Raw genomic sequence first — 461,373 nt, 5'->3', positions numbered from 1 at the left:
CTGTAAAACGCCGACAGCGGGATAGTCGCAACTTTGGCCTCACGGATCAGACGTACCGCAAAGTCATTGTCGCTTTCGCTGCTGAAACCGCTAAAGCGGGCCAACATAAAGAAGCTGCCACGGCTGGGCAGTAATTCAAAGCGTGAATCCTGCAGCGCGCTCGCCAGTAAATCACGTTTCTGCTGATAGAAGTCCGCCAGTCCCAGATAACTTTGCGGGTTGCCCAGCGCTTCGGCGAAGGCGTACTGCATCGGCGTATCGGCGGAAAACACCATAAACTGGTGCACCTTGCGGATCTCGTCCATCAGCGCCGCCGGTGCCATGCAGTAACCGACGCGCCAGCCGGTCACGTGGTAGGTTTTGCCAAACGACGACACGATCACGCTGCGTTCAGCCAACTGAGGGTGGCGTGCCATGCTGTGGTGAATATCACCGTCGAACACCACGTGTTCGTAGACCTCGTCGGACAGGATGACGATATCGGTATTGCGCGTCAGGGCGGTCAGGCGTTCAATATCATGTTCGCCGAATACGCTGCCGGTCGGGTTGTGCGGGCTGTTAACGATGATCATCCGCGTTTTGCTGTTGATGGCGGCGGCGACTTCATCCCAGTCAATATGCAGGTCCTGTAGCGACAGTTTGATCGCTACCGGTGTTGCGCCCTGTAAGCGTACGATCGGCGCATAGCTGTCGAACGCCGGTTCGAAATAAATCACCTCATCGCCCGGATGCACCAGCGCGCTGATGGCGGAATACAATCCTTCGCTGGCACTGGCAATGACCGTGATTTCTTCGTCGGTGTCATAGCGTGCGCCATACAATCGTTCAAATTTGTCTGCCAGCGCGGTACGTAATGCCGCCACGCCGCTCATCGGTGCGTATTGGTTATGACCTGCGCGCATGGCTTGCGCCACCGCTTCAACCAATTGAGGTTCACAGGCGAAGTTCGGTGCCCCCTGCGACAGATTCAGGGCCTGATGTTCGGCGCTGAGCTGGCCGATAACGGTGAAAATCGTGGTGCCGACGTCCGGCAACTTCGAGCGGTGTGAGCAGGCGCTCTGCATGAGTGGCTCCAGGGGAAACAGGGGAAGTATGGTTTGATTAAGCATCACTGAGGGTAGGCCAACAAGGGAAAGTTTGTCATACTCGCCATGCATCCAGATCATGGCTTGAGAGGCCGCTATGTCAATGTCCTTACCTTCCCTAGACGTACTGAAAACCTTTGTGGTGGTGGCGCAGCGGCTGAATTTTACCCATGCCGCCCAGAGTCTGCACTTGACACAGGGCGCGGTTAGCCGGCAGATCCTCGGGCTGGAGCAGCATCTGGGCTACCCGCTGTTTAGCCGCCGGGCGCGCGGCCTGACGCTGACCCCACAGGGCGCGATGCTGCTGGCACCGGTGCAGCAGGCGCTCGGACAGTTGGATGAGGCACTGGCGCGGGTCGGGGCGCAGCCGGGTACCTTGCGCATCAAATGCCCGACCTGTGCCATGAGCTGGGTGCTGCCGCGCATTATCCGGCTGCAAAATGAACGGCCGGAAATGCATATTGAGCTAACCGCTTCGGTGTCGCACGGGCTGGATTTTGGCGCAGAACATTTTGATGCCGCGGTGGTGTTCGGCCAGCCACAGGCCAAAAAATTGCGGGTTCATCATCTGTTCGATGAAATCCTGACGCCGGTCTGCACGCCGTCGTATCTGCCCGATTTGTCACGCCCACCCACACCAGCCGATTTGGCGGAGAAAACCCTGCTGCATCCCACGCGCGATCGCCGCGATTGGCTGCTGTGGCTGAAGGCCGCGGGGTTCGAGGCATTGCCATCCGGCAAGGCGCAGCATTTCGATACGCTCGATCTGGCGATGAGCGCCGCACTGCAAGGCTTTGGCATTGCCATCGGCGATCTGTGCCTGCTGGAGGAGGATATTCAGGCGCGGCGTGTGGTCACGCCGTTCCCGCTCAGCGTGGTCAGCGGTGCTGCGTACTATTTGGTCTATCCTGAACGGGCGGTGGTGCCGCAGGCATTAACCGAACTGGTCAATTTCCTCAGTGATGAAGCGGAGCAAAGCCGCGCCAGGCTGCAAAACTATCGACCGGCCTTCGCTAACAGCTTGTAACTTTTAACATTACAAATTATTTCTGCGCTGAAAAGGAGTATGGCACACTGTTTTTTCACGTTGATAAATCATCTCCGTCGCCGCCTGCGGCGGGAACATGCCTGAGATCAAATAATATGAAATGGCTTTGTGTGGTGAGTATGTTGTCCGGTCTGGCCATCAGCCCGGTTTTTGCGCAGGAAAGCGCCGTGATCCAGGGTGTTAATGCCCAGCAGCGCGATGCCTTCGTAACCAAGCTGATGAAACAAATGACGCTGGCCGAAAAAATTGGCCAGTTGCGTTTAATCAGCGTCGGGCCGGATAACCCGAAAGAGGCGATCCGCGACGGTATCAGCAAGGGGCAGATTGGCGCTATCTTCAATACCGTTACCCGGCCGGATATCCGCGCCATGCAGGATCAGGCCATGCAGCTCAGCCGCCTGAAAATCCCGTTATTCTTCGCCTACGACGTGGTGCACGGTCAACGTACGGTGTTCCCAATCAGCCTGGGGCTGGCGGCCAGTTTTGACCTCGAAGCCATCGCGCTCAGCGGCCGGGTATCGGCGCAGGAAGCCAGCGACGACGGCCTGAACATGACGTTCTCGCCGATGGTCGATATCACCCGCGATCCGCGCTGGGGCCGGGTCTCGGAAGGTTTTGGGGAAGATACCTGGCTGGTGTCCAAAATTGCCAAAGTGATGGTGGATGCCTACCAAAACGGTGACCCGTCCAAACCCGGTTCCATCATGGCCAGCGTGAAGCACTTCGCGTTGTACGGGGCTACCGAAGGCGGCCGCGATTACAACACCGTCGATATGAGCCCGCTAAGAATGTACCAGGACTACCTGCCGCCGTATAAGGCGGCGGTGGACGCCGGCAGCGGCGGGGTGATGGTGTCACTCAACTCGATAAACGGCATTCCGGCCACCGCCAACCCGTGGCTGTTAAAAGACCTGCTGCGCGATCAGTGGGGCTTCAAAGGCATCACCATCAGTGACCACGGTGCGATTAAAGAGCTGATCAAACACGGCGTGGCTGAAGACGCGCGCGATGCGGTGCGGCTGGCAATCACTTCCGGCGTCGACATGAGCATGAGCGACGAATATTACGACCAATACCTGCCGGGGCTGGTCAAAGACGGGCTGGTATCGGAAAGCGACATCGATCGTGCCTGCCGCGACGTGCTGAACACCAAATATGATATGGGCCTGTTCAAAGACCCTTATACCCACCTTGGTCCGGTCGGCTCCGATCCGCAGGACACCAATGCCGAAAGCCGTTTGCACCGTGCCGAAGCGCGCGTGATTGCGCGTAAAACCATGGTGTTGCTGAAAAACGACAAGCAGACGCTGCCGTTGAGTAAGCAGAGCACCATAGCGCTGGTTGGGCCGATGGCCGACAGTCAGCGTGACGTGATGGGCAGTTGGTCGGCGGCCGGGGTGATCAAACAGTCAGTGACTCTCCGTCAGGGGCTGGAGCAGGCGGTGGGCGACAAGGCGAAGATCCTCTATGCCAAGGGGGCCAACGTCACTCAGGACAAGAGCATTATCGACTATCTGAACGAGTATGAGCCGGCGGTGGTGTTTGATACCCGCCCGCCACAGCAGATGATTGATGAAGCGGTGCAGGCGGCGAAGAAAGCCGATGTGGTGGTGGCGGTGGTGGGTGAATCGCAGGGGATGGCACACGAAGCTTCAAGCCGGGCCGACATTACCATTCCGCAAAGCCAGCGTGATCTGATCGCGGCGTTGAAGGCCACCGGTAAACCGCTGGTGCTGGTGTTGATGAACGGGCGACCGCTGGCGCTGAGCTGGGAAAGTCAGCAGGCGGATGCGATGCTGGAAACCTGGTACAGCGGCACCGAGGGCGGTCATGCGGTGGCCGACGTGTTATTCGGGGACTACAACCCGTCGGGCAAATTACCGATGACCTTCCCACGCTCAGTCGGGCAGATCCCGATGTACTACAATCACCTGAATACCGGCCGTCCGTTCGGCAAGGAAAACCCGGGCAAGTACACCTCCCGTTACTTTGACTCACCGAACGGCCCGCTGTATCCCTTTGGTTATGGCCTGAGCTACACCAGCTTTAGCCTGTCGGATCTGAAACTCTCCAGCCCGACGATGGCGCGCAACGGCAAAATCACCGCCAGTGTCACGCTGAAGAATACCGGTAAGTATGATGGCGCTACCGTGGTGCAGTTATATCTGCAGGACGTGACGGCTTCGGTCAGCCGCCCGGTGAAAGAGCTGCGTAACTTTAAAAAGGTGATGCTGAAAGCCGGTCAGACGCAGAAGGTGGAGTTGCCGATCACCGAAGAGGATCTCAAGTTCTATAACGCCAGCCTGAAATGGGGTGCGGAACCGGGCAAGTTTAATGTATTTGTCGGCCTGGATTCCGACGAGGTACAGGCACAGAGCTTTACCCTGAAGTAATCACTCATGGCCCTCTCTCACTGTGGTGGGAGAGGGTCTTGTTGATGTTTAACGCCCACCTGTTTTGTTTAATTCCCCGGCTATTTTCTCAATCGTTGATCCCGCTGATTGTTTCGCCATGGCTATCGCTATATCATTTTATATATAACGATAATCAACCGGAATCCCCCTCATGTTCAAACGCTTCCCGCGCCTACTGTTGCTTTTTATTCTGTTCTCTTGCGCTGCGCAGGCAGACCGTCAGGTTACTGACCAACTCAATAGACAGGTTACGCTACCCGATACCATCACCCGCGCCGTGGTGTTGCAACACCAGACGCTGAACCTGCTGGTGCAGCTCGACGCTCTGCCGCAGGTGGTTGGGGTGCTCAGCAGTTGGAAGAAGCAGCTGGGGCCGAATTATCTGCGCTTGGCGCCCGGCCTGGCAAACATGCCGATGCCGGGCGATCTCACCTCGGTGAACATCGAAAGCCTGCTCCGATTGCATCCGCAGGTGGTGTTCGTTGCCAACTATGCACCACCGGAAATGATTGCCCAGATTGAAAGGGCCGGCATTCCGGTGGTGGCGATTTCACTGCGTCGTGAGGCGGCGGATCAGGCAGGAAAAATGAACCCGCAGCTGAAAGATGAAGATCAGGCTTATAACCTGGGCCTGCAGGATGGCATTCGCTTAATCGGCACGGTCATGGGCCACCAGCCGCAGGCCGAGGCGCTGATCCAGGACGTATTTCAACAACGGACGCTGGTGGCAGACCGGCTGCGCGACCTGCCGGAGGATCAGCGAGTACGGGTCTACATGGCCAATCCGGACTTAACCACTTACGGTTCGGGCAAATACACCGGACTGATGATGCAGCACGCCGGGGCCCTCAACGTGGCGGCGAAGGACATTAACGGGTTTAAACAGGTGTCGATTGAGGATGTGCTGAAGTGGAACCCGGCGGTGATCTTCGTGCAGGAACGCTATCCCGAAGTGGTGAAGCAAATCCTCAGCTCACCGCAGTGGCAGGGGATTGATGCGGTGAAAAACAAACGTGTCTATCTGATGCCGGAATACGCCAAGGCCTGGGGTTACCCGATGCCGGAAGCGCTGGCGTTGGGCGAACTGTGGATGGCGAAAAAGCTTTATCCGCAGCGTTTCAGCGACGTTAATCTGCAACAGCGGGTGGACGCCTACTACCGGCAGTATTACCGCAGTAGCTGCTGCCAGAGTGGGCAATGAGGCTGGGCTGGCTGATCCTGCTGACGTTGCTTTGTGCGCTGTTATCGTTGGGCATCGGTCGCTATCCGGTATCCGCGGCCCACAGCCTGCTAATCTTGCTGGAGCCTTTGACTGGCCCGCACGGCGGTATTGATGAAATCCAACGGCAGGTGATCCTCGGGGTGCGTGTGCCCCGGGTGTTGCTGGCGATGGGGGCCGGGGCGGCTCTGGCATTATGTGGTGCGGCGCTACAAGGGGTATTTCGCAACCCGCTGGTGGATCCGCACATTATCGGTGTCTCTTCCGGTGCGGCTTTTGGCGGTACCCTGGCAATTTTGCTCAGCCTGCCAATGGCGCTGCTGTTGCTGTCTGCTTTTGTGTTCGGCATGGCGGCTTTGCTGCTGATTTTTGCTATTACCAGCGCCATTGCCCGGCGCAATATTCTGTCACTGGTGCTGGCCGGGGTGATCCTCAGCGGCTTTTTCTCCGCCTGCGTCAGCCTGCTGCAATATCTGGCCGATACCGAAGAAAAGCTGCCGAGCATCGTATTCTGGTTGCTGGGCAGTTTTGCTACCGCCGACGATAACAAACTGTTGATGCTGTTCCTGCCACTGCTGTTGGGCGGCGGGCTGCTGCTGGCATTGCGCTGGCGCATTAATCTGTTGTCGCTGGGGGATGAGGATGCCGCCGCGCTGGGCATCAATGTCGAAGGGACCCGCTGGCTGATCCTGACGCTGTGTGCCGCCATCGTCGCTGCACAGGTGGCGGTGAGCGGCAGCATCGGTTGGGTAGGGCTGGTGATCCCACACGTTGCCCGCCTGCTGGTCGGCCCGGATCATCGTCGTTTGTTGCCAGCCTCAATGTGTCTGGGCGCGCTGTATATGGTGTTGATCGACGATTTGGCGCGCACCTTAAGCAGCAGCGAAATTCCATTGGGCATCCTGACGGCGCTGATTGGTGCGCCGCTGTTTGCGTTGCTGTTGCGCCGGGCGCAACTGAGAGGCTGGCATGGCTGAGACATTGCTGCGGGTAGAGGGGCTGGGTTTTAGCTGGCCCGGCCAGAAACCACTGTTTCATCAATTGAATTTACAGTTACGGCGCGGTGAGGTGCTGGCGGTGCTCGGCCCCAACGGACGCGGTAAAAGCACCCTGATGCAACTGCTGCTCGGTACCTTACCGCTGCAGCAGGGCGCGGTGGAACGGGGGAACGGCATCGGTTTTGTCCCACAACAGTTCGCTGCCCCCTTTGCTTATCGGGTGTTGGATATCGTGCTGATGGGGCGCGCGCGTTACGTGGGTTTGTTCCGCTCCCCCTCAGCGGAGGATCACCGACTGGCGAAAGAGGCGCTACAGTCGCTGGATATGCTGGGCTTTGCCGATCGCGAATTTGGCAGCCTGTCCGGCGGGCAGCGGCAACTGGTATTGATAGCCCGTGCCTTGGCGATGAGCTGTGAGGTGTTGATGCTGGACGAACCGACTTCGGCGCTGGACTTGCACCATCAGGACCGGGTGCTGAGCTTGATCTCACATCTGGCACGGGAACGACAGATGGCGGTGATGTTTTCTACCCATCAGCCCAATCATGCACATGCGGTGGCCGATCGCGCCCTGTTGCTGGGGGCGGCAGGACAGCATCAACTGGGCTCCTGTGCTGAGGTGCTGACGGCCGAGAGCCTGTCGCCGCTGTTTGATTTGGCGATTGAACGGGTGGCCTTGCAGATCGACGGTCGTCAGTTTGAAACGCTGGTGCCCTTGTACCGTAGCCAACGGGAGCGTGAAAGTGAGTAATATCTTGTTGTTCGCCGCCGGTAGCCTGCGTGGGGCATTCGGTCCCTTGTTGGCTGCCTTTCAGGCACAAACCGATGAGGCGGTGGAGGCGGTATTTGGCCCGGCGGGCCTGCTGCGCCAGCGAATCGAAGCCGGGGAATGCCCGCATATTTTCGCCTCGGCCAATCTGGCGCACCCGCAGCGATTGGTGAGTTTGCAACTGTCGTCACGGGGTGAGCCTTTTGCTCGCAACCGGCTTTGCGCCACGGTGCGTAATATTGCTGGCTTAACCGAACGGCCGTTGCTGGAGGTACTGCTGGACTCGCGTTGGCGGGTGGCAACGTCAACGCCGGGCGCTGATCCATCCGGCGACTATGCGCAGCAGCTGTTCGAGCGTATTGAGCGCTTAGCGCCGGGGCAGGGCGTCGCCTTGCAGCAGCGGGCTTTGGCGTTGGTAGGCGGGCCCGATTCCGCACCGTTGCCGCCGGATCGACTGGCGGCGGAGTATCTGCTTAACAGCAGGCAGGCGGATATTTTCCTCGGGTATGCCAGCTATGGCGCAGCCTTGGCGGGTTTCCCTGAACTGGCGGTGCGGCAGTTACCCCCACCGTTGGCGATTGATGCCGATTACGGCCTGTGCCTGCTGGATACGCGAGCGCAGCCTTTGGCCGGGTTTATTCTGGCGGAACAGGGGCAGGAGATACTGCGGCGGCAGGGTTTTTTACCTGCCAACGTGATGAGCTAATGGCTTATTAAGCTGGCAGGTTGTGAAGCTAATTACATCTTCTTCAGCAGTTGCAGCAGGTGCTCTTCACTCTTTTCTGCCAGCCCGTCGATCGCCAGCTTGATGATATCGGAACGGGTGATGCGCACCACGCCGTTGCGTGCCGCCTGCACAATGATTTCATCGATCGCGTCGACGTGGTTATCGGTCAGGCTGACCGAAATGGCCTTGTAAGTACGTTTGCGGCCCTGCGGTTTGGCTTCCGGGGGGGGAACATGCAGGGTGTGTGAAGTGGCGCTGTTGATAAATTCGTCTTCTGACATGCGTTGGGTAGGGGTACGCTTTTTCACAGGATCACCTCTTTCACCAGGCTTTCAATCTCCGCCTGCGCTTTTAGGTTATTCGCCTCATGCACGGTGATGGCCTCGCCCCAGGCATCGCGGTAAATCTTGCGGTCGCACAAACGGTTGCTGACCAGCGTCAACTCGGGGTACTCGCTCAACACCTGCGCCGCTTCGTTAGCTTCATTAATAAAGATATTGGTCGGGCACATGTTCAGCACGATGTAGCCTTTCACCTTCTCGTTATATTCCTGCGCGGTGGCGAACATTTCCGACAGATAGCCGACGGTATCGAGATCCATCTGGGAAGGGCGCAGCGGGGAAAGGAACAGATCGGCGGCCAGCAGGCCGGAACGCAGCTCGGCGCTGTCGCGGCCGGCGGTATCGACAATCACATAGTCGTAATGACGATCCAGCTCCAGCAGGGTCTCTTTGATTTTGCCCGAGGCGGCGACTACCGGGATATGCGGCAAGCCTTCTACATTCTGGCGGTCGTTATACCAGGTCATGATTGATTTCTGATCGTCAGCATCAACGATGATGGCGGTTTTTCCCAGCTTGAGGATCAAATATCCGGCGATATTGACTGCCTTGGTCGATTTCCCTACGCCACCTTTTTGCGAGCCAATCAAAACAATCATGCTGCCATCTCTCAAGTTATTAAGCTGATAACTTATTAAGTTAATATGCTTATTGGATTGATAATTAAACAGGTTAACAACAACAACGCTTGAACAATATGCACCAACGGCGACGGCTTGCCAAGCCAGTATGCAGTTAACTTTGCTGCTTATTTTGCTGGTAACTTAGTAGGCGGGTAAGTAGGAATGGTCTGGGAAGTGATTATGCGAAGGCGATTTTTTCAATTTGGCAACTTAATAAGTTATTAAGTTGCCAGTGATGACTGTTCGGTAATGGCTACTTTTTCAACATCGATTTCAGGTTGGCGAACGGGTTATGGGTCGCGAGCCCGACGTCTTTTTGCGCGTCCTCACCGGCCACTACCGTTGAGCCATACTGATCGGCTTCGGTATATTTGGAGTGTTCGTGGTCGTGGCAATACAGGCACAGCATTTCCCAGTTGCTGCCGTCTTCCGGGTTGTTGCTGTGGTCGTGATCGATATGGTGGACCGTCAGTTCGCGCAGATTGGAATAAACAAACTCGCGCGAGCAACGCCCGCAGACCCAGGGGAAGATTTTCAGTGCTTTTTCGCGGTAGCCGGTCTCCAGCCTCGCGTAGTTTTTTGGAATATATGCCATGGTGTGTGCCCGTCGGGTGATAACAATAATGCGTTAAATAATACCACAACGCGCCGGATTACAGCGTGCGGCACATCACCGCCTGCTGCAGTTTCGATTATTTGAAGGCTTCCACCGCCCAATCGATAAACACCCGCAGCTTGGCGCTCAGATGGCGGTTGGAGGGATAGACCACGTACATCTGTTCCGAGGGCGGTTGCCAGTCGTGCAGCAGGCTGACCAGTTCGCCGTTGTCCAGATGCGGCTGGGCCATAAAGCGGAAGGTTTGAATGATACCCAGCCCGGCCAGTGCCGCCGCCAGCAGTGCATTGCCCTCGTTGACGCTGACATGATAGCGGTGCTGAATATCGATCTCCTTGCCCCGATCGACAAAGTGCAGCGGCTGGATGCGATCGTTCAGCGCATGGCGGTAATGTGCCAGCGGAAAACCCAGCTCCAGATCGCAAGGGTGTTGCGGCGTACCGTGGCGCGCCAGATAGGCCGGGGTGGCGCAGGTCACCCATTCAAGCTCGAACAGCCGACGGGCAATCAGGCTGGAATCGGCCAGTGGCCCGCTGCGGATCACGCAGTCGGCGCTGTCGTTAATCAGATCGATCAGACGGTCGCCGACCCCCAGGTCGATCTGAATTTGCGGGTAACGCGCGATAAAATCCGGCAGCGCCGGCACCAGCAATTGCCGTGCAGTCGAGCCACCGGCGTCAATGCGCAGCACGCCTTGTGGCGCACTCTGCGACTCGGTCATGCTGCCTTCCATCTGCTCCAGCTCCGCCAGCCACTTTACCGTGCGCTGGTAATAGCATTCGCCCTCGGCGGTGACCGACACGCTGCGGGTGGTGCGCTGGAACAGCTTGGTTTGCAGATGATCTTCCAGGTTCTGGATCAGCTTGGTGACAGTGGCCTTGGGCATCCGCAGTGAATCTGCGGCGCGGGTGAAGCCGCCGGTTTCTACCACGCGGTTAAACACCCGAATAGCGAGTAAATGATGATCCATAGCGCTCTCAGTGCAAAACCCCGGCAGAGGCCGGGGGGTGTTTCTGCGGATGAATAATGATTATGACTGTTTAGCGTCAATCATGCCGGAACGCAAGGTCAGGCCGAAAACCAGCGCGGCGGACAGGGTGAGCGCGCCGCCAAACAGCATGGCGCTGCTGACGCCCTGCCAGTCGACCACTTCGCCACCCAACAACGCGCCGGAAGCCAGCGCAATCTGGATCACGCAGACCAGCAGTGCCTGACCGGCTTCCGGTGCCTGCGGGACGGCGGCGAACATCCAGTTGGTGGCGCAGACCGGCACGGCGCCAAATGCCAGTCCCCATACCATCACCATCAGCGTGGCACCGGCGATGCCACTAAGGAACGGCGAAACAATCAGGATGGCGGCCAACATGGCGGTGATCAGGATAAAGGTGGCGCGCAGGCTACGTTCGGCCAGCCGTTCACCGAGGAAGGTACCGAGCAGGCCAATGGCGCCGTAGGCCAGCAGTTGCAACGAAATCGCCGAGGGGCTGAGGACAAACACCTGTTGTAGCAGTGGTTTCAGATAGGTATAGGCGGCAAAGTGACCGATAAACAGCAACACGATGGCAATCAGCCCGGTGCGCGCCATCGGCAGACGCAGGGGTAACAGCAGGTCACGTGCGGTGACCGGGCGAGTGGGAGGGACTGACGTTAACAACCGCAGTTGGGCCAGCAGCACCCCGATCGCCAGCACCGCGCTGCCAAAGAAGGCGGCGCGCCAGCCGAACAGGTCACCAATCAACGCTCCGGCGGGGACGCCGCACACGGCACCGACCGAAATACCGCTGAGGATCAGCGCGGTGGCGCGACCCTGGCTGGCTTCCGGCACCAGATGGCGGCCATAGTTGGCGGCAAAGGCCCAAAAACCGCCGACGCAGATGCCCAGCAGGACGCGGCCAAGCAGCATCATGGGGAAGTTAACCGCCAATGCGGACACCAGATTGGAGATGGCCAGCAGCACGCTCAGCGCCAGCATCAGCAGGCGACGGTCGAGTCGACCGGCTGCCAGGCTCAGTGCCGGTGCGGCGATCGCCGCGATGATGCCAGGCACGGTCACCATCAGACCGGCTCTGCCGGTACTGACATCCAGTGACGGGGCGATATTGGTCAGCAGGCCGATCGGCAGAAACTCGGTAGTGACCATTACGAAGCAGGCAACCGTCAGCGAGAAAATCGCCAGCCAGGCTGATGGTGCAGGTTTATCATTATTATTCAGCATAATACCGCTCATCCCAGGTGAATGTGTAAACCGCGCGCCGGGCGCGGAGTGACAGAGATCACAATTTACGCAGGCATTGGTGGCGGATAAATCCGTTTGCGGTAGTTACACTGTTTCTGTGGGGGAATAATCAGGCAGGGCAAGTCAACTGGGGCTGGCGGCCAACCGGCAGGCCAAAGGCTTAATCGGCATAAGCTTATGTGATGGGCGCAACAGGTGTGCGCCCGGAGGAGGCTCACAGGCCCGGCGCTTTCCACATCGAGGTGGTCAGGCCATGGTCTACCAGGGTGAGTTGATCGGCATAGACCTGCTGCCAGGTCTCTTTTTGCCGCTGGTACAGTTCATGATTGGCCATGTCCGGTTGGTACTCACGCTCCCAGCGCACCAGACTTTCACCGGTTTGTGCCAGCGACTCATACAACCCGGCACCCACTCCGGCGGCAATGGCGCAGCCCAGCGCAGTGGCTTCTTTCACCACTGGCACGCGCACCGTCAAGCCGGTCACGTCGCTAAGGATTTGGCTCCACAGCTTGCCCTTTGAGCCCCCGCCGGCAAATACCAGCGAGCGCGCCTGTACGCCGGAGAAACTGGCAATCTGTTCCAGGTTGCAGGCCGAAACAATGGCGGCGTTCTCTTCCAGTGCGCGGAACAGGGTTTGCTTATTGCAGCGCTCTGGGTCGAGTGACAGGTTGATAAACGAAGGCGCGGCGTGATACCAGGTCTTGAAATGCATGGCGTCGGAAAATATCGGCATCACTCCGTAAGCCCCTGGCGGCACTCGCGCGGCCATCTCTTCCAGCAGGCTGTAGGCATCCACGCCCAGCCGTTCGGCCATCAGTTTTTCTTCGGCGCAGAAGGCATCGCGGAACCAGCGCATGGTTAATCCGGTGAAAAAGCTGATCGACTCTGCCTGTGCCATGCCGGGGATCACGTGCGGATTGATGCGGATGTTCATCTCCGGGTCGGTGGCCGGTTCCGGCAAATTGACGATTTGCTGCCAGAAGGTGCCGCCCAGCACCGCCGTTTGTCCGGCGTGCACTACCCCCAACCCAAGGCTGCCCAGTTGCACATCGCCGCCGCCCATTACCACCGGCGTGCCGCGCAACAGGCCACTTTGTTGTGCCGCCTGCTCGGTGATGTGTCCCAGCAGGCTGCCGGTTTCTTTCACCGGTGACAGCATATCGGCGCGCAACCCGGCCATGTCGAGCAATGCCGGGCGCCAGTCACGGCTGACCAAATCCAGCATGCCGGTGGTCCCGGCATTGGAAGGATCGACCGCCAGCTCGCCGCTCAGCATATTGGCCAGCCAGTCGCTGATCATGGTCAGCGTCGCCGCCTGACGGTAGATGTCCGGGCGGTGATGTGCCAGCCACAGCAGGCGCGGCATGGCGCTTAATGCCAGCGTTTGTCCGGAATACTGATAAACCTCACGTTCGAAATTGTGGTTATGCAGTTCTTTCAGTTCGCTGACTTCCTCGCTGGCGCGAGCATCAACGTTGGCGCAGGCCCAGATCGGCACGCCGTCGCGATCGTAAAGCACAATACCCTCACGCATCGAGCAACAGGCTACGGAGCGGATCGCCTGGCCAGAGAGAGCGGCATTCTGCAGTGCCTGACGGATACACTGGCAGGTCAGTTGCCAGTTGTGGGCCAGATCAAACTCCATCGAGCCGGGCACCCCCGGAACCGCCAGATGCCGCCATTCCGCCTGGCCCTGAGCGATTTGATTACCTGCCAGATCGAAGATGACCGCGCGAATGCTACCGGTGCCTGCGTCCAGTGCCATCAAATAGTTATCCATAGCTCACACTCTCTGGGATTGGGATCTTAACTATAGATGCCGTGCTCTGCGCACTGCTGGTGGAAGCGGCGGGGTCGGCAGGATTTGTGAACTGCACTGCAAAATTGCCGTTGCGGGGGGTAAATCAGCGGGAATAAACCTATGGTTGGAAAGCACATTGACCTTCAGGGTTAAACAAGGAGCCGCCATGCACGTCACACTGGTAGAAATTAACGTTAAGCAGGACAAAGTCGACGAGTTTATTGAGGTCTTCCGCGCCAATCATCTGGGGGCGATCGAAGAGCCGGGCAATCTGCGTTTTGACGTGTTGCAGGATGAAACTATCCCGACGCGTTTTTATATCTATGAAGCCTACCGGGATGAGCAGGCCGTCGCTGCCCACAAAAAGACGCCGCACTATCTGCAATGCGTGGAAAAACTGGAAGCGCTGATGACCGGGCCGCGCAAGAAAACCAGCTTTATCGGCCTGATGCCGGGTTAGCAGGCAGTAGGGTAATTTTGTTCAATACAGGGGGCTCCCAAGCCGTCAGTCTGGCATCTGTGAACTCTTTCTCAGGTGCCTGTAATGAATATTTATCTTTCGATGGCCGCTTTTGCGCTGGCCTCTTCCATCACTCCCGGCCCGGTCAATATCGTGGCGCTGAGCGCCGGGGCACAATTCGGTTTTAACGCCACCCAGCGGCATGTTTTTGGTGCCACGCTGGGTTTTACCCTGCTATTGATTCTGATTGGGCTGGGCCTGCACAAGTTGCTGATACTGTGGCCGGTGCTGACGCAGCTGATCCAGTGGGCGGGCATCGCTTTTTTGTTGTTTATGGCTTATCAACTGGCCTTTGACGACGGACGGCTGGGCAACGGCAATCAGTCGCAAGCGCCGTCGTTCTGGTATGGCGCCGGGTTGCAGTGGCTGAATCCCAAGGCCTGGCTGGCGTCAGTGGCCAGTTTGGGGGTGTTTGTTGCCGACGGAGACCGGTTGCTGTTATGGCAGTTCGCGGTGATTTATTTTGTCGTCTGCTATGCCTCGGTGGCCTGCTGGGCCTACACCGGTGCGATGCTGACCGGTCTATTGCAACAGGCTCGCCATGTGCGGCGTTTTAATCGCTTGATGGCGTTGCTGTTGGTGGCTAGCGCCTGCTATCTGCTGGCCGACGGCGTTTAGCGTGGATTTTGGTATTGGCCAGGGGTGGCAGCCAGCAGCAGTTTGAAGGTGCGCTGAAAGTGCGCCTGATCGGCAAAGCCGCTTTCGCTGGCGGCCGCGGCGATCGGATAGCCCCGTTTCAGCAGTCGGTGACCGAACTGAATACGCTGATTGACCAGGTAGGCGTGCGGCGTCATGCCGTAACGCTGTTTAAAGGCGCGGATTAAGTAAGAAGGCGAGAGCGCTGCCGCCTGGCAGATGGCTTCCAACGTCAGCGGCTGGGTGCAATGTTGGCTGATAAAGGTTGCCGCTGCCTCCAGCCTTGGGTGCTTGGCTGCGGCCAGGCGGACATTACCCAGGCGGATTTGCAGCTCGGTGAAGTATTCCACCAGGGCAATCTGTTTTTCCAACTGGCAATGCTGCGGGGCGATCAGCAGCGCATACAGCTGGTTCAGGCCATTGAACAGGGCAGGGGCACGGCTGAGCACCTGCTCAAACGGAATAAAACCCCCGTCGCCACCGGCGATCTCTTGCTGCAGTTTACCCAGCCAGGTGGCATCAATATAAAACATGATATATGACCAGCGTTGCTCACCGATGGGATTGCAAGCATGGGCCTGCTGCGGGTTAATCACCACCACGTCGCCGGTACTGACCTGCCGTTGTTGGTTGCCATTAATATAAATGCTGGTGCCGTCGGTGATAGCCCCGATGGAGAAAATTTCATGGCTATGCAGGGCGTAACAAACTTTGCGGCCATCTTCAATGGCGCGAGCTTCCACAAAAGGGAGCTGCGGGTCACGCCAGAATTGCGGCGCGGTAGCGGTCATGAGCTTTCCTTTCTGCGACGACGGGGCTAGCTTGTTATAGCGTAAAATGGGTGCGGGAGGGAATCAGGAGGATGATTTTTAATGCGTGTGGCTGTGTTCAGGATTGAATAAACCCCGGCCACACTGGATATGGCCGGGTGGGGGTTAATCTTCTTCGTTGCGCGCCATCAACTGACGTTGGTGCTCTTCGCTGGCCGCCTGGATTTCTTCCAGCACTGAACCGACATCGGCGCGTTTGTTGCTCTCGACAAACTTACCGGTCAACACACTGGCCGGTGTCAGGTTACCTTCCTGATACAGCGCCCAAATTTCTTTGGCATACTTGCTGTCGAGCAGTTCCGGTGCGTATTGGCCGTAAAACTGCGACATATTGTTGATGTCACGCTCGAACATGCTTTTGGCGTGGTTGTTGGCTGCCGCGTCCACCACCTGCGGCAAATCGATAATCACCGGCCCGTTTTTGTCCATCAGCACGTTGAATTCCGACAGGTCGCCATGCACCAGCCCGGCGCACAGCATGCGCACCGCGTAGTTCATCATCAGTGCGTGATCGGCACGCGCCTGTTCCGGTGTCAGGGTGACATCGCTCAGACGTGGGGCCACCAGGCCTTCTTCGTCGGTGATCAGTTCCATCAGCAGCACGCCATCCAGACAGATATCCGGCTGCGGTACGCGTACGCCCGCTTTGGCAAGCAGATACAGCGCATCGACCTCGGTATTCTGCCAGGCTTCTTCCTGCTGCTGGCGACCGAATTTCGACCCTTTGCTCATGGCACGGGCATCACGGCTGTTACGCACCTTGCGGCCTTCCTGGTAATTCACGGCCTGCTTGAAGTTACGCTTGTCTGCTTCTTTGTAAACTTTGGCGCAGCGGATCTCTTCGCCGCAGCGCACGATAAAGACGTCGGCTTCTTTGCCACTTTTCAAACGGCGGATGACGTCGTCGATTAAACCATCATCTACCAATGGCTGGAGTCGTTTTGGAATTTTCATGCAGCCTTGTACCCTATTTAGGCTCCGGTGTGAATGGTTTGCTAAGGTGTTAGCCAAATTTAGACCCGAAAGGCAAAATTTAGTTTGCCGTCGCTGCGACACATGGCCGCAACGGCGCACCCGCTACAGGGTTTCTGCCAGTACCCAAACGCTGACGCTGCCGCCGTTAACCGGGAAAGTCGCCTTCCCCTGTTCATCGGTGGTGACCTCATCCTGACGGTTACCGAGCAGATCGCGCCAGTTTTTATGCGCCAGTTCGGTGCCCAGCGAAACCGCTTTGCCGCTTTCAGCCCCATTGGTCAGTACCACTACGCAACCAGGCGCTTCGGCGGTACCGCTGCGGCTGAAGGCCACGCAGTTTTTATCATCAAAATAATCGGTTTGCACGCCGTTGGCAAAGCGTTGTCGCGCCTGAATCAACTTTTCCAGCTCAGGGATGATCGGCATATCAATTTGGTACTCCTGGCCGTCGCTGCCTTTATCTTTATAGCTGGCACCGTACAGGTCAGGATAGAACACGCAGGGCACCCCTTGTTCGCGTAACAGGATCAGGGCGTAGGCCAGCGGCTTGAACCAGGGTTCGACCGGCGCTTCCAGCGATTGTAGCGGTTGCGTGTCGTGGTTGGCGACCAGCGTGACCGAATGGGCCGGATCGGCAGCGGTCAGGGTATCGGTGAACATCTGCGCCATGTCGAACCCGTCGCCCTGTTTCGATGCCTGATGAAACTTCAGGTGCAAGGCTACGTCGAACAGCATTACTTTGCCCTCGACCAGGTCAATATACTGTTGTAACGCGGCCAAATCGTGCGACCAGTATTCGGCGACGATAAACAGATCGCGCTGTGCGCTGTCACGCACGTGGTCAGCCCACTCTTTAAAGAACCAGGCGGGGATATGTTTGGCCGCATCCAGGCGGAAACCGTCGCACGGCAGGGTTTCCAGCAGCCAGCGCGCCCAGTATTTCAGCTCTTCTACCACCGCCGGGTTGCGAAATTCAACGTCGGCACCCATCAGATAGTCGTAGTTGCCTTTCTCATCGCCGACCTGATCGTTCCAGCCGTCGTCACCGTAGTCATTGGCGATTTTGAACACGCCTTTCTCATCGGGCTGTTCAACGTAATCAACCCCACCAAAGCATTTGTAATCCCAAATAAATTTGGAGTAGGTGCCCTGTCGGCCGGGGAAGGTGAAACGGGTGTAGGCCAGTGCGTCGAAGCCCTGGTCGTTAATATCGTTGCGGTTGTTAGCGTCCGCCTTATACACGTGCACCTGCTCTTTTTCGTCGGCACCGAGCTTGTGGTTGAAGACCACGTCATAAATCACCCGCACGCCGTTATCACGCAGCGCAGTGGCGGCATGCGCCAAGGCCTCTTTGTCGCCGTATTTGGTGGCGCGGCTGCCTTTTTGGTCGAACTCGCCCAGGTCGAACAAATCGTAGCTGTCATAACCCACCGAATAGCCGCCGGAAGCGCCCTTATAGGCCGGGGGGATCCACAGGTCGGTGATACCCAACTGCGCGATTTGCGCGGCACGTTCTGCGGCCTCTGGCCATAACTTACCGCCATCGGGGTAATACCAATGGAAAAACTGCAGCAAGGTGGTTTTTTTCGTCATGAGCCAGCATCCCTATTTGCCAGAAAGAGGTGCGGGATGAGCCGTCGCCCACCCCATCCTGTTACAGCATGGGCTACTTTTGGTAAAAGGGAAACTCGGTTCGGGCGGCCACATGTGCCACCCTGAGAAGTTATCGCAGATTAGAGAGTGTTCATGCAAAATTGCACAGATTTGTGCCTCTGCAATATCACCGCAACGCACCCTCACCGCCGATAAAGCAGTCTTCATCCAGCGTCAAACTGGCAATCTTATGCACCGGCCCGAGCATGCTGACTTGAAAGTCGTCACTGAAGCTAATCTGCAATTGGCCGCCCGGCATGTGGACGGTAACCTTATCACCCACCTGATTCAGCTTGCGCATCACACTGGCGGCAGCGCAACTACTGCTGCCGGAAGCCATAGTAAAACCGGCACCCCGTTCCCAGATGCCAATGCGTAACGTATTGCGATCTATCACTTCAACCAACTGTACATTGGTCCGCTTGGGGAACAGTGGATGATGCTCGATCTGTGGCCCCAGCCGGTGAACCTGTGCCAAATCAAGCTGGGCGACCGGTACCACGCAGTGTGGGTTACCCATCGACACCAGAGACACGCTGAGGGTTTCCTCTGCCAATGAAAGCGGGTAGTTGAGTGCTTCGGGCAAATCGACCAGCGCCGGCAGTGCTGCCGGATTGAAATTGGCGCGGCCCATATCCACCTGAACTTGGTGTTTATCTTCGTTAACCTGGCAGCGCACATCACCACCTGCGGTATGTACCCAAAACGGCAGGTGATTGACTCGGCCTATATCGAAAAGATAACGGGCATAAATGCGCAGACCGTTGCCACTTTTCTCCGCTTCTGAGCCATCTGGATTAATGATGCGTAGCGTAGGGTTTACGCTGTCTCCGCTGTCGATCAGCAAACCGTCCGACCCAATACCGTAATGGCGGTGACACAAGATGCGTATTTGTTCGTTAGTCAGTTGTGTAGCGACAGAGCGGTGACACACCAGGTAATCATTACCCAGTCCGTGATATTTGTGGAACAGCAATGGCGTCATGGTATCTGTCAGATTTTGTTGTGGCAGGGCACCACAGATTACAACAGATTTTCGGCGGGGCAATAAAACAAAAGGCGGCCAGGGCCGCCTCTTTGCGTAATTGCTGAATCAGCAATTAATTATAGATGATCGCCGTACCGTGCAGTTTGTTGTCGCCGGTAGTTGAGATGATCTGGAATGATTTGGCGCCTGCTTCATCTGCTTTGGCAGCCAGTTTGTTTTCCAGGCTGGTCAGGTCGGAAGCCCCACTGACGGTAACCACACCGGCTTTTTGCAGATCTGCCGGTTGAGCATTTACCAGGTCGGCGGCAAAGCTACCGAAAGAAACAGAAGCCAGTGCGATGGCAGCGATGGTCATTTTCAGGTTTTTCATGGTCTTATTTCCTATCTCGATATTCTTTACGATGTTTTTATTGGGTCGTTAAATTAATTAACGATCGATAATTTAATGTTAGTCGCCTGTTCGATGCTTTGCAACTATTTTTTTAATGTTCGTTAATTAATTTGTTTCTTATCGTCGTTAACCGGGAAGGTAATAGCCGTTACTGGCCCCGAGGATGACGATTAACTGATTGTTATTGATAAATTATTGCTGTTCCGTGCAGTTGGTTGCTACCCCCGGCGCCAATGATGCGGAATGATTTTGCACCGACGGCGTCAGCTTTGGCCGCTAAACCGGCTTCCAGAGTGGTGATATCTGAAGCGCCACTGACGGTGATCACGCCGACTTTTTGCTGATCAGCCGGCTGACTGTTGACCAGATCGGCGGCGAAGCTGCCGAAAGAAGCAGAGGCAAGAACGATGGCGGTAAGAGCAATTTTTAAGTTTTTCATGATGTTAATTCCTATTCTAACAGCGTAAACTGGGATTTGAATGTCTGTCGTTGTTATTACTTAACGATCGATAACTAAATGTTAATCGCTTCTCGACGGCAGCGCAATATTTTTTTATAATGATCGTTAATTTAATTGGCGAGCCCTGCTGCGGGGCGGGATAAGAGAGGGTCTATGAGTATCAATGAAGAGGTCTGCGCCAAGAAAACGCGTGGCAGACCGAAGCAGTTTGATCGCGACCGTGCGCTGGATAGCGCGCTCGATCTGTTCTGGCGGCACGGTTATGACTCAACGTCGCTGGCCGATCTGGTTGAAGTTACCGGTGCCAAAGCGCCAACGCTGTATGCCGAGTTCGGTAATAAAGAAGGGCTGTTCCGCGCGGCAGTGGAGCGTTATCTGCAAAAGTACACCACCTGCACCAATCAACTGTTGGAGCAGGATCTGCCGATAGCGGAAATCGTTGAAGCCTATGTGCGTTCTTCAGCTGAAGTGTTTACCGATCCTGATACGCCGTCCGGCTGCTTTATGGTATGCGCGTCCGCAGCGCTGTCTTCGTCGTCGGATGACATCGCCGAGATGCTGCGTAACAAGCATCATTCTAATGAAGCCAGCCTGCGAGACTGTTTTGACCGCAAGGTGCAGCAAGGAGAGTTACTGGCGAAAACCGATACCGCGCTGTTGGCGAAATACATCGTCTGCACCATTGAAGGCATGTCGGTTCAGGCACGTGAAGGGGCCAGCCGTGAGGATTTATACCGCTTGCTCGATGCATTGATGCTGGTTTGGCCGCGTCTGAGCCAGGTGGGCAATAAGGTCTAGGGAGGGGCGTGTTGTTCGATAAAGGGCAAGGCCGCATCGCGGCGGCCTTGCTTTTAATTACTGGTTAACCGGGATCACTGCGCCTTGGTATTTTTGGCGGATGAAGTCCTGAATCGCCTTGGAATGCAGCACTTTCACCAGTGCTACAATTTCCGGCTTGTTCACATCGGCCTTATGCACGGTAATAATGTTGGCATAGGGGTTGTTTTCACCGCTTTCGACCGCGATCGGGTCTTTGGTCGGGTTAAGCCCGGCATCGATGGCGTAGTTGGCGTTAATCACCACCGCGTCACCCTCATCGTTGTTGTACATCTGTGGCAACAGTGCTCCTTCCACGTTCGCCAGGAACTTCAGATGTTTCGGGTTTTCTACCACGTCGGTAATGCGTGCATCCACTTTGCTCACGCCCGGTTTCAGCTTAATCACGCCTGCCTTTTCAAAGATAGACAGAATACGACCTTCCTCTGCCACCGCATCACGCATGATGATTTTGCCGTTGTCCGGCAGATCCTTCAGGCTCTTGTACTTCTTGGAGTAAATGCCGATCGGCTCGATATGGATAGCCCCGGCGCTGACAAAGTCGTAACTCTTATCGCCCGCATGGTCCTTCAGTACCGAATTCAGGTAGGGCACATGCTGGAAGTAGTTGGCGTCAATATCGTGACTGGCCAGCGCTGTATTCGGCAGGATGTAATCCTGGAAGGGTTTGATCACCAGATCAATGCCTTCCTTCGCCAAAATCGGTTTGGCCTGCTCGAGGATCTCCGCGTGCGGTACGTTGGACGCGCCAACCACCAGCTTGGTCTCCGCCACGGCACCAAAGGAGGCTAACGCGGTCAGTGAGGCGAAAGCCAGCATCATCATTTGCTTTTTCATCATCATTATTCCCTGGTTATTTATCGTTTATCGAGCGTTGTTGTAATGGTGTCGCCGATGAACTGGATAACGAAAACGATCAACAGTATCGTCAGCGTCGCCACCAGCGTCACGTCACCGTGATTGCGTTGAAAACCTTCCAGATAGGCCAGATTACCCAGCCCGCCTGCGCCGATCACCCCGGCCATCGCGGTGTAGCTCACCAGGGCGATCAGGGTGACGGTAATACCGGAAACCAGCGCCGGGGAAGACTCCGGCAGCAGCACGCGAAAGATGATGGTGCTGGTTTTGGCACCCATGGAGCGCGCCGCTTCGATGACTCCCTTGTCCACCTCGCGCAAGCCAATTTCAACCAGTCGTGCATAGAAGGGGGCTGCACCGACAATCAGCGCCGGCAGCGCGGCGTCGGCCCCCAAAATGGTGCCGATCAGCGTCTTGGTGAACGGGATCAGCAACACGATCAAAATGATGAAGGGGATGGAGCGGAATACGTTGACCAGCACTGAAATCAGCGAATAGATGAGGCGATTTTGCAACAGTTGACCGCGAGAGGTCAGGAACAGCAGCACCCCCAGCACGATGCCCAGCACCAGCGTCGCCAGCCCGGCGATACCGGTCATGTACAGGGTTTCCAGGGTAGCGTTCAGCAACGGGTCAATGCGCAGGTGAGGGAACAGTGACTCAATCATGTTTAATCACCTCAGCAGCGATCTGTTGTTCTTTCAATGATTTCAGCATGCTGTCGATTTGCAGATCGTTGCCATTGGCGTGGATATACAATTCGCCAAAGGATCCGTTCAGGGTCTGGGTTATCTTGCCGTGCAGAATATTAATGCTCACCTTGTAGCGCAGGATCACGTCGGAAATCACCGCCTGATGGGTTTGCACGCCGACAAAGGTCAGCTTGAAGATCGCCCCCGGCAGGTGCTGGGCCAGCAAGGGGTTAAAGCTTTCCTCGGTTTCCTGATATTGCGAAACCTGTTTAACGAACTGCTGGGTAATCGGCTGCTGCGGCCGGGTGAAAACGTCGATCACCGGGCCTTCTTCGACAATGCGGCCGTTTTCCATCACTGCCACGCGATGGCAAATTTTGCGCACTACGTGCATTTCATGGGTGATCAGCACAATGGTCAGGTTCAGCTTGCGGTTGATGTCCAGCAACAGGTCCAGAATCGAATCGGTGGTCTGGGGATCGAGCGCCGAGGTAGCCTCATCGCACAGCAATACTCCTGGATTATTGGCCAGCGCGCGGGCGATGCCGACGCGTTGTTTCTGCCCGCCACTGAGCTGCGAAGGATAAGCCTCTTCGCGGCCCTGCAGGCCAACCAATGCCACCAGTTCCGCCACACGCGGTTTAATCTGTGCCTTGGGCACACCAGCGATTTGCATTGAGAAGGCAATGTTCTGGCTGACGGTGCGTGACCACAGCAGGTTGAAGTGTTGAAACACCATGCTGATTTTCAGCCGCGCCTGGCGCAACTGGTCGCTTTTGGCGGCGGCGATATCGAAACCGTCGACCTGAATGCTGCCGCTGGTGGGGGTTTCCAGTCCGTTAAGCAAACGGATCAGGGTGCTTTTACCGGCCCCGCTATAGCCAATGATGCCGTAAATTTGCCCGGCTTCGACCGCCAGGTTGACATCATCTACCGCGATAACGCGGCCCTGTGTGCTGTCAAAAGTTTTGCAAACGTTCGAAAGAACGATCATAGAGAAGCGGATCCTTATTAATACATCACAGTATTCCACCCGGAGCGCGCAGCGCCAGAGGGCTCGGCTTCTCGGAGCAAAGGGCAGGCGGAACCTCTGTTGCTGGTGAATACAGGCCAATCCTACCGGGGCTTTATAGTGACAGGAAGAATATAAATTCTATTAGTTATTCTGATTTGATATATAAAATGATGAGCAGAAGTGATGGTGAAACCGCGGCCGAGGGCGATTTTGGCCGCGGTGTTTTGTTCAGGCGCGTCCCCAAAGTCTGGCGACGGTCAGGGCGATAAAAGCTTCCAGCTTGGGTGACTGCCGTCGTTCGGGCAGATAGACCAGGTGCATCGGCCGCGGTAGCGGGGAATAGTCCGGCAAGACCCGCACCAGCCGGCCAGCAGCAATATCTTCGTCCAGCAGCATACCGGCATGCAGCGCGATACCAAACCCGGCCAGCGCCGCCCGGCGCACTCCTTCGCCAGAGTCCATCCGCAGCCGTGGCCTGACCGGCACGCTAATTTCCCCCTCTGGCCCCTGCAACCGCCAGAAGTGGTTGCCGTCCCACTGGCTGAAGCCAAAGCAACTGTGCGTACTGAGCTGGGTCGGCTGCGTTGGAGCACCCTGCTGCGCCAAATAGTCCGGCGAGGCGGCCAGCGTCATGCGGTAATCGGGCAGGGCGCGCGCCACCAGGCCGTCGTCCGCCACCGGGCCGATGCGAAATGCGGCTTCGTAGCTTTCCTCAATCAAATCCACTTTGCGATCCGACAGCACCACCTCCGCCTCGACCTCTGGGTGCCGCTGCAGGAATTCGGTGAGGATCGGCGTCAAAACGCGGTTACCAAAAGTGACCGGTGCGCTGATACGCAGCAGCCCGCTGGGGGAGCTCAGTAGCGCCCGGGCACTGGCTTCGGCGGCATCGGCGTCGGCCAGCAGACGGCGGCAGCGTTCGTAGAACACCCGACCGGCCTCGGTCAGCCCCTGCCGGCGGGTGGTGCGGTTCAGCAGCGGCGCATTAAGGCGTTGCTCCAGGTAACGGATGTGCTTGCCGACCATGGTCGGGGAGATTGCCATCTCCTCAGCGGCGGCGACAAAGCTGCCTTTTTCCACCACCCGCACAAACACCGCCATGCTGGTTAATCGATCCATTATAAACCCCTGGTGTTTTCTGAATGTTCTGCGGGCCACTTTGCCTGATTATAGCGCTTTGCGATAATCCTTCTATCGACCGCCAGTGTGTTATTGGTGGAATTTCCCGGAGCAGCAACATGCATGCATTAGCGTTTGAACACTTTGGCGGGCCGGACGTGCTCGAATACCTTGAGTTACCGACGCCAGCGGTACCGGCGGGCGCGGTGCAGGTGCGCATGGGCGCTGCCGGGCTGAATTTTGCCGATATCTACCGCCGCAAAGGCAATTACGTGCTGCACGGTAACCCGCCGCATATCGGCGGTTACGAAGGCGTGGGCACCATTATCGCCGTGGGCGAGGGCGTCAATGGCTGGCAGCTGGGGGAGCGGATTGGTTTCGCCGATGTGCCTTTTTGTCATGCCACGCGTATCAATGTGCCGGTGGAACATGCACTGCGGCTACCACAGGCGTTGAGCGACGTCGAGGCCGCCTCAATTCTGCTGCAGGGGCTGACGGCGCAGTACCTGATTAATGACAGCGTGCAGGTGAAGGCGGGCGATCGCGCGTTAGTACATGCAGCGGCGGGCGGTGTCGGGCAGATCCTGACCCGCATGTTGGTGGCGCGTGGCGCACAGGTTTACGCTGTGGTGTCTTCGGCGCACAAACAACAGATCGCACTGAACAACGGTGCCGCAGCAGCCTTCACCTATCAGCAGGATTGGGTGGCGCAAATTGCCGCGCTGACCGGCGGTGGCGTTGAATACGGTTTCGACTCGGTCGGTATCACGCTGCAGCAGAGCATCGATGCGCTGCGCCCTGGTGGCCGGGTCGTCACCTTTGGGATGGCGGGCGGCGAGGCACCGGCGATTTCTGCCTACGGCCTGATGATGGATTCCAAAGGCGTGGTCGGCGGCGATCTCTGGACTTATCTTAATAGCGCCGAGGCACGGCGTGACAGGGCTGAACGCCTGTTCAGCAGTTGGCAGAACGGCGAATTTGCCGTGCCCCATATCGAAACCTTCCCGCTGAGCGAAGGGGCGGCCGCCCACCGTCGGCTGGAGGATCGCAGCTTTGCCGGCAAGATTGTGCTGCTCAACGATCGCGACCCGCAGAGTTAAAAACGGCCTTCCCCTGCATGCTACACTGGCCGCCAGGCGATAATCGGGGTCAGTCAGAATGGAAGTGATACGCGCGGCAATAGAGAAACAGGTGATCGGCCTGACCGGGCTGGCACTCGGCGGGGTCGATTTCGAGAACCCGCCGGGTGATCCGGGCCTGTTTGGGCCGCAGTCGGTTATCTGGCAGGTACACAGTGATTTCACCTCGATGCTGTGCGGCGGTGTCAGCGCCTTGCTGCTGCAAATGCTGCACCCGTTGGCGCTGGCCGGCGTCTGGGACCATTCCAACTTTCGTGACGATATGCTCGGCCGCCTGCGCCGTACCAGCCAGTTTGTCTCCGTCACCACCTTTGGCCCCACTGCCGAGGCCGAAAGGTTGATCGCCAAAGTCAAAGCCATTCATTTGCGGGTCAACGGCGTCAGCAGCGACGGCAGGGCTTATGCTGCCAGCGATCCGGACCTGCTCACCTGGGTGCACGTGGTGGAAAGCCGCTGTTTTTTGGCCAGCCATCTGCGTTACCGCAACCCTCATCTTGCCCGCGAACAGCAGGACAGCTATTACCGTGAGGCGGCACGCGTCGCCGCTGCCCTGGGGGCGCGCGATATCCCTGTATCCTGTTGTGAAATCGAAGATTATCTGCAGCGGATGCGGCCGCAGTTGGTGTGTGATGAGCGCACGCAGGAAGTGGCGCGCATTCTGCTGGCGGCTCCGGCACCGAGCAGGCTGGCACAACCTTTTGGCGCTCTGGTAATGCAGGCGGGTATTGATCTGCTGCCGGATTGGGCACAGCAGCAGTTTGATTTTTCTTCCGGCAGGTTGCGACAAAAACTGGTGCGGGTCGGTGCCGGTGGGGTGGGTAAAGTGCTGCGGGCTTCGATGCGTAACGGTTCCTATCAGCGAGCGCTACGACGAATTAACAAAACCGCCGTAGCACATTGATGGTCACCGCAGGTTGGCGGGGAAATCTGCCGGCAGCTCGCTGGCCGGACAGTTAATCACCTGCTCATTGTTTTCACCGCAGTCGCGTACAAAGGTGATGCTGGCGAATTCGTCGATCACTTCAGTCGGGTACGCCGGACCGGCTTCACGATAGGCCGCCATCTGTGCCAGGTGTTCATTTTGGAAACACACGGTGTGCTGCGGATTATTCATAACCCAGCGCGGGAAGAAAATGGTGCCGTGGAAAATCAGATCGCCCAGATTGACGATGAGGCTAACGTCAGTCCCGGTCGGCTCCGTCCATGAGATCTTATACACTTCTGCGGCCACCCGAACCACGTAGACCGCCTGGTCTTTCACCCAGCGATTGCCCACTAACCCACTGTGGATCCGATAATCGATGGTGCCGGCATTCTTCAGGTAGATTTCATAATTCCAGCCATTGTCATAGGTATACACCAGATGTTTGCCGATAAAACCGCTCAGGTCGTGTTTGTCGAAGCTGCTCATTATGTGTTCCTTATGGGGAGAGTTTTAAGTCGATAGGAGTAGCCTACGCTGATAAAAATCGATATAAAAACGCTAATATTGGCGGTTAATAATCGAATTTTTAGATGTTTTAGGAGGCGAGGATGCGGGCACCCAAAACCACCCTGGATCAGTGGCACACGCTGCAGACCGTGATTGAGCAAGGGGGCTATATTCAGGCGGCTGAATACCTGCACCGCAGCCAATCCTCGGTGAGTTACAGTTTGCATACCTTGCAGGAGCGGCTGGGGGTTAAATTGCTGATGATTGTCGGCCGTAAGGCGGAGTTGACGGTCGAAGGCCGGGCATTATTGGAACATGCCAAACCGCTGATTACCGCTTTCAGCCAGCTTGAAGCGAGGGCGGCGGCGTTTACCCAAGGTGAGAAGGTGGCGTTAACGCTGGTAGCAGACAGCGTTTTTCCGAAGCCGTTACTGTTCCGCGCGCTGCGGCAATTTCAACAGCGCTATCCGCAAACTCAGGTGCGGTTGCGTGAGATCCTGCGAGGGGAAAGTCGGGAACTGCTGGCGCAAGCTGATGCCGACTTATACATCACCACGTTGCCGCCGGATGCTTCAGTGGACGGTAGTTTTTTGATGGATGTGAATTTTATCGCCGTCGCCCATCGCCACCATCCGTTGCATCAATTGAAGGGCCCACTGACCCAGGCCGAACTGGTTCGTTTTCATCGCGTGGTGATTACCGATCCTCTGCAGCAAGCGGATGCAGACGCCGCGTGGAGTTTTACCACCTTTGATGCGGCGATACAGGCGATATGTCATGGGGTGGGATATGGCTGGTTGCCGCAGGACCGGATCACCGGGCTGCTGGCCAGTGGTGAATTGCAGCCCTTACCGCTCGCCGGTCAGCGGATCCGTGCCACGCCGCTATATTTAATTTATGGGGATCCTCAGGGGTATTTTGATCTGACGACCAGGGCGATGGCGGAAATGATTACCGATGCGGTGCAATCCGACCATCAATTAGCCAACAGCCCGAAATTTTGAGACTTTTACGGGTGATCCGGCCGCTAATGCGCTTTACACTGGGCAAAAGCCAATTTCCATTTTATTTAGCGTGCAGCATTATTCTGCGCCTTGAGCCTATTTGAGGTTATATGAACGAGTCACACGTACTTGCTGAAGTCAGTAATGAGAACCAGACGCTGGTGGCGGTGGTTCAGCAAGATCATCGGGCTGCCTATTTTTATATTTATCCTTCAGAAGAAAATAGCGAACGTTTTCAGGTCCGAGCCTGCTGGCTGCGTAACCTGGCGGCCGCGCCGCAACAGGAAGACAGTGCGGCATTGGCGTTGGGCCAGCCACCGATGCTGGCAGCCGAGTTTTGCCGCAATCTGGAAGGGGAAGCACCGCTGAACCCGGAAGGGCTGATGGTGGTCTGGACGGAGAGCGACGACGGTGCGGCGCTGTGGTATTACGGCCAACTGCTGGCAGTGATCCCCGGCTGGAGCCTGTATATCGACCACTCGGTGTGCTATTCCGCCAGTTGCATCAAAGAGAGCCCGCTGGCTTATCCGCTCGGCTCTGCTTCCACCAATACCCAGTATGCACTGGCGGAAAGTACCCGTCAGTTTTGGCGTAGCTGGCAGCGGGAAGAGGGTAATCCGTGGCCAAAAATGCAGAACGACTATCAGGCGATTTACGATCAGCACTTTGGTCCTTCGGTGAAATACTACGCAATCGACCAGGGTAAATGGCCGCCGATGGCCATTACTCAGCATGAGCGCGATGGCATCTACTATTTTCTCACCATGGGCGTCAGTATCCGCCCGATGCCGTGGGTGGAAATCCTGTTTAACGACGAAGCTCCCCGCTACCGCCGTATGGAAATGGGCATCGCCATCGACGGCCAGTACATGACCGAGGAGAACGCGGTGCAGATGGCCAGCGCGCTGGCCGGGCTTGCCCACGCTCCCTGGGCTAAAATTACCTGGTTTGGCGAAGGCCATACCCTGGAGTCTGAAGTCGCGCCGCAGGGCTATGAGGGTTATGTGCTTTCCTCGTCGTTTTACCCGTACAGCGAGCACCTGACCTTGCCGAAACAGTATGGCGATCCGGTGAATATTTTCTGGGCCAGCCCGGTTTTTGAAGCCGAGCGTCTGCTGGCGCACGCGACACCGAATGGCGGCCACGATCTGGTGAGTCAATTGCGTGAACAGGGCGTTGACCATATCTTCCGCCCGCGCCAACCGTTATGCTGATCTTCGATTAAATTCACGGGAGTTATCATGAAGTCAGCGCTGTTGATTATTGATGTGCAGAAAGGGTTGTTTACGCCGCCGCCGGCCGATGCCGAAGCGACGATTGAGCGAATTAACACTTTGAGTGCTAACGCTCGTCAGGCTGGCGTGCCGGTGATTTTTATCCAGCATCAGACACCGGACGATGAGCTGGCACAGGGCAGCGATGCCTGGCAGATTGACTCCCGTTTGCAGGTGAACGACGGCGACCATCGGGTGGGTAAAACCACCCCGGACTCCTTTCTGCGCACCGGACTGGGGCCATTGCTGATCGCCAAGGGGGTTTCACATTTGGTGGTCTGCGGCTACTCCACCGAGTTTTGCGTAGACACTACCACCCGTCGCGCAGCCGGGCTGGGCTATCCGGTAACGCTGGCGGCCGATGCACACACCAGTCACGACAAAGCGCACGCCACTGGCCTGCAGATCCGTACCCATCACAATGCCACGTTGTCGAATATTGAAAGCTTCGGCGTGCTGATCAACGCGCTGCCGGCGGCGGACATCCGTTTCTGATCGCCAGATAAAAACGAGCCCGGTGTCTCTACCGGGCTCGATAGCCTTATTTCAATCCCGCTCTGCGTGCGGCCACTTTGGCCAACGCTGACCAGTCCAAATCCGCATCGCCCTGCGCCACCGCATCGAGGAAGTTATCCTTCAGTACGCTGGCGAATGGCATTGGTGTGTGGCTATTGGCAGCGGCCTCCAATGCCAGGCTCACGTCTTTCATGCCCAGGCTTAATTTGAAACCGGCCGGTTCGAACTTCTCTTCGGCAATCAGTGCGCCATAGCCCTTATAAGCCGGAGAGGCGAACAGGGTACTGCTGAGCATTTGCAGGTAATCCGCGCCGGAAACGCCGTAATTACGCACCAGCGCACTGCCTTCGGCCATTGCCTCAATCGCACTGGCCAGCGTAAAGTTGGCGGCGATTTTGACGATATTGGCCTGTTCGGGTTGATCGCCAAAATGCCAGGTCTGTTGGCCGAGCACCTCAAACAGCGGTTGTACTTTGGCGATCAGCTGCGCATCGCCCGCAGCCAGAATATTCAGCTTACCGGCCACGGCTACGTCTACCCGCCCCAGCACCGGCGCGGCGATATAGCCGACGTTGTGCTCCATATGCAACGCCGCCAGTCGCTTGGCCAGTGCCACCGACACCGTCGCCATATTGATGTGGATTGCGCCCGGTTGCAGCCGTTGCAGCAACCCGCTTGCCAGCACCACCTGCTCGGTTGCGGCGTCGTTGGCCAGCATAGTGATCAGCACATCCACATCGGCCAACTCATCAGCCTGCTGCGCCTGTTGGGCCCCGGTGGCGACCAGCGGTAGTGCTGCCTCAGGGGAGCGATTCCAGACTTTCAGCGCATAGCCTGCCTGCAACAGGTTGGCAGCCATTGCGCTACCCATACCGCCCAGCCCGGCAAATCCGATCTTCATCAGAGTGCCTCCGGGAAACCTCGGCCTTCAGGCCGGGGAGGAAAGGAGGCGGTTTTCGAGCTAACTTCTTTTTGTCTTTTCACGATGGCTCCTGTAATTTTGTACATATGAAACGCGCATACAAATACCGATTCTATCCAACAGCCGATCAGGTTGAGCTTTTGGCTCAAACGTTCGGCTGTGTGCGTTTTGTCTATAATTCAATCCTTCGCTGGCGTACTGATGCTTACTATGAGCGCCAGGAGAAGATCGGCTATCTGCAAGCTAATGCGCGGTTAACCGCGCTTAAAAAAGAGCCTGAATGCGCATGGCTCAATGACGTTTCCTGTGTCCCCTTGCAACAATCGCTACGCCACCAACAGATGGCCTTTTCTCACTTTTTTGCAGGTCGGGCTAAATATCCAGCATTCAAAAGCAAACGCCACAAACAGGTCGCTGAATTGACCGCCAGCGCGTTTAAATATCGTGATGGCAAGCTGCATATGGCTAAGAGCAAAGCCCCATTGGACGTGCGCTGGAGCCGTGAACTCCCATCCGTGCCGTCAACCGTCACTATTTCCAAAGATGCAGCCGGACGATATTTCGTTTCCTGTCTGTGCGAGTTTGAACCTGTATCACTGCCCATTTCCGCTAAAACCGTGGGCATTGATGTGGGCTTAAAGGATTTGTTCGTTACTGACACTGGATTTAAACAAGGCAATCCCCGCCATACCGCTAAATACGCGGCTCGCCTGGCGCGACTTCAGCGCCGTTTAAGCAAAAAAGCGAAAGGTTCGAAAAACCGCGCTAAAGCCCGCTTGAAGGTGACCCGACTCCACGCGAAAATTGCCGATTGCCGCAGGGATAACTTGCACAAGTTGTCCCGCAAACTGATTAACGATAACCAAGTTGTTTGCGTTGAATCCCTGAAAGTGAAGAACATGATCCGCAACCCTAAGCTGTCGAAAGCGATAGCCGATGCAAGCTGGGGCGAGTTTGTGCGCCAGCTCGCATTCAAGGCTGAATGGGGCGGGCGTTCACTGGTCGCAATTGCCCCGTTTTTCCCGTCCTCAAAGCGTTGCAGTTGTTGCGGCTTCACCATGAAAAAATTACCTCTTGATGTTCGTAAATGGAATTGTCCGGAATGCCAGACAAGCCATGACCGTGACATTAATGCGGCACGGAATATAAAAGCTGCCGGGCTGGCAGCGTTAGCCCACGGAGAGTCTGTAAATCCTGAATCGCATCAAGCGGCTTAGGTTCGACTCAGTGAAGTGGGAATCTTCGTCCTTTAGGGCGGGGAGCAGTCAAATTGCGTTCCTTTTTCAGGTTGGATCCTTTCACCCTAACGCGATGGGCAGAGAACGCAAATGGCGCAGTGTAACGCTTTCTTAACCGCGAGGGTCTTCCGGTACCCTATACATTGGCGCTGGCGTGGCGCACACCATCACCGCTGAGCGAGGCATTTTGCCGTATAGCCCGCGAACAGGCGGCAATCTGGCAACCTGCGGTTATTGACAACACGGCTGCCGGGGGCGTAGCCTAAAAGCCATGAATATGCCGATGCACTCCACTCACAGCCAGTCTTGGTGGCGCCTCCTCTAAAGGCGGCCCGGGTATTCACACCTTTTTTTAATGCCGCCGGTTCTGGCGGCATTTTTATTGCGTTGTTCCGGTGGTGACTTTACTTTCAGGAGCAAGGCAATGAGCTACACCATTCTGACCGGCGATCGCGCCACCGGATCTCTCCATTTAGGTCACTACGTCGGTTCACTGCGTCAGCGCGTTGAGCTGCAACAGCAGCATCAGCAAACGGTGTTGGTGGCAGACCTGCAGGGGCTGACCGATAACGGCAATAACCCGCAAAAAATCAGCACCAACGTGCTTAATCTGGTGGCCGACTATCTGGCGGTCGGCATCGATCCGCAGAAAACCACCATTTGCCTGCAATCCGCGCTGCCGGCGCTGGCCGAGCTGACGATGTATTACCTCAACCTGGTCAGCGTGGCGCGGCTGGAACGCAACCCAACGGTGAAAAGTGAAATTATCGAGAAGGACTTTTCCCGCAGTCTGCCGGCCGGTTTTCTGGTTTATCCGGTCAGCCAGGCGGCGGATATCACTGCCTTTGGTGCCACCCATGTGCCGGTCGGTGAGGATCAATTGCCGATGCTGGAGCAAACCAATGAAATTGTCCGGCGTTTCAATCGCATCGTCGGGCAACAGGTTTTGACGGAATGCCAACCCTTACTGAGCAATGTCAGCCGACTGCCGGGGCTGGACGGGCAGGGCAAAATGTCGAAATCACGCGGCAACACCATCACCCTGGGGGCCGACGCCGATCAGGTGCACAAGGCGGTGATGAGCATGTTTACCGATCCGGGCCATCTGAACGTCAGTGATCCCGGCCGGGTGGAAGGCAATATGGTGTTCACCTATCTGGATGCCTTCTGTGATGACGCCGTGCTGGTGGCAGATTTGAAGGAACACTATCGCCGTGGCGGGTTGGGGGACATGAAAATCAAACGCCTGCTGGAAGATTGCCTGCAAAGTCTGCTGGAGCCGATCCGCACTCGCCGGGCCGATTACCTGGCCGACAAGGGCGAACTGCTGCGCATTTTACAGCAGGGTACCCGCTGCGCCGACCAGGTCAGCCGGCAGACGCTGGGGCGGGTGAAGGCCGCGCTGGGGTTGGATTTCTTCTCCCTGAGCTGAAGGTTTGCCCCCGGTGGAAAGGGGGCGTGAGCAGAACATCAGGCTGCGCTGTCAACGATCGGCTGTTTGACCACGAAGATATACGACAGCGCACCGATCACGGTGAAGCAGGAGCAGAGGGTGAGCGCCAGGCTGAACGAGTGGGTGGTATCCAGGATCCAACCGGTGACCACCGGCGCGAACGAGGCAAAGATAAAGCTGGCGAAGTTTTGAATACTGCCGACCGAGGCGGTCATGCGGGAGGTCACCGCCACGTGGATCAGCCCCCAGCAGGAGGTGCCGGCAAAGTGGATGCAGAACAGCGCCATGCCGATCAACAACACCGCGCTGTAAGTGGTGGTGGCCTGAGCGACCACGGCGGTAAAGGAAGCGGACAGCAGCATGCCGGCGACGATGCAAATTTTACGGCTTTTCAACGGCGCCATGCCGCGACGCACCAGAAAGTCGGTGACGAAGCCGTTCGACAGCATGCCAGCGGCACCAAACAGGAATGGGATGGCGCTCATCAGCCCGGTACTTTTCAAATCCAGATGGTAAGTGGTCTGCAGATAACCCGGCAACCAAGCCAGATACAGCCAGGCGGTGTAGTTGATACCGCTAAAGCCAATCATCATGCCCCACATGGTGCGATTCCGGAACAGCGCTCGCCATTCGCGAAAGTTCATCGGTTCTGGCCTTGCGCTGATGCTCCCGGCATTCAAATAAGCCTGTTCCTGGGCACTCAGGCTGACGTCCTGTCGGTTGCGATACAGCATGTACCAGCCGATCGACAGTGCGATGCCCAACACGCCGATGGTGATGAACATGCCACGCCAGCCAAAGACCAGCATCATGGCGGTGAGGATCGGCGGGCTGATCGCCAACCCAATGGTCGAGGCGGAATTAAAAATGCCCATCGGCATACCGCGATCCTTGATATTGAACCAGTCGTTGATCACCTTCACGCCGCACGGATTCATCGGTGCTTCACCGATCCCCAACCCGATACGCACCCAGATAAACTGGGTGAAGTTGTGGATCATGCCGGAAAGCGTCTGGAACACCGACCAGACAAACATGCCGATCCCCAGCATGATGCGCGGGCCTTTCCTGTCCAGCAATGGGCCGCAAGGCAACTGGGCGATACCGTAGGCCAGGGAGAATGCCGAAAGCAGCAAGCCAATTTCGGTGCCGCTCAGGCCCATTTCTTGCCGAATGGTGGAGTTCGCCACCGAGAGGGAACTGCGATCAAGAAAGTTAATTATGGCCGCCAGAAATAACAAACACATCGCCGTAGTTTGAATTTTTTTAATTCTGGCCGAGCGAACCAGCATGCCCTCGGGTGGCATAGGAATTATGTGATCGGAATAGGGTTCGGCCTGTTCCTTTCCGGTGTTAATTGCATGACTTCTTTCCATTTCGTCCTCCAGAATTTCGCATTAATAATATTTATTATTCCGGGTATTCCCCTGGATGGTGTTTTAGTGAAGGTATTGGCAGATGCTCGGCAGTAAGCCTAGAGGGCGAAATATTTTGGGGGCGGTGTTTTGTCACGGTTCCGTGCGGCAGCCAGTATTTTGCTGCTTTTTATCTGTTTTAAATGACATTAGGGTGTTTTTTATCGATAAAAAACACCCTGGTAGCTCAAGCGATGGTCTGATTGAGGGAGCGGATCATCGACTGTTTGGCGGTATCCAAATGGCGGTGCAGCGCGTTGATGGCTTCCTGATCATTACGGCAAATAAGTGCGCTGAGAATGGTCATGTGCTCTTCAATGGCAATGATATTGCGCTGTTTCAGATCGGTTTCATCCCACTGATAGTGAAAGTGGAAAATCACCGAGATGATCTCCAGCGACTGGTTGAAAAACGGGTTATTGGCGGCGGAGAGGATCAGCCCGTGGAAGTCGCGATCCAACTGGGAAAACAGGCGATAGTTGGCGCTGATGCCTTCCCGCAGTTGGCGGTGGCGGCTCAGCAGTTCTTTGGCCTGCAGCCAGCGTTCATCGTGTGCCGGCAGATTGATAAAGTGGGAAAGGGCGTGCGTTTCCAGCATTTGTCGCAGTTCAAACAGCTGTTCGGCATAGCGCTGGTCAAACCGTTTCATGCTCCACTGCCCGCGCTTGACGCTGTCGATCAGATTGTAACGGCTAAAATGCAGCAGAAATTCCCGTACCACCACCGGACTGACATTAACCGCCCGCGCCAGTTGCAGTTCGCTGAAGCTGTCTCCGGCGCGCAGTTGCTTCTGGTTGATCATCTGATAGAACGCTTTCTCGAACCTTTTCCCCTGTTCGTCCAGGGAAGGGCTTTGGCAGTCGAAGCCGTCGTCCGGCTGCGGCTGGCGTAAAATAACATAGTCGTCACCGACCTTTTCCAGCACGCCACGCTGGAACAAATGCGTCAGCGTATGGCGCACCGTGGTGCGGCTGATGTTGTACATTTCGGCCAATGCAGCCTGAGATGGCAGCGGCGAGCGCAGGTGGCCACTGTTGATGCCGTCAATCATCTGGTTAACGACATTGTGCCGCAGATTTTGGGTTCTGCTCATATGAGCCTCGGCTGTTTTTTATCTATTTAAAACCAATTTAAAGCGGTTTATTTTGTACTGCCTCACAGAATTACCCACCAATTTATTGCCGTTCGGCATTTTTATTTAATAACTCTCCCAATAACCGAGGGGACGTTATGAAAACAATGAAAGTATTAGTGCTCGATCAACCGACGAAATTAATTTATCAGCAACGTCCGACCCCTTTTCCCGCATCGGCCGAGGCGGTGATCAAAATAATTACCGTGGGCATTTGTGGTACGGATATTCACGCCTGGTCCGGTCAGCAACCTTTCTTTAGTTATCCGCGGGTGCTGGGGCACGAGATATGCGGTGAGATTGTCAACCTGGGCAGCCAAACGGCGGGCTGGCGGGTTGGGCAGCGCGTGACGGTGATGCCTTATCTTTCCTGTCATCATTGTGGTGCCTGCCTGAGCGGCAAAACCAACTGCTGCGAGAATATTTCGGTGATTGGTGTACATCAGGACGGCGGCTTCAGCGAGTTTCTCAGCGTGCCGGTCAGTAACCTGCTGGCGGTGGACGACGTGGCGCCAGAGGCGGCAGCCCTGATAGAGCCATTTGCCATCAGCGCCCATGCAGTCCGCCGTGCGGCCATCGCGCCGGACGATCCGTTATTGGTGGTGGGGGCCGGGCCAATCGGCTTGGGAGTGGCGGCGATAGCCAAAGCCGATGGGGCACAGGTGGTGGTGGCTGATACCAGCGCCGAACGGCGACGGCATGTCGAACAAGTGCTGCAATTGCCGGCGCTCAACCCGCTGGACGATCAGTTTGAGGCCAGGCTGCGTGACCAGTTTGGCGGCATGCTGGCGGCGAAAGTGATCGACGCCACCGGCAGTGCGCAGGCGATGAACCATGCCGTCAACCTGATCCGTCACGGCGGCAGCATCGTTTTTGTTGGGCTGTTCAAGGGGGATTTACAATTCTCGGACCCTGAGTTCCACAAAAAGGAAACCACTCTGATGGGCAGTCGCAATGCGACCGAAGAGGATTTCGTCAAGGTCGGCAAATTGATGGCGACAGGGGCTATCACCGGCCAGATGATGTTGACTCACCACTTCGATTTCGACAGCCTGGCGGAGGATTACGAAGCGCAGGTCATCAACAACAAACAGCTAATTAAAGGCCTCATTCATTTCTAATCCCAGTGGGAAATGGCGGCACGCGTCATTTCCCAGCCATAAAACCATCATCCCGTTGTCACAAAGTTATTCGTTAATAGGTGCCCATAATGATTAGCCACTGAAACCAGAGAAATCATATGGCTCAGGCACAGTTAAAACTTGCAACGACCGACTTTCCAGGGCAACAACCGATGTCATCCCGCAAGGTGTTATCGGTAAAAGGCTTGGGCAAAGCGTATAAATCTCAGCAACGGGTGCTGGACGATATCAACTTCGACCTGCACGTGGGTGAGTTCGTGGCGGTGATCGGTCGTTCCGGCGCCGGCAAATCCACTCTGCTGCATACCCTGAACGGCACTATCCCTTCGAGCTGCGGCGAAATGCTGCATTTTGAAGACGACGGCGTGGCGCAGGATATCGCCCAGTTGACCGCCCGCCAAATGCGCCAGTGGCGTTCACGCTGCGGCATGATCTTCCAGGACTTCTGCCTGGTGCCGCGGCTGGACGTGATGACCAACGTGTTGCTGGGTCGGCTGAGCCACACCTCCACCCTGAAATCCTTTTTCAAACTGTTTGACGACGCCGACCGCGCCCGCGCTATCGAACTGCTGCAGTGGCTCAATATGCTGCCGCATGCGTTGCAGCGCGCCGAGAACCTGTCGGGCGGTCAGATGCAGCGAGTGGCGATCTGCCGCGCGCTGATGCAAAACCCCAAAATTCTGCTGGCCGATGAGCCGGTAGCATCACTCGACCCGAAAAATACCCGCCGCATTATGGATGCGCTGCAAAAAGTCAGCGAAAACGACATCGCGGTAATGGTGAACCTGCACTCGGTCGAACTGGTGAAAGAATACTGCACCCGGGTGATCGGCATTGCCCAGGGCAAAATCGTGTTTGACGGTCATCCGTCGCAACTGAACGAACGGATACTGCACCAGCTGTATGGCGAGGAAGCCAATCAGATCCATTGAAACCCTTATTTTCACTTTTACCTTTACACACACAAGGCATCGTAATGAAAAAAGTATTGAGTCTGACCACCCTGATGGCCGGCGCGATGATGGTATTTAATGCTACCGCAGCGGACGCACCTAAAGTATTGAACCTGGGTATTCTCGGTGGGCAAAATGCCACCCAGCAAATCGGTGATAACCAGTGCGTTAAACAGTTCCTGGACAAAGAGCTGAGCGTCGACACCAAGCTGCGCAATTCCTCCGACTATTCCGGTGTGATCCAGGGGTTGCTGGGCGGAAAAATTGACCTGGTGCTGAGCATGTCGCCGTCGTCATTTGCTTCGGTGTACATCAAGGATCCGAAAGCGGTGGATATCGTCGGCATCGCGGTGGATGACGTTGACCAATCCCGTGGTTACCACTCGGTGGTGATCGTTAAAGCCGGCAGTCCGTATAAAAAGCTGGAAGACCTGAAAGGCAAGGCGGTGGGCTTCGCCGATCCAGATTCCACTTCCGGCTTCCTGATCCCGAACCAGGAGTTCAAGAAGCTGTTCGGTGGCACGGTAGACGACAAATATAATAACGCGTTCTCCAGTGTGACTTTCTCAGGTGGCCATGAGCAGGACGTCCTCGGGGTACTGAACGGTCAGTTCGAAGGCGCAGTGACCTGGGCGTCGATGATCGGCGACTACAACACCGGCTACACCAGCGGTGCATTCACCCGCATGATCCGCATGGATCACCCGGACCTGATGAAACAGATCCGCATTATCTGGCAGTCACCGCTGATCCCGAACGGTCCAATCCTGGTGAGCAATGCGTTGCCGGCAGAATTCAAAGCCAAGGTCGTGACCGCCATCAAGAAGCTGGATAAGGAAGACCACCAGTGCTTTATCAAGGCGATGGGCGGTAAACAGCATATCGGCGACACCACACTGGCGGAATACCAGAACATCATCGACATGAAGCGTGAGCTGACCAAAGGCGGCCGTTAATTCTCGCCTTTACGTTGTGATTGATCCAAAGGGGTTCAGCATGCTGAACCCCTTGTTCCATAAAGATGGAAACCTATTTTGAATAAAGATTTTGCGCACTATTACCAGCAAGTCCGCAGCAAGCAAAAGCGTGAGACGCTGATCTGGTCGCTCGGTCTGGTGGTGCTCTACCTGGGCGCCGGTAACATCGCCGAGTTCAACCTGCACACCGTGTGGCTGTCGATCCCCCACTTCTTTGACTATCTGGCGGAAACCATTCCGACCCTGCACTGGCGCTTATTGTTCGCCGATGGCCACACCGAAGGGTCATTCGCCTACTGGGGTTACCGGCTGAACATTCAATTGCCGTTGATCTGGGAAACCTTGCAGCTGGCGCTGGCGGCGACCATTCTTTCGGTGCTGGTGGCCGGTGTGCTGGCGTTTTTGGCGGCCAATAACACCCACAGCCCGGCGACGCTACGTCTGACAATCCGCACGCTGGTGGCATTTTTACGCACCATGCCGGAACTGGCGTGGGCGGTGATGTTCGTGATGGCGTTCGGCATCGGCGCTATTCCCGGCTTTCTGGCGCTGGCGCTGCACACCATTGGCAGCCTGACCAAATTGTTTTATGAGTCGATTGAAACCGCCTCCAACAAGCCGGTGCGCGGGCTGACGGCCTGCGGCGCGACGCCGTTGCAGCGCATGCGTTTTGGCATGTGGCCACAGGTGAAACCTGTATTTCTGTCGTACAGCTTTATGCGGCTGGAAATCAACTTCCGCCAGTCAACCATTTTGGGATTGGTGGGGGCAGGCGGCATCGGCCAGGAGCTGATGACCAACATCAAACTCGATCGCTACGATCAGGTCAGCATGACGCTGCTGCTGATTATCCTGGTGGTTTCGCTGCTGGATTACACCTCAGGTGAACTGCGCAAACGGGTCGTGGAGGGGAAAAAATGATAACGGCACCTACTATTTCGGCGGAAAAGCTGCAAACGCTCAAACAGCAGCATCCGGAGATATTTTCACAGCAGCGCCGCTACCTGCGCACCATCGGTATTGTGGCGGTGGCGATTGCATTGTATTACCTGTTTTTCTTCCAGTTTTTTGGTATCTCGTGGCCGCAGTTTATTAACGGCTGCCACCAGCTTGGCCGCTACTTTATGCGCATGTTCGTCTGGCATGATTTCGTCAACTGGCCGTTTATGTACTACTTCCAACAGATTTTCATCACCATCGGCATCGTGTTCGCCGGTACCATTACCGCCTCGTTGATCGCCTTGCCGCTGTCGTTCTTTGCGGCGCGCAACGTGATGTCGACGCCGTTGCTGCGACCGATCTCGGTGCTGGTGCGCCGCCTGCTGGATGTCTTGCGCGGTATCGACATGGCGATTTGGGGGCTGATTTTTGTACGCGCCGTTGGCATGGGGCCGCTGGCCGGGGTGCTGGCGATTGTGATGCAGGACGTCGGGCTGCTCGGCAAACTGTACGCCGAAGGGCATGAAGCGGTAGATAAATCCCCCAGCCGGGGTCTGACGGCGGTAGGTGCAAACGGGCTGCAAAAGCACCGCTACGGTATCTTTACTCAGTCGTTCCCCACATTTTTGGCGCTCAGTCTGTACCAGATTGAATCCAACACCCGTTCTGCCGCGGTGCTGGGCTTCGTCGGCGCAGGTGGTATCGGCCTGGTGTATGCGGAGAACATGCGGTTGTGGAACTGGGACGTGGTGATGTTTATCACCCTGATCCTGGTGGTGGTGGTGATGATAATGGATAAGGTCTCGTCCATCCTGCGCAATAAATACATCATTGGCGAAGACATCCCGCTGTATCAGCAAAAAAGCCAAATCGATTGAGAAACCCCGCTCTGATCCCTATACTGCCGCACATATTCAACTGTGCGGCCGTTTTTTGTCAGCCCCTCGCGTTAATTACCCAAAGTAATTGGAATTGCGGCAAGGCGGCAACTGAACGAATGCCAATGAGCTGACTAAAGTCAGTGATTTGGGTGAGTGAAGGCAGCCAACACCGCCACAGTTTCAAGTACAAAGGGTAAAGGCAATTCTATGATCAACAATGATGTGCTGCGCAGCGTGCGCTACATGCTGAATATTAACGACGCGAAAATGGTTGAGATTATCAAGCTGGATAATTTCGACGTTGCGGTCTCGGCAATGAGCACTTACGTCATCAAGGAAGGCGAGCCAGGTTTCGAAAACTGTCCGGACGAAGTGATGGCACACTTTCTGAACGGTCTGGTGTTCTTCAAGCGTGGTAAGGACGACAAGTTCCCGGCACCGGAAGTGGAACTGCCTGTCACCAACAATCTGGTGTTGAAAAAGCTGCGCGTAGCCTTCGAGTTGAAAGATACCGACATGCACCAGATCTTCACCGCCGTGGAGTTCCGCATTTCCAAGCCGGAACTGAGCGCGCTGTTCCGCAAAGAAGGCACCAAAAACTTCCGTCCTTGTGGCGACCAGATGCTGCGTTACTTCCTCAAAGGGTTGGCGCAACGTCTTCGTGGTGCATAAATAACAAGTTAGGAAATTTCAAGCGCTGTCGTAAGACGGCGTTTTTTTTGTTGACTATTTACTGATTGGGAAATATAAGTAAGGTGTCTTATCGGTTTTTTTTAAAATTTGATTATTATGTTTTCACTGCTGTGGGATTTAAACTAACGGAAGCTTTTTGAGGGATTAAATATTGAATTTTAACTTCGTTATTCCGATTGAAAATTCACAAATGAATTTTACGCTTGAGAGCGGTGGCTCTATTATATTTGTTGGGGCTAACGGGGGTGGGAAAACCCGTCTGGCCGTTAAAATAGAAAATGAGTTAGGGTTAAATGCGCATAGGATTTCCGCACATCGTGCATTAATTTTAAACCCCTCAGTAGCAAAAATAAGTGAAAGGCAAGCTCTCTCTGGGTTACGGACGGGGTATGTAGCAGAGGGTTCCGGTGTTCATCACAGGGATAGCAGTCGTTGGGGAGGGAAACAGGCAGTAAATATGTTGAATGACTTTGATTATCTTATTCAGGCACTCTTTGCGGATCAATCAAACACATCCCTAGTTGCATATAATAGATATAAACCTGGGGGTCAAGAGTCTGTATCTGAATTTAAGTTAACTAAGTTTGATAGACTTAATGAAATATGGTCACGATTACTTCCACATCGAGTTCTGCATATTTCCGGTGATGATATTTTAGTGTCGTTGCCAGGCCTGGAAACCATGTATAAAGCCTCTGAGATGAGCGATGGTGAACGGGCCATTTTCTATATGATTGGTCAGGTGCTTGTTGCAGATGAGAATCAGGTGTTGATCATCGACGAGCCAGAGTTGCATGTCCATCGTTCAATTATGTCAAAGCTGTGGGACGAGCTTGAAGCGGCACGATCTGATTGTGCATTCGTATTTATTACTCATGAATTAGAGTTTGCTGCCGCTCGTACTGCCCAAAAGTATGTCATCCGTGATTACAACCCAGCACCGTTTTGGTCTATAGAGTCGGTTCCGGAAGACTCGGGTTTTGGCGAGGAAATGACGACCCTGATCCTTGGAAGCAGAAAGCCGATTCTTTTTGTCGAGGGGACCAATAACAGTCTTGATTTAGCCATATACCGTAGTTGTTATTCTGAATAGACTGTAATACCTCGTTCATCATGTAGTGAAGTTATCCATTCAGTTGTAACATTGCGTAATAACTCTATGTTTACCCGCATACAATGTTCTGGGATTGTTGATGCTGATGACTATGATGAGAGTGATAAAGCGTATCTAGAAACTCTAGGTATTGCCACGCTGCCGGTTTCAGAAATTGAAAATTTAATTCTGTTGCCTGATGTGAGTCGTGCTATCGCTGTCAGTGAAGGCTATGTTGACGAGGAGCTATCTACCCGACTTTCTAACTTGTCAGAGGCGATATTTAATTCAGTTGTAGCTCCAGGGGCTATAGAACTAGTTGTTGCTCAATTTTGCAGGCGGCGTATTGACCGAATACTGAAGAAAATCGATTTGAGTACGGCGAAAACTATTTCTGAAATCGAAGCTGAATATATTGAAAAGACGAGTAGTTTAAATATTCTTGAAATGGCTAGTGATTTTACGAGTAAGATTCAACTTGCAATAAAGACTAGAGACTTACCGATGTTACTGGCCAATTATGATAATAAAGGTTTTGTGTCCATGGCTGCTACATACCTTAAGTCTTGTCAGCAGAAAAATTTCGAGGCTTGGCTAGTGAGGGTTTTGAGAAACGGTACAAGTCCAGGTGTTAAGGCAGCGATATCTGGTTACTTACCTGTGATTTAAATGGTTTATTTATTGTAAGTTATGGCGATATAGCTTTTGGTTAGTTAATCCGAGGCAAGCTGGTTAACGGTAACACTCACGCTGCCGGGTTTATCACCCCGCACAGTTTTAGTTTAAGAAATATCGTGTGCCAGAATATTGGCCAGTAGATGCCTGGATGATGTGGGATCCTCTGCTGAGCGATGCCGAACAAAGCGGGCAGCTCAGGGTGATTGCCAATGGCGTCGGACGGGTGAACAACCATCAGTTTTATCTCACCCATCGCGACTTTGCCGGGCATTCCCCCGATTTACTGCACGGGCTGATGAGTGCGCTGGAACAAACCGGCCATTATATTGACGCCCACCGTGACCAGGCCGCGGTGCTGTTATCCGCTGAGCTGGGGTTGGCTATTTCTTCGCTCACCCATGCTTTGGCTCGTCGCAGTCATCAACCCCGTCGAATGGATTTGACTATTATTCGCCAGCAACAGGCGATAGCCGACCGTTTTTATGCTTTGGGACTATTGCCGCGTGCGATTAAAGTCCGTGAGGCGATATGGCAGTAAAATATTTGCGTTTCTACTCTTTGTTGTGTGGTGGCCCAGCCATTTCCCATCGTTAGTGTTTAACAAGATTGCTGGTTAATTTCTTATTGTCTGTTAAATGATGATGACAACTTTAAGGAATATATAATGCCAACTATTAGCAAATCAAAAAATCTTTATACTTTGCCAAGACCGGTATGGCTGGATGCTGCGGGAATGAGCAAAGGCATTGGCCACGATCGTCAGCATCTGGGGATCATTCTCGCCGCCGGGCAGGTGGTGCGAGTACGTCAGACCAATGCAGTCTTTACCACCAAACTTAAGCTGCGCCTGCTCAATGACGATAACAAAACCGAGGCCGAGTTCAGCATCGGCAATGCCTGGGTTGAGGCCAGCGTAAATGCGGTCTCGGTGCCGTTTATTGATACGCCTTACGTAGAGGGCACGCCGGTTCTGGAGTTTGAGTATCCCGACGCCAGCAAACCCTTGCCGGTTTACCGCAAAGGTGAAAATGAAACCACTTTCTTTGCACGTTGGGACGAGCAGGATGCTGAATTCGCATTGGTCGACTCTGAATATGCCAATATCCTGGTGCCAAAAATCAGCAAAAAAGATCTGAAGTCTTTGGGTGAAGCCAAAAATATTGATGGCTTGATCGCCTATTACGATCGGATCTTTACTTTTTATAATGCGCTGGCGGGTGTTTCATTTGAGGCTGAAAGCGACTCTGATCGTAATATCAAAAATCGTTATTTTATCAAGGCCGATAAAAATGGTGCCGGGGCCGCTTATTATGGCGGTAATTGGACGGCGGAAAGTACCAGCTCTGTCAGCAGTTTCTGGCTGACGGCACTGGATAATAATTGGGGCAGCCTGCATGAAATTGCCCATGGTTATCAGGGCAACTTTATGGGCGATAAATATTTTTCTACCGGTGAGGTATGGAACAATATTTATGCCGCCTGTTATCAGGATGTGATGTTGGGGGAGCGAAAATATAAAGAAGGCTGGCTGTATGATTACGGCAATATGGCTAAAGTTGAGAAAAAAATCCTGGATCTGATCGCTCAGTCCACGCCGCTCAATCAGTGGGACCTGCGTTCCAAGCTGTATTTTATCGTCTTGATGGTGGGTAAAGCGGGCAAAAATGCCTTCACCCACTTTAATCAGCAGTATCGCCAAAGTTGTAATACCCCTGGCTTCGTGCCAAGTGAACATGCCTTGCTGGATATGCTGTCGGAAAGCTTTGCCGTTGCGGGCAACAAAGTGGATGTGACGCCATTTATCCAATGGGTTGGGGGTTATGTCACTCAGGAACAACGTAATCGCAACGTTTTCAGCCATGCCAAAGCCGTCTATCCGTTGTGTCAATTGGTCGGTGCTCAGGATCTTGAATCGGTAAAAACGCAGTTGAAACTCGACTCCACTCTGCAGTTGGTCGACTCAACGCAGTTGAAGGCCAGCGGCCTGAAAGGCAACGTGACCCTGAGTTTTGATATTGACGATTTCGCACAAATTTATGGCGAAGATCTGATCCTGATGGAAGGGGCGCGTTACGCATATAAAACGCGTATCAACAGCCCGACCATGGTGCTGAGTGATTTGCCGATTGGCATTTACACCCTGCGGCTACCGACCGGTAAAAACCATAAGTATCAACCGACTCAGGACTACCTGGTGCTGAAGCAGGGGGATAACGCGGCGAAGGTTGGCTTTGTCAAAAAAGTATCTTCGTCAATCGTTTCACAGGACATCAATCTGCTTGGCCTGGGCGATGCCGTGTTCGCCACGCTGGCGGTTGATCATGCCAAAGGTATGGTGGTGATTGACGTTACCAGCACCACGCCGCATTCCTATTTCCCTGATATGACCTACGCCAAAATCACCGTACGTAATCAGCAAAATGCAGTGATTTTCAGCAAGGATATTCATGGAACTCAGGCCACCTTAAGCCATGATGAGCTGCCTTTCACCGCCGGTGATAAAGTTGAAATCTATCATGAGGAACCGGGCCGGGTAAGACTGAGCCCGGCGTATCCGAATATCATTGATAACAAGAACAAAAATAACGTCTTGCTGATCACTCGCAGCGGACTGAAAAATGAAGCGCTGCCGGGTGACCCTGAACAGGCGCTACTAGCGCGGATTGAAACTGCGGCCCAGCGTTTGCGCAGCTACCCTCAGGCCTATTACGCGCCGTTCTCGGTATTTAAAGACGATATTTACCTGGCTATCAATACGTTCGCCAGCCCCCAGCGCGAGCAGTTGCTAGAAACCTATAAGGACTGTATTTCTGCCAGCAACATTCGCCCTGATGAGCAGGTAGGGAATACTTTCAGCATCGCCTACAGGGGGATCGGCGATTGGCAATTCTTGACTGGCACTGTCGACCTGGTGAAAAAAACCTTAACGATTGAGCTCATCAAAGGTGGGGTTGTGCACAATTATTTCCCAGACACTTATGCCACATTCAGTTATGACGATGCGGATGGTAACAACCTGTTCAGCTATGAAGTGATTGGCGACCAGGCGCAGCAGGCCCGTACAGTGGTATTGCCGATTTCGGGTTACGGTGGTGAAGTGATCCATCTGCGGCATGAAGAGCCGAATAACCGTTTGGTGATCACCAATGAAATGCAGCATCTGCGGTTGGCTGAAACGGGCAAGCAACAGACTTACTGCATTACCCCGGTGGGTCTGGAACGGGTCGCGGACTAAACCGCTGCCAGGTTTCTGACTACCATACTCACGGCGCCGGGTTTATCACCCGGCGCCGTTTTCGTTTAAGAGATATCGCGTGCCAGAATGTTGGCCGGTGGATGCAGACTGATGTTGATCTGTTTTTCCGCCGCCGTTTGGCGGTATTCATTGAGCATCGTGCGGATATCGTCGTCCAGGTAATTAATCCCTTCACAATCGATAATCACCGTGCTGTTGGGCTCTATCTGCGCCAATAAATGCTTCAGGCGCATCTTGTTGAGGAAGGTCAGGTTTTGCTGGCACTGAAGCAGATAATGGTCGTCGTAGCGGGTCAGATGCAGGGCGTGACGGTTGCTTTGGTACAGACTCCACAGCAGTTGCGCCGCCAGGCCGATCGCAATGCCCGCCAGCATGCCAAACGCCAGAATACCGCCAAGGGTAGCGGCAAAAGGAACGAACTGCTGCAGGCCCTGACGCCACAGGCTGATAAAAATACGTGGGTGCGCCAGCTTATAACCGGTGTAGATCAGAACCGCGGCCAGGCTGGCCAACGGAATATTGTTGAGCAGTTCGGCAAACAGTAATGCGCTGAGCAACAACAGCACGCCATGCAGCAGAATAGATACCCGGCTGCGTGCTCCGGCCTGCACGTTGGCAGAGCTACGCACAATCACGGCGGTAATCGGCAATCCGCCCAGCAGCCCGCTGAGAAGGTTGCCCACGCCCTGTGCGCGTAGCTCTTTATCGGCCGAGGGTTCCGGCATCATCGGCGCCATCTTTTTCAAGGCTTCCTGACTGAGCAGGGTTTCCAGGCTGGCGACAATCGCCAGGGTCATCGCCACCAGATAAACCGCCGGGTTGCGCCACGCTTGCCAGTTCGGTAGGGAAAATTGCGCCTGCAGTGCTTCAACGCTGTTCAGTGCCGGTAATTCTATTCGTGGCAAGGTGCTGACGGCGGGCCAAATCTTCTGGCCAAGCCAGACAAACAGACAACCCCAGAGTACGGCAATCAGCGGGCCTGGCAGAGCGCTTAAGCGCAGGCGTTGTTTGAGCGAGGAGCTTCCCCAAAAGCCGATCAGCAGCAGTGCTCCCAATGTCAGCATCACGGCCGCCAGTGAAATATCGCTTTGCAGTTGTGCGACGGAGGGTTTTTCATTCAGGCCATGACCGAGCGGATAGCCCATCGCCAGCGGCAACTGTTGCAGGATCAGTAAAATGCCGATGGCGGCCAGCATGCCGTGGATCACCGCCCCGGGGATCAGCGCCGCCAGTTTGCCGCCGCGCAGCAGGCCGAATGCCAGTTGCAGCACGCCGGCCAGCAACAGGGCGAATAAAAACGACGGAAAGTCACCCAGCGTCACCATGGCACCGGTGACGATGGTCACCAGACCGGCGGCGGGGCCGCTGACCGAAAACGGGGAAGGGCTGAGCAGGGTGACGATAATGCCGCCGATCACCCCGGTCAGCAGACCGACGAACGGCGGGACACCGCTGGCTTGCGCAATGCCCAGACTCAGCGGCAGGGCGACCAGAAACACCACCAGCCCGGCGGGCAGGTCAAAACGTAGATCGGCTCGGTTCATGTCACCCTCCCGGCGGCGTTGCGTTGTTCCAGCACATTGAGGAAACCGGTGTGCAGATCGTAAATGCAACCGAACAACGTCAGTGAGGCATTGCTTCGCCAGGCCCGTTGAATGAGTTGAGTTTCACCCAAGGTATTGAGTTGGAGCTGTACGTTGGCGCTCACCGCTTTTTTCAGGTGCGCGGCTTCGTCGGCGCGGGCAGCGGCGTCAAACGGCAAATGCCGCTCCAGGGTGGTGCGCAGCGAGTTGAGGCGGCGTGTGAGTGAGTCCTCACTGGGGGTATCGCGGTTACTCAGCGCCGATTGGATCCCACCGCAGCCATAATGCCCGCAAACCACAATCGCCCCGATACCCAGATGCTCGACCGCGTATTGCACCACGCTCATCAAATTATCATCTTGCTCTTCGACCACATTGGCGATATTTCGGTGTACAAACAGTTCGCCGGGCTGAGCGCGGACGATAGTTTCTGCCGGGACCCGACTGTCGGAGCAGCCAATCCACAAAATGTTTGGCTTCTGCGCTTGCGCCAACTGCGGGAAAAAATTCGGATCGCGCCATTGTTGCTGGGTTGCCCAACTACGATTTTTGACCAGTAAATGATTAATCGATGTCATGGGGTGCTCCTTGCGTGAGAGGAAGGGTTTAGCAGCGGTATAGATCGGCGCTGACATGCAGGCCACCGCCGTTGCCGCCGCCGGGAACCAACGAATTAATACGGTAATGGCTGGCACCGCGTTTTTCGGCAATGGCATCCAGTTGGCTTTTTGCATCGTCAGGGGAAACCACATTGCGTGATAAAGAAACCGAGCCGATTTTCTGGCAATTTTCACTCGATTTATTCAGCTCGACGGCGCTGTAACTAAAGGTAGAGAACAGTACCAGCAGGGGAATGGCGAGAAAGACTTTACGTATAATCATTAGTAACTCCTGTAAAAGGCTAGCCTAATTGCTGTGCCGATAATAAGCCGGGGTTGTGTAAAGCTTTCAGCGACGGGGGTAAATCTGCTTGAAAATGATGTAATTAAGCTTGTCTGGTAATAAAGTAACACTTGTTTGTTTTATGGTTTTTTATGCTTTAATATACCCATTTATCTGTTGTTAATATCTAAAATTCTTCTGTTAAGCGATTATTTATACTGTTGATAATAATCTCTTAATGATTAACTAACGATGTTGCCATGTAACCAATTAATTCATTAGCCTGCCTTTTTACTTATTTATGATTAATAGAAAGTAGGGGGCTTCCTCGAATGCACAAACTTTGTGGTTAATACCTATAGGGCATTTTCGGTATATCAAGAATATAAGGATTTATTGCACCTTTTTTGTTCGTGTATTGCGCAGCACTGGTGCAGGTTTTTTAATTAAGCGTCATAAGTTTTAATTATAATTTATTGAAATCAGCCAATTAAAAACTGGCACGCCGGTTGCTCTATTGAATCCCATCTTGTGTACCAGATGGAATTCAGCCAATGACTCAGCCTGTAAATCTACGCGGTTTCACCCTCGGTGAATGGCAACACCATTATCACACCCACCCGGCGGGCGAGCGCATGGCCTGCGTGCGCGCCACTTTGGCCACATGGGCTACCGATCTCCCTGTGGATGACAATGCCTGGCTGTATTTTGCCAGTGCCGCGCAACTGGAGGCGCAGTGCCAACGACTGGCACAACGGCTTGAAGCCGTCGCCGGTGACATCAGCCGTCTGCCGCTGTTTGGCGTGCCCTTTGCGGTTAAAGACAATATCGATGTCGGCGGCTGGCCGACCACCGCCGCCTGTCCGGAGTTTGCCTATCAGGCGACGGCAGACGCCGGCGTTGTCGCCAATCTGTGCGCCGCCGGTGCTTTGGTGATCGGTAAAACCAACCTCGATCAGTTTGCCACCGGCCTGGTGGGCACCCGTTCGCCGCACGGCGCAGTAGTTAACAGTTTCGACAGCCGTTACGTCAGCGGCGGCTCCAGTTCCGGGTCGGCCTCGGTGGTGGCGCGCGGCCTGACGCCGTTCTCACTGGGTACCGATACCGCTGGTTCAGGGCGTGTTCCGGCCGGCTTCAACAACATTGTCGGCCTGAAACCGACCAAGGGCTGGTTGTCGAATCTGGGCGTGGTGCCTGCGTGCAGACTGAATGACACGGTGTCGGTATTTGCCCTGACGGTGGCGGACGCCGCGCTGGTGGCCGAACTGGCGGGTGGCTACGACGCTGCTGATGCCTACTCCCGTATCAATCCCCATACCGCCCCGGCGGATCTTCCCGCAGCCCCACGTTTTGCGGTACCGGCACAACTTGAGTTTTTCGGCGATTTGCAGGCCGAGCGGGCTTTTCAACAGGCGCTAGTGCAGTTGCAGCGCTGTGGCGTAACGCTGGAAACCCTCGATTTTACCCCGTTCCGTGTACTGGCGGAGCAGCTCTATTACGGCCCCTGGGTGGCGGAACGCACCGTGGCGGTCGAAAAGATGCTGAGTGCCAACCCGCAGGCCATCAACCCGGTGGTGCGCGGCATCGTCAATAACGGCCTGAAGTACAGCGCCTGCGATGCCTACAAAGCGGAATATTTGCGTGCCGAACTGGCGCGGCAGATTGAACAACGGTTGGCTCCCTTCGGCGCACTGGTGGTGCCGACCTCACCGACCATCCGCACGCTGGCGGAAATGGAGCTGGAACCGGTGTTGTTCAACTCGCAGTTTGGCACCTACACCAATTTCACCAACCTGGCCGATTTGAGTGCGCTGGCATTGCCTGCGCCGATGCGTGACGACGGCTTGCCCGCCGGTATCACGCTGGTCGCTCCCGCCTGGCACGATCGGGCGCTGGCCGCGTTCGGGGTGCGCTGGCAACAGGCGCAGGATCTGCCGTTGGGCGCTACCGGCCGCCCGCTGCCACCTTCGCAATCCCTTACACCCTCGACCCAGCACGTGCGGGTGGCGGTGGTGGGTGCCCACCTCAGTGGAATGCCATTGAATTTCCAGCTCACGCAGCGTGCGGCGGCTTTGGTGGAACAAACCACCACCGCGCCGTGCTACCGGCTGTACGCGTTAGCCAATACTCAGCCGCCAAAGCCGGGGTTGGCCAAAAACGAACAGGGGGCCGCTATCGATGTCGAGCTGTGGGATATCCCGTTGGCGCGTTTCGGCGAGTTCGTGGCGGAAATCCCGGCGCCGCTGGGCATCGGCACGCTGCTGCTGGCGGACGGTCGCCGGGTGAAGGGCTTTATCTGCGAACCCTGGGCGCTACAGGGCGCCGCGGACATCACTGAATTTGGCGGTTGGCGCAACTATGTCGCCAGCCTGAAGGGGGCTTGATCATGTTTTCTACCGTACTGATTGCCAACCGTGGCGAAATCGCCTGTCGCGCCATCCGCACTCTGAAACGACTGGGGGTGACCAGCGTGGCGGTTTATTCCGATGCCGATCGCAATGCACCGCACGTTACCGAAGCCGATTTGGCGGTGGCGCTCGGCGGTGAAAAACCCGGCGACAGCTACCTGTGTATCGACAAGATCCTGGCGGCGGCGGCAGAAACCGGCGCGCAGGCTATTTACCCCGGTTACGGCTTCCTCTCCGAGAGCGCTGAGTTTGCCGACGCCTGTGAAGCGGCGGGCATTGCCTTTATCGGCCCGACGGCGGCGCAAATTCGCGAGTTCGGCCTGAAACACCGGGCGCGTGAGCTGGCGGCGGTGGCGCAGGTGCCGATGACGCCGGGCACCGGCCTGCTGGACAGCGTTGAAGAGGCGGTCAACGCCGCCAGCCAGATTGGCTACCCGGTGATGTTGAAAAGCACCGCTGGCGGTGGTGGTATCGGTTTGACGCGCTGCGATGACGAAGCCGCACTGCGTGAAGCTTACGACAGCGTGAAGCGGTTGGGTGAGCAGTTTTTCCGCGACTCTGGGGCCTTTATCGAGCGGTTTGTCGATCAGGCGCGCCATGTCGAAGTGCAGATCTTTGGCGACGGTCAGGGCTGGGTGGTCGCGCTCGGCGAGCGTGACTGCTCATTGCAACGTCGCAACCAAAAAGTGGTGGAAGAGACCCCGGCACCCAACCTGCCTGCGGCTACCCGTCAGGCGCTGCATCAGGCGGCGGTGGCGCTGGGAGCGTCGGTGAATTATCGCAGCGCCGGTACCGTGGAGTTTATCTACGACGGCGCACGCGACGAATTTTATTTCCTCGAGGTGAACACTCGCCTGCAGGTGGAGCATCCGGTCACCGAGATGGTCACCGGGCTGGATCTGATCGAATGCATGTTGCAGGTGGCGGCGGGGGATGCACTGGACTGGGCGGCACTGCAACGTCCGCCGCAGGGCGCGTCGATTGAAGTACGCATTTATGCGGAAGATCCGCTGAAGAACTTCCAGCCCAGCCCGGGCGTATTGACCGAGGTGCATTTCCCTGAGTCCGTGCGGGTTGACGGTTGGGTCGCCACCGGCAGTGAAGTATCGGCATTTTACGACCCGATGATCGCCAAACTGATTGTCCACGGTGAGGATCGCCAGCAGGCGCTGGAGAAAATGCGCGTGGCGCTGGACGCTACCCGGCTGCACGGCATCGCCACCAATCTGGATTACCTGCGCCAGGTGATTGCCACCGCCGAATTCCAGACCGGCAGCGTGTGGACCCGCATGCTGGACAGTTTCCACTTCCAGCCCAGCAGCATCGAAGTGTTGCAGCCGGGGACCTACAGCAGCGTGCAGGATTACCCGGGCCGTCTCGGTTATTGGGATATCGGCGTACCGCCGTCCGGGCCGATGGACGACTTTGCTTTCCGGCTGGCCAACCGCATTGTCGGTAACCACCCCAGTGCCGCCGGGCTGGAGTTTACCCTGCAGGGGCCGACCTTGCGTTTCCACTGCGATGCCACCATTGCCCTGACCGGGGCGGACTGCCCGGCGGATCTGGACGGCGAAGCGCTGGATTACTGGCAGCCGGTTGCAGTTCGGGCCGGGCAGGTGCTGACGATGGGCCGCGCCCGGCACGGATGCCGCACCTATCTGGCGGTGCGTAACGGTTTCGACGTGCCGGTGTATCTGGGCAGCCGTTCGACCTTCGCACTGGGGCAGTTTGGCGGTCACGCCGGACGCACCCTGCGGGTTGCGGACATGCTGGCGGTGTCCCAACCGGCGTTGGCCGCCACCACGACCCCAGCACCGATCGCCGCGCCGCAGGCAATGGATGACAGCCTGATCCCCGAGTACGGCAACCTGTGGAACATCGGCGTGCTGTACGGGCCGCATGGCGCACCGGACTTCTTTACCCCGGAGTCGATCGAGACTTTCTTCACTGCCGAGTGGCAGGTGCATTACAACTCCAATCGGCTGGGCGTACGCCTGTCCGGGCCAAAACCCGAGTGGGCACGGCAGGACGGCGGTGAGGCGGGGTTGCATCCGTCCAACGTGCATGACTGCGAATATGCCATCGGTGCGATTAACTTCACCGGCGATTTCCCGGTGATCCTCACCCGCGACGGGCCGAGCCTGGGTGGCTTTGTCTGCCCGGTGACCATCGCCAGGGCCGAGTTGTGGAAGGTCGGCCAGGTGAAGCCGGGGGATCGCATCCGTTTTCATCCGATCGGCTTCAAACAGGCGCAGTCACTGGAGCAAGCGCAGCTTGGCAGTATCGAAGCCCTGGCGGCGGTAAAGGCGATTACCCTGGCCGCACCGGATCTGACACCGGGGGCCACCGGGTCGGCCAGCATTCTGGCGGCGTTACCGGCCAGCGACAACCGCCCGACAGTGGTCTATCGCCAGGCCGGGGACGGCTACATTTTGCTGGAGTACGGCGACAACGTGCTCGATCTGGCACTGAGGTTACGCATTCATCTGTTGATGCAGTCGCTCAGGCAGGACGTCATTCCCGGCGTTGAGGAGTTAGCGCCCGGCGTGCGATCGCTGCAAATCCGCTACGACAGCCGCGTGCTCGGTCAGGCCGATTTACTGACGCGTTTGCTGGCGCGCGAGCAGGCGCTGGGGGATGTCAGCCAACTGAAGGTACCGACGCGTACGGTGTATCTGCCGATGGCGTTTGAAGATTCTGCCACCCTGGGAGCGGTGGAACGTTATCAGCAGACGGTCCGATCGTCCGCCCCCTGGCTGCCGAACAACGTCGATTTTATCCAGCGTATTAACGGGCTCAGCACGCGTGAGCAGGTGCGCGACATCATCTTTGATGCCAGTTACCTGATCCTCGGGCTGGGTGATGTTTATCTCGGCGCACCCTGCGCGGTGCCGATTGACCCGCGTCACCGCTTGCTCAGTTCCAAATACAATCCGGCACGTACCCACACCGCCGAAGGCACGGTCGGTATCGGCGGCATGTACATGTGCATTTATGGCATGGATTCGCCGGGTGGCTATCAACTGGTCGGGCGCACGCTGCCAATCTGGAACAAATTCCTCAAAAACCCGCAGTTCACCGCCGGTGAGCCCTGGCTGCTGCACTTCTTTGATCAGGTGCGTTTCTACCCGGTCAACGAGCAGGAACTGGATGAACAGCGCGAGGCGTTCCGCGAAGGGCGCGCGCAGATCCGCATCGAGGACAGCGAGTTTGATTTTGCCGAATACAGTCGCTTCCTGGTGGACAACGCCGAAGGTATCAGCGCCTTCCAGCAGCGTCAGCAGCAGGCGTTCAACCACGAGGTAACGCGCTGGCAGGAAGAAGAGGGCGAAGCCGAGGCCCAACTGTTGCCGCCGCAGATTGATGAGGAAGAAGTGGATGGCTATCTGGTCAGCGCCGACCTGAACGGCAGCGTGTGGAAGATCCTGGTGGAGCCGGGACAGCAGGTAGAAGCCGGTCAGCCGTTGATCGTGGTCGAGGCGATGAAAATGGAGCTGGCAGTCACCGCACCACGCGCCGGGGTCATTAAGCGTATCAGCTGCCAGCAGGGGCGGCCTGTCGGGCCGGGCGACGCCCTGCTGTGGCTGGAGCACGCCAGTTAACCATCTTTAATCGTCGGGGCGCGGCAGGCTGCGCCCGCAGAGAGGAATGCGATGCAAATCACCAATAACCGCAGCAAGGCGCGGCCGGAGGGGCTGGCGGAACGTATCTATCTGCAGCTCAAGGACGACATTTTTGATTTTCAGCTGCTGCCGGGCGATCGCTTTAGCGAAAACGAAGTGGCGCTGCGCATGGACGTCAGCCGTACGCCGGTGCGTCAGGCTTTGTTCTGGCTGGAGCGCGAAGGCTATGTCGAAGTGCATTTTCGCAGTGGTTGGCAGGTGCGGCCGTTCGATTTTGCCTACTTCGAGGAGCTGTATGACCTGCGCATCGTGCTGGAGTGTGAGGCGGTAAAACGCCTGTGTGCACGGCCAGCGGGCGAAATGCCGTTGCAACTGGAGACGCTCAGCAGTTTCTGGATCGATGAGCCGCGGCTTGAGGACGGCAAGACGGTTTCGCTGCATGACGAGCAGTTTCACATGGCGCTGGTGGAGGCGGCGGGCAACGGCGAAATGGCGCGTATCCATCGTGATCTGACCGAGAAGATCCGCATCATTCGTCGGCTGGACTTCACTCAGGGCAGCCGGGTGGCGGCGACCTATAACGAACACGCCGCGATTTTGCGGGCGATCTTGCAACAGCAAACCGAGGAGGCGCAAACGCTGCTCAGCAACCATATTGCCGTCAGTAAGGCTGAGGTCAGAAAAATAACTTTACACATGTTGCATCAAGCACGGCTTCAGCCACCAGACAGTCCTACGTGAGTTTTTCTTAAAAAGAAGGTTGGTTTCCTATCACACATCAGGAGTTTGAATTATGCAACGTCGTCACTTTATAAAAGCTTTTGCGCTGTCCGCCACCATGATTGGCATGGGAATGGCCTGGGGGGCGCAGGCGGCCGACACCATCAAGGTCGGCATCCTGAGTTCGCTGTCCGGCACCATGGCCATTTCTGAAACGCCGCTCAAGGACGTAGCGCTGATGACCATCGATGACATCAACGCCAAGGGCGGCGTATTGGGTAAAAAACTCGAGGCGGTGGTGGTGGACCCCGCCTCCAACTGGCCACTGTTCGCCGAAAAGGCGCGTCAGTTGCTGAGTCAGGATAAAGTGGCGGCGGTGTTTGGCTGCTGGACTTCGGTGTCGCGTAAATCCGTGCTGCCGGTGTTTGAAGAGCTGAACGGCCTGCTGTTCTACCCGGTGCAGTACGAAGGGGAAGAAATGTCGCCTAACGTGTTCTACACCGGCGCCGCCCCTAACCAGCAGGCGATCCCGGCGGTGGAATACCTGCTGAGCGAAGACGGCGGCTCGGCGAAACGCTTCTTCCTGCTGGGCACCGACTATGTGTATCCGCGCACCACCAACAAGATCCTTCGCGCCTTCCTGCATTCGAAAGGTATTCAGGATAAAGATATCGAAGAGGTCTATACGCCGTTTGGCTACAGCGACTACCAGACCATCGTCGCCAACATCAAGAAATTCTCCGCCGGCGGCAAAACGGCGGTGATCTCCACCATCAACGGTGACTCCAATGTGCCGTTCTACAAAGAGCTGGCCAATCAGGGTATCAAAGCCACCGATGTACCGGTGATCGCCTTCTCGGTGGGGGAAGAAGAGCTGCGCGGCATCGACACCAAACCGCTGGTGGGCAACCTGGCAGCCTGGAACTACTTCGAATCGGTAGACAACCCGACCAACAAGCAGTTTGTCAGCGAATGGCGAGCCTATGCCAAGGCGCATAACCTGCCGAACTATGCCACTGCCGTGACCAACGATCCGATGGAAGCCACCTATGTCGGCATCCATATGTGGGCGCAGGCGGTTGAGAAGGCCGGTACCACAGACGTGGATAAGGTGCGTGCCGCGATGGCCGGACAGACCTTCGCCGCACCCTCGGGCTTTACCCTGACCATGGACGCCACCAACCACCACCTGCACAAACCGGTGATGATCGGTGAAATTGAAGGCAACGGCCAGTTCAACGTGGTGTGGCAGACCGATGCCCCGGTACGCGCTCAGCCGTGGAGCCCGTACATTGCCGGCAACGACAAAAAGTCGGAAAGCCCGGTTAAAGGCGGTAAGTAATGCCCGGCCCCCCGTTACGGCGGGGGGCTGACTGAGCCATGCCCTATTGCGACGAGACATTCGGATGAAACTTTTATCTTTAAGCCATCTCAGGCATCTGTGGTTATTGCTGTGCTGCCTGCCCATGTTCGCGCAGGCGGGGCCGGCTGATGACTTTGCTGCGGCCAACCGTACGCAGCAGGCCAAATTATTGCAGGTGTGGGCGACCGCGCCGGACGCTGCGCGTTTGCCGTTACTGCAGGCGTTAAAGCAGGAAAACGTGGTGATCGACGAGGCCAAACATGCCTTTATCCAGCAGGGCGATCGTTACCAGCCGCTGGAGGGTAGCGCTGCCCCGGTCGGTACGCCGAAGAAGCTGTGGCTGAATAACCGGCTGCGGATCCTGATCGCCAACGCGCTGTCGGCACACCGGCTGGTCAGTGAAGATCCGGCGCTGCGTTTACAGGCGGCGCAGGCTCTACAGCAAGAGGCGCAAAACAGTCAGCTACCGCTGTTGACCCAACGGCTGGCGCAGGAAAAAGACAGCCGGGTGCATGACGCGCTGAGCATTGCGCTGGCCAATCTGCAACTGACCGACGCCGATGCCAAAGTGCGCCTCAATGCGGTGCAACTGCTTGGCAGTTCGGGCGCGCCGGAAACCCAGACCCGGCTGCAGGCATTGACCGATGCCAACCATGAACCGGATGCCGCCGTGCGTGCCGAAGCGCTGAAAAGCCTGACCAGCGTGAAACACCGGTTGATGATCGGCGACCTGATTGGCCAGGCGTTTACCGGCCTGTCGCTTGGCTCGATCCTGCTGTTGGCGGCGCTTGGGTTGGCGATCACCTATGGCCTGCTGGGGGTGATCAACATGGCGCACGGCGAAATGCTGATGCTCGGTGCTTACTCGGCTTATCTGGTACAGGGGCTGTTTCAGCAGTTTGCGCCGCAGTGGCTGGCGCTGTATCCGCTGGTGGCGTTGCCGGTGGCATTCACCATCACCGCCTGCATTGGTATGGCACTGGAACGTACGGTGATCCGTCATCTGTATGGTCGGCCGCTGGAAACCCTGCTGGCGACCTGGGGGATCAGTCTGGTGCTGATCCAGGGCGTTCGGGTGTTGTTCGGTGCGCAAAACGTCGAGGTCGCCAACCCGGCCTGGTTGTCGGGCGGCATTCAGTTACTGCCGAATCTGGTGCTGCCGTGGAACCGTATCGCGGTGATCCTGTTTGTGGTGTTGGTGCTGGCACTCACCTGGCTGTTGCTGAATAAAACCCGCCTCGGCATGAACGTGCGTGCCGTGACGCAGAACCGTGCGATGGCCGCCTGCTGTGGTGTGCCCACCGGCCGCGTCGATATGCTGGCGTTCGGCCTGGGCTCCGGCATTGCCGGGCTGGGTGGGGTGGCGCTGTCGCAACTGGGTAACGTCGGGCCGGAATTGGGCCAGGGCTATATCATCGACTCATTCCTGGTGGTGGTACTCGGCGGCGTCGGCCAACTGGCCGGTACCGTGGTGGCGGCTTTTGGCCTCGGTATCCTCAACAAAATTCTTGAACCGCAGATGGGTGCTGTGCTGGGTAAAATCCTGATCCTGGCGCTGATCGTGCTGTTTATCCAAAAACGTCCTCAGGGACTGTTCGCCTTCAAGGGCAGGGTGATCGACTGATGAGCCAACCATTGACTGTCACCGGCGTGCAAAAGGCACCCCGACTGGCGCTGGGCATCGGCGGGCTGGCGTTGCTGGCGCTGTTGATTATGCCGTTTCTGGCGCTGTTGCCGGCAGACCATCCGCTGGCGATCTCCACTTATACCCTGACGCTGGTGGGTAAAATTTTGTGTTATGCGGTGGTGGCGGTGGCGCTCGACCTGGTGTGGGGCTATGCCGGGCTGCTGTCGTTGGGGCACGGGCTGTTTTTTGCCCTCGGTGGCTATGCCATGGGCATGTACCTGATGCGCCAGGCGGCGGGTGATGGCCTGCCGGGATTTATGGCCTTCCTGTCGTGGAACGAGTTGCCGTGGTTCTGGAGCGGTACCCAGTATTTCGCCTGGGCGCTGTGCCTGATCGTGCTGGTGCCTGGGGTGCTGGCCTTTATCTTCGGTTACTTCGCTTTTCGCTCAAAAATCAAAGGGGTGTATTTCTCCATCATGACCCAGGCGTTGACCTACGCCGGTATGCTGTTGTTCTTCCGTAACGAAACCGGCTTTGGTGGCAACAATGGCTTTACCGGTTTCACGACGCTACTGGGCTTCCCGATCACCGCGACCGGCACGCGGGTGGCGCTGTTCCTGACCACGGTGCTGCTGCTGGCTGCCAGTCTGGCAATCGGCTTCGCTCTGGCACGCAGTAAGTTCGGTCGGGTGTTGACGGCGGTACGCGATGCGGAAAACCGCCTGACGTTCTGCGGTTACGATCCGAAAGGCTTCAAACTGTTTGTCTGGACGCTGTCGGCGGTGCTGTGTGGGCTGGCCGGGGCGCTGTATGTGCCGCAGGTGGGCATTATCAACCCGGGCGAAATGTCGCCGACCAACTCGATCGAAGCCGCTATCTGGGTGGCACTTGGTGGGCGCGGCACGCTGGTGGGGCCGCTGCTGGGGGCCGGTATCGTCAACGGTGCCAAGAGCTGGTTCACCATGGCCATTCCGGAATACTGGCAGTTCTTCCTCGGCCTGATGTTTATCATCGTCACGCTGTTCCTGCCGAAAGGGGTCATTGGCCTGCTGCGCAGAGGGAAATCACAATGAATTCGCTGCAAATGACCGAAGAGCTGTTCACCCAGCCGCTGCCGGCCGATAAATACCGCCAGCAAACCGATCCGGTGCTGCTGCTCGACAAGATCAACGTCAGCTTCGACGGTTTCCGTGCGCTGAGCGATCTGTCGTTGCAGATTGGCGTGGGGGAATTGCGCTGTGTGATCGGGCCCAACGGCGCGGGGAAAACCACGCTGATGGATGTGATCACCGGCAAGACCCGGCCGGACAGCGGCAGGGTGTTTTACGATCAAACCGTTGATCTGACCGCGCTGGATCCGATGCAGATCGCCCAGGCAGGCATTGGCCGCAAGTTCCAAAAGCCCACGGTGTTTGAGGCGCTGACGGTGTTCGAAAACCTGGAGATCGCCCAGAAAACCCAGAAGTCGGTATGGGCCTGCCTACGCGCCAAACTGAGCAGCGAACAACGCGATCGCATCGATGACATGCTGAAAACCCTGCGGCTCGGCCATGAACGGCATCGTCCCGCCGGGTTGCTGTCTCACGGGCAAAAACAGTTTCTCGAGATAGGTATGCTGCTGGTACAGGAACCGCATCTGCTGTTGCTCGATGAACCGGCGGCCGGCATGACCGATGCCGAAACCGAGTACACCGCCGAACTGTTCCGCTCGCTGGCGGGCAAGCATTCACTGATGGTGGTGGAGCATGACATGGGGTTTGTCGAAACCATTGCCGACCACGTCACGGTGCTGCATCAGGGTCAGGTGCTGGCGGAGGGCTCATTGGCGCAGGTGCAGGCTGACGAGCAGGTGATCGAAGTGTATTTGGGGCGCTAGGAGCAGCTATGTTGCAAGTGAACGAACTGAATCAATATTACGGCGGCAGCCACATTTTGCGCGGCCTGTCGTTTGAAGCCCATATCGGCGAAGTGACCTGCCTGCTGGGGCGTAACGGCGTGGGGAAAACCACGCTGTTGAAGTGCCTGATGGGGCTGATCCCGGCCAAGAGCGGCAGCATCAGCTGGCAGGGCGAAAGCCTCAACGGCAGAAAACCGCACCAGCGGGTACAGGCAGGCGTCGCCTATGTACCGCAGGGGCGTGAGATCTTTGGTCGCCTGACGGTGGAGGAAAACTTGCTGATGGGGTTGGCGCGCTTTTCTGGCAGTCAGGCCCGCAAGGTACCGGATCATATCTATGAACTGTTCCCGGTGCTGTTGCAGATGAAAGATCGGCGCGGCGGCGATCTCTCCGGTGGCCAGCAACAGCAGTTGGCGATAGGGCGTGCGCTGGCCTGCCGACCGCAGTTGTTGATCCTCGATGAGCCGACGGAAGGGATCCAGCCTTCGGTGATCAAAGAGATCGGCGCGGTGATCAAACAGTTGGCGGAAAGAGGGGATATGGCGATCCTGCTGGTGGAGCAGTTTTATGATTTCGCCGCCGAGCTGGCGGACCGTTATCTGGTGATGTCGCGTGGCAGCATTGTCCAGCGCGGTGCCGGCAGCGCGATGGAGCAAGACGGCGTGCGTGGGCTGGTGGCGATATAAGGCTCAATAAGGCGGAGATGCACTCACGTAGAGTGTGCACCGATTCACGAATCACTTCGCTGGGGGTTCGGTAGTCGCCACTGGCTACCCAGCGTTAAACTGCAACAATACAAGGAACTCTGGGTTTTACATCATCATAAATTAGGGATAATTATGAACGAAATCACCATGTCGCGTCTGGGTTGCATCGTCCTGTCACTGTTCCCGGCTCTTTGGGGGATCTTCAGTCTGCTGAACAATACCGCCGATTTTGCTGGTACTGCCCAACATGCCGTGGCGCCGCTGCTTGCCATGCAGGATACCTATCAGGTTCCCGGCTTAATGTGGCGCGCCGTCAGCGTGGAATGGGCCGGGCGGGTCGGGTTGGCGATGATCACTGTGCTGGAGTCTGTGGCCGGCATCACCGCTGCACTGGGTGTGGTGTTGATGCTGAAACATCTGCGCCAACCTTACGCGGCCTTTGCCAAAGGGAAAGCCTGGGCCATGCTGGGCGCACTCTGTGCCATTGCGGTGTGGGGGCTCGGTTTTATGGTGGTCGCAGGTGACTGGTTTATGGCCTGGCAGGCAAAGGAAAACCCGCTAGCGGTGCAACTGGGGGCGATGCTGTACATGGTGCCCAATACGCTGGCCTTGCTGTTTCTGATGCTGCAGCGCGACGCTCGCTAAGCCGTGAAGTCGCAGGATTTTGATAAAACTTCGGCGATGTTCGCGAAAGTGTTGCCAAATGCTAACCTGCCGGGTCTTGTCACATTTCGTTCATAGTTGTGCCATAGCATAATGACTCTTAAATAAATTTATAACAAATCAACAGGTTAAAAATTTTACGAGGGATAAACATGAGCGATAAATCCGATAAGGATCTGCCAGCGTCGGCGCAACAGCAGCAGCCGAGCAACCCGGCGCGTCGGCGTTTTCTGGCAGGTGCGACGGCGCTGGGAGTCGGCGCCTCGATTGCGCCGTTGGCCAGGGCCGCAGCTGACGGCAACAAGAAAGTGGTACTGAACTCTTTACCGACCAGCGCACAAAACCCACTGCTGCGGCGTCATGTGAAAAATGTAGTGGTGATCTACGCCGAAAACCGCAGTTTTAACAACCTGTTCGCCAATTTCCCCGGAGTAGAAAAACCGCTGTCGGCACTTAAGCCGGAGGAGTACCAGCAGCGCGATCGTGACGATAAGCTACTGGATTCTTTGCCACCGATCTGGAAAGGCCTGGTGCCAAAAGAGCAGGAAGTCGCGCATGTTAATTACAAAATCGACGAAGATGCAGTATTCACTAATCAATTACCGAATCAGCCGTTTGTGTTGACCGGGCCGCAGGGCGAGAATTTGCCGCACGGCGTGGTCACGCGCGATCTGTGGCATGTGTTTTATCAAAACCAGATGCAGATTAACGGCGGCAAAAACGACAAGTTTGTTGCCTGGGCCGATTCCGGTGCCCTGACCATGGGCTATTACGGTGATGGAGCCTACAACCTGCGGTTGTGGACCTTGGCGCAGGAATTTACCCTGTGCGATAACTTCTTCCAGGGGGCCTTTGGCGGTTCCTTCCTGAATCACCAGTATCTGATTTGCGCCCGTCCGCCGTTTTACCCCGAGGTACAAAACTCAGTCGCCAAAGAGGGCATTGCCCTGCTTGAAAGCGATGACGTGACGGACTCGCGCCTGAAGCCGTTGGGCGACTCGCCGGTCAGCGCTTCGTTTGGCATCCCGCTGTTTGGCAAGAGCCTGCTGACGCCGGACGGCTATGCGGTCAACACCATGGCACCACCGTACTGGCCGTCGTGGACTCAGGATGAGAAAGATCCGACGCTGGCGGACGCTACCATGCCCAACGTGATGCAGCCGCAGAAACACCCGCACATCGGCGATTTACTCAGTCAGAAGGGGATCGACTGGGCATGGTACGCCGGGGGTTGGCAATACGCGCTGGACAACCGCAAGGACCAGGGCGATTTCCCCGGTGCGCCAGACTTTCAGTATCACCATCAGCCGTTCAACTATTTCGAAAATCTGGGGCCGGGCAACCCGCAGGCGCGCGAGGCGCATTTACGTGACGGCGGTATTGGCGATTCAACCGGCAGCAATAAATTTTTGGCCGCGGTGGAGGCGGGCACTTTACCACCGGTGGCGTTCTACAAGCCGCAGGGCAACCTTAATATGCACGCCGGGTATTCCGATGTGGAAGCCGGCGACCGCCATATCGCCCATATTATTAACAGCCTGCGCAACGGCCCGCAGTGGGAAAATAGCGTGGTAGTGATTACCTTCGATGAGAACGGCGGCTGGTGGGATCATGTGGCCCCTCCGCAGGGCGATCGTTGGGGCCCAGGCTCACGTATCCCGGCGTTGGTGGTTTCGCCATTCGCCCGTAAAGGCTACGTCGATCATGAGGTGTACGATACCGGGTCAATTTTGCGATTAATCAGCCGGGTGTTTGATCTGCCCTCGCTGGACGGGCTAACGGAACGGGATAAGGCAATGGCGGCGCGCAGCCAGAAACCGCTGGGCGATCTGACAGGCGCGCTGGAGTTTCCGGGGTAGGGGTTACAGCGGTTTTGACATATACCAGATGCCGATGGAGCCCTGAGCGCTGGTGTAGCAGGTTTCACCGCAAATACTCAGCCCCTGGCGTTGGTAAAAGCGCTGGGCGCTGGTATTACGCTGTAACACTTCCAGCCACAGCGTTTGCTGCTTACGTTCGATCGCCCGAAGCTGCACCTGTTCAAAAAAGTGCTGGCCGTAACCCCGGCCGGCATATTCCGGCAGGAAATAGATTTTCTGCAGCTCAGCGCCGGTTGTTTGGGTTGGTGCTAGCAGGCTGTTGAAATTCAGCCGCGCATAACCCACCAGATTGTCGTCTTCATATCCCAATAGCCAGCAAACTTCTGTATCCTGCAGCGTTTTTTCCAGTGCCTCAACGGCAAAGTCTTGCGCCAGAAAAGTATCGAGTTCCGCTTTATGGTGCCAAAGTTCGCCAAAATGGGCCTGATAGGTGCGAATACCTACGTCACGAACCTGCGCTAAATCACCGCTCAAAGCCTGGCGGATACTGAACATATGAACCTCTTGGTGAGAAACGAGAAACGGCGGGCAACCTGAAAGGGAATCGCCGCGCTGGTGAAGATTTAGACAACCCAGGGTATACGAGATATACTCAATATACTCAATATCTGTCTGCCGGAGGGAGTATGACAGCCAAACAGCAAACCCATCGTCGTCAGGGACATCGTACTGTTATGCAAATGCTCACTGCCGATCAGCTGCAACATCTTAAGCCAAGTAAGCATTCGGCGCGATTCTTGGTGATGGAAATTGATCCCGATGCTCATACAACCAAATCGGATAGCAACAATGACGCCGGTAATAGCGCCCTGAGAAAAAAACTAACCGAAATGATCAATGACCCGGCAGTGGATCCCAATGCGGCGATGCAAATGCTGGAGATTGTATGGGATATGGTAACCAAGTCTACCGCCGGGAAGCTACCGGCAGTACGAGGGGATGTCGATAGCGACAACGGTATGCCTGTCGTCAGCATTTTTGCGGGTTTTCCCGAGTTTCAGGGCAGGAATGAAGCAAGGAAGCAGGACCTTCGCCAGTACCTCCTGGAAGATGCGCACTGGCTGACATCAGCCGAACTCTCCGACAGGGCCGGTTTTAAAAATCGCAACCGCAGCGCAGGCCCAAACGGTTGGAAGCAACGTGGGAAGATTTTTGCGATCAACGTTGAAGGCCACGACCGTTATCCGGCTTACGCGCTGGATGAGGCTTACCAGCCACTAAAAATCCTCAAAGACATATTGACCGTCTTTGGTGACGGCACCAGCGCCTGGTCAATTGCGAGCTGGATGGGGACGGCCAATAGCTGGCTGGGCGGTAAAAAGCCTAAAGACGTGATGAAGAAAGAACCCGCTGCCGTGTTACATGCTGCTCTTATAGAGAAGGCGGGGGCACAACATGGCTGATGACTTATTTCCCCCGGTAGGAAAGGTCAATATTAACAAGTACCTTGTTAAGGCAGGGACGCCGCTTTATCGAATTCATCGAGAAAAGTACGCTGGTGATGCTTTCAATGATAGCCCAGGAGGCGACGCACGATTTAGTCCAATTTTCGACCAACACAATAACGTGATCGCCACAATTTATGCTGGCGATACTACCAAGGTGGCGTTGTGCGAAGTCCCTTTGCATGATGTCGATTTCTCACAACAACATGTTGAGTTCAACGTCAGACGATTGGTGGGTTTGGTTCATACAGAACTGTTGGTGAATACCGAATTGCAATTTGCTGCATTAGATCAACCTGGCCTGGCCAAAATGAGAGCCTCTAAAAAGGTAGCGCATTGCGATGCCACGGACTATCAGGTAACGCGCAAGTGGGCTGAAGCTATTCATGAGCAACATCAAGATATTCATGGGCTGATTTGGCCGTCAAAACAACATCCTGGCAATGCCTATATTCTGTTTGGCGACCGTTTGAATGGAGACGAGTTATCTATTACTGGTAATAGGGTATCAGTAATAGATAAAAGCGTTTTATTACATCTGTTTGAGCTGGCCGATGAAATGGGCATTACTCTGCTGGAAGATGATTAATTTATCGATCGTACCCATTGCGTATTTCTGACCGCAACAAACCCTCAATCAGCAAGATGCTTCGGCGATTCCCGCCGGAATCCCAGTCCGATAATCCGGCCAAATAAACGTGGCAACCAACGGCTGTTGCCGACCCGGGTCATCAGACTGGGTCCACCGCTGCCGCGACGTTTTTTCGGCCTGCGTTGGCTCATTTTAATTTGCAGAAACTGAGTGGCTTTGGTGGGGAAATTGCGGCGTTGTTGCACGCGCAACAGGTGTTTGAGCTGTAGACCATGGCTGCGTAGCGGAGGGATAATCAGGTTGGCGGCAGCAACCGCATCCTGAATCGCCAGATTCACCCCGACGCCGCCAATCGGCGACATGGCGTGTGCGGCGTCGCCAATGCACAGCACGCCCGGCTTGGCCCACTGATCCAGTCGATCGATGCGAATACTCAATAACTTCACCTGATCCCAACTGAGGATCTCCTGTAGGCGGTGGTCCTGGAAGGGGGCGACCTCAGCGATATGTAGCAAAAATTTTTCCAGCCCCTCCTGTTGGATCGCCTCGAAACTGCCCTTGTCGACTGAATAGCCGCACTGCCAGTATTCACCCCGGTCGATCATGATGAAGTTTTGCTTTGGCCCGGTGTGATCCATCGACCAGGCCGGATCGCCGGGCCGTTTATCGATCTTCATCCATAACACGTCGCGCGGCGAACCAAAACTGCGGCTGCTGAGTGCCGCCTGTTCGCGTACCACCGAGTTACGTCCGTCAGTGCCGATCACCAATTGGCAGCGGACGCGGATCGGGCCTTCCGGCGTATCCGCCAACACCCCGCAGACCTGACCGCGATCGTACAACAACTGGTGTACCTGCGCCGATTTGAGCAAGCTGAACGCAGGAAAGGCGGCGGCTTTTTCTGCCAGAAAGTTGAGAAACTCCCACTGCGGCATAAAGGCGATAAATTTGCAGCGTGTCGGCAGGCGGGTGAAGTCGGCAAGCGTAATATCACGCCCGGCGATCTCGGCATGCAGCGTTTCTGCGCGCTGGTGTGGCAGTGCCAGCAGTTCCTCAAGCAGGCCAAGCTGATGCATGATTTCCAGGGTGGAAGGGTGAATGGTATCGCCGCGAAAGTCGCGCAGGAAATCGGCGTGCTTTTCCAGCACCATCACGTCTATCCCCGCCCGAGCCAACAGATAGCCGAGCATCAATCCGGCGGGGCCGCCGCCCACGATGCAGCAAGTGGTGGCGTAAGGTGTGATCGGTGACTGTGACATAGCGGGTGACTCCTGGGATCCGCACTCTGCCGATCCTGATTGAAAACTCAATATTGATAATGATTATCAATATCAGGTCAGGCTGTCAACCCGCGGTGCTGTGTGGTCAATCGTCGCCGATCGGATCAATAGCTAGTCCTGCGCGATCGGTTGGTTACCGCTCAGTGCACCCCATTCGCTCCAGGCGCCGTCGTACAGTTTCACCTGCGGCGCAGCCAGTGACAGCAGGCCGAATGCCAGCACTGCCGCCGTCACGCCGGAGCCACAACTGGTGATAATCGGCCCGTCGATATTCACGCCCTTGTCGCTGAAGGTTTTCTTCAGTGCCTCCAGCGATTTGAAACGGCCGTTTTCCAGCAGTTCGCCGTAAGGAATATTGATGCTGCCGGGAATATGACCGCGGTGCAGACCCGGACGTGGCTCTGGGGCTTCGGCGTAAAAACGCGGTGCGGCGCGCGCGTCCAGGATTTGCACCTCCGTGTTCAGCGCCTGCTCTACCTGCTGCATATTGACGACCGCGTCGGCATTGGAACGGGCGTTGAAGGTTTGCGGCGTGCGTTGCGCTGCACCGGTCGCCAACTGTTGGCCCAGTGCCGTCCAGCCATTCAGGCCTTCGTCCAGCACATAAACCTGCTGTGCACCAAAATTACGGAAGGTCCACCAGCCGCGCGGGGCAGAGAACTGATTGCCCTCGTCATAAAACACGATGGTCTGTTGCTCGCTGATGCCCAATTTACCCACCGCTGCGCTGAATTCCTCTGCGGTTGGCAGCATATGCGGCAGCGTGGTGTTTTTGTCCGCGACGTCATCGATATCGAAATACACTGCGCCCGGGATATGGCCGCGTTCAAATTCAGCGAGCATGTCTTTCTTCGGCACCAGGCCGACCGGGGACATCCTGACATCAACCACGACCAGGTTTTCATCGTTGATATGTTGTGCAAGCCATTGCGGAGTAACCAGAAACGGAGAGTTCATCGTTATTTTTCGCCTGTGGTGAAAACGGTTTTTCACTATACACCAGCGGCTTTGGCGATGTGATCCATCCGTAGAAATTATCAGGCCGACTCGGACGTTAGCGAGGCGACGATGGTACCCAAAGCCGCTTGTGAAGCTGCCCCAAAGGCAGGGTTAGCCTCTGCGGCTTTATTCTCCGCCAGCAGCGTCTGCAGACCGACCAACCAGTCGTAGATATAAAACGCGGTATTTCTTGCCGGTGTCGGTGCCAGTTTGGTTAACCGCTGTTGACTGCCCCAGTCCACGGCGGGCTGCGGTGGTGGGGTAAAGATCGGCTGGCCGTGATTAATCCGGCTGGCGGGGCGTAACTTCGCTTCACGCTGCTGGAAGCCCAACCAGGTGACAAAATCCCCCAATATCGCCAATGCCTGGCTGACCTGTCGGTCTTCAGCTTGCTCCAGTAGCGCCCCGGCAGATAATGCGCGCTCCAGCGATTCGGCAATCTCCAGCCGGCAGGCGGCGGTGATTAACGCATCGACCAGCATCTCCAGATGCTGTTTCTCGACGCCCAACAATGCCAGCAGTTGGGCATTATCCGGCAGACCGCGCAGATGGTTTATCCAATCCGTAAATACCCGTTGGGCAAACGACTCACCGCCATGCCCGGTGGGTGCCACGGAGGCCATATCTTCCTCACCAAACAGGTCAATCTCAACATCAAACGGCGGGGTGATGGACACCGGCGCGGGCAAGCTATGCTGTTGTTGGCTATAGAGTTGGCGCAGGGTTTCGCACTGCGGCAGCAGCCATTCGAGCAGTTCACCGTGTACGCCAGCCTGTGCCTGCAATCTGCGTAGCAGGTGCTGAGTTCGCTGTTGCGTTAACGCGTTGTCCGCCGCATGGAACCAGTTGCCGAGCAGGCTTTCAGACAGTTCGCGTCGCAGTTCCTGCTGTTGTTCAAGGATGCGATGCTGTTTCAATGTTGGGCACGCCTGTGCGGCCAGCCAGGCCACCATGCGCTGGCAGTCGCTTTCATCCATCGCCAGCAGAGTTGCCCAGCTTTCGCCCGGTTCACCGACATAGCGTTGAACGGCGTCGTCGGGGCGGGATTTCCCGGCCTGACGCGAGTCAAATTCCGTGACTGCCCAGATCAAGCCAGGCTTGCGATGGCTGCGTAGATCAGGGTTTTCCCCCTGGGTTTGTCTGACCCAGTAGGCCAGTGCGTTGCCCGCCCGACTGGCATCTTGCGGCGTACGGGCCGCATCAGTCACCAGCAGCAGGTTGGCGTGCAGGCCATCGGCCGCGAGAATCAACAGGTTGGCGCGTTTTGCCTGCTGCATGCGCTGAATCAGCCCAGCGCCCTGGCAGGGGTTGCCGGTCGGCAGGTCCAGCAGTTCAATATGCTTTGGCAACCCGCCGTTTTCCCGCGGTGGCAAGGCAGTGGTCACCGAGGTTGCCAACCAGGCCAGATCGGCCAGCGCGATGTCCACTGCGGTGCCTTGCTCCGTCAACACGGCAAGCTTTACCCCGGCCGGCGTTGGGATAGCCTGGGCCTGCAGGATGCCGCCATCCTGACTCAATGCCTGGCGAGGGGCATACACCCGTTCGCCGTTCCCCAGGCGGTGTAAAGTATGCGCCAACTGGCGATAACAACTCGTCAGTTGCGGATCCTCCCCCCAGAGCGGCGCGAACAGCCTGGCTCGATCGTCAACGCTCAGACAGGGAGCCAGCGAAATGGCATGTGGCCAGAAGTGTCTCTCCAGCGGCGTTGGCCATTTGCTGCCCTGATGGCGAAGGTTGTCCCACAGCGCCACCATGGCGTTGCTGTCCAGACCGCCGATCGCCATGGGTTGGCGGTGACGTTCCAGTGCCTGCAGATGTGTGGCCATGGCCCGGGCATCCCAATCCGGGCGAAAGCCGCCGATCAAGGCGCTGCCGATCATCATGGCAACCAACTGTGCTTCATCAAGCAGGGAAACGGCAACGGGATAAGAAGGCGGATTTTGGGCGTCACCAGAGCAATAGCGTACGGCCAGCGTGGCATCTTCGCTCAGTAACCTGGCACCCGGTGCCAGTGCGGCTAACAGGTGGGTCTTGGCCGCGACGTTATGGCCATAAAGGCCGATGGCCAGGGGCTGATGCTGGGCTTTGTCCAACTGCCTCGCCCGGTTGTAGCTGCGGCGCAGGCGGATCGTCAGGTTATCGGCTTCCCGGTTCAGCCGGGTGGATTGCTGTCGGGTGGCGGCCACCCAGTCAATCGCCTGCGTGATGCTGTTGCCGAGGCAGTTTAGCGGCTCAGGCCGGCTGGAAGTGATAGGTTTCATGGTTGATAAAGGCTCCCGCTGTCGATCCAATAATGGGTTGCGCCAGAGGCGCTGGCCGCCAGGGTATTGAGTTTGAGTTGCAGATGATGCGCGGGAACCGGCGTGCCGTCGGCCAACCGGGCTTCGGCGATACTGACGCCTTCGGCTCCCTGTCCATCGTTACCGGTAAGGATCAGTCGCAGGCTGATAACCGCATCGCCTGCCAGTTTGCGCGCCAATGGGGCATCGGTGATGGTCAACGTGTAGAGCGGGGATGCCGGCCAGCGTTCATTGTCCAATTGACGAAACCCGAGGCGCAAAGGGCCGCGTAGCTGGAAGCAGTTGTCGGGATCCAACGCGAAGTCTGCGCGATCCAGATCGATATCGCGATAGTAGACATTATCGTCTGCCAGCAGATTATTGCTGTCCAGCATGCCCAGATGACGAACGGTGGAATAGGGTTGGAAGTCGCCGACGTTAAAATAAAAACTCTCCAGCCGCAGGTCGATCGCCAACAGACACAGCATGGCCCCCACGGCAGCGGTTGATTTGGGGTTATCGATGCGCCCGCGTTTGTTAAACGGGTACCAACTGCGGGTGTGATAACCCTCAAGCGGTAAAATTCGGCTGGCGGGCAGCGGTTGCAGGTGACGCAACAGCGCCTGAACGCCCGGAAAACGCGCCGGGCGGCCGGTCAATAGCAGCACATCGCAGGTATACAGCGCCACTACCTCGCAAAGCAGGCGCAGGCAGTGGCTGATGCCGATCCGGTCAGACAGGAAAGCGCTGTGCAGGGCGCCCAGACGGACAACCAACGGGGTCTGCAGAATGTCGAAGGTGCTAACGCCAGATTCACGCTGAACCTCGTCGTTAATGAACGCCAATACCTGTGCTGTAGGTGTTTGCGGCAGCAGTTCGCCCAGGCTGGCGGCGAGCTCCGCGTGGGCGTCCAGCGGATCGTACTCCTCATAAGCACTGAGCAGCGCACGCCCGGCGGGCATGAAAATCTGCAGCGTGGCCTGCTGGCGCAGGGTTGAAAACCCATCCATACGGCCCTGATTGCCAAAAAGCTTGTCCATTATTGCCGGCGTTGCGCCGACCCCGGCCTGTTCGAACGCCTGCTGTACGGCGGGCAAGATAAATTGCTGAATGACATCCAGCAAAATGTCGTCACCGGCGACCTTAAATCCTTCACGGAACAACAGACGCGGATTGATTTTGATGTTGTTGCCCACGCCATCGTCCAGTGTGTATTGGGTGATGGCCAGATCGGTGGTGCCGCCGCCCACGTCGATAGAGGCGATGCGCAGCGTTTTTCCCGGTTGTTCTCCCGCCACCGGCGGTCGGTCCGGTCGGGCCATGGCGGCAAAAAAGGCGTCGGTGCGGCCGGCAAAATTCACCTGAGTTTCGTTATACAGATAAACCATCTGGCCGCAGGTGGCTTCGTCCCATTCCATATGCACCTGTGGCACCGGCATGCGGGCTTGCTCACCGTTGAACGGGGCATCCAGCGGGTGCCAACCCAGGGCTTTCCATATCAGGCCAATCGCTTCCTGCATGCGGCGGCGGAAAATTTCGCGCTCTGGCTTGGGCATCGCCGAAGGCAATGTCAGGATGATAGTACGCAGGCGGCGCGGGGCGGCGGCATTCGGCATTTTAATCCGCTGGGCGACGCTGTTGATTTGCATCAGTGCCTGCGCCAACAGTTCGGTCAGCATCAGGGTCATGACCGAACTGCGGCTATAGTGGGCGGCAAATACCGGCAGCCGCTGATCCACAGGTAACGCCGACAGAGGTAAACCCTCGTCGTTGATCAGTGAGGTCAATGGCGCAGCGGCGGCCATCGGCTCTTGTTTGCTGTTAAAGCGCCAACCGGGCGCATAACGTTCTTCATCCCACAGGTAGCGACGCGGGCTGGAAATCCCGGTGGTGCCTTCGGTGCCTTCCCGCCGCAGTGCCAGTTGCATGGCTTCCCGGCCCACGCGGGTGATGGAAGGCCAGCTAAAGGCGTCATCGCGTCCGCTTTGGAATGAAAGGTGAGGTTTGCCAAATGAGGCCTGGGCAAACTCTACCCGGCTTTCAAATAATTCGTTGTAAACGCAGTGCGGCGCGGACAGCGAACGCAACTGCAGTTCATTGGTCTGTTTCAGGCCATTACTTTCATGTGGATGATCTTCGACCAGCACCCCACAGGTGTGAGAATTGCCGACGTCCAAAATCAGATCTACGGCGATCGCGGGTTGTTGTGGTGTTTCCCCGATGATTTTTATCTGCGGGACGGTTAATTGGCTGCCGAGCAGGTTCAACAGATTGAGGTAGTGCGCCTGATATTCGAAGGTTTTCAGTCCGGCGTTTATTGCCGTTTCGCTGCGGTGTTCCAACTGGGTTGCGGATTGGCAAAAGACTTCGCGCAGCCAGCTGTCTACCCAGGTCAGGTCAAGAAACTCACCTAACTGATGGTTTTGATGGCCCAGCGAGAAGCTGAGCCCGGTATTGAGATCGCTTTCACCTGGGGCAAGCGCCTCCTGGCCCGCAGAGGCGAGTCGGGTATCAAAGGCCAATACTACCCGCAGCAGGTTGCCGTCCTGATCGGGGTTATCCAGTAACAGAATCTGCATCCGGGCCCAGTTATCCGGCCCGGATAAAAACACCCCTGATGAAGTGCGACGAAAGAAGGGCAGCGGCAGCCAGGTTTGATCCAACAACTGCAGCGATTGCTGCAAGGGGAAGCTGAACTCCGGGCGAACCACTTCGGGGGTCTGTCCCGGTTGGGCGGGCAACAGGTATTTGCCGCTGTCGGCATCCCATTGCAGGCGCAGTAGCGGGCCGCTGGCCGTTTGGCGGACAAACTTGCCCGGAAACGCATAATCCAAAACCGGCGTCAGAGCAAAGTCCAAAAATTGGATACCGCTGTCCTGGATCAGGGTAATGCTGTGTGGGTAATCGGTAAGGGGGGCCAGCATTATTTACTCTCGCGTTTTAACATCATGGGGTAGAGCGTATCCGCATCGTAGCGCCCGACGCATTCTGCCGGGCCGGTTTCATTTTGCTTGCAGATGAGTTCCGGCATTTGGTAGCGGCTGCCGTCACTGCAGCGTGCTTTGGTACGGCTGTTAATCACCAGATTGCCGGACTGCATCAGCCCGGCCTCGATCGGTACCCGGCAGTTGATGCCATCACCGTAGGTAATGCTGGCGCTGCCTTTTCCTTCTTTGATGCGGTATTGCAGGCTGGGACGCTTACCGGTGGGAAGATCTTTTAGCGCCACGGTGGCCCGCCATTTCCCGTTCAGAAAACGAATCGAGCCGGCTTTGACCGAATCGGCGGGCAGCACCAGCGCATGCTTATCCGCTGGCGGCAAGGCTACCGGCACCGGTGCCGGTGGCATCAGCGTGGCCGGTGCTAGCGGAAGTTGCAGCTTGAACGCCGGGGTGGTAGTGCGCGGCGGCGACGCCAGTGGTTGTGTCACCGGGGGCGCTGCAGGTGGCGCACTCGGTTGGCTCAGCCAGCCTGCCAGCAGGGCAATCAGCATGAGTGCTGACAACATCCACACATAGCGATGCCACTGGCGGCGCGGTTGCGTCGGTGTGGCGGCAACCGACGGTTTAACCTCTGGCTCTGGGGCGGGTTTCGCTGTGGGAACTGCCATCGGCCGTGGTGCTGCGGCGATCGGTGTTGGTTTTTCTTTCGCAGTTTCGGCCGGTCGCAGACACGCCAGCGGGTCGTCCTGGTACTGAGCCTGGGGCTTGATAAACCCCCAAAAGGTCAGTACCGGTTTGCCATCAACCAGATAGACATGGTTGGCATCAGGGATCTGCATCGCTTTGGCCAACAATGCGCCAAACAGGCGGTGGCTGGGGTGTTCGGTTGTTTGTGTCTGAGCGATCAGCAGACGCAAGGTTGCCAGACTTTGTTCCAGCAGATGCACGGCCTGCGCGCGCTGGGCATCACTCGCCGCCAGCCAGGACGTGACTTTGCCTGGAAAGGGGGAATACCAGTCAATGCGGGTGCCCGTCTCGTTCGGCTGCGGGATCGCCAGGCAGTCGGCGGCTTGCTGCTGTTGGCGAATGCGTAATGTTTCCCGCAACTGCAGCGCGCAGGCGTAAACCGGTTGTCCATTCTCGCCCAATGCAAGTACGTCATCTAAACTGCCACTGCGTAAAAAGGGTTTCACCACGGCCAAAAACCTTGTCCTGTTCTGCTAAAACGTGCAAACAGCCATAGTAACCCGGGGTCTGAGCGGTCAAACGGGTGAGGACAGGCGTAAAATGCAGTTCTTTAAGAGGATCAACATGTCGCAGATGGATAACCCGGACTTTGGCGGTGCAAAAATCGCGCTGTTGTGCGGCGATAACGTGCTGACCTACCAGCGCGATGACAAGGCGGATATTCCCTGGCCCGGCTGTTGGGACTTGCCCGGAGGCGGGCGCGAGGGTGATGAGACACCACTACAATGCGTGCAGCGGGAAACGCGGGAGGAGTTTGGCCTGCAGATTGACGCGCAGCAGGTGAGTCACGGGCAGCGTTATGAGGGCGTTTTCCCCGGCTACCCGCCGACCTGGTTTATGTTGGGTAATATCACGCCGGAGCAGATTGCCAGCATACGTTTTGGTGATGAAGGGCAGCGCTGGCAAATGATGACCATCGACAGCTTTATTCATCATCCGCAGGGCATTTCGCACCTGCAACAGCGGCTGGCGCAACATTTGCAGCGTTAGGCCCCATCCACTGCCTCAATCCGGGCGATCAACGCGTCGAGCTGACGATCGGAAAACACTTCAATGCCATTTTGGCGCAGCAGTTCGGCGGTGACGCCGCTGCCGGGCTTGGTCTGGCCGCTGAAAGAACCGTCGTAGATAAACTGGCTGCCGCAGGAGGGGCTGCCATCGGTAAGCAGCGCAAAGCGGCAGTGGTGCCGCCGTGCGGTTTCCAGTGCCAGATGTGCGCCAAGCAGATAGCTGTCGGTGACGTCACCGCCGCTGACTTCGATCACCCGCGCTTGTTGGGCCAGTACCGTGGCTCCCTCTGCAGCAGGCGTGATTTCTGCCGACGGGCGTGGGGTGGAAAAACCGGCGGCCAGTTCGGGGCAACAAACCACCAAACGGCCTTCGTGCTGCCAGCGCAGCAGCGTGGCGTTGAGCAAGGGTTTGTCGGAAGCGTTATAGCGAACTTTAAAACCGGCTAGGCAGGCGCTGAATAAAATCTTTGACGGCATGAGGTCTGTCTCTGTCACAGGGGCGAAAGCGTGGGACTGGCGACCCACGCGCGCGGCTTTAACATAGCAGAATCATTCCGCCGATGGCAGCGCCAGACGATTAATCTCCCCAGGCTCGACGATCCGCAGCGTTGTTTCGTGTCGCGCCACGGCCAGCATCGCCAGCCCGACGCGTTCGGTGGTGGTGACCTGATTGGGGAACAGCCGCAGTGCGCCGAACCACAGCGGTTTCAATAGCCGATACAGCAGATCATAAACACGGGTTCTGGAACGGATACCGTGCAGTGGCACAATAGCGCCGGGACGGAACATCACCGCGTGAAACGGCAAGGCCAGAAGGGCGTTCTCGGTGGCCCCTTTGACCCTGGCCCACATGCTGCGTCCGCGTTCGCTGCTGTCGGTACCGACGCCGGAGACATAAATAAAGGTCATCGCCGGGTTTAACCGTGCCAGCGGGCGGCCGGCGGCCAGCGTCAGGTCGTAAGTCAGCGTGCGGTAGCGTGCTTCGTTCATGCCGGCCGAGGAGACGCCCAGGCAAAAAAAGCAGGCGTCGTAACCGGCAAGCTGGGCCTCTACGACGGATAAATCACTCAGGTCAGGCAGCGTCAGCTGGTTCAATTTGGCATGGCTCTGCGCCAGCGCGCTGCGGCCGATGCTGAGCACTTCACTCACCTGTGGGTCACGCAGGCATTCGCGCAGCGCACCCTGGCCGACCATACCGCTGGCACCAAAGATAATCACTCTCATGGTCTGTTCTCCCTGGGACTGGCAAGGCGTTGGCTGCGCCAGCGGTTCGGCGTTTGCGCTTCCCACTGTATAAAGGCGCGGCTGAACGAATTCAATTCTTCAAATCCGAGCACAAAGGCGATTTCCCCCGGCTCCAGATCGGTTTCCGCCAACAGTTGGCAGGCGGTACGGTGACGGGTTTTATCCAGCAATTGCTGATAGCTGTAGCCATGCTGTTGCAAACGGCGTTGCAGGGTGCGCGGGCTGACATACAGCTCGGCGGCCACGCTGTTAACGCTCGGGCGCTGGCCGCGCATGCTGCGCCCCAGGATCGCCATCACCTGACTGGGCAGATCGTCGCTCTGCAATGACCTGGCCAGTTCGGCTTCCAGCCCCGGCAGCAGCACCGCCAGCATGTCCTGATTGTAGGTGATGAAGGGCTGGCGCATCAGCGCACGGTCAAACACCAGCACATCCAGTGGGGCATTGAAATGCACCGGACAACCGAAGTGGCGCGACAGGGGCGAGGCCGGATCCGGTCGCCGGGTCAGTTCGATCGCTCGTGGGCGTATCGTCTGCCCGGTGCCACGGCGGCACAGGGTGATGATGGAGGCGAACATGGCATCAATCAGCATCTCCGGCGCATGGCTTTCGGTCATGGTCCAGCGGGTGTGCAGGCGGATACTGTCGCCATCCTCGACCAGCATCAGCTCTTCCGGGCACAGCAGCCGTTTGTAACGGGCAACCTTTTGCAGCGCTTCCCCGAGAGTGGCGGAGTGCAACGCAGCGACCGAAGCAATATCATAATGCTCTGGCGATATGTCGCCGCCCAGGCGCAGGCCGAAGGCGTTGTCGTCGGCCAACTGGGCGAGGGCGCGCCAGGTATCGAAGAACTGTCGGGTGGACAGCTTGACCTTCTCATGCCGCTGGCTGAATAGCCCCGCAGGCAGGCCGGCCAGTTGGCCGACCCGTTCGATATCCACGCCCATCGCCGCCAGACGAGCCGACAGGGCGCTGGACAGGGAAATCTGATCGCTGCTCATTGTTGTTCCTTATGATTTACCCGTCACCACTGCCGTCATGGTGGCATAATCAGGCTGGCTGTCTTCCCGATCGGTGCTCAGACTGAGCGTGCGGAAGGCGGCATCTTCCGCTTCACGCGCTGCTAACACCTGTTGGGCCATATACACCGCATCACTGCCCAGCAACAGGCGTAACGGCGGCTCGTTCATCAATGCCAACTGCAGGATCACCTGCGCGGCCTTGGCCGGATCGCCAGGCTGATTGCCGTTATGCTGCTGCAGATACTCCAGCATTGGGGCAAAGAGTGGCTGGTAAGCTGAGCCGATTGGCGCGATGGTCATTGACGAACCGGCCCAGTCGGTGCGAAAACCGCCCGGTTCTACCATTGTGACCTTCACGCCGAATGGGGCTATCTCTTTCGACAGTGATTCTGAGAAGCCTTCGACCGCCCACTTGGCGGTATGGTAGGCACTGAGCCCCTGCATACCCAGACGAGCACCGATGGTCGAAATCTGAATGATATGGCCGCTGCCTTGTTGGCGCAGTATCGGTAAAGCGGCGCGGGTGACGTTGAATACGCCGTAAAAATTGGTGTCAACCTGAGCACGGAAATCGGCCTCATCGGCTTCTTCCACCGGCGCGATATTTCCGTAGCCGGCGTTGTTGACCAGCACGTCGAGTCGACCGAAGTGTTCAACCGCCGTTTGCACCGCGCGTTTCGCGGCGGCGGCATCGGTAACGTCCAGTGCGACGGTGATAACCCGATCGCCGTAGCGATCAACCAGTGGCTGCAACTGCTGTGGTTGGCGCGCGGTAGCAACCAGACGATGCCCGGCTTCCAGCACCGCCTGCGCCAGCTGCTGGCCCAGGCCGCGTGAACTGCCAGTGATTAACCACACTTGAGACTGAGACATAAAACCTTCCTTACCTGTTCATTGGGTGAGGTTTCACTCTAGAAGGTTAGACGCTGTGCGGATAATCCGATCCCGCCAACTGTTAATCCGATTGCGCCAATGTGCTTTCGAACGTCAGCATTAACTGTTGGATGGTTGCGCCGACCCGCAGTACCGCTTGTTCAATCTCGGGCATCAGTTTAGGTGCATAGGCATAATTGATGCGCAGACAGTTACGGTATTTGCCGGAGGCGGAAAAAATACTGCCGACCGCGATCTGTACGCCCTGCTGCTCCAGATGGCGGTTTAGCCGCAGGGTATCGAACTCTTCGTCCAACTCAATCCACAACATAAAGCCGCCTCGCGGTTGGCTGACTCGGGTACCGGGTGGGAAGTATTTCATAATCCAACCGGTCATCACGTCGCGGTTTTGTTGGTAGCGGGCACGCATACGCCGCAGGTGCTGCAGGTAGTGGCCGTGACGAATAAATTCGGCAATCGCCAGCTGTGGCTGGGTAGCCGTGGAGCCGGTACCGATATATTTCATGTGCAGCACGCGCTCCAGATAGCGCCCGGGGGCGATCCAGCCGATGCGCAGACCGGGTGCCAGCGTTTTTGAAAAGGAGCTGCACAGCAGTACCCGACCGTCTTCGTCGAAGGATTTGATGGTGCGTGGGCGGGGGTATTGATAGGCGATATCGCCGTACACGTCATCTTCAATGATCGTCACGTCAAAGCGCTGTGCCAGCGTCAGCAAACGCTTTTTGCGCGCCTCCGGCATGATGTAACCCAGCGGGTTATTGCAGTTGGGGGTCAACAGGATGGTTTTGACCGGCCACTGCTCCAGCGCCAATTCCAACGCTTCCAGGCTGATGCCGGTCAGCGGATCGGTGGGGATCTCCAGCGCCCGCATGCCCAAGCCTTTCAAGGTCTGCATGGTGCCGTGAAAACAGGGGGAGTCAACCGCCACAATATCCCCCGGTTGGCATACGGCGCGCAGCCCGGCGGACAGCGCCTCGTGACAACCGGTGGTGATCACCAACTGGTCGGCATCCATCTGGCAACCTGAATCCAGCAGCAGGCGGGCAATTTGCTCACGCAACCCCACCACGCCCTGAATGCTGTCGTAATGCAGGCTACGCAGGTCGCCGTGGCGGCCCGTGTGCCCCAGTGCTTTCATCAAGGGTTTCAGCGTAGGTTCGCTGATATCCGGCATGCCCCGGCCCAGCTGAATCAGGTCTTCGCGCGGCTTGTTGCGGATCAGCTCCAGTACCTGCTCCCACTGCGAAATATCGACCGGTCGCTGCACCGGACGGGTCACGGCGGGCAGTTCGGCCAGGGTACGCCGTGCCCGCACAAAATAGCCCGACTTCGGTCGCGCCTCCACCAGTTGGCTCTCCTCCAGCAGGCGGTAGGCCTGTTGCACTGTACTGATGCTGACGCCGTGCTCCTGGCTTAGCATGCGCACCGAAGGCAGACGATCGCCTGCGGGGTAAAGCCCCTGTTCTATGCGTTGGCTGAGGATGGCGGCCAGCGTGGCGTAGCGTGTCATACAGATGCCTAAAATGAGAGTGAATGAGGAAAAGACCGGTACAGATGAGGTTAAATTAGACCATTCAGACAGGCAGAGACAGCTTTTGTATGGAAAAAATACTGCTGGCTTGAATCTGTATTGTTTTTTGTCCGCACAGCATCATGGTTCCAGTGCAAAACTGAAGGAGAACCTTATGATGACTGTATCTGCAGAGTACCTACCGGCCCGGCGTCGGGCGACTTTTTCTCGCTGGCGTTTGTACCTGCAACGCTACCACACGCGTCAATCGCTGTTGTTATTGGATGATGTGCAGTTGGCGGATATTGGCCTGACGCGCTCTGACGCACGACGGGAAGGGCGCAAACCTTTTTGGCGACGTTAGAGGCTGAAGCGAGCCTGAGCTCTTATGACAAGGTTTCGATGAACCACCCTGATTTGGAATAAAAAGTTCATTTAAAATCATCGGGTCGGTTTATGCTGGCCCGGAGTTTTATTGTTTCATCCAAGCCTGCAAGCTTTTATGAACGGCATCACGAATATCATCTTTATTTTCTCCCTCGCTTGTTATTGAAATTTATATTTCATATAAACACCTATCAGATGGTGTGTTTCATTGTGCGCGCCAACATGCTAAGGCTATCGGTAACGGGAGAAGGGAATGAAACAGGTTCGCGTTGGTTTAATTGGCACCGGCTACATTGGGCGCTGCCACGCCATTGCTTATGCGCAGGCTGCCACGGTATTTCCGCTGAAAGGGGAGCTGGTACTGGAAATGCTAGCGGAAGTGACGCCGGAGCTGGCGCAACAGCGCGCGGCTGAATTTGGTTTCTCGCGCTCGACCGGTGACTGGCGCCAACTGGTAGCCGATCCGGCGATAGATGTGGTGGATATCTGTGCGCCAAACTTCCTGCATAAAGAGATGGCGCTGGAGGCGATCCGCCACGGCAAGCACGTTTATTCTGAAAAACCGCTGGCGCTGGATGCCGCTGACGCCGCTGAAATGGTGCAGGCTGCGCGGGCCAAAGGCGTCAAAACGCTGGTGGGTTTCAACTACATGAAGAACCCGACCAGCCAGTTGGCGCGTGAAATTATCGCCAACGGCGAAATTGGTGAAGTGGTGCATTTCTATGGCACCCACAACGAAGATTACCTCGCCGACCCCCGCACGCCGATCGACTGGCACTGCCGCAAAGCGACGGCCGGGTTGGGGGCATTAGGCGACCTGGCGGCGCATATCGTCAATATGGCGCATTATCTGGTGGGGGACATTGTGGCGGTGTCTGGCGATATGCAGACCATCATCAAACAGCGTCCGGATGCGAAAGACCCTACGCTGATGCACCAGGTGGAAAACGAGGATCAGGCCAGTGCGCTGGTGCGCTTTGCCGGCGGGGCTATGGGCACTATCGAAACCTCACGTATTGCCTGCGGGCGCAAGATGGGGCTGACCTATGTGGTCACTGGCACCAAAGGCACGCTGAGTTACACCCAGGAGCGAATGGCGGAACTGAAGCTGTATCGTCACGATGAGCCGGCGGAACGCCAGGGGTTTAAAACCTTGCTGGTGGGGCCAAAGCATCCGGATTACGCGGCTTTTTGTATCAGTGCCGGGCACGGCATTGGCTTTAACGATCAGAAAACGGTGGAGATCCGCGATTTGGTTAACGGTATTGCTGCCGGTGACCCTATGTGGCCAGACTTTGAAGAGGGCTGGAAAGTGTCCTGCGTACTGGATGCGATTGCCGCTTCTGCCGAGCAGCGCCGCTGGCTGGACATCAACCGCGACTGAGTGAGGGACTCTGACGCTCACAAGTTGAGAGCGTCAGAGTTTAGTTGGTTAATAAGTTACTAGCTTAGTAACTTAATGGGTTATCAGGTTGCCAGTCTGCTAACTTAAAACGCAAAGCACGAACAGCCGAACGCACCCCAGAAGGCATTTTCGTCTGAGATGGGAATGCTGGAGCGACGAGCGACATCATGCTGATGAGCATGCACACCGCAGGGCCCGCAGCACTGGTGTGCCTGGCTTAATACCCCGGTACGGGTAGCGGCGGCAGGCGGCGCAGAGCGATAATGCCCCGGCACCTGAGTGACCGGTGACCAGTCTGGCAGCACCGGGATTGCCGGTGGCGCCAGCGGTGAGAAGCTACCGGCGGCATAAACTACTTTGCCATCCACCACCGTCATCACCGATTCAATCCCCTTGATCTGCTCTTCCGGCACGCTGAAATAGTCCTGCGACAGCACCGCCAGATCCGCCAACTGCCCAACTTTAATTTGGCCTTTTTTGCCCTGTTCGGTAGAGAACCAGGCACTGCCCTGAGTCCACAGCATCAGCGCCGTTTCGCGATCCAGCCGTGCGTTATCGTCGTACATGGCCATACCGCCTACGGTTCGGCCGGAAACCAGCCAGTAGAGTGCGGTCCACGGGTTATAGCTGGCTACGCGGGTGGCGTCGGTACCCAGCCCAACCGGCAGTTCGGCTGCCAGCATTTTTGCCACCGGTGGTGTCTGTTTGGTGGCTTCTTTACCGTAGCGCTCTGCGAAATACTCCCCCTGGAATGCCATACGGTGCTGTACCGCAATACCGCCACCCAGTGCTTTCACCCGTTCGATATTGCGATCGGAGATGGTCTCGGCGTGGTCGAAAATCCAGTGCAGACCGTTGAATGGAATTTCGCGGTTCACTTTTTCGAACACGTTCAGCATACGGCTGATGGATTCGTCATAGGTGGCATGCAGGCGGAATGGCCAGCGGTGTTCGACCAGGTGGCGCACCACGCGCTCCAGCTCGTCTTCGGTACCTTCCGGCAGGTCCGGGCGCGGCTGCAGGAAGTCCTCGAAGTCGGCGGCGGAGAACACCAGCATTTCACCAGCGCCGTTATGACGGTAAAAATCAGTGCCCTGACCCGGTTTCAGCATGTCGGTCCACAGCTTGAAGTCCTCCAGTTCCTGTTTCGGCCGCTGGGTGAACAGGTTGTAGGCAATTCGCAGGGTCAACTGCTTCTTCTCGTGCAGTTCGGCGATCACCTGATAGTCATCGGGGTAGTTCTGGAAACCGCCTCCGGCATCGATAGCGCTGGTCAGACCAAGGCGATTCAACTCGCGCATAAACTGGCGGGTCGAATTGACCTGCTGTTCCAGCGGCAGTTTTGGCCCTTTGGCCAGGGTGGCGTACAGGATCATCGCGTTGGGTTTGGCAATCAGCATGCCGGTTGGGTTGCCGTTGCTGTCACGCTGAATTTCGCCGCCGGGTGGGTTGGGCGTGTCTTTGGTGTAGCCCACTACTTTCAGCGCCGCACGGTTGAGCAGGGCGCGGTCATACAGATGCAGGATAAACACCGGGGTGTCAGGCGCCGCCTGATTGATTTCATCCAGCGTTGGCATGCGGCGTTCGGCAAACTGAAACTCGGTCCAGCCACCCACCACCCGCACCCACTGTGGGCTGGGAGTGCGCAACGCTTGTTCTTTCAACATACGCAACGCGTCGGCCAGCGAGGGCACCCCCTCCCAGCGCAGCTCCAGGTTGTAGTTCAGGCCGCCGCGGATCAGGTGCAGGTGTGAGTCATTGAGGCCGGGTACCGCGGTGTGGCCGTGCAGGTCGATCACTTGCGTTTCTGGCCCTGCGTGCTGCATGACCTCGTTTTCACTGCCGACGGCGAGGAATTTGCCGTCACGGATGGCGACTGCCTGGGCGGTAGGTGCCTGGCGATCGACTGTGTGAAATTTACCGTTGGTGATAATCAGGGAAGCATGGTTACTCATAACGTTCTCCCGGCAGGCCGCCTAACGGCGGGTGAGCCATTGATGAAATACGCGGGTCACGATTGGCATCCAGAGGAACACCACCAGGGCAACCACGGTGGCGTCATTAAGAAAATGGCCGGTCAGCGTGCCGTTCAATTGCGGCAACAGCTTGCCCCAAAACCAGGGCACCAGATTGGTGGAAGGGAAGATCACCAACAGGGTGATTAAAAACTGTTTCCACTTGGCGGGCTGACGGGTAGTGGCACTCGGCGGCGTAAACCAGAATTCTGCACCGGGCCGAATTTCAATGCGGTCGCTCTCCAACAGCAGCGGCGAAACTTCCGCGATATAGCTTTTGCGCAGCGGCGAGTTAATCCACAGATAGAGATTGTCGAGGTTGTCAAAACGCACCAAAACGGTGTAGGCCTGTTCGTTACCGGTGGGGCGGATCACGTTCACGCCGAGGTGACCGGGAAAGTTGGCGGCCTCGGGCATAATGCGTTTAAGCCAGGCCTCGTAGGCCGGCTCCTGTCCCGGAGCCAAACGGTGTGTGATGACTAACGTGACATGCTGCGGGTGAGCCATAGCGATCCACTCCAGAAAAACCCCGGCGCATGGCCGGGGTGAAGGTTATTTTGCCACGCGTGCTGGAGCGTGATGCACCATGGTGTAAGCGTAGTCAACGCCCATGCCGTAAGCGCCGCTGTGTTCGCGCACCAGCGCCATGACTGCGTCGTAAGTTTCTTTGCGCGCCCAGTCACGTTGGTATTCCAACAACACCTGCTGCCAGGTCACTGGGATGGCACCGGCCTGCACCATGCGATCGATAGAACGCTCATGGGCATCGACCGAGGTGCCGCCGGAGGTATCGGTGACCACGTAAACTTCATAGCCGGCCTCGAGCGCCATCAGCGCCGGGAAGGTCAGACAGACTTCGGTCCACAGGGCGGAAATCACCAGTTTTTTACGGCCGGTGGCTTCTACCGCTTTCACGAAGGCGGCGTCTTCCCAGGAGTTCATCGAGGTACGTTCAATCGGGGTGATTTCAGGGTGGACCGCCAGCAGCTCCGGCCAGATGTAGCCGCTGAAACTCTCAGTTTCCACCGAGGTAAAAAGGGTAGGAACATTAAAAATCTTGCCAGCCTTGGCCAAACCGACCACGTTGTTTTTCAGTTGCTGGCGATCAATATTAGCCACGCCAAAAGCCATTTGCGGTTGGTGATCAATGAAAATCAGTGCGGAATTATCTTTATCAAGTAATTGAAATTTAGACATGATTTACCTTCCCAGTGATACTTCGGTTTAACAGATGATGAATGTCATCTCGATAAAACGCATGGTAGGCAGGGGCAGATTTCAAAGATAGCGCAGAATTTTTGCCGTCTTGTTGAGTTTTTTTATACACGGAGGGGGAGCGGTGAGATTAAACCTGGAAGCGTTACTGATTTTGGATGCGCTCGACCGGCATGGTTCCTTTGCTGCCGCGGCGGCGGTGCTGTTCAAAACGCCGTCGGCGTTGAGCTATATGGTGCAGAAACTGGAGAACGATCTCGACATTACGCTGCTTGATCGCTCCGGCCATCGGGCGAAATTCACCGATACCGGCAAGCTGATGTTGGAAAAAGGTCGGTCGATATTACGTGCGGCACAGGATCTGGAACAGCAGGCGCGCTATGTGGAAAACGGTTGGGAAAGCGAAATCACGCTCGGCATCGATGCCTCATTTCCGTTTGAGCGGTTGCTGCCGCTGATTGAAGAGTTCTATCAACAGCATCACCATACCCGCCTGCGTTTTGGCCATGAGGTGCTGGCCGGATCCTGGGAGTCACTGGTCTATGGCTGTGCGGATATTATTGTCGGTGCAATCTGTGAACCTCCGTCGCGGGTAGGCTATGCTTTTAGTCAGTTGGGTCGGCTGGACTACGTGTTTGCCGTGGCTCCACAGCACCCGCTGGCCACGCTGGCGGAACCCTTGCCAAAAGACGAAATTCGCCGGCACCGGGCGGTAGTGGTACGTGATACCTCGCGGGTGAATGCGCCGCAGAATCTGAATATTCTCGAGGAACAAGACACCTTGACGGTATTTGGTTTCGACGCCAAGTTACAGGCGCAACTCAGCGGTTTGGGCTGTGGCTATCTGCCGCGATATTTGGCCGAACCTTACCTGAAAAGCGGCCAGTTGGTAGCGAAAAGCGTTGAATCAGAACGTTGTAGTGACGTCGCTTATTTTGGCTGGCGAGAAAACGCCACCGGTCTGGCGGCAAAATGGTGGCGTGAGCGATTACAGCAGTTAGCCGATGCCGGGGACGTTTACCCGGAGCACTGATTTGGCACCTTCGGGTGATAATACAAGGATGCAGAGAGATGAAAACAGGGATGTGGTTATTGGCGATGTTACTGGCCGGCTGTAGCGCCGGCAGCGGGAACCCTACTGCAGACGGCAGGTTGGAGAATCGGGTGGCTTCAGCCCAGCCGACGAAACCGCAGCGCAGCAATTACCCGGAAAGAATGCGCCAGGCCATCACGCAGGAAATGCAGTTGCCCGGTAAATATAAATCCAAAAGCTGTGCGATCAGCATCCATCTGTTACCCGACGGCTCGCTGAAAGATTTTAAAGTGCTGGAGGGCGATGCCGAACTTTGTGCGGCGGCAAGCCAGGCAGTACAACGCGCCAAACTGCCGAAAATGGCCAATGAGACCGAGTTCGCGTTATTCCATAGCGTGGTGCTGGACTTTGTCCCCTGACGTTGATGGCTTACCGTATCGGATGCAGTAAGCCATGCGCGAGTTACAAAATACCTTTCTGTGCAAAGGTGATGCGAGTGGCCTCATTGAGATCGAGTTTAGGTATCCGCTCGGGCCTGAGCCAGGCGATTTCCTGAAACTCTTCATTGAAGGTGATCTGACGATTGGCACTGATACAATCGAAGATCAGATACAGCATGTAGATCTGTTCTGTTGTCCCATCAGGATAAGTCTTGGTACGAACATCATCCCTGAAAGTCCAGGGGGTGATCTGGGTAATCTGTAATGCTTCTCCCAGTTCTTCCCTGATCTCACGACGGAGGGCTTCCTCAATCGTCTCACCGGGTTCCATACCTCCGCCGGACAGGGCCCACTGGCCGGGGAAAACGCCGCGGTCATCGGCCATTTTGCACAATAAATATTCGCCATTATTTTCAATAATCGGGCAGACGATGATCCTTTGACGCATGTAACCTCCTGATGTCATAAATTCTTATTAACTAATTAGATAACCGCTGTTATCAAGCCATGATGCTAACAATAATGCTCAGGGTAGTATCCGGTTGAACTGGCTGAGTTATCCGTGATCGGGCTCTCATCAACAGCAATGGCATAACTAGCTGATTTTTAACTTTGCTTTGCCGCTTTCGTTATTTTGAGCGTCCCTGCCGCTCGTTGATACTGAGCAAAATCTCTTACAGCGAGCCTGCGCATGTCCTCAGCCAAAAGCCACAGCCACTATTTGCATCCTGCCCAACGTCAATGGATCCGGCAGCTTAACCAGCGTTGGTTCTGGCGGCTGGAACTGCCGACCTGGGGCATTATGGCGGTGGTTTATGGCGGCTGGTTTGGCGTGGTGCAGTACTGGCAGGTACTGGGGCCGTGGCTCGGCACTCCGTTGTTGATCCTGCTGACCACCTGGTATATGTCGCTGCAGCACGAGCTGATCCACGGCCATCCGACTCGCTGGCCACGGCTCAATCAGTTATTCGGCCTGCTGCCGTTGGCGGTGTGGTATCCCTACGGCCTGTATCGCGATTCGCATCTTCAGCACCACCGCAATGAACATCTGACCGATCCGCATGAAGATCCAGAAAGTTATTACTTCAGTCAGGCGCAATGGCAGCGTTTTCCACGGCTGTACCCGTTGTTGGCAAAGGTGCGTAATACGTTGAGCGGGCGAATGTTGTTGGGCCCGGCGCTGGATATTATCGCTACCGGGGTGAATGCGCTGAAAGCGATCGCCGCCGGTGACTTGCGCACCCTGGCAATGTGGCTGGTGCATTTACTGTTGCTGGTGGGAGTCTTGAAATGGTTGCAACTGCACGGCATTGGCACGGCATTTTACCTGCTGGCGATCGGTTATCCGGCGTTGGCATTGACCAAGATAAGATCGTTTTTTGAGCACCGTGCCGTTGAAGCTCCGCAGGCACGTTCTATTATTAATGAAGCGGCCTGGCCGTGGCGGCTGCTGTTTCTTAATCTGAACTATCATTTAGTTCACCATGATCTCCCCGGCTTACCGTGGTACGGTTTACGGCAGGTGTATCTGGCCGAGCGTGATGAATATCAACAGCGCAGCCAGGGATTTGTGGTGCAAGGCTATGGCCAGTGGGTGAGTGAATACGCATTTACCCCGGTCGCCGTTGAGGTTCATCCGTTTAATGCCGGCGAGTCGCCAAGGGACATACAGGGCGAAAATGAAGTCTGGCCGGCGGAGACATTTATTGTGCGATGGAAGCGCGCTTCTCAGGATTTTCCAATCGATCTGGCCAAATAGCCGGAAAATACACAACAAGAGGAAAAAGTATGGCAATCACTCCATCACGTGGTCGCGCTCTGGCTTTGGCGCTGAGTTTGCTTGCCGCGAGCGTCGGCGTGGCACAGGCGGCCGACACGGTGCGCGTTGGTTCTAAAATCGATACCGAAGGCTCGTTGCTTGGCAACATTATCGTGCAGGTGCTGGAGTCCAACGGCATCAAAACCACCAATAAATTACAGCTCGGGACCACCAAGGTACTGCGCGGGGCGATCACCTCCGGCGAAATTGACGTCTACCCGGAATACACCGGCAATGGCGCATTTTTCTTCTCTGATGAAAAAGACCCGGCGTGGAAAAACGCCCAGGCCGGTTTTGAGAAGGTGAAGAAGCTGGATTATGACAAGAACAAAATTGTCTGGCTGGATGCGGCTCCGGCCAACAACACCTGGACCATTGCAATTCGTCAGGATGTGGCAGACGCCAATCACCTGAAAACGCTGGCCGATCTGGGCAAGTGGATCAACGGCGGCGGCAAGTTCAAGCTGGCGGCCTCGGCGGAATTTATCGAACGTCCGGATGCCCTGCCTGCGTTCCAGAACGCTTACGGCTTTAAGCTGAATCAGGACCAGTTGCTGTCGTTAGCCGGCGGTGATACGGCGGTGACCATCAAGGCGGCGGCGGAGCAAACTTCCGGCGTTAACGGGGCGATGGCCTACGGTACCGACGGCCCGGTAGCGGCGCTGGGGCTGATAACGCTGGAAGATCCAAAAGGGGTGCAACCGATTTACGCCCCGGCACCGATTATCCGCGAGGCAACGCTGAAACAACATGCCAACATCGCCGAACTGTTGAAGCCGGTATTTGCAACACTTGACGGCCCAACGCTGCAAAAACTCAATGCGCAGATTGCGGTAGAAGGCCAGGACGCCAAACAGGTGGCGGCTACCTATCTGAAAGAGAAAGGGTTGGTTAAGGGGTAACACCATCGGCCCCCGCTTGGGGGCCAACATGGAGCTGGAGAGTTTCTTTGATTATTGCCGTAAAAAACCGCGTACTACTGACGCTACTCATTCTGTTGCTGCTGGCCGCTTTTGGCCTGCCGTTTCTCAGCTATGCCCCCAATCGCCTGCTGTCTGGCAAGAGCATTTCCCTGATTTCCCTGCTGCACGGCCCGGCGCTGTGGTTGCTGGTACCCATGGTGATTTTGGCGGGGCTCAGCCTGCTGGCACCCGGCAGGCGCAATGCGGTGTTTACTGCACTGGCGGCTTCGGCGCTACTGGCTTTGACCTTCTGGTTGAGTGGGCACGCGGCTCAACAGTTGGCGCTGGAAGGTTCTAAGCTGGCGCGCACTTCCTGGGGCAGTGGTTGCTGGTTGATATTGGCGCTGAGCCTGCTGATGGCCGCCGACGCCATGGCCCGCATTACCGCCTCACATTTGTGGCGCATGCTCGGCAACCTTCTGGTGATACTGCCCGCGTTGGCGCTGCTATTTAGCCACCAGTTGGATCAGCTTTCGCTGCTGAAAGAGTATTACAACCGGCAGGACGTCTTCGACGCCGCGCTGTTGCAGCACCTGACCATCCTGCTGGCAACGCTGGTGCCGGCGCTGCTGATTGGCATTCCGCTCGGGGTGCTGTGCTTTCGCTCTACGCGCTGGCAAACGCCGATCTTTTCTACCCTGAACATTATCCAGACCGTGCCGTCGATTGCGCTGTTCGGCTTGCTGATCGCGCCATTGGCCGGTCTGGCGGCGGCGCTGCCCTGGCTGGCGGAACATGGCATCAGCGGTATTGGCATGGCACCGGCGATTGTGGCGCTGGTGCTGTATGCGCTGTTGCCACTGGTGCGCAGCGTGGTGGCCGGGTTGCAGAGCGTGCCGGCCAGCGTGATCGAATCTGCCAGCGGCATGGGGCTGACGCGCGGGCAGATCTTCTTCCGCGTCCAGCTGCCGTTAGCACTGCCGTTGTTTCTGACCGGCGTGCGTATCTTGGCGGTACAAACCGTTGGCATGGCGGTGGTGGCGGCGCTGATTGGTGCCGGAGGTTTTGGCGCCATCGTCTTCCAGGGTCTGCTCAGCAGCGCGCTGGATCTGGTGCTGCTGGGGGTGATCCCGGTGATCGTGATGGCGGTAATCGTCGATTCGCTGTTTAAATTTATGGTTTCAATTTTGGATGTATCACGCCGATGATTCAGTTTAATCAGGTCAGCAAGATTTTTCAGGGTAAGCCGGCGGTGGACGATCTGACGCTGCGGATTGCCAAGGGCGAATTTGCCGTACTGATCGGCACCTCGGGTTCCGGGAAGTCCACGACGTTAAAAATGATCAACCGACTGATCGAGCACGATCATGGCAAGATTTACTTTGCCGACGAAGAGATCCAGAAATTCAAACCGCAGGATCTGCGGCGTCGCATGGGCTACGCCATTCAGTCGATCGGCCTGTTCCCGCACTGGACAGTGGAAGAAAACATCGCCACCGTGCCGCAACTGCTGAAGTGGCCGCGTGCGCGCATTCGCGATCGGGTAACCGAATTGCTGGAGCTGTTGCATCTGGAGCCGGATTTGTTCCGTCGCCGCTATCCGCATCAGCTTTCTGGCGGGCAGCAGCAGCGGGTTGGAGTGGCGCGTGCGCTGGCCGCTGACCCTGAAGTGCTGCTGATGGACGAGCCTTTTGGCGCACTGGATCCAGTAACCCGCGCGGCGCTGCAAACGGAGATTGCGCGCATCCATCATCTCTCCGGACGCACCATTGTGCTGGTGACGCACGATATCGATGAGGCTCTGGCGCTGGCAGACCGTATCGTGTTGCTCGATCAGGGCCGCATCGTGCAGCAAGGCACGCCGCTGGAGCTCTTGACCGCACCGGCCAACGATTTTGTGCGTGATTTCTTTGGCCGCAGCGATCGCGGTATCAAGCTGCTGTCGCTGGAAACGGTAGCGCAACGGGTGCGTCCTGGCCATGCGGCAGGGGAACCTATTGCTGCTGCCATGAGCCTGCGCGAAGCGCTGTCGGTGTTTGTGGCACGCGGTAGCGAATGTTTGCCGGTGATAGGCGAGCAGGGGGAAGCGCTTGGCGTGCTGCATTTCAGCGATCTGATTGTCCAAAAGGCACTGTCATGAGTGGGGCCCAGGGCCTGCGCTGGCTGCGCGATCCGTTGCCCTGGACCTTTGCCCTGTTGCTGGCACTGGTGTTTGGCATGAATCATTTACACGGCCTGTTTGCCGCCTGGTTCCCCGATCTGGACCGGCCGGTGTATCAGCAGGACAGTTTTATCTCATTGGTCTGGGCACATCTGCTGCTGGTGGCCGTCTCCAGCCTGATTGCCGTGGTGATTGGCGTGGCCGCCGGGGTTAGCGTGACGCGCCGGGCCGGTAAAGAGTTTCGCTCGCTGGTGGAAACCCTGGTGGCGGTCGGCCAGACTTTTCCGCCGGTGGCGGTACTGGCAGTGGCGGTGCCGGTGATGGGCTTTAGCGAGCAGCCGGCGATCATCGCGCTGGTGCTGTACGGTTTACTGCCGATCCTGCAGGGCACCTTAGCGGGCATTGAGTCGGTACCTGTGGCGACTCGCGAAGTTGCGCAGGGGGTAGGGATGAGCCCCCGGCAGATCCTGTGGCGTGTTGAATTGCCGCTGGCTGCCCCGGTGATCGTCGCCGGAATCCGTACCTCGGTGATCATTAATATCGGTACGGCGGCGATTGCCTCTACCGTCGGCACCAAAACGCTGGGATCGCCAATCATCATTGGCCTGAGCGGCTTTAATACCGCCTATGTGATCCAGGGTGCGGTGGTGGTGGCCCTGTTGGCGATCATCACCGATATGCTGTTTGAGCGCTGGGTGCACCGTCTCACTGCCTGGCGTCAGCAGACGCTGGTGGCTTCCTCTTCTGTAGGGTAAGGGAACAAAATGCAGGTATCTTTGCCGATGTACGGCGTGACTCATCAACCGGCCGCAGCCTTCTGGCAGGTGCTGCGTGGCAAATTGCTGCAACTGGGTTTGCCGCAAGCGCCCGAGCAGCTCAGTTGGCCGCAGGATCTGGCGCAGCATTGGCAGCGGGATGACTTATTGCTCAGTCAAACCTGCGGCTATCCGCTGGCCGTCAGCCTGCCGCAGGTTCAGTTGATTGGCACCTATCACTACCGTGTTGAGGGTTGTGAAGGGCCGGAGTACAGCAGTTGGCTGGTGGTACGCGATGACGAACCCGGCGAACGGCTGGAGGATTTTCGCGGCCGGGTTGCGGCCTATAACAGCACCGACTCGCAGTCAGGCCACAACAGCCTGCGGGCGTTGATAGCCCCCCTGGCTCATGACGGAAAGTTCTTCAGTTCCGCCATTGCCTCTGGGGCTCATTATCAGTCGATAAAACTGATCCAAAACCGGCAGACGGATATTGCCGCCGTTGATTGCGTCAGCCTTGAACTGTTGAAGCGGGCGCAGCCGCAGGCATTGGCGGGGCTAAAAATTATTGGGCGAACCGCCACCGTTCCGGGGCTGCCACTGATCACTTCGGCACAAACCCCGCCGGAACAGCTGGAGATCTTGCGCGCCGGAGCCAGGGCGATGCTGGGTGAAGCGGTAAGTGACAGCCTGCTGATCGGTGATTTCAGTCTGGTGCCACGTTCGGCATACCAAAAAATCGTCGGGCTGGAACAACAGGCCGCCGCGTTTGGCGTGACGGCGCTGTAATTTTACAGCAGCCCGCCGCCGTCAATATCGATCACGCTGCCGGTGACAAAGCCGTTTTCCATCGCCAGCAGATAGCCCGCTGCCACCTCCGCCGCCAGACCGACACGCCCAACCGGCAACCCTGCGCCGGTTTTGGCAAACATCGCCTGACGCTGCTCGGCGTTCAGGGCGTCGTAGGCTTCGGTGGCCGTGACGCCGGGGCTCACCACGTTGACCCGTCGCGGTGCCAACTCTTTCGCCAACTGCTTGCCAACCGCCTCCAGGGCCGCATTGATACCGGTTTTAATCAACTGGCCGCTGAGGTATTTACGCGACAGCTGGCCGGAGGTCAGGGTGATGGAGCCCCGTGGCGACAAGGTGGGCAATGCAGCCTTAATGGCACGCAGTGCGCCCCACAGTTTGACGTCGAAGTTGGCCTGCGCCTCGTCAAAATCGGTCTCTGCCAACAGCCTGGCCTGTACTGCCGGGCCGGCGGTGAACACCAGATGATCGAATTCGCCGATTTCGGCAAACAGCGCGCGCAGTGAGTTTTCATCGGTCACGTCTGCCTGCATCACCCGCAGATTACCGCCGCCGTCGGCAGGCTGGTATTGCTGCATGCTGCCAACGCGGCGTGAAGCCAACACCACATTGGCCCCGCGTTCTATCGCGGCATAAGCCACTGCCGCACCAATGCCGCTGTTACCGCCAAGGATCACCAGCTTTTGCCGGTTCAGGGAAGAAGAAGGAGTAGTCATGATAACGCCTCAATTACTGTGAGTTTCGGTGTTATCTATCATTCCTTATTGAAAATCCGCGAACAATTGGCCTAAATGGCAAACACTTGTTAAATATTTTTAATAATAGGCGTGACGCAGGAAGACCCATGACATCCTTTATCGACCTTGAAGTGTTTGTCCGTACGGTGGAAGGCGGCAGTTTTTCAGCGGCGGCGCGCGCGTTGGATATCACGCCGGCGGCGGCCAGTATTGCGATCAAAAGGCTGGAACAGCGGTTGGGGGTTCGGTTGCTGGTGCGTTCCACTCGTAGCCTTCGCCTGACGGAAGAAGGGCAGCGCTATCTCGACAGTGCCCGGCTGGCATTGGGGGCGCTGGCGGAGGGTGAGCAGGCGATACGTGAGAAACATCAGGGGCTGTCCGGCGTATTGCAGATCTCCGCCCCCTCGGATTTTGGCCGCAACCTGTTGCTGGGTTGGCTCGATGAATTCAAACGGCAACACCCGCATATCCAACTGCAATTATTGATTAACGACCGTCATGCCGACTTGTTTCGCGAACCGGTGGACATTGCGCTGCGCTTCGGGCAACTGGCGGACTCTTCGTTGGTGGCGTTGCCGATCCTGTCGCAGCACCGACGTTTGATCTGCGCCAGTCCGACTTATCTGCAACAGCATGGCGTGCCGCAAACACCGGCCGATCTGGCTCAGCACAGCATTCTGATTTATCAACCCAGTGGGCACAGGCAGGCCGAATGGCGTTTTTGGCGAGGCGATGAATTGACGGAGGTAGCGCTGACCGGCCGTTATTTTACCGATGACGGCGAAGTGGCACGACGCTGGGCGTTGGCCGGGCACGGGATTGTCCGTAAATCAGCCATTGATGTGGTGGCGGATATCCAGGCGGGGCGGTTGCAGGCATTGTTGCCGGAGTGGCAAAGCGACGCGGTGCCCATCAGCCTGGTTTGTCCGCACCGTTCGCAGGTATCGGAGCGCGTCAGGCTGTTGCAGCGCTTTTTACAGCAGCGCTGTCAGGACTGGATGGCGCATCACTTGCTCTGAAGGCCTTCCGCCGGTGTAGCGCTGGCAGCGGCTTCGCTGGAGGTGGTGGTTTCTTCGCTTGGCGTGGTGGAACGGGTGTACATATTCAGCCCGGCCAGGAATACGCCGCCGAGTGAACCAAAGGCACACAGAAAGATAACGATAATGAACGATTTTTTCAGCATTGGGATGATTTCGCAGGTTGCCCGGAACAGCGGGAATTATAGTCTCTTCAACGGACGAAACAAGAATCGTTTTGAATGGCGGCCCACAGACCGCCATTTTGGTCACTCTTTAATGCTGCCGCTCGGCTGAACTTTGGTAGGGCGCGCAAACAGGAACTTACCCAGCGTGACCAGCACCACAGCCGCGACGATAATCACCAGCGCTGCCCATTCGCGCGGTGCCAATGACTCGCCGGCAAAGCTGATACCGAGCAACACGGCCACCACCGGATTGACGTAGGCATAGCTGGTTGCCACCGCCGGGCGCACGTTTTTCAGCAAAAACATGTAGGCGCTGATCGCCAGCATCGAACCGAAGACAATCAGATAACCGAGCGCGAAGAAGCCTTTGGCGGTGGGTATCTGCGTCAGACGCTCGCCACTGAGCTGGCTGACGACCAGCAGCACCACACCGGCGACCAGCATTTCCGCTGCCCCAGCCATCGGTCCGGCTGGCAGCGAAATACGCGACCCCAGCACTGAACCAAAGGCCCAACTGGCAGAAGCCAGCAGGATCAGCAGTGCGCCGGTTGGGTTGCCGACCAGATTATTGCCGGTATTCAGCAGCACGATCCCCACCAGACCCAGCCCGATACCCGCCCATTCCAGCTTGGTATTGCGCATGCCCCACAGCAGGCTGAAGCACAGGGTGAACAACGGTACCGTCGCCACCATTACGGCGGCAATGCCGGAAGGCACGTTCTGATGCTCTGCCACCGTCACCAGGCCGTTACCCACCGCCAGCAGCAGAATACCGATGGTACCGGCAGCCAGCCACTGCTTTGCCGTGGGCAATGCATGGCCGCGCAGTGCCAAAAAGCTGAACAGCACAATCCCGGCGACCAGGAAGCGGATACCGGCCATCATCAGCGGTGGCCAGCTCTCGACGCCCAGACGAATAACGAAGTAGGTCGAACCCCAGACAATATATAACGTGAACAGCGCCCCGATTAACGGCAGGACGTTACGGCTACTTTGGCTCAGCATGGATTTTAATTCTGCAGGGAAGGTTATTATTAGAAGACTCAGTAAACCCGATCGGGCAGAGGATAAGCAACGCTTTTCAATACTTTTTTAAGGCCACCCCAGGCTGGCGAGCCGGCGAGGATCCACCGGGTGACGCCAGCCTGCAGGATGCCTTGCGCCGGGTGTCGGTTACAGCAATGAAATACGGTAGGCGCAGCGGCGTGCGCCTGCCAGAATATGTTCGGAGCGTTCAACCTGCGCCTGTAACACTTCGGTGAAAATGCTCAGCTCCGCCCGGCAGAACCCCTGACAAACGGTGGCGGCGGCGCAAATAGGACAATGGTTCTCTACCAGCAGAAAAGAGCCGTCTTCCTGTACGCGCGATTCTGCCATGTAGCCTTCGCGACAGCGGATCGCCGTCAGGCGCTCGACGCGCTCCTGTAAATCGGTGGCGCCGACCATCGCCTGTTTGTAGTTAATGCGCGTTTCCTGCTCGCGGGTGTCGATCAACAATTCGATCGCCTGTTCACCCAGCTTGTCGCGCACGGTGCGCAGCAGCTGTACCGTCAGTTCGGAATGGGTATCCGGAAAACGGGCATTGCCTGCTGCGGTCAGGTGCCACAGCTGTACCGGGCGACCGACGCCACGGGTCTCTGCTACGGCTTCAACCAACCCATCTTTTGCCAGCTTGACGAACTGCTGGCGCGCGGCCTCGCCGGTGGTGCCAAGGACTTTGCCTGCATCAGACGCTTGCTGTGGGCCGCGGGTTTTTAAGAGTGTCAGCAAACGGTCACTGACCGATTGTGCGGGACCACCGCTATTTTCCAAGTTTATTCTTGACATATTTCTCCGCCTCACCCTACTCTTATTCCAAGATAATTCTTGTTAAATTTAACGCAGTATCACTATTAACTCAATGCCATTCCTCTGAAAACAGGACGATAACCGTGATAACCAACGATGATAGCCGCTGGGCCGATCTTTTTTCCGGCAAAAATGGCGCCAGTGCGATCGCGCTCTCACTCGGCGTAGCGCTGCATGCAATCAATATTCTGGTCGCTACCACCATTTTGCCCTCGGTGGTGCAGGATATCGGTGGCCTGGATCTGTATGCCTGGAATACCACGCTGTTTGTGGTGGCGTCGATTCTGGGATCGGCATTATCGGCACGTTTGCTCAGTGGTTATGGGGCTCGCAGTGCCTACGTGGTGGCGTCGCTGTTCTTTATCGCCGGGGCGATGTTGTGCGCGCTGGCACCGTCGATGCCAGTGATGTTAATCGGCCGAACCGTGCAGGGCTTCGGCGGCGGGCTGATTTTCGCGCTTTCATACGCCATGATCAATCTGGTCTTTGAGCAAAAGCTATGGCCGCGGGCGATGGCGCTGATTTCGGCGATGTGGGGCATCGCGACCCTGGTGGGGCCGGCGGTGGGCGGCATCTTTGCCGAACTGAACGCCTGGCGCTGGGCCTTTGGCATCCTGCTGCCGGTGATGGTGCTGTACGCCGGGTTTACCTTCCTGATCCTGCCGAAAGGCAAACCGCAGCAACAGGCGGCACCGCTGCCGGTGGCTCAGCTGTTGTTGCTGGCAACGGCGGTTCTGGTGGTTTCCGCCGGCAGCCTGGCGGACAGCGCTTGGATTAATTTAGGGGGGATTGCGTTGGCGGTGCTGATGATGGCCTGGCTGATACAGCGTGAAGCGCACTCGCGTGCCCGCCTGTTGCCAAAAGGAGCTTTACGCCGTGGTTCACCTCTGGCCTCGTTGTATATCACCGTCTCTTTGCTGGTGGTGGGTATGACCAGCGAAATCTTCGTGCCTTATTTCCTGCAAACGTTGCACGGCCAATCACCGCTGATTTCCGGCTATATCGCGGCCACCATGGCGGCGGGGTGGACGTTATCGGAGATCCTCAGCTCCGGCTGGCGCAGCGCGGGCATCCGTCGGGCAATCATCAGCGGACCACTGTTTGTGTTGGTGGGGCTGTTAGCGCTGGGCGTGCTGATGCCAATACCTTCTGGCGGGCACTGGGCGGGGCTGACGCCAATTGTGATTGCCCTGACGCTGGTGGGGTTCGGTATTGGCTTCGGTTGGCCGCACCTGTTGACGCGTATTCTGCAAGTCTCGCCTGAGGCGGATAAGGATATTGCCGGGGCGTCGATCACCACGGTACAACTGTTTGCGACCGCCTTTGGTGCTGCTCTGGCAGGGATGATTGCTAATCTGGCGGGGCTGAACATACCGGGTGGATCGGCGGGGGCGGCCTCCGCGGCGCGCTGGTTGTTCCTGCTGTTCGCACTGGCACCGCTGCTGGCAGTATTCAGTGCCTGGCGCTGTGCGGCGATCGCACCGCCGGTTGTCGAAGGCGACCAGCGGGTACCAGAACCGTCGGCGCTGTCGTCGTAGGAACAAAAGACTTTTCATCGAATTTTACCGCCGGTTAAAAATCTGATTGACGAATCCCGTATTTGAGATTATTTCTCTTATATGGGATTTTTTTGCATCAGAGACTAAAACATGGATAACGAATGGGATAGCGCCGATCTCCGGCTGGCGCAGCGGCTGTCTGATTTACGTCAGCAGCAGGGTTGGTCGCTGGAAGAGTTGGCACAGCAAACCGGCATCAGCCGGGCGACGTTGTCGCGGGTTGAACGCACAGAAACCAGCCCGACGGCTTCACTGTTAAACAAGCTGTGCTCGGCTTATGGGCTGACCATGTCGCGGCTGCTGAGTGAGGTCGAGGACGAGCCGCCAGAACTGCTGCATCGTGAACAGCAAACGGTGTGGGTTGATCGCGCCAGCGGTTTTCATCGTCGTTCGGTCTCACCGCCTGCCGCCCTGTATAAGGCCGAGTTTATTGAATGCACCCTCGAGGCCGGGGCGGAGATTGCCTATGACGCACCTTCGGTGCACGCGCTTGAGCACCATCTGTGGCTGCTGGCAGGTCGGCTCGAACTGACGCTGGAGGCGCGAACCTTCCAACTTGAACCGGGTGACTGCCTGCGTTATCGGCTGTTTGGCGCTTCAAAATTTCATGCCTCCGGCCCTGAGCCGGCCCACTACACCCTCGTTATCAGCAGGCCTTAATCATGATTGAGATACAGCAACTGAATGCCGAAGCGGCACAAAACGCGATCCCTGAACTGGCCGAAATGCTGCAAGCCAGCGTCGCCCAGGGTGCGAGCATTGGTTTTGTTATGCCGTTCAGTCTGGAGCAGGCGCAGGCGTTCTGGCGTGGCCTGTTACCGGCGTTTGAGCGTGGGGAACGGTTGCTGTTGGTGGCATACGATGCAGGGCGGGTGGTTGGCACGGTACAGTTGTTGCTGGCGATGCCGGACAACGGCCGCCACCGGGCCGAGGTGGTAAAGCTGATGGTGCACCCGGATGCTCGCCGTCGGGGCATCGCTCGCAGCCTGATGTTGCAGGTGCAACAAAAGGCGGCTGAGCTTCAGCGGCATTTACTGGTGTTGGACACCCTGACTGGCGATACGGCGGAAGGCATGTATCGCCAAATGGGTTTTCAACTGGCCGGCAGCATTCCGCAATACGCCCTCGCCAGCAACGGCAGCGCGCTGGATGCCACCAGTTATATGTATAAGTTGCTGTAATTTTCCCCGTCGTCTTTCAAGCTGCAACGTTGTTGGCTGCACTCGTCCACCCCAGTCACTTACTTGAGTAAGCTCCTGGGGATGAACGAGTTTGCCGCCTAGCTGCAACTCGAAATCCATAGGGTAATAGACTCAGTGAGGGCACTGACTGCAGCATCTATCTAATCCAACTACTGCCCGTTCCAGGCCTTGATGGTTTGCTGGCGTATCTGCAGTTTTTGCTCTGGCGTCAGCTTGTTATAGTCCTTCGCCATGCCACTTTCCCAGTCGCCGTACAGCGGGTTCGGCAGCACGATGTATTCGGTGCCGAATTTGCTTTGGTTGTCGGCGACAAACGCCCGGCGCTGTGCGTTATCTTTGTGGTAGGTGGCAGCACCAAAGTCGTTCAGGTTGTCACCGGCGTAGACCACAATGTCGTAACCCGCGTTCTTGATGGCGTCGAAGCGTGGCTGCTTGTTGGAGGTATCACCACTGAGCAGCACGGTTTTTTCCGACATGCCGGTAAAGCCCAGTTTCTGCATATTGGCTACCGTGGCGGCGAATTCAGACTGCTTGCGGTTGGAAACGTAGAACATGGTGCCCTGATGACTGTTGACGTAACGGGCAAACTGTACGGCACCCGGCACTGCACCGGCTTGCTCTGCCTGTGTCCATTTGGCCCAGGTGGTGTCGGCAAAAGGCTGGCCGTGCTGCGCCTGCCAGCCGGAGTACGGGCTGTTGTCGAGCAGGGTTTCGTCCAGATCAACCACTACCGCTTTCTTCTTGCCCGGCGTGGCCTTGGCCTGATCAAAGGCCAGTTTGGCGCTGTTGAACGCCTGGTGTGACAGTGCCTGATATTCCCCGGACTGCTGGAACCAGTTCAGTGCCAGCACTGACTGATCCGCCAGACGTTGCTGGGCTTGCAGATCGGTTTTTGGCGGCTGGGCACAGCCGGTCAGAGTCAGTAGCGCAATACCAAACGCCGCGCCAAGGGTCATGGTCTGCCTGTTTTTTCCTGTCATAAAGGGATCGCTCTCTGGTTGTTATTGTGGTGTTTCTAAGTCCATCGTCATCTCAAACTGGCGTAATGGATCCTGCTGCCAGCCGAGCCGGTCGAAGAAGGGGGCGGCCACTTCGGGAACGTAGACGTTGGCCACCAGCGGTAACGGTGAAAACTTTGCCTGCAGCGCGCTCAACATCGCCCGGGCATGGCCCTGGCTGCGGTACTGCGGCGGCACGTAAATCATGCGTAAAAAACACTTATCTGCACCGACCTGCACCACCGCATAGGCCTGGTGCTGGCCAAGGGTAAAGGCGTAGGGTTTGCCGGGCAGTTTGAACAGTGACTCCGGGGCGATCAGCCAGGGCAGGCTGGTGGCACCTTCAGCCGTCAGGCGGTGGGAAACAAACAGCGGATCAATCTCTTGCAGCGGCACAATATTGGCTGTGGCCTGCTCGCCGGCCTGATGACCGGTCAGGGTTCCCACGATGCGTAGCCCGGCCTGATGGTACAACGCAATAGCCGGGTCGTTGCCTTCAATCACTTCCAGCGACAGTTGGCGGTCACCGCGTTCACGCGCGTCAGCAACAATCCGTTGCATCAGCGCTTTTCCCAACCCTTTACCGCGCATTTCCGGCCGGATAGACAACGCCGATACCCGGCTGTGTGAGCCACGGCGGCTTATCAGCGCCAGTGCTACCGGTTGCTGTTGATGGGTGACGATAATGCTGTCATTCAGGCTGAGATCCTCGGCACCGAAGCGGCGGGCGAAGGTGTCACCGTCAATGACGAAACGCACGATATAGTTTTCAAAACAATGACAAAGGATCTGTGCCAACTCGTCACTGCTGTAGCGCAGGGCGGAGTGGTATTCGAATGGGGAAGTGTTTGGCATAGGTCATCCAGGTTGATTTGCGCAACATATAGATGTAGACCCGTTTGTTTTGTAAGGCAAGTTTCCTGGTGCGGTGATGAGGGGCAAGGGGAGAGGAAAATAAAAAAACCGGGCGTAGCCGCCCGGCGAAGTAACTCTGGGATCAAGTAGCCGAAGCTAAAGTTTGCAGTGGTGGTTATTCATCACATCAGAACTGGTAGGTCAGGGCGACAGCAATAACGTTGTCGTCTTTCAGACCCAGCTTGTTATCGCTGTCGAGTTGGTTGATTTTATAATCGACATAGGTCGACATGTTCTTATTGAAATAGTAGTAAGCGCCGACATCGATATATTTAACCAGGTCGGCATCGCCGATACCTTCAATATCTTTGCCTTTCTGCTGAACATAACCCAGCGATGGACGCAGACCGAAGTCGAATTGATATTGAGCAACCAATTCCAGACCTTCCGCTTTATTGGCGAAGCCGCTAACGGAGGTAGAGGTATTGTTGATGGTCGCGGTGCCGGAAATAGGCGCGATATTACGGCTTTGCGAGTAGGTCGCCGCCAGATAAACGGCGTTGTTGTCGTATTTCAGGCCGCCAGCCCAGATATCCGCTTTATCGCCCTTACCGAAGGTGCCTGCTTTTTGGCCGGCAGTACGGTTGGAAGAAGCGTAGGCAGCGCCGACGCTCAGGCCGTCGATGATTTCATAGCTGGAAGACAAGCCCCAACCGTCGCCGTTCGCCTTGCTGCCGGCACGGCCGTCATTTTCGTTTTTGCCCTGGTACTGCACAGCGAACTTCAGGCCATCAACCAGACCGAAGAAGTCGTTGTTACGGTAGGTTGCTACACCGTTGGTACGGCCGTTCATAAAGTTGTCGGTCTTGACGTAAGCATCATCACCGAACTCTGGCAGCATATCCGTCCAGGCGCCGACGTCATAAATAATGCCGTAGTTGCGGCCGTAGTCGAAGGAACCGATATTTTTATATTTCAGACCGGCGAAGCCCAGACGAGTCTTGGTATCTTTCGCGCTGTCGGATTCAGAATGGTTAGCTGAAATCTGATATTCCCACTGGCCATAACCAGTCAGCATATCGTTAATTTGAGTAGCGCCTTTAAAACCGATACGCACATAGGTTTTGTCGCCATCATTGCCGGCATCGTCAGAGAAATAGTGCAGTGCTTTTACGCGGCCGTAAAAATCAAGTTTGTTGCCGTCTTTATTGTAGATTTCTGCTGCCTGTGCTGTCTGCGCAATTAAAAGTGCCGGAATAATAACGGCCAGAAGATTACGTTTCATGATTTACCCTGCTTTATTCGATTGAAAGACGCTTATCATCAGTTGTACTGCTGTTTCACTGTGCCGCCTGTTTGTTTGCAGCGCAGGTTTTTTACCGCAGTTATGTGATCTATTTATGACAAGATATTCATTTTCATGTCGAACGATTAAAAAAGTTGCGGAAAGAGTGAATTTCTTCTCTGGATGACTGTCGGCTGTCATCGGCACGGCTCCAGGTTGTTGGATAAATCATGTGTGAGGTTTATGTATACGGCCGTTTCGAACGTGGCTACTTCATTTGAACTGTCCTGATTTTATGGATGATTAATCTATGAAGAAGGATCGTTCAGTGCGGGTCGCGCCTCAATGATCGAAGGCCAGGCTGACGCGGCCGACGGTCTGTGGGACAATAGCGCCATCATTTCGTAGAGATATAGAGTTGAATGGCGCTCTCCCCCGCAGTTAAAGATCAGATTGGCCAGTGGTACAAAGCCCTGCAGCAGCAAATACCGGATTTTATTTCCCGTGCACCGCAACGGCAGATGATCGCCGAAGTGGCGAAAACGCTGGCCGGTGATTATCCGCGCCATCTGGCGATTGAGGCACCGACCGGCGTAGGCAAAACCTTGTCATACCTGATCCCGGGGATCGCCGTTGGCCGCGCCGAGAGCAAACCTTTGGTGGTCAGCACCGCTAACGTGGCGCTACAGGATCAGATCTACAGCAAAGATTTGCCGCTGCTGAAGAAGATCATTCCCGATCTGAAATTTACCGGTGCCTTCGGTCGCGGGCGTTATGTTTGCCCGCGTAACCTGGCGGCGCTGAGCACGGACGTCAGCGAGCAGGGTGACCTGATGCTGTTTCTGGGTGACGAACTGGCCCCTTCCAATGGTGAAGAGCAGGCGCTGTGCCAAAAGCTGAGCAAAGCGCTCAGCCGCCATGAGTGGGACGGGCTGCGCGACCATTATCAGTTGTCGATTGACGATCCGCTGTGGATCAAACTGAGCACCGATAAAGCCAACTGCCTGGGCCGCAACTGCCATTACATCCGTGAATGCCCGTTTTATATTGCCCGCAAAGAAATTGAGACCGCAGATGTGGTGGTGGCTAACCATGCGCTGGTGATGGCGGCGCTGGAAACCGAATCGGTGCTGCCCAACCCGAAAGAGCTGCTGCTGGTGCTGGACGAAGGCCACCATCTGCCGGAAGTGGCGCGTGACGCACTGGAGATTGAGGGCGAAATCACCGCATTGTCGACCAACCTGCAGTTGGACATGATCGTGCGTCACGTTGAGCAGTGCATGACGCAATACCGGCCGAAAAGCCCGCCGGGGTTGGCGAACGACGAACGTTTGAAAAACCATTGTGAAGAACTGCGCGAACTGATCCAGACTTTCGAGCATCAGGTCAGCGCTTATCTGCCGACGGACACCGTTATCGCCGAACACCGTTTTGAAATGGGCGAACTGCCGGCGGAAATGGTGGAAACCTGCGCACGCTTGTTCAAGCTGACTGACGCTTTGCGCGGGGTGGCGGAGTTTATCGTCAACGATCTCAGCGAACAGACCGGCAAGCACGACATTGTGCGTCTGCACCGCTCCATCATTCAGATGAGTCGCACCCTGGGTTATCTGGAGGCGATGAGCAAACTGTGGCGGCTGGCTGCGTTGGACAAGTCTTCCAATGCGCCGATCTCCAAATGGGTCACGCGCGACTTGCGCGATAACGTGACCCATCTGTATCTGCACTGCGTGGGGATCCGCGTCAGCGATCAATTGGAAAAGCTGCTGTGGCGCAAGGTGCCGCACGTAGTGATCACTTCGGCGACGCTGCGCTCGCTGAACAGCTTTGCGCGTCTGCAAGAAATGAGTGGGCTGAGTGAAAAGGCCGGCGATCGTTTCGAATCCCTGTCTTCGCCGTTCAATCACGTAGAGCAGGGCAAGATTGTCATTCCGAACATGCGCTTTGAGCCGGCGATGGCCAATGAGGCCGAACATCTGGAAGAGATGGCGCGCTTTTTCCGAGCCGAGCAGGCCAGCGGCAAGCACAAGGGCATGCTGATTTTGTTCAGCAGCCACCGGGCGATGCAGACCTTTCTCAGCTACGTCACCGATCTGCGCCTGATGTTGCTGGTACAGGGCGATCAACCGCGCTACCGGTTAGTGGAAGAGCACCGCAAACGGGTCGAGAAGGGCACCGCCAGCGTGTTGATCGGCCTGCAGTCGTTCGCCGAAGGGCTGGATCTGAAAGGTGAGCTGCTGACCCAGGTGCATATCCACAAAATCGCCTTCCCGCCGATCGACAGCCCGGTGATCCTGACCGAGGGCGAATGGCTGAAGTCGCTGAAGCGCTATCCGTTTGAGGTACAGAGCCTGCCAAGTGCTTCGTTCAACCTGATCCAGCAAGTGGGCCGACTGATCCGCAGTAATGAATGCCACGGCGAGATCGTGATTTACGATCGTCGCCTGCTGACCAAAAGCTACGGCTCGCGTTTGCTGGCGGCGCTGCCGGTGTTTCCTATCGAACAGCGCGAAGTGCCGGAAGCCGACAAGGCACACCTGGCCGCCGTCAAATCTGCCGCTGCGGCGGAGAAAAAAGACAAAAAGCGCAAGGATCCGTTCGCCCGTCGACGTACACGTTAATCAAAGCAGCGGCGGCAGGCGGCGCTTCACCGGCGTGGTTTTGACGATAGACGTGTTGCTTTGCGCGCACTCGGCCAGACGATCCAGGGTCTGGTCGAGTTGCTCCATCGAATGCGCCACCAGACGCACGATAAAGCAGTCCTCGCCGGTCACCTTGTCACACTCAATCACCTCCGGGGTCGCCTGGATCATCTGTTCAACCTTCTTCAGCATGCCCGGTAGCGGTTTGATGCGTACCAGTGACTGAAAAGCGTAGCCCAACGCCTGTAAATCTACGTTCAGGGTGTAGCCCTGGATCACACCACTTTCTTCCAGCCGCCGCAGCCGTTCCGAAGTGCTGGGTGACGACAGCCCGGCGCGGGCACTGAGGGTTTTCAGCGATACCCGTGCATCCTCGGCCAGCAGGGTCAGGATCTGGCGATCGATATCATCCATAAAGCCTCCATTAGGTTATTTATGTTTTATGCCTTCGATAAAAAGGCAGTTAAGCATAATGGCCTTTTTTATGCCATGGAAACCGGCGCGGGAAAGCCGCAAGATAAGCGTATTGGACTACCCTGAGGAAACAACCATGAATGCAGAGATAAAACGCGGCTCGCTGGAGATGATCGCCGCGATGCTGATTTCCGGCACCATTGGCTGGTTTGTGCTGATGTCCGGCCAACCGGTGATTAACGTGGTGTTCTGGCGCTGTGCGGTGGGCGCGCTGGTGCTGCTGGCCATCTGCGCGGCGCTGGGCCAACTGCGACGTGACATTTTGACGCGCACTACGCTGCTGGTGGCGATTGCCGGTGGCATCGCGCTGGTGATCAACTGGTTGCTGCTGTTTGCCGCTTATTCTTATGCGTCGATCTCTATCGCTACCGCGGTGTACAACACCCAGCCGTTTATGCTGGTGGCGCTGGGCGCAGTGTTCCTCGGCGAGAAGCTGACCGCTCGCAAGCTGCTGTGGTTGGTGCTGGCATTTGTCGGCATGATGCTGGTGGTGTTGGCGCAGCCGAAACAGGCGAGCGGACAGAACAACTATCTGATGGGCATTCTGCTGGCGTTAGGGGCGGCATTTTTCTATGCCCTGATGGCGCTGGCCGCCAAACGACTGAAAGGGACGCCGCCGCACCTGATTGCGCTGATCCAGGTCACGGTCGGCGTAGTGATGCTGTTACCGCTGGTGGATTTCCATGCCTCGGCCAGTGCCGGACAGTGGGGCATGTTGGTGACGGTCGGGGTATTACACACTGGGATCATGTACGTATTGTTGTATGGCGCGATCCAAAAGTTGCCGACCAACCTGATCGGCTCACTGTCGTTTATTTATCCGATTGCCGCCATGCTGGTGGATCGGCTGGCATTTGGTCATCGGCTGGTGGCGCTGCAGTTTGCCGGTGCGGCCATCATCCTGCTGGCGGCCGCGGGCATGAACCTGCTGGGTGAACGCCGGGGTCAGCTAATGGCGGCGCCAGGCGGCAAGCAGGCACCCGAACAGTGACAGCGCCAGTAACAACAGCATCACCGCCTGATAGCCATAGGTCGGGTAAATCAGCGCCGCCACGGCCAGGCCCACTGCGCCGCCAAGGTTGTGCAGCGTCCAGGTGATGCCCAGCGCGCCGCCGCTTTGTGCCTCGCTGACGGTGCTGAGCGTCGCCAACACCAGCGGGCCAAGAATGCAGCCCCAGCCCAGCCCCATCAGGGCGAAGGCCCCGAGCAGCAACGGCAGCGGGCTGCCGAGGTTAAATCGGCTTTGCAATGCAGCAGAGGCGGCCAGGGCGGCAAAACCGAGGATCAACGCCGGTCGCGGGCCGGATTTATCCACCCACCTGCCGACCCAGGGGGAGATCAACGCCATTACGGCGGTGGTGGGCAACAGCAATAACCCCAGCATCACGCCGTCGTAGTGGCGGGTGCTTTCCAGGTAAACAGGCATCAGGAAGAAGGCGGCGCAGTAGAAGAAGGCCAACAGTGCGCTTAACAGACAGACGCGCAATAAAGCCGGGTGACGCAGCAGTGCCAGCGGCACCAGCGGGGAAGGTGCCCGACGTTCAACCGGCAGCAGCAAGGCCAGAGCGGTGATAGCTACTGCCATCGTCAGCCCGGTTTTCGCAGTTAGCCAGCCCCATTGACCGCCCTGGCTGATGGCCAGCAACAGGCTGGCGACGCCAATCACCAACAGCAGCAGGCCGGGAATATCCAGCCGGGCCCCTTGCTGGGCGCGTGACTCCTGCACCGTGCCCAGGCAGAAGGCAAAACTCAGTGCGATCAGCGGTACGTTCAACAGAAACACCCAACGCCAACCCAGCGAACCGACCAGCAAGCCACCGGCGACCGGGCCGATAGCCAAGCCCAGTCCGTTGACCGCCAGTAAAATACCAATCGCCCGGCCGCGCTGCCGTGGTGGCCAGGCATCGGCGACAATGGCGGTGGTCGCGGTGTACAGCACCGCACAGGCCGCCCCCTGCACAAAGCGCCAGACGTTGAGCTGCTCAATACTGCCTGCCAGCCCGGCCCCCAGCGAAGCGCCGGCAAATACCAGCATCCCGCAGTAGAGCACCCGACGACGGCCGTATAAATCGGCCAGCCGCCCCGCGCTGACCATAAAGGCGCACAGCGCCATCACGAACAGGGTCATCACCCATTGCACGCTGCTCAGGCTGGTTGTCAGTTCACGCTGGATCGCCGGAATGGTGGTATTGACGATGGTGAAATCGATACAGCCCAAAAAGCTGGCGATACTTATGCCGATCAGCAATCGCCACAAACGGGGAGTTCCGGTAGCGGTCAGGGTTTCGCTGTGTTCGCTCATGAGGTATTTCCCGGTTGAAAAGAGTGCATTCAGTTTACTCAGGGCTTGCTGTAGCCAGTGGCGGCGTTTCATCGTTTAATAGGCGAATTAATATCGCCAATAAAGGAATCACCATGATCTCCAGCGAACGGTTACATGCGATCCGCGCTTTTGTGCAGGCGGTTCAGGCCGGGGGTTTTAGTCGCGCGGCCGAACAGCTTGGGCTTTCGCGCTCAACCGTGGGTAAAGCGGTGGCGCGGCTGGAGCAACGCCTGCAGGTGCGGTTATTTCAGCGCACTACGCGCAGCCTGTCATTGACCGACGAAGGGCAGTTATTTTATGACGATTGCCTGAAAGCGTTGGCGGCACTGGAGGCGGCGGAAAGCCAACTGGCAGCCCGTGCCCGCACGCCGGAGGGGCGCCTGCGGGTGTCACTGCCGGTGTTGTTTGGCCAAAAATGGGTGATGCCGCCGCTGCTGGCGTTGGCGGATCGCTACCCGCAGTTGCAGATCGAGGCGTTGTTTTCCAACCGTGCGGCAGATCTGGCGGAAGAGGGAATCGATCTGGCGGTGCGTATTGGCTCGCCCGGTGATGCCGCCGCGATCACCGCACGCCAATTGGGTGAGCAGCAGCAAATACTTTGCGCCGCTCCGGCTTATCTAAAACGGCAGGGGCAGCCCGGCAGGTTGGCTGAGCTGGTGCAGCATCAGGCGATTGGCATGCTGCGTGACGGGCGCAGCCAGCTCTGGCACTTGCTGGATGAGCAGGGTAAACCCCAGCGACTGTTGCCGCCGACCCGCTTGCGGTTGGGGAATATGGAGGCGGTACTTAGCGCCGCCTGCGCCGGGCAGGGTATTGCCATGCTGCCACGTTGGTTGGCACACGATGCACTGATGATGGGAGCATTGCGTGAGATCTTGCCAGGCAGCTGCGGCGCAGGGCTGGCGATCCACGTGGTCTGGCTAAAAGGCACCACCATGCCGCTGCGGATACGGGTGGCGATTGACGCCCTGCTGGCGGCTTTTACCCCCAAAGCGCCGTGGCAGTGATTTGCCACTGGTAAACGGCGGAGGCAGGGCTATGATAAAACCTGTTTTCCGCTACGGTGCAGCAGGTGATTTATGGTTGATGCTTCCACACTTTTGTTGTTTTCCGGCGCCTGCCTGGCGCTGACGGTGACTCCCGGCCCGGATATGTTGCTGATCGCTTCACGCAGCGTCAGTCAGGGGCGTCGCGCGGGGTTCGCGTCATTGGCGGGGATCCAGCTTGGTACCTATTGCCACGCACTGGCGGCGGCGTTAGGCCTGTCGCAACTGTTTGTTGCGGTGCCGCTGGCCTATGACGCGGTGCGCATGTTGGGGGCGGCCTATTTACTGTATCTGGCCTGGAAAACGCTGCGAACCGGCAGCAGTTTGCAGGCTTCTGCCGGGTTAGTGGCAGTACCTGCCATGCGGATTTTTCGACAAGGGCTGTTCACCAATATCCTCAATCCCAAAATGGCGCTGTTCGTTCTGGCATTGTTCCCGCAGTTTATCGATCCGCAGGCCGGTTCGCTGGTGGTGCAGATGCTGTTACTGGCGACGGTGCTGAATCTGGTGGGACTGCTGATTAACGGCGGGTTGATCATGGCGGTCAGCAGTATGAAAAGTCGCTTTGTCGGCCGCCGCTTCAGCGTGCGCTGGCCGAACTACCTGCTGAGTGGCGTATTCGCCGGGCTGGCCTGCAAGCTGATTTTTGACAGCCGCAAATAGCCTTAAGCCTGCAATAACGCTTCAAACGCCGCGCTGGCCGGGCATTGCGCCAGCGCGCTGTACATCACCAGTCGCAAATGATTTTCCTCATCGACAATGAACGATGCATGTTCGAACGTCACCTGGCCGGCATCCGGCACTGTGAAAGTACGCTGCCCCTGACAGAGGCCGTGAATGTCATGCTGCTGCCACAGTTGGCGGAACTGCGGTGATACCTGCTCCAGCGTCTGAACCCGCTGCTGCATGGTGGCGTCTTCCGGTGAGCGGGCATAGTCGCGGCGAAAGCTGGCCAGGATTTGCGGCGCTTGCGCCTGCCACTCCATCAGCCGCTGGTTGAGCTGTGGATCGGCGAACAGCATCCACAGCATGTTGCGTTGTTGCGCCGGGCGATCGCCGATGGCAAACAGCCGATCCGCCGCCGGGTTCCAGGCGATGATGTCCCAGCTCAGGTTCATGACGTAAGCCGGGCGCAGTTTCAGGTCGTCCAGCAGGCGGCGTACCAGCGGCGATACCTGACACCATTGATGGCCGACCGGCACCGGCGGCCGCTGATGCGCCAGCAAAAACAGATGGTAGCGCCCGGTGGCATCCAGCTTCAGCACCCGCGCCAGGTTTTCCAAAAAATCCACCGAGGCGTTGATCTCCCGCCCCTGTTCCAGCCAGGTGTACCAGGTAAGGCCCACCCCCGCCAGTGCGGCCACCTCTTCGCGCCGCAGCCCCGGCGTCCGGCGTCGGGTACCACTCGGCAAGCCGACGGCCTGCGGCGATAATTTCTCCCGCTTTTGACGCAGAAAATCGGCCAGATCCTGACGGGTTCGATTGAGGGTGCGCGGTGGCATAGTGGCTGTCCTGTTGCTGTTAGTAATAGTATAACTGGCTATATAGTAACAGTTTAGGACATGTTCCATACTGCCGCCATCTCAATCTTTGGAGGCATTTATGGAACAGTCATTAGCGGAGGACGATCGTCGTCTGCCTGGATTACCGGTGCTGTTGCTGGGCGGTTTTGTGACGGTGTTTGACCTGTTTGTGGTGAACGTGGCAGCCCCGGTGATCCAGCAGCAGTTCGCCGCCGACTTTGCCGGCATCGGGCTGATTATTGCCGGTTATGAGTTGGCATTCGGCGTGTTACTGATTGCCGGTGGGCGGTTGGGCGATCGCTTTGGTCGCCGTCGCATGTTCAGCTTGGGCATGTTGGGCTTTACGCTGACGTCGGCGCTGTGCGGTATGGCGACCTCCCTCAGCATGCTGATCGTGGCGCGTTTTCTGCAAGGGGCAACGGCGGCGTTGTTGTTCCCGCAGATCTATGCGCTGTTGCGCGTGCTTTACAGTGAGCACCAGCGGCGGCGCGCTTTTGCCTGGCTGGGCATGACGCTGGGACTGGCGGCCATTGTCGGTCAGATCTTCGGTGGCTTTATTATTGAAGCCGATATTTTCGGTAGCGGCTGGCGGATGATTTTCCTGATCAACCTGCCGGTGGGGGCGCTGGCGATGCTGGCGGCGCGGCGCATTCCCGAGTCACGCCTTGAACAGGCACAGCGGCTGGACGGCGTTGGCCTGCTGTTGGCGGCCAGCGGGTTGCTGCTGTTGCTGGTTCCGCTGCTGGAAGGGCCGTCACGCGGCTGGCCCTGGTGGGTATTGCCTGCGCTGGCGCTGAGCGTGGCGGTGCTGTGGGGCTTTATTCGCTGGGAACGCCGGTTGGCGCTGGGCGCCGGGGACGCAGTGCTCGATCCGGCGTTGCTGCGGCAGGGGAGTTTCGCCCCAGGCGTGGCGGTGGTGTTGGCGATTTACTCGACCGCTTCTTCGTTCTTCCTGTGTTTTGCCCTGCTGCTACAGGCAGGCATTGGCCTGACGCCGTTTCAGGCCGGCAGCCTGTTTGCCCCCGCCAGCGTGGCTTTTATGCTGGCTTCATTTTTGGCACCGATGCTGGCGCAGCGTTGGGGCAATGGCGTGTTGGCACTTGGCGTGGTGATTTATGCCGCGGGGATGGCGCTGCTGGTGGTGCAGGTATTGTGGGGGGCGGCGCTGGTGCAGCCACTGTGGTTGTTGCCGGGGTTGGTGATCCTGGGCTTTGGCCAGGCACTGAGCATGACGCCGTTGCTTAATCTGGTGCTCGGACTGGCAAAACAACAGCAGGCCGGGATGGCCGCCGGGGTGATTTCCACCGTGCAGCAGGTCGGCGGAGCACTGGGGATTGCCGCCAGTGGCGCGTTCTTTGTCCCTTTGCTGGCCGGTGGCGCCGGTGCAGAAAGCTATGGGCAGGCGTTTGCCGGGGCAATGGTTTACAACCTGCTGGCGATGGTTGTCGCCTTTGTGCTGCTGAGGTGGATCATCCAACAACAGCGCAAAGTGGCTCTTCAGTAAACTGCTGGCGAGTGTTATTGCTATTTCATCGCCCCGATAACGCTAAAGGATGCCCAACGCCATGTATCAACCCGCTTCATTTCGTGATGACTGCCTGGAAAGTCAAATTGCGCTGGTTCGTACCCACCCGTTGGGCATGTTAATCAGCCAGGGCGAGCAGGGCCTGGTAACCGACCCGTTGCCGTTTTTGATTGACGCCGATGAGCAGGGAAACGTGGTGCTGCGGGCGCACCTGTCCCGCGCCAATCCCCACTGGACGTTGTTACAAAAGGTGCAGGAATGCCTGGTGATATTTCAGGGGCCAGAGGGATATATCTCGCCCGGCTGGTATGAAACCAAGCGTCAGACCGGCAAGGTGGTGCCGACCTGGAATTACAGTGTGGTGCAACTGCACGGAGTGCCCCGGGTAACGAAGGACGCGGGCTGGTTACGGCAACAACTGGAAGGATTGACGGCGTTGCAGGAAGGACGCCAGCCTGAACCCTGGCGTATCGACGACGCCCCGGCCCATTACATTGCGGCGCAAATCAAGGGCATTGTCGGCATCGAGATCGCTGTGACTCGCCGTGAAGGCAAAGGGAAGATGAGCCAGAACCGCAGCACCGAAGACGTTGACGGGGTGATTGCCGCGCTGCGTGTCGGTGATACAGACCAGCAGCGACTGGCGGATGAGGTTGAGCGGCGGCGTGGATAAGGTATGCTGATCCCAGACTGAATCAGGGGAACGCAGACGATGGATTACACCAAAATTATCAAAGAAATAGGCCGTGGCAAGAACCATGCGCGCGATCTGGACCGGGAAACCGCCTTTCAGCTCTATCAAAAGATGCTGGCCGGTGAAGTGGGCGAGCTGGAACTGGGTGGCATCCTGATTGCCATGCGCATCAAAGGGGAAGCCGAAGAGGAAATGCTCGGTTTTTACCAGGCGATGCAGCAGCAGGTGATGTGTCTGCAGGCACCGCAAGGGAGGCCGATGCCGGTGGTGTTGCCGAGCTATAACGGTGCGCGCAAACAGGCGAACCTGACGCCGCTGTTGGCACTGTTGCTCAAGCGTGTCGGTCTGCCGGTCGTGGTGCATGGCGTGTTGGATGACAGTACCCGTGTCACCAGTGCCGAAACTTTCCAGGCGTTGGGTCTGCCCTGGTCGCAAGATGCCGCCGATGCCCAGCAGCGTCTGGATCAGGGTGAAGCGGTATTTATCCCGGTTTCGGCCTTGTCTGCACCTCTGGATCGTCAACTCGGGATGCGCTGGCGCATGGGAGTGCGTAACAGCGCCCATACGCTGGCCAAACTGGCCACGCCTTTTGGCGGGCAGGATGTGCTGCGTATCGCCAGCGTGTCGCACCCGGAATACGTTGGTCGGGTGGCATCATTTTTCCGCCAGATCGGCGCCCGTGGGTTGTTGATGCACGGTACCGAAGGCGAGGCCTATGCCAATCCGCAGCGTTGCCCGCAGATCCATTACATCGTTAACGGCGAGCAGCAGGTGCTGCTGGAGCGGCCGGGGCAGGATGAAGTGCCTGATCTGCCGGCAGCAAAAGATGCCGAAACCACCGCACGCTGGACCGAACGTTGTCTGGCGGGGGAAGTGGCAATCCCACTGGCGATCCAGCGCCAGATTGCCTGTTGTTTGCTGGCTACCGGTGAAGTCGGCAGCCTGGAGCAGGGACTGGAGCGTTTACGCAGCGCGTAAATCCCATCGTCTATACTGGAATACTTCGCGAATCGGCTGAAAGGATGGTTATGCAACAGGCTCTCGATTACTTTAATCAATTGAATCAGGATTACCTTGAGGTTCACCGCACCAAAGAAGATCTGTTCTGGCAGAACTATATGGGCACTGGCGGTGACGATGTTTCTGCACGCTTCTCGGCGGCGGAAAGCGCCTATAAACGCTTTATTGCTGAGCCGAGTCGATTGGCGGAGATCCGTCAGTTGCTCGCTGGGCTGGAAGTGCTGCCGCAGGATGCACAGCGCGACGCGCTGCAACACGGGTTGAACGGCTGGCTGCGTTTCTTTGACTGTAACGCCATTGAAGATGCTGAAGCCCAGACGCTGCTGGATCATATTATCAGTGCCGAGGCGGACCTTTATACCCGGCGTAAGGCCAACCCGGTCAGCCATCTGAATGCCGCCGGACAGCGGGTGAACGCCTCGCTCGGCGAACTGTTGACCAATCAGGCCACCAATGAAAATGAAGACTATCGCCGCAGCTCGCAGGAGGCGTTGCGTGAACTGGAGCAGTGGCTGCTGCATAACGGCCTGCCGGAGCTGATTAGCCTGCGCAACCGCTTTGCGCGCCAGATGGGCTTTCGTAACTATTTTGACTACAAGGTCAATAAAACCGAGCGCATGACGCCGGAGCAACTGTTCGCCATTCTGGATCGCTTCGAACAGCAAACCCGTGAAGCCAATTCACGCAGCCTGCAGCAGTTGGCGGCGCAGAAGGGCGAGCAGGCGCTGGAGCCCTGGAACGTGCGCTTTGCCAGCGCCGGTGATGTGACCCGCCAACTGGATCCTTACTTCCCGTTCGCCCAGTCGCTTGAGCGTTGGATCAACAGCTTTAAACGGTTGCACATCGGTTTTCGCGGTGCGCAGATGGATCTCGATCTGTTGGTGCGTGAAGGCAAGTATGAAAATGGCTTTATGCATGGGCCGGTGCCGCCGTTTATCCAGCAGGGGAAATGGCTGCCGGCACGGATTAACTTCACCAGTCTGGCGCAGCCGGATCAGGTGGGCAGCGGGGCTCATGGCCTGAATACGCTGTTCCATGAGGGCGGCCATGCCGCTCACTTCGCCAACATCTGCCAGAACGCGCCCTGTTTCTCGCAGGAGTTTCCGCCGACCTCCATGGCCTATGCGGAAACCCAGTCGATGTTCTGCGACAGCCTGCTGGACGACGCCGATTGGCTGAAACGCTATGCGAAAAACGCCACCGGCGAGCCGGTACCGGATACGCTGATTGAGGCCAGCATCGCTGCGCGTCAGCCGATGCGTGCGTTCAACGAGCGCCATATTCTGCTGGTGCCGTACTTTGAGTGGGCGTTGTATCAGTGGGATGAACAGCAGTGCACGCCGGAGGCGATTACCGCGCTGGCGCGTGAAGTTGAGCACAAAATACTGGGCATCAGCGGCAGCCCGCGCCCGACGCTGGCGATCCCGCATTTGTTGTCGCTGGAGTCGGCCTGTTCCTATCAGGGCTATCTGTTGGCGCTGATGGCGGTCGAACAGACACGTCACTTCTTCCTGCAGCGTGACGGTTACCTCACCGATAACCCGGCGATTGGCCCGGATCTGGCGCGCCACTACTGGCTGCCGGGTAACGGTGTCAGTCACGATGAGACGCTACGCAGTCTGACCGGTGAAGGTTTTAATCCGGACTATCTGGCGCAGGCCTGTAACCAGACGGTGGCGCAGGCGTGGCAGGATGCGCAGCAGACCATCGCGGCAGCGGCTGCCCGGCCTCAACCTGCGGCAGACTTCGATCTGGCGGCGCATATCCGCGTGGTGGATGGCGAGCAGGTGCTGGCGGATAACGCCGAGGGCGATGAAAAAATGTGTCGTGATTTCGCGGCAGCGATTAACGCGCGTCTGGTCTGAATCCAATGAAAAAGCCCGCCGATCACGCGTATCGGCGGGCTCTTTATCAAAAATATGAGGTCACTCAGCGCTTTTGCGCATCCGGCCGGGTCAGATCGAAACGGTGCAGTTCCGAGATGCCGTAGTAAGCGGTTGGGCCCCCTGCACGCAGAATCGGCTCGGCGGCGGCGGTCTGATAGACGCCATGTTCGTCCAGCAGTGCGGGATCGATATGCACCGCCACCACTTCCCCCAGTATCAGCCAGGTTTCCACTTTTTCGCCGCCGGCACTTTGCAACTGAATGCATTGCGACAGGCGACATTCAAAGTTCACCGGGCTTTCTGCTACGCGTTCGGCCTTCACCAGACGGCTGGGTAATGGTGTCACGCCGGCAAAAGCAAATTCATCTTCCCCACGTGCCAGGCTGGCGGAGCTGTTATTCATGGCATTGGCCAAAGGGCGAGTCGCCAGGTTCCAGACAAATTCCCCTGTCTCGACAATGTTCGCCACGCTGTCTTTCCAGCCGGTGCTGGCGAAGCCGATGATCGGCGGGCGGTAATTGAAGCAGTTGAAAAAGCTGTAGGGTGCCAGGTTGCGCTGGCCGGTGACGCTGACCGATGAGATCCAACCGATGGGGCGCGGGCCGACGATGGCGTTTAGCGGGTCATGCGGCAAACCATGGCCTGCGGCGGGTTCATAGTAATAACGGGACTCACTGCTCATAGATGACCTGAGATAGGGAAACAGAGCTTTTATTCTGACGCGTTTCCCGTCGTCTGCAAGTTTGCCGCTGCTTTATGGTATCTTACGCGCCAGAAATACCTTTAAGAGAGCCCGTCACGGTGGAAAAAAAGAAAAGCTTCCCGCAGCAGAAAAGCGGATTGCACCCGCGTAACCGTCATCGCTCACGCTATGATTTCCCGGCGCTGATCGCCAGTTGCCCGGGGCTGGAGCCGTTCGTCAAGCCGAACGCCTGGGGCGATATCTCGGTAGATTTTGCCGATCCGGCGGCGGTGAAAATGCTCAACCGTGCGTTGCTGCAACATTTTTATGGTATCGAGCATTGGGACATTCCTGCCGATTACCTGTGCCCGCCGATCCCTGGGCGCTCCGATTACCTGCACCATCTGGCCGACCTGCTGGCGACCAGCAACGACGGTGAGATCCCGCGCGGTAAAGGCGTGGCGATCCTAGACGTGGGCATTGGTGCCAACTGCATTTATCCGATTATTGGCCTGCGCGAGTACGGCTGGCGTTTTACCGGTTCGGAGATTGACCCGGTATCGCTCAATTCGGCCAAAATGATCGTCGAAATGAACCCGACGCTGAGAAACAGCGTGCGTCTGCGCCTGCAAAAGCAGCCGGAGTTTATCTTTAACGGCATCATTGGGGTGGCTGAGAAGTTTGACGCCACGCTGTGTAACCCGCCATTCCACGGTTCCGAACAGGAATCGCAGGCCAGCACCCGCCGCAAACTGCACAAGCTGGGCAAAGGCGAAGTGGCCGACAAGCCGGTACAGAACTTCGGTGGCAAAAATAACGAGCTGTGGTGTGAAGGCGGCGAAGAAGCCTTCGTGCGTAAAATGGTAGAGGAAAGCGTCAGCAAGGCGCAGAACTGCCTGTGGTTCACCTCGCTGATTTCCAAACACACCACCTTGCCATCGATTTATCACGCGTTGAAGCTGGCGGGGGCGGCAGAAGTCCGCACCATCGAGATGGCGCAGGGGCAAAAAATCAGCCGCTTCGTCGCCTGGACCTTCCATGACGCAGAACAGCAGGCCGCCTGGGCGGCAGAACGCTGGCGTTAATTGTGCCCGTATGGGAGGCTTCTCCCATACTTAATATGTTTACTGATAGGTTAGGGTAAAGGTCGCCCTGCTATTTGCCTGGCCACCCGTCACCGTAGCTGCCGTTTGGTAATAGCGCGCTTTTAGCGGGATAGTCAGAGTGTTTTTGGCCGTGGTGGTGGTGATAGTAAACATGTTGCCGAATGTCACTGGGGCATTTTTATACAACACCTGTACACCAACACCGGTAGCTGTTGATCCGCTGGTTGCCGGGGTCAGTGCCAATACCCCGGGCAGCGGGCTTTTTCCTGTTGGATCTTCGAGGGTTAAGTTGACCCGGGTAGCCGCATCACAGTCCAGATTAATATTAAAGTCTTTTTCTGCCGTGGTAGAACCCTGGCCGGTAAAGGCGGTTTTCAGGACATCCCCCATCGGCACCTTAATGGCAGTATTGGTTACTGAACAGGCGGTAGTCGTCACCGTAAAACTGTTCATGATGAGCGCTGAGTCTGGCCGCCAGGTGCCATTATCCAAGAGAATAGCCGCCCCCACGTTAGCGCTATTAACCACTCCTGAACCTGTGATCGGGGCTGTTTTATAAAAAGTGAGCCTGGCTTTTCCCTTCATGGTAAATGTTGTAAACATCCCTGCTTTATCTGTATAACAAAGCATGTTTTGGTTATTAGTCTCAGTAACGTAACGAATTATGGTAAGGCAATTATTGGTGTCCTCCATTCCAATAGCATAACCAATACCGGGTATACTGGTGCTGTAAATACGTCGATCACCAATAGTTGTCACATAGCTACCGTGGCTTTTGACGTACCAGCTCCAGGAAGGAGTAGTCAATATTGTGTCACAGGAAAAAAATTGAACGTTACCGGCTACTACTTCTGTGCCTATCTGTGAGCCTACCGGCGCATCACGTTGAACGACCATATTCGGCACGCTGATTGAAGAAGAAGCCGTGTGCGAACAAGCGGCCTGTGCTTTTGAAATATAAAGTAATGATGTGCCAAATAATATTAATAAAGTCGATGCGGCGCGAATATTACTCATAAGAGTTCCTTTAATTAGTATAAAATAAAATATCAACGACAGACTGCATCAAAAATACGTAATGCTGTGGCTTCATTATCTTTAACAGCAGGTAAGGTAAAATCTACGGTGCATTGTTTATTGCCCGTTTTGCCCCATTGCACCCGTAATGTTCCTTTTTCTGGGACACCGCTGATATAGACCTGGCCGCCATCGCCGACCCATGCGCTGTTTGGCTGACCCTGATCCTCTTCCACCAGGGTTGCATTTGCCCCCAACGGCACGGGTTTACCTTGATAACTCAACGTCATAATCACACGGCTGCCCAAGCGAGTTTTAAAGTTAGCCAAGGTCACGGCACCGCGGGTTGGCACCACGTTTTGTACCGTAGTTTCGATATCCACATTGTCACCCATCGAACGGGTATCCAGCCCAATCCGGTTGTTCCGGTAGGTACTGACATAAGGCACTACCGCATAGCCACGTGAGTCGGTATAGACGCCGGTATTGTTTTCCAGCTTAAGGTTTGCTGCGCCGGGGGCACGTACCAATGCCACAGTGTCACCCAGGGGTTGCGAGAAGGTGACGCCATACGGATGGACAACGATACCGCCTTGCATTCCGTAGTTAAACTGCTGTGAGTCGCTGGAGTAGTTGTAACCCCCGTTGATTTCGCCATGGCTCCCCTGGTAACGCGCACTGGCACTACCGCTGTTTCCCTGGCCTTGATTAGCCAGGCTTTGTTGCACCGTATAGCTCAGGTTATTGTCTGCCAACGCCGTACCGCTAAGTCCTGCTTGCTGGGTGACACTGCCATTGCTGCCTGAGTTGATGCTGTAGGTCGCCCAGCTATTGGCCAGGAAGCGGCTTAATGGAACCTGCACGCTGAAAGAGAGTTGCTTATCGCCGGTTTGCGCACCTGGCGTTTGGCTATAACTGTAATTCAGGCTGTAACTGATACCGTAAATACTCTGGCTGTAACCGGTATTGATGGTGCGTTGGTAACCCTTCATGCGCCAATAATCTTGTTGATAAGCAGAAATATAAATACTGCCGTACTCTTTAAATGACTGGTTCAGGTTCAGCTGGGATTTACTGCGTTTATTGTAGTTATAACCTACGTTGCTGTTGCCCGGCGTCCCAGAGGGAAACGTACCGATTTCATTCACTTCCTGAAAAGTATAAAAGCCTTCGGTCGAATAACGGTAACTGGCCAGGGTAAATGTGGTCCCGGTGAGGGCGATATCTTTAGAATACTGAATACGGTATGACTGCCCGGTACTGTCGGTGTTATTGGGTAATTTACTTTTTGCCTGGGTGATATCGGCTGATAGTGAACCAATATCACCGAAGCCATGGCCTAAACCGAGACTTGCCGCCCAATAGTTTTCCGCCCCTAGCAAGCCGCCATAAAGGGTCGTGCTATGTGCCAGTCCGTAAATTAACGAGGTCTGGCTAAAATTAGGTGTCTGACTATTCGCATTGGCTGAACGATAGCGTCCGCCAGCCAGCGAATATTTTAATTGCCCCTGGCGTAGCATAATCGGCACCGCAGAGAAGGGCTGAACAAATGTGTGTTCGCTACCGTTGGCTTCAGTGATAGTGACATGCAAGTCGCCACTGGCCGAAGTAGGGTACAGATCGCTAATCTCGAACGCGCCGGGTGCGACATAAGTCTGATAAATGACGTAGCCATTTTGACGAATAGTGACCTGAGCGTTAGATTGCGCAATGCCACGCACCGACGGAGCAAAGCCTTTCAGGCTATCAGGTAGCATGCTGTCGTCAGAGGCCAATTGCACACCGGTAAATTGGTTGCTGTCAAAAACCATCCCCGGGGTGGTGCTTTGCCCAGCGATAAATTGACTTTTTAGCGCGTGAATATCGCGTTGCAGATAAGTGTTAACCGAGCTCCATTTCTGTTGGCCCTGATCGTCCCGGGTATAGGTCGAATAGTTGCGCAGGCGCCAGGCACCCAGATTTGCCCCAGATTGCAGGTTAAAGTAGTAATTATTCTCACTGGCCGCTTGGCTGTTCCGCTGAGTATTGGCACCACTAAAGGTGTAATTGAATAACAGGGCCGGCAAACCCTGATCCCATAAAACAGGATCGACATAGCCCCGCGCTTTTGAGTCCAGTGCGGCTTGCGGAATGCTGATGTCCAGGCGTTGTTGCTCAAAATTAAAATGAGTACTGGCATCAGGAATATAGCTTGCAATATCAGTAATCGGCTGCTCGACCGGCAATTTCTCTAATGCCGGAAACGCTTTGTTTTTTAGCCCCATAACGGACAGTTGCTGAGCTGTTAACTCTGGCGCTAATTTATTTTCAGCCGATTTTATAAACTTAACCGAACGGGTTTCGATAAAGTTATCGTTCAGGTAAATATCTACGCGGTAATCCCCCGGTATTTCTCCACCGGAGCTGTATAAGTTTTCGAGGTCTACCGGTTGCTGTGCCGGATCCTGCATTTCTAATGCGGCAGGATCGAAATAATAACCACTGGCCGCAGCGGGTAATCCAATGAGTCCGATGCCTGTGGCCGCGATTTTTATTAACCAGTGAGGGTGATTATAGTTTTTCATACTGACTCCTCGCATACCAGCTATGAGGTCTCATCCTTTATTATTTATTGACATTGCCCGTTCGGGCATCCATTCGCAGTATGAAAGCAGGAGGGGCTATAGTTGGCTTTTTGCTACTGCGGAAATGTCACCGAAATCGGTAATGGCTTGCCAGCTCACGCTATTTACCGAGGCGCTGGTCAGTGGCCAGGATGCATTAGACATTGGTGCCACCATGCCCGTATCTTTAATCTCATTGCTACCAATCTTCACGCTATAAAAGGAAACATAATAAGGCGTTGGATTGTTAACGTTAAGTTGGTTACCTTGCCGACTGAATTTTAAATGCTTATAAGCCTCGGCTGAATTACCCTGAATACCCGCTGGGCGGAAGAACAGCTTGATGCGAGATTTGATCGACACCTGCAATTGGTTTTCTTCCGACTTTAGTGTTCCTGGTGTTGATTTGACATCCAGCCAAAAAACAGACTCTCTGTCTTTAGGAAGGTCGGTGCCCATATAGACAATGCGCAAGTTGGTCTCTTGGCCAGGATCCAATTTAAAAATCGGTGGCGTGATGACAAAGGTTTTTGCTTGTTGACCATGGTTGGCATTTTCAACCCAGGATTGAAGCATATAGGGTGTGTCTTTCTCTGGATTTTTTACCGATAATGTTTCCTCTTTACTGGCGTCATGATAAATAACTCTTGTTGCGCCGACGATAACACCTGCATGCGCAGCCGTGAATGTTGCCAATAAACTCACGGCAATCAGTGATGCTCCAAATAGTTTCATGGTGATCTCTTCCGAATTAATTACAGTAGATGGTCATAAAGTGGCGATTGATAATCGCCACTATTAATTTAATATGATCAGTTGTAGTTAACAGTAAAGCTGGTGCTTACGTTTGCATCACCACCGGTTACTGTTGCCGCTGTTGCCATATATTTTGCCGTAAAGTTATATACGGTTGCAGTGTTTTCACTTAAGGCCTTTTCAGCTGATATTGTATTTGGCGTTATTAGGGTGTTGCCATCAGCTTCATAAAGCGCAAGGCCAATACCTGTTGCTGCCGTACCTGTCGCTGCAGAGACTTTAAATAGCTGATTATTATCGGCGTCCGGTGTACCTGCGAATGTAATGGTGGCGGTTTTTGCCGCAGCAGGGCAGGCGCTTAATGTTACACTCACCGGTTTTGCCAGGCTGGTAGCCCCGACAGTACCCAATGCGGCTTTACTGATAGCACCCATTTGAACCGTAGAGGCCGCAGCCGTTGCAGTACAGGCCGTTTCCAGCACTGAGCCTTCAAAGTTAATGGTACCATCGTAGGCATTAGCTGCAGAAATGACGCTTGAGAACAGAGCTAAAGCAAGTAAAGTTTTTTTCATGAAATTTTCCTATCCCGATTAATTACGAATTGTTTAATTGCCTACGAATATAAGCAAAAGTTAATTCACAACCCATTCCCCCGGTTGTTGATATAAATAGTATAATTATTAGTCATTGCTTTATAGCTCTCTGATTCTGATTAGCACATAGGACAAATCCTATGCGTGATTTATACTGTTAACTTTTTAATAAGTTCTTCAGGAGAAGAAAACCAACCCAAAAGCCGGTTTGCAACGCTGTCACCGTGCCAATGCTTGTCGGTTGAATGAGGCCGGTAGTCGGCTGCTATCCCATGTGGCTCATCAAACCAGGTTAAGTCATCTGGCGTCGGTTATTTGACCAACACCAATAATATTTCGCATTTTTCTTTCAATTTCTTTAACTTGCGTTATTCTCAGTGTGGTTATTCAATAATAAAAATCCTGATTAAATTATTTATTCAAAAAACAATAGTTACCTTACTAAATTGATAGATTTAACCCGGTTATTACTGTAATCCGGAGAATAAGGCCTGCCTGCTTCTCCGGGGGATGCACGCCTGCGTGTGGGCGCAGCGTGCATAAAAATAAAATGAGAAGCCTTTGTTCGCTAAATCATCTGCCAGAAGGATCCTTACTCTATGCTGTTACGATTCAGTCAGTTAAATACCCACAGCCGCGTGGAATTGAACGCGATAGAAAATGCCGTTGCCATGATTGTATTTAAACCCGATGGCACCGTGCTGCGCGCCAATGATTTATTTCTACAAACTATGGGATTCCTGCGCCAGGAAGTGATCGGTCAACACCACCGTATTTTCTGCGACTCGCAATATGCCGAGAGTGCGACCTACCGCAAGCACTGGGATATGTTAAATCAGGGTAAGCCGATTACCGACAATATCAAACGCCTTCGCAAAGACGGTGAAGTCGTATGGCTGCAGGGCACCTATACCCCGGTTTTGAACAAGCAGGGGCGGGTGGTGGAGATCGTCAAGATCGCCAGCGTGGTGACGGAACGTATTATCCAGGCGCAGGAACATCAGAGTTTATTGGCCGCGTTAAATCGATCCATGGCGATGATCACTTTCAACGCACAGGGAAAGATCCTCGATGCTAATGACAATATGTTGAACTTAATGGGTTATCGGCTGGAGGAAGCGCGCGGGCAGTCGCATGCAGTGCTTTGCCCGCCTGAGTTTGCCGCCTCTGACGATTACCGTCAGCACTGGCAACGTTTGGCGCGCGGCGAGTTTATCACCGGGCGCTTTGAACGTGTAAACCGTCGCGGGGAACGGGTCTGGCTGGAGGCCAGCTATAACCCGATCCTCGATGAGGAAGGGCGACTGGTGAAAGTGGTTAAAATCGCCCAGGACATTACCCGGCTGATGATCCAGCAACAGCACGAGGAAGAGATGGTACGTAACGCACACCATCTTTCTCTGGATACCGACCGGACCGCTGCGCAAGGGGCGGTGATCGTACAGCAGGCAGTGGCGGGCATGCAGCAGGTGGAAGCGGCGGCGCGCGATACTTCGGCGGTGGTCAGCGAACTGGGCAACGGTTCACAACAGATAGGCACCATGGTGGAGGCGATCCGTAAAATTGCCGCCCAGACCAATCTGCTGGCAATCAACGCCTCTATTGAGGCGGCACATGCGGGGGAGCACGGGCGTGGGTTTGCCGTAGTCGCTAACGAAGTACGTACTCTGGCAGAGCAGTCGCGCCAGGCAGCGACTGAAATTGAGCGCATCACCAAAGACATTCAACAGGGTGTGGCGGCGGCGATCGCCGGGATGGCGGTGTGCGTGGAGCATGCGGGCGGCGGCGTTACCCTGACGCACGATGCCGGGGAAGTGATCAATCAGGTGAATGTTGGCATGCAGGATGTGGTGAAGCTGATGCAGACGTTTACCTCGGTAAAACAAGGTGGGGCATTACACTAGGGTCGATGACGCTAACCCCTGCCGGGGCTAGCGTCTGTTTCTACTTACGTCGGCTGCTCTGAGCCCGGAGCATAAGAAAGCTGCATGGCCTGCTGCGGCATGGTGATACCGGCCTGGTCAAAATGCATTTTCACCAGACGGTCGAGCGCATACTGCACCACCCATTGTTTCAACGCCTGAGTACGCACGGTCACCCGGGTAGTGAAGGAACGGTCACCCAGTGCCACCACGCCATTGAATACCGGTTCACCCACCAGGAAGTGCTTCACCTGCTCGTCCTGTTTCAACGCGTCTACCGCCTGATGCAGTACCTCATGAACATGATCAATGTCTTCATCACGACTCACGCTGTAGTTGGCGCGGTATACGCCAAATTCGCGGGCATAGTTGGCCAGCGTGGTGATCGAAGAGAAGGGGACGATGTGATACACGCCGTAGTCGTCCCGCAGGCCGATCGAACGGATGGTCATGCGTTCCACCGTGCCGGTAATGCCGCTGACGGTGACATACTCGCCGGTATTCATGCCGTTCTCGAACTGGATAAAGACGCCGGTGATCACGTCTTTCACCAGCGTTTGCGCACCAAAGCTGATGGCCAGGCCCAGTGCCCCGGCCCCGGCCAGCAGGGGCGCAATATTAATCCCCACCTGTGACAGCACAATCATGATGGTAATGGTACTGATCACGATGGCCAGCACGTTGCGAAACAGCGTCAATAATGTGCGTTCACGCGCACTCGGGCGGATGCCGTTGCTCAGTTCCAACGCCAGGCGGTGTTCGATAATGCTGGCCATTAGCGTCCAGCTGAAGACGGCGACCACCATAATCAGCAGGATATGTACCAGCCCGCCAATGATTTTTTCGCCGTTCTCGCTGCCGGCCCACTGATACAGATTGATCAGGTGCCAGGCGTCAAACAACAGCAGTGTTACCGCCAGCACCACCATCACCCGCAGTATCTTTAAGCCATTGGGGATATAGGAGTTAATGCGCCGTTCCAGCATCGGGTAGCGCCGGTTGACGTCATCCGGCAGTGAAATGCGGCGAAAAATCCAGCGGGTCAGCATGCCGGAGAGCAATGCGCCGACACCGATGGCTACCAGACTTTTCACCGTTGCGGTCATCATAAAGCGCAGGCTGTTACCGATATCAAACTGTGACAGCGCAAATAACACCAGGAAATAAGCGATTGCCAGCAGGTGCCAGACATGGCCCAGCCCACGCAGAATGATGCTGAAGAACGCCATGGATCGTTCGGCCAGCAGGTTAATCTGTTGTTGTATTGGTTTACGGTTGCGCAGGATCAGCGCCACTGCGTACAGCGTCAGCGCCAACATGATCACCAGATTAGCGGCCGCGGCGGCCGGGTAGCTGATTTGTGTCGCGACCACCGGCACCACCACCATCAGGCCGTAGCCAATCAGGCCGCTTAGCCAGGCGAGGCGTTTATTCCAGTAGTGGGCGCTGGCATCGCTAAATGCAAAGGGACGCAGATAATCAAAGTCAGGCGAAAAAATCAGTCTCAGCACGGCTTTGAAAAATTCGATAACCGCAAAGGCGCTGAGAAACAGAGTTTGCAAGCGCAGGATGGTCGTGCTGTCGGCATTAACATGGCGGGCAAACAGGTTACCCGCAGCCAGTGCGAGTAACAGTACCAGCAGATCGACGGCGAAGGCCGCGAGGATTGCCGTGGGCAGCTTGTACCACGGCCCCTGCTGCAGTTTGGCGTTGTGGCCCCAACTGCCCATCCGCTTGTACAGCGGGCGGATCAGCCGCCGGATCAGATGGAACAGGGCAAAGGTGACCGCGACCGTCAGCAGAAAATAACCCAAGGCTCGGAAAAAACTGTCGGGATTAAAGGTGCGTTTTGGCCCGGAGTCGATCAGCTTTTGCAGCGAGTTTAACCGCTGGTTTACCGTGCTGATGCCTCCCTGCGCCAAACTGCTCAGGTTGTCGCTCAGCGACTCGGGCGTTTCTGACGCGGTGGGTTTCGTCTGGGTTTTGGGCGATTCATCTGCCGCCTGTCTGAGGTGGTCGATCAGCGCTGCGCGGGCCTTGTCGTCCTGCAGAATATCAGCCAGTGCGGTGTAGGAAGCCTTTTGCTGCTCGGTCTGGTCGCTGGGCGCGGTATTTTGCGTGGGTTGCGCCAGCGCCAATGGGGAAGCGACGCAGATGAACAGCAGCAGTAGCAGGGGGAACCAACGTTCTCGCAGATGAGAACCGAATCGGGAGCATGCGGTTGCGGGCATTTATCCTCTCTTGGGGCTCTGTAAATCGGCGGATTGAATACAAATGTTAATAAAAACAAGCAATATAGTAAGAAATGATACGAGGCGGGGAGTGGGAACGCGTGCTAAATAAAAACGGCGGGCGCAGAGTACGCCCGCCGTTGAACAGGATAAATCAGGAAACGTGCTGCAGGAACTCTTTCAAGCGTGGGCTTGGCGGGTTGTTGATCAACTCATGTGGATTGCCGTCTTCCGCAATCCGTCCCTTATCAATAAAGATCAGACGTGACGCCACTTTTTCGGCAAAGCCGACTTCGTGGGTGACAATCACCATGGTCATGCCTTCTTCCGCCAGATCCTGCATCACCTTCAACACTTCATGGCGCAGTTCCGGGTCAAGCGCGGAGGTCGGTTCATCGAACAGCATCATTTTCGGCTTCACCGCCAGCGCACGGGCGATGGCCACGCGTTGTTGCTGGCCGCCGGAAAGCTCTGAAGGATAGTGGTGCGCACGCTCAGCCAGGCCCACTTTGGCCAGCAGGTCACGTGCCAGCTTTTCCGCATCCGACTTTTTCAGTCCACGCACGCGAATGGGGCCAAAGGCGACGTTTTCCAGCGCGGTCAGGTGTGGGAACAGGTAGAACTGTTGGAACACCATGCCGGCTTCCTGACGGATCAGCCGATCGTCAACCTTGGGATCGTTAGCTTTCAGCCCGTCGACGATCAGATCGCCGCTGGTGATCTCTTCCAGCTTGTTGATACAGCGCAGCAGCGTGGATTTGCCGGAACCGGAAGGCCCGATAATCACTACCACTTCACCCTGATTAATTTTCAGGTCGATATTGTGCAGCACCTGGGTTTGCCCAAAATGCTTGGAGACGTTTTTAAATTCAATCACAGGATTTTCATCCTTCTTTCCAGACGACGCAGCACGAAGCTCAGCACCAGGGTAATAATCAGATAAATAACCGCCACGGCGCTCCAGATTTCCAGCGCGCGGAAGTTACCGGCAATAATCTCCTGGCCCTGACGGGTCAGTTCCGCCACGCCGATCACGATAAACAGCGAGGTGTCTTTAATGCTGATGATCCACTGGTTACCCAGCGGCGGCAGCATGCGGCGCAGCGCCAGCGGCATAATCACATAGCGGATGGTTTCACGGCGCGACAGGCCCAATGCCAGGCCCGCTTCACGGAAGCCGCTATGAATCGACAGCACGGCGCCACGGGTAATTTCCGCAATATAGGCACCGGAGTTGATCATAATGGTGACCACCGCTGCGCTGAACGGGTCAATGCGTAAATCGTTGAACGCCATCGGCAGGGCGAAGTAGATAAACATCACCTGTACCACGATCGGCGTGCCGCGGATAACTTCAATGAATACCAGAGCCACGTGGTTGGCAATCCAACCGCCGTAGGTACGGGCAAAGCCGGCCACCAGGCCAATGAACAGGCCACCAATCAGACCGAGGACCGAAATCCACAGGGTCATTTTGGCGCCTTCTAACAGGATGGGGATGGCGGGCCAGATGGCGCTCCAGTCGAACTGCATGGTGTTTTCTCCCGGTGATCCCAAACGTGGGAATCAGATACAACAAAGCGCAGGGGCTAAGACACCACCCCTGTGCTCAAGTGAATCAGTGACTGACTTCATCCGTTATTTAGGTTCGGTACCGAACCATTTTTTGTAGATTTCGTTGTAGGTGCCGTTGTCGCGCAGCGTTTTCAGCGCGCCATTGACCTTCACGCGCAGCTCGTCACTGCCTTTAGGGAAGGCGATGCCGTATTGCTGGGCTTCCAGTGATTCACCGACGGTTTTGAACTTGCCGGCGCCGGCAGTTTTGATGAAGTACAAGATATTTGGCGTGTCGTGCAGCACTGCGTCAGCGCGCTTGGTGCCCAGTTCCATATAGGCGTTATCGATGTTCGGGAACTGACGCAGGTCTTTGGTTTTGATGTGTTGTTTGGCGTAATCAACGGAACCGGTGCCGCTCTTCACTGCCACCACTTTACCGTTCAGATCGTCAATGCCTTTGATGCTGTTGTCGTTGGCATTCACCATCACCAGCAGACCGCTTTTGTAGTAGCCGTCGGAGAACTCGATGGCTTTTTTACGTTCTTCGGTAATGGTGATACCGGCCAGCGCCAGATCGATGTTTTTGGTTTGCAGTGCCGGGATGATACCGCTGAAGTCCATAGGTTTCAGGGTGTAATCCAGTTTCAGTTCTTTGGCGATAGCGGCCCACAGGTCGATATCGAAGCCGACATATTTATCGCCTTGCTTGAACTCAAAAGGAACGAATGCGGTGTCGGTGGCAACGACCAGTTTGTCTGCTGCGTGGGAGCTTACGGCGAAGGCCAGCGAAAGTGCGGCCAGGGAGACTTTAAAAATTGACTTCATGAGAGGAATTTCCTGTACAGGTTGCGGATTACCCATTTTTTATATTGCAGTTGGTGCCATGAAAAAATCGTGCCATGTTTTCAACTACTATAAAAACAAAGAGTTATGCTGTGATGTTGTGTTTGAAGATCGAATTATTATTTTTATGCACTTTATTGGGGCCCCAAAATAGTGCCTTGAGTGACCTGTTGGTGCAGTCGTCTATCATTAACCAAATAATGGTGCTGAAACAACCGATAGTTAACCATTTCGCTTCAATACTGATAACTAACTCTAACTTTTGTGCAGCAAGGGTGTTGCACCTGGTGCAGGAATGTTCAGTTTAGGAGGTGCTTGATGAAAAAGTTGTCTTTGAGTCCGAGATACCCGGGCCTAGCGCACCGAGGGGCGCTCCGGCAGCTAAAGCTGCTACGACCCCTTCGGCACGCTCTCCCTAATAACGAGCTTTGTCACCTTCTGGGAGGTGCCTGGGACCTATCAGGTTATCGCAGTTGGCTATCTTTGCTGCCGCGGCGGTTATATAAGCTGCTTGCCGCCTGTTTTTTATCCAGCTCGGTTTGGCAGGCCAGACAATAGCGTACGCCTTGCAGCGCTTGCCGACGCGCCAAAGGAATTTCTTCCCCGCACTCCTGACAATAATGCTCACTTTCGCCGTGGCCCAGCGCCTGTCTGGCACGCTGTACGGCATCATCCACGGTGGAATCGATTTGATCCTGCACGGCACCTTCTGCCGCCCATCCGCTTGCCATGGTCACCTCACTTTTGTGGCACCGTCTGCCGTCTGATTTATCTACTATGGGCGGTTTTTTGAGCAATTCAAGCCGTGCAAAAAGAAAAACAGGCTGGGGCAAAGCCCGCAGCCTGTTCAATCCCGCGATGCGGGCCGTTTGGGTTACTTTTAGTGGGGTTTATTCGATGTTGGATTCGATAAACCACAGGAATTTGTCCAGATCGCGGGATGCCGCGGTGAACATATCCGCCGTATCTTCATCTTCCACTTCAGTGATGGCTTTGCGAATGTCATTGGCCACCGCACCGTAACGATCGGCCAGCGCTTTCAGGTGTTCCTGCACGCTGTGGATATTGGTCGGATAGCTTTTCAGCGGGGTTTTATCGTTCACCACCTGCACGGTGCCCAAGGCGACGCCGCCCAACTGCACGATGCGCTCGGCAAAAGTATCCTGATGATCGATGATCGCGGTACGGAACCCGTCCAGCATCTCATGAACGGCAATAAAGTTGGCGCCACGCATGTTCCAGTGGGCCTGTTTGGTGATCAGTGACAGGTCGATAAACTGGATAACCTGGCGGTTCAGTGCCTTGATGGCGTCCAGCTTGGTTTTTTCGTCCATGTCATTGCGGGTGTAAAGCAGCTCAGAAGATTTCGTTTTCACCAGTTTAGCGGTACTCATATCAGATCTCCTCTTGTTGTGGCGTTGTCCTATTTTTGGTTCGGGAGTCATTATAGCAATGACAGGGATTTCTGCAGGACGAAAATGGCTATTGGATAAATAGGGAGTGACGAATTGAAAATGTGATTTAACAGGTGTAGAGTGGTTTGGTTAAATTTAACTGTTTGAATTTTAATTTAATTTTTTATTTCATTTTTTAATGTTTTATAAACCGATTTTATTATCATCCTTATTATTGTTTCAATCGGATGAAGCTGCACTTTAAATTTAAAGGTCAACTGCAGAAATGGCCGTTAATTCAGATTGATAGGCCAATGTCATCTCCGCTAAGATATTCTGCCCTTATTTCAGAACCCGATGCCAATGAAAATCAACGTCGTTGGAACCAGTGGCAGTGGCAAAAGCACCCTGGCACGCCAGTTGGCGCAAGCACTTGCGCTGCCCCATATTGAGTTGGACCCGTTGTTTTGGCGGTCAGACTGGCAAGGCACACCCGATGATGTGTTCCTGGCGCGAGTCGCAGAGGTCTTGGCCGAGGCAGAAAGCGGCTGGGTGCTTGATGGCAACTATAGCCGAACCAAAGCGGTCAAGTGGAATGGCGTCGATTGGGTGGTGTGGGTGGATTATGGTTTCTGTCGTACGCTGTTTCAGGCAGTGCGTCGAGCTACTACACGTGCATGGTCCGGTACCGAGTTGTGGGCGGGCACCGGCAATCGTGAAAGTTTCCGTCGTTCTTTTTTCAGCCGCAATTCAATTGTGCTGTGGACCCTCAAGACCTACCGTAAAAACCGGGTCGGTTACCTGGCTGACATGAGTGATCCCCGCTATCAGCATATCCGTTTTATCCGGCTGCGCTCGCCTGGGCAGGCCGAGGTGTTTATTCGCGATTTGTCCCGGCATTAAAGCACTGTGAATTTTCACTGATCAAAGCGGGTCACGGGAAAGCCGGCCATCTCGACCGGCTGGCCGTTTACAGCAACAGGGTGTAATGCACTTTCATCACCGCTATTTTAATCAGCATCGGTGCGTTCAACTGACAACCGATTTGATGCGGCTCATGAGGGAAAAATATGGCGTACATGCCGGGAAACATCGCCAGCGTCTGGCGATGGCGGTTGATATTCAACAGTTGCAGATCTTGAACTTCGTCATAGGGCAATTCACTTTGCCAGTCACCCGGCATGCCGTAATCAATACGTTCTTCACCGCTGATTAACAGATGGATATTGGCATATTCCTGATGCAGCTCTGCGCGCTGGGTTTCCGCCAACCCGGTGGTTAGCGTCATCACGTCCATAAAGATCTTTTCACCGTCGATCTCATGCCGCCCCAGTGCCAGCTCAGGCAGATCGTATTGACGAAGGGTGGTGAGAGTTTCGATCAGTATCGGTGACAGCCCACGGCCATAGCGTGGGTTAAACAGAGTGTTATAAATCACTTTAATTCTCCATGTGGTGAACCCTGCCGGGCTCGGTTCCATAAAAACGTGGGGGCTTACTGCGCGGAAAAGTATGCCTGTTTGCCAGTATGAAAACAGTTAACCCGCCTGCATTCCGCTTTTGGCAAATGCAGGCGTCGTCGATCCTCAGGACAGGTTTTCGATTTGCGGTTTTGGCTTGATGGTCAGGGTGGCGCCCATGGAGGCCGCGATGATCGCTGCCAGTGCCAGCCATTGCACCGTGGTCAGGTGTTCATTTAGGAACAACATGCCGGAAAGCGCCGCCAGCGCCGGCTCCAGGCTCATCAGGGTACCGAAGGTACGCGCCGGAATTTTCGGCAGAGCGATAATTTCCAATGAGTAGGGCAGTGCGGTAGACAAAATGGCCACCGCCAGTGCGACGGGCAGGATATCAATATTCAGCAGTGCGCTACCGGCTTGCCAGGCACCAATCGGGCAGAACACCACGGCGGCGATCAGCGAACCGACCGCCACGGTGCCAGGGCCGTGGTCACCACCGGCTTTTTGGCCGCAAATAATATAGACCGCCCAACAGGCACCGGCACCCAGTGCGCAGGCCGCACCAAAGGGATCGATGCTGCCCATGTCATGGCCCAACGGCAGCAGGAACCACAAGCCGGCGATCGCTAGTGCGACCCACAAGAAGTCGATTGGGCGGCGTGACGAGAACATGGCGACCGCCAGTGGCCCGGTGAACTCCAGCGCGACGGCGATGCCCAGCGGCAGGGTACGTAAAGAAAGATAGAACAGGTAATTCATCGCGCCCAGCGCCAGGCCGTAGATAAACAGCGGCAAACGGCTGCCGGCGGCGAAACGCATGCGCCACGGGCGGAATATAACAAACAGGATCAGCGTACCGATACTCAGGCGCAGCGTGGTGATGCCTTCAGCGCCGACCAGCGGGAACAGGCTTTTGGCCAGTGAGGCACCGGTCTGGATCGACACCATGGCAATAATTAATAAACAGATAGGCACCAGCGTGGAGGACGCTTTAGTGGTTGCAGACGAGGACATCCTTTAGAGCCTTTTATGCGTTTCCCATAACCTGGGAAGACTGTCGTTTTTTGGATGACGGCAGTGTAAATGAAATGAGGTAAATGTGTCTGAGAAAAGCTTATGCGGTGGAGAAAAGTGCCAGCTTCCGGACGGCCAGCTGGTTTTTATGCTCAAAAAATGCGCTTTTTTTAAGAATCATCTGGATATTAAATAGGTGATTGTTGTCACAGAAACGCGTAGAATACGGCTCGAAAATAGAGCGAAAAGAAGAAGATACACTGTTCTTGAAATCTAATGTTACACGATATAAAGCATTAGACACTCATTTTAAGGCAGAGTTTCACGCTAATTTTTGCTATATTTTCAAAGCATGAACAAATGGATTTACTTAAAAATATAACGCGTTTGAGGTGGTTATGAAAAAAATTGCATGTCTTTCCGCAGTAGCAGCCTGTGTATTAGCAGTAACCGCAGGTACCGCATTCGCTGGCCAGAGCACCGTTTCTGCTGGTTATGCGCAGGGTGATCTCCAAGGCGTTGCTAACAAAGCCGACGGTTTCAACCTGAAGTACCGTTACGAGTTCGACAACAACCCACTGGGTGTGATCGGTTCCTTTACCCACGTGGAAAAGAACGGTTCTGAGAACGGTTACTACGGTAAAGCTCAGTACAACTCTATCACTGCCGGTCCAGCTTACCGCTTCAATGACTGGGCAAGCATCTACGGTGTGATCGGTGTTGGCTACGGCAAAAACATCGACAATGCTCAGAACGGTTCCGACCGTAACGGCAGCAGCGACTACGGCTTCACCTACGGTGCTGGCCTGCAGTTCAACCCAATCCAGGACGTTGCTCTGGATGTTGGTTACGAGCAGAGCCGTATCCGCAGCGTTGACGTTGGTATCTGGAGCGTTGGCGTAGGCTACCGTTTCTAAGATTTCTCCATGCCTACGGGTGTGAGCATGTGGCGCAGTTAGCCGCATCAGATAAAAATCCGCCCTCGGGCGGATTTTTTTTGCTCGTTATTCGGCATCGATCACTTGCCCAACCTTTGCCCCGGCTCTGATGAAAAGCGTGCGCTGCGGGCATCTCGTTCGTAGCCCTGTAGCTGAGTAAGAATACCGTACAGCGCCGGTCGACGGCCGTGGATCCAGCGGCGTCCGGTGCTGAGTGGGATCAGCGACAGGTCAAGTTCGGCCGTGACCATCTGATTTTCTGCCGCCCAGGTTTCCGCCAGAATACGGCCGTAAGGATCGAGGATCATCGCATTGCCGGTACGCACTTCGTCGTCGTCACGCCCCACGCCGTTGCTGAATAAAACGAACAAACCATTGTCATGCGCGCGTGCCGGTAGCCAGCGCAGCAGCCAGCCGCGGCCATGTTCGCCACGAAACGCCGCCTCAATCGCCGCCGGGTTTTCCTGCCGACGTTGCCAGATTTCCAGTGGGATCGGCTTCATGCCGTGTGGGCTACGTGAATGCGTTCCCCCCGTTTGATGTGGTGCCAGCAGCACCTCAGCCCCCAGCAGTGCGGTTGCCCGTACGTTTTCCACCAGGTTATTGTCCCAACAGATTAATACTCCCATCCGCACACCCCATGGGGTATCAAACACGGTGAAACTGTCACCGCTGGCTATCGCCGGGTGCTCAAAGGCATGCAGTTTACGGTGCACGTGAAGTTTGCCGTCGGGCAGGCAAACGGTGTAGGCATTGTAATATTTTCCGTCTTCACCCTGTTCAATCAGCCCGACACCGATCGCCATGTTATAGCGCTCCGCCAGCGGACGAATACGCGCCAGTGAAGGGCTGGTGGCTATTGGTTCCGCCAGTGCGCAAATTTCGCCGGCGCTGAGGTGTCGCACGTGCCAATAGCCGGTAATGCACATCTCCGGGAAGGTCAGCACTTGGATCTGTTCAGCGGCAGCGCGGGCAATAAAGCCCTCAATCACCGACAGGTTATAGTTTTTATCGTTGGCGCGATGCTGGAACTGCACCGTTGCGGCGCGCAGAGAGCTTGTCATAGGGTCACCTTTGGCTGTTGTCTGGCGTTGATTACAGCAAAGCTATTGATTACTGTATAATCAATTAAATTCCTTATTTGATAACTAAACGGAATGGATATTCGACAACTACGCGCCTTTGTGGTGCTCGCGGAACAGGGCAATTATCGCCTGGCAGCGGAGCAGCTGTGCATTACCCAGCCAGCGCTGAGCAAACAGATCCAGGCGCTGGAAGCGTTGCTTGGTGCCCGGTTGTTTAACCGTGGCCGCCAGGGGGCACAGCTCACTGCCAGCGGGCAGCGACTTTATCCCGAAGCCCAGATGCTGGTTGGCCAGCACCTGCAGTTTCAACAGCGCGCCTTGCAGATCGTGCAAGGGGAAGCAGGGCGGTTGGCGATGGGCTTCGGGCTGTCCAGTTTTCACCTGGCGCCGCAGCTGGTTGCTGCCTTCCGCCAACGTTTTCCTGAGGTTGCCGTGGGGCTGGAGGATTTGCCTTCGGAGCGGCAGTATCAGCTGTTATTGCAAGGCGAGTTACAGGTAGGGTTCGTGCGGCTACCGGTCAGTACGCCGCTGCGGGCTGCCGCACTGCTGAGCGATCGCTTGGTGTTGGCTGCCCCCGCCGCGTTGGCGCTGAAGGCGGAAACGATCATCGGGCAATTCAATACTCTGCCGCTGCTGCAGTTGACGCCGAAACGCGGACGCGGTCTGAGCGAACAGTCGCTGCGCTTTATTGCTGCCCATCAACTGACGCCCAATGTGGTGCAACAGGCCGGGGATATCCAGACGCTGTTGGCGCTGGTCGCCGCCGGCATTGGCGTGGCCCTGTTGCCGCACAGCGTCACGCATATTGCCCCGGCGGGTATCGATATTCTGCCGCTGAGCGGCGAACAGACTGAATGGCAAGTCGGGATTGCCTGGAACCCGCAGCGGGCTGATGCACTGCGAGATAATTTTATCCAGGTTGCGCTGGCCACGACGTCGGTGAACTAACCCCGGCTTACAGCGGACAGTGCATCACCAAAATGGGGCTCTGGTGGTACTCGCTGCGGTGGCTTTCGCTAAAACCGACCCTCTTCGCCAGCGCCACTGAAGGCTGGTTTTCCGGTGAAATAATGCAGACTGTCTTATCGCCCGGTAAATGCTCTTTCCCCCAGGCCAGAGCCGCCCGCAGCGCTTCGGTGGCATAGCCTTTACCCTGCGCCGATGTTACCAGCGTCCAGCCCATCTCTGGAGCGTCGAGCGCCGGGGTGATATGCCGTTGGAAGTCGGAAAAGCCGATGCCGCCGAGGTAAGCGCCGCTGACTTTATCGCGCACCGCCCAATAGCCATACCCTAACAGCGCCCAGTGACCTACGTAACGCATCAGGCGGCCCCATGAGTCTTCCCTGTCTCTCGGCGTGCCACCGATATAGCGCACCACTTCAGGGTCGGCCCACATGGCGGCCAATGAATCAAAATCGTCCAGCGTGTGCGCATCCAGGCGTAAACGTTCGGTGAGCAACTGCGGGGCAGTGGTGATAAGGGTCATTATTTTTTCCTGCACAGAGCCAAAAGGGTCTGTGCAGTATGCCAGAGAAATTACACCGCCAGCCACAGCAACCAGGTGAACAGGAAGCCACTGAGGCCGAGGATAGTGGTCAGCACCGTCCAGGTTTTCAGGCCATCAGCCACTGAAAGACCGAGGTATTTGGTGACGATCCAGAAGCCGGAATCATTTACGTGCGACAGCCCCAGTCCGCCAAAGCAGGTGGCGAGGGTGACCAGCACCAGTTGCAGATGATTCAGTCCACTGACCGCTTCCGACAATAATCCGCCGGTCGTCAGGATCGCCACGGTGGCAGACCCTTGTGAGGCACGCAGGGCCAGTGAGATGATAAACGCCGCCGGGATCAACGGCAGGCCGATGGTGGTCAGCACGTCCGCCAGTGCCTTGCCCACGCCGGATTCCACCAACACTTTGCCGAACACCCCACCGGCACCGGTCACTAGGATCACCACGGCGGCCGTGGGCAGCGCGCCGCCCATCACGTCGCTGGTGTGTTGCAGGCTCCAGCCACGACGAATCGCCAGGAAATAGAACGCCAACAGCAGGGCGATCATCAGTGCTACCGCTGGGGAACCGATCAACGATAGCGTGTCACGCAGCGCTGAGCCTGGCTCAAGCAAGGTGGCGGAAACGGTGCCCAGCATGATAATCGCGATCGGAATGACGATCAGTGCGGCCACCAGCCAGGCACCCGGCGGGTTAATGCGATCGCTTAACGGCGCTTTGCCTTCCGGGGCCGGTTCTGGCGCTGCCAACTGCAACTGCTCCAGCACTTCAATCGATAACGGGTAAGCCTTACGGTTCAGCCATTTAGCTGTGAAGTAGCCGATAACGCCGACCGGAATACAGATCGCCAGGCCGATAATGGTCAGCCAGCCAATGTCGGCGTTCAGTAACCCGGCTGCGGCCACCGGGCCAGGGTGCGGCGGCAGTGCGACGTGTACCGTCAACATCACACCGGCCATCGGCAGGCCAAACTTCAGTGGCGAAACTTTGGCCACTTTGGCAAAGCCATAAATGATCGGCGCCAGGATGATAAAGCCGACGTCGAAGAACACTGGAATGCCGAGAATAAACGCGGCGATGGTCAGCGCGGCCACGGTACGTTTTGGCCCTAACGCCTTGCTGAAGCGCTGGGCCAGCGACTCGGCACCGCCGGAATGCTCGATCATTCTGCCGAGCATGGCGCCCAGACCGATGATAATGGTCACCGAGCCCAGCACGCCGCCCATCCCGGCGGTCATCACTTTCATCACTTCACCGGTCGGAATGCCACTGGCCAGCGCCACCAGCAGGCTGACCACCAGCAAGGCGACAAACGGCTGGATCTTGGCCTTGATCACCATCAGCAGGAGCAGCACTACACCTAATACGGCAATCATCAAAAGCATAGAAGTCGACATGGGATAGCCTTTAATCGGGTAAGAGTCAGGCACCGCGATCGCCGGTTGGCGATACGGGTGCGTTTAATTTTTATGTTGTTGCTGTGCAGGTTGGGTTGGTTAGCCCATTACAGGTAAGGCCTTATCCAACCCAGTCCGGCGCGGGTATCGCCCCGGGGTTTGTACTCGCAGCCAATCCAGCCTGTATAACCGAGGCGGTCCAGTTGGGCGAACAGCCAGGGATAATTCAGTTCGCCGTCGTCCGGTTCATGGCGCTCCGGTACCGAGGCGATCTGAATATGGGCGTAGCGCCCGGCCAGCGCGGTCATCAGGCCGCTGATATTGCCGTCGACCAGCTGTGCATGGAAAAAATCGAACTGGATAAAGACGTTCGGACGATCGATGGCCTCGACCAGTTTTGCTGCCTGATGCTGGCTGGAGAACAGATAGTTGGGTTTTACCTGCGGGCTGAGCGCTTCGATCAGCACCTTGATGCCGTGTTTGGCGAAGCTGTCGGCGGCGTAGCGGATATTGCTGATAAAGGTATCGCGGTAGCGCTGCCCGTCTTCGCCGGGCGGCACCACACCGGCCATGACGTGTACGCTGGGGCAGTTCAGCGCGATAGCGTAAGCCAGCGCGCGGTCGATATCGGCCCGTGCGGCCTGTTCACGGCCAGGCACTGCCGTCAGCCCCCATTCACCGGCATCGGCGTTACCGGGCGCGGTATTGAACAGCACCTGTTGCAGGCCGTTATGGCGCAACTTTTCAGCCAACAGCTCGGCCGGATAGTCATAGGGGAACAGGAACTCCACCGCGCTAAACCCTTCGGCGGCCGCGGCCTCGAACCGTTCCAGGAACGGCAGTTCGGTAAACATCATCGATAAATTGGCAGCAAATTTAGGCATGATTCAGCTCCGTAGCTCGGCAATCTCATTATCGGTCAAATAACGAATGGGGCGCTCGCCGAGGGTGAAAATCAGCTTCGCCGCGTCTTCCATCTCTTCAGTGTTATCCGCCGCCGCTCGCAGATCCTTACCCGTGACCACCGGGCCGTGATTGGCCAGTAAGAAAGCGCGGTGGGTCGGTGCCAGCTTGGCCAGATCCTCCGCCAACCGCAGGTCGCCGGGCCGGTAGTAAGGCACTACCGGTACCTTGCCGACCCGCATCACCACATAAGGGGTGAAGGGCTTGATGGCGTTCTTCACATCCAATCCTTGCAGGCAGGACAGGGCGGTGAGGTAGGTACAGTGCAGGTGCACTACGGCTTTGCACTCCGGATTATTCAGATACAGCGCCCGGTGGAAGCTGATCTCTTTTGATGGCTTATCCCCGGACAACCATTCGCCGCTCAGGCTGACCTTCGACAGCCGATCGGCCTGCAGTTCACCCAGGCAGGAACCGGTTGGCGTTGCCAGCAATGTGCCGTCCGCCAGCAGCAAGGAAAGGTTACCGGCCGAACCGGTGGCGTAGCCGCGCTGGAAGAACGAGGCCCCCAGACGCACCATTTCTTCACGCGCCTGCTGTTCAGTGGGCAGTGTCATAGGGGGAACTCCGTTTGTGCCCGGGCGAAAAAGTTCTCATCGCCAAAATTGCCCGATTTGAGGGCCAGTGAAATCGGTTGATCGATGGCGCGCACCCAGGGCACACCGGGAGAAATGCAGGGACCAATGTGGAAACCGCCAATGCCCAGTGCCTGCGTGACTACGCCAGAGGTTTCGCCACCGGCAACGATAAAACGATTGAACCCCTGCTGCCGAAGCTGTTCAACCACCCCGGCAAACAGCGATTCTACCGCCTGGCTGGCAGCGGCCATGCCGTATTGCTGTTGCACCTGTTGCAGTGTTTTCGGCTCGGCGGTGGCGTACAGCAACGGAGCCAGTGGGCCGTTAGCCTGCTGTTGCACCCAGTCGGTCAGCTCGGTGACGTAGGCCGCGCGGTCATCGTCGTTAAGGCAACGGGCCACGTCGATAGCTCTGGCAGCCGCTTGCTGACGGTAACGTGCCACCTGTTGATTGGTCATGATGGAACAGGAGCCGGACAACACCACCGCCTTTTCCCCCTGTGGGGCCCCGGCTGCCTGTGGGCTGACTTGCCCCGGCTGTGCCCATTGACGAGCCAGGCCGATCGCCAGGCCGGAGCCTCCGGTCACCAGTTTCATATTTTTCAGCGCTTCACCCTGGGTCAGCAAATGCTGTTCATTCAGCGTGTCTAGCACGGCGTAACGTATGCCCTGCTGCGCCAACTGCCGCAGTTTTTCCGTCACCGTTATGGCGCCGCGATCCATTTCTGCTGCCGTCACCAGCCCGCAGCGTCCCTGAGCCTGCGCTTCCATCAGTCGCAGCAGGTTACTGTCAGTCATCGGTGTCACCGGGTGGTGGCGCATTCCAGATTCCGACAGCAACTGATCCAACACGAACAGATAGCCCTGATACACGGTGCGGCCGTTGACCGGCAGTGCCGGAGAGATCACCGTTTGGCTTTCGCCCAATGCATCAAGTAGCGCATCGGTCACCGGGCCGATATTGCCCTGCGCGGTGCTGTCGAAGGTCGAACAATATTTAAAGTAAAATTGCCGACAGCCCTGGCGTTGCAGCCAAGCCAGCGCCTGCAACGACTGCTCAACCGCCTGTGCTGCCGGGCAGGAGCGCGACTTCAGGCTGATGACCACCGCCTGAGCTTCGAGCGGCAGCTCTTCCTGCGGCACGCCGTTCAACTGTACCGTCGACAGACCGTTTTCCACCAAAAAGCTGGCAATGTCGGTGGCCCCGGTAAAATCATCTGCAATAACGCCGAGCAGCATTATGCGTTCTCCTTCTTTTGCGGCAGGTCGATACCGGCGAAGATCTTGATCACCGCGCTGTCGTCCTCTTTACCGAAACCGGCGTTGCTGGCGGCGGTAAACATATTGAAAGCGGTAGCAGCCAGCGGCAGCGGGAAATGCAGTGCTTTGGCAGTATCCGCGACCAGCCCCAGATCCTTCACGAAGATATCAACCGCCGATTTAGGCGCATAGTCCCCGTCGACCACGTGACGCATGCGGTTCTCGAACATCCATGAGTTACCGGCGGCGTGGGTGACCACATCGTACATTACGTCCAGTGGGATACCGGCGCGGGCGGCCAGCGCCATGGCCTCGGCCCCGGCGGCGATATGCACCCCGGCCAGCAATTGGTGGATGATTTTCACCGTGGCCCCCAGGCCAATTTCTTCGCCAATGCGATAGACCTTACCGGCAATGGCATCCAGTACCGGCTGCAACTGGCGGAAAGTGGATTCAGCGCCGGAGGCCATCACCGTCATCTGCCCTTCTGCGGCCTTGGCGGCGCCACCGGAAACCGGGGCGTCCAACATGTTCAACCCCAGCGCCAGTAACTGTTGTTCGATCTGTTTGGCATCGGCGGCGGAAATGGTGGAAGACACCATCACCGGCGTATTCGGTTTCAGCTTTGCTGCCAGGCCGTTGTCACCAAACAGGATCTGTTTCACCTGTGTGGCGTTGACCACCAGCAGTAACAAGGCATCGAGTTCGGCTGCGAAGTCGTCTGCGTGGGTGGCCGCTTGTTTTGCTCCGGCCTGTTGCAAGGTGGCCAGTGCCTGCGGATTAAGATCGACCCCGTAGGTGGTCAGTCCGGCATTAATGCACGACTTCGCTGCTCCCATTCCCATCGAACCTAGTCCTACGATGCAAACTGCAAAATCCCCTGGCTGTGTCATGCGGCACCTCGTGTTAATTTTAGTGATAATTTGTTTTATTGTGTTAAATGTAAGCGCTTGTCTGGTTGAAGTCAGCGATCGGCATCACAATTATTAACAGTTATTGTTTCAGGCTCACATCAGATAAAAGAGCTGATAATGGACTTATCTCACTGTTTTAAAGCTATTTAAAATAATGTATTGATACCATGACCCACCTCACGGCCTGAATGAAGAGGACTGTTATCGAACGAAAATTGACGTAAAATCACAATTATTATCACTGCGGTAAAGAGAGGGAACCGTGATACCTGTAGAACGCCATCAGCAAATATTAGCGCTGGTATCAGAACGTGGGGTGGTCAGCATTGCTGAATTGACCGAACGGCTGGGGGTGTCGCACATGACTATCCGCCGCGATCTGCAAAAGCTCGAAGAGCAGGGGGCGGTACTGGCGGTGTCGGGCGGCGTGCAGTCGGCAGAACGGGTGGCGATTGAACCTTCTCATCAGGATAAGGAAGGGATGTACAGCCAGCAGAAAGCGGCCATCGGCCAGTTGGCGGCCCGGCAGATCCCTCCTGACAGCTGTGTCTATCTGGATGCGGGTACCACTACGCTGGCGCTGGCCAAGCACATTAGCGATCGCGAAGACCTGACTGTGGTCACCAATGATTTCGTGATTGCCGGTTACCTGATTGAACACAGCCAGTGCAAAATCATTCACACCGGCGGTACCGTCTGCCGTGAGAATCGTTCATGCGTGGGTGAAGCCGCAGCGCAGGCGTTGCGTGGGTTGTTTATCGATCTGGCATTTATTTCCGCTTCGTCATGGGGCATGCGCGGGTTGTCTACGCCAAACGAAGACAAGGTGATGGTGAAGAAAGCCATTGTTGACGCCAGCCGCCGCTGCATCTTGCTCAGCGACACCTCTAAATACGGCAAAATCGCCACCTATCTGGCGCTGCCGATAACGGTATTTGACGCGATTATTACCGATGACAATCTGCCCGCCGCCGCGCGCGAGGCGATTTCGCAGGCAGATATCACACTGATGACGACCGGGGAATGAGAGGCTAAAACAGAAAACCCCCAGATGGGGGCGCAAAAAACTAAATGCCGCTGAACCAGTTATAACCCTGGTCTTCCCAATAGCCGCCGGGGTTGGTATCGCTGACAAAAATGGCGGCGATATGTTTGGCATTCTTGAACCCCAGCTTGGTCGGCACCCGTAGCCGCAGTGGGTAGCCGTAATCCGCCGGCAGCGCCTTGCCGCCGAAATCCAGCGCCAGAATCGTCTGTGGATGCAGCGCGGTGGCCATATCGATGCTGGAGTAATAGCGGTCCGCACATTTGAAACCGACATAGCGGGCATTCAGATCTGCCCCGACATGCTGCAGGAAGTTGCGCAGCGGCACGCCACCCCACTGGCCGATGGCGCTCCAGCCTTCGATACAGATCAAGCGGGTTATCTGGCTTTCCTGCGGCAGACGTTGCAGCTGTTCCAGCGTCCAGGACGCCTTTTTTTCAACTTTGCCGGAGACTTCCAACCGATAGCTGGCGAGATCCACTTCCGGCACGTTGTACTCGGGGTAAAACGCATTGAACGGGAACGGATGGGTGATCTGCTCCGGGCGATAGGTCTGTGCCAGCTTTTGACCGTTGAACAGCCAGGCCTGCACCCGATCGTTCCAGCGCGACATGGCCCACAGTACTTTATCCACCTGATCCCCGTCCTGCAGGTTACAGCCGCTCAGCATGGCGATACCGCCCAGCGTCAGGCCGGATCGCAGCATCAGGCGGCGTTGTAAATTGACCAGCTGTTTCTTTTGCGCCGGCTCCAGCGTCGGTGCCACAGGGCGCTGTTTTCTGTCATTCATGTTTGCCACCCGTAATCATTGCCCATAGCGTGCGCGGTACGATAATCACCATCAGCAGGTGGATAACCACAAACAAACCAATGCCTGACATAGCGAAAAAATGAACGTAACGCGCGGTGTCAAAGCCGCCGAACAGGCTCACCAGCCCTTGCAGTTGCACCGGCTTCCAGATCGCCAGCCCGGAGAGCACCAACAGCAGGCCCAGAGCCAGCACGCCGAGGTACATCAGCTTTTGAATGGCGTTATAGCGGCCGTGCTGATGTTTTAGCCGCAGCGTGAGCGCCTGCCAGATATCTCGTCCTAAGCTGCCTGCAGTGAGCGGCAGCAGATCGCGTCGGAAATGGCCGCTGAACAGACTCCACAGCAGATAGCACAGTGCATTGCCTGCCAGTAGCCACATTACTGCCAGATGCCAACCAATCGCGCCGCCCAACCAACCGCCGAGCGTAACCTGCGGCGGAAAGCGAAAGCCGAACAGCGGTGAGGCGTTATAGATTTCCCAGCCGCTCATAAACATACAAACCATGGCGAACAGGTTAATCCAATGGGTGATACGGACCGGCCAGCGATGCACCGGCCGTGGCGCGTTGGTTTTCATCACGAACTCCCGAATTACATTGGCGGAACGGTGCCGTTTTTACCGGCAGAAATGCGGGTGGCTACGCGTTCGCCCTTGTCGTCAGTCGCGGAGAACAACACGATGTGCACGCCAGGTTTCAGCAGGCTGCGGTCGCCGGGATCGAGCGTGACGATCGGCACATCTTCGGGCACGTTAACGGTTTTCTGCTGGTTACCGTAGGTCACGGTCAGGGTACGGCCGTTGGATTTAACCAGTTTGCCGACGGTGCCGTTGGTCATGGTATCCACCTTGCCGTCGGCAGATTCCCAGGCCGAATGGCCTTCACCGGTACCGCGCAGGCTGGCGGCAAACACGTGGACTTCCAGTGCCTTCAGGCTGCCGTCCGCTTGCGGTACCGCGGCGGTGCCGATAAAGCTGTCCGGTTTGATGTCATCCAGCGTGCCTTTTGAAACGCTCAGCACCTTGGTCTGGTCGTTGAGTTTTACGCTGATCTTTTCCCCTTTTCGGTCAGTGACCTGCAGGCTGCTGTCGGTCACCTGATCGATAGTGCCGCGCAGGGGAGCAATCACTTTTCCTGGCGTTTGAGCCGCAGCGGCGGCTCCGCTGCACAGCATCAGGGTGGACAGCAGTAAACCGGCAAAACGATGACGGGTAATCATAATGTTCTCCTTTGTTTAGGTTGCCGGTTAAGCATGGTTGAACAATAGGGACAGCACCATGTCCGTTTAATGACATTAATGTCATCAAGCATGTCCGCCGAAACTGCTAGTATTTCCGCAGGTGTAATGAGGTGGCAACAATGCGGATATTGGTAGTTGAAGACGACATCAGCACGGGTGATTACCTGAAGAAAGGGCTGGGGGAAGCCGGGTACAGCGTCGATTTGGCACGTAACGGCACCGACGGTCTGTTCCTGGCGCTGGAGCATGGCTACGATGCCATCGTGCTCGACGTGATGCTGCCGGGGTTGGACGGTTGGCAGATCATTGAGGTACTGCGCAAGAAAAGTGACGTGCCTATTTTGTTTCTGACCGCCCGTGACGGGGTGCAGGATCGTATTCATGGGCTGGAACTGGGGGCCGATGATTATCTGATTAAACCGTTTTCCTTCACCGAACTGGTGTTGCGACTGCGCACGTTGTTGCGGCGTGGCACGGTGCGTGAGGCCGACCACTATGCGATTGCCGATCTACAGCTCGACGTCCTGCGACGCAAAGCGGTACGGCAGGAACAGGTGATCTCGCTGACCAACAAAGAATTCATGTTGTTACATCTGTTGGTTCGTCGGGAAGGGGAGGTCTTGTCTCGCACCATGATCGCCTCGCAGGTCTGGGACATGAACTTTGACAGCGATACCAACGTGGTGGATGTGGCGATCAAGCGGCTACGCGCCAAGATTGACCGACCCTTTGACGTCAAGCTGATCCACAGCGTGCGCGGTATTGGCTACGTTTGCGAGCCACGTTCATGAAGGCCATGGCCGAACGCTGGCGTGCATTGTCGCTGACGCTGCGCAGCGCCATGCTGTTTGCGTTGGTGGCGGCACTGGTGGTCAGCGGAGCGGGATGGTACCTGTACGGAGCCATGCGTCAGGAGATGACCATCCGCAGCGATTTGCAGGTCACCGGCCGTGTGGAATATTTCCGCCATTTATTGAGCCAGCGTTTTCCGCTCGACCGGCTGACGGCGAACACCGGCCTGTTCGAAAATATGCTGGGCAATGAACAGGATATCCTTATTTTTCAGCAACTGGGTCAAAAGCCGTTAATCAACGTTAACCCGTCCCGGCTGACCCTGCCGCCAATGACCCCGACGCCGGTGGGCACACCGCAGCGGTTGACTGCGGTACAGGGTGGGCTGACGGAGCAAGGCGTGCCCTTGCGTGCCGTATCGGCGTTGGTCAGGCTACAGGACGGCAACCTGCTGCAGATTTCGGCGGCCCACGTGATGGTCAATGAACAGAAGATGCTGGCGCGTTATCTTTGGCGAATTGTGGCCGCGGTGGTGGTGGCGTTTGTCCTGATTGCCTTGCTGGGGTATTGGGTGATGCGTCGTGGGCTGCAGCCGTTATGGCGCATGGCGGCGCAGGCGGCGGTGATCACGCCGAATACGCTGTCGACTCGCCTGAGTGAGCAGGGCGCGCCGAAGGAGCTACAGCAACTGACTCATTCGTTTAATGCCATGCTCGATCGTCTGAACGATGGCTACCAGCGTCTGACGCAGTTTTCCGCCGATCTGGCGCATGAGATCCGCACTCCGGTGGGCGCGCTAATGGGGCAATGCCAGGTGGCACTCTATCAGTCGCGCAGCGTGGAGGAGTATGAAACCCTGCTGTCGAATAATATGGAGGAACTGGAGCGCATTTCGCGCATGGTGGAAAACATTCTGTTCCTGGCGCGTGCGGGAGAAGGGCAAGCCGTGCTGAACGCCAGCCGGCTTGATGTGGCGCAAGAGCTGCAGCGAGTGGCGGACTATTTCGAAGGTCTGGCAGAAGAGCGTGGCATGACACTGGTTTGCCAGGGGGAAGGGCAACTGTTGGCGGATGCGATGCTGTTCCAGCGTGCATTGAGCAATTTGGTTGCTAATGCGGTGCGTTACGCCGATGAAAATAGCCAGATACGGTTGCAGGTGCTTAGCCGGCCGACGGGGGAGACGGTGATACAGGTGGTTAATCAGGGACCTCCGATTGCCCCGGCGCATCTGGACAAGCTGTTCGACCGTTTTTACCGGGTTGACGCCGCCCGTAGTGCCGGCAGTCATGCCAGCGGTCTGGGGTTGGCGATCGTCCGTGCGATCATGACGCTGCATGGTGGTGTGAGTCGTGCCCAGTGTTCCGCAGAGAATAATGCTGCCCGGATCACCTTTAGCCTGATTTTTCCCGCTGGGGATTAATTTAATTTCGCTGTTTGAGACTATTATTTACGTCGATAATATAGTGACATAGGGTATTATTGACGAAAATGTTATTCGTAACATTTTACTTTCATTTCCCCCGCTATTGCCCCTGAAACCCTCGAAAAAAGTGATTAATCCTGCCGATAATTACGTCAATTTTACGCTTTACCCTTTGATTTTTGGTTAAAAATAAAGCTGTTAAAGTTTATGCAATATTATTTTTTCATTAAAAATGCTTGCAATAAATGAACGGAAAGGATTTTTATCTTAAAGGCGGTAATTTACAAAACAAAAAACTAACTTTAAGAACCTTTACATATAAATATATCAATGGTTGTGATGTTTGTATAATCTTTGGTTATGGTTTATGAGAAAAATCTTATATCTAAAATAGTCAGGAAAGAGACATCCATTCTGTGGCGTTAATTGAGTTTCATTGCGATTGCTGGCTGAGATTGACCAATTAACCTGATTAAATATTGCTTAATATCCTATTAACATTTAACGCCGGCGATAAATAATCACTAGAGTGACCTTTAAAATGAAATATAGATTAAACGACCACGTCGTTTTTGATGTGGATACGGGTACCCTGAGCCTGACGGAGTTCTCTGATGACCCCATCTCTATTTCCAATCCTTCAAAGCGATTACTGCTGCTATTGATTACCCATCATGGTGAGGCCGTTAGCCGGGAAGTGATATTCAAGAAGGTGTGGGATGATTATGGCATGGTTTCAGGCAACAATAATCTTAACCAGTGTGTGAGCAAACTACGTCGGGTAATTAAAAATCTGGGGATTGAGGAAGAGGTGATTGCTACCGTTCCCAAAGTCGGTTTTATGCTGCGTTATGAAATAGAGGTGGAATCCTGTGAGGGTTCGCAATACAGCGTCACTGACGAAGTAATACCCGTTGTTCCGCGAGCCTCAGATCAATCTGAAATAGCCTCATCGCCCGCAGATCCGCCAGTCACCGGGATGGTCTATGCCGGCTATTCCCGGCGTTGGTGGGCGATAGCCAGTGTAGTCGCACTGGGGGTGATTATGTTGGTGGTGGCCATTAGCAGCTATCTCACCGGTTCGATTTCCCGGCAGGAAATTTATCTGGGTAAGGTCAACAGCTGCAAGGTTTTCATGTCAATGCCCGGCGCTGCGGCTGCCGCCAGTGCCGGCCTGAGCCGTGACATTCTGGCCTATGCTGCCCCGCAGACCGCCGAATGCAGCGGCGACGAATTCTTGTTGGTAGTACGTAGCAACCAGGTGCGCTCGTACATTTCCGGCATTTCCCGGCTATTCTTCCTGCGTTGTCGCATTTTGCGTGAGCACAGGGTTGAGATTTGTTCTGGTCTTGAAAGCGACAAAGCAGCAATTATCAATTAATCGGTGTCAGGATGAACACCACCCCGGGGGAAAGGAATATGCCGCCAATATTATCACCTTGATATTAACTACTTAACTTTCACTGCCTGGCTATTAATGCAGCATTTTCCTGGTGCAATATTTATACTTTGCCAACCTGCGATGCTCGACATTTTCGCCTCAATCGCTATTTTTATACCTAATTTACGGTAATAGATTATGACGAATACCCCTTTCAGGGAGACTATTCTCTTTTATGAACCTAATCCCTGGGTGAGAAAAGGATTACGGGCGCTTATTGAACCTGAACCCACACACTATCAATTTGCCCACAGTATCAGGGAAATAGACGCTGTGCTAAAGGAGAATGAGAAACAAATCCTCATTATGGAGTTATATAATGAAAGTGAGAATTTGTATGATGTATTACGTTTCATTCTAACCATTAACGATTTCTGGCCGAAGACACCGCTGATCATATTTACTGAAGTCACCAACGCCAGCATACTGGCGATGCTGGCGGCGGAGGTGCATTTATCCCTGGTGGCAAAAGACGAACCGCTGGATTGTTTGTTCGAAGCCATTGCCGCCGCCGATACGGGAGTGGGGTATCGCAGTCCGGGTATTCAGACGGCGTTGACTCAACCCGTAGAACCTCTTTCCCGTAGCGAATGGCGCATACTGGCGATGATGATTGCCGATACTAATCCGCAGCGCATTGCCCGTGTCACCCATCGCAGTTATAAAACGGTGAGTAGCCATAAGCTGAATATCATGCGCAAACTTGGTCTTAATCAGGTGGGGTTTATGCGTTTGATTCTGGCTTTTCGCCTCCAGCACCCGGCCTGAAAATGCGTCCTCGGTCTGCCTGGTCACCAGGCAGGTCGGCGATGTATTTTCCTTATCCTCAGCCCTTTTATTTACGCCCCGATCCCTGGTTCCAGCTGAATTGATTTAAATCAAATTAAACATCCTACAAAAATAATCAAGATGACCGTATTTTGATTCTGCGCATCCGGCTGTTTTATATACAGGCGTGGCTGTTTTATTGGTCTGGGAAATAATAAGTTTATTGTCCTTAGAGGCGATGCCGTTTGGGGTTTTAACCTTAAAGTTGGTTTTTTAAATATTAATATCAGAATTTAAAACTAAATATTTATCAATTGATAGTTAATGATTCTTTTTTGATCTAATGCGGTTACTCTTCATCTCGTCAAGCAGACTGGCTAAAGCAGGTCACGCTAATGGACGCACAATCATATTCAAAGTTGAAGGGAGTTTTACCATGAAGAAAATTACACTGGCTCTGGCAATCATTTCAGCCTTCGCTGCGGTCAGCACTGCACAAGCCGCCGACGTTACCGCTCAGGCGTTGGCCACCTGGTCTGCTACTGCGAAGAAAGACACCACCAGCAAGCTGGTTGTTACCCCTATTGGCAGCCTGTCCTTCAACTATGCGGAAGGCATCAAGGGTTTTAACAGCCAGAAAGGTCTGTTTGACGTGACCGTGGAAGGGGATGCTACCGCGACCGCATTCAAACTGACTTCCAAACTGGTTTCCAACACCCTGACTCAGCTCGACACCTCAGGTTCCACTCTGAACGTGGGTGTGAACTACAACGGTGAAGCCGTAGAGAAAACCGCTGAAACCACCATGATCGATACCTCTGCCGGTATTCTGGGCGGCAACCTGAGCGCGCTGTCCAACGCTTATAACCAGGCTGTTCGCACCAGTGCACAAGATCAGTTCACCTTCACCATCATTGGTGCCACCTCTGACGGCACCACCGCCGTGACGGATTTCAGCACCCTGCCTGAAGGGATCTGGAGCGGCGATGTGAGCGTTGAATTCAACGCCACCTGGACCGCGTAACTTCCCAGGTTCACCGCTATAAAACAGGGGGGCAACTCCCTGTTGTTTATCGCCACAGAAGCTCGTCATTGGAATGCCACCATGAAACACATCTCTCTCGCCGCTCTCCTGCTGTTATCGCTGTCTCACCCTGTTTTCGCGCTGGATGTCGGTGAGATCAGTTCGTTCATGCACAGCGATAGCGCGCGTCTGAGTAAAGAGATCAAGAACACTACCGACAGTGGCCGCCTGGTGAACATCAAAATCGAGCGTATCTCCAGCCCACTGGAATCCGGAGCCGTGGTGCCGATGGGCAGCAAAGATGAAATGTTGCTGTCACCGGCCAGCCTGATATTGCCGGCCAACGCCAGCGATGTGATTCGCTTTTATTACAAAGGTCCCGCTGACAGCCAGGAGCGCTATTACCGCATCGTCTGGTTCGATCAGGCGCTGAGCGACGTGGGGCAAAACTCGGCCAGGCGCAATGCTGTTGCGACCACCTCTGCCCGTATTGGCACCATTTTGGTGGTGGCGCCAAGACAGGACCAATTCAATTACCAGTTTGCCGACGGACAGATAAAAAACACCGGCAACGCCACTTTCAAGGTGGTGGCCTACGGCAACTGCCGCAACAAGAAAGACGGCAATGACTGCAAGGAAAACTATTTCGTTATGCCGGGCAAGGCACGCGGTTTCAGCAAAGTGGACGTCAACGACAAGAAAGGTCGTGTGGCGCTATGGCATGGCGACCAGTTTATCCCGGTGAAATAGAGCAGGTTGTCTGCAATGAAACGGAATGCACCACATTAAAGCAAGGAGTGGCATGTGAAGGCTGTGCTGTTGAAAACGCTGCTGGCCAGCGGGGTGATGGCGATCCCTGCGGTGTTGCTACCGGGCCAGACGGTGATCGCTGCCGGACTGACCCAGATTGACGGTGTGTTAATCCCACAGACCTTCAGCCTGGCGCTGCGCGAAGGCATGAGTATTCCATTACTGCTGCACTTTGAAAAAAATAGCGGCGTAAAAGATGACCGCCGTATTGGTCACGCCTTTTTATACCTGGATAACAATCAGTTGAAAATCCGCCAGATTACGCTGGAAGACGGTGACGATGGCACTCCGCTGACTGCAGAGACCATCAGGCAATTGCAGGCGCTGCAGGAAGCCGGTTTTGACCCGCAGCAGCGTATTGCACTGACGGATGACGCCTGGCTGGCGCTGGACTTCCGCCAGCTTAATTTGCAGCTGGTGGTGAAAGAGGCGGCGATGGGAACCCTGTTGCGTGCTCGCTCCAGCGACATCGGCGTTTCCAGCGTGGACGCCATCAGCAGTACGCTGGATTATAACCTCGGGGTTTACGATAACCGCACCCGGGCCAGCGAGGGCAATACCTCCAGCTATCTGTCGCTCAACAGCGTGACTGCCCTGCGTGAGCATCATGTGGAAGTTAACGGTTCCGTTTATGGTATCGGCAGCGGCGATGAGAACGCCACGCTGTATAAGGCGATGTACGAACGTGACTTTGCCGGCCGTCGCTTCGCCGCCGGCATGCTGGACAGTTGGAATCTGCAGTCGCTGGGGCCGGTCACTACCATCAACTCAAGCAAAATTTATGGCCTGTCTTACGGCAACCGCGCCAACTCCACCGTATTTGATAACAGCCAATCGCTGACGCCGATCGTGGCGTTCTTCCCCTCGGCGGGGGAAGTGCATCTGTCGCGTGAGGGACGACTGCTGAGCGTGCAGAACTTCGCTATGGGTAATCATGAAGTGGATACCGGCAACTTGCCCTACGGCATTTATGACGTTGAGGTTGAGGTGGTGGTCAACGGTCGGGTGGTGGATAAACGTATGCAGCGGGTGAACAAGCTGTTCAGCCCCAACCGTGGTGCCAATGCACCGCTGGCCTGGCAATTTTGGGGTGGGATGATCCGCATGGACGACTGGCGTGGTGATGATCAACGCCAACGGCAGGCCAAGGATTCTTACCTGATCGGCGCTTCGGCCACCGGTAACCTGCGGATGCTGAACTGGGCGCTTTCCGGTTACTCGTTTGACAGCAACGCGGTGGGCGAAAGCCGTATTAGCGTACCACTGACCCAATCCATTCAGTTCAACGTGCAGAACATGGCGGCGTCTGACCATTCCTGGAGCCTGGTCAACAGCGTCAGTGCTGCGCTGCCCGGCGGTTTCAGCAGCCTGTGGGTCAACCAGGAAAAAACGGTGATCGGCGACAAGCTGCTGCAAAACGATGCGCATAACCGCGCCATCGGCGGCACGATGAATTTTGGCGCGCTTTGGTCGCCGTTGGGCAGCCTAAGCCTCAGTTACAACGACGATAAAAAGAACAGCAGTCACTACTACAACGCTGATTATTATCAAAATATTTTCACCGGCCGTTTTGGCACGCTTGGCGTGCGTGCCGGCGTTCAGCGCTACAACAACGGCGGCTACAGTTCGAATACCGGTAAATACATCGCACTCGATTTTTCACTGCCGATGGGCAACTGGCTCAGCGCCGGGGTTTCAAACCAGAACGGCTATACCACCGCTAACCTGGCCGCACGTAAAGACATTCAAGACGGGCCAATCCGTACCCTTGGTGCCAACCTGTCACGGGCGATTTCCGGTGACACCAACGGCGATAACAGTATGAACGGCGGCGCCTACGCGCGCTTTGACACCAAGTATTCCGCCGGTACGGTCAACGTCAGCAGTTCTGCCGATGGTTACGTTAACACCAGCCTGACCGCCAGCGGCAGCGTGGGCTGGCAAGGGCGTGATATTGCGGCCAGCGGCAGAAATGAGGGCAATGCGGGCATCATCTTTAACACCGGCATCGAAAATGACGGCATGCTGACCGCCCGGGTTGATGGCCGGACGGTGAAGCTGACCGGCAATAAAAACTATGTGCCGTTGTCGCCTTACGGCCAGTACGAAGTTGAGTTAATGAACAATAAAAACTCGGCGGAAAGCTTCGACATCGTCACCAGGCGCAAGAGCAAGCTGACGCTGTATCCAGGTAACGTGGCGGTGATCACGCCGGAAATTAAACAGATGGTGACGGTGTTTGGTCGCATCAAGGCGGAAGACGGCACGTTGCTGGCTAATGCTTATATCAAAAACCATATCGGCCGCACCCGCACCGATGAGAAAGGTGAATTCATTATGGACGTCGATAAGAAATTCCCGGTGATCGACTTTACCTACAGCGGTAACCAGAGCTGCGAAGTGGGCCTGGATCTGAGCAAAGCGCAGGGGGCTATATGGGTTGGCGACGTGATTTGTACCGGACTGAAAACCTATGCGGGTAACTTGCAGGCAGGAGAAATGGCAAATGAAGGTTAAGTCTACGCTGCTGCTGATGCTGTTGGCTGCCTTGCCCCTGCAGGCGGCGGTGAGCGTCACCAACTGGCCGAATGCCGCGACGGTGAAGTTCGTGTTTGTCGAGAACAACGCCGATGACAACTTTTTTGTCACCCCATCCGGGGCATTGGATCCGCGCATGACCGGGGCCAATAAATGGACCGGGCTGAAGTACGGCGGCTCCGGCACCATTTACCAGCAGAGCCTGGGCTATGTGGATAACGGCTACAACACCGGCCTGTCGGCTAACAACCGTTTTGACATGTGGCTGGAAAATGCCCCGATCAAGAACCCGTTCCTCGGGCTGCGCTGCATTAACTGGTACGGCGGCTGTAATATGGATACCAGCCTGATTTTGCCGCAGGCCACCGATGAAAAAGGGTTTTATGGTGCGGTGGTGACTTCAGGGGGTGCTAAATGGATGCACGGTATGATGTCGCCGAGTTTTTATCAGTATTTGAAACAGATGGCGCCCGGTGATGCGTTCAGCATGCAGATTAATGGCTGCCAGACTTCGGACGTCTACGATGCCAGTAACGGGGGACGCTGTCAGGATCAGAGCAGAGGCAACTGGTATAAACGCACTGTGACCCACAGTAAGGCAGCGCATCTGCGCTTTATCAACACCAACGCGGTGTCGGAAGTGTTTGTTAACAGTGACGGCGTGCCGATTATCGGTGAGGGCAATGCCGACTGCAAAAACCAGACTATCGGTTCGCGCTCTGGCATCACCTGTAAAATGGTCAGCTACGATCTGCAGACCGACGGTAGCGTCAGTAACACCTCGATTCATGTGTTCCCGGCGATCAACAATGCGGCGCTAACCTCGGCGACCAACGCCGCCGATTTGCAGTTCAGCCTGGACGGCAACAGCTGGAAAAATACCTCGGGTACCGGCAGCTACTACACCTTTAACCAACTGAAGAGCAGCAACGTGATTTATGTGTTCTTCGGCAGCAACTTTTTCAAACAGATGGTGAAGCTGGGCATCTCCGACAGCGGCACACGCGACCTGATTAACTTCCGCTTCCAGAACACCACTTCACCGGAATCCGGCTGGTACGAGTTCTCTACCTCCAACCAGCTGATCATCAAACCGCGTGATTTCAGTATCAGCATCATTTCTGACGACTACGACAACCAGCCGCACCGTGAGGGCTACGTCGGCCCGGCAGAGCCACCGCTGGAATTTGGCTATATCGTCACCACCAGTGGCAAGACTGCTGCCGATCAGGTGAGGGTGATGGCTACCGGCCCGACGCAGGCCATCAACGGGATTAATTACTGTATTTTTTCCTCGGCGGATAGCCACAGCCAGGTACCCTTTCCGGCCACGCTCAGTATCACTACCAGCACCAATGGCCAGCAGAGCTATGACGCCGGCTGCGACGGGCAGTGGCATGACATGACTAACGCGTTATGGAGCAGCACGCCGTGGAACGATATTTCCGGCGAGGTCGGGGTGCTGAACAAAACCCGGGTGAAATTCAACATTCCGATGAATAACCCGATCTCGCTAAAGACGGTGGACGGCAACGGCTGGTATGGCGACGTCAGTGCCGCCGGGGAGATCCACGTTGAAGCCACCTGGCGCAATATTAACTAGAGGAAACGCCGTGAGAAGCTGGCTGTTGTGGCTACTGTGTCTGCCATTGAGCGCGACGGCGATTAACGTCGGCACCTTGACGTTTGCGATGGATCAGGACCAATCGTTCACCGCCAAGCGGGTGCTGAACAATAATCGCAGCGCGCGTATTTATCAGGTGACCCTGCGAGCCATTGACCGGCCGGGGGAGAATGAGGCTCGTAGCCGCCCTGCGGACGGCGAACTGCTGTTTGCCCCACGTCAGCTACAACTGCAGGTTGGGCAGGGCGAATATTACAAGTTCTTCTACCGTGGCCCGCAGGATAACCGCGAGCGTTATTACCGGGTGTCATTTCGCGAAATTCCCACTCGATTTTTCGATCCGGCGCAGCGTCACACTACCGGCGTCAATCTGGAGCCGATAGTGGTGATGGACACCATTTTGGTGGTGCGCCCACGCCAGAGCAATTTCGCCTATCGGCTGGATCCGCAGCGCGGCACCCTCACCAATACCGGCAACACCTACTTTAAATTCCTGCTCAAACCCGGCTGCGACAGCACCGATGAAGAGGGTATCACCGAATACCTGCGCCCCGGTGATACGCTGACCCATGCCGGTATTCGGCTGAAAGGGCAGAAATTTATTATCTATAACGACAAATTTATCAGCGTCGATAAAAGCTGTATTAATTAGCCATAAACCACTAGCGCAGCGGGATCGAAAAGCGGAAACAGGCACCGGTTTGCGGTCGCTCGATCAATTGGATATCGCTGTCGTGCAGCAGCAAAATGCGCCGAACGATCATCAGCCCCAAACCGCTGGCATGGCGGCGTGCGCTGCTCAGAATGGAAGGGCGCATGAACAGATCGGCACGCAGCTCCTGCGGAATACCTGGGCCGCTGTCATTGACCTGCACCAGCACCTTGCCTGCCTGTTGCCACAGGCGCACCTCGATCTCGCCGCCCTGCGGCGTGTGACGAATGGCGTTATCCAGCAGGTTGGTCAGCACCCGTTCAATCATGCTGACGTCGGCAAACACCAGGGGAATACCCGGGGTGATATCTGCCAGCAACCGCTGCTGACGTGCCTCCGCCGCCAATTCAAACTTCTGGAAGACGTCCTGCACCAGTTCGCTGAGTGAGAACGGCTCTTTCTGCGGTTTCACCACGCCATATTCCAGCCGCGCCAATTCGAACAGTTCCTGTGCCAATCGACCTACTTTGCGGCTCTGCGCCAAGGCGATTTCCAGATAGCGTTGACGATCGTTTTCGCTCAGGTTGGCGGACTTGACCGACAGCGTTTCCAGATAGCCGTGCAGTGACGTCAGTGGGGTACGCAGGTCGTGCGAGATGTTGGCGATAAATTCGCGCCGTTGCTGATCCTGCTGCGAAAGTGTCTGCCACTGCTCGGCAATACGTTGCGCCATGCTGCGGAATGCCTGCTGCAGTCGGCTGACTTCATCGCGACCGCCGCTGTCGGCCGGCAGTGCCGCATAGGCTTGTACCGCCGCGATGCCACCGCTGTCCAGCTCAGTGACCTGGCGTGTCAGACGGCGGATAGGTCGGGTCACCCAATAAAACGCAAAACCACCGGCCACCAGGCTGAACAGCACCATCAGGCCGGATGTCCACAGCGCCATGGAGACCGCGGAGCTATGCAAAGCATGGCTGGTTAATGCGTCGTAATCCTCGCCCAGCAGCACCACATACAAATAGCCTTCAACCTGTCCATTGACCTTGAGCGGCGCGGCGCTGAACACTTTTTTGGCGTCCGGATTACGTGGGTCATCGCCGTAAACCGGCATATTTGCACCGTTGAACAGCGCCTGCAGTGGCTGCAGATCCACTTTCTGGCGTTTCAGATGGCCGGCCGGGGCGGCGTTACCAATGATGTCGCCCTGTTTATCGAGCAGGTACACCTCAACGCTGGGATTTACCGCCATCAGTTGATTAAACAGACTATTGACTGACTCTGCGTTCAGCCCATTTTGCCCTAACAGCGGGTTGCTGTCGGCAATGTGCTGCGCCAGATTACCGGACAGCCGTTGGATCACCCCCTGGCTGTACTGGGTGCTGCTGCGGACCTGCATCCAGCCGGAAATGGCGCAGCTGATTACCATCAACAGGGCGAAGATCAGGGTCAGGCGTTGCGTTAGCGTAAGGTTTTTCATGATTCACTCTTGCGGCGCTGCCGCGAATTTATAGCCCATGCCCCATACGGTGAGGATGCGCTCGGGTTCCGCCGGGTTGGTTTCAATCTTGATGCGCAGCCGGTTGATATGAGTATTCACGGTGTGCTCGTAGCCTTCATGCTGATAACCCCACACCTGATTGAGCAGGCTGAGGCGGGAAAATACCTTGCCAGGATGTTTGGCAAAAAAATACAGCAGGTCAAATTCACGCGGCGTCAGATCGACCGTCAGCTGGTTCAAATGCACTTCACGGGCAATAGGATCTATGGTCAACCCGTCAAAACTGAGCGTGCCGGCGTCCATTCGCAGGTTGCGGCTCATCGCCTCTTGACGGCGAAACAGCGCCTTGACCCTGGCCACCAGCTCCAGCATGGAAAAGGGTTTGGCGAGGTAGTCGTCAGCGCCCAGCTCCAATCCCAGCACGCGATGCACTTCGCTGGAACGCGCACTGGTGATGATGATCGGCGTGTAGCGTGTCATATTGCGTGCCCGACGGCAGATCTCCAGCCCGTCGATCCCCGGCAGCATCAGATCGAGGATCAGCGCGTCCCAGCCGCCCTGTTCCAGCATCGCCATACCCAGATTGCCATCGGCGGCATGGCTGATGTCATAGCCTTCATCACGCAGATGTAATTGCAGCAGCTCTGCGATATTGCCGTCATCCTCGACGATTAAAATTTTCTTTGGCTTATCCATTCTTCCCACCGCTGATTGCCAGACCTGATTGAAGTCTACACAACCGACGCAGCCGGAGTTATCACATTTTATTTAACTTTGCGTGAGGTCTTGGGGAACAAATCAGACGGATACTCAACACATCGAAACCACCACCCTCAGGAGAGCCCCATGGCCATGTCCATTACGCCGGAGAAACCGGTGCTGATCCATCCGCTGTGGCTGCGTCTGACGCACTGGCTGAACGCGCTGGCGATGCTGATTATGGTGACCAGTGGCTGGCGTATCTATAACGCCTCGCCGTTGTTTAACTTCAGTTTTATCAACGAGCTGACGCTGGGTGGCTGGTTGGGCGGCGCGCTGCAGTGGCACTTTGCCGGCATGTGGCTGTTTGGCATTAACGGACTGTGTTATCTGCTGATTAACCTGTTCAGTGGCCGCCTGAAACGCAAGTTCTGGCCGCTCAGCCCGAAAGCCTTGTTGAGTGACCTGCTGGCGGCGCTGCGGGGCAAGCTCGGTCACAACGACTTACGCCATTACAACATGGTGCAGCGGGTGGCCTACCTGTTTGTGATGGTGGCTGGCGTGGTGATGGTGCTTTCCGGCCTGGTGCTGTGGAAGTCGGTGCAATTTCCGCTGTTGCGTGAACTGCTCGGCGGCTATGACGCGGCACGCTATATCCACTTTTTTGCCATGTCGGCGCTGGTGGGGTTTGTGGTGGTGCATCTGGTGATGGTGGCGCTGGTGCCACGCACGCTGTTGGCTATGTTGCGTGGACGTTAAGGAGAGCCCGATGAAAACAGATAAACAGCCGATCAACCTGAGCGAAGGGCGGGAGATCGTCAGGGAGGCGCAGCAATTGCTGGCACGCCAACTGGAGTCCTCTTCACGCCGTCGTTTCCTGCGCAACGGGCTGACGCTGGGCGGTATTGCGATGCTCACCGGTTGTGACATCAGTGACAACGCCAATGTGGAACAGGCGCTGAGCCGCATCTCGCGGTTTAACGATCGGGTACAGGGCTGGCTGTTCAATGCCGACCATCTGGCACCGGTGTACGCCGAATCGATGATCACCCGTCCGTTCCCGTTCAATGCGTTTTATGCCGAGGAACAGGCACCGGATATTAATGGCGATGACTATCGGCTGGAAGTCAGCGGACTGGTACTGAATAAACACTCCTGGACGCTGCCGCAATTGCACAAGATGTCGCAGATCAGCCAGGTGACGCGCCATATCTGCGTTGAAGGCTGGAGTGCGATCGGCAAATGGGGCGGAGTGCCGTTTGCGGAGTTTCTCCAGGCGATCGGCGCGGATCTGAGCGCCAAATATGTCAGCTTCAAATGTGCCGACGATTATTACACCAGTATCGATATGGCCACGGCGCTGCATCCGCAAACCATTATGGCGCTGACCTACGACGGCCAGATCCTGCCACGTAAATACGGCTACCCGATGAAGCTGCGCATGCCGACCAAGCTCGGCTACAAGAATCCGAAACATATTCAGGTGATTGAAGTCACCAACCGTTTTCCCGGCGGTTACTGGGAAGATCAAGGTTACAACTGGTTTGGCGGCAGTTAACGACGGCCGCAACTATCCCCCGGCACACAGGTGCTTTTTAAATGAGAGAAGGAAATACCATGAAAAAGTTATTCGCAGTGATGATGTGTAGCGCATTGATGTTGGGTTCTATCGGTGCCAATGCGGCAGACAGCATGAGCAAAGACGCGATGAAAAAGGACAACATGGGCCAGATGTCTCATGACGGCATGGCCAAAGATGGCATGAAAAAAGACGCCATGAAGAAAGACTGCATGAGCAAGGATTGCATGAAGAAGGACAGCATGAGTAAGGATGCGATGAAACACGACGGCATGAAGAAAGACAGCATGGCCAAAGACGGCATGAAAAAAGACGCCATGGGGCAGTAACACCCCTGCCAAATCCGGCGGTTTGGACCGCCGGTCTTTTCAGCAACGTGAGGTATTTATCATGAAAAATCTTATCTTGGCAGTAGTCTTGACCTGCCTCAGCGGAGCCGCATTGGCTGCAGCGCCAGTAACGGCGGAAAACGCTCAACAACTGCAGAAAATCGGCGTGGTCTCCAGTCAGGCGTCAACGTTGAATGACTTTGAGCAAGCGATCGCCGCAGATGCCAAGCAACAGGGGGCCAGCGGTTATCGTATCACCTCGGTCACCGTCAACAATCATGTCTACGGCACGGCGAATCTGTATAAATAGGGAAGAACATGGCGGGATGTAAAGAACAAAGAAGATGAGAAGGGGCGCAGCCAGGCTGAGCCCCTTTAATTTTTATCGGGTTACATACCCGGGAAGGTCAGGGTATTCCCCGGCGCCTCGCGGTGGATGTGCACAAAGTTCAGGTGTTTTTCGTACTGATCGAGGATATCGCCGATTACCTGTTCCTTGCTGTAGTCCATCAGGTCATTGCCCTGAGTGCCTTCCATCAGGAAGGTTTCCAACCGATAGTAGTGTGATTTGCCGGAGCGGGCGCGATAGGTAAAGCCCGGCACGGAGTAACGCTGTGGCCAGATTTGGTAGGTAAAGTTCTGCTCCTCGCCCAAATGCACCAGCAACTCCAGATGGTTTAAACGCTCATCTTCGGTTGGTGGCACCTCACTGAACTCCACTTTGGCACCGCGCAACTCCAGCTCACGCGCCACTTCCTGCATCGCCGGTCGGCAACGGGTATCCATCATTTTCTGCGTGTATTGGGTACCCGGATAATTCATCACCCGTGACAGGCGCTGTTTCCAGTTCAACACGTCATTGCTGGACACCGGCATCGGTGCAGTCGTATTCAGGGCGCTGGCCTTGCGGTAATCCTCTACCCGCAGCGATTTATACAGCCCGGCCATCACAAAGAAGATCACAAAGCTGAACGGCAGGCCCATGATCACCGTGGTTTTTTGCAGCGCGGGCACGCCGTCGGTCATCAACATACCTATGGTCAGCAGGCCAATCGCTACCGACCAGAAAATACGCAGCCAGTTGGGGGCATCATTGTTGATGTCGCTCAGGCGCGAGGTGAAGTTACCCAGCACCAGCGAACCGGAGTCTGCCGAGGTGACGTAAAACAGCAGGCCAGTGATAGTCGCCACCGAGGCGCTGAAGGTAAAGCCCGGGTACTGCGCCAGCAGGCTGTAGAAACCGCGTTCCGGGTACTGCATCACTTCCTGCGCGAAGGCGGCGTTGCCGTGAATAATCTGGTACAGCGCGCTGTTACCGAAGATCGACAGCCACAGCAGGGTAAACACGAAAGGAATAATCAGCGTGCCGACCACAAACTGGCGGATGGTACGCCCGCGTGAAATTCGCGCCAGGAACAGGCCGACAAAGGGTGCCCAGGCTACCCACCAGGCCCAGAAGAACAGGGTCCAGTTGTTCATCCACTCTACCGGACGATCGAAGGCGAAGCTGTTAAGCGTCATACCCATAAAGCGGTTGACGTAATCGCCGACGTTGAGCACCAGTGCATTAAGCAGGAACTCGGTATCGCCGAAGAACAGCACGAACAGGATCAACCCCAGCGCCAGCAGCACGTTGAGCTCGGAAAGAATACGGATGCCCTTGTTGACGCCGGAGGTCACCGAAATGGTGGCCATGATCACCGACAGCAGGATCAGCGCGGCCTGAACCGTCAGGTTTTCCGGTATGTGGAACAGGACTTTCAGCCCGTAGTTCAACTGCACCACGCCAATGCCGAGCGTGGTGGCGATACCGAAGATGGTGCCCAGTACCGCAGCAATATCAACGCTGTGGCCGATCGGTCCGTTAATGCGCTTGCCGAAGATCGGGTACAGCGCCGAACGGATGGTCAGCGGCAGGTTATAGCGGTAGCTGAAGTAGCCAAGAGCGATACCCATCAGCGCATACATCGACCAGCCGGTCAGCCCGTAGTGGAACAGCGTCCAGACCATCGCCTGGCGCGCGGCTTCCAGCGTCTGGCCCTGGCCTTCCGGCGGCATCATATATTGTGTCACCGGTTCGGCGACCGAGAAGAACATCAGATCGATGCCGATACCGGCGGCAAACAGCATCGCTGCCCAGCTCATCAGGCTGAATTCGGGTTTTGACTGCTCAGGCCCGAGCTTGATTGATCCAAAGCGTGAAGCGGCGATAAACACCACAAATACGATGTACAGGGTAGCGGCCAGCAGGTAGTACCAGCCGAAGGTAGTGGAAACCCAATTCAGGGTGCGAGTGATCCATCGCCCGGAGAAATCGGTAAAAAAGATGGTCATCAGCGAGAAGGCCAGGATCAGCCCCGCCGAGGTGAAGAAAACCACCGGATTAAGGCCATCCTTTTGTGGTTTTGAGGAGGTTTCGCGTGTTGTCATCGTCTTCCTCTGTTTTTTAACAACTGAGTAAAATCGTGCCCACACACCAGCCTGAACGACACGCAGGTGTCGCCCGGAAACAGTGCGGATAAAAACGCCGCGGCAATTGCTGTTCTGCTTGCCAAAAGTTGCCGCTTTGTTTGTTAACGAAACGGGAAATCGTTTCGTGGTGGGAACCGCTTACAGACACTGATTTTGGTCAGATTCGTTAAATACCTCACGAAAATCAGCCAGTTCCACAACCGAAAAGTACATATTTGTAACCAAGCGGTAATAAAATATATGCAATTTTTATTGAACGTTCAATCAAAAAAAAGTTTAATAGTTGCCATGAAGACCAAGTTCAGCAGGCGGAAAGACGGTGAAACCCCGCCGCTGAGACGAGGCCGAAGTCGGTTTTGTGAGAGTCGAATTATGCCAAAGGTAGGAATGCAGCCGATCAGAAGGCAGCAGTTGATAGATGCCACGCTGGCCGCAGTCAATGAAGTTGGAATGCATGACGCCACCATTGCGCAGATAGCGCGACGGGCGGGCGTTTCCAACGGCATTATCAGCCACTATTTCAAGGACAAGAACGGCCTGCTGGAAGCCACAATGCGCTATTTGATTAGCCATTTGGGCGAGGCGGTGAAGCTGCGGTTGCAGGCGTTGAGCGACCACAGCCCGGCATCACGGCTGCAGGCGATCGTCGCCGGTAACTTCGACGACAGTCAGATCAACAGCGCGGCGATGAAAACCTGGTTGGCCTTTTGGGCCAGCAGCCTGCACCAACCGCAGCTTAACCGGCTGCAACAGGTGAACGGTCGCCGTCTGTATTCCAATCTGTGCGCTGAATTTAGCCGCAAACTGCCGAAGGCGCAGGCACGGCTGGCGGCTAAAGGGCTGGCGGCATTGATCGACGGTTTGTGGTTACGCAGCGCGTTGCGCGGTGCGGCGTTTAATCAGGCACAGGCGATTGCGCTCACTACCGATTACATTACGTTTCAACTCCGGGGGCACACGCCACCCTGAGGACAACCCAAGGAGAACCTATGTCCCGTTTTGGCTTACAGAAGCTCTATATTAATGGTGCCTATGTAGACAGTACCGATGGAAAAACCTTCAACGCAGTGAACCCGGCGAATGGCGAAGTGCTTGCCGAGATCCAGTCCGCCAGCGCTGAAGACGTCAACCGTGCGGTTGCCAGCGCAGCCAGTGGACAGAAGGTATGGGCGGCGATGACGGCGATGGCACGTTCTCGTATCCTGCGTCGTGCGGTGGATATTCTGCGTGAGCGCAACGACGAACTGGCCGCGCTGGAAACGCTGGATACCGGCAAGGCAATGTCGGAAACCACGGCGGTAGATATTGTCACCGGTGCCGACGTGCTGGAATATTACGCTGGCCTGATCCCGGCTATCGAAGGGCAGCAGATCCCGCTGCGTGACACTTCTTTTGTTTATACCCGCCGCGAGCCGCTGGGCGTGGTGGCCGGTATCGGTGCCTGGAACTACCCGATTCAAATTGCCTTGTGGAAGTCTGCGCCAGCGCTGGCCGCGGGCAACGCCATGATCTTCAAACCGAGTGAAGTGACTTCTTTGACGGCGCTGAAGCTGGCCGAGATCTACACCGAAGCCGGCCTGCCGGACGGCGTGTTCAATGTGGTCACCGGCAGTGGTGCAGAAGTTGGTCAGTACCTGACCGATCATCCGGGCATCGCCAAGGTGTCGTTCACCGGCGGTGTGAAAACCGGCAAAAAAGTGATGGCTAACGCCTCCGGCTCGACGCTGAAAGAAGTCACCATGGAACTGGGCGGTAAATCGCCGCTGATCATCTTTGATGACGCCGACCTGGATCGCGCCGCCGATATTGCCATGATGGCCAATTTCTACAGCTCCGGCCAGGTGTGCACCAACGGTACCCGCGTGTTTGTACCGGCAGCGCTGCAGGCGCAATTCGAAGCCAAAATTCTCGAGCGGGTAAAACGCATTCGTCTGGGTGATCCTACCGATCCGCAAACCAATTTTGGCCCGCTGGTCAGCTTCGCGCACATGGAGTCGGTGCTGCGCTTTATCGAAAGCGGCAAGAACAGCGGCGCGCGTCTGCTGTGCGGTGGTGAGCGTGTGACGACCGGTGAATTTGCCAAAGGGGCTTATGTGGCCCCGACGGTATTTACCGATTGCCGTGACGAGATGGAAATCGTGCGTGAAGAGATCTTCGGGCCGGTCATGAGCATCCTCAGCTATCACAGCGAAGAAGAAGTGATCCGTCGCGCCAACGATACTACCTTTGGCCTGGCTGCCGGGGTCGTCACTAACGATCTGACCCGCGCCCACCGGGTGATCCACCAACTGGAAGCCGGCATCTGCTGGATTAACACCTGGGGCGAGTCGGCGGCGGAAATGCCGGTCGGCGGCTACAAGCAGTCTGGCGTCGGTCGAGAAAACGGCCTGATGACGCTGGAGCACTACACCCAGATCAAATCAGTGCAGGTCGAGCTGGGCGAATATATTTCCATCTTTTAAACACCCCATTATCGATTAAATGCTTGTCCGGGCATCCTAAGCTATTAATCATAAAAATATATACCCAATGGATTTCAAGTCACAGCTAGGCGGCAAGTGCGGGAGTCCCCAGGAGCTTACTTAAGTAAGTGACTGGGGTGAGCGCATGCAGCCAACAACGCTGTGGCTTGAAAGACGAAGGGGATAAGGAGATATCGATGGAATACGATTACATTATCATCGGGGCCGGCTCTGCCGGTAACGTATTAGCCACCCGTTTGACCGAAGACGCTGACGTCAGCGTGCTGCTGCTGGAAGCTGGCGGCCCGGACTATCGGATGGATTTTCGCACTCAGATGCCAGCCGCGTTGGCATTCCCGTTGCAGGGCCGCCGTTACAACTGGGCCTATGAAACCGACCCAGAGCCGCACATGGACAACCGTCGCATGGAATGTGGTCGTGGTAAGGGACTGGGCGGTTCATCGCTAATTAATGGCATGTGTTACATCCGCGGTAACGCGATGGATTTCGACAACTGGGCGAAGGCACCGGGTCTGGAAGACTGGAGCTACCTGGATTGTCTGCCGTATTTCCGCAAGGCGGAAACCCGCGATATCGGTCCGAATGATTTCCACGGCAGCGAGGGTCCGGTCAGCGTGACCACGCCGAAGGCCGGTAATAACGAGTTATTCCACGCGATGGTGGAGGCTGGCGTGCAGGCGGGTTATCCGCGTACCGATGACCTTAATGGTTACCAGCAGGAAGGCTTCGGCCCGATGGATCGTACCGTAACGCCGAAAGGCCGTCGTGCCAGCACCGCCCGCGGTTATCTGGATCAGGCGCGTTCCCGCCCTAATTTGAAGATTGTGACCCATGCGCTGACCGACCGCATCCGTTTCGACGGCAAGCGGGCGGTGGGCGTTGATTACTTGCAGGGTGAGGGCAAGGAGATCACCCACGCGCGTGCGCGTCGGGAAGTGCTGCTGTGTGCCGGGGCGATCGCGTCACCTCAGATTTTGCAACGTTCCGGCGTGGGTCCGGCCTCCCTACTTAACCGTCTGGACATTGAGCTGGTGCACGATCTGCCGGGCGTGGGTGAGAACCTGCAGGACCACCTGGAAATGTACTTGCAGTATGCCTGTAAAAAACCGGTTTCGTTATACCCGGCGCTGCAATGGTTTAACCAGCCAAAAATTGGCGCGGAATGGCTGTTCAACGGCAGCGGCATTGGCGCCAGCAACCAGTTTGAAGCCGGTGGCTTTATCCGCAGCCGTGAAGAGTTCGCCTGGCCGAACATTCAGTATCATTTCCTGCCGGTGGCGATTAACTACAACGGCAGCAATGCGGTGAAAGAGCACGGTTTTCAGGCTCACGTCGGTTCGATGCGCTCGCCGAGTCGCGGCCGGGTACAGGTGAAATCTAAAGATCCGCGCCAGCACCCGAGCATTCTGTTCAACTACATGGCGACAGAGCAGGACTGGCAAGAGTTCCGCGATGCCATCCGCATCACGCGTGAAATCATGGCTCAGCCAGCGCTGGATGAGTATCGGGGGCGTGAAATCAGCCCAGGGCCGGAAGTTCAGACCGACGAACAGTTGGATGCTTTTGTGCGTGAGCATGCCGAAACTGCCTTCCATCCTTCCTGTTCATGCAAAATGGGTGAAGACGAGATGGCGGTGGTAGATGGGCAGGGCCGGGTGCACGGCATGGAAGGGCTGCGGGTGGTGGACGCGTCGATTATGCCACTGATCATTACCGGCAATCTGAATGCCACTACCATCATGATCGCCGAGAAAATTGCCGATCGTATCCGCCAGCGCACGCCGCTGCCGCGCAGCACCGCCGAATATTACGTGGCCGGTGACGCCCCGGCGCGCAAGCCGTAACCGACATGTCCTCTCGCCGCTAAGGGGCAGGGCTGCCGTAGCAAGCAACCCCTCTCCAAAGTCCTTCCCTGAGGCGAGGGGACAATCCATCCCCGTCATTTTTCAAGCTGTAAATGTGTCACCCCACTTCTGTAGGGGACAATATATTTGTCCCGTTTAAGCCGGCAGGGCGATCGCCTGATCGAAACTGTTGGGTGTTGCCATGCGCCACATGCGCGCATAGAAATCGCTTTCGATCTCTTTTTGCAGCAGTGCACCGGGTTCCAAATAATAGTAGATGTCGGCGTAGACTTTGATTTCCGTTGAAGTAATGCGGCGCAGCATATGGTGCGAGGTCAGCTGTTCCGGGCGACTGACCCCGGCTGCTGCCAACATTTCGGCCAGCGCTTTCACCGTATTCTGGTGGAAATGATAAACGCGTTCCGCCTTGTTCGGCACCACCAGCGCTTTCTGTCGTAGCGGATCCTGGGTGGCGACACCGGTTGGGCAGTGATTGGTGTGGCAAGTCTGTGACTGGATGCAGCCGACGGCAAACATAAAGCCACGCGCGGAGTTCACCCAATCGGCACCCAGTACCAATACGCTGGCGATGTCGAAGGCGCTGATGATTTTGCCGCTGGCACCCACTTTGACTTTGTCGCGCAACCCGCAGCCGACCAAGGTGTTATGCACGAACAGTAACCCTTCGCGCAGCGGCATGCCCATATAGTTGGACAGCTCAAGCGGCGCGGCACCGGTCCCACCTTCTTTACCGTCTACCACGATAAAGTCCGGCAATATTTGGGTTTGCAGCATGGCTTTGACGATGGCGACAAACTCCCATGGGTGGCCGATACACAGCTTGAAACCTACGGGTTTGCCGCCGGAGAGCTCGCGCAGTTGCTGAATGAAATGCATCATTTCTACCGGGGTGCTGAAGGCACTGTGTGAGGCCGGAGAAATGCAGTCGACCCCTTCAGGTACGCCGCGCGTCGCGGCAATTTCTGCATCCACTTTTTTAGCCGGCAGAATGCCGCCATGGCCCGGTTTTGCGCCTTGGCTGAGTTTGATTTCAATCATTTTGACCTGTGGGCTTTTGGCCTGCTCGGCAAAGCGCTGCGGATCAAAATGACCGTCGCCGGTACGGCAACCAAAATAACCACTGCCCAGTTCCCACACCAGGTCGCCGCCATTCTCACGGTGATAGCGGCTAATGCTGCCTTCGCCGGTGTCGTGGTAGAAATTGCCCTTGGCTGCCCCCAGGTTAAGAGCACGAATGGCATTGGCTGACAGCGCGCCGAAACTCATGGCGGAGATGTTGAAAATAGAGGCGGAGTAGGGCTGGCTGCAGCCTGGGCCGCCGATCGCCACGCGAAAACTGGTCGGGTCGGACACCTCTACCGGGCGCATGGAATGGCCGATGCATTCATAGCCGGTTTGATAAACATCCAACTGGGTGCCGAACGGTTTGTCACCCATCTCGTTTTTGGCTCGACGATAGACCAACGTGCGTTGGGTACGTGAGAACGGGATCTGCGCGTTATCTTCTTCCAATAAATACTGGCGTATTTCCGGGCGGATAAATTCGAAGAAAAAGCGTAGACGGCCGATAATCGGGTAGTTACGGCAGATAGCGTGGCGCTGTTGGGTCAGATCGTAAATACCCAATGCGCTCAGACCACCAAAAATGAGGGTCGGCAGCCAAAACCAGGGCTGGTGTGGCAATAGTGCCAATGACACCAGTGTCAGCAAGAGACTCAACACAAGACAGGTATAACGGCTGAATAAGGATGACTTCATAACATCTCCTGATGTTTTTATGATCCAGACGACATGGCTCACGGGATAATTCCGTGGCTGGATCCTAACCAACAGGCAGGAGTGTTATGTGGCTGTTACTGCTTTATCGTTTATTGTTACATTAATTTAACGTAACCGACGGGAGCAGGCCGCCGGGCGGCGGCCTGAAGGTTCACTTACTGGCGACGAAGATAGTGCTCATGCTGCGCAAACGCAGTTTTTTCATCGCACTGTATTTCTGAGAGAAAATGGTTTTGGGATGGGTGCCACGTTTTTGGGCAATATGCAGCAGGCTGTCACCACGCAGCAAATTGAAAATAACGTCACTCTCCGCCGGGCTGAGTTCCCGGGTTTTCTGCATTTTTATCCCGCCGGGCTCTTTGCTTTCCAACAGGTTTTGTATTTTTTCCTGCAGCGAATAAAGTGGGATACGCGTAGAGACCAATTCAACGGAAATCCCCAGGATCGATAATAACTTCACTACGCGCTCGTCGTCATAAAACACCAGCAGGCGTGTTTTTGAGTTGTATTGCTGATGCAAAGACACCAGGCTTTCAATGACGTTGACGCTTTGTTCCAGATTTTGCGAGGTGAAGATCAGCGCGATATCGTGCTTAATTATTTTCTCCGCCTTGGCTCCGCCGTGCATAAAATCCGAAAACAGTCTGATATCGTACTTACCGTAATGTTTTTTCAGTAATACCGAAAGGCCGACATAGCTGTACTTACACTCACTAATAACAAGGACATTGTTTTTAGACATAATGGCAAACACCCATAATGAGTTAAAAGTATTCAGCTGTAAGAAGCGAGTTCAAATCCTTGATGTCGGATTCCTTCCACAGCTTTCCCTGCAGTGCGTAATATGGCATTTCGTCCAGCCATCTTTTATGTTCGGGAGTTTCTACCCCTTCGATAATCACCTTGTAATGATTAAGGTGAAAAAAACGCAATAAAGCGCGCATTAAACCGTCACCGCCGGACTTTTTCATAAAGTCCCACAACAAAAAACGGTCGAGTTTAACGAAGCGGAACTGGCTGTTATACAACGCCGAAAAACCCGCGTAGCCAGAACCAAAGTCATCGAGCCAAAATGAATAGCTCTTGAGTGAGGGATCGCCATGGACACGATCTTTTACCAGTCGGGTTGAGTTCTCACTGATTTCGAAATGAATACAGCGAGTAGCACTGATTCTTTCTGCAAAATGGCTATTGGCCAAAGATCTCAGTGAATGGTCATCCACATTTAATGTCGCTATGACCTGATTTTCGCGAAACCAGTGATTATATTTCTCTATCAGACTGACCTGCTCTAACAGGATCTCAATCCGGGTGGCACTATCGGCAGTACGAAAGAACTGTTCAGGAGAAAAATGTGCATATTCACTATTAAAAGTGAATCGTGACAGGCACTCAACGGCCAGCAGTTGTCCGGATTTTGCGAACATTGGCTGAAAAACATAATTAATTCCGTTATTTTTCTCTCTAAAAGAACTGCGCATTCCTCAATCCCTTGATTGATATACAAGTATCTGTTTTATAACGAAAATAAAATAAAATTCAGTCTATTTATGGGTAAATGTCTTATTTGATAAAGCCAGGATGAGCAAAGTCGCTCACAGACCTTTAAACACGCCATTTGTCGCGAAGTCGAAATCACTCAAAAGGTAATAAAATGTTAATAAACGGAATAATGTGCTGTTAATCAGGCCTTAAGGCAAGATGTCCAACTGCATGCCTTTCTAAAACACAGATTATTCCTATTCGATTGAATCGTCAACATCGATCGATAGGTATTTGTTGATAGTTTATTCCTATCAAGAGGGGGGTTATGAATGTTTTAAACGATTTAACAATAAGAATGCGCTTAGTCTATATTTCGTCCGGCAATGGGTTCATCGAGGCAACATTCCTTTTAAGCAAGGAGTGCTATCGCTGAGTGTATGCTCAGTGCCGGGTCGTTATATATTCATCTATCACTGAATCGATTATTTTATTGTTTTTCTATGGAGCTGGAAATGAAAAAAGTATTATTGCCTTTGGCCGCACTGGTATTGTCTGTAACTGCTTCCAATGCAATGGCAGCAAATGGCACCGTTAAATTCACCGGTGAAATCAAACAGTCTACTTGTGAAGTAACTAGCGATACTCAAAATAAAGAAGTTTACCTGGGCACCTACCCAACTTCTGCTTTTGCAAATATCGGTGATAAATCTGCATCTAAAGCTTTCCAGATCTCTCTGGACAAATGTGATGCTGGCGATTACAGCCTGCGTTTCGACGGTAACACCGTTGCCGGCAACCCAGACCTGCTGTCCGTAAGCAACGTTGGCGGTACCGGTACTGCGGCAACTGGCGTGGGCATCGAAATCACCGATAACAACAACAAGCCTTTCGCTATCGGCGATGGCTCTAACATCAAAGATGACGTTGCTAAAGTTACCGTTGATGCATCAGGTAAAGCGACCTTCAATCTGCAAGCTCGCTACCGTTCATTCAGTGCTGTGACTGCTGGTCTGGCTAACGCTACCAGCCCGTTCACCATCGAATACAAATAATCGACCTTTTAGGACATTGACGGCCAAGGATGGCCCGTAGAGGAAACCGATGAAAAAGTTCTTTGCTGCTCTGCTGATGCTGGGCACTTTTAGCAGCTACGCCGGGATCCAGGTTGATGCCACCCGCGTGATCTATAACGGCACTGATAAGTCCGCCTCACTGCCAATTCATAATGACGCTGCTGAAGCCTATATGGTGCAGACCTGGCTGGATACTGGTGACAGAAATCAGGTACCGAAGAATTTGCCGATTGTGGTTGTTCCCCCGATCCTGAAATTGGACGGCGCGAAAACGGCAATCTTGCGTTTTATCTATTCCGGCAATGGCTTCCCGCAGGATAAAGAAACTCTGCTGTGGATTAACGTGCAGGAAATACCACCGGCACCGAAGCTGGAAAATGTACTTCAGGTTGCGGTACGTACCCGAATCAAACTTTTTTACCGCCCGACGACGTTGAAAACCACGTTGGACGAGCAGGTGAAAAAATTGCGTTGGCAGCGTGAAGGTTCACGTTTGCTGGCGATTAACGATGGCCCTCTGCATATTACTTTTGGGGCTCTGCATTTGAAAAATAGCGCGGGAAAAACCGTGGATGTGGACGCCAATATGGTGAACCCAGGCGATCGTCTGTCGATTGATATCCCCGCGGGCGCTAACGTTAATAATAAGATTTCCTTCAGTTATATCAACGATTTTGGCGGTAGAACGGAAGTCAAGGACGTTCCAGTACAATAAGAGAGACAGGGAATGGTATATCAACGGAAAGTAGCATGCGGAATGACGCGGCTGACAAAGTTCATCCGGATTGCAATTATTGCCGCCGGTGCGCCAATGTTATGGAGTGAGGCGGCGCTGGCAGACTTTAATATGTCGTTTGTGCACGGCAATGAAAACCTGAGCAACGCTGAAGCTGTTGCTCAGGGTGATGCTTTGCAGCCGGGCGTCTACCCATTTGATATTTATGTCAACCTGAACCAGGTCGATCATAAAGATATTACTTTTCGTCAGGCCAAGGGACAGGCTGCATCTCAGCCCTGCCTTAAAGTTGAAGATCTGCTGAACTACGGCATTAAACTGCCGCAGACTCTGCCAGCGGGTAGCTGTGTTGATTTACCTGCAGTGATCAAAGACGCCACCGTCAGCTATGATGCGGGGGTGCAGCAGATCAATATCTCCGTGCCGCAGACCATGATGGAACTGAGCGCCAGAGGCGCAATCCCGGCCAGCATGTATGACGAAGGCATTAATGCTCTGTTCGCCAACTATACTTTCAATTATAACAAGAACAGTTATAGCCGTGATGATGCCGATGGCAGCGAATACACCTTCCTGTCGTTGAACAGTGGCGTCAATCTCGGAAGATGGCGCCTTCGTAACAACTCCACCCTGGATAAGCAGAGTGGCAGCAGCTCCAACTGGACCAACATCTCTTCCTGGGCAGAAACGGATATTGCGCCATGGCGTAGCCGTCTGATCATGGGGCAGGCCAGTACCAACAATAACGTGTTCAACAGTTTCCAGTTCCGCGGTGTGCAATTGTCCAGCGTGGACGATATGTTGCCAGACAGCCTGCGCGGTTATGCGCCGGTGGTTCGTGGTATTGCTGCGACCAACGCCCGAGTAGAGATCCGCCAGAATGGCTATGTCATCTACAGCACTAACGTGGCTCCGGGTCCTTTCGAGATCCATGACGTTTATCCGCATACCAACAACGGTGACCTGAACGTCACGGTTAACGAAGCCGACGGTTCACATAAAAGTTTCAGTGTGGCTTATTCCTCTGTGGCTAACATGCTGCGTGAAGGCATTTGGAACTTCCAGCTGACTGCCGGTAAATACCATAACGGTAACGGTGGCTATCAGCCTAATTTGATTCAGGGCACGCTGGCACGCGGCTTAAATTATGGCCTGACGCCTTTTGGCGGGGTCGTTATGGCTGAGCATTATCGCTCCGCCGCACTGGGCATCGGTAAAAGTCTTGGCTCATGGGGGGCAGTGTCGGTAGATGGGTCTATTTCAGATACCGAGCTGGCTAACGGCGATCGCAAGCAAGGTCAGAGCTTCCGCTTCCTGTATTCCAAATCTTTGAACCAGATGGGCACCAACTTCCAACTGGCGGGTTACCGCTATGCGACTTCCGGCTATTACGATCTGGGCGATGCAGTCGAAGAACGTAACCGCTGGCGCAATGGGGTCTACGCCAATGACTATTGGGATCCCAACGATCTGAAACCCGGTCAACCTTCCTGGAGTAACAACCAGAAGCGTACCCGCTATACCGCCCGTTACGGCAATAAACGTGAGCGTGTTGAACTGTCGCTCAGCCAGCAGCTGTGGGCGGGTGCCAGCCTGTATGCCAACGTTAGCCATCAGAACTATTGGGGGGTGTCGGGTAACGATCGCACCGTTCAGTTAGGCTATAACGACGGTTATAAACGCATTTCTTACGGTGTCTATGTCCAGGATACTCGTGGACAGTACGGCTATTCCGATCGCAGCGTAAACTTTACCGTTTCTATGCCACTGGATTGGGGTCAGAACAATAATTCGACCACGGCCAACTTCAGTGCGGCACACAGCAAGCAAAGTGGCGACAGCTATTCCACCGGCATCAGCGGTACCATGCTGGACGACCGTCGTATGAACTACTCGGTCTCTACCGGCCACACGCAATCTTCCGGTCAGAGCAGTAACCTGAACCTCGGTTACAGCAGCAGCGTGGGTAACATTGATGGTAGTTACGCGTATAGCTCTAATTATCGTCAGGCAGGGGTAGGCCTGTCGGGTGGTCTGCTGGTGCATTCCGGTGGGGCAACCTTAACGCAACCGCTGCAGAACACCATTTTGTTGGTTGAAGCCAAAGACGCCAAAGGCGTACGTCTGGAAAACCAACCGGGCGTGACGATTGACCGCTTCGGTTATGCCGTAGTGCCATCGGCAAACCCATACCGCTTCAACTATGTTGCGTTACGCACCGAAGATTTCGGCCCAGGCCTGGACGTGCCTATTGCCAGTAAACAAGTGGTGCCAACCGAGAAGTCGGTGGTTAAGGTGACCTTTGATACCTTCAAAGGGGTCAGTCTGTTGATTCATGCTCAACTTGGGGATAACAACTATCCTGCCATTGGTGCCGGCGTGTTCAATGAAGATGGCCGCAACAGCGGGACCGTGGGGCTGAATGGCGATACCTATGTTTCTGGTGTGAAACCAGGTGAAAAACTGACCATTAAATGGGGCCCGAAAGCCGATCAGCAGTGCGTACTGCCGATCCCGGCCAGCGTGGGTAATCAACAAACTGGTATGGGATATCAGGAACTGACTCTGCAATGCCAAAAACTGTAAGGTGCACCATGAACTTGAGCAAATTCGGACGAAATACACTTCTGTCACTGGTGGCATTGGCAGGGTTGGCGATGGCGCAGCAGGCAGCGGCAATGCAGTGCCGGTTCGGTAACTCGACCGGTTCCAGCAACCCAACCGGTAGTGTCACACAGGATATTGACGTTGGACGAGCGATTGTTTTGGCCGCCAGTGATTTCGTTAAAGGCAATCTAATCTGGCGTTCGCAGAACTTTACCTCAACCTTTACCTGCTGGGACACCGATGGTCATCCGCAGGGGGAACATGCTTATATTTACTGGAACCCGCAGAACTCCTTCGGCGCGCTGGATAAATCGCTGGAAATTGGGGTTTCGATCAACGGGCGTGACTATGATGCTATTAACCTCAAACAGAGTTCAAACCGGCCAACCGGCCCTGACCTGGGGCCGGGAACCGTTCGTACTAACGGTAGAAATAAAGCGGCCCCTCAGGCAGTAACTGCCAGTTATTCGGTGTATATCAAAGCCACTGGCGTTAAACCCCCTGCGGGCAATTTTGCGCCATTGGCACGAGCATCATTGTTCCAGATTGACGGTGAGTTGGGGCTGAATGCGACTAAAGACAGTAACTTTAATGCTTATATTAAAGGGCTGGACAAGATCCGCGTGATCCAGTGCAATCCACAAATCAGCGTGTTGGCGAATAATGGTGCCAGCGTCGATTTTGGTGTGCTGAGTACCTCCAGTGCCAAAACCGGCACCGTTGCTAAACAGGTTCCGTTTGCTATCAAAGCCACGTTGAACGGCGGTGAATGTGCGGGACAATCGTTGCAGGCCAGCTTTAGCAGCACCAATGCCGATCCGTCGGATAACACGCAGATTCTGCCAACCACCAAGCCGGGTGTAGCGATTTTCCTGACCCAGCAACGTGACACCAACAAAAAGCCGATCCCTCTGCAGACCAACGTAGACTTTGGCGGGGTATTGCAGGACAAGCAGAACGAAGTGTCGGAAACCTTCATCGCCAACCTGAAATGGCTGACGAACAATCCAACGCCTGGGGTGTTTAACGCCACGGCTAACGTAGACGTCACGTTCAAATAAGCAGTACTGCAATAAAAATGCCGTCCCTTTTAAAACACCAGTTCGGTGCTTAAAAGGGGCGGCATTTTGTTATCTTGAGAGGGCCGCTATTGCCCCATCCAATTACCACATTTGCCATCCAGACATTTACCCGCATACCACAGATGCACGCCCGGTGACTCGTGACGATGCCCGTTCAGCGGCTCGATAGCCTGTGGGCGCATTTCTGCCACATCCCAGCGCGTGGTGCGGCGATACACCGCCGGTGTTTTACCGAACTGCTTTTTAAACGCGCGTGAAAATGATGGCTGAGAATCAAAGTGGAACTGCAGAGCGATATCGAGAATAGGGCGTGGGCTTGAACGCAGTGCCTGCGCAGCTTGCGACAGGCGACGTTCACGGATATAACTGCCCAGCGCATGACCGGTGGTACTGCGGAACATCCTTTGCAGATGCCATTTGGAGTAGCCCGACTTCGCCGCTACGTTGTCTAACAGCAACGGTTGATCCAGGTGATTTTCAATCCAGTCCAGCAAATCGTGAATGATATTGACGCGATCCATTGTTTAAGTTCTCCCGCAGTACGACGTTCAGCTCACAGAGTAGGTAAGAGTAATTATCCAAGCTAGTTCTTTGATAATAGATGATGCTTATGGTTTTGCAAGCACAATCTTGTTAATTTTGTAAGACATATTTTTATGTGCATCTATGTGGTGTCATAAAGTATCAGAGCATAAGATAAGTTCATCTACACTGGTTACCTGCTGATTAATTAAGATATATAGTAATTAAGTCATATCTTGATTGTTAATAGTTTCACTTTGAATAATGTTGCTATTTTATTTCATCCCCTTTCTTGACATATCTAATTTATTAACCTTTTATTAATTGGTGTTATTACATCAAATTTTTATGGTTTTTTTTAATTTGATGTTTTATATGCAATTTTTAAATGTTACTGGCAGGATGCGGCCGTTGTTTATCAGTAGCAAGAACCTATTCTTTTGAATAACGTTTTCGCTATTTAAGCCAAACTTGTCGATTTGGTCGTGGTAGGTATTGGGGCGTGGTTTGAAAATGGCGCCTGTACAGTACAGAGCTTTCACGGCAATGGTAGCATCTTAACGCAATGTATTATTTTATTTTTGCACGTTCAACAAGGTTGTAATAGCGATTTTTTAAATAATCTGGGGGAATTATGGCTTCACTAGCATATCAAAAGATGGTCGCCACTTTTTATTATGGCATTCTTGGCGTTAAATCAAATATTTACGAAATTGACCGTGTAGCTGCTGAAGTGGAGCGAGGTGAACTCACCGCGACTGGGCTGGCGAGAAAATTACTCGACTCGGAAACTGGGCATGAAATGTACGATGGGTATTCTGATAGCTCAGTGATCACTGCAATTGCTCGATCTATTTTTGGCCGTGCTTCTGGTGATCAGCCATACTACAATGATTTGTATTCACTACCATTGGACGAGGCTCTTGCGAAATTAATGTCTTATATTAATATGTATAAGACAGGTGAGTCTGCAACAGGCAGCCATTATTCAGCAAAAGCAAAGGTTGATAAGGTTGTTAATGAAATACTTTATCCAACGGTGAATCAGGCAGCTGATGCGCATGGCGCTCAGGATGTTTTTTCACTTTATTATGTTATTGGCTCTGTCGCTGTTGCAAGTGGGATCAGCTTTTGGGGGGATGTACTAAATAGTGGAAAGATGACCTTAGAACAGGTCGCTCAAAAATTCATCTACGATAGAGCCTATCTCACCGTTCTGGATAACACTCAGTTTATCGAGCGGCTCTTTATGCAAGGATTTAAAAGAGAGCCAAGTCAAAGTGAGCTGACTAAGTATTTGCATGAGCTGGAACATGGGAGCCGAAGAGGTGATATTCTTGTCGATATTATTAACTCTTTACGGGATCCTGTTACACCTGCAGATCAGGCTGCTAAAGATAAGTTTATAGCGAATACAACAGTATTTCACAAGCAGGGTGAGCTACCAGCATTAAATTATCAAGAGCAGGTATCAGCGTTGTATTTGGCTATACCGCACAGAAACATTGACTCTGGTGGCTTAGATAACTGGAGTAAATACCTTGAAAAAGGTCGGAGCTATAAAGATCTGGCAGAGTTGTTGCTCGGGTCGGCCGAGTTTATGCGCAAAGGTGCACAGCTTAATGGAAATGAATTTATACAACATATTTTTAAAGAGTTACATGGACGCAATGCTACTGCTAGCGAACTAAGTCATTATGCAGGGTTAGGGGCGAAAAATGATATTGCAATTGCGATCATTTTTGACTTGAGAAATAACATAGCGACTGATAATGAGAGCAGCATAGCTCAGCACGCTTTTGAACGAGATATTGGTACCAGCTTGATGTATGAAACCGTTCTTATATTAGGGAGGGACAATACAAGTACGGTTAACTCTGGCGTGAAACATGTTCTAAGCAATGCCGAAATTGCTGTACTTACAAATGTCGCTATAGATCCTAATCAGTTTGATGGTAGCACTAATGATCTTTCGTTTGCCGACCACCTAAAATATTTAACCATTGACAGCGTCGGGGCTTATGATATTAAGGCAGGCACGGTTAAACTGTCGAACAATGGTGTGAGCGAGGGGGTAACTATCAATAGTGGCATGTCTGCGCTTAATTTCTATGGAAGTAATGGTGGTGACTACTTCAACGACTATGCCTTACATTATTTTGGCGTCGCGAACTATAGATTCGGTGCGGGAGATGATGTCCTATACTGGGGTGGAAATTCCCAAAGCATGCGCGCTAGTTTTAATAACATAAAAGGTTTTGTTTATTTCGATGGAGGGGCTGGTAATAATATAATCTCGGCAAACTATATTGAAAAGGTCATTACCATCTATTACAACGGTATCAGCCGACACACCGAAATTTCATCTCACGTTGAGTTTTATAAAAACTTCCAACAGATAGAGCTGGATGGCTATCTCGGCGGGTTTTTTTACCGTGCTCAATATGAACCAGGAGGCCAAATATCTAATGAGAGTCAGCTCACGGACCTCTTTGGCGGGGTGTTAGATATGGGGGTTCTGACGGGAAATGCATCATTAGATTTTATCGATGCTCCAGGTGTCGTCACACAGGCAGCTAAAAATACTGCACTTGGTGAGAAAGGTTTTGTTTTGGGCAGTAGAGATGCCTATTACACATTTAAAACAGGGGTGCTACCGACGGAAATACCTGCGGATGCATACTTGAATGATATAGGCGTTCGTATTATTAATATACAAAGCTCTAAAATGGCTTATCTGGAGGTGCAAGGGAATGGGCAGGGGAGCAGAGATACCATCACATTCTCATTTATGCCTGATGTAACTGAAAAATTTGATATTAAGTTTAATGCATCTTCTTCTGCATTAGTTGACGCGGGTTATATTGGTATAAAGAGTCAACAAAGTGATGGTCCAAGCGGAGTGGGTTTGAAAACGATTAATATCGACTCGTCAGGGTTTGGAGAATTTGCCAACAAATTGGGATTGCATGATACGAGTTCAAAAATAGGCAACACCGATAGATATTTTCCAGGAAAACTACAGGTAGAAACGGTGAATATCACCGGTGACCATAAGATGTTGTTAACTTTGAAAGAAGGCTATAAGACCGTGCATACTATTGATGCTACCAATAATAGCGCTGGGGTCAAAATTGACAGTAGCGCGACGGGAGGCTCAGGTAACGGTGTAGTGGTAAATTTACTTCATTCATTGTCTCTAACCGATGGCAATTTGGCTTTGTGGGATGGTGTATTAGAGAATCAGGGATTGAACGGTGAGCTACTTAACATCAAAGGCAGCCAGGCGGATGATCTGTTCATGTTGACGAATAATACCACGGTGACGGGCGGGGGGGGACGAGACACCTTCAAGATTCAACCTGGCTCCGCCACTACAGGCATTACAATCAACGATTTCCAGGCGCAGCAGGATATTATCCTCGATACCATCAAAGACGATTACTACTTCAGTAAGGTAACGCTGATCTCCAATAACAGCAGTAATACTAAGGTGGCGGATTACGGTGTCGGCAATGATGCCGATGTGGTTAGCCAACTGGCGGGGATCGCGGGGAATGTCGTTGGTGGGGCTCTGGGTTTGTTGAAGGCATTATTGCACCTTGATACTGGGCTAAGCAGTAAAGTAGGGATTGCATCCATTGAACATGGCAATGGTAAATCGGACAGCTTTTTGATTATCGACAGAAATGGCAATCAGCAATTGGACGATCAGGATGGTGTGGTACTGCTTAAGGATCAAATTCATAATGATTTAATAAACAGTTTGTTCTTTAAAACAGATGTCAATTTAACCCCAAGGATACAAGACACACATTATGACGAGTTATTTAGTTAAATTCGGTCAGTAAACCATGTCAATAAAAAGGCCGCTTTGCGGCCTTTTTATTTCGGGAAGATCAGTTGGTTTCCGGCTTCACTTCGATATAGTCCAACTGCAATACGCTGCTGGTATAGCCACGGATCTTGTTGGTCATTTCAATATCGCCGTTCAGCTTGTGGCCGTAGGACGGAATGATCTCTTTCAGTTTGCTCTGCCATTCCGGCGTCGCCACTTTATCTTTGAACACGGTTTCCATCAGGTGCAGCATGATCGGCGCGGCAGTAGATGCGCCCGGAGAGGCACCCAGCAGAGCGGAGATGCTGCCATCCTTGGCGCTGACCACTTCGGTACCGAACTGCAGCAAGCCGCCTTTTTCATCATCTTTCTTGATGATCTGCACGCGTTGGCCAGCGGTCCACAGCTTCCAGTCCGCCTGTTTGGCTTCAGGGAAATATTCTTTCAGCGCGGCGAAACGGTCGTCGTCGTTCATCATCAACTGACCCACCAGGTATTTCACCAGGTCGAAGTTATCCAGCCCGACATGCGTCATTGGCATCAGGTTGGAGGTGCTCAGGGAATGCAGCAGATCGAACAGTGAACCGTTCTTCAGGAACTTGCCGGAGAAGGTGGCGAACGGCCCGAACAGCAAGACCTGCTTGCCATCCAGCATGCGGGTGTCCAGGTGCGGAACCGACATCGGTGGTGAACCTACGCTGGCCAGACCATAAACCTTGGCCAGGTGTTGGTTAGCGATTTCCGGGTTGGTGGTGACCAGGAACTGACCGCCGACCGGGAAGGCGCCATAGCCCTCGGCTTCGGGAATACCGGATTTCTGCAGCAGTGTCAGAGAGGCACCGCCCGCGCCGATAAACACGAACTTGGCATTAACGCTGGTTTCTTTACCGTCACGGTTCAGATCGGCCACGGTTACGCGCCAGGTGTTGTCGGCATTACGTTTGATATCGCGTACTTCATGGCTCAGGTTCAGCTTGAAGTTTGGGTTTTTGGTCAGGGTATCCACCAGTTGGTGGGTGATCACGCCAAAGTTCACGTCGGTGCCCAGCGGCATGCGGGTGGCGGCAATCTTTTGCGTCGGATCGCGGCCGTCCATCACCAGTGGGGCCCACTGTTTAATTTGGTTGGCGTCTTCAGAGTACTCCATACCACGGAACAGGGTGCTGTGCTGCAGTGCCGCGTAGCGTTTGCGCAGGAAGTTGACGTTATCGTCACCCCAGACAAAGCTCATGTGCGGTACGCTGTTAATAAAGGATTTTGGATCTTTCAGGACGTTATTTTTAACCTGATAAGACCAGAATTGACGAGAGATTTCAAAAGACTCGTTCACCACCACGGCTTTACTGATATCGATGCTGCCGTCTTTTTTTTCTGGGGTGTAGTTCATTTCGGCAAAGGCTGAATGACCGGTACCGGCGTTATTCCAGCCGTTGGAGCTTTCTTCCGCTACGCCATTCATGCGCTCATACATGTCGATGGACCAGTTTGGCTCCAGCTCGTGCAGGTATGTCCCCAGTGTGGCGCTCATGATGCCACCCCCGATCAGAACCACATCAACGGTCTTATTCTCTTCTGCTGCGGCCTGTTGCGTGACGCCAAACAGGTTCAGACAGAAAATCAGGACGAGTAATTTTCTCATTAATTCAAATCTCTTGTGTGTAAATTCTACTCATTGCAGGTGAAAGAATTTATTGGGGGCTACCCTGGAAATAAGTGAAACCAACCTGCCCGGCAAAACCGAATTGCAGTGATAATGTCTTTTTGTTAACCATTTTTTTAACGAAAAGTGGATTATTACAGGCTGCCTGGGGACAGATTGTTCAACTCTGGTTACTGAGGGGATATTATTGTTTGCAATATTGTTAAAAACTACTTTTGTAATTAAAAAAAGCGGATTAAAGGCAGGAATAATTCATTTTTATTTATATTCAAATATAACCGCTTTATTAACAGGGTTTAATTGCCGCTGATTTAAACGATATTCTGCTATCACACAATATTTATGGAACAATTGCAAATGACTGCCGGTAACAAAAAACAAATGGCGGCCAGGATGCTGGTGGATGCCTAGAGGCGGTCTTGCTGCGTTGTCGGGTGCCACTCTTCTTTCAGCAGCGCAAAAATCAGTTCATCGCCCCATTCGCCGTTAAAACGATCGTTTTGCCGCAGGTGTGCCTCTTTACGCATCCCCAGACGTTCAACCACGCCGATCGAGCCGCGATTGGCGGCATCAAGGCGGGCAAATATGCGGTGAAAGCCCATTTCGGCGAATCCGCGTTCCAGTACCGACCTCACAGCCTCGGCGGCATAGCCTTTTCCCGCGTAGGCTGGGTTGAAGATATAGCCAATTTCCCCCTGCAGTGCGGCACGGTTAGCCAGCTTTAGCAACACTTCACCGATCAACTCCCCACTGTCTTTCAATGTGACGGCGCAATAAAAAACATCACCCTCCTCAGTGAAACGGGAAGTCACCGCCTGGGAAAGCAGGGTGGCCAGTTGTCCTTCGTCCGGTGTGGGGGCGTACAGGTAGCGATAGACCTCCGGCAGGCGGTGATAGGCCGCGTAGGCGTCGAAATCGGCAGGGGTAAAGCGGCGCAGTTGCAGGCGCTCGGTGGTGAAGGGCAGAGTCATCAAAGGCAAAAGCTGATCCTTATTTTCGGCTGGATTCGCAGTTTTTATTCAACAGGCTGGGGAACAGTTTTTGCGCCGTTGGGTCATCGGTCATGATACTAAGTGCGGTCACCTTCAGCTCACTGTGCAGCGTGGCGCTATTCACTGGGATCCCGTTGATCACAGTCACTAGTGTCTTGCCGATGTTGTTGCTGGACGTGGTTGCTGCCAGTCGTTGTGCCGCCTGCGGTTGCAGTTCGACGTTCAGCTGTACACTGTCGGGATTAAGCGGATCTTTAAGAATGAGGCTTAGTTTGCTGAAATCGCAGGCAGAATCAAAGCGTATCTGCACCGGGGAGGCGGCCAGGGTAGAGGTCGCAACCAACAGCGAACCGGAAAGAATAATCAAACGGAGTAACGCCATGAAGAGTCCTTCTCGAAAGCGAAAGTAGTCCTTGAATATAGCAGTTACACGCTGTTTATAAAGGGTAAAAACACCATTCATTGCCCGGAGTGCCAGCAATGAATGGCGTTACGATAGCTGGCTGTTAGCTTACTTAATCGCCATGGCGTCACGCATGGTATAGAACAGATCCGTCTGATCGGTTAGCCCAACCACGTTGGCAGCATGTGGACCGTAGGCGGCAACCCGCAGTTGAGTGCCGGTGTGCCCCTGCGAATCTTCTTCCGAGTTGCCGTAGCTGATGGTCATCGGTGCGCCATCTTTGGTGGTCAGCGTTTGCGTCAGGCCCGGGGCCTTGGCGTTGGTCGCGATAATCTGGCTGGAGTGGGCGTGGTCTGCGGTAACAATCACCAGGGTATTGCCATCGGCGCGGGCGAATGCCAACGCTTTCTGTACCGCTTCATCCAGGTCAACGGTTTCACCAAACTGGCCGCACGGGTTGGCCGCATGATCCTGTTTGTCGATCGACGCGCCCTCAATCTGCAGGAAGAAACCGTTTTGATTGGTTTTCAACAGGTCGATGGCTTTTTCGGCCATTACCGCCAGCGTTGGGATATCGGCAGTGCGCGCCGGGTTGTTTTCGCAGGTTACCGCCGACTGGTCGATATTGCCGTGATAAGTGGCTTTCGGTCCTTGCCAGCGCACCGGCATATTTCCGGCGGCAAACAGCCCGAGCAGCGGTTTTTGCTGATTAGCCACGCTGACGGCGTTCAGCGTCTCGAGGTTTTCGACCCATTGATAACCCAGCGCTGTTGCCTGGTCTTTCAGCGATTTTCCCTGCCACTCGCCACTTTTCGCTAACTGATTAAAGGATTTTGCCCCGCCGCCCAAAGTGACGTCGGCGCGAGCCTTGAGCAACTGCTCGCTGATGGAGCCACGGCCGCCGTTTTCCAGCGCGTTAGTGGCACATTTTTCACTGGTTTCTTCCGGGCCGTAACATTTGCGTGAGGTGACGTGGGAAATCTGCGCCGCTGGCGTAGCGTCTTGGAGCTCGGCGGTAGAGACGTTGCCGGTGGCTTTACCTGCCGCCTTGGCGATTTCCAGCAGTGTTGGCTGGTCTTTACCGTTGACGTCCACACCCAGCGCGCCGTTATAGGTTTTTACGCCGCTTGACCATGCGGTCGCCGAGGCGGCGGAGTCGGTCACGTAATCCGGCTTATGGGTTTTCTTGTCCAGCGAGTAATGGGTGTATTGGCCGGTCAGCGGCAGGGCATCGATGCCTTTAAAATAGCCGCCCGCGCCTTCGGCGTAATTGCGTGCCGAGGTGATTTCAGAATCGCCCATGCCATCGCCGATCAGCAAAATCACGTTCTTGACGGTTTTATCCGACAGTGAAGCTTTCAACGCGGCGGTCTGATCGCCACTCAGGCGACGTGCGCCACCGGGCTCAACAATGTTGCCACGTGCCGCACGCTCGGAAAGGCCCGCGGTATTGACCGGTGTTTCATCGGCGAAGGCGGCGGAACACAATAACGCGGATAATACAGCACCGGCGATCAGGGAAAGAGACTGCTGCATAGGGGAAAGCTCCTTTTCGAAATACAAAATTATAATTGGCATCAATTTGTTACGAAGGAGGGTAGTGCAGAGGTGTGACAGTTTTATGACGGTAACTGGGGGGGAAAGGATAGCCGGGCGGCTATCCCAGGGGATTCATTATTCGCTGCGGGCGGGAATATTCAGGCCGCGTTGTACCGCCGGACGCGCCAGACCGCGATCCAGCCATTGTCCCACCCGTGGGAAGCTATCGAACTCTACCAGCTCACGCGCTTCGTAGAAGCCGATCAGATTACGTACCCATCCCAGCAGTGAAATATCGGCGATGGTGTAATCCTGCCCCATGATCCAGTCACGGCCTTCAAGCCGGGTTTCCAGCACGCCGAGCAGGCGCCTGGATTCATTTTTATAGCGTTCCAGCGGACGTTTGTCCTCATATTCGCGACCGGCGAATTTGTGGAAGAAGCCGAGCTGGCCAAACATTGGGCCAACCGCCGCCATTTGGAAAAATACCCACTGGATGGTTTCATAACGTAGAGCGGGATCCTGTGGCAGGAACTTACCGCTTTTCTCCGCCAGATACAGCAAGATTGCGCCTGATTCAAACAGCGCCAGTGGCTTACCGCCGGGGCCATTGGGATCGATAATCGACGGGATCTTGCCGTTCGGGTTCAGCGACAGAAACTCTGGCGTCCAGGTTTCGTTTTTGCCGATATCGATCAGGTGCGGTTCATAAGCCAGGCCAATCTCTTCCAGCATAATGGATACTTTTACGCCGTTGGGCGTTGGCAGAGAGTAAAGCTGTAGCCTTTCCGGGTGCTGTGCGGGCCAGCGTTTGACGATCGGGAATTGGGTTTGGCTGAGCATGAAGAGTCCTCGGGTTGACGGTTTGCCTATTGAGTATTGCAGCAAAACTAACGCGGCGCAGGGTTAAAGCGTGAGACCAAAATGTGCTGTCAGCGCTTTTTTACCGGCGGCGGTGAGCTGCAGTTCACGACTTTCAAGCTGACGGCGGATCCAGCCGCGATCGATAAAGACGTTGAGCACCGCGGCACCCAGAGCGCCGCCAAGGTGGGCCTTGCGTTCGCTCCAGTCCAGACAGCCGCAGGCGAAGCGCCGCCGTGAAAGCGCCGCCGAACAGTCGACGCCCAGCCGGGTTAAAGCGGTGCGGCCAGCGTCCGTTAACCGGTAGTCTTCATCCCCCTCCAGCCAGGCTACTTGATGCAACCGGTCATGCAATTTTACCGCGATTTCTCCGGCCATATGGTCATAGCAGGTGCGGGCAAATTGCAATGAGGTTGGGGTACTGCTTTTCACTACCGGCCTTTCAACCCCGGCCAGTGCCATCAGCGTTTCCAGCGCGGCGGCCACTGCAGGCCCGGTCAGGCGGAAATAGCGATAGCGGCCCTGCTTGACGCAGACAATCAGCCGTTGTTCTTGCAGGCGTGCCAGGTGCCCGCTGGCGGTAGAGGCCGCGACGTCCACCGCCGCGCTCAGTTCGGTTGCGGTATAGGCACGGCCATCCATCAGCAGGCACAGCATACGCGCCCGGGTGCGGTCGGCAATGGCGGCGGTCAGGGCCGCCAGACGATCTTCAATATCGATGTTATTCATACTTCGAGATTAGACGAAGTATGGCTGTCAGGCTAGCGCTAGGATGGGTTTTCATACTGGTTCAGTCCAACGGAGAACATCATGTCAGTTTGCCCCATTTCCCGTGCCATTGCTGCCGTCACTTCTGACGATCCGCTTGCTGATTATATGCAGATGACACCGATAGCATTTCAACCCGACTTGCAGAGTTGGGTAGCCGCTTCTCCTGTGGTGGTTCGGGAGGTTTTGCACAATATTGACTTTGGGGTCCGTCCTGCAGCTGAACCTATCCCCACGGCCTTATTGAACACGCCAGCACAGCCCATTTTCGGTGCTCTGGTACGAATGCAGGAAGGTGAACAACAGCTCAGACTCAAAGAAGCCATTCTGCAGACGTTAACCTCCTTTAACCCAAACCGGGTCCGGCAAACCGCATTAAGCGTGGCGCGAGAGTTAATGCCTTCCATCCAGGACGCAAAGCAGATCACCCGTTTTAACTATGCCTTGCCGGTGTGTGTTATAGCTGCACTGCTGGGTATCCCTGCGGATGAGTGGTCGGAGTTAGTCGATGATATTCTGGATTTTTCCCGCTGTATTGCTCCGGGTGGCAGTGACCAGCAGGTGAAACGGGGGATCCTGGCCGTGGAGCGTTTAACGGCGCGTATTGAGGGTTGTAGTGGCCCGTTATGGCTGAGTTTGCAGCATTCATGCGCGATGCAAGGTCTTGATCGTCAGGTGGCAATGGCCAATGCCATTGGCTTGATGTTTCAGGCTTGTGAAGGGACTGCCGGCTTGATCGGGCAAGCGTTGTTATTGATGTGTAACCACCAGGGGAGTGCGCAGGAACTGATTAAAAAAGTCTTGTCCGACACACCCCCGATTCAAAACACCCGCCGCTTTGCTTTACGGGATACGCAAGTTGCCGGTTACCCAGTGCTGGCTGGGCAGAGCGTCCTGGTGTTGTTGTGCGCGGGGGACGAAAGTTTTGCTTTCGGTGAGGGTGCGCATCGCTGTCCGGGCACGGACTGGGCGAAAATGATCGCGCGTTGTGGCATTGAGCATTTATCCGCCTTGGGTATTGATCTGCAACTGCTGAACAATGTCCGCTGGCGGGCTTCGCAAAACGCGCGCGTGCCTGAATTTACCGCTGACAGGAGCTTATTATGATCGCCGTTATTTTTGAACTGCAGGCCGCCGACGGCCAACGTGAAACCTATCTTGATTTGGCGGCTGAGCTGAAGCCGCTGCTGGCGGAGATTGACGGGTTTATTTCCATTGAGCGCTTCCAAAGCCTGGCCGATCCGCAGCGGCTGCTGTCGCTTTCTTTTTGGCGTGATGAAGCGGCGGTGCAGCAATGGCGCAATATCGAAAAGCACCGTGCCGCACAGACGCGTGGCCGTCATGGCGTGCTGGCGCAGTATCGCCTGCGGGTGGCGGAAGTGGTACGCGACTATGGGCTGGATCAGCGGGAACAGGCACCGCAGGACAGCCGCGGCTATCACGTCGATTGACAACTCTTGGGGTTTATCTTATTGATATCTGATGAACAGAAATCGTTTTTCATTCGTGCAGATTATTATCACCATTCATAGAGTGGTGGGATAGCGCGTCTGTTTTAAGCGAAAACCCGCCAGTCAGGCGGGTTTAGCACTCCCTCCTGTTGGCAATATCCCCTGGAGGAACCCATGAAAAATCATTTCCCCACCGTGTTGCATTTGATGTGCGGTAAAGCCGGTTCAGGCAAATCGACGTTAGCGAACAACCTTGCGCAGCAACCTCAAACGCTGTTGCTGGTTGAAGATAGCTGGCTGAAAACGCTGTATGGACAACAGATGGCGACTTTGCAGGATTATGTTCACTACTCAGCCCGGCTACGCGAGGCGTTGAGTGAGCATATTGTGCAACTGCTGGGTCATGGCCTGTCTGTGGTGCTGGATTTTCCGATGAATACGCCGGATCGGCGACTGTGGGCGCGACAATTAGCCGAGTTGGCTGGCGTTGGCCACTGCCTGCATTTTATCGATGTCAGTGATGCGTTATGTAAAAGCCGGATAAAACTCAGAAATGAGCAAGGCGACCATCCCTTTACGTTAAGCGAGGAGGCTTTCGATCTGCTCACCCAGTACTTTGTCGCCCCTTCAGAAGAAGAGCGTTTGACCATTGTCCGGTATGCCTGAGTATCTGGAATGAGGCAGGCCCTGATTCGGGCGCTGCCTCATTATTTGTCGATTAGAAAGGCTTGGTCGGCAGGTATTTACCGTCGAGGGTGATCACCGCGCGTTCGCCACCGTCCGGATCCGGCACTTTTTTGATATCTAGCTTGAAGTTAATCGCGCTGATGATGCCGTCGCCAAACTGCTCATGCACCAGGGCTTTCAGCGTGGAACCGTAGATTTGCACCATTTCGTAGAAGCGATAAATGGTGGGATCGGTCGGCACACCGCCGGGGATGCTGCCGCGCAGCGGAATGGTTTGCAGCAGGCGAATGGCGTCTTCATCCAGATCCAGTTTCTCTGCCACCACGCGGGCGGCTTGCTCCGGCAGCGGATGCTGGCCCAGCAGGGCAGCGGTGACGAACGCCAGGCTTAAGCCGGTGCCCTGGTTAATCGCTTCGAAGGTCAGGTTTTTGCGGATCTTGGCCATCATAATGGTGTCGGTCAGGGTTTCGCGTGGGGATGAGTAGTGCAGTGACTGGGTCATATTGTTTCCTTAAGGAATGAAATTAAAAACGGGGTACGGCAGGGGTTGCCGTGACGTCAGGATGAGTGGCCAGCGGGATAAAACGACGGGTTTCGCCATCCAGCGCTTCAATGCCACCGCTGGCGATGTCATACACCCAACCGTGTAGTTTCAATCGCCCTTGTTCAAGCGCCACCGCTACGGAAGGGTGAGTTTTGATATTGGTTAACTGTGCGATGACGTTCTCGCGCACCATCGAACTGACCCGCTCGCCCTCGGTGGCATGCTGATAAGCCTGATTGACCGCCTTGGCGGAATCGGCATAGCGCAGCCAGTTAGCCACGGTAGGCATATGTTCCAGGCACTGGCAGGTGGCGATGGCGGTCATCGCGCCGCAGTCGGAATGCCCGCAAATCACGATATCTTCAACCCCGAGCGCGGCGACGGCATATTCCACCGACGCGGATACGCCACCGGGTTCCGGGCCGAACGAGGGCACGATATTGCCGGCATTGCGGATCACAAACAGATCGCCCGGTTCACGCTGGGTAATCAGCTCCGGTACCAGGCGGCTGTCGGAACAGGAGATAAACAGGGTTCGCGGGTTCTGCTGAGTAGCCAGCCGCTGGAACAGTGCCGTACGCTCGACAAATGCCTCGCGCTGAAACTTCAGAAAACCTTCGATAACCTCTTTCATACTGCCTCCATCTGGTTGCCGTTAAGCGATGGACGCATCATGCGCCGCTCTGGCTATAGGGTCTAAGACCCATTTATAATGGTAGCCATAGGAATTACCAATAATAGAGGCGTTATGCTGCTGCGACATATCCGTTATTTTCTGGCCGTTGCTGAGCAGGGCAACTTCACCCGCGCCGCCGAAGCGCTGCACGTCTCGCAGCCAACGCTGTCGCAGCAAATCAAACAGCTGGAGGAAACGCTGGGCACACCGCTGTTTGATCGTAGTGGCCGTGCGGTGCGGTTGACCGACGCCGGTGTTGCCTGGATGCGCTATGCCCAACTGGCGTTGCAGGATCTGGATGCCGGTGCGCGGGCAATCCATGACGTGGCAACGCTGGAGCGTGGCAACCTGCGGTTGGCGATGACGCCGACCTTTACCGCCTATCTGGTGGGCCCGGTTATCGATGCCTTTTATCGGCGTTATCCGGGGATAACCTTGAGTATTCACGAAATGACACAGGACAGGATTGAGGCGCTGTTGGCGGAGGATCGGTTGGATCTGGGTATTGCTTTTAGTCAGGCGCAACTGGCGGATATCGAGACCGAGGATCTGTTTAGCGAGTCGCTGAATATGGTGGTGGGCATTAATCACCCATTGGCCAAAAAGTACGAAGCCTTGACGGCGCAGGCATTTGAGCAACAGCCGCTGGCGCTGCTGAGTGAAGATTTTGCTACCCGACAGTTTATCGACGACTATTGCCGTCAACAGGGGATCCGGCCACGGGTTGCGGTAGAGGCCAATGCGATTGGTGCCATCATTGAGATGGTACGCCGTGGCTCGCTTGCCACGGTGCTGCCGGCGGCGATTGCCCAGGCAAATCCGCAGTTGCGAGTGATGCCACTAGTCACCGCCATGCCCGTGCGCCGGGCGGTATTGCTACAGCGTAAAGATACCTATCGCAGCGCGGCGTCACGGGCGTTTGTGGAGGTTTTGCATCAGCAGGATTGGATATCGGCGCAGTCCAGCACGGTATAAAACCGGCTGAATACCGTGCTAGTCTGGCGTAGGCAACCTGTCCGATCGTCACGGTCATTCAATTCTGAATAGGGAGGTTTTTATGCAAAGGATCTTGAGCGTTATTACTTTGGTTTTGGTTTCTCTCTGTTCCCTCTACGGAAATGCCGCTGAGCAAAGCCGTGAAGCGACAGAAAAGAATCTATCCAGGGTTAGCCATTTCTCTTTGGGAATGAATGGCTTTGTTGGTATTGGCAGTGCTGGAGAGACCGATTTAATAGAAATTCTCACCTACCAGGATGCGGGGGCCGTTTTCTTGCGTATTGCCAATAATCCGCAGGCAACGCCAGAAGCTAAACTTTATGCTGCCTGTGGCTTAAAAAAGCTAAATAACAAAAACGGCGAACCCAATCTCACCCCAATGTGGGATAAAGAAGTTTCGGTATTGAAAGGGGATGTTTTAAGGAAAGAGAAATTTAAAGATGTCTATTTCAGTATCTTAAAACATGGGTGCTGGTGATTTCTTTTTTGCAGAAAGCGCATTAGCCGGGAATCCCCCGGCAGATGGATAATGCCTCATTATATTTTGGCGCTTTGCAGGCATAACTCTTGCTGCCAGCGGTGGCTCAGAAATTCGACCAGTGCCCTCGCCGCCGGCCCCACAGGCCCTGGTGGGTAAACGGAATAAACCCCAGTCTCTCTGCCCGTCCATTGCGGCAACACCTGCACCAACTCGCCCGAACTGATGGCGTCGGCCATGGTCACAGCGGAATGAAACGCAATGCCTTGCCCGTCGAGACAAAACTGTTTAACCGCATCGCCATTGTCTGCACGCATTCTGCCCTTAGGGCGAAAGAGGGTTTCACCTTCAACGCCAAACAGGCGCCATTTCTCACCGTCATGACTCGCCGTCGAAACCAGACATTCGTGCCGTTGCAACTCCTCCAGGGTTTCCGGTATGCCATGCTGTTGCAGGTAGTTCGGTGCGGCGACAAGAATGCGGCGATTATTGAGCAGTTTGCGCGCCACCAGGCTGGAATCAGGCAGGCGGCCGATACGGATGGCCACGGCCACGTGCTCCGCAACGATGTCGACATAACGGTCAGTCATCAGCATATCTATCCGTAACTGGGGATATTGGCTCATAAAAGCCGACAGGTGCGGCGCAACGTGAAGACGACCAAAAGACAGAGAAGTGCTGACTCGCAGCGTTCCCCGTGGCTGACTTTGCTCATCGCGCATTCGCTCATAGGCGATGCGCAACTGCTCAAGTGCAGCGCTGCAGTCGGTAAAGTAACGCTGGCCCGCGTCGGTAAGCGACATGGCCCGGGTGGTCCTGTTGATCAACAACATATCAACCTGCAGCTCAAGTTTTTTGACCAGACGACTGATGGCCGAAGGCGTCATATTGAGCATTTGCGCCGCCCTGGCAAAGCTTTGGTGTTCCGCCACGGCAACAAAGACTTTCACCAGATGCAGGGAAGGCTCTTCCATTCGTTCTCCTGAGGAATGAATATCTGAAATTCGCCGCTATTATCATCCAGATTGCCGGTGGTTAGAATACGTTTTTTATCGGGAGAATTTTATGGATCTCAACAATAACGCCACCGTTTTTGCCCGTTTACACTGCCAGCCACACCCACTGCGCCTGCCCAATGCCTGGGACGCCGGTAGCGCATTGTTGATTGAAAGCCTTGGTGCGGCGGCGATCGCGACCACCAGCGCCGGTGTTGCCTGGTCACTTGGCTATCGTGATGGAGATAAGCTACCGCTGGAGCCGCATCTGGCGGCTATCGCGGCGATAGCTCGGGTGATTAAAGTGCCGCTCAGTGTCGACATTGAAGGCGGCTATGGCACGCAAGCAAACAGCTTCGAAAATGTGGTTGCCCGCTTTATTGATGCCGGAGCGGTTGGCATCAATATTCAGGATGGCGCGGACTCGCCGCAAACGTTGTGCGAAAAAATCAGCCGGGCGCGCAGTGTTGCGGAGCGAATGGGCGTCAGACTTTATATCAATGCCCGCACGGATGTTTATGCGCGCAATCTGGCTCCTGCCGCCATGCAAGTTAATGAGACGCTGGTGCGCGCCAAACTTTACCGTGACGCTGGGGCCGACGGTCTGTTTGTTTTGGGCGTGACGGATCCGGAGCAGATCCGTGATATTGCCGACAACACGGATCTGCTACTGAATGTGATCGCCTGGCCCGGCCTTCTGCCGGCTGACCGGCTTGCTGAACTTGGCGTTCGGCGGGTGAGTGTTGGCTCATGGATCCCGCAAACCCTGTGGGCAAATACCGCTAAATTAGCTGCGGGTTTTCTGGCCGACGGCAACTCTGAGCCGTTGTTTACAGATGCGGCAGCTTATGCACAGATCAACGGCTGTTTCCCCGATTAACCCATCTGCTTGCCCGTTGTAGATATACCATTGTTAAGTTCGCACAGAAACAGGTTATGCCAGTGTACTCCAGCGTTGCACCAGCCCCAGCAGGTGAACCAAACCGACGCCAAGGCAAATCAGTGAGCAGACGATAATAAAGTGGTTGCTGCGGCCGGTTCCACGTAAAGCTAAGGGGCCGGCAATAGCGCGCAGCAGGTAGATAAACGTGATGAAACACAGCACTGGCCGCAGTAGTGGCAAAGGTGGTACGGCTCCAGCGCCTGAAAGTGCATAGGCTGCCCAGATCAACAGCACCGTAGCGATGCCCGCCGTTGCCACCGCAGGAAATATTTTCCCAGCCTCAGCGGCACGAATAAAACGTTCACCGGCGCCAAACAGGCGGTAGCCGCGTGGCCCGGCTTTAATAACCCAAAGGTGTAACAGGGCAGCGATAACGCTTAATCCTGCCCCTATCAGCAGCGCAGAATTATAGTGATTCTCCATGACTATGTTCTCTTTTCTGGATACGATTCAGGCCTGAATACTAGCCCATAATGGCTGACTTACCCGGGTTTATCCCTCAGCGTGAGTGTCTTCAATCCAGCTATAACATTAATCCTGAGTCGGGATATGACAGGAAACGGAGAATGAGCGGCAGTTTTCGTTGTCAGGGGGAAAGCGTGTTTACTCTGGTGTTGCCAGCCATGGTGGCTTTATCGATGGCAATCATTGCTCAAATTGTCACCGAAACTTCCCGCGATCTCTTATCCCCGTTATGGCATAATGCGCGCCAAATCACATTCCTAATGATATGAAGAGCGAGCGCTGTGTTAAGCACTAACAACATTACTATGCAGTTTGGCAGTAAGCCGCTGTTTGAAAACATCTCTGTTAAATTTGGTGGCGGTAACCGCTATGGTTTGATCGGGGCTAACGGCTGCGGCAAATCCACCTTTATGAAAATCCTGGGCGGCGACCTGGCATCGAGCGGCGGCAACGTGTTCCTCGATCCGAACGAGCGTCTGGGTAAACTGCGTCAGGATCAGTTCGCTTTTGAGCAATACAGCGTGCTGGACACCGTCATCATGGGCCACCATGAGCTGTGGGCAGTGAAGGAAGAGCGTGACCGTATTTACGCTATGGCCGAAATGAGCGAAGAAGACGGCTATAAAGTGGCCGATCTGGAAGTCGCTTACGGCGAGATGGACGGTTACACCGCCGAAGCCCGTGCTGGCGAGCTGCTGCTCGGCGTAGGCATCCCGGTTGAACAGCATTACGGCCCGATGAGCGAAATCGCACCGGGCTTCAAACTGCGCGTGTTGCTGGCGCAGGCGCTGTTCTCCGATCCAGAAATCCTGTTGCTCGACGAACCAACCAACAACCTGGACATCGATACCATTCGCTGGCTGGAGCAGGTGCTGAACGAGCGTAACAGCACCATGGTTATCATTTCGCACGACCGTCACTTCCTGAACATGGTATGTACACACATGGCGGATTTGGACTACGGCGAACTGCGCGTGTATCCGGGCAACTATGACGAATACATGACGGCGGCAACCCAGTCGCGTGAACGTCTGATGGCGGATAACGCCAAGAAGAAGGCACAGATTAACGAACTGCAGTCGTTCGTTAGCCGCTTCAGCGCCAACGCCTCCAAATCCAAACAGGCGACTTCACGTGCCCGCCAGATCGACAAGATCCAGCTGGAGGAAGTGAAGGCTTCAAGCCGTCAGAACCCGTTCATCCGTTTTGACCAGGACAAAAAACTGTTCCGTAACGCGCTGGAAGTGGAAGCACTGACCAAAGGCTTCGACAACGGTCCGTTGTTCAGCAAGCTCAACCTGATGGTTGAAGTGGGCGAGAAAGTCGCGGTGCTGGGCCCGAACGGCGTCGGTAAGTCGACCCTGCTGAAAGCGCTGGTTGGCGATGCTCAACCGGACAGCGGCAGCGTGAAATGGTCTGAAAACGCCAAGATCGGTTACTACGCTCAGGATCACGAATACGAATTCGATGACACCCTGACGGTATTCGACTGGATGAGCCAGTGGAAGCAGGAAAAAGACGACGAGCAGGCCGTTCGCAGCGTGCTGGGTCGTTTGCTGTTCAGCCAGGACGACATCAAGAAGAAAGTGAAGGTGTTGTCAGGGGGTGAGAAGGGCCGCATGTTATTCGGCAAGCTGATGATGCAGCGTCCTAACATCCTGATTATGGATGAACCAACCAACCACCTGGATATGGAATCCATCGAGTCGCTGAACATGGCGTTGGAAATGTATGAAGGCACCCTGATCTTCGTTTCCCACGACCGTGAGTTCGTTAGCTCGCTGGCGACCCGCGTACTGGAAATGACACCGACTAAGGTGATCGACTTTACCGGCAACTACGAAGACTATCTGCGTAGCCAGGGTATCGTCTAACTCTCTGGTAGGGGCGCGTTATACGCACCCGCAAAGATAACCAGTGATAATCGCAGGCGGGAGCACTCCCGCCTTTTTTGTGTCTGCTATTCCCCGCCACAAACCTCGCACTGCGGATTTTTCGGCAGCTTCATTTCACGAAATTGCATCGTCATGGCATCAAACATCAGCAGTTTGCCGGTGAGCGGCTGGCCGTATTGCGTCAGCAGTTTGATGGCCTCCATGGCCTGCAGGGTGCCGATGGTGCCCACTAGCGGGGCCATTACACCGGCTTCGACGCAGGTCAGGGCGGTATCGCCGAATAACCGGCTCAGGCAACGGTAGCAAGGCTCATCAGGCTGGTAGGTGAAGACGCTCAGTTGCCCCTCCATACGGATCGCCGCGCCGGACACCAGCGGTTTGCGCTGCGCATGGCACAGGCGATTCAGCAGATCGCGCGTTGCCACGTTGTCGGTACAGTCCAGCACCAGATCGCAGGCGGCAATCTGTGCCGCCATCTGAGAGTCGTCCAACTGCCCGTCAACGGCATCAATGTGGATATGCGGGTTGATGGCGCTCAGTTCGATACGCGCCGATTCCACTTTCGCCATGCCAACGCGTGCGTCGCGGTGCAGGATCTGGCGTTGCAGGTTGGAGAGCGAAACGGTGTCGAAATCAACCAACGTCAGGTGGCCGACGCCTGCAGCGGCCAGATAAGGCGCGGCGGCGCAACCCAACCCGCCGAGTCCGACAATCAGTACCCGCGCGGCTTTCAGCTTTTCCTGGCCGTCGAAGTCGAAGCCGCGCAGGATAATCTGGCGGTTATAGCGCAGTTCTTCGGCATCGGTTAATTCCGGCAGCATGTTCAGTTCCTCAGTAAGGCGTTGAAGGGCTCAATTTCCACCTTTTCGCCCACCGCCACAGAGCCGCGATCGCGCTCCAGCACGATAAAGCAGTTGCCCTGGCTGAACGAGCTGAAGACGTGCGAGCCCTGATGACCGGTGCTGCTTACTTCCAATTCACCCTGCGCGTTGCTGGTAAACACGCCGCGCTGGAAATCGAGACGGCCCGGCGCTTTCTTCAAGGGTGTTAATGCGCGTGCTTGCAGACGCGGTGGCAACTGCCAGTCGCTGTGACCGGCCAGCTTTGCCAACAGCGGTTGCACCAGTTGGTAGAAGGTCAGTGCGGCGGAAACCGGGTTACCCGGCAGGCCACAGAACCAGGCATGTTTCAACTTGCCGAAGGCAAAAGGCTTACCGGGTTTGATCGCCAGCTTCCAGAAGCTGACTTCGCCCAGTTCATCCAGCATCTGCTTGGTGTAGTCGGCTTCACCGACCGAGACGCCACCGCTACTGATCACCACATCGGCCTGGCTGTCCGCTTGTTCAAAGGCGGCACGCAGGGCGTTTTGATCATCACGAATAATGCCGAGATCCAGCGTCTCGCAGCCCAGTTGTTCCAGCATCAGGCGCACCGCAAAGCGGTTGGTATCGTAGATTTGCCCGGCCTGCAGCGGCTGACCGACCGGTTGTAACTCGTCGCCGGTAGAGAACACGGCGACTTTCAGTTTGCGCATCACCTGGACTTCGGCGACGCCGAGCGAGGCCAGCAACGGCAACTGTGCCGCGCCCAACCTGATGCCTGCGGGTAACACCCCGGCACCCTGGCGAATATCTTCCCCCGCCAGACGGATATTCTGCCCGGCTTGCACTTCGGCCGTGAAGCGAACGCCGGCATCACTCACCTCGGCCTGCTCTTGCATGATCACCGCTTCGGCGCCGACAGGGATAGGGGCGCCGGTCATGATGCGCACGCAGGTGTTGGCCGGCCAGTCACCGTTGAATGGTGCACCGGCAAAGGCTTTGCCTGCTACCGGCAGCGGGGCATTGGCCTGCAAATCGGCGAGGCGCACGGCGTAACCGTCCATCGCCGAATTGGCGAACGGGGGCACGTCGATAGGGGAAATCACCGGTGCGGCAGTAATACGGCCGGCGGCGGCGGTCAGGGCAATGGATTCGGTCTGCTGCAGGGGGGAGAGCTGGCTGAGCATCTTCTCCAGCGCCTGCTCCAGGGAAATGAGATCGGAAGTATGGCAATGATCCATAGAGGGAACTCCGTAATCAGGGTGCGCGAAATTTTCGGCAAAGTGGGGGTATTATGAAGGATGCTATGCTGAAGTAAACAACAGGAGACCGTGATGCACAGACAGGTATTAGACTTCTGGTTCGACGAGATCGAACCGGCAATGTGGTTCAAAAAGGATGATGAATTTGATCGCCTGCTGCATACCCATTTTGGCCAGATCTGGCAGGCCGCCGCTGCCGGTGAACTGGCGCACTGGCGAGACACCATTGAGGGGCGATTGGCGGAGGTGATCGTGCTCGATCAGTTCAGCCGCAATCTGTTCCGTGGCACGCCCGGTTCATTTGCCAGCGACTGTATGGCGCTGGTGTTGGCGCAGGAGGCGGTGCGCAGTGGGCAGTGTGAACAGCTCAGCCGGGAACAGCGGGGTTTTCTCTATTTACCGTTTATGCACTCGGAGTCGGCGCTGATCCATCAGCAGGCGCTGGCGTTGTATACCGAACTGGATAATGGCGATCAGCTGGAGTTTGAATTGCGACATAAAGCCATTATTGACCGTTTTGGCCGTTACCCGCACCGTAATGCGATATTAGGTCGCGTATCAACCCCGGAAGAAGAAGCATTTCTGTTGCTGCCGGGCTCCGGGTTCTAAATATTATCATCTGCGTTCAGCCTGCTGAAAAACAGCAGGTTGAACCTGTGACAGCTTAATATACAGAGATATCGGTTATTTCTCCGGATAATAGTTGTCTATCCGCCCAGTGCTTTTACCAAAAATCCCAACCGTTATTTACGGCGTTCCCGCTCTATTCTAACTGACTGTTTTTATTCCATTAAGCTATTTCAATGTGCGAAATAATCTAAGCGAACTACGCTAAATGCTGAGTGGTGACTTTATGCTTTACATAGAATGCAGGGCTAAATATAGTCGGGAAAAGAAAAAATAATTAATTATCAGCCCGGGAAGGGTATGGGGTTGGCAGGTTTAACACAGGGTGTCAGACAAATGAGCAAACCAGTGATTGCCATTCACGGTGGTGCGGGTGCAATTACCCGTGCGGCGCTGAGTGCTGAAAAAGAGCAAGAGTATATTCAGGCGTTATCCGGCATTGTCGCCGCAGGTCAGCAGATCCTCGCCCAGGGTGGCAGCGCATTGGATGCGGTGACCGAAGCGGTACGGTTGCTGGAGGAGTGCCCGTTGTTTAACGCCGGTAAAGGCTCGGTGTTCACTCATCAGGGTACCCATGAATTGGACGCCTGCGTGATGGACGGGCGCACCTGTGATGCCGGTGCCGTAGCGGGTGTCAGCCGGATACGCAATCCAATATTGGCTGCGCGTGCGGTGCTGGAAAACAGTCAGCATGTGCTGTTCGCCGGCGAGGGTGCCGAAAAGTTTGCCACTGCCCACGGCCTGGAAATGGTCGCCCAGGACTTCTTCTTTACTCAATCACGTTTTGACCAACTGCACCGCGCTCAGGCGGAGCAGGGACGGGTGTTGCTCGATCACGACGGTGCTGAGCCGATCGACCCCGACAGTAAGTTTGGCACCGTGGGTGCGGTGGCGTTGGACGCCCTGGGTAATCTGGCGGCGGCCACCTCGACCGGTGGCATGACCAACAAACAGGCCGGCCGGGTTGGCGATACGCCGATAATCGGCGCCGGCTGTTACGCCAATAATGCCACGGTGGCGGTGTCCAGCACCGGCACCGGTGAAATATTCATGCGCGGCGTGGCGGCCTATGATGTTTCCGCGTTGATGGAATACGCCGGTCTCAGCCTGCAGCAGGCCAGCGACCGGGTAGTGATGGAAAAACTGCTGGCGATGGGCGGCAGCGGCGGCATGATCGCCATCGACAGCCAGGGTAACGTGGCGCTGCCTTTTAACAGTGAAGGGATGTACCGCGGTTTTGGTTATGTCGGCGATGCGCCGTCCGTAGGGATTTATCGCTAACCGATCACCAGGAGGGTGCATGACCGATACCTTGATGCCGCCCACGGCCGACGCTGGGCTATGGCTGCCGCCTCAGCGCGTACTTTCAGTGCGCGATCTCAGTATTCAGTTTCATCAACAGGGTGACACCCTGGATGCGGTGCGCAACCTGTCGTTCGATATCGATCGCGGTGAAACGCTGGCGATCGTCGGCGAATCCGGCTCGGGCAAATCCGTCACCTCGCTGGCCTTGATGCGGCTGGTGGAACAGGGCGGTGGCAACATCGTCAGCGGTGCCATGGCCCTCCGTCGGCGCAACGGCGAGGTGCTTGATTTGGCCCGTGCACGGCAGGGGACGCTGCGGACGGTACGCGGTGCCGATATGGCGATGATTTTTCAGGAGCCCATGACCTCACTGAATCCGGTATTCCCGGTGGGTGAGCAGATCGCTGAATCCCTGCGTCTGCATCAGGCGATGGATCATCGGGCTGCCAAACAAGCCGCTTTGCAGATGCTCGATCTGGTCCGTATTCCCGAAGCCAAAGACGTGCTTAACCGCTATCCGCATCAGCTTTCTGGCGGCATGCGTCAGCGAGTGATGATCGCCATGGCGCTGTCTTGTAAACCGGCATTATTGATTGCCGACGAACCGACCACCGCGCTGGACGTCACTATTCAGGCGCAGATCCTGCAGCTCATCCGCGTGCTGCAGCAGGAAATGCAGATGGGGGTCATTTTCATCACCCACGACATGGGCGTGGTGGCGGAGGTTGCCGACCGGGTCCTGGTGATGCGTCAGGGGGAACGGGTGGAGCAGGGACCGGTGCGCGAGCTGTTTGCCGCGCCGCAACAGCCCTACACCCAGGCCTTGTTGGCTGCGGTGCCGAAGCTGGGTTCGATGGCACAACAAGATTTTCCGGCCAAATTTCCGTTGCCGAACGGGGCGGACAATGGCGGCCCACAGGATACCGTACCGCCCGGTGCGGCGCCGATCCTGCGGGTGGAGAATTTGGTGACGCGTTTTGATCTGCGCAGCGGCATTCTGAACCGGGTCACCCGCCGGGTACACGCGGTGGAAAACGTCAGTTTCGATCTCTACCCCGGTGAAACCCTGGGGCTGGTGGGGGAGTCCGGCTGCGGCAAGTCCACCACCGGCCGATCCTTGCTGAAGCTGGTGGACAGTCAGCACGGCACCATTACCTTTGACGGTCGCCAGATCAACCTGTTGAAAGGCCCGGCGTTGCAGCATCTGCGGCGGGATATCCAGTTTATCTTCCAGGACCCTTATGCCTCGCTCGATCCGCGTCTGACCGTCGGTTTCTCGATTATGGAACCGCTGCTGGTGCATAACGTGGCACGCGGCAAGGCCGCACAAGAACGGGTCGATTGGCTGCTGGAGCGCGTCGGATTGAAACCTGAACACGCACGTCGCTACCCGCATGAATTCTCTGGCGGGCAACGGCAGCGAGTCTGCATTGCGCGCGCGCTGGCACTCAACCCAAAAGTGGTGATCGCCGATGAATCGGTGTCGGCGCTCGATGTGTCGATTCAGGCGCAGATCGTCAACCTGTTGCTCGATTTACAGCGTGAGTTTGGCATTGCCTTTCTGTTTATCTCACATGATATGGCGGTGGTGGAGCGTATCAGCCATCGCGTTGCGGTGATGTATCTCGGGCAGATTGTCGAGATTGGCCCGCGCCGGGCGGTGTTTGATAACCCGCAGCACGCCTACACCCGCAAGCTGATGGCAGCAGTCCCGGTGGCCGATCCGGCCCATGCTCACCAACGCCAGCCGCTGCTGGTCGATGAAATTCCCAGCCCGATCCGCGCGCTGGGCGATGAACCCGTTACCGCACCGCTGGTGCAGGTTGGCCCCGGGCACTTTGTTGCCCGTCATCCGATCGCCGGTGCCTTTTAATAACCTCAGGAGATGCAAGCACCATGAAGCACACATTCAAACGTAAGGCATTAGCGGCCGTCGTGCTGTTGGCGGCGGTGGGCGCAGGCCCGGCCTGGGCGGCGAAAGATGCGGTGATCGCCGTCGCGTCCAACTTCACCACGCTTGACCCGTATGACGCCAACGATACGCTGTCGCAGGCGGTGGCCAAATCCTTCTATCAGGGCCTGTTCGGCTTTGACAAGGACATGAAGCTGGTGAACGTGCTGGCGGACAGCTACGAGGTGAGCCCGGACGGCCTGACTTACACCGTCAAGCTGCATCCGGGAGTGAAATTCCATGACGGCAGCGAATTTAACGCCGAAGCGGTGAAGGTTAACCTGGATCGTGCCAGCAACCCGGACAATCACCTCAAGCGTTACAACCTGTTCAAGATGATCGACAAAACCGAAGTGGTGGATGCTACGACGGTCAAGATCGTGCTGAAAGCGCCATTCTCGGCGTTTATCAATAACCTGGCGCACCCGGCGGCGGTGATCATTTCCCCGGCTGCGCTGAAGCAGTACGGCAAGGAAATTGGTTTCCATCCGGTTGGTACTGGCCCTTATCAGTTCGTGACCTGGAACCAGACTGATTTCGTCAAGGTGAAGAAGTTTGACGGTTACTGGAAGCCGGGGCTGCCGAAACTCGACAGCATCACCTGGCGGCCGATCGTGGATAACAATACCCGCGCGGCGATGTTGCAGACTGGCGAAGCGACCTTTGCTTTCCCGATCCCTTATGAGCAGGCCAAGGTGCTGGAAGGCAATGCCAAGCTCGATCTGGTGGCGGCCCCTTCGATCCTGCAACGCTACATCAGCCTGAACGTCACCCAGAAGCCGTTTGATAATCTGAAAGTGCGGCAGGCCCTGAACTACGCCATCAACAAAGATGCGCTGATCAAGGTGGCGTTCTCCGGCTACGCGGTGCCGGCAGAAGGCCCGGTGCCGCCGGCGATAGACTTCGCCACCCGTTATAAGCCATGGCCATACGATCCGGCCAAGGCGCGCGAACTGCTGAAGGAGGCAGGCTACCCGAACGGCTTCACCACCACCCTGTGGTCGTCGCATAACCACAGCACCGCGCAGAAAGTTCTGCAGTTTGCCCAGCAGCAGTTGGCGCAGGTCGGGGTAAAAGTGACGGTGACGGCGATGGATGCCGGTCAGCGTGCGGCGCAGGTGGAAAGCGTTGGGGTGAAAGACACTGGCGTGCGGATGTTCTATACCGGCTGGTCCGCGTCAACCGGTGAGGCAGATTGGGCGTTGTCGCCGCTGTTCTCTACCCAGGCGGCGCCACCCAAGCAGTTCAACACCGCGTTCTACAGTAACCCGCAGGTGGACAAGGATCTGACCGGTGCGTTGGCGACCACCGATCGCGGCGAGAAGCAAAAGCTGTACAAGGACGCGCAGGATCGTATCTGGGCTGACGCACCGTGGATCTTCCTGGCGACCGAGCGCTTGCTGTCGGCCAACAACAAACAGTTGAGTGGTTTCTATGTAATGCCGGATACCTCGTTCAACTTTGATAACGCCGACCTTAAATAAGGCGCCAATCCCCGCTCTCATTGAGGGCGGGGTGAGGGGACTCACCCGAGATGCTTAATTATTTTCTGAAACGACTGCTGGGGTTGATCCCGACGCTGCTGATTGTCGCGGTGCTGGTGTTTCTGTTCGTCCATATGTTGCCCGGCGATCCGGCGCGGCTGGCGGCAGGGCCGGAGGCCGACGAGGCGGTGGTGCAACTGGTACGCAAGGATCTGGGGCTCGACAAGCCGCTGCCGCAGCAGTTCGTGCACTTTTTTGTCAATGCGCTGCAGGGGGATTTTGGCACCTCAATGGTCTCCAAACGCCCGGTAAGCGAAGAGATTGGCTCGCGTTTTCTGCCGACCCTGTGGCTGACCCTGACCAGCATGCTGTGGGCGACGATCTTCGGTATGGGCATCGGTATGGCGTCTGCCGTCTGGCGTAACCGCTGGCCGGACCGCCTAGGCATGACGTTGGCGGTTTCCGGCATCTCATTCCCCGCTTTTGCGCTTGGCATGTTGTTGATGCAGGTGTTCTCCGTCAACCTTGGCTGGTTGCCGACGGTGGGGGCCGATAGCTGGCGGCACTACATTCTGCCCTCGATCACGCTGGGAGCGGCGGTGGCAGCGGTAATGGCGCGTTTTACCCGCGCTTCGTTCGTCGAAGTGCTGCAGGAAGACTACATGCGTACCGCGCGCGCCAAGGGCGTACGGGAAACCATGGTGGTGGTGAAACACGGCCTGCGTAACGCGATGATCCCGGTTGTCACCATGATGGGGTTGCAGTTTGGCTTTTTGCTCGGTGGCTCGATCGTGGTGGAGAAGGTGTTCAACTGGCCGGGGCTGGGCAGGCTGCTGGTCGACTCGGTGGAGATGCGTGATTACCCGGTGATCCAGGCCGAAGTCTTGCTGTTCTCACTGGAGTTTATTCTGATTAACCTGTTGGTGGACCTGCTGTATGCGGCAATTAACCCGGCGATACGCTACAAATGAGGGCGCTGGATGATTAAGTATTGGCGACGCAACGCTGCACTGAAAGCGATGCCGACGATCAACCCTAACGCGGTTCGTACGCCTTGGCATGAGTTCTGGCGGCGGTTCCGCCAACAACGTGTGGCCCTGGTCGCCGGGCTGTTGGTGCTGTTGCTGGTGGTCGCCGCGCTGTTGGCACCTTATCTGGTGCCGTTTGATGCGGAAAACTACTTTGATTATGACCGCCTGAACGAGGGGCCTTCGCTAGTGCACTGGCTGGGTGTGGATTCGCTTGGCCGGGATATTTTCAGCCGCATTCTGATGGGCACCCGCATTTCGTTGGCCGCCGGGGTGTTCTCGGTGCTGGTCGGCGGGCTGATTGGCACGCTATTGGGGCTGCTGGCCGGTTATTACGAAGGCTGGTGGGATCGTATCACCATGCGGATCTGTGATGTGCTGTTCGCCTTCCCCGGCATTTTGCTGGCGATTGGCGTGGTGGCAATTATGGGCAGCGGTATGTCCAACGTGATCATCGCGGTCGCGATTTTCAGCATCCCGGCGTTTGCCCGGCTGGTGCGCGGCAATACGCTGGTACTGAAGCACCTGACTTATATCGAGTCGGCGCGCAGCATCGGTGCATCCGACTGGACCATCATCCTGCGGCATATTCTGCCGGGGACGATTTCGTCGATTGTGGTGTATTTTACCCTGCGTATCGGCACCTCGATCATCACCGCCGCCAGCCTGTCATTCCTCGGTCTGGGCGCGCAGCCCCCAACGCCGGAGTGGGGTGCAATGCTCAATGAGGCACGGGCGGATATGGTGATTGCACCGCATGTGGCGATCTTCCCCAGCCTGGCGATATTTATCACTGTACTGGCGTTCAACCTGCTGGGCGACGGGCTGCGTGACGCGCTGGATCCAAAATTGAAGGGATGATTTTTTGTGAGTCGCGGCCAGGAAGATATACCACAGTTTGATTGGCACACCCCTGCCTCACGAGTATAATTGATGATAATTTAATCTATATATATAACAGGGGTGAGATATAATTATGGTCAATAACACTTCGACAAAAAAAACGGTTAACGTGACTGTTGACCGCGACCTTTTCCAACGAGCAAAGTCTCTCGGCGTTAATGTCTCGTCCGTATTGACTGATGCCTTGAACGCGCGAGTTCGCGATATTGAGATTCAAAAATGGCGTGAGGAAAATCGTCCTGCATTGGAAGAACTCAATCGTATTTCTGAAGAGAATGGTTTGTTATCTGATGAATATCGGACGTTCTGAATATGTAATTCACCGTTTATTATAATACTCATCTTAAGGGCGCAATTGATTTTTTGATTGATGGCTTCTGATTCAGTCCGACAGACAGCCTGCTCGAGCATTTTATTATTGGAACAGAAGTTTGGTGTGATGGTGAATTTCCCCAATATGGCGATATTTATCGCTGTGCTGGATCCGAGATTGAAGGGATAACCGTTTTTAGTCCAAAGGAATTGGCTATGAGTAAGAAACAAAGCAAAAGCAGTTTTCTAGTTTTCATTATCACCTATTGCGGGGGATTTTTTCTGGTACACAATTCTTCGCTGTTGATAACACAACCTTGTATCCGTTATGTCGATGCCGGTATTGGTTTGTTGGTGTTTTTTGGCATCTTCAAGGTATGCAATCTGGCGCAAGCCTTCTACCGTTGGTACAACGGCATCGAGAATGTTTCTTGATTTTCGAGTAGGGGATGGGGGGGCACTGTGCCACCCCATCCCCTTGTTTAAACCAGATCAGCGGAACAGGTGTTCGGCGTGGAAGCGCAGGTGGTCTTCGATAAAGCTGGCGATGGTGAAATAGCTGTGGTCATAACCCGGCTGAATGCGCAGGGTCAGTGGCCAGTCGCGCTGGCGGGCCAGCTCGGCCAGCTTCGCCGGTTGCAGTTGATCCGCCAGGAACTGATCGTCATCACCCTGATCCACCAGCACCGGCATTTTTTCCGCACTGTTGGCCAGCAGATGGCAACTGTCATATTGCAGCCATTGGCTTTCGTCGTTACCCAAATAGGCGGCGAAGGCTTTACGCCCCCATGGCACCTGGCAGGGGTTAACGATGGGCGCGAACGCCGACACCGAACGGAAACGCTGTGGATTACGGAATGCCATCACCAGTGCGCCGTGGCCGCCCATTGAGTGACCGAAGATCGACTGACGATCGCTGACGCTGAAATGCTGATGGATCAACGCCGGCAACTCATCGCTGATGTAGTCGTACATGCGAAAGTGCTTGTCCCAGGGGGCCTGGGTGGCATTCAAGTAGAAGCCGGCCCCCTGACCCAGGTCGTAACCTTCATCATTGGGCACATCGTCGCCACGCGGGCTGGTGTCGGCCATCACCAGCACCAGCCCCAGCTCGGCGGCGATACGCTGCGCACCGGCTTTCAGCGTGAAGTTTTCATCATTGCAGGTCAGCCCCGACAGCCAGTACAGCACCGGCGGCGGGTTATCATCGCGCGGTGGCGGCAGATAGATGCTGAAAGTCATGTTGCAATTCAGGCTCTGCGCCGCATGGCGATATCGCTGTTGCCAGCCGCCGAACATACGGTGCTCTTCGAGAAGTTCTAATGACAAGGTCATCTCTGCCTCCTGGCTTATTTTTTGTCGAAGTGGATAACGGAACGGATGGATTTGCCTTCGTGCATCAAATCGAACGCTTCGTTAATCTGCTCCAGCCCCATGGTGTGGGTAATAAAGTCATTCAGCGCAAACTCGCCGTCCATATAACGCTGGACGATGCCTGGCAGTTGCGAACGGCCCTTCACGCCGCCGAAAGCGGAACCACGCCACACACGGCCGGTCACCAGTTGGAACGGACGGGTAGAAATTTCCTGGCCGGCACCGGCTACGCCGATAATCACTGATTCGCCCCAACCTTTATGACAGCACTCCAGCGCCGAACGCATCACGTTGACGTTGCCGATACATTCGAAGGAGAAATCAACGCCGCCGTCGGTCAGTTCGACGATCACGTCCTGAATCGGCTTATCGTAGTCTTTCGGGTTGATCAGGTCGGTTGCGCCCAGTTTGCGTGCCAGGTCGAACTTGCTGGTGTTGATATCGATGCCGATGATGCGGCCTGCGCCTGCCATCTGTGCGCCGATGATCGCCGACAGGCCGATGCCGCCGAGGCCGAAGATGGCCACGGTATCGCCTTTTTGCACTTTAGCGGTGTTGATTACCGCACCCATGCCAGTGGTAACGCCACAACCCAGCAGGCAGACTTCTTCCAGCGGCGCTTCTTTACTGATTTTCGCCAGTGAGATTTCCGGCACTACGGTGTATTCGGAGAAAGTGGAAGTGCCCATGTAGTGGAAGATGGGCTTGCCGTCCTTGTAGAAACGGGTGGTACCGTCCGGCATCAGTCCCTTGCCCTGGGTCGCGCGGATCGCCTGGCACAGGTTGGTTTTACCGGATTTACAGAATTTGCACTCGCCACATTCCGGGGTGTACAGCGGGATCACGTGATCGCCGACCGCCACGCTGGTCACGCCTTCACCAATGGCTTCCACCACGCCACCGCCTTCATGGCCGAGGATCGCCGGGAACACGCCTTCCGGATCGGCACCGGACAGGGTGTAGGCATCGGTATGGCAGACGCCAGTGGCGACGATCCGCACCAGCACTTCGCCTTTTTGCGGTGGCATTAAATCGACTTCTTCAATTTTCAGCGGCTGGTTCGGGCCCCAGGCAACGGCGGCGCGGGTTTTGATCATTTCCATCATAGTCTCCAGTGGTCTATTTTTTAATCAGGCTATGTTGATAGCATCTGGTAAATCACAGGCAGTATTTTCAACCGCGAGGGTTTCCGCCTGTTCAATAATTAATTCTTTCAGGGCACGCACGTTCGGGCCAAAGGCATCGCGTCGCCAAAGCAGCCAGGTGGCGGTTTGGGCGATATCGTCCGGCAGAGTATGCACTTTCACGCGCTCATGGCCCGGCAGCAGGCTAAGTACCGAATGCGGGATCATTGCCAGTCCGGCACCGCTGGCGACGCAGGCCAGCATGGCGTGGTAGGACTGGATTTCCATCACCTGGCCCGGCAGTACGCCTTCGCGTTTGAACCAGGACTCGAGCCGTAGGCGATAAGAACAACTGGCGCGGAAGGCAAACAGTGTTTCGCCCTTGGCGTCTTTGGCGTTATGGATCGGCAGGTGATCGAGGCAGGAGATCACCACCATATGTTCGGGGAAGGCGATGCAGCCGTTGAGTTCGTCATACTGTACCGGCCCGTCGACCAGCGCCGCTGCCAACGTACCGGCGCGCACCCGTTCGGTGATCTCGCCGGAGGTACCGGTGGTCAGCGACAGTGACACCTGTGAGAAGCGCTGGTGATAGGCCGCCAGCAAAGTGGGTAAGCGGGTGGCGGCGGTGCTTTCCATCGAGCCGATAGCGAAGTTGCCTGCCGGCTCACCGGCATGGGTGATACTCATGGCTTCTTCGCTCAGCGCCAGAATACGGTTGGCATAGCAGAGAAAGTTATGGCCCATTGGCGAAAGGCGCAGGCGCTGTTTTTCGCGAATGAACAGATCGGTGCCCAGTTCCTGTTCAAGCTGACGCAGGCGGGTGGTCAGGTTAGAGGGTACGCGGTGCAGTTGCTCGGCAGCACGGGCAACGGAGCCGGTTTCGGCGACGCTACAGAACATGCGGAGCTGGGTCAGATCCATTATCTTCTCTTTTCGTGATGAACTTGGTGAGTATTATTCAGTTTTTGTGAGTGTAATACTGCGGCATGATACTGGCAACTTTCTTTTAACAGTCTGGAAACTCTACATGGCCTTAAGAATTGCCCTGAGCGGCTTTATTGCGTTGATCGTAGCCATGGGGATTGGTCGCTTTGCCTTTACCCCGCAGGTGCCGCTAATGATTGCCGAGCACCAGTTTACCCTGACCGGGGCCGGGCTGGTGGCGGCCATCAACTACCTGGGCTATCTGTGCGGGGCTTATGACGCGATGCGGGCCAGCCGACATGTCGAGCGTCGGCTGTGGCTGGGCGTGTGGGGCGCGGTCATCTTGACGTTGCTTTCTGCCTGGGTGCAGGGCGAATGGTGGCACGGTGCCGTGCGTTTCCTGATTGGTTGGGCCAGCGGCTGGGCGATGGTGCTGGTGGCGGCCTGGACTAACGAACGGCTGGCACACTATGGCCGCCCGGCTCTCAGTGCAGCGGTCTTCGCGGGGCCGGGGGCCGGGATTTTTATCAGCGGCATGCTGGCGGTCGGCATTCACAGCCTGGCGCTGACGGCATCTCAGGCATGGCTGGTGTACGGCGTGCTGGCGCTGGTATTGATTGGCGCAATCAGCATTAATCTGCCGAAGGCCGGTGAATTGCATCGTCCTGATGTGGCACCGGAGCCATTGCTGTTAACCCCGGCGTTGAAGCGGCTGGTGTGGAGTTACAGCCTGGCGGGCTTTGGCTATATTCTGCCGGCCACCTTTCTGTCGCAAATGGCCGCCGCACGTTTTCCAGGTAGTGTGTTCGCGCAATTTGTCTGGCCGATCTTCGGTGGGGCGGCGGTGCTGGGGATTGTTATCGGTATCCTGACCCGCCACAAGTTGACCACCCAGACGCGGCTGGCCATTACCTTGTGGGTGCAGGCGCTGGGGGTCTTGAGTGCGGAAATCGTGCCGGGGGTCGCCGGGCTGGCGCTGGGGGCTTTGTTGACCGGTGGCGGTTTCCTCAGCGTGGTGCAGTTGTCGATCCAGCATGGCAGGGAACTGGCACCCAAGCATGCACGCTATATGGCGGGATTGTTGACTACGGGTTATGCAATAGGTCAGTTGGTTGGCCCTACGCTGTCGGCGCTGTCCACGGCCCTGACCCATAGGTTGGAGCCAGCGTTATATGTCGCTGTGGCCGGCCTGATTGTCGCCGGACTGCTGGTGGTGAATACGCCGGCGCGTGAGCTGGCACGAAAACCGACGCCGTTGTGATTAAATTCCGTACAAAAAACGTGGAATAGCCGCAGCGGGCCTGATTGTGCTAAATGCGAATATTTCACCTGTTGATGAAGCACAATCACTGGATAATCCCCTCACTCTCCTCTAGAGTGGGGTCAAAATCTTGACCGGGTTCACGTTATTAATGACGGAAACTTCTGTCGTCAGGAGAGTATGCAATTCGCCCGTCTGCTCGGTAAAGCAGCCGGAGGGGTGAGTTCCGGTCCGTTGGAGAGATGAAATGACATCATTAAGTAAAGAAGCTGTACTGGTTCACGCAGCGCTCGAAGAGCGTGGCCTGGAAACCCCGTTGCGTGGTGAAGTGCTGGATCGCGAGACGCGCAAGCGCCGTATTAAAGAGCACATGACGGAAATCATGCAGCTGCTTAATCTCGATCTGTCCGACGATAGCCTGGCGGAGACCCCACACCGTATCGCCAAAATGTATGTTGATGAGATTTTCTCTGGCCTGGACTACGCCAACTTCCCAAAAATTACCGTCATCGAAAACAAGATGAAGGTGGATGAAATGGTGACGGTGCGCGACATTACCCTGACCAGTACCTGTGAGCACCACTTCGTCACCATCGATGGCAAAGCTACCGTGGCCTATATCCCGAAAGATGCGGTGATTGGCCTGTCGAAGATCAACCGTATCGTGCAGTTCTTCTCCCAGCGCCCACAGGTGCAGGAGCGTTTGACTCAGCAGATCCTGGTGGCATTGCAAACCCTGCTGGGCACCAATAACGTGGCGGTATCTATCGATGCGGTCCATTATTGTGTTAAGGCGCGCGGTATCCGCGACGCGACCAGCGCGACCACCACCACCTCGCTGGGTGGGCTGTTCAAGTCCAGCCAGAACACTCGCCAGGAATTCCTGCGCGCGGTGCGACATCACCAGGGGTGATGTGTGAGTGATAAAAAAACAGGCGCCTGCGGGCGCCTTTTTAATGACCGGAATACAGCGGTAAAATAATGAACAACACTTCGACCACGCCGCTGCCGCGCATCGCCACTCTGGACTGCGTGCGCGGTATCGCCATTCTTGGCATTCTGCTGCTCAATATCAGCGCCTTCGGCCTGCCGAAGGCGGCCTACCTGAATCCGGCCTATCTGGGGTTACTGTCGTCACGTGATGCCTGGACCTGGGCGCTGCTGGATATTTTCGCCCAGGCCAAGTTCCTGGCGATGTTCGCGCTGTTGTTTGGTGCAGGTTTGCAGATGTTGCTGCGTCGCGGCAAGGGCTGGATACGCGCGCGGCTGTCGTGGTTAGTGCTGTTCGGTCTGGCACATGCCATTTTCCTCTGGGACGGTGACATTCTGCTGGCCTACGGTCTGATCGGGCTGGTGTGCTGGCGGATGATCCGCGATGCCAAAGAAACCTATCAGCTATTGAAAACCGGCGTGGTGCTATACCTGATCGGCGTCGGGGTCTTGTTGTTACTGGGCTTTATGTCGCACGGTGAACCGGGCGGTTTCTGGCAGCCCGGGGTGGCGGAACTGCAGTATGAAAAATTCTGGAAGCTGCAGGGCGGCATGGAGGCCTGGCGTAGCCGTACCGATCTGCTCTCCTCCAGCCTGTTGGCCATTGGCGCGCAATACGGGTGGGAGTTGGCGGGGCTGATGCTGTTTGGTGCCGGACTGATGCGCAGCGGTTGGCTGCGTGGCACCTATTCACCGGGTTATTACCGCCGCCAGGCCGCCTGGCTGATACCGCTTTCATTATTGATCCAACTGCCGGCAGTGGCGTTGCAATGGCATCTTCACTGGGACTACCGCTGGAGTGGCTTTTTATTGCAGGTGCCGCGTGAACTGGGTGCACCGCTGCAGGCCATGGGCTATCTGGCGCTGTGCTACGGTTTCTGGCCGACGCTGTCGCGCCTGCGTATCGGGCATTGGCTGACGCAGGTCGGGCGCATGGCGCTGAGCAATTACCTGCTGCAAACGCTGATCTGCACCACGCTGTTTTATCGCTTTGGCCTGTATCAACAGTTTGATCGCCTGCAGCTGTTGGCGTTTGTTCCGCTGGTCTGGTTGGCTAACCTATTGTTTTCTAATCTGTGGCTGCGTTATTTCACCCAGGGACCGGTGGAGTGGCTGTGGCGCAAATTGACCCACCTGGCCGCCGGGAAGCCGGAGCCAGGGCGTTGAATTGAGATCTGGCGCAGGTAGGTTAAAAAAATGTATGTAAACGTTTTCTTTCCTGTGACGTAATTCACGCAGAGGAGGATGACAAACGGGGTAGGATAGCGCCACTGTCAACTACCCCGACCTCAGGATCTTTCATGACCTCCTCTGTTCACCCAACCACCATTCGCGACGTGGCGAAGCGTGCGGGCGTGTCCGTAGCGACCGTCTCCCGCGTGCTGAATCACAGCGCCCTGACCAGTAAAGAGACGCGTGAACAGGTGCTGAAGGCGGTGGCTGAACTGGGTTATCGGCCCAATGCCAATGCGCAGGCGTTGGCCACGCAGAGCAGCGATACCCTCGGGGTGGTGGTGATGGATGTCTCCGATCCCTTCTTTGGTGCGTTGGTGAAAGCGGTAGACACCGTGGCGCAGCAACACCACAAATATCTGCTGATCGGCAACAGTTATCACCAGGCGGATAAAGAGCGTCACGCCATCGAGGTGCTGATTCGCCAGCGCTGTAATGCCTTGATTGTTCATGCTAAAACGCTGTGTGATGCCGAGCTGATGACCTTTCTCGATCAGGTGCCGGGCATGGTGTTGATCAACCGCATTATCGCCGGCTATGAGCACCGCTGCGTCGGTCTGGACAACGTCAGTGGCGCGGAGATGGCGATGCGCTTGCTGTTGTCGCAAGGTCATCAGCGTATCGGCTATCTGGGCTCCAATCACCCGATCGAAGACGGGCCGCTGCGTCAGCAGGGCTACACGCAGGCCATGGGCGCTGCAGGGCTGATCACGCCGGACAACTGGCGCGCCTATGGTTCGCCGGACCTGCAGGGCGGGGAAGCGGCTATGGTCGAGTTACTCGGCCGTAACCTGCATTTGAGCGCGGTGTTTGCCTACAACGACGCCATGGCCGCCGGTGCCATGGCAGTGCTGAAAGAAAACGGTATCACAGTACCGCAAAATTTCTCGCTGGTGGGGTTCGATGATATCCCCATCGCCCGCTATACCAGCCCCAAACTCACCACGGTGCGCTACCCCATTGTTACCATGGCGATGCTGGCTACCGAGCTGGCCCTGCTGGGCGCGGCAGGCCGGCTGGAGCCACAGACCCACCATTTGTTTATGCCTACCCTGGTACGCCGCCATTCTGTGGCGCCGTGGCAAAGTGAGGCGGCGGTCACTCTCTGAACATTTAATCTTGTGTAACCGTTTTCAATCTGTGAGAAAATTCACAGATTATTAACATCACGCCGTCTATGCTCTAGGCGTTTTCCAGCGCAAAGGCACTTGCCGCTGCTGTTTTTTACCTCGCGCTGGCACCACCTTTTTCAGGAATAACATGATTCACGGATGACAGGGAAACTGCCAGGCCCGGTTGTGCACTCACCACCGGTTACCTTTGGCCTAATACCGAGCAAGACCCTACATAAACCGGAGACACACAATGAATAAGAAGGTTTTCACCCTGGCCGCGACGGCCGCAGCCATGATGTTTGGCGCCGCAGCACATGCAGATACCCGTATTGGCGTCACAATTTATAAATATGACGACAACTTTATGTCGGTGGTGCGCAAGGCAATCGAGAAAGACGCCAAGGCCTCTCCGGACGTCACCCTGCTGATGAATGACTCGCAGAATGACCAATCCAAACAAAACGATCAGATCGACGTGCTGATCGCCAAGGGCGTTAAAGCGCTGGCGATCAACCTGGTTGACCCGGCCGCAGCCCCGGTGATTATCGAAAAGGCGCGCGGAAACGATATTCCGATCGTGTTCTACAACAAAGAGCCTTCCCGCAAAGCGCTGGACAGCTATGACAAAGCCTATTACGTGGGGACCGACTCCAAAGAGTCCGGTGTGATCCAGGGCCAACTGATCGAGAAACACTGGAAGGCTAACCCGAACTGGGATCTGAACAAAGACGGCCAGATCCAGTACGTACTGCTGAAAGGCGAGCCGGGCCACCCGGATGCCGAAGCACGCACCACCTACGTGGTGAAAACGCTGAACGACAACGGTATCAAGACTCAGGCGCTGCAGATGGATACCGCGATGTGGGACACCGCTCAGGCCAAAGACAAGATGGATGCCTGGTTGTCTGGCCCTAACGCCAACAAAATTGAAGTGGTGATCGCCAACAACGATGCGATGGCGATGGGTGCGGTTGAAGCGCTGAAAGCGCATAACAAAACCAACATTCCGGTATTCGGTGTCGATGCACTGCCAGAAGCTCTGGCGATGGTGAAGTCCGGCGCGATGGCGGGGACGGTGCTGAACGATGCCGACAATCAGGCTAAAGCCACCTTCGAACTGGCGAAAAACCTGGCTGCGGGCAAACCGGCTGCCGATGGCACCAAATATAAGATTGAAAATAAAGTGGTCCGTATTCCTTACGTTGGCGTAGATAAAGACAACCTGTCTCAGTTTGTGAAATAAGCGCTGAGATAACCCACAATGACCCCGCCTACGGCTGCCAACACCAGGAAAGCCGTGGGTGGGGGAATTTACGATATTAAAAGACCGATAAGCCAGGTGTATTTATGGCCGACAGCCCACGCGAATTTCTGCTGGAAATGACCAATATCAGTAAGTCATTTCCCGGCGTCAAGGCATTGGATAATGTGAATCTGCGCGTTCGTCCGCACTCCATTCATGCATTAATGGGGGAGAACGGCGCGGGCAAATCAACATTATTAAAATGCCTGTTCGGCATTTATAAAAAAGATGCCGGCAGTATTATTTTTCAGGGCCAGGAAATTGATTTCAAAAGCTCTAAAGAGGCGCTGGAGCACGGCGTTTCAATGGTGCATCAGGAATTGAATCTGGTGTTACAGCGCACCGTGATGGACAACATGTGGTTGGGACGTTACCCGACCAAGGGCATATTTGTCGATCAGGACAAGATGTTGAAGGACACTCAGGCGATATTTGACGAGCTGGATATTGATATCAACCCACGGGATAAGGTGGGCACGCTATCGGTATCGCAAATGCAGATGATCGAAATTGCCAAGGCTTTCTCCTACGACGCCAAGATTGTGATTATGGATGAGCCGACCTCATCGCTGACGGAAAAAGAGGTGAATCATCTGTTCACCATTATCCGTAAGCTGAAAGAGCGCGGTTGCGGCATCGTTTATATCTCGCACAAGATGGAAGAGATCTTCCAACTGTGCGACGAGATCACCATCCTGCGTGACGGCCAGTGGATCGCCACCCAGCCGTTGGAAGGGCTGGATATGGACAAGATTATTTCGATGATGGTGGGGCGTTCGCTCAGCCAGCGTTTCCCCGATCGTCAAAATACGCCGGGCGAGGTGATCCTGGAGGTGAAGGGCCTGACCTCATTGCGCCAACCTTCGATTCGCGATATCTCTTTTGATCTGCATCAGGGGGAGATCCTCGGTATTGCCGGGCTGGTGGGTGCCAAGCGTACCGACATCCTTGAGACGCTGTTCGGCATCCGCGAAAAAGTGGCGGGCACCATCAAGCTGCACGGCAAAGCGATCAATAACCACAGCGCCAATGAAGCGATTAACCACGGCTTTGCCCTGGTGACGGAGGAGCGCCGCTCTACCGGGATTTACGCTTATCTGGACGTCGGTTTTAACTCGCTGATCTCCAACATTCGTAACTATAAAAACAAAATCGGCCTGCTGGATAACGCCCGCATGAAAAGCGATACCCAATGGGTGATCGACGCCATGCGGGTCAAGACGCCGGGTCATCATACCAATATCGGTTCGCTGTCCGGCGGGAACCAGCAGAAGGTGATCATCGGTCGTTGGCTGCTGACCCAGCCGGAAATATTAATGCTGGATGAACCGACGCGTGGCATTGATGTTGGCGCCAAATTCGAAATTTATCAGTTGATGACCGAACTGGCGAAGAAGGGCAAGGGGATCATTATTGTCTCGTCTGAAATGCCGGAGCTTTTGGGAATTACCGACAGAATACTGGTGATGAGTAATGGTCAGGTTGCGGGCATCGTTAACACCAAACAGACCTCGCAAAATGAAATTTTACGTCTCGCATCCCTGCACCTTTAAGGATCAGAATTATGAACGCGCTGAATAAGAAAACTTTGTTCACCTATTTCAAGGAAGGTGGCATTTACGTAGTGTTGCTGGTGCTGCTGGCAATTATTATTATCCAGGATCCGACTTTCCTCAGCTTAATGAACCTGAGTAACATTCTGACTCAGTCTTCGGTGCGCATTATTATTGCACTGGGTGTGGCGGGGCTGATTGTTACCCAGGGGACTGACCTGTCCGCCGGGCGTCAGGTGGGGTTGGCCGCGGTGATCGCCGCGACGCTGTTGCAGTCGATGGACAACGTCAACAAGGTGTTTCCGCACATGGAAACCTGGTCGATCCCGCTGGTGATCCTGCTGGTGTGTGCCGTGGGTGCGGTGATCGGTCTGGTGAACGGGTTGATCATCGCCTACCTGAACGTGACGCCGTTTATTACCACTTTGGGTACCATGATTATCGTGTACGGCATTAACTCGCTGTATTACGACTCTGTTGGCGCATCGCCGGTGGCGGGGTTTGATCCCAAGTTCTCCACCTTTGCTCAGGGGTTCCTGCGCTTTGGCGACTTTAAGCTGTCGTACATTACCTTCTACGCCATCATTGCGATTATTTTTGTCTGGATCCTGTGGAATAAAACCCGCTTCGGTAAAAATATCTTCGCCATCGGTGGCAACCCTGAGGCAGCCAAGGTTTCCGGCGTCAACGTGCCGCTGAACCTGATCATGATTTACGCGCTGTCTGGTGTGTTCTATGCCTTCGGCGGTTTGCTGGAAGCGGGCCGTATCGGCAGCGCCACCAACAACCTCGGCTTTATGTATGAGCTGGATGCTATTGCGGCCTGTGTGGTGGGCGGAGTGTCCTTTGCCGGAGGGGTAGGTACGGTGCTGGGGGTGGTGACCGGGGTGATCATCTTCACCGTCATCAACTACGGCCTGACCTACATTGGCGTTAACCCTTACTGGCAGTACATCATCAAGGGCGGCATCATTATCTTCGCGGTAGCGTTGGATTCACTGAAGTACGCCAAGAAGAAGTAAGTCTTCGCTACAATGAGAACGGTCAGCAAATGCTGGCCGTTTTTGTTTAATGGCAAAGTTGTCTTTAAACCCGAGATACCCGGGCCTAGCGCACCGAGGGGCGCTCCGGCGGGCAAGCCGCTACGACCCCTTCGGCACGCTCTCCCTAATAACGGACTTTATCAGCCGTCTGAAACGGCCAGCAAATACTGGCCGTTTTTGTTTTTAGTGAGGGGGAATTAAGGCTGTTTGGCTTTCTGTTTTTCCGCCGCCAGCTTGTGCTCCAGCTCGACCAATTGCTCCGGTGATACTGCTGGATAACCCTGGGCATCTTCCGGGATGGTGTGCATGGAGGAAATTGGGATCAGCGGGCCGAGGAAGCGCGGTTCACGTTTGAGGATGTACAAGTCGGTCAGTGCGCCAAGGCGGGCGAAGATCTCACGCACACGTACTGTCATCATATCTTTTGGTGACGGTACCGCGTAGCACTGCGCCTGGATCCCCATATGCAGCGCGATAAACAGCGCACGCTCACAGTGGAAGCGTTGGGTGATGATAATAAAGTCATTGGTATCGAACACTTTACGGGTACGCACGATCGAGTCCAGGGTGCGGAATCCGGCGTAGTCCAGCACGATATCGCTGGGCGCCACACCGGCGGCGATCAAATCGCGGCGCATGGTCATAGGTTCGTTGTAGCTTTGCTGGGCATTGTCACCGCTCAGCAGCAGATACTTCACTTTACCGCTGTTATAGGCGTTGATCGCGCCCTGAATACGGTAGCGGTAATATTGGTTGATCACGCCGGTACGGTAATATTTGGCGGTCCCCAGTACCACGCCGACCTGGCGATGGGGCAGCCCTTGCAGTTCGTCATAGACGAAAGGCGCCGTTTTCCAGCTGATCCAGCGATCGAGCGCGAGAGCCGAGAGCATCAGCAGTGCAATGATGACGAACAGGCTGATTATCAGGCGTTTCCACATGTTATTGCCTTACGCGCACAGGGGCCAAAAAAGATGGCTCAAGGCTACTTTACCTGACAGGTTGAAGCAAGCCTGTCCCCGCCTCTGGCACGCATTGCGCCGCATTTTTAGGCGGTTTTGCCAATAAAAAAGGTCCGGCGAGCCGGACCTGATTATCTTATCTGCGCAAATCAGAATGAGGTGCGCTTGTAGCTGCGGTATTGCGGCCGCCAGAAGTTGTGTTCGATGGCTTTTGACAGCGCTTCTTCTGAGGTGACTACCGCCATTCCTTGCAGTTGAGCCGCTTTGCCCACTTCCATCGCGATGCATTTTGACACGCCCTGAATATCGTCGATATCCGGCAACAGTGCGCCATGCCCATCTGTCGCCAGCGGTGAACACTCGGCCAGTGCACGGCTGGCGGCCATCAGCATCGCGTCCGTAACACGGGTCGCGCCGGAGGCCAACACACCCAGACCAATACCCGGGAAGATATAGGAGTTGTTGCACTGGGCGATCGGGATCTGCTGATCTTTATAATGTACCGGTGCGAACGGGCTGCCGGTAGCGACCAGCGCCGCGCCTTCGGTCCAGTTGATGATATCTTCCGGACGGGCTTCCACGCGTGAAGTCGGGTTTGACAGCGGCATCACGATTGGGCGCGGACAATGCTTGTGCATTTCGCGGATCAGTTCTTCGGTGAACAAGCCTGGCTGGCCGGAAACGCCGATCAAAATGCTTGGCTTGGCGTTACGTACCACGTCCAGCAGCGAGATGGCATCGCTGGACGTTTGCCATGCGGTCAGGTTTTCGCTCTTCTGCACCAGCTTGCTCTGGAAATCGAGCAGGTTAGGCAGTTTGTCGGTCAGCAGACCAAAACGGTCGACCATGAACACGCGGGCGCGCGCTTCGTCTTCGCTAAGACCTTCGGATTTCATCTGCGCGATAATTTGCTCGGCAATGCCGCAACCGGCGGAACCGGCTCCCAGGAAGGTGACGGTTTGGTCACGCAGTTGGCTGCCGGCAGCGCGACTGGCGGCAATCAGGCTGCCCAGCGTGACCGCGGCGGTGCCCTGAATATCGTCGTTGAAGCAGCAGATTTCATCACGGTAGCGGTTCAGCAGTGGGGTCGCGTTATTCTGAGCGAAATCTTCAAACTGCAGCAGCACGTTCGGCCAGCGGCGTTTCACCGCCTGGATAAATTCTTCAACGAAAGCGTGGTACTCATCACCTGAAATACGCGGATGACGCCAACCCATATACAGCGGATCGTTCAGGCGCTGCGGGTTATTGGTACCCACGTCCAGCACCACCGGTAAGGTATAGGCCGGGCTGATGCCCCCGCAGGCGGTATACAGCGACAGTTTACCGATAGGAATGCCCATGCCGCCAATGCCCTGGTCGCCCAGGCCGAGAATACGTTCACCGTCGGTGACGACAATCACTTTCACGTTTTGCTTGGTGGCATTTTGCAGCATGTCGTCAATGCGATCGCGGTTCGGGTAAGAGATAAACAGCCCACGCGCCCGGCGATAAATATCAGAGAAGTGCTCACAAGCTTCACCCACCGTTGGCGTGTAGATGATCGGCATCATTTCGCTCAGGTGTGAGTCCAGCAGGCGGTAGAACAGGGTTTCGTTGGTGTCCTGGATGTTGCGCAGGTAGATGTGCTTATCGCTGTCGTTTTTAAAATCCTGATACTGGCGATAGGCGCGCTCTGCCTGTTCCTCGATGGTTTCCACCGCATCGGGCAGTAAGCCCTGCAGGTTGAAATGGCTGCGCTCATCTTCGGTGAAGGCGCTGCCTTTGTTCAGCAGTGGGAATTCCAGCAGGATCGGGCCGGCATAAGGGATGTAGAGAGGGCGTTTGCTTTCGTATTCAAGTTCCATGGCTTTTGCTCTTCAACGTATCGGATAACTTTATAAGGGTGATCCTAAAAGATCGGGGAAATATGTACAGCAATTGTTATCGGATCATGAGGTAAATTGGCGTAATTATCGACGATCACGTCCTAATTTAACTAAAGAAAGTGTTTTAAGACGTGAATGCCATTGTAATCGGCTTGCGGGGCTGTTAACAGCGGTGCCGGGCGGCACCGCCAGGGTCAGGATCAGAAAGTAATGCGACTGACATTTTGGCAGCCCAGGGCAGCCAGTGTGGCACGGGTCGCGTCCCATTGGGTGAGAATGGCGCTTTCGGGTTCGGCCAGTACCGCGCGGCTCACTTTTTGGCAGTCGCCGCCGGAAACGTTCATCAGGATCAGTGCGGCCTGCAATGGTGGCAAACTCGGGTTGAAAGCGGCATTTTCCGCATAGCGGCCGGTGTAAATGGTGCCGTCCTCGGCTTCCAGCGCGACGCCGCTGTGGGCATTGCTGTAGGGCGCGTGACTCTGATTGGCGGCAGCCAGTGCTGCCTGTTCCAGTTCGTCAGTCAGGGCCAGTTGGAAGCCGTGATCGACCCGATCCATCAGCAGCGTGGCGATATCCAGGTCTTTTGGGCCGAAGGCATCCGGCAGGTAATCGCCAAGCGTCGCCGGCTCACGGCCGGGTAGACGGATTTTCAGGTCGCTACCGCTGTTCAATTCATTCATAAACTGACGGCAGTGGCCACAAGGCGTGTAGTTGACGGTGATGGAAGCCAGAGCGGGTTCGCCGCGTAGCCAGGCGTGGGTAACCGCACACTGTTCAGCGTGAATGGTTTGCTGCATCGGTGCACCGCTGAACTCCATATTGGCGCCAAAATACAGATTGCCGCTCTGCCCGCGGGCAATGGCACCGACGTAAAACCGGGAGATCGGCGCTAACGAGCAGGCTGCCGCCAGTGGCAGCAGAGCGAATGCCAGAGCATCATCATCCAGCCCGCAGCGCTGCTTAATCGCCTCCACCTGTTCTGCTTTGAGCATGGCCGGGAAATCAGGCGCATCAATATAAGGCAGCAGGGCGGATTGCAATGTGGCGGGCAGTTCGCTGAAAGCGGTTTGAAAACGCGGGTGCATAGAAACTCTCTCTACAGGTTAACGGGATAACATTCTAGGCAGCCCTGCGTGAATAAAGTGTGATGCAAATCTCTTTATTGATGAAATCAATGCAATGAAAGCCATAATTGCGAGATGTATCGCAAGTTTTAGACCCTTTAGCCGAACAAATGCAGCAATACCGGAAACAAAAAGGGGGCCAGCAATGAGGTAATGATGCCGCAAATCACCAGCGCCAACGAGCCGAATGCACCTTCCTGAAAGTCTATTTCCGCGCAGCGTGCGGTGCCCAGCGCATGCGATGCTGTGCCCATTGCCAGTCCACGCGCCGAGCGGGTGGTGATTTTCAATATTTTGAACAGCGTATGCCCGAACACTGCGCCGAGAATACCGACGAAGATCACGCAGACGGCGCTGATTGCCGGAATACCGCCGAGCGACTCCGCGACTGCCATGGCGATGGGCGTGGTGACCGACTTAGGCATGATGGATGCGGCAATTTCCGGCGTGGCTCCCATCCACAAAGCGATGGCGCCGCCGCTGATCATGGCGGTCATACTGCCGATAAAACAGACGGCGATAATGGACTTCCAGCGCGCACGGATCTGATGCAGTTGTTCATACAGCGGATAGGCCAGCGCCACTACGGCCGGTTGCAATAAATCGTTGAGGATTTTGCTGCCCTGAAAGTAGCGTTCATAAGGAATGCCGGTCAGTAACAGCAGGGGAATGATCACCGCCATTGATACCAGCAGTGGGTTCAGCAGCGGCATGTTCAACCACTGTGCCAGCTTACGCGCTGCAAAGTAGACCGTCAGCGACAGCGGCAATGACCACCAGATTTCATGGATCATTTTTCGCCCTCCGCCGCATCCGGTTTGCCGACGATGCGGCGCTCCCGGTGGAAATAATGTGAGGTATAGCCCACCACCACCAGTACCATCAGGGTGCTGACAATGCACGAGACCACCAGCGGGCCGAGGTGATCGAGGATCTGGTCGTAGTATTTCATCACGCCAACGCCGATGGGCACGAACAACAGCACCATATAACGGATCAGCAGATGGCAACCGGGTTTGACCCATTTGGCCGGCATAATTTGCGTGGAGAGCAGGGCGAACAGCAGCAACATGCCGATAATGCTGCCGGGAATGGCGATCGGCAGCAGTGCCGCGATAGCATTGCCGACAAACAAGCAAAAGTAGATAAGGACGATTGCCCTCAGGTATTTCCAGCACAGAGTGAGCACGTTGGCCATAACTTAATCCCGTTTAACTGACGCATTCATCATACAATTAAACTGTGACCTTCGCCACAAATCACACCATGAATTCTCTCTATGGCTTTCATGCCTGTCAGGCAGGTTGACAGCCGCAGTTAAGCCCGGTGCGTCCCTATTCTATGCTGATGATGCCGGCGCTGTGCTGCTGTTTTTGCGCCAGGCGATGGCCGAGGAAAAAGAATAACAGGCTGAACAACGCGGCGGCAATCAACATCAGGAACATCATGTGTGGGGCGGCGTAGCTAAGAATAAAACCGCAGAGCACCGGGTTGATGGCACCGCCCAGTGCACTGAGATTTTGTACCCCGTAGTAGCTGCCTTTTAGATGCTGTGGCGCGATAAAGTCGATAAACATGTATTCCACTGGGATCACGATAATCTCGCCCAGGGTAAATATGGCCATCGCCGCGATCCACAACCAAAGCGACTGCCCGGCCAGGCTAAACCCGATCAGCCCGAGAATGAAAAACAGCGTGCCCAACACCAGCCAGCGCAGCATGTTTTCCTGACGCATGCCGCGACTCAGCAGGTACTGCAGGGCGATGACGATACAGGCATTGACGATCATCACCGCCCCAATGACCTGATAGGCAAACTCTGCGTTGGAAACGAGGATCAGGTACTGCGACAAATAACCGGTGAACTGGCCGAAAACGACCGCCCCGAGCGTACTGCCGAGGGTAAAGTAAATCAGCCGACGATCGCTACGCAAAATGGTCAGCGTCTGGCGGAAATCGGGCGGTGCGATTGGCGCGACATCGGTCGCTGCAGACGGTGCCGCAGAGGGTGCCGCGCCTTGTCGGCGCAGAGCAAAACTCAGCGCACTTACAGTGAGCAAGGCCAGGCCGCCGGAGAGATAAAACGGTAACAGCGGATTTAAGCCTGCCACCATCACCCCCAGTGACGAGCCCACCGCCCAGCCGACGTTCACCAGCGTGTAATTCATTGAAAAGGCTTTGATGCGTTGGGCGACCGGCAGCCAGTCGGCAAAGCAGGCTTTGATGGTGATGCCCAGCACCGAATAGGCGGTATGCAGGACAGCCAGGACCACGATGATGCCGCCCGGACGCGGGATCCACGGAATAGCGAAAAAACTCAGCGCGAACAGCAGAATTGCCATCAGGATCAGCATGTTTTTATTGAATTTATCGACTAAATAACCGCCGTACAGGCTGGCGAAAATGCCAATTGCCAGGCTGATACCCAGAATGATGCCGACGCTTTTTGGTAGCAGGTGGAAATGCCCGGTGAGATAGATGGTAATAAACGGCAGCGTAACACCACGGCCAATGGTCAGTACCAGCGAACTGGCCAGCAATGCGTTAATCAGCGGTGGGAATCCCTTCATGTCAGACCTGTTTATGCATACAGTAAGTAAACCCATATGGATAAGATAGCTTATTTTGGCCGATTTTGTCGCTGTCGCAAGGAATGAAATTCAATAAAAAGGGCCGAGCAAGCTCGACCCTTGATTCAGTAAAAACCGATGTTATTTCACCTGCATGCCTGGCTCTGCACCGCTGTCTGGGCTGAGCAGGAAGATCTCTTTTCCGCCCGGGCCTGCGGCCATCACCATGCCTTCGGAGATGCCGAAGCGCATTTTGCGTGGTGCCAGGTTGGCAACCATGATGGTCAGGCGACCTTCAAGCGCTTTCGGGTCTGGATAAGCAGAACGAATACCGGAGAAGATCTGACGTGTTTCACCGCCCAACTCCAACTGCAGCTTCAGCAGTTTGTCCGAGCCTTCAACAAAGTCGGCGCTGGTGATCAACGCAATACGCATATCAACCTTGGCGAAATCATCAAAGGTGATGGTGTCCTGAATCGGATCGTCCGCCAGCGGGCCGGTGACCACTTTCGCTGCCGTCATGTCTTCTTTCGAGGCGCTGACCATTTCATTAACCTTGTCCAGATCGATACGGTTGAACAGGGCTTTGAATGGATTGACCTGATGGCCCAGCAACGGCTGCTGGATGCTGTTCCAGCTCAGCTCACAGTTAAGGAAAGCCTCGGTGCGTTCAGTCAGTGATGGCATTACCGGTTTCAGGTAGGTCATCAGTACACGGAACAGGTTGATGCCCATTGAGCAGATGGCTTGCAAATCAGCATCGCGGCCTTCTTGCTTGGCCACTACCCACGGCGCCTGCTCATCCACATAACGGTTTGCCAGATCGGCCAGCGCCATGATTTCACGGATCGCCCGGCCGGACTCACGGCTGGCGTAGGCTTCGGCGATGCTTTGTGCTGCGTCAACGAAGGTCTGGTACAGCGCAGGATCGGCCAGGTTGTCGGCCAGTTGACCACCAAAACGCTTGCTGATAAAGCCGGCATTGCGCGAAGCCAGGTTAACCACCTTGTTCACGATGTCGGCGTTCACCCGCTGCACGAAATCTTCCAGATTCAGGTCGATATCGTCAATACGTGAAGACAGTTTGGCAGCGTAGTAGTAACGCAGGCAGTCGGCATCCAGGTGTTGCAGATAGGTGCCGGCCTTGATAAAGGTGCCACGAGATTTGGACATCTTGGCGCCGTTCACCGTCACGTAGCCGTGTACGAACAGGTTTGTCGGCTTGCGGAAGTTACTGCCTTCCAGCATTGCCGGCCAGAACAGGCTGTGGAAATAAACAATGTCTTTGCCGATAAAGTGATACAGCTCGGTGGTGGAGTCTTTGCGCCAGAACTCGTCAAAGTCCAGATCGCCGCGTTTGTCACACAGGTTTTTAAATGACCCCATGTAGCCAATTGGCGCATCCAGCCAGACGTAGAAGTACTTGCCTGGGGCATCCGGGATTTCAAAGCCGAAGTACGGCGCATCGCGGGAGATATCCCACTGTTGCAGACCAGACTCAAACCACTCCTGCATTTTGTTCGCCACCTGCTCCTGCAGCGCACCAGAGCGCGTCCAGGCCTGCAGCATTTCGCTGAACGACGGCAGATCAAAGAAGAAGTGCTCGGAGTCACGCAGCACCGGCGTCGCACCGGAAACCACAGATTTGGGATCGATCAGCTCGGTCGGGCTGTAGGTTGCACCACAGACTTCGCAGTTGTCGCCGTATTGATCCGGCGATTTGCATTTCGGGCAGGTGCCTTTGACGAAGCGGTCAGGCAGGAACATGCCTTTTTCCGGATCGTACAGCTGAGAAATCGTCCGGTTCTTGATAAAACCGTTTTCTTTCAGGCGGCCGTAAATCAGGTTCGACAGTTCACGGTTCTCATCGCTATGGGTTGAATGATAGTTATCATAGCTGATGCCAAAACCGGCGAAATCCTGTTGGTGCTCCTGGCTCATTTCCGCAATCATTTCTTCCGGCTTGATGCCCAACTGCTGAGCTTTCAGCATGATCGGCGTGCCGTGCGCGTCGTCCGCACAAATGAAATGAACCTCGTGGCCGCGCATTCGTTGGTAACGAACCCAGATGTCTGCCTGGATGTGCTCGAGCATGTGGCCGAGATGGATGGAACCATTTGCGTACGGCAGCGCGCACGTCACCAATAATTTTTTCGCGACTTGAGGCATAGTGAGAACTTGGTTTCTGTAATGAATAAAAGGGTCTTCGATGTTACCCGATCGCGTCCGCCACGGCTAGGGCGGTTTCTTTATACAGACATGCGCCGAGCGGCCCGCAGTTCTGATATGCTTAGCGGGAAGCTATCCATTCAAAATCAAGGAGCCGGGATGAGCACAAAATCCCCCGAGCAGACCAACCCCGAAGTTCTGCGTGCCCTGGTGACCGGTGTACTGGCCGCCTTTGAACACCCGACGTTAAAAAATAATCTGACCGCGCTGAAAGCGATCCACCATTGCGCGCTGTTGGATCATGTGTTGCACATTGAATTGACCATGCCATTCGCCTGGCAGAGTGGTTTTGAAGAGCTGAAAGATACCGTCAGCGCAGAATTGCTGCGCGTGACCGGCGCTGAGGCGATCGACTGGAAATTGAAGCATGACATTACCACCCTGAAACGGGCCAACGATCAGGCCGGTATTAAGGGGGTGCGTAATATTATCGCCATCAGTTCCGGCAAGGGCGGGGTGGGTAAATCCACCACGGCTGTTAACCTGGCGTTAGCGCTGGCTGCAGAGGGTGCCAAGGTTGGCATTTTGGACGCCGACATCTACGGTCCGTCGATCCCGAATATGCTGGGTACCGAGAATGAACGCCCAACCTCGCCGGACGGCCAGCACATGGCGCCGATCATGGCGCACGGTCTGGCGACCAATTCTATTGGCTATCTGGTGACCGACGATAACGCCATGGTGTGGCGTGGCCCCATGGCCAGTAAGGCGCTAATGCAACTGTTGCAGGACACGCTGTGGCCGGATCTGGACTATCTGGTGCTGGATATGCCGCCGGGCACCGGTGATATTCAATTGACGCTGTCGCAGAACATCCCGGTTACCGGGGCGTTGGTGGTCACTACGCCGCAGGATATCGCGTTGCTCGATGCCGCCAAGGGCATCGTGATGTTCGAAAAGGTTCACGTTCCGGTATTGGGCATAGTGGAAAACATGAGTGTGCACATTTGCAGTAACTGCGGTCACCATGAGCCTATTTTCGGCACCGGTGGGGCAGAGAAGCTGGTGAAGAAATACCACAGTCGCTTATTGGGGCAACTGCCGCTGCATATTTCACTGCGCGAGGATTTGGATCGCGGTGAGCCGACGGTGATAAGCCGCCCGGACAGCGAATTTTCTGAGCTGTATCGCCAGCTTGCCGGTCGCGTTGCCGCACAGATGTATTGGCAGGGGGAAGCTATTCCTACGGAAATCTCTTTCCGCGCGTTGTAATAGCCATTGGCTAAAAAACAAAACCCCGGACAAGTTCCGGGGTTTTGTTTATGGAGCAACGGGCAGCTTATGCAAATCCGCCCGGGTGTAGGGGCGTTCTATCTGCGCCAATACGGTGGCAATATGTTCTAACAGATCCTGTGTCGGTGCCGGTTGCCGAAAGCCCATCAAAACCATCGGCAGAGCTAATGCAACAACGATCTGCGGCGTGGAGAGATAAGGACGTGGTTTACCGCGCTGTAACCACAAGAACAGCGTACTGGCCAGGTAACCCAGAATCAATCCGCTAACCACTTCCGAAGGTGAATGCACCTGAATGGCCAGCCGCGATAACCCAATAGTCAGTGGCAAGACTAAACCGACAACCAACGCCATGCTGCGTACCGCATGCGAGAAGCGTCCGGTCAGTGTCCAGAGGAATACCGGCCAGATGCTGGCCGCCAGCGCCGAGTGTCCACTAAAACCGGTGAAGTCATAGCTTTCGATGCCAATACCCCATCCCATAAAGGCCAGTTTTGAGGCACAGACCACACCGCCGGTACAACCGAAGATCAGCGCCCATTGCCAACCGGCGGTTCGGGTGGCTCGCGACACGACTAATAGGACAAAAAGAATCAATGAGCAGGGTAGCAGCAACATGCTGTCGCCAAAAAATGTCAGAAAATACCAGTCCAGCACGTCGGTCTCCGGTGAAATATACATCCCAATTGTCAGGATTATCATCAAGCCACCGAGTTTACCCCGGCATGCCGCATTGCCCTAGACACAATCGTCTTAAAACCACGAAGCGCTGGTTATGGTGAAATAACCTGAGATAGCGGCCCGGCGGCGACAATATAGGCTGGCGCTATGGCCGCTAACTCCCTATAATTGTCGCGTTTTAGTTCCCCCCCTTCACACTACGAAATCAGGTCTTCAATTTTATGACTGACAAGCCGCATCAGTGCGTCATTATTGGTATAGCTGGCGCATCTGCCTCCGGAAAAAGCCTTATCGCCAGTACGTTATATCGTGAACTTCGCGATCAGGTTGGCGATGAACATATCGGCGTGATTCCTGAAGACAGTTACTACAAAGACCAGACTCACTTGACCATGGAAGAACGGGTCAAGACAAACTATGACCACCCGAGCGCCATGGACCACAACCTGCTGTTCCAGCATCTGCAAATGCTGAAATCAGGCAAGGCGATAGAGTTACCCTTGTACAGTTACACCGAGCACACGCGCAAGAAAGAGACCATTCACCTGGAACCGAAAAAGGTGATTATTCTTGAAGGGATCCTGCTATTGACGGATATCCGTCTGCGTCAGGAAATGAACTTCTCGATCTTTGTCGACACGCCACTGGACATTTGCCTGATGCGCCGCATGAAGCGCGATGTGAATGAGCGTGGTCGTTCTATGGACTCGGTGATGGCGCAATACCAAAAAACCGTCCGTCCGATGTTCCTGCAGTTTATCGATCCTTCCAAACAATACGCCGACATTATCGTCCCGCGCGGTGGCAAAAACCGCATTGCGATCGACATTCTGAAAGCCAAAATCAGCCAGTTCTTTGAATAATGCCCTTTAATGGCCGGAAAGTTGGTGTTTCCGGCCGGCGGGCAACTATTTACGCTGCGACGTAGACCTTTCGCCCGTTGTGTGGCAATTTTTGTTTTAGTGACACACCTTGATGGAGATGAATAAATGAGACTGTGCGACCGTGATATAGAAGCCTGGCTGGATTGTGAAAAACTGGTGATTTCACCGCGTCCGCCGATTGAGCGTATTAACGGGGCCACAGTGGATGTCCGTTTAGGCAATCAGTTCCGCGTGTTTCGTGGTCATACCGCTGCGTTTATCGATCTTAGTGGGCCAAAAGATGAAGTCAGCGCCGCGCTGGACCGCGTGATGAGTGATGAAATCGTCTTGCCGGAAGGGGAGGCCTTCTTCCTGCACCCGGGTGAACTGGCGCTGGCGGTCACGCTGGAGTCGGTCACGCTGCCAAACGATTTGGTCGGTTGGTTGGACGGTCGTTCTTCCCTCGCGCGCCTGGGCCTGATGGTTCACGTCACTGCGCACCGTATCGATCCTGGTTGGCAGGGCTGCATTGTTCTGGAGTTCTATAATTCAGGTAAGCTGCCGCTGGCATTGCGTCCGGGCATGCTGATCGGTGCACTGAGCTTTGAACCCCTGTCCGGGCCGGCAGCACGTCCTTACAACAGCCGTCAGGATGCAAAATACCGCGATCAGCAGGGCGCAGTCGCCAGCCGAATCGACAAGGACTAACAGCGCTGGAAGCACGGTCGGTGGGCGCTGACAAGAGGATGGCATGAGAAGATTTCTGACGACTTTGGTGATTTTACTGGTGGTGCTGGTGGCGGGTATGTCTGCGCTGGTACTGTTGGTCAATCCGAATGATTTTCGTGCCTACATGGTTACGAAGGTCGAACAAAAGAGTGGTTATCATCTGACGCTGGATGGCGATTTGCGTTGGCATATCTGGCCACAGCTCAGCATTTTGGCTGGCCGTATGACGCTGACCGCACCCGGGGCGAAAGCGCCAGTGGTGAGTGCGGATAATATGCGCCTTGATGTCAAGCTGCTGCCGTTGTTGTCACATCAGCTGTTTGTGAAACAGGTCATGCTGAAAAATGCCGTCATCCGGCTTACCCCCGACAGTGAAGAACAAAATCAACCCGACGCGCCTATCGCTCCCGCCGGTCACTCTGAAGAGTCGATAGATACGCCGTGGAAATTTGATATCGATAATCTGCGGGTGGTGGACAGCCTGTTGATTTGGCAACGCGCCAATAACGAGCAGATTAACGTTCGCGATATCAACCTCACCCTGCAGCAAAACGCTAAGCGCCAGGCACAAATGGAGCTTTCCAGCCGGGTGAACCGCAATCAGCGTGATCTGACGTTCAACATGGCCGCAGATATCGATCTGCAACAATATCCTCGACGCATTGCCGCTAATGTCACCCAATTCAGTTACCAACTGGAAGGTGCGGACATACTGGCCGGTGGTATTAAAGGCGACGGCAGTGCTCAGGTGGTGTATCAACAAACGCCGCAGCAAGTTGCATTTAGCCAACTGAGCCTGGGGGCTAATGACAGCACATTTTCCGGTGGTGTCAGCATCCAGTTCGGGGAGATACCGACCTATACTCTGAACCTGACTTCCGCTGCAGTGAATTTGGATGCATTTTCTGGCTGGCAGTCCAGCAGTTCACCAGTGCAGCAAGAACAGAACGTGGCCTCAGCGCCGGTCATAGCCAGCCAAATGGACGACCCACAGCAAAATCTGGAAGTGCTGCGAGACTTTAACGCGCAGCTCAATTTGAGCGTGGATCAACTGACTTATCGTGGCATGGATATCACCCATCTTTCGACCCAAGCGGACAACCGCCAGGGTCTGTTAACGCTGCACTCGCTTGCTGGGCAAGTAGCGGGCGGTGACTTCGCTTTGCCAGGCACCCTCGACGCGCGGGGTAAACGCCCGGTGATCGCCGTGCAGCCGGTGGTGAAACAGGTTGAACTTGGCTCCGTTCTGCAGGCGTTCGACATGCCGAAAATCATGACCGGTAAGTTCAGCATGCAAGGGGATTTAACCGGCGATCGCCTTACATCACAGTCTTTTGAGCGCCGCTGGCAGGGTACTGCCCAACTGGCGATGCAGGACGCACAACTTCAGGGGCTGAATATTCAGCAGTTGATTCAGCAGGCGGTGGCGCGCAATGACAGCAGCGTGCGCGGACAGGACGATTATCAGCGTTATACCGAAGTGAAACAGTTGTCGGCCAAAGCCAGTCTGAACCACGGCACGGTAAAAATCACCGAGCTGGGCGCCGATTCACCGCTGTTGAACCTGAGTGGCGGTGGCACGGTGGATATGCCGGGCAAACAATGCGATATGACACTGAACGTCCGGGTCACCGGTGGTTGGAAAGGGCGCGACGACTTGATACAAGAGTTGCAGAAAACGCCGATCCCGCTGCGGGTTTATGGCCCGTGGAACCAACTCAATTATCAATTGCAGGTTGATCAGATTTTACGTAAGACGCTGCAGAACCGGGCGAAGGATGCGCTGAACAAGTGGGCCGATAAAAACCAGGATTCGCGCGAAGGGCAGGATCTTAAAAAGCTGCTCGATAAACTTTAATTACGGATTGTGCGGGCCGTTCAGCGGCCCGTATGCTCTGTAAACCCCCAAGAGTATTTCCCAATAATTTCCTCCCGTAACTTTGACGGATATCATGACGTCTTCGGCAGACATTGTGCAGAGTGTGCGCAGTTAAGCGATTTATACGCTTTGGCACAGTCAAAAAAAATAATGATAAGTTGAGGGAATATGATAGAGCTTCTGATTGGGGCTGCCGTCGCGGCGGGCGTTGGCCGTTACATCATCAAGGGTTACTCCGCTACCGGCGTATTGATGGTAGGGGGGCTGTTGCTGTTGGCCATCAGCGCCCTGATGGGCAAAAGCCTGTTGCCTGCCAGCGCCGCGTCTACCGGATGGCGCGCGACCGACATCATCGAATACGTCAAAATTCTGCTGATGAGCCGTGGTGGCGATCTTGGCATGATGATTATGATGCTGTGCGGGTTTGCGGCTTACATGACGCACATTGGTGCCAATGATGTGGTGGTCAAGCTGGCCTCCCGCCCACTGCAGATGATTAACTCCCCGTACCTTCTGATGGTAGCGGCCTATTTTGTCGCCTGCCTGATGTCACTGGCGGTCTCCTCTGCCACCGGTCTGGGTGTACTGCTGATGGCGACACTATTCCCGTTGATGGTCAACGTTGGCATTAGCCGCGGTGCGGCGGCGGCAATCTGTGCTTCGCCTGCGGCGATTATTCTGGCACCGACATCGGGTGACGTGGTGCTGGCGGCCAAGGCCGCAGAAATGCCGTTGGTTGATTTTGCCTTTAAAACCACCTTGCCAATTTCGATTGCGGCGATTGTGTGCATGGCGGTTGCGCATTTCTTCTGGCAGCGCTACCTCGACAAGAAGGCCAACGAACAACATCACATTATGGATGTAAGTGAAATCACCACTCATGCCCCGGGCTTCTATGCCGTACTGCCTTTCACGCCAATTCTTGGGGTGCTGGTGTTTGATGGCAAATGGGGACCGGAACTGCATATCATCACCGTGTTGGTAGGCTGCATGTTGTTGGCGGCGGTGATTGAATTCCTGCGTAGTTTCAGCGCCAAACAGGTATTTAGCGGTCTGGAAGTTGCTTATCGCGGCATGGCGGACGCCTTTGCCAGCGTGGTGATGCTGTTGGTAGCCGCCGGCGTATTCGCCCAGGGGCTGAGCACCGTTGGTTTTATCAGCGGGCTGATCAGCCTGGCGCAGTCGTTTGGCACCGGCGGCATTATCATGATGTTGGTATTGGTGGTGATTACCATGTTGGCAGCAATGACTACCGGTTCAGGCAATGCGCCGTTCTATGCTTTCGTTGAGCTCATTCCTAAACTGGCGGCACAGATGGGGGTTAACCCCGCTTATTTGGTGATCCCAATGCTGCAGGCTTCAAACCTGGGGCGTACTTTGTCGCCGGTTTCTGGTGTGGTGGTTGCGGTGTCCGGCATGGCGAAAATCTCACCCTTTGAAGTGGTAAAACGCACTTCGGTACCGGTGATTGTTGGGTTGATCGTGGTGATTGTGGCGACGGAACTGCTGGTTCCTCAGCATTTGTAATGGCGGCCGGGCGATGATGCCCGGCCCCGGTTTAAACCTCGTAGTCTGGTTCTGGAACCAACAGCGGGGTGATTTTCACCTTCAAAATACGGTGGCTACTGACTTCTAGCGGTTCAAACAGGTAGTCACCGATCCGCAATTGTTCGCCTTCCTGAGGAATGCGTTGGCTGTGCTCCATCAGCAAGCCGGCCAACGTATGGTATTCACGTTTATCTTCCAGTGGTAACGGCAAGTACAGAACCAAATCTTCCAGCGGCATATAGCCGTTGGCTGTCCAGCTTCCGTCATCATTTTGCACGATGTCATGCCGGGCATCGATTTCCTCACCAGCTTCCGGCAGGTTGCCGGCGATGGTTTCCATCACATCGGTCAGCGTGACGATCCCTTCAACCGAGCCGAATTCGTCTACCACGAAGGCAAAATGCGTCTGCGCCTGACGAAATTGCTCCAGTGCACTTAACAGGGTTAACTGTTCGGGGAAAATCAGCGGCTGCAGCACCAACGCGCGTAAATCGAGAGGAGTCTGGGTCAACTGCTGTTTCAGAACGTCTATGGTATGGATGACACCGAGCGGTTCATCGCTGGCGCTGTTTTCTACCACTACAATGCGCGTATGTTGATTCCTTTCCAGCAATTGGGTCAGCTTTTCCTGCGGATCATTCAACTCGAGATATTCCACATCATGGCGAGAGGTCATGATGCTGCTCACCGTACGCTGCGCCATGCCCAACACGCGCTCTATCATATGGCGTTCCTGCTGGTTGAAAATCTCGCCGCTTTCATTGGTGCTATCGGCTAACAGGTTGGCGGAATGACTGTCTACCTCCGCTTCTTCATGTTTGCCACTCAGCATGCGTAGTACTGCCTCTGCCGTGCGCTCGCGCAGTGGTCGTACTGTTGACAGGAAACGACGGCGATTGAATTGCGACAGCTGGTTCAAAGCTTCAATCATCACTGAGAAACCAATGGCGGCGTACAGATAACCTTTCGGGATGTGGTAGCCAAAGCCTTCGGCAACCAGACTGAAACCGATCATCAACAGGAAACTAAGACACAGGATGACAATCGTAGGGTGGGCATTGACGAAGCGCGTCAGCGGCTTGCTGGCCAGCAACATCAACCCGATAGCAATACAAACCGCAAGCATCATTACTGCCAGGTGATCGACCATGCCGACGGCGGTGATCACCGAGTCGAGTGAAAAGACCGCATCCAGTACCACGATTTGCGCCACGACAGGCCAGAAACGGGCGCCTTTTCGCTGACCCTGCTGTTCTTCGTCTTTACCCTCCAGCCGCTCGTTGAGCTCCATGGTGGCTTTGAACAGCAGGAAGACCCCACCAATCAGCATAATAAGATCGCGGCCGCTGAAGGGGTGTCCACCGGCAGAAAACAGGGGCTGAGTGAGTGTCGCCAGCCATGAGATGGAGGCCAATAACGCCAGACGCATCAGCAACGCCAGCAATAACCCCACAATGCGAGCTTTATCTCTCTGATGTTTTGGAAGTTTCTCCGCCAGGATGGCGATAAAGATAAGGTTGTCTATACCCAGAACGATTTCCAGCACGACCAGAGTGGCCAGGCCGGCCCAAATTGTTGGATCTGCGATCCATTCCATACGCCCAATTTCACCTGTAAGTTCGACGGCTTATCCCGCAAGCGAATGATGGGTGCTGGGCCGGGAAAATTCAACTTTAAAACAGGGGGGATATTTGCGGCATGAAAAAACCAAGCAGAAATAATGCATAAAAAACCATCTCTGTAAGGAGAGCTCAGAATACGGGATTGCTTGGAATGGGGGACTTTCTGAAAAAGGAAGTCTATTGGCAGGACACGGGCATGACTGCCTGTTGGTAAAAAAAACGGAAATATAATTTTTAAAAATCAATCCGTTATAGATTAATACTGCTGCTACACTTTGTTTAGTCTGGTCCAATGGGTAGTCTTATTCTGAAAAGGGTACCCAATAGGTATCTTAGGCTTGTATCGATAACGCAATAGTATAAGAATCTTAGCCACATAAACATTTACAAGTATCATCGTTTGGTTATGAGGGTGTGTTTTTTTTGTTTTTTCTGTGATCTGACTATCGCTTAGCAAAAGAGTTGGGCCCTCAGTTTACATTCCAATGCGATTGGAACCTGCGGTCGCGGCTTCATAAAGAACGATGACAGTGCATTGGTAGCTGAAAGCCAGGGGCGGTAGCGTGCCTCAACCGGTTCACTCCGGTTTCGTAAGCTTCCCGCATAGGCTTAGTTCGGCTACGTCAAAATTATTATTGTGGATGAAAAAATGCAAAAGAGACTGAAGGCTGTAATTCCCGTAGCTGGCTTGGGAACTCGTATGTTGCCGGCTACAAAAGCCATTCCTAAAGAAATGTTGCCGGTGGTCGATAAACCACTGATTCAATACATTGTTAATGAATGTGTGGCAGCAGGGATTAAAGACATCGTTTTGGTGACACACTCCTCCAAAAATGCGATTGAGAACCACTTTGATACCTCTTTTGAGCTCGAGGCGGTGCTGGAATCACGCGTCAAGCGTCAGTTACTGGAAGAAGTGCAGAGCATCTGCCCCGCAGACGTAACGGTGATGCAAGTGCGACAGGGTCAGGCTAAAGGCTTGGGGCATGCCGTTTTGTGCGCCAAACCGATGGTCGGTGATGATCCTTTTGTGGTGCTCTTGCCAGACGTATTGTTGGATGACTCTACAGCCGATCTGCGTAAAGAGAACCTGGCCAAAATGATTCAGCGTTTCACCGATACTGGCTTTAGCCAGATTATGGTGGAACCGGTACCGGAACAAGACGTCTCGAAATATGGTGTTGTCGACTGTGGCGGTGCTGCGTTGTCTGCCGGTGAGAGCACCCCGATGACTGCAGTGGTGGAAAAGCCAACCCTCGAAGAGGCACCTTCAAATCTGGCAGTGGTTGGGCGTTATGTTTTGTCAGCTGATATTTGGCCGCTGTTGGAAAAAACCTTACCGGGTGCTGGTGATGAAATTCAGCTTACCGATGCCATTGCTGCCCTGATGGATCAGGAGACGGTAGAGGCCTTCCATATGAGCGGTAAGTCACATGACTGCGGTGACAAGCTGGGTTATATGAAGGCATTCGTACAGTATGGCCTGCGTCATGCCTCTGAAGGCGAAGACTTTACCCAGTGGCTAAAACAGACGCTAAACAGCAAGTAAGAGTTGCGGCTGAAAAGACGATCACAAGTAATAAGAGGATTATCATGACCAAGTTAAAAGCTGTCATTCCCGTTGCAGGCCTGGGTATGCGTATGCTGCCTGCAACCAAGGCTATTCCCAAGGAAATGTTGCCGATCGTAGATAGGCCGTTGATTCAATATATTGTCAATGAGTGCGTCGCTGCAGGAATCAAAGAGATCATCCTAGTGACGCATTCTTCGAAGAATGCGATCGAAAACCATTTTGATACTTCATTCGAGCTGGAAGCTATGCTTGAGGCACGTGTAAAGCGTCAGTTGCTGGATGAAGTTCAGTCAATCACGCCAAAAGGTGTGACACTGATGCATATACGTCAGGGACAACCAAAAGGTCTGGGGCATGCGGTGCTTTGTGCCAAGCCTTTGGTTGGTGATTCGCCGTTTGTGGTACTGTTGCCGGATGTCTTGCTCGACGACGCAAAAGCAGATCTGAAGAAAGACAACTTGCCACATATGATTGCTCGCTTTGAACAGACGGGTTTAAGTCAGGTGTTGGTTCAGGCTGCTGATGTGCATGTTTTGCACGACTACTCGGTGGTTGAATGCGAAACCAATAAACTGCAACCCGGTGAAAGTTCTCGTATGACTGCGATCATCGAAAAACCGGGTCGTGAGGTTCAGTTAAAATCCAATTATTCCGCGGTAGGGCGCTATGTTCTTTCTGCCGATATTTGGCCGATTTTGGAAAAAACAGAGCCAGGCGCGTGGGGGAGAATTCAGCTGACAGATGCCATTGCCGAGCTGTTGAAACACAAACCGGTTGAAGCGACAGAGTTGGTGGGAGAATCGTTCAACTGCGGCGAAAAAATGGGTTATCTGCGGGCGTTTGTTACTTATGGCTTGCGTCACCCTACGCAGGGAAAAGCGTTTCGCGAGTGGGCGGAAACACTGGTGTTCTAATCTATCTCAACCCTTTTGGGTTGTGGGCATAAAGTAGAGTTATGTTATTACGCTAGCAGCTTCATTTCATACAGAATATTTTTATATTAGTATCGGAATGCTTGTGGAATAATGCGATGTTCAAGTGATAATTTGTAACGATTATGCACCATAAGGCAACAATCTGAGATGCCAGTACGTTTTTGCCTCAACAGAAACCAACAACCATTGGCGCTATCTATAACGAAGCGCCTGTGGTGACAACAAGGCCGTGCTTTGCAATAAGCCATACTAACTCTTTTAATTTCAACAGTGGCTTAACGGTTCGATATTCTAGCTATCTGTGGAATATGTCTGTCTTGGCGTAGACGCCTAAATTCAGGTAAGTAACGGCGTAGTTCGGTAAGTTACAAATACGTAGCCAAGGCAGGCTGGCTTGGTAGCTTTGCGGATACATTTACTTTGAAAGTGATGATAACTCGATGGCAAAACGACAATTGAAAATGATACCGATATTGGTATCAATCAGTATTATTAGTGGTTGTACGGTTCTTCCCGGACAACATTTAAGCACGTCAGGAAAAAGTGTTGTAAAACAAGAAGATAGCGACTTTGACATTGACTCGCTGGTGAATGTCTATCCAGTTACTCCTAAATTAATCCAGAAGCTCCGCCCTGCCAAGGTTGTCGCGCAGCCCAATTCATCATTGGATGCCTCTCTGCGTACTTATGAATATCGCATCGGTGTTGGCGACGTCTTAAACGTAACTGTCTGGGATCACCCAGAGTTAACAACCCCTGCAGGCCAGTATCGTAGCGCAAGTGATACCGGGAACTGGGTACAATCTGACGGCACAATCTTTTATCCTTATATCGGCAAGGTGAAGGTTACCGGTAAAACGGCGAGTCAGGTACGTACCGAGATATCGAGTCGATTGGCCCAATATATTGAAAGTCCGCAGGTTGATGTCAACATTGCCGCTTTCCGCTCGCAGAAAACCTATGTGACTGGTGAAGTGAAAACCTCTGGTCAGCAACCTATCACTAACGTACCTCTTACCGTACTTGACGCAATCAATGTGGCTGGGGGACTCAGTGATAATGCAGATTGGCGAAATATTGTATTAACACATAATGGCAAAGAGCAACGTTTGTCGTTGCAAAAGCTGATGCAGAACGGAGATCTGACTCAGAACCGCCTGCTGTACCCTGGAGATATTCTTTACGTACCACGTAATGACGATTTAAAAGTATTCGTCATGGGAGAGGTTAAAGCACCAGCAACGCTGAAAATGGACAGAAGCGGGATGACCCTGACTGAGGCGTTGGGGAATAGTGAGGGGATTAGCCAAACTGCAGCCGATGCTACAGGCGTATTCGTTATCCGTCCTCTCCATGGCACTCAGGGAAATAAGTTGGCTGATATCTACCAACTTAATATGGCGGATGCCACTGCAATGGTCATGGGGGCCGAATTCCAGCTGCAACCTTATGATGTTGTTTATGTAACGGCGGCACCTATCGTGCGTTGGAATCGTTTGATCAGCCAATTGGCACCGACGATTTCCAGCTTTAATGACCTCACCGAAGGCACACTGCGTATTCGTAACTGGCCATAGGAATGAACGATGTTTGATTCAATATTGGTTGTTTGCGTTGGTAATATTTGCCGCTCCCCTACGGGGGAGCGCTTACTCCAACAATCGGTGCCTAACAAGCGAATTGCATCCGCCGGTATTAGCGCGCTTGTTGGAAAGGCTGCGGATGATACAGCAATCTCTGTAGCGAATGCGCACCACTTGTCTTTAGAAGGGCACGTTGGCACGCAACTAACGAAAGAGATGTGCCGGGATTATTCACTTATCCTGGTCATGGAAAAAGGACATATAGACGCAGTTTGTCGATTAGCTCCTGAGGTGAGAGGAAAAACAATGCTTTTTGGTCACTGGCTTGATCAACGAGAGATTCCCGACCCATACCGTAAAAGTGCTGAGGCATTTGAATTTGTATACCGTTTACTTACTGATTCAGCTCAGAAGTGGGCGCAAGCATTAAATCGCTAAACAGAGATGACAATGACTGAAAAAAATAGAGCTGTCTCTACTGCCAGCAAGGAAAATGAAGAGATTGACTTAGGGCGACTGGTAGGTACGTTAATTGACAATCGTTGGTTGATTATTGGTATTACCGCTTTGTTTGCCGTAATTGGTATTATTTATAGTCTGTTCGCAACGCCAATATATCAGGCGGACGCAACGGTACAAGTTGAGCAAAATGAAGGTAATTCTCTAGTAAATAACATTTCACAAATGCTGCCAAATTCGCAACCGGGCTCATCTACTGAAATTGAGTTAATAACTTCAAGAATGATTGTGGGCAAAACAGTTCAAGACTTAAACCTTGATACTGTAGTGAGTCAAAAATATTTTCCTATGTTCGGGCGAGGTTGGGCACGTTTGACCGGAGAGGCTCCAGGGCAAATTGCGGTGTCACGTGTCACGATCCCCGAAAGTATGATTGAGAAGCCACTAGAACTTACGGTCATTGATCAGAATAACTATTCAGTTGAATTTGATGGAACTGTGATAATTAAAGGAAAAGTGGGAGTATATTCTTCAGGAAATGGAGTATCTCTCTTGGTTAGTGAAGTTGTAGCTAAGCCAGGAACAGTTTTCGAAATTAGTAAATTATCTCAGTTAGCAGCTACGTTACAATTGCTCGATGAATTGACCGTTGCAGATAAAGGTAAAGATACTGGTGTTCTTTCCCTTACCCTTATGGGAGACGACCCAGCAAGAATTAAAAAAATAATTGATAGTATTAGCAATAATTATCTTGTGCAAAACGTAGAGCGTAAATCTGAGGAGGCAGCTAAAAGTTTGGCTTTCCTGAAGGATCAATTGCCTTTAGTTAGAGATTCATTGAATATCGCAGAAGATAAACTTAACAGTTTCCGTCAAAAAAATGACTCTGTAGATTTATCTCTAGAGGCTAAATCGGTATTGGATACCATTGTTGGTGTTGAAGCCCAACTCAACGAATCAACGTTTAAAGAAGCTGAAATTTCCAAGTTGTATACCAAAGAGCATCCTTCCTACCGTGCTCTACTTGAGCAGAGGGGTACACTTCAGAAAGAAAAAGATAAGTTAGATAAACGTATAAGTAAAATGCCGCAAACGCAGCAGGAAATTTTACGGCTGACGCGCGATGTAGATGCTGGTAAAGAGATTTACATGCAATTGCTTAACAAGCAGCAAGAGCTATCGATCACTAAAGCCAGTACCGTAGGTAACGTTCGAATTATCGATCCTGCAGTAACACAACCAAACCCGGTTAAGCCAAAGAAAAGTTTGATTGTTATTATTGTGACGTTATTAGGCGGCGCGATAGCGGTTGTTATCGTACTTGTTAGAAATATGCTCCATCGTGGCATTGAAAGCCCCGATCAGTTAGAAGAACAAGGTATTAATGTTTACGCAAGTATCCCGCTTTCTGAGTGGCAGCAGAAGAAAGATATAGAAACGATCCTTCGTAACAATAAAAAGAGTAATACTCGTTCGAAAACACTTCTTGCTGTAGGTAACCCGGCAGATCTTGCGATTGAAGCCGTAAGAAGTCTCCGTACAAGCTTGCACTTTGCGATGCTGGAATCAAAAAACAATGTCCTGATGATTTGTGGTGCGAGCCCAAATATCGGTAAAACATTCGTAAGTATTAACTTGGCCGCGGTTATTGCCCAAGCGGGTCAGCGTGTTTTGGTGATTGATGCTGATATGAGGAAAGGTTACTCTCATACACTTCTCAATACTAACTGGCAAAATGGTCTATCAGATATATTATCGCAGCAGGTTTCGAAAGAAGCAGCAGTCAGGAAAACAGAGATTGAGAATTTAGACTTTATCCCTCGAGGCACGATTCCACCGAATCCTTCCGAGTTATTAATGGGCGCACGCTTTAATGAACTGATTGAGTGGGCTGGGAAAAATTACGATATTGTAATGATAGATACACCGCCAATTCTTGCTGTTACTGATGCCGCTATTATTGGGCACAATGCAGGTACAAGCCTTATGATTGCCAGGTTTGCAGTTAATACGGTTAAAGAAATGGAAATTAGTATCCGCCGATTTAATCAGAATGGAATAGACATTAAAGGCGTAATACTTAATGCTGTTGAAAAACGTGCAAGCAGCTATTACGGTGATTATGGATATTATCAGTATGAATACCGCTCTAATGAGAAAAGTTAAATAGTAATAGTAAAGCAATATCATAATTGATATTGCTTTACTTTTTGCACGCATAAAAATAATACGGCCATATAAAGTTACACTATCTAAATATATAAGGTGGACTTCTAAGAATGAGAGTCATGATAGTAAATACGCTGTATTATCCTTATAAAATCGGAGGGGCAGAAGTTTCGGTTCAGTTATTGGCGGAAGAGTTAGTTCGCAAAGGACATCAAGTCAGAGTTATTTGCTTACATAGTGAAAATAAAAAGAAAAAAGACCATGTAAATGGTGTTGATGTTATATATGTCCCACTTAAAAATATATACTGGCCATTTGGTGATGATACCAAAGGTAAAATAAAGCGTCTTCTTTGGCATATCATAGATAGCTATAATATTTTTATGGCAAGTTCTTTATCTAAAGAGATCGACGATTTTAATCCTGATGTGGTTCACACAAATAATATCGCTGGTTTTTCGGCTGCTATTTGGCGTGCCATAAAAAAGAAGAATAAAAAGTTAGTTCACACAACTCGGGACTATTATCTTTTTCACCCAAATTCTACAATGTTCTCCCAGGATAAGAATATGGATCCTGAAGAGTACAGCGTGAAATTTTGGTCATTTGGAAAAAAATTAGCCAGCAGATACGTTGATACATACATTGGTATTAGTGATTTTATTCGAAACTTTCATATTGAAAATGGTTTTTTTACTAACGCGACTTCTGATTACATTTACAATGCTGTCGAAAAAACACCTGTTGAAGAGATTAAATCCACGGAGCTTCGATTTGGTTTTATAGGACGACTAACAAGAGATAAGGGTTTTGATATCTATTGTCAATTAGTCGACAGATTTAGAGAGCAACATCCAAATGCAATTTTTTATGCGGCTGGTCGTTTTATTAAATCTGAAGAAGGTGAAGTATTAGAAGCCCTTGCAAATAAAAAAGGAATAAATCTTCTTGGTTTTATCCCGTCAGATAAATTCCTGTCGTTGGTAGATGTGGTTGTTCTTCCTATAAAATGGCGGGAACCGTTTGGAAGAGTTGTATTAGAGTCTGTGTTGGCAAATAAAATTGTTTTAACTAATGCTGTTGGTGGGGTGTCAGAACTTGAAAAATTATTTCCAACGATCGTCTTCATAGAGGATCTGAATGCGGTTCGTTTTCGTGAAAAAGGTAATGTAATAATCAATGGTGACATGTTCACCTGCAGTGAAATTACCAATAAATATATTGAAGCATATAAATAAAAATGATCATTTATTTATTTCAAGTGGTTTTTAAATGAATTTTAAAGGATGACGAATGTTATTTATTAATGCCCGATATTTAACCCAGGAACTTACAGGGGTTCAGCGGTTTGCAGAACAAATATCTTTGTCATTGAATGATATTCGTGATGACATAGTTTTTTTGTCTCCTCCAGGGATATTGAGGAGAGATGTTGCAGATCAACTTCACGTCAAAGAAATTGGAAGAAAAAGCGGCCATCAATGGGAGCAGGTAGAGCTACCTAGGTTTTTAAAAAATAACGGTTCTGGTCTATTGCTCAATCTAGGCAGCACCGCACCTGTTTTTTATAATAACCAAATAGTGACTCATCATGATGTTACCTATAAGCGATACCCAGAAAGTTTCTCAAAGAAATTCAGACTGTTTTATAGTTTACTTATTCCAATGATGTTGAAAAATAGCAAGAAGTTACTTACGGTAAGTGAGTTTTCAAAAAAAGAAATTAATGATATATATGGTTATCCTGTAGATAATATAGCAATAATTTATAATGCCGTAAGCGAGAAATTTCAGAAGTCGGAGCGGATTAATGAAAATGAACGCTATTTCCTGGCGGTTTCATCTCCAAATTTTCATAAAAATTTCCATGGGATGCTGAAAGCGTTTGAATTGTTAGGGAGTAAATACAATGTCTCTCTAAAGATTATTGGTAAAACAGCGGCTAGTTTCTCTAAGCAAGATTTTTCCTCATTAATAAAAAATTCTGAAAAAATAAAATTCATGGGAAGAGTTGATGATGATGAGATGATTTCTCTGTATCAGAATGCATTGGCTTTTGTTTTCCCTTCTTTCTACGAAGGCTTTGGTATCCCACCTTTAGAAGCTCAATCTTGCGGGTGTCCTGTGATATCCTCAAATATGGCTTCTATGCCAGAAGTATTGCGTGATAGTGCTATATACTTTGATCCTAAAAATGAAATGGATATAGCCTCAGCAATGGAGAAAATTATACTGGATAGCAACTTGAGAACAGAGTTAATCAGCAAGGGGGATGCTAATATTCAACGGTTCTCTTGGCACGATTCTGCGGCAAAGGTTAGCCGGATAGTAGATGAATTGTTAGTTGTTAAAAAATGACAGGTACGAAAATGAAAATTCTCCATGCCGCAGAGACAATCAAAGGTGGTGTTGCTTCGGTAATGAGGCAACTAGTTGCAGATCAACTTGAGCCTGATAAAAAAAACAATGTCCTTTGTATTGTTCCCCAGGATCAATGTGAAGAGCTAAAAAAAATTGATAGCCAATATTTGATACCTTACCATCGAAATGGGCGTAGTTTATCCTCATTTATTAGCTTTTTTTTCATCTTCGTAAAAACTGTTTTTAAAGAAAAACCTGATATAGTGCATTTGCATAGCACTTTTGCCGGGGTCATGGGGCGGATAGCTCTTATTTTTCTAAGACCGTTACGGCGTCCAAAGGTCGTTTATTGTCCGCATGCATTTGCATTTCTAATGCAGTCATCGGAAAAGAAACGGAAGATATATTCTCTTATTGAGAAGTTTTTATCAAAATATACTGATGCTATTATCTGTGTTAGTGAGTATGAAAAAACAAAAGCCATAGAGGTTGGGCTACCGCCAAAAAAACTGCGAGTGGTGCATAATGGCGTGTCGAAACAAGAAATGAAAGTGACACCGGAAAATCCCTATAACGCCGATGTTTGCAATGTACTTTTTGTTGGTCGATTTGATTTTCAGAAAGGATTTGACATACTTGCTGAAGTCATGCGTTTGCTTGAGGGTAAACCGTTCCATCTCACAGCAGTAGGTGGGACTGTGCATGATGAGAATTTTAACGTCGGGATTATGCCACAGACCACGTTTACCGGTTGGTTGGATTCTGATGCTATGGCTCCTTATTTTACTTATGCGGATGTTTTGGTCATGCCAAGCCGCTGGGAAGGATTTGGAATGGTGCCATTAGAGGCTATGAGTTATGGGTTACCGGTTATGGCGACGGATTGCACATCTCTACCCGAAGTTGTGAAAGATAATATAAATGGATTTTTGTTCGAGATGCAGAACTCACAAGAGATAGTAGAACGCTTAATCAGTACCCCAAGGGGTAGATGGTCTTCAATGGGGATTGAAGCTAAAAAATCATTTTTTGCGAATTTTACGGCAGATAAAATGATCTATGCTACTTTTTCTATTTATAAAGAATTATTAGATAATAAATCTTAATCTTCATATTTTGTGTTTTGTATGTATCTTTACGGACGGGTTTTATAAGGAATAAAAGTAGTGTTTTTTTATATTGCTAGCGTGCGTAAAACCGACGATATGATGTTTATATTATTGCCGTTTAATAAATGGCATGGAAGAATCGATGAAAAGAAATAGTGGCCTATTCCAAGGCATAACAAGTAAACTGTCACTTGCCCTTTCGGATTTAATATTTTTTAACGTGTCAATATATCTGGCATATTTCATTATATATAAACTGTTTGGTGATTTGGGTGATTTTATTCCTGAGGATCAAATTTTCACGCGTGCTGTTGCACAGTTAATATTATCTGTTATTTGTGTTGTATGGTTCTGGACAAGATTAAGACACTATACCTATAGAAAACCCTTCTGGTTCGAGCTAAAAGAAGTCATCCGCACACTAGTTATTTTTGCCGTGTTGGATCTTGCTCTGGTTGCCTTCTCAAAGTGGAACTTCTCACGTTATGTATGGATGTTCTCATGGGGATTGATTATTTTCCTTATCCCATTGGGCCGCGCTATTACGAAAAGGATTTTGAACCATTTTAATCTATGGAAGAAGCAAACTATAATTATCGGTTCTGGTAAAAATGCTTTTGAAGCCTATGCAGCCCTGCAAAGTGAAGAAGTATTAGGTTTTGCTGTTTCAGCATTTGTTTGTACTGATAAACCCTGTGAGGATAGTTACTTTGGTATTTCTGTGATTAATTCTGAAAAAGAGTTATGGGATTTTGTAGATACAGAAAATACCCAGTTTATTGTTGCTTTAGAGTTTGAGCAGCACGCGTTAAGGGATTGGTGGCTAAAAAATCTCGCGAAGCATAACTGTCGTTCGATATCTGTTATTCCAACGCTGCGCGGTGTTCCACTTTATGGGACAGATATGTCATTTATTTTCAGTCATGAAGTAATGATCCTTCGTGTTAGCAATAATTTGGCTAAACGATCTTCAAGAATTATTAAGAGAACTTTTGATATTTTTGGTTCACTGGCTATTATGATTGCGCTGTCGCCAGTTTTAGCTCTTCTGGCATTTAAAGTTTCACGTGATGGCGGAAAACCCATTTATGGTCATGAGCGAGTGGGGCATGAGGGCAAGAAATTTAAATGTCTAAAATTCAGATCGATGGTTTTGAACTCACAAGAGGTATTAAAGGAAGTTCTTGATCGTGATCCCGTTATACGTGAGGAATGGAATAAAGACTTTAAGCTAAAGAACGACCCTCGTATTACCAAAATCGGCGCATTTATCCGTAAGACCAGCCTTGATGAACTCCCTCAGTTGTGGAATGTTTTTATTGGTGAAATGAGTTTGGTTGGACCACGACCGGTTATTGAGGATGAACTTGAGCGCTATGCTGGTGATGTTGACTACTACCTGATGGCAAAGCCTGGGATGACAGGTCTTTGGCAAGTATCAGGGAGAAATGATATTGACTACGATACCAGGGTATATTTTGATGCTTGGTATGTTAAAAACTGGGCGCTGTGGAATGATATCGCTATTTTGTTTAAAACGATAGGTGTTGTTCTTAAACGTGATGGTGCTTATTAGGTTTGCCTAGTACAGAGGGGCCCCCTCCCTCTGTACTAAAAATTATTGGATTTATTATTCTTTTTTTAGCATTATATGTTCGTGACAGTGATGAGTGAAAATATATGACTTTAACTCTCTTTGGCATCATCTGGTGCTCGTTGGCTCTGCTTTTTATCTTCTTTCCACCCAAGTATCTCTATGTACTGATGTTAACATCTTGTGTATTCCAAGCAGCTTCTGTATTTTCATTTGGTAGCCTATGGATTACACCATTCTTTTTTACTCAGATACTATTTATATTGAAAATGAGTCCGTACGTACTCGCTAATGGATTAAGTATAAATATAAGTAAAGTAACTTTTGTTTTCATAATACTCGTTATATTTTCAATTTTAATTACGATGACTGCCCCTTCTCTTTTTTCGGGAACTCGGGTTGTTTCATCCGCATTTAGCTTTGAAGTAAACTATGCGACAAATGGAAAACCCCTTCGTTTCTCAATGTCGAACATATCTCAGATTTGTCTTTTCATCATCAATGTAACTACGCTGCTCGTAGTTTATCGTTTTGCGCCAAAAATAATTAATTTTAATCAGTTATATTTATCTTACTATCTCAGTATTATTATTTTTGCCTTTTTCTCTTTTTGGTGGTTAGTGAGTAAGGATTCTCTTCCAGTCGATTTTCTCTATTCTAATGGAGGATATTCAATTACTGCTTTGGCAGAAAGTCGACTTGCTAGTACCTACTCGGAGCCTTCATCTGCCGGAGCTTTTATTGCCTCATCCCTGGCCCCTTTACTTTTTGTGCGAAGAAAGTTCGGAGTACTTGTTCTGGGTGTAGGTATGATTTTTTTGTTGACTCTTAATCGTTCGTCAACCGCTATTTTAACTGCAGCGACTTCATTCTTGTTATTCTTCATTTTGCGTGGAACCAATTCTCAGCGTGTTTTAATTTCTTTATGCCTGTTAGTCATTGTATCGTCAGTGATATTTATTATTTTTGGTGATACGTTACTCTCATTATATGACGATAAAATGTCTTCTGACTCAGGAATGATCCGCAGTTGGAGTAATTATTTGTCATTGTCAGCTCTATATGATAGCTATTTTCTGGGGCTAGGTTTAGGCAGTAACAGGGCTTCTTCACTTTTGCTTACGATATTGACAAGTGTAGGTGTTATTGGCTTTGTTTTGTTTGTGGTGGTTATTTATTTTTTGATGAAACCATTATTAAAAAATAGAAATGAACCAAACTCTCTTTTCTTTTTAACACTGTTTTTAGGCTTCATTTTAGGCGCGGTTTTCTCAGTTCCTGATATATCATCCCCTTCTTTATGGATGTTCTTAATTTATGTGGCGTCAGCTTCCTCTTTGATTACTGGGGTTGGTAAAAATGATATCCGAGTTGAAAAAACTTCGAGTGCTGTGTAATAAGTCAGAGTGTTCTTTTTTTTATGTTGTTGCAAAATCTGTGCTTTATAGAATTAAAGGCGTTCGTAATTTATTTTCGGCGAACAGGGTTGATATTAAAGGTGCTAAAAACTTCGTCCTTGATGGAAGAATGCTACTACTTGGACTACGCAATGTTGGACATGTAAGTAATAAAACGCCTAGTTATTTTAATGTACGTGGAAAGTTGATTTTACGTGGCTCGCTTTCTTTCGGGCGTGGTTGCCGTGTTGATATAAATGAAGGGGCAGAGTTTATCTCTCAGGGTGGATATATAGGTCCTGAGAATACTTTTATCGTCTATAATGGTATTGATATAGGGGAAGGTTGTAATATTTCCTGGGGATGTCAGTTTCTGGATGATGATTTCCATGTTCTCAACTATGAAAATAAAAAATCAAGAGATAAAAAAATTCGTATTGGAAATTTTGTTTGGATTGGTTGTAATGTTTCAGTTTTGAAAGGAAGTCATATTGCTTCAGGTTGTGTAATCGCCGCCAACTCTGTTGTCAGTGGTGATTTTTTAGAAGAAAAATGCCTCATTGCTGGTAATCCTGCAAAGGTTATAAAAAGAAATATCTCTTGGGACCTTTAATTTCATTTTATCATTTGCGGGAGGTTATATGGATCGACGTGCTGTTTTGAAAGGGGCTGGTTATTCATTGGCTGCTGCCTTTACGGCAAATGCGTTAGCTGTAGATAACCGTATTAAAGCAAGTTCTGCGTCCAGCGGAGATTCTTCGGTGGTGCCGCGTTTTATTGATGAAAAACGTTCATTCTCCGGTGCCTTAATCTCTGATTCAATTATAGTTTCATCTCGTGATGAATTACTTGAAGCACAAGAATTTATTAAGTTAACGATCAAGAAACGTACTGAAATTCATTTGGCCAAAGATTTTAAACCCTGGGTGGCGGAAAAAACGGATATCGATTTAGCTTTCGTCACATTGGTTGGTCATGCTGATGGGACGGTGATTGATGCGTCGGGTATTCCTGATGTAGAAGGTAACTATTTCTTACGGTTTTATAATTCAGGCGCTCTTGATTTGGGGCAGTTGCCCAACTTGGGCGGAGCGAGAATGATAGGTACCCTGGTTCAGGGGCCTGGCAGAAAAAGCAAAGTGATCGGGCGGTTGTTTCACAGTCCCGAAGGGCTATTAGGTAACGTTGTGATGGGTGCCGTCACACTTACGGAGTTCGGACGCGGCGACGTTTACCAGACCAACTCATATAATATATGTCATTTTGGTGCGCAAATTTTTCGCTCTGGTATTCATATAGATATGCCCGCAGGTTTTCCTAACTGCGGTGAAAATATTGCTTACTTTGGCGGTGTTATTGCAACCTCCGCAGGGATAGGTGTCCGTAATAGTAACGCTAATGGTGAATTCTATCTTGCTGGTGTTTCTATTGATTATGTCGGTCGAATCCTAGAAGCAAATGCAGGTTCCATTGTAATTCATGGTGGTCACCATGAGTTTAATAACCAATCCAGTCCTGTCATAGCGATACCTTACTTTTGCGGCAAAGATCAATCAGCGAGTATTGTTATCCGTGATGTTACTATTATGGGGTCTATTAAAGGGAAACTTCCGGTAGATGCTGTGGTCGAGTCTGTCAAAGGTGGGGGTGGGGTATATTTCTATAGCTGCCGACTGCTAAACCTTCTGACACAGAAGGATGCTTTTAAAATTGGTGATGGAGTTTTCAGTGCGGTTGATTCTCGGTTACTTGATGGCAATGGAAATTTTGCCGTATCCCTGTTGTTGAGCCAGGCTGAGAATCAGCTAGCTGATGGTGATTTTTCTTCCGATCAGGGTGGTGACTGGACCGTTTCATCAGACCAAAGTGGAAAGCCTACGGCTAATACTGTTGCACCGGAAACTAAGTACAGGCTGCAGCCGCAAGTTAAAGATAAAAACCTGGAGGTTACTAAACTCTCACAAAGTGGTGAGCCTTTGAGTTTGGTTGCGATGACTACTGCGCGTAGGCTACAAAATTATACCTACAGTTTTAAAATTAAAGGCGACGGTAAATCGACCGGAAAAATCTTTGTGGCTGCTTACTTTGTTAACGTGTCTCATTTCAGCGAAAGTGGTAACGCGCAGCTAAAACGTAAATTGCAACATGGGCCAGTACGTGAGATTGAAATCGGCTCGCTTGGAAGCAACTGGCAGCAGGTTGTACAGTCCCCTTTGAGATTACAAGCTCCAGAATGGGCAACTCACTATATGCTGGTTGTCAATGCGCAGGGGATGTCTCCTGGTGGCTTCAGTTTGGCCGACGCTTTGGTCACATCAATGTAAATGTTGAAATACTTATAATTATTTTCGATTTAGGCGATACTCATCGCCTTTTCGATTACCCTCCTGTTTCACTCATTCTCACGCTAACTCGACCCAACCATTGGAATGATTCTCTTTCCACTTCTTTTAACACCCACTCTCTAAGTCTACCTATAACCCCATCTCTCATTTTTCCTCTTCGCTAATTGCCGCACACATCTCACAATTTCCTGTTGTCTTCAATATCCTTCCCCTCTAATAACCATGCTCTTTAAATGGCTATTTGGGGTTATATTATTAAAAGATATGATTTAGTTTTAACTATACGGATTTTTGTTACATAGATATAAAATACCGCTCGGTACTGTTGCCATGCTAATTAATTCACTGTCGGCTTTACGTTCCTGTGTCTTGTTATCATTATGTTTTTAATGTGTTTTTATTCCCCTTCTTGATTCTTCCTGAATGCCTTTTTTTTATTTTTTTTGCATTTCTTGACAGCTATCCATTCCTGTCCTTTCTTTAAATGGAAACATTCATATTTTGGGAGTATTCCGAATCCGTAAACTTACTTTTGATATGTTTGTTTTTTAGGATTTTTTTTAATAATTACTCCACTGTTGCTTTTCCGGTTAAGGCATTGTCAAAGTGGAAATTTATTACTTTTTAATGCACCTCGAAGGGGGTTTTATATGGCTTCTCTGGTATATCAAAAAGAGGCGGCTAGCATTTTGTATGCCGTCTTAGGACAAAAAGCTAGCAGTGCACAGTATGACAGCGTAGGGGCACAGCTTGAAACCGGTTCCTTAACAGGTGGCACGTACGTAGCAAACCTGATCGCTTCTGCAGCTGGTCAGGCGTTGTTTAATGGCCAAACTGATCTTAATATCTTACAAACTATCTATACCAAAGTGTATGGCGTTGCTGGCGTTACCTCTGTTTTACAAAACCTGCTGACGTCGGCTGGCTCGCTGTCTGCAGCTATTGATCAATCTATTGAAAATCTTAATAGTTATCACGGTTTTGATACGTCACTTCTCGGTTCGCAAAGTTCATTTGATAGTCAAATTAACCAAATTCTCTACCCTTCTGCCAGCGTCACTGCCACGGGCCTGGGGGCTTCTAACGTTCAGGCTATTTACCATGTTCTTGGTTCGGTACAGTCGGCTGCGGGTATCAATACTTGGGGTACGATTTTAAACGCCGGGACCAAAACTTTAGCGCAGGTAGCTCAACAATTTGTGAATGAAAGATCTTATATTACAACACTGAATAATACAGATTATGTTACTCGCCTGTTCACATATGGTTTTGAGCGTGCACCGTCTGCCAGTGAACTCGCAACCTATGTGAATGAACTTGGTGCAGGTTCTACTCGCGGTCAGGTGTTGGTTGAAATTATTAATTTACTGAAAGGTACGGTTGCTGCGGGCGACGTAACGGCACAACAGCATTTCAATGATGCTGTTGTGACTTATGTGCCAGGGCAACTGCCGGGGCTAAATTTCCAGGAACAAGCCGCGGCTCTGTATTTATCTGTGCCTGATCGTGGAATCGATGCAGGTGCACTAGATAACTGGAGTAAGTATTTAGCTCTCAGCACTACAACCTATAAAGGGTTTATCGCCTTGTTGCTGACCTCTACTGAGTTCCAGCAGAAAGGCGCACAGCTGACTGGCGATGCTTTCATCCAGCATGTTTATACTGCAGTGCATGGCGTAGCGGCTAATGCGGGCCAATTAGCCGCCTACAATGCTTTAGGTTCTGATCAATCGACCATTACTCAAGCGATTATCAACGATCTGCGCACTTCAACGGCTACCGATGCGACTACCGTAACTCAACAGCATGGGTTTGAGTTCGATATCGGTACCAGTCTTCTGTACAAAACTGCAGCGTCACTGAGTGCCACCGCCGCTGGCGGCAATGCTACCGGTACTGTGAACACTGGAACTTCACACCAGATTAGCAATGCCGAAACTGCGGTTCTGACTGATGTTCAGCTTGCCGCTAACGCAGCCAGCATCGTTAACCTGAAGTTTGCCGATCATCTGGCGAATTTGACCATTAACGGCACCAGTGCAGCAACGGTAAATCTTTCAGACAACGGCGTTAACCCAGGCGTTGATATCACCGTTAATAACGGTAACGTTATCCTGAATGCCAGCTCGGGTTCGGATGATGTTGTCGTCACTTCAACGGCGAATATTGCGACAGGTACAGCTAAGTTTAACCTTGGTGCTGGCAACGACAGTTTGCACTGGGCTGGGAATGGGGTTTCAAACGGCGCTAATACCGTATCCACTGCGATTACAGGGGATGGTGGCACGGGCACTGATTCTGTTTCCGCTAACTTTATTACCAAATCTGTAGTAACCAACCAAAATGCTTTGGGCATTCGCACCAGCGTTGTCACCAGCAATGCCAATAACTTCTCTAATTTCGAGCAGATTGATCTGACGGGTTACATCGGTAAGTCCGTTGGTACTCTGATTACAACACCATTGATTGGTTCACCAACCACCACTAGCGTAACGACGCCGACTCACGTCTTCGATTTTGGCTTAACCAACGGGACAGCCACGGTTGAAGGGACCACGGGGGGCTCGGTAACTCAGGGGGCTGCGGCAACCAACCTGGGAGCTCAAGGCTTTGTGATCTCTGGTTTAGCCAATGCGAGTGTCATTAACGCGGCTGGCGGTACTGCTGCACAATTGGAAGTGAAAGGTGATGCAACCTCGGCCAGCACTTTGAGCTTTACTTTTTTACAAAATGCTACCGATCACTTCAACATTAACTTTGATGCGGTTAGCTCTTCAAACGTGAACGCTGGCGCTATTAGCCTGACTAGCAGCAGCAGCGCATTATTGGGCACTGCGTTGGGCACGGTAAATATCGCTTCAGGTGGTACGGGTTCGTTTAACAACATTATGTCATTGGCCGGCACCAACGCACAGGTTCAGACTATCAATGTAACAGGTGATCATGCTCTGAATCTAACGGTCGGGAGCGGTTATAGTAATGTGCATGATATTAATGCCTCAACCAATACCGGTGGCTTGAATCTGGATTCAAGCACTACGGGGACAGGTAACGGTATTATTGTCCAACTGCTGAATGCTTTGCCATTGAGTGCAGTAACCACCGCGCTGTTAACCCCACTGCTGAATACGCTGGGCTTGAACGGCTATCAGATGACGGTTGAAGGTTCCACAACTGCGGATAGTTTCAATGTGCTGGGCAATACTACACTTACTGGTGGTGCTGGCGCGAATATCTATGATCTGAAGTCCAGTAATACCCAGTCAGGCGTTACTATTACCGATTTTAGTACCGCGAAGGATAAGATTGTCGATGCTGCATCTGGCTTGACTTTGTCCAATACCGGTACTGCGGTTGCTGACTATGGCACGCGTTCTGCCGATACGCTGGATGCCTTGTTAGGTACACTGGTTGGTGGCTTGACTACCGGTGTTGTAGGGTTATTGGGCGGTATTCTTGGCCTGAGTAATCCTAACTCACTCACTGCGAAAGTAGGCGTGGCGTCGGTAGTGTTCAGCGGTACGGGCAATAATGCTGACTCCTATGTGATTATTGATAACAACAATAACCACACGCTGGATACTAGTGATACAGTAATTTATTTGACTGGCCAAAACCACCAGCAATTGGTGAGCAGCCTGCACTACGCGTGAGTGTAAGCTCTGCAGAGTAATAGTTTCCATGGAAACTGTTATTTATTAAATAATACGGGGAGGTTATTCTCCCCGTTTTCTTTAATTTGTGATCGCCATCATTATCTATAAATTATTCCTTTTCATAATAACCCCTCCTGTGCCTTGCCATCTTTTCATCTTTTTGTTTTTTCTGGTTTTGGTTGGTGTCGCTTCTCTGCTTTTTTTTCGTGTTGTACCTTGCTGATTTGTGCTTTCTCTACCTATAGTTAAAAAAAGTATCTGCAGTCTCGAGCATGTTTGGGGGAGGCTTCTGTAGGATTTTCTTTATTTCTATTTTTTTAGGATTTTCCTTAGAAGAAATCAATGCGGATTGGACTGACAGTGCACATGATGTAAGGGCAGAAAGTGAATCAATTTATACCGCGTAACGAAATTGCGGATGTTATACGGACACGCAGTAAAATCTTCTGGACCGTTGGCATATTCACCGCATTTATTAATTTATTAATGTTAGTGCCCTCTGTCTATATGTTGCAGGTCTACGACAGGGTGCTTCCTTCACGTAATGAAATAACCTTGCTGATGTTAACGCTGATTATGCTGGGAATGTTCGGCATGATGGCGTTGCTGGAGTATGTGCGCAGCATGGTTGTTATCCGTATCGGCAGTCAGCTGGATATGCGATTGAATACGCGTGTTTACACTGCCGCCTATGAGTCCAATCTAAAAAATGGTTCTTCCGATGCAGGGCAGATGCTGGGTGATTTGACCACCGTACGGCAGTTTCTGACCGGCAGCGCATTGTTTGCGTTCTTCGATGCGCCCTGGTTCCCAATTTACCTGCTGGTTATTTTCCTGTTTAACCCATGGTTAGGATTGTTTGCGTTGATTGGTTCGTTATTGCTGATTGCACTGGCGGTGATCAACGAAATGGTATCGAAAAAGCCGTTGGCCGAAGCAAGTAAGCTTTCGATCATGTCATCCAGTTTGGCTAGTACTAATTTGCGTAATGCCGAAGTGATCGAAGCGTTGGGCATGCTGCCGAATTTAAAAGGGCGATGGTTTAACTTGCACCAGCGGTTTCTGAATAGCCAGCGAGTTGCGAGCGAACGTGCCACTACTGTTACCTCAATCACCAAGTTTGTTCGACTTTCACTACAGTCATTGGTATTGGGGTTGGGCGGTTGGTTGGCGATTGACGGCCATATCACCCCCGGCATGATGATTGCCGGTTCTATTCTTATGGGACGTACGCTGGCTCCTATCGAGCAGGTGATTAACGTCTGGAAGAGCTGGAGCTCTGCCAAACTCTCCTATCAACGTCTGGTGAAATTACTGGATAAGCATCCGCCACGCGGTATGGGCATGTCTTTACCTCGCCCCGAAGGTGTCATTTCTGTCGAAGGTGTGACGGCCACGCCACCAGGATCCAAAGGTGATGCGGTATTGCATAATGTCAGCTTCGCGATCCAGCCGGGTGACGTGTTGGGGATTATCGGGCCAAGCGCCTCCGGTAAGTCCACGTTAGCGCGTTTGTTGGTGGGTATCTGGCCGGTCAGCGAAGGTATTGTGCGGCTCGATAATGCCGACATATATCAATGGAACAAAGATGAACTGGGGCCTTACATTGGCTATCTGCCGCAGGATATCGAACTGTTTGGCGGCACTATCGCCGAGAATATCGCACGTTTTAGTGAGCTTGATGCAGAGAAAGTGATTGAGGCCGCCAAGCTGGCCGGTGTCCATGAGCTGATTCTGCGATTCCCTAATGGTTATGATTCGATCATTGGTAACGGTGGGGCGGGATTGTCAGGCGGGCAGAAACAACGCATTGGCCTGGCGCGTGCGCTGTATGGCGATCCTTCCCTGATCGTATTAGATGAACCCAACTCCAATCTGGATGATGCCGGTGAAAAAGCGCTGAATCAGGCTATTTTGTTCCTTAAACAGCGTAATAAAACGGTGGTGCTGATTACCCATCGAACCAACCTGTTGTCGATGACCAGCAAGCTGCTGTTGTTAGTTAACGGTACCGTCAATGCATTTGGCCCAACGCAGCAGGTGCTGCAAGCGCTGGCCAACGCGCAGAAGGCGCAAACCCCACAGCAGGCGGTGCGCGCAGTCAACTCCGAGCCGGACGAAGGCAATATCCCAAAAACTCAAATTAATTAAGCTGTGAACTTGCCAGGCGACGCCAAAACGTCGCCTGCAGTCAAAGGAGTTGGTATGTCTACGCATATTGGCGAGCCGCAAGACTCGTATTCAGAGCAGATCCCACAGGATGAGCGGCGTTTTACCCGCATGGGGTGGTTAGTGGTTGGGATTGGCCTGTTTGGCTTCTTCGCGTGGGCCGCATTTGCGCCTTTGGATAAAGGGGTTGCAGCACCAGGTTCGGTGACCGTTTCCGGCAACCGTAAAACCGTACAGGCACCGGCCAGTGGCATCATCAAAAGTATCACGGTAAAAGAAGGCGACAAGGTCAAAGCGGGGGAAGTGTTGGTGCAACTGAGCCAGGTGCAAGCCCAGGCGCAGGTTGACTCGCTTCGCGACCAATATTACACCACGCTGGCCAGCGAAGGTCGTTTGCTGGCTGAACGTGATGGACTAAATAAAGTCACTTTCTCTCCTGTTTTTGAACCTATCCAGGCTCAGCCACGGGTCGCGGAAATTATCGCACTGCAAACACAGCTCTTCTCTTCACGTCGCCTGGGATTACAAAGCGAAGTTGACGGTTATAAACAGTCAATGGACGGTATGCGTTTCCAGCTAAAAGGCTTACAGGACTCCAGGGTCAATAAGCAAATCCAGCTTTCCAGCCTGCGTGAACAGATGAATAGCATGAAACAACTGGCGGCGGACGGTTATTTACCGCGTAACCGCTATCTGGAAGTGCAGCGTCAGTTTGCAGAGGTGAACAGCAGCATCGATGAAACCGTCGGCCGAATTGGCCAGGTACAGAAACAGTTACAGGAGTCTCAGCAGCGGATTGACCAACGTTTTGCCGATTATCAGCGTGAAGTCAGAACCCAACTGGCACAGACCCAGATGGATGCCAGCGAGTTTAGAAACAGGCTGGAAATGGCGAATTTTGACCTTGGCAACACGGCGATCACTTCGCCGGTGGATGGCACAGTAGTAGGACTGAATATCTTTACTCAGGGGGGCGTCGTGGGAGCGGGTGACCACCTGATGGACGTTGTACCCAGCCAGGCTACGTTGGTGGTGGATTCACGCCTCAAGGTAGAGCTGATTGATAAAGTGTACAACGGGTTGCCGGTGGATTTGATGTTTACCGCCTTCAACCAAAACAAGACCCCGAAAATACCCGGGACGGTGACGTTGGTATCCGCCGACCGGCTGGTGGATAAAACCAATGGCGAGCCTTACTACCAAATGCAGATCACGGTTTCTCCGGAGGGCATGAAATTGCTCAGTGGTGAAGATATCAAACCGGGTATGCCTGTTGAGGTGTTTGTGAAGACCGGCTCGCGTTCACTGTTGAGTTATCTGTTTAAACCTATTTTGGATCGCGCTCATACTTCATTAACCGAGGAATAATTTTGATTCAATTTAAACGACAGGTTGCTGGCCTTGCTATCAGTACCCTCTTGTTTGCGATATCTGCGCCGGTTCATTCGATAGGGATTATAGACGCATATTCGCTGGCACTTGAAAAAGATCCGACCTTTCGGGCGGCTATAAAAGAGAAAGAGGCGGGAGACGAAAACGAAAATATCGGCAGGGCGGGGCTGCTGCCGAAGGTATCGCTCAATTACCAGAACTCACCGAGAAACTGGCAAACGCAAAAGTACCCGTCGACTGACTTTTTTGGCAACGTCAGCGAGGTGACTCAACGGCAGCAGTATCGCAGCTATTCCAGCTCGGTGACGCTGACACAGCCGTTGTTCGACTATGAGGCTTACGCACGGTACAAGGCTGGTGTGGCGCAGACACTGATGTCTGATGAGCGCTACCGCAGTAAGTATCTCGATCTGGCCGTACGGGTGATCTCCGCCTATGTTGAGGTGGCGTACTCCAAAGATCAGATCGCCCTGGCTTCGGCGCAAAAGGCGGCTTATAAAGAGCAATTATCGCTGAACGACCGTTTAATGAGCGCGGGCGAAGGCACCATTACCGACGTTTCTGAGACTCAGGCGCGTTACAGCCTGGCAGAGGCGCAGGAGATTGAGGCGCGTGATGCGTTGGACGCGGCTCAGCGCGAGCTGGAGGTCATTATTGGTGTACCGCTAGACCAACTGGATGAGGTGCAGGTGTTGCGTCCTGGGAAATTCCAGGTAGCACCATTGATTCCTTCAAAGTTTGAAGAGTGGCAAAAAATCGCCATCGAAAATAACCCGATGCTGGCGGCATCACGCCATGGCGTTGATGCGGCGAAATATGAAGTGGAGAGAAACCGTGCCGGCTTTATGCCTCAGGTGCAGCTCTATGCTTCGCACTCGGAGAATGACTCGAGCAGCGATAACACGGTTAACCAAAAGTATCGTACTGACAGTATCGGTGTGCAGGTGAGCATGCCGATCTATGCTGGCGGTGGCGTTTCGGCATCGACTCGCCAGGCGGCATCACGCTATGGGCAGGCGATGTATGAAATGGATGCGCAAGTTGGCACTACGCTGAACGATCTGCGTAAGCAGTATAATCTTTGTATCAGCAGTCGCGCCAAGCTGGCCGCTTACGAACTGGCGGTGAAGTCAGCGACAACTCAGGTAACGGCCACCCGGCAAAGTGTGCTGGCGGGGCAGCGTGTCAACGTCGATGTGCTGAATGCCGAGCAACAGTTGTACAGTGCCCAGCGTGACCTGGCTTCGGCCAAATATACCTACATAAAGTCCTGGATCACGCTGCTGAGCGACTCAGGTACGCTTGATGAAAGTGATGTCAAACGGGTGGCGCAATATTTTTCCATTAACCGCTGAACCGATAGTGTGAAATAGCCTAAATATTCACCATGAGTATTTATCTGAAAGAGCAGCCACGCGCTGCTCTTTTTTGTCTCAATACGTTATGTTAGCAGCCAAAAGAATATTTTTTCGTTACCTTGTGTTGCATGACCGTAAAAGACATATTCTCAAAAATACCGGGTTAGTCTCTTGGGGAGACACGTGAGTATTTGATCGGGGTTATTTTATTTCCAATTTATGGTTAGGGACGTCATGACACAATTTTCCGCTGGTAAAATGGCGATTGAATAAAGGGTTTAGAATGACAAAATTAATTCCTGTGGTTATGGCTGGTGGCACTGGCAGCCGGCTATGGCCACTGTCGCGTGAATCGTTCCCAAAACAATTTTTATCTATTGATGATAGCGGGGTTAGCTTGTTGCAGCAGACACTGCAACGCCTGTCAGGGCTTGAGGGTGTGGAGGTCGCAGCGCCTTTGGTTATCTGCAATGAAAACCACCGTTTTTTGGTCGCTGAGCAATTGCGAGAAATTAATCAACTGGCGACCAATATCATTTTAGAACCTGTTGGACGTAATACCGCGCCTGCGGTGGCGTTAGCCGCGCATTTGTCAGCAGAAGAAGACGAAGATTGCATCCTGTTGGTGCTGGCTGCCGATCACCTGATTAAAAAGGTGGAAAACTTCCATACGGCAATAAAAACCGCCGTTCGGCATGCATCTGAAGACCAGTTGGTGACTTTCGGCATTATTCCTGGGCAACCAGAAACGGGCTACGGTTATATCAAGCGGGGTTGCGCGCTCTCGGACGAATGTTTCAAAGTCGACGCTTTTGTGGAAAAACCTTGCCTGGACAAGGCCATAGAATACCTGGCGAGTGGTGAGTTTAGCTGGAACAGCGGCATGTTTATGTTTAAAACCGCCAAGTTCCTGCAAGAGTTACAACAGTTTAGTCCAGAGATCTTCATAACAACGCAGCAGTCAGTGGCTGAAAGTCAGCGTGATATGAATTTCATCCGTGTTGATCAAGAAATATTCAAGCACTGCCCAAGCGATTCTATTGACTATGCGGTGATGGAAAAAACGAGTGATGCGGTGGTGATCCCCATTGATGCGGGTTGGAGCGATGTCGGCTCATGGTCATCATTGTGGGAAGTTTCCGAAAAAGATGCTTTGGGGAATGTGAACGTCGGTGAGATTATTTCTATTGATTCAACCAATAATTATATCTCATCTGAAACTGCTCTGGTGGCGACCATCGGCTTGGATGACCTGATAGTGATCAGCACCAATGATGCATTGCTGATTTCGACTAAGGATAGAGTTCAGGACGTTAAGAAAGTGGTTGAAGAGCTAAAAAAACGCAATCTTCATCACTTCCGTCAGCATTCCTCCTCCTATCGCCCTTGGGGCAAGATATGTGACATCGATAAGGGCGAACACTTCCAGGTAAAAAAAATCATTGTTCGCCCTGGCGAAGGTTTGTCAGTTCAGCGCCATCTGCATCGTGCAGAACACTGGGTGGTCGTTACCGGCACGGCCAAAGTGAATCTGGATGATAAAGAGTTCTTATTATCAGAAAATCAATCCACTTTCATACCTGCAGGCAGTGTGCATACGCTGGAAAATCCAGGAAAAATCGATCTTGAAATCATTGAGGTCAGATCGGGTTTGTACCTCGAAGAAGATGACATTGAGCGTTTACACGATCGGTACGGCAGAGTTTAATTAAAGGGTTTGGTGATGGAAAAGTTAACGTGTTTTAAAGCTTATGATGTTCGCGGTAAATTAGGTGAAGAGCTGAATGATGATATTGCCTACCGCATTGGGCGTGCTTATGGCGAGTTTCTGAAGCCAAAAACAGTAGTGTTGGGTAGCGATGTGCGCCTGACCAGCGAGAGCTTGAAGTTGTCCCTGGCAAAAGGCTTGCAGGATGCCGGTACCGACGTGATCGACATTGGTATGACGGGGACCGAAGAAATCTATTTCGCTACTTCACATCTGAAAGCGGATGGCGGCGTAGAGGTGACGGCCAGCCATAACCCGATCGACTACAACGGAATGAAGTTGGTTCGTGAAGGTTCGCGCCCTATCAGTGGAGATACCGGGTTACGGGCGATTCAGGAGCTGGCAGAGAATAACCGGTTCCCAGAACCTGCAGCGATGCGTGGCAGCTATGTTCGCCAAGATGTTTTGGGTGAGTACGTAACGCATATATTGTCGTATGTTGATGCCAAAAACTTTAAGCCACTCAAACTGGTTATTAACTCGGGCAACGGTGCTGCCGGGCATGTGATTGATGTCATTGAGGCACAGCTAAAAGCTCAGGGTGTTCCACTGGAATTTATTAAGGTCCACCATCAGCCTGACGGTACATTCCCCAATGGGATCCCTAATCCATTATTGCCTGAGTGCCGTGCGGATACGGCTAATGCAGTGCGCGAAAATGGTGCGGATATGGGGATTGCATTCGATGGCGACTTTGATCGTTGCTTCCTGTTTGACGAAAAAGGCGACTTTATCGAGGGATATTATATTGTTGGTCTGCTGGCAGAGGCTTTCCTGCAAAAACAGCCGGGCGCAAAAATTATCCATGACCCACGTTTAAGCTGGAACACTATCGATGTGGTGAGTGCGGCGGGCGGTGTTCCTGTCATGTCGAAAACCGGCCATGCATTTATTAAAGAGCGTATGCGTTCAGAAGACGCGATTTACGGTGGTGAGATGAGTGCGCATCACTACTTCCGCGATTTTGCCTATTGCGATAGCGGTATGATCCCGTGGCTGCTAGTGGCTGAATTGGTTAGCGTCAAAGGTCAAACGTTGGGGCAATTGGTAGAGGATCGCATTGCCGCTTACCCGTCCTCCGGAGAGATTAATATCAAACTGGCCCAGCCGGCTGTCTCCATCGAGAGTGTTAAGCAACATTATCTGGAACAGGTTGGTGAAGTGGATTATACCGACGGTATCAGCATGGAGTTTACCGACTGGCGCTTCAATCTGCGTTCTTCTAACACTGAGCCGGTGGTTCGTCTTAACGTCGAGTCACGAGCCGATGTGGCTTTGATGAAAGAGAAAACGGACGAAATTCTGTCAATACTTTCACGATAACACTGTATTGATACCCGATCAGATGCAAAGCTGCTTTGGCAGCTTTGCTTGTTTATGGATGTACACTTTCCTAAGTGCTCGATAATTTTTGTGTCAAGGGTGTGAATAAGGAGACGTTATGGCGATTTTAGTCACTGGCGGTACTGGCTATATCGGTTCTCATACCGTTCTGGCTTTGCTGGAGCGTGGTGAGGATGTGGTGGTATTGGATAACCTGTCGAACTCTTCGGAAGAGTCTTTGCACCGTGTAGAAAAGTTGACGGGCAAAGCGGCCGCGTTTTACCAGGGAGAATATTCAGGATAATGAATGCCTGAAGCGCATTTTTGAGGCTCATTCGATAGATTCGGTTATCCATTTTGCCGGTCTGAAAGCGGTGGGCGAATCAACTCGCAAGCCACTTGAGTACTATCAAAACAATGTTGCCGGGACGCTGGTGCTACTGGATGAAATGCGTCGTGCGGGTGTTCACCAATTTATCTTTAGCTCTTCCGCTACCGTTTATGGCGCTAACTCTTCCGTGCCTTATGTGGAAACGACACCTATTGGTGGCACTACCAGCCCCTATGGGACTTCAAAATTGATGGTGGAGCAGATTCTGCAGGATTTTGCCAAGGCTGAACCTCAGTTCTCCATTATTGCCCTGCGTTACTTCAACCCAGTCGGCGCTCATGAGTCCGGATTGATTGGTGAAGATCCCAACGGTATCCCGAACAATTTGTTGCCTTATATCTCTCAGGTAGCGGTTGGTAAACTGGATAAGCTGGGTATCTTTGGCGGTGATTACCCGACGGCAGATGGTACTGGTGAGCGCGATTACATCCATGTGATGGATCTGGCAGAAGGGCATTTGATGGCGATGGATCATCTGAAGAAAATAGAGGGTTTCAAAGCATACAATTTGGGTGCTGGGGCAGGGCACTCAGTATTGAAGATAGTGCAGGCTTTTGAAAAAGCCTCTGGAGTGAAGATCGCATACCAAATCTTGCCGCGTCGCGATGGGGATCTACCAGCCTTTTGGGCTGATGCGAATCTTGCTCTTGAGGAACTGGGTTGGGAAGTCCGGCGTGGGATTGATGAAATGATGTGCGATACTTGGAATTGGCAAAAAAATAATCCACAAGGATACGCTAAGTAGTTCTTTTTCTAGTCCAATCGATTCTTCCCGTCACATCACCACGGCCTGCTGCAGGCCATGGTCATCGTTCTAAGATGTATCCTCATTTGTGGTCACCGCTCAAATTATAATAATGCTAACCAACTGATAGGTATGGTACTTGTTGACAGGTGTTTTATTCTGCCGGTTTAATGAACGTTCATTTTCAGATAAGACTGAAAGAACGGATAATCTACAGGTGTTTTGATAGGTAAGGTGGTAGCATACGCAACAAAAATATTGCGCTGCTATCATGTCTACCCTGTCAGGATGACAAGAGTATGACATATCGTGCTATGCCGGTGCTTGTTCCACTGACATGATGTCATATGGCGTATAAAACTTATCTTAATATCAGTCTATTGGTAGCTGTTGAGCCAAGGGCGGTAGCGTGTTTTTTTGTTGGCATCAAAGAACTGACCGTTACTGAATGACGGGGTGAACTTTTCTCATTTTCGGGTGTTAAAACTGTAGCATCGGTGATGAGTCGTGCTCTGATGGCACTCTGCCAACGGTATGGAAAACGTAGAAAGTGCAGCAACTTAACCTGATATGTCTGGTTAAGTTATTGCATTTATGGGGCTATTATATAGCTAAGTGTTATAAAGGATAAAAAATGTTACTTCCAGTAATTATGGCAGGCGGTACAGGTAGCCGTCTCTGGCCTATGTCCCGCGAACTTCACCCTAAACAGTTTTTGCGTCTGCATAGCTTGCACTCGATGCTGCAGGAAACGTTAAAACGGCTTGATGGGATAGAGGTTAGTGAACCTGTCGTAATCTGTAACGAAGATCACCGCTTTATGGTGGCTGAACAACTGCGTCAAATTGACATGCTGTCGCATAACATCATTCTGGAGCCGATTGGTCGCAATACGGCTCCGGCAATCGCCCTGGCGGCTTTGAATGCCGTTGCTCAGGGACATGACCCCATTATGCTGGTGCTGGCTGCAGACCATATCATAAAAGATGTTGCAACCTTCCATAACGCGATTGAGGCGGCAATGCCTTATGCTGCTGATCAAAGTCTTGTGACCTTTGGCATTGTGCCAACCGGGCCGGAGACGGGTTATGGTTACATCCAACGTGGTGAGCGTTCTGGTGAAAATTCACCAGCATCCAGTGTAAAACGTTTTGTTGAAAAGCCTGATCTTGCGACAGCACAGAATTATGTGGATTCGGGCGAGTACTTCTGGAATAGCGGCATGTTTATGTTCCGCGCCAAGCGTTACCTGGAGGAGTTGGAGAGGTTTTGTCCAGAAATTCTGGATGCCTGCCGTCGCTCCCTGAATGACACCGAGTGCGACAAGAACTTTATCAACGTTAATCGTGATGCATTTTCCAGCTGCCCAGATGAGTCAGTCGACTATGCGGTGATGGAAAAAACCCTTGATGCCGTTATGATTCCGCTGGATGCAGGCTGGAGCGACGTTGGTTCATGGTCCGCATTATGGGAAGTTAGTCATAAGGATGGGGCGGGCAACGCATTAACAGGGGATACTTTCCTGCATAACACCCATGATTGTTATATCAATACCGATGAAAAATTGGTTGCTGCGGTCGGTGTCGACAATCTGGTGATTGTTAACACCAAAGACGCCGTGTTGGTGGTTGATAAATCTAAAGTTCAGGATGTCAAAAAAGTTGTTGAGCATCTAAAAAAACATAAACGCACAGAATATAGAAGGCACCGTGAAGTTTACCGCCCGTGGGGTATTTGCGACATTCTGGTGGATGAAAAACGCTTTAATGTGAACCGCATTACCGTAAACCCAGGCGAAGCATTTTCTTTGCAGATGCACCATCACCGCACAGAGCATTGGGTGGTGCTTGCTGGTACGGCAAGAGTAACAACCGGAGATAAGACTTTCCTGCTGACTGAAAATCAGTCCACTTTCATTCCTATTGGTGTGGTTCACCGTTTGGAGAACCCGGGGAATATTCCTCTGGAACTGATTGAGGTACAGGCGGGATCTTATTTAGGTGATGATGACATTATTCGGATTAAAGATCATTACGGTCGTTGCTAATTTTTGAGGTTTTAATGAGTAGCTTAACCTGTTTTAAAGCTTATGATATTCGTGGTCAGCTTGGTGAAGAACTGAACGAAGATATTGCTTATCGTATCGGCCGGGCTTATGGCGAATATCTTAAACCACAGCGCGTTATTGTTGGTGGCGACGTGCGCCTGACCAGTGAAGCGCTTAAATTGGCGCTGGCTAATGGATTGCAGGATGCTGGTGCTGATGTCTATGACATTGGAATGAGTGGAACAGAAGAAGTCTATTTTGCTACTTTGCATCTTGATATGGACGGTGGTATAGAAGTGACCGCCAGCCATAATCCAATGAACTACAACGGTATGAAACTGGTACGTGCCAATGCACAGCCGGTGAGTGGGGATACCGGCCTGTTGGCAATTAAACAACTGGCTGAAGAAAATGCCTTTCCTTCTGTTGCCGAAAGCAAACGCGGCAGCTATCAACAAATTTCAGTTCTCACCGAGTATGTTGATCATCTGTTGGGTTACGTTGACACTGCGGCACTGAAACCGATGAAGCTGGTGATTAACTCCGGCAATGGTGCGGCAGGGCATGTTATTGATGAGATAGAACGTCGTTTTAAGCGCGACAATGTCCCTGTATCCTTTATAAAAGTACACCATCAACCGGATGGCAATTTCCCGAACGGCATCCCTAACCCACTATTACCTGAGTGTCGTGCCGATACGGCAAAAGCGGTACTCGAACATCAGGCCGATATGGGCATTGCTTTCGACGGCGATTTCGACCGTTGCTTCCTGTTTGATGAGAAAGCCAATTTTATCGAAGGCTATTATATTGTCGGGCTGCTGGCCGAAGCATTCCTGCAAATCCATCCAGGCTCCAAGATTATCCACGACCCGCGTCTTTCCTGGAATACAATCGATATTGTTACCCAGGCTGGTGGTATCCCGGTAATGTCAAAAACCGGACATGCATTCATTAAAGAACGGATGCGTAAAGAAGATGCCATTTATGGCGGCGAAATGAGTGCCCACCATTATTTCCGTGATTTCGCCTATTGTGACAGTGGTATGATCCCATGGCTGCTTGTGGCTGGTTTGCTTTCAACCGAGGGTAAAACATTGGGTCAACTGGTCGGCGATCGCATGAAAAATTTCCCATGTAGTGGCGAAGTAAACTACAAAGTCGCGAATGTTGAGCAAGTGCTTAATGAGATCGAACTCATATATGGTAGTACAGTTGCGATCGACAGAACAGATGGTATCTCTATGCAGTTTAATGATTGGCGATTTAACATTCGGTGTTCTAACACAGAGGCCCTGTTAAGGCTAAATATCGAAGCCAGGGGTGATGAAAATATTGTCGCTGAAAAACTGAAAGAAATAGAAAACATCATCATGGGACACCATAAATAATGTTTAATATGATTAAGGGATTGTGGGCTTATCGTAGTTTTATAGCTGGCAGTATTAAGCGAGAGTTTCAAACGAAATACAGAAACTCTTTATTGGGCGCAGTATGGAATGTGCTGAATCCATTGGCTATGATTGTTATTTATACAGTCATATTCTCACAAATTATGCGTGCAAAATTACCTGGCGTAGACCATTCGTTTGCCTATAGTATTTATCTGTGTGCGGGGATATTGAGTTGGGGGCTGTTTGCTGAGATAATTTCTCGGTCGCAGGTCATGTTTGTTGATAATGGGAACTTACTAAAAAAAATAAATTTCCCAAGAATTTGCATTCCGGCAATAATTATTGGAAGTGCGATTCTTAATTTTTTAATAGTAGCAGCTATTTTTTGTGTGTTCCTTTTGATTAGCGGGTATTTTCCAGGTGTGGTGATATTATCTATTATCCCGGTAATTGCTGTCCTGATCATCTTTGCCATTGGTTTGGGTATGACCATTGGTGTGCTAAACGTATTCTTTAGCGATGTTGGTCAATTTTTTGGGATATTCTTGCAGTTTTGGTTTTGGTTGACTCCTATTGTTTATTCAGCAACCATTTTGCCAGCTAATTTACAAGGATACGTCGCCTATAATCCTTTGGCAGGTATTGTTATGGCATGCCAAACAGTTTTGGTTAAGGGTGAATGGCCTGATTGGTATGGAATATTGCCAGCGGCAATAGTAGGTTTGTTGCTGTGCCTTCTGGGAATGCGTTTATTCCAAAAACGTGCAGCAGAAATGGTGGACGAACTTTAATGAGTACTATCAGTGTAAGTAATATTGGAAAAGCTTTTAAGCAATACCCTAATCGCTGGGCACGCCTTGTCGAATGGTTTTGTCCTGGGAATGCCGTTAGGCATCAATTGAAATGGGTATTGCAAGATATTAATTTTACCGTTAATCCTGGCGAGGCTGTCGGCATTATAGGCATCAACGGTGCTGGCAAAAGTACGTTGTTGAAGATGATCACCGGTACTAGCCAGCCAACCAAAGGTAATATCCATATTTCGGGGCGTGTCGCCGCGTTGTTGGAGTTGGGGATGGGGTTTCATCCAGACTTTACCGGCCGCCAAAATGTCTATATGGCAGGGCAATTGATGGGCTTGCATGCTGATGATATCAGCAAGTTGATGCCGCAAATCGAAAATTTTGCTGAGATTGGCGATTATCTCGACAGCCCTGTTCGGGTTTATTCCAGCGGCATGCAGATGCGCTTGGCATTTAGCGTGGCGACCGCAATTCGGCCTGATGTACTGATAGTTGATGAGGCTTTGTCCGTCGGTGATGATTATTTTCAGCATAAGAGCTTTGAAAGGATCCGTGAGTTTCGTCGGCAAGGCACCACGTTGTTAATTGTATCTCATGATAAACAGGCGATTCAGAGTATTTGTGATAGGGCGATTTTGCTTAATGCTGGCCGTATCGAAATGGAGGGTGAGCCTGAAGCTGTCATGGATTACTACAATGCTTTGCTTGCTGCTAAGCAGAATCAGAAAGTTGAGCAAAAAATTACTGCTGAAGGTAAAACACAAACCATCTCGGGTACTGGCGAAGCCGAAGTTTCTGAAATCGGTTTATTAGATGATAACAAAAGGCCGATTGAAATTGTTAATGTCGGCCAGGCTGTCACTTTACATATTGAAGTCAAAGTCAATAAGGATATCCCTCGCCTGGTATTGGGGTATGGGATTAAGGACCGCCTGGGGCAAGTGTTATATGGGACGAATACTGACCTCAAGAAACAGGTTGTTGATAACGTTAAGGCTGGAACGACATTGGTTTATGATTTCAGTTTCGATGCGAATCTTGGCCCAGGAAGTTACTCTATACAGACAGCACTTGTAAGCACCGATACCCATTTGGTCAATAATTACGAGTGGCGTGATTTAGCCCTACTTTTTAATGTCATCAATATTGATAAAGCCAATTTTGTCGGTCTGACTTGGTTAGACCCAAAAATAGGAATTTATAAAAAATGAGTTTTATTTCATACGCACAAAATCTAGAGGATGTAGTGCTTTGGAAAGCACTGCGCAATGTCGAAAACGGATTCTATATTGACGTTGGGGCGAATGATCCTATTATAGATTCTGTGACTCGCTCGTTTTACAACCAAGGTTGGCGCGGTATAAATATTGAGCCGGTTCGTGGGCATTTTAATGAGCTAGTTACCGATCGCCCTCAAGATATTAATCTGAACTGTGCGTTGAATGAAAGTGCCGGTGAGTTAGAAATCTGGGAGTGCGATATCCGTGGTTGGGCGACTCTGGACAGAGATGTTGCTAAAGCCCATGAGGCTGACGGCCACAAGGGGGAATGGCATAATGTCGCCATAAGAACTTTGGCTGATGTTTGTGCCGAGTTCCAGCCTGAGAATATTCACTTTTTGAAAGTGGATGTTGAGGGGGTCGAGCTTTCAGTCCTGAAAGGAAATGATTGGAACAAGTACCGCCCTTGGGTAGTCGTCGTTGAGTCCACATTCCCCAACACCCAAATAGAAACGCATTCGGAAATTGAAGGGTTTTTGGTAGATAAAAGCTATTTGTTTGCCTATGCTGATGGGCTTAATCGTTTTTATGTTTCTACCGAGCATAAAGAATTTTTGATCTCGCTTAAATACCCTCCAAACGTATTTGATGATTATCAAACTTACGCTCAGTTTACTGCATTAAATACTGCAGAGAGTGCAACCCAGAAGCTTGATGATTATAAACGGCAGATAGCCGAAAGTGTTTTAAATAATAACAACATGGCAAACACTATAACGGCGGTAAAAGAAAATAGTAATGAATTGAATTCATTACTCAATGTTTTGCAACAAAAAACTAAAAGTTTAGATGAGTTAACGCTCAACGTCGGTGACATACTTGGGCACTTAAATCACACTCGCCAGTATGATGAGTTAGTTCAAAAAGTATCAAAATTGTCGACAGAAAATGAACGCGTGCATATTGCATATGATGTTCTTTCTCAGGCTTACGATGCTTCACAAGGGCGAATTCGCGATCTCGAGCATGAAGTTAGCTTGCTGAAAAACTACACAGAGCAGATATATAGTAGTACATCATGGCGAGTGAGTGCACCGGTTCGCTTCTTCGGGCGGATAAAAAAGGGCAAAGGTGCCGATGACACTATTCAGAAGGCATCCTTGTTTAGCCGCGGAGTGCGTAAACTGATCCGAGTGTTCAATAGCAACCCAAGGCTGAGACATTACACCGTTCGCACCGTCAAAAAACTGGGATTGTACTCTGTTTTAAGAAGCCTTTATCTCAAAGTTCTGATCGGAAGCAACCCGCGAACCACTTTCTCGACAAATGAATTACTGTCAGAGAAAAGTCGCTCTTTTGCATCATTTAAATCATCTAGCTCACTGAGTCTTGATGAATTGCACAGCAGAATCAAGGATGAGCTTAAAGCCGCCGATGACGAAAGGAGTCAGAAGTGAATTACTGTAATCAATACCCTGAACTTGAGCAATTTAAAGGGTTACGTGTTGCCGTATTAACGACAGAGTCTGCGCAGGGAGAGGTCGGGGGAGCTGAGCGTTTCTATCAGGGATTATTGGCGGGCCTAATTGAAATAGGTTGCGACGCAGAAATTGTGCCGGTCATTGCCGACGAATCTTCTTTCGATCAGATTAGTAAAAACTATCAGTACTGTCGTGATCTGGATCTTAGCCGTTTTGATGCTGTCGTTTCGACCAAAACGCCAACTTTTGCTGTTAATCATCCTAACCATGTGATGTACCTGGTACACACGGTACGTGTGTTTGATGATATGTTTTATGAGACTTTCCCAAGTGATGATCCGATTCGTTTGGCTGAGAGGGCGATGTTGCATCAATGGGATTTTGAGGCTATTTCACGAGTAAAAGCCAAGTTCACCATTGGCCATGAAGTTTCCAATCGTCTGTATCGCTGGCGAGGTATTCATTCTGATGTGATACATCCACCGTTAGGTGTTAATGGCTTCAAACAGGGAACAACCGGAGATTACTTTTTCCTTCCAGGGCGTTTACACCCTTGGAAACGTGTTGATCTTGCCATTAAAGCGGTTAAAGCTTCGTCGCTTCCGCTTAGATTGGTTATCGCAGGGACTGGGGAGGCGGAACAGGAGCTTAAGGCTCTTGCCGCGGGAGACAGTCGGATTGAGTTTGTCGGTCGTCTGAGTGATGAAGAGCTGCTGGATTATTATGCCAATGCGTTGGCGATCGCTTTTGTTCCGAAGAAAGAAGACTACGGGTACGTGACTCTGGAGGGATTTGCCAGCGGTAAGCCCGTCGTTACCTGTTCCGACTCTGGTGAGCCAACATTTTTTGTCAAACACAAAGAGACAGGGCTGATTTGCGAACCGACTCCAGAGGCTTTGTGTGAGGGGTTTGAATGGCTTTTCAACAATGCGACTTCTGCGGCAGCTATGGGTCAGCATGGCTATGATGTGATCCAGGGAATGTCTTGGTCGACGGTCGGAAAACAGCTTATTTCCGCGGCTATGGCCCCTCAGGTCACGTTAGAACAAGCACCACTCAATGTTGTTGTTGCGGACATGCAACCTATAGATCCACCCATCGGTGGCGGTCGTTTACGTTTACTGGGCTTGTACCATGGCTTGGGAGAGGACATAAAAGCCACTTATGTAGGTTCTTATGACTGGCCTGGCGAAAAGTATCGCAGACATCAGCTAAGTTCAAGCCTCGAGGAGATTGATATTCCCCTTAGTCAGGAACATCATTTTGCTGCGCAAGAGTGGGCTGCTCAGGCCAATGGAAAAACGGTAATTGACGTTGTATTTAGCCAACAGGGACATTTATCTCCTGATTATCTTGATGGCGTTATTGAAAATATTAAGCAGGCTGAAGTGGTGGTCTTTTCGCACCCTTGGGTATACCCGCTTATCGATCCCAGTCTGTTACAGGGTAAAGTTGTAGTTTATGACTCGCAAAACGTCGAAGGATATTTGCGTGCCCAGCTATTTGATGACAGCAATGTAGCGGAGTTGGCAGCAGTACGTCAGGTTATTGCCGACGAATACTTGCTTGGTCAACGTGCCGATCTCATATTGGCTTGTTCGCAAGAGGATCTGCTGCGCTTTAATCGCATCTATGAGTTCTCACCTGAAAAAATGCGGGTGGTACCTAATGGTGTGATGGCATTTACGCATGAGGTACCGGGAGAAGATGAGCGTATTGCAGCGAAAGTGGCGTTAAAATATTCCGCTGATGACAAACTAGCCATTTTTATTGGTAGTGCTTATGGGCCTAACGTTGAGGCTGCCAAATTTATTGCAGAAACGTTGGCGCCTGCTGTGCCAGAGGTGACATTTGTCATTGCTGGCGGTGTAGGGAGTGTTGTCGAGAAAGTTAAACATAAAAACGTGCATGTTACCGGCATGCTTAGTGAAGCAGATAAAGCACTGTGGTTATCTGCCGCTGATATGGCGGTGAATCCAATGTTCTCTGGATCAGGCACCAATATCAAAATGTTCGATTTTATGTCGATGGCAATGCCAACAGTAACAACTAAAATTGGTGCTCGCGGCATTGATACTGGGGGGCTAACTGCCATGCTGGTGGTTGAGCCGACGAAAGAGGCATTTGCTGCCGCTATTAGCGACTTGTTTGATAATGAGTATCGTGGAAAAGTTGGCAAGGCTGCACGAGCTTGTGTAGAAAGCAGCTATGCTTGGGAGCGAATTTCCGATGTTGTCGGTAGAATGTTATCTTCCCGCGCTCAATTGGCTAATCAGCCACAACCCCATTTTTCCGTTGTGATCCCAAGCTACGAACGCCCAGACCAACTTCTTGACCTGATTAGCTGTTTGCAAAAACAGATAGAACGTGATTTTGAAGTCATCATTGTCGATCAGAGTGAAAAACCTTGGTCCGAGTGTGGGCGCGATTTCGGCTTCCCTCTTTGTTATTATCATTCACCTGTGAAGGGGGCCGTTAGAGCGAGAAATACCGGGGCTATGCTGGCTCAGGGCAAGGTTATCGCTTTCACTGATGACGATTGTCGACCAGGAGCAAGTTGGTTGGCCAATGCCCGAAAATATTTTGGGATAGAAGGCGTTGTCGGTGTTGAGGGCATCATCACTTCGGACCATCATGGTGATGATAACTGGCGTCCAGTGACCAATGTTGGTTTTGAAAGCATTGGGTTTATGACCGCCAATCTCATGGTCAGAAGCTCAGTTTTCCACTATTTGGGCGGATTCGATCTGCAGTTTGATCACCCTCATTTTCGGGAAGACACGGATTTTGGGTGGCGCATGCAGCAGTTGGGTATGGTGCCTTATGCAAAAGATGTTGATGTGTTCCATCCGGCGCAATTGCGTTCTAAAGAGCGTGAGTCTGCGAGTAGTCGCGCGCGGTTTTTCCAGAAGGATGTTCTGCTTTACCGTAAACATCCGGAGAAGTACCATGGGCTTTTTTTACAAGAGAGACATTACGCAATAACCTCCGGTTTTAAGGAAAACCTACTTTTAGGGTTTGAAATTGAAAACGAAACTGTTCCACAGTGGATGGCGGAGTTATTTAGCGCGTAATCATGTTTTTGATCAAAATAGGAAATTTTCCGTGCAAAAAATTGCAGTAATTACTGGCATCACTGGCCAAGACGGCGCTTATCTTGCAGAACTGCTGTTAGAAAAAGGCTATGTGGTTCATGGAACCTATCGTCGTACCAGTTCTGTCAATTTCTGGCGTATTGAAGAGTTGGGCATTGATAAGCACCCAAATCTGAATTTGGTTGAATACGATTTGACCGATCTTTCCGCCAGCATTCGTCTGCTGCAGCAAACCGGCGCCACTGAAGTGTACAATCTGGCAGCGCAGAGTTTTGTTGGCGTTTCTTTTGATCAGCCAATCACCACTGCTGAGATCACTGGTCTTGGGCCGGTAAACCTGCTGGAAGCGATCCGTATTGTTAATCCAAAGATTCGTTTCTATCAGGCTTCAACCTCTGAAATGTTCGGCTTGGTGCAAGCGGTACCGCAAAAAGAAGATACCCCGTTCTATCCGCGGAGCCCTTACGGTGTGGCGAAATTGTATGCGCACTGGATGACGATTAACTATCGTGAAAGCTACGGCATTTTTGCTTCCAGCGGTATTTTGTTCAACCACGAGTCACCTCTGCGTGGCCGTGAATTCGTTACTCGTAAAATCACCGACTCGGTTGCCAAAATCAAATTGGGCCAACTGGATGTGCTTGAGCTGGGTAATATGGACGCGAAACGTGACTGGGGCTTTGCCAAGGAATATGTGGAAGGGATGTGGCGGATGCTTCAGGCCGAGCAACCTGATACCTTCGTACTGGCAACCAACCGTACTGAAACCGTTCGTGACTTCGTCTCCATGGCCTTTAAGGCTGCGGGCTTTACTCTGCGTTTTGAAGGTAAAGATGAGCAGGAAGTGGGTATCGATGTTGCGACAGGCAAAACACTGGTTCGCGTTAACCCGAAATTCTACCGTCCTTCAGAGGTTGAGCTGCTGATTGGCAACCCTGAACGTGCTAAAGAAATTTTAGGTTGGGAACCAAAAACCACGCTGGAACAGTTATGCCAGATGATGGTTGAAGAAGACATTCGTCGTAATCAGAACGGGTTCTCATTCTGATGTTTGGCGCCGGCAAACGTGCCTTAATCACGGGCATTAATGGGTTTACCGGGCGCTATGTGGCAGCGGAGTTATCCGCTGCCGGATATCGGGTGTTTGGATTGGGGTCATTGCCCTCAACTCAAGAGGATTACCTACAGGTTAATCTGTTGGATGCCGATGAGCTGGCGGATGCCATTGCACAGGTTAAACCTGATGTTGTGGTTCATCTGGCTGCTATTGCCTTTGTTGGACACGGTGATGCAAGTGCATTTTATAACGTCAACGTTATAGGAACTCGTAATTTACTGCAGGCGCTTTATGACTGTGGTAGACCGCTGGATGCCGTTTTGATTGCCAGTAGCGCCAATATTTACGGTAACAGCGTTGAAGGCAAACTTGACGAATGCATGCTGGCAAATCCGGCAAATGACTACGCGGTCAGTAAATTGGCTATGGAGTATATGGCCAAGTTATGGGTAGATAAATTGCCGATATTTATTACCAGGCCCTTTAATTATACCGGCGTCGGTCAGGCGGATAATTTCTTGTTACCGAAGATTGTGAAGCACTATAAAGAGCGTGCTGCAATCATCGAACTGGGAAATATCGACGTTTGGCGTGATTTCACCGATGTTCGTGCTTTAAGTAAAGCCTATGTGGCATTGCTCCAGGCCAGCCCTGTTGGGGAAACTATCAACGTTTGCTCTGGCAGAACGTACTCATTGCGTGAAGCTGTTGCGCTGTGTGAAAGGATCTCTGGCCACTCTTTGGAGATTCGTGTGAATCCTGCTTTTGTTCGTCCGAACGAAGTTAAAAGCCTGTGTGGGGATGCATCTAAATTGCGAACCATTATCGGTGAGTGGGATACACCGCCCCTAGAGGAGACATTGCGCTGGATGTTGGAAAACTGAGAATGAAAGTTATACTGGGTACTGACCCGATTAGATATCCTTTAACCGGTATTGGTCGATATACCTATGAGTTAGCCAACTGTTTGAAAGAAAGCTCAGAGATATCTGAGCTTTTATTTCTTCAAGGACGCCATCTAAGCCAGCAGATCCCTACGGCAAGAGAAACAGTTTCCTCAACTCAGGGATTACGTCATTGGGTACAAAAAAGCCGTGTGGCCTCAGAACTGTATCGTTTGACTGCCCCTTGGTTAAAAACTCATGCGCTTAGAAAACATCCTGATGCGATATATCATGGGCCAAATTTTTATTTGCCGCCTAATGTTGAGCGTTGCGTGGTGACTTTTCACGATAATTCGGTCTTCACCTTACCGCAATGCCATCCGCCAGAACGTGTTCGCTTTATGCAAAAAGAATTGTTGCTGACGATTAAGCGAGCAAAGATTTTAATCACGGACTCTGAATTCACTCGCCGTGAGTTAGCCGAATACTTCGGTCTTCCCTTGAACCGGGTTTATGCGGCTCAGTTGGCCAGCAGCGGGGAGTTTTATCCACGTGAATCCGAAGAGATCTCGCGTGTTTTAGCCCCTCTAGGTCTAAAGACGAATCAGTACTGCTTATTCACTGGTTCTATCGAACCGCGCAAAAATATAGCTACACTTCTGGATGCCTACGAACGCTTGCCGCTGGCTTTGCGTCTTGATGTTCCGCTGGTTATCAGCGGGTTTAAGGGGTGGAGCAGCGAAGAATTGCATCAACGTTTTGAACGTGGTGAGAAGGCCGGGTGGTTACGTTATCTTGGCTACACCAAATCAGCCGATTTGCCTTTCCTGTTTGCTGGTGCCCGCAGTTTCCTGTTTCCGTCGCTGTATGAAGGGTTCGGGTTACCAGTGCTGGAAGCGATGGCATCCGGCGTGCCGGTTGTATGCTCAGACAGTGCTTCACTGCCCGAAGTGGTTGGCGATAGTGCCTTGATGTGTGCGGCGAAGGATGTTGAAACGCTCACTGAGCTGTTTCGAAAAAGTATTGAAGATGAGATCTGGCGCGAAGAAGCCAGGATAAAGGGTTTAAATCGAGCAAAACATTTTTCTTGGCAACGTTGTGCGCAAGAAACCATTCTCGCTTACCAGCAGGTTTGATATTTTTCATGTTGAAAGTTCTGCATTTTTATAAGACATACTACCCAGATTCCTTTGGTGGCATAGAGCAGGTTATTTTTCAATTAAGTGAAGCCGGTGCATGTCACCAGATTGAGTCGACAACATTGTCATTGAGCACCCGAGGCGACATTGATAATGAACGTGTAGGTATGCACACAGCGTACTACGCAGCTACCAACTTTGAAGTTGCATCCACACCTTTTTCGGTGAGTGCGATAAGCAAATTTAAGGTACTGGCGGCGCAGGCAGACATCATTCACTATCATTTCCCGTTTCCATTTATGGATTTGGTGCACTTTATTGCCGGCGTTAAAAAGCCCACGGTAGTCAGTTACCACTCAGATATTGTTAAGCAAAAGCTGGCGCTGAAAATGTACACGCCGTTGATGAACCAGTTTTTGAGTTCGGTCGATTGCATTGTCGCGGCCTCACCAAACTATGTGGAAACCAGCCCGGTACTGCAAAAATATCTGCCTAAGGTGAAAGTCATTCCTTATGGGCTGGATAAAAAGTCTTATCCGGTTGCTGATGAAGCTCACCTTGAGCGCTGGCGTCAACAAGTCGGCGAGCGCTTCTTCCTGTTTGTCGGGGCATTTCGTTATTACAAAGGCCTGCATATTTTGCTGGAGGCTATTCAGCACACCGATTTTCCTTTGGTCATTATTGGTGCCGGCCCAATCGAAGCCGAACTTAAACAGCAGGCGCAGGATCTGGGGTTGAAAAACATTCATTTCCTCGGGGCACTGCCAGATGAAGATAAAGCCGCGTTACTGGAGCTATGCTACAGCGTAGTTTTCCCGTCCCATCTGCGTTCTGAAGCCTTTGGTATTACCCTGCTCGAAGGGGCAATGTATGGTAAACCCCTGATCTCGAGTGAAATTGGTACAGGGACGACTTACATCAATATTGATCAGGAAACCGGCCTCGTTGTGCCACCGTCCGATCCGCAAGCGCTGCGAGCGGCGATGACAACACTGTGGCAAGATCCGGAGCTGGCACAGCGATACGGCGCGAATGCGGCCAAACGTTTTCAGGCGCTATTCACCTCGGAACGTATGGCGGAAAGCTATATTGAACTTTATCAGCAATTGATAAATAAGTGATTGTAAAACAATCATATTACGGCTTGCTGATGTCTGAGGACGTGCAAAAGTGTGACCTATCGCACCAATCACTACCCACGCGGTTCAATCCTGAGTTAACATGTGTGCCACATCACAAAACCTGTTGGCCATAGCTGTTAACAGGGTCATCCTCAGACAGGAGTTCCTCAATGTCCAAGCAACAAATCGGCGTTGTCGGCATGGCGGTAATGGGCCGCAATCTGGCACTGAACATCGAAAGCCGTGGTTACACCGTTTCGATCTTTAACCGTTCAGGCGACAAAACCGACGAAGTTATTGCAGAGAATCCGGGTAAAAACCTGGTGCCGCACTACACCGTTGAAGAGTTTGTTGAATCTCTGGAAAAACCACGCCGCATTTTGCTGATGGTGAAAGCGGGCGAAGCGACTGACAAGACCATTGCTTCCCTGACTCCGCATCTGGATAAAGGTGACATTCTGATCGACGGTGGCAACACCTACTATCAGGACACCATCCGTCGTAACCGCGAACTGTCTGACCAAGGCTTCAACTTCATCGGCACCGGTGTTTCCGGTGGTGAAGAGGGCGCACTGAAAGGTCCTTCAATCATGCCGGGTGGCCAGAAAGAAGCTTATGAGCTGGTGGCGCCAATCCTGAAGAAAATCGCTGCAGTAGCGGAAGGCGAGCCTTGCGTGACCTATATTGGCGCTGATGGTGCCGGCCACTACGTGAAGATGGTGCACAACGGCATCGAGTACGGCGACATGCAGCTGATTGCAGAAGCGTACTCCCTGTTGAAGCAAGCGCTGAACCTGAGCAACGAACAGCTGGCTGAAACCTTCGCCGAGTGGAACAAAGGTGAACTGAACAGCTACTTGATCGACATCACCAAAGATATCTTCACCAAGAAAGATGAAGAAGGTACCTACCTGGTTGACGTGATCCTGGACGAAGCGGCCAATAAAGGCACCGGCAAATGGACCAGCCAGAGCTCTCTGGATCTGGGCGAGCCACTGTCGTTGATCACCGAATCGGTGTTCGCACGCTACCTGTCCTCGCTGAAAGACCAGCGTGTTGCCGCATCTAAAGTACTGACCGGTCCTAAAGCGACTCCAGTGAGCGGTGACAAAGCTGAATTCATTGAGAAAGTGCGTCGTGCGCTGTACCTGGGCAAAATCGTTTCCTATGCACAGGGCTTCTCTCAGCTGAAAGCGGCTTCCAAAGAAAACAACTGGGATCTGCACTACGGCGACATTGCCAAGATCTTCCGTGCTGGCTGTATCATCCGCGCTCAGTTCCTGCAGAAAATCACCGACGCTTACGCACACGACGCAGATATTGCCAACCTGTTGCTGGCGCCATACTTCAAGCAGATTGCTGATGAATATCAGCAGGCGCTGCGCGATGTAGTGTCCTACGCGGTGCAAAACGGCATCCCTACGCCGACCTTCTCTGCGGCGATTGCCTACTACGACAGCTACCGTTCAGCGGTTCTGCCTGCCAACCTGATCCAGGCGCAGCGCGACTACTTCGGTGCTCATACTTACAAACGTATCGATAAAGAAGGCGTATTCCATACCGAATGGATGGAATAATCCCGACGTTTGAAGTATAAAAAAACCGCCGAGGTTTACGCTCGGCGGTTTTTTTTTGCCTGTAAAACAGGTTTATTTCTGGTGCCGTTCGCGCAGCCGGCCAATCACTTTGCTCAAGTCCAAATCCTGATCCTGCAGCAGCACCAACAGGTGATAAATCAGATCAGAAGCTTCGTTGGTCAACTCTTCGCGATCGTTCACCGTGGCGGCCAGTGCGGTTTCCACGCCTTCTTCACCGACTTTTTGCGCGATACGCTTGGTGCCACTGGCGTACAGGCTGGCGGTGTAAGAGCTGTCGGGACTGGCCGTCTTGCGTTCCGCCAGCAGTTGTTCCAACTGATACAGAAAACCCCAATCGCTGCTGGCCGGGTGGAAGCAACTGGTGTTACCCAGGTGGCAAGTCGGGCCGATCGGATTGGCCAGAATCAACAGCGTGTCGTTGTCGCAGTCCGGGGTGATGCTGACCACGTTAAGGAAGTGGCCAGAACTTTCGCCCTTGGTCCACAGGCGCTGTTTGGTGCGTGAGAAAAAGGTGACCTTGCCGCTCTGTTCGGTGACGGCCAGCGCTTCCTGGTTCATATAACCGAGCATCAACACTTCGCCGGAGACGGCGTGCTGGACGATCACCGGCAGCAGGTGGTCAGTTTTTTCCCAGTCGAGCTGGTTTCTTTGCTGTTCTGTTAACACAGGCGGATCTCCACACCTTGTTCGGACAAGAACCTTTTCAGGTCGCCGATATTAATGATTTGCTTGTGGAACACCGAAGCGGCCAGCGCGCCATCGACGTCCGCATCGCGGAACGCCTCCAGGAAGTGTTCCATGGTGCCCGCGCCGCCGGAGGCGATCAATGGTACCTTGCACACTTCACGCACTCGCTGCAGTTGCTCCAGATCGTAACCGTTGCGTACGCCGTCCTGATTCATCATGTTCAGCACAATCTCGCCCGCGCCGCGCGTTTGCACTTCTTTCACCCAATCCAGGGTTTCCCACTGGGTGACTCGGGTGCGGCTTTCGTCTCCGGTGTACTGGTTAACATGATATTTGCCGGTTTCACTGTCGAACCAGGTATCAATGCCGACCACAATACACTGCACGCCAAAGCGATCCGCCAGGCGGCTAATCAGCGTAGGGTCGGCCAGCGCCGGGGAGTTGATGGAAATTTTGTCGGCGCCGAAAGAGAGGATCTGGCTGGCGTCTTCCGGGCTTTTAATCCCACCGGCGACGCAGAAGGGGATGTCGATCACCTCTGCCACGCGCGATACCCAGCTTTTATCTACCACCCGACCATCGCTTGATGCGGTGATATCGTAAAACACCAGTTCGTCTGCGCCTTCCTGTGCATAGCGCTGTGCCAGCGGCACGATATCGCCGATAATCTCATGGTTGCGGAACTGCACGCCTTTCACTACCTGCCCGTCTTTAACATCCAGGCACGGGATTATCCGTTTTGCCAGCATGCGATCGCCTCCTCAACGCTAAACTTACCTTCCAGCAGGGCACGCCCCACAATCACACCCTCAACGCCACTGCCGCGCAACTGGGCGATATCATCCAGATTGCCGATGCCGCCAGATGCCTGGAAGGCGATCTGCGGATAGCGTTGGCTGATTTCCTGATACAGCGCCACGTTGGAACCGGCCAGCGTGCCGTCACGGGAAATATCGGTGCACAGCACGTGCTTCAGGCCATAAGGCAGAAATTGCTCCACTACTTGTTCCAGCGTAGCGTCCGAATTTTCTTGCCAACCACTGATGGCCACACGTTTGGTGCCGTCCACATCAATGCGCACGTCCAGCGCCAGCACCATGGCATCCGCGCCGTAGCGTTCGAACCAGCTCTGTACCAACTGCGGCTGTTTTACCGCGGTGGAGCCGATCACCACGCGGGTCGCCCCGGCCTCCAACAGGGCAACAACGTCTTGCTCATTGCGAATGCCGCCGCCGACCTGTACCGGCACGTTAACCCCTGCCAGCAGTTTGCGCAGCAGAGGGATTTGGCGTGCGGTGGGGTCTTTGGCACCGGTCAAATCAACCAGGTGCAATACCTGCGCGCCCTGTTGCTGATAGTCCTGCAGGCGCAGCAGCGGATCGTTGCCGTAGTCGCGTTGTTGGCCGTAATCGCCCTGATGCAAACGCACCACGGTGCCGTCGATCAAATCCAAAGCTGGAATAATCATGCTGCCTACATCTCCAGAAAGTTTTTCAACAGTTGCGCACCGGCCGCGCCAGATCGCTCTGGATGAAATTGCACGCCGAAGAAATTGTCTTTTTGCACGGCGGCGGTGAAGGGCTCGCCGTAGTTCGCCTGGGCGATGGTGCTTGGGCATATCGGCATCGCATAGCTGTGAACAAAGTAGAAGTAGGCACCGTCCTCGATGCCGCGGAACAGGTGATGACCCGCCTGGGCAGACACCTGATTCCAGCCCATGTGCGGCAACGGCAGGCCGAAGTCGGTCATCTGGGTTACCGGAGTATCAATAATGCCCAGCGTGTCGATGCCGCCGTTCTCTTCACTGCTCTTGGCCAACAACTGCATACCGAGGCAAATCCCCAGCACCGGCTGGGTACAGGCCTTGATCAGCTCAATCAGCTCACGCTGTTGCAACTGGTCCATTGCCGCCTGCGCGGTGCCAACGCCCGGCAGGAACAGCTTGTCGGCGCGCAGGACGATCTCCGGGTCACGGCTTACCTCCGGCTGATAGCCCAGACGCTGCACCGCGTAGGTGACAGAGGCGAGGTTGGCGCAGCCGGTGTCCAGAATCACCACGTCCATCACAGCACTCCTTTCGAGCTCGGGAGGGTGTTGCCCTCAACGCGGATCGCCTGGCGCAGCGTGCGGCCAAACACTTTAAACAGGCTTTCGACACGGTGGTGGTCGTTTTTACCCTTGGTTTTCAGATGCAGGGTGCAGCCCATGGTGTAGGACAGCGAACGGAAGAAGTGCTCGACCATTTCGGTGCTCAGATCGCCGACGCGCTGATAGTTGAATTCTGCTTTGTATTCCAGGTGCGGACGGCCGGAGATATCCAGCGCGCAGCGCGCCAGGCACTCGTCCATCGGCAGCACAAAGCCGAAGCGTGCGATGCCGCGTTTGTCGCCCAGTGCCTTGTTCAGCGCTTCGCCCAGGGCCAGACCCGTGTCTTCCACCGTGTGGTGATCGTCGATATACAGATCGCCTTTCACGTTGATGTCCATGCGGAAGCCGCCGTGGGTGGCAATCTGATCCAGCATGTGATCGAAGAAGCCCACGCCGGTCTTGATCTTGCTGCCGCCTTCGCGATCCAGCCAGACGTTGACGTCGATCTGCGTTTCTTTGGTCACGCGGTTAACCTGCGCATGGCGATCGCGCTGGGTCAGTTGGCGCGTAATTTCTTTCCAGCCCAGGGTGTCGCGCTGATAGCGCAGCCCCTGAATACCCATGTTATCCGCCAGTTGCACATCGGTCGGACGGTCGCCGATCACGTAACTGTGAACGGTATCCATCACGCCGGGCTCCAGATAGCCTTTGACCAGCGCGGTCTTCGGCTTGCGGCAGTCGCAGTTGTCCGCCGGCAGGTGCGGGCAGATCAGGATATCTTCAAAGTGGATGCCCTGAGAGCTGAGGATCTGCATCATCAGGTCGTGCGGCGGATCAAAGGTTTCCTGCGGGAAACTGGCGGTGCCGAGGCCATCCTGATTGGTGATCATCACCAGTTGATAACCCGCCTGCTGCAAACTCAGCAGGCAAGGGATCACGTCCGGCTCCAGCGCCAGCTTGTCCAGGCGATCGACCTGGAAGTCTTCCGGCGGTTCAGCAATCAGCGTGCCGTCACGGTCAATAAAGAGGAATTTCTGGCTCACATTGGCTCCTGGCGAGTCTCGGTTGCACCGGGCAGGGTAGACAGCGCGTCAACTACACGCTGGCATTCGTCACGGGTACCTATGGTGATGCGCAGGCAGCCGGACAACCCAGGTTGTTTATTTTGGTCTCTTAAGATAATGCCCTGATCCCATAAGGTTTTAAACACATTACTGGAGGCAGTGAATCGTGCCAGCAGGTAATTGCTGTCACTGGTGAAAACCTGTTCAACGCAGGCACAGTTTTGCAGCGCCTGCTGCAACCAGCTGCGGTTGGCGGCAATCTCGGTAACCCGTTGACGCATCACGCGGATCCCTTCGGTACTGAGCGCCTGAGCAGCGATATCGGCGACCGGGGTGGACAGCGGATAAGGGGCGATCACCTTCAGCAGCAGGGCGATCAGTTCTTCGTTACCGAGGGTAAAACCACAGCGTAACCCGGCCAGCGCAAAGGCTTTGGACAGGGTGCGCAGCACCGCCAGATGCGGGTAGTCGTTCAGCCAGCCGGCTACGCTTGCCTGCGGGCAGAATTCGATATAGGCCTCGTCAACCACAACGATCGCCTTGCCTTTGGCCATTTCCAGCACGGCGCGCAGATCGTTGGTATCGATCAGGTTGCCGGTCGGGTTGTTTGGGCTGCAGACGTAAATCAGCTTCACGTTGTCCAGGCTGTCGGCGATGGCCGGTAAATCCAGCTGCCAGTCCTGTTTGGCCGCCACGGTACGGCGCTCTACGCCAAAGGTTTCTGCGCTGACGGCATACATGCCGTAGGTCGGCGGGCAGAACAGGATGGCGTCTTTGCCTGGCTCACAGAATGCGCGGATCAGCAGTTCGATGCCTTCGTCCGCACCGCGGCTGACCAGCACCTGCTCCTTCTTAACCCCGGCGTAATCGGCGTAGCGTTCGATCACCAGCGCCGGCTGGCATTCCGGGTAACGGTTAAAGGTTTGAGCGGTCAGTTGGAACTCGGGGGCAATCGGGTATTCGTTGGCGTTCAGCCACACGTCGCCGTTGCCGCCCAGGCGGCGGGCCGACTGATAAGGGGTCAGATCGCGAACGTTGGTGCGTGCCAGATTTTCAATGCTCATGCTTGCTCCTTCAGGGCGGCAACGCGCAGGGTCACGGCGTTTTTGTGGGCAATCAACTGCTCGGCGGCGGCCAGGATTTCAATGGTGGCGGCCAGATTCATAAAGCCCTGCGGCGTCAGCTCTTGCACCGTCATGCGCTTTTGGAAATCCGCCAGGCCCAGGCTGGAACAGGTGGCGGTATAACCGTAGGTCGGCAACACGTGGTTGGTGCCGGACGCATAATCACCGGCAGACTCCGGCGACCAGTCGCCAAGAAACACCGAACCGGCACTGGTGATGCTATCGACCAGCTCACGGGCATTGCGGGTCTGAATGATCAGGTGCTCCGGGCCGTACTGGTTGCTGATGGCCACGCATTCGGTCAAATCTTTGGCGACGATCAGTCGGCTGCTGGCCAGCGCCTGACGGGCGGTTTCGGCGCGTGGCAACTGTGCCAGTTGCTGCTCTACCGCTTCGGCTACCGCCTGTGCCATGGCGGCGTCCGGCGTCAACAGGATCACCTGCGAGTCCGGGCCGTGTTCTGCCTGCGACAGCAGATCCGAGGCGACGAATGCCGGAGTGGCACCGGCGTCGGCGATAACCAGCACTTCGGAAGGGCCGGCCGGCATGTCGATGGCCGCACCGTCCAGTCGTTGGCTGATTTGGCGTTTGGCTTCGGTGACAAAGGCATTGCCCGGCCCGAAGATTTTTGCCACGCGCGGTACGGAGTCGGTGCCGAATGCCATGGCGGCAATTGCCTGTGCACCGCCAACCTGAAACACCTCTTTTACACCGCACAGTTGCGCGGCATACAGAATTTCATCGGCAATCGGTGGCGGTGAACACAGCACCACGCGACGGCAACCGGCGATGCGTGCCGGTGTTGCCAGCATCAGCACGGTAGAAAACAGCGGTGCGGAGCCACCGGGAATATACAGCCCGACCGAATCGATCGGGCGGGTTATCTGCTGGCAACGCACACCCGGCTGGGTTTCCACATCGACCGGCGGCAGCTGTTGCGCATTGTGGAAGGTTTCCACATTGGCAACGGCCACGGCCATGGCCTGCTTGATCTCATCACCCAGACGAGCGCTGGCGGCGGCTATCTGTTCGGCGGTGACGCGCAGCGCGCCAACCTCGGTTTTATCAAATTTGGCGCTGTAATCGCGCAGCGCCTGATCGCCATTGGCCTTCACGTTGTCGAGGATTTCGCTCACCGTGCGGGTGATGCTGTCCGAGGCGGAGATCGCCGGACGCATCAGCAGTGCTGTGCGCTGTTCGGCGCTGCAGTCTGCCCAGTTGACCAGAGTATTGAAGTTCGACATGGCCTTACTCCATCATCTTCTCAATGGGTAACACCAGAATTGAGCTGGCACCGAGCGCTTTCAGTTTTTCCATGGTTTCCCAGAACAGGGTTTCGCTACTGACCATGTGCATGGCTACGCGGTTCTGTGCGCCGGCCAGCGGCAGAATGGTAGGGCGTTCGGCACCCGGCAGCAGCGCGACGATTTCGTCCAGACGCTCGCTTGGCGCGTGCAGCATGATGTACTTGGATTCACGCGCCTGGATCACGCCCTGAATACGGGTCATCAGGCGGTCGATCAGTTGTTGTTTGGCTTCCGGCATTTCGCCGTCGCGTTGGATCAGGCAGGCTTTCGAGCGGTAAATCACTTCCACTTCACGTAACCCGTTGGCTTCCAGCGTAGCGCCGGTGGAAACCAGGTCGCAGATGGCGTCGGCCAGACCGGCACGTGGTGCCACTTCAACCGAGCCGTTCAACAGGCAGGATTTGAAGCGCACGCCCTGTTTGTCGAGGTATTGCTTCAGCAGGTGCGGGTAAGAGGTGGCGATGCGGGCGTCTTGCAGGCTTTGCGGGCCGGTGTATTCACTGTCGAGTGAAGTGGCCAGCGACAGGCGGCAGCCGCCGAAGTCCAGGCGGCGCAGGGTGAAGTAGCGTGGGTCTTCGCCCTGGGCGCGGCGGTTGAGCAGCTCTTCTTCCAACACGTTCTCACCGATAATGCCCAGGTCGACCACGCCGTCCATCACCAGGCCCGGGATATCGTCATCGCGCACGCGCAGGATATCAATCGGCATATTCTCCGCGAAGGCGATCAGGCGTTGTTGCTGCAGGTTGATTTTGATACCGCAGCGCGCCAGCAGCTCCTGTGATTCATCACTCAGGCGGCCCGATTTCTGCATTGCTATCCGTAAACGTGTTTTATCCAGCATGGTAACCTCTGTTTAATCTGTAATTTTATGAATTTATTATGAAAATTATTTTGTCTGTCTGTCCGGAGCCAAAAAAAAACCCTCGGAAGAAATCTTCCGAGGGCTCTCTCTTGCATTCTGCGCGCCACTGGAAGATTAACTAACCGTCTTCCAGCACACATCGCCTGAAAGACTAGTCAGGGTGATGGTGATGATGGTGGCTGAACTGAATGCGTGTCATGGTGTGTTCTCTGTATAAAGTCGCTACAAACTCAATTGCTAATTAACCTAAACTATCCGCCGTCTGTCGCGCAACTCTTTTTTGTCGTCATAAATTTAATTTATTGAAACAGGTTGAGTTATTAGCTGGACGCGACTTTACCTAAGCTTAAGGTCGGTGGATTGAATCACTACGCCGACTGGCGTAGCCTTAATGGGCAAAGCGCTGCAGTCTTCAAGAGAGGAAGATCATGAAAAAGGTAGCCATTATTGGCCTGGGTTGGTTGGGTATGCCGCTGGCTCTGTCGCTGATGAGCCGTGGATTTGACGTCGTTGGCAGTAAAACCACGCCGGACGGCGTCGAGGCCGCACGGATGAGCGGGATTGAATGCTATCAGTTGGAAATGACGCCGGAACTGATTTGCGAACCGGAGGATCTGGAGGCGCTGTTACGTGTCGATGCGCTGGTGGTGACGTTACCCGCTCGCCGTACCGTCGAAGGCAGTGAAAACTATTTTAATGCGGTACGCATGCTGGTGGACAGCGCGATGGCCTTCGGCGTGCCGCGTATCCTGTTTACCAGTTCAACCTCGGTGTACGGTGAAACCACCGGCACGGTGCGCGAAGACTCGCCGCTGAAGCCGGTTTCGCCTTCGGGGCAGGTGCTGGCAGAGCTGGAGCGTTGGCTGCATGAGCTGCCGAACACCTCGGTGGATATTTTGCGTCTGGCAGGGCTGGTGGGAGCCGATCGTCATCCTGGCCGTTTCCTGGCCGGTAAAGTTGACGTTAAAGGCGGTTCGCAAGGGGTCAATCTGGTGCATCAGGACGACGTGATCGGCGCGATCCAACTGCTGCTGAAATTGCCGAAAGGCGGCCATGTTTATAACCTGTGTGCGCCGGCCCATCCGACCAAACGCGACTTCTATCCGGCGTTGGCAGAACAGTTAAATCTGGCGCCCCCACAGTTCGCTGCCGAAGCTGAGCAGGGCGGGCGGCTGGTGGACGGCAGCCGTATCTGCAATGAACTGGGATTTGAATATCAATACCCGGATCCGGCGCGTATGCCGGTCAACTAAGCGTTTGAACATGCCCTGCCAAGTGCGGGGCATTTTTTTATGCTGTTCGCACACGGGCTACAGCAACGCCATGGCGGCCGAAGCTTCTCCGGCGCGCTGCAAATCCTCCAGCAATGCGCTCAGCGCCTCCTTCGGCAAACCGGGTCGGGTCACCAGACTCAATGCCGCCTGATAAGACAGCGCCTGTCCACCTAACTGTTTCAATGCGCCTTGTTCTACCCAGCGCGCGGCGTAATGGGTGGGCAGGTAACCGAGATACTCGCCGCTGAGCACCAGATGGGCGACGCCTTCCATATGATGGGCAACGGCACCGAGGTTTAGCGGCGACAGTGGGCAGAGTTGCTGCGCCAGCAGGTAGCCGCGTTTGACCCAGCGCGCATTTTCAATCTGTTCACGCCCCGGCTGCTCCAGCGCAAACAACGGGTGATCGCTGCTGCAATAGACCGCCTGCGTCTCTTCTATCCAGGGCTGATACTGCAGCTCGTCCAACTGCTGGCCAAAATAACCGATACCCACATCGAGCTGTTGATTCAGCAACCCCTGTTCCAGTTCGCCGGGGGCGCAAATTCGGCACTGCAACTGCACATCCTGATGCCGGCGTTGAAACTGTTTGATGGCTCGGCTGAAGGGATTGCCCGGCAGCGACACCAAATTATCCACCAGGCCAATCTGCAGATCGCCGGTCAACAGGCCGTTCAGCGACTGACTGACGCGGGTAAAGTCACGCGCAGCGTTGAACAGGGTGCGGCAGGCGATCAGCATGCGTTCGCCTTTCGGGGTCAGCATAAAACCGGAACGGCCACGCTGACACAGGCGAAACCCCAGCCGGGTCTCCAGCGTGGCGAGATGGGTGCTGATGGTCGACTGATTCATCAACAGCGTTTCCTGGGCCGCGCTGACGCCCTGGGCTTCGGCAACGGCGACGAATACCCGCAGCAGCCGCAGATCGATATCGCTTAGGTTGGTGAGCATCCTTTTCTCCACAGTAATTGCCAGTTGTTAACCATTTCATAACATCACCGGGAGGGTTCGGTGGCCGTGAACTGCCATTTTATGGCATAAGTTCAAAATAAAAACCAATGGCTCAAGGTGTTACAAAACATTGGCATTTTCAATACTTACATCCCAAAGATGGAATGGTAGCCCTGTCAGGTGGCGAGGTAGCCTGTAATTGTTATCCAAATGTTGAAACTCACCAGCACCCGAACAAGGAAAGCCCATGTTGAATCAACCCCAAAGTGGCAACGATATGCCGCGTTTTGCCGGTATCCCGACCATGATGCGCCTGCCCGTCGCCGATGATGCACGGGGACTGGATGCCGCCTTCGTCGGTATCCCCCTCGATATTGGTACTTCAAATCGCAGCGGTACGCGTTATGGACCGCGGCAAATCCGGCAAGAGTCGGTGATGATCCGCCCTTACAACATGGGCATCGCCGCCGCGCCTTTTGAACGATTACAGGTTGCCGACTTGGGGGATGTGGCCATAAATCCTTACAGCCTGGAGGACAGCGTCCGCCGCATTGAGCTGGCCTATAACGGCATTTTGGCCCACGGCTGCATCCCACTGACGTTAGGAGGCGATCACACACTGACGCTGCCTGTCCTGCGTGCCATGGCCAGCCGATATGGCCCGGTCGGCTTGATTCACGTAGATGCCCACTCCGACACCAACGACGAGATGTTTGGTGAAAAATTGGCGCACGGCACCACTTTCCGACGTGCTTTTGAAGAGGGGCTATTGCAGCCACAACGCGTCATTCAGATTGGTCTGCGCGGCAGCGGTTATGAGGCCGATGACTTCGACTGGTCCAGCAAACAGGGATTTCGCGTAGTACCGGCGGAAGCCTGCTGGTATCGCTCATTGGCACCGTTGATGGCAGAAGTGCGTGAACAGATGGGCAACGCACCGGTATACCTTAGCTTCGACATCGACGGTCTGGATCCGGCTTTTGCACCGGGCACCGGCACACCGGAAGTCGGTGGGCTGTCGGTTTGGCAGGGCCTGGAGATCGTCAGAGGCTGCCGGGGGCTGAATCTGGTCGGCAGCGACGTGGTGGAGGTTTCGCCGCCTTACGATCGTTCCGGCAATACCGCGTTGCTGGCGGCCAACCTGCTGTTTGAAATGCTGTGCGTGCTGCCTGAGCGATAAGGCCTCGCCATACCCTGACCGGCGGAGCCGTTGCGCCAGAGACCGAATAATAACAAGCATGCGGAGTGACTGATGAATCTCGACCTGCTGGTAGTGGTGTTTTACTTTTTGGTGATAGGGGCGGTGGGCTGGCTTGGCGTTCGCCGGGCTACCACCAAAGAAGATTATCTGGTGGCCGGCCGCAATCTGGGGCCCTGTTTGTACCTGGGCACGCTGTCCGCCGTGGTGTTGGGGGGCGCGTCAACCATTGGCAGCGTCAAGCTGGGTTACACCTACGGTATCTCGGGGGTGTGGCTGTGCGGGGCGCTGGGCGCGGGGATTGTGGTGTTGAGCATGGTGTTGGCCAAACCGCTGCTCAAGCTAAAGCTCTACACCGTCAGTCAGGTGCTGGCACGGCGCTATCATCCGGCGGCCAGAGTCACCAGCGGTGCCATTATGCTGGCTTATGATTTGATGGTGGCGGTCACCTCGATTATCGCCATCGGCAGCGTGATGCAGGTGATGTTTGATCTGTCGTTCACCGTTTCAATTTTGCTCGGCGGCGGTTTGGTGGTGCTTTATTCCACGCTGGGCGGCATGTGGTCACTGACGCTGACCGACATCATCCAGTTTATTATTATGACCGTCGGCATGATGCTGGTATTGATGCCGATGAGCATCGTCAAGGCCGGTGGCTGGGCGGTGTTCAGCAGCCAACTGCCGGACAGCTACTACCAGCTGTCGTCAATCGGACTGGATACCATCCTGGTATTCTTCCTGATCTACTTCTTCGGCATTCTGATCGGTCAGGATATCTGGCAGCGGGTATTTACCGCCCGCAGCACCAAAATTGCCCGTTACGCCGGGCTGGGGGCTGGGGTTTACTGCGTGCTGTATGGCGTGACCGGCGCTCTGATTGGCATGGCCGGTAAGCTGGTACTGCCGCAACTGAGTAATACCGATGGCGCTTTTGCCGCCATTGCTCAGGCGGTGTTACCGGCGGGTGTCAGCGGTTTGGTGGCGGCTGCCGCGTTGGCGGCGCTGATGTCGACGGCCAGCGCCTGTCTGTTGGCGTCCTCAACCATCGCGCTGGAAGACGTGCTGCCGGCGATCCGCAAGCGGCCCTCTGGTGGTTTGGCGGCCGGGCGATTCACGACACTGATCATGGGCTGCATTATGCTGGGGCTGGCGTTTGTGGTACGGGACGTGATGATGGCGCTGACGCTGGCTTATAACCTGCTGGTGGGCGGTATGCTAATCCCACTGATCGGCGCCATTTTCTGGCAGCGCGCCACCAGCACCGGGGCTATTGCCAGTATGCTGACCGGCAGCCTGTGCGTGCTGGGGTTAATGTATTACCAGGGCATTGAGGCCAACAGCCCGATCTACGGTGGCCTGCTGGCGGGCGGTGCAGCCTTTCTGATTGGCAGCCTGCTGACCCGACCCAGCCTGCAGCCGCAGGTTCAGCCCGAGTAATGGGTAAAATGGGGCTGTGACGTGCAGCCCCATCACCGGCTACAGCCAGCCGGATCTCTTCAGTTTTTGGTACAGGAAGAAGCAGCCGACGGCGGTGACCCCGAGAATGGTGTGATAGGCCCAGGGGAATTTCAGCTCCGGCATATTGGCAAAGTTCATGCCGTACAGGCTGAATATCACCGTAGGGATCGCCAGGATCGCCCCCCAGCCCGCCAGCCGTTTTACCACTTCGTTCTGTTTTACCGTGACCAGTGCCAGATTGACGTGCATGGCGTTGGTCAGCATTTCTCGCATATCGTCGATGTTACTGACCACCTGGCGAGCATGGTCCTGCACGTCGCGTACATAGGCGCGCAGCTCTTTTGGGATCACCTCTTCATGCAGGCGAATCAGCTGATTGCAGATTTCGTCCATCGGCATCGCCGCATTGCGTAGCGCCAGCAGATGGCGACGCAGGGTATAGACGTTCTCAATGGCGGCCTGATCAAACTCGGATTTGAACATGTTGGCTTCGATGGCTTCGATATCCGTCTCGAACTTTGCCACCACGGTGCGGTAGTTATCTACCACAAAGTCCATCACCGAATACAAGGCAAAACCCGGACCGCGGCACATTTGCTTGTGGTTTTCTTCAGCTTTGGCGCGGATCGGTGCATAGCTGGGTGAGTCACCGTGGCGTACCGTGACCAGAAAGTTTTTGCCGACAAAAAAGTGGGTTTCGCCGTACTCGACTTCGTCCTGGCCCCATTGCGCGGTTTTGACCACGATAAACAACGAATCGCCGTAGGCTTCAAGCTTTGGCCGCTGGTGGGCGCACAGGGCATCTTCAATCGCCAGATCGTGCAACCCAAATTCCTCTTGCACCTTGCGCATAAAGGCGTCCTCCGGCTGCCACAGCCCGAGCCAGACGAAGGTGTCCGGCTGTTTGACCACCTCACTGATATCATCAATGGTCACTTCGCCCAGCCGTTGACCGGCCTTGTATGCCACGCAATTCACAACCATGGTTGCGGTTTCCATCAAGCCACCTGCTATTCAATAAGAGTTTTGGTGAGAAAGTAACATTCGTGTTCTATCGGGTAATTCTGCAGCGTCATCTGCAAGCGGTAACCGAGTTTTTCATAGAACGGCCGCGCCTGAAAGCTGAAGGTTTCCAGGCGGGCATAACAGCAGCCGCGTGCAATGGCTTCCTGTTCGGCGGCCAGCAAGACTTTGCGTCCTGTTCCACAGCCACGCTGCGAGTCCGCCACCCACAACCAGTCAACACTCAGCCAGTTGCCCCAGGTCTCGCCGGTTAGCCCGGCAACTACCCGATCGGTCTTATCCTGGCTATAGACGGCAAGGGGTTTGCGTTGGGTAGGGTCGATATATGGGCTGTTGTGGGCCCGTAACCCCAAACGGATAGTGTTGAGGGTTTCCTCGTCAGGGGTTTCGGTGACGGTGATGCTCATGTTTCCTCCTTGGTGAACCCTTAACTTAAGCACAGTCCGTGGAAAAGGCAACATGTTGAAATTTAAAACAAACGTGGGAGTCATCCTACTGGGCTACACTAAGTGGGTCAGTTTCTGTCCAGGAGGACGCTATGCCCCGATTGAGCATGATGGCCGCTTTACTGATGTTCAGTGGTCTGTTGCACGCCGCGCCGACGGTCACGCAATTACAGGATAAATTGGAACACCCATGGTCGCTGGCGTTTTTGCCTGGCGATCGGGGAATGTTAATCACTGAAAAACCGGGCCGTCTGCGGCTATGGCAGCAAGATAAGGGACTGTCAGCGCCAATTGGCGGCGTGCCACAGGTGTATGCCCAGGGGCAGGGTGGCCTGCTGGAAGTGCTGTTGGCGCCGGATTTTGCCGACAGCAGGCGGGTTTACCTCAGCTTTGCCGAAGCGGGGGAAGATGGCAAGGCGGGGACCGCAGTGGGTTACGGGCAGCTAAGCGCCGACAGCCGGCGGCTGGAAAACTTCAGAGTGATTTTCCGTCAGCAGCCGAAGTTGTCGGTCGGTAATCACTTCGGTGGAAAGCTGGCGTTCGATCGTCAGGGATATCTGTTTATCGCACTGGGCGAAAATAACCAGCGGCCGACGGCGCAGGATCTGGACAAGCTGCAGGGCAAGATTGTGCGGTTAACCGCCGAGGGGGCCGTACCGCCGGATAATCCGTTTGTCGGTCAGGCCGGTAAGCGGCCAGAAATCTGGTCTTATGGCCAGCGCAATCCACAGGGATTGGCGCTGAATCCGTGGAGCGGTGCCATCTGGGAGCACGAACATGGTCCGCGCGGCGGGGATGAGATCAATATTCCTCAGGCCGGGAAAAACTACGGTTGGCCGATCGCCACCTATGGCATTAATTATTCCGGGTTGGCGATCCCGGAGGCTAAAGGGCAGAAAGTGGCCGGCACCGAACCGCCGCTGCATCATTGGCCGGTGTCGCCCGGTATCAGCGGCATGGCGTTCTATGATTCGCAACGCTTCCCTGCCTGGCGGCATTCGCTGTTTATTGGCGCGTTGGCGCAAAGAGAGTTAATCCGCCTGACGCTGGACGGTAATAAAATTGTGGGGGAAGAACGGCTGCTGGCCGATCAAGGCGAGCGCATTCGCGAAGTGCGCACCGGACCTGATGGTTATCTTTACCTGCTGACGGATGAGAGTGACGGTAAGCTGCTGAAGGTCGGGGCGTCGTAAAAAAATGCCCCGGGAGGGGCGCAGAAAAATCAGGTTAACTCACTCATCACACCCTGCTGATAAGCGGGGCGTGTGGTTAACTGCTGGTACCAGCGCTCCATGTTCGGACGGGGTTGGCGCTTAATCGGCATTGAGAACCAGGCGTAAGCAAAGCTGCCGAGTGGGATGTCACCGATACCGAACGACTCGCCGGAAAGGTAAGGCTGGCGGCCCAGGGTTTCTTCCACAATGTCGAAGTGTTTTTCCAGCGTGGCGATCGCCGCTTCAATCTTGGCCATGTCGCGCAGTTCTGGCTTGGTACGCACCAGGCCCCAGAACACCACGCTAAAATGGCTGACGATGGTAGCGGTGGTCCAGTCCATCCATTTTTCAGCGCTGGCGCGTGCCTGCAGATCTTGCGGGTAGAACGGTTCACTACCAAATTTCGCCGCCAGATAACGCACTATGGTGTTGGATTCCCACAGCACGAAGTCACCGTCCTGCAGTAACGGCACCAGGCCGTTCGGGTTTAATGAACGGTAGAGCTCGTCGTTCACCTTGCCGAATGCGCCACCGGCATTGATATGGCTGTAGTTCAGCTCCAGCTCTGCGGCGCACCACAGCACTTTCCTGACATTGTTCGAATTTTCACGACCCCAAATGGTCAGCATAGAACGCCTCTTTATACGGATACGGGTGAATTAACCCAAGCTGTTATTCGTACGCCACAATTCAGCGGTTGTCACACCGGAAGGCATTTTTTGCCGACCGGATTGTCATTTAGCGCTCCCAGCGGCAAATCTCCCAACCCTTTTCGACTGCCAGCGCATTGAGCTCCGTGTCCGGGTTGATCACCGTGGCGCTGTCGACATATTCCAGCATCGCCTTGTCGTTGAGGGAATCGCTGTAGCCATGGCTGTGTTCAAAGCTTAGCTCTGGGTGTTCGGCCAGCCACTTTTTCAGGCGGATCACCTTGCCCTGCTGGTAGGTCATGGTGCCGTAAGTGTTGCCGGTGAAGCGGCCGTCTTGCACTTCAACACCAATCGCCAGCGCGCCGTCGGCACCCAGTTGTGCGGCTATTGGCGCAACCAGATGTTCGCCCGTGGCGGAAATAACCAGAATGCAGTCGCCGCGTTCACGGTGCCATAGCAGGCGTTCACGGGCGGCGGGGTAGACGCGTGGCAGAATATCGCGGCGGATATAACGCTGCACCCAACCGGCCACCGTCTGGGTGCTCAGACCGGCCAGCGGGGCCAGTGTGGCCTGCATGTAATCCTCCATCGACAGCTTGCCCTGATAATAGAACTGCATCAGTTGCTGTTCCTGCTGTTCCAGTTCCGCCGGCGCAAACCCCTCGGTGACTAACCAGCGCATCCACAGGCTGGCGCTGTCATCATCAATCAGGGTTTCATCCAGGTCGAATAAGGCTAAATCCATCAGTATTTCTCCGGCAGGCAGGGAGTGAAATGGGGGTGTATACAGAATAGCGGATAGCGTAAGCCGCCAGCCAGTGGCGACGAACAAATTGCGCAGAGCATAAGAAACATTGATGACAGTTTTGCGACACTTTGTTGAAGCTTTGCATAACTTAGAACGCAACAATATTGGCTGGCATCGCTGGCGGGGTGGTAACTATAGGGACCATGCACTGGCCATCCAGGAGTTAAAGATGCTGATAATTCGCCTTTATAGCGGCCCGGTTTTTATCGGGGATGAAGAGGAACAGGATAATGACACCACCACTGACGCTGAAGACGCTGCCGCTGCTGGATCTTTCGCAGCTTGACGGCGACGCGCGGCAGCGGCAGGCATTCCTTGATGGGCTGCGTGCGGCAGCGCGTGACGCAGGTTTTTTCTATCTGCGCGGACACGGCGTAGATAGCAGGTTGAATGCTCAATTGCAGCAGTATGCCAGGCAATTTTTTGCCCTGCCGGAAGCCGATAAGCTGGCGGTGCAGATGGTACATTCGCCGCACTTTCGCGGTTATAACCGTGCAGCGGCCGAACTAACACGCGGGCAGCCGGACTGGCGTGAGCAGTTTGATATCGGCGCGGAACGTCCTGCGCTGCAACTGGCCAATGAGACCCCGCGTTGGGCGCGTTTACAGGGGCCGAATCAATGGCCTGATGCACTGCCCGAACTGAAGCCGCTGTTGTTGCAGTGGCAGCAGGCGATGACCGCCATGTCGCTGCGTCTGTTGCGCGCTTTTGCCCTGGCACTTTCTTTACCGGAGCAGGCATTTGATGCGCTCTACGGCGACAAACCCAATGAACATATCAAACTGATCCGTTATCCGGGGCGTGAGGCGACCGCCAGCGGGCAGGGGGTGGGTGCCCATAAAGACTCGGGATTTCTCAGCTTTCTGTTGCAGGACCAGCAAAAGGGTCTGCAGGTTGAAATTGACGAAGGGCGATGGATTGACGCCGAACCGCTTGAAGACAGCTTTGTGGTGAATATCGGTGAGCTGCTGGAGCTGGCAACCAACGGCTATCTGCGTGCCACGGTGCATCGGGTAGAGACACCGCCTGCGGGCAGCGACCGCTTGTCGATTGCCTTCTTCCTCGGGGCACGGTTGGATGCGGTGGTGCCGCTGTATCAATTGCCTGAAAATCTGGCTACCGAGGCGCACGGACCGGCCAGCGATCCGCATAATCCGCTGTTGCGTGAGGTGGGCTTTAACTACCTGAAGGGACGCATTCGCTCTCATCCCGACGTGGCGCAGCGCTATTATCAGGATGTTATTGGTGCCGGAATTTGAAAAACAAAAGGGTCCGAATTCAGACGACTGATAATGTCGGTTATTAGGGAGAGCGTGCCGAAGGGGTCGTAGCAGCTTTAGCTGCCGGAGTGCCCCTCGGTGCGCTAGGCCCGGGTATCTCAAACTGAAAGGCAACTGAAAAAGGTCTGGCACCTAGCCAGGCCTTCTCATTTTAACCCGAGGGCTGCGATTATTCCGCCAGCGCTTGCTGCAGATCGGCGATCAGATCTTCCGCATCCTCAATGCCCACCGACAGGCGCAGCAACTGCGGCGTGATGCCGGTTTTCAGCCGTTGCTCCAGCGGGATTGACGCATGGGTCATGCTGAATGGCTGGCTGATCAGACTTTCCACACCGCCCAGACTTTCTGCCAGGGTGAACAGCTGAGAACGCTTGATCACCCGACGGGCAAAGGCATCATCACCTTTCAGCCGCACTGAAATCATGCCGCCAAAGCTGCTCATCTGCTTTGCCGCCAACCCATGCTGCGGGTGGCTCGGCAGGCCCGGATAGTAGACGTCTTCTACCTGCGGTTGGCTTTCCAGCCACTGGGCGATACGCAGGGCACTGTTACTGTGACGCTCCATGCGCAGCGCCAGCGTGCGGATGCCGCGCAGCGTCAGGAAGCTGCTGAACGGATCGAGAATGCCACCTACCGCGTTTTGTAAAAAGCCCAACTGTTCGGCCAACTCCGGGTTATTCCCTACTGCGGCCACGCCGGCCACCACGTCGGAATGTCCGTTGAGGTATTTGGTGGCCGAATGCACCACCACGTCAAAGCCGAGCTCCAGCGGACGTTGAATATAAGGCGAGGCGAAGGTGTTGTCCGCCACGCTGATCAAACCGTGTTTTTTGGCGATCGCACTCAGATCCGCCAGTTTCAACAGCGGGTTGGTCGGCGTTTCTACCCAGATCATTTTGGTATCCGGTTCGATCGCCTGCTCCAGCGCGGCAATGTCCGCCGGGGAAACATAGGTGACCCGCAGGCCAGCAGTGCGACTACGCACTTTTTCCAACAACCGATAGGTCCCGCCGTACAGATCGTCAACCGCCACCAGATGGCTGCCCTGGTCGAGCAGCTCCAGCACCGTTGAACAGGCCGCCAGGCCAGAGGCAAAGGCGTACCCGCGGCTGCCGCCTTCCAGTTCGGCGATGGCGCTCTCCAGTGCGGTGCGCGTCGGGTTGGCGCTGCGCGAATATTCATAGCCGGTATGCTCGCCCGGCGCCGGTTGGGCGTAGGTGGAGGTGGCGTAAATGGCCGGCATCACTGCGCCGGTAGCGTCCGGCGTGTAGCCGGCATGGACGGTCAACGTATCAAACTTGGCCATACAATTTTCCTTATTTATTAGCGTAATTTCTGGCGCCAGGCGTTAAGCACGTCGGTGCGGGTAATCAGACCGAGGAAGCGCTCGCCGTCGAGCACCACCGCCACGTGGCCGTGATTGAAGGTGGCGAGCAAATCCTGATAGCTGGCTTCTTTTTGCAAGGTTTTGACCGAATGGGTCATGGCGCGGGAGGCCGGCAGGCTGAAGTGGCTGGCGTCCGCCTGCACGGCGTTCAGCAAATCCCACTCGTCGATCAGGCCGATTACCCGATCGCCCTCCAGCACCGGTAACTGTGAAATGTCATACAGCCGCATGCGGGCATGGACGATCGCCAGGGTATCTTCCGAAGCCACCGACACCGCAGCGCCTTCGTCATGACGGTAGGCGATCAGATCGCGCAGGTCACCGTGCTGTGGCTTGCTCAGCAGGCCCTGTTCCAGCATCCAGTGATCGTTATACATTTTAGACAGGTATTTATTGCCGCTGTCGCAGACGAAGGTGACCACGCGTTTTGGTTCGGTCTGCGCCTGGCAATAGCGAAGCGCGGCAGCCAGTAGGGTGCCGGTGGATGAACCGGCCAATACGCCTTCTTTACGCAACAAATCGCGCGCGGTGGTAAAGGCCTCGGCATCCCCGATGCGGTAGGCGTTACGCACCTGATTGAAGTCGCTTAGCGGCGGGACGAAATCTTCGCCAATACCTTCTACCAGCCAACTGCCAGCCTCACCTATCTGGCCGTTATCGAGATAGTCCGCCAGGATCGAACCGGCAGGGTCAGCCAAAACAAACTCGGTCTGTGGCGATACCTCGGCGAAATAGTGGCTCAGACCGCCCAGCGTGCCGCCAGAACCGACGCCGACCACGATGGCGTCGACCTGATGCTCCATCTGCTGCCACAGCTCCGGCGCAGTGGTGCGGGTATGGGCCGCCGGGTTGGCCGGGTTATTAAACTGATCGATATAGAAAGCGCCGGGGGTCTCACTCGCCAGACGTTGGGCATAATCCTGATAGTAAGCCGGGTGGCCTTTGCCCACATCGGAGCGGGTCAGTACCACTTCCACACCCAGTGCGCGCAGATGGAAAATCTTCTCGCGGCTCATCTTGTCCGGTACCACCAGCAACAGCTTATACCCCTTCAGGGCCGCCACCAGTGCCAGCCCGAGGCCGGTATTGCCGGCGGTGGCTTCAATGATGGTACCGCCGGGCTGCAGGCTGCCGTCACGTTCTGCCTGTTCGATCATCGAGAGTGCCACGCGGTCTTTGATTGAGCCGCCGGGATTTTGATTCTCAAGTTTGATGAACAGCCGGCAGGGGCCGGTATCGAACTGGGTCAGTTCCAGCATCGGGGTGTTGCCGATCATATCGATGACGGAATGCGGTATGGCCATGAAGGATCTCCAGAATAATTCGGTTTAAACGCCGTTATCCGGATGATAGCGCTGCCAATAAGCTCATTAAAAAGAACAAATAACCGTTCAATATGCCTTTTTGGAATATATTAATCTTATTTAGACGTATGGAGACACAGATGTACAGCGGTTTGGATGTTTGGCCGTGTAGCCGTGGACAGTATAAAAAATCCACGTACGGCTGGCTTTTCAGCCAAATTGCGCGTAACAGCGTACAGTTATGTAAAAATGCTGAAAATTCACGCTAAACCCTGCAAAAATAAGATGAATCTAATAAACTCACAGCAAGGGCATTTTCGGTGCGCTGCTCACTCGTTCTGGGGCCGCAGGGGGATTGCGGTTGGCAAACGCGTGCCGGGCCACTCTCGCTGGTTGGCTGAAAACGTGAATATGTTTGAAAGTTAACGCTATTTCAATGATTTGAATGGACACTCTGGCGACGTCATGATGAAAAGAAACTTACCTACCACCCTGAAAAAATTAACTTTTAGCGTCAGCATACTGTTGCTGGCTGTCCCTGTTGTTCAGGCGGCTGAAGCGCCGGTAGCGCCACAGGTGGACGCCAAGGCCTATGTGCTGATGGATTACAACAGCGGTAAAATCCTGGCGGAGGGCAATGCCGATACCCGACTCGATCCCGCCAGCCTGACCAAGATCATGTCCAGCTATGTGATCGGCCAGGCGATCAAGGCCGGCAAGATCAAGCCAGAAGATATGGTGACCGTCGGTAAAGACGCATGGGCTACCGGCAACCCGGCGCTGCGCGGTTCCTCGCTGATGTTTATCAAGCCGGGCGATCAGGTGCCGGTGATGGAACTGAACAAGGGCATCGTCATTCAGTCGGGTAACGACGCCAGCATCGCCTTGGCCGATTATGTCGCGGGCAGTCAGGATTCGTTTGTCGGCCTGATGAACAACTACGCCAAATCGCTGGGCCTGCAGAATACTCATTTCCTGACGGTGCACGGTCTGGATGCGGAAGGGCAGTACAGTACCGCACGCGATATGGCACTGCTCAGCCAGGCGCTGATCCGCGATGTGCCGGATGAGTACGCGCTGCACAAAGAAAAAGAGTTCACCTTCAACAAGATCCGCCAGGTTAACCGCAACCGTCTGTTGTGGAGCACCAACCTGAGCGTTGACGGTATCAAAACCGGTTACACCGGCGGTGCCGGCCATAACCTGGTGGCCTCTGCCACTGACGGGCCGATGCGTTTGATTTCGGTGGTGTTGGGCGCGCCGAGCGACCGTATCCGCTTTAGCGAAAGCGAAAAACTGCTGACCTGGGGCTTCCGCTTTTACGAAACCGCCACGCCAATCAAAACCGACAAGCCGTTCGTGACCCAGAAAGTGTGGTTTGGCGACGTTGGCGAAGTGCCATTGGGCGTAGCGAAAGACGCCGCTGTCACCATCCCGAAAGGGCAGATGAAAAACCTGAAGGCCAGTTACAAGCTGAACCAGCCAACGCTGGAAGCGCCGTTAGCGAAAAATCAGGTAGTCGGCACCATTGATTTCCAGCTCGACGGTAAAACCATTGAGCAGTATCCGCTGGTGGCGATGCAGGAAGTGAAAGAAGGGAACTTCTTTAGCCGTATCTGGGACATGGTGATGATGAAGCTGACCCAGTGGTTCGGTAGCGTGTTCGGTTAAGAACAACAGCAATAAGCTTTAAGACGAGGGCACAGTCCACAGGATTGCGCCCTCTTTTTTTATCAGTTACAGGCCACAACCTTGATCGCCAACCCGCCTTGCGAGGTCTCGCGGTACTTGGCGTTCATGTCCTTGCCCGTCTCATACATGGTTTCGATCACCTTATCCAGGCATACGCGCGGCTCACTGGTACGACGCAGCGCCATGCGTGCGGCATTGACCGCCTTCACTGCGGAAATCGCGTTACGCTCGATACAGGGCACCTGAACCTGACCGGCCAGCGGATCGCAGGTCAGCCCCAGGTGGTGCTCCATGGCGATTTCCGCCGCAATGCAAACCTGTGCCGGGCTGCCGCCCATCAATTCTGCCAGCCCTGCCGCTGCCATTGAGCAGGCGACGCCCACTTCGCCCTGACAGCCCACTTCGGCACCGGAAATCGAAGCGTTCATCTTATACAACGCACCGATCACGCCGGACGTCAGGAAATAACGGCTGTAGGAATTCGGGTTGACCGGACGAATAAACTGGTCGTAATAGGCCAGCACCGCCGGGATGATGCCACAGGCACCGTTGGTCGGGGCGGTCACCACGCGGCCACCTGCAGCGTTCTCTTCGTTAACGGCGAAGGCGAACATGTTGATCCAGTCGACGACGTTCATCGGATCAATATTGTTCTTGTCACCGGTCACCAGCAGGCGGCGCAGAGCGGCGGCACGGCGCTGAACTTTCATCGGGCCGGGCAACAGGCCCTCGGTGTTCATGCCACGTTCGATACCAGCGCGCATTACCTGCCAAACGTCGGCGAAGTGTGCGTCGATCTCGGCCTTGCTGTGCAGCGCCAATTCGTTTTGCATCACCAGACCGGACAGCGACAGGCCGGCGTCTTTGCAGTGTTGCTGCAAGTCACGCGCCGAGTTGAACGGGAAGGGCACCTGAATCGGGTTGGCTGCGGCCAGGCCGAAATTTTCTTCATCGACGATAAAACCGCCGCCGGTAGAGTAATAAGTTTTGCTGTGCAGCTGCTGTTCACCGGCGAAGGCGCTGATGCGCATGCCGTTTTCATGCAGTGGCAGATTATCCTTGCTGAAGTTCATGCTGGTCTGCAGCGGGAAATCCACCTCGTGGTGACCCTTGGCCAGCAGCAGCCGACCGCGTTGTTCAACGTCGCGGATAAAACCGGCAATGCCGTCGATATCTACGTCGTGCGGCAGGTTACCCGCCAACCCCATGATAATCGCGATATCGGTGTGGTGACCTTTGCCGGTCAGCGACAGCGAACCGTAGACGTCCACCACCACACGAGTGGTATCCATTAACTGCTGGTTGGCAATCAATTCATCGACAAACAGCTTGCCGGCTTTCATCGGGCCGACGGTGTGGGAACTGGATGGACCAATACCAATTTTGAAAATATCGAAAACGCTGACCATGGTCTCGCCTCCTTCTTCAGGTGTTAGGCGTTAATGCAGGAAAGGGAGGGCCGTGCAGAGAAGCCGGCGCAGGTGCGCCGGCTGGGCTTAATTAGAAGCTGTACAGGATTGCGGAGATGGCGATCAGGCCCATCACTACCACGAACACGTTGCTGATGTGGCCGCTGTATTTGCGCATTGCCGGCACTTTACGGATGGCGTACATCGGCATCAGGAACAGCAGCATGGCAATGATTGGGCCACCCATATTCTCGATCATGCCGAGGATGCTTGGGTTCAGGGTCGCAACAATCCAGGTGGTCACCAGCATAAACAGGGCGGTGATACGGTTCAGTTTGTTGGTGCTGATGGTCTTGCCGCGGCTCTTCATCGACTTGGCGATCAGACCGTTAAAGCCTTCACGTGCACCCAGGTAGTGGCCGAGGAACGATTTGGTGATGGCGATAAAGGCGATAACCGGCGCGATGTAGGCGATCATCGGGTTATTAAAGTGGTTAGCCAGGTAAGACAGAATGGAGATGTTCTGCGCCTTGGCTTCCGCCAGGTTTTCCGGCGACAGGCTCAGCACGCAGCTGAACACGAAGAACATCACGGTCAACACCATCATGATGTGAGCGAAGCCCAGAATGCGTGAGCATTTCTTCTCGGCTTCTTCCTGACCGTATTCTTCACGCTTGGCCACCGCAAATGCGGAGATGATAGGTGAATGGTTGAAGGAGAACACCATCACCGGAATTGCCAGCCACAGGGTGACAACCAGACCGTGACCCATACCCGTGCCTGCGCCGGACAGAGAAACGTTCTCGAAGATTGCGGTGGTCCAGTTCGGGATCAGGTACAGGGCCAGCAGCATCAGCACGGCGACAAACGGGAAGACCAGGATGCTCATGGTTTTCACGATAGCCTGCTCACCGAAACGCACGATGGTCATCAGGCCGACAATCAGGATCAGCGACAGAATGGCACGTGGTGGCGAAGTCATACCCAATTGGTGGGTAATAAAGCTGTCGACGGTATTGGTGATGGCGACGCTGTAAACCAACAGGATCGGGTAGATAGCAAAGAAGTAGAGCAGGGTGATCAGCTTACCGGCGCTGATACCAAAGTGTTCTTCAACCACTTCGGTGATGTTTTCACCGGCATTTTTACCGGAGAGCACGAAGCGGCACAGGCCACGGTGAGCGAAGAAGGTCATCGGGAAAGCGATGATGGCCATAATGATCAGGGGAATCAAACCACCGATACCGGCGTTGATTGGCAGGAACAAAACGCCCGCGCCGATCGCGGTGCCGTACAGGCCCAACATCCACATGGTGTCGGTTTTACGCCAGGTACTGGTAGAGCCAGAAGCCGCAGAGGCAATAGTGCCGGTCTGTGTAGTGTCCATAAATATCTCCGAAGTGAACACGCTAATTTAAAATTAAAGGCAAAACTTAAGGTTAAGACCGAATGACGCAATATCAGATGACGGCATCGGTAAGAATCAGATGTAGCTTGCGGGGATAGTGGGTGCCCCCTGGTTGTTTAATAATCTAATTACCGTTGGCCACTGTGCCGGATAATTAATCAAATGATATTTAGCCCGTTGAGGACATCGTATCGGTACTGCTGCCGGTAGGTCATTGCCTGCCGATTTTCGTTGGCGGCAAGATAACGATTTACAGTAGAAACAACCGTGATCATGCTCTCAAATGCGTAATGTGTGCGGATAACTGCCTTTTTATTGGTTTTTCATGCATATGTTGCGCACTTGTGTAAGATTTCATGCTGAAAACGCTCTCATCAATGTTTCAGAGTTTATCTGGCGCGAACAATCTGTAACCAGATAAAACGCTGCCGTTGTCAGCAAGTCGAGCAATATATTTTAAGCAGGGGTTTGAATCTAGCTAAAAACCCGGATTAAGCGGTTTTAGTGACACAGATCACATTGTGATTTTAAGCGGAATTTTATTCAAGGCATTGTTTTTAATGGCTTTATTTAAAATATCCAGCTAATAACGCGGGTAAACTACTTAACTGGCTAGCGGAGAAAAATGCTTAACCATTCATCATATAAATAAGCTGGATTGGTTATATTTAAAGCGCATTGGTTGCGTGATTGTTGATATTTATCATGTGGACGTTAATGCGATTTATCATATAAAAGCGCAGTTACACCGGTGAGAAAGTAATATTAAGTCGGATTTATCTGTACGGAAGGAATAAGCCTGAGAAACTGTTTCAATTTATTAACCTGATATCGCGTGGGGATAAGAAAATAATTGAATCAATTGCGCATTATTTGTCCTGTTTTTGTCGGGCAAGAAGGGGCTAATGAGGGGCACCGCCGGCCGGGGCCGACGGTAGGGTGCAGATTAAAAACGAATGGCGATCGCATTTTCGCTGAAAAATTCCGCAAACTCCGGGCCAGGCTGGCGATCGGTGATCACCCGATCGAATTGGGTCAGTGGTCCAATGCAGGCGGGTTTGGTTTTACCGAATTTACTGTGGTCAGCCACCAGAATTTTTTGTTGTGACATTCCTATCGCCCGGTGCTTCATCTCCAGCTCATCAAAGTTAAAGCAGGTGGCACCCTGTTGTAGGCTCAAACCGGCGGCGGAGATAAAGGCGATATTGGGACAGATATGATCCAGCTCGTTGTGGCGGCCGACGGCGGTGAAAATATAGTTGTTCGGTTTGAATTCGCCGCCGCACAGGATCACCTTGCAGTTCGGTTTGTCCTGTAACGCCAGAAAAGTATTCAGCGAGTGGCAGACCGCGGTGAACACCAGGTCGTCGGCAATGGCGTCGATGATCGCCGGGGTGGTGGTGCCGCAGTCGAAAAACACGGTGTCGTTTTCACTGATAAGCTGCGCGGCGAGCAAGCCGATACGCCGCTTTTCCGTGACCTGTTTGGCTTTTTGATCGGAAACAAAATAGTGGGTGACGCCGTTACTGCGTGGATCGGCCACCACGTAACCGCCCAGCACCACCACGGCAGCCGGTTCTGCGCTGAGATCGCGGCGAATGGTCATTTCTGACACGCCCAACAGGACGGCGGCTTCTTTTAAGTGGATCTTGTCAGAGCGCTTTAACGCCTGCACTAATCGAGTAATACGTTCTTCGCGCCGTGTTTCCATCTGTCTGTCTTCCCACAGGGTTAAGAGAGTTTCTCCAGGGCTGAACACACAAATGCGGGGTAATAGGGACCCAGCCATCGGCTGGATTTATTACCCCGCATCAGATTATCACGGCGCGCGCCCGGTACTGAGACGCCTCAGGTTATCAGTAGCTGCTGGCGGCAGCCTGATCACCAGAAACGATGGCTACGCCAGAGCTGGTGCCGATACGAGTCGCACCTGCTTTGATCATCTTCTCGGCGGTTGCGCGATCGCGCACGGCGCCGGATGCTTTAACACCCATCTCACTGCCCACTGTCGCGCGCATCAGTTTGACGTGCTCTTCACGAGCTCCGCCAGTGCTGAACCCGGTTGAGGTTTTAACGAAGGCCACATCGAGTTCGCGACACATTTCGCAAACCTGAACGATCTGCGCATCGCTGAGCAGGCAGGTTTCCAATATTACCTTCAACGGGATCGCCGCGCAAACCTCGCGCACGGCGGCGATATCGGCTTTAACTTCATCCAGCAGGCCGCTTTTCAGCCAACCCACGTTGATCACCATGTCAATTTCTTGCGCGCCGGCGGCAATGGCAGCTTTAGCTTCGAAGGCTTTGGCTACGGTCAGACCGGCACCCAGTGGGAAACCAATCACTGAGCAGATTTTCACTTCGCTTTCCTGCAGCAGATGTGCCGCCAGTGGCACATAGCCAGAGTTAACGCAGACGGCGTAGAAGTTGTGCTGCTGTGCTTCTTCACACAATTTGGCGATTTGCTCTTCAGTGGCGTCCATCGCCAGCAGGGTGTGATCGACATAGCGGGCGTAATCAATGTTTTCGGTTGTCATCTCGATTCCTTAGTCAGGTTTTCAAAGCAGGATGTGAATAATGTTAGAATAGTAACATTCCATTGGCGGTAAACATAGTGATGTTTTAAAAATTATACCCAGATCATCGTTTTTTGGCTGTTGTGCGTATAACGTGGGGATGGATGGAATGTTATTTAAGTAACATTTTCAGGCGTTGGCCGCGGGATACCTCGCGTGAACACCCAGGGGGGAAGTATGGATATGATAATAAATCTGGCGCCAGAGCAGTTCGGAGCGCAACCAGAAGACGTTTTCCGCAATGCGGATTTTGTGGTCACCACTTTTAACTGTGAAACAGCAGGGCCGACGCTGACGCTGGCAAACAGCCGCGGCTCACTACGAGTGTTGCCTTACCGCACTCTGACGATTTGGGATGCCGATTTTGATGGCTACTCGCTGAAGTCGGGCCGTCGTAGTAGCAGAATGCCGGTAGGCAAACCGGGGGGCAATGTTGCCTTTCATTCACCCTGGCCACACCTGGGGGACCCATTATCAGACATGCAGCTGGTGTGGTTACAGGTCGAGGGCGATACGTTGACGCTGTACGGCAGTGGGGAGTCTGCTCATCAACATTGCCGACTGCGCCCGGCGGTACGCTTGACGGCGGACAGCGCGCAATTCTCGATTGATATGCAAATCACCAACCTTGCCGATCACCCCCTGCCGCTAAGTTATGTTTGCCAGCTTAACTATGGCTGCATTCCCGCGGCGGTGTTCCGGCAGAACTTACCGACGCCGGCACTGACACCACCGGGGATCATCGCCGGTCAAGGCGTACAGTGTTCGGACGATCTGTCACTGTATGTCGATCAGGCCGAGTTCTTTATGTTGGCGTCAAAGGGAAGGCGCTACGTCACACGATTTTCCACAGAGCAGTTCAACTATGGTCTGCGCCCTATCGCACAACAGGGAAACCAGCGCTTGTTCAGGTTCATTCAGCCAGCCACCTGCAGCCCACAGGGGCAGAGTGAGCAGCCGGGGAATATGATCGGGGCGGGAAAAACACGTGAATTTTGTGTGACGACCGGCGTGGTGTGATAGCAGGGGCGGAGTCGCCCCTGCCAAAGTACGGACTTACTCTTTCACCCAGCCCTTGCGGATTGGGATGGCGAACAGGAAACGGTACAGGCGCGTCAATGTGCTGGCGATGATATCGCCAAACAGGTTCCACACCAGTTGAGCAAACAGGCAACCGACCAGTCCGAGCAGGAAGCCACCCACCATATCCAGCGGCCAGTGCACGCCCAGGTAGACACGCGACCAGGCAATGCCGGCTGCCACAATCAGCAATAAAATCCCTGACCAGACCCGGTGCCAGAACAAAAAGGCCAGAGCAAAGGTGAAGATGGCGGTACCGTGATCGCTCGGGAAGGAGCTGTCTGGGGCATGTGCCAGGAAGGTATAACCGACACCGGCGACGAACGGCCGCTCATGCGGCAGCAGCATGCCAATGGTCGCGGCGGTAAGCATGGCGAATAGCAGAGCAATTGTCGTCTTAGCCACCACTTGACGCTGCGATACCAGCTGATTCTGCGGCCCCCATAGCCAGAGTCCGACGATCAGCATCGGCACGATAGCAATGAGATCGCGGGCCAGAAAAGTAGCTACATCGATTAGCCACTCAGGGGACGCCGGGGTCGCATTGATCCAGGCGAAAAGAAGATAATTCAATTGCTCCATACTATTTACCTCGTCTTGCGGCGGATATACCCGCTCACCATCCAATAAACAGCCAGTTGGCTGAGCCAAACCCACCAACCCGCCCACAGGTTATGGGTAAGAAAATGTGCGCCGCGCATCACCTGACCAAAACCCATCAGCATGCCGAGCGCAATACCGCCAAACCAGCACCAGTAAGCCAGGCGCGGGCGTTGCGGATAAAACAAGAAAAACAGCGCCATCACTGCAAAGCCACTGGAAGCATGGCCGCCAGGGAAGCAACGGCCCGGACCGGGTTCTGCCGGGATTGCACCGAACAAGGGGTAGGACATGGCCTTGCCGCCGTATTCGATCAGATCCCATGGGCAGGAATGTGCGCTGGTGGCTTTCAGAATGCCGACTACCAAGGGGCCAATGCCGATCAACAACATGGTCACGACCATGCGCGGATTACGGCGATAAATTCCCCAAAACAGCGTCAGCACCGCACCGGTAATGACGCCAATTTTCAGCAAGCGGTGGTTAATCAAGTCCAGCCAGTGATTGTTCTGCCAGGGGAAGTGCCCACTGGCGGTGTCGAACCAGTAATTACTGACCGCCCAGTCCAGCTGTTCGTTACGCGACAGCCAAAGGAACAACAAGCCACTGACTATCAATTCCAAAACCTGCCAACGGTAAAAGGATGCCGGCAGGGAGTAAAGGGCGTTAGTCTTAATTTGGGGGGTTGTTGAGGTTTGATTTAATGAAGGTTTTGGGTTCACACGCAGGCTCGGTGACATTAATGGATGCTGCCACTGTAATAATTCTGTCTTAAGAAAACCTTAACCCTCCGGCTGGCTGACGCAGAGAAAGCGATAGGCGGATTATCGGCTTTCGGCTAAGGTAATCGTTTGCTTTTTATTGGGATGATGTGGCGATGACAAAAAAATTGAATTTGGCGCTGTTGGCAGCCTGTAGTGCGGTTTTTTCACCTTTGGCGTTGGCACAGGTCACCGGGCCGATTGTGGTGCAGGGGGCTATGCCGGTAGAGGCTGAACGCTTCGCCCAGCGCCTGGACAACCCGCGTGAGGAGCAGATCGGTGGCTGGCGTTTCTGGCGCGGTACGGTGGACGGTTATCCGGTGGTAGTGTCAGAAACCCTGAAAGGCATGTCTAATGCGGCGGCCGCTACGGCGATTGCCGCGACTAACTTCCATCCGGTGGCGATCATCAATCAGGGTACCGCCGGTGGTCACGATCCGGCACTGAAGGTGTACGACATTGTGCTGGGTAAGTATTCGGTTAGTCTGGGTGCCTTTAAAACGCCGAAGAAGGCACTGGGGGAGGGCAGTGACTCACGTCAGTGGCAACCGATGGATTTACTGGCTTCGAAAGGCAGTGCCGGTGAGGATAAAAATGCCCACACTCTCCGTCAATTCCCGGCTGACGCCAAACTCCTGGCCATAGCGGAAGAGGTTAAGGGCAGCTATACCCAGGGCAAGGTGGTTGAAGGGGTGATCGGCTCCGCCGACGTGTGGAACAGTGAGCTGGACCGCATTGGCTATTTCCACCAAAACTATCACACCTCGGTTGAAGAGATGGAGACGGCCTCTGCCGCGCAGATTGCTGCTTCCTTCAATATTCCCTTTGTCGGCATCCGCGTACTGTCTAACAATATTACCAATCAGGGTAAATATGATCCGCAGACGGGTCTGGCGTGCCAGGATTATGTCTATCAGGTGGTGAAAGCTTATATCGCCAAAAACGCACCTCGTTAATGAATTATCCTAATAAATGGTCGGTGGTGGGTTATTGCCGCTGGTCATTGCTTATTGTAAAGAAGATTAAACTGCTGGCGAGCTTATCGGTAGTGTATTAGCTTATGCCCGGAGCATTTAATCATTGTAGGGATAAAACATGAACAAGGTATCCGTTGTATTTTCCGGCCTGCTGATGGCCGTTTCCGCCAGCGCCATTGCTGCCACCTCTGCTGAAAACACCGATATCAGCAAACAGCCGCTGGAAAAGGTCGCGCCTTACCCGAAGGCCGAAAAGGGCATGAGCCGTCAGGTGATTTACCTGCCGAAGCAGGAGCACGAAGAGAATTTCAAGGTTGAACTGCTGATCGGCAAAACGCTGGAAGTGGACTGCAACCGTCACATGATCGGCGGCACGCTGGAAAGCAAAACCCTGTCCGGATGGGGTTACAACTACCTGGTGCTGGAAAAGCTGTCTGAACCGGCTTCCACTATGATGGCTTGTCCTGACAATACCAAAACGCAGAAATTTATTGCTGCCAACCTGGGTGACGCTGCCATGCAACGTTACAACAGTCGCTTGCCAATCGTGGTCTATGCGCCGAAAGATGTAGAAGTGAAATACCGCGTGTGGAAAGCTGAAGACACCGTGAGTAAAGCAGAGCAGAAGTAATGCTGATGTGTGCAAACCATTAGCATGGCTAAGTGATTACCCGCAAAATGTACCGGCTGACGATAACATCGCCAGCCGGTATTTTTATTTTTCGCTCACGGGTTTTGTGAACGAGGAATCGTACTTAATTGAGTCAACCGGAGTGTCTTCTATTTTAGCTATCTTCCCCTCTTTCATCGTGAAGTGAAGGATGACAAAGCTTGACTTAACCTCTTTGTCCCAGCTGGTATTCATTCGGATATACTCTTTTACGAATACATCGTTTTTCGATGCGGCATAGCCACCCCATTCCAGTTTGTATTTATCACCAGCCACATTAGCGATTAATTTCTCTCTGAAGGTTTCATATCCATGCCATCCTTTATATATTCCTGCCAGTGAACTTCGGCCAGGGGTATAAAACTCAAACTCATCACCGACAAGTTTTGACATGGCGTTGAGATCGCCTTTCCAGAAATAATGATAGAACTTCCTCACCACTTGCAAACTTTCAACCGAGTGCGTGAAAGGATCGTTGTCCGAAATCCCTACGATTTTCTGGTTGAAACCAGCACCTCTGGTCTCAATGTATTGGGATTTTGGCGTCCAAAAAGCGTCATACGCAATGGGATCCTGAGGTATTGTCCAGGCTTCTGAAATCAAACCATCTTTAATGTGATACTCCATAATGAATCTTAATAGCCACTTTTCACCTGGATTTTCTTTACGATTCATGATGATGTCTTCACGGGTGAAGATGGTGTCTTCATTAATCGCCAGGCTGGGTACCGATAAGGAAAAGTCTCCACCAGAATAGTTTCCAATATTTGAAAGGAATTGGCTGACCCCCTCTTTTCCCCAATACTCTCCAGCGTTTAACCCTTTGCCTGGCACATGCATGATAAAATCATCGGTGATATAGCTCAATATAATGGCTTTATCCCCGGTATTAAAGGCGCCATAAAATTTGTTAATTAATTCCCTGTTGCTTTTTAACATATTAGCGGTGTCCGATAGCCTGGGAGCAAGATATTCACTGGCAGTAGCTGAAGACAAAGCATTCATGCTGAATAATACTGCCAATAGGGATGCTGCAACGATAACCTTCCTGGTGTTTATAAACATAATTTCCGTTTTTTATCTGACGTGTAAGCCGATACTAATTTGTTTTTACCCGATGCGGTACCCCGTTTTTTTCGATAGTATGTATCTAAAAGGAGGATACATGTTGGAAACTGTTAGTCTTGATCAACTCCGGACCTTTATAGCGGCGGCCACGGAAGGCAGCTTCTCTGCCGCAGGGAGAAAATTAAGGCGTAGTCAATCTGTGGTGAGCCATACTATTTCGAATCTTGAGCAACAGGTGGGCGTTAAGCTTTTCGTGCGAGAGTCGCGTTATCCCACTTTGACCTCTGAAGGGAATATTTTATTTATAGAGGCGATGGAAGTTATTAATAGGGTTAATGACTTTAAAACTACGGCCAGGAAAATATCGGAAGGGATGGAGTCAGAGGTGTCCCTTGTCGTGGACATTATGTTCCCTATGGGTTTGCTAACTGCGGCAGTTAAGGAGTTACATGAAAGTTATGATAGCGTCGCAGTTAATATTACTGTTAATGCTCTGGGGGGCACAGTACAGCCTTTATTGGATAAATCCTGTCAGATCTCGATAATCGGTTTTCTTCCAGAGCTGCCACCTTCAATTAGCTGTGATTTTCTGCTGTCTACCTCGCATGTTTTTGTCGCATCTCATGACCATCCGCTATCACTACAAAGTTCAGATCTCTCCAGAAAAGAGGTCAGCAAACATGTTCAACTCATAATAATTGATAAAACTAATGTTTCTAAAGACCTTAATTTTGGTGTCGTATCGCCGAAGGTGTGGAAGTTAACGGATTTGTCGGTCAAAAGAGAGTGTTTATTGGCAGGACTTGGCTGGGGAAGCATGCCATACCAAATGGTAAAGCAAGATATCGAAGATAAAAGACTTACCCCGTTTAAAATAAAAGATATGTCAGAAATGTTTTTCTTAATGCCGATGTCCGTAGCCGTTAACTCATCCAATCCACCTGGCCCTGCCGGGCGTTGGCTGGTTAGTAAGTTGAAAGCATTGAGTGCCAAATATGAAGAGGAAAACCCTGGCGAGGGTTCAAAAGATCGATAACATAGGCTGCCTGGATTTTACTGATAAAAGACATTAAATTAATTATACCTATAGTGACTAAATCTACCTGACTGGGAAAAATGACAAAATTAATTGAATTTAGCGCCATTACCGAAGCAGCAGAACGGCTCAACGGTAAAGTTATTCGTACCGCCACTATTCCAGGGCCGAAACTGACCGAAAAACTACAGAGACCGGTTTTTCTGAAACTTGAAAACACTCAGCTTGGTGGTTCTTTTAAAGCACGGGGCGTGCTTAACAAGTTTTTGAGCCTGGCGGGCGATGTTAAAGATAAGCGGTTTGTGGCGGTGAGTGGCGGTAATTTTGGCATTGCGATAGCCGAGGCGGCGAAGATCTTTGGGGCTGATGTCACTATTATTATGCCGAAAAGTGCTCCGGCAACCGCCATCTACCGGGTGGGTGAACTGGGCAGCTCTGTTATCGTGGAATCTGACGTTCACGCTGCGTTTGAGCGGGCTAAGACTTTGGCTGACCAGGGATACGTAGTCATTGATGATTGCAACGACTCGCTGATCGCCGAAGGGCACGGAACCCTGGCACTTGAGTTCATTGCCGACTGCCCGGAGCTTACCGACGTCCTGGTTGCGGTGGGAGGTGGCGGTATGCTGGCCGGTGTGGCAACCGCGCTAAAAGCCATAAAGCCAGAGATTAGAATTTGGGGGGTTGAAACCTCTGGGGCAAGTTCGATGCACCAGGCATTGCGCGCCGGCAAACCGGTGAACATTGAGGTCACTTCAATTATTTCTACCCTCGGTGTGCCTGTCATTGATGAAGTGATGCTGGCCCATGCTCAAGCTTATATCGAGGAAGTGGTTGTGGTATCGGATAAGGCCGCGATAGAGGGAATGGTGGCCTTTGGCGAAGAGGCAAAATTATGGGTTGAACTGGCTTGCGGGACGCTGATACCTGCGGCTATGGCCATTGCTCCCCAACTTCCCGCTGACGCCGTTATCGGGATTGTCGTGTGCGGTGGAAATATCTCCCATCAGGACATGTCGAAATGGCTTAGCTACTCGCAAACCCTGTGATTTAGCTCCTTGTGGATTTTATTCAGGCAATAAAAAACCCGATAGTCTTGAACCTAAAAAGGCGGGACTAACGGGCTCCACAAAATGGGGACATCAAAGAAAAGCAGTGGCACTAATTAAGACTACCCCCTGAAAGGAAAGTTCTCACCGGGGATAAAAATTTCAAAATATTTTTGCCACTGATTCATCTTCTTTGCTTATCGGTTAGCCGAGGATCCCCGGCCATAGCACCACAATCAGCGAGCCCGCGAGGGTTAACAATACGTTAGCGATGGCGTAGGTCCCGGCATAGCCCAGCGCCGGGATGTTGCTGCGCGCGGTATCGCTGATAATTTCCATCGCCGGTGCACAGGTGCGGGCTCCCATAATCGCGCCGAACAGCAGGGCGCGGTTCATACGCAGCACGTAGGCGCCGAACAGGAAGCAGATCACCACCGGTACCAGGCTGACGATTAATCCGGCGATCAACATCTGGCCGCCAACGGCACCCAGGCTGTTACCGATACCGGCACCGGCGCTCAGGCCGACACCGGCCATAAACACCATCAGACCGAACTCTTTCACCATGTTCAGCGCGCCCTGCGGAATGTAACCGAAGGTCGGGTGGTTGGCACGCAGGAAGCCAAGCATGATGCCCGCCATCAGCAGACCGGCAGCGTTGCCGATACCGAATGAGAAATTGCTGAACTGAATGGTGATCTGGCCAATCAGCAGCCCGATGATAAAGAAGGCGCAGAAGGCCAGCAGATCGGTCACCTGGCTGTGGATCGAGATAAAGCCAATCTTCTCCGCCACGCTTTTCACCCGTCGGGCGTCGCCACTGACCTGCAGCACGTCACCTTTGTTGAGCACGATACTGTCGTCGATAGGCATTTCAATCTGACTGCGGATCACCCGGTTGAGGAAGCAGCCGTGATCGGTCAGTTTCAACTGGCTCAGGCGTTTATTCACTGCATTGCTGTTCTTGACCACGATTTCTTCGGTGACGATGCGCATATCCAGCAGATCACGGTCGAACACTTCTTTCCCGTTACGGAAGCTGGGATCCAGCCGTGCATGGGCATCCGGGTAACCAACCAGCGAAATCTCATCACCCACCTGCAGCACGGCATCGCCGTCTGGGTTAGCCAAAATACCGTTGCGGCGGATGCGTTCGATATAGCAGCCGGTCTGACGATAAATACCCAGCTCACGCAGGTTTTTGCCATCGGCCCAGGCCACCAGTTCCGGGCCAACACGGTAGGCGCGGATGACCGGCAGGTAAACCTTACGTTGGCTATCGGTGTCCAGGCCGCGTTCACGGGCAATTTGCTGGGCAGAGGTGGAGAGATCCTGGTGTTGCAGTTTGGGCAGATAGCGTGCGCCGAAAATCAGGCTCACCAGGCCAATCAGGTAAGTCAGGGCGTAGCCGAGGCTCAGATGATCCTGCGCCGCCAGCAGGGCGGGACCATTGGTGATGGTATTACGCAGCGTATCGCCGGCGCCCACCAGTACCGGGGTTGAGGTCATGGATCCGGCGAGCATGCCGGCGGTCAGGCCAATATCCCAATGGAACAGTTTGCCGAGACCAATGGCGATCACCATCGCAGAACCGACCATCACCAACGCCAGCATCAGGTAATTTTTGCCGTCGCGGAAAAATATCGAGAAAAAGTTTGGTCCGGCTTCCACACCCACGCAGAAAATAAACAGCATAAAGCCGAGATTCAGCGCTTCGGTGTTAATGGCGAAGTGTTGCTGGCCGAGCAGCAGCGAAACAACCAAAACACCAATGGAATTACCGAGTTGAACGGAGCCCAGACGGACTTTACCGAGGCACAGCCCCAGTGCGAGTACCACGAACAGTAACAGGATGTAGTTACCGTTTAACAAACTAGCGACGTTTATGTTCACGTAGGATAACTTATTGTTTACCAGTAAGTGCTTGATATAGATAAATATAAGATATAAATTCAGTCAAAAAGCGACTTCATAAATAACTAACCAGCGAAAGGCGATTCGAACCATCGATCGGCGGCGTTTATTCTAGTCGCTATGGAGCGTGACAGCCAGCATAAAGCTGGGTTCATGCCCTGCCGAAAGCATTTAACTCTCTTTAGGCCAAGGAAAAAGTTCAGTTCAGCGTTGTCGGTTTACGGCAAGGCGTCACCGGCTTTGTGGCACGGCTGATTTTTACGGTTGTAATGAGGTTAAAGGGGAGGGGCGCATGGCGAGTGAACGGTATTGGTGGGGTATTTTAAGCTGTTTTCTGCTGTTCAGCCTGGTGTATCTCGGCCAGCAGAGTGGGGCGTTTGGCAGTACGGATCACGAGCATCGGGGGGAAACCGGCCTGCTGTTGTTTGTGATACCCGGCGTGGTCGCCAGCTACTTATCGAGCAAAAAACGCATTCTCTGCCCGCTGTTGGGGGCGTTGTATGCACTGCCGCTGTGTCTGGTCATCCGTCATTTCTGGTTAACGCCGTCTGCCTCGGTCTGGCAGGAACTGGCTTATGCAACCAGCGCCGTGTTTTGGTGCGTGTTCGGTGCGTTGCTGGCTCTGTTTGTACGTAGCCTGTTACAGGCCTACCGCCAGTGTCATCGTGGCTAACGGCAATAAAAAAAGGCGCTCTGAGCGCCTTTTTGTCGTTTTGCCTGAAGCTTACTGGAACAGGTTCAGGTTGTCTTTGGCATAAGCTTCGAAATCGGTGCAGCCGCCGATGTGTTTCTCATCGAGGAAAATCTGCGGTACGGTTTCTACCGGCTTGCCGACGGTTTTTTCCAGGTCGGCCTTGGTGATGCCTTCAGCGTGGATATCAACATAACGGAAGTTGAAATCGTCACGTTCTTCAGTCAGTTTTTCCGCCAACTCTTTCGCACGGACACAATAAGGACAGCCTGGGCGCCCGAAGATAACTGCAAACATGCAACACTCCTTAGATTGATATTCAATAATTTACTCGCAACTGCAATGACATTCTGTCAGTCAAAAAAGACTTAAGCTTGAGCATTACCCGCATTGATGGCGACTACTATGCCCGTTGGGTCGGCGAAAAAAAAGCAGGAATTACCTGTTAATCTGATTCATGTAACCGATTAAGCCGCCGGGGCTGTCGTCATCAATGGGAATTCACTACACTGGAGGCAGAGCTTCTGGAGAAGAAAAATATGCGTTCATTCGGTGACTTACCGCGTACGGTGTTGGTTTTGGAAGGGCTGGGGATGCTGTTGTTGGTGCTGGCTTATTTGAGCATTCATAGCCACGTTCAATTGCCGGGTTGGCTGGCCTCACAGCAGGCGGCGGTGGGGATGATTTTCCTCGGCGTGGCGCTGATGGTACCGGCAGCCGCGTTTCTGGTTTGGCGTGTGGTGCAGGGGTTTGGCCCGTTGATGCGTGGTGGTCAGCCGCCGCAGAACGATCGGCCCAAGCCTGCAGCGAAAATAACGCCGGACGATAAAAACGACAATGAGCCGCGTGCCTGAGTCACGGCCGCCGCTGACAGGCCTGCCAGGCAGGTGTTTGCCTTTTTGAGGTAACAAGTGAAAATTGCCATTCTTTCGCGCGATGGAACGTTGTACTCATGTAAGCGTTTGGTGGAGGCGGCGGAGCAACGCGGCCACAGCATTGAAGTGATCGATCCGCTCTCCTGTTATATGAACATCAATCCAGCGGCACCGACTATCCATTATCGCGGTCGTCAACTGGAGCGTTACGATGCGGTGATCCCGCGTATCGGCTCCGCCATCACCTTTTATGGCACCGCGGTGCTGCGCCAGTTTGAATTGCTGGGCAGCTACCCGCTGAATGAGTCGGTAGCGATCACCCGTGCACGCGACAAACTACGTTCGCTGCAGTTGCTGGCGCGGCAGGGTATTGATCTGCCGATCACCGGTTTTGCCCATTCGCCGGACGACACCGGGGATTTGATCGAACTGGTCGGCGGCGCGCCTCTGGTGGTCAAGTTGGTGGAGGGCACCCAGGGTATCGGCGTGGTACTGGCGGAAACGCGTCAGGCGGCAGAAAGCGTGATTGATGCCTTTCGCGGCCTTAACGCCCATATTCTGGTGCAAGAATACATTCGCGAGGCACAGGGCAGTGATGTGCGCTGTCTGGTGGTGGGCGGAAAAGTGGTGGCGGCGATTGAGCGCCAGGCCAAACCCGGGGAGTTTCGTTCCAATCTGCACCGTGGCGGCACCGCCCGCAAGGTGAGCATCACCGCCAAAGAGCGGGCGATAGCGGGCAAGGCCGCCATTACGCTGGGGCTGGACGTTGCCGGGGTGGATATTCTGCGTGCGGCGCGTGGTCCGCTGGTGATGGAGGTCAATGCTTCGCCGGGCCTGGAAGGGGTGGAGAGCACCACCGGGTTGGATATCGCTGGCAGGATGATCGAGTATATTGAGCAGCGCGGCAGGCCAGGTTTTAGGTTGAAATCGGGCGGATAAGTTGCTTGCAAAAAATTCGTCTTTCCCCAGCTGGAGTTGTGGCTTTTTCTCAACCATATTTACCCTAATAGCGAATTAAGCCGCATTGATCGTGGCGTAGCGGGGCAATATTCCGTAAGCTATGCGCCTTTTCGCGTTTTGAATATTGTGAGGCTGGTATTATGGATTCACTCATTGTCCCTGATTTGGCGTTGTTACGACGCTGGCTGGATCAATCGGGCATTTCCTTCTTTGAGTGCGATTCCTGTCAGGCGCTGCACCTGCCGCACATGCAAAATTTCGACGGCGTATTCGATGCCAAGCTCGATCTGGTCGACAATGTGCTTCTGTTCTCTGCGTTGGCCGAGGTGAAGCCGACCGCGCTGATCCCGCTGGTGGCCGATCTCAGCCAGATCAACGCCAGTTCGCTGACCATCAAAGCCTTTGTTGATATCCAGGACGACAACCTGCCGAAGCTGATCGTCTGCCAATCGCTGAGCATCGCCGTTGGCGTCACGTTGGAGCAGTTCACTCACTTTATGCAGCAGGGCGAAGAGCAAATCTCGATGGTGATCCTCGAGGCGCGGGCGAACGATCTGCTGTTTATGGGTGACGAAGAAGATAACACGGCTGCGACTGACCGCTTGCCAATGCTGCACTGATCCCCACTGTACATTATGTGTGCCGCTGCTCTGGCGGCATGCTGCCGTTATTCCCTTCCGCAATAATATATTCTGCGTTTTACCCTCTGTTACCAGATATTCTTCGTCGTTTATGCCATTAATGCCGTATCACATACAGACAAACTGCATAAAAAATCGATAAAAGCCGGTTTTAACCCCGGAGGCTGGTGCGTTCCGGCAACAGCGGTTATGCTGCTGATTCTGCTAAGGGCTTGCGATTCCCCTGGTGACCATGCGGGCTGGGCAACTGAAAAAGGTGTATGCAATCAACTGCATAGCCATTCAATCCGCGGTTGCAACGATTGCGCTCGATCAGGAAAGGTTTTGTATCCTTTCGCGATACAAGTTCAATTCTATGATTCACCCCTGTTTTGGAGGAAGTTACGGATGGTCACCCAACGTAAAAAGTGGTTATCGGGTGTTGTTGCCGGCCTGCTGATGGCCGGGTCCGTCACAGCGTCAGCCGAGGATAAAACGCTGCACGTCTATAACTGGTCCGACTATATTGCGCCGGACACCTTAGCCAAATTCCAGAAAGAAACCGGCATTAAAGTGGTGTACGACGTCTTTGACTCCAATGAAGTGTTGGAAGGCAAGTTGATGGCGGGCAGCACCGGTTATGATCTGGTAGTACCTTCATCCAACTTCCTTGAGCGACAGTCGAAGGCCGGTATTTTTGAGCCGCTCGACAAGAGCAAAATGCCAAACTACAAAAACCTTGACCCCGAGATGCTGCAACTGGTGGCTCACAACGACAAGGACAATAAGTACGGTATTCCTTACCTGATGGTAACCACCGGTATCGGCTATAACGTCGATAAAGTGAAGGCGGTGCTGGGCAAAGACGCCCCGGTCAACAGCTGGGATCTGATCCTCAAACCGGAAAACCTTGAGAAGCTGAAAAGCTGTGGTGTTTCCTTCCTGGATGCGCCAAGTGAGGTGTATGCCACCGTGCTGCACTACCTGGGCAAAGATCCCAACAGCACCAACGCAGCGGATTACACCGGTGCGGCTAATGATCTGCTGCTCAAGCTGCGGCCGAACATCCGTTACTTCCACTCTTCCCAGTACATCAACGATCTGGCGAACGGTGACATCTGCGTAGCGATCGGCTGGTCCGGCGACGTGATGCAGGCGGCCAACCGGGCCAAAGAAGCGAAGAACGGCGTGAACGTCGCCTATGCGATCCCGAAAGAAGGGGCCCTGACTTACTTTGACATGTTCGCCATGCCGGCAGATGCCAAAAACAAGGACGCTGCCTACCAGTTCCTGAACTTCCTGATGAAGCCTGACGTGATGGCAGGGATCAGCAACTATGTGTACTACGCCAACGCAGTGAAGGATTCCACTCCGCTGGTCAATGCCGCGGTGCGCGATAACCCGAACGTCTACCCACCGGCCGATCTGCGCGCCAAGCTGTTTACACTGAATGTGCAATCGCCGAAGCTGGATCGTGTGATTACCCGTGCCTGGACTAAAGTTAAAAGTGGGAAATGATAGATAGGGGCTCAGTACGCTGAGCCCGGTGTCATACCAGCAGGCGGGTGCTCCCCGCCTGCGTTGCCATTTTGGGCCATGGCAATCGCCGTGGTTTTTTGTACTGTTTGCACCGGAGAGCACCCCGATTGAACGACGCTATCCCTCGTCCTCAAGCCAAGTCGCAGAAGGTCTTCACCCCTCTGCTGGAAATCCGTAACCTCACCAAAACCTTTGATGGCCAAAACGCGGTCGAAGACGTCAGCCTGACCATCTATAAGGGCGAAATATTTGCCTTGCTGGGTCCCTCCGGCTGTGGAAAATCGACGCTATTGCGCATGCTGGCCGGCTTTGAACAGCCGACGGAAGGGCAGATTGTGCTCGATGGGCAGGATATGTCGCACGTGCCGCCTTACCAGCGGCCGATCAACATGATGTTCCAGTCCTACGCGCTGTTCCCGCACATGACGGTAGAGCAAAACATCGCCTTTGGCCTGAAGCAGGACAAAATGCCGCGCGCAGAAATCGCCGCTCGGGTGGCGGAGATGCTGTCGCTGGTGCACATGCAGGAATTTGCCAAACGTAAACCGCATCAACTGTCTGGTGGTCAACGCCAACGGGTGGCACTGGCACGCAGCCTGGCCAAACGGCCGAAGCTGCTGCTGTTGGATGAGCCGATGGGCGCCCTGGATAAAAAGCTGCGTGACCGCATGCAGTTGGAAGTGACGGATATTCTTGAGCGGGTCGGTGTGACCTGTGTGATGGTTACCCACGATCAGGAAGAAGCCATGACCATGGCGGGGCGTATCGCCATCATGAACCGTGGCAAATTTGTGCAGATCGGCGAGCCTGAAGAGATCTACGAGCATCCCAACAGCCGCTTTAGCGCCGAGTTTATCGGCTCGGTCAACGTGTTTGACTGCGTACTGCAAGAACGCCATGACGATGGATTGATCCTGCAAAGCCCCGGCCTGCGCCATGCGATCAAGGTGGATTCCGATGCCTCGGTCGTGGACGGCGTGCCGATCCAGGTCGCGCTGCGGCCGGAGAAAATCATGCTGTGCGAAGAAGTACCGCAAGATGGCTGCAACTTTGCGGTCGGGGAAGTGGTGCATATCGCTTACCTCGGCGATCTGTCGATCTACCACGTGAAGCTGCACAGCGGTCAGATGATTAGCGCCCAATTGCAGAACGGCCACCGATTCCGCAAAGGGATGCCGACCTGGGGCGATGAAGTCCGCCTGAGCTGGGAAACCGACAGCTGTGTCGTGTTGACGGTGTGAGTTGAGAAGGTGAGGAATAATCATTATGACAATGCTTGCTGAACGCACGCCGCCGGAACCTCCTGCCAAAGGACCCGGTCCGCTGAAAGCCTTTTTCCAACGCCTGCAGATGGCCCATGGCCGCAAGCTGGTGATTGCGATGCCGCTGCTGTGGTTGACGCTGCTGTTCCTGTTGCCGTTTCTGATCGTGTTCAAGATCAGCCTGGCGGAACTGGCGCTGGCCGTCCCGCCTTACACCGACCTGATGAGTTGGGCCGACGGTAAGCTGGACATTGCGCTCAACTTCGCCAACTACCTGCAATTAACTGACGATCCGCTGTATCTGGACGCCTATCTGCAATCGTTGCAGGTGGCGGCGGTGTCGACGGTGTGTTGTCTGATCATCGGCTACCCGCTGGCCTGGGCTGTGGCACACAGCAAATCCTCAACCCGCAATATCTTGCTGTTGCTGGTGATCCTGCCGTCGTGGACCTCGTTCCTGATCCGCGTCTACGCCTGGATGGGCATTCTGAAAAACAACGGTATTCTGAATAATTTCCTGTTGTGGTTGGGGGTAATCGATCAGCCGCTGGTGATCCTGCACACCAATCTGGCGGTGTATATCGGCGTGGTGTATTCCTATCTGCCGTTTATGGTGCTGCCGATTTATACCGCGCTGACACGGCTGGATTATTCGCTGGTAGAGGCTTCGCTGGATCTGGGCGCCAAACCGTTGAAAACCTTCTTCAGCGTGATTATGCCATTGACCCGTGGCGGCATTATTGCCGGTTCGATGCTGGTGTTTATCCCGGCGGTGGGTGAGTTTGTGATCCCCGAACTGCTGGGTGGGCCGGACAGCATTATGATCGGGCGGGTACTGTGGCAGGAGTTCTTTAATAACCGCGACTGGCCGGTGGCCTCGGCGGTTGCTACCGTCATGCTGCTGCTGTTGATCGTGCCGATTCTCTGGTTCCACAAGCACCAGAACAAGGAAATGGGGGGAAGGGGATGAACAACTTGCCGGTAGTGCGCTCACCGTGGCGTATCGCCATTCTGGTGATAGGCTTCACCTTCTTGTACGCACCGATGTTGATGTTGGTGATCTACTCGTTCAACAGCTCCAAACTGGTGACGGTGTGGGCCGGTTGGTCGACGCGCTGGTATACCGCGCTGTTCCATGATTCGGCGATGATCAGCGCGGTCGGGCTTAGCCTGACCATCGCTGCCGCCTCAGCGACTGCCGCGGTGGTGTTGGGGGCGATTGCGGCGATGGTGATGGTGCGCTTTGGGCGTTTCCGGGGGTCAACCGGTTTTGCCTTTATGCTGACCGCTCCGCTGGTTATGCCGGACGTGATCACCGGCCTGTCGCTGCTGCTGCTGTTTGTGGCGATGGGGCACACCTTTGGCTGGCCGTCGGAACGCGGCATGTTCACCATCTGGCTGGCGCACGTCACCTTCTGTACGGCCTATGTTTCGGTGGTGATCAGTTCGCGTCTGCGTGAGTTGGATCGCTCGATCGAAGAGGCGGCGATGGATCTGGGCGCAACGCCGTTGAAAGTGTTCTTCGTGATCACTCTGCCGATGATTGCCCCGGCGCTGATCGCCGGCTGGATGTTGGCGTTCACCCTGTCGCTGGACGATCTGGTGATTGCCAGCTTTGTCGCCGGACCGGGGGCGACCACCTTGCCGATGTTGGTGTTCTCCAGCGTGCGGATGGGGGTTAATCCGGAAATTAACGCCCTGGCGAGTTTGATCTTGCTGGTGGTCGGCGTTATCGGTCTGATTGCATGGTGGTTTATGGCGCGCTCGGAAAAACAGCGATCGCGCGAATTACAAAAGGCTGCCCGTAGCTGAGTCTGATTAAACCTGCTATTTTTGCAATTATTGGTATTGCAATTGATTACCTGACTTTATATATCTCGTTTGAATATACCCTATAGCTTTCGAGTTACAGCTAGGCGACCAGCTCGCTCATCCCCAGGCGCTTACTTAAGTAAGTAACTGGGGTGAGCTAGCGCAGGTAACAACGCTGTAACTTGAAAGATGACGGGTATAGGAGGCGTTTCGTTGCGGAACATGGACATGTCAGACATGCTAAATAGCAGGCAGGGAATGAGAACGACTTCAGATGCGCCAGTGCCGGTGATGGTGGCCGGAACGGCGATGGTGGCGATCAAGTGCATCAGCGTGCTGTTGTTGTTGGGCGAACTGGGCGTCGATGGCGCGCAGGAGTTTGTCAGCACCAGCGCGCAGGCCTGGGATTCCACCTTGATATTTTTGGCCGGCCTGGTATTGCTGTGCCTGCAAATCAGCTGCGGTTTCGCGGTGATGCGCGGTCGCAACTGGGGCCGTTGGGTCTATGTGGCCTGCCAATGTCTGGTGGTTGGTTATCTGCTGTTGGCGACTATTGGCAGCTTTCTGCCGGAGGTGTTTACCGTCGAAGGTGAAACCAGCGGCCAAATTCTGCACGTGCTGATCCTGCAAAAAATCCCGGACGTCGTCATTCTGGCGTTAATGTTTGTTCCCGCCACCAGCCGCCGTTATTTCGCCGCGCGCAATTGAGATTTTAACGGCGTAGAGTGATAAACTCTGCGCCCTTAATTATTCACCCCGAACTCAGGGTTATCTTCATGCATTGCGCTTTGTATACGGCGGGCACCTGCCGTTCCTGTCAGTGGCTGGAAAAGCCTTATCTGCAGCAACTGACGGACAAACAGCATCATCTGCAATCACTGCTGGCCGACCGTGACGTCGCACAGTGGCTGGAACCGATCGCCGGTGAGCAGAGCGCATTTCGCAATAAAGCCAAAATGGTGGTCAGCGGCAGCGTAGAGCGTCCGCTACTTGGCATGCTGCATCGCGACGGTACGCCGGTGGATCTGAGTGCCTGCCCGCTGTATCCCGCCAGTTTTTCGCCGATGTTCGATGTGTTGAAAAGCTTTATCGCTCGCGCCGGTCTGACGCCATACAACGTGGCGCGTAAACGCGGTGAACTGAAGTACCTGCTGCTGACTGAAAGTACCCACAGCGGTGGCGTGATGCTGCGTTTTGTACTGCGTTCAGATAGCAAACTTGCGCAGTTACGCGCTGCGCTACCGTGGCTGCAACAGCAGTTGCCGCAGCTCAGGGTGATCTCCGCTAATATTCAGCCGGTGCATATGGCGATTATGGAAGGGGAACGGGAGATCCCGCTGACCGGGCAGCAGGCCTTGGAGGAGCGGTTTAATCAGGTGCCGTTGTATATCCGCCCGCAAAGTTTCTTCCAGACCAATCCGCAGGTGGCTGCCGAACTTTATGCCACCGCTCGCGATTGGGTACGGGCGTTGGCTATCGATAGCATGTGGGATCTGTTCTGTGGTGTGGGTGGGTTTGGCCTGCATTGCGCCCAGCCGGAAACACGGCTGACCGGCATTGAGATCAGTGCCGAGGCGATTGCCTGTGCGCGCCAGTCGGCAGAAACCTTGGGTCTGCAACACGTCGATTTTAAGGCGCTGGATTCTACTCAGTTCGCTACCGCTGAAGGCAGCGTGCCGCAACTGGTGCTGGTCAATCCGCCGCGTCGCGGCATTGGCAAGGCGCTGTGTGACTATCTGAACCAGATGGCGCCAGGCTATATTCTGTATTCGAGTTGCAACGCCGAGAGCATGGCGAAAGACATTGAGATGTTGCCGGATTACCGCATCGAGCGCGTGCAGCTGTTTGATATGTTCCCGCACACCGCCCATTACGAAGTGCTGACGCTGCTGGTTCGTAATTAAAGGTTATAAGTCATCCAGATTGACCTTAATGCGTTTAGGCACAGGTATCTCGGGTTTAAAGAAAACTTTGCCATCACACTCAGGGCGTGGCATCCCACGCCCCGAATAGCGCTTACTGCGGGAACCACTTGTCGTTAATGGCTTTGTAGGTGCCGTCGGCCTTGATGGCGTCCAGCGCGCTATTGAGCTTGGTCAGCAGCGCCTGATTGTCTGGTCGTACCGCAATGCCCAGTCCGGTACCAAAGTATTGTGCATCGGTAACGTGTTCGCCGACCGGGGCCAACTGAGGGTTGTTCTTCAGCCACTCATTCACCACCGCAGTGTCACCGAAGACCCCGTCAATGCGGCCATTTTTCAGTTCGAGAATGGCGTTCTGATAGCTGTCGTAAGAGACGGTGTTAATCTCCGGATGCTTGTCCTGCATGTATTTTTGGTGAGTGGTGCCGTTCTCCATGCCGACCTTTTTCCCTTTCAGATCCGCCAGCGAGCTGAACTTACCTTTCTCGGCAATCACAATCGCCGAGTTGGCGTAATAGGGTTGGGTGAAGGAAACTTGCTTGCTGCGCTCGGGCGTGATGTCCATTCCGGAAATCACGGCATCGTATTTCTTGAATTTCAGCGCGGCGATCAGGCTGTCGAAGGCCTGGTTGGTGAAGGTACATTCGGCCTTCATTTGTTTGCACAACGCGTTGGCCAGATCGATATCGAAGCCCACGATCTTGTTATTGGCATCCAGCGACTCGAACGGCGGATAGGTGGCGGAAGAGGCGAAGCGAATGGTCTCGGCTGCGCTGGCGTTGAAGGCGATGCCCGCTAATACCGTGGCGGCCAGTAATAGTTTTTTCATGCTTAAAACTCCTGTCTGCAAGTCTGCGTGTTTTTATCTCGTCACCGCTTGATTTTACTGACAATAACCCAGATGTTTTGGCGGCTGTTGCTCGGTGTTAACCCTGCCAGTTAATGAATTAATATGCAATATAAATGATTAAAAATTTGCATTGGGCATTAAAAAGCCCCGCGCGAGGGCAGGGCTTTGAGAGCGTGGGTCAACTCACTCAGTTGCGGCGTTCGAAAGCCAGCGCCCGGCGTTCCACCACACGCATCAGCAGCGTCAGCAGACCGTTGACGCACAGATACACCAGCCCGGCGGCACCAAACACCATCACGTCGTAGGTACGGCCATACATCAGTTGGCTGTAGCCCATCACTTCCATCAGGGTGATGGTGTAGGCCAGCGAGGTGCTTTTGAACACCAGCACCACTTCGTTGGAGTAAGACGACAGCGCACGCTTAAAGGCGAACGGCAGCAGGATACGCAACGACTGCGCGCGTGACATGCCGAGTGCTTCGCAAGACTGCCACTGACCGGCCGGGATCGCCCGCACGGCACCGTAGAACAGTTGGGTGGTGTAAGCCGCACTGTTCAGCGCCAATGCGATCATCGCACACAGCCACGGCTGCGACAGCAAATCCCACAGCCAGGGATATTCGCGGATCGCCGGGAACTGGCCGGGGCCGTAGTAGATCAGGAAGATCTGCACCAGCAGCGGTGTACCGGTGAACAGGGTGATGTAGATTTTCACCAACGGCGTCAGGATCGGCGTTTTCAGCGTCAGGATCACCGTCAGCACCAGTGACAGCACCAGTGCCACGATCAGGGCGGTAATGGTCAGCGTCAGGCTGGTGTGCAGCCCTTTGAGAATTTCAGGCAAGAACTCAAACATCAGGATGGCCCCCGCTCAAAACGCGTGGTGCGCAGTTCGATGCGTTTAATGATGTACTGGCTGAACAGGGTGACCACCAGGTAAATCGCCGCCGCAATCACGTACCAGGTAAATGGCTCCTGGGTGCGGGTAGCGATGCTTTTGGTTTGCAGCATCAGATCGTTAACGCTGATCAGTGACACCAGCGCGGTATCCTTCAGCAACACCAGCCACTGGTTACCCAGGCCGGGCAGGGCATGACGCCACATTTGCGGCATGATCAGGCGAAAGAAAATCGCCGTGGTGCTCATCCCCAACGCCTGACCGGATTCCCACTGTCCCTGCGGTACGGCCTTCAGCGCGCCGCGCAGTGTTTGCGAGGCATAGGCAGAATAGAGCAGGGCGAGGGCAATCACGCCGCACAGGAACGGGCTGACTTCGAAGTTATCAATCGCCAGTTGGACCGGCAGTTGGAACAGGCCAAGGTTCAGGGTGAAGCCATCGGACAGCATCAGCAACAGCTGCGACGAGCCGAAATAGATGAACAGTACCACCAGAATTTCCGGCAGGCCGCGCAGCAGGGTGACCCAGGCGGTGCCGAGACAGCTAACCACTTTCCAGCGTGATGACTCCCAGACGGCAAACAGCATCGCCAGGATCAGCCCCAGGATAAGGGCGCAAACGGCAAGGCCGACGGTCATCCCGGCGGCGCTTGCTAAAGGTTGAATTTCATTCATCGGAGTTGATTACTGCTGGAACCATTTTTTGTAGATGGTTTGGTAAGTCCCATCCTGTTTGATCTTGTCCAGAGCGGCGTTGAACTTGCCCTGCAGATCGGTATTTTTCTGGCGAACGGCAATGCCCAACCCGGTACCGAAGTAGTCTTTATCGGTCACCTTATCGCCCACGGCGGCCAGTGCCGCATTTTGTTTCAGCCATTCGTTGACCACCGCAGTGTCACCAAATACCGCATCAACGCGGCCATTTTTCAGATCCAGAATGGCGTTCTGATAGCTGTCATAAGGCACGGTGGTGATTTCCGGGTGCTTGTCGGTCAGGTATTTCTGATGGGTGGTGCCGTTCTGCACGCCCACTTTCTTGCCTTTCAGCGCAGCGACGTCAGCCACTTTGCCTTTCTGGGCGACAAACAGGGCGGAGTTGTCGTAATACGGCTTGGTAAACAGCACCTGTTTTTCACGCTCAGGCGTGATGTCCATACCGGCCATCACCGCGTCGAAACGCTTGAACTTCAGGCTTGGGATCAGGCTGTCGAAAGCCTGATTGGTGAAGGTACACTCAGCCTGGATCTCTTTACACAGCGCGTTGGCCAGATCGACATCAAAGCCCTGGATCTTGTTGCTGGCGTCAATAAATTCAAATGGAGGATAAGAAGCTTCGGTAGCGAAACGGATAGTTTCGGCTGCGGAGGCGGAAACGCTGATGCCAGCCAGAACGGCGGCGATTATTAGTTTTTTCATCGCAAACTCCCCAAATTACAGCAAGTAGAATTGTTAGTGTGATAAGTAATTGGCAAACTCGGTGGTCTGTGGATGCTTGAAGTGACTGGCATCGCCCTGTTCCACAACGTGGCCGTTTTCCATGTACACCACGCGGCTGGCGGTTTTGCGCGCCACTTCCACTTCGTGGGTCACGATCACCTGGGTGATGCCGGTGCCGGCCAACTCGCGAATGATGCTGACGATTTGGGCGGTGATTTCAGGATCCAGCGCGGCGGTCGGTTCATCAAACAGCAACACCTGCGGTTCCATCATCAGCGCGCGGGCAATGGCCACGCGTTGTTGCTGGCCACCGGAAAGGTGCAGTGGGAAACGATCGGCAAAGTCGGTCAGGCGCAGGCGCTTCAACAGCTTGTCGGCACGCTCCATCGCCTGAGCCTTGGTCAGGCCCAGTACGCGACACGGTGCTTCGATCAGGTTTTGCACCACGGTGAGGTGAGGCCAGAGGTTGTATTGCTGGAAGACCATGCCGACATTCTGACGCAGCTCGCGAATGGCTTTTTCGCCCGGAGCCTGTTTGAAGTCGAATTGATTACCGGCAATCCGCAATTGGCCTGAACGTGGCATTTCCAGCAGATTTAACACCCGTAGCAATGAGCTTTTCCCCGCGCCGCTAGGACCCAGCAGCACTAAGGTTTCCCCTGCTGGGCAATCCAGCGTGATGTCAAACAGCGCCTGATGTGCGCCGTAATAGCAGTTGATACCGTTAAGTTGAATGCTCATGCGCCAAAATTGAATAGATATTGATGCCGCGAATGTTAACTTCCACAGAATACTTATGCAATCTTTGTGCGTTAAAATTTATTACTGCGCGGCAGAATAGTAAAAGAATAGCACAAGATACCGCGACTCAGGTTCGAAGGGGGGATTTGTCGTGCATGCTGTGAGGTAGGTAGCGAAATTTCTTAAAGTGAACAAATGTTGAGCGCGATCAGGGCATTTTTCTAACCACCGGCACCATGGGGCACCGGTGGTTGAGTTGGCTTACTGGTTTTCCAACACCTGGCGCAGCGTACCGCTGGCGGCATGCGGCGGCACGTTCAGATAGCGGATGTCGTCGACCACCCAACAGGTGCCCTCACGTACCATCAGCACTTCATCCTGCCAGTTGACCGCGCTGCCGCCGTCTTTCTGGTAGCTGAGCTGAACGCGCAGCGGAATATTTTTGGCATCGGTATTAGGAATGGTCGAGGCGCTGGCGACGCTTGCACTGGTTGGCCCCTGAGCATTGCCGGTGAACAGATCGCCGGTAACCTGATGCTTGCCCGGGTTCTGATTGGCCGTCACCAGATCCTGGTACAACACTTTACTCAGGTAAGGCTGCAGTTGCGCCAGGCGGTTGCTGTCCGGCAGGGTGGTGCCGGCACCTTGTTGCAGCCGTAGATCGTAAAATTTCTGTGCGACCGTATCCGGGCCGCCTTCCACACAACCGCCGGTACGGGTGCCGATATCCTTGAATGCCGGTTCAACGGTGGTGCAGGCACTCAGTAACAGCGCTAAGGGAAAAACAGCCGCAATCGTTCTTGTTTTCATCTCATTACCTTATGTGAAAGTCTCTACCATGAAGACCACTAGCCTACAGTATAAATGCGATTTCGGGCCTTGCATTCGTACTGCGTGCCATTTCATAACAGAACATAATGGTAAATCAATGGTCAGATAAATGAGATGAATCAATCAAGCAAGGAGTTTTGATGCAGCTTTCAACCACCCCGACCCTGGAAGGGTTTACCATTACCGAGTACTGCGGCGTTGTTACCGGCGAGGCCATTTTGGGCGCCAATATTTTCCGTGATTTCTTCGCCGGCGTGCGTGATATCGTGGGCGGCCGTTCCGGCGCTTATGAGAAAGAGCTGCGTAAAGCGCGCCTGATCGCCTTCCAGGAGCTGGAAGAGCAGGCACAAGAATTGGGTGCCAATGCGGTGGTCGGTATTGATATTGATTACGAAACCGTGGGTAAAGACAGCAGCATGCTGATGGTGACCGTCAGCGGCACCGCGGTGAAAGTCAGCCGTTAATCCTCTCTCTCACGCCCCGGCTATTGCCGGGGCGTCATATATTTAATCGGCCCTACGGGATTCAATTTTTAATGGCCGGTGTTCCTGCGGCCTGGCTGCGGGTGCCGGGCGATGCTCTGTGCGCACCTGCTGCTGATGGAATGGGTTCCGCGGGGTATCCGACCGTTGCTGTATCGGCTGCGGGCGGGAAACCGGGGCTACGGGCGCGCTGCGAACCACCGGTTTAGTGGCTGCGGGTCGAGCGACTTGCTGTGCGGCATGAGGCGCGGTTGTGTGCTGTTGAGTTGGCCGATTCTGTGTTTGCTGAACCGGCGCCGCTGATTTTCGCGTTTGCTGCGGTACCGCTGCGGGTGCCGTAGAGTTGAATTTCGGCAGGGTCATCTGTGGCTGAGTATGGGCCGAGGGGGTCACTGCACGGGGCGTGGCTGCCGTTCCCGTATGGGTAAAGTTCGGTGCAGCTATTGGTTGGCGCGTATTAACCGCGGCTGCCTGTTGGGCAAAGTGAGGTTGCTGCATCGTGTTAACGTTCGGAGCCGGACGGGCCGTCGGTGCGGCAATACGTGGCGCCTGAACCACCGGCGTGTTGCGGTAATTATTCACTGTGTTGCTGCGGTTCACATTATTATATTGATTGATATTGGTGACGCGGTTAATCACCGTGGTGGAATGCGAGACATAGGGCGCATTGTTGTAGACCACCGGTTGACGCCGATTATTCCAGTGCACGTCCCAGCTATGCCAGTCGTCATGATGATTCTCATTAATTAATGCACCGACCACGATACCGACACCAAAGCTGATCACCCCTGCCGCCACCATATCGCCGCTGCTATAGCCGGGAGCACTTTGATATTGGTAGCTCGGGTAGGCCGGTACCGGTGCGCCATAGGCCACCCAGGGGTCGTAACGCGGTACATAGACCACATTCGGTTGGCTGGGCTCAATTACAATGGTTTGTGCCGGGGCGGCCACTACGGTTTGCGTGTAGGGCTGCTGTTCAACATATTGTGTGGCCGGGGTGACAATCACTTTTTGCTGCGGTGAGGTTTTCAGCGTGCCTTGGGTGGCGGCGCGTTGACGCATCACCTGAATAGCGTTCATCACGTCGCTGGGATCGTTGAGATAAGCATCGCCCAGCGCGCTGGTCCAGGGGATATTTTTCGCCATCTGGTCCAGCACATCAGGAAATTGCACTAATCCACGTACGCTCGGGTCCCAGGGCTGAGCATCGGCGGCCGTGGCGAGCGCCGCCGGTTGCAGGCCACGGTTTTGTGCCAGCCAGCTATCCGCCGTGCTGATTTGGTCGGGATACCCGGCCCCCGCTAACACCTGCGCTAACAATTTGTCAGGAAAAAGCGCCACCGGGCTAACCAACTGGTACAGTTGATCGGCGCTCAACGGCGTATAGGCCGTCGCTACTGCGGGAGATGTAGCTGCCGCCGGAGATGTGGCGGCGGTAGCTGGGGGGGCCCCCATCGCGTTGGCCACGGTCTTTTGGTCACAGCCGCTGAGCGGCAGCATGGCGACGCAGATCAGCCATGCGAGACGGTTTGGCTTGAACATGGGTGACTCACTTTTATCAGCGCAGGTAATATGATTAGCCTAACAGCTGAAGTGCAATCTGCCAGTCCAGCGCAACACTCGCTTGCACATCAGGCTGATCTGTCATCATTAATTGAATAACTTGATTATTAGATACAGGTTAATCAATCCGGGTTACAAATTGGGCAACCTAAATCGCAGGAGGGAATCGTGAAAATTTGGCCAGGGATATTTGCCGCCGCGCTGCTCGCAGGCTGTCAAAGCGTGCCGCAGGACACCATTGTCGATCATGGCGGCTATCAACTTGAAACCCTGCATCAGGCGCAGGGTGCAGACCAACGCATTCGTTTTTTGGTGATGCATTACACCGCCGAAGATTTCCACTCCTCATTGAAAACCCTGACGGATGAACACGTCAGCGCGCATTATCTGTTACCGGCGCACCCGCCACTGGCGCAGGGCAAACCGGTGGCTTTCCAACTGGTGCCGGAAGCGTTGCGCGCATGGCATGCCGGGGCCAGCAGTTGGCGCGGCAGAACCAACCTGAATGACACCTCTATTGGCATCGAAATCGTCAATCGTGGGTTCAACCGTACCCTGTTGTTTACCCACTGGCAGCCGTATACGCCACAGCAAATTGCCCTGTTGATCCCGCTGAGCCGCGATATTATCCAACGCTATGGTATTCAGCCGACGGACGTGGTGGGGCACAGCGATATTGCGCCGCAGCGCAAGCAGGATCCCGGCCCGTTATTCCCCTGGCAGCAACTGGCGCAGGCGGGGATTGGCGCCTGGCCGGATGAGGCGCAGGTGCAGAAACTCTTGGCCGGGCGGGATAAGCATGCCGAAGTGCCGCTGGCGCCGTTGATGGCAAAGCTGGCGAGTTACGGTTACGGGATTGATGCGCAGTGGGATGTCCGGCAGCAGAAAAACGTGCTGGCGGCGTTTCAGATGCATTTCCGGCCCAGCGATTATCGCGGTGAGCCGGATGCCGAGAGTGAGGCCATTGTCGACGCGCTGCTGCTGAAGTACGGTGCAGCCCGTTAATTACAGGCCGTGCAGTTTACCGTGATCTTTCAGCCAGCGGGCGGTGCGGGAAATGCCTTCGTCCAGCGAAATAATCGGTCGGTAGTCCAGCTCTTGCTGGGCGCGGGTGGTGTCCAGCGTCAGATCAAAATTGAGCTTGGCGACGCCATAATGGGTCAGCACCGGCTCTTTTTCACTTTTGCTGCCGAGCTTTTCCATGCCGCGCGCCATCATGTCGAGCATCGGGTAGGGGACCGAACGGATCCGACACTTCATGCCGAGTTCGTCGATCAACTGCTGCACCACGCTATGTAACTGACGCGGTTGCTGGTTGGTGATGTTATAGGCGCGGCCTGATGGGGTATTCTCTTTCTGGGTTGCCAGCCACATGGCGTGCACGGCGTTTTCCAGATAGGTCATGTCCACCAGCGCAGCACCGCCGCGTGGCAGCAGCAGGTTGCCGTAGCGTTTGATCATCTGCAGCAAACGCGGCAGCATCACCTTGTCGTGCGGTCCGAATAACCCCTGAGGACGCAGAATGGTGAAGTGAGTCTGCGGGTTGGACAGCGCCAACTGCTGGATCACGTGTTCACCGGCGGCCTTGCTGCGTGCAAACTCATTGGCATAGCGTGCAGGGCGGAAGTCTTCGGTAACGTTGCGATGGTGATGATAGTCGAAGTAAACCGCCGGCGAAGAGATATGGATAAACTGCGCAACACCGTAGGCCGCTGCCCATTCGCCCAGGCGACGGGTCGCGCGTACGTTGGCCAGTTCAAACGCCTCTTCGGTGCCCCAGGGGGAGGTGAAACTGGAGCAATGCCACAGCACGTCCACATCGGCCAGCATGGCTTTGGCCTGCGATGAGATCAGGTTGGTGAGATCGGCATGAATGAATTCTGCACCCATTTTTTCCAGCAGACTGCCCATAGCCTGGTTGCGACCGGTCGCGCGCACTTTTATGCCCTGACGGCGCAGATATTCAACGGCGTTACGGCCTAACCCACTGGTTGCACCGGTGACCAATACCTTCATAACGAACTCTATTCTCACCAAAAATCAGAATGCTGACGGCCTTCAGCGGCGTGCCAGCAAATAAGATGCCATTCTTTCGTTATTTCGTGCTCTATGCAATCAGAAAGGCCCTAACCGCAGCAGCAAAGTGTGCGGTTGATCGACAATTGAACACTATACCCGTCATCTTTCAAGCCGCAGCGTTGTTACCTGCACTCGCTCACCCCAGTTACTTACTCAAGTAAGCGCCTGGGGATGAGCGAGCTGGGCGCCTAGCTGCAACTTGAAAGCTATAGGGTATGGTATGGCTAAGGGTGATTGCGCGGATGCTCTTCGGCCAGTTTGGCAATGCGGCGTGCCATACCGCGAAAAATAAACAGATGAGCGGGCATCATGGCGAACCAATACAGCAGCCCACTGAAACCGGCGGGGTGCCACCAGGCACGAACGTCGAGGGTACGGTGGTCGCCGTGATCCTTGATGGTAAAGCTCAGGCGGCCCAGTCCTGGGGCTTTCATACCGAACAGTAACGCCAACTGGCGCTGCGGTTTGAGCGTGATGACCTTCCAGCCGTCGACCACGTCGCCAATTTCCAGCGTGTCGCGCGGTGGACGGCCATAAACCACGCGATTGCCGATCATATCGTCCATACGGGCGCGGATTTGCCACAGAATATTGGCGTAAAAATACCCCTCTTTACCGCCCAGTTGCTGCACGGTATGCCACAGCGCCTGGCTGGATGCCTGGGTTTCTATCGAACAACCGGCCTGTTTGGGATAAAAACCGTAGCCCGGTCGCCAGCGTGCTCGTGCCTCTGGATCGTAGCCCCAGTCGGCGGAATCGACGACTTCCGCTTCGCGTTGCAGGGTGGCCGTCACCGCCTGGTCGAAGGTTTGCAGTTCCTGCGGTATCAACGCCTGCAGCGGTTTACCGTCGGCGGGCAGATCATGGTTCAATCCCTGGATCAGTGCGCTGGCGATGGAGGTGGGCACCGAGGTGATCATGCTTATAAACCATACCGAGATAAAACGGGTGGGTAGCGGGATCGGGATCAGCCAGCGTTTCTTGCCGCTGATGGCGATAAAGCGTTCAAACATGGTTTGGTAGCTGATGTATTCGGGGCCGGCGACGTCAAAAATTCGGTTTTCTTCTGCCGGATGCGCCAGCAGATCGGCCAGATACACCAGCAGGTTTTCCAGTGCCACCGGGGAAGATTTGGAACGTACCCAGCGCGGCGGCGTTAGCACCGGCAGGTTGTAGACCATGTCGCGCATGATTTCGAACGCGGCCGAGCCGGGGCCGACAATGATACTGGCGCGCAGTTCGGTGACCGGGACGCCACTCTGGCGAAGGATCTCACCGGTCAGCTTACGCGCTACCAGGTGCGGCGAGCTATCGCCCTCGGGTTGCAGTGCGCCGAGAAAAATCACCTGTTTGACGCTGGAACTGCGCAGCGCCTCGCGCAGGTTTTCAGCGGCCTGGCGTTCTTTTTCAATAAAATCATCGCCGTCACCCATGCCGTGGATCAGATAATAAACGGCGTCGATCTCCCACAGGGCGGCGGCCAGGGTTTCCGGCCGATAAACGTCGACATATTGGCAGTTAACCTGCGGCCAGTGCTGCTCCTGCAGCCATTCGATACGACGCGCGGCGGCGGTAATGCTATGTCCCTGTTCGATCAGGTGGGGGATCAGGTTTTGGCCGATATAGCCGCTGGCCCCTAGAACCAGTACGCGTTGAGCTGTCATTAGCGCCGCCTTTGCGGTGAAAGTCTGTTTAGCATAGACACAGGATGCCAAACTCGTGGTTTAAATGCACTTTTTGTGTGGTTATGCGAGCATTGCATCCGCTGACGGGCGGCGTCACACTACGCACCGTTTGTCTGTACTAAGCCGGAAGCTATGAAACTCAATGCCGTTTGTTATGCCCTGTTGGGACTGGCGCTGATCGCCAGTTTGTTTTTCCTGCATCCGATCTGGATGTGGTGGTTGTTGGCTAACCTGCTGACGCTGTTGGTGTACGGTGCGGATAAGTTTGCGGCGCGCAAAGACTGGCGACGAGTACCGGAAAGCACGCTGCTGGTGTTCGGGCTGGTGGGCGGCTGGGCCGGGGCGATAGTCGCACAGCAGTTGTTTCGCCATAAAACCCAGAAACAGCCGTTCAAAAGTTGGTTTATCGTCAGCGTAGTGCTGAATGTGCTAGCGACGCTGGCGATTTGGTACTGGGTTTATGGCCGCTGGATACTCTGATTCACAGCAATAACGGCAGGGTAGCGCTTGCTGTTTCCTGCACGGCCTGGCCGTAAGCAGGGTCAAACTTGGCCAGTTCGGCCACCATAAACTCCACCAGCAACATCGCGCCGACCTTGGCAGGCAGTGCGCCGGCGTTCAGCGGACCTTCCGGTTTGGCCGCCACCAGCAGCACATCCGCCAGTTTGGCCAGCGGGCTGCGCTGGGTGTTGCTGACGGCGATGATCCGTGCGCCGCGTTGTTTGCCCAGGGTCACCGCATGTAACACATCTTTGGTCGATCCTGAGCTGGAGATGACGATCAGCAGGTCTTGCTTTCCCAGCGAAGCTGCGTTCATCGCTGCCCGGTGCATATCACTGAACAACAGCGCCGGTTTGCCCACTCGCAACAGCTTGTAGTGCAAGAAATCCCCGATAATCGCACTGGCGGCGACGCCATAAATCTGCACCGAAGCGCTCTGGTGCAGACTTTCTGCCGCCTGTCGCAGGGCCTGATGGTCCAGCAACGCGCCGGTATCCCGCAATGCCTGCACGCTTTCCTCCACCAGATCCTCCGTGGGGCTCTGGCGCGTGGTCGCCTCAGTCTGGTTTTGTTGCAGGCTCAGCGCCAGCGCCATTTTAAACTCGGTATAGCCTTTGCAGCCCAGATGGCGGCAAAGCCGGGTCACGCTGGCTTCGCTGGTACCGCTCTCGCGAGCCAGTTCGGTGATGGTAAAGTAGACGGCCCTGGACGGCTCCTCGATCACATAGCTACCGAGTTTTTGCAGCGTGGGGCTGTAACTCGTCAGATCTTGCCGCAGCCGCAATAATAAATTTCCAGTATTCATCACGTTACCTTTCTGATTATTCCTCTTTCTATTGTGGCGGAAAGTCGCCGCCGCCCGCCAGCGAAATCGACGTATTGTGAAGCCGATCATCGTTATGATTAAAATTTTCAACATTTGTATTTATTTGTGGTAAAAATTTTCATCATAAAAAATGATGGTGAGGAAAATTTATGTCAACAGCAGGGGAATCAAGGTCCGGCAGCTGGTTTGAAAAAGCCCAGCGGTTCGGAAAGTCGTTTATGTTGCCGATCGCCGTGTTGCCAGCCGCTGGCTTGCTGCTGGGGATCGGTGGGGCGTTGTCCAATCCCAATACTCTGGAGGCCTATCCCTTCCTCAACGTCGGTTGGCTGCAGGGAGTGTTTACCGTGATGGCCAGCGCCGGTTCTATCGTGTTTGCCAACCTGGCGGTGTTGTTCGCCGTGGGTGTGGCCGTGGGCCTGGCCAAAGGTGATAAGGGGACGGCGGGGCTGGCATCGTTGATTGCCTACCTGGTGATGAATGCCACCATCAATGCCTTACTCAAAATCAACGGTTCTCTGGCCGTTGAAAATCCGGGTGCGGTGGGGCAAGGCGTCATTATGGGCATCCAAACGCTGGAGACCGGGGTATTCGGCGGGGTGATCATTGGCCTGGTGACCGGGTATCTGCACGATCGCTACAACAAAATTGCGTTGCCGCAGTTCCTGGGTTTTTTCGGGGGTTCCCGTTTCGTCCCTATTATCTGCTCCCTGGCGGCCATGGGCGTGGGAGCCCTGATGACCGTTATCTGGCCCCACTTCCAGCAGGTGATCTTTGGCCTGGGCGGGCTGGTGGATGCCAGTGGTTATTTGGGCACCTTTATCTATGGTTTTGTGCTGCGCATGCTGGGGCCATTTGGCCTGCACCATATTTTTTATCTGCCGTTCTGGACCACGGCACTGGGCGGCAGCGAAGTGATCAACGGCCAGTTGGTGGAAGGGACACAGCGTATTTTCTTCGCTCAGCTCGCCGATCCACATACCCAGCAGTTTTACATCGGGACTGCGCGTTTTATGTCTGGCCGCTTTATCACCATGATGTTTGGTTTGGTAGGGGCCTGTCTGGCGATGTACCAGACCGCCCGCCCAGAGAACCGCAAACGCGTCGGCGGTTTGTTACTGTCGGCGGCGTTGACCTCGTTCCTCACCGGCATTACCGAGCCGATTGAGTTCTCGTTCCTGTTTGTCGCCCCGGCGCTGTACGTGGTCCATGCCCTGTTTGATGGCCTGGCGTTCATGCTTGCCCATATTCTGCATATCACTATCGGCCAGACGTTCTCCGGCGGCTTTATTGATTTCATGCTGTTTGGCGTATTGCAGGGCGAGGCCAAGACCCACTGGATGTATGTGCCGCTGGTCGGCGTTCCCTGGTTTTTTCTGTACTACTTCACCTTCCGCTTCCTGATTGTTCGTTTCAATTTCAAAACGCCGGGGCGCGGCGAAGAACTGCCGGCCGAAGTGGCACTGGAAGGTACCGCGCGATCGCAGCAGGTGCTGGCGGCGCTGGGTGGCAAAGACAACATTGTCGAGTTGGACTGCTGCGCCACCCGTTTGCGCATTACGGTGAAGCAGAGCCGGTTGCTGGATGAAGCCGGGCTGAAAGCCAGCGGGGCACGTGCGGTGATCATTCGCGGCAATGGAGTGCAGGTCATTTACGGTCCGCACGTCACAATCATTAAAAATGAAGTCGAGGAGTTATTGAATTTATGACGCTTTCTATTTTGCAGCAGATTAAGGGACGGTTGGTGGTTTCCTGCCAGGCATTGGATGATGAGCCGCTGCACAGTGAATTTATCATGTCGCGTATGGCGGTTGCTGCGCAGCAAGGCGGGGCGGCAGCGATCCGGGCCAACAGCGTAGAGGATGTCAAAGCCATCATGCAGGCGGTGACACTGCCAGTGATTGGTATCATCAAACGTGATTATGTCGGCAGTCAGGTGTACATCACGCCCACTTTGCAAGAAATTGATGAGCTGATGACGGCGGGGCCGCAGATGATTGCCCTGGATGCGACCTTGCATCCTCGACCTGGCACCCTGACGTTGGCGGCGTTGGTTGCTGCCGTGCGTGAGCGATATCCCGACGTGTTGTTGATGGCGGACATCGCCACGCTGGAAGAGGCCATCCATGCCGATCGTCTGGGTTTCGACTGTGTGGGAACAACCTTGCATGGCTATACCGAAGAAACCTTGGGCCGTCAGTTGGCACAGGACGACTTTGTTTTTCTGCGGGAGGTACTGGCGGCGGTCAGCGTACCGGTGATTGCCGAGGGCAATGTTGAAACGCCGATAATGGCCGCCCGCTGTCTGGCTTTGGACGCGCATGCGGTGGTAGTGGGCGGGGCCATTACTCGTCCGCAGCAGATCACCCGTCGCTTTGTGGCCGCACTCGGGAACTGATGGGGATCTCCCTGAGGGTTACGTCAGGGAGATTCAGGACTCAGGCGTGCTGTTGGAGGAATTCCCGCCACAAATCAACCAGGCGCTGCAAATCCTGACGGCTGACGTCGAGATGGGTCAGAATGCGCGTCAACGGCCCGCTGCTGATCAGTACCCCGTGCTCACGCATCCAGGGGCCCAGTTTGGCCGCCAGCTCCGGTGACTGACGCAGGTACAGCACGTTGGTCTGCGCGCCCGGCTCGACGATGTCGACGCCAATCCGTTGCAGTTGCTGTTCCAGCCATTTGGCATTGTCGTGGTCTTCACGCAGGCGCTCGACGTTGTGCTCCAGCGCATATAACCCGGCCGCAGCCAGAATACCGGCCTGGCGCAGGCCACCGCCGGTCATTTTGCGCCAGCGCAGGGCCTGCTGGATAAAGGCCTCACTGCCGCACAATAACGACCCCACCGGCGCGCCGAGCCCTTTTGACAGGCAAATGGTGAGGGTGTCGCAGTACTGCACAATCTCTTTCAACGGCACATTCAATGCGACGGTGGCGTTGAAGATGCGTGCGCCGTCGATATGCAAGGCCAACTGATGCTCACGGCTGAACTGCCAGGCCTGCTGCAGGTATTCCAGCGGTAGCACGCGGCCACTGATGGTGTTTTCCAGGCTCAGCAGGCGGGTTCTGGCAAAGTGGATATCGTCGGGTTTGATTGCAGCGGCGACCTTATCGAGCGGCAGGGTGCCGTCCGGGTTCGCTTCAATCGGCTGTGGCTGGATGCTGCCGAGCACCGCCGCGCCGCCGGCTTCGTATTTATAGTTATGCGCCTGCTGGCCGACAATGTACTCATCACCGCGCTGGCAATGGCTCAGTAGCGCGACCAGGTTGGCCTGAGTACCGCTTGGCAAGAACAGCGCCGCTTCTTTACCGGACAGACGGACCGCTTCTGCCTCCAGGGCGTTGACCGTCGGGTCATCGCCGTAAACGTCATCACCGACTTCGGCCTGGGCCATGGCTTCACGCATCGCGGCGCTGGGGCGAGTCACTGTGTCACTGCGTAGATCGATAAACATAAATATCCTTAGCGCCAATGAGAGGAACGACCTCCATCATAGCCGGATTATGGCGTTGCAAAAGCGGAAAATGCGGGGCGCAGCGACGGCCGCGCCCACTGGAGGGTTAACGCAACCAGTTGGTTTTTGCCAGCTCGACCACTTCGTCGCCGCGGCCGTTGATAATGGCGCGCAGCATATACAGGCTAAAGCCCTTGGCCTGTTCGAATTTGATCTGCGGCGGCATTGCCAGTTCCTGCTTGGCGGTGACCACGTCCAGTAACGCCGGGCCCGGGTGTGCCAGCATTTCTTGCAGTGCCACATCCAGATCCGAAGCCTTCTCCACGCGAATGCCCTTGATGCCGGCGGCGTTGGCAATTGCCGCAAAATCCGGGTTGTGCAGGTCGGTACCGTCGGTCAGGTAGCCGCCGGCCTTCATTTCCATCGCCACAAAGCCCAGCACGCTGTTGTTGAATATCACAATTTTGACCGGCAGTTTCAGTTGCGCCAGCGACAGGAAATCCCCCATCAGCATGGTAAAGCCGCCGTCGCCGCACATGGCAATTACCTGTTTGTTCGGTTCGGTGGCCTGCGCTCCAATGGCTTGTGGCATGGCGTTGGCCATCGAGCCGTGGTTGAACGACCCGAGCAGGCGGCGTTTGCCGTTCATTTTCAGATAGCGTGCGGCCCACACCGTTGGCGTGCCGACGTCACAGGTGAAGATGGCGTCATCACTGGCGTACTGACTGAGCTGCTGTGCCAGATACTGTGGGTGAATCGGTTGATCGTCATTGGCGGTCGCCAGCCCGTCGAGATCCTTGCGCGCAGTGCGGTAGTGCTCCAGCGCCTTGTCGAGAAACGCACGGTCGCTCTTCGGTTCCAACTGCGGCAGCAGCGCGGTGAGGGTGGTATGGATATCGTCCACCAGCGCCATATTGACCGGGCAGTGGGCGCCGATGCTACCGGGGTTGATGTCGATCTGAATGATATTGGCATTGGTTGGATAGAATGCCCGGTAGGGGAATTGGGTGCCGAGCAGCACCAGGGTATCGGCGTTCATCATCGCGTGGTAGCCGGAAGAGAAACCGATCAGCCCGGTCATGCCGACGCTGTAAGGGTTATCCCATTCGATATGCTCTTTACCGCGCAGCGCATGGACCACCGGTGCCTGCAGCAGTTCGGCCAATTTGACCACTTCGTCATGCGAGCCGGCGCAGCCACTGCCGCACATCAGCGTAATGTTCTTCGCTTTATTCAGGGTGGCCGCCAGCTTGTTCAGTTCGCTCATTGGTGGCTGCACCAGCGGCAGTGCCGGGGTGTGCCACACCATGCTGGCGTCTTCCGGTGCCATACGCAGTGCTACGTCGCCCGGCAGCACGATCACCGACACGCCGCGATTGAGGATCGCCTTGCGCATGGCAATTTCCAACACCCGTGGCAACTGTTCCGGATTGGAGACCAGTTCACAGTAGTGGCTGCATTCGCGGAACAGTTCTTGCGGGTGGGTTTCCTGGAAATAGCCGCTGCCAATCTCGCTGGAGGGAATGTGTGCGGCAATCGCCAATACCGGCACGTGGTTGCGGTGGCAGTCAAACAGACCGTTAATCAGATGCAGGTTGCCGGGGCCACAGGAGCCGGCACAGACCGCCAACTGACCGGTAAGCTGAGCTTCTGCTCCGGCAGCGAAGGCGGCGACCTCTTCGTGGCGCGTTCCCAGCCATTCGATGGTGCCCATACGGTGCAGGCTGTCGCTGAGACCGTTGAGTGAATCACCGGTGACGCCCCAAATGCGTTTCACACCGGCCTGTTCCAGAGTTTTGGCGATCAGTGTGGCTACAGTTTGCTTCATAATTCCCCCAAGCGTTGTAAAGGCCCCTCATCTTTCAAGCCACAGCCAGTCGGCAAGCGTGACGTGAAATCTATTGGGTATGACTTATCAGTCTTTCTCAAATAAACGCAGTGACATGCATGGAACCGGGAAAGTGTAGAAGGGGAAGGAAAAGCCTGCTTGCCGATAAATGCCCCATCGTGGCCGACGGGGCAGAAAGTGTCAGGCGAGGGTGACGTCACCTTGCAGTTGGCAACTGCAGGCCAGCACGTAGCCCTGGGCGATTTCAGCCGCAGTCAGCGTCATGCTGCTGGTGGTGATGTAGTCACCTTCGAGGATGCGGGTTTTGCATGAACCACACACCCCGGCGCGGCAGGCGGCGTTGACCGGCAGCGCGTGAGCCTCCATTGCCGCCAGCAGCGTGCTGCCGACCGGTACGCGGAACTCCCGCAGAGGGTGAGCGGTCCGCAGGATTAATCCTTCACCTTGTTCGGCATCGGTTTCCGCCGGGGTATGGAATTGCTCCTTATGGAAGCGGCTGGCCGGCACACCAAGCTGCAGGCAAAGCTGTTCTGCCTGGGTCATATAGGGCGCCGGGCCACAGGTCATCACGGTGCGGTCTGCAATATCCGGCGCCGCCTGGCGCAGCACTTCGGCACTGATCCGCCCGCTGAGATAGCCTGGCTGAATATCCTGTTCGGCCATTAGCGTCAGCCGCAGCTGCGGATGCGCCGCACACAACTCGTGCCATTGTTCGGCGAAAATGGTGTCGGCTGGGGTGCGTACGTTAAAGATCACCGCGATATCACAGGCCGGACGGTTCGCTACCAGCCAGCGACACATGGAGATAATCGGCGTGACGCCACAACCGGCCGCCAGCATCAGGTAACGATCGGCCGGGTGCTGTTCACAGCTGAACTCGCCTTGCGCATCGGACAGCCACAGGGTGTTGCCGGGTTTGACTTCGCGGGTTAACCAGCGTGAACCTACGCCGTCCGGTAGACAACGCACGCTGATGTTGAGAAAACGACTCTGGCCGGGCGAGGAGGACAGCGTATAGGCGCGCAGCGTGTCTTCGCTATTGCCAATGCTGACCAGCGCAAACTGACCGGGTTGATAAGGGTAAAAAACATCGCAGATCAGATTCAGCGTCCAGACGTCAGCAGTTTCCTGCTGGATCGAATGCACCTGCATGCGGTTGGGGCAAAGTGGGCTGGGTTGGGTCATCGGGCACCTCAAAAGCAAAGGGGCCGGCATCCGCGGCCCCAGGAATAACGTTATCAGCCGAGAAGGGTTTGCAGATCCTGCTCAACGGTAGTGATCGGACGCATGCCGAACTTGTCGTTGAGGATGGCCATCAGGTTGTCGGTCAGGAAGCCCGGCGCGGTCGGGCCGGTGACAATGTTTTTGACCCCCAGTGACAGCAGCGTCAGCAGGATGACGATCGCCTTTTGCTCAAACCATGACAACACCAGACTCAGCGGCAGCTCGTTGACCGAGCAGCCGAGGGTATCGGCAAGTTTGACCGCCAGCATGATGGCAGAATAGGCGTCGTTACATTGGCCGACGTCCAGCAGGCGCGGCAAGCCTTCCAGGGTACCGAAATCCAGCTTGTTGAAGCGGTATTTGCCGCAGGCCAAGGTCATGATCAGGCAGTCTTGCGGTACGCTGCGGGCGAAGTCGGTAAAGTAGCTGCGTTCATCACGGCTGCCGTCACAACCGCCAACCAAGAAGACATGACGCAGTTTCTTTTGCGCCACCAGGTCGATCACCGTGTCAGCGGCGTTGAGCAGCGTCTGGCGGCCGAAGCCGACGGTGATCATATGTTCGATTTCGCTGTACGGGAAGCCGCTCATGCCCTGTGCCTGAGCGATCACCTGGGCGAAATCGTCCGCTTCCAGATGGTTAACGCCTGGCCAGCCGACGATGCTGCGCGTCCAGATACGATCGCCATAGTTACCGACTTCAGGATCGATAATGCAGTTGGAGGTCATCAGGATCGGGCCGGGGAACTTAGCAAACTCGGTTTGCTGGTTCTGCCAGCCGCTACCGTAGTTGCCTACCAAATGCTTGAATTTTTTCAGTTCCGGGTAGCCGTGTGCCGGCAACATTTCACCGTGGGTGTAGACGTTCACGCCCTGGCCTTCGGTCTGTTCCAGCAGCATGCGCAGATCTTTCAAATCATGGCCGGAGATCAGAATGGCTTTGCCCGCCACCGGACGCACGTTCACCGCGCTAGGTACAGGATCGCCATAGGCCTGAGTCTCACCGTGATCGAGGATCGCCATCACGTTGAAGTTCATTTTGCCGATGCCCATGGCGTTATTCAGCAGGGTATCCACGTCACGCGGCTGGGTGCCGAGCCAGGCCATAAAAGCGTGGTAGTCGGCGTAAATCTGGTCATCGGACTGGCCCAGCACGTGGGCGTGTTCCATATAAGCCGCAGCGCCTTTCAGGCCGTACAGGCACAGCATACGCAGGCCGTGCACGTCGTCACCGACCTCGGCCTTATCAGTATTTAGGGCAAACTGCGCGGCCTGTTGCAACAGCGGAGGCATATCATCGCCGGCCAACTGCAGCGTGGCCAGGGGATGATCGACGCGCACGCCAGCGTCCAGCAACCGGCAACGGGCGGCCAGTGATTCGCGCAGGGCGATGGTTTCGCGTGCGTACCCGATGATGCGGTCTGAATCGAAGTTAACGTTGGTCAGGGTCGAGAAGAAGGCGCGTGGGGCAAAGCTGTCGATATCATGATCGACGATCCCCAGCGCCCGGGCCTGCAGCGCCCAGGCGGATAATCCCTGTAGCGCTGCGACCAGCAGATCCTGCAGGTCAGAGGTTTCCGCCGTTTTGCCACACATGCCCTGGGAATAGGAGCAGCCGTTGCCGGCTGGGGTACGGATGGTTTGTTCACATTGCACACAGAACATAATCGCTTCCTTTTTAAAGTTGCATTTATAATGCTTGTTTATGAGCATAGATCGGCAACCGGGGCTTAAAAAGGCTTTTGTGAGGCAACCAAGGGCAAGTTTGATTTAGCGCAATTTTGGCGTGAGGATGGGAATTATTACGCTTTCCGGGGGCGATGCCCCCGGGCAGAGATCAAGAGAACAGGGCGATCAGTACCGGTGCCAACAGGCTTAGCAGGAAGCCGTGCACAATGGCCGGTGGCACTATCTCCATCCCCCCGCTGCGTTGCAGCACCGGCAGGGTAAAGTCCATTGAGGTGGCGCCACACAGACCCAGTGCGGTGGAACGGCTGCGACGCACCAGCGTTGGGATCAGCATAATCGCTACCAGTTCGCGCGCCAGGTCGTTAAAGAAGGCTGCACTGCCCAAGACCGGGCCGTAGGCGTCGGTGATCAGGATGCCGGAAAGCGAATACCAGCCAAAACCGGACGCCATCGCCAGCCCGGCTTTGATCGGCAACCCCAGTAGCTGTGCTGCCAGCGCGCCCCCGGCCAGTGCGCTAATGACTACCACTACCGCCACCATCATGCCGCGACGGTTAAGCACGATCTGGCGCAGTGTCATGCCGCTGTTGCGCAGTTGGATGCCGACCAGCAGCAGCAGGAAAATCAACGCGTACTCGCTGCCTTTATTGGCGAATTGCAGCCATTGCCATTGCGTCAGACCGAGCAGGAAGCCGCCGAGCACCACGCCGCACAGTTTGAACGACTCGAGTGCCATATGCAGGCGTGAGGGCAGCTTTTCCTGTTTATGGCTGTTGTGCCACGGCATTTTGCGTTCCAGCAGCATCAGCATCAGTAAACTGGCGACGAGAATGCACAGGAAAAACACCGAGGCATACTGGAATATCAAGACCAGGTTGCTGCTCAGATCCTCCAGAAACGCCAGGCTGATGCCCATAAAGAACAGGATCACGTACACCATCCCACTCAGCAGGCGGTTGATGGTTTGCAGTAACGTCCTGCTGCGTAAAGAAATGAGGTAACCGGCAATCAGCGGTAACAGAATAATCAGCAGTCCTGAATACATGGTGAAGCTTACGTCCTTTGTTCTGAGGGCGGCGCCTGGATGAGCGGCGAGGCTCCACACGCTAACCAAAACAACGGCCGGAGTAAAGCGGCAGATTTAACCTCGCCCGCTTGACCTGCAAGGGGTTTTTTGACCATGCTCTGAGGAGGTCACCCCATTAAGGACGGTGGCAGTGCGCACGGGAGGCGACAGATGTTCTTAGAGCGTATCGAGATTGTAGGTTTCCGCGGCATTAACCGGCTGTCATTGATGCTGGATGACAACACGCTGCTGCTCGGCGAAAACGCCTGGGGTAAATCCAGCCTGCTTGACGCGCTGACCTTGCTGTTGGCCCCAGAGCCCAAGCTGTACCGTTTTGAGGCGCATGACTTTCATTTCCCGCCCGGTGAGGAAGAGGCCAAAGATCGGCATTTGCAGGTGGTTTTTACCTTCTGCGAGAAGGACGTTGGCCATGCTCATCTGCCCCGTTACCGCCATCTGTCGCCGCTGTGGATTAAGGGTGACGATAACCTGAACCGCATTTATTACCGTTGCGAAGGCGAATTGGCCGATGACGATACGGTATGTACCTGGCGCGGCTTCCTGGATGCCGACGGCAATGCGATGCAATTGCATCATATTGAGCAACTGGTACACGCCATTATCCGTATTCACCCGGTACTGCGCCTGCGCGATGCGCGTTTTATCCGCCGCCTGCGGCCCAGTACGCTGAATAACGAAAACCCGGCCGATAACAAGGCGCTGTCCCAGCAATTGGATCAACTGACGCGTGAGCTGGTGCGTAATCCGCAAAAATTGACCAACGCCGAGATGCGTCAGGGGCTGGCGGCCATGCAACAACTGCTGGAGCACTACTTTGCTGAACAGGGCTCGCAGGTGACAAGGCCACGCCGACAGCGGCTGGATCAAGATCAGGATCAGCAGGCATGGCGCTCGCTGGACAGTATCAACCGCATGGTGGCCGAACCTAATAGCCGCAGTATGCGTCTTATTTTACTGGGCATGTTTTCTACGCTGCTGCAGGCCAAGGGCAGCGTCAAGCTGGATCCGCACGCCCGACCACTGTTGCTGGTAGAGGATCCGGAGACCCGACTGCATCCGATCATGCTATCGGTAGCCTGGGGGCTGCTGAACCAATTGCCGCTGCAGCGCATCACCACCACCAATTCCAGCGAACTGGTCTCCCTGGTGCCGGTTGAGCACGTTTGCCGGTTGGTGCGTGAGTCGGGGCGGGTTGCCACTTATCGCCTTGGGCCACGCGGGTTGGGCCCGGAGGACGGGCGACGCATTTCATTTCATATTCGCTTTAACCGACCGTCTTCCTTGTTTGCCCGCTGTTGGTTGTTGGTCGAGGGTGAAACGGAAGTCTGGCTGCTGAACGAATTGGCGCGCCAGTGTGGTTATCACTTTGAAGCGGAAGGGGTTCGGGTCATTGAGTTCGCCCAGTGCGGCTTGAAGCCTTTGCTGAGGTTTGCCCGGCGGATGGGCATTGAATGGCATGCGCTGGTGGATGGCGATGAGGCGGGAAGAAAATACGCCAGCACCGTACGCGGCATGCTGGATAACCATGAGGACAATGAGCGTGACCGACTGACTGCATTACCGGCGCCGGATATGGAACACTTTATGTTCCGTGAAGGCTTCAGCTCGGTCTATTACCGGGTGGCCTCCGTGCCGAGCAATGCTCAAATGCCGGTGCGTAAGGTAATCCTCAAGGCGGTGCATCACTCTTCCAAGCCTGACCTGGCGATTGAGGTGGCGATGACCGCAGGTGAGCGGGGCACGGATTCGGTGCCCCCTCTGCTGAAAAAAATGTTCTCACGTGTGATCTGGCTGGCGCGCGGCCGGGCCGATTAGGCCTCGGTAAAGCGGGGTTGGGCGTTGAAGTGCTGCGCCATTCCCAGTTCAAACTGGTCCAGCAGTTGATAGCGACGGCGGTATTCAGCACGTTTTTTGCTGACCACTTCATCTATTGGTTTGCGAGTGATGTGTTCCGGCAGCAGGAAATAGCCGCTTTCCAGCATTTTGCCGCCCATGGATATCCAAAATTGATCGTAATCGGCATGCAGTTGCTGTTTCTTTTTACTCTGATAGCGCCAATTCTGGTAGATATGGGTGGTGTTGCCGACGGCCACAATTTGCTGAATGCCCAGATGACGAGCCAGAGTGCAAATGCCTTCCAGCGCCAGCCGTTTCGGGAACAACCCGTGGCACTCTTTGGTGGCCTGCTGGATTTCCGCGTGCGGTACCTCGTGATTGGCCCCCTGTAACCCCCCGATGAACAGCGTTGGCTGCTGCTGATAGTGCATCAGTGCAAAGGTGATTTCCGCCAGCATAATCCCATTGGCATTACGCAGCAGCAGAGTAGCTTCCCCTTCTTTATTCAGGTGATCGATGGCTGCCAGTTCCAGTGTCACTGCGTCACCACTCTTGCCGTTGGCGCTGGTCAGCGCAAAGGGCTTGTTCAGATGACCGAGCAGCATTTTCATTGGCATGCGTTGCTTGCTGAGATCGTAATGATCGCGCAGGGCGAACAGGCCCTCGATTTTACTCATGTTCGCCGCCAGATAAGGGCGATGCAGTTTGCACGGCAGGTTAGGTTGCGCGTTCAGGATCTCATCCAGCAAAGGGTTGGACGCCAGCATGTTGAGCAGGCCACTGGTGGTGTGCCAGGAAAATAACGAACGGCCGATAAACTTAAGGCGGAATGATGTTTTCTTCCAGGCTTGGCTCGGCACTTTGTCGCCATTGGCCAGCGCCGTCATCAGTTGCCAGCCGTTAAGCGGGCGAGCAGATACGAGTGGATAGCTTAGCTGAGACATGATGAAATCCTTTACTGTATTGAATGATGCTATTTCAACAAGCCTTCACTAAACGGGAGTTCAATACAGAATGTAACCAAGGGTGTCTCCACAATGTGTTGAGCTAAGGTTTAGTTATTCATCACTGTGCGTGATAATTTAGCCTCCGTTGCCGCTATTGGCAGTATGAATTGCAACAGACAGGAACCTATTTTGACGTGGTTTAAAGGACATAAGCGACGCTGGATCATGGCGCTGATCGTACTGGTGGCGATTGCTGCCGTAGCGGCCTGGCACTTTGGTCACCCGACAGCGACCCCATTTAAAACGGTGAAGGTTGCCAAGGGCGATCTGCAGCAAAACGTATTGGCGACCGGCCAGCTTGACGCGGTGCGCAAGGTTGACGTGGGTGCCCAGGTCAGCGGTCAGTTGGAAAGCCTGTTCGTCGAGATTGGCGATCGGGTGAAAAAGGGCCAGTTACTCGGCGTGATTGATCCGCAGCAGGCGCAAAACAGTATCCGCGAGGGGGAGGCCACCCTGCGTGAGCTGCATGCCCAGTTACAGCAGGCTCAGGCAGAACAACAGCTGGCTGCGGTCACACTGCAACGCAATCAGGCGCTGGCCAAACTGCAGGCGGTATCACGCCAGGATCTGGATCAGGCGGCAACCCAACTGGCGGTGAAAAAAGCACAGGTGGGCACCACTCAGGCGCAGATCGCCAAAAATCAGGCCAGCCTGGATACCGCAAAAATTAACCTGGCGTTTACTCGCATTGAAGCGCCGATGGACGGTGATGTGGTGCAAATCACCACCTTGCAGGGCCAGACGGTGATCGCCGCCCAGCAGGCACCGAACATTTTGACCCTGGCCGATCTCAGTACCATGTTGGTGAAGGCTCAGGTATCGGAAGCGGACGTCATCAGCCTCAAACCGGGCCAAAAAGCCTGGTTTACCGTACTGGGCGATCCGAACCGGCGCTTTGACGGCGTGCTGAAAGACATTCAGCCGACGCCGGAAAAGGTCAATAACGCCATCTTTTACTATGCACGTTTTGAAGTGCCAAACCCCGAGGGATTGCTGCGACTGCAAATGACCGCGCAGGTGCATATCCAGCTGTCGGGCGTTAACCAGGTGCCGATCATCCCTTTGGCGGCGCTGGGCGATCAAATCGCCGATAATCGCTACCAGGTTTCGATATTGAAACAGGGCAAGGAGGAAAAGCGTGAGGTGGCCATTGGTCTGCGGAACAATATTGACGTGCAAATCCTCAGCGGATTGAACATCGGCGATGAAGTGATTGTCAGCCGCGGCGGCGCGGAGGCTCTCTGATGGCCGCGTTGCTGGAACTGAGCGGTATTTGCCGCAGCTATCAATCGGGCGATCAGACGGTGGCGGTACTGAAGGACGTGAGCCTGAGCATCGACGCCGGCGAAATGGTGGCGATTATGGGCGCCTCTGGCTCCGGCAAATCGACGCTGATGAATATTCTTGGTTGCCTGGATAAACCCAGCGCCGGTGTGTATCGGGTGGCAGGGCAGGACGTCGCGATGCTCGATGGCGATGCGCTGGCCCGGCTGCGGCGTGAGCATTTTGGTTTTATCTTCCAGCGTTATCATTTACTGCCCCATCTGAGCGCGGCGCATAACGTTGAGGTACCGGCAGTGTATGCCGGGCTGGGGAAGGTGGCACGGCGCGAGCGGGCGGTGGCGTTGTTGCAGCGGCTGGGGCTCAGTGAACGCGTGGGCTACCGGCCAAGCCAGCTTTCCGGCGGTCAGCAGCAGCGGGTCAGTATTGCTCGTGCATTGATGAACGGTGGGCAGGTGATCCTGGCGGATGAGCCGACCGGTGCCCTTGACAGCCACTCCGGCGAAGAAGTGATGGCGATCCTCAAGCAACTGCGCGGGCAGGGGCATACGGTGATTATCGTCACCCACGATCCGGCGGTGGCCCAGCAGGCTGAGCGGATCATTGAAATTCGCGATGGGGCGATCATTGCCGATTCACGGCCGGAACAGCGTCGCAACCCGAACGCCAAACCGCTGGAAATGGTAGCTCCGGCACCGTCCTGGCAGCAAACCACCGGCCGTTTCCGTGAGGCGCTGGTGATGGCCTGGCGGGCGATGGCGGCAAGTAAAATGCGTACCGCGTTGACCATGCTGGGGATTATTATCGGCATCGCCTCGGTGGTGTCGATCCTGGTGATCGGCGACGCTGCCAAACAGATGGTGCTGGCGGACATCAAATCCATCGGCACCAATACGGTCGACATTTATCCCGGCAAGGACTTTGGTGACGACGACCCGACCTTTCGCCAGGCGCTGAAGTACGACGACCTTGCCGCGCTCCGTGAGCAACCCTACGTCAACGCACTGTCACCCACCATTGCCAGCAGCATGCGGTTGCGGTTGGGTAACGTCGACGTGGCGGCCAACGTTACCGGGGTCAGCGAGCAGTTTTTCCGCGTGTACGGCATGACCTTTACCCAGGGTATTGGTATTGATCAACTGCAGGTGCAATCGCAGTCGCAAACGGTGGTGATTGACGCCAATACTCAGCGCCGGCTGTTCCCGCACCAAAAGGACGTGGTGGGGCAGGTGATCCTGGTGGGCAATATGCCGGCGACGGTGGTCGGGGTGGCGAAAGAAAAACAGTCGATGTTCGGCAGCAGCAAGACGCTGAACGTCTGGGTGCCCTACAGCACCATGGCCAATCGGCTGATGGGCAACGCCTATTTCGATTCGATCACCGTGCGTATCCGCGAGGGCTACAACAGCCAGGAGGCGGAGCAGCAGTTGACGCGCTTGCTGACGCTGCGCCATGGCAAGAAAGACATCTTCACCTATAACATGGACAGCCTGGTGCAGACCGCAGAGAAAACCACGCGTACGCTGCAGCTGTTCCTGACGCTGGTAGCGGTAATTTCACTGGTGGTTGGCGGGATCGGCGTGATGAACATCATGTTGGTGTCGGTGACAGAACGCACCCGTGAGATCGGCATTCGTATGGCGGTGGGGGCTCGATCCGGTGACGTACTACAGCAGTTTCTGATTGAAGCGGTGTTGGTGTGTCTGGTCGGCGGCGCGTTGGGCATCATGCTGTCGTTTGCCATCGGCCTGCTGGTTCAACTGGTGCTACCGGGGTGGCAAATCAGTTTCCCACCGGCGGCGTTGCTGAGTGCGTTTGTTTGTTCTACGGCGATCGGCGTGGTATTCGGCTATCTGCCGGCGCGCAGTGCAGCGCGGCTTAACCCGATTGACGCGCTGGCGCGCGAATAAGCCTGCCCTATGAATTTCAAGCTGCAGTTAGGCGCCCAGCTCGCTCATCCCCAGGCGCTTACTTAAGTAAGTAACTGGGGTGAGCGAGTGCAGGTAACAACGCTGCAGCTTGAAATACGACGGGCATAATAAAAAATGCCAGTCATACGGCGGCTGGCATTCTTTGCGGTGTTTCAGACTGACTTGGTGGAAGCGTTTAGGCCAACGCCTCGCTTTCCACTGGCACAATAAGACTCGCATGGTTCCCTTTTGGCCCCTGGTGCACGTCAAAACTGACCTGCTGGCCAGCTTTTAGCGTCCGGTACCCGTCCATCTTGATCGTAGAGTAATGGGCGAATATGTCTTCGCCGCCGCCTTCAGGACAGATAAACCCAAACCCTTTGGCGTTGTTGAACCATTTAACAGTACCCGTCTCCATGCTTTTACATCCCTCGCAACGCTATTTTTAGGTGAGATGAATAACTGAATTCGCACCCGCCAATGGCAGGCAGCAGATGAGCCTGAGAGTGGTTAAAACACCACCAGCTCACGAATTTACACTCTAGAGCAAATGATCATCACGTCAAGGGATCGGCTTTTGTCGGTGGGGGGCAGTTCATCAAAGTTTGAAGCAGGTAACGCTATTGACATTGTTTGGTAACAATTCGTCAGTGATTTTTGCGCACGTTCCAGTGCGGCGGGATGGCGGCGAAGATGATAAAATAGTATGGATACCCCACTTTGAATAACCGGAACCTGTCCCCATATCAAAGGACAGAGCAGAGAAGATGAGCAGCGATGGGCAATAACAACGATTGGCTAAATTTTGAACACTTAGCCGAAGAAAAACAAATCGATGCGGTAAAACCGCCGTCTATGTATAAAGTTATACTTAACAACGACGATTACACACCGATGGAATTTGTGATTGACGTTCTGCAAAAGTTCTTTTCTTATGATATTGAACGCGCAACGCAACTGATGCTCACGGTCCACTATCAAGGCAAGGCGATCTGCGGTGTTTTTACCGCCGAGGTGGCGGAAACCAAGGTCGTACATGTGAACCGTTATGCCAGGGAGAACGAGCATCCGTTGCTTTGTACGCTGGAAAAAGCCTGAATAAGGCAATCTATTGGGGAGGTGCTTATGCTCAATCAAGAACTGGAACTCAGTCTCAACATGGCTTTCGCCAGGGCGCGTGAGCACAGACACGAGTTTATGACCGTGGAGCACCTGTTGCTGGCATTACTCAGCAACCCTGCCGCGCGGGAAGCGCTTGAGGCATGTACGGTGGACCTGGCCGCTCTGCGCCAGGAACTCGAAGCCTTTATCGAACAAACCACGCCGACGCTGCCCGTCAGCGAAGAAGAGCGCGACACTCAGCCGACGCTTAGCTTCCAGCGCGTACTGCAGCGTGCGGTATTCCATGTGCAATCTTCCGGCCGCAGCGAAGTCAGCGGCGCCAACGTGCTGGTGGCAATTTTCAGCGAGCAGGAGTCGCAGGCGGCTTACCTGCTACGCAAACACGACGTCAGTCGTCTTGACGTAGTGAACTTCATTTCACATGGCACACGTAAAGACGAGCCGGGCCAAGCGCCAAATGCGGAAAACCCGGTGAATGAAGAGCAGTCCGGAGGGGAAGACCGTATGGAGAACTTCACCACCAACCTCAACCAACTGGCCCGGGTGGGCGGCATTGATCCGTTGATTGGCCGTGACCCTGAGCTGGAACGCGCTATCCAGGTACTGTGCCGTCGCCGCAAGAACAACCCGCTGTTGGTGGGTGAGTCCGGCGTGGGTAAAACCGCGATTGCCGAAGGGCTGGCCTGGCGCATTGTGCAGGGCGACGTTCCGGAAGTGATGGCGGACTGCACCCTGTACTCCCTGGATATCGGTTCGCTGCTGGCGGGCACCAAATACCGCGGCGACTTCGAAAAACGCTTCAAAGCCCTGCTGAAACAGCTGGAGCAGGATAAGAACAGCATCCTGTTTATCGATGAGATCCACACCATTATCGGCGCCGGTGCGGCGTCCGGTGGGCAGGTAGATGCCGCCAACCTGATCAAACCGCTGCTTTCCAGCGGCAAGATCCGGGTCATCGGCTCGACCACCTATCAGGAATTCAGCAACATTTTTGAAAAAGACCGTGCGCTGGCCCGTCGTTTCCAGAAAATCGACATTACCGAGCCGACGCCGGAAGAGACCATCCAGATCATCAACGGCCTGAAAACCAAGTACGAAGCGCACCACGATGTGCGTTATACCGCGAAAGCGGTGCGTGCGGCGGTTGAGCTGTCGGTGAAATACATCAACGACCGTCATTTGCCGGACAAGGCTATCGACGTGATCGACGAGGCGGGTGCTCGCAGTCGCTTAATGCCGATCAGCAAGCGCAAGAAAACCGTCAACGTTGCCGACATTGAGTCGGTGGTGGCGCGTATCGCACGCATCCCGGAAAAAACCGTGTCGGCGAGCGATCGTGATGTGTTGAGAAGCTTGGGCGACCGTCTGAAAATGCTGGTGTTCGGTCAGGATCAGGCGATTGAAGCACTGACCGAAGCGATCAAGATGAGCCGGGCGGGTCTGGGGCACGATCGCAAGCCTGTCGGTTCCTTCCTGTTTGCCGGGCCAACCGGCGTCGGGAAAACCGAGGTCACGGTTCAGCTGGCGAAGGCGATGGATATCAAGCTGCTGCGTTTTGACATGTCCGAGTATATGGAACGTCATACCGTCAGCCGCCTGATTGGTGCGCCTCCGGGCTATGTCGGTTACGACCAGGGTGGTCTGCTGACCGATGCGGTGCTCAAACATCCGCACTCGGTAGTGCTGCTGGATGAAATCGAGAAGGCGCACCCGGACGTGTTCAACCTGCTGCTGCAGGTGATGGACAACGGTACCCTGACCGATAACAACGGCCGCAAGGCGGACTTCCGCAACGTGATCCTGGTGATGACCACCAACGCCGGGGTGCGCGAGACAGAACGTAAATCGATCGGTCTGGTCCAGCAGGACAACAGCACCGACGCGATGGAAGAGATCAAAAAAGTGTTCACGCCGGAATTCCGTAACCGCCTGGACAACATTATTTGGTTCAACCATCTGTCGGCCGAAGTCATTCAGCAGGTTGTCGACAAGTTTATCGTCGAACTGCAGGCACAGCTGGATGCGAAGGGCGTGTCGCTGGAAGTGAGTGACGAAGCGCGTGACTGGCTGTCAGTGAAAGGCTATGACCGTGCGATGGGGGCTCGTCCAATGGCACGTGTGATGCAGGAAAACCTGAAGAAACCGCTGGCCAACGAATTGCTGTTTGGTTCACTGGTGGACGGCGGCTCGGTGAAAGTCGAGCTGGACAAAGAGAACCAGAAACTGACTTACCAATTTATCAGCGCGTCTATGCGCAAAGCGGATGAAGGTGCGGTGCACTAAGTCCGGGGTCAGATAAAGAAAAAGCGATGCTTCGGCATCGCTTTTTTTATGGGTGAAAATCATCACCACAACAGAAATGATTGAGCCCTCTCAGTTTACCTGCGCACCTGCAACTCGATGTTGAACGTTGCTACGGGGGTAAACGGAAAGGGCTCCGGAGGCATTACATCCTCGGTGCCGCCATCGGCTGGCGACGAGTGAGCCGATTAACGGCTACGGAAGACAATGCGGCCTTTGCTCAGGTCGTACGGGGTCAGCTCTACAGTGACTTTGTCGCCCGTCAGGATGCGGATGTAGTTCTTACGCATTTTACCGGAGATATGTGCGGTAACCACGTGCCCGTTTTCTAATTCAACGCGGAACATGGTGTTTGGCAGCGTATCAAGAACGGTGCCCTGCATTTCAATATTGTCTTCTTTGGCCATCGAATCCTCTAGGTCTAACTACCTTAGTTTTTAACCGGCAAGATAATGCCGAAAAACCCACATTATGTAAAGAAGTGTCGGTGAACATTGCACCGTTTCCGCAAAATTAGTTTGTTGGGGAGGGTGGTTCAACCTGCTGTGGGGGTAACACTTGCGGTGCCCAACACTCTGGCGCTAATGGCTTGCGCTGAAGTTGGCTGAGCTGCTGCAAAAATTGTCTTCGGGGGATCTCTCTCGCACCCAGCGTGGCAGTGTGAGCGTTAAGCACCTGACAGTCAATCAATTCTCCGCCATAAGCGGCAAAATGGCGGCAAAAAGTCATCAGGGCACACTTGGAGGCATTGGTGGTACGGCTAAACATTGACTCGCCGCAAAACAGCGCCCCCTGAGCGATACCGTACATGCCGCCGACCAGCTCTTCATCCTGCCAAACCTCGATCGAGTGGGCGAAGCCAAGGCGGTGCAGATGCAAATAAGCACGTTGTACTTCCGGGCCAATCCAGGTGCCTTCTTCCGGTCGATCGGCGCAGGCGGCGATCACCGCGGCAAAGTCGTGATTCAGCGTAATGCGAAAGGGGTTACTGCGCAGAAAACGTTTCAGACTGCGGCTGATATGACGTTCGGCCGGGAACAGCACCGCACGGGGATCGGGTGACCACCAAAGAATGGCTTCCCCCGGCGAAAACCAGGGGAAGATGCCACGCTCATAAGCGGCCAGCAAGCGCGGCGCGGTCAGATCGCCGCCAATTGCCAGCAGCCCGTTAGGATCGCGCAGAGCGCCCTCAGGAGAGGGGAACGCCAGTGACTGCGGTGACAGCTTAACAATGCGCATATAAGGTCTCAGCGTCCTCTACAGGCCATTTTACAGTGGTATACCACTGATACGTTGGCGGAAGTGGGCGTAACGCCCCTGTTGACGCATCAGGGTGAGATGATCACCTTGCTCGACAATCTGGCCGCCGTCCATCACGCAGATGCGGTCCAGGTGCTCCAGCCCATACAGACGGTGGGTGACCAGGATCAGCGTTTTCCCCTGACAGTGCTGGCGCAGCAACGCCAGGATCTGCTGTTCGGTTTCGGCATCCAGGCCTTCGGTCGGTTCATCGAGCAGCAACAGGGGGGCCTGATGCAACAGCGCACGGGCAATGCCCAGACGACGTTGCTCACCGCCGGAAAGCTGGCGACCGCCATCTCCCAGCCAGGCGTTCAGCCCCTCGTTCTCCAGCAGCTTGTCTAGCCCGACCTGCTGCAAGACCTCACGCAGCTGTTCATCGGTTGCGGCCGGGGCGGCGATACGCAGGTTTTCACGCAGCGTATCGCTGAAAATATGCACCCGCTGGCTGACGACGGTGGTCATCTGGCGCAGGGTGGTTTCATCGTAAGCGCTCAGTGGCTGGCCGTTGAGCAGCACCTGGCCGCTATCGGCGTTCCAGGCACGGGTCAGCAATTGCAGCAGGGTCGATTTGCCACAGCCGGTACGCCCGAGCAGAGCAATGTGTTCACCGGCGGCAATCTCCAGCGTGACATTCTGCACTACCGACAGCGGTTGGTCGGGATAGGTGAAGGTCAGCCGTTGCAGACTCAGCGCAGCGCCTTTCTCAGCCGCCGGGCCGCTGGTAGGGAAGCTGACCTCTGGCTGCCGGTCGATGACCTGTTTCACCCGCGTGGCGGAAGCGATCACCTGGCCCAGATGCTGGAAAGCACCGGCCACCGGCATCAGCGCCTCAAATGAGGCCAGCGCGGCAAACACGAACAGCGCAATCAGCGCGCCGGGTTGGCTGTCGCCACCGATACCGGCCGCAGTGAGCCACAGCAACAGTGTGACCGTCAGGCCGCTGGCCAGGATCATCAATGCCTGCGCCATGCCGCCCAGCGAAGCCTGCTGCCATTGACGGCGCTGCCAGTGCTGCTCGGTGGTATCCAGATCGGCGCGGAAGCTTTCAACGGCGCCAAACACCACCAGTTCGGCCTGGCCCTGCAACCAGGCGGTCAGATCGGTACGGTACTGGCCGCGCAGCGCGGTCAACTGGCCGCCAATCGGCTTGCCTGCACGATAAAACACCGGGGGCACCAGCAACAGCAGCATCAGCAGAATGCCGCCCAGCGTCAGCGCCAGGGAGGTGTCCAGCCAGCTCAGGCCGTAAGTGACGACCACAATCACGGCGGCAGCGCTGACCAGCGGTGAAATCACCCGCAGGTACAAATGATCCAGCGTATCGACATCCGCCACCAGACGGTTAAGCAGATCGGCCTGACGGAAACGGGCAATGCCGCCTGGCGACAGTGGCAGGATCTTTTTAAAGGTAAACACCCGCAGATGGGACAGCACGCGGAAGGTGGCATCGTGACTGACCACACGTTCGGCGTAGCGCCCGGCGGTGCGGAAAATGGCGGCACCGCGGACACCGGCGGCCGGCAGCATGTAGTTGAAAGTAAACAGGCCCGCCAACCCGGCGAGGGCCGAGGCGGCGAGGAACCAGCCGGACAGCGCCAGCAGGCCGATGCTGGCCAGCAGCGTAACGATGGCCAGAACAATGCCCAGACAGATCAGCAGGCTGTGACGACGGTATAGCGCCAAGAACGGCAGCAAAACGCGCATGATTATAGATCCCCGCGGCGGTGTGCAATCAGATTGGCGAACAGGCCGGGTTGGGCACTCAGCGTGGCGTAATCGCCTTGCTGGACGATGTGCCCGCCTTCCATGACCCAAATCTGGTCGTAGTCTTCGGTATCTTCCAACTGGTGTGTCACCAGCAGGGTGGTTTGCTGATACGAGGCAGCATTCAGCGCCTGCATCACCCGCCGTTCACTGTGGGCATCAAGGCTGGCGGCCGGTTCATCCAGCAGCAGCAAACGACGTGGGCTGATAAGCGCCCGGGCAACCGCTACGCGCTGGGCCTGGCCGACGGAGAGACGGGCGGCGTTATCGCCGACTTCAGTCTCTAATCCCTGTGGCAAATGCGGCAGGATCTCACCGACGTAAGCTTGCTCTACCGCCAGCTGTAACTGGTCGTCGCTAGCCTGCGGGTTGCCCAGCAGAATATTGGCCCGCAGCGTTTGAGCCGGCAGGTGTGGGTTCTGTCCTACCCAGCCAAGCTGCTGACGCCAGCCTTCGGCGGCCAGTTCGCGCAACTCGATGCCGTTGACCGTCAGTGAGCCGCGATAGGGCAGAAAACCGAGCAGCAGGTTCAGCAGCGAACTTTTACCGGCGCCGCTCAACCCAACCAAAGCAATGCGCTGGTTTGCGGGCAGAGTGAAACTCAGCGGGCCGGCCAGCAGCACGCCATCCGGTGACAGGATCTCCAGATCCTGCGCCTGCAACTCCAGCGGCGCATCGCTATCCAGCGTTTGCGTGCCGCTACCCATTTGCTCGCCTTCAGCGCTGAGGAAGGTTTCCAGCGCTTCTGCTGCGCCCACCGCCTGCGCCTTGGCATGGTAGAAGGCCCCCAGGTCACGCAGCGGCTGGAAGAACTCTGGTGCCAGGATCAGTACCAGGAAACCGGCGAACAGCGTAACGCCGGTGCCGTAGCTGCCAAAATTAAGTTCGCCAAGGAACGAGAAACCAAAATAGACCGCCACCACGGCGATGGAGATGGAGGCAAAGAACTCCAGCACCGCCGACGACAGAAATGCCAGTCGCAAGACTTCCATGGTGCGAGTACGGAAATCCTCGGACGATTTGGCAATCTGCGCGGTTTCCGCTTCAGCCCGGTTAAACAGGCGCAGCGTATCCAGCCCGCGCAGGCGATCGAGGAAGTTACCGCTCAGTCGAGCCAGTGCCACAAAATTGCGGCGGTTGGCGTCTGCGGCACCCATACCGACCAGTGCCATAAACATGGGGATCAGCGGGGCGGTGGTCAACAGGATCAGGCCGGCGGCCCAGTTTATCGGGAATACGGTGATCAGGATCAGCACGGGAATAAACACCGCCAGATACATCTGCGGCAGGTAGCGAGAGTAGTAATCCTGCATGTCTTCGATCTGTTCGACAATGATACTGGCCCAACTGCCGGCCGGTTTGCCCTGGATCCAGGCCGGGCCAAGTTGTTGCAGTTTATCCAGCACCTGCTGACGCATTCGCTGACGGATCACCTGTCCGCAGATAAAACCGACGCGTTCTCGCAGCCAGCTCAGCACCGCCCGTAGCGCAAAGGTGGCGGCCAACCAGATAAACGAGGGGATCAGTTGTTCGCGCGGGGCGTGCTCGATAATCAGCGCGTGGAGCAGGGCGGCCAACAGCCATGCCTGGGCGACAATCAGAATGCCGCTTATCAGCCCCAACAACATGGAAAGGCGCAACCAACGCTGCGCCAGGGAGCTCTGAGTTTTGAGCCAATGGGTTAACTGTTGCTGTCTGGTTTTTTTCATCAGATATGGGTCTGCGTCGCCGGCGCCTGTGGGTACAGGCAAGGTTAACGTACTGTTAAAAAAAGTGTTTGCCCCAACCTGAAGCGAACAAGTGAAGGCCAATGTTACCTCTTCACCCGGCAGACTGAAAATAATAAAGCGGTCAAATGGGGGTATAACAGATGGCCGCAGCCAGGTTAACTCACCTCCTGGCTGGCTGCTTCCGCGGCCAGGGCGGCTTCTACCGATTTGCGCTGGGCAATCAATGCCATAAAACGGGTTAACGATGGCCAGTATTTTAGCTCGATCGAGAATGGGGCCATCCAGCGCAGCACGGTAAACAAATAGGCATCCGCCACGCTAAAATCTTTGCCCAGCAGGAAAGGCTGCTCGTCCAGTGTCCGGGCGACGTAATCGAGCCGACGGCGCAGCTTGTCGCGAAACAGCGTTTTGGCCGCTTCCGGCAGGGTTGTGTTGAACAACGGGCTGGAGCCTGAGTGGATCTCGCTGGTAATAAAGTTCAGCCACTCCTGTAAACGCACTCGTTCGAAGGATCCGCATGGCGGTGCCAGTGCGGTTTCGGGAGCCAGATCCGCCAGATATTGCACGATGGCGGCACCTTCGGTGATCACTTGTCCGTCGTCCAGCATCAGCGCGGCGACGTAGCCTTTGGGATTCACCTGAAAAAAGTCCCGGCCATCGGCGCTGCGTTTAGTGCGGTTATTGACTCGGATCAGTTCGAACGGCAGCCCCAACTCGCATAAAACAATATGCGGGGAGAGTGAACAGGTATCGGGTGCAAAGTAGAGTTTCATGGCAGTTCCTGCGCTAAGAAGCGGTATCGCTTAGCCGTCAGAATGCCGTCGGTGCTGCCGACAGAAAAATTAGAATGTCAGAAACCAGTTATCAGCTTAGCTACTGACGGGCAGTGGCAGATGAGCCTGCAGGTATTGCAACAGGGTTTGCACTGGCGCAGAGCCTGCGCCGCGGAACGAACAAACCAGGCCAAAGTGACGGTAGAGTGGGGTGATCAGCGGCAGGGTACAAATGCCTGGTGCATCGGCCGGGATTACCGAGGCCGGTATCAGCGAGACGCCGACCCCTTCACGTACCAACGTCAGCGCAGTGCTCCAGTCATTGACGGTGACGCGTATATCGGCCAATGACAAACCGGCCTGTTGCGCCAACAACTGCGCATTGAGATAACAACCGCCAGTGGCCAGCACAAAGGGCAATTCGGCCAACAAGCTGAAATCCACCGGCTTTCGGCTCCTGGCTAACGAATGTTCGCTGGCGGTGACTGCCAGCCACAGATCTTGCCCCAGTGGACAGCTCTGCCTTTCTGGGGATGGGTTCAGTACCACGCCGACGTCGGCGGTTTCCTGCGCCAACCAGTCTTCGACTTCCAGATCGCTGCCTTCCAACTGGACCAGCTCAATGGCGGGATAGCGTCGGTGGAACTTACGCACTAATGGCGGCAGCAGGAGGGAAAATGCTGAGGGAAAACTTGCCAGGCGAATCTTGCCGGCATGCGCGCTTTTTGCCTGTTGCGCGTAGTTTTTGATCTTATGAAGTTCGGCCAACATGGCACGAGCGTGCATGACAATCTGTTCACCGCTCTGGGTGAGGACAACGCTGTGTGGCAGGCGAACCAACAGCGGAGTTTGCAGTGCGTCTTCCAACTGAGCGATGGCCTGACTGGCCCCGGACTGGGTCATGCCACACAGACTCGCTGCCAGGGTAATTTTGCCGCTGTCGGCTACGGCAACCAATAAACGCCAATGGAGAAGATTGTGCATAGAACAACCGCCGGGTTAAATGCCAGGTACAAAAAAGCGGCTATGATAGCCGCTTTTCAAAATGACAGTCTGGGGTTACAGCACTTCTGCGCCGGCAATGCCGTCCAGATAACGCTCAGCGTCCAGCGCGGCCATACAACCGGTCCCGGCGGAGGTGATCGCCTGGCGGTAGATATGATCCATCACGTCGCCAGCGGCGAATACGCCAGGGATGGTGGTTTGGGTGGCATTACCGTGAATACCGGACTGCACCTTGATGTAGCCGTTTTCCAGCTCCAACTGACCACCGAAAATGCTGGTGTTCGGGCTGTGGCCGATGGCGATAAACACGCCGGCCAGTTCCAGGTCCTGCGTTTGGTTTTCCGCTTTGGTGCTACGGATACGCACGCCGGTCACGCCCATTTGATCGCCCAGCACTTCGTCCAGGGTATGGTCGGTATGCAGCACGATATTGCCGTTTTTCACTTTCTCCATCAGCCGGTTGATCAGGATCTTCTCTGAACGGAAGCTGTCACGGCGGTGGATCAGGTGAACTTCGGCCGCGATGTTGGACAAGTACAGTGCTTCTTCCACGGCGGTATTACCACCACCGACGACCGCGACTTTCTGATTGCGGTAGAAGAAACCGTCGCAGGTGGCACAGGCAGACACACCCTTGCCTTTGAATGCTTCTTCGGTAGGCAGGCCAAGGTAACGTGCGGAAGCGCCAGTGGCGATGATCAATGCATCACAGGTGTATTCGCCGTTGTCGCCGAACAGGCGGAACGGACGGTTCTGCAGTTCAACGCTGTTGATGTGGTCAAACACAATCTCGGTCTGGAATTTTTCTGCATGCTCGCGCATACGCTCCATCAGCGCCGGGCCGGTCAGGCCTTCGGCATCACCCGGCCAGTTTTCCACTTCGGTGGTGGTGGTCAACTGACCCCCTTGTTCCATACCGGTAATCAATACCGGGCTCAGGTTGGCGCGCGCTGCGTAAACGGCGGCGGTGTAGCCAGCCGGGCCGGAGCCCAGGATCAATAATTTGCTGTGTTTAGCCGTGCCCATGAATAACCTCTTTTCCCACAATGGCGGACAATGGATCCGATTGTAGGGAAAATGCGGCATTAAAAAAAGCGCCAGGGGATGTTGTTAACGATTTGTTTGATAGTCATGACCTATTAATTATTATTTTGCTGCTAAAGCGAGCGCAAAACGCAGCAATTTAACTTATGGAAGTCACTCAACGCGGTTCTGCATCCAATGGGCTGGAAACAGCCCGTTAAGCGGGTTTAAGCGCCTTGGTAGCGGGGTTTTTAAGCCAGCGATTCATAACTAAAAACGGCGTGCTAACTTTTCATGACGGTACGTTCTTCTGATTTTGCTTCTTTTACTTTGACAATCCGCTGCGCATTTGCGAAAACATCATAGGAAGAAGAAATTATCCCTGTCCCTACAGTAAATCGTACGTATTTACGGCGTTGACGCAGAATTTTGCGCCGTTGCTGAAGTCGCGTATGGCAGGTGAGGGGACGCCGCGCAAGCGAGGGGGATTTCTTCTTGCGATAACGTCATTTAGCTACCCGGTGCAGGGTTTGACAGACAGACTGCACAAGGGGTGATGATGGTAGTGAAGCATATGACAGGCATTGGGTCTTCGCTTGGAACGAACCCTTACACATTGACGTTGGTTAGGGTGTGGCAAGTGCAGGGAAGAAAATAAGAGAGACAATAATAATGGCAGACAATAAGAAACGCCCGGGTAAAGATCTCGACCGTATCGACCGCAATATCCTGAACGAGCTGCAGAAGGATGGGCGTATTTCGAACGTTGAGCTTTCGAAGCGCGTGGGGCTATCCCCAACCCCATGTTTAGAACGCGTGCGCCGCCTCGAGCGCCAGGGTTTTATTCATGGCTATACCGCTTTGCTCAACCCGCATTATCTGGACGCTTCCCTGTTGGTCTTCGTGGAAATCACGTTGAACCGCGGTGCGCCGGATGTGTTTGAGCAATTCAACTCAGCCGTTCAGAAGCTTGAAGAAATTCAGGAGTGTCATCTGGTGTCCGGTGATTTCGACTATCTGTTGAAAACCCGCGTGCCGGATATGTCGGCTTACCGTAAGTTGCTCGGTGAAACCTTGCTGCGTCTGCCGGGGGTGAATGACACCCGTACGTACGTGGTAATGGAAGAAGTGAAACAGAGTAACCGTCTGGTTATCAAAACACGGTAGGGTGCAGGTGCAAAACCTGATTAAATTGGTTACACTCCTGTTTATTCATACAGTTTCGGCGCCGGGGAAGCTTCTCGGCGCTGTTGCTATGTCAGCTAACAGGAACCTGGAGAGCCTTTCTTGAGCCAGGAATATACAGAAGATAAAGAAGTTACCTTGAGAAAACTCAGCAGCGGTCGCCGTTTGCTCGAAGCTGTGTTGATTGTGGTAGCCATTTTTGCCATTTACCTCATGGCTGCCTTGGTCAGTTTTAATCCCTCTGACCCAAGCTGGTCGCAGACCGCGTGGCATGAGCCTATTCATAACCTGGGCGGTGGCGTCGGGGCCTGGATGGCCGACACATTGTTCTTCACCTTCGGGGTGCTCGCCTATGCGATACCACCGATCATGCTGTTGTTGTGCTGGGCGGCTTACCGCCAGCGTGGTAATGGCGAATACATCGATTATTTTGCGCTTTCACTGCGCCTGATCGGCACGTTGGCGCTGGTGCTCACCTCGTGTGGCCTGGCGGCATTGAATGTCGACGACCTCTATTACTTCGCTTCCGGCGGCGTGATCGGCAGCTTGCTGAGCAACGCCATGTTGCCGTGGTTCAACGGTATCGGTGCCACCCTGGGGCTGCTGTGCGTTTGGGCAGCAGGGTTGACGCTGTTTACCGGCTGGTCCTGGTTGGTGATCGCCGAGCGTATCGGCGGGGTGGTGCTGGGTACGGCTACCTTTATGACCAACCGCTCACGTCGTGAAGACCGTTATCACGACGATGATGACCGTTACGTCGAAGATCAGCCTGAATCCGCTGACAAGGATGCCGCGCTTGCTGTGGCTACCTCGGCAACGGCGGCCAACGCGGCGGAAGACGACGTGTTGTTCTCTGCGCCTTCGGTAACGGAAACCGCCAAAATGGCGGCGGAAGATGCGGAAGATCCGTTACTCAGCGGTCTGCGGGCTAATGATGACGATGAGGCCGATGTCGCGCCTGTCGCGTCAGCGATAGCCAGCGCACCTGTCACTGCGGCACCTGTCGTGGCTCAGGCACCGTCGGTTACTGCAGCACCGGTGGCTCCGGCCTCGGTGAACCAGCATCCGATGAGTGCGGTAGCAGAAAACACCGCACCACCGCTGTATTCATTTGAAATCCCTGAAGAGACGCCGACGCCGAAGTTGACGCGCCAGGCCGATCCTTACCGGGATGACGATGAACCGCGTATGGGGAACTGGGACGCACCGGCCGTATCGCCGTCGCCAGACCGCTCCCCGTTTGATTTCTCTGCCGCCCAGCGTGATAGCGTTGACGTCAGCGCTCCGGCCGGATTCAGTGCCGCTGAGCCTGCCGTTACCCCGTTTGGTAGCGTGAAACCTCAGGCACCTGCTGCAGCGGCGGCGATTGCCGGTGCTGTTGCCGCCAATACCTTTATGCCGGCCTTTAGCGCCACCAGTGATGCTAACTCGCAGGTGAAACAAGGCCTCGGCCCTGAATTACCGCGGCCTAATCCGGTACGTATTCCGACTCGTCGTGAACTGGCTTCTTATGGCATCAAACTGCCTTCGCAGCGCATGGCCGAACAGGAACAGCGCACCCGAGAGGACGACGAGCCATTGCAGAATGCGGATAATCTTTCGCCAGATGATGAAGCCCTGCAGGAAGCGGCGTTGCGCCAGGCATTTGCCGAGCAGCAAAGCCAGCGTTACGGTGAGGAATCTGCATCGGATAATCTGGAGGATGAAGCTGCTCTGCAGGAGGCCGCACTGCGTCAAGCGTTTGCCAACCAGCAAAGCCAGCGCTATGGCCAGCCAGAAGTCGCGCCATCGGTGCAGCCAACCACGCCGGTCGATACCCGCAATGCGTTCGGCTTCTCGCCGATGGATGATTTGGTCGATGATGGTCCGGTTGAGCCACTGTTCACTCTGTCGCCGCAGTTGGAAGAGCGCATTGAGCAGCAAAGCGAACGTGAAGATGATGTACCGTTCGGTCAGTTTGAGCCCGCCGCGCCGGCTCAGCCTCAGACTCCGCCGGTACAGTCCTATCAGCCTGCTTACCAACAACCGCAGCAGCAACCAGCAGTCCAGCAACAGCCAGCCTATCAGCAGCCTGTGGCGCAACCGGAACCTGCCGCTGTGCAGCAACCGGCGATGGACAGCCTGATCCACCCGTTCCTGATGCGCAACGATATGCCGCTGCAAAAACCGACCACGCCGTTGCCGACGCTGGATCTGCTGACCGAAGCCCCGAAAGAGGTGGAACCGGTAGATTCCTTCGCACTGGAACAAAAGGCGCGTTTGGTGGAGGCCAGCCTGGCCGATTACCGGGTGAAAGCCGACGTGGTGGATATTTTGCCAGGTCCGGTCATCACCCGCTTCGAGCTGGATTTGGCTCCGGGCGTCAAGGCTGCACGTATTTCCAACCTGTCGCGCGATTTGGCACGTTCACTGTCGACCTCCGCGGTACGTGTGGTGGAAGTGATCCCCGGCAAGCCTTACGTCGGGTTGGAGCTGCCTAACGTCAGGCGTCAGACGGTCTATCTGCGAGAAGTGCTGGACTGCCCGGCGTTCCGCGACAATCCGTCGCCGCTGGCGATCGTATTGGGTAAAGACATTTCCGGCGAACCGGTGGTTGCCGATTTGGCGAAAATGCCACACCTGCTGGTCGCGGGGACCACCGGTTCCGGTAAGTCGGTCGGGGTCAATGCCATGATCCTGAGCATCCTGTATAAGGCCACGCCGAAAGAAGTGCGCTTTATCATGATCGACCCGAAAATGCTGGAACTGTCAGTCTATGAGGGCATTCCGCATCTGTTGACCGACGTGGTAACTGACATGAAAGACGCCGCCAATGCCCTGCGTTGGTGTGTCGCCGAGATGGAGCGCCGCTACAAGCTGATGTCTGCGCTCGGTGTGCGTAACCTGGCCGGTTATAACGAACGTGTCGATCAGGCCGAAGCCATGGGGCGTCCGATCCCGGATCCATTCTGGAAACCGACTGACAGCATGGATATCACGCCGCCGGTACTGGAGAAAGAGCCTTACATCGTGGTGATGGTCGACGAATTTGCCGACTTGATCATGACGGTCGGCAAAAAGGTCGAGGAACTGATCGCTCGTCTGGCGCAGAAAGCGCGTGCGGCGGGGATCCACCTGGTGCTGGCCACTCAACGGCCGTCGGTGGATGTGATCACCGGTCTGATCAAGGCCAACATCCCGACCCGTATCGCCTTTACCGTGTCCAGCAAGATTGACTCACGCACTATCCTCGATCAGGGCGGTGCTGAATCCCTGCTGGGGATGGGTGACATGCTGTATCTGGCCCCTAACTCCTCCATTCCGGTACGTGTGCATGGTGCATTTGTGCGCGATCAGGAAGTGCATGCAGTGGTTAAGGATTGGAAAGCGCGTGAACGACCTCAATATAAAGAGGGTATCCTCAACGCCGGTGACGACGGTGAGGGTGGTGCCGGCGGTGGTCTGGACGGTGATGAAGAGCTGGATCCGTTGTTTGATCAGGCGGTAGAGTTTGTGGTGGATAAACGCCGCGCTTCTATCTCCGGCGTACAGCGTCAGTTCCGCATTGGTTATAACCGCGCCGCGCGCATCATCGAACAGATGGAAGCGCAGGGCATCGTCAGCGAGCAGGGGCACAACGGCAACCGTGAGGTGCTGGCACCGCCACGGCATGACTGATGAAGTTTTAATCGTTGTTATTTAATTAAAAGGGCCGCTTAGCGGCCCTTGTGCAAAGAAGCGTAAACCCATCGGCTTCTCGGAACATTGGCCTATCTGCCGGCGAATGGCTTCGGGTAGAGTAAAGGTGTTTAAGGGTTAATTTGACCCGCACGGCACCGCCTTGCGGTTAACGTATTTCATAAGGTATCTGGAATAATGAAAAAACTGTTAGTTGCCTGTTGTCTGCTTTCGGGATTCGCTTCCACCTCTGTGCTGGCCGACGCTGCGCAGGATTTGCAAAGTCGTCTGGCAAAAGTGAACAGTTTCCACGCCAGCTTCTCCCAGACGGTGACCAGCAGCGATGGCGCGGCGGTACAGCAGGGTGAAGGCGAACTCTGGGTTAAGCGCCCGAATCTGTTTAACTGGCACATGACCTCGCCGGACGAGAGCGTACTGGTATCAGACGGTCAGACCCTGTGGTTCTACAATCCCTTTGTTGAGCAGGTCACCGCCACCTGGCTGAAAAACGCCACCGGCAACACGCCGTTTATGCTGATCACCCGCAATAACGCCAATGACTGGAAACAGTACAACGTTAAGCAGAAGGGCAATGATTTTGAGCTGACGCCAAAATCCAGCAGCGGCAACCTGAAACAGTTCGCCATTACCGTGGATAACAGCGGCACTATCCGCAGTTTTGCCGCGGTTGAGCAGGACGGCCAGCGCAGCTCTTATGCGCTGAAAAGCCAGCAGAATGTCGCGGCTGATGCCAGCAAATTCAAATTTACCCCGCCGAAGGGGGTGACGCTGGACGACCAGCGCCAGTGAGGTCCGCGTGAGTAATATGTCGCTCGATTTTTCCCAAAATGAATTCCAGCCGTTGGCCGCGCGGATGCGGCCGACCACGCTGGCACAGTACATCGGCCAGCAGCATCTGTTGGCTGCCGGTAAGCCTTTGCCGCGGGCTATCGAGGCGGGACAACTGCATTCGATGATTCTGTGGGGGCCACCGGGCACCGGGAAAACCACGCTGGCGGAATTGATCGGCCGTTACGGCCAGGCGGACGTCGAACGTATTTCTGCCGTCACGTCCGGGATTAAAGAGATTCGCGAGGCGATCGAGCGTGCACGTCAAAACCGTGACTCCGGTCGCCGTACTATCCTGTTTGTCGATGAGGTGCACCGCTTCAACAAAAGCCAGCAGGATGCCTTCCTGCCGCACATTGAAGACGGCACCATCACCTTTATCGGCGCCACCACCGAAAACCCGTCCTTTGAGCTTAACTCGGCGTTGTTGTCGCGTGCTCGCGTCTATTTACTGAAGGCACTGACTGCCGAAGATATCAGTCAGGTGCTGGATCAGGCGATGAAAGACCACAGCCGGGGCTTGGGTAGCCAGAATATCGAACTGCCGGAAGAGACGCGCCGCATGTTGTCGGAGCTGGTGGGCGGCGATGCCCGTCGGGCGCTGAACAGCCTGGAGATGATGGCGGACATGGCGGAAATCGACGCCAAAGGTATCCGCGTATTGACGCCGGAGTTACTGAAAGAAGTCTCCGGGGAACGTAGCGCGCGTTTCGATAATAAAGGCGACCGCTTTTACGATCTGATCTCGGCGCTGCATAAATCGGTGCGTGGTTCAGCACCGGACGCTGCGTTGTACTGGTATGCCCGTATTATTACCGCCGGAGGCGATCCACTCTACGTGGCACGCCGGTTGCTGGCGATTGCTTCTGAAGATGTAGGTAATGCTGACCCGCGTGGCATGCAGGTGGCTATTGCGGCCTGGGACTGCTTCACCCGCGTCGGCCCGGCGGAAGGCGAACGGGCGATTGCCCAGGCTATCGTCTATCTGGCCTGTGCGCCAAAAAGTAACGCGGTTTACACCGCCTTCAAAGCGGCGATACGTGACGCCAAAGAGAGGGCTGATTATGATGTCCCCGAGCACTTGCGTAATGCGCCAACCAAGCTGATGAAGGAAATGGGGTTGGGGGCAGAATATCGCTACGCCCACGACGAACCCAATGCTTATGCCGCCGGTGAAGATTACTTCCCGCCTGAAATGGCCAAGACGCGTTACTATCATCCAACCTCTCGTGGGCTGGAAGGTAAAATCGGTGAAAAGCTGGCATGGCTTGCTGAGCAGGATCAAAATAGCCAGACAAAACGCTACCGCTAGCGTTGCCGTTGCGGTAAGGTTAGCGGGTATCACTCTTCCTTTATGCGGCTATAAATTCAGCCGAATAAAACATCAAATTTTCTTTCAATAACAATAAGCACAGGATTAGCATGCTCGATCCCAATCTGCTGCGTAATGAGCTAGACGCAGTCGCCGTCAAACTGGCTCGCCGAGGCTTTAAACTCGATCTGGATCTGCTGCGTTCTCAAGAAGAGCGTCGCAAAGTTCTGCAGGTAGAAACCGAAACGCTGCAGGCAGAACGTAACTCCCGATCGAAATCCATCGGCGCTGCTAAAGCGCGCGGGGAAGACATTGAGCCGCTGCGTCGCGAAGTAAACGAACTGGGTGACAAGCTGGACACGGCCAAGGCCGCGTTGGACCAGCTGCAGGCTGAAATCCGTGACTATGCGTTGGCGATCCCGAACCTGCCGGACGATGAAGTGCCAGACGGCAAAGACGACAGCGATAACCAGGAAGTCAGCCGCTGGGGCGAACCGCGCCAGTACGATTTCCAGGTGCGCGATCACGTCGATCTGGGCGAAATGGCCGGTGGCCTGGACTTTGCCGCGGCGGTAAAACTGACGGGTTCACGCTTTGTGGTGATGAAAGGGCAAATCGCCCGCATGCACCGTGCGTTATCCCAGTTCATGCTGGATCTGCATACCGAACAACACGGCTATCAGGAAACCTACGTTCCTTATCTGGTTAACCATGCCACGCTGTACGGTACTGGCCAGTTGCCGAAGTTTGGTGAAGACTTGTTCCACACCAAACCGCTGGAAGAAGAATCCGACAGCAGCAACTATGCGCTGATCCCAACGGCAGAAGTGCCGTTGACCAACCTGGTGCGCGACGAGATCCTGGAAGAGGAATCACTGCCGCTGAAGTTGACCGCGCATACGCCTTGTTTCCGTGCCGAAGCCGGTTCTTATGGTCGTGACACTCGTGGTTTGATCCGCATGCACCAGTTCGACAAAGTTGAGATGGTGCAGATCGTCCGTCCGGAAGACTCTATGGCTACGTTGGAAGAGCTGACCGGCCATGCAGAGAAAGTGCTGCAGTTGCTGAACCTGCCATACCGCAAAATGTTGCTGTGTACCGGTGATATGGGTGCAGGCTCGTGCAAGACCTACGATCTGGAAGTGTGGTTGCCAGCGCAGGACACTTACCGTGAGATCTCGTCTTGCTCCAACATGTGGGATTATCAGGCGCGCCGTATGCAAGCCCGCTGCCGCAGCAAAACCGAGAAGAAGCCGCGCCTGGTGCATACGCTGAACGGTTCTGGTCTGGCAGTCGGTCGTACTCTGGTGGCGGTGCTGGAAAACTACCAGCAGGCCGATGGCCGTATTCAGGTACCAGAAGTATTACGCCCGTATATGGGTGGCCTGGAATATATCGGTTAATAAGTTAGCTGTTTCATGAAAAGCGCCTGCGGGCGCTTTTTTTATAAGAAAATTGTTACCCCTTTGTTCGAAAGCTCTTTTTCTTTCAGATACTTCCCCCGCTTTATTGATAGTCGACAAAGTTCACTACTCACTTCTGAGTAATATCCACTCATAGAGGAGGGTTTTTACTCAAGCTATCAGCAGACATCGGATCTGTCTCCTCTGTTCGCGCCTTGAATCAAGGGCATGACGTTTATCAATATCAGGGTAAAACGTGGAGTGAGTTATGTCGGAAAACAAAACAAACCGTCAGGAGTCTGGGGGATTCAGCCGTCGTACGTTGGTTAAATCCAGCGGCATCGTTGGGTTGGCACTGGCCGTCGGTGGCATAGCATTGCCCTTTAGCCGGCGTGCTTTAGCGGTTTCAATCAGTGAAAGTGTGCTACAAGCCGCGCAGGACAAAGTGGTCTGGGGCGCTTGTTCGGTTAACTGTGGCAGTCGCTGTGCCTTGCGTTTACACGTCCGCGACGACGAAGTTTATTGGGTCGAAACCGATAACACCGGCCTGGATGAGTATGGCGACCATCAGGTGCGAGCCTGTTTACGCGGTCGTTCTATTCGTCGCCGAATGAACCATCCTGACCGCCTGAATTATCCCATGAAACGCGTCGGTAAACGGGGAGAAGGCAAATTCAAACGTATCAGCTGGGACGAAGCTTATGATGCCATCGCCAACAACCTGAAGCGGATTGTCGGGCAATACGGCAACGAAGCGGTATATATCAATTACACCTCGGGCATAGTTGGCGGCAATATTACCCGCTCATCGCCGAATGCTTCACTGGTCGCCCGTCTGATGAATTGCTATGGCGGTTACCTGAGCCAGTATGGCACTTACAGCACTGCGCAAATCGCCTGCGCCATGCCTTACACCTATGGCAGCAATGAAGGTAACAGCACCTCGGATATTGAAAACAGCAAACTGGTGGTGATGTTCGGTAATAACCCGGCGGAAACGCGGATGAGTGGGGGCGGTATTACCTATTATCTGGAGCAGGCGCGTGAACGTTCTAATGCACGGATGATCGTTATCGATCCGCGTTATACCGATACTGCCGCCGGACGTGAGGATGAATGGATCCCGATTCGGCCGGGCACGGATGCGGCGTTAGTGGCTGGGTTGGCACATGTGTTGATCAGCGAGAATTTGGTCGATCAACCCTTCCTGGACCAATATTGCGTTGGTTATGACGAGAAAACCTTACCTGCCGGTGCCCCGGTAAATGGCCATTACAAGGCCTATATTCTTGGGCTGGGTGAGGATGGCGTTGAAAAAACGCCGCAGTGGGCGGCAAAAATTACCGGCATTCCGACAGATCGCATTATCAAACTGGCAAGGGAAATAGGCAGCGCGAAACCGGCCTATATCTGCCAGGGCTGGGGGCCACAGCGGCAGGCCAACGGTGAACTGACCTCGCGGGCCATCGCCATGCTGCCGATTCTGACCGGCAATGTCGGCATTAATGGCGGTAACAGCGGGGCGCGTGAATCCACCTATACCATCACCATTGAGCGTATGCCGGTGTTGACCAACCCGGTCAAAGCGCAAATCTCCTGTTTTAGCTGGACCGATGCCATTGTGCGAGGCCCGGAAATGACCGCCAGGCGCGATGGGGTTCGTGGCCAGGATAAGCTGAACGTACCGATTAAGTTCATCTGGAACTATGCCGGTAACACCATTACCAACCAGCACTCCGACATCAATAAAACCCACGATATTTTGCAGGATGACTCTCAATGCGAAATGATAGTGGTGCTGGAAAACTTTATGACCTCGTCGGCAAAATATGCCGATATACTGCTGCCGGATCTGATGACCGTCGAACAGGAAGACATTATTCCCAACGACTATGCCGGTAACATGGGCTATCTGATCTTTATTCAACCCGCCACCACCGCCAAATTCGAACGTAAGGGCATCTATGAGGTGCTGAGTGAAGTAGCACGTCGTTTGGGGCCAGAGGTGCATCAGAAATTCACCGAAGGGCGTACCCAAGCGCAATGGCTACAGTATTTGTACGCCAAAATGCAGGCGCGGGATCCCCTGTTGCCGGACTATGAAGCGTTGCGCAGCATGGGGATCTACAAGCGTAAAGATCCCAATGGCCATTTCGTGGCTTACAAAAGTTTCCGTCAGGATCCCGAAGCGAACCCGTTAAAAACGCCGTCCGGCAAGATAGAAATCTATTCCAGCCGACTGGCTGAGATCGCCAATGACTGGCAACTGGAGAAAGACGAAACCATCAGCCCGTTACCGGTTTATGCCTCGACCTTTGAAGGCTGGGACGATCCGCTGCGTAAAACCTACCCGCTGCAAATGTTTGGCTTTCACTACAAGGCCCGCACCCACTCCTCGTACGGCAATATCGACATTTTGCAGGCGGCCTGCCGCCAGGAAGTGTGGATCAACCCACTGGATGCGCAATCGCGTGGGATCCTCGCCGGTGACAAGGTGCGGGTGTTCAACGGCCGTGGCGAAGTGCGGGTCGAGGCCAAAGTGACGCCGCGCATCATGCCGGGTGTGGTGGCTATGGGGCAGGGGGCCTGGCATCAGGCTGATATGAGCGGCGATCGGGTCGATCATGGCGCCTGCATGAATACCCTGACCAGCCATCGTCCCTCGCCTTTGGCGAAGGGGAATCCGCAGCATACCAATCTGATTCAAATCGAAAAGGTATAAGGGGGTAGCCAATGACTCAGCAATATGGATTCTTTATCGATTCAAGTCGTTGCACCGGCTGCAAAACCTGCGAACTGGCCTGCAAGGACTATAAGAACCTGACGCCGGACGTCAGCTTCCGTCGCATCTATGAATATGCCGGAGGCGATTGGCAACAGGATGGCGAAGGCTGGCAACAAAACGTGTTTGCCTATTATTTGTCGATCGCCTGCAACCATTGTGAAGATCCCGCCTGTACCAAAGTGTGCCCGACCGGTGCGATGCACAAACGGGAAGACGGCTTTGTGGTGGTGAATGAAGAGGTGTGTATTGGGTGTCGCTATTGCCACATGGCCTGTCCGTACGGCGCGCCGCAATACAATGCGGCTAAAGGGCACATGACCAAATGTGATGGCTGCCATGAGCGAGTGGCGGAGGGCAACAAGCCTATCTGCGTAGAGTCCTGCCCGCTGCGGGCTCTGGACTTTGGTCCTATCGAGCAACTACGCCAGCAGCATGGCACTTTGGCACAGGTGGCCCCGCTACCGGCTGCGCATTTTACCCGGCCATGCATCGTGCTGAAACCCAATGCCAATAGCCGACCGAGTGGTGATACCACCGGTTATCTGGCCAATCCGAAGGAGGTTTAATATGGGCATGGGATGGCATGAATGGCCGCTGATGCTGTTTACCGTATTGGGGCAATCTGTGGTGGGGGCGATCATCGTTATGGGAATTGCGGTGATCGGTGGCAATCTGAACCAGCAGCAGGACCGGGCAGTGCATCGCTCAATGTTCTTCTTATGGTTGCTGATGGGCATCGCTTTTGTCGCTTCTACCTTGCACCTGGGTTCACCGTTACGGGCGTTTAACTCGTTAAACCGTGTCGGTGCTTCGGCGTTGAGCAACGAAATTGCCGGTGGCGCGTTGTTCTTCGCCGTCGGGGGGGGTTATTGGCTGCTGGCGGTATTGGGCAAAATGCCAGCGGCGTTAGGCAAAGTGTGGCTGTGGATGACCATGGTGTTGGGCGTGGTCTTTGTTTACGCCATGACACGGGTGTATCAAATCGATACTGTGCCAACCTGGCATAACGGTTACACTACGCTGAACTTTTTCCTGACGACGCTGATCGGCGGGCCGTTGCTGGGCGTTCTGTTACTGCGTGCGGCTGGATTAGCGGTATCGGCCCGCTATTCACTGGCTACTCTGAGCGTAGTGGCGCTGTTGGTAAGCCTGGGTGCGGTGATGATGCAAGGCTATGAGTTGGCCAGTATCAACAGTTCGGTACAGCAGGCATCAACGCTGATCCCTCAATATGGCCAGTTAATGGTTGGGCGGCTGGTGTTGGTGGTGTTAGGTTTAGGTTGTTGGATTTGCCCACTGTTGCGCCGGGGCAACGCGAGCGTGATGGGGATGGTTTTAGGTTTGATTTTGGTTATCGCTGGTGAGCTGGTGGGGCGTGGTGTGTTCTACGGCCTGCATATGACCGTTGGCATGGCGGTAGCCGGTTAATATTGTAGTCAGGCACAGTTCGCTGTGCCCTTAATAGGATCCTTGATTTATGACGCTTGAAAATATCGCTTTAACGGGCCGGGTGCTGGGTGTGTTGTTGTATGCACCGCCAGAAAGTGAAGACGGTCAACAGTTGTTGGCAACCTTGTCTGAATCTGAGTGGGTCAAAGAATGGCCGTATGGCGACGCCGAGCAGTTGCAGACGGCGGCAGCACTGATCGCTACCGGGATTGCAGATGAGCAAGAGGAGTCATTGGCAGAGGCTTACCAACGTCTGTTTGTCGGGCCTGACACCTTACCGGCTCCGTTATGGGGCTCGGTGTATCTGGACAAAGAGAACGTACTGTTCGGCAATTCTACCCTGCGTCTGCGCCGGTGGTTACGTTCGAATGGCATTGATGCGCAACACGACCGCAATGAGCCGGAAGATCACATCGGCACCTTGTTGATGATGGTGGCATGGTTAGCTGAAGAACGTCAGGGTGGGCTGGTTGAACAGTTGCTGACCAAACATGTGCTGCCTTGGGCTCCGCGCTATCTGGAGTTGTTGCAGGCGAATGCGCAACATCCTTTCTATCAGGGGCTGGCACAATTAGCACAAATTACCCTGAGCGCCTGGGGCGAAGAATGCACTGCCGAAGTTGAGTCTTTGGACCTGCATTTCTGATAAAAAATGAACGGCCGTCAGGCGTACAAACGCTGGCGGCCATTCATCGGTTCGGCATCCGGCGAAACGTACCGGTTTAGCGAAGGGGGGCCAGTTCATAGGCTTGTTTGACAAACTCCGCCAGGTGTTTGGCTTCGATGTCAGCCACCGAGTGAAGTTTGATATGACGGCGATATTTGCCACCGCCCTCCAGTATTCGGTGGGGATCTTCGAGCAGGTAGCCCTGGCCAAATTCTACCGAGACATGGCCACTGTAGCTGAATACGCCACAAAAAAACGCCGTATGAGCAAACATGATGCCACCGTACTTTACCGATTCGCAGACATTGTCACCCATTGCGGTGGCCAGTTGGCGAACGTGCTGAATCACCGGTAAAAGCTCCGCGTGGGTGCTGGCAATATCACTCAACAGTGCGGTGACGGCAGTCTCTGTTTTGCTTTCCATCATGTCCTTCCTCCCCGTGAATTTTATCCGTGTTCAGCATAAAGGTTTTTGCTCTGTGTTGCGCCTGTCAGTCTGTGTAATACAAATTGTGCGGTGGACAGATAAGAGCTGATTGACTTTTTTATCGCCAGTGGCATGATGCGCGCACTCTCATTGCGCGTTCGGTTTCAATCTCACTATGTCCGCATATTCCCGCCCAGTGCTCCTGCTGCTCTGTGGCCTGTTGTTGCTCACGGTTTCTATTGCCGTATTGAATACGTTAGTGCCTCTTTGGTTAACCCATGCTCAGTTGTCAACCGGGCAGGTGGGAATGGTAAGTTCTTCTTACTTTACCGGCAATCTGTTCGGCACGCTGATTGCGGGCAAACTGATCCAACGCATTGGCTTTACCCGCAGCTATCATCTTGCCTGCGTGGTGTTTGCCGTGGCAACCGCCGGTATGGCGTTATCGCTCGATTTTTGGAGTTGGATGGGGTGGCGCTTCTTTGCCGGTATCGGCTGCGCCTGGATTTGGGTGATTGTTGAGAGCGCCTTACTGCGCAGTGGTAATCTTTCCAACCGTGGCCAACTGCTGGCGGCCTATATGATGGTTTACTACCTCGGTACGGTGGTCGGCCAACTGTTGTTGAGTATGGTGTCTACCGAACTGTTGAACGTGGTGCCGTGGGTAACAGCCATTGTGATCAGCGCCATGCTGCCGATGTTGTTTGCCCGGGTGAACAGCCAGCACGATGAACCCCAACAGGCTGCGGTATGGCCGATGCTGAAACGCCGCAGTGCTCGGTTGGGCATCAATGGCTGCATTATCTCCGGCATTGTGCTCGGTTCGCTGTATGGCCTGATGCCGCTGTATTTATCCCATCAGGGCATGAGTGATGCCAACGTCGGTTACTGGATGGCGTTGCTGGTCAGTTCCGGCATTGTTGGCCAATGGCCGGTAGGGCGCCTGGCTGACCGCTATGGCCGCCTGCTGGTACTGCGCATTCAGGTATTTGTGGTGATCCTCGCCAGCGTGGCAATGCTCAGTCACTCTGCCATGGCGCCGTCGCTGTTCATTCTGGGTTGTGCCGGCTTCACCCTGTACCCGGTGGCGATGTCCTGGGCCTGTGAGAAGACGCTGCCGCATGAGCTGGTGGCAATGAACCAGGCGCTATTGATGAGTTACACTATCGGTAGCCTGATTGGCCCGTCGATGACGGCGCTGCTGATGCAACATTATTCTGACCAGTCACTGTTTGTGATGATCGCCGCCGTGGCTCTGGTTTATCTGATGATGCTGCTGAAAAAGCCGGACCCGCAACATACCCCGTTCGCCGCCGCCTGAGCATAAAAAACCCGGCCATACTGTGCCGGGTTTTTTGTTGTTGCTAGCGGGATCAGTACATCACTTTGTGGCCGTAGCTTTCCAGAATACCTTTGACGCGCTCCATGGTGTCCGCTTTCGGCGGATGGACCCCGTCCAGCTTGTACTCTTCCCCCATCGCTATCCACTTATGCTTGCCCAGTTCGTGGTAAGGCAGCAGTTCGATTTTCTCGATGTTGGTCATGTCCTTGGTGAACTCACCCAGCAGGTGCGTCGACTTGTCATCATCTGACCAACCTGGCACCACCACATAACGGATCCAGGTGCGCTGATTGCGCTTCGCCAAATAACGGGCGAATTCCAGCGTGCGGTGGTTAGAAACGCCGACCAGGTTCTGGTGAATATCGTCGTTCATCTGTTTGAGATCCAGCATCACCAGGTCGGTGGCATCCAGCAGTTCGTCGATCACCGGATCGTAACGTCGTACAAAACCGTTGGTGTCCAGACAGGTGTTAATACCTTCTTCATGACAAGCCCGGAACCAATCGCGGACGAACTCGGCCTGCAGGATGGCTTCGCCGCCGGAAGCCGTAACACCGCCACCGGAGGCATTCATAAAGTGGCGATAAGAGACGGTGTCTTTCATCAGTTCTTCAACGGTGACTTCTTTCCCACCGTGGGTATCCCAGGTATCACGGTTGTGGCAATACAGGCAGCGCATCAGGCAGCCCTGGAAGAAAACGATAAAGCGGATCCCTGGGCCATCTACGGTGCCACAGGATTCGAAGGAGTGGATGCGACCTGTCACTGACATTGCGGGGTTTTCTCCAATATTGACTGTCAAACGCAGTCTAAAAGTAGGCTCATAACCGCCAGCCAGGGATCAGCGATGCAGTAAGCGGGCAGGGCCCGATGACTGGGGTGGAACGATTCCTGTTGGCCGGTTATTACGCCGGATAACTGTTTTGCCGGATATCCATCAAGTATAGCTATCTGGCAAAACAGACTCATGCTGAGTCAGGGGGCTGTATTTATTAAAAAGGCCGGAAAGATCCGGCCCCGGGGTTCAGCTTAACCACCGAGCGGGAAAACCCGCCCGGATGGGGCAATTACATCGACTGAGTGAAAGTACGGGTAATTACGTCTTGCTGTTGTTCTTTGGTCAGCGAGTTGAAGCGAACGGCATAACCGGATACGCGGATGGTCAACTGAGGATATTTCTCAGGATCTTGCATCGCGTCCAGCAGCATTTCACGGTTCATCACGTTGACGTTCAGGTGCTGACCGCCTTCGATAGAAGCTTCGTGGTGGAAGTAACCGTCCATCAGACCCGCCAGGTTGGCTTTACGCACGTCGTCGTCTTTACCCAGTGCGTTTGGCACGATGGAGAAGGTGTAGGAGATCCCATCCTTCGCATAGGCAAACGGCAGTTTGGCTACGGAAGTCAGAGAGGCTACGGCACCTTTCTGGTCACGGCCGTGCATTGGGTTAGCACCTGGACCGAATGGAGCGCCAGCACGGCGACCATCTGGGGTGTTACCGGTTTTCTTGCCGTAAACCACGTTGGAAGTGATGGTCAGTACGGACTGAGTCGCTACAGCATTACGGTAGGTACGCAGTTTCTGAATTTTCTTCATGAAACGTTCTACCAGGTCACAGGCGATGTCATCAACACGAGCATCGTTGTTACCGAACTGCGGATATTCACCTTCGATTTTGAAGTCTACGGCCAGGCCGTCTTCATCACGGATGGTGGATACTTTAGCGTACTTGATAGCAGACAAGGAGTCAGCCGCAACGGACAGACCGGCGATGCCACAAGCCATGGTGCGATAAACGTCACGGTCATGCAGTGCCATCAGTGCAGCTTCATAGCTGTACTTGTCGTGCATATAGTGAATGATGTTCAGCGCGGTCACGTACTGCTTGGCCAGCCAATCCATAAAGTGGTCCATACGTTCCATGACTTTGTCATAGTCCAGCACGGTATCCATCATTGGCGCTTCTTTCGGGCCGACCTGGATTTTCATTTTTTCATCAACGCCGCCGTTGATGGCGTACAACATGGTTTTCGCCAGGTTGGCACGGGCACCGAAGAACTGCATTTGTTTGCCGACGATCATCGGGCTAACGCAACAGGCGATGGCGTAGTCATCGTTGTTGAAGTCAGGGCGCATCAGGTCGTCGTTTTCATACTGTACGGAGGAGGTGTCGATAGACACTTTCGCTGCGTATTTTTTGAAGTTCAACGGCAGTTTTTCAGACCACAGGATGGTCATGTTCGGTTCCGGAGACGGCCCCATGGTGTACAGGGTGTTCAGGAAACGGAAGCTGTTTTTGGTGACCAGAGTACGGCCGTCAACGCCCATACCTGCCAGGGACTCAGTCGCCCAGATTGGGTCGCCGGAGAACAGCTCATCATACTCAGGAGTACGCAGGAAGCGCACCATACGCAGTTTCATCACCAGGTGGTCAATCAGTTCCTGCGCTTGTTCTTCGTTCAGTTTGCCGGCTTCGATGTCGCGTTGGATGAACACGTCAAGGAAGGTAGACACGCGGCCGAAGGACATGGCTGCACCGTTCTGGGATTTCACTGCGGCCAGGTAGCCGAAGTAGGTCCACTGTACGGCTTCTTGCGCGGTGGTAGCCGGGTTAGAGATATCGCAACCGTATTTGGCCGCCATTTCTTTAATCTGGCCCAGAGCGCGATGCTGTTCAGCAATTTCTTCACGCAGCTGGATGGTCATTTCCAGATCTTCGCCGTTTTCCAGCTTGGTCTGCAGTGACTTGAACTGATTCAGTTTGTCTGCCAGCAGGAAATCGATGCCGTACAGGGCTACGCGACGGTAGTCACCGATGATGCGGCCGCGGCCATAAGCATCTGGCAGACCGGTCAGCACACCGGATTTACGGCAGTTCAGAATGTCTTTGGTGTAAACATCGAATACGCCCTGGTTGTGGGTTTTGCGGTATTCGGTGAACACTTTTTTCAGCTGTGGATCCAGTTCGCGGCCATAGACCTTACAAGAACCTTCTACCATTTTGATGCCGCCGAATGGGATCAGCGCACGTTTCAGTGGTGCATCAGTCTGCAAGCCAACGATGGTTTCCAGCTCTTTGGCAATGTAGCCCGCGTCGTGGGAAGTGATGGTAGCTGCAACGTTGGTGTCGAAATCAACTGGCGCATGGGTGCGGTTTTCCAGTTTGATCCCTTCCATAACCTTGTCCCACAGGGTGGAAGTGGCCTGAGTTGCGCCGGCCAGGAAGGATTCATCACCCTCGTAAGGAGTGTAGTTTTTCTGGATGAAGTCACGAACGTTGACCTCGTTCTGCCAGTCACCTTTACTGAAACCTTCCCAAGCTTTGGCTAACTTCTCGTTAAGTTCGGTCATTATACACCTACCTTTAATTGTGGAGTTCTAACTCGGCGCGCGGTAACTAACAGCTTAGTGCTGTTGTTCACCACCACGCAGATAAATTACCCAGTAAGTCAACCCAACCAATAAGCCGCCGCCAATGATGTTGCCAATGGTGACTGGGATCAGGTTGTCGATGATAAAGTTGCTTACGGTCAGATGAGCAAATTGCTCAGGTGTTGCCCCTACGGCTTGCCAGAATTCTGGCGTGGCGAAGTTTTTAACCACGATACCCATAGGGATCATAAACATGTTGGCGATGCTGTGCTCGAAACCGCTGGCGACAAACATGCCGACCGGCAGGATCATGGCGAACATTTTGTCCATCAGGCTGCGGCCCGAGTAGCTCATCCACACCGCCAGGCAGACCATCAGGTTAGCCAGAATGCCGAGGCAGACGGCCTCAACAAAGGTGTGATGCAGCTTGTGGTCAGCGGTTTGCAGGACGTTCAGGCCCCATTGGCCGTTGGCCACCATGTGCTCGCCAGAGAACCAGATGAGTGCCACAAAGAACAGTGCGCCAATCAGGTTACCAATATAGACATTCAGCCAGTTGGCACCCAGTTGGCACCAACTGATACGGCCGCTGGCCTTGGCGATGACAATCAGTACGGTAGAAGTGAACAGGTCGGCGCCTGAAACGACGACCAGCATTAACCCCAGGGAGAAACAGATGCCGCCGACCAATTTTGCCAGGCCGAAAGGCACACCGGCAGTGCCGGTAGTCGCCGTGATATAAAACACGAATGCGATTGAAATAAAGACACCGGCAGTGATCGCCAAATAAAATGTTTTCAGCGGGTGCTTGGTGGCTTTGTACACACCTGCATCCTCAGCGATTTTCGCTGTTGCTGCAGGTAATATCAGATCGAAGGGGTTGTCAGCTTTCACACTAACTCTCGCTTTTAAGGGTTAAAACAACGCAATGAGATACTAGCAAAGCAGTATAGGGTAAAAATTGATTTGGATCATAAGGCGAGAAACTAAAGCGGCCAAAAACCAGATAAATCGCAAGGTTTATTGCATTAACCTATTGAATTTAATGGTAAAACTATTTTTTAATGTTTGCAAATAATTTTGAATAAACTATCCGGGGAGCCCCGGAAAGGTTAAATTTTCATGCATTTTGTCACTTTTCGACGGTCAGCGTTTAATTATCGGTTAATTATTATTTTACCGACCAGTAACAATTGCTGTTTTATTTGTCTTGTTTGCTGATAAGTGCGTAATCAAGCGAAAAAAATAAACAGAAAAACCGCTTATTTAACCGTCAAAATAAGATGTTGATAATGCGGATAGAGGCGACAGGGAACAATTTGAGTATTGCGCCGGCAGCGGACCGCCGGCGCAAAGGGACTGAGATTATGCCTGTGTCCAATAACGGCGTTTGGCGTTCTGCAGTTTTTCGTAGGCCGCTAACAGCGCCTGATGAGCCGGCAAGGCTTTCAGATCGTTATCGACTGCGAACAGGCCGTTAAAGCGCTCTTCGCCGCTGATGGCCGCAGAGGCAGCATCTACCGCTTCCTGACCGTACATCTTCACGAAGGCCGTGTAGTACTGTGCCGGATCGCGGTCAGGTTCTTGTGCCAGCAACAGCAGCGTTTGCAGGCAACGGTAGTAGTTGCTGCGTGCCGGGCTCAACACTGAAGCGTTGAAGTCTTGCGTCCATTCGGCCCAGATCAGCGCCTGGTCCATATCGCCACCGGCTAATGCCAGCATCGATTTCAGCTCGCCCACGCGCAGGGTATTCCAGGCGTTGTCTTTACCGGAGGCAATACCCAGCAGCTCGCGCACGCGGGTGAAATCGTCCAGGCCTTCGTCGTCAAAGCGTTCAATCAGCGCCAGATATTCTTGCGGCTCCCACTCACTGCCCGGCAGCGTCAGCAGAAGGTCACGCAGGTGCGCACCCATGCTGTTGTTGGCCAACAGCAGGTCTTCCGCAGGGTAAATATCGGACATGCCCGGCACGATGATACGGCAGGCGTAAACATCCAGGTGCTCATAGTCGGCGATGTACACTTCCGCGCCTTCCTGATCGAAAATGCTCATCAGGGTGGCGAACTCTTCCTGCGTGCTGCCGCTGAAGCTCCAGTCGACAAACGGGTAATCCGCATCCTGCTTGAACATGTCCCAGGAGATCAAACCGCTGGAATCGATAAAGTGGGTTTCCAGGTTGGTGTGCTCTGCCACTTCTTCGTCGTCGAAGGTCGGTGCGGTGAACACATCCAGATCTTTCAGGCTGCGGCCCTGCAGCAGTTCAGTCACGGTACGCTCAAGTGCCACGCCAAAATCAGGGTGGGCGCCGAACGAGGCGAAACAGGTGCCGTTAGCCGGGTTGAACAGCACAACGCAGATCACCGGGTAGTTGCCGCCCAGTGAGGCATCGTAAGACAGGATCGGGAAACCTTCTTCTTCCAGCTTGGCGATAGCTTCCACCACGCCCGGATAGCGGTTCAACACCTCGGCCGGGATCTCCGGCAAACTGATGGATTCAGCGATGATGCGGTTTTTCACATAGCGCTCGAATACTTCAGACAGGCCTTGTACACGAGCTTCGTTGGCGGTGTTACCGGCAGACATGCCATTGGACACATAAAGGTTACCGATGATGTTCATCGGGATGTAAACCGTCTGCTGGTCTGACTGACGGGAGAATGGCAGGGCGCAAATGCCACGATCGCCATTACCGGACTGCAGATCGATCAGATCGCTGGCGTTAACTTCCCGATCCGGATTATAGAATGCATGCAGACGATCATCGAGAATGCCAGCTGGCAGCGAATCATCGGCTGGGATCGGGAACCATTTCTCGTTCGGGTAATGCACGAAATCGCCTTCGGCAATCTGTTTGCCCAGATAGAAGTCGGCAAAGAAATAGTTGGTAGAGAGACGTTCGAAGTATTCGCCCAAAGCTGAGGCCAGCGCAGCTTTTTTGCTGGCGCCTTTACCGTTGGTGAAGCACAGCGGGCAATCGCGATCGCGGATGTGAACCGACCATACGTGTGGCACCGGGTTCAGCCAGGAGGCCTCTTCGATATTAAAACCCAGATCGCTTAATTTCAGTTGGAAACGGGCGATAGAGTCTTCCAGCGCGGCGTCTTTGCCAGGGATAAAAGTTTGCGTCATTGTCTTCACTTTTTGAGCGTACTAAAAACGCGCAATGATACGGGGTTTTACGCTCAAGCTCCACGTATTCCTAAAGCGGTGGCAAAGTCACAGTTTTTTTGGGGATAAGGGCCATAATTCAGCGAGTTATCTATCATGGAGAAACCCAATGAAATCAGTGAAACTCAGCGCTGTGGCGCTCCTGTTGGCGGGTGCAAGCGGTTCTGCTCTGGCCTTGCCCACCATTACGCTGTTGGCGACCGGTGGCACCATTGCCGGTGGGGGCGAGTCGGCGACAAAATCCAACTACACGGCGGGCAAACTGGGCATTGATGCTCTGGTGAATGCCGTGCCGGAGTTGAGAAACGTCGCCAATGTGCAGGGCGAACAGGTAGTGAACATAGGTTCGCAGGATATGAATGATGAGGTTTGGCTGAAACTGGCGAATAAAATCAATGCCGACTGCGCTAAAACCGATGGTTTTGTCATCACCCATGGCACCGACACGCTGGAAGAAACCGCGTACTTTCTTGATCTGACGGTTAAATGCGACAAGCCGGTAGTGATTGTCGGGGCGATGCGCCCGGCCACCGCGATGAGCGCCGACGGTCCGTTTAATTTGTATAACGCCGTGGTGACGGCAGCAGATCCGCAATCGGCTAAACGCGGTGTGCTGGTGGCGATGAACGACATCGTGCTGGATGGGCGCGACGTGACTAAAACCAATACCACTTCCGTACAGACTTTCCAGTCGCCCAACTTCGGCCCGCTCGGCTATATCCATAACGGCAAGGTTGATTACCAGCGCTCGCCGCAACGCAAACACACCACCGATACCCCATTTGATGTCTCCAGCCTGACAGCGTTGCCCAAGGTCGGCATTATCTATAACTATGCCAACGCCTCTGATGCCCCGGCCAAAGCGCTGATTGCCGAAGGTTATCAAGGCATCGTCAGCGCCGGAGTCGGTAACGGCAATCTGTATAAAACGGTATTTGACACCCTGGCGACGGCCGCCCATAACGGCGTCGCCGTGGTGCGTTCCTCCAGAGTGCCCAGCGGCGCGACCACCGAAGATGCCGAAGTGGATGATACCAAATTCGGCTTTGTCGCCGCCGGTACACTGAACCCACAAAAAGCGCGGATCCTGCTGCAACTGGCGCTGACTCAGACTAAAGACGCCAAACAAATTCAGCAGATGTTTAATCAATACTGAGTGTCTTTCCTTCATTCGGGGGCCTGCGTGCCCCCTAGCCATGTCGGCTGAATACAGCATAAAAAACCGCGTTAACCCACTGAATTGGCCGTTGTCACAGCGTTTTATTGCAAAAAATACCGGTGATTTGGCAGAGCCTGTTAGCGCAGGGTTTGGGTGTTTCCCAGCATCGGGCGAATAACCATTGCAGGAGGGGGGCGCGAGTGATAAAACCGAAGGATTAATTCGGGCGTATTTCGGTAGGCCAGTATCATTGGCGAATAGTGAATGTGGTGAGGGGAAATGACTCAGGTTTATAATTTTAGCTCTGGTCCGGCCATGCTGCCGGTTGAAGTTTTGCGTCGTGCGGAACAGGAACTGTGCAACTGGCACGGTCTTGGCACCTCGGTGATGGAAATCAGCCATCGCAGTAAAGAGTTTATCGAAGTCGCTCAGCAGTCCGAACAGGACCTGCGCGATCTGCTGAAAATCCCCTCCAACTATAAAGTGCTGTTCTGCCACGGTGGTGCCCGCGCACAGTTTGCCGCGTTGCCGCTGAACCTGTTGGGTGACAAAACCACCGCAGACTATATCGACGGCGGTTACTGGGCGCACAGCGCCATCACCGAAGCGAAAAAATACTGCACGCCAAACACCATCGACGTGAAAACTAACGTCGACGGCCTGCTCGGCATCAAACCGATGAAAGAGTGGCTGTTGAGCGATGACGCGGCCTACGTGCATTACTGTCCGAACGAAACCATCGACGGCGTGGCTATCGATGAGGTGCCTGACTTCGGCGATAAAGTGGTAATCGGCGATTACTCCTCCACCATTCTGTCCGGTCCGCTGGACGTTAGCCGTTTTGGCGTGATTTACGCCGGGGCGCAGAAAAACATTGGCCCGGCCGGCCTGACGCTAGTGATTGTACGTGAAGATCTGCTGGGTAAGGCGCGCCGCGAAGTGCCGTCGATCCTCGATTACACCGTGTTGGCTGAGAACGACTCCATGTTCAACACGCCGCCGACCTTTGCCTGGTACCTGTCCGGCCTGGTGTTCAAATGGCTGAAAGAGCAGGGCGGCCTGGTGGAAATGCATAAACGCAACCAGGCCAAGGCCGAGTTGCTGTACGCGACCATCGATAATTCGGATTTCTACCGCAGCCGGGTGGCGCTTGCCAACCGTTCCTGGATGAACGTGCCGTTCCAATTGGCGGATCCTGCGCTGGATAACGTGTTCCTCAGCGAAGCAGAAGCCATTGGCCTGCAAGCACTGAAAGGCCACCGAGTGGTTGGCGGCATGCGCGCTTCTATTTACAATGCAATGCCGCTGGCCGGTGTGAAGACATTGACCGACTTTATGACTGACTTCGAACGTCGTCACGGTTAAGCCAGGTTGCCTGCCTTGAGCGGGCCGCCTTCGCTGTTGTCCTTTTGAGTTAAAGCGGCTCCGGCATTATCCCCGGGGCCGTTTCGTTTATCAGATTTTGGAGATTTTAGTTCACATGGTGGATTCCCTGACGTTACAACCGGTTGCCTTGGTCAATGGCACCGTCAACTTACCCGGCTCCAAGAGCGTGTCCAACCGTGCTCTGCTGCTGGCTGCGCTGGCGGAGGGAACGACGACGCTGACCAACCTGCTGGACAGCGACGACGTGCGCCATATGTTGAATGCGCTGCAGGCGCTGGGCGTGAGCTATCAACTGTCAGACGATCGCACTACCTGTAAAGTTGAAGGTGTTGCCGGCCCGCTGGTGGCCAGCCAGCCGCTTGAACTGTTCCTCGGTAACGCAGGTACCGCAATGCGTCCCTTGGCGGCAGCGCTGTGCCTGGGCAGCAATGATGTGGTGCTGACCGGTGAGCCACGCATGAAAGAGCGCCCAATTGGTCATCTGGTGGATGCTCTGCGTCAGGGCGGCGCACAGATTGATTACCTGGAGCAGACCGATTATCCGCCATTGCGCCTGCGTGGGGGTTTCCGCGGCGGTGATGTGACCGTCGACGGCAGCGTTTCCAGTCAATTCCTGACCGCATTGCTGATGACGGCACCTTTGGCCGAACAGGACACCAATATCCATATCAAGGGTGAGCTGGTTTCCAAGCCGTACATTGATATTACTCTGCACCTGATGCGCACCTTCGGCGTCGAGGTCAGCCACGACAACTATCGCGTGTTCCACATTAGTGGCTGTCAAACCTACCGTTCGCCAGGCGACTACCTGGTGGAGGGCGATGCTTCTTCGGCTTCTTACTTCCTGGCGGCCGCGGCAATTAAAGGTGGCACCGTGCGTGTCACCGGCATCGGTAAGAAAAGCGTTCAGGGCGACACCAAATTTGCCGATGTGCTGGAAAAAATGGGTGCACGCATTACCTGGGGTGATGACTATATTGAATGCAGCCGCGGTGAATTGCGTGGCATCGACATGGATATGAACCACATTCCTGATGCGGCGATGACCATTGCGACTGCGGCCTTGTTTGCCGAAGGCCCAACGACCATTCGTAATATCTATAACTGGCGGGTGAAAGAAACCGACCGCCTGGCTGCTATGGCGACAGAGTTGCGTAAAGTGGGCGCAGAAGTGGATGAAGGGGAAGACTATATTCACGTCGTACCGCCGGCCAAGCTGAAATTTGCCGATATCGGTACCTACAATGACCACCGTATGGCGATGTGTTTCTCGCTGGTGGCGCTGTCGGATACTCCCGTGACCATTCTCGATCCGAAATGTACCGCGAAAACCTTCCCGGACTACTTCGAACAACTGGCGCGTATCAGTCAATTGGCGTGATCCGCAGTCAGATACTTTCTTTTAAGGCCCTTAATTGGGCCTTTGTTGTTTTTAACGCCTGTAGCCCGAGGCTGTCCGCTATACTTTTGCGCGGTCATCGGCTTATTTTCAACAACCAGACAGTTCCAGGGTAACAGTTCGCCGTTTGGCAGCGTATAATGCGCCACCGTGACTGCCCCGATTGGGCGGGCGGCAGGGATGTTTTTAATTATGCTTTCGCATTGTGCTGGCGGCAGGTTATGTCCCTGTGAGGTTTTCTACCTGAAGGAGAGAGAAATGACGGCTACAGCCCCGGTGATAACCGTTGATGGACCAAGTGGCGCAGGCAAAGGCACGCTGTGTAAAGCGTTGGCCGAATCACTTGGTTGGCGCTTACTGGATTCCGGCGCGATTTATCGCGTGCTGGCTTTGGCGGCGCTGCATCATCAGGTCGATATCACGTCTGAGGAGGCGCTGGTTCCACTGGCCGCACATCTCGATGTTCGCTTTATTGCCCTGGATGGCAAACTGCAGGTTATTTTGGAAGGTGAGGATGTCAGCAATGAAATCCGCACTGAAACTGTCGGAAACACCGCTTCGCAGGCAGCCGCTTTTCCGCGCGTGCGTGAAGCCCTGTTACGCCGCCAGCGGGCATTCCGTGAGGCCCCTGGGCTGATTGCCGATGGCCGCGATATGGGCACGGTGGTGTTTCCCGATGCGCCGGTCAAGATTTTCCTGGACGCCAGTTCGGAGGAGCGTGCACACCGCCGCATGCTACAGTTGCAGGAAAAGGGCTTTAATGTTAACTTTGAACGTCTTTTAGCCGAGATAAAGGAACGGGATGACCGTGACCGTAATCGGCCTATCGCGCCCCTGGTGCCGGCTTCCGACGCCCTCGTGCTGGATTCAACCAGCATGTCGATCGACGAAGTCATCCAGCGTGCGCTGACTTATGCACATGAAGTTTTAGCGTTGCCGCAGCAGTAAGCGCGGCGGCGTTATTGGCTTTTTGTCATATTTGTCATGGTAGTATCGAACTATATCGGGTAAAATTTTACCCCTGTAACCTAAACCCTGTCGGCATGGAGCCAATGGCGGGGTATGTGAAACAACCCCATTCGGCGGGATGCTAAATGGACGTTAAACTATAGAACCCTGAAGATTAAACATGACTGAATCTTTCGCTCAACTCTTTGAAGAATCCCTGAAAACAATCGAAACCCGTCCGGGTTCCATCGTTCGTGGCGTTGTAGTTGCTATCGACAAAGACGTAGTACTGGTTGACGCCGGTCTGAAATCTGAGTCTGCCATCCCGGCTGAGCAATTCAAAAACGCACAGGGCGAGCTGGAAATCCAGGTAGGCGACGAAGTTGATGTTGCGCTGGACGCTGTTGAAGATGGCTTCGGTGAAACTCTGCTGTCCCGTGAGAAAGCTAAGCGTCACGAAGCTTGGATCACGCTGGAAAAAGCTTACGAAGAAGCTGAAACTGTCGTCGGTGTTATCAACGGCAAAGTTAAGGGTGGCTTCACTGTAGAGCTGAATGGTATTCGTGCGTTCCTGCCAGGTTCCCTGGTTGACGTGCGTCCAGTACGTGACACTCTGCACCTGGAAGGCAAAGAGCTTGAGTTTAAAGTCATCAAGCTGGACCAGAAACGCAACAACGTTGTAGTTTCTCGCCGTGCGGTTATCGAATCAGAGAACAGCGCAGAACGTGATCAACTGCTGGAAAACCTGCAGGAAGGCATGGAAGTTAAAGGTATCGTTAAGAACCTCACTGACTACGGTGCATTCGTTGATCTGGGCGGCGTAGACGGCCTGCTGCACATCACTGATATGGCTTGGAAACGCGTTAAGCATCCGAGCGAAATCGTCAACGTTGGCGACGAAATCACTGTTAAAGTGCTGAAGTTCGACCGCGAGCGTACTCGTGTTTCCCTGGGCCTGAAGCAACTGGGCGAAGATCCATGGGTTGCTATCGCGAAACGTTACCCAGAAGGCACCAAGCTGACTGGTCGTGTAACCAACCTGACTGATTACGGCTGCTTCGTAGAAATCGAAGAAGGCGTTGAAGGTCTGGTACACGTTTCTGAAATGGATTGGACCAACAAAAACATCCATCCGTCCAAAGTTGTTAACGTGGGCGATGTAGTGGAAGTTATGGTTCTGGACATCGATGAAGAACGTCGTCGTATCTCCCTGGGTCTGAAGCAGTGCAAAAACAACCCATGGCAGCAGTTTGCAGAAACCCACAACAAGGGCGACCGCGTTGAAGGTAAAATCAAGTCTATCACTGACTTCGGTATCTTCATCGGCCTGGACGGCGGCATCGACGGCCTGGTTCACCTGTCTGACATCTCCTGGAACGTTGCAGGCGAAGAAGCAGTTCGTGAATACAAGAAAGGCGACGAAATCGCAGCGGTTGTTCTGCAAGTTGACGCAGAGCGCGAGCGTATCTCCCTGGGCGTGAAGCAACTGGCTGAAGACCCGTTCAATAACTACCTGTCTATGAACAAGAAAGGTACTATTGTTACTGGTAAAGTCACTGCAGTTGACGCCAAAGGTGCTACAGTTGAATTAGCAGGCGGCGTAGAAGGTTACCTGCGTGCTTCTGAAGCCTCTCGCGACCGCATTGAAGATGCAACTCTGGTTCTGAATGTGGGTGACGACGTTGAAGCTAAATTCACCGGCGTTGACCGTAAGAACCGCGTAGTAAGCCTGTCCGTACGTGCTAAGGACGAAGCTGACGAGAAAGATGCAATTGCTACTGTTAATAGCGGCAGCAAGCAGGAAGAAAGCAACTTCTCTAACGCAATGGCTGAAGCTTTCAAAGCGGCTAAAGGCGAGTAATGACGGGGGGCGGTTTTTTAACCGCCCCGATACGGTAGTTTAGCTGCAAAGCTTGGAGGAACTATGACCAAGTCTGAACTTATTGAAAGACTTGCTGGCCAGCAATCTCATGTACCGGCGAAAGCCGTTGAGGATGCAGTGAAAGAGATGCTAGAACATATGGCTGCAACGCTAGCCGATGGGGAACGCATCGAGATCCGCGGATTCGGCAGTTTTTCTCTTCACTACCGTGCTCCGCGTGTGGGTCGTAACCCGAAAACTGGTGACAAAGTTGAGTTGGACGGCAAGTACGTTCCTCACTTCAAGCCAGGCAAAGAGTTGCGTGACCGCGCCAATATCTATGGCTAGTCACTGACTGCCCATAGAGTTGTTGCTTGTAAAGAAATATAAAACGGTGCCCTCGGGGCGCCGTTTTTTTTTGCCTGTTCCTTTTGTCTGGCCGTCTTGGTGTTTCTTGCGAGCTAAGCCGCAGCATGCGATTAGCCGTGGTAACGGTCGCTGTTATTGTGCGGCGACGATCGCGTACCGTCAGATTGTTGATGGTGAGTATTGGCCGATGCGTAAACAATCCCGTGATGTTGGCAGCCCGGATAGCTGCCCGATACCGGGAGACCACTTATCAAAACTTCGCTGGATTTGGCAGTAAGCGCAATTATCTGCGGGATTTTACCGCTGCTTTTCATGCCGTACTTACCCGATGCGCACATCACTCTGTGGGTCATCTTGCCCATCTGTCTCTGCCTGTGGCGTAGGGGCAACGTAGGCCGGTTTATGGCGTGGGGGGCATTGGGTTTTCTGTGGGCGGTATTTACCGCCGGAACCCTGGTTAATCAAATCAATCGCTTAAGTCAGGGCCCAGTGGTGAATGCGGTGGTTCAGGTGAGCAGTATTGCGTTGGCTTCCGCACCACGAAAGCAGACGGTTATGCGTATTGAACAGATCAATGGCCGCTGGCTGGTACCCTCGATCGCGTTCTCCACCCTCTGGCAACCCAAAGAACAGACCCTGTGTGCCGGACAACGCTGGCGATTGCACCTGCGCTTGCGGCCGGTGCATGGCAGCTTAAATGAAGGGGGCTTTGACAGTCAGCGTTGGGCGATGTCACGGCGCCAACCGCTGACGGCGCAGGTTAAGAGCGCGGTAATCCTGGACCAAAGTTGCGGTTGGCGACAGCGCGTTATCGGCCATGCCGAGAGCAATATGGGAGTTCTCCGCTATAAAGCCGTGTTGCTTGCGCTGGCATTTGGGGAGCGGGCAGCGCTGGAACCGGCGTTGCGCACCTTGATGTTGAAAACCGGCATTGCTCACCTGATGGCCATTTCGGGGCTGCACGTGGCGATGGTGGCTATTTTGATTTGGTCTTTGTTACTGGCTATGCAGTTTTTTCTGCCTGCCAGCCTGATTGGTTACCGTTTACCACTGATCATCAGTTGGCTTGGCGCGTTAGGCTATGTCTGGTTGGCTGGTGCACATCCGCCAGCGGTAAGAACCGGTCTGGCGCTGACACTGTGGATGTTGTTACGTATACGCGGTATCCATTGCTCTTCCTGGCAAATTTGGTTGTGGTGTATCGGGCTAATCCTGGTTTGTGATCCGCTGGCAGTGTTATCTGACAGCTTTTGGCTATCGGCCACGGCAGTGCTTTGCCTGATTTTTTGGTTCGAATGGGTGCCGTTGCATCCCCGTTTTCGCTCGGGATGGTACTGGGCGCCGCTACGTTGGCTACATATTCAGTTTGGCATCACATTGCTATTGGTCCCTATGCAGGCCGGTTTGTTTCTTGGCCTGACGCTAACCTCCATACCGGCCAATCTTTGGGCTGTCCCTTTAGTTTCGCTGGTCACGGTACCTTTGATCCTGCTGGCGGTGGTCGTTGGTATTTTCCCGACGTTGAGTGCGGGACTGTGGGGATTGGCGGATCTTACCCTGGCAGGGGTGTTTACCCCATTACACTACCTGCAAAACGGTTGGGTCGATCTTGGCGCAGCCTCTCTGGCTGTCAGTATTACCGGCTGGCTGCTGGTGATTTTTTGGCGTTTTCACTGGTGGTGGCGTTATGCATCGGTGCTGGCAACTTTGGCGGTGTGTGGCTTGCTGTGGCGTGAAAGAGTGCCTCCATACTCTTGGCGCGTAGACATGCTTGACGTTGGGCAGGGCCTGGCGATGGTGGTTGAAAAGAACGGTCGGGCAATATTGTATGATACAGGCCCCCGTTGGGGGACAGGCAGCGCCGCTGGTCGGAATATTTTGCCGTTTCTTCGCTGGCGAGGATTGCCTGTGGAGCACATCATTCTCAGTCACGACCATCTGGATCATATCGGTGGTCTTGAAGAGATGCAGCGTGCATTTCCGCAAGCGACGGTAAGGAGCCCACGTCTTGATGCAGGCCATTTGCCCTGTGTGGCAGGGGAGCGCTGGCAATGGCAATCGCTCCAATTTCAAGTGTTGTGGCCGCCAAAGGCAGTAAAAATAGCGGGAAATGACGATTCATGCGTCATTCGTATTGATGATGGTAAATATAGCCTGTTGCTAACCGGCGATGCAGAAAAGCGGACTGAGGCACAGTTGGTCCGACATCAACGCCATTTATTGAGCGCTACGGTGTTACAGGTGCCGCACCATGGCAGTAAAACCTCGTCCACGCCGCCATTTTTGCGTGCGGTAGCGCCAAAGGCGGCAATAGCTTCGGCATCGCGTTACAATAAATGGCGTTTACCTGCGGGTAAAGTTGTCGCCAGATACCTGGCAAATGACATCATATGGCGCGATACTTCGCGCTCCGGTCAGTTATCCGTACTTTTTTTCGACAACGATTGGCAAATTAAAGGCTTTCGTGAACAATTAATGCCCCGTTGGTACCATCAGCGGTTTGGCGTAGAGGGTGATAATGAGTAAAATAGGCCGCTATTTCTTCCGATGCTGGTATTTGCATGATGAATGATAAAGATCTCTCCACCTGGCAGACTTTCCGTCGCCTCTGGCCGATGATCACACCTTTTAAGACCGGACTGATCGTGGCCGCCATTGCGTTGGTACTTAACGCGGCCAGCGACGCCTTTATGTTGTCTTTGCTTAAACCTTTATTGGATGACGGTTTTGGGAAAACGGAAAGCAGCATCCTGCTGTGGATGCCATTGGCGGTAATTGGCCTGATGGTGGTGCGCGGGGCGACCGGCTTTGTTTCCAGTTACTGTATCTCCTGGGTATCCGGCATGGTGGTGATGCATATGCGCCGTCGGCTGTTTGGCCATATGATGAGAATGCCGGTATCGTTCTTCGATCAGCAGTCTACCGGGACCTTGCTGTCGCGGATCACCTATGATTCCGAACAGGTCGCTTCATCGTCTTCCAGTGCGCTGGTGACCGTGGTGCGTGAAGGGGCGTCGATAATCGCGCTGTTCACCATGATGTTCTACTACAGCTGGCAGCTGTCGGTGATCCTGATCGTACTGGCCCCTATTGTCTCTATTGCTATCCGCATCGTTTCCAAACGCTTCCGTAATATCAGTAAAAACATGCAGAACACCATGGGGCAGGTGACGACCAGCGCAGAGCAGATGCTTAAAGGCCATAAGGAAGTCCTTATTTTTGGCGGCCAGCAGGTTGAAACCGATCGCTTCAATTCGGTCAGCAATCGCATGCGCCAACAGGGCATGAAACTGGTTTCCGCTTCCTCTATCTCTGATCCTATCATTCAGTTGATCGCGTCGCTGGCACTGGCCTTCGTGCTGTATGCCGCCAGCTTCCCTAGCGTAATGGCTACCCTGACTGCCGGTACCATCACCGTGGTGTTCTCTTCGATGATCGCCTTGATGCGCCCGCTGAAGTCACTGACCAACGTCAACGCCCAGTTCCAGCGCGGGATGGCGGCGTGCCAGACCTTATTCTCGATTTTGGATATGGAACAGGAAAAAGATACCGGCACCCGTGAAGTTGCACGTGCGAAGGGCGATATCGAATTCCGTAATGTCACTTTCTACTACCCAGGGAAAGAAACGCCTGCGCTGCGCGATATCAATCTGAGCATTTCAGAAGGTAAGACGGTGGCTCTGGTAGGGCGTTCTGGTTCGGGCAAATCGACGATCGCCAATCTGCTGACCCGTTTTTATGACGTCCAGAAAGGCGAGATCCTGATGGATGGTCATGATCTGCGCGAGTACACACTGGCGTCGCTACGTGATCAGGTAGCGCTGGTTTCGCAAAACGTGCATTTGTTCAATGACACTATTGCCAACAATATCGCTTACGCGCGTGAAGAACGCTATAGCCGCGAAGAGATAGAGAAGGCAGCTCGCATGGCCTATGCCACGGACTTCATTGAAAAAATGGAGAACGGTCTGGACACGGTGATCGGTGAGAACGGCGTAATGCTGTCCGGCGGTCAACGCCAGCGTATCGCTATAGCCCGCGCCTTGCTGCGTGACTGCCCGATACTGATCCTCGATGAAGCCACTTCGGCACTGGACACTGAATCGGAGCGTGCTATTCAGGCTGCGCTGGATGAGTTACAGAAAAACCGGACTTCACTGGTGATTGCGCACCGTCTGTCGACCATTGAGAAGGCTGATGAAATCCTGGTGGTTGAGGATGGCCGTATCGTTGAGCGTGGCGAACATGCTGAATTGATCGAAAAGCAGGGTACATATGCCCAGCTTCATCGTATGCAGTTTGGTCAATAATGATTGAGCGCATCTGGTCAGGCAGCTCGCTGGTTTATTTGCTGCTGTTACCGCTGTCTTGGCTGTATGGTCTGGTCAGCGGCCTGATTCGGCTCAGTTACCGTTGCGGGCTGCGTAAAAGCTGGCGCGCGCCGGTGCCGGTGGTGGTGGTGGGGAATCTCACTGCCGGTGGCAATGGTAAAACTCCGATGGTGATCTGGCTGGTGGAACAGTTGCAGCAGCGCGGATACCGGGTGGGTGTGGTTTCTCGCGGTTATGGTGGCAAAGCAGAGGCTTATCCGCTGTTACTTAACGCAAGTACGACTACCCAGCAGGCGGGTGATGAGCCGGTACTGATTTATCAGCGAACCGCTGCGCCAGTGGCCATCTCACCCAAGCGCTGTGAAGCGGTTCAGGCGTTGCTTAAGCAGCAGCCCCTTGACGTGGTGATCACCGATGACGGTCTGCAGCATTATGCTTTGCAGCGTGATTTTGAACTGGTGGTGATCGACGGCGTACGCCGCTTTGGTAATGGATGGTGGTTGCCGGCCGGCCCGATGCGCGAACGTGCTTCGCGGCTAAATAGCGTTGACGCCCTGATTGCCAACGGCGGTGTGGCTCAGCCGGGTGAGATCGCCATGCGGTTGCAGGCACGCGACGCGGTTAATGTTGCCAGCGGTGAGCGTCGGCCGGCAGTTGAACTGCCACATGTGGTAGCAATGGCCGGCATTGGTCATCCCCCACGCTTTTTCGCCACCTTGGAAAAGCTGGGTGTGGAGGTTGAAAAAGAAGTAGCATTTGCCGATCATCAGGAATACCAGCACGACCCCTTGGCGGCACTGGTATCTTCAGGGCAAACGTTGCTGATGACTGAGAAAGATGCGGTCAAATGCCGCGCTTTTGCCCAGCCCAATTGGTGGTATTTACCGGTTGATGCGGTACTTCCCACCGAACAGGCTGAGCAATTGCTGCACAGTATTGAAGCTCTGTTGAAAAAATAATTCAGACTGCCAGCGCGTGCAGCCCCAGTGCTTGCGCGCAGGCATCTATCGAACGCTGTTGCGTCTGCTGATATAACGCCAATTCATCTACCACCTCCGCTCCCAAAGCTTGTTCAAATGCCGCCCGGCTTGAGGTTGCGTTGTACTGCGTGTGGCCACTGTCGCCCAAATTCGATTGGAAAATGCCCGCGGCACTGACCGGCAGAAAATCCTCATAGACCAGCGGCTGGAAACGGATATATTCCTGAGCGATCAGCTGTTCCAACGTGCTGTGGTGATCCAGCGTTTCCTTGGCCGCCAGCCCACATTCGGTCGGGAAGTAGCGGAACCAGGCTAACTGTTGTTCGCGCAGGGTGGCATAGTCATCTGGAAACGCCTGAAAATTTTCTACCAGCAACTGGTTGTAGCGCTCAGCATTTTTTTCGCTCGGCGGGGCCTGCAAAGCATCATTGGTCGCCTGCAGCAAGCGATCGTACAGTGTACGGCCTTTGGTTGTCAGTGCCACTCCGCGCTGTTCAATTTCGCCGAAGCGTGCAGTGTGATGCCCGGCTACGGCGCTACCATCATGTTCAACAAAATCAACGTTCTCTTCCAGCGCTTTAAAACTGGTTTGGCGCAGCAGGATCGGGCGGCGACGTGGCGGCGGGCCTTCAATCACGGCTTTGGGGGTGATACCCCGGCCGGGCATGGCTTGCTGGACCCGATCGATATCAAGAGTGCGGGGTGTCAAATGGTTAATGTGCGGGCCTTTAAAGGCGACGACATCGGCGATCAAGCGGTGCTGGTCGTGCAACTGTTGATATTCGGCGGCGCTGACCGTTGCCCGACTGTGCCAACGGAAGGTTTCCAGCGCCTGTTCGACAAATTCATTTGCCTGGCTGTCATCCAGCCCACCCTGAGCTTCCTGCAATACGATCAGTTCCAGTGCTCGTTCGGTAAAGATACGGCGACGAGCCAACAGGCGTTGTGCCAGTTCGCGTAACTCTGGGTTTTCAATCAGCTCAAGCCGTAATAATGAGGTGAATACCCGAAATGGACTGATCTGCAGCGCATCTTCATGCACAGCCCGAAACGCAGTGGAGTGTACCGGAACACCTGCTACGGCCAGATCGTAGTAGCCGACCGGAGACATGCCCATCACATTAAACAGCCGCCGCAGGGTGGCCAATTCCTCTGAGGTGCCCACCCGAATCGCCCCATGACGTTCCATGGCCAGACGTTCGATTTCGCCGGTAATTTGTAATTGATGAGCCAGTGCGGCATCTTCGCGCAGAACCTGTCGGTTGGTTTCCGCCACCAACTCCAGTAAATCGCCATACAGAGGCACCTCTTTTTGGTACATTTCTGACATGGCGTGGGAGAATCTGGCGCGGATTTCATTCGGTGAGACGAACTGCTGGGCGGTCATGCGCATAGCTCCTTTATTCAGTATAATCTGAAAAATATCGTTCTTGGCGGCAAAAGTGCTGGCTGAGAGACCATTAGCCTTGTTTTCACCTCAAGTTTAGCTATGTCGATTAGGTTTTGTTATAGCTCGGGCAAGCATATTAGATTTTTATGCGTTAGCTCTCATTTGAACAGGAAATAACGGAAAATACGGCCGTCCGGAAGGCAATGACGCCAAGCGATTCTCGTAAAAAAAGATAAATAAATCCATTAACAATCATAGGTATAAAAACAAATGTGGCCTTATGATAAAAATAAGGCAATAAACCTCTTGTGCAAAAGATAGATTTATGAGTAAATGCAAGTCGGCCTGTGATACAGACCTATTTATGTTCGAGTTTAGAGTTAAGCAGTTCCTCCAAAAACGTTATCATCTGATTCCGCTTCAAAGACGAACCTTCTAAGTATCTCCCATAAGTAATGTTTCTAAGAACGGCCAAAATTGCCTTATGGCAGGTTTTGTATATATATTTAAAAGGTAAATGAGTAATGTCTAAGAAGACGGGTCAAGTGAAGTGGTTCAATGAAAGCAAAGGTTTTGGTTTTATTGAACAGAACGACGGTGGTAAAGATGTATTCGTACACTTCTCCGCAATCGCGACCGACGGTTTCAAAACTTTGGCTGAAGGCCAGCGTGTTGAGTACACCGTAGAAGACAGCCAGCGCGGGCCGGCTGCAGCTAACGTTGTTGCTCTGTAAATAAACAGGGAATAACGTAAAGAGATATTAATACAACCATGATGACGCATTTACGCTGATTCATTGCGGAAGATATTAATTTCAACAAGCCCGCCAGAGTGCGGGCTTTTTATTTTTTGCTCACGAGAGGTTTCTTACGAAAAACTTTAGGATGGGCTGGTAGCGTCCAACAATAATAAAAATGACGTTGTTAAGGATGCTCAAGTAAAAGGATATAAGTTATGTTTAAAAATACTGTGTTACAAATGGGCCGTGTGAAATGGTTTGATCAGGCTGCAGGCTATGGTTTTATTTCACCGGTAGATGGTAGCGACGAAATCTATGTAAGCCGTCGTTCTATCGCCAATACTAAAAATAAATCGTTAAACGAAGGTCAGAACGTTGAGTTCTCGATCTATCGCAGCTCCCACGGGCTGTCAGCGGCAGACGTTATCGCGTTCTGACCCACCCCTTCCTCGCCAGTGCCGGTGCCGCCACCCCAAGCACTGGCGAAGATAAATCCCCCGATATCCACTATTATCAAGCGATTGCTCAATCACTTCGGATGTCAGGATGAACACCCCAGTTATTTCTCTTACTGCCGCCCGTGCGCTTCACCTCGCCGCACAGGGGCTACTATCCCCGATGAAACGCAAAGCCAAACCCGATGATGTAGTTGCCGTTATTGGGCGTATGGGTTTACTGCAAATCGATACTATCAGTGTGGTCGCACGCAGCCCCTATCTGGTGCTGTTCAGCCGTTTGGGTGACTACCAGCCGGAATGGTTGGAACAGGCATTGGCGGGGCGTCGGTTGTTCGAATACTGGGCGCACGAGGCCTGTTTTTTACCCATCGAAGATTTTGGCCTGCTGCGTTACCGAATGCTGCAGCCACAAGGTATGGGCTGGAAGTACTCCGAAGCGTGGATGCAGGAACATCAGGTGGCAATAGACGCCCTGTTGCAACACATTGAAACCGGTGGGCCGGTACGCTCGGCGGATTTCAGCGCCGAGAAGAAGGGCAACAGCGGCTGGTGGGATTGGAAACCGGAAAAGCGCCATCTCGAAATCCTGTTCACCGCCGGCAAACTGATGGTAGCCGAACGGCGCAATTTCCATCGAGTTTACGACCTGACGGAAAGATTATTACCCCACTGGGATGATAACCGGCATGCGTTACCTGTCGAAGATGCACGACAGGAAATGCTCCGCCGCAGCTGCCGTTACCTTGGGATCTTCAGAGCCGAATGGTTGGCGGATTACTACCGTCTGAAGCGGGTTGCGCCGAAGGCGCTACTGACATCGTTACAACAGCAGGGCGAAGTGCTGCCCGTGCTGATCGAGGGTTTGGACGGGGAGTTTTACGTGCACCATTCGCTGTCGGCAGAGCTAAAGCTGGCAGAGCAAGGGGCGTTAAAATCCACCGTGACTACGTTGCTTTCTCCGTTCGATCCGGTGGTTTGGGATCGCCGCCGTGCGCTGGAACTGTTCAATTTTGATTACCGGCTGGAGTGTTACACGCCGAAAGAGAAACGGCAGTATGGCTACTTTACATTGCCGGTGTTGCAGCGCGGCGAACTGATTGGCCGTATTGATGCAAAAATGCATCGCCGACAGGGCATTTTCGAAATTATCAGCTTTCATCCACAGGCGAAGGTTCGCTTCGGTAAACAACGCGTGCAGGATATTCGGCAAGCAATAACCCGCAGTGCAAAATGGCATGGTGCCAAACAGGTTACTTTGGGTGATATTCCGGCAGCGTTGGCCACCGAATGGGGGGCAGGCTGGGAAGTGGAATAACGAACGGCGTTGTCGGCTTGGGTAAAACGAATGTTCAGCGCCGCTCGTTACAATGGGGGCCTTAGTTGCTGAAGTTGGCAAACAGGGCGATGATTTTGTGAAGACGTTTGATCATATTAACTGTCTTTTTGTGACTTGCATCACAAAATTCTACGCCTGAGCCGGGGGCAATTCAATCCCCTCGGCAGATTAAAATGCAGCGACAAAACAGCCGGTGATTAACCTGGCGCATAGCGTTATGCTATCCTCACGCACTTTCCTTACGTTAAATCTCCACCCTGGAGGAAGCATGGATCACCGTTTACTCGAAATCGTTGCCTGCCCGGTCTGCAACGGTAAGCTTTATTTCAATAAAGAAAACCAGGAATTGGTCTGCAAAGTGGATGGCCTGGCCTATCCGCTGCGTGACGGCATTCCCGTCCTGTTGGAAAATGAAGCGCGAGCGCTGTCATTGGATGAGAAACACGCATGAGTTTTATCGCTATTATTCCAGCCCGTTACGCATCAACCCGTTTACCGGGTAAACCCTTGGCCGATATCCACGGTAAGCCGATGGTGGTGCACGTAATGGAGCGTGCGCGCGAGTCGGGGGCCAGCCGCGTTATCGTCGCGACCGATCATCCGGCGGTGGCCGAAGCGGTCAAAGCGGCAGGCGGTGAAGTCTGCATGACCCGGGCCGATCACAATTCCGGCACCGAGCGTTTGGCCGAGGTGATCGAGCACTATGGTTTCGCTGATGACGAAATCATCGTGAATGTCCAGGGTGACGAGCCATTGATCCCACCGGTAATTGTGCGCCAGGTGGCTGAAAATCTGGCGGGAAGTCAGGCCGGTATGGCCACCCTGGCGGTGCCGATCGAAAGCGCAGAAGAAGCCTTTAACCCCAATGCGGTCAAAGTAGTGATGGATGCGCAGGGTTATGCGCTCTATTTCTCGCGCGCCACCATTCCGTGGGATCGCGAACGTTTTGCCCAATCCAAAGAAAACATCGGCAACAGCCTGTTGCGCCACATCGGCATTTACGCCTATCGCGCCGGTTTTGTGCGTCGTTACGTTACCTGGGCACCAAGCCAACTGGAGCAAATTGAGCTGCTGGAACAATTGCGGGTGCTGTGGTACGGCGAAAAAATCCACGTGGCAGTGGCCAAGGCGATGCCGACGGTGGGTGTTGACACGCCGGAAGACTTGCAGCGCGTGCGCGACAGTATCCAAGGTTGAGCATTGAACGCCGGCGTGTTACGCAACGCGCCGGCGATATGATTTCCCTTCTTATATCCCCGTTTTGTTGATCTGCGTTGAAGAATTTTTCTGCTCCCCGTTCGATGATGTCATCGTCTCTTCCTTTCCTCTTGAGGCCATTTTCTTATGGAGCAGTTACGCGCCGAACTGAGTATTGTGCTGGGTGAGTCCATCAGCCGGCTGGAACGCGTCAGCGAACAACCTTATGCGCACATGTATTCACTGTATGACCAACAGGGCCATGCGATTCCGCTGATGGCAAAAAGCTTTGTCTGCCAGGGCATTGCCCAGCAGGAGGCTTACAAGCTGTCGATGCTGTCGCGTGAAGGAGATATTCGCCTGCCGACGGTATATGGCGTGGTCTATACCCACCAGGCACCTTATAAAGAAATCTTGTTGATCGAGCGTTTACGGGGCGTGTCGGTGGAAGCGCCGACGCGTACGCCGAACCGCTGGAATACCCTGATGGAGCAGATTGTCGATGGCGTATTGGCCTGGCACCGCATTGACAGTCACGGCTGTGTTGGCACGGTAGACAGCACCCAAGAGAACGACTGGTTCTGTTGGTATCAACAGCGGGTCGAAGTGCTGTGGTCAACGCTGAGTAATCTCAACTTGCCGCAACTGACGATGGCGGATCGCCGTTTGTTGTACCGCACGCGCGAAGCCCTGACCCATTTTTTTGTCGGTTTCGACGATCCCTGCGTGCTGGTTCACGGCAATTTGTCATTGCGTAGCATGCTGAAAGATCCGAAAAGCGATCAACTGCTGGCGATGCTCAACCCGGGAATGATGCTGTGGGCGCCGCGTGAATATGAGTTGTTCAGGTTGTGTGAGGCGGGAATGTCGAGCCAGTTGCTGTTCTATTATTTGCAACGGGCACCGGTAGCGGAATCTTTCCTGATGCGCCGTTGGTTGTATGTGGTGTGGGAAGCGGTAGGGCGGTTGATTCATACCGGCAAACTGGAGCGGCAGCCGTTTGACTATGCGTCCAAACAACTGCTGCCCTGGCTTGCCGGTTAACCCGGTTAGTCGACAGAAACCTCATCGGCCCCTTTCAGCCATTGCCACAGGCTGCCCAGCGTTTCATACCAGGCGCGTTCGCTGTGGCCAAGGAACATGGCAGACGGCACCACGCGATCCCAGATATTCAACCGCGAACTGATGGCCAACTGATTGGCCGGTGCCGGGATCGGGTGCAGCCCCTTGGCTTCAAAGAAGCGCATGGCCCGCGGCAAATGGTTGGCTGAAGTCACCAGAATAAACGGCTGCTGGCCGACCAGCTTCGACACCTGCAATGCCTCCTGCTCGGTATCCATCGGGCGATCCAACAGGACAATGTCACTACCTGGTACTCCCAGACTTTCCGCCACCCGCGCCGCCGTTGCCGCGTTACTTAGCGTTTTCGGGCCTCCGGCACCGGTGAACACCATTTTCGCCCCGGGGTGAGCGAGATATAAGCGCACGCCTTCCGTGACTCGTGGCAGACTATTGCCGATCAAGTTGGAACTTGGCGCCCAATCCGGATTAAAGGTGTAGCCGCCACCCAGCACCACGATATAATTCACCGGGTCATTGCCACGATAGGTGACATACTCAGATTCGATGGGACGCAGCAACCTGTCGGCCACTGGTTGCAGGCTGAAAAGCAGTAAAAACAGCCAGCTCAGCGTGAAAATGACCTTGCCGCTTTTTTGCCAACGGGTGAACCACAGCAGTAACAGCGCCAGTCCCATCAACAGCAACATCGCAGGTAACGGCATTAAAATAGCGCCAATGAACTTTTTCAGGTTAAACAGCATCAAAAATCAGGTCCTTTTGGGCGAAAAAACGACATCCGGGCACAATCAGGCCGCAAGAAGATTCATTCTAAGCCAGTCTGTGCCAAAATAGCAGGTTTGAATGGGCTGGCACTTTGCCCCAGCCGGATAAGATCAGCGGAGCCGTTGTCCATGCAGGATCGCAATTTTGACGATATTGCTGAAAAGTTTGCGCGTAATATTTACGGCACCACCAAAGGGAAAATCCGCCAGGCTGTGGTTTGGCAGGATCTGACCACGCTGTTGGCCCAGTTGCCGCAGCGGCCGCTGCGCATTCTGGATGCCGGCGGCGGCGAAGGCCATATGGCCTGCCAATTGGCAGAATTAGGACATCAGGTGTTGTTGTGCGATCTTTCTGGTGAGATGATCCAACGCGCCGCGTTGCTGGCAGAGCAGAAAGGTGTGAGCCAGAACATGCAATTCATACAAAGTTCAGCACAGGACATTGGTCAACACTTGGAACAGCCGGTTGATCTGATATTGTTCCATGCGGTGCTTGAATGGATCGCCGAACCTGAGGCCGCGCTGCAGGCGCTATTTAACTGTTTGCTGCCGGGCGGTGCGCTGTCATTGATGTTCTTTAACGCCAATGGCCTCTTGATGCGTAACGTGGTGTTGGGTAATTTCCAACTGGTGAACCCAGAGGTCAGAAGACGCAGAAAGCGTTCGTTGTCGCCGCAGTATCCACACAGCCCGCCGCAGGTGTATGGCTGGTTGGAGCAACTGGGCATGCGCATCAGCGGAAAAACCGGCGTGCGGGTGTTCCACGATTATCTGCAGAGCAGGCAGCTACAGACACAAAAATTTGAAGAGTTACTGGCGCTTGAACAGCACTATTGCCGGCAGGAGCCGTACGTGAGTTTGGGGCGCTATATTCACGTCATGGCGCATAAACCAAACCTGAAGGACGAACTATGAGTGAATTTTCCCAGACAGTACCCGAACTGGTCGCCTGGGCACGGAAAAATGATTTCTCTATTTCGCTCCCTACGGAGCGTCTCGCGTTTTTGCTTGCTATCGCCACGTTAAACGGCGAGCGGCTGGACGGCGAGATGAGCGAAGGTGAGCTGGTTGATGCATTTCGCCATGTCAGCAAGGGTTTCGAACAGACGCATGAAACGGTGGCCGTCCGCGCCAACAATGCGATTAATGACATGGTGCGCCAGCGCCTGTTAAACCGCTTTATCAGCGAACTGGCGGACGGTAACGCGATCTACCGTCTGACACCGCTGGGCATCGGTATCACCGATTACTATATCCGTCAGCGCGAATTCTCCACGCTGCGTCTGTCGATGCAGTTGTCGATCGTGGCGCAGGAGCTCAAACGCGCTGCCGACGCCGCCGATGAGGGCGGTGATGATTTCCACTGGCACCGTAATGTGTTTGCACCGCTGAAATATTCGGTGGCGGAAATCTTCGACAGTATCGATTTGACCCAGCGGATTATGGATGAACAACAGCAAGGCGTGAAGGACGACATCGCAGCATTGCTGAACAAAGACTGGCGTGCGGCGATCTCCAGCTGTGAGATGCTGTTGTCCGAAACTTCGGGCACCCTGCGTGAACTGCAAGATACGCTGGAGGCGGCGGGCGATAAACTGCAGGCCAACCTGCTGCGTATTCAGGATGCCACATTGGGCGGGGCAGAACTGGGCTTCGTCGACAAGCTGGTGTTTGATCTGCAAAGCAAGCTCGACCGCATTATCAGTTGGGGCCAGCAGGCGATTGACCTGTGGATTGGCTACGACCGCCACGTGCATAAATTTATCCGTACCGCGATCGACATGGACAAAAACCGGGTGTTTGCCCAGCGTTTGCGTCAGTCGGTGCAAAACTATTTCGACAATCCATGGACACTGACCCATGCCAACGCCGACCGTCTGCTGGATATGCGAGACGAAGAACTGGCGCTGCGCAGTGAGGAAGTGACCGGGGAACTGCCGCCGGATCTGGAGTTCGAAGAGTTCAGCGAAATCCGTGAACAGCTGGCGGCGATGATCGAACAGGCACTGAAGATTTATCAGGAACAACAGATGCCGCTCAACTTAGGGGCGGTAATGCGCGATTATCTGGCGCAATATCCGCGTGCTCGTCATTTCGACGTGGCACGTTTAGTGGTCGACCAGGCAGTGCGCCTTGGTGTGGCTGAAGCAGATTTTTCAGGGTTGCCGGCACAATGGCAGGCAATCAATGATTACGGAGCCAAGGTCCAGGCCCATGTCATCGACAAATATTGAACAAGTAATGCCAGTCAAGCTGGCCAAGGCATTGTCTAACGCGCTGTTCCCGGCGCTGGACAGCCAACTGCGTGCGGGTCGCCACATCGGTATCGATGAGCTGGACAACCACGCTTTCTTAATGGACTTCCAGGATGAACTGGAAGAATTTTACACCCGCTACAGCGTAGAGCTGATCCGTGCGCCAGAAGGTTTTTTCTATCTGCGCCCACGCTCTACCACGCTGATCCCGCGTTCGGTGTTGTCTGAACTGGACATGATGGTGGGGAAAATCCTGTGCTATCTGTATCTCAGTCCAGAACGCCTGGCACATGAGGGTATTTTCAGCCAACAGGAGCTGTACGACGAGCTGCTGAGCCTGGCGGACGAGAACAAATTGCTGAAGTTCGTTAATCAGCGTTCTACCGGCTCGGATCTTGATCGTCAGAAGCTACACGAGAAAGTGCGTACTTCACTGAACCGTCTGCGTCGTTTGGGCATGGTCTATTTCATGGGCAACGACAGCAGCAAGTTCCGTATCACCGAGGCGGTGTTCCGCTTTGGCGCCGACGTGCGCAGCGGTGACGACCCGCGTGAAGCGCAGTTGCGTATGATCCGCGACGGCGAAGCAATGCCGGTTGAAAACAGCCTGTTGCTGAATGATGAGAGCGATGCAGAGGATTCGCCGCTTGATACCACACCAGACAGTGCAGAGGATGAACAGGAATGATTGAACGCGGTAAATTTCGCTCGCTGACACTGGTTAACTGGAACGGCTTCTTTGCCCGCACCTTTGATCTGGATGAGCTGGTGACCACGCTGTCCGGCGGTAACGGGGCAGGGAAATCCACCACTATGGCGGCCTTCGTCACTGCGTTGATCCCCGACTTGACGCTGCTGCACTTTCGTAACACCACCGAAGCCGGCGCCACCAGTGGCTCGCGCGACAAGGGCCTGCACGGTAAGCTGCGCGCCGGGGTGTGTTATTCGACTCTCGACGTGCTCAACTCGCGTCACCAGCGTGTGGTGGTGGGTGTCCGTCTGCAGCAGGTGGCCGGCCGTGACCGCAAGGTGGACATCAAGCCGTTCGTTATTCAGGGCCTGCCGACCGCAGTGCAGCCGACGGAGCTTTTGACCCAAACGGTGGGTGAGCGCCAGGCGCGTGTATTGTCGCTGCAAGAACTGAAAGATCGTGTTGAAGAGATGGAAGGGGTGCAGTTCAAGCAGTTTAACTCCATTACCGATTACCACTCATTAATGTTCGATCTGGGCGTGATCCCAAAACGCCTGCGTTCATCGTCCGATCGCAGCAAGTTCTACCGCCTGATCGAAGCTTCGCTGTACGGCGGTATCTCCAGCGCCATCACTCGCTCGCTGCGCGACTACCTGTTGCCGGAAAACAGCGGCGTGCGCAAGGCATTCCAGGATATGGAAGCGGCGCTGCGTGAAAACCGCATGACGCTGGAAGCGATCCGCGTTACCCAATCCGACCGTGACCTGTTCAAACATCTGATTTCCGAGGCCACGTCTTACGTGGCGGCGGACTACATGCGCCATGCCAATGAGCGACGCATTCATTTGGACGGAGCACTGGCGCTGCGCAACGATCTGCTGGGTAGCCGCAAACAGTTGGCCGCCGAGCAATACCGCCATGTTGAAATGGCGCGTGAACTGGCAGAACAGAGCGGTGCAGAATCCGATCTGGAAACCGACTATCAGGCTGCCAGCGATCACCTGAATCTGGTTCAGACGGCAATGCGTCAGCAGGAAAAGATCGAGCGCTATGAAGGCGATCTGGAAGAGCTGACCTACCGACTGGAAGAACAGAATGAAGTGGTTGCGGAGGCCAGTGAACAGCAGGCCGAAAACGAAGCACGCGCCGAAGCGGCCGAACTGGAAGTGGATGAGCTGAAAAGCCAGCTTGCCGACTACCAGCAAGCGCTCGACGTGCAGCAGACCCGTGCCATTCAATATCAGCAGGCATTGCAAGCATTGGAACGCGCGCGCGCGCTGTGCCAATTGCCGGAACTGACTGCCGAAAATGCCGAGCATTGGCTGGATACATTCCAGGCGCGCGAGCAGGAAGCGACCGAAGCCTTGCTGATGCTGGAACAAAAACTGAGCGTGGCCGACGCCGCGCACGGCCAGTTTGAACAGGCTTATCAGCTGGTGGGTAAAATCGCCGGTCAGGTCAGCCGCAGTGAAGCCTGGCAGTGCGCGCGCGAATTGCTGCGTGACTGGCCATCACAGCAACACCTTGCCGAGCGCGTGCAGCCTTTGCGTATGCGTTTGAGCGAGCTGGAACAGCGTCTGCGCTCCCAGCAGGACGCCGAGCGTCTGCTGCAGGAGTTCTGCAAACGCCACGGTCAGCAGTATCAGCCGGACGAACTCGATGCCCTGCAACAAGAGCTGGAAGAGCGTCTGGAATCGCTGTCACAAAGCGTCAGCGATGCCGGCGAGCGTCGGATGGAAATGCGCCAGGAACTGGAGCAAATTCAGCAACGCATCCGCGAACTGACCACCCGTGCACCTGTCTGGTTGGCAGCGCAGGATTCGCTGAGTCAGCTTAGTGAGCAAAGCGGCGAAGCTCTTGAAAGCAGCCAGCAGGTGACTGAGTACATGCAGCAACTGCTGGAGCGCGAACGTGAAACTACCGTTGAGCGTGACGAAGTGGCTGCCGGTAAACGTGCCGTGGAAGCGCAGATCGAACGTCTCAGCCAGCCTGGCGGCGCCGAAGATCAGCGCCTGGTCACGCTGGCCGAACGTTTTGGTGGCGTGCTGCTGTCCGAAATCTACGACGACGTCACCATCGACGATGCCCCGTACTTCTCCGCCTTGTACGGCCCGTCGCGCCATGCGATTGTGGTGCCGGATCTGTCGTTGGTGCGCGAGATGCTGGAAGGTCTGGAAGACTGCCCGGAAGATCTGTATCTGATCGAGGGGGATCCGCAGTCGTTCGATGACAGCGTGTTCGCCGTCGAAGAACAAGACCGGGCGGTGTTGGTCAAAACCGCCGAACGTCAGTGGCGTTACTCCCGTTACCCGGCAGTGCCGTTGTTTGGCCGTGCCGCTCGTGAAAACCGCCTGGAAATACTGCATGCCGAGCGGGAAAAACTGGCAGAACGTTATGCCACGCTGTCGTTCGACGTGCAGAAAACCCAGCGTTCACATCAGGCCTTCAGCCGCTTTATCGGCAACCATCTGGCGGTGGCGTTTGACGCCGATCCGGAAGCCGAAATCCGTGGCCTCAACACCCGCCGCGGTGAAATCGAACGTGCTCTGAATAACCATGAAGCGCAGAACCAGCAGCAGCGCCAGCAGTACGATCAGGCGAAAGAGGGTATTTCAGCGCTGAACCGTCTGATGCCGCTGGTTTCATTGTTAAACGATGAAACCCTGCAGGATCGCGTGGAAGAAATCCGTGAAGAGCTGGAGGAGGCGCAGGATGCCGCGCGTCATATTCAGCAGCACGGCGTTTCCCTGACCAAACTTGAGCCGCTGTTGTCGGTGCTGCAGAGCGATCCGCAGCAACATGAACAGCTGCAACAGGACTACTCTCAGGCGCAGAGCGTGCAGCGTCAGGCCAAACAGCAGGCGTTTGCCCTGATTGAAGTGGTGCAGCGTCGTGCACACTTTAGCTATACCGATTCCGCCGGTATGCAAAATGCCAACAACGATCTGAACGACAAGCTGCGCCAGCGTCTGGAGCATGCGGAAGCGGAACGTACCCGTGCCCGTGAGCAACTGCGCCAGTATCAAACCCAGTTTACCCAGTACAGTCAGGTGTTGGCATCGCTGAAAAGTTCGTATGATGCCAAGCGCGACATGCTGAAAGAACTGAGCCAGGAACTGGTAGACATCGGCGTACAGGCGGATGCCAATGCCGAAGCCCGCGCGCGCACTCGTCGTGATGAATTGCATACGGGTCTGAGCACCAACCGTGCACGCCGTAACCAGTTGGAAAAACAGCTGACCTTCTGCGAAGCGGAAATGGACGGTCTGCAGAAGAAACTGCGCAAGCTGGAGCGTGATTATTATCAGCTGCGTGAGCAGGTGGTTACCGCCAAAGCAGGCTGGTGCGCAGTGATGCGCCTGGTGAAAGACAACGGGGTTGAACGTCGTCTGCATCGCCGTGAGCTGGCTTATATGGACGGAGACGAGCTGCGCTCAATGTCGGATAAGGCGCTCGGTGCGTTGCGTCTGGCGGTATCGGACAACGAACACCTGCGCGACGTACTGCGCCTGTCGGAAGATCCGAAGCGTCCGGAACGCAAGATCCAATTCTATATTGCGGTTTATCAGCATCTGCGTGAGCGTATTCGTCAGGATATCATTCGCACCGACGATCCGGTTGAGGCCATCGAACAGATGGAGATCGAACTGGGCCGTCTGACCGAAGAGCTGACCGCGCGTGAGCAGAAGCTGGCGATCAGTTCCAAGAGCGTGGCGAACATCATTCGCAAAACCATCCAGCGCGAACAGAACCGTATCCGTATGCTCAATCAGGGCCTGCAGGCGGTTTCCTTCGGTCAGGTGAAGAGCGTGCGCTTGAACGTCAACGTGCGCGAAGCACATGCGACCCTGTTGGACGTGCTCTCCGAGCAGCAGGAACAACATCAGGATCTGTTCAACAGCAACCGACTGACCTTCTCAGAGGCGCTGGCCAAGCTGTATCAGCGCCTGAACCCGCAGATTGATATGGGGCAGCGCACGCCACAGACCATTGGTGAAGAGTTGCTGGATTATCGTAACTACCTGGAGCTGGAAGTGGAAGTCTTCCGCGGCTCTGACGGTTGGTTGCGTGCCGAGAGTGGTGCGTTGTCTACCGGGGAAGCGATCGGTACCGGGATGTCGATTCTGGTGATGGTGGTACAGAGCTGGGAAGAAGAGTCGCGCCGTCTGCGTGGCAAAGATATCTCCCCATGCCGGCTGTTGTTCCTCGATGAAGCGGCGCGTCTGGATGCTAAATCCATCGCCACGCTGTTTGAGCTGTGCGATCGTCTGGAAATGCAGCTGATCATCGCGGCACCGGAGAATATCAGCCCGGAAAAAGGCACGACTTATAAGCTGGTGCGTAAAGTGTTCCAGAACCATGAACACGTACACGTCGTAGGGCTGCGTGGTTTCGCTAACGAACCCCCGGCACTGGGTGTTACTGCGGCGGAAACGCCGTAAAATGAAAAAAGCCCGCTAATAATCTGAAAATAGCCGCCCTGGGGTGGCTATTTTTTTGTGCGAGTGGATGATGGTCGTGCTTTTTTCTGCGCGGGAAACCGAGTAGCCTGAGGAAATACAGTTATTCATAAGTGCCAAAAGGCAAAATGGCTTTTCTGTTCGTATACTGAAACTAATAAGCTGTCTTGGTTATATTTTTTGTGAGCATACAGGGGGCAATGGATGTTGCTTAGAAATGGAAACACTGTACGGCGGCTGGCGTTAAGTTGCGCAATCGCATGTGGTCTTGCGTCGTCGTTACCCGTATGGGCAACCGTTCCTGCGTTTCCGGTAGCGTCATCCGGCATGTCAGTGGCGCAAAGCCGTTCGGAAATACTGGCGGCATTGCCGAAAGGCATCACACCCTATTATCTTTCGACGCTGGCTCCTTTATATGCAGCGAACCGGATGCAATTGATGTGGCAGGATCGCGAAGCGGTTCAGCAATTCCAGCAGCAACTGGCCGAATTGGCGATGTCCGGCGTACAGCCACAGTTTACCCAATGGGTAAAATTGCTGACTAATCCAGCCATTACTGACGTGGCGCGTGATGTGGTGCTGTCGGATGCGATGCTGGGGTATTTACAGTTCGTTTCGTCCATCGGGGCCAACGGAAATAATTGGCTGTACAGCAATATTCCCTACAAGCTCGGTTTGCCGCCCAATACGGTAACTAACCAGTGGCAGTTGGCGGTGCGTCAGGGCAAGACTCTGGCTTATGTCAACAAGCTGGCACCACAGCATCCTCAATACGCCAAGATGCATCAGGCCCTGCGGGACATGCTGGCCGACGGACGTCCGTGGCCGCAGATGGCCAATGGCCCAAGCCTGCGTCCGGATCAACTGAGTAATGACATCCCAGCTTTGCGTGAGATCCTGGCGCGTAACGGCATGCTCACCACCTCTACGGCACCGGTGGAAGCGCAGGATCCCCCTGCGGTATTGACCGGCTCGCGCAACGAGCCCGACGATGGTGGCCTGTCGGTTGATGAAGAAAAAAATCGTGAGAGCCAGAGTGCCGTGGTCAGTCCGGCCGCCGCGCCGGTAAAAGATCTGGCTCCTTCACCGCAATCGCCATTTTCGCAGCAACCGGAAAGCCCGGTTACCGTCACCGATAATCGCTATACCCCCGATCTGGTCGAAGGCGTTAAGCGTTTCCAGAAATGGCAGGGGCTGAGTGCGGACGGAGTGATCGGCGTGCGCACTCGCGAATGGCTTAACGTGACGCCGCAAATGCGGGCCTCATTATTAGCGCTGAATATCCAGCGTTTACGTATTCTGCCTGGCCGTGTCGATAACGGTATTATGGTTAATATTCCCAACTACTCGTTGACCTACTATCAGAACGGTAATGAAGTGCTCTCTTCGCGGGTGATCGTCGGTCGGCCTAGCCGCAAGACGCCGTTGATGAGCAGTGCGCTGAACAATGTGGTGGTTAATCCGCCCTGGAACGTGCCGACTACGTTGGTACGCGAAGATATCGTGCCGAAGGCGATGCGTGACGGTAACTACTTCCAGAAGCATGGCTATACCGTGCTTTCCGGCTGGAGCAACGATGCCGAGGTGATCAATCCGGCGATGATCGACTGGAACATGGTCTCTGCCCGTAATTTCCCGTACCGGATCCGTCAGGCCCCGGGGGCTACCAACTCGCTGGGGCGTTTTAAGTTCAACATGCCGAGTTCGGACGCCATCTATCTGCACGATACGCCTAACCATAATCTGTTCCAGAAGGACATCCGTGCCTTGAGCTCCGGCTGCGTGCGAGTCAACAAGGCATCGGATTTGGCGAATATGCTGTTGCAGGATGCAGGTTGGAATAACAGCCGTGTTTCATCCACCCTTAAACAAGGGAATACTACCTTCGTAAATATCCGTCAGCATATTCCGGTTAAATTGTATTATTTAACGGCCTGGGTCTCTGATGATGGAAAGCCACAATTCCGTACAGATATTTACAATTATGATGATACGGTGAGATCGGGTGCACAAATTTTGGCTCAGGCCGAAAAATTAATGCAATAAATGCAGTAATTATAAATAAATAACGGTCTGAATATCGGACCATGATGCAGGCACTCATTGCGTGAGTGCCTGCAAACCGCGGGACATCACGGGTTGACTCAGCCAGTGTGGGCGGTTATGGTTCGGGCAGTGCGCTGTTTTGTGCATATATTTTGATATTCTTGCCGGGTTTAACAGAAACATGGACAAAATTGATCATCATCGCCGTAAATGGCTGGCGTTAGGTAGCGCCGCTGTGGGCATAGCGCTGCTCCCTGGGCAAGCCTTTGCCAGTCTTTCTACTTCACGCCCCCGTATTCTGGTTGTAAATAACATGCATACGGGCGAATCGTTGAAAGCCGAATTCTTCGACGGTAAGGGATATAATAAAGACGAATTAGTCCGTCTTAATCATCTCTTCCGTGATTATCGCGCCAATAAGATTAAGTCGATCGACCCTCGTTTGTTTGATCATCTCTATCGCCTGCAAGGCCTGCTGGGTACCAACAAACCGGTACAGTTGGTGTCAGGTTATCGCTCGCTGGATACCAACAATGAGCTGCGTGAGCGCAGTCGTGGTGTGGCTAAGCACAGCTACCACACCAAGGGGCAGGCGATGGACTTCCATATTGAAGGCATCCAGTTGAGTAATATCCGCAAAGCGGCGTTAAAAATGAGCGCCGGTGGTGTAGGATATTACCCACGTAGCAACTTTGTACACATCGATACCGGCCCGGTGCGGACCTGGTAATCGCTGTGCACCATAAGTGAGTAGCGCCAGCCCGCCAGGGTATGGCGCTGTTGTCGTTGGAGCCTTATGAAATACCACATTATTCCCGTTACCGCTTTTAGTCAGAACTGCAGCCTGATCTGGTGTGAGAGCACCCAGCAGGCGGCGTTGATCGATCCCGGTGGCGAACCAGAGAAACTGAAGGCCGAAATAGCCAGGCAGGGCGTAACGGTTACGCAGATCCTGTTGACCCATGGTCATCTCGATCATGTTGGCGCAGCGGCTGAGCTGGCTGAGCATTACCAGGTGCCGATCTACGGCCCGGATAAAAAAGACGCCTTCTGGCTGGACGGCCTGCCTGCGCAGAGCCGGATGTTTGGGCTGGATGAGTGCGCACCGCTGACGCCGACCCAATGGCTGGAAGAAGGGGATAGCGTGCAGGTGGGTGAGATGACGCTCAAGGTGCTGCATTGCCCCGGTCATACTCCTGGCCATATCGTGTTTATTAATGAGCAGGCGCGATTGGCGCTGGTGGGCGACGTGCTATTTAATGGCGGCGTTGGGCGCAGTGATTTCCCACAAGGCGATCACCAGGCGTTGATCAACTCGATCCGAACCAAGCTATTGCCGCAGGGTGATGACATGGCGTTCATTCCAGGCCATGGGCCGATGTCTACCTTCGGCCAGGAACGTGAAACCAACCCGTTTCTGCGTGAAGAACCAGCCATCTGGTAAGGTTATTTCCGGCAGAAATAATTAAGGGGCGCATTGAGCGCCCCTTTTGCTATGTGTCGCGCGACGGTTTTACAGCACGGCGACGATGGCTTCGCATAACGGCGCCATATTGTCCGGTGTCATGCCGGCGACGTTAACGCGGCCTGAGTTAACGGCGTAGACGCCAAACTCATCACGCAGGCGCAGTACCTGTTCTTTGGTCAGCCCGCTGAACGAGAACATACCGTTCTGATTGATGATGAAGCTAAAGTCCTGCTCAGCGCCTTTCTCCTGCAGGGTATTCACGAACAGCTGACGCATGCGGTGAATGCGTTGACGCATGTCGGTCAGTTCCTGCTCCCACAGCGCACGTAGTGCGTCGTCACCCAGGATGGTCGCTACAATGGCAGCGCCGTGTGACGGTGGGTTGGAGTAGTTGGCGCGAATGGCGGCTTTAACCTGGCTGAAGGCGCGATCGGCGGTCTCTGCATCCGCGGCAACCACAGTACAGGCACCCACTCGTTCGTTGTAAAGACCGAAGTTCTTCGAGTAAGAACTGGCAACGATCAGTTCCTGGTGTTTGGCGGCAAAAATACGCAGACCCTGAGCATCTTCCTCCAGTCCTTTCGCGAAACCCTGGTAAGCGAAGTCAAACAGCGGCAACCAGCCGTTAGCCACAGACAGCTCGGCCAACTGAGCCCATTGCTCAGCCGTTGGGTCAATACCGGTTGGGTTATGGCAGCAGCCGTGGAACAGCACCACATCGCCAGCCTGAGCCTGTTTCAGGCTGTTTAGCAGGCCATCGAAGTCCAGTGCATGATTGGCGGCGTCGTAGTAGTTATATTCCAGCACTTCCAGACCGACGGCACCGAACACATTGTTGTGGTTCGGCCAACTTGGATTACTGATCCAGATGCGTTTTGCGCTGGTCTGATTGGCGATGAAGTCAGCTGCCACACGCAGAGCGCCGGTGCCACCAGGAGTTTGTGCGGTGCGCGCACGCTTGTCGGCGATGATTGGACTTTGTTTGCCGAACAGCAACTCTTGCGTGCAGTTGGCGAACGCCGGGATGCCTTCAATGCCGAGATAGTTTTTGGTGGTTTCATTTTCCAGCAGATACTGCTCAGCTTTTTTAACGCTGGTCAGCACCGGAGTCTTACCGGTTTCATCTTTATAAACCCCAATCCCCAGGTTGATTTTGTTAGGGCGGGCGTCGGCGCGGAAAATGTCGGTCAGACCCAGGATCGGATCGGCAGGTGCAGCAGTGATTTTTTCAAACATGTCAGGTGCTTCCATGGCTCGGAGTTAAGCAGACAGAAGCATCAGGGTAGCGCCAGTTATGCCCTTTGCCAACCGTTTGCGAGAAAAACACCTCGATCTTGTGAAGGACGCATATTCAGCATAAAAAATGAGGGAGAAGGGGAGATTGGCAGGATAAAAATTTAGGCGGGCACAAAAACAAAAACAGGGCCGAAGCCCTGTTTTTTTAACTTGTCCGACGGTGAACCGTCGTTAAGTGTGACAACTTAGAACTGGTAAACCAGGCCTACACCAACGATGTCGTCGGTAGCAGTGCCAGTGGCTTTAGTGAATTCGTTGTCGTCCAGCAGGTTGATTTTGTAATCAACATAGGTAGACATGTTTTTGTTGAAGTAGTAAGTGGTACCAACAGAAACATATTTAACCAGATCCTGGTCAGAACCGGCGCCCGGGACGTTCAGGTTCTTGCCTTTAGACTGCAGGTAAGATACTTCTGGACGCAGGCCGAAGTCGAACTGGTACTGTGCAGTCACTTCGAAGTTCTGAGTTTTGCTGGCGAAACCGCCGCAATCGGTAGACGCATTACAGGTTGAGCTGAAGTTGCCGCCGCCGTATGGGGTCATGTTGCGGGTTTCAGAGTACATGGTAGCCAGGTAAACGTTGTTCGCGTCGTATTTAGCACCTACAGTCCATGCATCAGCCTTGTCACCACGTTCGTTAGAACGCAGTTTCTGATCGTCGGTACGGTTGGAAGAAGCATATGCAGCACCTACGCTGATACCTTCGCCGATGTCATAAGTTGAAGACAGGCCCCAACCGTCGCCGTTTTGTTTCTTAACGTCACGGCCGTCGTTCTGGTTTTTGCCCTGGTACTGAACGGCGAAGTTCAGACCGTCAACCAGACCGAAGAAGTTGTTGTTACGGTAAGTAGCAACGCCGTTGGTACGGCCAGTCATGAAGTTGTCAGTAACAGTGTAAGTATCGCCACCGAACTCTGGCAGCATATCTGTCCAGCCTTCCACGTCGTACAGTACGCCGTAGTTACGGCCGTAGTCGAATGAACCGTAGTCAGCGAATTTCAGACCTGCGAAGCCCAGACGAGTCTTGGTGCCTTCGGTGCCTTGAGATTCAGAGTGGTTAGCTTGAACGTTGTATTCCCACTGGCCGTAACCGGTCAGTTGGTCAGTAATCTGGGTTTCACCTTTGAAGCCGAAACGAACATAGGTCTGATCGCCATCATTGCCTTTGTCGTCTGAGAAGTAGTGCAGACCGTCAACTTTACCGTACAGATCCAGTTTGTTGCCGTCTTTGTTATAAATTTCAGCAGCGTTTGCTGCACCAGCTGCTAACAGAGCTGGGATTACCACTGCAAGAATGTTGCGCTTCATCATTATATTACCCTCATTGGTGTTATTCGGACACCTTTGCCACTGCCGCCAATAATTCTTTTGAACTATTGTTGATAGATTGGTGTCGTCCTGTGTCTGCACGCAGTGTTCCATTCGTCGCCGGGTTAATCTAGAACGAAAATGCTACCAATGTCCTAATGAGGTTTCAAAAAGAAAGTATTTGTAACAATATGTAATATTCAGGGAACTTTGTGACGTGCGTCAATATTAAAAAATGCGAAAGGCCAGCAAAGCTGGCCTTGGTTTTGTAACTAAATTAATTAGAAAATGGATTATCTGATTAATTAAAAGCTTGCATTACGTGGCGTACGTGGGAATGGAATAACATCACGCACGTTTTGCACACCGGTCACATAGGCGATTAAACGCTCAAAGCCCAAACCGAAGCCAGCATGTGGCACGGTGCCGTAACGACGCAGGTCGCGATACCACCAGTAATCTTCTTTATTCAGACCCATGGCTTCCAGACGCTGATCCAACACGTCCAGACGTTCCTCACGCTGAGCACCGCCGATGATCTCGCCAATACCCGGGGCCAGTACGTCCATTGCAGCAACGGTTTTGCCGTCTTCGTTCATACGCATATAGAAAGCTTTGATGTCTTTCGGGTAGTTTTTCACTACCACTGGCGCTTTGAAGTGTTTCTCGGCCAGATAACGCTCATGCTCGGAAGACAGATCGATACCCCAGGAAACCGGGTTTTCGAACGTCTGGCCGGAGGCGATCAGGATTTCCACCGCTTCGGTGTAATCAACCTGAGCAAAATCAGAAGAAACAAAACGCTGCAGGCGATCAATCGCATCTTTGTCTACGCGCTCGGCGAAGAACTGCATGTCATCCATACGCTCGTTCAACACGGCCTGGAATACATACTTCAGCATTTTTTCCGCCAACTCGGCGATGTCTTCGAGGTCGGCAAACGCCACTTCCGGTTCGATCATCCAAAATTCCGCCAGATGGCGGCTGGTGTTGGAGTTCTCGGCACGGAACGTTGGGCCGAAAGTGTAAATTTTCGACAGCGCACAGGCATAGGTCTCGCCGTTCAACTGACCGGAAACGGTCAGGAAGGCTTCTTTACCGAAAAAGTCTTCGCTGAAATCGACAGCGCCCTTATCGGTACGTGGCAGGTTTTCCAGATCCAGCGTCGAAACGCGGAACATTTCACCGGCGCCTTCGGTATCGGAGGCGGTGATCAGCGGAGTGGAAACCCAGAAGAAGCCGTTCTCATGATAGAAACGGTGAATGGCCTGCGCCAGCGTATGACGTACGCGAGCAACGGCACCGATCAGGTTGGTGCGTGGGCGCAGGTGAGCGACCTCGCGCAAATATTCGATGCTGTGGCGTTTGGCCGCCATTGGGTAAGTGTCCGGATCGTCAACCCAGCCCACCACTTTAATCGCGGTGGCCTGCAGTTCGAAACTTTGGCCATCGCCAGGAGAAGCCACCACTTTGCCGGTGACTTCAATTGAACAGCCCGTGGTCAGATGCAGCACTTCATCCTGATAATTCGGCAGAGAATTATTAACGACGGCCTGTAACGGATCAAAGCAGGAACCGTCATAGACGGCCAGGAAGGAGATACCGGCTTTAGAATCTCTCCGGGTACGCACCCAACCGCGTACGGTGACTTCACTGTCAACCGCAGCACGGCCTTGCAGTACGTCGACTACAGGCACAACGCTCATAGATTTCTCTCTTTAATAATTTGGTTTAGAAATAGCTTACAACCCAAGAATATGGGGATGTTGCTATGTTACTTGCCGCGGTGCAGAGCACAAGTAGAAATCGCCGGATTGGTGCAACATTTATTGGGGCGGGGTGAAAAGAGAGCAACGGGAAGTATCATATAAAGAAGAAAAAAGCCGGCGTGAGGATTTCAGCCGGCTTTTTAGCGTTCTTAGGGTGGGAGCGCTTAGCTCGCTTTCTTTACCAGTGGCAGATCGAAGGCTTTGCGCAACGCTTTTACAAAGGCCTGATCCTGGCAGATGGTTTTGCCTGGGCTGTCGGAGAGTTTAGCCACCGGCTTGCCTTTGCATTCGACCAGCTTGATAACGATGTTCAGCGGTTTGACTCCGGGAATATCGCAGGTCAGACGCGTACCTATGCCGAATACCAGATTGACGCGCTGGTAGAAGTGACGGTAAAGCGCCAGTGCTTTGTCCAGATCCAGGTTATCGGAGAACACCAGAGTTTTGCTCATCGGATCGATACCCAGCTTCTGATAATGCGCGATGGCTTTCTCGCCCCATTCGAACGGATCGCCCGAATCGTGGCGCAGGCCCTGATAGCGTTGGGCAAACTGCGGACCAAAATCACGCAGGAAGGCATCCATGGTAATGCAGTCGGTCAGGGCAATGCCGAGTTGATCCGGGTATTCATCCAGCCAGGCCTGTAACGCCGCCCGCTGGCTATTTGCCAGCACCGGGCTGATCTGCTGATGTGCCTGAAACCATTCATGGGCCTGGGTGCCGACCGGCGCAAGGCCAAGCTGATGTGCCAGATCGTAATTGCTGGTGCCCACCAGATACGGGAATTCGTTTTTCAGTGTGCTAACGATAGCCTGCTGTACCGCCTGCGAGAAACGACGGCGGGTGCCGAAGTCCATCAGCTTAAAGCGCGAAATATCCACGTCGGCACTCATGGCTTTAAACTGTGCGAGTTTATTGCGCAGATGGGCTACTGCCATGTCCGGCGTGACATCCGGCGAACGGTGACGGTGCACCACTTCGCTGATCACCGCCAGCAGCGGGACTTCCCACATGATCACTTCGCGCCATGGGCCGGCGATACGGATATGCAATTTGCCCGCGTGATTTTCGATTTGAACCTGTTGCGGGTCATAACGGAAATCGCGTAACCAGTTCAGGTAATCTTCACGGAAGAAGGGCAGCCCTGAGAGATAGCTGAACTCAGCGTCTGTCAGCGCCAATTGGCTCATCAGTGCGATTTGCGCACCAATCTCGTCGGCATATTCGCCAAGCAGCTCATCACCACGGCAGCGGAATTCCGCCGCCACACTGATAGCGGGGTAGCGATGAAACACTGCTTGCTGCATATGAAGCTTGTAAGCATCAGTATCAAGCAGTGATGTCAAAATCGGGGAGGCGTATTGAGTCATAGCGCGTTACTGCATCCTCGTCAGGCGCGTGTCCAAATCCGGATAATCAAAAAAAGTGGGGGGAGTATACCCGGATTATCCTGTTATTGAAGCTGCATCACACCACAATTCATCGGAGTGGGTCGAGGATTAAACGTGCCTTTATCTCGGCTTGCCATCGAGGGAGCGGCAGAAAAGCCAGATAAGCCTGTAAGGTGAATGACTTAGGTTAATTAGTCATAAAAATTATAATGTTAATTATTTTAAACAGCAATTCAGATAAAACCGATCGGCGTGTGAATACCGATCCGGTCCTTGCCGTTATTCTTGCAGAAGTAGAGCGCTTCATCTGCCTGTTTGATGGCCGTTGGCAACAGCCGGATGTCGCTCACCTGGGCGATGCCGCAACAGGTGGTGAAACGCACATTTTGCCCATCGGCTAGGGGCAGGGTTAATTGGTGAGTTCGCTCGCGTAGCTTGGACATCACTTCGCGTGCATTTTCCAGCGTGCAGTTCCCGAGGATCACGGCAAATTCCTCACCACCATAACGACAGAAAATATCGCTGGAACGAAAGGTGCTCTGTAGCAGTTTACCGAAGGCTACCAATACAAGATCGCCGATATGGTGGCCGTAGCTGTCATTGAGATTCTTAAAATTATCGATATCAATCAAGCAGAAGGCCAGTGGGTAGTGGCTGGCAGCCAGCGATTCGCACTCGAGGAAAAACTTGCGGCGGTTATAGATGTTAGTTAAAGGATCAATATACGAAGAGGCTTCCAGTTCTTTGATCAGCAGATGTTTTTCATTTTCCAGCGTCACCTTTTCCATCTGATACTGTTTGAGCTGTTTAATCGCATCGCTGATGGCCATTAACTCCTGGCCATAGAACACTTCATTGCGATCGATGTTCATATTGCCGCGTGACAGTCGCAAAATATTATTATGAGTTTTCGTCAGCCAGCGACTGATATTTGAACAATAAACCAGGGTTGGCAGAAAAATAAACAGCGCGATCAGACCACCCAGGGAAATCATGCCGTAAATGGCGGTCTGGCTACCATAGATTTTATGTTGAGAGGCGGCGACCTCCAGTTCAAAACTGCGCTGAAAAAGCCGTTGTGACAGCTCGCTGAGGTTTCTACCATATTGATAAATTGAATCGGTCGGATAGGCGGTATGGGTATCCACGGCGGTATACAGCCCGCGAGTAATACGGCTGATCTGCCTGGTCGACAATTGCTCAAGGATCTCATTCACCAGGAAGGTGGTTTGCACATCATTGTAGGTCAGCTTCATAAATATCAGTCGGGTGCTCAGCGCACTCAATACTCCGGTGAGCTGAACGGCTTTCAGATAGGCGGCTTTACGCTCCGGCGGGTTGGTATTGACGTCGATAACCTGATCGATCAGTTCAGTAACGGACATATTCAGTCGGTTATTTAGCCGCACGGCTTCCAGAAACAAAAACGAGTCGGCATCGACCATGCGGTTGTCGTAGCTGTAGCGGTAATAACTTTTGCTGGCCTGAGAAATATAATAGGCGCTATTGATATTAAACAGATTGGCATTGGCATCAGTAATATGCGAAAGCTGCAGGTTGTCATTGTTCAGCAATTGTTCCATCAGACTGAGCATGGAAAGCGCCGCGATTTTTTGTCGAATGCCCAGCTGTTGCGATATTTCACTGTCGATATGCGGTCGAAAACGGGCAATTTTCTCCCGGGCCAATCGATCGGCGTCCTGCCACTGCTGTGGAGTGATTTTCGGGTCTATCAGGCTCAGGCGCTTTAAGCGGTGGGCCAATAAGGTGGCCTGAAAGGCTTCGGAAATCTCTTTTGCGCGGGTAATTTTGTACAGATTAAGCTGATTGTCGCGATAGTCAGTATTGGCCTCAACCAACTCATCGGAAATGAACAGGGCGAACGAGGACATCAGGGCAAAGGTAAAAAAATAGATCAGATATTTTACTTTCATATGCGCCGGGAGTCCTTGAACCAGAGAGCTTAATTATATCATTGTGCCTCCCAGGCTGTCTTAACAATACCCGGTGAGGCCTTGCAGCCCAAAAACGTTGCCGAGTTGCAGCCGACAGCCCGCAGTCTCTGAAAAGGTCGTACTTTTTATCCCGGAATGAAGCTGGGGAAAAGGCGTCATACGAAAGGCATTTTTTAGCATTAAATGCTGATTTCTATGCTGCATCAGGTGAAGGAGCCTGACTGCGTGGGCAATTCGTCGACAATATTAGGATCCACCTCCGATTTCTCCGCTCTGGAGGCCCGGCATCTCTGGGTTTTTTTTGTAGCTGTGATACAGTTTATTTACAATCAGGCTCATCGAAATTTCTGCTCTTTCCCCACGGCGAAATAAGCCCATGATGAAAGCCTGGCACCTGTAACTCACTGAGACGTCAAAGGGTTTTTATGACACAACAGCCACAGGCGAAGTATCGCCACGATTATCGCGCGCCAGATTACACCATCACTGACATTGACCTGGATTTTGAGCTGGACGCAGAGACAACTCGCGTCACCGCCGTCAGCAAGATTAAACGCCAGGGCGCTGCCGATGCGGCACTGGTGCTGAACGGTGAAGACCTGACGCTGGTGAGTATTGAGATCGACGGTCAGCCGTGGACGGCCTATCAGTTGCAGGATAACAAGCTGGTTATCGAGAAACTGCCGGCACAATTTACCCTGACCCTGGTCAACGATATCCACCCGGCGAAAAACACCGCGCTGGAAGGGCTGTATCTGTCTGGTGAAGCGCTGTGTACCCAGTGTGAGGCCGAAGGCTTCCGTCACATTACCTATTATCTGGATCGCCCGGACGTGCTGGCCCGCTTTACCACTCGCATCGTGGCTGACAAGGCGCGTTACCCGTTCCTGTTGTCGAACGGCAACCGCGTAGGCCAGGGTGAGCTGGAAGACGGGCGCCATTGGGTACAGTGGCAAGATCCATTCCCAAAACCTTGTTACCTGTTTGCGCTGGTGGCCGGTGACTTCGATGTGTTGCGCGACAGTTTCACCACCCGTTCCGGCCGTGACGTAGCGCTGGAGCTGTTTGTTGACCGTGGTAACCTGGATCGCGCCGACTGGGCGATGACCTCGCTGAAGAATTCGATGAAATGGGATGAAACCCGTTTTGGGCTGGAATACGATCTCGACATTTATATGATTGTGGCGGTCGACTTCTTCAACATGGGGGCGATGGAGAATAAAGGGTTAAATATTTTTAACTCCAAATACGTGCTGGCGAAAGCCGAAACCGCCACCGACAAGGACTACCTGAATATCGAAGCGGTGATTGGCCACGAATATTTCCATAACTGGACCGGCAACCGCGTGACCTGCCGCGACTGGTTCCAGCTCAGCCTGAAAGAAGGGCTGACGGTATTCCGCGATCAGGAGTTCAGTTCAGATTTGGGTTCACGCCCGGTTAACCGCATCGATAACGTACGCGTTATGCGTGGCGCACAGTTTGCCGAAGACGCCAGCCCGATGGCGCACGCCATTCGGCCGGACAAAGTGATCGAAATGAACAACTTCTACACCCTGACGGTGTATGAGAAAGGGTCTGAAGTGATCCGCATGATGCACACCCTGTTGGGTGAAGAACTGTTCCAGAAAGGCATCCAGCTGTATTTCGAGCGTCATGACGGTAGCGCGGCCACCTGCGATGATTTCGTTCAGGCGATGGAGGATGCCTCTAACGTCGATTTATCACGGTTCCGTCGCTGGTATAGCCAGTCCGGCACGCCGTTACTCACCGTTCGCGACGAATACGACGCCGAGCACCAGCAGTATCGCCTGCACGTCAGCCAGAAAACCGAGCCGACCGCCGATCAACCCGAGAAGCTGCCACTGCATATTCCGCTGGATATCGAACTGTACGACGCACAGGGTAATGTGATTGCGCTGCAGAAAAACGGCTCGGCGGTCAATAACGTGCTGAACGTCACCGAAGCGGAGCAGACCTTCGTGTTCGATGGCGTGGCGCACAAGCCGGTACCGTCCCTGTTGCGCGAATTCTCTGCGCCGGTGAAGCTGGACTATCCGTACAGCGATCAGCAACTGACTTTCCTGATGCAGCATGCGCGCAATGAATTTGCCCGTTGGGATGCGGCCCAGAGTTTGCTGGCCACCTATATCAAACTGAACGTGGCCAAACATCAGCAGAAACAGCCGTTGTCGCTGCCGCTGCACGTTGCCGATGCGTTCCGCGCCGTGTTGTTGGACGAGACGCTGGATCCGGCATTGGCCGCGCAGATCCTGACATTGCCTTCAGAAGGCGAAATTGCCGAGCTGTTCGCCACCATCGATCCCGAAGCGATCGCCGCGGTGCACGAAGCGATTGTCCGCTGCCTGGCGAAGGAAATGGCCGACGAGTGGCTGGCGGTTTATAACGCCAACAAAACCGACGGTTACCGGGTGGAACACGCGGATATCGCCAAACGTTCGCTGCGCAATGTGTGCCTGGGCTATCTGGCCTTCGGCGACGAAGCGCTGGCCGATCGCCTGGTGACCGAGCAGTTCCGTCAGGCAGACAATATGACCGACTCTCTGGCGGCGCTGGCGGCTGCGGTCGCGGCACAGTTGCCTTGTCGCGACTCGCTGCTGACGGCCTTCGATGAGCGTTGGCACCAGGATGGTCTGGTGATGGACAAGTGGTTCGTGCTGCAGGCGACCAGCCCGGCGGCAGACGTGTTGACCAAGGTGCGTAGCTTGCTGAAACATCGTTCATTCAGCCTGAGTAATCCAAACCGCACACGTTCGTTGATCGGCGGTTTCGCTTCCGCTAACCCGGCGGCGTTCCACGCTGCAGACGGCAGTGGTTATCAGTTCCTGGCGGAGATCCTCAGCGATCTGAACCAGCGCAACCCACAAATTGCTGCTCGTCTGATCGAGCCGCTGATCCGCCTGAAACGTTATGATGCTTCGCGTCAGGCGTTGATGCGTAAAGCGTTGGAACAGTTGAAAGGGCTGGAGAATCTGTCCGGTGACCTGTTCGAGAAGATCACCAAAGCGCTCGACGCGTAAGCCTAAAAAGGGACGGCATGCCGTCCCTTATTTAATTCGCTACCCGACGTGAGGTTTCAGCCAGCGGCGGCGGTGACAGTACCCGATCCAGCACCTCGGCTTCCAGTTCCGCCAGTTTGGTCGATCCCTTCCGGCGTGGCCGCGGCAGGTCAATGGTCAGATCCAACCCAATACGGCCTTCTTCAATCAGGATCACCCGATCCGCCAGCGCAATAGCCTCACTGACATCGTGGGTCACCAGCAGTACGGTAAAACCATGCTGTTGCCACAGCCCTTCGATAAGCCCCTGCATTTCAATCCGCGTTAATGCGTCAAGCGCCCCCAGGGGTTCATCCAGCAGCAGTAAGCGTGGCCGATGGATCAACGCGCGTGCCAGTGCCACCCGTTGTTTTTGCCCGCCGGACAACGCCGCAGGCCACTCATTGGCGCGATCGGCCAGCCCGACGGCTTCCAGCGCTTGCAAGGCATCGGCACGCCAATGACCGCGCAGACCGAGACCGACATTGTCGATCACCTTCTTCCACGGCAGCAGGCGTGCATCCTGAAACATCAGGCGAGTATCGTCTCTGGCACTGGCGAGAGGCGCATTGCCGCTTAGTAATGCGCCGCCGCTGGCATTTTCCAGCCCGGCCATCAGACGCAGCAAGGTGCTTTTGCCACAGCCACTGCGACCGACCACGGCAACAAACTGCCCGGCGCTGATGCGTAACTGGATATTGTCGAGTACCGTGCGGTTACCGTATCGCTTGGCAATCGACTCCAGCGTGACCGGGGTACCCTGGGGAATGCGTGCGGGAGCCGTCATAGCGCTTCTCCTTGTTTCAGTTGATAGGCCGGATGCCAGCGCAGCCAGACTCGCTCCAGCAACCGGGCGCTGACGTCTGCCAGCTTGCCGAGCAGCGCGTACAGCACAATCGCCACCACCACCACGTCGGTCTGCAAAAACTCGCGGGCATTCATCGCCAGATAACCGATTCCCGAATTGGCAGAAATGGTTTCGGCCACGATCAGCGTTAGCCACATAAAGCCCAACGCAAAACGCACACCGACCATGATCGAGGGAAGGGCCCCCGGCAATACCACCTGGGCAAATAGCTGGAAGCCACTGAGTCCGTAGCTGCGCGCCATTTCAAGCAGGTCGGGATCGATATTCTTGATACCGTGATAGGTATTCAGATAGATAGGGAACAGGGTGCCCAACGCCACCAGAAAAATCTTGGCGGATTCGTCGATGCCAAACCACAGGATCACCAGTGGGATCAACGCCAAATGCGGTACGTTGCGGATCATCTGCATGGAACTGTCCAGCAGACGTTCGCCCCAGCGTGACAGACCGGTGATAAAGCCCAGCACCAGCCCAATGCTGCCGCCGATGCTAAAACCGATCAGCGCGCGCCAACTGCTGATCGTCAGGTGTTGCCACAACTCACCGCTTTTGGTTAGCGTCCAAAAGGCGGTCACCACCGCGCTCGGGGCTGGCAGAATGCGGTTCGACAGCCAGCCGACCTCTACGGAAAACTGCCAGATAATCACCAGCGCCACCGGCAATGCCCAGGGCGCTAACCGGTGCAGGATCCGTTGTGTCCCCTTTGCCATAGTGTAGATCCTCAGCTTTGCGACGCTTGTTGCGGAATATAAATATTGGCCACCACTTCGCCCTGTGCTTTGACCGGTCGCCGCTGAACAGGCGCTTCGTTTTCCACCAGGTCAAGATGGGGGAACAACAGCTCGCCAACGCGATAGGCTTCTTCAAGGTGCGGGTAACCGGACAAAATAAAGGTGTCGATGCCCAGGTCGGCATATTCCTGCATGCGGGCCGCCACCGTCGGGCCATCGCCAACCAGCGCGGTTCCGGCACCGCCACGGACCAGGCCCACCCCGGTCCACAGGTTGGGGCTGATCTCCAGGTTATCTTTCTTGCCGCCGTGTAATGCCGCCATTCGTCGTTGCCCCACAGAGTCAAAGCGGGCAAACGCCTTTTGAGCATCGGCGATGGTCTTTTCATCCAGATTGGCGATCAGCCGGTCGGCAGCTCGCCAGGCCTCTTCTGTGGTTTCACGCACAATCACGTGCAGACGAATACCGAAACGTACCTGGCGACCTTTGGCGGCCGCTTTAGCGCGCACCTCGGCAATTTTTTCTTTGACCTGTGCCGGCGGCTCGCCCCAGGTGAGATACATTTCAACCTGTTCGGCAGCCAGATCCTGTGCGGCGGCGGAGGATCCGCCAAAATACAGCGGCGGACGGGGTTGTTGCACTGGCGGGTACAGCAGCTTTGCCCCCTTCACCTGGATATGCTTGCCGTCGAAGTCGACGGTTTCCCCTTCCAGCACCTTGCGCCAGACGTGGGTGAACTCTGCCGAGGCCTCGTAACGTTCTTCGTGGTTCAAATGCAGGCCTTCCGCCGCCAATTCCTCAGGATCGCCACCGGTGACCAGATTAAACAACGCCCGGCCGTTGGAAAGGCGGTCCAGCGTTGCCGCCTGGCGAGCTGCCAGCGTGGGCGAAATAATCCCGGGACGCAGGGCGACCAGGAATTTCAACCGCTGGGTGACCGGGATCAGCGAGGCGGCCACCAGCCAGGAGTCTTCACATGAACGACCGGTGGGGATCAACACACCACCGAAACCCAGCCGATCGGCGGCCTGGGCAATTTGCTGTAAATAGCCGTAATCAACGCTGCGGGCCCCTTCGGTACTGCCAAGATAGTGGCCGTCTCCGTGGGTGGGTAAAAACCAGAATACGTTCAGGCTCATTGTTAGCTCTCCAAAATTAGGGTGCGCTCGGGTGCCAAATACGTTGTGAGATATCGACTTTTACCGGTACCAGACGGTTGGCATAAAACAGATCGGCAGTTTCCTGTTGAGCGGCAATGGTGTGTGCATCTAAAGGTTTAATGGCCGTTGGCGGGCGGTGATCCAGATAGGCCGAGATCACTTTCTCCGGCAAGCCCATGGCATTCGCCAGTAGTGTGACGCTTTGCGCGCGGTCACTCAGGGTTAGCGCATCGGCCTGTGTCAGGGTATCGAGCACCTGTTGAATAAATGGCCCGTTGGCCTCGGCATAGGGGCGCACCGCCAAATAGAAGGAGCCGGTTTGGTTCAGATCGGTGCCGTCACCCAGCACCCGCACGCCGCCCTGCAACAATGCCGCGGAATAGTAGGGATCCCAAATAGTCCAGGCATCGACATTACCCTGCTGGAAGGCGGCGCGGGCATCGGCCGGGGTCAGATAGATCGGTTGAATATCGGTGAATTTCAGCCCCGCTTTTTGCAGCGAGCGCAGCAGCAGGTTGTGCGAGCTGGATCCTTTCTGGAAGGCAACCTTGCGGCCTTTTAGCTCTGCGACGGTCTTGATCGGGCTGTTTTCCGGCACCAGGATCACTTCCGCCTTGGGTTTGGGGGGCTCTACACCGACATACAACAGATCCGCCCCGGCGGCCTGAGCGAAGATCGGCGGAATATCACCGGTACTGCCCAGATCGATACTGCCGACGTTCAGCGCTTCAAGCATTTGTGGGCCTGCTGGGAATTCTATCCAGCTGATTTTGGTGTTGGGAAAACGCTGTTCAAGCAGCCGGTGGGTTTTTGCCAGGACCAGACTGATCGATCCTTTTTGGTAGCCAATGCGAAACTGCGCCGGATCCTGTGCGCTGGCGGTATTGATCCACACCAGCGAGATGATGCCCGCCAATGCGCTGGCACCCAACCAACGTCTTAGTAAAGAAGGTTGTTTCATGCTTATCTCCTTATAGGCTGTGCCGTCAGGCGGTTTGGCGGGCAAACAGAGATGGGGTGGTGGTGGCTCTCGGCGGTTTACGGCGGCCTAGCGCCAGGTAGAAGCTTTCTAATGCTTCTTCCAGCCGACCGGCAAGGTTATCGGACAGCGTGATGGCTTCCCCGTCCAGCACCACCTGGCTGTCATCGGCAAACACCCCGTGCAGGACTTCCTGTGCTTTCAATGCTGCCAGGACTGGCTTGAGGGCATAGTCCACCGCCAGCATATGGCCAATGGAGCCGCCGGTGGCCAGCGGTAATACCACCTTATGATCCAGCGCCCGCTCGGGCAGCAGATCCAGCAGGGTCTTCAGCGCGCCGGAAAAAGAGGCCTTATACACTGGCGTAGAGACCAGCAGGCCATCTGCCTGGGCCAGTTGCTCGGTAAAGGCTTTGATCGCCGGGCTGTTAAAATTGGCGTACAGCAAATCTTCGGCATCAAAGTCGTGCAGGGTATAGGAAATCACCTCCACGCCTTGCTGTTGCAACCAGTTTTTGCTCAGGGAAAGCAGCGCCGCTGAGCGTGATGGGATGCGAGGGCTGCCGGCCAGTGATATAACGCGCATTACCACTCCTTATAACTAAAAGTTAGGTTTAATCAGAAAATGGTCGAGAAGTGTTTTAAACCTATCAGCAAAGAGGCGGGTTACTTAAATCTCATTTTTCGATTTTGATATGCACAAATGCGGATAGGCGGCGGTTTGAGCCCGGGTGGAGGAAAACGATTGCGTAAAAAACACTTTTTTTGCTTTTAATCAATTCCAATTGGGCAGGGGATACCGGATAATACGCCCCCGGTTTGCAACCGGGAAATCAGGAGAGTACATGTACTACCCCCTCATCAGAAAAGCGTTGTTCCAGCTCGATCCCGAGCGTGCGCATGAATTGACTTTTCAGCAGCTCCGCCGTGTCAGCGGCACCCCGTTAGAATTTCTCATTCGTCAGTCTGTGCCGACCAAGCCGGTAAGCTGCATGGGGCTCTCATTTAAAAACCCATTGGGTTTGGCCGCCGGTCTGGATAAAGACGGCGAGTGCATCGATGCTTTTGGCGCCATGGGTTTTGGCTCTGTCGAAGTTGGCACCGTGACGCCGCGCCCGCAGGCGGGCAACGACAAGCCGCGTCTGTTCCGTATTGTGGAAGCAGAAGGCCTGATCAATCGCATGGGCTTTAATAACCTCGGCGTGGATAATCTGGTTGAAAACGTTAAGAAATCCCATTTCGGCGGTATTCTGGGGATTAATATCGGCAAAAATAAAGATACCCCGGTTGAGCAAGGAAAAGACGATTATCTGATCTGCATGGATAAAGTTTATCCGTATGCCGGTTATATCGCGATTAACATTTCGTCACCTAATACTCCGGGATTACGATCCTTACAGTACGGTGAGGCGTTGGACGATCTTCTGGCGGCGATTAAAAATAAGCAGCAGGAATTACATGCGCGGCATCACAAATATGTGCCGGTAGCCGTAAAGATCGCGCCGGATCTTTCTGAAGAGGAATTGATCCAAATAGCCGACAGTTTGGTGCGTCATAATATAGATGGTGTGATCGCGACCAATACCACGCTGGATCGTAAATTGATCCAGGGGCTGAATTATTGTGAGCAAATGGGGGGCCTGAGTGGTCGTCCGTTGCAGGCAAGCAGCACCGAAGTGATCCGCCGTCTGTCGCTGGAGTTGCAAGGGCGCTTGCCGATTATCGGCGTCGGCGGAATTGATTCCCTGATGGCGGCGCGGGAAAAAATGGCGGCCGGGGCTTCACTGGTGCAAATTTATTCCGGATTTATCTTTAAAGGTCCGCGACTGATTAAAGATATCGTTAACTACATCTAATATTTTTCCTTTCATTTTCCGCCGGGGGTTTATTTCTTCCCCCGGCTCGTCTATATTTTGTCCACTAGCATAAATATCGTTCGCGGAATTATCCGATGTTTAAGTGACTTTAGTGGTGATAAAATCACCTTTTAGGGTAAATACAGTGTGGCATGGGCGGCGAGAAGGATAAGAGATGAAGATAAAACCTGACGATAATTGGCGTTGGTATTTTGACGCTGAACACGATCGGCTAATGCTGGATTTAGCCAATGGGATGATCTTTCGCTCGCGTTTCCCAGCCAAAATGTTAACCCCGGATGCCTTCGATGAATGCTCTTTCTGTGTCGATGACGCGGCGCTTTATTTTAATTATGAAGAGCAGTGCAAACAGATAAAACTCAGTCACGAGCAACGCGCTGAACTGGTATTAAATGCCCTGGTGGCTTATCGCTTCCTGAAACCGCTGATGCCGAAAAGCTGGCATTTCTCTCAGCAACATTATCCGTTGCAGCCGAAGAACGGCGAACTGGCGGCGGTAAAGGTGATGGAAAGCGGCATTGAAGCCCGCTTGCTGGTGGTGGAAGCCGGCGATAACGCCAGCCTTTGCCTGCTGGCGCAAAATCAGCTGTCACTGGCCGGCCGCACCATGGTGCTGGGTGATGCCATTAAAGTGATGCACGATCGCCTTAAACCCTGTGCGCAGGATGAAGCCTCAGCTCCGGCTTACGACAGGGCGATGTAAGACCCATTACGCCAGCGTCAAATCGCTTTTTGGAATACAGCTGCAGGAGAGGATGGTGCCATTGTTGGCCACCGCACTTTTCTTCAGCGGCGCCACTTCGCCACTGACCAAGGTTATGCGACAGCTTCCGCAAATCCCCGCACGGCACGAGTAAGGCACGCGGAGCCCTTGCTGTTCCAACTGCTCTAACAAGATCTGCTGGTTATTGCCGGTAAACACCGTTCCCGCGTAGTCGATAGTGACGCTTTGCGTACTGTCCTGCGGTGCCTGCACGCTCTCAACCACTTTACCTGCGCCATAAGGGCGTGGCGGCTTGGTGGATAACACTTCCACTGCATCGCCGACGCGGATAATCCCACTGTTGCGCGCCACCATATTCTGGCCAAAATCGACATCGCCGTTGTCGGCGGTGCGGAATTTCTGCAAGGTACTCAGCGGTTCGCCACTCGGATGCTTACGCCCACGTTCGGTGCTGACGGTGGTCAGCACACAGCGGCTGCAGGGCTTCACCAGGTCAAACATCACGTCACCGACACGGATCACCTGCCAGCCGTCTTCGGCCCAGGCGCTGGCACCGGTCACCACCAGATTAGGTCGGAATTGTTCCGGCTTGATGCTACCAGGGCAGCGTTGCTGCAAATCATTGAATGAGGCTTCGTTAATCAGCAGGTAAGGGTAGCCGTCGGCGAAGGACAGGGGAATTTCCGGGTGTTTTTTAACGCGACGGGTCAGTTCCGGGCCGAGCCAACGCAATTGTACTTCACGTTGGAAATAGCCGCTCAGCCAGCTATTAATCGCTTGCGGTGCAATCAGGGCGGTAAAATGGTTGCCCCAAACTTCGGTCGGTTGCGCCTCGGCGGCGAAATCACTGAAGCGGATGGCGGCGCTCTCTCCGTCTGGCGCGGTCAGGAACAGACCGTCTGCCAACAGTGCCGGGGTGAACAGCACCATTTGCGGATATTGGCGCGCAGTAATAAAGGTGCCATCCGGCTCGGTGATCATAAAGGTACGATCGAAAGCCAGGCCACTACTGGAAACCTGAGCGTGAGAAAGCTGCAAACCTCGAAGCGATTTAACCGGATGAACGTAAAGTTTGGCTAGCGTAATCACCCTGATCCCCGTGCGATTATTAAATAGAAGGGAGCAACTTTATGACAAGCGGTCTGGATTAGCTATAATGCGCAACAATTTTCTTTTTGGTGATAAGTACGATATGAACTCTCTGTTTGCCAGCACGGCGCGTGGACTGGAAGAACTGTTAAAAAGCGAACTCGAAGCGCTGGGCGCTCACGCCTGTAAAGTCGTACAGGGTGGGGTACATTTTCAGGGTGACGATCGTCTTCTGTACCAAAGCTTGCTGTGGAGCCGTTTGGCCTCACGTATTTTGCTGCCGCTGAACGAATTCCGCGTACACAGCGATCTGGATCTGTACCTGGGCGTACAGGCGATCGACTGGACCAGTATCTTTGGTGTGGATAAAACCTTCGCTGTTCACTTCAGTGGCGTTAACGAAGAGATCCGCAACAGCCAGTATGGCGCGTTGAAGGTCAAGGACGCCATTGTCGACAGCTTTACCCGCAAGATCGAACAGCGCCCGACGGTGGCTAAGCAGCAGCCGGACATTCGCGTCAATGTGTTCCTGCAGCGCGATATGGCCAGCGTGGCGCTTGATCTCAGCGGTGAGGGGCTGCACCAGCGTGGTTACCGTGACCTGACCGGTCAGGCACCGTTGAAAGAAAGTCTGGCAGCGGCGATTGTGCAGCGTTCTGGCTGGCAGCCGGGCACGCCAATGCTGGATCCAATGTGTGGTTCGGGCACCCTGTTGATCGAAGCGGCGATGATTGCTTCTGACCGTGCACCGGGCCTGCACCGTCAACACTGGGGCTTTACCGCCTGGAATGGTCACAACGTCGATCTGTGGCGTGAAGTGATCACCGAAGCACAGGAACGTGCCCGCAGCGGCCTGCAGGAAACCACCTCGCGTTTCTTCGGTTCTGATATCGATCGTCGGGTGATTGAAATGGCACGCGGTAACGCCCGTCGAGCCGGCGTCGCCGAACTGATTACCTTTAACGTCAATGACGTAGCCAAACTGACCAACCCACTGCCGGAAGGCCCGACGGGTACCGTAGTTTGTAACCCGCCGTACGGTGAGCGTCTGGAAAGTGAACCGGCGCTGATTGCCTTGCATAATATGTTGGGCCGTATCATGAAGAGCGCTTTTGGTGGCTGGCAGTTGTCGCTGTTCAGCGCCTCACCGGAGTTGCTGAGTTGCCTGCAGTTGCGTGCCGATCGCCAGTTCAAAGCCAAAAACGGTCCGTTGGACTGCGTGCAGAAAAACTACCAGCTGGCGGAAAACCCGCTGGGTGCCGGTGGTGTACAGGTGGCGGAAGATTTTGCCAACCGCCTGCGCAAAAACCTGAAGAAGCTTGATAAGTGGGCCAAGCAGCAGGGCATTGAGTGCTACCGTTTGTACGATGCCGACCTGCCAGACTATAACGTGGCGGTGGATCGCTACGGCAGCAAGGTAGTGGTACAGGAATATGCGCCGCCGAAAACCATTGATGTACAGAAGGCTCGTCAACGTCTGTTCGACGTGATCAACGCCACGCTGGCGGTGCTGGAATTGCCGTCCAACCAGCTGATCCTGAAAACCCGTGAGCGCCAGAAAGGCAAAAACCAGTACGAAAAACTGGCGCAGAAGGGCGAGTTCCTGCTGGTGGAAGAATTTAACGCCAAGCTGTGGGTTAACCTGACCGATTATCTCGATACCGGTCTGTTCCTCGATCACCGCATTGCCCGTCGCATGCTGGGTGAAATGAGCAAAGGCAAAGACTTCCTCAACCTGTTCGCCTATACCGGTACCGCCAGTGTGCATGCTGGGCTGGGGGGCGCGCGTAGTACCACTACCGTGGATATGTCGCGTACCTATCTGGAATGGGCGGAGAAAAACTTGCGGGTTAACGGCCTGACGGGCAAACAGCACAGATTGATCCATGCGGACTGCCTGTCATGGATGCAAAATGCCGACGAACAATTCGACGTGATCTTTATCGATCCGCCGACCTTCTCCAACTCCAAGCGTATGGAGAACACTTTTGACGTTCAGCGCGATCACCTGGCGCTGATGCAAGATTTGAAACGGTTGCTGCGTCGTAACGGGACCATCATGTTCTCGAACAACAAGCGCGGTTTCCAGATGGATATGGCCGGCCTGAGCGCATTGGGTCTGGAGGCGAAAGAAATCACCGCCCAGACGCAGTCACAGGACTTTGCCCGTAACCGTCAAATTCATAACTGCTGGCTGGTCACCCACGCCGGCGAAGGAAAATAATTACTATGTCGTTAATTAGCATGTCCGGTGCCTGGCTGTCCTTCAGCGATGCGCCACTTTTAGACAACACCGAAATTCATATCGAAGACAACGAACGCGTTTGTCTGGTTGGGCGCAATGGCGCCGGTAAATCCACGCTGCTGAAGATCCTCGGTAAAGAAATTCCGTTGGATGATGGCCGGGTGACTTACGAGCAAGATCTGATTGTGGCGCGTCTGCAACAGGATCCCCCGCGTAATATCGGCGGTACGGTGTTTGATTTTGTGGCCGAAGGGGTAGCCGAACAGGCAGAACACCTGAAAGCGTATCACGCGATTTCGCATCTGGTGGAAACCGACCCAAGCGAAAGAAACCTGACACGCATGGCGCAGATTATGGAGATCCTCGATCACCAGGGTCTGTGGCAGCTCGATAGCCGCATCAGCGAAGTGTTGTTGCAGTTGGGCCTGAACGGAGATGCAGAGCTTTCCTCGCTCTCCGGCGGCTGGTTGCGTAAAGCGGCGCTGGGCCGTGCGCTGGTCAGCTCTCCGCGCGTATTGCTGCTCGACGAACCGACCAACCACCTGGATATTTCAACCATCGACTGGCTGGAAGGCTTCCTGAAAGAGTTCCAGGGCAGCATCGTATTCATTTCCCACGACCGTTCCTTTATCCGCAACATGGCGACGCGCATTGTCGATCTCGACCGCGGCAAGCTGGTGTCCTGGCCGGGTAACTACGATCTGTATCTGCTGAGCAAGGAAGAAGCGCTGCGGGTAGAAGAGCTGCAAAACGCCGAATTTGACCGCAAGCTGGCGCAGGAAGAAGTGTGGATCCGTCAGGGCATCAAGGCGCGTCGTACCCGTAACGAAGGCCGCGTACGTGCCCTGAAGGCATTGCGTAACGAGCGTTCGGAACGTCGTGAAGTGATGGGTACCGCCAAGATGCAGGTGGAAGAGGCCGTACGCTCCGGCAAGATCGTGTTTGAGATGGAAGACGTTAACTATCAGGTTGGCGGCAAAGTGCTGGTGCGCAATTTTTCCGCCCAGGTACAGCGTGGCGACAAGATTGCCCTGGTTGGCCCGAACGGCTGCGGTAAAACGACGTTGCTGAAATTGATGCTCAGCCAGTTGAAAGCCGACAGCGGCCGCGTGCATTGTGGTACCAAGCTGGAAGTGGCCTACTTCGACCAGCACCGCGCCGATCTGGATCCGGAACGTACCGTGATGGACAACCTGGCGGAAGGTAAGCAGGAAGTGTTGGTCAACGGCCGTTCTCGTCACGTGCTGGGTTATCTGCAGGACTTCCTGTTCCACCCTAAACGGGCGATGACGCCGGTGAAAGCCTTGTCTGGCGGTGAGCGCAATCGCCTGTTGCTGGCTAAGCTGTTCCTGAAGCCGAGTAACTTATTGATTCTCGATGAACCAACCAACGATCTTGACGTCGAAACGCTGGAATTGCTGGAAGAGTTGATCGACGGCTACCAGGGTACCGTACTGTTGGTGAGTCACGATCGTCAGTTCGTTGATAACTCAGTGACAGAATGCTGGATCTTTGAAGGCAACGGTGCGATCAGCACCTTCGTCGGCGGTTATTACGATGCGCACCATCAACGTGCGACGGCAAAACCAATCCGCCAGGTAGCGGCCGATCAGAACAAGCCGGCGGCAGAAAAAAAGGCTGAACAGCCGAAGAAAACCGTGGCTAAACTGAGCTATAACCTGTTACGTGAGCTGGAGCAGTTGCCACAACGCCTTGAGCAGTTGGAAGCGGAAATTGAAGCGTTGCAGGCACAAATGAGTGATGCTGATTTCTTCACGCGTCCTCACAGTGAAACGCAACAGGTGCTGACTGCGCTGGCCACAGCCGAAGGGGCATTGGAAGAAGCCTTTGCCCGTTGGGAAGAGTTGGAAGCGATGAAAAACGGCTAACCGTTGAGAATACCGCCCGCGCGCTGCTGCGGGCGGTATTGCCGTACCGGTGAGCAACGTTGTTAAGGAGGAATATGGTGTGTTCCCACGAGAATCACGAGCAGCACAGTCATGCAACGCACGCAACACAGCAACAGGACAATCTGATGTTGTGTCCGCAGTGCGACATGCTGGTGGCATTGCCGCCGCTGGCATATGGTTCAAAAGCGGTATGCCCGCGTTGTAAAACGACCCTCAGCTCCCGCTGGGAAGAACCGCGTAAGCGGCCGATCGGTTACGCCCTCAGCGCCCTGTTTATGCTGCTGCTGGCGAATATTTTCCCGTTTATCAATATGCGCGTTGCCGGACTCGGTAACGAAATCAAACTGATCCAAATCCCGCAGGTGATGGTGGCGGAAGACTACGCCAGCATGGCCACGCTGTTTATGGTGTTTGTTCAACTGATCCCGGCATTCTGCATGCTGGCCATTATTCTGCTGTGCGCTAAAGTGCCCATCCCCAAGGGGCTGAAAGAGTGGATGGCCAAAATGCTGTTCCAGTTTAAAACCTGGTGCATGGTGGAGATTTTCCTGGCCGGCGTACTGGTCAGCTTCGTCAAGCTGATGGCTTATGGCGATATTGGTGTCGGCAGCAGCTTTGTGCCGTACTGCCTGTTTTGCCTGCTGCAGGTGCGCGCCTTCCAGTGTGTCGATCGCCGCTGGCTGTGGAATGACATTGAACCGGCCCCGCGCCTCGATCGTCCCATGGAAGTAGGGCGTACCGGGTTGCGTCAGGGGCTGCGCTCCTGCCAATGCTGTACGGCGATTTTGCCAGCGGAACTGACCCGGTGTCCGCGCTGTCATTCCCGTGGTTATGTGCGCCGCCGTCACAGCCTGCAATGGACGCTGGCGCTGCTGCTCACCTCTATCCTGCTGTATATTCCGGCTAACCTGATGCCTATCATGGTCACCGAGGCGCTGGGCAACAAACTGACATCCACCATCATGGCTGGGGTGATCCTGCTGTGGGGGGAAGGATCTTACCCGGTGGCGATGGTGATCTTCATCGCCAGTATTATGGTGCCTTCGCTGAAAATGATGGCGATTGGCTGGCTGTGTTGGGATGCTAACGGCACCGGTAAAGCCCGGGCCGACAGCGAACGTATGCACCTGATTTATGAAGTGGTTGAATTTGTTGGCCGCTGGTCAATGATTGATGTGTTTGTTATTGCCGTGCTTTCGGCATTGGTACGGATGGGACAATTGATGAGCATTTATCCTGACATTGGCGCGCTGTTGTTCGCCATGGTAGTGATCCTCACTATGTTTGCAGCCATGACGTTTGATCCTCGGCTAACCTGGGATCGCGTAAACGAAACAATAAAAAAGGAGCCGCAAGGTGACGGAAAATAATCATAGCGTCGCGGACGTTGAGAAGATCAAACGCTGGTCGCCAGTGTGGATCATCCCGATTGTCACCGCACTGATCGGCGCCTGGATCCTGTTTTACCATTTCAGCCACCAGGGGCCGGTAGTCACCCTGGTGACCACCACCGCAGAAGGGCTGGAAGCGGGTAAAACCAAAATCAAAAGCCGCAGTGTTGACGTCGGGGTCGTGGAAACGGTGACTCTGAGCGAAGACTTGAGCAAGGTGGTGGTAGAGGCGCGCCTTAACACCGGCATGGAGAAGCTGTTGCGTCAGGACTCTGCCTTCTGGGTCGTGAAGCCGCAGATTGGCCGTGGGGGCGTTTCCGGATTGGGTACGCTGCTTTCCGGTGCCTATATCGAACTGCAGCCAGGTAACAAAGGCAAAACAGGCAAGGGCGACTATCAACTGCTGGATGCACCGCCACTGGCCTCTCCGGATGCCAAAGGGCTACGCATTGTGCTGGACAGCGAAAAGTCCGGCCAGTTGAATGCCGGCGATCCGGTGCTGTTCCGCGGTTACCGCGTCGGTTCGGTAGAAACCAGCTATTTTGATCCGAAGATGCGCGCGATGCGTTATCAGTTGTTTATCTCCGCGCCTTACGATCAGCTAGTGACCAGCAACATTCGATTCTGGAAAGACAGCGGTGTGGCATTCGACATGTCGGCACAGGGAATGCGGGTGGAAATGGGCTCGCTAGCGACCTTGTTCAGCGGTGGCGTCAGCTTTGACGTGCCGGAAGGCTGGGATCGCGGTGAACTGGCGAAACCGAAAGCGGAGTATCATCTGTTCGACAACCAGCGCAGCATCCAGGATTCGCTGTATACCGTTCATCAGGACTACCTGATGTTCTTCTCCGATTCGATTCGCGGCCTGCAGCCTGGCGCGCCGGTGGAATTCCGCGGTATCCGCCTGGGTACGGTATCGCAGGTGCCGTTCTACAAAGAGGGGATGGCACAGCGTTTGGACAACGACTACCGTATTCCGGTGCTGATCCGTATCGAACCCGATCGCTTCCAGAAGCAGTTGGGGGGTAACTTCGACTTTGAGAGTCATTTAAAAGACGCCGAATCACGTGGCATGCGTGCCTCGTTGAAATCTGCCAATCTGCTTACGGGTTCGTTGTATATCGATCTGGATTTCTATCCGCAAGAGAAACCTTACAAAGGGCCGCGTGAGCTGTTTGGTTATCGTCTGATGCCAACCACCAGTGGCGGTTTGGCGCAGATCCAGCAGAAATTGATGCAGACGCTGGATAAAATCAACTCGATGCCGTTGAATCCGATGATCAATGAAGCGACCAAAACGCTGGCAGAAAGTCAGAAGACCATGCAGACGACGCAGAAAACCATGCAGTCGCTGAATGACATCATTGCCAGCAGAGAGATGAAGGCGCTGCCGCAGGATATGCAGAAAACCTTGCAGGAACTGAACCGCAGCATGAAAGGGTTCCAGCCTGGTTCTCCGGCCTACAACAAGATGGTTGGCGATATGCAACGTCTCGATCAGGTACTGCGTGAACTGCAGCCGGTGCTGCGTACCCTGAACGAAAAGAGCAACGCGCTGGTATTTGAAGCCGCGGGCAGTAACGATCCTCAGCCGAAGAAGGCCAATAAATGATGAAATGGATTCCGGTAGCCCTGGCGCTGTTACTCAGCGCCTGTAGCAGCACCCCACAGAAGACCTACTATCAACTGCCGGCGTTGGGCACGCCGGCGCAGGTCAGCGGCAGCACGACGTCGCGCCAGCTTTGGCTGGAGCACGTTAGCGTGGCGGATTACCTGGCGCAAAGCGGTGTGGTTTATCAGACCAATGACGTGCAGTACGTTATTGCCCAGAACAACCTGTGGGCCAGCCCGCTTGATCAACAGTTGCAGCAGACGCTGGTCACCAACCTGAGCAGTGCGCTGCCGGGTTGGGTGGTGTCCTCGCAACCGATGAGCAGCGAGCAGGATGTACTGAACGTCACCATCAGCGGCTTCCATGGCCGTTTTGACGGCAAGGCGATCATTCGCGGCGAGTGGGTGCTGAATCATCAGGGCAATCTGACCAAACGGCCGTTCAGCCTGGAACTTAAGCAGGGTGAAGACGGCTACGATGCTTTGGTGCGGACATTGGCACAAGGGTGGCAGCAAGAAGCCCAGGACATTGCCGCACAGGCGGGGCGTTTTTAGAAATAATTTGTACTAAAACGATCTAACCCCTTGCGGTGAGAAACAGTGAAATTTCTCGTCGCAAGGGGTTTTTATTTGATTTCAATAAGTTAACTTATCTCCTGCCTATCAGCCACTTAGCAAATTCTTCGGGCGTAGCTCACAAATATGACATTGGCGTGAATTTTGCGCATTGATCTTCCCGCCATTTAGCGCTATTGCTTAAATGTGGCTGCACAAAAAGCAGCCATTGTTTTCTTTCCACCAGACCAAAAATTGAGGGAAACGAGGCATGAAGAGACAGAAACGCGATCGTCTGGAAAGGGCGCATTCGAAAGGTTATCAGGCAGGTATTTTAGGACATCCGAAAGATCTTTGTCCTTATAAAACGACTGTGGACAGCCGGTCTCAATGGCTGGGAGGTTGGCGAGAAGCCATGGAAGACAGGGCTGTGACCGCTTAAGCGGCTCCCTGTCAAATAAAAGGAACAACCTCCGCCCAGCGCGGAGGTTTTTGTTTCAGGCAATATTACCCCTGCCAGCGTTTCAGCAAAATACTCGCATTCACACCACCAAAGCCAAAGCCGTTTGACAGTGCATAGCTTATGGCCATGGGTTGTGCCTTGTTCGCGACCAGGTGTAGCCCTTCTGCCGCCGGATCCGGACTTTCCAGATTCAGCGTGGCCGGGGCAATCTGATCGCGTAGCGCCAGTGCAGTAAAGATGGTTTCCAGGCCGCCAGCGGCGCCCAGTAAATGACCGGTTGCTGACTTGGTCGACGTCACCGCTACACTACCGTTGGTACCGAACAGATGCTTGATGGCATTAATTTCCCCCAAGTCACCTACGGGGGTCGAAGTTGCATGGGCGTTCAGGTGCTGAACCTGCTCTGGCGTTACGCCAGCCTGCTTGAGCGCAATCTTCATGGCACGGTAGGCACCATCGCCATCCTCGGCACCCGAGGTCATGTGGTAAGCGTCGGCGCTGGTGCCATAGCCAACAATTTCCGCCAGTGGCGTTGCACCACGAGCCAGAGCATGTTCCAGTGTCTCAATTACCAGCATGCCGGCGCCTTCACCCATAACAAAACCGTTACGTGCGCTGTCAAAAGGCCGTGAGGCTGTGGCCGCGGCTGCTGGCTCCGTTGTGGACATGGCGCGCGCTGCCGCAAAGCCTCCCAGGCTGACTGTGTCGATAGCGGCTTCTGTACCGCCACACAGCGCGATATCCGCCTCATCGTTACGAATCATGCGTACGGCATCGCCAATGGCTTGTACGCCTGCGGCACAGGCTGTCACCGGGGCGCCAATTGGGCCCTTGAACTGGTGTTTAATCGACACATGGCCGGCGGCCAGATTAACCAGGAATGAGGGGATGGTGAAAGGTGACAGGCGTTTGGCACCGCGGCTGTCGGTGGTGCGTACCGCGTGGGCGATAGCCGGAAAACCGCCAATGCCGGAAGCGATCACGGTTGCAGTGCGTTCCTGTTTATCTTCCGTGTCTGCGGTCCAGCCCGCCTGGCGGATGGCCTCATCGGCCGCTGCCATGGCGAGCAGGATAAAGCGATCCATTTTCTTCTGGTCTTTGGGGGCAACCGAAAGATCGGGATCGAAACCCGCTTCGGCATCCTGTTCTAATGTGGGTACCTGACCACCGATTTTCACCTGCAGGTCGGCAACGATCTCTTCTGGCAATGGGCGAATGCCGGACTGGCCGTTCAGCAGACGCTGCCAGATAGCCTCTACGCCGCATCCCAGTGGCGAAACGGCGCCCATGCCGGTAATGACTATACGACGAGTGTTCATAGTGACTCCTTGGATGATTCAGGGGGAAATGCAGAAAGGTTCTGCTGCATCAGGGCTGCACGCCGGCGCATACCGTCGGTCGCTGCCGGCCCTGGCGCTAAAGTAATATTATGCAACGCGATGGGTTGCTGAGTAATGCTGTCGATCAGTTGAGGGCGTATTACTTGCCCGGTACGACGATCGACCAGTTCGGCGCTGATGCCGTCATCGGCCAGGTGGGTATTACCCCAGTGAAACAGGGCCGCAAGTACCGGGAAAAAATCTTTGCCACGCTCAGTGAGCAAATATTCGTAGCGTACCGGCCGTGTTTGATAGCGCTGTTTATGCAAAATACCGCTTTCTACCAGATACTTCAGGCGACGGGTCAATATGGTGGGCGAAAGCCCCAGGCTTTGCTGGAACTGATCAAACCTGGACAAGCCATGAAACGCATCGCGAAGTATCAGGATGCTCCACCATTCTCCGACGCGGTCCAGTGAGCGAGCTACCGGGCATGGCATGTTATCAAAACGAGTTTTTTGCATGACACACCTCTTGGTAACTACAATAATTGTAGTCACTGTTTAGCCGCTATGAACCTGAGTATCACAGGCACAACATAATAACGGCGGGGAAAAATAAACGGCGACCGGAAAGGTCGCCGTGGCTGCGGTTAGAACGCCGCAGTGTCCTTGAATAGGCCCACTTTCAAATCGCTGGCGGTGTAAATGACCTCGCCATCGACCAGGACTTCGCCGTCTGCCACACCCATAATCAGTTTACGGATGATCACACGCTTGAAGTTAATGCGGTAGGTGACTTTCTTCGCGGTTGGCAGTACCTGACCGGTGAACTTGACTTCACCCACGCCCAGCGCACGACCTTTACCTTCGCCACCCAGCCAGCCGAGGTAGAAACCTACCAACTGCCACATGGCATCCAGACCCAGGCAGCCCGGCATCACCGGATCGCCGATAAAGTGGCAACCAAAGAACCATAGGTCCGGATTGATATCCAGTTCCGCTTCCACATAACCCTTGTTGTGGGTACCACCGTCTTCGGTCATTTTGACCACGCGGTCCATCATCAACATGTTACCAGCCGGCAACGGCGGGCCACCGGCGCCAAACAGCTCGCCACGGCCGGATGCTTCGAGGTCTTCTTTCGTATAGGAGTCGCGTTTTTCTACCATGTTCTCAGTAAACCTTATTTTATTGAAGGGCGCATCTTAGCTTACACGTGTACGCTGAACAAGTCCGATCAGCCGTGGCTGAATCAGTTGAGCCAACGAAGTGGCCACGGCCAGCGCCGGCGTTCCTGCGGATTCACCTGTGCAATCCGCTCCTGAATGGCAGCTAACAAGTTCGGCTGCTGTTCATCAGAGTAGGGATAACCGGTGAGTAATGGCAAGGCCTCTGCGGCGCTGTTGACGGCCCACAGATGGAATTGCCCTTCGCGCACCGCATCGACGACGTCCTGGCGCAGACACAGGTGGCGCACGTTGGTGGCGGGCAGAATGATGCCCTGTTTACCCGTCAAACCACGACGTTGGCAAACTTCAAAAAAGCCTTCGATCTTCTCATTAACGCCGCCAATCGGCTGCACATTACCGAATTGGTCTACGGAGCCGGTTACCGCAATTTGCTGGGTGATCGGCTGCAGTGACAGTGCGCTGATGAGTGCACAGAGCTCGGCCAATGAGGCGCTGTCACCGTCCACTTCGCCATAAGATTGCTCAAACACGATGGAAGCGGAGAAGGGCAGCGGTTGGTCCAGTTCCAGTTCGGAAATCAGGAACGCCTGCATAATCATCATGCCCTTGGCATGCAGATTACCGCCAAGCTCGGCCTTGCGTTCAACGTCGGTGAATTCACCATCGCCAAGATGCACGACACAGCTGATACGGGAGGGTTCGCCGAAGCTGCGTGGATGGCCCGGGTATTCCAACACCGACAGGCCGTTGATCTGACCGACGACTTCGCCTTCGGTTTCAATCAGGATTTGGCCCAGTTCGATCTCATCCTGCATCCGTTCGGCAAGGTAGCTTTCACGCCATTCGCGAGCATTCAGTGCCGCTTCAAACGCTTTGGCGGTGATGTTCTCTTCTTCGACATAAAGCGCAGCTTCAGAAAGTTGCTGGCCGAGCCAGAGAGGGGAAAGTGGCAGGTTGCCTTGGTCCCCACTGTGACGGACCGCCTGGATCATCAACGGATACCAGGCATCAGCTGCCAGCGGCGGCAGTTGTTTCTCATCAATAAGGGCATTGACGTAGCCACACCATTGCACCATGTCATCGATTTCGGTGAGTTGCAGATCTTCTTCGTATTCGCCGTAGACTGCCTGTTCGCTCAGTTCCGGTTCAATATCATGGAAATCGGCAAGACCGTGACGATCGCCCACAACGATCAGTCGCAACTCCAGTGGCATGGCAGGAATGGTGATCGGCAGAGGACGTGTTTCATCCGGGGAAACCCAGTGGAACTGACGTTGGGTGATCATCTGCTTTAAACGCAGCCACAGTAACGGCTGAGCCAGCAGAGAACGTGCAGACAGGATCAGTACGCCACCATTGGCCTGATGCACCAGACCGGGCTGCAGGTTGATTTCATCATTGTGGATCCGGACGCAGCCAAACAGCTGTTCCGGCTCAACCCACTCTTGAAACACGCAGGCACCACCGGCGGCAAAGGGTTCATCGCCCTGGCTGGCGGGTTCTACGCTGACCTTGCTGCCCTGGATCACATAATGACTGCCCTTGAACGCGGTATTCTGCGGCTGCAGTTGTTCAACTGCATGGGCGATCAGCGCCAGATACTCACGCGTTTCCTGCGCTTTCAACAACATGAAACGCGGTGGTGACTGTGGATGGCAAAACAGCGTCAGTGCATTTTCCAGCCGAGGCTGAATAGAGGCAAAGGACACGGGTGCCAACTGCGCGGCGGTATCAAATATCGCTTGATAAGGCGTAACGTCCGGCAACAGTGATTGCCATTCAAGTCGGTTATTGGTCAAAGTGTTAGATGCAATCGTCAAAAAGGGAAAGGGCGATTATACAAGAATAACGGCAGCTTGATAGATGCAGAGTAACAGTTGATGTCAGGGAGTTTGACATCGCACGATGACTGTGCAAAAAACAGTCTAAAACGGAGTGTAATTGCCGGGGAAATTCGGCGTAAAGCTGTTATGCTTAATAAAGTTACGCGGTCACTGAAGAGCTCACGATGAAATATCAGCAACTGGAAAATCTGGAGAGCGGTTGGAAATGGAAGTACCTGGTGAAAAAGCACCGGGAAGGGGAAGCTATTACCCGCCACATTGAAAACAGCGTTGCTCAGGAAGCCATTGACGAGCTGCTGAAGTTGGAAAATGAGCCGGTAAAAGTGCTGACGTGGATTAGCCATCATATGAATCCGGAACTGGATAACCGGATGAAGCAAACTATCCGCGCACGGCGTAAGCGTCATTTTAACGCAGAACACCAACATACGCGTAAAAAATCTATCGATCTGGAATTTCTGGTTTGGCAGCGCCTGGCCGCGCTCGCTCGTCGCCGTGGAGTGACGCTGTCAGAAACCGTGGTGCAGTTGATCGAAGATGCGGAACGTAAAGAGAAGTACGACAGCCAGATGTCGTCACTCAAGCAGGATTTAAAAGCCATTCTCGGTAAAGACAAAGAGTAAACCTACCAGCCAGCCCCGACTGTGTAAGGGGCTTTTTGTTGCTGTCGCCAACGCCCTATATAATTTGGCCGAAAAAAAACCCCGCATTGCGGGGTTTTTTACTAAGAGGTGGTAGCTTAGCCTTGTGGCTGAGTTACAACGTCTTTGATACCTTTAACTTCGATCTCTACGCGACGATCTGGGGCCAGGCAATCGATCTGTGCTTTAGTAGCACGGCCAGCTTTGTAGCCACAGGTGTTACCAGTGACGGAATCAGCTTTGCCCATACCACGTGCAGAGATTTTGTCTGAAGGAATACCTTTAGATACCAGGTAATCAACAACGCTTTGTGCGCGTTTTTCAGACAGGTTCTGGTTGTATTTCTCAGAACCTACTGCATCGGTGTAACCCAGAACTACAACAGAGCCATCTTTAGGATCCATGGAGCTCAGCTGAGTGTACAGCTGGTCCAGAGCCTGTTGGCCTTGTGCTTTCAGAGTAGATTTGTTGAAGTTGAACAGCACGTCAGACTTCAGAGTGAAACGCTTGGTTTCAACAACTGGAGCCGGAGCTGGTGCTGGAGCAACTGGAGCAACAACATCATCCTGACCGAAACGGTAAGAAACACCCAGGCTCAGCATGGTGTTGTCTGGACGTGCGCCAACAGTACCTGCATCACCGATGTTGCTAACGAATTGGTAGTCCAGGCGGGTAGCCCAGTTTTTGGTCAGTGCGTATTCAACACCAACTGCTGCCAAAGGAGAAACGCCGGTGTCGTGGTCGCTCAGACGAGTGCCATTGCCGTAGTTAGCTTTGGAGTCTGCACGCCATACCATGCCGCCCAGACGAGTGTAGATGTCCAGATCGTCCATGATTGGGTAGCTCAGTTTAGCGGCCAGTTGAACGCCCTGTGCTTTGAAAGCACCGTTGTTCACGCTGCCTTTGTAAGGCATACGGCCAAGCCAGTCATAGCCCAGCTCGAAGCCCAGGTATTGGTTCGCCTGGTAACCCAGGAACGCGCCAGCACCCAGTTGATCTTTATGGGTCGGACCATTGCCGATACCATTCTGGTAACCGTTGCCGTAGAAACCAGTGTCATGGTACTGGGACCAGCCCAGTTTAGCACCAGTGTACCAGGTATTATCTTTTGGGGCGGCTTGCGCTACTGCTGCGAAACCTGCCAGTGCCACTGCTAATGCGATAGCTGTCTTTTTCATTTTGCGCCTCGTTATCATCCAAATAGGCAATGAGCTTTAAAGCTGTTTAAGCCCTTGGTTAAATTCCTTCGCCAAGGTTTGAGCCCTCGTTTGTTACTCGGCCAGTTTATCTGGCGTTATAGAGCAACCTTGGCGATGTAAAGTCTACAACGTGGCGCGAAAGTTACAAGTGTGATGTGATAAAGCTCTAAAAAAAAACGCAGAAACATACATATTTACTAACATTAACCGGCAAAAAAACGAGCATTTTAACCTTGGTTTTAGGACGCGGAACCGCAGCCGCACTCGCTTTGTCCCTGATCCCATAAAGGTTCCCTTGCAGGGAGATGAAAATGATGGGAAAAATCCTAAATTTACTTAATGATACAAAGAAGAGTGAATTTTTAGGGTGGAACAGTGTCCGTGAATCGGGTTTATGTCACGTTGAGGACGCATTATGAACCCATAAGCGTTACCTAATTCTGCTGCACGCCTTAATTTTAGACGATCTTCTTCTGTAAGATCGGGCAGCCATCCAAGAACTACACTGTAGTTACCCGTCAGCAGCGCTTTTTCCATCGCTTCAACCGTGTCCAGCGGATGAATTTGGCTCAGTTGCACCACTTTTCCCACCGGTAAACCGGACTGTTGCAGCCACAACTTACTCAGTTTTTGCTGTGGGGTCAGCCATAACAACCAGCGTGACTGCATACCCAACTGCTGTAACAGAGGCAGCAATAATTGCGCCACTGCAGGCTGATGCTCGTTGTAAACAAGTTCACTGATAAGGCCATTCTCTTTGCCGGCATCCGTGCTTTCTGCAGTTTTATTCACCGCAAAAGAGCCGTGGCTGAAATTGGTTTTGTAGAGTGATTGAGTACGCATAAAGTATCCCGCCCGTAGTGTTACTGTATGTTTATACAGTACCTCCTGTTGTGATTAAGATCAACCCAAATCTTCGTGGTACCTCGCATAATTGCGATTATTTTTTATACGACGGACTTTTGTGATTGGCATGACTGCGGATAGTGCGTATTTTTCTAATTACTTGTTCACGTTACCTTTATTTCATTGATGTGAGGAATAATAGAAGGGTAACCCACACCAGGAGAACGCTATGAAAGGGACATCAACGGGAAGGATCGTACAGGCCAAAGCTTATTTTTACGCACTAGGTGGTATCACCACACGCTCACAATTCGGGGGCTACGGGATACTGGCCGACGGCGTCATGTTTGCCGTGATCGCCGAAGGGGAGATGTATCTTCGTGCGACGGATAGCCTGGAGCCGGCCTTTCGCGCACGTGGTATGGTGAATATGGTTTACTCAAAGCGCGGGGTGCCCATAACCATGCGTTATTACTGGGTTGATGAAACGCTATGGCGGGACCGGGGAGAACTTGTAGGATTAGCCTGGCAGTCTATTCGGGAAGCGCGCCGGGAACTTAAGGTGAAAACGGATAACCAGGGCCGACTGAAAACCTTGCCGAACATCGACATCAATATGGAACGCTTACTCTGGCGGGTGGGTATTCGCAATGTTTATGATTTGCGTCTGAACGGTGCCAAACGCAGCTATCTTCGTTTGTTGCAGCAGCAACGCAATTTGGGCCTGCGGGTACTGCTTTCTTTGGGCGGGGCCATTGCCGGCTATCATCATGCCGCTTTACCTTCGGACATGCGCAGTGAGCTGACTCATTGGTTTGAGCGGACCATGTCGTTGCTTAGCCACGGACATAACCCGGGAGTTCGGGGCCTGATAAAAGGCCCCGGGTGATTAGGCCGGTTTGCCAATTTGCGCATTAAGCATCGTGAGTTCCGGAAGCAATTCAATCACCAGCCCTATCTGCTGCAGTACCAATTGATCTTTGCTTTCCGGTTCCGGCGTAGCGTGCCGAATACGTTCAGTCAGGCTTGCCAACGCCTGAGTGACGCGTTGTTCATCCTGTCCCTCCCAATGCAGGGCGCCATCGACATAACAAACCGCATCATTCAGCAGGTCCAGCGTAGCGGGGTTGTTCAGGCGCTCACGGTGAGCGCCCAGCGCCGAGATATAACTCAATAAGGTGTGGTTCAAACACAGCAGGCGGAAGGCTGCTTCCTGAACTTCCTTATTAGCTTTGGGATCGGCAGACATATTTGATATCACCGAAGCCAACTCTGCATCGCTGTTATGTGCATCCCGGCGAGCGATACGGTAAGGCAGGCCGTTGTCTTTACCCTGATGATACTGCACCAGAATGGCATCCAGATAACGGCAGTTGGCGTTCAGCGTTTTGCTGACGACTGCTGGCAATTGGCGGAACTTCCAGTCCGGCCAGATAAAACTGACCGCTGCCCAGGCGATGGCACAACCTAAAATCGTGTCGTAAACGCGAGGCGCAGCCACCTCAAAACCTTCACCCAGCAGGTTAAAGCACAGCAACACCAGTAAGGTAATAAACATGGTGGCGTGTGCGTATTGCACGGTTCGAAAAGCAAAAAATAGTACGCCGCTGATGACAATCAGCACCATCTGGCCTTCCAGAGAAGGCACGAAATAGAGGATCGGCAGACCGATAAGAATACCGGCCAGCGTGCCGATAATTCGAAGAGCCAGCCGGCGACGCGTGGCATTGTAATTCGGTTGGCAGACAAACAGGCTGGTTAACAGGATCCAATAACCGTGCTGCATGCCGGTAAACTGAATAAAGGCATAACCCACGCACAGCACTACTGACATGCGAATGGCGTGGCGGAATAAGGCCGACTGCGGCGTCAGATGGCGGCTGATGCGCAAGCGGATATCGCTCCAGCCGGTGATCCGGTCATCCGACAGGCTATTCTCTTCCACCTGACCGTTGGCCAACGCCTGCTCGGACTCAATATTCGCCAGCTGTGCGTCAATCGCGCGTAAATTTTTCAACAGGTGCGACAGCGCCTTGGTCAGTTCACGGTTTTCCGGGGTGATGGCAATGCGAGTCAGAGCTTCTTCAATTCGGGCAAAGGCCGGTTCAAAGCGAAGGTTGTGTTGATATTTCTGGCGCAGCAAAATCGATTGTGCCAATTGCTGACAGGCGCGTGCCTGCATGCTGAGCAAGCGCTGGAACCGGAACAGAATATCACTGTGACGGAATTGTCGGCTCAGTGCCTGATACTGAACGTGTGAGGAGCTGGCGCGCTCATGGATATCCTGAGCAACAAAATAATAATGCAACGTGCGGCGGGTGCCGCGTTGACCGCGATCGCCTTTTAGCCGCGTCAGCAATGAAACTTTGGTCTGGTTAAGAATGGTCACCAGAGCGCTGTTGGCCATGGCAACATCCATCCACGGCAGGTCTGAGTCATGCTCGACGTCGGGATCAAACAGGTTGGCTTTGGCATCCAGGTAATTCGCCAACTGATTGTAACAACGCGCCAGATTTTCCTGTAAAGGGCGGATAGGAAAGATCAGGTGGCCAATCAGCGTCAGCAGGTTGTACCACAGGGCGCCGATGATCAGCAGCATCGGCTGTTGATACCAGGCGTCATACATTGAAGTGCCAAGCATGGTATAGACCGCGATCAGCAGGGCACCAAACGCAATGGTGGCGTAGCGTTGCCCCAGTGCACCCAGCAATATAAAACCGCAGGTGGAAGTGGTCAGGCCGAGTGCGAACAGCCAGGGGTAAGGGAACAGCAGTTCAATGGAGGCGGAAGCAACAAAAAAACACACCAGCGTGATCAGCAGATTGCGCAGCCTGCCGGTCAGGCGATCATCCAGATCGGTCAATGCCGCCGCCACCACCCCCAGAGTCAGGGGAATGGTGAGCTTGGGAATGGCGAGCCACCAGGGTACGGCGGCTGCGCCGGCCAGCGCAATAAAAATGCGCAGGTCATAAAGCAGATTGCTGTTGTAGGCATAACGGCGTATTGCTGGTGCAAAAGAGAGCACGAAAAACTCCTCAGGCGGAGAAAAAATTAACGCTGCTGATACTGACGTCGGGCATTTTCAGTTCTGGCCTGCTGCGCCATCTCAACGGATACCACGCGGCGTCCAACTGGCCACAGGGCAATAGCGGCGATTTTAAAATTGGCTATGCCCACCGGAATACCAATAATCGTCACGCACTGCACAATACCGGCGGCAATATGTGACAGGCACAGCCACCAGCCGAACAGGATCAGCCAGACAATATTCAGCAGTGAACCGCTGGCGGAAAGCAGCGCATTGCTTTTTTCCGGGTACAATTCATTAACGTGAATCGCTTCGTTGCCGAAAGGCAGTAACGACAGCTTGGTGATTTCCCAGCAGGAGCGGGTTAACGGTAGGGTGATGATCAGCAGCACGCTAAACACCGTTGCGACCAGCCAGCCAAGGGTGGTGAAAAAGCCGCCTAACACAAAATTAAGAATATTCAGTACAGTACGCATAGTCGTCATTCTGCTCTAATGATGGCCAAACCGCGATGCGGTTGCGTTTGCTATCAAAACGCAAAATCTATTCTACCCTTTTTTTAGCGCTAGAGTGCCACTGCTTATCGCAGGTAAACTGGCAGATATCCGTTATTTAATCTCAACATAGTCATGGCGCGACGATATGGAACTTAAAGCGACATCGCTGGGGAAACACCTGGCTCAGCATCCTTACAACCGTGTGCGGTTGCTGCACGCCGGTGTTGAGGTGAGCGGTGAGAAACATGAATATCTTATTTCTTTCAATCAGTTGATTTATGTCAGGTGTAAGCGAGGCATCGTCTGGGGTGAGCTGGAGTTTGAGCTACCGGATGAAAAAGTGGTGCGCCTGCACGGTACCGAATGGCAGGAAACTCAGCGCTTCTATCATCATCTCCAGCAGGCCTGGCAACAGTGGAGCGCCGAGATGAGCGAAGTCAGCGCCGGCGTGTTGCACCAGCAGGTTGAACATATTCAGCGCGTTGAACAGCAGGACAAGTGGTTTAAAAAATCCGAGCTGGGTAAATTGCAGCAACAAATACGCGAGTCTTTCGGCGCATTACCGATGCCGGTGGCGCGGTTGGATCAATTCGACAATTGCCGGGATGATTATCAGCTTTGTCAGCAATGGCTACAGCAGGGGTTACGCAGCGTAGGGCTGCGTAACCAGCAGTGGACTGAACGTATGCTGGAGACCTACCACGATTTCTTCCAGAACATCGAAACCTCACCGCTGAACGACTCGCAAAGCCGCGCAGTGGTCAATGGTGAAGACTCGGTGCTGGTGCTGGCCGGGGCCGGCAGCGGTAAAACCTCGGTACTGGTGGCGCGAGCCGGCTGGCTGCTGCGCCGTCAGGAGGCTGAACCCGGGCAAATACTGTTGCTGGCTTTTGGTCGTCAAGCGGCGGAAGAGATGAACGAGCGCATTCAGGAGCGTTTGGGCAACGTGGCGATTCAGGCCAAAACCTTCCACGCGCTGGCGCTGCAGATTATCCAGCAGGGTAACCGTAAAGTGCCGGCGATCAGTAAGCTGGAAACGGACAGCAAGGCTCGACGAGCTTTGTTGATAGCGCATTGGCAGCAGCAGTGTGCAGAGAAAAAAGCTCAGGCCAAAGGGTGGCGGCAATGGCTGACTGAAGAGCTGGAATGGGAAGTGCCGGAAGGCGACTTTTGGCAAGACAAACGCCTGGCTGAACGGCTGGCGGGTCGGCTCGAACGCTGGCTGGGACTGATGCGGATGCACGGCGGTAGCCAGGCGGAAATGATCGAACAGGCGGATGAAGAGATCCGTGACCTGTTTTCAAAACGTATCCGGCTGATGGCGCCCTTGCTCAAAGCCTGGAAAGGTGCGCTGAAAGAGGAAGGGGCTGTAGATTTCTCCGGCCTGATCCATCAGGCGGTCAATATTCTGGAGAAAGGGCGCTTTGTCAGTCCATGGAAGCACATCCTGGTGGATGAGTTTCAGGATATCTCACCGCAGCGTGCGCAATTGCTGGCAGCACTGCGTAAACAGAACAAGCAAACTTGTCTGTTTGCGGTAGGTGATGACTGGCAGGCTATTTACCGCTTCAGCGGGGCCGAACTGACGCTAACCACGGCGTTTGCCGATAACTTTGGCGAAGGTGCTCAGTGCGCGCTTGATACGACTTACCGTTTCAATGAGCGCATCGGTGAGGTAGCGAACCGCTTTGTGCAGCAGAACCCGCACCAGTTGAAAAAGCCGTTGAACAGCCTGAGTAAAGGCAATAAGAAATCGGTAGTTCTGTTGCCGCATGAACAGCTTGAAAACTTGTTGGATAAGCTGAGCGGTTATGCCAAGCCGGAAGAAAGGATCCTGGTACTGGCGCGTTACCATCATCTGAAGCCGCAGGTATTGTCAAAAGCGGCGACCCGCTGGCCTAAATTGACCATTGAGTTTATGACCATCCACGCCAGCAAAGGGCAGCAGGCTGAGTATGTGATTATCGCTGGTTTGCATGAAGGCAACGATGGCTTCCCAGCGGTTGCGCGTGAGTCGATATTGGAAGATGTGCTGTTGCCGCAACCGGAAGACTTCCCGGATGCAGAGGAGCGGCGGTTACTGTATGTAGCGCTGACTCGCGCCAAACATCAGGTATGGCTATTACAGGATCGCGATCGTCCGTCGGTGTTCGTAGAACAACTGCAGGGTCTTGGCGTATCGTCGCAGAAGAAGCCCTAAGCTTTAGGCCTGGTGGCAACCAGGCCTAAAGGGTTATTTCAGGCGATCTTGCAAATAGCGTTGGTAGTCAGGGATGGCGATTTCTACTTCACTTTTGAACAGTGAAGAGTCAATCAGGAAATCTGCGGTTGAGCGGTTGGTGGCGACGGGGATATTCCACACGGTCGCCAGGCGCAGCAGGGCTTTCACATCCGGATCGTGGGGGACTGCGTTCAAGGGATCCCAGAAGAAGATCAGCATATCGATTTTGCCTTCGGCAATCAGTGCGCCAACCTGCTGGTCGCCCCCCATCGGCCCACTCAGCATACTGTGTACCGGAATGCCGCTGGCCTGTTGCACCAGGTTGCCGGTGGTGCCGGTGGCGTACAGTTGGTGCTGTTCCAGCACGGCCTTATTGTCTTCAACCCATGCCAGCAGAGCTTGTTTACGGTGATCGTGTGCCACCAGCGCAATGTGTTTGCGCGCGGCGATAGTGCGGGTGGTAAATTCCATCTGGATTTCCTTCGCTAATCGGGTGATGTGCGACAGATTACTGAAACTGTTTTTCACTGCCTAGCGTTTACACCTGAAAATGCGAAGAAAGCGCGCCTTTAAATAAAGGCGTCAGCAATCTTACTTAGTGCGCTGCCTGCTTATTGGCCCAATGGAGAAAACGTTTTTGCGTTTCTTTGTCCGCCTGCTGGTACCAGTATTGCAGCATCTGTTCGGAAACGTTTTCACCTTTCAGCGTTACCGTGGGGGAGTTTAACGCTGCGCTGCCCAGTGGCGAGGAGGGGGTAGCAGCACGAACGTGGGTGAAAGCCGCTACGGAAGCGGGGCGTTTCTGACTGTTGTAATCCGCCATCACCTTTTCCAGGTCGACGCTGAGCGTGACGCCATCGGGGTGCAATACATCGTGTTTCATTACCAGCGCGTTGCCATTTTTATCAATCACCTGATAATTTAGCGTTCTATCAAATCGTTGACCGTCCCGAACATTTTCAATGCGCGGCAGCTCAATGGCGACGGAACTGACATTCTGCGTATTGAAGGTGGCGATCAGCGGTGGTGAAGTATAGGCCGTTTGATCGTTTTGCCCCGAGCGTACAGATTTGACCACTTTAAACAGCAACTGATGTTGCCCGCCATCCAGCTCCAGGCTGTCGGCGCCTTTTAACAACGATCCTGTCATTTTCTTGCCGTCGACCACCAGCAGGTCGATGTCAGGGGAGAGTTTCAGGGTCGTAGCCACGGCAGGCATGCTGATACTGATGCTGAGCAGCCCCGCAACCATCAGACCAAATTTCATTGTTATCTCCTTATAAGTAGCATCGCTATCAGTGTTGGACACGGCACAGGTTGTGTCAAAGTTTTTCAGCATCGTGGTTTAAGTTACAAATGTACACATTTATATTCATTTTGACATTATTTTGGCCAGCAAATGCTGGCAGTGACAGCATCAGACCGCAAAAGTCGCCGGGAGTTTCCGTAACCCTGCGTTTAGCCGATTTAAGGTCAATGGGTTACACTCGAAACAGGGAAATTCCCCGTCGAAAATTGGGAGCGGAAAATGCAAGACAACGACATTGCCAGCCTGCTGCAGCAGGTAAAAACCATTGCGCTGGTGGGTGCCAGTGACAATCCGGCGCGGCCCAGTTTTGGTGTGATGGCCTATCTGCTTGCGCAGGGATATCAGGTTACGCCGGTCAGCCCAAAACTGGCCGGGCAAACGCTGCTCGGTCAACAGGCCTATGCCACGTTGAAAGATATCCCGCACCCGGTGGACATGGTTGACGTGTTCCGCAATTCAGAAGCGGCATACGCGGTAGCACAAGAGGCGATTGCGATAGGGGCCAAGGCACTGTGGCTGCAAATCGGCGTTATTAATGAACAGGCCGCGGCATTAGCCAGTGAGGCGGGGTTAAAGGTGGTGATGGATCGCTGCCCTAAAATCGAAATCCCGCGTCTGGGGCTGGAGCGCTGAAAAATAAAAGGCCTGGCATAGTGCCAGGCCCTTATAGGGTGTTTCTCAGGCCTGGCGCATCAGTTGCGCAGGCGCGGGGCTTGTAGCTGGTGACGGATAGATTCCGCCAATTCGTCCAGCGATGGTTGTTCAGGATGGGCGTCCTGGGCTTCCCCATCTAACTGTGCTTCCGCCAGGTAGGTATGCACCGGTTGACCTTCTTCGTCTTCCATCACCACGTGGTACCAAGGAGCGAACCGTAAATCGGTATTCGCCGCTATTTCATCAGCTTTAGGCTGTTCCATAGAGTATTCAGGGTCGATATCAATCACCACCCCCAAATACCCCAGCAGCTTATGCCGAACCTGTTGTCCGATACCGAATTTGCTGGCAATCATGATGACCTCCTGAGAAACAGTGCCTTGCTCTCTATATGAGGGCAAAACAGCGTATTTCAAGTTACATCACCCGACACGCAAACCCTTTCAAATACAGCCCTTCAGGATAAGTCGCGATAACCGGGTGATCGGCAGCCTGACGATACTGCTCTATAAATTGTACATCACGCCCGGCGTCTACAGCGGCATCGGCTAAAATTTTCTGGAATAAATCGGTTGGCATCAGACCGGAACAAGAGAAGCTGAGCAAAATACCGCCCGGGTTCAGCAATTGCAGCGCCAACATGTTGATATCTTTGTAGCCGCGGCAAGCACCGGCCAGTTGGTTCTTGTTTTCGACGAACTTCGGCGGATCCATAATGATCAGGTCGAATTTCTCACCCTGAGTACGGTAGGCGCGCAGCAGTTGGAACACGTCATCACGCACAAATTCGGCTTTGCTCAGATCTAACTTGTTCAGCTCGACGTTCTGTTTGGCGATATCCAATGCGGCTTGCGACGTATCAACGCTGATCACCTGCGTACAACCACCCATCAGGGCTGACACGGCGAAGGCACCGGTATAAGAGAAGCAGTTCAGCACGCGGCGGCCGGCGGAGTAATTACGTGCCGCCAGACGGCTGTCGCGCTGGTCAAGGTAAAAACCGGTCTTGTGGCCTTGCTGAATATCCACCAGCAGCTTCATGCCATGTTCGGTAATCGGCAGCAGAGCAGGGGGCAGATCGCCCAGCACCTGGCCCTGCGCTAACGGTAAACCTTCTTTTTTACGCACTGCTACGTCTGAACGATCGTAGATGGCACATTCCGGGTAACAATGCTGCAAAGCGGTAATCAACGCGGCACGCTGATATTCAGCCCCGGCGGACAGCAACTGCAACACCAGGAAGTTCTGGAAGCGATCGATAGTGATACCCGGCATACCGTCGGATTCGCCGGCAATCAGGCGGTAACTGTCCAGTCCATCACGTTTGGCAACCCAATCACGCCAGGTTTGCGCCTGTTGTAAACGGCGGATGAAGAATTCGATGTTAATCTCTTCTTCTTGCTGGAAAGTCCAGACGCGGGCGCGGATTTGCGACTCCGGCGAGTAGGCACCGCGTGCCAGCCATTTGCCCTGGGCGTCGTGAATATCGATGGTTTCGCCGGAAAGGGCTTTACCTTCAATTCGTTGAACAGCGCCGGAAAATACCCATGGGTGGCGACGGAGTAAGGACTTTTCACGTCCTTTGGCGAGATACAGGCGTACGGTCATAATTAAGAATGCTGCCAGCTAGATAAAAAGAGTGACATCGCCGTGCAAACGCACAGGCAATACCATAAATGTAAGTCGATAAGGGGGCGATTATGACACAAGTTTGCATTGCTGCGTATGTCTATGGCGTAGTGCAAGGGGTAGGGTTTCGCTATAACACCCAGCATCATGCGACGGCGTTGGGATTGAGCGGATACGCGCGCAATCTTGATGACGGCAGTGTTGAAGTGGTGGCCTGCGGCGAACAACCTCAGGTGGATAAGCTGGTGGAATGGCTGAAAAATGGCGGCCCGCGCAGCGCACGTGTTGATCGCGTGCTGGTGGAACCGCGAGGCACCGCCGATTATCAAGGCTTCAGCATTCGCTATTAGCCGGGTGTCAGATGCATTTTACCGGTTTCGGCAGGCCGGCAATTTTGGTCGCCTGCTTGGCGGGGCCTTTGGGGAACAGGCGGTAGAGATAACGGCTGTTGCCTTTCTCCTCACCGTATTTCTGCGCCATGGCTTTGACCAGCATGCGGATCGCCGGTGAAGTATTAAATTCCAGGTAAAAGCTGCGGACGAAACGCACCACTTCCCAATGTGCCTCGGTCAGTATTATCTCTTCCTGTGCGGCCAGCAGCGGCGCCAGGGCCTCATGCCAGTCCGCGCTGTTTTTCAGGTAACCCTGTGCGTCGGTTTCAATAACCTGACCTTCATACTCCAACATACTGCCTCGGTAACGGGTAATTCAGAACGGCCGCCAGTTTAGCAAACTTTTGTCGCTGCAAAAAATAAAGCCCCGCCGGAGCGGGGCTTTGGGTATTTCTCAGACGTTGAATCAGTTGCTGCGCGCGAAGCCCAGAATGCTCAACAGGCTGATGAACATGTTGTACAGCGACACGTACAGACTGACGGTGGCGCGAATGTAGTTAGTTTCGCCGCCGTGGATAATGTTGCTGGTTTCCCACAGGATGGCACCGGCGGAGAACAGGATAAACAGCGCGCTAATGGCCAGATGCAGGGCAGGGATCTGCAGGAACAGGTTGGCGATGACGGCAACCAGCAGCACCACAAAACCGGCCATCATCATCCCGGACAGGAACGACATATCCTTGCGCGTGGTCAGCACGTAGGCCGAACAGCAGAAGAACACCACCGCGGTGCCACCCAGTGCCAGCATGATCAGGTCACCGGCTCCGGTATTAATGAACGAACTGAGGATCGGCCCCAGGGCGTAACCCATAAAACCGGTCAGCGCGAAAGCTGCCAGAATGCCCGCAGGGCTGTTCGCCAGCTTATGGGTCAGGAACATCAGCCCATAGAAACCGACCAGCATCAGCAACAGGCCCGGTGCCGGCAGCCCCAGCATGGTGCTGGCCGTTGCGGTGAGCGCAGAAAAAGCCAGCGTCAGCGAAAGCAGGAAATAGGTGTTACGCAGAACCTTATGTGTACTCAGTAGCGAGTCACGCGAGGAGGATGAGACGACAATACGGTCCATAATGATCTCTCTTATCAGGTCATCACAAAATTAGTGACGATGATAGGCAGCGCAAGCGTTTGATTAAAGTTTGTTTACCAATCTTTACCCTTAGTCATCATTGCTGCAACATTGAACCGGCGCTGGTGGTTTCTTCAACGCTTGCGCGCCAGTTGCTGTTTTTTCGCTCGGTTGAACGGTAATAGGCTTTACAAGCGGATCAGCTGTGTTTATAGTTCGGCTCGTTGCGGAGGGGTGGCCGAGTGGCTGAAGGCAACGGTCTTGAAAACCGTCGACGGGAAACCGTTCCAGAGTTCGAATCTCTGCTCCTCCGCCATAAATTATGACCCCGTGCTCTTAGAGCGCGGGGTTTTTTTATGCCTATAAAATGACTCGCCGTGCTTATGGCATAAAAAAACCGCCCCGGATGGGGCGGCTGAATAGAAGAGTAGTGCGGGGAACTAGCGAACCAAATGCAGGAAGTGCAGGTGTTTCTCGTATTGGTCGAGAATGTCGTGAATAATCTGTTCTTGCGTCCAGCCCATCACATCGTAATCCTGGCCCCCTTCCTTCAGGTGGACTTCACCCCGGTAGTACTTATGTTCCTCATCACGCTCTTCGTCTTTCAACCCGGCAAGGGCAAAGGCCGGCTGAATGTAAGCCCGCAGGCGCACCTCATAGACAAAGTTCAGGTCTTCACCCAAATCGACTTCGAAACGGATGCGATCGTCCTGTGAATCATCAATCGAGGACGTGGTGTTTTGCTTGGCTAATTCTGCTTCTACCAGCGTCATAGCCGGTTGAACCACTTCACCGACAAACCGTTTTACCTGAGAACGTTTCGGGAAGTAGGCGATATTACGTAAGCGCCTTTGCCATGAGATCGGATTGCGTGCGGCAGTCGGTGCAATGGTGGTCATCACCTGGCTGTCGCGCTTATAGGCGTCGATACGCAAGGCCTTTAATAGCCCGTAGATCGACACCAGCAGGATCATCGAGAACGGCAGGGCACTGGCGATGGTCACGGTTTGCAACGCGCTTAGCCCACCGGCGAGCAACAGGGCAATGGCGACCAGACCCATCATGCCGGCCCAGAAAATCCGCTGCCAGACCGGAGTTTGGTCGGTACCACCGGAAGCCAGGGTATCTACCACCATCGCCCCCGAATCCGCCGACGTGACGAAGAATACTACGACCATGGCCATAGCGATAAATGACAAGATATTAGAGAACGGGAAATGTTCCAGGAAGTTGAACAACGCCAGTGCTACGTCATTTTGCACCGTGTCAGCCAGATCGCGCGCCCCTTCGGCCATGATCAGATTAATGGCGCTGTTGCCGAACACGGTCATCCACAGCAGCGTAAAGCCTGCAGGAACGAACAGCACGCCGGTAACGAATTCACGGATGGTACGTCCACGTGAAACGCGGGCGATAAACATGCCGACGAAAGGCGACCAGGACAACCACCAGCCCCAATACAGCAGCGTCCACCCCCCCAGCCAGTTACTGGATTTCGGCTCGTAGGCATACAGGTTAAAAGTCTTGCTGACGATGTCAGAAAGATAACCGCCGGTATTTTCTACAAAGGATTTTAGCAACAGCACGGTTGGGCCGAGCGCAGCCACCAGGACCAGCAGCAGCACCGCCAGGCCGAGGTTCAATTCGGACAGAATGCGGATGCCTTTATCCAACCCGGACACCACTGACAGCGTCGCCAGGCCGGTGATCACCACGATCAGCACTACCTGTACCGTGGCGTTGATCGGCAAGCCAAACAGGTGGTTAAGACCAGCATTAACCTGTAAGACGCCGTAGCCTAATGAGGTGGCGACGCCGAACACGGTACCGATCACTGCAAAAATATCTACCGCGTGGCCAATCGGCCCATAGATGCGATCGCCAATAATTGGATACAGCGCAGAACGCAGCGTCAGCGGCAGGCCGTGACGATAGCTGAAGAAGGCAAGAATCAACGCCACGATGGCATAAATCGCCCAGGCATGCAGGCCCCAGTGGAAGAAGGTTAGGCGCATGGCCTGTTTAGCCGCTTCCACTGTTTCCGGCGTTCCGACAGGGGGAGAAAGGTAATGCATCACCGGTTCGGCGACGCCAAAGAACATCAGACCGATGCCCATCCCGGCGGAAAATAGCATGGCGAACCATGAAACATAACTAAAGTCGGGTTGGGCGTGATCCGGCCCAAGCTTGATATTGCCGTAACGCGACAAACCCAGATAGGTCACGCTCAGCAGGATCAGTGCGACCGCCAGAATGTAAAACCAGCTGGCGTTGGTGAAAATACCCTGTTGCAACGCTTTGAATTTGCGATCGGCTAACTCGGGGTACAGGGCGGCAAAGGCCACCAGGATGATGATTAAAGCGGCAGAGATAAAAAATAC

General features: G+C 54.3%; 407 protein-coding genes, 1 tRNA gene, 2 pseudogenes and 1 other annotated feature (2 of these 411 cut by a window edge). Of the genes and pseudogenes, 224 read left to right on the top strand and 186 right to left on the bottom strand.

Annotation, left to right across the window (positions count from 1 at the left end; translation table 11 throughout):
• On the bottom strand, positions 1 to 1,064 hold the 5' portion of the coding sequence (locus tag OC597_RS03330; RefSeq protein WP_262207432.1) for a pyridoxal phosphate-dependent aminotransferase. 91 nt of this gene lie to the left of the window's left edge; only the first 1,064 of its 1,155 coding nucleotides appear in the window; it begins with the start codon at positions 1,062 to 1,064; its stop codon lies off the left edge, out of view.
• Between the two features lie 118 nt (positions 1,065 to 1,182).
• Between OC597_RS03330 and OC597_RS03325 the strand changes: the two genes are divergently transcribed.
• The 6 genes from OC597_RS03325 to OC597_RS03300 all read left to right on the top strand — a co-directional run bounded on the left by OC597_RS03325 (position 1,183) and on the right by OC597_RS03300 (position 8,239).
• A complete protein-coding gene (locus OC597_RS03325; protein WP_262207431.1) occupies positions 1,183 to 2,112 on the top strand; it encodes a LysR substrate-binding domain-containing protein in 930 nt (309 codons plus the stop codon).
• A gap of 116 nt (positions 2,113 to 2,228) precedes the next feature.
• On the top strand, positions 2,229 to 4,526 hold the full coding sequence (bglX, locus tag OC597_RS03320) for a beta-glucosidase BglX (protein WP_262207429.1): 2,298 nt from the start codon (positions 2,229 to 2,231) through the stop codon (positions 4,524 to 4,526).
• Between the two features lie 172 nt (positions 4,527 to 4,698).
• Positions 4,699 to 5,748: an ABC transporter substrate-binding protein gene (locus OC597_RS03315; RefSeq protein WP_219015653.1), complete on the top strand. Its 1,050-nt coding sequence runs from the start codon at positions 4,699 to 4,701 to the stop codon at positions 5,746 to 5,748.
• Entirely contained in the window at positions 5,745 to 6,743 is a 999-nt protein-coding gene (locus OC597_RS03310; protein ID WP_262207426.1) for a FecCD family ABC transporter permease, read from the top strand. Before OC597_RS03315 ends, OC597_RS03310 begins: the two co-directional genes overlap by 4 nt.
• Positions 6,736 to 7,515 carry an ABC transporter ATP-binding protein gene (locus OC597_RS03305; protein ID WP_261283941.1) on the top strand — a complete coding sequence of 260 codons (780 nt, stop codon included), beginning with the start codon at positions 6,736 to 6,738 and terminating at the stop codon, positions 7,513 to 7,515. The genes OC597_RS03310 and OC597_RS03305 overlap by 8 nt, the downstream gene beginning before the upstream one ends.
• On the top strand, positions 7,508 to 8,239 hold the full coding sequence (locus OC597_RS03300; protein WP_262207424.1) for a substrate-binding domain-containing protein: 732 nt from the start codon (positions 7,508 to 7,510) through the stop codon (positions 8,237 to 8,239). The genes OC597_RS03305 and OC597_RS03300 overlap by 8 nt, the downstream gene beginning before the upstream one ends.
• A gap of 32 nt (positions 8,240 to 8,271) precedes the next feature.
• On the opposite strand, the gene OC597_RS03295 is transcribed toward OC597_RS03300, so the two are convergent.
• The 6 genes from OC597_RS03295 to lsrK form a co-directional block, all read right to left on the bottom strand.
• Positions 8,272 to 8,568, bottom strand: a complete 297-nt coding sequence (locus tag OC597_RS03295) for a hypothetical protein (protein WP_261463115.1) — start codon at positions 8,566 to 8,568, stop codon at positions 8,272 to 8,274.
• Positions 8,565 to 9,200: a division plane positioning ATPase MipZ gene (locus tag OC597_RS03290; RefSeq protein ID WP_085115724.1), complete on the bottom strand. Its 636-nt coding sequence runs from the start codon at positions 9,198 to 9,200 to the stop codon at positions 8,565 to 8,567. The genes OC597_RS03295 and OC597_RS03290 overlap by 4 nt, the downstream gene beginning before the upstream one ends.
• Positions 9,201 to 9,477: 277 nt before the next feature.
• Positions 9,478 to 9,819 (bottom strand): HNH nuclease YajD, encoded by a 342-nt coding sequence (gene yajD / locus OC597_RS03285; RefSeq protein ID WP_020825794.1) that lies wholly within the window; start codon positions 9,817 to 9,819, stop codon positions 9,478 to 9,480.
• Between the two features lie 97 nt (positions 9,820 to 9,916).
• Positions 9,917 to 10,810, bottom strand: a complete 894-nt coding sequence (locus OC597_RS03280) for a LysR family transcriptional regulator (RefSeq protein WP_112350164.1) — start codon at positions 10,808 to 10,810, stop codon at positions 9,917 to 9,919.
• A 60-nt stretch (positions 10,811 to 10,870) separates the two neighbouring features.
• The gene (locus tag OC597_RS03275) at positions 10,871 to 12,055 is read right to left on the bottom strand and encodes an MFS transporter (protein WP_261118951.1); all 1,185 of its coding nucleotides are present in this window, start codon (positions 12,053 to 12,055) and stop codon (positions 10,871 to 10,873) included.
• A gap of 235 nt (positions 12,056 to 12,290) precedes the next feature.
• Entirely contained in the window at positions 12,291 to 13,856 is a 1,566-nt protein-coding gene (lsrK, locus tag OC597_RS03270; protein ID WP_261424652.1) for an autoinducer-2 kinase, read from the bottom strand.
• Between the two features lie 187 nt (positions 13,857 to 14,043).
• Here lsrK and lsrG point away from each other — a divergent pair, with 187 nt between their 5' ends.
• Together lsrG and OC597_RS03260 are read left to right on the top strand one after the other, a co-directional pair.
• Positions 14,044 to 14,337: a (4S)-4-hydroxy-5-phosphonooxypentane-2,3-dione isomerase gene (gene lsrG, locus OC597_RS03265; RefSeq protein WP_085115728.1), complete on the top strand. Its 294-nt coding sequence runs from the start codon at positions 14,044 to 14,046 to the stop codon at positions 14,335 to 14,337.
• A gap of 84 nt (positions 14,338 to 14,421) precedes the next feature.
• The gene (locus tag OC597_RS03260; RefSeq protein WP_262207418.1) at positions 14,422 to 15,015 is read left to right on the top strand and encodes a LysE family translocator; all 594 of its coding nucleotides are present in this window, start codon (positions 14,422 to 14,424) and stop codon (positions 15,013 to 15,015) included.
• On the opposite strand, the gene OC597_RS03255 is transcribed toward OC597_RS03260, so the two are convergent.
• The 6 genes from OC597_RS03255 to bhsA (OC597_RS03230) all read right to left on the bottom strand — a co-directional run bounded on the left by OC597_RS03255 (position 15,012) and on the right by bhsA (OC597_RS03230) (position 20,309).
• Entirely contained in the window at positions 15,012 to 15,824 is an 813-nt protein-coding gene (locus OC597_RS03255; RefSeq protein WP_261283943.1) for an AraC family transcriptional regulator, read from the bottom strand. The two genes, OC597_RS03260 and OC597_RS03255, sit on opposite strands and share 4 nt — an antisense overlap.
• A gap of 144 nt (positions 15,825 to 15,968) precedes the next feature.
• Positions 15,969 to 16,817, bottom strand: coding sequence for a PA4780 family RIO1-like protein kinase (locus tag OC597_RS03250; RefSeq protein ID WP_085115729.1), 849 nt, complete (start codon positions 16,815 to 16,817; stop codon positions 15,969 to 15,971).
• A gap of 123 nt (positions 16,818 to 16,940) precedes the next feature.
• Complete coding sequence (gene amyA / locus OC597_RS03245; RefSeq protein ID WP_261251909.1) at positions 16,941 to 18,431, bottom strand: alpha-amylase; 1,491 nt, start codon at positions 18,429 to 18,431, stop codon at positions 16,941 to 16,943.
• 187 nt (positions 18,432 to 18,618) lie between these two features.
• Positions 18,619 to 19,476, bottom strand: a complete 858-nt coding sequence (gene dapF / locus OC597_RS03240) for a diaminopimelate epimerase (RefSeq protein ID WP_261463119.1) — start codon at positions 19,474 to 19,476, stop codon at positions 18,619 to 18,621.
• Between the two features lie 115 nt (positions 19,477 to 19,591).
• On the bottom strand, positions 19,592 to 19,849 hold the full coding sequence (gene bhsA, locus OC597_RS03235) for a multiple stress resistance protein BhsA (RefSeq protein ID WP_099063954.1): 258 nt from the start codon (positions 19,847 to 19,849) through the stop codon (positions 19,592 to 19,594).
• Between the two features lie 202 nt (positions 19,850 to 20,051).
• On the bottom strand, positions 20,052 to 20,309 hold the full coding sequence (gene bhsA, locus OC597_RS03230; RefSeq protein WP_261251911.1) for a multiple stress resistance protein BhsA: 258 nt from the start codon (positions 20,307 to 20,309) through the stop codon (positions 20,052 to 20,054).
• 174 nt (positions 20,310 to 20,483) lie between these two features.
• Here bhsA (OC597_RS03230) and OC597_RS03225 point away from each other — a divergent pair, with 174 nt between their 5' ends.
• A complete protein-coding gene (locus OC597_RS03225) occupies positions 20,484 to 21,128 on the top strand; it encodes a TetR/AcrR family transcriptional regulator (RefSeq protein WP_261424645.1) in 645 nt (214 codons plus the stop codon).
• A gap of 57 nt (positions 21,129 to 21,185) precedes the next feature.
• Here OC597_RS03225 and OC597_RS03220 read toward each other — a convergent pair whose 3' ends face one another.
• The 4 genes from OC597_RS03220 to OC597_RS03205 all read right to left on the bottom strand — a co-directional run bounded on the left by OC597_RS03220 (position 21,186) and on the right by OC597_RS03205 (position 24,851).
• The gene (locus tag OC597_RS03220) at positions 21,186 to 22,007 is read right to left on the bottom strand and encodes a MetQ/NlpA family ABC transporter substrate-binding protein (RefSeq protein ID WP_409977047.1); all 822 of its coding nucleotides are present in this window, start codon (positions 22,005 to 22,007) and stop codon (positions 21,186 to 21,188) included.
• A gap of 17 nt (positions 22,008 to 22,024) precedes the next feature.
• Positions 22,025 to 22,693, bottom strand: coding sequence for a methionine ABC transporter permease (locus tag OC597_RS03215; RefSeq protein WP_262207412.1), 669 nt, complete (start codon positions 22,691 to 22,693; stop codon positions 22,025 to 22,027).
• Entirely contained in the window at positions 22,686 to 23,711 is a 1,026-nt protein-coding gene (locus OC597_RS03210) for a methionine ABC transporter ATP-binding protein (RefSeq protein WP_262207410.1), read from the bottom strand. The genes OC597_RS03215 and OC597_RS03210 overlap by 8 nt, the downstream gene beginning before the upstream one ends.
• A gap of 249 nt (positions 23,712 to 23,960) precedes the next feature.
• Entirely contained in the window at positions 23,961 to 24,851 is an 891-nt protein-coding gene (locus OC597_RS03205) for a LysR family transcriptional regulator (protein WP_262207408.1), read from the bottom strand.
• 119 nt (positions 24,852 to 24,970) lie between these two features.
• On the opposite strand from OC597_RS03205, the gene OC597_RS03200 reads away from it, so the two are divergent.
• The gene (locus OC597_RS03200; protein WP_261251916.1) at positions 24,971 to 25,951 is read left to right on the top strand and encodes a quinone oxidoreductase family protein; all 981 of its coding nucleotides are present in this window, start codon (positions 24,971 to 24,973) and stop codon (positions 25,949 to 25,951) included.
• Between the two features lie 58 nt (positions 25,952 to 26,009).
• A complete protein-coding gene (locus OC597_RS03195) occupies positions 26,010 to 26,891 on the top strand; it encodes an oxygenase MpaB family protein (protein WP_262207406.1) in 882 nt (293 codons plus the stop codon).
• A 3-nt stretch (positions 26,892 to 26,894) separates the two neighbouring features.
• On the opposite strand, the gene OC597_RS03190 is transcribed toward OC597_RS03195, so the two are convergent.
• Entirely contained in the window at positions 26,895 to 27,404 is a 510-nt protein-coding gene (locus OC597_RS03190; protein ID WP_261253785.1) for a phenolic acid decarboxylase, read from the bottom strand.
• Between the two features lie 119 nt (positions 27,405 to 27,523).
• Between OC597_RS03190 and OC597_RS03185 the strand changes: the two genes are divergently transcribed.
• The 3 genes from OC597_RS03185 to OC597_RS03175 all read left to right on the top strand — a co-directional run bounded on the left by OC597_RS03185 (position 27,524) and on the right by OC597_RS03175 (position 30,195).
• A complete protein-coding gene (locus OC597_RS03185) occupies positions 27,524 to 28,426 on the top strand; it encodes a LysR family transcriptional regulator (protein WP_207975916.1) in 903 nt (300 codons plus the stop codon).
• A gap of 110 nt (positions 28,427 to 28,536) precedes the next feature.
• On the top strand, positions 28,537 to 29,640 hold the full coding sequence (locus tag OC597_RS03180) for a suppressor of fused domain protein (protein WP_262207403.1): 1,104 nt from the start codon (positions 28,537 to 28,539) through the stop codon (positions 29,638 to 29,640).
• 27 nt (positions 29,641 to 29,667) lie between these two features.
• The gene (locus tag OC597_RS03175; protein WP_262207402.1) at positions 29,668 to 30,195 is read left to right on the top strand and encodes a cysteine hydrolase family protein; all 528 of its coding nucleotides are present in this window, start codon (positions 29,668 to 29,670) and stop codon (positions 30,193 to 30,195) included.
• Positions 30,196 to 30,241: 46 nt separating this feature from the next.
• On the opposite strand, the gene OC597_RS03170 is transcribed toward OC597_RS03175, so the two are convergent.
• Positions 30,242 to 31,117 carry an NAD(P)-dependent oxidoreductase gene (locus tag OC597_RS03170; protein WP_262207400.1) on the bottom strand — a complete coding sequence of 292 codons (876 nt, stop codon included), beginning with the start codon at positions 31,115 to 31,117 and terminating at the stop codon, positions 30,242 to 30,244.
• Positions 31,118 to 31,224: 107 nt separating this feature from the next.
• Here OC597_RS03170 and OC597_RS03165 point away from each other — a divergent pair, with 107 nt between their 5' ends.
• Complete coding sequence (locus tag OC597_RS03165) at positions 31,225 to 32,355, top strand: RNA-guided endonuclease InsQ/TnpB family protein (RefSeq protein ID WP_262207399.1); 1,131 nt, start codon at positions 31,225 to 31,227, stop codon at positions 32,353 to 32,355.
• Between the two features lie 445 nt (positions 32,356 to 32,800).
• Positions 32,801 to 33,808: a tryptophan--tRNA ligase gene (gene trpS, locus OC597_RS03160; protein ID WP_261251921.1), complete on the top strand. Its 1,008-nt coding sequence runs from the start codon at positions 32,801 to 32,803 to the stop codon at positions 33,806 to 33,808.
• A gap of 38 nt (positions 33,809 to 33,846) precedes the next feature.
• On the opposite strand, the gene OC597_RS03155 is transcribed toward trpS, so the two are convergent.
• A complete protein-coding gene (locus OC597_RS03155; protein WP_262207396.1) occupies positions 33,847 to 35,205 on the bottom strand; it encodes an MFS transporter in 1,359 nt (452 codons plus the stop codon).
• 226 nt (positions 35,206 to 35,431) lie between these two features.
• A complete protein-coding gene (locus tag OC597_RS03150; RefSeq protein ID WP_262207394.1) occupies positions 35,432 to 36,337 on the bottom strand; it encodes a GntR family transcriptional regulator in 906 nt (301 codons plus the stop codon).
• Positions 36,338 to 36,474: 137 nt separating this feature from the next.
• Here OC597_RS03150 and OC597_RS03145 point away from each other — a divergent pair, with 137 nt between their 5' ends.
• The 10 genes and pseudogenes from OC597_RS03145 to OC597_RS03100 all read left to right on the top strand — a co-directional run bounded on the left by OC597_RS03145 (position 36,475) and on the right by OC597_RS03100 (position 46,967).
• On the top strand, positions 36,475 to 37,497 hold the full coding sequence (locus OC597_RS03145) for a zinc-binding alcohol dehydrogenase family protein (RefSeq protein WP_261283954.1): 1,023 nt from the start codon (positions 36,475 to 36,477) through the stop codon (positions 37,495 to 37,497).
• A 119-nt stretch (positions 37,498 to 37,616) separates the two neighbouring features.
• Complete coding sequence (gene phnC, locus OC597_RS03140) at positions 37,617 to 38,450, top strand: phosphonate ABC transporter ATP-binding protein (RefSeq protein WP_099063974.1); 834 nt, start codon at positions 37,617 to 37,619, stop codon at positions 38,448 to 38,450.
• Positions 38,451 to 38,494: 44 nt separating this feature from the next.
• Positions 38,495 to 39,427 carry a phosphonate ABC transporter substrate-binding protein gene (gene phnD, locus OC597_RS03135; protein ID WP_261251925.1) on the top strand — a complete coding sequence of 311 codons (933 nt, stop codon included), beginning with the start codon at positions 38,495 to 38,497 and terminating at the stop codon, positions 39,425 to 39,427.
• Positions 39,428 to 39,505: 78 nt separating this feature from the next.
• Complete coding sequence (phnE, locus tag OC597_RS03130; RefSeq protein ID WP_261283955.1) at positions 39,506 to 40,369, top strand: phosphonate ABC transporter, permease protein PhnE; 864 nt, start codon at positions 39,506 to 39,508, stop codon at positions 40,367 to 40,369.
• Positions 40,366 to 41,265 (top strand): phosphonate ABC transporter, permease protein PhnE, encoded by a 900-nt coding sequence (phnE, locus tag OC597_RS03125; protein WP_085115793.1) that lies wholly within the window; start codon positions 40,366 to 40,368, stop codon positions 41,263 to 41,265. The genes phnE (OC597_RS03130) and phnE (OC597_RS03125) overlap by 4 nt, the downstream gene beginning before the upstream one ends.
• Positions 41,266 to 41,475: 210 nt before the next feature.
• Positions 41,476 to 41,940: a YehS family protein gene (locus tag OC597_RS03120; protein ID WP_099063977.1), complete on the top strand. Its 465-nt coding sequence runs from the start codon at positions 41,476 to 41,478 to the stop codon at positions 41,938 to 41,940.
• 172 nt (positions 41,941 to 42,112) lie between these two features.
• A complete protein-coding gene (locus tag OC597_RS03115) occupies positions 42,113 to 43,054 on the top strand; it encodes an AAA family ATPase (protein ID WP_262207391.1) in 942 nt (313 codons plus the stop codon).
• 6 nt (positions 43,055 to 43,060) lie between these two features.
• Positions 43,061 to 43,723 carry a hypothetical protein gene (locus OC597_RS03110; protein ID WP_410071702.1) on the top strand — a complete coding sequence of 221 codons (663 nt, stop codon included), beginning with the start codon at positions 43,061 to 43,063 and terminating at the stop codon, positions 43,721 to 43,723.
• Positions 43,724 to 43,868: 145 nt separating this feature from the next.
• Positions 43,869 to 44,270 (top strand): annotated as a pseudogene (locus OC597_RS03105) (type 2 periplasmic-binding domain-containing protein); the annotation flags it as partial.
• Positions 44,271 to 44,396: 126 nt separating this feature from the next.
• A complete protein-coding gene (locus OC597_RS03100; protein ID WP_262207388.1) occupies positions 44,397 to 46,967 on the top strand; it encodes a putative mucin/carbohydrate-binding domain-containing protein in 2,571 nt (856 codons plus the stop codon).
• Between the two features lie 65 nt (positions 46,968 to 47,032).
• On the opposite strand, the gene OC597_RS03095 is transcribed toward OC597_RS03100, so the two are convergent.
• From OC597_RS03095 to OC597_RS03085, 3 genes are read right to left on the bottom strand one after another with little or no spacing between them, the layout of a single operon-like run.
• Positions 47,033 to 48,532 carry a SulP family inorganic anion transporter gene (locus OC597_RS03095; protein WP_261251933.1) on the bottom strand — a complete coding sequence of 500 codons (1,500 nt, stop codon included), beginning with the start codon at positions 48,530 to 48,532 and terminating at the stop codon, positions 47,033 to 47,035.
• On the bottom strand, positions 48,529 to 49,149 hold the full coding sequence (locus OC597_RS03090) for a carbonic anhydrase (protein WP_261251934.1): 621 nt from the start codon (positions 49,147 to 49,149) through the stop codon (positions 48,529 to 48,531). The genes OC597_RS03095 and OC597_RS03090 overlap by 4 nt, the downstream gene beginning before the upstream one ends.
• Before the next feature lie 28 nt (positions 49,150 to 49,177).
• Positions 49,178 to 49,453 carry a YdgH/BhsA/McbA family protein gene (locus tag OC597_RS03085; RefSeq protein ID WP_112350195.1) on the bottom strand — a complete coding sequence of 92 codons (276 nt, stop codon included), beginning with the start codon at positions 49,451 to 49,453 and terminating at the stop codon, positions 49,178 to 49,180.
• Positions 49,454 to 50,007: 554 nt separating this feature from the next.
• On the opposite strand from OC597_RS03085, the gene atzF reads away from it, so the two are divergent.
• The 10 genes from atzF to acpA all read left to right on the top strand — a co-directional run bounded on the left by atzF (position 50,008) and on the right by acpA (position 64,320).
• Positions 50,008 to 51,837, top strand: a complete 1,830-nt coding sequence (atzF, locus tag OC597_RS03080) for an allophanate hydrolase (protein WP_262207384.1) — start codon at positions 50,008 to 50,010, stop codon at positions 51,835 to 51,837.
• Between the two features lie 2 nt (positions 51,838 to 51,839).
• Entirely contained in the window at positions 51,840 to 55,463 is a 3,624-nt protein-coding gene (gene uca, locus OC597_RS03075) for an urea carboxylase (protein WP_262207382.1), read from the top strand.
• A 51-nt stretch (positions 55,464 to 55,514) separates the two neighbouring features.
• The gene (locus OC597_RS03070; RefSeq protein WP_261283964.1) at positions 55,515 to 56,225 is read left to right on the top strand and encodes a GntR family transcriptional regulator; all 711 of its coding nucleotides are present in this window, start codon (positions 55,515 to 55,517) and stop codon (positions 56,223 to 56,225) included.
• Positions 56,226 to 56,277: 52 nt separating this feature from the next.
• Complete coding sequence (urtA, locus tag OC597_RS03065; protein WP_262207380.1) at positions 56,278 to 57,546, top strand: urea ABC transporter substrate-binding protein; 1,269 nt, start codon at positions 56,278 to 56,280, stop codon at positions 57,544 to 57,546.
• A gap of 64 nt (positions 57,547 to 57,610) precedes the next feature.
• Complete coding sequence (urtB, locus tag OC597_RS03060) at positions 57,611 to 59,191, top strand: urea ABC transporter permease subunit UrtB (protein ID WP_262207378.1); 1,581 nt, start codon at positions 57,611 to 57,613, stop codon at positions 59,189 to 59,191.
• Positions 59,191 to 60,267, top strand: coding sequence for an urea ABC transporter permease subunit UrtC (gene urtC / locus OC597_RS03055; protein WP_085115802.1), 1,077 nt, complete (start codon positions 59,191 to 59,193; stop codon positions 60,265 to 60,267). Before urtB ends, urtC begins: the two co-directional genes overlap by 1 nt.
• Positions 60,264 to 61,070 (top strand): urea ABC transporter ATP-binding protein UrtD, encoded by an 807-nt coding sequence (gene urtD, locus OC597_RS03050; RefSeq protein ID WP_170924997.1) that lies wholly within the window; start codon positions 60,264 to 60,266, stop codon positions 61,068 to 61,070. Before urtC ends, urtD begins: the two co-directional genes overlap by 4 nt.
• An 8-nt stretch (positions 61,071 to 61,078) precedes the next feature.
• Positions 61,079 to 61,777 carry an urea ABC transporter ATP-binding subunit UrtE gene (gene urtE, locus OC597_RS03045; protein ID WP_085115803.1) on the top strand — a complete coding sequence of 233 codons (699 nt, stop codon included), beginning with the start codon at positions 61,079 to 61,081 and terminating at the stop codon, positions 61,775 to 61,777.
• A 153-nt stretch (positions 61,778 to 61,930) separates the two neighbouring features.
• The gene (locus OC597_RS03040) at positions 61,931 to 62,443 is read left to right on the top strand and encodes a DUF2165 family protein (RefSeq protein ID WP_261251941.1); all 513 of its coding nucleotides are present in this window, start codon (positions 61,931 to 61,933) and stop codon (positions 62,441 to 62,443) included.
• Between the two features lie 170 nt (positions 62,444 to 62,613).
• On the top strand, positions 62,614 to 64,320 hold the full coding sequence (acpA, locus tag OC597_RS03035; protein ID WP_262207375.1) for an acid phosphatase: 1,707 nt from the start codon (positions 62,614 to 62,616) through the stop codon (positions 64,318 to 64,320).
• A gap of 3 nt (positions 64,321 to 64,323) precedes the next feature.
• On the opposite strand, the gene OC597_RS03030 is transcribed toward acpA, so the two are convergent.
• On the bottom strand, positions 64,324 to 64,836 hold the full coding sequence (locus tag OC597_RS03030; RefSeq protein WP_262207374.1) for a GNAT family N-acetyltransferase: 513 nt from the start codon (positions 64,834 to 64,836) through the stop codon (positions 64,324 to 64,326).
• A 131-nt stretch (positions 64,837 to 64,967) separates the two neighbouring features.
• On the opposite strand from OC597_RS03030, the gene OC597_RS03025 reads away from it, so the two are divergent.
• Complete coding sequence (locus tag OC597_RS03025) at positions 64,968 to 65,744, top strand: MbcA/ParS/Xre antitoxin family protein (protein ID WP_261283970.1); 777 nt, start codon at positions 64,968 to 64,970, stop codon at positions 65,742 to 65,744.
• The gene (locus tag OC597_RS03020) at positions 65,737 to 66,375 is read left to right on the top strand and encodes an RES family NAD+ phosphorylase (protein WP_261283971.1); all 639 of its coding nucleotides are present in this window, start codon (positions 65,737 to 65,739) and stop codon (positions 66,373 to 66,375) included. The genes OC597_RS03025 and OC597_RS03020 overlap by 8 nt, the downstream gene beginning before the upstream one ends.
• A 44-nt stretch (positions 66,376 to 66,419) precedes the next feature.
• Here OC597_RS03020 and OC597_RS03015 read toward each other — a convergent pair whose 3' ends face one another.
• From OC597_RS03015 to OC597_RS02995, 5 genes are all read right to left on the bottom strand, one after another.
• Positions 66,420 to 67,637, bottom strand: coding sequence for an FAD-dependent oxidoreductase (locus OC597_RS03015; RefSeq protein WP_262207373.1), 1,218 nt, complete (start codon positions 67,635 to 67,637; stop codon positions 66,420 to 66,422).
• A 132-nt stretch (positions 67,638 to 67,769) separates the two neighbouring features.
• On the bottom strand, positions 67,770 to 68,615 hold the full coding sequence (sseA, locus tag OC597_RS03010) for a 3-mercaptopyruvate sulfurtransferase (RefSeq protein ID WP_261251944.1): 846 nt from the start codon (positions 68,613 to 68,615) through the stop codon (positions 67,770 to 67,772).
• 80 nt (positions 68,616 to 68,695) lie between these two features.
• Positions 68,696 to 70,918: a virulence factor SrfC family protein gene (locus tag OC597_RS03005; protein WP_262207372.1), complete on the bottom strand. Its 2,223-nt coding sequence runs from the start codon at positions 70,916 to 70,918 to the stop codon at positions 68,696 to 68,698.
• Entirely contained in the window at positions 70,915 to 73,860 is a 2,946-nt protein-coding gene (locus OC597_RS03000) for a virulence factor SrfB (protein WP_262207370.1), read from the bottom strand. The genes OC597_RS03005 and OC597_RS03000 overlap by 4 nt, the downstream gene beginning before the upstream one ends.
• A complete protein-coding gene (locus OC597_RS02995; protein WP_261251947.1) occupies positions 73,860 to 75,074 on the bottom strand; it encodes an SrfA family protein in 1,215 nt (404 codons plus the stop codon). The genes OC597_RS03000 and OC597_RS02995 overlap by 1 nt, the downstream gene beginning before the upstream one ends.
• Positions 75,075 to 75,198: 124 nt before the next feature.
• Between OC597_RS02995 and OC597_RS02990 the strand changes: the two genes are divergently transcribed.
• Positions 75,199 to 75,615 carry an NUDIX hydrolase gene (locus OC597_RS02990; RefSeq protein ID WP_261253787.1) on the top strand — a complete coding sequence of 139 codons (417 nt, stop codon included), beginning with the start codon at positions 75,199 to 75,201 and terminating at the stop codon, positions 75,613 to 75,615.
• Here OC597_RS02990 and OC597_RS02985 read toward each other — a convergent pair.
• The 5 genes from OC597_RS02985 to OC597_RS02965 form a co-directional block, all read right to left on the bottom strand.
• Entirely contained in the window at positions 75,612 to 76,112 is a 501-nt protein-coding gene (locus OC597_RS02985; protein WP_261251948.1) for a 2-thiouracil desulfurase family protein, read from the bottom strand. The genes OC597_RS02990 and OC597_RS02985 overlap by 4 nt on opposite strands.
• A gap of 72 nt (positions 76,113 to 76,184) precedes the next feature.
• Positions 76,185 to 76,859 carry a Rossmann-fold NAD(P)-binding domain-containing protein gene (locus OC597_RS02980; protein WP_262207369.1) on the bottom strand — a complete coding sequence of 225 codons (675 nt, stop codon included), beginning with the start codon at positions 76,857 to 76,859 and terminating at the stop codon, positions 76,185 to 76,187.
• Complete coding sequence (locus tag OC597_RS02975) at positions 76,856 to 77,881, bottom strand: AraC family transcriptional regulator (protein ID WP_261251950.1); 1,026 nt, start codon at positions 77,879 to 77,881, stop codon at positions 76,856 to 76,858. The genes OC597_RS02980 and OC597_RS02975 overlap by 4 nt, the downstream gene beginning before the upstream one ends.
• A 9-nt stretch (positions 77,882 to 77,890) precedes the next feature.
• Positions 77,891 to 78,775 (bottom strand): oxidoreductase, encoded by an 885-nt coding sequence (locus OC597_RS02970; RefSeq protein WP_261251951.1) that lies wholly within the window; start codon positions 78,773 to 78,775, stop codon positions 77,891 to 77,893.
• A gap of 82 nt (positions 78,776 to 78,857) precedes the next feature.
• On the bottom strand, positions 78,858 to 80,306 hold the full coding sequence (locus OC597_RS02965; protein WP_261251952.1) for an aminotransferase-like domain-containing protein: 1,449 nt from the start codon (positions 80,304 to 80,306) through the stop codon (positions 78,858 to 78,860).
• A gap of 175 nt (positions 80,307 to 80,481) precedes the next feature.
• Here OC597_RS02965 and OC597_RS02960 point away from each other — a divergent pair, with 175 nt between their 5' ends.
• Complete coding sequence (locus OC597_RS02960; protein ID WP_261251953.1) at positions 80,482 to 80,670, top strand: DUF1127 domain-containing protein; 189 nt, start codon at positions 80,482 to 80,484, stop codon at positions 80,668 to 80,670.
• 276 nt (positions 80,671 to 80,946) lie between these two features.
• Positions 80,947 to 82,077 (top strand): Gfo/Idh/MocA family protein, encoded by a 1,131-nt coding sequence (locus OC597_RS02955; protein ID WP_261424615.1) that lies wholly within the window; start codon positions 80,947 to 80,949, stop codon positions 82,075 to 82,077.
• A 104-nt stretch (positions 82,078 to 82,181) separates the two neighbouring features.
• Here OC597_RS02955 and OC597_RS02950 read toward each other — a convergent pair whose 3' ends face one another.
• The 3 genes from OC597_RS02950 to OC597_RS02940 are packed head-to-tail and all read right to left on the bottom strand — an operon-like array spanning position 82,182 to position 85,310.
• Positions 82,182 to 84,053: an amidohydrolase gene (locus OC597_RS02950; RefSeq protein ID WP_261283982.1), complete on the bottom strand. Its 1,872-nt coding sequence runs from the start codon at positions 84,051 to 84,053 to the stop codon at positions 82,182 to 82,184.
• 21 nt (positions 84,054 to 84,074) lie between these two features.
• Entirely contained in the window at positions 84,075 to 84,620 is a 546-nt protein-coding gene (locus tag OC597_RS02945; RefSeq protein ID WP_085115821.1) for an antibiotic biosynthesis monooxygenase, read from the bottom strand.
• Positions 84,621 to 84,665: 45 nt separating this feature from the next.
• Positions 84,666 to 85,310 (bottom strand): hydrolase, encoded by a 645-nt coding sequence (locus tag OC597_RS02940; protein ID WP_037422649.1) that lies wholly within the window; start codon positions 85,308 to 85,310, stop codon positions 84,666 to 84,668.
• 142 nt (positions 85,311 to 85,452) lie between these two features.
• Between OC597_RS02940 and OC597_RS02935 the strand changes: the two genes are divergently transcribed.
• Both OC597_RS02935 and OC597_RS02930 read left to right on the top strand, forming a co-directional pair.
• On the top strand, positions 85,453 to 86,361 hold the full coding sequence (locus OC597_RS02935; protein ID WP_261251956.1) for a LysR family transcriptional regulator: 909 nt from the start codon (positions 85,453 to 85,455) through the stop codon (positions 86,359 to 86,361).
• A 38-nt stretch (positions 86,362 to 86,399) separates the two neighbouring features.
• Positions 86,400 to 86,780, top strand: coding sequence for a cell envelope integrity TolA C-terminal domain-containing protein (locus OC597_RS02930; RefSeq protein ID WP_261283984.1), 381 nt, complete (start codon positions 86,400 to 86,402; stop codon positions 86,778 to 86,780).
• A 43-nt stretch (positions 86,781 to 86,823) separates the two neighbouring features.
• Here the strand turns inward: OC597_RS02930 and nudI are convergent, their stop codons facing one another.
• Entirely contained in the window at positions 86,824 to 87,249 is a 426-nt protein-coding gene (nudI, locus tag OC597_RS02925; RefSeq protein ID WP_262207368.1) for a nucleoside triphosphatase NudI, read from the bottom strand.
• 243 nt (positions 87,250 to 87,492) lie between these two features.
• Here nudI and OC597_RS02920 point away from each other — a divergent pair, with 243 nt between their 5' ends.
• From OC597_RS02920 to OC597_RS02895, 6 genes are read left to right on the top strand one after another with little or no spacing between them, the layout of a single operon-like run.
• Complete coding sequence (locus tag OC597_RS02920; RefSeq protein WP_262207366.1) at positions 87,493 to 88,560, top strand: fatty acid desaturase; 1,068 nt, start codon at positions 87,493 to 87,495, stop codon at positions 88,558 to 88,560.
• A gap of 29 nt (positions 88,561 to 88,589) precedes the next feature.
• Positions 88,590 to 89,522: a glycine betaine ABC transporter substrate-binding protein OsmF gene (gene osmF / locus OC597_RS02915; RefSeq protein ID WP_261283987.1), complete on the top strand. Its 933-nt coding sequence runs from the start codon at positions 88,590 to 88,592 to the stop codon at positions 89,520 to 89,522.
• Positions 89,523 to 89,569: 47 nt separating this feature from the next.
• On the top strand, positions 89,570 to 90,730 hold the full coding sequence (locus OC597_RS02910) for an ABC transporter permease (RefSeq protein ID WP_261283988.1): 1,161 nt from the start codon (positions 89,570 to 89,572) through the stop codon (positions 90,728 to 90,730).
• Positions 90,727 to 91,662: an ABC transporter ATP-binding protein gene (locus tag OC597_RS02905; RefSeq protein ID WP_262207364.1), complete on the top strand. Its 936-nt coding sequence runs from the start codon at positions 90,727 to 90,729 to the stop codon at positions 91,660 to 91,662. Before OC597_RS02910 ends, OC597_RS02905 begins: the two co-directional genes overlap by 4 nt.
• Complete coding sequence (locus OC597_RS02900; RefSeq protein WP_316044857.1) at positions 91,659 to 92,438, top strand: ABC transporter permease; 780 nt, start codon at positions 91,659 to 91,661, stop codon at positions 92,436 to 92,438. The genes OC597_RS02905 and OC597_RS02900 overlap by 4 nt, the downstream gene beginning before the upstream one ends.
• 9 nt (positions 92,439 to 92,447) lie before the next feature.
• Positions 92,448 to 93,227 (top strand): phosphate/phosphite/phosphonate ABC transporter substrate-binding protein, encoded by a 780-nt coding sequence (locus OC597_RS02895; protein WP_262207363.1) that lies wholly within the window; start codon positions 92,448 to 92,450, stop codon positions 93,225 to 93,227.
• A gap of 2 nt (positions 93,228 to 93,229) precedes the next feature.
• On the opposite strand, the gene OC597_RS02890 is transcribed toward OC597_RS02895, so the two are convergent.
• Positions 93,230 to 93,964, bottom strand: a complete 735-nt coding sequence (locus tag OC597_RS02890) for an SDR family oxidoreductase (RefSeq protein WP_262207362.1) — start codon at positions 93,962 to 93,964, stop codon at positions 93,230 to 93,232.
• 128 nt (positions 93,965 to 94,092) lie between these two features.
• Here OC597_RS02890 and OC597_RS02885 point away from each other — a divergent pair, with 128 nt between their 5' ends.
• Entirely contained in the window at positions 94,093 to 95,004 is a 912-nt protein-coding gene (locus tag OC597_RS02885) for a LysR family transcriptional regulator (RefSeq protein WP_262207361.1), read from the top strand.
• Here the strand turns inward: OC597_RS02885 and OC597_RS02880 are convergent.
• From OC597_RS02880 to OC597_RS02870, 3 genes are all read right to left on the bottom strand, one after another.
• On the bottom strand, positions 94,992 to 95,168 hold the full coding sequence (locus OC597_RS02880; protein WP_261251967.1) for a YohO family small membrane protein: 177 nt from the start codon (positions 95,166 to 95,168) through the stop codon (positions 94,992 to 94,994). The two genes, OC597_RS02885 and OC597_RS02880, sit on opposite strands and share 13 nt — an antisense overlap.
• Before the next feature lie 102 nt (positions 95,169 to 95,270).
• Positions 95,271 to 96,194, bottom strand: a complete 924-nt coding sequence (yedA, locus tag OC597_RS02875; protein ID WP_262207359.1) for a drug/metabolite exporter YedA — start codon at positions 96,192 to 96,194, stop codon at positions 95,271 to 95,273.
• A gap of 168 nt (positions 96,195 to 96,362) precedes the next feature.
• A complete protein-coding gene (locus tag OC597_RS02870; protein WP_112348186.1) occupies positions 96,363 to 97,016 on the bottom strand; it encodes a helix-turn-helix transcriptional regulator in 654 nt (217 codons plus the stop codon).
• A gap of 104 nt (positions 97,017 to 97,120) precedes the next feature.
• On the opposite strand from OC597_RS02870, the gene OC597_RS02865 reads away from it, so the two are divergent.
• From OC597_RS02865 to OC597_RS02855, 3 genes are all read left to right on the top strand, one after another.
• On the top strand, positions 97,121 to 98,575 hold the full coding sequence (locus OC597_RS02865; RefSeq protein WP_262207358.1) for an MFS transporter: 1,455 nt from the start codon (positions 97,121 to 97,123) through the stop codon (positions 98,573 to 98,575).
• 111 nt (positions 98,576 to 98,686) lie between these two features.
• On the top strand, positions 98,687 to 99,256 hold the full coding sequence (locus OC597_RS02860; protein WP_261424604.1) for a helix-turn-helix domain-containing protein: 570 nt from the start codon (positions 98,687 to 98,689) through the stop codon (positions 99,254 to 99,256).
• Positions 99,257 to 99,258: 2 nt separating this feature from the next.
• Positions 99,259 to 99,777, top strand: a complete 519-nt coding sequence (locus tag OC597_RS02855; RefSeq protein WP_261251971.1) for a GNAT family N-acetyltransferase — start codon at positions 99,259 to 99,261, stop codon at positions 99,775 to 99,777.
• Positions 99,778 to 99,947: 170 nt separating this feature from the next.
• Here OC597_RS02855 and OC597_RS02850 read toward each other — a convergent pair whose 3' ends face one another.
• The 3 genes from OC597_RS02850 to ompC (OC597_RS02840) all read right to left on the bottom strand — a co-directional run bounded on the left by OC597_RS02850 (position 99,948) and on the right by ompC (OC597_RS02840) (position 102,936).
• Positions 99,948 to 100,778 (bottom strand): 5'-nucleotidase, lipoprotein e(P4) family, encoded by an 831-nt coding sequence (locus tag OC597_RS02850; protein WP_262207355.1) that lies wholly within the window; start codon positions 100,776 to 100,778, stop codon positions 99,948 to 99,950.
• A 21-nt stretch (positions 100,779 to 100,799) separates the two neighbouring features.
• On the bottom strand, positions 100,800 to 101,651 hold the full coding sequence (locus tag OC597_RS02845; protein ID WP_262207353.1) for a GNAT family N-acetyltransferase: 852 nt from the start codon (positions 101,649 to 101,651) through the stop codon (positions 100,800 to 100,802).
• 187 nt (positions 101,652 to 101,838) lie between these two features.
• Positions 101,839 to 102,936, bottom strand: coding sequence for a porin OmpC (ompC, locus tag OC597_RS02840; protein WP_261251974.1), 1,098 nt, complete (start codon positions 102,934 to 102,936; stop codon positions 101,839 to 101,841).
• A gap of 422 nt (positions 102,937 to 103,358) precedes the next feature.
• On the opposite strand from ompC (OC597_RS02840), the gene dinG reads away from it, so the two are divergent.
• Positions 103,359 to 105,557 carry an ATP-dependent DNA helicase DinG gene (dinG, locus tag OC597_RS02835; protein ID WP_261251975.1) on the top strand — a complete coding sequence of 733 codons (2,199 nt, stop codon included), beginning with the start codon at positions 103,359 to 103,361 and terminating at the stop codon, positions 105,555 to 105,557.
• On the opposite strand, the gene OC597_RS02830 is transcribed toward dinG, so the two are convergent.
• Positions 105,558 to 105,992: an Lrp/AsnC family transcriptional regulator gene (locus OC597_RS02830; RefSeq protein ID WP_261462130.1), complete on the bottom strand. Its 435-nt coding sequence runs from the start codon at positions 105,990 to 105,992 to the stop codon at positions 105,558 to 105,560.
• Positions 105,993 to 106,128: 136 nt separating this feature from the next.
• Between OC597_RS02830 and OC597_RS02825 the strand changes: the two genes are divergently transcribed.
• Positions 106,129 to 107,043 (top strand): DMT family transporter, encoded by a 915-nt coding sequence (locus OC597_RS02825; RefSeq protein WP_262207351.1) that lies wholly within the window; start codon positions 106,129 to 106,131, stop codon positions 107,041 to 107,043.
• On the opposite strand, the gene OC597_RS02820 is transcribed toward OC597_RS02825, so the two are convergent.
• On the bottom strand, positions 107,002 to 108,354 hold the full coding sequence (locus tag OC597_RS02820; RefSeq protein ID WP_262207349.1) for a DHA2 family efflux MFS transporter permease subunit: 1,353 nt from the start codon (positions 108,352 to 108,354) through the stop codon (positions 107,002 to 107,004). The genes OC597_RS02825 and OC597_RS02820 overlap by 42 nt on opposite strands.
• A 113-nt stretch (positions 108,355 to 108,467) precedes the next feature.
• Between OC597_RS02820 and OC597_RS02815 the strand changes: the two genes are divergently transcribed.
• A complete protein-coding gene (locus OC597_RS02815; protein ID WP_262207348.1) occupies positions 108,468 to 109,382 on the top strand; it encodes a LysR family transcriptional regulator in 915 nt (304 codons plus the stop codon).
• Between the two features lie 72 nt (positions 109,383 to 109,454).
• Entirely contained in the window at positions 109,455 to 110,084 is a 630-nt protein-coding gene (locus OC597_RS02810) for a LysE family translocator (protein WP_261284002.1), read from the top strand.
• 2 nt (positions 110,085 to 110,086) lie between these two features.
• Here the strand turns inward: OC597_RS02810 and OC597_RS02805 are convergent, their stop codons facing one another.
• Positions 110,087 to 110,923: a helix-turn-helix transcriptional regulator gene (locus OC597_RS02805; protein ID WP_262207346.1), complete on the bottom strand. Its 837-nt coding sequence runs from the start codon at positions 110,921 to 110,923 to the stop codon at positions 110,087 to 110,089.
• A gap of 100 nt (positions 110,924 to 111,023) precedes the next feature.
• Between OC597_RS02805 and OC597_RS02800 the strand changes: the two genes are divergently transcribed.
• The 4 genes from OC597_RS02800 to OC597_RS02785 all read left to right on the top strand — a co-directional run bounded on the left by OC597_RS02800 (position 111,024) and on the right by OC597_RS02785 (position 116,048).
• Positions 111,024 to 112,448, top strand: a complete 1,425-nt coding sequence (locus tag OC597_RS02800; RefSeq protein WP_262207344.1) for an MFS transporter — start codon at positions 111,024 to 111,026, stop codon at positions 112,446 to 112,448.
• 61 nt (positions 112,449 to 112,509) lie between these two features.
• A complete protein-coding gene (locus OC597_RS02795; RefSeq protein WP_262207343.1) occupies positions 112,510 to 113,142 on the top strand; it encodes an FMN-binding negative transcriptional regulator in 633 nt (210 codons plus the stop codon).
• Between the two features lie 39 nt (positions 113,143 to 113,181).
• The gene (gene ybiB, locus OC597_RS02790; RefSeq protein WP_262207342.1) at positions 113,182 to 114,141 is read left to right on the top strand and encodes a DNA-binding protein YbiB; all 960 of its coding nucleotides are present in this window, start codon (positions 113,182 to 113,184) and stop codon (positions 114,139 to 114,141) included.
• A 50-nt stretch (positions 114,142 to 114,191) separates the two neighbouring features.
• On the top strand, positions 114,192 to 116,048 hold the full coding sequence (locus OC597_RS02785; RefSeq protein ID WP_261284005.1) for a M3 family metallopeptidase: 1,857 nt from the start codon (positions 114,192 to 114,194) through the stop codon (positions 116,046 to 116,048).
• A gap of 64 nt (positions 116,049 to 116,112) precedes the next feature.
• Here OC597_RS02785 and OC597_RS02780 read toward each other — a convergent pair whose 3' ends face one another.
• Entirely contained in the window at positions 116,113 to 116,751 is a 639-nt protein-coding gene (locus tag OC597_RS02780) for a flavin reductase family protein (RefSeq protein WP_261251986.1), read from the bottom strand.
• Between the two features lie 119 nt (positions 116,752 to 116,870).
• On the opposite strand from OC597_RS02780, the gene rlmF reads away from it, so the two are divergent.
• Positions 116,871 to 117,836 carry a 23S rRNA (adenine(1618)-N(6))-methyltransferase RlmF gene (gene rlmF, locus OC597_RS02775; protein WP_170287984.1) on the top strand — a complete coding sequence of 322 codons (966 nt, stop codon included), beginning with the start codon at positions 116,871 to 116,873 and terminating at the stop codon, positions 117,834 to 117,836.
• Positions 117,837 to 117,875: 39 nt separating this feature from the next.
• Here rlmF and OC597_RS02770 read toward each other — a convergent pair whose 3' ends face one another.
• The 4 genes from OC597_RS02770 to OC597_RS02755 all read right to left on the bottom strand — a co-directional run bounded on the left by OC597_RS02770 (position 117,876) and on the right by OC597_RS02755 (position 122,805).
• Entirely contained in the window at positions 117,876 to 118,874 is a 999-nt protein-coding gene (locus OC597_RS02770) for a fimbrial protein (RefSeq protein ID WP_261251987.1), read from the bottom strand.
• Between the two features lie 32 nt (positions 118,875 to 118,906).
• A complete protein-coding gene (locus OC597_RS02765; RefSeq protein ID WP_262207338.1) occupies positions 118,907 to 121,438 on the bottom strand; it encodes a fimbria/pilus outer membrane usher protein in 2,532 nt (843 codons plus the stop codon).
• 96 nt (positions 121,439 to 121,534) lie between these two features.
• Positions 121,535 to 122,212, bottom strand: a complete 678-nt coding sequence (locus OC597_RS02760; protein WP_262207337.1) for a fimbrial biogenesis chaperone — start codon at positions 122,210 to 122,212, stop codon at positions 121,535 to 121,537.
• A 77-nt stretch (positions 122,213 to 122,289) separates the two neighbouring features.
• Complete coding sequence (locus OC597_RS02755) at positions 122,290 to 122,805, bottom strand: fimbrial protein (protein ID WP_262207335.1); 516 nt, start codon at positions 122,803 to 122,805, stop codon at positions 122,290 to 122,292.
• A gap of 620 nt (positions 122,806 to 123,425) precedes the next feature.
• Here OC597_RS02755 and OC597_RS26625 point away from each other — a divergent pair.
• Positions 123,426 to 124,730 (top strand): methyl-accepting chemotaxis protein, encoded by a 1,305-nt coding sequence (locus OC597_RS26625; RefSeq protein ID WP_316044855.1) that lies wholly within the window; start codon positions 123,426 to 123,428, stop codon positions 124,728 to 124,730.
• Positions 124,731 to 124,774: 44 nt separating this feature from the next.
• Here OC597_RS26625 and ybiO read toward each other — a convergent pair whose 3' ends face one another.
• The 6 genes from ybiO to dps all read right to left on the bottom strand — a co-directional run bounded on the left by ybiO (position 124,775) and on the right by dps (position 130,773).
• Positions 124,775 to 126,979: a mechanosensitive channel protein gene (gene ybiO, locus OC597_RS02740; RefSeq protein ID WP_261251991.1), complete on the bottom strand. Its 2,205-nt coding sequence runs from the start codon at positions 126,977 to 126,979 to the stop codon at positions 124,775 to 124,777.
• Positions 126,980 to 127,133: 154 nt separating this feature from the next.
• Positions 127,134 to 127,856, bottom strand: a complete 723-nt coding sequence (glnQ, locus tag OC597_RS02735; protein ID WP_012005910.1) for a glutamine ABC transporter ATP-binding protein GlnQ — start codon at positions 127,854 to 127,856, stop codon at positions 127,134 to 127,136.
• Positions 127,853 to 128,512: a glutamine ABC transporter permease GlnP gene (gene glnP / locus OC597_RS02730; protein ID WP_085115856.1), complete on the bottom strand. Its 660-nt coding sequence runs from the start codon at positions 128,510 to 128,512 to the stop codon at positions 127,853 to 127,855. The genes glnQ and glnP overlap by 4 nt, the downstream gene beginning before the upstream one ends.
• 105 nt (positions 128,513 to 128,617) lie before the next feature.
• On the bottom strand, positions 128,618 to 129,361 hold the full coding sequence (gene glnH / locus OC597_RS02725; RefSeq protein WP_085115857.1) for a glutamine ABC transporter substrate-binding protein GlnH: 744 nt from the start codon (positions 129,359 to 129,361) through the stop codon (positions 128,618 to 128,620).
• A gap of 482 nt (positions 129,362 to 129,843) precedes the next feature.
• The gene (locus tag OC597_RS02720; RefSeq protein ID WP_099064186.1) at positions 129,844 to 130,110 is read right to left on the bottom strand and encodes a DksA/TraR family C4-type zinc finger protein; all 267 of its coding nucleotides are present in this window, start codon (positions 130,108 to 130,110) and stop codon (positions 129,844 to 129,846) included.
• 159 nt (positions 130,111 to 130,269) lie between these two features.
• A complete protein-coding gene (gene dps / locus OC597_RS02715) occupies positions 130,270 to 130,773 on the bottom strand; it encodes a DNA starvation/stationary phase protection protein Dps (protein WP_099064045.1) in 504 nt (167 codons plus the stop codon).
• Between the two features lie 363 nt (positions 130,774 to 131,136).
• On the opposite strand from dps, the gene OC597_RS02710 reads away from it, so the two are divergent.
• Positions 131,137 to 131,676: a P-loop NTPase family protein gene (locus OC597_RS02710; protein ID WP_261424589.1), complete on the top strand. Its 540-nt coding sequence runs from the start codon at positions 131,137 to 131,139 to the stop codon at positions 131,674 to 131,676.
• A gap of 67 nt (positions 131,677 to 131,743) precedes the next feature.
• Here the strand turns inward: OC597_RS02710 and nanQ are convergent, their stop codons facing one another.
• Complete coding sequence (nanQ, locus tag OC597_RS02705) at positions 131,744 to 132,211, bottom strand: N-acetylneuraminate anomerase (protein WP_261251993.1); 468 nt, start codon at positions 132,209 to 132,211, stop codon at positions 131,744 to 131,746.
• Between the two features lie 147 nt (positions 132,212 to 132,358).
• Entirely contained in the window at positions 132,359 to 133,246 is an 888-nt protein-coding gene (gene rhtA / locus OC597_RS02700) for a threonine/homoserine exporter RhtA (protein WP_261284010.1), read from the bottom strand.
• Positions 133,247 to 133,644: 398 nt separating this feature from the next.
• Here rhtA and ompX point away from each other — a divergent pair, with 398 nt between their 5' ends.
• The gene (ompX, locus tag OC597_RS02695) at positions 133,645 to 134,163 is read left to right on the top strand and encodes an outer membrane protein OmpX (protein ID WP_261136478.1); all 519 of its coding nucleotides are present in this window, start codon (positions 133,645 to 133,647) and stop codon (positions 134,161 to 134,163) included.
• A 101-nt stretch (positions 134,164 to 134,264) separates the two neighbouring features.
• On the opposite strand, the gene OC597_RS02690 is transcribed toward ompX, so the two are convergent.
• The gene (locus OC597_RS02690; RefSeq protein WP_262207328.1) at positions 134,265 to 135,248 is read right to left on the bottom strand and encodes a nitrilase family protein; all 984 of its coding nucleotides are present in this window, start codon (positions 135,246 to 135,248) and stop codon (positions 134,265 to 134,267) included.
• Between the two features lie 93 nt (positions 135,249 to 135,341).
• Here OC597_RS02690 and OC597_RS02685 point away from each other — a divergent pair, with 93 nt between their 5' ends.
• A complete protein-coding gene (locus OC597_RS02685) occupies positions 135,342 to 136,217 on the top strand; it encodes a LysR family transcriptional regulator (RefSeq protein WP_262207327.1) in 876 nt (291 codons plus the stop codon).
• Between the two features lie 7 nt (positions 136,218 to 136,224).
• Here OC597_RS02685 and OC597_RS02680 read toward each other — a convergent pair whose 3' ends face one another.
• The 6 genes from OC597_RS02680 to ltnD form a co-directional block, all read right to left on the bottom strand.
• Positions 136,225 to 136,755: a GNAT family N-acetyltransferase gene (locus OC597_RS02680; RefSeq protein ID WP_261462145.1), complete on the bottom strand. Its 531-nt coding sequence runs from the start codon at positions 136,753 to 136,755 to the stop codon at positions 136,225 to 136,227.
• Positions 136,756 to 136,805: 50 nt separating this feature from the next.
• Positions 136,806 to 138,176, bottom strand: a complete 1,371-nt coding sequence (locus OC597_RS02675) for a GntP family transporter (protein ID WP_099064052.1) — start codon at positions 138,174 to 138,176, stop codon at positions 136,806 to 136,808.
• Between the two features lie 107 nt (positions 138,177 to 138,283).
• Positions 138,284 to 139,060, bottom strand: a complete 777-nt coding sequence (locus tag OC597_RS02670; protein ID WP_261251998.1) for an HPr family phosphocarrier protein — start codon at positions 139,058 to 139,060, stop codon at positions 138,284 to 138,286.
• A gap of 3 nt (positions 139,061 to 139,063) precedes the next feature.
• Positions 139,064 to 139,696: a 3-oxo-tetronate 4-phosphate decarboxylase gene (gene otnC / locus OC597_RS02665; protein ID WP_262207324.1), complete on the bottom strand. Its 633-nt coding sequence runs from the start codon at positions 139,694 to 139,696 to the stop codon at positions 139,064 to 139,066.
• Positions 139,693 to 140,955 carry a 3-oxo-tetronate kinase gene (gene otnK, locus OC597_RS02660; protein ID WP_315902331.1) on the bottom strand — a complete coding sequence of 421 codons (1,263 nt, stop codon included), beginning with the start codon at positions 140,953 to 140,955 and terminating at the stop codon, positions 139,693 to 139,695. Before otnK ends, otnC begins: the two co-directional genes overlap by 4 nt.
• Entirely contained in the window at positions 140,955 to 141,869 is a 915-nt protein-coding gene (gene ltnD / locus OC597_RS02655; protein WP_261424583.1) for an L-threonate dehydrogenase, read from the bottom strand. The genes otnK and ltnD overlap by 1 nt, the downstream gene beginning before the upstream one ends.
• 283 nt (positions 141,870 to 142,152) lie before the next feature.
• On the opposite strand from ltnD, the gene ygbI reads away from it, so the two are divergent.
• Entirely contained in the window at positions 142,153 to 142,917 is a 765-nt protein-coding gene (gene ygbI / locus OC597_RS02650) for a DNA-binding transcriptional repressor YgbI (protein WP_261252001.1), read from the top strand.
• 40 nt (positions 142,918 to 142,957) lie between these two features.
• On the opposite strand, the gene OC597_RS02645 is transcribed toward ygbI, so the two are convergent.
• Genes OC597_RS02645 through OC597_RS02635 form a run of 3 tightly spaced genes read right to left on the bottom strand, consistent with a single transcriptional unit; the run spans position 142,958 to position 144,964 of the window.
• Positions 142,958 to 143,725 carry a molybdopterin-dependent oxidoreductase gene (locus OC597_RS02645; protein WP_261424579.1) on the bottom strand — a complete coding sequence of 256 codons (768 nt, stop codon included), beginning with the start codon at positions 143,723 to 143,725 and terminating at the stop codon, positions 142,958 to 142,960.
• On the bottom strand, positions 143,718 to 144,323 hold the full coding sequence (locus OC597_RS02640; RefSeq protein WP_207975795.1) for a cytochrome b/b6 domain-containing protein: 606 nt from the start codon (positions 144,321 to 144,323) through the stop codon (positions 143,718 to 143,720). The genes OC597_RS02645 and OC597_RS02640 overlap by 8 nt, the downstream gene beginning before the upstream one ends.
• A 14-nt stretch (positions 144,324 to 144,337) precedes the next feature.
• The gene (locus OC597_RS02635; RefSeq protein WP_099064060.1) at positions 144,338 to 144,964 is read right to left on the bottom strand and encodes a hypothetical protein; all 627 of its coding nucleotides are present in this window, start codon (positions 144,962 to 144,964) and stop codon (positions 144,338 to 144,340) included.
• Between the two features lie 140 nt (positions 144,965 to 145,104).
• Between OC597_RS02635 and OC597_RS02630 the strand changes: the two genes are divergently transcribed.
• The 9 genes from OC597_RS02630 (at position 145,105) to OC597_RS02590 (ending at position 156,057) form a co-directional block, all read left to right on the top strand.
• Complete coding sequence (locus OC597_RS02630) at positions 145,105 to 145,776, top strand: heavy metal response regulator transcription factor (RefSeq protein ID WP_085115875.1); 672 nt, start codon at positions 145,105 to 145,107, stop codon at positions 145,774 to 145,776.
• Positions 145,773 to 147,197, top strand: coding sequence for a heavy metal sensor histidine kinase (locus OC597_RS02625; RefSeq protein WP_262207319.1), 1,425 nt, complete (start codon positions 145,773 to 145,775; stop codon positions 147,195 to 147,197). Before OC597_RS02630 ends, OC597_RS02625 begins: the two co-directional genes overlap by 4 nt.
• A gap of 544 nt (positions 147,198 to 147,741) precedes the next feature.
• Positions 147,742 to 148,581 carry a winged helix-turn-helix domain-containing protein gene (locus OC597_RS02620; RefSeq protein WP_262207316.1) on the top strand — a complete coding sequence of 280 codons (840 nt, stop codon included), beginning with the start codon at positions 147,742 to 147,744 and terminating at the stop codon, positions 148,579 to 148,581.
• Between the two features lie 198 nt (positions 148,582 to 148,779).
• A complete protein-coding gene (locus tag OC597_RS02615) occupies positions 148,780 to 149,409 on the top strand; it encodes a helix-turn-helix transcriptional regulator (protein ID WP_261252007.1) in 630 nt (209 codons plus the stop codon).
• Positions 149,410 to 149,845: 436 nt separating this feature from the next.
• The gene (gene ecpA / locus OC597_RS02610; protein WP_085115879.1) at positions 149,846 to 150,433 is read left to right on the top strand and encodes a common pilus major fimbrillin subunit EcpA; all 588 of its coding nucleotides are present in this window, start codon (positions 149,846 to 149,848) and stop codon (positions 150,431 to 150,433) included.
• A gap of 81 nt (positions 150,434 to 150,514) precedes the next feature.
• Positions 150,515 to 151,183, top strand: a complete 669-nt coding sequence (locus OC597_RS02605) for an EcpB family pilus assembly chaperone (protein WP_261252008.1) — start codon at positions 150,515 to 150,517, stop codon at positions 151,181 to 151,183.
• Positions 151,184 to 151,279: 96 nt separating this feature from the next.
• On the top strand, positions 151,280 to 153,760 hold the full coding sequence (locus tag OC597_RS02600; protein ID WP_262207538.1) for a CS1-pili formation C-terminal domain-containing protein: 2,481 nt from the start codon (positions 151,280 to 151,282) through the stop codon (positions 153,758 to 153,760).
• Positions 153,750 to 155,384 carry a fimbrial adhesin EcpD gene (gene ecpD, locus OC597_RS02595; protein ID WP_261284021.1) on the top strand — a complete coding sequence of 545 codons (1,635 nt, stop codon included), beginning with the start codon at positions 153,750 to 153,752 and terminating at the stop codon, positions 155,382 to 155,384. Before OC597_RS02600 ends, ecpD begins: the two co-directional genes overlap by 11 nt.
• Before the next feature lie 10 nt (positions 155,385 to 155,394).
• Complete coding sequence (locus tag OC597_RS02590; protein ID WP_262207310.1) at positions 155,395 to 156,057, top strand: fimbrial biogenesis chaperone; 663 nt, start codon at positions 155,395 to 155,397, stop codon at positions 156,055 to 156,057.
• Between the two features lie 10 nt (positions 156,058 to 156,067).
• On the opposite strand, the gene OC597_RS02585 is transcribed toward OC597_RS02590, so the two are convergent.
• Together OC597_RS02585 and OC597_RS02580 are read right to left on the bottom strand one after the other, a co-directional pair.
• The gene (locus OC597_RS02585; RefSeq protein WP_262207308.1) at positions 156,068 to 157,534 is read right to left on the bottom strand and encodes a sensor histidine kinase; all 1,467 of its coding nucleotides are present in this window, start codon (positions 157,532 to 157,534) and stop codon (positions 156,068 to 156,070) included.
• A 3-nt stretch (positions 157,535 to 157,537) separates the two neighbouring features.
• Complete coding sequence (locus OC597_RS02580; RefSeq protein WP_261252011.1) at positions 157,538 to 158,251, bottom strand: response regulator transcription factor; 714 nt, start codon at positions 158,249 to 158,251, stop codon at positions 157,538 to 157,540.
• A 150-nt stretch (positions 158,252 to 158,401) separates the two neighbouring features.
• Here OC597_RS02580 and OC597_RS02575 point away from each other — a divergent pair, with 150 nt between their 5' ends.
• The 4 genes from OC597_RS02575 (at position 158,402) to OC597_RS02560 (ending at position 160,472) form a co-directional block, all read left to right on the top strand.
• Positions 158,402 to 159,013 (top strand): cytochrome b/b6 domain-containing protein, encoded by a 612-nt coding sequence (locus OC597_RS02575; RefSeq protein WP_261252012.1) that lies wholly within the window; start codon positions 158,402 to 158,404, stop codon positions 159,011 to 159,013.
• Between the two features lie 10 nt (positions 159,014 to 159,023).
• A complete protein-coding gene (locus OC597_RS02570; RefSeq protein ID WP_262207306.1) occupies positions 159,024 to 159,812 on the top strand; it encodes a molybdopterin-dependent oxidoreductase in 789 nt (262 codons plus the stop codon).
• Between the two features lie 59 nt (positions 159,813 to 159,871).
• The gene (locus OC597_RS02565) at positions 159,872 to 160,162 is read left to right on the top strand and encodes a pentapeptide MXKDX repeat protein (RefSeq protein ID WP_262207304.1); all 291 of its coding nucleotides are present in this window, start codon (positions 159,872 to 159,874) and stop codon (positions 160,160 to 160,162) included.
• Between the two features lie 61 nt (positions 160,163 to 160,223).
• Complete coding sequence (locus OC597_RS02560) at positions 160,224 to 160,472, top strand: YdgH/BhsA/McbA-like domain containing protein (RefSeq protein WP_261252014.1); 249 nt, start codon at positions 160,224 to 160,226, stop codon at positions 160,470 to 160,472.
• 80 nt (positions 160,473 to 160,552) lie between these two features.
• Here OC597_RS02560 and OC597_RS02555 read toward each other — a convergent pair whose 3' ends face one another.
• Positions 160,553 to 162,592 (bottom strand): choline transporter, encoded by a 2,040-nt coding sequence (locus tag OC597_RS02555; RefSeq protein ID WP_262207302.1) that lies wholly within the window; start codon positions 162,590 to 162,592, stop codon positions 160,553 to 160,555.
• 414 nt (positions 162,593 to 163,006) lie between these two features.
• Here OC597_RS02555 and betI point away from each other — a divergent pair, with 414 nt between their 5' ends.
• The 3 genes from betI to betA all read left to right on the top strand — a co-directional run bounded on the left by betI (position 163,007) and on the right by betA (position 166,961).
• Complete coding sequence (gene betI / locus OC597_RS02550) at positions 163,007 to 163,603, top strand: transcriptional regulator BetI (protein WP_261284024.1); 597 nt, start codon at positions 163,007 to 163,009, stop codon at positions 163,601 to 163,603.
• Between the two features lie 20 nt (positions 163,604 to 163,623).
• Positions 163,624 to 165,096 (top strand): betaine-aldehyde dehydrogenase, encoded by a 1,473-nt coding sequence (betB, locus tag OC597_RS02545; protein WP_261462154.1) that lies wholly within the window; start codon positions 163,624 to 163,626, stop codon positions 165,094 to 165,096.
• A gap of 197 nt (positions 165,097 to 165,293) precedes the next feature.
• Positions 165,294 to 166,961, top strand: a complete 1,668-nt coding sequence (gene betA / locus OC597_RS02540) for a choline dehydrogenase (protein WP_262207298.1) — start codon at positions 165,294 to 165,296, stop codon at positions 166,959 to 166,961.
• A gap of 156 nt (positions 166,962 to 167,117) precedes the next feature.
• Here betA and OC597_RS02535 read toward each other — a convergent pair whose 3' ends face one another.
• The 3 genes from OC597_RS02535 to OC597_RS02525 all read right to left on the bottom strand — a co-directional run bounded on the left by OC597_RS02535 (position 167,118) and on the right by OC597_RS02525 (position 170,242).
• A complete protein-coding gene (locus tag OC597_RS02535; protein ID WP_262207297.1) occupies positions 167,118 to 168,740 on the bottom strand; it encodes an FMN-binding glutamate synthase family protein in 1,623 nt (540 codons plus the stop codon).
• A gap of 172 nt (positions 168,741 to 168,912) precedes the next feature.
• Positions 168,913 to 169,503, bottom strand: coding sequence for a LuxR family transcriptional regulator (locus OC597_RS02530; protein ID WP_061807054.1), 591 nt, complete (start codon positions 169,501 to 169,503; stop codon positions 168,913 to 168,915).
• Between the two features lie 22 nt (positions 169,504 to 169,525).
• Positions 169,526 to 170,242, bottom strand: a complete 717-nt coding sequence (locus OC597_RS02525; RefSeq protein ID WP_261252020.1) for an EAL domain-containing protein — start codon at positions 170,240 to 170,242, stop codon at positions 169,526 to 169,528.
• 516 nt (positions 170,243 to 170,758) lie between these two features.
• On the opposite strand from OC597_RS02525, the gene OC597_RS02520 reads away from it, so the two are divergent.
• From OC597_RS02520 to OC597_RS02505, 4 genes are all read left to right on the top strand, one after another.
• Positions 170,759 to 171,298, top strand: coding sequence for a fimbrial protein (locus OC597_RS02520; RefSeq protein ID WP_099064187.1), 540 nt, complete (start codon positions 170,759 to 170,761; stop codon positions 171,296 to 171,298).
• Between the two features lie 49 nt (positions 171,299 to 171,347).
• On the top strand, positions 171,348 to 172,034 hold the full coding sequence (locus tag OC597_RS02515) for a fimbrial biogenesis chaperone (RefSeq protein ID WP_261252021.1): 687 nt from the start codon (positions 171,348 to 171,350) through the stop codon (positions 172,032 to 172,034).
• 96 nt (positions 172,035 to 172,130) lie between these two features.
• Positions 172,131 to 174,641 (top strand): fimbria/pilus outer membrane usher protein, encoded by a 2,511-nt coding sequence (locus OC597_RS02510; RefSeq protein ID WP_262207293.1) that lies wholly within the window; start codon positions 172,131 to 172,133, stop codon positions 174,639 to 174,641.
• 8 nt (positions 174,642 to 174,649) lie between these two features.
• On the top strand, positions 174,650 to 175,723 hold the full coding sequence (locus tag OC597_RS02505) for a fimbrial protein (RefSeq protein WP_262207291.1): 1,074 nt from the start codon (positions 174,650 to 174,652) through the stop codon (positions 175,721 to 175,723).
• Positions 175,724 to 175,809: 86 nt separating this feature from the next.
• On the opposite strand, the gene OC597_RS02500 is transcribed toward OC597_RS02505, so the two are convergent.
• A complete protein-coding gene (locus OC597_RS02500) occupies positions 175,810 to 176,265 on the bottom strand; it encodes a helix-turn-helix domain-containing protein (protein WP_261462159.1) in 456 nt (151 codons plus the stop codon).
• Positions 176,266 to 176,900: 635 nt separating this feature from the next.
• On the opposite strand from OC597_RS02500, the gene OC597_RS02495 reads away from it, so the two are divergent.
• Positions 176,901 to 180,104, top strand: coding sequence for a DUF4214 domain-containing protein (locus tag OC597_RS02495; protein WP_262207289.1), 3,204 nt, complete (start codon positions 176,901 to 176,903; stop codon positions 180,102 to 180,104).
• A 61-nt stretch (positions 180,105 to 180,165) separates the two neighbouring features.
• Here OC597_RS02495 and mqo read toward each other — a convergent pair whose 3' ends face one another.
• The 6 genes from mqo to OC597_RS02465 all read right to left on the bottom strand — a co-directional run bounded on the left by mqo (position 180,166) and on the right by OC597_RS02465 (position 186,288).
• Entirely contained in the window at positions 180,166 to 181,743 is a 1,578-nt protein-coding gene (gene mqo, locus OC597_RS02490) for a malate dehydrogenase (quinone) (RefSeq protein ID WP_262207287.1), read from the bottom strand.
• Between the two features lie 428 nt (positions 181,744 to 182,171).
• Positions 182,172 to 182,744: a GNAT family N-acetyltransferase gene (locus OC597_RS02485; RefSeq protein ID WP_316044854.1), complete on the bottom strand. Its 573-nt coding sequence runs from the start codon at positions 182,742 to 182,744 to the stop codon at positions 182,172 to 182,174.
• Positions 182,745 to 182,754: 10 nt separating this feature from the next.
• Entirely contained in the window at positions 182,755 to 183,138 is a 384-nt protein-coding gene (locus tag OC597_RS02480) for a hypothetical protein (protein WP_262207285.1), read from the bottom strand.
• Between the two features lie 129 nt (positions 183,139 to 183,267).
• Positions 183,268 to 184,695: an alkaline phosphatase gene (gene phoA / locus OC597_RS02475; RefSeq protein ID WP_262207284.1), complete on the bottom strand. Its 1,428-nt coding sequence runs from the start codon at positions 184,693 to 184,695 to the stop codon at positions 183,268 to 183,270.
• A gap of 138 nt (positions 184,696 to 184,833) precedes the next feature.
• Positions 184,834 to 185,541, bottom strand: coding sequence for a glutathione S-transferase N-terminal domain-containing protein (locus tag OC597_RS02470; RefSeq protein WP_262207281.1), 708 nt, complete (start codon positions 185,539 to 185,541; stop codon positions 184,834 to 184,836).
• 63 nt (positions 185,542 to 185,604) lie between these two features.
• A complete protein-coding gene (locus OC597_RS02465; protein ID WP_262207279.1) occupies positions 185,605 to 186,288 on the bottom strand; it encodes an ArsR/SmtB family transcription factor in 684 nt (227 codons plus the stop codon).
• Between the two features lie 81 nt (positions 186,289 to 186,369).
• On the opposite strand from OC597_RS02465, the gene OC597_RS02460 reads away from it, so the two are divergent.
• The 3 genes from OC597_RS02460 to OC597_RS02450 all read left to right on the top strand — a co-directional run bounded on the left by OC597_RS02460 (position 186,370) and on the right by OC597_RS02450 (position 188,444).
• Positions 186,370 to 187,434 carry a cytochrome P450 family protein gene (locus OC597_RS02460; protein ID WP_262207277.1) on the top strand — a complete coding sequence of 355 codons (1,065 nt, stop codon included), beginning with the start codon at positions 186,370 to 186,372 and terminating at the stop codon, positions 187,432 to 187,434.
• Complete coding sequence (locus tag OC597_RS02455; RefSeq protein WP_085115906.1) at positions 187,431 to 187,778, top strand: antibiotic biosynthesis monooxygenase family protein; 348 nt, start codon at positions 187,431 to 187,433, stop codon at positions 187,776 to 187,778. The genes OC597_RS02460 and OC597_RS02455 overlap by 4 nt, the downstream gene beginning before the upstream one ends.
• 174 nt (positions 187,779 to 187,952) lie before the next feature.
• A complete protein-coding gene (locus tag OC597_RS02450) occupies positions 187,953 to 188,444 on the top strand; it encodes a P-loop nucleotide/nucleoside kinase family protein (protein WP_261252045.1) in 492 nt (163 codons plus the stop codon).
• A 52-nt stretch (positions 188,445 to 188,496) separates the two neighbouring features.
• On the opposite strand, the gene cynS is transcribed toward OC597_RS02450, so the two are convergent.
• Both cynS and OC597_RS02440 read right to left on the bottom strand, forming a co-directional pair.
• Positions 188,497 to 188,967 (bottom strand): cyanase, encoded by a 471-nt coding sequence (gene cynS / locus OC597_RS02445; protein ID WP_012005966.1) that lies wholly within the window; start codon positions 188,965 to 188,967, stop codon positions 188,497 to 188,499.
• 22 nt (positions 188,968 to 188,989) lie between these two features.
• Entirely contained in the window at positions 188,990 to 189,643 is a 654-nt protein-coding gene (locus tag OC597_RS02440) for a carbonic anhydrase (RefSeq protein WP_261252047.1), read from the bottom strand.
• 114 nt (positions 189,644 to 189,757) lie between these two features.
• On the opposite strand from OC597_RS02440, the gene cynR reads away from it, so the two are divergent.
• Together cynR and mchS3 are read left to right on the top strand one after the other, a co-directional pair.
• Entirely contained in the window at positions 189,758 to 190,660 is a 903-nt protein-coding gene (cynR, locus tag OC597_RS02435) for a transcriptional regulator CynR (protein ID WP_262207273.1), read from the top strand.
• 82 nt (positions 190,661 to 190,742) lie between these two features.
• Positions 190,743 to 191,159: an MchS3 family protein gene (mchS3, locus tag OC597_RS02430; RefSeq protein ID WP_262207271.1), complete on the top strand. Its 417-nt coding sequence runs from the start codon at positions 190,743 to 190,745 to the stop codon at positions 191,157 to 191,159.
• Between the two features lie 59 nt (positions 191,160 to 191,218).
• Here mchS3 and OC597_RS02425 read toward each other — a convergent pair whose 3' ends face one another.
• Entirely contained in the window at positions 191,219 to 192,133 is a 915-nt protein-coding gene (locus OC597_RS02425) for a LysR family transcriptional regulator (RefSeq protein WP_261440512.1), read from the bottom strand.
• 91 nt (positions 192,134 to 192,224) lie between these two features.
• On the opposite strand from OC597_RS02425, the gene OC597_RS02420 reads away from it, so the two are divergent.
• Positions 192,225 to 193,034, top strand: a complete 810-nt coding sequence (locus tag OC597_RS02420; protein ID WP_262207268.1) for an isocitrate lyase/PEP mutase family protein — start codon at positions 192,225 to 192,227, stop codon at positions 193,032 to 193,034.
• A 54-nt stretch (positions 193,035 to 193,088) separates the two neighbouring features.
• Here OC597_RS02420 and OC597_RS02415 read toward each other — a convergent pair whose 3' ends face one another.
• Positions 193,089 to 193,520, bottom strand: coding sequence for a hypothetical protein (locus tag OC597_RS02415; protein WP_262207266.1), 432 nt, complete (start codon positions 193,518 to 193,520; stop codon positions 193,089 to 193,091).
• A 323-nt stretch (positions 193,521 to 193,843) separates the two neighbouring features.
• Between OC597_RS02415 and OC597_RS02410 the strand changes: the two genes are divergently transcribed.
• The gene (locus OC597_RS02410; protein WP_099064096.1) at positions 193,844 to 195,436 is read left to right on the top strand and encodes an ABC-F family ATPase; all 1,593 of its coding nucleotides are present in this window, start codon (positions 193,844 to 193,846) and stop codon (positions 195,434 to 195,436) included.
• A gap of 86 nt (positions 195,437 to 195,522) precedes the next feature.
• Here the strand turns inward: OC597_RS02410 and moeB are convergent, their stop codons facing one another.
• Together moeB and moeA are read right to left on the bottom strand one after the other, a co-directional pair.
• Positions 195,523 to 196,278 (bottom strand): molybdopterin-synthase adenylyltransferase MoeB, encoded by a 756-nt coding sequence (gene moeB, locus OC597_RS02405; RefSeq protein WP_262207264.1) that lies wholly within the window; start codon positions 196,276 to 196,278, stop codon positions 195,523 to 195,525.
• A 2-nt stretch (positions 196,279 to 196,280) separates the two neighbouring features.
• Complete coding sequence (gene moeA / locus OC597_RS02400; RefSeq protein ID WP_262207262.1) at positions 196,281 to 197,519, bottom strand: molybdopterin molybdotransferase MoeA; 1,239 nt, start codon at positions 197,517 to 197,519, stop codon at positions 196,281 to 196,283.
• Between the two features lie 93 nt (positions 197,520 to 197,612).
• Here moeA and OC597_RS02395 point away from each other — a divergent pair, with 93 nt between their 5' ends.
• The 8 genes from OC597_RS02395 (at position 197,613) to OC597_RS02360 (ending at position 205,585) form a co-directional block, all read left to right on the top strand.
• Positions 197,613 to 198,149 carry a DUF924 family protein gene (locus OC597_RS02395; protein WP_262207261.1) on the top strand — a complete coding sequence of 179 codons (537 nt, stop codon included), beginning with the start codon at positions 197,613 to 197,615 and terminating at the stop codon, positions 198,147 to 198,149.
• Between the two features lie 354 nt (positions 198,150 to 198,503).
• Complete coding sequence (locus tag OC597_RS02390; protein WP_262207259.1) at positions 198,504 to 199,448, top strand: isoaspartyl peptidase/L-asparaginase family protein; 945 nt, start codon at positions 198,504 to 198,506, stop codon at positions 199,446 to 199,448.
• 19 nt (positions 199,449 to 199,467) lie between these two features.
• Positions 199,468 to 201,345, top strand: a complete 1,878-nt coding sequence (locus OC597_RS02385; RefSeq protein WP_262207258.1) for a dipeptide ABC transporter ATP-binding protein — start codon at positions 199,468 to 199,470, stop codon at positions 201,343 to 201,345.
• A 23-nt stretch (positions 201,346 to 201,368) separates the two neighbouring features.
• Complete coding sequence (gene gsiB / locus OC597_RS02380) at positions 201,369 to 202,907, top strand: glutathione ABC transporter substrate-binding protein GsiB (RefSeq protein WP_261462169.1); 1,539 nt, start codon at positions 201,369 to 201,371, stop codon at positions 202,905 to 202,907.
• 50 nt (positions 202,908 to 202,957) lie between these two features.
• Positions 202,958 to 203,878 carry a glutathione ABC transporter permease GsiC gene (gene gsiC, locus OC597_RS02375; protein ID WP_261252101.1) on the top strand — a complete coding sequence of 307 codons (921 nt, stop codon included), beginning with the start codon at positions 202,958 to 202,960 and terminating at the stop codon, positions 203,876 to 203,878.
• A gap of 9 nt (positions 203,879 to 203,887) precedes the next feature.
• Positions 203,888 to 204,796, top strand: coding sequence for a glutathione ABC transporter permease GsiD (gene gsiD / locus OC597_RS02370; protein ID WP_085115923.1), 909 nt, complete (start codon positions 203,888 to 203,890; stop codon positions 204,794 to 204,796).
• Between the two features lie 115 nt (positions 204,797 to 204,911).
• Positions 204,912 to 205,148: a type II toxin-antitoxin system CcdA family antitoxin gene (locus OC597_RS02365; RefSeq protein ID WP_261462172.1), complete on the top strand. Its 237-nt coding sequence runs from the start codon at positions 204,912 to 204,914 to the stop codon at positions 205,146 to 205,148.
• 218 nt (positions 205,149 to 205,366) lie between these two features.
• Positions 205,367 to 205,585, top strand: a complete 219-nt coding sequence (locus tag OC597_RS02360; RefSeq protein ID WP_261462173.1) for a hypothetical protein — start codon at positions 205,367 to 205,369, stop codon at positions 205,583 to 205,585.
• A 57-nt stretch (positions 205,586 to 205,642) separates the two neighbouring features.
• On the opposite strand, the gene fghA is transcribed toward OC597_RS02360, so the two are convergent.
• Genes fghA through ptrR form a run of 3 tightly spaced genes read right to left on the bottom strand, consistent with a single transcriptional unit; the run spans position 205,643 to position 208,572 of the window.
• A complete protein-coding gene (gene fghA, locus OC597_RS02355; RefSeq protein WP_261462174.1) occupies positions 205,643 to 206,485 on the bottom strand; it encodes an S-formylglutathione hydrolase in 843 nt (280 codons plus the stop codon).
• A gap of 14 nt (positions 206,486 to 206,499) precedes the next feature.
• Positions 206,500 to 207,627: an S-(hydroxymethyl)glutathione dehydrogenase/class III alcohol dehydrogenase gene (locus OC597_RS02350; protein ID WP_261424808.1), complete on the bottom strand. Its 1,128-nt coding sequence runs from the start codon at positions 207,625 to 207,627 to the stop codon at positions 206,500 to 206,502.
• 27 nt (positions 207,628 to 207,654) lie between these two features.
• On the bottom strand, positions 207,655 to 208,572 hold the full coding sequence (gene ptrR, locus OC597_RS02345; protein ID WP_261252121.1) for a putrescine utilization regulator PtrR: 918 nt from the start codon (positions 208,570 to 208,572) through the stop codon (positions 207,655 to 207,657).
• A 106-nt stretch (positions 208,573 to 208,678) separates the two neighbouring features.
• Between ptrR and OC597_RS02340 the strand changes: the two genes are divergently transcribed.
• The 7 genes from OC597_RS02340 (at position 208,679) to mglC (ending at position 217,052) form a co-directional block, all read left to right on the top strand.
• The gene (locus tag OC597_RS02340; RefSeq protein ID WP_219015746.1) at positions 208,679 to 209,836 is read left to right on the top strand and encodes a YbfB/YjiJ family MFS transporter; all 1,158 of its coding nucleotides are present in this window, start codon (positions 208,679 to 208,681) and stop codon (positions 209,834 to 209,836) included.
• Positions 209,837 to 210,083: 247 nt separating this feature from the next.
• On the top strand, positions 210,084 to 210,749 hold the full coding sequence (gene folE, locus OC597_RS02335) for a GTP cyclohydrolase I FolE (RefSeq protein ID WP_012005993.1): 666 nt from the start codon (positions 210,084 to 210,086) through the stop codon (positions 210,747 to 210,749).
• A gap of 68 nt (positions 210,750 to 210,817) precedes the next feature.
• Positions 210,818 to 211,993, top strand: a complete 1,176-nt coding sequence (yeiB, locus tag OC597_RS02330) for a DUF418 domain-containing protein YeiB (protein ID WP_316044853.1) — start codon at positions 210,818 to 210,820, stop codon at positions 211,991 to 211,993.
• A 134-nt stretch (positions 211,994 to 212,127) separates the two neighbouring features.
• Entirely contained in the window at positions 212,128 to 213,168 is a 1,041-nt protein-coding gene (gene galS / locus OC597_RS02325) for an HTH-type transcriptional regulator GalS (RefSeq protein WP_262207252.1), read from the top strand.
• Between the two features lie 256 nt (positions 213,169 to 213,424).
• Positions 213,425 to 214,417 (top strand): galactose/glucose ABC transporter substrate-binding protein MglB, encoded by a 993-nt coding sequence (mglB, locus tag OC597_RS02320; protein ID WP_261252139.1) that lies wholly within the window; start codon positions 213,425 to 213,427, stop codon positions 214,415 to 214,417.
• Between the two features lie 104 nt (positions 214,418 to 214,521).
• Positions 214,522 to 216,030, top strand: a complete 1,509-nt coding sequence (gene mglA, locus OC597_RS02315) for a galactose/methyl galactoside ABC transporter ATP-binding protein MglA (RefSeq protein WP_262207251.1) — start codon at positions 214,522 to 214,524, stop codon at positions 216,028 to 216,030.
• Positions 216,031 to 216,041: 11 nt separating this feature from the next.
• Positions 216,042 to 217,052 carry a galactose/methyl galactoside ABC transporter permease MglC gene (mglC, locus tag OC597_RS02310; RefSeq protein WP_012005998.1) on the top strand — a complete coding sequence of 337 codons (1,011 nt, stop codon included), beginning with the start codon at positions 216,042 to 216,044 and terminating at the stop codon, positions 217,050 to 217,052.
• Positions 217,053 to 217,270: 218 nt separating this feature from the next.
• Here mglC and sanA read toward each other — a convergent pair whose 3' ends face one another.
• The 7 genes from sanA to metG all read right to left on the bottom strand — a co-directional run bounded on the left by sanA (position 217,271) and on the right by metG (position 225,766).
• Positions 217,271 to 218,014, bottom strand: coding sequence for an outer membrane permeability protein SanA (gene sanA, locus OC597_RS02305; RefSeq protein ID WP_085115933.1), 744 nt, complete (start codon positions 218,012 to 218,014; stop codon positions 217,271 to 217,273).
• A gap of 170 nt (positions 218,015 to 218,184) precedes the next feature.
• Positions 218,185 to 219,882, bottom strand: a complete 1,698-nt coding sequence (locus OC597_RS02300) for an NAD-dependent malic enzyme (protein WP_207975743.1) — start codon at positions 219,880 to 219,882, stop codon at positions 218,185 to 218,187.
• Positions 219,883 to 220,103: 221 nt separating this feature from the next.
• Positions 220,104 to 220,988, bottom strand: coding sequence for a cytidine deaminase (gene cdd, locus OC597_RS02295; protein WP_261252162.1), 885 nt, complete (start codon positions 220,986 to 220,988; stop codon positions 220,104 to 220,106).
• A gap of 137 nt (positions 220,989 to 221,125) precedes the next feature.
• Positions 221,126 to 221,821 carry a CidB/LrgB family autolysis modulator gene (locus OC597_RS02290; RefSeq protein WP_262207247.1) on the bottom strand — a complete coding sequence of 232 codons (696 nt, stop codon included), beginning with the start codon at positions 221,819 to 221,821 and terminating at the stop codon, positions 221,126 to 221,128.
• Positions 221,818 to 222,225, bottom strand: coding sequence for a CidA/LrgA family protein (locus OC597_RS02285; protein ID WP_099064116.1), 408 nt, complete (start codon positions 222,223 to 222,225; stop codon positions 221,818 to 221,820). Before OC597_RS02285 ends, OC597_RS02290 begins: the two co-directional genes overlap by 4 nt.
• A gap of 136 nt (positions 222,226 to 222,361) precedes the next feature.
• Positions 222,362 to 223,597, bottom strand: a complete 1,236-nt coding sequence (locus OC597_RS02280) for an MFS transporter (protein WP_262207244.1) — start codon at positions 223,595 to 223,597, stop codon at positions 222,362 to 222,364.
• A gap of 141 nt (positions 223,598 to 223,738) precedes the next feature.
• Complete coding sequence (metG, locus tag OC597_RS02275; protein ID WP_262207242.1) at positions 223,739 to 225,766, bottom strand: methionine--tRNA ligase; 2,028 nt, start codon at positions 225,764 to 225,766, stop codon at positions 223,739 to 223,741.
• 159 nt (positions 225,767 to 225,925) lie between these two features.
• Between metG and apbC the strand changes: the two genes are divergently transcribed.
• The gene (gene apbC / locus OC597_RS02270; RefSeq protein WP_262207240.1) at positions 225,926 to 227,038 is read left to right on the top strand and encodes an iron-sulfur cluster carrier protein ApbC; all 1,113 of its coding nucleotides are present in this window, start codon (positions 225,926 to 225,928) and stop codon (positions 227,036 to 227,038) included.
• A 48-nt stretch (positions 227,039 to 227,086) separates the two neighbouring features.
• On the opposite strand, the gene OC597_RS02265 is transcribed toward apbC, so the two are convergent.
• Positions 227,087 to 227,716 carry a phosphatase PAP2 family protein gene (locus OC597_RS02265; protein ID WP_262207534.1) on the bottom strand — a complete coding sequence of 210 codons (630 nt, stop codon included), beginning with the start codon at positions 227,714 to 227,716 and terminating at the stop codon, positions 227,087 to 227,089.
• Between the two features lie 245 nt (positions 227,717 to 227,961).
• Here OC597_RS02265 and udk point away from each other — a divergent pair, with 245 nt between their 5' ends.
• From udk to dcuC, 4 genes are all read left to right on the top strand, one after another.
• On the top strand, positions 227,962 to 228,603 hold the full coding sequence (gene udk, locus OC597_RS02260; RefSeq protein ID WP_012006009.1) for a uridine kinase: 642 nt from the start codon (positions 227,962 to 227,964) through the stop codon (positions 228,601 to 228,603).
• Between the two features lie 126 nt (positions 228,604 to 228,729).
• Complete coding sequence (gene dcd, locus OC597_RS02255) at positions 228,730 to 229,311, top strand: dCTP deaminase (RefSeq protein ID WP_085115942.1); 582 nt, start codon at positions 228,730 to 228,732, stop codon at positions 229,309 to 229,311.
• A 43-nt stretch (positions 229,312 to 229,354) separates the two neighbouring features.
• Positions 229,355 to 231,190, top strand: a complete 1,836-nt coding sequence (gene asmA / locus OC597_RS02250) for an outer membrane assembly protein AsmA (protein ID WP_262207238.1) — start codon at positions 229,355 to 229,357, stop codon at positions 231,188 to 231,190.
• A 189-nt stretch (positions 231,191 to 231,379) separates the two neighbouring features.
• Positions 231,380 to 232,738 (top strand): anaerobic C4-dicarboxylate transporter DcuC, encoded by a 1,359-nt coding sequence (dcuC, locus tag OC597_RS02245; RefSeq protein ID WP_261252274.1) that lies wholly within the window; start codon positions 231,380 to 231,382, stop codon positions 232,736 to 232,738.
• A 31-nt stretch (positions 232,739 to 232,769) separates the two neighbouring features.
• On the opposite strand, the gene OC597_RS02240 is transcribed toward dcuC, so the two are convergent.
• Entirely contained in the window at positions 232,770 to 234,356 is a 1,587-nt protein-coding gene (locus OC597_RS02240; RefSeq protein ID WP_262207236.1) for a TerC family protein, read from the bottom strand.
• A gap of 674 nt (positions 234,357 to 235,030) precedes the next feature.
• Between OC597_RS02240 and galU the strand changes: the two genes are divergently transcribed.
• The 30 genes and pseudogenes from galU (at position 235,031) to gnd (ending at position 278,526) form a co-directional block, all read left to right on the top strand.
• Positions 235,031 to 235,930: a UTP--glucose-1-phosphate uridylyltransferase GalU gene (gene galU, locus OC597_RS02235; protein ID WP_261252318.1), complete on the top strand. Its 900-nt coding sequence runs from the start codon at positions 235,031 to 235,033 to the stop codon at positions 235,928 to 235,930.
• Positions 235,931 to 235,974: 44 nt separating this feature from the next.
• The gene (locus tag OC597_RS02230) at positions 235,975 to 236,868 is read left to right on the top strand and encodes a UTP--glucose-1-phosphate uridylyltransferase (protein WP_262207235.1); all 894 of its coding nucleotides are present in this window, start codon (positions 235,975 to 235,977) and stop codon (positions 236,866 to 236,868) included.
• 461 nt (positions 236,869 to 237,329) lie between these two features.
• Positions 237,330 to 238,466: a polysaccharide export protein gene (locus tag OC597_RS02225; RefSeq protein WP_262207233.1), complete on the top strand. Its 1,137-nt coding sequence runs from the start codon at positions 237,330 to 237,332 to the stop codon at positions 238,464 to 238,466.
• A 9-nt stretch (positions 238,467 to 238,475) separates the two neighbouring features.
• The gene (locus tag OC597_RS02220) at positions 238,476 to 238,910 is read left to right on the top strand and encodes an arsenate reductase/protein-tyrosine-phosphatase family protein (RefSeq protein ID WP_261422672.1); all 435 of its coding nucleotides are present in this window, start codon (positions 238,476 to 238,478) and stop codon (positions 238,908 to 238,910) included.
• 12 nt (positions 238,911 to 238,922) lie between these two features.
• Complete coding sequence (gene wzc, locus OC597_RS02215; protein ID WP_262207231.1) at positions 238,923 to 241,097, top strand: tyrosine-protein kinase Wzc; 2,175 nt, start codon at positions 238,923 to 238,925, stop codon at positions 241,095 to 241,097.
• Positions 241,098 to 241,219: 122 nt separating this feature from the next.
• Positions 241,220 to 242,338, top strand: coding sequence for a glycosyltransferase family 4 protein (locus tag OC597_RS02210; RefSeq protein ID WP_262207230.1), 1,119 nt, complete (start codon positions 241,220 to 241,222; stop codon positions 242,336 to 242,338).
• A gap of 55 nt (positions 242,339 to 242,393) precedes the next feature.
• The gene (locus OC597_RS02205) at positions 242,394 to 243,458 is read left to right on the top strand and encodes a glycosyltransferase family 4 protein (RefSeq protein WP_262207229.1); all 1,065 of its coding nucleotides are present in this window, start codon (positions 242,394 to 242,396) and stop codon (positions 243,456 to 243,458) included.
• Between the two features lie 11 nt (positions 243,459 to 243,469).
• Positions 243,470 to 244,567, top strand: a complete 1,098-nt coding sequence (locus OC597_RS02200) for a glycosyltransferase (RefSeq protein ID WP_262207228.1) — start codon at positions 243,470 to 243,472, stop codon at positions 244,565 to 244,567.
• Between the two features lie 145 nt (positions 244,568 to 244,712).
• Positions 244,713 to 246,146 (top strand): undecaprenyl-phosphate galactose phosphotransferase WbaP, encoded by a 1,434-nt coding sequence (gene wbaP, locus OC597_RS02195; protein WP_262207227.1) that lies wholly within the window; start codon positions 244,713 to 244,715, stop codon positions 246,144 to 246,146.
• Between the two features lie 104 nt (positions 246,147 to 246,250).
• Positions 246,251 to 247,561 carry a hypothetical protein gene (locus tag OC597_RS02190; RefSeq protein WP_262207225.1) on the top strand — a complete coding sequence of 437 codons (1,311 nt, stop codon included), beginning with the start codon at positions 246,251 to 246,253 and terminating at the stop codon, positions 247,559 to 247,561.
• On the top strand, positions 247,536 to 248,174 hold the full coding sequence (locus OC597_RS02185; RefSeq protein WP_262207223.1) for an acyltransferase: 639 nt from the start codon (positions 247,536 to 247,538) through the stop codon (positions 248,172 to 248,174). Before OC597_RS02190 ends, OC597_RS02185 begins: the two co-directional genes overlap by 26 nt.
• 28 nt (positions 248,175 to 248,202) lie before the next feature.
• On the top strand, positions 248,203 to 249,885 hold the full coding sequence (locus OC597_RS02180; protein WP_262207221.1) for a hypothetical protein: 1,683 nt from the start codon (positions 248,203 to 248,205) through the stop codon (positions 249,883 to 249,885).
• A gap of 671 nt (positions 249,886 to 250,556) precedes the next feature.
• Positions 250,557 to 253,559, top strand: coding sequence for a beta strand repeat-containing protein (locus tag OC597_RS02175; RefSeq protein ID WP_262207220.1), 3,003 nt, complete (start codon positions 250,557 to 250,559; stop codon positions 253,557 to 253,559).
• A 387-nt stretch (positions 253,560 to 253,946) separates the two neighbouring features.
• On the top strand, positions 253,947 to 255,713 hold the full coding sequence (locus OC597_RS02170; RefSeq protein WP_261284070.1) for a type I secretion system permease/ATPase: 1,767 nt from the start codon (positions 253,947 to 253,949) through the stop codon (positions 255,711 to 255,713).
• Between the two features lie 54 nt (positions 255,714 to 255,767).
• On the top strand, positions 255,768 to 257,099 hold the full coding sequence (locus OC597_RS02165) for an HlyD family type I secretion periplasmic adaptor subunit (RefSeq protein WP_262207217.1): 1,332 nt from the start codon (positions 255,768 to 255,770) through the stop codon (positions 257,097 to 257,099).
• Positions 257,100 to 257,101: 2 nt separating this feature from the next.
• Positions 257,102 to 258,478 carry a TolC family outer membrane protein gene (locus tag OC597_RS02160; protein WP_262207215.1) on the top strand — a complete coding sequence of 459 codons (1,377 nt, stop codon included), beginning with the start codon at positions 257,102 to 257,104 and terminating at the stop codon, positions 258,476 to 258,478.
• A 286-nt stretch (positions 258,479 to 258,764) separates the two neighbouring features.
• Positions 258,765 to 260,189, top strand: coding sequence for a mannose-1-phosphate guanylyltransferase/mannose-6-phosphate isomerase (locus tag OC597_RS02155; protein ID WP_262207213.1), 1,425 nt, complete (start codon positions 258,765 to 258,767; stop codon positions 260,187 to 260,189).
• Between the two features lie 15 nt (positions 260,190 to 260,204).
• Positions 260,205 to 261,572, top strand: a complete 1,368-nt coding sequence (cpsG, locus tag OC597_RS02150; RefSeq protein ID WP_262207211.1) for a phosphomannomutase CpsG — start codon at positions 260,205 to 260,207, stop codon at positions 261,570 to 261,572.
• Between the two features lie 184 nt (positions 261,573 to 261,756).
• A pseudogene (gene galE, locus OC597_RS02145) lies at positions 261,757 to 262,708 on the top strand (UDP-glucose 4-epimerase GalE); the annotation flags it as partial.
• Between the two features lie 634 nt (positions 262,709 to 263,342).
• A complete protein-coding gene (locus tag OC597_RS02140; RefSeq protein WP_262207209.1) occupies positions 263,343 to 264,755 on the top strand; it encodes a mannose-1-phosphate guanylyltransferase/mannose-6-phosphate isomerase in 1,413 nt (470 codons plus the stop codon).
• Between the two features lie 14 nt (positions 264,756 to 264,769).
• Positions 264,770 to 266,146 (top strand): phosphomannomutase CpsG, encoded by a 1,377-nt coding sequence (gene cpsG, locus OC597_RS02135; RefSeq protein ID WP_262207207.1) that lies wholly within the window; start codon positions 264,770 to 264,772, stop codon positions 266,144 to 266,146.
• Positions 266,146 to 266,940 carry an ABC transporter permease gene (locus tag OC597_RS02130; protein ID WP_276552738.1) on the top strand — a complete coding sequence of 265 codons (795 nt, stop codon included), beginning with the start codon at positions 266,146 to 266,148 and terminating at the stop codon, positions 266,938 to 266,940. The genes cpsG (OC597_RS02135) and OC597_RS02130 overlap by 1 nt, the downstream gene beginning before the upstream one ends.
• Positions 266,940 to 268,163, top strand: coding sequence for an ABC transporter ATP-binding protein (locus OC597_RS02125; protein ID WP_261252476.1), 1,224 nt, complete (start codon positions 266,940 to 266,942; stop codon positions 268,161 to 268,163). The genes OC597_RS02130 and OC597_RS02125 overlap by 1 nt, the downstream gene beginning before the upstream one ends.
• Positions 268,160 to 269,629, top strand: a complete 1,470-nt coding sequence (locus OC597_RS02120; RefSeq protein ID WP_262207205.1) for an FkbM family methyltransferase — start codon at positions 268,160 to 268,162, stop codon at positions 269,627 to 269,629. The genes OC597_RS02125 and OC597_RS02120 overlap by 4 nt, the downstream gene beginning before the upstream one ends.
• Positions 269,626 to 272,727, top strand: coding sequence for a glycosyltransferase (locus tag OC597_RS02115; RefSeq protein WP_262207203.1), 3,102 nt, complete (start codon positions 269,626 to 269,628; stop codon positions 272,725 to 272,727). The genes OC597_RS02120 and OC597_RS02115 overlap by 4 nt, the downstream gene beginning before the upstream one ends.
• 31 nt (positions 272,728 to 272,758) lie before the next feature.
• Entirely contained in the window at positions 272,759 to 273,796 is a 1,038-nt protein-coding gene (gene gmd / locus OC597_RS02110; RefSeq protein ID WP_262207201.1) for a GDP-mannose 4,6-dehydratase, read from the top strand.
• Entirely contained in the window at positions 273,796 to 274,689 is an 894-nt protein-coding gene (locus tag OC597_RS02105; protein WP_261168063.1) for an NAD-dependent epimerase/dehydratase family protein, read from the top strand. Before gmd ends, OC597_RS02105 begins: the two co-directional genes overlap by 1 nt.
• 2 nt (positions 274,690 to 274,691) lie before the next feature.
• Positions 274,692 to 275,825, top strand: coding sequence for a glycosyltransferase family 4 protein (locus tag OC597_RS02100; protein WP_261168064.1), 1,134 nt, complete (start codon positions 274,692 to 274,694; stop codon positions 275,823 to 275,825).
• Positions 275,826 to 275,833: 8 nt separating this feature from the next.
• Entirely contained in the window at positions 275,834 to 276,949 is a 1,116-nt protein-coding gene (locus OC597_RS02095) for a glycosyltransferase family 4 protein (protein ID WP_316044850.1), read from the top strand.
• A gap of 170 nt (positions 276,950 to 277,119) precedes the next feature.
• Positions 277,120 to 278,526, top strand: a complete 1,407-nt coding sequence (gene gnd / locus OC597_RS02090) for an NADP-dependent phosphogluconate dehydrogenase (RefSeq protein WP_085115982.1) — start codon at positions 277,120 to 277,122, stop codon at positions 278,524 to 278,526.
• A gap of 72 nt (positions 278,527 to 278,598) precedes the next feature.
• On the opposite strand, the gene hisIE is transcribed toward gnd, so the two are convergent.
• The 9 genes from hisIE to hisL form a co-directional block, all read right to left on the bottom strand.
• Positions 278,599 to 279,213, bottom strand: coding sequence for a bifunctional phosphoribosyl-AMP cyclohydrolase/phosphoribosyl-ATP diphosphatase HisIE (hisIE, locus tag OC597_RS02085; RefSeq protein WP_099064152.1), 615 nt, complete (start codon positions 279,211 to 279,213; stop codon positions 278,599 to 278,601).
• Complete coding sequence (gene hisF / locus OC597_RS02080; RefSeq protein WP_085115985.1) at positions 279,207 to 279,983, bottom strand: imidazole glycerol phosphate synthase subunit HisF; 777 nt, start codon at positions 279,981 to 279,983, stop codon at positions 279,207 to 279,209. Before hisF ends, hisIE begins: the two co-directional genes overlap by 7 nt.
• Positions 279,965 to 280,702 carry a 1-(5-phosphoribosyl)-5-[(5-phosphoribosylamino)methylideneamino]imidazole-4-carboxamide isomerase gene (gene hisA / locus OC597_RS02075; RefSeq protein WP_261252529.1) on the bottom strand — a complete coding sequence of 246 codons (738 nt, stop codon included), beginning with the start codon at positions 280,700 to 280,702 and terminating at the stop codon, positions 279,965 to 279,967. The genes hisF and hisA overlap by 19 nt, the downstream gene beginning before the upstream one ends.
• A 5-nt stretch (positions 280,703 to 280,707) precedes the next feature.
• Complete coding sequence (gene hisH / locus OC597_RS02070) at positions 280,708 to 281,298, bottom strand: imidazole glycerol phosphate synthase subunit HisH (RefSeq protein ID WP_099064154.1); 591 nt, start codon at positions 281,296 to 281,298, stop codon at positions 280,708 to 280,710.
• On the bottom strand, positions 281,298 to 282,365 hold the full coding sequence (hisB, locus tag OC597_RS02065; protein WP_261252533.1) for a bifunctional histidinol-phosphatase/imidazoleglycerol-phosphate dehydratase HisB: 1,068 nt from the start codon (positions 282,363 to 282,365) through the stop codon (positions 281,298 to 281,300). Before hisB ends, hisH begins: the two co-directional genes overlap by 1 nt.
• The gene (hisC, locus tag OC597_RS02060; RefSeq protein ID WP_262207197.1) at positions 282,362 to 283,450 is read right to left on the bottom strand and encodes a histidinol-phosphate transaminase; all 1,089 of its coding nucleotides are present in this window, start codon (positions 283,448 to 283,450) and stop codon (positions 282,362 to 282,364) included. Before hisC ends, hisB begins: the two co-directional genes overlap by 4 nt.
• Positions 283,447 to 284,754 carry a histidinol dehydrogenase gene (gene hisD, locus OC597_RS02055; protein ID WP_261252547.1) on the bottom strand — a complete coding sequence of 436 codons (1,308 nt, stop codon included), beginning with the start codon at positions 284,752 to 284,754 and terminating at the stop codon, positions 283,447 to 283,449. Before hisD ends, hisC begins: the two co-directional genes overlap by 4 nt.
• Before the next feature lie 4 nt (positions 284,755 to 284,758).
• Complete coding sequence (gene hisG, locus OC597_RS02050; RefSeq protein ID WP_085115991.1) at positions 284,759 to 285,658, bottom strand: ATP phosphoribosyltransferase; 900 nt, start codon at positions 285,656 to 285,658, stop codon at positions 284,759 to 284,761.
• Between the two features lie 70 nt (positions 285,659 to 285,728).
• Positions 285,729 to 285,855 (bottom strand) — a sequence feature (His leader region).
• Complete coding sequence (gene hisL / locus OC597_RS02045; protein WP_101495319.1) at positions 285,831 to 285,878, bottom strand: his operon leader peptide; 48 nt, start codon at positions 285,876 to 285,878, stop codon at positions 285,831 to 285,833. (Overlaps the previous feature by 25 nt.)
• 229 nt (positions 285,879 to 286,107) lie before the next feature.
• On the opposite strand from hisL, the gene OC597_RS02040 reads away from it, so the two are divergent.
• Positions 286,108 to 286,932: an SDR family oxidoreductase gene (locus OC597_RS02040; protein WP_261284081.1), complete on the top strand. Its 825-nt coding sequence runs from the start codon at positions 286,108 to 286,110 to the stop codon at positions 286,930 to 286,932.
• A gap of 57 nt (positions 286,933 to 286,989) precedes the next feature.
• On the opposite strand, the gene OC597_RS02035 is transcribed toward OC597_RS02040, so the two are convergent.
• A complete protein-coding gene (locus OC597_RS02035) occupies positions 286,990 to 287,904 on the bottom strand; it encodes a LysR family transcriptional regulator (protein WP_262207195.1) in 915 nt (304 codons plus the stop codon).
• A gap of 247 nt (positions 287,905 to 288,151) precedes the next feature.
• On the opposite strand from OC597_RS02035, the gene speB reads away from it, so the two are divergent.
• Positions 288,152 to 289,084: an agmatinase gene (gene speB / locus OC597_RS02030; protein ID WP_262207194.1), complete on the top strand. Its 933-nt coding sequence runs from the start codon at positions 288,152 to 288,154 to the stop codon at positions 289,082 to 289,084.
• A 72-nt stretch (positions 289,085 to 289,156) separates the two neighbouring features.
• A complete protein-coding gene (locus OC597_RS02025) occupies positions 289,157 to 290,539 on the top strand; it encodes a sodium:solute symporter family protein (RefSeq protein ID WP_261252566.1) in 1,383 nt (460 codons plus the stop codon).
• Between the two features lie 39 nt (positions 290,540 to 290,578).
• On the opposite strand, the gene corA is transcribed toward OC597_RS02025, so the two are convergent.
• Positions 290,579 to 291,559: a magnesium/cobalt transporter CorA gene (gene corA, locus OC597_RS02020; protein ID WP_261284087.1), complete on the bottom strand. Its 981-nt coding sequence runs from the start codon at positions 291,557 to 291,559 to the stop codon at positions 290,579 to 290,581.
• A gap of 11 nt (positions 291,560 to 291,570) precedes the next feature.
• Positions 291,571 to 291,990: a GNAT family N-acetyltransferase gene (locus tag OC597_RS02015; RefSeq protein WP_262207192.1), complete on the bottom strand. Its 420-nt coding sequence runs from the start codon at positions 291,988 to 291,990 to the stop codon at positions 291,571 to 291,573.
• A 131-nt stretch (positions 291,991 to 292,121) separates the two neighbouring features.
• Here OC597_RS02015 and OC597_RS02010 point away from each other — a divergent pair, with 131 nt between their 5' ends.
• Positions 292,122 to 293,222 carry a PQQ-dependent sugar dehydrogenase gene (locus OC597_RS02010; protein ID WP_314733023.1) on the top strand — a complete coding sequence of 367 codons (1,101 nt, stop codon included), beginning with the start codon at positions 292,122 to 292,124 and terminating at the stop codon, positions 293,220 to 293,222.
• 29 nt (positions 293,223 to 293,251) lie between these two features.
• On the opposite strand, the gene OC597_RS02005 is transcribed toward OC597_RS02010, so the two are convergent.
• Together OC597_RS02005 and OC597_RS02000 are read right to left on the bottom strand one after the other, a co-directional pair.
• The gene (locus OC597_RS02005) at positions 293,252 to 293,872 is read right to left on the bottom strand and encodes a glutathione S-transferase family protein (RefSeq protein WP_261252575.1); all 621 of its coding nucleotides are present in this window, start codon (positions 293,870 to 293,872) and stop codon (positions 293,252 to 293,254) included.
• A 109-nt stretch (positions 293,873 to 293,981) separates the two neighbouring features.
• Entirely contained in the window at positions 293,982 to 294,638 is a 657-nt protein-coding gene (locus OC597_RS02000; protein ID WP_176980011.1) for an HAD family hydrolase, read from the bottom strand.
• Positions 294,639 to 294,750: 112 nt separating this feature from the next.
• Here OC597_RS02000 and OC597_RS01995 point away from each other — a divergent pair, with 112 nt between their 5' ends.
• A complete protein-coding gene (locus tag OC597_RS01995) occupies positions 294,751 to 294,987 on the top strand; it encodes a hypothetical protein (protein WP_262207191.1) in 237 nt (78 codons plus the stop codon).
• Positions 294,932 to 295,960, top strand: a complete 1,029-nt coding sequence (locus OC597_RS01990) for an isopenicillin N synthase family dioxygenase (protein WP_262207189.1) — start codon at positions 294,932 to 294,934, stop codon at positions 295,958 to 295,960. Before OC597_RS01995 ends, OC597_RS01990 begins: the two co-directional genes overlap by 56 nt.
• Positions 295,961 to 296,150: 190 nt before the next feature.
• Here the strand turns inward: OC597_RS01990 and OC597_RS01985 are convergent, their stop codons facing one another.
• Both OC597_RS01985 and OC597_RS01980 read right to left on the bottom strand, forming a co-directional pair.
• Positions 296,151 to 297,287 (bottom strand): trans-sulfuration enzyme family protein, encoded by a 1,137-nt coding sequence (locus OC597_RS01985; protein WP_262207187.1) that lies wholly within the window; start codon positions 297,285 to 297,287, stop codon positions 296,151 to 296,153.
• Positions 297,288 to 297,304: 17 nt separating this feature from the next.
• Positions 297,305 to 298,672: a pyridoxal-phosphate dependent enzyme gene (locus tag OC597_RS01980; RefSeq protein WP_261252601.1), complete on the bottom strand. Its 1,368-nt coding sequence runs from the start codon at positions 298,670 to 298,672 to the stop codon at positions 297,305 to 297,307.
• A gap of 465 nt (positions 298,673 to 299,137) precedes the next feature.
• Here OC597_RS01980 and OC597_RS01975 point away from each other — a divergent pair, with 465 nt between their 5' ends.
• A complete protein-coding gene (locus OC597_RS01975; protein ID WP_261252604.1) occupies positions 299,138 to 300,343 on the top strand; it encodes a serine hydrolase in 1,206 nt (401 codons plus the stop codon).
• A 62-nt stretch (positions 300,344 to 300,405) separates the two neighbouring features.
• Here the strand turns inward: OC597_RS01975 and OC597_RS01970 are convergent, their stop codons facing one another.
• The 4 genes from OC597_RS01970 to deoC form a co-directional block, all read right to left on the bottom strand.
• Positions 300,406 to 301,773, bottom strand: a complete 1,368-nt coding sequence (locus OC597_RS01970; RefSeq protein WP_261424507.1) for an L-serine ammonia-lyase — start codon at positions 301,771 to 301,773, stop codon at positions 300,406 to 300,408.
• Positions 301,774 to 301,864: 91 nt separating this feature from the next.
• Positions 301,865 to 303,160, bottom strand: coding sequence for an HAAAP family serine/threonine permease (locus tag OC597_RS01965; RefSeq protein WP_099064171.1), 1,296 nt, complete (start codon positions 303,158 to 303,160; stop codon positions 301,865 to 301,867).
• A gap of 967 nt (positions 303,161 to 304,127) precedes the next feature.
• Positions 304,128 to 304,892 carry a DNA-binding transcriptional repressor DeoR gene (gene deoR / locus OC597_RS01960; protein WP_262207183.1) on the bottom strand — a complete coding sequence of 255 codons (765 nt, stop codon included), beginning with the start codon at positions 304,890 to 304,892 and terminating at the stop codon, positions 304,128 to 304,130.
• Between the two features lie 145 nt (positions 304,893 to 305,037).
• Entirely contained in the window at positions 305,038 to 305,718 is a 681-nt protein-coding gene (gene deoC / locus OC597_RS01955; protein ID WP_262207181.1) for a deoxyribose-phosphate aldolase, read from the bottom strand.
• A 216-nt stretch (positions 305,719 to 305,934) separates the two neighbouring features.
• Here deoC and OC597_RS01950 point away from each other — a divergent pair, with 216 nt between their 5' ends.
• Positions 305,935 to 306,777 (top strand): aldose epimerase family protein, encoded by an 843-nt coding sequence (locus OC597_RS01950; RefSeq protein ID WP_261252630.1) that lies wholly within the window; start codon positions 305,935 to 305,937, stop codon positions 306,775 to 306,777.
• Between the two features lie 36 nt (positions 306,778 to 306,813).
• Here the strand turns inward: OC597_RS01950 and ybjG are convergent, their stop codons facing one another.
• Both ybjG and OC597_RS01940 read right to left on the bottom strand, forming a co-directional pair.
• Entirely contained in the window at positions 306,814 to 307,419 is a 606-nt protein-coding gene (ybjG, locus tag OC597_RS01945) for an undecaprenyl-diphosphate phosphatase (RefSeq protein ID WP_261252633.1), read from the bottom strand.
• Positions 307,420 to 307,424: 5 nt separating this feature from the next.
• Positions 307,425 to 308,177, bottom strand: coding sequence for a phosphatase PAP2 family protein (locus tag OC597_RS01940; RefSeq protein WP_316044849.1), 753 nt, complete (start codon positions 308,175 to 308,177; stop codon positions 307,425 to 307,427).
• 137 nt (positions 308,178 to 308,314) lie between these two features.
• On the opposite strand from OC597_RS01940, the gene OC597_RS01935 reads away from it, so the two are divergent.
• Positions 308,315 to 309,154, top strand: a complete 840-nt coding sequence (locus tag OC597_RS01935) for a 5'-methylthioadenosine/S-adenosylhomocysteine nucleosidase (protein ID WP_261424504.1) — start codon at positions 308,315 to 308,317, stop codon at positions 309,152 to 309,154.
• Between the two features lie 139 nt (positions 309,155 to 309,293).
• Positions 309,294 to 309,806 carry a serine protease inhibitor ecotin gene (gene eco, locus OC597_RS01930; protein ID WP_261252659.1) on the top strand — a complete coding sequence of 171 codons (513 nt, stop codon included), beginning with the start codon at positions 309,294 to 309,296 and terminating at the stop codon, positions 309,804 to 309,806.
• An 84-nt stretch (positions 309,807 to 309,890) separates the two neighbouring features.
• Here eco and OC597_RS01925 read toward each other — a convergent pair whose 3' ends face one another.
• Positions 309,891 to 310,910: a nuclear transport factor 2 family protein gene (locus OC597_RS01925; RefSeq protein ID WP_262207176.1), complete on the bottom strand. Its 1,020-nt coding sequence runs from the start codon at positions 310,908 to 310,910 to the stop codon at positions 309,891 to 309,893.
• 100 nt (positions 310,911 to 311,010) lie between these two features.
• On the opposite strand from OC597_RS01925, the gene OC597_RS01920 reads away from it, so the two are divergent.
• Together OC597_RS01920 and OC597_RS01915 are read left to right on the top strand one after the other, a co-directional pair.
• Complete coding sequence (locus tag OC597_RS01920) at positions 311,011 to 311,949, top strand: LysR family transcriptional regulator (RefSeq protein WP_262207174.1); 939 nt, start codon at positions 311,011 to 311,013, stop codon at positions 311,947 to 311,949.
• 80 nt (positions 311,950 to 312,029) lie between these two features.
• Entirely contained in the window at positions 312,030 to 312,998 is a 969-nt protein-coding gene (locus OC597_RS01915) for a threonine ammonia-lyase (RefSeq protein WP_261462215.1), read from the top strand.
• Between the two features lie 204 nt (positions 312,999 to 313,202).
• On the opposite strand, the gene OC597_RS01910 is transcribed toward OC597_RS01915, so the two are convergent.
• On the bottom strand, positions 313,203 to 314,891 hold the full coding sequence (locus OC597_RS01910; RefSeq protein WP_012006072.1) for an aspartate:alanine antiporter: 1,689 nt from the start codon (positions 314,889 to 314,891) through the stop codon (positions 313,203 to 313,205).
• Positions 314,892 to 315,204: 313 nt separating this feature from the next.
• Between OC597_RS01910 and OC597_RS01905 the strand changes: the two genes are divergently transcribed.
• On the top strand, positions 315,205 to 315,585 hold the full coding sequence (locus OC597_RS01905) for an inner membrane protein YbjM (RefSeq protein WP_112350447.1): 381 nt from the start codon (positions 315,205 to 315,207) through the stop codon (positions 315,583 to 315,585).
• Positions 315,586 to 315,636: 51 nt separating this feature from the next.
• Here OC597_RS01905 and OC597_RS01900 read toward each other — a convergent pair whose 3' ends face one another.
• Positions 315,637 to 315,900 (bottom strand): GrxA family glutaredoxin, encoded by a 264-nt coding sequence (locus OC597_RS01900; protein WP_099065106.1) that lies wholly within the window; start codon positions 315,898 to 315,900, stop codon positions 315,637 to 315,639.
• A 242-nt stretch (positions 315,901 to 316,142) separates the two neighbouring features.
• Between OC597_RS01900 and OC597_RS01895 the strand changes: the two genes are divergently transcribed.
• From OC597_RS01895 to rlmC, 9 genes are all read left to right on the top strand, one after another.
• Positions 316,143 to 316,457 (top strand): YbjC family protein, encoded by a 315-nt coding sequence (locus OC597_RS01895; RefSeq protein WP_261252879.1) that lies wholly within the window; start codon positions 316,143 to 316,145, stop codon positions 316,455 to 316,457.
• A gap of 57 nt (positions 316,458 to 316,514) precedes the next feature.
• Positions 316,515 to 317,417, top strand: coding sequence for a 30S ribosomal protein S6--L-glutamate ligase (gene rimK / locus OC597_RS01890; protein WP_262207170.1), 903 nt, complete (start codon positions 316,515 to 316,517; stop codon positions 317,415 to 317,417).
• Positions 317,418 to 317,578: 161 nt separating this feature from the next.
• The gene (locus OC597_RS01885) at positions 317,579 to 318,058 is read left to right on the top strand and encodes a type III secretion system chaperone family protein (protein WP_099065103.1); all 480 of its coding nucleotides are present in this window, start codon (positions 317,579 to 317,581) and stop codon (positions 318,056 to 318,058) included.
• Between the two features lie 408 nt (positions 318,059 to 318,466).
• Positions 318,467 to 319,576 (top strand): spermidine/putrescine ABC transporter substrate-binding protein PotF, encoded by a 1,110-nt coding sequence (potF, locus tag OC597_RS01880; protein WP_261424499.1) that lies wholly within the window; start codon positions 318,467 to 318,469, stop codon positions 319,574 to 319,576.
• A gap of 128 nt (positions 319,577 to 319,704) precedes the next feature.
• Entirely contained in the window at positions 319,705 to 320,838 is a 1,134-nt protein-coding gene (potG, locus tag OC597_RS01875) for a putrescine ABC transporter ATP-binding subunit PotG (RefSeq protein WP_261284102.1), read from the top strand.
• 25 nt (positions 320,839 to 320,863) lie between these two features.
• Entirely contained in the window at positions 320,864 to 321,829 is a 966-nt protein-coding gene (gene potH / locus OC597_RS01870) for a putrescine ABC transporter permease PotH (RefSeq protein WP_390899990.1), read from the top strand.
• Entirely contained in the window at positions 321,826 to 322,671 is an 846-nt protein-coding gene (gene potI, locus OC597_RS01865; protein WP_099065100.1) for a putrescine ABC transporter permease PotI, read from the top strand. The genes potH and potI overlap by 4 nt, the downstream gene beginning before the upstream one ends.
• Positions 322,672 to 322,899: 228 nt before the next feature.
• A complete protein-coding gene (locus tag OC597_RS01860; RefSeq protein ID WP_261253003.1) occupies positions 322,900 to 323,379 on the top strand; it encodes a YbjO family protein in 480 nt (159 codons plus the stop codon).
• A gap of 68 nt (positions 323,380 to 323,447) precedes the next feature.
• Complete coding sequence (gene rlmC, locus OC597_RS01855; protein WP_262207167.1) at positions 323,448 to 324,575, top strand: 23S rRNA (uracil(747)-C(5))-methyltransferase RlmC; 1,128 nt, start codon at positions 323,448 to 323,450, stop codon at positions 324,573 to 324,575.
• A 112-nt stretch (positions 324,576 to 324,687) separates the two neighbouring features.
• On the opposite strand, the gene artJ (OC597_RS01850) is transcribed toward rlmC, so the two are convergent.
• The 6 genes from artJ (OC597_RS01850) to OC597_RS01825 form a co-directional block, all read right to left on the bottom strand.
• Entirely contained in the window at positions 324,688 to 325,422 is a 735-nt protein-coding gene (artJ, locus tag OC597_RS01850; RefSeq protein WP_085116030.1) for an arginine ABC transporter substrate-binding protein, read from the bottom strand.
• A gap of 208 nt (positions 325,423 to 325,630) precedes the next feature.
• Complete coding sequence (gene artM / locus OC597_RS01845; protein ID WP_261253029.1) at positions 325,631 to 326,299, bottom strand: arginine ABC transporter permease ArtM; 669 nt, start codon at positions 326,297 to 326,299, stop codon at positions 325,631 to 325,633.
• Positions 326,299 to 327,015, bottom strand: a complete 717-nt coding sequence (artQ, locus tag OC597_RS01840) for an arginine ABC transporter permease ArtQ (RefSeq protein ID WP_262207165.1) — start codon at positions 327,013 to 327,015, stop codon at positions 326,299 to 326,301. Before artQ ends, artM begins: the two co-directional genes overlap by 1 nt.
• 9 nt (positions 327,016 to 327,024) lie before the next feature.
• On the bottom strand, positions 327,025 to 327,756 hold the full coding sequence (gene artJ, locus OC597_RS01835) for an arginine ABC transporter substrate-binding protein (RefSeq protein ID WP_207980104.1): 732 nt from the start codon (positions 327,754 to 327,756) through the stop codon (positions 327,025 to 327,027).
• Positions 327,757 to 327,789: 33 nt separating this feature from the next.
• A complete protein-coding gene (gene artP / locus OC597_RS01830; RefSeq protein WP_261253061.1) occupies positions 327,790 to 328,518 on the bottom strand; it encodes an arginine ABC transporter ATP-binding protein ArtP in 729 nt (242 codons plus the stop codon).
• A gap of 261 nt (positions 328,519 to 328,779) precedes the next feature.
• Complete coding sequence (locus OC597_RS01825; protein WP_261253063.1) at positions 328,780 to 329,328, bottom strand: lipoprotein; 549 nt, start codon at positions 329,326 to 329,328, stop codon at positions 328,780 to 328,782.
• A gap of 161 nt (positions 329,329 to 329,489) precedes the next feature.
• On the opposite strand from OC597_RS01825, the gene OC597_RS01820 reads away from it, so the two are divergent.
• Positions 329,490 to 329,813, top strand: coding sequence for a heavy metal-binding domain-containing protein (locus OC597_RS01820; protein ID WP_099061814.1), 324 nt, complete (start codon positions 329,490 to 329,492; stop codon positions 329,811 to 329,813).
• A gap of 42 nt (positions 329,814 to 329,855) precedes the next feature.
• Here OC597_RS01820 and OC597_RS01815 read toward each other — a convergent pair whose 3' ends face one another.
• Positions 329,856 to 331,376: a DUF3300 domain-containing protein gene (locus OC597_RS01815; RefSeq protein WP_262207158.1), complete on the bottom strand. Its 1,521-nt coding sequence runs from the start codon at positions 331,374 to 331,376 to the stop codon at positions 329,856 to 329,858.
• A 189-nt stretch (positions 331,377 to 331,565) separates the two neighbouring features.
• Between OC597_RS01815 and OC597_RS01810 the strand changes: the two genes are divergently transcribed.
• Positions 331,566 to 332,402, top strand: a complete 837-nt coding sequence (locus OC597_RS01810) for an N-acetylmuramoyl-L-alanine amidase (protein WP_262207157.1) — start codon at positions 331,566 to 331,568, stop codon at positions 332,400 to 332,402.
• Here the strand turns inward: OC597_RS01810 and OC597_RS01805 are convergent, their stop codons facing one another.
• Both OC597_RS01805 and OC597_RS01800 read right to left on the bottom strand, forming a co-directional pair.
• A complete protein-coding gene (locus tag OC597_RS01805; RefSeq protein ID WP_085116039.1) occupies positions 332,403 to 333,413 on the bottom strand; it encodes a 3-beta-hydroxysteroid dehydrogenase in 1,011 nt (336 codons plus the stop codon).
• A 287-nt stretch (positions 333,414 to 333,700) separates the two neighbouring features.
• Positions 333,701 to 335,140 carry a DUF2867 domain-containing protein gene (locus OC597_RS01800; RefSeq protein ID WP_261253089.1) on the bottom strand — a complete coding sequence of 480 codons (1,440 nt, stop codon included), beginning with the start codon at positions 335,138 to 335,140 and terminating at the stop codon, positions 333,701 to 333,703.
• 153 nt (positions 335,141 to 335,293) lie between these two features.
• On the opposite strand from OC597_RS01800, the gene OC597_RS01795 reads away from it, so the two are divergent.
• Positions 335,294 to 335,641 carry a DUF1294 domain-containing protein gene (locus OC597_RS01795; protein ID WP_262207154.1) on the top strand — a complete coding sequence of 116 codons (348 nt, stop codon included), beginning with the start codon at positions 335,294 to 335,296 and terminating at the stop codon, positions 335,639 to 335,641.
• A gap of 1 nt (position 335,642) precedes the next feature.
• Here the strand turns inward: OC597_RS01795 and OC597_RS01790 are convergent, their stop codons facing one another.
• Complete coding sequence (locus OC597_RS01790) at positions 335,643 to 336,470, bottom strand: MurR/RpiR family transcriptional regulator (RefSeq protein ID WP_262207152.1); 828 nt, start codon at positions 336,468 to 336,470, stop codon at positions 335,643 to 335,645.
• A gap of 167 nt (positions 336,471 to 336,637) precedes the next feature.
• Between OC597_RS01790 and OC597_RS01785 the strand changes: the two genes are divergently transcribed.
• Positions 336,638 to 338,194: a PTS transporter subunit EIIC gene (locus OC597_RS01785; protein ID WP_262207150.1), complete on the top strand. Its 1,557-nt coding sequence runs from the start codon at positions 336,638 to 336,640 to the stop codon at positions 338,192 to 338,194.
• Positions 338,191 to 338,883 carry an N-acetylmannosamine-6-phosphate 2-epimerase gene (locus OC597_RS01780; protein ID WP_262207149.1) on the top strand — a complete coding sequence of 231 codons (693 nt, stop codon included), beginning with the start codon at positions 338,191 to 338,193 and terminating at the stop codon, positions 338,881 to 338,883. The genes OC597_RS01785 and OC597_RS01780 overlap by 4 nt, the downstream gene beginning before the upstream one ends.
• 40 nt (positions 338,884 to 338,923) lie before the next feature.
• Here the strand turns inward: OC597_RS01780 and ltaE are convergent, their stop codons facing one another.
• The 5 genes from ltaE to OC597_RS01755 form a co-directional block, all read right to left on the bottom strand.
• A complete protein-coding gene (ltaE, locus tag OC597_RS01775) occupies positions 338,924 to 339,940 on the bottom strand; it encodes a low-specificity L-threonine aldolase (RefSeq protein ID WP_262207148.1) in 1,017 nt (338 codons plus the stop codon).
• A gap of 106 nt (positions 339,941 to 340,046) precedes the next feature.
• Positions 340,047 to 341,768, bottom strand: a complete 1,722-nt coding sequence (gene poxB / locus OC597_RS01770; protein ID WP_262207146.1) for a ubiquinone-dependent pyruvate dehydrogenase — start codon at positions 341,766 to 341,768, stop codon at positions 340,047 to 340,049.
• Between the two features lie 201 nt (positions 341,769 to 341,969).
• Positions 341,970 to 342,974, bottom strand: a complete 1,005-nt coding sequence (gene hcr / locus OC597_RS01765) for an NADH oxidoreductase (RefSeq protein ID WP_262207144.1) — start codon at positions 342,972 to 342,974, stop codon at positions 341,970 to 341,972.
• A 53-nt stretch (positions 342,975 to 343,027) separates the two neighbouring features.
• The gene (hcp, locus tag OC597_RS01760; protein ID WP_262207142.1) at positions 343,028 to 344,677 is read right to left on the bottom strand and encodes a hydroxylamine reductase; all 1,650 of its coding nucleotides are present in this window, start codon (positions 344,675 to 344,677) and stop codon (positions 343,028 to 343,030) included.
• A 172-nt stretch (positions 344,678 to 344,849) separates the two neighbouring features.
• Positions 344,850 to 345,746 (bottom strand): LysO family transporter, encoded by an 897-nt coding sequence (locus OC597_RS01755; RefSeq protein ID WP_262207140.1) that lies wholly within the window; start codon positions 345,744 to 345,746, stop codon positions 344,850 to 344,852.
• Between the two features lie 192 nt (positions 345,747 to 345,938).
• Here OC597_RS01755 and OC597_RS01750 point away from each other — a divergent pair, with 192 nt between their 5' ends.
• Positions 345,939 to 347,603 (top strand): ATP-dependent endonuclease, encoded by a 1,665-nt coding sequence (locus tag OC597_RS01750; RefSeq protein WP_261253149.1) that lies wholly within the window; start codon positions 345,939 to 345,941, stop codon positions 347,601 to 347,603.
• Here the strand turns inward: OC597_RS01750 and OC597_RS01745 are convergent.
• A complete protein-coding gene (locus OC597_RS01745) occupies positions 347,600 to 348,568 on the bottom strand; it encodes a VirK/YbjX family protein (RefSeq protein WP_261253150.1) in 969 nt (322 codons plus the stop codon). The two genes, OC597_RS01750 and OC597_RS01745, sit on opposite strands and share 4 nt — an antisense overlap.
• A gap of 192 nt (positions 348,569 to 348,760) precedes the next feature.
• On the opposite strand from OC597_RS01745, the gene macA reads away from it, so the two are divergent.
• Together macA and macB are read left to right on the top strand one after the other, a co-directional pair.
• Positions 348,761 to 349,876, top strand: a complete 1,116-nt coding sequence (gene macA, locus OC597_RS01740) for a macrolide transporter subunit MacA (RefSeq protein ID WP_261253151.1) — start codon at positions 348,761 to 348,763, stop codon at positions 349,874 to 349,876.
• Complete coding sequence (gene macB, locus OC597_RS01735; RefSeq protein ID WP_262207139.1) at positions 349,876 to 351,822, top strand: macrolide ABC transporter ATP-binding protein/permease MacB; 1,947 nt, start codon at positions 349,876 to 349,878, stop codon at positions 351,820 to 351,822. The genes macA and macB overlap by 1 nt, the downstream gene beginning before the upstream one ends.
• 196 nt (positions 351,823 to 352,018) lie before the next feature.
• On the opposite strand, the gene cspD is transcribed toward macB, so the two are convergent.
• A complete protein-coding gene (cspD, locus tag OC597_RS01730) occupies positions 352,019 to 352,240 on the bottom strand; it encodes a cold shock-like protein CspD (protein ID WP_012006105.1) in 222 nt (73 codons plus the stop codon).
• Positions 352,241 to 352,599: 359 nt separating this feature from the next.
• Between cspD and clpS the strand changes: the two genes are divergently transcribed.
• Together clpS and clpA are read left to right on the top strand one after the other, a co-directional pair.
• Positions 352,600 to 352,920: an ATP-dependent Clp protease adapter ClpS gene (gene clpS, locus OC597_RS01725; protein WP_004928347.1), complete on the top strand. Its 321-nt coding sequence runs from the start codon at positions 352,600 to 352,602 to the stop codon at positions 352,918 to 352,920.
• Between the two features lie 27 nt (positions 352,921 to 352,947).
• Complete coding sequence (gene clpA / locus OC597_RS01720) at positions 352,948 to 355,227, top strand: ATP-dependent Clp protease ATP-binding subunit ClpA (protein WP_261284112.1); 2,280 nt, start codon at positions 352,948 to 352,950, stop codon at positions 355,225 to 355,227.
• 206 nt (positions 355,228 to 355,433) lie between these two features.
• Here the strand turns inward: clpA and infA are convergent, their stop codons facing one another.
• The 7 genes from infA to trxB all read right to left on the bottom strand — a co-directional run bounded on the left by infA (position 355,434) and on the right by trxB (position 362,845).
• A complete protein-coding gene (infA, locus tag OC597_RS01715) occupies positions 355,434 to 355,652 on the bottom strand; it encodes a translation initiation factor IF-1 (protein ID WP_002211347.1) in 219 nt (72 codons plus the stop codon).
• 106 nt (positions 355,653 to 355,758) lie between these two features.
• Positions 355,759 to 356,484, bottom strand: a complete 726-nt coding sequence (gene aat / locus OC597_RS01710; RefSeq protein WP_085116052.1) for a leucyl/phenylalanyl-tRNA--protein transferase — start codon at positions 356,482 to 356,484, stop codon at positions 355,759 to 355,761.
• Between the two features lie 30 nt (positions 356,485 to 356,514).
• Complete coding sequence (gene cydC / locus OC597_RS01705) at positions 356,515 to 358,251, bottom strand: heme ABC transporter ATP-binding protein/permease CydC (RefSeq protein WP_262207135.1); 1,737 nt, start codon at positions 358,249 to 358,251, stop codon at positions 356,515 to 356,517.
• A gap of 2 nt (positions 358,252 to 358,253) precedes the next feature.
• The gene (gene cydD, locus OC597_RS01700) at positions 358,254 to 360,020 is read right to left on the bottom strand and encodes a heme ABC transporter permease/ATP-binding protein CydD (protein WP_262207133.1); all 1,767 of its coding nucleotides are present in this window, start codon (positions 360,018 to 360,020) and stop codon (positions 358,254 to 358,256) included.
• Between the two features lie 176 nt (positions 360,021 to 360,196).
• Positions 360,197 to 360,814: a glutathione transferase GstA gene (gene gstA / locus OC597_RS01695; protein ID WP_261284116.1), complete on the bottom strand. Its 618-nt coding sequence runs from the start codon at positions 360,812 to 360,814 to the stop codon at positions 360,197 to 360,199.
• A gap of 96 nt (positions 360,815 to 360,910) precedes the next feature.
• Complete coding sequence (locus tag OC597_RS01690; RefSeq protein WP_262207131.1) at positions 360,911 to 361,798, bottom strand: LysR family transcriptional regulator; 888 nt, start codon at positions 361,796 to 361,798, stop codon at positions 360,911 to 360,913.
• A 75-nt stretch (positions 361,799 to 361,873) separates the two neighbouring features.
• Positions 361,874 to 362,845 carry a thioredoxin-disulfide reductase gene (gene trxB / locus OC597_RS01685; RefSeq protein WP_099061793.1) on the bottom strand — a complete coding sequence of 324 codons (972 nt, stop codon included), beginning with the start codon at positions 362,843 to 362,845 and terminating at the stop codon, positions 361,874 to 361,876.
• A gap of 669 nt (positions 362,846 to 363,514) precedes the next feature.
• Here trxB and lrp point away from each other — a divergent pair.
• The 9 genes from lrp (at position 363,515) to dmsD (ending at position 376,128) form a co-directional block, all read left to right on the top strand.
• On the top strand, positions 363,515 to 364,009 hold the full coding sequence (gene lrp, locus OC597_RS01680; protein ID WP_004928318.1) for a leucine-responsive transcriptional regulator Lrp: 495 nt from the start codon (positions 363,515 to 363,517) through the stop codon (positions 364,007 to 364,009).
• Positions 364,010 to 364,129: 120 nt separating this feature from the next.
• Entirely contained in the window at positions 364,130 to 367,684 is a 3,555-nt protein-coding gene (locus OC597_RS01675; protein WP_262207129.1) for a DNA translocase FtsK 4TM domain-containing protein, read from the top strand.
• A 198-nt stretch (positions 367,685 to 367,882) separates the two neighbouring features.
• Positions 367,883 to 368,494, top strand: a complete 612-nt coding sequence (gene lolA / locus OC597_RS01670; RefSeq protein WP_085116057.1) for an outer membrane lipoprotein periplasmic chaperone LolA — start codon at positions 367,883 to 367,885, stop codon at positions 368,492 to 368,494.
• A 7-nt stretch (positions 368,495 to 368,501) separates the two neighbouring features.
• On the top strand, positions 368,502 to 369,845 hold the full coding sequence (locus OC597_RS01665; RefSeq protein WP_261284119.1) for a replication-associated recombination protein A: 1,344 nt from the start codon (positions 368,502 to 368,504) through the stop codon (positions 369,843 to 369,845).
• 110 nt (positions 369,846 to 369,955) lie between these two features.
• Entirely contained in the window at positions 369,956 to 371,248 is a 1,293-nt protein-coding gene (gene serS, locus OC597_RS01660; protein ID WP_099061790.1) for a serine--tRNA ligase, read from the top strand.
• A gap of 268 nt (positions 371,249 to 371,516) precedes the next feature.
• A complete protein-coding gene (ynfE, locus tag OC597_RS01655; RefSeq protein ID WP_262207126.1) occupies positions 371,517 to 373,970 on the top strand; it encodes a selenate/tellurate reductase subunit YnfE in 2,454 nt (817 codons plus the stop codon).
• Positions 373,971 to 373,981: 11 nt separating this feature from the next.
• Positions 373,982 to 374,599 carry a DMSO/selenate family reductase complex B subunit gene (locus tag OC597_RS01650; protein WP_085116061.1) on the top strand — a complete coding sequence of 206 codons (618 nt, stop codon included), beginning with the start codon at positions 373,982 to 373,984 and terminating at the stop codon, positions 374,597 to 374,599.
• Position 374,600: 1 nt separating this feature from the next.
• Positions 374,601 to 375,461: a DmsC/YnfH family molybdoenzyme membrane anchor subunit gene (locus tag OC597_RS01645; RefSeq protein ID WP_262207124.1), complete on the top strand. Its 861-nt coding sequence runs from the start codon at positions 374,601 to 374,603 to the stop codon at positions 375,459 to 375,461.
• Positions 375,462 to 375,510: 49 nt separating this feature from the next.
• The gene (gene dmsD / locus OC597_RS01640) at positions 375,511 to 376,128 is read left to right on the top strand and encodes a Tat proofreading chaperone DmsD (RefSeq protein WP_261253258.1); all 618 of its coding nucleotides are present in this window, start codon (positions 375,511 to 375,513) and stop codon (positions 376,126 to 376,128) included.
• 76 nt (positions 376,129 to 376,204) lie between these two features.
• Here the strand turns inward: dmsD and OC597_RS01635 are convergent, their stop codons facing one another.
• Positions 376,205 to 376,573, bottom strand: coding sequence for a DUF1801 domain-containing protein (locus OC597_RS01635; protein ID WP_314733032.1), 369 nt, complete (start codon positions 376,571 to 376,573; stop codon positions 376,205 to 376,207).
• Positions 376,574 to 376,751: 178 nt separating this feature from the next.
• Here OC597_RS01635 and OC597_RS01630 point away from each other — a divergent pair, with 178 nt between their 5' ends.
• Positions 376,752 to 377,897, top strand: a complete 1,146-nt coding sequence (locus tag OC597_RS01630; RefSeq protein ID WP_261253264.1) for an MFS transporter — start codon at positions 376,752 to 376,754, stop codon at positions 377,895 to 377,897.
• A 52-nt stretch (positions 377,898 to 377,949) separates the two neighbouring features.
• Here the strand turns inward: OC597_RS01630 and pflA are convergent, their stop codons facing one another.
• The 4 genes from pflA to ycaO all read right to left on the bottom strand — a co-directional run bounded on the left by pflA (position 377,950) and on the right by ycaO (position 384,418).
• Positions 377,950 to 378,690 (bottom strand): pyruvate formate lyase 1-activating protein, encoded by a 741-nt coding sequence (pflA, locus tag OC597_RS01625; protein ID WP_112350315.1) that lies wholly within the window; start codon positions 378,688 to 378,690, stop codon positions 377,950 to 377,952.
• Positions 378,691 to 378,985: 295 nt separating this feature from the next.
• Positions 378,986 to 381,268 carry a formate C-acetyltransferase gene (gene pflB, locus OC597_RS01620; protein ID WP_261253265.1) on the bottom strand — a complete coding sequence of 761 codons (2,283 nt, stop codon included), beginning with the start codon at positions 381,266 to 381,268 and terminating at the stop codon, positions 378,986 to 378,988.
• A 54-nt stretch (positions 381,269 to 381,322) separates the two neighbouring features.
• A complete protein-coding gene (focA, locus tag OC597_RS01615) occupies positions 381,323 to 382,183 on the bottom strand; it encodes a formate transporter FocA (protein WP_012006133.1) in 861 nt (286 codons plus the stop codon).
• Positions 382,184 to 382,654: 471 nt separating this feature from the next.
• A complete protein-coding gene (gene ycaO / locus OC597_RS01610; protein ID WP_262207122.1) occupies positions 382,655 to 384,418 on the bottom strand; it encodes a 30S ribosomal protein S12 methylthiotransferase accessory factor YcaO in 1,764 nt (587 codons plus the stop codon).
• A 148-nt stretch (positions 384,419 to 384,566) separates the two neighbouring features.
• On the opposite strand from ycaO, the gene ansB reads away from it, so the two are divergent.
• The 6 genes from ansB to ihfB all read left to right on the top strand — a co-directional run bounded on the left by ansB (position 384,567) and on the right by ihfB (position 391,558).
• A complete protein-coding gene (gene ansB, locus OC597_RS01605) occupies positions 384,567 to 385,613 on the top strand; it encodes an L-asparaginase 2 (protein WP_262207120.1) in 1,047 nt (348 codons plus the stop codon).
• A 282-nt stretch (positions 385,614 to 385,895) separates the two neighbouring features.
• A complete protein-coding gene (serC, locus tag OC597_RS01600) occupies positions 385,896 to 386,981 on the top strand; it encodes a 3-phosphoserine/phosphohydroxythreonine transaminase (protein ID WP_261253292.1) in 1,086 nt (361 codons plus the stop codon).
• Between the two features lie 115 nt (positions 386,982 to 387,096).
• Positions 387,097 to 388,383: a 3-phosphoshikimate 1-carboxyvinyltransferase gene (aroA, locus tag OC597_RS01595; protein ID WP_262207118.1), complete on the top strand. Its 1,287-nt coding sequence runs from the start codon at positions 387,097 to 387,099 to the stop codon at positions 388,381 to 388,383.
• 276 nt (positions 388,384 to 388,659) lie between these two features.
• On the top strand, positions 388,660 to 389,349 hold the full coding sequence (gene cmk / locus OC597_RS01590) for a (d)CMP kinase (protein WP_085116071.1): 690 nt from the start codon (positions 388,660 to 388,662) through the stop codon (positions 389,347 to 389,349).
• Between the two features lie 181 nt (positions 389,350 to 389,530).
• Positions 389,531 to 391,210, top strand: a complete 1,680-nt coding sequence (rpsA, locus tag OC597_RS01585; RefSeq protein WP_099061742.1) for a 30S ribosomal protein S1 — start codon at positions 389,531 to 389,533, stop codon at positions 391,208 to 391,210.
• A 63-nt stretch (positions 391,211 to 391,273) separates the two neighbouring features.
• Positions 391,274 to 391,558, top strand: a complete 285-nt coding sequence (ihfB, locus tag OC597_RS01580) for an integration host factor subunit beta (protein WP_004942652.1) — start codon at positions 391,274 to 391,276, stop codon at positions 391,556 to 391,558.
• Positions 391,559 to 391,689: 131 nt separating this feature from the next.
• Here the strand turns inward: ihfB and OC597_RS01575 are convergent, their stop codons facing one another.
• On the bottom strand, positions 391,690 to 391,941 hold the full coding sequence (locus OC597_RS01575) for a hypothetical protein (protein WP_261253824.1): 252 nt from the start codon (positions 391,939 to 391,941) through the stop codon (positions 391,690 to 391,692).
• Between OC597_RS01575 and OC597_RS01570 the strand changes: the two genes are divergently transcribed.
• Genes OC597_RS01570 through lpxK form a run of 3 tightly spaced genes read left to right on the top strand, consistent with a single transcriptional unit; the run spans position 391,892 to position 396,869 of the window.
• Positions 391,892 to 394,105 (top strand): ComEC family protein, encoded by a 2,214-nt coding sequence (locus OC597_RS01570; RefSeq protein ID WP_262207115.1) that lies wholly within the window; start codon positions 391,892 to 391,894, stop codon positions 394,103 to 394,105. The two genes, OC597_RS01575 and OC597_RS01570, sit on opposite strands and share 50 nt — an antisense overlap.
• A 35-nt stretch (positions 394,106 to 394,140) precedes the next feature.
• Positions 394,141 to 395,889, top strand: a complete 1,749-nt coding sequence (gene msbA, locus OC597_RS01565) for a lipid A ABC transporter ATP-binding protein/permease MsbA (protein ID WP_262207113.1) — start codon at positions 394,141 to 394,143, stop codon at positions 395,887 to 395,889.
• The gene (lpxK, locus tag OC597_RS01560) at positions 395,889 to 396,869 is read left to right on the top strand and encodes a tetraacyldisaccharide 4'-kinase (protein ID WP_262207112.1); all 981 of its coding nucleotides are present in this window, start codon (positions 395,889 to 395,891) and stop codon (positions 396,867 to 396,869) included. Before msbA ends, lpxK begins: the two co-directional genes overlap by 1 nt.
• A 1-nt stretch (position 396,870) precedes the next feature.
• On the opposite strand, the gene hglS is transcribed toward lpxK, so the two are convergent.
• Positions 396,871 to 398,277, bottom strand: a complete 1,407-nt coding sequence (gene hglS / locus OC597_RS01555; protein ID WP_261253364.1) for a 2-oxoadipate dioxygenase/decarboxylase HglS — start codon at positions 398,275 to 398,277, stop codon at positions 396,871 to 396,873.
• 527 nt (positions 398,278 to 398,804) lie between these two features.
• On the opposite strand from hglS, the gene cspE reads away from it, so the two are divergent.
• The 6 genes from cspE to OC597_RS01525 all read left to right on the top strand — a co-directional run bounded on the left by cspE (position 398,805) and on the right by OC597_RS01525 (position 403,055).
• On the top strand, positions 398,805 to 399,014 hold the full coding sequence (gene cspE / locus OC597_RS01550) for a transcription antiterminator/RNA stability regulator CspE (protein ID WP_085116076.1): 210 nt from the start codon (positions 398,805 to 398,807) through the stop codon (positions 399,012 to 399,014).
• A gap of 221 nt (positions 399,015 to 399,235) precedes the next feature.
• Positions 399,236 to 399,457, top strand: coding sequence for a cold-shock protein (locus OC597_RS01545; RefSeq protein ID WP_006320799.1), 222 nt, complete (start codon positions 399,236 to 399,238; stop codon positions 399,455 to 399,457).
• A 109-nt stretch (positions 399,458 to 399,566) separates the two neighbouring features.
• Positions 399,567 to 400,793: a winged helix-turn-helix domain-containing protein gene (locus tag OC597_RS01540; RefSeq protein ID WP_262207111.1), complete on the top strand. Its 1,227-nt coding sequence runs from the start codon at positions 399,567 to 399,569 to the stop codon at positions 400,791 to 400,793.
• Positions 400,794 to 401,082: 289 nt separating this feature from the next.
• Complete coding sequence (locus tag OC597_RS01535; RefSeq protein ID WP_006320791.1) at positions 401,083 to 401,265, top strand: Trm112 family protein; 183 nt, start codon at positions 401,083 to 401,085, stop codon at positions 401,263 to 401,265.
• Complete coding sequence (gene kdsB, locus OC597_RS01530; RefSeq protein WP_261253377.1) at positions 401,262 to 402,011, top strand: 3-deoxy-manno-octulosonate cytidylyltransferase; 750 nt, start codon at positions 401,262 to 401,264, stop codon at positions 402,009 to 402,011. The genes OC597_RS01535 and kdsB overlap by 4 nt, the downstream gene beginning before the upstream one ends.
• Before the next feature lie 147 nt (positions 402,012 to 402,158).
• Positions 402,159 to 403,055 (top strand): YcbJ family phosphotransferase, encoded by an 897-nt coding sequence (locus OC597_RS01525; protein WP_261253379.1) that lies wholly within the window; start codon positions 402,159 to 402,161, stop codon positions 403,053 to 403,055.
• Between the two features lie 5 nt (positions 403,056 to 403,060).
• On the opposite strand, the gene elyC is transcribed toward OC597_RS01525, so the two are convergent.
• Positions 403,061 to 403,834 carry an envelope biogenesis factor ElyC gene (elyC, locus tag OC597_RS01520; RefSeq protein WP_085116080.1) on the bottom strand — a complete coding sequence of 258 codons (774 nt, stop codon included), beginning with the start codon at positions 403,832 to 403,834 and terminating at the stop codon, positions 403,061 to 403,063.
• A 150-nt stretch (positions 403,835 to 403,984) separates the two neighbouring features.
• On the opposite strand from elyC, the gene cmoM reads away from it, so the two are divergent.
• From cmoM to OC597_RS01485, 7 genes are all read left to right on the top strand, one after another.
• On the top strand, positions 403,985 to 404,770 hold the full coding sequence (cmoM, locus tag OC597_RS01515) for a tRNA uridine 5-oxyacetic acid(34) methyltransferase CmoM (protein WP_012006149.1): 786 nt from the start codon (positions 403,985 to 403,987) through the stop codon (positions 404,768 to 404,770).
• Positions 404,767 to 406,089 (top strand): chromosome partition protein MukF, encoded by a 1,323-nt coding sequence (gene mukF, locus OC597_RS01510; protein WP_129935046.1) that lies wholly within the window; start codon positions 404,767 to 404,769, stop codon positions 406,087 to 406,089. Before cmoM ends, mukF begins: the two co-directional genes overlap by 4 nt.
• Positions 406,070 to 406,798 (top strand): chromosome partition protein MukE, encoded by a 729-nt coding sequence (gene mukE / locus OC597_RS01505; protein ID WP_085116083.1) that lies wholly within the window; start codon positions 406,070 to 406,072, stop codon positions 406,796 to 406,798. Before mukF ends, mukE begins: the two co-directional genes overlap by 20 nt.
• Positions 406,795 to 411,243, top strand: a complete 4,449-nt coding sequence (gene mukB / locus OC597_RS01500; protein ID WP_261424464.1) for a chromosome partition protein MukB — start codon at positions 406,795 to 406,797, stop codon at positions 411,241 to 411,243. The genes mukE and mukB overlap by 4 nt, the downstream gene beginning before the upstream one ends.
• Positions 411,244 to 411,465: 222 nt before the next feature.
• A complete protein-coding gene (gene ldtD / locus OC597_RS01495) occupies positions 411,466 to 413,307 on the top strand; it encodes a L,D-transpeptidase LdtD (RefSeq protein ID WP_409977207.1) in 1,842 nt (613 codons plus the stop codon).
• 181 nt (positions 413,308 to 413,488) lie between these two features.
• A complete protein-coding gene (mepK, locus tag OC597_RS01490; RefSeq protein ID WP_261253396.1) occupies positions 413,489 to 414,037 on the top strand; it encodes a peptidoglycan L,D-endopeptidase MepK in 549 nt (182 codons plus the stop codon).
• A gap of 66 nt (positions 414,038 to 414,103) precedes the next feature.
• Complete coding sequence (locus OC597_RS01485) at positions 414,104 to 414,751, top strand: MBL fold metallo-hydrolase (RefSeq protein WP_262207109.1); 648 nt, start codon at positions 414,104 to 414,106, stop codon at positions 414,749 to 414,751.
• Positions 414,752 to 414,820: 69 nt separating this feature from the next.
• Here the strand turns inward: OC597_RS01485 and OC597_RS01480 are convergent, their stop codons facing one another.
• From OC597_RS01480 to OC597_RS01460, 5 genes are all read right to left on the bottom strand, one after another.
• On the bottom strand, positions 414,821 to 416,011 hold the full coding sequence (locus OC597_RS01480; protein WP_262207108.1) for an amino acid aminotransferase: 1,191 nt from the start codon (positions 416,009 to 416,011) through the stop codon (positions 414,821 to 414,823).
• A gap of 245 nt (positions 416,012 to 416,256) precedes the next feature.
• Positions 416,257 to 417,381 (bottom strand): porin OmpC, encoded by a 1,125-nt coding sequence (gene ompC / locus OC597_RS01475; RefSeq protein ID WP_315289983.1) that lies wholly within the window; start codon positions 417,379 to 417,381, stop codon positions 416,257 to 416,259.
• Between the two features lie 302 nt (positions 417,382 to 417,683).
• On the bottom strand, positions 417,684 to 419,084 hold the full coding sequence (gene asnS / locus OC597_RS01470) for an asparagine--tRNA ligase (RefSeq protein ID WP_085116090.1): 1,401 nt from the start codon (positions 419,082 to 419,084) through the stop codon (positions 417,684 to 417,686).
• A 227-nt stretch (positions 419,085 to 419,311) separates the two neighbouring features.
• Positions 419,312 to 420,517 carry a nicotinate phosphoribosyltransferase gene (gene pncB, locus OC597_RS01465; protein ID WP_261253417.1) on the bottom strand — a complete coding sequence of 402 codons (1,206 nt, stop codon included), beginning with the start codon at positions 420,515 to 420,517 and terminating at the stop codon, positions 419,312 to 419,314.
• Between the two features lie 254 nt (positions 420,518 to 420,771).
• Positions 420,772 to 422,472 (bottom strand): diguanylate cyclase domain-containing protein, encoded by a 1,701-nt coding sequence (locus OC597_RS01460; protein WP_262207104.1) that lies wholly within the window; start codon positions 422,470 to 422,472, stop codon positions 420,772 to 420,774.
• Between the two features lie 446 nt (positions 422,473 to 422,918).
• Between OC597_RS01460 and pepN the strand changes: the two genes are divergently transcribed.
• Complete coding sequence (gene pepN, locus OC597_RS01455) at positions 422,919 to 425,534, top strand: aminopeptidase N (protein WP_262207103.1); 2,616 nt, start codon at positions 422,919 to 422,921, stop codon at positions 425,532 to 425,534.
• 31 nt (positions 425,535 to 425,565) lie between these two features.
• On the opposite strand, the gene ssuB is transcribed toward pepN, so the two are convergent.
• From ssuB to ssuE, 5 genes are read right to left on the bottom strand one after another with little or no spacing between them, the layout of a single operon-like run.
• Positions 425,566 to 426,339 (bottom strand): aliphatic sulfonates ABC transporter ATP-binding protein, encoded by a 774-nt coding sequence (gene ssuB / locus OC597_RS01450; RefSeq protein WP_261253424.1) that lies wholly within the window; start codon positions 426,337 to 426,339, stop codon positions 425,566 to 425,568.
• Positions 426,336 to 427,130, bottom strand: a complete 795-nt coding sequence (ssuC, locus tag OC597_RS01445; RefSeq protein WP_261253433.1) for an aliphatic sulfonate ABC transporter permease SsuC — start codon at positions 427,128 to 427,130, stop codon at positions 426,336 to 426,338. The genes ssuB and ssuC overlap by 4 nt, the downstream gene beginning before the upstream one ends.
• Before the next feature lie 11 nt (positions 427,131 to 427,141).
• Positions 427,142 to 428,290 (bottom strand): FMNH2-dependent alkanesulfonate monooxygenase, encoded by a 1,149-nt coding sequence (gene ssuD, locus OC597_RS01440; protein ID WP_262207102.1) that lies wholly within the window; start codon positions 428,288 to 428,290, stop codon positions 427,142 to 427,144.
• 16 nt (positions 428,291 to 428,306) lie between these two features.
• Complete coding sequence (locus OC597_RS01435) at positions 428,307 to 429,272, bottom strand: sulfonate ABC transporter substrate-binding protein (RefSeq protein ID WP_261284140.1); 966 nt, start codon at positions 429,270 to 429,272, stop codon at positions 428,307 to 428,309.
• Between the two features lie 25 nt (positions 429,273 to 429,297).
• Positions 429,298 to 429,876 (bottom strand): NADPH-dependent FMN reductase, encoded by a 579-nt coding sequence (gene ssuE / locus OC597_RS01430; protein ID WP_261253480.1) that lies wholly within the window; start codon positions 429,874 to 429,876, stop codon positions 429,298 to 429,300.
• Between the two features lie 259 nt (positions 429,877 to 430,135).
• Between ssuE and pyrD the strand changes: the two genes are divergently transcribed.
• Both pyrD and OC597_RS01420 read left to right on the top strand, forming a co-directional pair.
• Positions 430,136 to 431,146 (top strand): quinone-dependent dihydroorotate dehydrogenase, encoded by a 1,011-nt coding sequence (pyrD, locus tag OC597_RS01425; RefSeq protein ID WP_261285150.1) that lies wholly within the window; start codon positions 430,136 to 430,138, stop codon positions 431,144 to 431,146.
• 175 nt (positions 431,147 to 431,321) lie between these two features.
• Entirely contained in the window at positions 431,322 to 431,870 is a 549-nt protein-coding gene (locus OC597_RS01420; protein WP_012006168.1) for a cell division protein ZapC, read from the top strand.
• Positions 431,871 to 431,876: 6 nt separating this feature from the next.
• On the opposite strand, the gene OC597_RS01415 is transcribed toward OC597_RS01420, so the two are convergent.
• On the bottom strand, positions 431,877 to 432,980 hold the full coding sequence (locus tag OC597_RS01415; RefSeq protein WP_261253486.1) for a YcbX family protein: 1,104 nt from the start codon (positions 432,978 to 432,980) through the stop codon (positions 431,877 to 431,879).
• 103 nt (positions 432,981 to 433,083) lie between these two features.
• Here OC597_RS01415 and rlmKL point away from each other — a divergent pair, with 103 nt between their 5' ends.
• From rlmKL to rmf, 6 genes are all read left to right on the top strand, one after another.
• Entirely contained in the window at positions 433,084 to 435,204 is a 2,121-nt protein-coding gene (gene rlmKL / locus OC597_RS01410; RefSeq protein ID WP_262207525.1) for a bifunctional 23S rRNA (guanine(2069)-N(7))-methyltransferase RlmK/23S rRNA (guanine(2445)-N(2))-methyltransferase RlmL, read from the top strand.
• A 5-nt stretch (positions 435,205 to 435,209) separates the two neighbouring features.
• Positions 435,210 to 437,114, top strand: coding sequence for an ABC transporter ATP-binding protein (locus OC597_RS01405; protein ID WP_262207100.1), 1,905 nt, complete (start codon positions 435,210 to 435,212; stop codon positions 437,112 to 437,114).
• Positions 437,115 to 437,188: 74 nt separating this feature from the next.
• Complete coding sequence (gene pqiA / locus OC597_RS01400) at positions 437,189 to 438,505, top strand: membrane integrity-associated transporter subunit PqiA (protein ID WP_262207099.1); 1,317 nt, start codon at positions 437,189 to 437,191, stop codon at positions 438,503 to 438,505.
• Positions 438,492 to 440,138 carry an intermembrane transport protein PqiB gene (gene pqiB / locus OC597_RS01395; protein ID WP_262207097.1) on the top strand — a complete coding sequence of 549 codons (1,647 nt, stop codon included), beginning with the start codon at positions 438,492 to 438,494 and terminating at the stop codon, positions 440,136 to 440,138. Before pqiA ends, pqiB begins: the two co-directional genes overlap by 14 nt.
• Positions 440,135 to 440,692, top strand: coding sequence for a membrane integrity-associated transporter subunit PqiC (gene pqiC / locus OC597_RS01390; protein WP_099061712.1), 558 nt, complete (start codon positions 440,135 to 440,137; stop codon positions 440,690 to 440,692). Before pqiB ends, pqiC begins: the two co-directional genes overlap by 4 nt.
• A 271-nt stretch (positions 440,693 to 440,963) precedes the next feature.
• Positions 440,964 to 441,134: a ribosome modulation factor gene (gene rmf / locus OC597_RS01385; RefSeq protein ID WP_013812328.1), complete on the top strand. Its 171-nt coding sequence runs from the start codon at positions 440,964 to 440,966 to the stop codon at positions 441,132 to 441,134.
• Positions 441,135 to 441,199: 65 nt separating this feature from the next.
• Here the strand turns inward: rmf and fabF are convergent, their stop codons facing one another.
• The 4 genes from fabF to OC597_RS01365 form a co-directional block, all read right to left on the bottom strand.
• The gene (fabF, locus tag OC597_RS01380; RefSeq protein WP_262207094.1) at positions 441,200 to 442,474 is read right to left on the bottom strand and encodes a beta-ketoacyl-ACP synthase II; all 1,275 of its coding nucleotides are present in this window, start codon (positions 442,472 to 442,474) and stop codon (positions 441,200 to 441,202) included.
• Positions 442,471 to 442,998, bottom strand: coding sequence for a winged helix-turn-helix transcriptional regulator (locus OC597_RS01375; protein WP_261253497.1), 528 nt, complete (start codon positions 442,996 to 442,998; stop codon positions 442,471 to 442,473). Before OC597_RS01375 ends, fabF begins: the two co-directional genes overlap by 4 nt.
• Before the next feature lie 128 nt (positions 442,999 to 443,126).
• The gene (gene fabA, locus OC597_RS01370; protein ID WP_261253500.1) at positions 443,127 to 443,645 is read right to left on the bottom strand and encodes a bifunctional 3-hydroxydecanoyl-ACP dehydratase/trans-2-decenoyl-ACP isomerase; all 519 of its coding nucleotides are present in this window, start codon (positions 443,643 to 443,645) and stop codon (positions 443,127 to 443,129) included.
• 83 nt (positions 443,646 to 443,728) lie between these two features.
• Positions 443,729 to 445,465, bottom strand: a complete 1,737-nt coding sequence (locus OC597_RS01365; protein WP_261253501.1) for an AAA family ATPase — start codon at positions 445,463 to 445,465, stop codon at positions 443,729 to 443,731.
• Positions 445,466 to 445,674: 209 nt separating this feature from the next.
• Between OC597_RS01365 and matP the strand changes: the two genes are divergently transcribed.
• Entirely contained in the window at positions 445,675 to 446,133 is a 459-nt protein-coding gene (gene matP, locus OC597_RS01360) for a macrodomain Ter protein MatP (RefSeq protein ID WP_099061708.1), read from the top strand.
• A gap of 116 nt (positions 446,134 to 446,249) precedes the next feature.
• Here matP and ompA read toward each other — a convergent pair whose 3' ends face one another.
• Positions 446,250 to 447,329, bottom strand: a complete 1,080-nt coding sequence (ompA, locus tag OC597_RS01355) for a porin OmpA (protein ID WP_262207092.1) — start codon at positions 447,327 to 447,329, stop codon at positions 446,250 to 446,252.
• Positions 447,330 to 447,686: 357 nt separating this feature from the next.
• Entirely contained in the window at positions 447,687 to 448,193 is a 507-nt protein-coding gene (sulA, locus tag OC597_RS01350) for an SOS-induced cell division inhibitor SulA (protein ID WP_261424452.1), read from the bottom strand.
• A 232-nt stretch (positions 448,194 to 448,425) separates the two neighbouring features.
• Here sulA and OC597_RS01345 point away from each other — a divergent pair, with 232 nt between their 5' ends.
• Positions 448,426 to 449,085: a TfoX/Sxy family DNA transformation protein gene (locus tag OC597_RS01345; protein WP_261253504.1), complete on the top strand. Its 660-nt coding sequence runs from the start codon at positions 448,426 to 448,428 to the stop codon at positions 449,083 to 449,085.
• Here OC597_RS01345 and yccS read toward each other — a convergent pair whose 3' ends face one another.
• Positions 449,086 to 451,221, bottom strand: a complete 2,136-nt coding sequence (gene yccS / locus OC597_RS01340; protein WP_261253507.1) for a YccS family putative transporter — start codon at positions 451,219 to 451,221, stop codon at positions 449,086 to 449,088. It abuts the gene before it with no gap.
• Between the two features lie 26 nt (positions 451,222 to 451,247).
• Positions 451,248 to 451,700 carry a YccF domain-containing protein gene (locus OC597_RS01335; protein WP_099061704.1) on the bottom strand — a complete coding sequence of 151 codons (453 nt, stop codon included), beginning with the start codon at positions 451,698 to 451,700 and terminating at the stop codon, positions 451,248 to 451,250.
• A gap of 166 nt (positions 451,701 to 451,866) precedes the next feature.
• Between OC597_RS01335 and helD the strand changes: the two genes are divergently transcribed.
• Entirely contained in the window at positions 451,867 to 453,921 is a 2,055-nt protein-coding gene (gene helD / locus OC597_RS01330) for a DNA helicase IV (RefSeq protein ID WP_262207087.1), read from the top strand.
• 33 nt (positions 453,922 to 453,954) lie between these two features.
• Here the strand turns inward: helD and OC597_RS01325 are convergent, their stop codons facing one another.
• Together OC597_RS01325 and OC597_RS01320 are read right to left on the bottom strand one after the other, a co-directional pair.
• Complete coding sequence (locus OC597_RS01325; RefSeq protein WP_261284148.1) at positions 453,955 to 454,413, bottom strand: methylglyoxal synthase; 459 nt, start codon at positions 454,411 to 454,413, stop codon at positions 453,955 to 453,957.
• A gap of 124 nt (positions 454,414 to 454,537) precedes the next feature.
• Positions 454,538 to 455,209, bottom strand: a complete 672-nt coding sequence (locus tag OC597_RS01320; RefSeq protein WP_261462256.1) for a DUF2057 family protein — start codon at positions 455,207 to 455,209, stop codon at positions 454,538 to 454,540.
• A 261-nt stretch (positions 455,210 to 455,470) separates the two neighbouring features.
• On the opposite strand from OC597_RS01320, the gene OC597_RS01315 reads away from it, so the two are divergent.
• Entirely contained in the window at positions 455,471 to 455,884 is a 414-nt protein-coding gene (locus tag OC597_RS01315) for a CoA-binding protein (RefSeq protein ID WP_261284150.1), read from the top strand.
• 59 nt (positions 455,885 to 455,943) lie between these two features.
• Here the strand turns inward: OC597_RS01315 and hspQ are convergent, their stop codons facing one another.
• Both hspQ and rlmI read right to left on the bottom strand, forming a co-directional pair.
• Positions 455,944 to 456,261: a heat shock protein HspQ gene (hspQ, locus tag OC597_RS01310; protein ID WP_020826181.1), complete on the bottom strand. Its 318-nt coding sequence runs from the start codon at positions 456,259 to 456,261 to the stop codon at positions 455,944 to 455,946.
• 61 nt (positions 456,262 to 456,322) lie between these two features.
• Positions 456,323 to 457,513 (bottom strand): 23S rRNA (cytosine(1962)-C(5))-methyltransferase RlmI, encoded by a 1,191-nt coding sequence (gene rlmI / locus OC597_RS01305; RefSeq protein ID WP_099061699.1) that lies wholly within the window; start codon positions 457,511 to 457,513, stop codon positions 456,323 to 456,325.
• Between the two features lie 92 nt (positions 457,514 to 457,605).
• Between rlmI and yccX the strand changes: the two genes are divergently transcribed.
• On the top strand, positions 457,606 to 457,884 hold the full coding sequence (yccX, locus tag OC597_RS01300; RefSeq protein ID WP_085116122.1) for an acylphosphatase: 279 nt from the start codon (positions 457,606 to 457,608) through the stop codon (positions 457,882 to 457,884).
• 7 nt (positions 457,885 to 457,891) lie between these two features.
• Here the strand turns inward: yccX and tusE are convergent, their stop codons facing one another.
• The gene (tusE, locus tag OC597_RS01295; RefSeq protein WP_112350359.1) at positions 457,892 to 458,221 is read right to left on the bottom strand and encodes a sulfurtransferase TusE; all 330 of its coding nucleotides are present in this window, start codon (positions 458,219 to 458,221) and stop codon (positions 457,892 to 457,894) included.
• A 111-nt stretch (positions 458,222 to 458,332) separates the two neighbouring features.
• A complete protein-coding gene (yccA, locus tag OC597_RS01290) occupies positions 458,333 to 458,992 on the bottom strand; it encodes an FtsH protease modulator YccA (RefSeq protein ID WP_004942825.1) in 660 nt (219 codons plus the stop codon).
• Positions 458,993 to 459,220: 228 nt separating this feature from the next.
• Here yccA and OC597_RS01285 point away from each other — a divergent pair.
• Positions 459,221 to 459,308, top strand: a tRNA-Ser gene (locus OC597_RS01285).
• Between the two features lie 124 nt (positions 459,309 to 459,432).
• Here OC597_RS01285 and OC597_RS01280 read toward each other — a convergent pair.
• Positions 459,433 to 461,373 carry the 3' portion of a BCCT family transporter gene (locus tag OC597_RS01280; RefSeq protein WP_261253516.1) on the bottom strand. Its footprint extends 54 nt past the window's final position, so only the last 1,941 of its 1,995 coding nucleotides appear in the window; the start codon falls outside the window, past its right edge — the gene reads right to left on this strand; it ends in the stop codon at positions 459,433 to 459,435.

The organism is Serratia proteamaculans, assembly GCF_946227095.1.
In the GTDB taxonomy this organism is placed as follows: Bacteria; Pseudomonadota; Gammaproteobacteria; order Enterobacterales; family Enterobacteriaceae; genus Serratia; species Serratia proteamaculans_E.
The sequence above is the reverse complement of the archived record's forward strand: the minus strand, read 5'-3'. Positions and strand labels throughout refer to the sequence as shown.

What these genes read in the sequence shown, in the direction of transcription:
- OC597_RS03325 (WP_262207431.1), top strand. Translation starts at nt 1,183, where the DNA reads ATGTCAATGTCCTTACCTTCCCTAGACGTACTGAAAACCTTTGTGGTG.
- bglX (WP_262207429.1), top strand. Translation starts at nt 2,229, where the DNA reads ATGAAATGGCTTTGTGTGGTGAGTATGTTGTCCGGTCTGGCCATCAGC.
- OC597_RS03315 (WP_219015653.1), top strand. Translation starts at nt 4,699, where the DNA reads ATGTTCAAACGCTTCCCGCGCCTACTGTTGCTTTTTATTCTGTTCTCT.
- OC597_RS03310 (WP_262207426.1), top strand. Translation starts at nt 5,745, where the DNA reads ATGAGGCTGGGCTGGCTGATCCTGCTGACGTTGCTTTGTGCGCTGTTA.
- OC597_RS03305 (WP_261283941.1), top strand. Translation starts at nt 6,736, where the DNA reads ATGGCTGAGACATTGCTGCGGGTAGAGGGGCTGGGTTTTAGCTGGCCC.
- OC597_RS03290 (WP_085115724.1), bottom strand. Translation starts at nt 9,200, where the DNA reads ATGATTGTTTTGATTGGCTCGCAAAAAGGTGGCGTAGGGAAATCGACC.
- yajD (WP_020825794.1), bottom strand. Translation starts at nt 9,819, where the DNA reads ATGGCATATATTCCAAAAAACTACGCGAGGCTGGAGACCGGCTACCGC.
- OC597_RS03280 (WP_112350164.1), bottom strand. Translation starts at nt 10,810, where the DNA reads ATGGATCATCATTTACTCGCTATTCGGGTGTTTAACCGCGTGGTAGAA.
- OC597_RS03275 (WP_261118951.1), bottom strand. Translation starts at nt 12,055, where the DNA reads ATGCTGAATAATAATGATAAACCTGCACCATCAGCCTGGCTGGCGATT.
- lsrK (WP_261424652.1), bottom strand. Translation starts at nt 13,856, where the DNA reads ATGGATAACTATTTGATGGCACTGGACGCAGGCACCGGTAGCATTCGC.
- lsrG (WP_085115728.1), top strand. Translation starts at nt 14,044, where the DNA reads ATGCACGTCACACTGGTAGAAATTAACGTTAAGCAGGACAAAGTCGAC.
- OC597_RS03260 (WP_262207418.1), top strand. Translation starts at nt 14,422, where the DNA reads ATGAATATTTATCTTTCGATGGCCGCTTTTGCGCTGGCCTCTTCCATC.
- OC597_RS03255 (WP_261283943.1), bottom strand. Translation starts at nt 15,824, where the DNA reads ATGACCGCTACCGCGCCGCAATTCTGGCGTGACCCGCAGCTCCCTTTT.
- OC597_RS03250 (WP_085115729.1), bottom strand. Translation starts at nt 16,817, where the DNA reads ATGAAAATTCCAAAACGACTCCAGCCATTGGTAGATGATGGTTTAATC.
- amyA (WP_261251909.1), bottom strand. Translation starts at nt 18,431, where the DNA reads ATGACGAAAAAAACCACCTTGCTGCAGTTTTTCCATTGGTATTACCCC.
- dapF (WP_261463119.1), bottom strand. Translation starts at nt 19,476, where the DNA reads ATGACGCCATTGCTGTTCCACAAATATCACGGACTGGGTAATGATTAC.
- bhsA (WP_099063954.1), bottom strand. Translation starts at nt 19,849, where the DNA reads ATGAAAAACCTGAAAATGACCATCGCTGCCATCGCACTGGCTTCTGTT.
- bhsA (WP_261251911.1), bottom strand. Translation starts at nt 20,309, where the DNA reads ATGAAAAACTTAAAAATTGCTCTTACCGCCATCGTTCTTGCCTCTGCT.
- OC597_RS03225 (WP_261424645.1), top strand. Translation starts at nt 20,484, where the DNA reads ATGAGTATCAATGAAGAGGTCTGCGCCAAGAAAACGCGTGGCAGACCG.
- OC597_RS03220 (WP_409977047.1), bottom strand. Translation starts at nt 22,007, where the DNA reads ATGATGAAAAAGCAAATGATGATGCTGGCTTTCGCCTCACTGACCGCG.
- OC597_RS03215 (WP_262207412.1), bottom strand. Translation starts at nt 22,693, where the DNA reads ATGATTGAGTCACTGTTCCCTCACCTGCGCATTGACCCGTTGCTGAAC.
- OC597_RS03210 (WP_262207410.1), bottom strand. Translation starts at nt 23,711, where the DNA reads ATGATCGTTCTTTCGAACGTTTGCAAAACTTTTGACAGCACACAGGGC.
- OC597_RS03205 (WP_262207408.1), bottom strand. Translation starts at nt 24,851, where the DNA reads ATGGATCGATTAACCAGCATGGCGGTGTTTGTGCGGGTGGTGGAAAAA.
- OC597_RS03200 (WP_261251916.1), top strand. Translation starts at nt 24,971, where the DNA reads ATGCATGCATTAGCGTTTGAACACTTTGGCGGGCCGGACGTGCTCGAA.
- OC597_RS03195 (WP_262207406.1), top strand. Translation starts at nt 26,010, where the DNA reads ATGGAAGTGATACGCGCGGCAATAGAGAAACAGGTGATCGGCCTGACC.
- OC597_RS03185 (WP_207975916.1), top strand. Translation starts at nt 27,524, where the DNA reads ATGCGGGCACCCAAAACCACCCTGGATCAGTGGCACACGCTGCAGACC.
- OC597_RS03180 (WP_262207403.1), top strand. Translation starts at nt 28,537, where the DNA reads ATGAACGAGTCACACGTACTTGCTGAAGTCAGTAATGAGAACCAGACG.
- OC597_RS03175 (WP_262207402.1), top strand. Translation starts at nt 29,668, where the DNA reads ATGAAGTCAGCGCTGTTGATTATTGATGTGCAGAAAGGGTTGTTTACG.
- OC597_RS03170 (WP_262207400.1), bottom strand. Translation starts at nt 31,117, where the DNA reads ATGAAGATCGGATTTGCCGGGCTGGGCGGTATGGGTAGCGCAATGGCT.
- OC597_RS03165 (WP_262207399.1), top strand. Translation starts at nt 31,225, where the DNA reads ATGAAACGCGCATACAAATACCGATTCTATCCAACAGCCGATCAGGTT.
- trpS (WP_261251921.1), top strand. Translation starts at nt 32,801, where the DNA reads ATGAGCTACACCATTCTGACCGGCGATCGCGCCACCGGATCTCTCCAT.
- OC597_RS03155 (WP_262207396.1), bottom strand. Translation starts at nt 35,205, where the DNA reads ATGGAAAGAAGTCATGCAATTAACACCGGAAAGGAACAGGCCGAACCC.
- OC597_RS03150 (WP_262207394.1), bottom strand. Translation starts at nt 36,337, where the DNA reads ATGAGCAGAACCCAAAATCTGCGGCACAATGTCGTTAACCAGATGATT.
- OC597_RS03145 (WP_261283954.1), top strand. Translation starts at nt 36,475, where the DNA reads ATGAAAACAATGAAAGTATTAGTGCTCGATCAACCGACGAAATTAATT.
- phnC (WP_099063974.1), top strand. Translation starts at nt 37,617, where the DNA reads ATGGCTCAGGCACAGTTAAAACTTGCAACGACCGACTTTCCAGGGCAA.
- phnD (WP_261251925.1), top strand. Translation starts at nt 38,495, where the DNA reads ATGAAAAAAGTATTGAGTCTGACCACCCTGATGGCCGGCGCGATGATG.
- phnE (WP_085115793.1), top strand. Translation starts at nt 40,366, where the DNA reads ATGATAACGGCACCTACTATTTCGGCGGAAAAGCTGCAAACGCTCAAA.
- OC597_RS03120 (WP_099063977.1), top strand. Translation starts at nt 41,476, where the DNA reads ATGATCAACAATGATGTGCTGCGCAGCGTGCGCTACATGCTGAATATT.
- OC597_RS03100 (WP_262207388.1), top strand. Translation starts at nt 44,397, where the DNA reads ATGCCAACTATTAGCAAATCAAAAAATCTTTATACTTTGCCAAGACCG.
- OC597_RS03095 (WP_261251933.1), bottom strand. Translation starts at nt 48,532, where the DNA reads ATGAACCGAGCCGATCTACGTTTTGACCTGCCCGCCGGGCTGGTGGTG.
- OC597_RS03090 (WP_261251934.1), bottom strand. Translation starts at nt 49,149, where the DNA reads ATGACATCGATTAATCATTTACTGGTCAAAAATCGTAGTTGGGCAACC.
- OC597_RS03085 (WP_112350195.1), bottom strand. Translation starts at nt 49,453, where the DNA reads ATGATTATACGTAAAGTCTTTCTCGCCATTCCCCTGCTGGTACTGTTC.
- atzF (WP_262207384.1), top strand. Translation starts at nt 50,008, where the DNA reads ATGACTCAGCCTGTAAATCTACGCGGTTTCACCCTCGGTGAATGGCAA.
- uca (WP_262207382.1), top strand. Translation starts at nt 51,840, where the DNA reads ATGTTTTCTACCGTACTGATTGCCAACCGTGGCGAAATCGCCTGTCGC.
- OC597_RS03070 (WP_261283964.1), top strand. Translation starts at nt 55,515, where the DNA reads ATGCAAATCACCAATAACCGCAGCAAGGCGCGGCCGGAGGGGCTGGCG.
- urtA (WP_262207380.1), top strand. Translation starts at nt 56,278, where the DNA reads ATGCAACGTCGTCACTTTATAAAAGCTTTTGCGCTGTCCGCCACCATG.
- urtB (WP_262207378.1), top strand. Translation starts at nt 57,611, where the DNA reads ATGAAACTTTTATCTTTAAGCCATCTCAGGCATCTGTGGTTATTGCTG.
- urtC (WP_085115802.1), top strand. Translation starts at nt 59,191, where the DNA reads ATGAGCCAACCATTGACTGTCACCGGCGTGCAAAAGGCACCCCGACTG.
- urtD (WP_170924997.1), top strand. Translation starts at nt 60,264, where the DNA reads ATGAATTCGCTGCAAATGACCGAAGAGCTGTTCACCCAGCCGCTGCCG.
- urtE (WP_085115803.1), top strand. Translation starts at nt 61,079, where the DNA reads ATGTTGCAAGTGAACGAACTGAATCAATATTACGGCGGCAGCCACATT.
- OC597_RS03040 (WP_261251941.1), top strand. Translation starts at nt 61,931, where the DNA reads ATGAACGAAATCACCATGTCGCGTCTGGGTTGCATCGTCCTGTCACTG.
- acpA (WP_262207375.1), top strand. Translation starts at nt 62,614, where the DNA reads ATGAGCGATAAATCCGATAAGGATCTGCCAGCGTCGGCGCAACAGCAG.
- OC597_RS03030 (WP_262207374.1), bottom strand. Translation starts at nt 64,836, where the DNA reads ATGTTCAGTATCCGCCAGGCTTTGAGCGGTGATTTAGCGCAGGTTCGT.
- OC597_RS03025 (WP_261283970.1), top strand. Translation starts at nt 64,968, where the DNA reads ATGACAGCCAAACAGCAAACCCATCGTCGTCAGGGACATCGTACTGTT.
- OC597_RS03020 (WP_261283971.1), top strand. Translation starts at nt 65,737, where the DNA reads ATGGCTGATGACTTATTTCCCCCGGTAGGAAAGGTCAATATTAACAAG.
- OC597_RS03015 (WP_262207373.1), bottom strand. Translation starts at nt 67,637, where the DNA reads ATGTCACAGTCACCGATCACACCTTACGCCACCACTTGCTGCATCGTG.
- sseA (WP_261251944.1), bottom strand. Translation starts at nt 68,615, where the DNA reads ATGAACTCTCCGTTTCTGGTTACTCCGCAATGGCTTGCACAACATATC.
- OC597_RS03005 (WP_262207372.1), bottom strand. Translation starts at nt 70,918, where the DNA reads ATGAAACCTATCACTTCCAGCCGGCCTGAGCCGCTAAACTGCCTCGGC.
- OC597_RS03000 (WP_262207370.1), bottom strand. Translation starts at nt 73,860, where the DNA reads ATGCTGGCCCCCCTTACCGATTACCCACACAGCATTACCCTGATCCAG.
- OC597_RS02990 (WP_261253787.1), top strand. Translation starts at nt 75,199, where the DNA reads ATGGATAACCCGGACTTTGGCGGTGCAAAAATCGCGCTGTTGTGCGGC.
- OC597_RS02985 (WP_261251948.1), bottom strand. Translation starts at nt 76,112, where the DNA reads ATGCCGTCAAAGATTTTATTCAGCGCCTGCCTAGCCGGTTTTAAAGTT.
- OC597_RS02980 (WP_262207369.1), bottom strand. Translation starts at nt 76,859, where the DNA reads ATGAGAGTGATTATCTTTGGTGCCAGCGGTATGGTCGGCCAGGGTGCG.
- OC597_RS02975 (WP_261251950.1), bottom strand. Translation starts at nt 77,881, where the DNA reads ATGAGCAGCGATCAGATTTCCCTGTCCAGCGCCCTGTCGGCTCGTCTG.
- OC597_RS02970 (WP_261251951.1), bottom strand. Translation starts at nt 78,775, where the DNA reads ATGTCTCAGTCTCAAGTGTGGTTAATCACTGGCAGTTCACGCGGCCTG.
- OC597_RS02965 (WP_261251952.1), bottom strand. Translation starts at nt 80,306, where the DNA reads ATGACACGCTACGCCACGCTGGCCGCCATCCTCAGCCAACGCATAGAA.
- OC597_RS02960 (WP_261251953.1), top strand. Translation starts at nt 80,482, where the DNA reads ATGATGACTGTATCTGCAGAGTACCTACCGGCCCGGCGTCGGGCGACT.
- OC597_RS02955 (WP_261424615.1), top strand. Translation starts at nt 80,947, where the DNA reads ATGAAACAGGTTCGCGTTGGTTTAATTGGCACCGGCTACATTGGGCGC.
- OC597_RS02950 (WP_261283982.1), bottom strand. Translation starts at nt 84,053, where the DNA reads ATGAGTAACCATGCTTCCCTGATTATCACCAACGGTAAATTTCACACA.
- OC597_RS02945 (WP_085115821.1), bottom strand. Translation starts at nt 84,620, where the DNA reads ATGGCTCACCCGCAGCATGTCACGTTAGTCATCACACACCGTTTGGCT.
- OC597_RS02940 (WP_037422649.1), bottom strand. Translation starts at nt 85,310, where the DNA reads ATGTCTAAATTTCAATTACTTGATAAAGATAATTCCGCACTGATTTTC.
- OC597_RS02930 (WP_261283984.1), top strand. Translation starts at nt 86,400, where the DNA reads ATGAAAACAGGGATGTGGTTATTGGCGATGTTACTGGCCGGCTGTAGC.
- nudI (WP_262207368.1), bottom strand. Translation starts at nt 87,249, where the DNA reads ATGCGTCAAAGGATCATCGTCTGCCCGATTATTGAAAATAATGGCGAA.
- OC597_RS02920 (WP_262207366.1), top strand. Translation starts at nt 87,493, where the DNA reads ATGTCCTCAGCCAAAAGCCACAGCCACTATTTGCATCCTGCCCAACGT.
- osmF (WP_261283987.1), top strand. Translation starts at nt 88,590, where the DNA reads ATGGCAATCACTCCATCACGTGGTCGCGCTCTGGCTTTGGCGCTGAGT.
- OC597_RS02905 (WP_262207364.1), top strand. Translation starts at nt 90,727, where the DNA reads ATGATTCAGTTTAATCAGGTCAGCAAGATTTTTCAGGGTAAGCCGGCG.
- OC597_RS02900 (WP_316044857.1), top strand. Translation starts at nt 91,659, where the DNA reads ATGAGTGGGGCCCAGGGCCTGCGCTGGCTGCGCGATCCGTTGCCCTGG.
- OC597_RS02895 (WP_262207363.1), top strand. Translation starts at nt 92,448, where the DNA reads ATGCAGGTATCTTTGCCGATGTACGGCGTGACTCATCAACCGGCCGCA.
- OC597_RS02890 (WP_262207362.1), bottom strand. Translation starts at nt 93,964, where the DNA reads ATGACTACTCCTTCTTCTTCCCTGAACCGGCAAAAGCTGGTGATCCTT.
- OC597_RS02885 (WP_262207361.1), top strand. Translation starts at nt 94,093, where the DNA reads ATGACATCCTTTATCGACCTTGAAGTGTTTGTCCGTACGGTGGAAGGC.
- OC597_RS02880 (WP_261251967.1), bottom strand. Translation starts at nt 95,168, where the DNA reads ATGCTGAAAAAATCGTTCATTATCGTTATCTTTCTGTGTGCCTTTGGT.
- yedA (WP_262207359.1), bottom strand. Translation starts at nt 96,194, where the DNA reads ATGCTGAGCCAAAGTAGCCGTAACGTCCTGCCGTTAATCGGGGCGCTG.
- OC597_RS02870 (WP_112348186.1), bottom strand. Translation starts at nt 97,016, where the DNA reads ATGTCAAGAATAAACTTGGAAAATAGCGGTGGTCCCGCACAATCGGTC.
- OC597_RS02860 (WP_261424604.1), top strand. Translation starts at nt 98,687, where the DNA reads ATGGATAACGAATGGGATAGCGCCGATCTCCGGCTGGCGCAGCGGCTG.
- OC597_RS02855 (WP_261251971.1), top strand. Translation starts at nt 99,259, where the DNA reads ATGATTGAGATACAGCAACTGAATGCCGAAGCGGCACAAAACGCGATC.
- OC597_RS02850 (WP_262207355.1), bottom strand. Translation starts at nt 100,778, where the DNA reads ATGACAGGAAAAAACAGGCAGACCATGACCCTTGGCGCGGCGTTTGGT.
- OC597_RS02845 (WP_262207353.1), bottom strand. Translation starts at nt 101,651, where the DNA reads ATGCCAAACACTTCCCCATTCGAATACCACTCCGCCCTGCGCTACAGC.
- ompC (WP_261251974.1), bottom strand. Translation starts at nt 102,936, where the DNA reads ATGAAACGTAATCTTCTGGCCGTTATTATTCCGGCACTTTTAATTGCG.
- dinG (WP_261251975.1), top strand. Translation starts at nt 103,359, where the DNA reads ATGGCGCTCTCCCCCGCAGTTAAAGATCAGATTGGCCAGTGGTACAAA.
- OC597_RS02830 (WP_261462130.1), bottom strand. Translation starts at nt 105,992, where the DNA reads ATGGATGATATCGATCGCCAGATCCTGACCCTGCTGGCCGAGGATGCA.
- OC597_RS02825 (WP_262207351.1), top strand. Translation starts at nt 106,129, where the DNA reads ATGAATGCAGAGATAAAACGCGGCTCGCTGGAGATGATCGCCGCGATG.
- OC597_RS02820 (WP_262207349.1), bottom strand. Translation starts at nt 108,354, where the DNA reads ATGAGCGAACACAGCGAAACCCTGACCGCTACCGGAACTCCCCGTTTG.
- OC597_RS02815 (WP_262207348.1), top strand. Translation starts at nt 108,468, where the DNA reads ATGATCTCCAGCGAACGGTTACATGCGATCCGCGCTTTTGTGCAGGCG.
- OC597_RS02810 (WP_261284002.1), top strand. Translation starts at nt 109,455, where the DNA reads ATGGTTGATGCTTCCACACTTTTGTTGTTTTCCGGCGCCTGCCTGGCG.
- OC597_RS02805 (WP_262207346.1), bottom strand. Translation starts at nt 110,923, where the DNA reads ATGCCACCGCGCACCCTCAATCGAACCCGTCAGGATCTGGCCGATTTT.
- OC597_RS02800 (WP_262207344.1), top strand. Translation starts at nt 111,024, where the DNA reads ATGGAACAGTCATTAGCGGAGGACGATCGTCGTCTGCCTGGATTACCG.
- OC597_RS02795 (WP_262207343.1), top strand. Translation starts at nt 112,510, where the DNA reads ATGTATCAACCCGCTTCATTTCGTGATGACTGCCTGGAAAGTCAAATT.
- ybiB (WP_262207342.1), top strand. Translation starts at nt 113,182, where the DNA reads ATGGATTACACCAAAATTATCAAAGAAATAGGCCGTGGCAAGAACCAT.
- OC597_RS02785 (WP_261284005.1), top strand. Translation starts at nt 114,192, where the DNA reads ATGCAACAGGCTCTCGATTACTTTAATCAATTGAATCAGGATTACCTT.
- OC597_RS02780 (WP_261251986.1), bottom strand. Translation starts at nt 116,751, where the DNA reads ATGAGCAGTGAGTCCCGTTATTACTATGAACCCGCCGCAGGCCATGGT.
- OC597_RS02770 (WP_261251987.1), bottom strand. Translation starts at nt 118,874, where the DNA reads ATGAGTAATATTCGCGCCGCATCGACTTTATTAATATTATTTGGCACA.
- OC597_RS02765 (WP_262207338.1), bottom strand. Translation starts at nt 121,438, where the DNA reads ATGAAAAACTATAATCACCCTCACTGGTTAATAAAAATCGCGGCCACA.
- OC597_RS02760 (WP_262207337.1), bottom strand. Translation starts at nt 122,212, where the DNA reads ATGAAACTATTTGGAGCATCACTGATTGCCGTGAGTTTATTGGCAACA.
- OC597_RS02755 (WP_262207335.1), bottom strand. Translation starts at nt 122,805, where the DNA reads ATGAAAAAAACTTTACTTGCTTTAGCTCTGTTCTCAAGCGTCATTTCT.
- OC597_RS26625 (WP_316044855.1), top strand. Translation starts at nt 123,426, where the DNA reads ATGCTGTTACGATTCAGTCAGTTAAATACCCACAGCCGCGTGGAATTG.
- ybiO (WP_261251991.1), bottom strand. Translation starts at nt 126,979, where the DNA reads ATGCCCGCAACCGCATGCTCCCGATTCGGTTCTCATCTGCGAGAACGT.
- glnP (WP_085115856.1), bottom strand. Translation starts at nt 128,512, where the DNA reads ATGCAGTTCGACTGGAGCGCCATCTGGCCCGCCATCCCCATCCTGTTA.
- glnH (WP_085115857.1), bottom strand. Translation starts at nt 129,361, where the DNA reads ATGAAGTCAATTTTTAAAGTCTCCCTGGCCGCACTTTCGCTGGCCTTC.
- OC597_RS02720 (WP_099064186.1), bottom strand. Translation starts at nt 130,110, where the DNA reads ATGGCAAGCGGATGGGCGGCAGAAGGTGCCGTGCAGGATCAAATCGAT.
- dps (WP_099064045.1), bottom strand. Translation starts at nt 130,773, where the DNA reads ATGAGTACCGCTAAACTGGTGAAAACGAAATCTTCTGAGCTGCTTTAC.
- OC597_RS02710 (WP_261424589.1), top strand. Translation starts at nt 131,137, where the DNA reads ATGAAAATCAACGTCGTTGGAACCAGTGGCAGTGGCAAAAGCACCCTG.
- rhtA (WP_261284010.1), bottom strand. Translation starts at nt 133,246, where the DNA reads ATGTCCTCGTCTGCAACCACTAAAGCGTCCTCCACGCTGGTGCCTATC.
- ompX (WP_261136478.1), top strand. Translation starts at nt 133,645, where the DNA reads ATGAAAAAAATTGCATGTCTTTCCGCAGTAGCAGCCTGTGTATTAGCA.
- OC597_RS02690 (WP_262207328.1), bottom strand. Translation starts at nt 135,248, where the DNA reads ATGACAAGCTCTCTGCGCGCCGCAACGGTGCAGTTCCAGCATCGCGCC.
- OC597_RS02685 (WP_262207327.1), top strand. Translation starts at nt 135,342, where the DNA reads ATGGATATTCGACAACTACGCGCCTTTGTGGTGCTCGCGGAACAGGGC.
- OC597_RS02680 (WP_261462145.1), bottom strand. Translation starts at nt 136,755, where the DNA reads ATGACCCTTATCACCACTGCCCCGCAGTTGCTCACCGAACGTTTACGC.
- OC597_RS02675 (WP_099064052.1), bottom strand. Translation starts at nt 138,176, where the DNA reads ATGTCGACTTCTATGCTTTTGATGATTGCCGTATTAGGTGTAGTGCTG.
- OC597_RS02670 (WP_261251998.1), bottom strand. Translation starts at nt 139,060, where the DNA reads ATGCCTAAATTTGCTGCCAATTTATCGATGATGTTTACCGAACTGCCG.
- otnC (WP_262207324.1), bottom strand. Translation starts at nt 139,696, where the DNA reads ATGACACTGCCCACTGAACAGCAGGCGCGTGAAGAAATGGTGCGTCTG.
- otnK (WP_315902331.1), bottom strand. Translation starts at nt 140,955, where the DNA reads ATGCTGCTCGGCGTTATTGCAGATGATTTTACCGGGGCCACCGACATT.
- ltnD (WP_261424583.1), bottom strand. Translation starts at nt 141,869, where the DNA reads ATGACACAGCCAGGGGATTTTGCAGTTTGCATCGTAGGACTAGGTTCG.
- OC597_RS02645 (WP_261424579.1), bottom strand. Translation starts at nt 143,725, where the DNA reads ATGAATGACAGAAAACAGCGCCCTGTGGCACCGACGCTGGAGCCGGCG.
- OC597_RS02640 (WP_207975795.1), bottom strand. Translation starts at nt 144,323, where the DNA reads ATGAAAACCAACGCGCCACGGCCGGTGCATCGCTGGCCGGTCCGTATC.
- OC597_RS02635 (WP_099064060.1), bottom strand. Translation starts at nt 144,964, where the DNA reads ATGATTACCCGTCATCGTTTTGCCGGTTTACTGCTGTCCACCCTGATG.
- OC597_RS02630 (WP_085115875.1), top strand. Translation starts at nt 145,105, where the DNA reads ATGCGGATATTGGTAGTTGAAGACGACATCAGCACGGGTGATTACCTG.
- OC597_RS02625 (WP_262207319.1), top strand. Translation starts at nt 145,773, where the DNA reads ATGAAGGCCATGGCCGAACGCTGGCGTGCATTGTCGCTGACGCTGCGC.
- OC597_RS02620 (WP_262207316.1), top strand. Translation starts at nt 147,742, where the DNA reads ATGAAATATAGATTAAACGACCACGTCGTTTTTGATGTGGATACGGGT.
- OC597_RS02615 (WP_261252007.1), top strand. Translation starts at nt 148,780, where the DNA reads ATGACGAATACCCCTTTCAGGGAGACTATTCTCTTTTATGAACCTAAT.
- ecpA (WP_085115879.1), top strand. Translation starts at nt 149,846, where the DNA reads ATGAAGAAAATTACACTGGCTCTGGCAATCATTTCAGCCTTCGCTGCG.
- OC597_RS02605 (WP_261252008.1), top strand. Translation starts at nt 150,515, where the DNA reads ATGAAACACATCTCTCTCGCCGCTCTCCTGCTGTTATCGCTGTCTCAC.
- OC597_RS02600 (WP_262207538.1), top strand. Translation starts at nt 151,280, where the DNA reads ATGGCGATCCCTGCGGTGTTGCTACCGGGCCAGACGGTGATCGCTGCC.
- ecpD (WP_261284021.1), top strand. Translation starts at nt 153,750, where the DNA reads ATGAAGGTTAAGTCTACGCTGCTGCTGATGCTGTTGGCTGCCTTGCCC.
- OC597_RS02585 (WP_262207308.1), bottom strand. Translation starts at nt 157,534, where the DNA reads ATGAAAAACCTTACGCTAACGCAACGCCTGACCCTGATCTTCGCCCTG.
- OC597_RS02580 (WP_261252011.1), bottom strand. Translation starts at nt 158,251, where the DNA reads ATGGATAAGCCAAAGAAAATTTTAATCGTCGAGGATGACGGCAATATC.
- OC597_RS02575 (WP_261252012.1), top strand. Translation starts at nt 158,402, where the DNA reads ATGGCCATGTCCATTACGCCGGAGAAACCGGTGCTGATCCATCCGCTG.
- OC597_RS02570 (WP_262207306.1), top strand. Translation starts at nt 159,024, where the DNA reads ATGAAAACAGATAAACAGCCGATCAACCTGAGCGAAGGGCGGGAGATC.
- OC597_RS02565 (WP_262207304.1), top strand. Translation starts at nt 159,872, where the DNA reads ATGAAAAAGTTATTCGCAGTGATGATGTGTAGCGCATTGATGTTGGGT.
- OC597_RS02560 (WP_261252014.1), top strand. Translation starts at nt 160,224, where the DNA reads ATGAAAAATCTTATCTTGGCAGTAGTCTTGACCTGCCTCAGCGGAGCC.
- OC597_RS02555 (WP_262207302.1), bottom strand. Translation starts at nt 162,592, where the DNA reads ATGACAACACGCGAAACCTCCTCAAAACCACAAAAGGATGGCCTTAAT.
- betI (WP_261284024.1), top strand. Translation starts at nt 163,007, where the DNA reads ATGCCAAAGGTAGGAATGCAGCCGATCAGAAGGCAGCAGTTGATAGAT.
- betB (WP_261462154.1), top strand. Translation starts at nt 163,624, where the DNA reads ATGTCCCGTTTTGGCTTACAGAAGCTCTATATTAATGGTGCCTATGTA.
- betA (WP_262207298.1), top strand. Translation starts at nt 165,294, where the DNA reads ATGGAATACGATTACATTATCATCGGGGCCGGCTCTGCCGGTAACGTA.
- OC597_RS02535 (WP_262207297.1), bottom strand. Translation starts at nt 168,740, where the DNA reads ATGAAGTCATCCTTATTCAGCCGTTATACCTGTCTTGTGTTGAGTCTC.
- OC597_RS02530 (WP_061807054.1), bottom strand. Translation starts at nt 169,503, where the DNA reads ATGTCTAAAAACAATGTCCTTGTTATTAGTGAGTGTAAGTACAGCTAT.
- OC597_RS02525 (WP_261252020.1), bottom strand. Translation starts at nt 170,242, where the DNA reads ATGCGCAGTTCTTTTAGAGAGAAAAATAACGGAATTAATTATGTTTTT.
- OC597_RS02520 (WP_099064187.1), top strand. Translation starts at nt 170,759, where the DNA reads ATGAAAAAAGTATTATTGCCTTTGGCCGCACTGGTATTGTCTGTAACT.
- OC597_RS02515 (WP_261252021.1), top strand. Translation starts at nt 171,348, where the DNA reads ATGAAAAAGTTCTTTGCTGCTCTGCTGATGCTGGGCACTTTTAGCAGC.
- OC597_RS02510 (WP_262207293.1), top strand. Translation starts at nt 172,131, where the DNA reads ATGTTATGGAGTGAGGCGGCGCTGGCAGACTTTAATATGTCGTTTGTG.
- OC597_RS02505 (WP_262207291.1), top strand. Translation starts at nt 174,650, where the DNA reads ATGAACTTGAGCAAATTCGGACGAAATACACTTCTGTCACTGGTGGCA.
- OC597_RS02500 (WP_261462159.1), bottom strand. Translation starts at nt 176,265, where the DNA reads ATGGATCGCGTCAATATCATTCACGATTTGCTGGACTGGATTGAAAAT.
- OC597_RS02495 (WP_262207289.1), top strand. Translation starts at nt 176,901, where the DNA reads ATGGCTTCACTAGCATATCAAAAGATGGTCGCCACTTTTTATTATGGC.
- mqo (WP_262207287.1), bottom strand. Translation starts at nt 181,743, where the DNA reads ATGAGAAAATTACTCGTCCTGATTTTCTGTCTGAACCTGTTTGGCGTC.
- OC597_RS02480 (WP_262207285.1), bottom strand. Translation starts at nt 183,138, where the DNA reads ATGGCGTTACTCCGTTTGATTATTCTTTCCGGTTCGCTGTTGGTTGCG.
- phoA (WP_262207284.1), bottom strand. Translation starts at nt 184,695, where the DNA reads ATGCAGCAGTCTCTTTCCCTGATCGCCGGTGCTGTATTATCCGCGTTA.
- OC597_RS02470 (WP_262207281.1), bottom strand. Translation starts at nt 185,541, where the DNA reads ATGCTCAGCCAAACCCAATTCCCGATCGTCAAACGCTGGCCCGCACAG.
- OC597_RS02465 (WP_262207279.1), bottom strand. Translation starts at nt 186,288, where the DNA reads ATGAATAACATCGATATTGAAGATCGTCTGGCGGCCCTGACCGCCGCC.
- OC597_RS02460 (WP_262207277.1), top strand. Translation starts at nt 186,370, where the DNA reads ATGTCAGTTTGCCCCATTTCCCGTGCCATTGCTGCCGTCACTTCTGAC.
- OC597_RS02455 (WP_085115906.1), top strand. Translation starts at nt 187,431, where the DNA reads ATGATCGCCGTTATTTTTGAACTGCAGGCCGCCGACGGCCAACGTGAA.
- OC597_RS02450 (WP_261252045.1), top strand. Translation starts at nt 187,953, where the DNA reads ATGAAAAATCATTTCCCCACCGTGTTGCATTTGATGTGCGGTAAAGCC.
- cynS (WP_012005966.1), bottom strand. Translation starts at nt 188,967, where the DNA reads ATGACCCAGTCACTGCACTACTCATCCCCACGCGAAACCCTGACCGAC.
- OC597_RS02440 (WP_261252047.1), bottom strand. Translation starts at nt 189,643, where the DNA reads ATGAAAGAGGTTATCGAAGGTTTTCTGAAGTTTCAGCGCGAGGCATTT.
- cynR (WP_262207273.1), top strand. Translation starts at nt 189,758, where the DNA reads ATGCTGCTGCGACATATCCGTTATTTTCTGGCCGTTGCTGAGCAGGGC.
- mchS3 (WP_262207271.1), top strand. Translation starts at nt 190,743, where the DNA reads ATGCAAAGGATCTTGAGCGTTATTACTTTGGTTTTGGTTTCTCTCTGT.
- OC597_RS02425 (WP_261440512.1), bottom strand. Translation starts at nt 192,133, where the DNA reads ATGGAAGAGCCTTCCCTGCATCTGGTGAAAGTCTTTGTTGCCGTGGCG.
- OC597_RS02420 (WP_262207268.1), top strand. Translation starts at nt 192,225, where the DNA reads ATGGATCTCAACAATAACGCCACCGTTTTTGCCCGTTTACACTGCCAG.
- OC597_RS02415 (WP_262207266.1), bottom strand. Translation starts at nt 193,520, where the DNA reads ATGGAGAATCACTATAATTCTGCGCTGCTGATAGGGGCAGGATTAAGC.
- moeB (WP_262207264.1), bottom strand. Translation starts at nt 196,278, where the DNA reads ATGCTGCCGGAATTAACCGATGCCGAAGAACTGCGCTATAACCGCCAG.
- moeA (WP_262207262.1), bottom strand. Translation starts at nt 197,519, where the DNA reads ATGGATCATTGCCATACTTCCGATCTCATTTCCCTGGAGCAGGCGCTG.
- OC597_RS02395 (WP_262207261.1), top strand. Translation starts at nt 197,613, where the DNA reads ATGCACAGACAGGTATTAGACTTCTGGTTCGACGAGATCGAACCGGCA.
- OC597_RS02390 (WP_262207259.1), top strand. Translation starts at nt 198,504, where the DNA reads ATGAGCAAACCAGTGATTGCCATTCACGGTGGTGCGGGTGCAATTACC.
- OC597_RS02385 (WP_262207258.1), top strand. Translation starts at nt 199,468, where the DNA reads ATGACCGATACCTTGATGCCGCCCACGGCCGACGCTGGGCTATGGCTG.
- gsiB (WP_261462169.1), top strand. Translation starts at nt 201,369, where the DNA reads ATGAAGCACACATTCAAACGTAAGGCATTAGCGGCCGTCGTGCTGTTG.
- gsiC (WP_261252101.1), top strand. Translation starts at nt 202,958, where the DNA reads ATGCTTAATTATTTTCTGAAACGACTGCTGGGGTTGATCCCGACGCTG.
- gsiD (WP_085115923.1), top strand. Translation starts at nt 203,888, where the DNA reads ATGATTAAGTATTGGCGACGCAACGCTGCACTGAAAGCGATGCCGACG.
- OC597_RS02365 (WP_261462172.1), top strand. Translation starts at nt 204,912, where the DNA reads ATGGTCAATAACACTTCGACAAAAAAAACGGTTAACGTGACTGTTGAC.
- OC597_RS02360 (WP_261462173.1), top strand. Translation starts at nt 205,367, where the DNA reads ATGAGTAAGAAACAAAGCAAAAGCAGTTTTCTAGTTTTCATTATCACC.
- fghA (WP_261462174.1), bottom strand. Translation starts at nt 206,485, where the DNA reads ATGACCTTGTCATTAGAACTTCTCGAAGAGCACCGTATGTTCGGCGGC.
- OC597_RS02350 (WP_261424808.1), bottom strand. Translation starts at nt 207,627, where the DNA reads ATGGAAATGATCAAAACCCGCGCCGCCGTTGCCTGGGGCCCGAACCAG.
- ptrR (WP_261252121.1), bottom strand. Translation starts at nt 208,572, where the DNA reads ATGGATCTGACCCAGCTCCGCATGTTCTGTAGCGTCGCCGAAACCGGC.
- OC597_RS02340 (WP_219015746.1), top strand. Translation starts at nt 208,679, where the DNA reads ATGGCCTTAAGAATTGCCCTGAGCGGCTTTATTGCGTTGATCGTAGCC.
- folE (WP_012005993.1), top strand. Translation starts at nt 210,084, where the DNA reads ATGACATCATTAAGTAAAGAAGCTGTACTGGTTCACGCAGCGCTCGAA.
- yeiB (WP_316044853.1), top strand. Translation starts at nt 210,818, where the DNA reads ATGAACAACACTTCGACCACGCCGCTGCCGCGCATCGCCACTCTGGAC.
- galS (WP_262207252.1), top strand. Translation starts at nt 212,128, where the DNA reads ATGACCTCCTCTGTTCACCCAACCACCATTCGCGACGTGGCGAAGCGT.
- mglB (WP_261252139.1), top strand. Translation starts at nt 213,425, where the DNA reads ATGAATAAGAAGGTTTTCACCCTGGCCGCGACGGCCGCAGCCATGATG.
- mglA (WP_262207251.1), top strand. Translation starts at nt 214,522, where the DNA reads ATGGCCGACAGCCCACGCGAATTTCTGCTGGAAATGACCAATATCAGT.
- mglC (WP_012005998.1), top strand. Translation starts at nt 216,042, where the DNA reads ATGAACGCGCTGAATAAGAAAACTTTGTTCACCTATTTCAAGGAAGGT.
- sanA (WP_085115933.1), bottom strand. Translation starts at nt 218,014, where the DNA reads ATGTGGAAACGCCTGATAATCAGCCTGTTCGTCATCATTGCACTGCTG.
- OC597_RS02300 (WP_207975743.1), bottom strand. Translation starts at nt 219,882, where the DNA reads ATGGAACTTGAATACGAAAGCAAACGCCCTCTCTACATCCCTTATGCC.
- cdd (WP_261252162.1), bottom strand. Translation starts at nt 220,988, where the DNA reads ATGCACCCGCGTTTTCAAACCGCTTTCAGCGAACTGCCCGCCACATTG.
- OC597_RS02290 (WP_262207247.1), bottom strand. Translation starts at nt 221,821, where the DNA reads ATGATCCATGAAATCTGGTGGTCATTGCCGCTGTCGCTGACGGTCTAC.
- OC597_RS02285 (WP_099064116.1), bottom strand. Translation starts at nt 222,225, where the DNA reads ATGGCCAACGTGCTCACTCTGTGCTGGAAATACCTGAGGGCAATCGTC.
- OC597_RS02280 (WP_262207244.1), bottom strand. Translation starts at nt 223,597, where the DNA reads ATGAAGGGATTCCCACCGCTGATTAACGCATTGCTGGCCAGTTCGCTG.
- metG (WP_262207242.1), bottom strand. Translation starts at nt 225,766, where the DNA reads ATGCCTCAAGTCGCGAAAAAATTATTGGTGACGTGCGCGCTGCCGTAC.
- apbC (WP_262207240.1), top strand. Translation starts at nt 225,926, where the DNA reads ATGAGCACAAAATCCCCCGAGCAGACCAACCCCGAAGTTCTGCGTGCC.
- udk (WP_012006009.1), top strand. Translation starts at nt 227,962, where the DNA reads ATGACTGACAAGCCGCATCAGTGCGTCATTATTGGTATAGCTGGCGCA.
- dcd (WP_085115942.1), top strand. Translation starts at nt 228,730, where the DNA reads ATGAGACTGTGCGACCGTGATATAGAAGCCTGGCTGGATTGTGAAAAA.
- asmA (WP_262207238.1), top strand. Translation starts at nt 229,355, where the DNA reads ATGAGAAGATTTCTGACGACTTTGGTGATTTTACTGGTGGTGCTGGTG.
- dcuC (WP_261252274.1), top strand. Translation starts at nt 231,380, where the DNA reads ATGATAGAGCTTCTGATTGGGGCTGCCGTCGCGGCGGGCGTTGGCCGT.
- OC597_RS02240 (WP_262207236.1), bottom strand. Translation starts at nt 234,356, where the DNA reads ATGGAATGGATCGCAGATCCAACAATTTGGGCCGGCCTGGCCACTCTG.
- galU (WP_261252318.1), top strand. Translation starts at nt 235,031, where the DNA reads ATGCAAAAGAGACTGAAGGCTGTAATTCCCGTAGCTGGCTTGGGAACT.
- OC597_RS02230 (WP_262207235.1), top strand. Translation starts at nt 235,975, where the DNA reads ATGACCAAGTTAAAAGCTGTCATTCCCGTTGCAGGCCTGGGTATGCGT.
- OC597_RS02225 (WP_262207233.1), top strand. Translation starts at nt 237,330, where the DNA reads ATGGCAAAACGACAATTGAAAATGATACCGATATTGGTATCAATCAGT.
- OC597_RS02220 (WP_261422672.1), top strand. Translation starts at nt 238,476, where the DNA reads ATGTTTGATTCAATATTGGTTGTTTGCGTTGGTAATATTTGCCGCTCC.
- wzc (WP_262207231.1), top strand. Translation starts at nt 238,923, where the DNA reads ATGACTGAAAAAAATAGAGCTGTCTCTACTGCCAGCAAGGAAAATGAA.
- OC597_RS02210 (WP_262207230.1), top strand. Translation starts at nt 241,220, where the DNA reads ATGATAGTAAATACGCTGTATTATCCTTATAAAATCGGAGGGGCAGAA.
- OC597_RS02205 (WP_262207229.1), top strand. Translation starts at nt 242,394, where the DNA reads ATGTTATTTATTAATGCCCGATATTTAACCCAGGAACTTACAGGGGTT.
- OC597_RS02200 (WP_262207228.1), top strand. Translation starts at nt 243,470, where the DNA reads ATGAAAATTCTCCATGCCGCAGAGACAATCAAAGGTGGTGTTGCTTCG.
- wbaP (WP_262207227.1), top strand. Translation starts at nt 244,713, where the DNA reads ATGAAAAGAAATAGTGGCCTATTCCAAGGCATAACAAGTAAACTGTCA.
- OC597_RS02190 (WP_262207225.1), top strand. Translation starts at nt 246,251, where the DNA reads ATGACTTTAACTCTCTTTGGCATCATCTGGTGCTCGTTGGCTCTGCTT.
- OC597_RS02180 (WP_262207221.1), top strand. Translation starts at nt 248,203, where the DNA reads ATGGATCGACGTGCTGTTTTGAAAGGGGCTGGTTATTCATTGGCTGCT.
- OC597_RS02175 (WP_262207220.1), top strand. Translation starts at nt 250,557, where the DNA reads ATGGCTTCTCTGGTATATCAAAAAGAGGCGGCTAGCATTTTGTATGCC.
- OC597_RS02165 (WP_262207217.1), top strand. Translation starts at nt 255,768, where the DNA reads ATGTCTACGCATATTGGCGAGCCGCAAGACTCGTATTCAGAGCAGATC.
- OC597_RS02155 (WP_262207213.1), top strand. Translation starts at nt 258,765, where the DNA reads ATGACAAAATTAATTCCTGTGGTTATGGCTGGTGGCACTGGCAGCCGG.
- cpsG (WP_262207211.1), top strand. Translation starts at nt 260,205, where the DNA reads ATGGAAAAGTTAACGTGTTTTAAAGCTTATGATGTTCGCGGTAAATTA.
- OC597_RS02140 (WP_262207209.1), top strand. Translation starts at nt 263,343, where the DNA reads ATGTTACTTCCAGTAATTATGGCAGGCGGTACAGGTAGCCGTCTCTGG.
- cpsG (WP_262207207.1), top strand. Translation starts at nt 264,770, where the DNA reads ATGAGTAGCTTAACCTGTTTTAAAGCTTATGATATTCGTGGTCAGCTT.
- OC597_RS02130 (WP_276552738.1), top strand. Translation starts at nt 266,146, where the DNA reads ATGTTTAATATGATTAAGGGATTGTGGGCTTATCGTAGTTTTATAGCT.
- OC597_RS02125 (WP_261252476.1), top strand. Translation starts at nt 266,940, where the DNA reads ATGAGTACTATCAGTGTAAGTAATATTGGAAAAGCTTTTAAGCAATAC.
- OC597_RS02120 (WP_262207205.1), top strand. Translation starts at nt 268,160, where the DNA reads ATGAGTTTTATTTCATACGCACAAAATCTAGAGGATGTAGTGCTTTGG.
- OC597_RS02105 (WP_261168063.1), top strand. Translation starts at nt 273,796, where the DNA reads ATGTTTGGCGCCGGCAAACGTGCCTTAATCACGGGCATTAATGGGTTT.
- OC597_RS02100 (WP_261168064.1), top strand. Translation starts at nt 274,692, where the DNA reads ATGAAAGTTATACTGGGTACTGACCCGATTAGATATCCTTTAACCGGT.
- OC597_RS02095 (WP_316044850.1), top strand. Translation starts at nt 275,834, where the DNA reads ATGTTGAAAGTTCTGCATTTTTATAAGACATACTACCCAGATTCCTTT.
- gnd (WP_085115982.1), top strand. Translation starts at nt 277,120, where the DNA reads ATGTCCAAGCAACAAATCGGCGTTGTCGGCATGGCGGTAATGGGCCGC.
- hisF (WP_085115985.1), bottom strand. Translation starts at nt 279,983, where the DNA reads ATGCTGGCAAAACGGATAATCCCGTGCCTGGATGTTAAAGACGGGCAG.
- hisA (WP_261252529.1), bottom strand. Translation starts at nt 280,702, where the DNA reads ATGATTATTCCAGCTTTGGATTTGATCGACGGCACCGTGGTGCGTTTG.
- hisH (WP_099064154.1), bottom strand. Translation starts at nt 281,298, where the DNA reads ATGGACGTGGTGATTCTGGACACCGGCTGCGCCAACCTCGCCTCTGTC.
- hisC (WP_262207197.1), bottom strand. Translation starts at nt 283,450, where the DNA reads ATGAGCATTGAAAATCTGGCACGCACCAACGTTCGCGATCTGACCCCT.
- hisD (WP_261252547.1), bottom strand. Translation starts at nt 284,754, where the DNA reads ATGTCGAACTTCAATACTCTGGTCAACTGGGCAGACTGCAGCGCCGAA.
- hisG (WP_085115991.1), bottom strand. Translation starts at nt 285,658, where the DNA reads ATGCTGGATAAAACACGTTTACGGATAGCAATGCAGAAATCGGGCCGC.
- OC597_RS02040 (WP_261284081.1), top strand. Translation starts at nt 286,108, where the DNA reads ATGAAAAAGGTAGCCATTATTGGCCTGGGTTGGTTGGGTATGCCGCTG.
- OC597_RS02035 (WP_262207195.1), bottom strand. Translation starts at nt 287,904, where the DNA reads ATGCTCACCAACCTAAGCGATATCGATCTGCGGCTGCTGCGGGTATTC.
- speB (WP_262207194.1), top strand. Translation starts at nt 288,152, where the DNA reads ATGTTGAATCAACCCCAAAGTGGCAACGATATGCCGCGTTTTGCCGGT.
- OC597_RS02025 (WP_261252566.1), top strand. Translation starts at nt 289,157, where the DNA reads ATGAATCTCGACCTGCTGGTAGTGGTGTTTTACTTTTTGGTGATAGGG.
- corA (WP_261284087.1), bottom strand. Translation starts at nt 291,559, where the DNA reads ATGGAAACCGCAACCATGGTTGTGAATTGCGTGGCATACAAGGCCGGT.
- OC597_RS02015 (WP_262207192.1), bottom strand. Translation starts at nt 291,990, where the DNA reads ATGAGCATCACCGTCACCGAAACCCCTGACGAGGAAACCCTCAACACT.
- OC597_RS02010 (WP_314733023.1), top strand. Translation starts at nt 292,122, where the DNA reads ATGCCCCGATTGAGCATGATGGCCGCTTTACTGATGTTCAGTGGTCTG.
- OC597_RS02005 (WP_261252575.1), bottom strand. Translation starts at nt 293,872, where the DNA reads ATGCTGACCATTTGGGGTCGTGAAAATTCGAACAATGTCAGGAAAGTG.
- OC597_RS02000 (WP_176980011.1), bottom strand. Translation starts at nt 294,638, where the DNA reads ATGGATTTAGCCTTATTCGACCTGGATGAAACCCTGATTGATGATGAC.
- OC597_RS01995 (WP_262207191.1), top strand. Translation starts at nt 294,751, where the DNA reads ATGACAGTTTTGCGACACTTTGTTGAAGCTTTGCATAACTTAGAACGC.
- OC597_RS01990 (WP_262207189.1), top strand. Translation starts at nt 294,932, where the DNA reads ATGACACCACCACTGACGCTGAAGACGCTGCCGCTGCTGGATCTTTCG.
- OC597_RS01985 (WP_262207187.1), bottom strand. Translation starts at nt 297,287, where the DNA reads ATGGCCAAGTTTGATACGTTGACCGTCCATGCCGGCTACACGCCGGAC.
- OC597_RS01980 (WP_261252601.1), bottom strand. Translation starts at nt 298,672, where the DNA reads ATGGCCATACCGCATTCCGTCATCGATATGATCGGCAACACCCCGATG.
- OC597_RS01975 (WP_261252604.1), top strand. Translation starts at nt 299,138, where the DNA reads ATGATGAAAAGAAACTTACCTACCACCCTGAAAAAATTAACTTTTAGC.
- OC597_RS01970 (WP_261424507.1), bottom strand. Translation starts at nt 301,773, where the DNA reads ATGGTCAGCGTTTTCGATATTTTCAAAATTGGTATTGGTCCATCCAGT.
- OC597_RS01965 (WP_099064171.1), bottom strand. Translation starts at nt 303,160, where the DNA reads ATGGACACTACACAGACCGGCACTATTGCCTCTGCGGCTTCTGGCTCT.
- deoR (WP_262207183.1), bottom strand. Translation starts at nt 304,892, where the DNA reads ATGGAAACACGGCGCGAAGAACGTATTACTCGATTAGTGCAGGCGTTA.
- deoC (WP_262207181.1), bottom strand. Translation starts at nt 305,718, where the DNA reads ATGACAACCGAAAACATTGATTACGCCCGCTATGTCGATCACACCCTG.
- OC597_RS01950 (WP_261252630.1), top strand. Translation starts at nt 305,935, where the DNA reads ATGGATATGATAATAAATCTGGCGCCAGAGCAGTTCGGAGCGCAACCA.
- ybjG (WP_261252633.1), bottom strand. Translation starts at nt 307,419, where the DNA reads ATGGAGCAATTGAATTATCTTCTTTTCGCCTGGATCAATGCGACCCCG.
- OC597_RS01940 (WP_316044849.1), bottom strand. Translation starts at nt 308,177, where the DNA reads ATGTCACCGAGCCTGCGTGTGAACCCAAAACCTTCATTAAATCAAACC.
- OC597_RS01935 (WP_261424504.1), top strand. Translation starts at nt 308,315, where the DNA reads ATGACAAAAAAATTGAATTTGGCGCTGTTGGCAGCCTGTAGTGCGGTT.
- eco (WP_261252659.1), top strand. Translation starts at nt 309,294, where the DNA reads ATGAACAAGGTATCCGTTGTATTTTCCGGCCTGCTGATGGCCGTTTCC.
- OC597_RS01925 (WP_262207176.1), bottom strand. Translation starts at nt 310,910, where the DNA reads ATGTTTATAAACACCAGGAAGGTTATCGTTGCAGCATCCCTATTGGCA.
- OC597_RS01920 (WP_262207174.1), top strand. Translation starts at nt 311,011, where the DNA reads ATGTTGGAAACTGTTAGTCTTGATCAACTCCGGACCTTTATAGCGGCG.
- OC597_RS01915 (WP_261462215.1), top strand. Translation starts at nt 312,030, where the DNA reads ATGACAAAATTAATTGAATTTAGCGCCATTACCGAAGCAGCAGAACGG.
- OC597_RS01905 (WP_112350447.1), top strand. Translation starts at nt 315,205, where the DNA reads ATGGCGAGTGAACGGTATTGGTGGGGTATTTTAAGCTGTTTTCTGCTG.
- OC597_RS01900 (WP_099065106.1), bottom strand. Translation starts at nt 315,900, where the DNA reads ATGTTTGCAGTTATCTTCGGGCGCCCAGGCTGTCCTTATTGTGTCCGT.
- OC597_RS01895 (WP_261252879.1), top strand. Translation starts at nt 316,143, where the DNA reads ATGCGTTCATTCGGTGACTTACCGCGTACGGTGTTGGTTTTGGAAGGG.
- OC597_RS01885 (WP_099065103.1), top strand. Translation starts at nt 317,579, where the DNA reads ATGGATTCACTCATTGTCCCTGATTTGGCGTTGTTACGACGCTGGCTG.
- potF (WP_261424499.1), top strand. Translation starts at nt 318,467, where the DNA reads ATGGTCACCCAACGTAAAAAGTGGTTATCGGGTGTTGTTGCCGGCCTG.
- potH (WP_390899990.1), top strand. Translation starts at nt 320,864, where the DNA reads ATGACAATGCTTGCTGAACGCACGCCGCCGGAACCTCCTGCCAAAGGA.
- potI (WP_099065100.1), top strand. Translation starts at nt 321,826, where the DNA reads ATGAACAACTTGCCGGTAGTGCGCTCACCGTGGCGTATCGCCATTCTG.
- OC597_RS01860 (WP_261253003.1), top strand. Translation starts at nt 322,900, where the DNA reads ATGTCAGACATGCTAAATAGCAGGCAGGGAATGAGAACGACTTCAGAT.
- rlmC (WP_262207167.1), top strand. Translation starts at nt 323,448, where the DNA reads ATGCATTGCGCTTTGTATACGGCGGGCACCTGCCGTTCCTGTCAGTGG.
- artJ (WP_085116030.1), bottom strand. Translation starts at nt 325,422, where the DNA reads ATGAAAAAACTATTACTGGCCGCCACGGTATTAGCGGGCATCGCCTTC.
- artM (WP_261253029.1), bottom strand. Translation starts at nt 326,299, where the DNA reads ATGTTTGAGTTCTTGCCTGAAATTCTCAAAGGGCTGCACACCAGCCTG.
- artQ (WP_262207165.1), bottom strand. Translation starts at nt 327,015, where the DNA reads ATGAATGAAATTCAACCTTTAGCAAGCGCCGCCGGGATGACCGTCGGC.
- artJ (WP_207980104.1), bottom strand. Translation starts at nt 327,756, where the DNA reads ATGAAAAAACTAATAATCGCCGCCGTTCTGGCTGGCATCAGCGTTTCC.
- artP (WP_261253061.1), bottom strand. Translation starts at nt 328,518, where the DNA reads ATGAGCATTCAACTTAACGGTATCAACTGCTATTACGGCGCACATCAG.
- OC597_RS01825 (WP_261253063.1), bottom strand. Translation starts at nt 329,328, where the DNA reads ATGAAAACAAGAACGATTGCGGCTGTTTTTCCCTTAGCGCTGTTACTG.
- OC597_RS01820 (WP_099061814.1), top strand. Translation starts at nt 329,490, where the DNA reads ATGCAGCTTTCAACCACCCCGACCCTGGAAGGGTTTACCATTACCGAG.
- OC597_RS01815 (WP_262207158.1), bottom strand. Translation starts at nt 331,376, where the DNA reads ATGTTCAAGCCAAACCGTCTCGCATGGCTGATCTGCGTCGCCATGCTG.
- OC597_RS01805 (WP_085116039.1), bottom strand. Translation starts at nt 333,413, where the DNA reads ATGAAGGTATTGGTCACCGGTGCAACCAGTGGGTTAGGCCGTAACGCC.
- OC597_RS01800 (WP_261253089.1), bottom strand. Translation starts at nt 335,140, where the DNA reads ATGACAGCTCAACGCGTACTGGTTCTAGGGGCCAGCGGCTATATCGGC.
- OC597_RS01795 (WP_262207154.1), top strand. Translation starts at nt 335,294, where the DNA reads ATGAAACTCAATGCCGTTTGTTATGCCCTGTTGGGACTGGCGCTGATC.
- OC597_RS01785 (WP_262207150.1), top strand. Translation starts at nt 336,638, where the DNA reads ATGTCAACAGCAGGGGAATCAAGGTCCGGCAGCTGGTTTGAAAAAGCC.
- OC597_RS01780 (WP_262207149.1), top strand. Translation starts at nt 338,191, where the DNA reads ATGACGCTTTCTATTTTGCAGCAGATTAAGGGACGGTTGGTGGTTTCC.
- ltaE (WP_262207148.1), bottom strand. Translation starts at nt 339,940, where the DNA reads ATGTTTATCGATCTACGCAGTGACACAGTGACTCGCCCCAGCGCCGCG.
- poxB (WP_262207146.1), bottom strand. Translation starts at nt 341,768, where the DNA reads ATGAAGCAAACTGTAGCCACACTGATCGCCAAAACTCTGGAACAGGCC.
- hcr (WP_262207144.1), bottom strand. Translation starts at nt 342,974, where the DNA reads ATGACCCAACCCAGCCCACTTTGCCCCAACCGCATGCAGGTGCATTCG.
- hcp (WP_262207142.1), bottom strand. Translation starts at nt 344,677, where the DNA reads ATGTTCTGTGTGCAATGTGAACAAACCATCCGTACCCCAGCCGGCAAC.
- OC597_RS01755 (WP_262207140.1), bottom strand. Translation starts at nt 345,746, where the DNA reads ATGTATTCAGGACTGCTGATTATTCTGTTACCGCTGATTGCCGGTTAC.
- OC597_RS01750 (WP_261253149.1), top strand. Translation starts at nt 345,939, where the DNA reads ATGTTCTTAGAGCGTATCGAGATTGTAGGTTTCCGCGGCATTAACCGG.
- OC597_RS01745 (WP_261253150.1), bottom strand. Translation starts at nt 348,568, where the DNA reads ATGTCTCAGCTAAGCTATCCACTCGTATCTGCTCGCCCGCTTAACGGC.
- macB (WP_262207139.1), top strand. Translation starts at nt 349,876, where the DNA reads ATGGCCGCGTTGCTGGAACTGAGCGGTATTTGCCGCAGCTATCAATCG.
- cspD (WP_012006105.1), bottom strand. Translation starts at nt 352,240, where the DNA reads ATGGAGACGGGTACTGTTAAATGGTTCAACAACGCCAAAGGGTTTGGG.
- clpS (WP_004928347.1), top strand. Translation starts at nt 352,600, where the DNA reads ATGGGCAATAACAACGATTGGCTAAATTTTGAACACTTAGCCGAAGAA.
- clpA (WP_261284112.1), top strand. Translation starts at nt 352,948, where the DNA reads ATGCTCAATCAAGAACTGGAACTCAGTCTCAACATGGCTTTCGCCAGG.
- infA (WP_002211347.1), bottom strand. Translation starts at nt 355,652, where the DNA reads ATGGCCAAAGAAGACAATATTGAAATGCAGGGCACCGTTCTTGATACG.
- aat (WP_085116052.1), bottom strand. Translation starts at nt 356,484, where the DNA reads ATGCGCATTGTTAAGCTGTCACCGCAGTCACTGGCGTTCCCCTCTCCT.
- cydC (WP_262207135.1), bottom strand. Translation starts at nt 358,251, where the DNA reads ATGCGCGTTTTGCTGCCGTTCTTGGCGCTATACCGTCGTCACAGCCTG.
- cydD (WP_262207133.1), bottom strand. Translation starts at nt 360,020, where the DNA reads ATGAAAAAAACCAGACAGCAACAGTTAACCCATTGGCTCAAAACTCAG.
- gstA (WP_261284116.1), bottom strand. Translation starts at nt 360,814, where the DNA reads ATGAAACTCTACTTTGCACCCGATACCTGTTCACTCTCCCCGCATATT.
- OC597_RS01690 (WP_262207131.1), bottom strand. Translation starts at nt 361,798, where the DNA reads ATGCACAATCTTCTCCATTGGCGTTTATTGGTTGCCGTAGCCGACAGC.
- trxB (WP_099061793.1), bottom strand. Translation starts at nt 362,845, where the DNA reads ATGGGCACGGCTAAACACAGCAAATTATTGATCCTGGGCTCCGGCCCG.
- lrp (WP_004928318.1), top strand. Translation starts at nt 363,515, where the DNA reads ATGGCAGACAATAAGAAACGCCCGGGTAAAGATCTCGACCGTATCGAC.
- lolA (WP_085116057.1), top strand. Translation starts at nt 367,883, where the DNA reads ATGAAAAAACTGTTAGTTGCCTGTTGTCTGCTTTCGGGATTCGCTTCC.
- serS (WP_099061790.1), top strand. Translation starts at nt 369,956, where the DNA reads ATGCTCGATCCCAATCTGCTGCGTAATGAGCTAGACGCAGTCGCCGTC.
- ynfE (WP_262207126.1), top strand. Translation starts at nt 371,517, where the DNA reads ATGTCGGAAAACAAAACAAACCGTCAGGAGTCTGGGGGATTCAGCCGT.
- OC597_RS01650 (WP_085116061.1), top strand. Translation starts at nt 373,982, where the DNA reads ATGACTCAGCAATATGGATTCTTTATCGATTCAAGTCGTTGCACCGGC.
- OC597_RS01645 (WP_262207124.1), top strand. Translation starts at nt 374,601, where the DNA reads ATGGGCATGGGATGGCATGAATGGCCGCTGATGCTGTTTACCGTATTG.
- dmsD (WP_261253258.1), top strand. Translation starts at nt 375,511, where the DNA reads ATGACGCTTGAAAATATCGCTTTAACGGGCCGGGTGCTGGGTGTGTTG.
- OC597_RS01635 (WP_314733032.1), bottom strand. Translation starts at nt 376,573, where the DNA reads ATGGAAAGCAAAACAGAGACTGCCGTCACCGCACTGTTGAGTGATATT.
- OC597_RS01630 (WP_261253264.1), top strand. Translation starts at nt 376,752, where the DNA reads ATGTCCGCATATTCCCGCCCAGTGCTCCTGCTGCTCTGTGGCCTGTTG.
- pflA (WP_112350315.1), bottom strand. Translation starts at nt 378,690, where the DNA reads ATGTCAGTGACAGGTCGCATCCACTCCTTCGAATCCTGTGGCACCGTA.
- pflB (WP_261253265.1), bottom strand. Translation starts at nt 381,268, where the DNA reads ATGACCGAACTTAACGAGAAGTTAGCCAAAGCTTGGGAAGGTTTCAGT.
- ycaO (WP_262207122.1), bottom strand. Translation starts at nt 384,418, where the DNA reads ATGACGCAAACTTTTATCCCTGGCAAAGACGCCGCGCTGGAAGACTCT.
- ansB (WP_262207120.1), top strand. Translation starts at nt 384,567, where the DNA reads ATGAAATCAGTGAAACTCAGCGCTGTGGCGCTCCTGTTGGCGGGTGCA.
- serC (WP_261253292.1), top strand. Translation starts at nt 385,896, where the DNA reads ATGACTCAGGTTTATAATTTTAGCTCTGGTCCGGCCATGCTGCCGGTT.
- aroA (WP_262207118.1), top strand. Translation starts at nt 387,097, where the DNA reads ATGGTGGATTCCCTGACGTTACAACCGGTTGCCTTGGTCAATGGCACC.
- cmk (WP_085116071.1), top strand. Translation starts at nt 388,660, where the DNA reads ATGACGGCTACAGCCCCGGTGATAACCGTTGATGGACCAAGTGGCGCA.
- rpsA (WP_099061742.1), top strand. Translation starts at nt 389,531, where the DNA reads ATGACTGAATCTTTCGCTCAACTCTTTGAAGAATCCCTGAAAACAATC.
- ihfB (WP_004942652.1), top strand. Translation starts at nt 391,274, where the DNA reads ATGACCAAGTCTGAACTTATTGAAAGACTTGCTGGCCAGCAATCTCAT.
- OC597_RS01570 (WP_262207115.1), top strand. Translation starts at nt 391,892, where the DNA reads ATGCCGTACTTACCCGATGCGCACATCACTCTGTGGGTCATCTTGCCC.
- OC597_RS01575 (WP_261253824.1), bottom strand. Translation starts at nt 391,941, where the DNA reads ATGGGCAAGATGACCCACAGAGTGATGTGCGCATCGGGTAAGTACGGC.
- msbA (WP_262207113.1), top strand. Translation starts at nt 394,141, where the DNA reads ATGATGAATGATAAAGATCTCTCCACCTGGCAGACTTTCCGTCGCCTC.
- lpxK (WP_262207112.1), top strand. Translation starts at nt 395,889, where the DNA reads ATGATTGAGCGCATCTGGTCAGGCAGCTCGCTGGTTTATTTGCTGCTG.
- hglS (WP_261253364.1), bottom strand. Translation starts at nt 398,277, where the DNA reads ATGACCGCCCAGCAGTTCGTCTCACCGAATGAAATCCGCGCCAGATTC.
- cspE (WP_085116076.1), top strand. Translation starts at nt 398,805, where the DNA reads ATGTCTAAGAAGACGGGTCAAGTGAAGTGGTTCAATGAAAGCAAAGGT.
- OC597_RS01545 (WP_006320799.1), top strand. Translation starts at nt 399,236, where the DNA reads ATGTTTAAAAATACTGTGTTACAAATGGGCCGTGTGAAATGGTTTGAT.
- OC597_RS01540 (WP_262207111.1), top strand. Translation starts at nt 399,567, where the DNA reads ATGAACACCCCAGTTATTTCTCTTACTGCCGCCCGTGCGCTTCACCTC.
- OC597_RS01535 (WP_006320791.1), top strand. Translation starts at nt 401,083, where the DNA reads ATGGATCACCGTTTACTCGAAATCGTTGCCTGCCCGGTCTGCAACGGT.
- kdsB (WP_261253377.1), top strand. Translation starts at nt 401,262, where the DNA reads ATGAGTTTTATCGCTATTATTCCAGCCCGTTACGCATCAACCCGTTTA.
- OC597_RS01525 (WP_261253379.1), top strand. Translation starts at nt 402,159, where the DNA reads ATGGAGCAGTTACGCGCCGAACTGAGTATTGTGCTGGGTGAGTCCATC.
- elyC (WP_085116080.1), bottom strand. Translation starts at nt 403,834, where the DNA reads ATGCTGTTTAACCTGAAAAAGTTCATTGGCGCTATTTTAATGCCGTTA.
- cmoM (WP_012006149.1), top strand. Translation starts at nt 403,985, where the DNA reads ATGCAGGATCGCAATTTTGACGATATTGCTGAAAAGTTTGCGCGTAAT.
- mukF (WP_129935046.1), top strand. Translation starts at nt 404,767, where the DNA reads ATGAGTGAATTTTCCCAGACAGTACCCGAACTGGTCGCCTGGGCACGG.
- mukE (WP_085116083.1), top strand. Translation starts at nt 406,070, where the DNA reads ATGTCATCGACAAATATTGAACAAGTAATGCCAGTCAAGCTGGCCAAG.
- mukB (WP_261424464.1), top strand. Translation starts at nt 406,795, where the DNA reads ATGATTGAACGCGGTAAATTTCGCTCGCTGACACTGGTTAACTGGAAC.
- ldtD (WP_409977207.1), top strand. Translation starts at nt 411,466, where the DNA reads ATGTTGCTTAGAAATGGAAACACTGTACGGCGGCTGGCGTTAAGTTGC.
- mepK (WP_261253396.1), top strand. Translation starts at nt 413,489, where the DNA reads ATGGACAAAATTGATCATCATCGCCGTAAATGGCTGGCGTTAGGTAGC.
- OC597_RS01485 (WP_262207109.1), top strand. Translation starts at nt 414,104, where the DNA reads ATGAAATACCACATTATTCCCGTTACCGCTTTTAGTCAGAACTGCAGC.
- OC597_RS01480 (WP_262207108.1), bottom strand. Translation starts at nt 416,011, where the DNA reads ATGTTTGAAAAAATCACTGCTGCACCTGCCGATCCGATCCTGGGTCTG.
- ompC (WP_315289983.1), bottom strand. Translation starts at nt 417,381, where the DNA reads ATGATGAAGCGCAACATTCTTGCAGTGGTAATCCCAGCTCTGTTAGCA.
- asnS (WP_085116090.1), bottom strand. Translation starts at nt 419,084, where the DNA reads ATGAGCGTTGTGCCTGTAGTCGACGTACTGCAAGGCCGTGCTGCGGTT.
- pncB (WP_261253417.1), bottom strand. Translation starts at nt 420,517, where the DNA reads ATGACTCAATACGCCTCCCCGATTTTGACATCACTGCTTGATACTGAT.
- OC597_RS01460 (WP_262207104.1), bottom strand. Translation starts at nt 422,472, where the DNA reads ATGAAAGTAAAATATCTGATCTATTTTTTTACCTTTGCCCTGATGTCC.
- pepN (WP_262207103.1), top strand. Translation starts at nt 422,919, where the DNA reads ATGACACAACAGCCACAGGCGAAGTATCGCCACGATTATCGCGCGCCA.
- ssuB (WP_261253424.1), bottom strand. Translation starts at nt 426,339, where the DNA reads ATGACGGCTCCCGCACGCATTCCCCAGGGTACCCCGGTCACGCTGGAG.
- ssuC (WP_261253433.1), bottom strand. Translation starts at nt 427,130, where the DNA reads ATGGCAAAGGGGACACAACGGATCCTGCACCGGTTAGCGCCCTGGGCA.
- ssuD (WP_262207102.1), bottom strand. Translation starts at nt 428,290, where the DNA reads ATGAGCCTGAACGTATTCTGGTTTTTACCCACCCACGGAGACGGCCAC.
- OC597_RS01435 (WP_261284140.1), bottom strand. Translation starts at nt 429,272, where the DNA reads ATGAAACAACCTTCTTTACTAAGACGTTGGTTGGGTGCCAGCGCATTG.
- ssuE (WP_261253480.1), bottom strand. Translation starts at nt 429,876, where the DNA reads ATGCGCGTTATATCACTGGCCGGCAGCCCTCGCATCCCATCACGCTCA.
- pyrD (WP_261285150.1), top strand. Translation starts at nt 430,136, where the DNA reads ATGTACTACCCCCTCATCAGAAAAGCGTTGTTCCAGCTCGATCCCGAG.
- OC597_RS01420 (WP_012006168.1), top strand. Translation starts at nt 431,322, where the DNA reads ATGAAGATAAAACCTGACGATAATTGGCGTTGGTATTTTGACGCTGAA.
- rlmKL (WP_262207525.1), top strand. Translation starts at nt 433,084, where the DNA reads ATGAACTCTCTGTTTGCCAGCACGGCGCGTGGACTGGAAGAACTGTTA.
- OC597_RS01405 (WP_262207100.1), top strand. Translation starts at nt 435,210, where the DNA reads ATGTCGTTAATTAGCATGTCCGGTGCCTGGCTGTCCTTCAGCGATGCG.
- pqiA (WP_262207099.1), top strand. Translation starts at nt 437,189, where the DNA reads ATGGTGTGTTCCCACGAGAATCACGAGCAGCACAGTCATGCAACGCAC.
- pqiC (WP_099061712.1), top strand. Translation starts at nt 440,135, where the DNA reads ATGATGAAATGGATTCCGGTAGCCCTGGCGCTGTTACTCAGCGCCTGT.
- rmf (WP_013812328.1), top strand. Translation starts at nt 440,964, where the DNA reads ATGAAGAGACAGAAACGCGATCGTCTGGAAAGGGCGCATTCGAAAGGT.
- fabF (WP_262207094.1), bottom strand. Translation starts at nt 442,474, where the DNA reads ATGAACACTCGTCGTATAGTCATTACCGGCATGGGCGCCGTTTCGCCA.
- OC597_RS01375 (WP_261253497.1), bottom strand. Translation starts at nt 442,998, where the DNA reads ATGCAAAAAACTCGTTTTGATAACATGCCATGCCCGGTAGCTCGCTCA.
- fabA (WP_261253500.1), bottom strand. Translation starts at nt 443,645, where the DNA reads ATGGTAGAAAAACGCGACTCCTATACGAAAGAAGACCTCGAAGCATCC.
- matP (WP_099061708.1), top strand. Translation starts at nt 445,675, where the DNA reads ATGAAATATCAGCAACTGGAAAATCTGGAGAGCGGTTGGAAATGGAAG.
- ompA (WP_262207092.1), bottom strand. Translation starts at nt 447,329, where the DNA reads ATGAAAAAGACAGCTATCGCATTAGCAGTGGCACTGGCAGGTTTCGCA.
- sulA (WP_261424452.1), bottom strand. Translation starts at nt 448,193, where the DNA reads ATGCGTACTCAATCACTCTACAAAACCAATTTCAGCCACGGCTCTTTT.
- OC597_RS01345 (WP_261253504.1), top strand. Translation starts at nt 448,426, where the DNA reads ATGAAAGGGACATCAACGGGAAGGATCGTACAGGCCAAAGCTTATTTT.
- OC597_RS01335 (WP_099061704.1), bottom strand. Translation starts at nt 451,700, where the DNA reads ATGCGTACTGTACTGAATATTCTTAATTTTGTGTTAGGCGGCTTTTTC.
- helD (WP_262207087.1), top strand. Translation starts at nt 451,867, where the DNA reads ATGGAACTTAAAGCGACATCGCTGGGGAAACACCTGGCTCAGCATCCT.
- OC597_RS01325 (WP_261284148.1), bottom strand. Translation starts at nt 454,413, where the DNA reads ATGGAATTTACCACCCGCACTATCGCCGCGCGCAAACACATTGCGCTG.
- OC597_RS01320 (WP_261462256.1), bottom strand. Translation starts at nt 455,209, where the DNA reads ATGAAATTTGGTCTGATGGTTGCGGGGCTGCTCAGCATCAGTATCAGC.
- OC597_RS01315 (WP_261284150.1), top strand. Translation starts at nt 455,471, where the DNA reads ATGCAAGACAACGACATTGCCAGCCTGCTGCAGCAGGTAAAAACCATT.
- hspQ (WP_020826181.1), bottom strand. Translation starts at nt 456,261, where the DNA reads ATGATTGCCAGCAAATTCGGTATCGGACAACAGGTTCGGCATAAGCTG.
- rlmI (WP_099061699.1), bottom strand. Translation starts at nt 457,513, where the DNA reads ATGACCGTACGCCTGTATCTCGCCAAAGGACGTGAAAAGTCCTTACTC.
- yccX (WP_085116122.1), top strand. Translation starts at nt 457,606, where the DNA reads ATGACACAAGTTTGCATTGCTGCGTATGTCTATGGCGTAGTGCAAGGG.
- tusE (WP_112350359.1), bottom strand. Translation starts at nt 458,221, where the DNA reads ATGTTGGAGTATGAAGGTCAGGTTATTGAAACCGACGCACAGGGTTAC.
- yccA (WP_004942825.1), bottom strand. Translation starts at nt 458,992, where the DNA reads ATGGACCGTATTGTCGTCTCATCCTCCTCGCGTGACTCGCTACTGAGT.